The sequence below is a fragment of the Oceanobacillus piezotolerans genome (assembly GCF_003665065.1).
GTDB classification, from domain to species: Bacteria; Bacillota; Bacilli; order Bacillales; family Amphibacillaceae; genus Oceanobacillus; species Oceanobacillus piezotolerans.
Window position 1 is genome coordinate 1 of the sequence record NZ_RCHR01000002.1, and the last position, 461,373, is coordinate 461,373.

Genomic DNA, 461,373 nt, shown 5'->3' on the forward strand with positions numbered 1-461,373 from the left:
GTGGCCGATCACCCTCTCAGGTCGGCTACGCATCGTCGCCTTGGTGAGCCGTTACCTCACCAACTAGCTAATGCGCCGCGGGCCCATCTGTAAGTGACAGCTTACGCCGCCTTTCATTTTCCCATTATGCAATGAGAAATTCTATCCGGTATTAGCTCGCGTTTCCGCGAGTTATCCCAGTCTTACAGGCAGGTTGCCCACGTGTTACTCACCCGTCCGCCGCTCATTCCACTCTTCGTCACCCCGGAGGGGTCAGAAAAGTTTCCTGCGCTCGACTTGCATGTATTAGGCACGCCGCCAGCGTTCGTCCTGAGCCAAGATCAAACTCTCCAAAAAAGTTTGTTAGAATTGACACCAATCAATTCTATGTCTTAGCTTTTAGAAGTGTTACCTTCTATTTAAAAGAAAAAACGAGTTTTTCTTTTTGTCCTGTCTAGCTCAAGCACTCAACGACTAGCGAGACTTCCCTCACCTCCGTACGATAAGTCAACATCGATTCGTTACCTCATCGTGTTTCCTTTATCTCCTTCGGCTCAGTCGAGTCCGTACGTCGTTAAACGAGTGCTTTCGCTTTTCTTAACATACTGGTTGTTTTGTTCAGTTTTCAAAGAGCAAATATTCATTGTCGCTTTATGAAGCAACTTTTATATATTATCACACTCAAGATATATAGTCAACACTTTTTTTATCAAGTAAATAATGAAGAACTCGTTCTCTTAAGTGGAAATACATTTTATCATGTATTCATTGAACTTGTCAACACATGTTGAAAAATAATTTAAATAGAAAACATTTATGTTTAAGACACGATGCATAACCCTTTCTACTTTATCACAATCTAATCTGGATACTAATATAGGAGTGGTTAAGGTGAAGTATTTCATTTTAGTAATTGTATTCTTAGTAGTTCTTCCCAACACAATTTATAGTGAGGAGACTGAAAATGATACTATAAATATTGATACATATCAAGTAGATATTACAGGAGATGGTTTGTTAGAATCTATCCATCTCAAAGGGAGACCCTTCTCTCCTGATGCAGATTATTTTCACAGCATTTGGGCGGAAATTAAAAGCCCAGATGATGAGCTGTGGACTATACAATATGGCAGTGGATATGATCCAGAGATAAAATTTGTCGATATAAACCACGATAAAATACAAGATATGTTATACCAAAGCCCTACTGGGGGAAGTGGGGGGCTGTATCACTATGACTTACACTCTTTGGCGAATAATGAGTTACTAGAAATCCCGCTTCCTAACCAAGAATATGTTTCTGGTGCATTTAAGGATAATTTCATAATAGAGTTAAGCTTGTCACCGAATGACAAGAGCATTGTAATGGATGTAAGTAACCGAGCAAAAGAATACATTAAGTTAGGGATTTATAATAAAAGAGGGAATTTACTAAAGAGCACTTCGGTCATGATAGATCCAATCGCTTTTTTCGAGCCAGTTACAATTAGTGAATCAAAAGGACAAGGATTAAAAAGCTTTAAACAGATAAGTGGCGGCTATCATGCGGACCAATTAGGAACGATAGAAGCCCTTTGGTATTATTTAGATGGTGAATGGATCATATTAAAGAAGCAATGGAATGAAACAACACCATAGTAAAACTGCTCTCCATCGATTTACGTTGGTTAGAACATTTCGCTTAAGAGCCAATTCACCGCAAACAAGAAAGAGGATTTCTCCTTGGAGAAATCCTCTTATTATTAATTCGCAACCACATTAACTAATTTACCAGGTACAACAATAACTTTGCGAATAGTTTTTCCTTCTAGCCATTTTTGTAATGTTTCATCTTCTAAAGCTACTTTCTCTAGTTCTTCCTTTGAAGCGTCTTTCGCGATATTAATCTTAGAACGTACTTTCCCCATCACTTGCAGGACAACTTCTATCTCATCTTCAACCAGTTTGGATTCATCATAAGCTGGCCATGTTTCATAGGTGATAGTAGACGTATGTCCAAGCTTTTCCCATAATTCCTCAGCTAAATGAGGTGCTACTGGAGACAACATTTTCACAAAGCCCTCAATAAATGCTTTTGGCAGCGAATCTGCTTTATAACCTTCATTAACGAATACCATAAGCTGTGAGATACCTGTATTGAAATGAAGATTTTCAAAATCCTCCGTTACCTTTTTCACGGTTTCATGGTATACCTTATCAAGATCAGAATTATCACCATCAATGATCTTAGCAGCTAACGTGCCATCTTCTTCATTGACAATTAAACGCCATACGCGATCAAGGAATCTACGAGCACCATCTAATCCATTTGTGGACCAAGCAACAGAAGCATCCAATGGTCCCATAAACATTTCATATAGACGTAATGTATCTGCACCATGAGAAAATACAATATCATCAGGATTTACAACATTTCCTTTTGATTTACTCATTTTCTCGTTTCCTTCTCCAAGGATCATTCCTTGGTTAAACAATTTTGTAAAAGGTTCTTTAGTTGGCACTACCTCGATATCATATAGGAATTTATGCCAGAATCGTGCATATAACAAGTGAAGGACCGCATGCTCTGCACCACCGATATAAATATCAATTGGCAACCACTTTTCTAATGCTTCAGGATCTGCAAGTTTTTCTGTATTATCTGGGTCAATATAGCGAAGGAAATACCAACAGCTCCCCGCCCATTGTGGCATCGTATTTGTTTCACGACGACCTTTCATTCCAGTCTTCGGATCCACAACATTTACCCACTCTATATTGTTTGCTAATGGTGATTCACCGGTACCGGATGGTTTAATTTCCTTCATCTCCGGTAATACAAGCGGTAGCTCTTCCTCAGGAACAGTAGTCATCGAGCCATCTTCCCAATGAATAACCGGAATTGGTTCTCCCCAATAACGCTGGCGTGCAAACAGCCAATCACGTAAACGGTATGTTACTTTCTTCTCGCCTACCCCTTTTTCCTCAAGCCATGCAATCATTTTTGAGATTGCTTCGGTCTTGTCTAGTCCATTAAGGAAATCAGAATTTACATGTTTCCCATCACCAGTATAAGCTTCTGTTGTTACATCTCCGCCTGCCACTACTTCAATAATTGGCAATTCAAATTTCGTTGCAAATTCATAGTCACGTTCATCATGTGCTGGAACAGCCATAATTGCACCAGTTCCATAGGACATTAGAACGTAATCAGCAACCCAAATTGGCATTTTCTCGTTATTAACAGGATTAATTGCATAAGCACCTGTGAACACACCTGTTTTATCCTTTGCAAGATCTGTACGTTCAAGATCTGATTTTGTTTCAACTTCGTGCAGATAGTTATCAACCGCTTCTTTTTGAGCATCAGAAACAATCTTTTTCACGAAAGGATGCTCGGGAGCAAGAACCGCATACGTTGCACCAAATAACGTATCCGGACGGGTTGTGAAGACAGTAAACTCCTCGTTATGACCATCAATCTTAAATGTTACTTCTGCCCCTTCTGATCGCCCAATCCAATTGCGCTGCATTTCTTTTAAGCTTTCTGGCCAGTCTAACTCTTCTAGGTCTTCTAGCAACCGATCCGCATAGGCAGTAATCTTCAGCATCCATTGCTTCATTGGTTTACGGATTACTGGATGCCCACCACGTTCACTCACACCGTCGATAACCTCTTCATTTGCAAGCACCGTTCCAAGTGCAGGACACCAGTTTACAGGAACCTCATCTATATAAGCTAATCCTTTTTCATAAAGCTTGATAAAAATCCATTGTGTCCATTTATAGTAATTTGGGTCGGTTGTATTGATTTCTCTATCCCAATCATAGGAAAAACCTAGCTCTTTAATTTGGCGTTTAAAAGTTGCAATATTCTTTGCTGTAAACTCAGCCGGGCTATTACCAGTATCAATCGCATACTGCTCTGCTGGCAATCCGAATGCATCCCATCCCATTGGGTGCATCACTTCATAACCTTGCATCCGTTTCATACGGGAAAGAATATCCGTTGCAGTGTAGCCCTCCGGATGCCCTACATGCAAGCCAACACCAGATGGATATGGGAACATGTCTAGAGCATAGAATTTCTCTTTTTCTGAAAATGTGTTCGTTTTAAAAGTTTTGTTTTCTTCCCAGTACGATTGCCATTTCTTTTCAATTTGTTGATGATTGAAACTCATTAGAAAAAACCTCCTTGTTTTAACGTATATCTAACGGTCCATAATGAAATAAATGAAAACTTCACTCAGTGGGGGGCTTTCAGCCAGTTAACCTGCAAGAAACTCGTTATTATTAACCAAAAAAAAGCCACTCATCCCTACAAAAGGGACGAGAGACTTTTCCCGCGGTACCACCCAAAATTAACGTTTCCGTTCACTTATATCCTTAACGCGGATGAGACGACAGGAATTACTTGCGGGTGCACAGCTTCCGTTCACTCCTGTAACCTTAAAGGCGAGTTCATAAATGTTTCAAGGACAGTTCTCACCAATACACTGCCTCTCTGAGCTTGAATCCATTTACTACTAATCCTTCGCAAAGTCGTTAGATTATTTAATCGAATTATAATGAATAAACATTACAATGTCAAGAAACCATAGCATCTGTCGAAAACGCTTATTTAATCAATCTATGTATAAAAATAGAAATGGTTCCTTTCTTCATTCAATATTTGTTAATATAGAAAGAAAAATAATAATAAAGGAAAGTGTACAAAATGTTAAAAGGAATCTTACAATATGCCCATCATCTGTTAGAAGAATCTGTAGCCAAAGGCGAAACAGTTGTTGATGCAACTTGCGGAAACGGTAACGATACATTATTTTTAAGCGAAGTTGTTGGAGAAAAAGGACATGTCCTGGCTTTTGATATTCAGGAGCAAGCGATTGCAGTAACGCAGGAAGCAATCACTAAAGAAGGAAAAACAAATATCTCTCTTATTCATGATAGTCACGCAAACATTAAAACATACTTATCTAATGAAGCTGAATTGGGTGGTGCAATTTTTAACCTTGGTTACCTTCCAAGAAGTGATAAATCTGTCATCACCAAACCCAATTCTACCATTAAAGCGATGGACAACATTCTTTCTTTACTAAAGAAAGGTAAATTACTTATTCTCGTCGTATATCATGGACATGAAGGTGGAAAAAAAGAAAAACAAGCAATTCTAAAACATGTTGCAGAGCTGAAGCAAAATGAATATAGTGTATTGCGCTACGGCTTTATCAATCAAAAAAATAATCCGCCTTTTATCATTGCTATTCAAAAGAAGCAATAAAAATATAGTACCTTGATTAAGCGGGGGAATTAGAAATACGCGAGCTAGTTGCAGCTTGGCACTTAATCCCCCGCTTGCTTTCTTAATGTATCCAGAATTGCTTAAAACCGCGACAAAATTAACCAAAAGTATTGCTTCTATACAAAGGGCTCTTCTTCACTAGATAGTTCTATAAAGAACGGTTGAATTGCTAAAACAGCGAATAATATAATTAGGGTAAAAGGTATCGTAATTATCCAAGATACCGCAAATACATTCATGAATAAAATGAAAATGAGAGGTATCATAGAAAAAAGCAACACTTTATTTCTTGATTTTTTAGTTGGATATTGTTTCGATTCACAATACGGGCATTTTAATCGGAAAGACAACGCTGCTTGGATCCATGGCCACTTTCTCTTACAGTTGCTGCAAATTGGCACTTCACTTCCCCCTTCCTCATCAGCTTATCTCTTCTAGTTTATGATACAACCGGATATTCCAATGGAAAAATTTGGCCTTTCTCCCGCTTGTCGAAAGTAAATCCTTCACAATAGAATAGGAATCCTCTAAATCATTTACTTTTTTATCACTTAAATAAAGTCCTACCAGCCCGTGGTGAATCATTCGATGAAAATCGCTATCTGGAAGTTTTTGAACAGCTTTATCCGTCTGTTCTATAAAATATAAAAAACGCTCCTTAAGTTTTTCCTTTGAAGAATAATACGTACAGAAATTCAAATCTCCTTCAATTTCATCTTCTTTCTGATCAATAAAATAATCCAAGAGGATATGAAGTCCTTGCATATAAGGAAAATAACTGTCATAAATTTTATTAGCTAATTCAGGATTCATTTTATCCGTATGCGCATAGGCCACAAGGCAAAAAACCCCTAAGGTAGAACCAGATGCGGCAGCATATTCGTACCATGTCAACTCTGGAGCTTCTGACTGATTGCTTTCATGCCAGCTTTTTAAACGTGGAACGCGTTCACTTTGCTTCACATGCTTATGTATTTGTAGATTTGCATATTTATCTTCAAGTGATAACAAAAGTGGTTTTATAACATGGTATTGTTTAAGGTTAGCCAAAACTTGCTGGCAAGTCTGAATCAGTTCGTGTAAATATCCACCATCATCTTGATCTTCTCTATATTCATAATAATCCTCCAGCGCATTACCAGGTGTCAAGGCATCTTTCATTGCTTCATGTAACCTCGTGAAATCTTTAGGGTCTAGTGATGTGCTGCGATCACATAAGTTATCTAAATAGTCACTGATAGTCTGATATGCAACAATAAACTGCACGACTTTTCTCCAGTTTTCTCCAGTTATCAGAGCATATACAGCACCACCCTGACAATGAAATCGTTTCGCATTCATACTTGCAAGTGCTTGTGAACGCAGCTCCTTATTAGGAATCTTATTAGCACGTTCTCTCCAATAATCTAATTCTCTATTTACTTCTGGGTAGGTTCTTCGGTAGACCCCAGTTAATAATGACATCGATGTTTTAGGTGCATGGGACAAGCTGTTTTCCTCCGTTCACAGTGATATATATCTGTTATACTTATCATAACAGAATTAATATAGAATCCAAAATGGGGTAGTAGAGAGGATGGGAATCATGATAGGTGATTATAAAGGAAGTAAACCGCAAATTCACGAATCCGTATTTGTAGCAAAAGACGCTGTCATTGTTGGAGACGTGACAATCGATCAAGATTCAAGTATTTGGTTTCATACTGTTATACGAGGAGATGTAGCACCCACTCATATTGGAAAACGGGTAAGCGTTCAAGATTTGTCCATGCTTCATCAAAGCCCAAATAATCCGCTTATTGTGGAAGATGACGTTACTATAGGTCATCAAGTGACCTTACATTCCGCAATCGTTCGTAAAAATGCGCTTATAGGGATGGGTTCTATCATACTCGATGGAGCCGAAATAGGAGAAAGCGCGTTTGTAGGTGCCGGAAGTCTGGTACCACCTGGTAAAAAAATACCTCCTCATACGCTTGTTATGGGAAGGCCTGCCAAAGTTGTTCGGGAATTAAAGGAAGCAGATTACCAAGAAATGGAGCGCGTTCGTAAATCGTACGTTGAGAAAGGCCAGTATTATAAAGCCGAAACAGAGTTTGGAAAATAACACTGTTAAAATCCTAAAAAATCCGAACGATAATTGAAATTCTTCTGTTAGAATTTCAATTCGTTCGGATTTTTATTTATAAGACTCAGATTAATTATAAAGTTAGACTTAATTATTTAACTAATGCCTTTAACTCTTCTACTTTATCCGTTCTTTCCCATGTAAATTCAATATCTGTTCTACCGAAGTGACCATAAGCTGCTGTCTGTTTGAAAATTGGCTTTCTCAAATCAAGCATTCCAATGATTCCTGCTGGACGGAGGTCGAACAATTCTCGAACAGCCTTTACAAGTTTATCCTCCGTAACAGTACCGGTACCAAACGTATTAATAGCAATAGATACTGGCTCTGCAACCCCAATTGCATATGCTAATTGGACTTCACAAGATTTCGCTAATCCAGCTGCGACAATATTTTTCGCTACGTAACGAGCCGCATATGCAGCAGATCGATCTACTTTAGTAGAATCCTTGCCACTAAAAGCCCCGCCGCCATGACGAGCATATCCGCCATAAGTATCGACTATAATTTTACGACCAGTTAATCCAACGTCACCTTGGGGACCTCCAACAACAAAACGACCTGTTGGGTTAATGAAATATTTTGTTTCTTCATCTAGCAAGTCAGCTGGCACCACTTCTTTTACCACATGTTCAATTAAGTCTGTTTTAATTTGGTCATGTGTTACTTCCGGATGATGCTGCGTAGATATAACTATGGTGTCCACTCGTTTTGGATTATCATTTTCATCATATTCAATTGTTACCTGTGTTTTCCCGTCTGGACGCAAGTAATCAATAATATTTTCTTTACGAACATCGGTTAATCGTTTCGATAATTTATGAGCTAATGAAATTGGCAGTGGCATTAATTCCTCTGTTTCATCACAAGCAAAGCCAAACATTAACCCCTGGTCACCAGCTCCAATTGCAGCAATTGCTTCATCACTCATTTTACCTTCACGAGCTTCTAACGCTTGGTCTACCCCCATTGCAATATCTGCAGATTGCTCATCGATTGCAGTAAGAACCGCGCAAGTCTCTGCATCAAAGCCATATTTCGCACGAGTATATCCAATTTCTTTAACTGTTTCACGTACAATTGCTGGAATATCTACGTATGTATTGGTGGAAATCTCTCCAGCAACTAACACAAGTCCAGTTGTCACAGTTGTTTCACAAGCAACGCGAGCATTTGGGTCACTTTTTAAAATTTCATCAAGGATTGCATCCGAGATTTGATCGCTCATCTTATCTGGATGCCCTTCCGTTACTGATTCTGATGTAAATAAACGACGATTTGTAGCCATAAGGCCATTTCTCTCCTTTATATCTTATTACGGAACTCTAATATCTTTAATCGCTATTCAAAGTACCTAACCACAAGCGTCCTTCGTTTTTAGAGAAGATCACTTTATTAAGTATTGGAGAAAGACGACGTTTAATATACTTTAAACATAGATTAGTGCTTAAGAAAGTAAAAAATCCCTTCCTGCAAAAGGAAAGGGAGACGATGGCCTTTTCCTCTTATTGTTCAAGGTTTTATCCTTGCAACAGGTTAGCACCTTTTCACAAAATGTGATGGTTGCTGGGTTTCACAGGGTCTGTCCCTCCACCGACTCTGAATAAGAGAGTATCCGTTTAATGTTTATCGTAACGAAACAAAAGCTAAGTGTCAATGTTTTTTTGTTAACGATTAAAGGGAATGAAACATTTAAGATATTCAGGTCACTTCTATTATAATTCGTAACTTTTTCCAAAAAGCGGAAAATCCGCTTCTTGTCACTCGTTTAATATAATGATTCAGCGAAGTGAATAATTTGCTTTGTTTGTTCATACAGTAGAGTTTTAGCCTGACTAATACACTCTCCCAGTGTTATAGGCTTGTTTATAATAGAAAAGCAACCAGAAAACCTTTCCCTTAAACGATCTAATTCTCCACCTAAACTCCCGGAAATCAGAACAACAGGTATATCATACTTATTAGCTAAGAACGCAACATGTCCCGGGGCCTTCCCGTATAAAGTCTGGACATCACTCTGGCCTTCTCCAGTAATCACTAGATCCGCTTGTTTAATATCCTCCTCAAGCAGGAGAGTACTTGCTAATAAATTCGCCCCAGAAACCAAATCTGCTCCTATGGCAAGTAAAGCGAAACCGACACCGCCAGCAGCGCCAGAACCCGGAACGCCTCTCCATGATTTATTAACTGTTGTTTCTATTAAATGTGCATAATGAGATAGTGCCTTATCATATTGAGATACTTGTGTTGGACTCGCTCCCTTTTGTGGACCAAATACGTAACTTGCTCCTCTGCTTCCACAAAGTGGATTATCTACATCACTTGCTACCTTTATATCAATTCCATGAAGCCTCGGGTCCATTTCCTTAAAACTAAGTTTCCGGACTTGTTGTAAATCTTTTCCAAATCCAGTCAAAAGATTCCCCTTTTCATCCCACGCTTTCATACCCAGAGCTATCAACATACCTAAACCACCATCGTTAGTTGCACTTCCACCTAATCCAATAACAATGGAGGTACAGTTCCTGTTGATAGCATCTCGAATAACTTCCCCCACACCAAGAGTAGTCGTATGATCAGGATCTCTTTTGCTAATTGGAACCTGAGTAAGACCAGCAATGGATGCCAATTCAATGACTGCCTGCTTAGACTCCAAAATACCATAACTGGTCTGTATCTTTTCCCCGAGTGGTCCCGTACAGCTTACAGTGACTCTCTTTCCCTCAGCAGATGCCAACATAACATCTAAGGTCCCTTCACCCCCATCTGCCATCGGCTTCATGATCACATGATGACTTTCATTTACATCTAGTATGGCTTCCCTCATTGTTTCTGCAGCTTCTAATGCAGTTAAACTTCCTTTAAAAGAATCTGGTGCTAAAATGATGTTCATATCGGACTCCTTTCCTCTATTTATCAATCATTTAACAGCGTAGCGCCTACATTTCCTTGAAGTAATCATAATTCCATTTGATTAACCTTATTAAAGGCTTTCCACTACTTTTTTTATGTTTACTGCAATGAATTGCCCTCATCGTACACCTTAGTTTTTATTTATGTTATATTATAGCAAAAGTTTGAATAATTTTAATTTCCAAAGTACCTAATTCCTCTAAGTCCTCTAAATAATGGGAATAAGACTTTATATTTGTAAATTAAAAATTGTACATTATTTTTTCGCAATTAGTATGGACTATTTTTTCTAATGTGTTATACTAAATACCAGATTACAGTATATGATGGATTGTCAATACTAAAAAGGTAGGAGAACCGAGATGAAAATGGTGGAAAAAACTTTGTTAAACGAATTATACGTTCACAAAAGCTTACACGAAAATTTGTCTGTTCCGCTTCTAGTTGAAAAGATACTAGAAAGAGAAGAAGCCATTCTATCTGAAAATGGAGCCATCCGAGCAACAACCGGCAAATATACTGGGAGATCCCCAGAGGATAAGTTTATCGTAAAAGATGAAGTATGCGAGAAGTTTGTTGATTGGGGTAAAGTAAACCAGCCAATTGAAGAGAAATACTTTGATCAGCTTTATCTTAAAGTAGTAGATTATTTATCAGAGAAGGAGGAAGTTTTCTCCTTTAAAGGATTTGCCGGAGCTGATAAGAAATATCGTCTCCCGATACAGGTTTTTACTGAATATGCATGGCATAATTTATTCGCTCGCCAATTGTTCATCACGCCTACAGAAGAAGAATTAGAAAACCATCAAGCTGATTTCACGGTAGTTTACGCACCAACTTTTAAAGCAGACCCGGAAGTCGATGGTACTCACTCAGAAACGTTTATCATCATTTCCTTCAAAAAGCGTGTCATTCTAATAGGTGGTACAGAGTATGCTGGAGAAATCAAAAAATCTATATTCTCCATTATGAACTATCTCTTGCCACAACAAAACATACTTTCTATGCACTGTTCAGCGAATGTAGGGCCTGAGGGAGATGTGGCGTTATTCTTTGGACTTTCTGGTACAGGCAAAACAACTTTATCAGCAGATCCATATCGTCGTTTAATTGGTGATGATGAGCACGGTTGGGGACCAAATGGTGTATTTAATATTGAAGGTGGCTGTTATGCAAAATGTATTAACCTTTCAGAGGAAAAAGAACCACAAATCTATAATGCCATCCGTTTTGGGTCTGTACTAGAAAACGTTATTTTAGACGAAACAACAAGAATGCCTGATTATGATGATACTTCTTTAACTGAAAATACAAGAGCAGCTTATTCAATTGAAAATATTGATAATATAATAACACCGAGTATAGCAGGACATCCAAATGCGATTATTTTCTTAACAGCCGATGCGTCTGGTACACTGCCACCAATCAGTAAGCTTTCAAAGGAACAAGCGATGTACCATTTCTTAAGTGGATATACAAGTAAATTAGCAGGTACAGAGCGTGGAGTGACGGAGCCACAAGCAACATTTTCTGCTTGCTTTGGATCACCATTCCTTCCACTTGAGCCATCTAAATATGCTAAAATGCTTGGAGAGAAAATCGATCAATATAATGCTACCGTATTCTTGGTAAACACTGGCTGGACTGGCGGCTCCTACGGTGTTGGAAATCGAATGAAATTGTCTTACACGCGGGCAATGGTACATTCTGCACTAGAAGGCGAACTAAACTCCGTGGAAACGTTCAAGGACGAAATATTCGGATTAGAGATTCCAGTACAAATTCCTGGTGTTCCAGATGAAGTGTTAATTCCAAGAAATACTTGGCAGGACAAAGATGCCTATGACCAAGCAGCTAAATCGCTAGCAATGGAGTTCCATAAAAACTTTGAAAAATTCACACAAGCGTCTGAAGAAATTAAGCAAGCTGGACCAGTTTATAAAGGATAATCAATATATTATTTCCTCATCCCACAAGGATTTAATTATAATCTAAAGCCTATGTTAGCATTTGCTAACAAGTCGATCTCTTTCATAGAGGTCGACTTTTTTATTTGTCTTCTACTATAGAATAAGGAGGTTTTCCCAAGCAATTTGATCGAAGGAAAATAGGCATTCACACAATTTTTGATTTTGACATAAACTGTGTTGATTAGAAAACTTGGCATTCGCTAAGCCTTTGAGCGAATGCCATCGTTGCACTTATGCAGGTAAATATGTTTTTACTATCTTACCTGCAAAAATGATGAACTGAGAAAGGTTGGATTGTTATGAGAAAAATTAAGTTTCTCACTGTGTTATCCGTATTTTTACTCCTCTTCCTTTCTGCTTGTAACATGAATAGCACATCAAAAATAACATTAGCCGAAGTAACGAGATCGGTATTTTATACACCATTGTACGTTGCAATCGAGCATGGATTTTTTGAAGAGGAAGGAATCGAAATTGACTTACAAACCACTTGGGGTGGTGACACCACAATGACAACCCTCTTATCAGGCGGAGCAGATATTGCTCTTGTTGGAGCGGAGACTTCGATTTATGTGTATGCGCAAGATTCAAGAGATTATGCTATAAATTTTGCGCAATTAACGCAAACAGATGGAACTTTCCTAGTGGCAAAAGAACCTAAGCCTGATTTTAAGTGGGAGGATTTAAGAAATAGTAATTTCTTAGGCCAGCGTGTAGGCGGAATGCCCCAAATGGTTGGAGAATTTGTTTTAAAGAAACACGGTATTGATCCTCATCAGGATGTATCCCTTGATCAAAGTGTCGATTTCGCTAATATTCCAAGTGCATTTGCTTCAGGTGATTATGAATATGTTCAATTGTTCGAGCCTACTGCAAGCGTCTTTGAAACGGAAGGTACGGGACATATCGTAGCCTCCTTTGGAGAAGAATCCGGTAAGGTCCCATATACTGGATTTATGGCGAAACAAAGTTATTTGGATGATGAAACTATTACAGTAGAGAAATTCACAAAGGCTTTATATAAAGCACAACAATGGGTTAAGGAAAATGATGCAGAAACCATTGCAGAAGTTGTCCATCCATTTTTTGAAGATACAGATGTATCCTTAATAGCCTCTTCTATCGAACGTTATAAAAATCAAGACTCCTTTGCAACAGATCCCATTCTCGACGAGGAAGAATGGCAAAACTTAAAGGACATAATGAATGAAGCTGGAGAATTACCAATGGATGTTCCATATGCAGATTTAGTAAACACCGATTTTGCAAAGGCAGTGACTAATCAGTAAGGAGGCTTTAAGAATGTCATTTCTAACATTAGATCGAGTATCACACCACTACTTTTATAAAAACGGATACACAAAGGCTTTAGAAAATATTTCCTTCACACTAAAAGAAGGTGAATTTATCTCATTGCTCGGTCCAAGTGGATGTGGAAAGTCTACTATCCTTTCGATTATTTCAGGGCTGTTCAAACAAACAGAAGGGCATGTAACGCTTGAGAATAAACCTATTACAGAATCGAAGCTTGCAATTGGATATATGTTACAGCAGGATTACCTTTTTCCCTGGAAAACCATCCTGAGCAATGCTCTGCTCGGTCCAAAGATAACAAATAACAACGAGGACTCCATGAGGCAAACAGCCTTACAACTATTGGAAGAAGTTGGATTATCAGGAGTTGCAGATAAATATCCCACAGAATTGTCTGGGGGGATGCGTCAGCGAGTTGCATTAGTGCGAACACTAATTAACGATCCAAAGATTCTGTTACTAGATGAACCATTTTCTGCTCTTGATTATCAAACAAAACTAAAGCTGGAAGACTTGGTTGGTAAGCTACTAAAAACATATCACAAGTCAGCTATTCTCGTTACACATGATATTGGTGAAGCGATTGCAATGAGTGACCGAATTCTAGTAATGGGATCCAATCCTGGAACCATCGCAAAATCATTCGAAGTGCCAATAGAATTAAGGAACCAACTCCCATTAGAGGTTAGGAAGCATCCTAAATATCAGATTCTATTTGATAAAATATGGGCTGAGTTAGAGGAAAAAGAGAAACAAAAGGGGCGCTCTTCATGAAAAATGACGAAACTCTTTTTACAGCTTACCAAAAGAACTTGAAAAGAGAGCGTAAAATAATTCTTTCCTGGCAGCTCCTTATTTTAATATCATTCATTTCACTTTGGGAAGTTAGCAGTAAAATGTACTGGATAGACCCTTTGTTGTTTAGTTCACCAACCAGAATAACACTTTCTCTTTTTGAGCGTTTTATAAATGGGTCTATGTTTACACACTTATCTGTAACCCTTTTTGAAACCATCCTAGGATTTATAATTGGAACGATTGGCGGGGTAATTATCGCTTCATCGCTTTGGTCCTCTAACAGATTTTCACGAATTATGGACCCCTATTTAGTCGTTCTAAACGCAATGCCAAAAGTTGCTCTAGGTCCAATTATTATCGTTGCTTTAGGTCCTGGCTATTTATCGATTATAACAATGGGGTTCCTGGTATCTGTCATTATAACTACACTCACTGTTTACTCTGCATTTAATGAGGTTGATCCTAACTATGAAAAGGTATTAAAAAGCTTTGGGGCTACCAAATGGCAATGCTTTAAAGAGGCGGTCTTTCCCGCTACCCTCCCGACTATCATATCTATGTTAAAGGTTAATGTAGGGCTGTCTTGGGTTGGGGTTATCGTTGGGGAGTATTTAGTCTCCAAACAAGGATTGGGATATTTAATTATTTATGGATTTCAGGTATTTGATTTTACATTGGTCATGTCCAGTCTTGTGATTATTGCTATTCTTGCAGCCATGATGTATAAGATAGTAGAACGAATTGAACGATGGTTAATCAAGAACACCAAATAGTTGTTAATTATAAAACTCATATGGTCTGATTCTCCCAGGCCATATTTTTCATTTTTTCAAAAAGAATAGAAATATACGTTCGCATGCGATATAATACTAATACAATGGACAAGCTTCCACATGAGGGGTGGCACACCATTTCCTACTAGGGATACTCCCTAGCAAGGGAGGTGATGCTTATGGATATGGAGAATGTACTGATGCTGATGATTTCATTCGGATCGTTAATTGCATTTATCATGTCCGAGAAAAACAAATAACCCCTCATGTGCTCTAGCCCGGCCGTGAGGGATTATCCTTTCATGTGCCAACCCCCTTATGATGGGGTTAGTCTATTGTACCGTTCCATGTAACAGCATGGAGCGGTTTTTCTTATACAGTTATATTTCGTTTTCTAATGTTGCTATTATATTATATGCATTTCTAAAGTCATTATAACATAATCACTCACTTTGTATACACATTTAAGAATAAAGTGAAGCTTCCGTTAACAAAAAACGGATGCTGCTCACCTAATTAATTGCAGGAGGTACCGTCTGAATTTGACCCAAACAATATTCTAGAACGCCATCTTTCATAATAAAACTAAATTTATTATTGTAACGAATATTTTTAGGTATTTTATCCAATAAGTGCGGCCCATCCGTTTCATAATATGTTAATTGGCTTTCTAATTTCTCTACATTTGCAAAATATACGTTTTTAATGACGTAATCACTTTTTCCATCAACATAGTATTGCCCAATATAATGGAGCTCTTTAACGGTACCGCCTGTTTCCTCCATCACTTCACGAACGGCTGCTTGTTCAGCTGTTTCACCTGCTTCTACTTTTCCACCAGGGAATTCCAATCCCCTCCCCTTATGCTTGGTTAGAAGCCATTTGTTCTGAAACCTGCAAATTACAAGTACATGTTTCGGATTTTCAGAAAAAGGATGGTCTTCAAAAGAAAGCTTTACTTCATTGTTGTAATAATCTCTAAACGTTTTCAACCTTTTTCAACTACCTTTATACTACGATGCTATATTAATGTGACATCCGTTATCTTCCAACCATCACTATATGCTAATTCTAACTCAATGGTGTAGGCTCCGTCTATTACCGTGTTGTTATTCTGAATAATTTTTACCCTCTGTTCATCTATTTTCTCTGTTTCGTATTCATTGTCTTTAACAAACCATGGCGGTGTCTCTGTCGGTAACATGTAGATCCCGTCTTCTTCTTCTCGATAATAGAAATCAACGTATGGCTCCGCTACTTCTTTTGTTGTTACCTTCTCAAATTCTGTTAATAATTCATCTTTTGTTTGAAAACGAACTGCTTTGTAATTTTCATCTATGTCCTGCACCAATGTATTCATAAATCCTTCTATTGCATAAATCAATTCTTCATGGGTCAATTCAGGTATTTCTTCACTGCCACTATTTTTAACAATTTCTTGTTTCCCAACTAAGGGTTTCTCCTGTGCTTTTACATGATTATTAACTACGAGAGCAGAATCGGCGTTGCTCAAATAAATTAAAGCAATCAGTACTCCAACAGCCATTACACCAAATAGTGATATTAATCTTTTTCCCATTTGTTTAAGCCTCCCCTTTTAATCTCTCCTTATTACTATTCCTTATATTCTGAGGGGTTAAACGTTATAGGCTAAGGAATTCCCTACTTTAGTCTGTGACCTTTAAACATGTCTCCAGGAAAAAAATAGTGACAAAGTCCAATATCTCTATCTCTTATTATGATTATTACTTAAAATATTCATACTTTCAATATGTTTCCTTGTTTTTTCAACTCCTAAATCATGGATTAATTGATAAGCTGAGGTTAAATACTCGTCGTATCGATCATTTGCAGAATCGTGATGGTATTCCACAATTGGCACGTGCGCACGCAAAAAAGAAGAAAAACTAGCGTCATGTAAATGATTCATGATTATTCTAAGTTCACTTACCTCAGCCTCTGTTGCGAAAATCACAAAATCATCATTATTCTCGTATTTGATTTGAGAAATTTCACCTTCCCCTATGTTAACAAAATATCGTTTCTTTTCCATATACATACCTCCATTTAATCTGTATCTGTCTACTTAAAAGTATTCTTAGAACACTTGACACTTATGCAGATTATAAACATTTTCACTACAAAAAAAGACTGCTTAAGAGCTTATAGCTTTAAACAGTCTTTCATTCAATCCTTCAATAATCGATTTCGCACTAGTTTATTGGAAGCATTTCTAGGTAATGCATCAACAAAGTATATTTCCTTTGGAAGTTTATATCTTGCTAACCGTTTTTCAGCATAAGCAACGATTTCGCTAACAGTAACTTCCTGTTCTTTCACTACAAAAGCAATTGGAATCTGTCCCCAGGTCTTATCCTTTTTCCCTGTGACTCCAACTTCTTTAATTTGGGCCATTCCTGATAGAACACTTTCAATTTCTGATGGATAAATATTTTCCCCGCCAGAAATGATCAAGTCCTTTTGCCGTTCTACAACATACAGAAAGCCTTCCTCATCTAAATAACCTAAATCTCCTGTAGCAAGCCATCCATCTATAAAAGATGTCTCATTAGCTTTATCGTTTTTGTAGTATCCTTTCGTTACCAGTGGCCCCTTTACCATTATTTCCCCGATGCCATTTTTATTAGGGGCGTGGATTTTTAATTTTGCTGGAAAGAGGGCTTTTCCGGCAGAACCAATTTTCTTCAATGCATCATTAGGACTAAGCGTTGCGATTTGAGAAGATGTCTCTGTCATTCCGTACGATTGATAAACTGGAACATTTCTCTTCCATGCTTCTTCTAATAGAGGTTTAGGCGCAGGGCCTCCACCCAAAAGAAAACATCGAAGTTCAGGAGGATAACTTCCACTTCCCAGTCGCTTCATTAATCTTTGCACCATAAGTGTAACAACCGATATAATTGTTATTCCTTTATTCATGATTGCGTCATGTACCTTATCAACGTCAAATTTCTCCATTAAGAATATTGGCATACCATATATAATGCTTTTAATAGAAGTAGATAAACCACTTACATGGAATAACGGCAAAGCGATTAACCATTTATCTTCTTTGTTTAGTCCTAAATTTAGTACCGAACCCATTGCATTCCACCAATGATTTCCATATGTATGGATAACGCCTTTTGGAAAACCTGTTGTACCTGAGGTGTAAATAATGCTAAAAGGATCTTCTAGGTTGAGGTCTTGAACTAAGGGTACTTCTTTTTCATATAAGGCATCAACTTCCGCAAAAGAATAAGTAAGAGGTACCTTGATCTCGTTAACTGCTTCTTTTATATCATTAGAAGTAAGTAACAGACTTACTTCCGCATCTTCCACCTGGTAGTTAAGTTCTACTGTTGTAAGGCGAGTATTTAAAAGAACACCAACTGCACCTAGGTAGCTTAATGCATGAATGGCAGTTAGCATAGAAACATGGTTATTGGAAAGGATTCCTGCATGTGACCCTTTGCCTACCCCAATCTGCGCTAGCTTTCTAGCAAAAGTTTGACTATCCTTCATTAATTGGGAGAACGTGATCTCCTCACCTGTTACTAGCTCAATTGCAATACCGTTCGGTGTTAAATCTGCCTGTTTGGATAACCAATGAGGAATTGTTTCAGCCATATTATTCTATTCCTTTCTTACGATAGATTATCTACTTTATGCAATTTCAGTGAGCAACGAAAAACCTTTGCTGGTTTTAGCAAAGGTTTTATTCGTGCTGCAATCACGGAAAACGTGGGAATTGTTTGAAGTTTGGTTTTCTTTTTTCTTTGAAAGCGTCACGGCCTTCTTTTGCTTCATCTGTTGTGTAATAAAGCAATGTTGCATCTCCACCCATTTGCTGTAAACCAGCAAGACCATCTGTATCTGCGTTAAAGGATGCTTTTAGGAAACGAAGAGCCGTAGGAGATTTTTCTAATATTTCTTCGCACCATTGCAACGTTTCTTCTTCCAATTTCTCTAGTGGTACAACTGTATTAACCATTCCCATTTCATAGGCTTCTTCCGCATTGTATTGGCGGCATAGATACCAAATTTCACGAGCTCGTTTATGCCCAACCATACGTGCAAGGTATCCTGCACCATATCCAGCATCAAAGCTGCCCACTTTAGGACCTGTTTGACCAAAGATTGCGTTATCAGCTGCAATCGTTAAATCACATACGACATGAAGTACATGACCTCCGCCAATAGCGTACCCTGATACCATTGCAATAACCGGTTTTGGAATAGTACGAATTAAACGTTGAAGGTCAAGTACATTTAAACGAGGTATTTGGTCGTTCCCTACATACCCACCGTGTCCACGTACGGATTGGTCTCCACCAGAACAGAACGCTTTATCACCTTCTCCTGCTAACACAATCACACCAATCTCGGAATCATCACGTGCATCAGAGAAAGCATGTATCATTTCATTAACAGTAAGTGGTGTAAACGCATTTCGCTTATGAGGTCGATTAATTGTTACTTTCGCCACTCCATTATATTTTTCATAGATAATTTCTTCATAATCTCGAACTTTTTCCCATTGAACAGTCAATGTATTTCCTCCTTTATTTTTCTTTATGTAATTGTTCCTGCAGTTTAATATAGTCTATTACTAGTTTATCAAAAACGTCAGGCTTTTCCACATGAATGGCATGTCCTGCATCTTCTACTTCTATTAGCTTACACGAAAAGAAAAAAGATTGCATCTTTTTGTTAATAGATACAAATTTTTCATCTCTTTCCCCAACTAGCAGTTGGACTGGCTTCTCAAAAGTATGCAGCATACTCCACCAAGATGGCTGGCTTCCAGTACCCATGTAACGTAATGACATAGCGAGGCCACTTTCCGACTGCTCAAGCCTTTCCTTTCGTATCTTTTGTTGGATAGCTGCAGGAAGATCTTTTTGTGATTCAAACAAAGGGATATTTTCCCAAAAATGAACAAATTCTCTAATACCATTTCGTTCTATTCTCTTGGCTAATTCCTCATCGTTTACTGCACGTTTTTCTCTAGTTTCCTCAACTTCTAAACCAGGAGAGGCACTTTCGAGCGTTAAGCTCCGTATCCGTTCTGGAAAAGCCATTGCGAAGGAGAGAGCTGTTCTTCCTCCCATGGAGTATCCAACTACATGTACTGTTTCGTAACCTAGAGTATCTAGCAAATGACTTATATCTTTACAACAAGCTTCCATTGTTCGCGGGTTAGACATTTTCGTTTTTCCATGTCCAGGCAGATCAATCGTTATAAATTGCAGTTGATCTTTTCCTGCTTCTATAAGATGTGACCATGTGCCAGATGATCCTGTAAATCCATGAAAGAGAACCACCGGGGCCCCCTTACCATGAATCTCATACCAATAGTTTGCATCATTTATTGTGAAATACAAAGTATCAGCTCCAACGTTCCAATATTTCTTCCTCGATGGCCTGCCAGATGGAACGATGCCATTCTGCATTTTCAGTTCGGTCGGTTCTGACCTCAATGACATGAAGTCCCTCTGAGGTATAACTCGTTTCTAAAAGACTTGTTAAGTCATCCATTGTCTTAGCCCAGGCATATTTACCGCCATACATAAAGACCGAATTACGAAAATCAATATCTAATGGCGTTCCAAATAAAGCTTCAAAATGCTTATTATTATTCGCTTGTGGTAAGAAGGAGAAAATACCTCCACCATTGTTATTAATGAGCAGAATGGTGACATTTAAGTTATAATGCTTGGCAGAAAGCAAGCCATTCATATCATGATAGAAGGATAAATCTCCGGCAACAATTGTTACAGGCTTACCAGTGGATGCAGCGCCCATTCCACTGGAGAGAAGTCCATCAATTCCATTTGCTCCCCGATTCGCAAGTACTTCGATATGTTTCTCAGTAGTCATCATAAAGCTATCCACATCTCGAATAGGCATACTATTTGCTGCATATACCGTGCTTTCATCCGGAGTGGTTTCAAGCAACGCACGAACCGCTTCTCCTTCGGTGATTTCTTCTTCTGTTCCACTTGTTAAATGTCGTTTGGCTACTCGATTCATATCCTGCCATGTTTCCAGCCATTCCTTATCAAACTTTAAATCACCTGCTTCCGCAAGCAAATCATCACAGAGCTCAATAGGATTAGCAAATAAGTATTCCGTAGGGTTACCTGTTGGTTCACGATAGCCTGTATTATTTTCTACAACAAACTGGAGCGCTTGTTTATTTTCTTTCAGATAAAATAGATATGCTTTTGACACTGGCATGGCACCAAAACGAATGATAAAATCAGCTTTCAACATATCCCTTACATCTTTATTTCGTAAAAAAGCATCATATCCTTCTATAATATTAGCTTTCGGGTGCAAACCACCCCGTACTTGTGACAATGGATCAGCTAAAATAGGTACCCCCCATTCTGCTGCAAGGGAAGTAACCGCCTCGGCAAAGTCATCCTCTATCTGTGGTCCACAGACAATAAGCCCCTTCTCCTTATTGCGGAGATTCTTAACTAGTTCTTTTAATTGAAGATAGGATAATCGTTTTGTTCCATCAAATTCAAAATTACTTCTGCTCTTAGTTGCCCCAGTCCCTAACGGCTCCCATATCTTATCCAAGGAAAAATCAGGCATTAGCGGCTCTCTAACAGGGAAATTCAAATGGACAGGTCCGCCATTCCCCTCATGTGCCATATATACGGCACGAGATGCCTTATTTCTTACATAGGACAACATTTCCGGTGTTGCTTCAGGTATCGCCATTTCATGAAACCATTTAACATAGTCTCCATATAACTTAATTTGTTCAATCGCCTGAGGTGCGCCAACATCACGTAATTCATGAGGGCGATCTGCAGTAATGATAACTAATGGTACTCTGCTATAGTGCGCTTCCACTATAGCTGGAAAGTAGTTTGCAGCCGCCGTTCCGGAAGTACAAACAAGCGCTACTGCCCGCTTTGTTTGTTTTGCCAGCCCTAACGCAAAGAAGGCTGCAGACCTTTCATCAATTATAATCCATTCTTTTATAGAAGGGTGTTCTGTAAACAGTAAAGCAAGCGGTGTAGAGCGTGACCCCGGAGAGATCACAACATCGGTCACACCACTTTCTGCTATCTCATCAACGAAATTCGCTGTATATCTTGTAAGTATTTCAGTGTGTTCCATCTAATCTTGTCCCCCTAAAACCGACAACATTGGTAAAAATTTAATGTTGGTCTCTTCAAATTCTGATTCAGGATCAGAATCCTTTACTACTCCACATCCTGCAAAAAGAGACGCTTCATCACCTTGAATCAAGGCTGAGCGAATAGCTACAGCAAATTCACCATTCTCCTTATTATCCATCCAGCCAAAAGGAGCACCATACCAGCCTCTATCTAAAAGCTCATTTTCACGGATAAATGCTAAAGATGCTTCTTTTGGTGTACCTCCAAGTGCTGGTGTTGGATGTAATTTCTCAATTACATCAAATATGCTATACCCATTTTTTAGCTTACCAGTTACAGGTGTATATAAATGCTGTAAATTACGTAATGGATAGATCACAGGTTCCGCTGGTATTCTGAGGTCTATGCAATAGTCCTCCATAGCTGCTTTAATCATTTGGACAACAAATTCATGTTCTTCACGATTCTTATCATCATGCAGTAATTCGGAGGCTATTTTTTCATCCTCCTTCAATGAATTCCCTCTAGGGGCTGTACCTGCTAAACAGGTGGAAAAAAGCAGCTTTTCCTCTAGTTTCACAAGACGTTCAGGGGTAGCCCCGACAAAACAGTTATCACCTTGTTCAAAGGCAAATAAGTAACTGTTCGGCTGCGTCTCGTATAATCGATGCAGAACAGAACCAATGTCAGCTTTTTGATCAAACGTTAAGCGCATCTCTCTGGCTAGCACTATCTTTTCCACGTCGGAATATTTTATTTCATCCGTAGCACGCTTTACCGTTTGTTTCCATTTCTCTACCCCGATCTCCTGCTTTTCAATTATTGAAAGGGATTCTTGTTCATTATTATATTCTGTTAAAAGCAGTTCCTCAGTTTCTGTCATTTCTATTATAATATCTTCAACTTTGTCATGACGAGTGACATGCCAATTTATCGTATAATAATAATCCTCTTTGTCAATTGTTAGCATAAATTTAGGAATCCGAAATTGACTTGTATCAAAATGTTCCCAAAGCTTAGTTGATGCCTTCAACGGATCAAAAGCCATTCCACCGAGTGCTACAATTCCTGTTCCTGGTACAGAATAAGGATTATGAACAGGAGCATCTTTTAAAAGTGATTCCCACTTTCTTTTAGTTTCATCAAATGGATTAGTATCTGCTTTAATTTCTAATGCACTGCCAATCCCTACTAGGTAAAAATCCTTACTAGCACTCATCCAGAATGCTCGAGCTTGTCCAACGGCCTTTCCTTTATTAAAAAAAGAAATTGCTTCTATGTTATCAATTTTTTTAGTGATACTTACTAGCTGAGATTCTTTATTATTCTCTATCAAATCATTAATTGATTTTTCCAGTACTTTTCGTATGTGTTCGTTCTTCAAATCAATCATTTGAATAAACCTCCGATATCTGCGTAAAACGTCCATATTCATTTTATGCTTCTTTTACCCGTTTCTCAAGAAAAGCCTACTTTTTTCTTAAATTTAATTATTTGGTGTTCTATAAAAAAACAATTAGTTATATTGATGGATATATTGCTGTTCTTTATAAGTGTATAGATAAACTTCTGATTAGTTTAATTCAGTATGTCGTGCAAGAATATGTAGAGTATGGAAACACATTAGAAATATGCGCTTGTGATTTCCGCTGCGGGCAGTACGCTTTCCGCGGGCAACGTCTCAGCCTCCTCGGAAGAAGATCACTTCCTGCGGGGTCTTCGCTTGTTGCTTTTCCCGCAGGAGTCGACTGCCCTCCGCTACAATCACTTTCTGTATAATAGGCTGGTGTTTCCGGGTTTCCTCTATACTTTGTTTAAAAATTAATAGCGCAACTTAGCGGAGGAAATACACGGAGACTCCTGCGGGATGAAAAGCCTAGTTGAGACCCCGCAGAGACGTTAGTCTCGAGGAGGCTCAACAGCGCCCGCGGAAAGCGTAGTGTATTTCCGTAGCGGTGATACCCACTATTCTATCAACTACGTAATTAGATAGTAACGTTTATTTAATAACAAGCAAGAAGTAAAGTTGACACTCCTTAGTAATTCTCCTAAAATTAATATGATATTTAGGCATTAATCAGGGGGAGACAAAATGGAGCCTACAACAAATAACAACGTGAGAGATGCTTTAAAAGAACGAGATGGATTTCATATATGGTGGCGCATGATTCGTCCACATACTTTAACAGCTTCGTTTATACCTGTTTTCGTGGGAACAATGGCAGCTTGGGTGGAAGGTTCCATCAATTGGAATATATTTCTCGCTATGCTTCTAGCATCTATCTTTATACAAACAGCCACCAATCTATTTAATGAGTATTATGATTTCAAACGTGGTCTGGATAACGAGGAATCAGTTGGAATTGGTGGTTCTATTGTCCGAGATGGAATTAAACCAAATACCATAAAGAACCTTGCATTCTTCTTATACTTTATTTCTCTTATAATTGGTATTTATATTTGTATTGCATCCAGCTGGTGGATTGCCGTCATTGGATTAGTCTGTATGGCATTCGGCTACCTTTATACTGGCGGTCCAATCCCAATTTCCTATACACCATTTGGTGAGCTGGCATCTGGTTTTCTGATGGGTACGGTGATTATCGGTATCAGCTATTTTATTCAAACAGGAACATTAACATCATCTGTTATTCTCATTTCCATCCCAATTATGATCCTAATCGGGACTATTAATATGGCAAATAATATACGTGACCGTGATGGAGATGAAATAGGTGGGCGCAAAACCATTCCAGTTCTGATCGGAAGAGAAAAAGCGATTACCTTTATGGCAATTTTATTTATCATTGTATTTGGTTTAACAGGACTTTATATTATTGTTGGGATATTGCCATTATGGTCACTGTTAACTTTTCTAGCTATTTTTAAAGCTAGAGCAGTTATTAAAAACTTCCGCGGCAAAACGGCAGCCATTGAAATGATGCCAGCGATGAAAGCAACAGGAATTACAAACACTATTTATGGATTTTTACTTGGGATTTCATTGCTGTTAAGTCACTTCATTTGAGGAGAATAAAATATGGATGTCGATAATTCTTTACTACAAACTCTAGGAATTGAAATAGTTACACTAAATAAAGATGATGTAATTTTGAGTATGCCGGTGGATGAACGAACACGCCAACCATTCGGATATTTGCATGGCGGTGCATCTGTAGCCTTAGCGGAAACAGCAGCAAGCCTTGGAGCAGCCATGCATACCAATCTAGAAACAAACAATGTATTTGGCATTGAAATTAATGCCAATCATATTAAGAGTAAAAAAGATGGAATAGTTACCGCAAGCGCACTCCCTATCCACATTGGGAAGTCGTCAATGGTTTGGGAAGTGAAAATTACAGATGAAAGAAACCAATTAATCTGTATATCCCGTTGCACCATTGCTGTTGTTCCAAAGAAATAGGTCCTTCATTAATGGGACCTTTTTTTAATTGGATGAGGTTACAATTAGATATCCCCAATGTTTTAGAGGTGCCCTTATTCTACCAAACTAAAAAACCAACCACCATATCAATTGGTGGTTGGCTTAATATTATACAGCTTTCGTTTGTTTTTGTTCAATCCAGCTGCGCATTTTTATAAAGATAAGGACAAATAGTATTCCGACAATAATTCCTTTGATGACATTAAATGGAAGGACCCCTGCAATAACGGATACCCACATTACTTCTGGAGTCATTTCCCAGCCCATAAACCAGCTATATGCCGGGAGCAGGAAGAAATAGTTTAATAGACTCATTCCTAGCGCCATAATTACAGTACCTGTTAACAAGCCTGTTACAACGCTCTTCACACCTTTGTTAAATTTATGATAAATAATGGATACAGGAACAACAAACATAACTCCCGCTAGGAAGTTGGCAAATACGCCAATCGGATCCCCTGCACCTGATACTGCTAGATATAATAAGTTTTTAATTGCTATCACGATTACTCCTGCTATTGGAGAAAAAATAAGTGATGCCATTAATGCCGGTACTTCACTAAAATCTATTTTCAGATAAGCCGGTAAAGCAGGTAGTGGAAAATTCAAGAAAAATAATACCAATGAAATACTACCAAGTAATGCTAATATAACCAATCTTAATAATTTTGATGACTGCACACTAGAATTTTGCAATGTCATTTCCTCCTTCTAATATATTGATTCTTCTCTTGTCGTGAAGGAGAAGCCTTGCTCTGATACAACATGCTTATGAAAATATAAAACCCTGAAGCTAGATAGAAGCTTCAGGGTGAGATAGATATGTTCATAAGCAAAATAAAGGTACACTGTACCAAAATCAGGCTCGACATCTTCTCTCATCCAGACTTTAACTGTCGGTCCTGGAATTTCACCAGATCAGCCATTATACGGTAGTATAACAGGTCGCGGACTATACCGCCGGTCGGGAATTACACCCTGCCCCGAAGATTAGAATCAATTATTTATTTAATTAAAGATATTATATATCATATGTATCTTTTTGAAAAGCCCTTTGCTTCATATTTTTTATTTATGCAATATAGGTACAGAGGAAAATTGCTCCTCTGTACCTTTGTTAACTACATAGAGACATTAGCTATTACCTTTTCCATTCCCTTTACCCTTGCCTTTTCCTTTTCCTTTACCATCGTCTTTAGTGATGGTAATCTTACCTTCAGCTTTCTGACGTGTTTCGTTTCCGAAAATATCTTTAACCTTTACTTCCACCACAGCACCATCCGCAACCAGATTACTTGGGGCTGTCCAGTAACCAATATAGTGACCATCAGAAGTTTCCATCATCGGTAATTCAATGGCATTTTGTGTACTAATATTAGTTAATGGCATAAAGATCGAGAACGTAGCATTTAAGTCTGCTTCACTATCAAACTCAATGACTACCGTCTCACCAGCTTGTACTTCCATATCTTCGGTAGGAGTTAGGTTTTCAACAACTGGTGCTGTATAGTCTGCAGAAACTGTAACAGTTTCGGTTGATACATTCCCAGCTCTGTCTGCAGCAACAACCTCAATCATATTTTCACCCTCATCAAGGATAATCCGTTTTGAATAAGCACCATCTGTTACTGTAGCAGAGGATCCATTTACTTTAATAGTATCAAGATTCGCATCTTCAACAGAACCTTCAACCGTAACTGTTTCCCGGTTTAGCTTATCGCCGCTTGCTGGGGAATCTATTGTAAGACCAGGCGCTTCCGTATCTAAAGTAACAGTTACAGGTTCAGAAGTATTTACTTCTTCCCCATTTGAATAGGTAACTGCTGTAAAGACGTTTTCTCCTTCTGCTAGAGTAGTTGGAACAGCAAAACTGCCATCTTCCCCAATCTCTACTCTATCTACCTCTTCCCCGTTGTTTAATAGGGCTACAGTAGTTGTTGGCGAGGCAGTACCTTCCACTGTTACTTCCGCTTCATTTGTAATAGAATCAGAAGCAGGAGTTTTGATTTCAGCAGTTTCTACAGCATAAGCAATTCGAGCACGAATCATATAGTTTCCTTCAGCAGCAGGAGAGGTTGCCCATGCGCCACCAACTTCCTGATAGCTGCGTTTCGCATTCGGTCCATTTTCATCTGTAGCAAGACCTGGTACATTCGGATTTACACCAGTTTGAACATATACCATATAGAAATCTCCTTCTACTTGGATATTATGCTCACGCAAATCAACCACTGTCCATTCGTCTAAGCTGCGAATCGCCTCAGCATCAACAGGTCCGGCAAGCTTTTCAAAAGGTGTGCCGTTTGTTCCACTTGCATCCCATACTTCTACTGCAAACTCAGTTCCACCAGGATTTGGCCAGTCTGTACCGTGAAACTGGAAAACTCCATCTGTTACAACAGCAGATTCTTGTCCTTGGGGTAACGACATTTTTACTGCCCATTTATTTCCTGCATCATAATATGCACGTGCATTTTCTGCTGTGCCATCATCATAGCCAATTTCCCCACCTGGATAAGTGAAATATGGCTCTAATTCAATATGAAGCTCCTGGTTTTCATTAAGAGTGACCTCAAGCTCTTTGCTGTGGAAGTCCTTTGCAATTACTTTTAATGTATATGTTCCTTCATAGGCAGTAAGTTCATAACTACCATTTTCACTCGTTTCTACTGGGTTTACATTTGCATCTTCCACTAGAAGCAGTGTTGCCCCTTCAATCGGCTCACCAGAGCTTGCGCTTGTAACTGCTCCAGTGATTGTCGCCTTTGGTAATTCCTCTAATGTAAAGTTCGCTGTTGCTGTTTCATCCTCGCCTAGTGTAACTTCCTGTTCTGATGAATGGTAACCATAAGCACTGGCATTTAATGTTAAATCACCGGCTGGATGAACAAAGGAATAGCTGCCATTAGCAGGATTGGTAGTAACAGAACGTCCGCTTTCTAATACCGTTACCTCTGCTCCTAAAGGAAGTAAACTTGGATGAATGGCTGAACCACGTTCATCAGATTGTGCACCACCTACTTTTTCCAAGCTTGGTGTGATTTTAGATGGATCAACAGGGTCTCCATCTTTCTTGTTTTCCTTATCCTTTACAACTTCGAACTGAGAACTTGGTGCTTCTTCAAGCCCTAAAGTTGTATCAGATAAAGCAACATCATCAATATACCAGCCATCTCGTAATACACTTCCATCTGTATCTAAGTTAAATCCAATATAAACACGCTCACCCGCAAAATCAGACAAATCTATTTCAACACTTTCCCAATTGTTATTTGTGTTAGTGATTCGAAGCAATTGTGTCCAATTTTCCATGTCTGTTGAAATGAAAACGTGTCCAAAATCCCAGTTCCGCTCTAAATTATACCAATGTTTAAATTGAAGATAGTTTTCTCCTTCAGGTAAATCTATTGGTGGCATTACTAGGGTTGAATTCTCATTATTGCTATACTGTCCTGCTGGATTCGTCGCATAGACATATTCTCCAGAAGCAGCATTACCTGGACCTGAAGTTGGGATACCTCGTTCCCAGGAATTGTTCTCCCCTGTTGCAGTCCATCCAGCCGGTTCGGTTTCAAAGTCTGTGAAATATCCAACTGAAATACCTGGTTGAACAGTTATCACGTACTCCTCACTCGTAACTTGGTTATTACCAAAATCATTGATAATCCACTGATACGTAAACGAGTCACCTGTAATTGCTTCTCCAGGAACAGTCACTACGTATTCTCCAGATTTATAATCTCCAGAAGTACGAGCTGCTTCAATCGTTTCTTCACCATGCTGTAAGGCTACAGAAGTAATGCTAATATTATCATTTACTTGGATTGCTAAATTCAAATCCATCCCTTCGAAGGTCTCTAAAGGTGCTGAGTGTTCATACGTAGGAGCTTCTGCATCTTCTCCTTCCACCGTAACTTGACCTTGAACTGTCCCCATTCCTGAGGCAACAGTAGAAACCGCCGCAAACGCATCTACTAATCCATGTCCATACCCATGATTAGGAGACTCAGGGAATGTTCTATCAGTTCTAGCTACAGCAGTACTTAATAGAATTTCCTCTATGTCATCTACATTTAAGTTACTGTTAGCAGATTCCAGCAGTGCTACAACACCTGCTAAAGCTGGTGTTGCCATCGAAGTTCCACTGTAATTGGAATATCCACCACCTGGAACCGCTGACCGAATACCCACCCCAGGAGCTGAGACATCAGGTTTAATCTCATCATAAGGAGATGGACCCTGTAGTGAAAAACTGGCTAAATTATCACTGCTATCTGTTGCACCTACTGCAAAAGATTCCGGATAATTTGATGGAGCCGCTACTGAACCTGGTCCACCAGGATTAGACAGCGTAGTATTTCCAGCAGCAAATGCAGGGAAAATATCCGCCGCTCTCCAAGCTATTACCATATCGCGATACCACTCATCAAGCCCTGAACCCCCTCCCCAAGAGTTATTAACGACGTCTGGAGCTTTTGTTGCGTCTCCACCAGGAGCCATTATCCATTCAGCTGCCTCTAGTAAATCACTATCGTAGGCTCCGTTTGAAGTAAATGCCTGAACCGCAATCCATTTCGCGCCAGGAGCTACTCCGATTTGGTTGGAGCCATTATCCTCACTGCCAACCATTGTTCCCATTGTATGTGTCCCGTGACCGTCTATATCGTACGGTTCTGTTTCCCCATTTACTGGATCAAAGAAACTGTACGTATGGTCCACTTCACCTGTTGCTGCATTATAACCTGCGTATTTTTCGATTAATGCTGGGTGGTCCCACTCAACACCAGTATCAATATTTGCGACAACTACTCCAGTCCCATCAACCCCCATTCCCCAAACATCGGGAGCATTAATGCGATCCACATTCCATTCGACACTCTGCTTATCTGCTTTAGGAGCTTCTTTAGCTTCCGTCTTAAATAATTGACGCTTTTCATTTGGCAAAATTTTCTCTACTTCTGAGAATGTTGCTATTTTCTCAGCAATTTCTTTAGTTGCCGTAACGGCCATACCATTTACTACAAAATAAGAGTGAAAGGAATCAACATTTCCTTTTTCAACCTCTTCTTCCAAAAATGATTTTACATTTGACTGTGTCTGAAGCGAAGTAGCTTTCAATTCAGAAATCACCGCAGACCTTTGTGCATATTTTTGCGACACGGCTGATAAGTTTGCCTTTGCAGCATTTTCTTTTGCTTCATTTGCAATCTTTAATGCATCTGCTTTTTCGCTAAATTTGACTAAAAACGTTACTTTTTCTTCCTTACTAAATTGTTCTTTAAGACTCTTGGCAACTTTTGTTTCAGCAGTTTTTTTAGAATCAAATAAAGCCTCGCTTACTTTATTCGATTCGGCAAATGCTAATGACGGAATAACTAATGTCAAAATCATAATGACAGTAGTGATGAGACTAAACCATTTAGCTCCTGACTTTCTCTTTCTTTTCAACCAAATTCCTCCCCTCATTTTTAAAAAGAATGACGAATGGACCCTACCCTCCTCTAGTTTTCTACTAAGTAAGCCCAATGAAGTTATTGCAAGTATAATAGAATAGATAGTGAATAGATGTCGTTTCTTGTCTGTAATTTTCCGAATATTCAAAAATGATTATTTGTAATTATTTTTTCCTATTTTAGTTCATAGGTAATTAGACTGGACGATGAAGTTAAACTATGTAGTGGGACATTTATATATTGCTGTTTATGCTTAGTTTTTTAGATAAACTTCTGATTAGTTTAATTCAGTATATCTTGCAAAAATATGTAGAGTATGGAAACACATGAGAAATATGCGCTCGTGATTTCCGCTCCGGGCAGTACGCTTTCCGCGGGCAACGTCTCAGCCTCGGGCCAACAGGATGTTGGTCATAAAGGCGTTGCCACAGGACGTGGCGTTCTTAGCCTTTGTTCCTTTACGCTTCCTGCGGGGTCTTCGCTTGTTGCTTTTCCCGCAGGAGTCGACTGCCCTCCGCTACAATCACTTCCTGTATAGTAGGCGGTGTTTCCTCTATATTTTGTTTAAAGATTAATAGCGCAACTTAGCGGAGGAAATACACGGAGACTCCTGCGGGATGAAAAGCCTAGTTGAGACCCCACAGAGACGATAGTCTCGAGGAGGCTCAACAGCGCTCGCGGAAAGCGTAGTGTATTTCCGGAGCGGTTCTCAGCACTATTCTGAAAAAAGTTAATCAACAATTAATCAACATCTTATATCAACTGCTTAAAAGAAAGTACGCAACAAAAAACCATTACATATAACTACTTAAGTACAGGCCTTTAAATCTATTTTTTCTAGCAAAAAGAAAAAATAGGTCTTTATACATTAAGAAATGTAAGTTTTGCAGATAAAATGATTCATTATATAAGGCATCCATAGGGTGAAGAGTGGTAATATAGAACTATTATTCTGTTTTATCTAAGTACTTGAATAGATAAACAGAAGATAGAGCACTTTATTTTACGGCAAAAGGAATAACGCTTACAATAAGAAGAAAATGATGAGGAGCATGTATATGAGTTTAAATCAGTGGTTTGAGAAGGGTATTTCTGCTAATGATTATATTAACGCGATGGAAAAGAACAAAGAGGGATTACTACATATTAAACAATCTTTCCAACTCCCAAATGATGAAGCATTCTTTGAGAATATGAAAGACAAAAACATCCGTGCTATCGTTTTGACTGAGGATTGGTGTGGTGATGCAATGCTTAATATTCCTATCTTATTAAACTTCGCTGAGAAAATAGATATGGAAGTACGCATGTTATTACGTGACCAAAACCTAGAATTAATGGACCAATACTTAACAAATGGCACAGCAAGATCAATTCCTATATTTATTTTTATTAACGAAGAAGGGGAAGAAGTAGCGAAATGGGGACCGCGTGCTTCAGAAGTTCAGAGATTTGTCGATGAAACCCGTTCCTCCCTCCCACCTAAAGATGCGGCTGATTATCAAGAAAAAGCCAACGAATTATATGCAGGGATGCAGAAGGAATTCCAACAGAATGTTAATTTTTGGAGCTTCGTCTACCAAAGCATCAAATCTGCTTTACAAAAGGCTTACCAATAAAAAATTAAGTTAACAACGGTTTTCAAAATCAGGTGTTAAAATAGGACCAATCAAAAAGTGAAAGGTCTTACTTCAAATTATATATATGAAAGGAGCTGGGACGAGATTGTTGTCCCAGCTCTTTTCATGTATAAGTTTAATATTGCTTGGAGCATACTAAAAGGTATAATAATCCCTGCCAGGTGAGAGAATGACTGTCAAACTTTTAAAAAACCTATATTTTCGCTTACCAATTCTCATAAAACTTCTAACATCTGTATTAATACTGATGACCGCTTTCGGAATACTGATTCACTACGTTGAACCAATCCAATTCCCCACCATATTTGATGGAATCTGGTGGGCATTTGTGACAGCCGCAACGGTCGGCTATGGAGATTATGTCCCCTTAACGACTACAGGAAGAATTGTTGCTATTGCTCTAATTCTATCTGGAGGAGGGATAATTGCTTTTTATATATCCACCATCTCAGCGGCAACAATTCAAAGAGAGCAAAATTTAGAACAGGGGAAAATTCCTTATAGAGGAATAAATCATTTTATAATTATAGGATGGAACGAACGAACTCGTCAGCTTATTGAGCACTATATAGAAAAATTCCCTGCACTGCAAATTGTGCTTATTGACCGTACTCTAGATCGTGTTTCCTATAATGAATATCCTATTCATTTTATTAAAGGAGATGCTACTGAAGACGATATACTCTCCATGGCCAACATTAGAATGGCACAAAAAGTATTAATAACTGGGGACACGTCCAAGTTAGAAAAACTAGCAGATACATGGACTATTCTCGCTACATTAGCTATTCGAGGAAATAATCAGGATGTCTTTATTGTTGCGGAGATTTTTACAAAAATACAAATAGAAAACGCTATCAGGGCAGGAGCAAATACGATTATTCGGCCAAATGATTTTCTAAGTACATTGTTTTTTCATGAGTTATCTCATATGAGAACGGCTACACCTTTTGAGGATATTCTTCATATTCTGAAGCAAAAACAATTCTCTCATATGAAGCTGCCAGCAGAATTAGAGAATTCAACCTTTAAAGATGCTTCCCTTCTTTTAATGAGCCAAGGACAACTTCTATTAGGTTATGTTCGCGATGGAGAATACGTGATTCATCCAAAAAAAAACCAACATCTAAAGCCGGATGACATTCTCCTATCCTTAATAGATTGGTAAATTAAATTTTGCGTGATTATATATAGTATGTTAAAATAATTTATTGTGTGAAAAGAATCGAATAGGAGATGTTCATCATGGCAAATAAATTTGAGGCCGGCCAAGTACTTGACGGAAAAGTTACCGGTATACAACCCTATGGAGCATTCGTTGCTCTAGACGAAGAAACTCAAGGATTAGTTCATATTTCTGAAATTACGCACGGATTTGTAAAAGATATTAACGATCATCTAACTGTAGGAGAGGAAGTAAAAGTTAAAGTCTTAAACGTTGACGATGAAAAAGGAAAAGTTTCCCTTTCTATTCGTGCTACAGAGGAAGCACCGAAGAAAGCAGCTGCTCCTAAGAAAGCACCAAGCGCACCTAAACAAGAAGCGGATGCATCTGGTTTTAATACGTTGAAGGACAAACTACAAGAATGGATTGATCAGTCTTCTGACCGCGGTTCATTCAAAAAATAAGAACGAATGATTGCATACACTCGCAGTGTATGCTTTTTTCTTATACCTAGCTCATTTAAACGTCTGTACACATGGTAACCCGTGATAAAAAATACTCAAAAACTCGAAAACATTCGGTGAATTGCCAAGTCTACACTTATACAAATTACTTGCTAAAGAATCATACTCATTCTTGATTTAATATCTTTATTTGGGTAAAGTAAGGTTGTATTAATCTGTAAAACAAGGAAGAATCAGAGGAGGATAAAAATGACTCACGTTTCATTTAAATATGATAAAGCTCTTACTTTCTTTAACCAACAAGAAGTAGACAATTTATCTCCATTTGTTGAGGCAGCTCATCATATGTTACATAATAAAACAGGTGCTGGAAGCGACTACCTTGGTTGGGTAGACCTACCTGAAAACTTTGATAAAGAAGAATATGCTCGCATTAAAAAAGCAGCTGACAAAATTCGTAATGATTCTGATATTCTACTGGTTATTGGAATCGGTGGTTCATACTTAGGCGCACGTGCAGCATTGGAAATGCTTAACCATTCTTTCCAAAATCTGCTTACTAAAGAAGAGAGAAACGCTCCTCAAATCATTTTTGTAGGTCATCATTTAAGCTCTACTTATATGAGTGAATTATTTGATGTTCTAAAAGATAAGGATTTCTCAATCAATGTTATTTCAAAAAGTGGTACTACAACAGAACCTGCAGTTGCATTCCGCATCTTTAAAAAATACTTAGAAGAAAAATATGGCATGGAAGAAGCTGTAAAACGTATTTATGCGACTACTGACAAAGAAAAAGGTGCATTAAAAACATCTGCTGATGAAGCTGGTTATGAAACATTCGTAATCCCAGATGATGTTGGTGGGCGTTACTCCGTTCTAACTGCAGTAGGTCTTCTTCCTATCGCGGTAAGTGGTATAGCAACGGATGATATTATGCAAGGTGCAAAAGATGCGATGCATGACTTTGCTGAACCATCTCTTGCAAAAAATGCGGCATATCAATATGCGGCTGTTCGTAATGTTTTATATGCGAAAGGTAAAGTAACAGAGCTTTTAATCAATTATGAGCCAAGCCTACAATACTTTGCTGAGTGGTGGAAACAATTATTTGGTGAAAGTGAAGGGAAGGATCAAAAAGCTCTTTATCCCTCTTCAGCTAACTTTACAACTGACCTTCATTCATTAGGTCAATATATTCAAGAAGGTCGCCGTAACATCTTTGAAACTGTGCTTCACGTCAATCAATCAAAGAAAGAGTTAACGCTAGAAGCTGAAGATAATAATTCAGATGGTTTAAATTACTTGGCTGGAAAAACGATTCATGAAATTAATGATAAAGCATTCCAAGGAACACTGCTTGCCCACACAGATGGAGATGTTCCCAACTTAGTCGTAGAGGTACCGAAACTGGATGCCTACACATTCGGCTATCTTGTTTATTTCTTTGAGAAAGCTTGTGGAATGAGCGGCTATTTATTAGGTGTAAATCCATTTGATCAACCTGGTGTAGAAGCTTATAAGAAAAATATGTTTGCATTACTTGGTAAACCAGGATTTGAAAAAGAAAAAGAAGAATTAGAAAAACGTTTATAAGAATTAAATAAAAATATCTTAAATCAGGTTTAAAAGGAAATATGTCGGGTATACTTATTAACGTAAGACTTTCTCGTATTCCCCCTGTATGCAAAGCGCTAATTTAACGCTTTGCTTTTTTTTGCTTTTTTATGCTACGCTATCGGCAAACTTAAAACGACAGGTTTTAAGGCTTTAAATAAAATGCTTATCTAAAAGACTAGTTCATAGGTGGCTCCAGCACGTCTGCATGTGTTGCTGCACTTGATTGGCGTATTTGACGTATTCACTATACAACATAACTTGAATGGAATAATACTAACCGTTTTTATGTATTCTGCTTGCTGATTTCTGTTATAATTAGTCATATTAACATTAGAGGGGGTATAAAATGAGCATCTTTGATGAAGTTCATGATAGAAAGAATACACGCTCCATGAAATGGGACATGATTCATGATGTTTTTCAATCGACGGAAGTGCTTCCGATGTGGGTGGCCGATATGGATTTCAGAGCTCCACAGGAAGTAAATGATGCATTGATTAAACGGGCAGAGCACGGCATTTACGGCTATACAGCAATTGACCAGGATGTGAAAGGATCTGTTATTAATTGGATCAGCAGAAGGCACGATTGGCAAATAAATGCAGAATGGCTATCTTTCAGTCCTGGGGTAGTAAATAGTTTACATATGGCTGTACAAGCATTCACGGAACCAGGTGATAAGGTGTTAATTCAATCTCCTGTCTATACTCCGTTTTATAGGGTAATTAAAGCACATAATAGAGAAGTTGTTATCAATTCTTTAGTAAGAGAAAAGGATTATTACCAGATTGATTTTGAAGACTTCGAGGAAAAATTAAAATCAGGAGTCAAGGCATTTATTTTATGCTCTCCACACAATCCTGTTGGTCGTGTATGGAAGAAAGAAGAGTTACAAGAGATGGCCAGATTGTGTTTGAAATACGGTGTTGTGATTCTATCTGATGAAATTCATGCGGACTTAGTGTTTCCAGGAGAAAAGCATATTCCAATCGCTTCTTTATCAGATGAAATTGCAGATCAAAGTCTTACCTTTATGGCTCCTTCTAAAACCTTCAATCTTGCAGGGTTAGAAGTATCATATATTATCACACCAAACAATGAAAAACGAAATAAGTTCAAAGCACAAATGACGGAACAGGGATATCATCCAAATGGTTTAAACACAATGGCAAACACTGCTCTAGAAGCCGCTTATACACATGGGGAACCATGGTTAGAAGAGCTAATCACAGTCCTTAACAGCCATAAAAACTATGTTACAGAAATGTTAGAAGCCCACACGACCCTAAAGGTCATTCGTTCAGAAGGAACTTATCTTGTATGGATTGATTGCAGTTCGCTTGGATTAGATAGTAAAGAATTAAAAGAGTTTATGATCCATGAAGCAAAGGTTGGATTAAATGCCGGTATCGATTATGGTGAAGAAGGTGCATTATTCATGCGAATGAATATTGCATGTCCAAGAGCTACGTTAGAAGAAGGAGTAAACCGGATTATTCAGGCTGTCAACAGCCAATAATTAATTTACCATGTCAGCCATGCAGCGTTCATCGCTGAATGGCTTTTCCCTTATTCTTTTAATTCCTTGTTATTCTCAGTTGGATTGGTAGGAGATTCTCCCTTATTCTCTTCTGAATTAGCTTTGAGCTCTCCGCATAAAATACGAGCTCCTGATTCCCCACTAGGCTGGCTGACACCATCATCTTGTACTTCGTGTACGACAATAGATGTCCCATCGCCTCTTAACAAGGAATTCTTTCCATCCAGTAAAGTTGCTCCAGGAAGCATTAATTCAGCGTCAACTAATCCTCCACCGTCCGCCTCAATATTAGGTAAATCACCAAGATGCGCTCCTTTTGGATGCATTAAACCATGCTCACTTCCATCTGGATTGAAATGATTGCCAGCACTTTCAAAACTAGGGGGCTCACACTTCGGAAATTCATGTACATGTATCCCATGAAACCCAGGCTCCAAGCCTTCTAATTTAATCTTTACATTAACACCGTCAGATGAGTCAGCTAATTCTACAGTACCGACCATATCTCCTGAAGTATTATACATGTCCACCGTTCTATTCGTATCGTTCTCTCCTTGGCATGCAGCAAGAGTTATTAATGATATACTTAGTAAAATGAAACGCATCTTTATAATCCTCCACAGCGTTTTTTTACCAGTATAGACGATAGTAGAACAACATATACCTAAGATCTGGAATAGCATCATCAAACTATCCCTGAGCGGCGCAATTGTTCAAGTGCAATAAAAAAACCTTCAAATGAAGGAGTTTAATCATGTGATTCTTTTAATTTTTCAGCATTCTTAATTCTATCCTCGTATTGTTTGTTAAAGGATTCCTCATCTTTTTTCGACTTTTTATACATAAAATACATAGCTAAAACTGCAAGTGTCATGAATACGACTAAAGAAATTGCTGCTGGTATATACTCAGACTTGTCAGTTGGAAAATATAAAAACGGCATATATAAATAAGACATTTAAAGATCACTTCCTTCCCACTACCATTATAACAAAATCTATTTACAAACCAAACATAATATAGCGAATCTTTTATAGAATTGGAATTGTATTATGAGAAATTCACTTCTTACATTGATAAATTTCTAAATATCTAAACACCTTATGCAGTCCTACTACATTTAAAACATTCGCAAAAATAACTATTTACTGGCAAAATGATAAGTAGAAACGAAATGAGAGGTGATAAAATTGGCTGAAGTAAATGTTGGAGAAATAGTAATTGCACATTATCATTCTGGTACCTATATTGGAAAGGTAATAGAGGACCGAAATAGAAACTACTTAATAGAAGTGTTAGCAGTCATTAAGCATCCAATGCAAGGAGATATCCACAACCCTGGGAAGGTAGAAAATGTATTCTTTCATCAACGAAAAGCCCTATATCCTAAAGAGAAAATGAATGTCAAAAAAGCGGCTGTTCGGCCATATACAGAAGATATACCAAGTTATGGGGAGTCATTAATACAAGCAGTAGACAATTATAAAACAAAGCTATTACAAGAAAAAACTGCTTATAATCAAAAGTCACTTAAGACGTTAAATGATTTAGAAGAAAAGGAATATAAGTCAAAGTATTACCACCTATAAGCGGAGCAATCCTATAAAATAAAAAAAGAGCTAGATTTTCTCTAGCTCCTCTATTATTCACCAAGGTGTTCTTTAATTACTTCTGATAAAGCTTCAATTGCATCCGCTTCATCACTGCCATCTGCAGAAATTTCAATCTCTGCTCCTTTAGGAATACCAAGTGACATAACACCCATAATGGATTTTAGGTTTACATTTTTGTCTTTATATTTGATATGGACATCAGATTGGAATTGTCCTGCTCTATTTACTAATAGAGTAGCTGGTCTAGCATGTACTCCTGATTCAGCTGTAATAGTAAATGTTTGTGTTTTCATTTTGCGTCATCCTTCCCGTACTATTTAATTGATTTGCATTTTAAGCATAGTATGTACAAACCAATATACTTTATTATAAACAATTTCTTTTTATTATGAAACTATTTACATTTACAAAATGACACTTTCTGCGTTAAATTTGTCTTTATTTTTACAATATGGTACTTTATTGGCAGGTAAAAAAGTATAAGACTTGTTTTTACCTACATACCGGGCTAAGGCTGCCGCCTAAAAGGCCTTTAAGCATTGGTTTACTATATAATAAATGATTATCCAAGGAGGATTTCAAAATGAGTGTACATATTGGTGCCAAAAAAGGCGAAATTGCAGATAAGATTCTTTTACCAGGGGACCCTTTACGTGCAAAATATATCGCTGAAACTTTTTTAGAAGATGTATCACAATACAATGAAGTTCGTGGAATGTTAGGTTTCACAGGAACTTACAAAGGTGAACGAGTATCTGTTCAAGGTACTGGAATGGGTGTTCCTTCTATCTCCATCTATGTAAATGAATTAATTCGGGAATATGATGTACAGAAGTTAATTCGCGTTGGTACGTGTGGTGCGATTCAAAAAGATGTTAAGGTTCGGGATGTCATTTTAGCTCAAGGTGCAACAACAGATTCAGCTGCAAATCACGAGATCTTTAAAGGAATTGATTTTGCTCCTATTGCAAACTTTGAATTGCTTAAAAACGCGTATGATGTGGGATTGGAAAAACAAATGAATCTTCGTGTCGGGAATGTCTTTACAAGTGATGCCTTCTACCGAGACAACGGAAAAGAAATCAATGAGCTCCTGGCTTCCTATCAAGTCCTTGCTGTGGAAATGGAAACAACAGCTCTATATACCCTTGCTGCGAAGTACGGACGCCAAGCTCTTTCAGTTCTAACAGTTTCTGACCATATCCTAACTGGAGAAGAAACCACTTCAGAAGAGCGTCAAACTACGTTTAATGAAATGATGGAAATTGCACTGGAAGCGATTATTAAGTAATTACTGGCTGTAAGACCTTAACAAGAGGAATGGGAGAAAGGCAACCACCGCGGAGTGAAGTTTCACTTTATTTTTGCTTTAAATTTACCTCCATCCGACATTATGGTAAAATGACAACATCATAAAAAGACGTTAAGTGTTAACGATGTCCAGGAAGGTGTCATTACATATGGAGTTATTTTCTAATTTCCCTATTTGGGCTGCATTATTGGCAATCGTGTTTGCTCAAGTTATTAAAATTCCAATCAAGTTTTTAGCAACAAGGGAATTCAACCCTAGCCTGGCATTCAGTACAGGTGGGATGCCTAGTAGTCACTCAGCGGCAGTAACAGCCTTGATCACAGCAGTTGGTATTGTTGAAGGTGTCTCTTCCACAATGTTTGCTATCGCCGTTGTATTTGGAGTTATAACGATGTATGATGCTTCTGGTATAAGACGTCATGCAGGTAGACATGCGGTGGTTCTGAATCGATTGCTATCAGATCTTCAGCACTTTATTGATAATGCAAAAGATTGGAAAGGCAAAGAGGATTATCAAAAACGAAAAGAATTAAAAGAACTTCTCGGCCATGAACCAAGTGAAGTCTTCTTTGGCGGTGTAACTGGTATTATTGTTGCTTTTCTCCTCTATCCGCTCTTTTAAACGGAACGAAGACCTCCAAATTAAATTGGGGGTCTTCTTTCCACTTATATACAAATGTGACTTACTGTTCTATATACTGCTGTCTAAATACTTGTAAAGCCTCTGCTTCATTTAGTGCCTTCAATGCTTCCTCAGTGAGGGTCCCGTCGCCATATTCAACAATATATACATCTAATTCTTGTTTACCCCATTGCGAATAGACATCATCTACCGTATCGTAATATAAATCAATACTATTTCCTTTTATAGCACTGCCTATATCTGCTACAACCCCATATCCATAGTTAGGGATGAACAAAATGGTTCCAATCGGAAATATATCAGGATCTGCAGCAATAGTGGAATATAAATCTCTTTTTACTTTAACACCTGAAAATGTAATTCCATATTGCGGATGTTCACTAGTCTTTCCTGTTGACTCTATCCCCGCAGTATATCCCGTTGCTAATACGGTAGCTGTCTCATATTGGTCAAAATCAATTGCTTCTTCGAGTGTTTTTGGACGGTAAGTTTGTTCATTCATAGTTTTTTGTTCTAAATTAGACTTTTTTAGAGAATTTTCCGATGGATGATTTGTTTCTTGCTGCACTCTCTCAGCCCAAACCTTCATATCTGCTAATGTTATATTGGAAATGGAAGATATAGTTGTATATAATGCACAAATAAACAAAAGAGTCATTAAAGCTCTTCGACAATATAATTTTATCTTCATATTTCACCTCTCTGATAGTTAAGCATACGTATTCTCTAACAATGGATAACTGTTAAAGACTGCTCTCTCTACCAGTTCAGCTTTTCCAATCTCATATAATTTTATTCACCGTCTTCATTATTTATCTGAAAAATATAAAAATAAGGGAATTTGAACTTAAATATCGTTCAAATTCCCTTTCTATTTTAAAACATACTATAGCCACTTTTCCGCAACTGCTTCATCACAATCCCTGATGTGATTGTTCCTAAGAATCCGGCTAAAAATATAAGGATATCAAAAGTTGTTAAACTCGATAACTGTCCACCTAAAGCGTTTAAAGCCTCACTCGAATTTGTAAAATATTCCCATATGGATAAATTATCGATGATGAGAATAAGTATGATTGGATAAAGAAAAGATAATACCCAAGTTCTTTTTAAAAGCATATTCACTATAAAACCGATTCCAAAAAACATAACAAAATATAAAATAATAGAAATAGTTAACTGAATCAATCGTGAAGCCCCCTTCTCCTCTGCCCTACTCCTATTATTTTAAAGGATATGTAAAGAAAAGCAAAGGAGATTAATACTCCTTTGCAGTATCAATAGAAAAGATGAAATTTTCCTTTTTGCATAAGTAAGCTTATTCCACCTAAATGAAAGAAATATTTATTATCTCTTAGCTGCTTCATAAAGGCTGCTTTCCAACCGTAAAAAGTAGAACCATTAATCATTACAGCAATTCCATCTTCATTCCCTAATGATACAACTTTTCCTTTTGTTTTCGTACGGAATTGCTTGAGCCGCGTATTATTGAATCCCGCTTTAATATTATGTGCGATGACAGCTGCTTGCTTCATTGCTGTATCAACCGATGGCGAATATGCTTGACCGGATTCATTTTTTAATAGGGCACTCTCACCAACAACAAAAATTTCCTTATATTCTTTGGAACGCATGTGGTCTGTCACTTCCATTTTCCCGTCCGTTGTTCTAAATCCAGATGTTTCAAGAATAGGATTGGGTCGAATACCACCTGCCCAGATTGTTGTCATGGTTGGTAATTTTACTTCTTCTCCATTTTTCTCATAAATGACATATTCTGGCTGACACTCTTTCACTTCAGCTCCTGTAACAATTTCTACACCGCGTGCTTCTAAAGATTTAGCTGCATATTCCGCTAGCTCTGGTTCGAATTCTGATAAAACCGTGTTGGATGATTCTAATAAGATAACACGAACGAATAGTTTTTCAATATCATACTCTCTGCATAATTCAGGTACACGGTCCGCTAATTCCCCTGCAAACTCAATCCCTGTAGATCCTCCACCAGCTATAACGAAGTTTAACCTAGCTTCATTATTTTCTTCGTTATGATAATTTGCAAAGTTATATTCGATATGATCTTTAATTAACCTAGCACTATTTATATCTTTAATAGAAAAAGCATTTTCCGTAATCTCCGGAAAACCTATTGATTCTGTCTCAAACCCTAAACCAATAACAAGAATATCATACTCAATCGTTTGTTTTTCTAGCTTTACTTGCTTTTGTTCAGGCTTAATAGTTACAACTTTATCTATAATTAAATGAACCTTATCTAAATCGATAATATTTCGTATGGGAATTCGCGTGCGGTCATGGTGAAGCGTTCCTGCAGCATTTTCATGGAGGCATGTGGTTTGGTAATGATAATCTTCCTTATTGATCAAGATTATCTCCGCTTCTTTAAGATTTAACGACTTCTGTAACCGTACGGCTGTCATCATCCCTCCAGGGCAGGCGCCCAAAATAACAATTTTTGTTTTATGCATTTTTCACTTCCCCTTAGGTAAAAACAAATAGTAAACAAAAAAATATATTTTTGTTACACAAATGTAATATTTACACTTTTACTATATTATCTTTAATTTGAAGTTTTTTCAACCCCTAATTTTCTGTTAAGCGGTTTCTTATGATACACCCTAGTTCTGCTTTGTGATACTATTGTAATAGCAGAAAATATAGAAGAAATGAGGAAATTCCATGTCAGAGAAAGTATACGATGTCACGATACTTGGCGCAGGTCCTGTAGGTTTATTTACAGCTTTTTATGGTGGAATGCGTCAAGCAAGTGTAAAAATAATTGAGAGTCTGCCACAAATTGGAGGACAACTTTCCGCACTCTATCCAGAAAAGTACATATATGATGTTGCCGGATTTCCAAAAATCCGTGCAAAGGAATTAATTGATAATCTAGAAAAGCAAGCGAGTATTTTTAATCCTACTATTGTACTTGGCCAAGCGATTGAGAAAGTGGAACGATTAGAGGATAACAGTTTAAAACTAACTACAAGTACTGGGGAAGAACATTTTACAAAAACAATGATTATCACTGCTGGAAATGGCGCCTTTCAGCCCCGTCGACTAAATATAGGAGATAGTGAGCAATTTGAAGAAGTTAATCTTCATTATTATGTGAAAGATATGAACCAATTCAAAGACCAGCATGTGGTCCTTTTAGGTGGAGGAGACTCTGCAGTTGACTGGGCACTCATGTTAGAGCCAATTGCTAAGAAAGTGACATTGGTTCATCGCCGCAACGAATTCCGTGCACATGAACATAGTGTAGAACAGTTGCGCGCTTCGTCGATTGAAATTCTGACTCCTTTTGCAGCAGCTGATATTGTCACATCTGATAAAATTGATAAGCTTATCATTCAAGAAGTAAAAGGTGAGGTACAATTAGAGCTGGAACCTGATTCCATTATTTGTAATTACGGATTCATTTCCAAGTTAGGCCCTATCAACGACTGGGGATTAAACATCGAGAAAAACAGCATCGTTGTCAATTCAAAAATGGAGACAAATATTCCCGGGATTTATGCAGCTGGAGACATTTGTACCTATGAAGGTAAAATAAACTTAATCGCTACAGGTTTTGGCGAAGGTCCTACAGCAGTAAATAATGCAAAACGCTATATTGATCCAAAAGCACGTGTACAACCGAAACATTCTTCTGATTTAAATATTAGATAACGATAAGGAAGGGCTATCCTATTTAATTAGGACAGCCCTTTTTCTTTTCTAGTATGTTTTATTCAGTAGTTGGAATTTACGTTGACTTGTTGATTAAAAAAACGCAATATAAAAGAAGCTGGAATGCATCACACATTCCAGCTTCTTTGTTAGCAATCACCAGGTGTTCCAGCCACTTCGGCAGTTCTAAATGAAGAGCCACACCCACAAGAGTAGACAGCTTTTGGATTGTCGATGCTAAAACCGCCGCCCATCATATTTTCTTTATAGTCAATGGTCGTACCTTCAATAATCGGAATATCCTGAGTATTAATGACGACTGGTATGCCCTTTACATTTTCTACCGTATCTAGTTCACTTATTTCATATTCAAATCCTATAGAATATGATAATCCGCTGCATCCGCCACCTCTTACACCAAACCGAAGATGTACATTTTCCGATTCGTCTTGCATCATTTCTCTAATTCGCGCGCTTGCTTGATCAGTAAAATTGATAACCATCTCACGGACCTCCTTTATTTTTAGTATACAAATGAATTCCTGCTTATTCAAGAATTGATTATTCATTTATAGATATCCATTTGAAATTACTCTGCTAACTGATTTTCGTTTCACATCGTTATCCAAGTTAGCTGCAACAAGAGTATGAAGGGAAGACTTGGGTCAAAATTTCTCAGTTGATTCATAGCTAAAGTAAATATAAATGGGTAATTATTGCCAATGCCATGCATTTCCAAGATTTTTACCTCTTCTTTATCACTAAGATTGCTTTAATCCTTTTTTATCTAATGCTTGATAAATTGTTTTAATATGCGGAATTCCCTCTGCAACAATTTCTTCATTGACCAGAACAATTGGCCAGAATAAATCGTCTGCATAAATTCGTTCTACAAACTGCTGATGTGCAGGTGGAGGTTGATTTATATCAATATAATCAAATGAAATGGAATCATCTCTATATTTTCTGCTAATAGCTGCCTGTAACCACTCATACGTATCCTTTGAACTGGGTGCTCCCACACAGCTAGCACATATTTGCTCACTACCATAGACAGTTATCTTTAAATTATTTTGTTCCACAAAAAGCCCCCTCCTTTTATCTTATTTTACAAAATATCTATGAAAAGTTAAAATATATTAAACCATCAATTTTTTATTAAATGTTAACTCAATTTAAATCCTCCTTAGATGAAAATAATATTTTTATTAATTGAGAACTATTTTCAACTGGATTTTTTCTGTATAACAATTTATAATAGTATATAGGGAAAGGAGAAGATGGATTATGCATGAACAAGTACAGGAAGTTTTAAATAAATTGCGTCCATTTTTACTACGTGATGGCGGAGATGTTGAATTAGTTGATGTGGATGAAGATGGCATTGTTCTTCTTCGTTTAATGGGGGCTTGCGGAAACTGCCCCAGCTCAACCATTACATTAAAAGCTGGAATTGAGAGAGCGTTAATTTCCGAAGTTCCAGGAGTAAAAGAAATAGAACAAGTATTTTAATGATGTAATAGAGAGGCAGACATAGCTATGTCTGCCTCATTTATTAAATCGGTGTTTTCGGTCCTTGATTTCTTAGTACACTATCAATATTCTCCAAGCACAAAGCCATCATCTTCTCCCGAGTTTCTTTTGTAGCTGAACCAATATGTGGTAAGCACACTACATTTTCTAAGTTCATCAATGGGTGATTGCTCGCTATCGGTTCCTTTTCAAACACATCCAAGCCAGCAGCTCTGATTTGATTCGATTCGAGTGCATTTACTAATGCTCCCTCATCCACTACTGCGCCTCGTGAAATATTAATAAAGATAGCGGAATCCTTCATTTTTTTAAATGCAAGTTCATCGAATAAATGATAGGTTTCATCTGTTAGAGGGATAACTGAAACAACGAAATCCGCTTCTTGTATCAATTGTTCAAACGGAAGCCAGATTGCTTGTAATCGCTCCTCAGCCTCCTTGTTCCTACTTCTGTTATGGTATACAATATCCATATTAAAACCTTTTGCTCTTCTAGCAATCGCTTCACCGATTCTCCCCATTCCTACAATCCCAATTGTTTTGTGATGAATGTCAGTTCCAGCTAATAAAAGGGGCGACCAATTTTTCCACTGATTCTTCTTGATAAACTGATTAGCCTCAACGATACGTCTTGCGACTGCCATTAATAATGAAAATCCTAAATCGGCAGTAGTCTCTGTTAAAACATCTGGGGTGTTCGTAAGTATAACATTATGCCTCTTTGCTGCTTGGATATCCATATTATCATAGCCTACAGCCATATTTGCTACGATTTTCACTTTCGGGGCAGCAAGAAAGAATTCTTCGTCAATTTTTTCGCTCAGTACACACATAACTGCGTCCGCATTTCGTACCTCTTCTAAAAGGATCTCTCGTGGCACTGGCTCATCTTCTTTTTCCCACATACGAAAGGAAAAAGCCGATTGAAATGGCTGCAGCATTACTTCAGGGATTTTTCTTGTAATATAAATATGGGCTTTTTCCATGCTTTCTCCCCCTCTTCTGATTACAAATCCTATTTTCTATAACCAGTGTATCATAGGAATATCAACAATTTCTTCAACTAACCCCATTTTTTCATAAAAATTCTGTAATCTTTTCTCATACTTGGATTGTTTCACTAATAAGCCTTCAAGTTCCTTATAGAGAATATCAAAATCCGTACTAAAAAATCCTTTATTCATTAAATCAAAGAACGGTGCGGGAAAAAGCAGCCTGCTGTATATTAGGCGCCAACTAAATATACTTAATGGACGTATAATCTGATAATCACTTATAAACGACGTAATTTGCTCATCCGTTTTATCTCTCATATACATATTTCTTATTGCTTCTGCTATATCCCTTGCTGCATGGTCAAATACGAGATCCTCACCAAATATAACTGATTTATTTAATTGATTAGAAAAACGATAAAAGCAAAATGTACCTTGATCTACCTCATTAAACCTTCGTTCTGTTTCACTTTCACGGACATACTGAATCGCATTTTCACTTATCCCTATAACGTACGGCAGCGTGTCCATCCATAATCGGTAATAAGCGTTAGAGTTTTTATTTGCTTCATCTTCCAGCTTCGATTCGAAGGCTGTTAATTTATCTATCCACAATGTTCGCCAGTTTCCATAGCTGGAAATCTCCCTTGGCTGATACTGGTATGCTTCGCCTAATTGGTGTAATCCAGCTAACCGTATACCTACCGAATCTATTTCATCTTCTCGATAGAATTCAATCTGGATAACCAAATAAGATTGATCCTCGACTTTAGTAAACCACTCTCCTCTTACATTAACAATCGGAATGGCTACATCATGATAACCATTTTCACGAAGAAAATAAGCAATCGCTGCTTGCTCCATGTAAATTGTTTCCTTGTTAAGTGCAGAAGTGATAAAATATATTTGATTACCTTGTTTATATCCTTCTTTATCATCCAACCGAATTTTTTCCTCAACTTGGATATCATAATGAGTAGAAAGAAATCTGCTAAATGGCAAGATTAACTCTCCTTTCTTAAGCAAGTGAATATTTTACATCCGTTGCCCATACAATTAGACACAGGTTAACTCCTATAAAAACCTCATTTTCTAGATGATAAGCATTGGATGCAGGATTACATGGGTAGCTCCTATAGTTAGCTTCAATAAACGATCTCTGGGGTTTTACTTTTAGTACTTACACTCTGTGAGAGAATAAATCTAACTGGATGTTTCACTTTATAATAACTATATGTCTGAAAAGCAATTTCTTAACTATAAATAAAGAAAAGGTGATAGGTATGGCAAAGCATAAGAATTTGGAAACTATGGCAAGAAATATGTTAGATGAACGTGGAGTTAAAATTAATGATATTGCAGAGCTCGTTTATTATTTACAATCCAGTTATCATGATGATTTAACTATTGAGACATGCAAAGAAAATGTGGAGCGGGTTTTAACAAAACGAGAAGTTCAAAATGCCATTATAACAGGAATCCAATTAGATAAACTTGCAGAGAAAAACCTGCTCGAACAACCATTGCAGGAAATCATTGAAAAAGATGAAGGCTTATATGGTGTAGATGAAATCATTGCCTTTTCAATTATTAATGTATACGGGTCAATTGGCTTTACAAACTACGGTTATATCGATAAACAAAAGCCGGGCATCTTAAAGAAACTAAATGACAAAAGCTCAGGAGAAATTCATACCTTTTTAGACGATCTTGTAGGCGCTATTGCGGCAGCTGCCTCAAGCAGATTGGCCCACAGCTACGAGGGAGAGAAATAATTTCATTTCGTTTTTATCTGCTATATGAAATTACCCTTTTAGGTTGGCTGCCTCCTAAAAAGATAATTTAAAAAATGGATAGACTGTGGACTAGTTTAGAAACATCTGGAATCACATGGAATTATGTGCTCGTGATTTCCGCTGCGGGCAGTACGCTTTCCGCGGGCAACGCCTCAGCCTCGGGCCAACAGGATGTTGGTCATAAAGGCGTTGCCACAGGACGTGGCGTTCTTAGCCTTTGTTCCTTACCACTTCCTGCGGGGTCTTCGGCTGTTGCTTTTCCCGCAGGAGTCGACTCCCCTCCGCTCCAATAACTTCATACTTATCAGTGCATTCTCTTTCCATAATTAGAAGGTTTATAGCACAATTTAGCGGAGGAAATACACGGAGACTCCTGCGGGATGAAAAGCCTAGCTGAGACCCCGCAGTGCGTTAGCACGAGGAGGCTCAGCAGCGCCCGCGGAAAGCGTGGTGTATTTCCGGAGCGGTGGTACCCACTATTTTGGTTACTTCGCAGTTTCTATCAACTGCAAAGAATTTAATGAACTATTTATACGAAAAAGCCTTTAGAGTCAAAAAGAGAAAGAGCATCCACTCTTTCTCTTTTATATATTTGGAATCCAATCCTTAAGACTATGTACAAAATGGGTTGGTTTCTCTTCAAGCATCTCCATTTCTTCAAAAGGCGTAACTCCTGTAAGAACCATAAGCGTATCCAATCCTGCGTTCATTCCAGCTTTGATATCTGTATAATAATTATCACCGACCATCAGAACTTCCTGCTTAGATAATCCTAAGACTGCCAATGCTTCTTCCATAATAATTGCTTCAGGCTTTCCAATGAATATAGGAGCCACACCTGTACTAACCGTAACAACCGAAGTTAATGAGCCATTTCCTGGTAATAACCCGCGCTCTGTTGGAATGGCCACATCCCCATTAGTCGAAATAAAGGCAGCACCATTCCGGACATTCAAGCATGCCTTAGTAAGTTTTTCATAAGAGATTTGACGATCAATTCCCATCACTACATAATCAGCGTCCTCACCATCTACCAAGGTGAGTCCTTCGGCGCCGAGAGCATGATGAATCCCTTCCTCGCCAATAACAAAGATTCGTGCATTTTCATTTTGTTTCTTTATGTAATTTGCAGTAGCTATACTTGTTGTAATCACTTGATTGGGATTGGCCATGATTCCCATTTCGTTGAGATGTTCTGCGACATCCTCTGCTTTCTTAGAGGAATTGTTAGTTACGAATAAATAGGGAATCTCCTGATCGACCAATGTTTGAACAAAGTCAGCTGCAGCATCAATTGGACGAGCACCAAGATACATGGTTCCGTCTAAATCAATTAAATACCCTTTATATGATTTCATTGTCTTTCCTCATTTCCAATTATCGTTTATCACAAACACCCTTAATTTGGGTTAGTAAAAGCATTTGCCACTCCTAGCTCATTCTTCAGATAGGTTCTAACGTGAGTCCCAAAAGCTTGCAGTACAGGGTTACATTCTTCCACTACTTGCTTTATTCTTTCATGATTTACGGCAGTATATTCATTTACAATCTCTTTGCGCAACGCAATAAATTCTTTATAATGTTGTTCATCCTCTTTCGGTAATACGCTTTCATCTACAAGAATGTCAATAATATCATTGTAGCTGCCGGGGTCTCGCATGATAAAACCATCTATCATCATATTTCCTACATCTAGAATGGATTCAATGGAAACATGCACCATGCGTTCGTAACTTAGCCTCTCTGAGAAGGTTTGAAGACGGACTTGATTCATTTCCCTCCAAACTTTTTCCATATATAAAAGTGTTTCTTCAATTTTACGTTGATCTACAAAATACATATGAATCCCTCCGATTGACTTTCTATAATTTTATCTTATCATAATACATATATAATAAGTGAGAATCCTAATAAAAACATTTCAAAAATAATTTACGATAATGAGGGAAAAGGAATGATCATGACGTCAATGATTGATATGGATGCTACATCAATTGCTGAGAAGATTAAACAAGGCCAGCTAACTAGCGAGGAAGTGGTCCAACACTATATAAAGCATATTAAAAAAGTAAATCCTGCTATTAATGCGTTAGTGGAAGACCGATTTTCCGAGGCCTTAGAAGAAGCGAAGAGTTTAGATCAGCAATTACAAGAAAATGGAGTAAAAGGGCCACTGCACGGTGTCCCCATTAGCGTCAAAGAAGCATTTCATGTAATCAATATGACGACAACTGGTGGTTTAGAGCACCGACAGGACTTAATTGCAAGACAAAATGCAGTGGTCATCGAACGTCTAAAGAAAGCAGGAGCTGTCATACTTGGTAAAACCAACACACCTACATTATGCTTTAGTCAGGAGACAGAGAATAAATTGTATGGACGCACGAACAACCCTTGGGATATCAGCAAGACGGCAGGTGGATCTAGTGGTGGAGAAGGGGCGTTACTTGCAGTAGGGGGAGCGGCAGTTGGATTAGGCTCAGATATCGGTGGTTCTATTCGAATTCCAGCACATTTTAATGGAGTCATTGGATTTAAACCTGGAATGAATACTGTTTCGTCAGAAGGACACTTTCCTGAGGCACCAACAGAACTTCAGCAAAGAATGCTTGCAGTTGGCCCAATGGGGAAATCTGTTCAAGACATGCGTTTAATGTATGAAATCATAACCGAATCCAAAATCAAGACCCGACACCTGATGCCATTTCGGATTGAAATTTTGCCTAGCAGCATTGATTACCCATTATCTGATAAAACAAAAGAGGTTTTAGATTCGCTCGAGCTATTTCTTGAAAGATCCTTTTCCACGAAACGAACGGTGCCTCCATTCTTTGAAGAAAGTGCTCGATTATGGCAGGATATCCTTGCAATGGAGGAAAATCAAATTCTGGAAAGAGAGGCATTTGGTAACGACCGTTCTGGATTATTCAGATCATTTATGAGAGAGAAATTGACACAAAGAACGAAAATACATCCTTCTCTATCATGGGGAATTGTTGGCTCAAAGCTCTTTAAACCATCCATTAAACGGATTCGTGAAGTCAACGAGACGCTCGAACAAGGAGATATTAGACTGAATGAATATTTAAAAGGGAAGCTTATAATTTTCCCAGTTTATCATACTGCTGCTCCGAACCATGGAAAGGTTTATCATGAACTCTTCTCTGTACGGAAATCCTTTCTGAATTTCATGCCGTATGTTGCATTTGCAAATGTATGGGGGCTGCCGTCTTTAACTGTCCCTGTTTCAGAGGATGAAAATGGTCTTCCAATCAGCATCCAAATCATGAGCTCAATAGGGAATGAGGATGCAATCTTCCGTTTGGGACGAATTCTTGAGAAAAGATTTAGAGGATATAAGCGCTGTACCTCATGGGATGAAGAACAGTAAAAAAAGATACATCCAAATTTCTCTGGATGTATCTTTCTTTTATGCGAATTCATTGTTTTCTTTTTGTGCTTGATAAGCATCAATTAATAAGAAGATAGCTGTTAATATATGCATAATCATTCCTAAGAATGGAATCCACGCCAGGCAGGAAGTAACAATCCCCATAATACTGCCATGGAATTTCTTCCTTTCTATTAATGAAAAGACGAGGGTTACAATATGTAAAATAAACATGAAGACTAATGGCAGCCAATAAAGGCCTAGAATAATTGTTCCCCCCACAAGCGGAATACCCCAGAACGCTTCTAATCCTCCGCTGATCCATTTTAGGATTGTTGAAATTTTCACTGTAATTCCCCTCTCCTTATCTGATTCATACAACTTTTTATTCACTGGTTTTCCTCTGTTCTGTATATGTAAGTAAGTACTCTCTTATTCCTTGTTTCTGACATTCTTATTACCCTTTCCAACTTCCTTTTCACCTAACTTCTAAACTGTATTCATCTTCAATCTGCTTACTGCCTCTCCCTGTATTCTGTTTAAATGACTCATCCACTTCTTCAATAATCTCTAAATAGTTTTTATTAATCTTCTCTATTAAGTCTGTAGATTGATTCTCCTTTAATAGTGAATAGTGTTCAAACCGATCGCTTCTCTTTGTGGCAAAAAAGCTATGCGCTTCATCTGTAATGTAGCCACTGCTTCTTAATTCGTTTATAGCATAAAAAATATTGATTCTTTCATTATCATTCGCTTCTCTCCACTTGTCATTAAACTCGTTCACCAGCTTATATTGTTCATCTCTGTGTGATGCTGCTTCTTCCTTTGTCCTTGATTGCCAATTTTTCCAAAGTCTAAAGATTTCTTCTGCCTGATGGAAAACTTCATTCAACTCTTCTTCATCTCCAGCACTTGTGTATGTTCCCTTACCAGCTTCCGATATTTCCTGTAATTGAACTTGACTTTGATTATCTACATTAAAACCGATCACATTAATAATCGGTTGAATATTAGAATTACTTAGGAATTCTGCTGTGGCTACCGGGTCCTTTCCACAAGTCTCTAACCCATCACTAACAACATAAATTAAGTTTGTATTGGCTTCTCCTGGATATTCTTTAAAATCCTCTCTAGCTTCCTCTAGACTAAGTGCAAGAGGTGTATACCCAACTGGTTGGTATCGTTCTAACTCTGATCGGAATACTTCTTTCTCGAAAGGTTGAATGCGATAAACAAGCTCTGTACTCCTACACGACTCCTCGACAGTGGCGCCAGTTTTCGCCCCTTCATGCCCATAAACACGTAATCCTACATTTGCATCTTCTGGCAACTGAGAAATAAATTCCTGAATAGAACTTTTTGCAATATCAATCATTGGTTTCCCATCCACTTCTGTCCCCATACTTCCACTAACGTCAAGTAGCACAAGTACATTTATTTGTTCTTTAAATATGTATCGTTCCTCTTCTATGCCGGGGTGATGAAAAGGCTCAAATGTTTTTTCTGTAAAAATTGGGCTTGGGTCTGGATAGTCTTCTGCAAACAAAGAATGATATGCCCTCCACCAATCTTCGAGATACTCTGCATCTACTTCTTTCTTAATAGGAGGCATATGTGTTTTAATTACTTCCATTATTTCATCCATATCCTGTTCGTAGGTCATATCAGCAAGCATTCCTTTTGGATGTTGAATAATTTCATCTATAGTTTCTGGTTCTGACGGTGCTTTTTCTAATAGCTGCAGAAATTGTTCTGTGTTATCGTTGGAGGTGCATGCAAAGAGGAATAGCGTGGGTAACAATACAGAAAGTATAGTATTGATCTTTTTTTCCAAGTTAAGCACCGCCCTTTATCGAAACATATAAGTGACTATTACTCCTAAAGCTATAAACGGTGCCATAGGAATACTTGTTATTGTTGATTTTGCAGGAAAGAATTTCTTAATAATAATCAATGGCATAGAATAAAGTACTGCACAAACGTACGTGTAGAAGTAAATTAGTAATCCAACTTCTAACCCATAAGCAAGCCCAATTAAGGCAAAGAGCTTGATATCTCCACCACCTAAGGAATTAGTAGTCCATGCAATAAAGAAAGATATGCCTCCTAATACCAGAAAGCCTAATAACCAACTTGCGAAGTGGGCTGTATTCGCTGCTAATTGATATAGAAAAAAATACAACATACCAGGAAGAGTAATCCAATCGTATATTAGTCTACTTTTGATATCTGTGTAGGTTGCAATCATAAGAATGATGATGATAGGTATAACTATAAATATAGAGTTCATTATTTCTCCCTTTTGCTATTAATGCAATGTTATTGAGTCCGAGGACCAACTTATATAATCAATAAAAGGAATTTCTACTCCCATTCCTATTTTTCCGATATCTTCCTCTATTGACGGAATGACTTCTGTATCTATCGATTCAAATGTAGCTTTACTTCTTACTTCTATACGATTCTTATCATTAAATAGGATGATTTTAGAACCAGCAGCTTCCCCTTTATTTGCGTTGATTACATTACGTACAGTAGCTCTTATCTCATTCTTAGCTGTATTTAGTGCTTGACGTATGTCTCTTTTCAAATCATTTCTGCCTGGGATCTTTTCTATTAATACTTCATCAATTGCTCTTTTCTTTAATTCACCTGCAGACAAAGTACCATCATCGAGACTTGCTCGCTTAACCAAATAATCATCTTCAAGATAACAAATAATATCAGCATCACCATCGAATCCACAAACATAACTATAATCTTCAATGACATCTTCCATAATCTGATCATAGACCACGTCACTCGCAGCCAAACTAGCCTGTTCAGCTGCTGAGCTTCCTCTGTCTGCAACTGCAAATATTTTAGCAAAGTTCATGAAAAGCACGATCAATACAACACCAAAAAAAAGTATACCAACCAATAAAATGGTAGTGCTTCCGTTCTCCTCTTTTAATAGCTGCTTAAATCTCTTCATTCTATCACCCGGCTATACGTTTGATGTGTTACTTCAAAAACATCTCGCCATGAAGGCGGGCCAAAAACAATTCCATGTTTCCCAGTAATGCTAACTGTGAAGTTCCCCTCACTATCCTGAGTGATATTAAAATCTTCATAACTTAATATAGTACTGGAACCAATAACAGACTGCAGTGTGTTTTCTGCCTCTGTTACATTTGCCGTAACAGAATATACTTTAGCGGATTCATTTACAGCATTTTGAGCAAGTAATAATGATGCACCTGATCCAATAATTTGCCAGAATGCTAGAAAAAGAATAAAGAAGAAAGGCAATAGACCAATAAATTCAATACTAAGTGACCCATTTTCATTTTTAAAAGCTAACCATTTATTTTTCATAATAATCCTCCCCGGGAATTATTATTATTTTTTGAATCGTCCATTATAAGAACTGTCAGTTCTCCGCCAAGATGGCGATTAATAAACTATCATTCGCTTGAACCTGTATTTTCATCATATTGTTCATCAATTTCACTCGTTATTTTCTCATAGTTATTCGTAATTTCTTCCATCAATTCATCGTGTTTCTGATCATGAATTTCTACATATAGGTTATATCTTTCATCTGATTTTTCTCTTATAAATTGTCTGACTTCCGCAGTTATATAGCCATCCTTAAGTAATTCGTCAGTAACAAAAGTAAGATTATTGTCTTCATTTCGATTGGTATTTAGCCATTCACTCATAAACTTAAAAGTTTCTTGTTGTTGCCCACTTCTTTGTTGACCTGCATCTTTATTAGCGTCATTCTTCCATTCTTCCCATTTACGCATTAGCTCCTCTGCTTGGTCAAATGCTTCCTGAAGTTGTGCTTCATTACCTGCATTTGTATAGACACCTTGACCAGCTTCTGCAATTTCTCTTAAATGACTTTGGCCTTCAAGGTCCACATTAAACCCAATAACATTAATAATCGGTTGAATATTTGATTCTGATAATCCTTGTGCTACAGTTACAGGATCTCCACCACATGTTTCGGCGCCATCACTTACTACGTAAACGAGGTTCGTATTTTCCTCACCAGGAAATTCCGAAAAGTCATTTTTCACTTCTTCAAGAGCTAAAGCTATTGGTGTCCAGCCAGTTGGTTCGAAACTCTTAATCACACTTTGGAACTCCCCATTGTTTATCGGCTGCATATCATAAACTAGTTCCGAAATTTCACATGACTGCTCCTTTGATTTTCCGGTTCGCTGTCCTTCATGTCCATATACTCTAAGGCCAATATTTGTATTTTCTGGTAAGGCCGACGTGAAATCACTTATAGAATCTTTCGCAATATCCATCATAGTTCTTCCTTCAATGGAATTCCCCATGCTTCCACTTACATCTAAAATGACTAAAACATTTACTTGCTCTTTAAACTGATATCTTGGATCTTCTATCCCAGGACTGCCAAAATAATCCAAATTCATCTCGGTTATAATCTGATCCGGATTTGGATATTCTTCTGCAAATAAGTATCGATACGCTCTCCACCATGCATTTAAATATTCTTCATCTACTTCTTCTTCAATTGCTGGGAGTGAATCTTTTACCACTTGTTTCATTTCTTCCATCTCTTCTTTGTAGTCTCTACCAGCTAGTGGACCAGTTGGATAGTGCACTATCTCCTCTAAATTCTTGGGTTCTTCTGGAGCCCTATCCATAAGATCTTCCAATGGCCCTCTCATTTCTTCATCCATTGCTTCATCCTGGCTACTCGTCTCATCCCCTTTACTTTCATCCACTTCCCTAGTAGCTTCACTGGCTTCTGTCGATGCTTCCTCTTCCTGGCTTAATTCATCAGCAGGTTGTCCATTTTCTTCATTCGAACAAGAGAAAAGAAAAATTAAATGACCTAGTATAAGTATGAAAAATATGTTCCTCTTATTAATTTTATGTATCATCTTAAAACTACCCTCTCTTATTTAAATAGGATAGTGATGAAGCATCTTACTTCATCACTATCTATCTTCTATACTATCTTTAGAACCAACCTGAAACTAGTGAAATAATACCATCCAGAATTCCAGTAAATCCTGTATCCCCTTGGTTACCCATCCAAGTTGTTAATATAATTACTAACATAATTACCACAGCTGCGATGCCCATAAATTCTACCGCTTGTGAACCCTCTTCATTATTTACTGTACGATTTAACTTAGCATTCCATTTGTTTAATTCTTTCATTTTTTCCATCCCTCTCCATTATTATTTAATAGTTTTGTAACCTTCTTATACCAATGACTAACAACAACAATGTAAGACTTGTTAGTTGCCACCAACCACCTCCTTCATTTATAATGATAGCGACACTTCTACCCGAAGTGTTAACCAATTGCCACAGCTGCGATGCCCATAAATTAGCAGTCTGTGGTTTTTCTTTATAAGAATCCGCCACTGTCTTGAATATTTCTAATTATGTTTAGAATTAACAAGCCACCAATAAAAATAAATGCGGTTGGCAATACAACAAAGGTTGTAATCATCGTAACTTTTGGTGACGCCTTAGATGCTGCCTCTTTAACTTTCTCTTTTCTTATTTTTCTAATTTCCTCTGCTTGTATTTCTAAGGTCTTCGCAACTGGAACACCTAATTGCAACCCACGGATTAGTGATTTAATAACCATTTCAAATTCTGGCACATTTGTTCTTTCAATTAATTCTTTATATGCTTCTACTCGAGGTGCACCTAGAGAGATCCGCTGATGAAACCGCGAGAACTCTTCTCTAATTGGTCCTTCAAAATATCTCGAGATTTGATAAAAAGCTTGGTCAATGCTTGCCCCTGCTTTTAAAGTGACACTGACCATGTCGATAAAATCTGGCAAAGTATAACTTAACTCGTCTTGCCTGTTTTTTGCCTTTTTTCTTAACCAGAAAATGGGACCAAAATAACCCAAACCTGGAAGCAGAAACAGTAGAAATTGTCTCAAAGGGAATCCTAGCAAGAACAAAACTACTCCAGCAAAGAATCCTGCTATCATGAGTATTATTTTTAATCCTTGAAAACGTTTAACAGTCAATTCATATGGGAAGTTTGCATAGATTAACCAGCTATAAACATCTTCAGATTCGCTATAAAAGTTAAATCGTTCACCGATGTCTGAAAAATCATCTGCATATTTTAACACCTTCGTAATAAACCGTTTAATAAATGACTCCTTTTTTCTTTCTTCCTCGAATGGAATATGAGCAACTTCTTTTAAGTGATTATGTACCTTGTCCCTTTCAGAGATATAGTTATACCACGCCTTAAGTGCAATACCAAAAAAGATAATAAATGAAAGAATGGTTATTAAAAATAATTGTTCCATACTACTACACCCTTATATTGGTTACTTTTCTTACAAGATAGAAGGAAAGTACTGTACCCGCAATAAAAATAATCGATAGAAATAATCCAAAACCAGAGAATAATACATTTACATATCCTTCCATAATCATGTTTATTAGGAATACTAGAGTTATGGGAATTAACGGTACGATCATCGATACAAAACGTTGTTCGGAAGTTAAAGTTTTAATTTCTTGCTCCAGGAATTTTCGTTCATCCAATATGTGAGCCATTTCCTCCAGCGTACTATGGAGATTTCCTCCCGCTTTTTTTTGCGTCAGAAGCGTTACAATGAACAACATATATTCTCTTCCCCTGGTTCTCTTTTGGAAGTTTTGCAATGCTTGTTCAAACTCAACACCCAAGCTTAATTCATTGGCTAACCGCTTGAATTCACTTCTTGTCGGTTCATTAGCTTCTCTTGCTACAAGGTTAATTCCTTGCGAAATCGTCATTCCTGAGCGGGTAGCACTTGCTAAACTACTACAAACCCCAGCTAATTGTTCATTTAATCTTTCCTGATATTTATTCCTTCTTGAAATAAATAAAAGTTGGATTACCGCAATAATAGCTATAATTGTAAAGATAATACTTAATCGGAGATCAAATTTAAAGACCAAATGCAGCAAGACAATCAAAGCCATTCCTCCAACAATGATCATGCTTGTAAATTCTGAAGGTGTAAGATGAAGGTTAATTTTATTTAGTTTTTCTCTTATTTTGCGGCCATAATTCGTTTCATCAAACTTGTCCCCCCAAACAGTGAGGAAACTTTTTCGCGTTATCTCTATCGTAAAATTTCTTCTCGTAGAAGCTTTCCACTCTCTCTTTTTCATACGATAATCCAGTAAGTTATAGATTGCTAGAATGAAGAAACCCACTGAAACACTAAACAGTAATGATGCAATCATCTTCTTCTACCCCTTCTTCTTTTTCAAAGATAGAATCTGGTACCTCTAAACCAAACAGCCTTAATCGATTTAAACTATTCGGTATGATGCCAGTAGATATAAACTTTCCAATTACTTTTCCATTTAAGCCTATGCCATTTCTTATAAATTTAAATATTTCCTGTAGTTTTACTTGCCTTGTCTTGTTGTCAATAACAACCTCGGCAATGGTCATCATTTTGCGTTGCCCATCTTGCAAACGTTCGATCTGTACAATAAAATCCAATGCACCAACAATATATTCACGTATGACAGTACTAGGTAAATCCATACCTCCCATCATAATCATTCCTTCAACCCTTCGAATGGCATCTATAGGGGTGTTAGCGTGGACAGTTGTCAGGGAACCTTCATGACCAGTATTCATGGCTTGGAGCATATCAAACGCTTCGGCTCCCCTCACTTCCCCCACCACAATTCGATCTGGACGCATACGCAGCGCATTTCGAACCAAATCTCTTATGGTTATCGCACCTTTTCCTTCCGTATTCGGCGGGCGTGATTCTAAGCCTACTACGTTTGGCCGGTTAAGTTTTAATTCTGCAGAGTCTTCCACAGTTATGACCCTTTCTCCAGGTGGGATAAAGCTAGATAAAGCATTAAGCAATGTAGTTTTCCCGCTTCCTGTTCCTCCAGAGATCAATATATTTAGTTTTGCTTCTACAATGGCATTTAAAAAATATGCCATTTTTTCATCAACAGAATCAAATTCTATAAGATTATCCATAGTAAATGGTTCTTTTTTAAATTTACGTATAGAAACTAATGTACCTTTTAAACTAATAGGTGGAATAACTGCATTCACACGACTTCCATCTGGCAATCTTGCATCAACCATTGGAGAGCTTTCATCAATCCTCCTGCCAATTGGCGCCACCACTCGGTCAACAATATTCCGTACATGAGATTCATCGCGAAACTTTATATCTGTTAAAGTTAATCTTCCTTTTTTTTCAATGTAAACTTCATTTGGTCCGTTGATTAATATCTCTGTAATCTGCTCATCATTTAATAGAGGCTGTAAAGGACCAAAGCCAACGGATTCATCAATGATCTGTGTTAATAATTGCTCTTTGTCCCGTTGCGAAATAACCACTTTTTCTTCACTCATAAATTGGTTGATAATCCGCTCTATTGCGATCCTCATCTTACCTGGATCAAGACTTGTTAGCTGCTCCAGATTTGTCTCGTTTAATAATCTTTTTTTATAGTAGTCACTTAACTTTTCTATATAAGGATTATCATATGGAGTAACCGTACTAGCATTCGCCTCTAAGGTTGAGCCTGTCTGCTTTTTAAATAATGACATGTTCCCCCTCCTCTCTTACTTCAACTCACTAAGCACCCATTTCCTTACATTCTTTGCAACTAGTGGCATTTTCTTCTCCTTTGCACCCTTGCGTATTGGTTCACCTTTATTAATTAATGGATAAATTCCTTTCTTATCCACTTTGATCTTTGCTACAACCGGAGAGTTTATAAATTCTTTCAAATCAGATGGATTTAACTCATTATTTTTTTCAATACCATTTATTACAAGTTGTAGTCTTCCCTTTGTTTCTAATCTCAGCTTTTGAAATAGGTCGTTCACATTTTTATAAATTCGAAGTGAAGGTGTATCCAATGTCATCACATAGTTAATTAAATCCGATTCTCCCAAAGCTGCAAAAGTAACAGGGTCAATATGAGAAGGCAAGTCAATAATAATGAAGTCATATGCCCTTCTGCAGGTCCGCAGTAACTTTATAACATGATCTTCATGAATGGATTCTGCTATTTCTCCATCTTGAGGACTTAAAAGCAAGTCCAAACCAGAATGAGGTTCTTTAACAACTACATTATGTATATGCTGTTCATTTAGCTCGTTCATGACTGGGATTAAATCTGCTATGGAGCGTTCGCTTTCTATTCCCAAATATGTATCCCCGCCACCATACTGAAGATTTAAATCAATAAAGAGAACCTCTGCAGTTGACTCGAATTTCATGGTCTGAGAATACAAGGTTGATAACAAAGAACAGCCCACTCCACCTTTGCCACTAAAGAAGGAATATATTTGGCCCCCACCTTTTTTTAATGCTTGAGTAGTAGCAACAGCTTCATTTTTAGATATTTTTTGTTCTTGTAAAACCCGTTTCATTCGTATTAATCGTTCATTTAATGTGATAATTTCATCAGGCAATACAAAATAATCATTCACACCAATTCGAATCAAATCTCGCAGCATGATGAAATTTTCTTTATAAGAGATATAAAGTATGACTGGTGAGTAAGAACTATTTAATTCACTTTGAATTTGTTGAATAAATTCCATACTAGGAAAATCCTCAGAATCAACGATAAGCAGGATATCTGGTAAGGTTTTTACCATCTCTTTAATTGCTTGATTATGAGAAACGGTATATAAATCGATCTCATCCGCAAAGGATTGCTTTGATAATTGATTTTTTACTTGTTCATCTTCACAAACTAATAAAATCTCTATCCCATCATTCGTCATTTTCAAGTCCTCCGTAACTATTCTTTATCCCTGTTAGTTGATTGCGTATTTTCTGCTGTTTCTAGATTATCTTGGTCTTTACCAGAGTTAGCCTTTAGTACTCTTACACTATCTGCATAATTTTGGACATGAATAAGGGATGGGGCTTCTTCCACAGCTACTTCGAGTGTAACGTTAGGATTCCCTTCCTCGTTTGTCTCGACGTTAGCAACTGGAATATCTCTCATAAATATCTCTGTTTCCGGACCTTCCTCCGTACTCTGTGAAACTACTATATCTACTCGATCCAGTGCTTCAAGATTTTGGTCAAAGTGTACATTATCCCATTCTGAGAACAGCTTAACTAATCGATTACCTTCTTCTGTCACGTCAGAATATGGCCGCAGCATACTGGTCGTTAAAATATCACCTTCCAGCAATGGTACAATGGATACTTGATCTTCTAATTGATTTAAAGATAGTATGTGTGCATCCGTTATAAACCGATTGGGAATTTGCATCGTTCTCACATGTTCACTGCTTATTGATTCTCGAGATGGAATGTTTTTGTCTGCAATATATATTTCTGTCGTTTGTCCTAGATTTTCATTTAAATCCGCATATGTATTAAAAAACATTAAGCCGGCTATTGCAGCTAAAATAAAAGAAAGTGTAATAAATATAAGTGCTCTTCTCTTTGATTCAAACATGCTTCACATTCCCTTCTCCTGTTATTCACTACTAAATTATTAATTACCTAGTGGATTTTCTCTATAGAGGAAAATGCTGGTTAGTAGGTCGCTCTATCTAAACTTTTAAACTAATTAGCAAAATATGTCAATTTGAGCAGTAATCCTTTCGCAACATTAGACATTAAATTAGTCCTATTTATGAAACCCAAATGTAAACAAAAAAATATAATTTGAGAACAATACAAAAGATAATTAATGACAAAGTAGGATAATCCCAAAAGATTCGACAGGCATAAATGCACAAGTTTAAATATTGCTAGTTATAAGTGTTCATTTATTATTACTATTTGATTACAATCTCTTTTTTTATAATGAAAAGAAATGCTTTTAGCTTGAATTATTCTAATAATTTTAACCCGAAGCTCCATTAGCTGAACCAAATTTCGCGCTTTTTCTAGTTCCACACTCCCTGAATCATAACCCTTATTTATATGTATTAAAGGAGCAGAAACTCCACTATAAATGCCACATTGAAAATGAAGTAAAATCCACTTTTTATTAAAACCAGTAGGACAGGTATGGATCCAATCTTCACATATAATCACTAATTTAGTGAAAGCTACTGTTAAACAATTTTTGGAGGAAAAACACGATGCCAAAAAAACACCAAAGAAAATTCACCAATTTCGAAGCGATCGAACGTTCAAAAAATGAATTGATACCAGAGGAATTTCCAGAGGGGGCTTTTGGCTCCCCAGTTAATTCAAAAGAACCTGTGGAAGGAAAATCGACACCTTGGGAAGAAGGCCAGAAAAGGATGAGTGCGTTTGTTTATCCAGATGAGGAGCAGCACGATGATTTACCTAGACAATTACCAGGGAGTCACCCTCTACATGATGAGTGATTTACAATTAAAACAGGGCACAAGAAAAGGAGCATAACTTATTAAGTCATGCTCCTTCAACAATGTTCTATTTGTTAATTCCTTTGAGGTTTACTAGTCAGAAACTACGGGTACATTGCCCTTTAAATTTATAGTGAGTAAACTAGTTACTTTGATATTTTCTAATTGCTGTATTGGTATTGTCCCTATTTTGCCACTTTTTTTAAAACAAAATAAGCACAACCAAAGTTACAGTATTCATATAAATAATCATCTAAGGCACCAATCTTCGTTTCAAAAGAGGCTTTTGTGTTTCGATCTTGGTAGAACCCCTTTAGGCGAAGCTGGTTATATCCCCAATCCCCAACGATAAAATCATATTTAGCTAAGATATCAGAATATCGATCTTTAAAGGCACTCTCTTGGAAACCATCTTTTATATTCTCAATTAATTCATACTTTTTCCCATGCAGTTCTATCAACTCAGGTTCACCTCTCTTAAGCTGAATCTATTTTACCACATTTTCCCCGTCTGTTCATTAGCATAAAATAAATTGCATGAATTCTTGCTGATTTACCAAACTAGAAAAGAGAAATCATCATTAAGGAGGAAGAAATGATGTACAAGAAGAATGGCTTACTAATTATCCTACTTGGTCTCTTTATTATAGGTGGCTGTACGGGGAATAACAATGCTACCCAAACCGAAGATATTTCAGACCCACTTAATCCGGACAGAGAAACTGAGAGGAATACGGAGTTTAATGAAAAACTAGGCTATGTTCACTTCTCTAAGGATGAAATCGACGTTGAGGAAGAAACAAGATCTGCAACCATTGATAGAAATCAATATGCAGACATGATAACAAGAACCATACTCCAAAACGATGGTTTTGATGAGGTAGCAACACTTGTAACAGATCAAGAGGTACTTATTGCTTATGAAAAATCGGGCGACTTAGGCAGTGAAGAAGCTGCAGATATTGCTGTAAAGACAGCAGAATCTTTCATGCCTCGTTTTTTTGAAGTATACGTATCAGATAATCCTGCTCTAATCCATGATATCCAAAGTTTGCACAATTCAACAACGAACCGTAACTACGATAATACGATTAACCAGATTATCAAAGAAATGAAGAAGACACCACAAGGAATGACTAACAATAAATAGCCATGTAAGAAATTACATGACAACAAACGATAATAAAGCCAGGAGGTGAGAAAGTTTGTACGGTAAGCTTCAAATCGCAGTTACCATCCAACTGTTACTTCTATTTGTTGGATTTAATACAGTGGCTTTTGCGGAAGAAAAAGAACCGTCGATTTATGACGAGCGAATGGCATTATATAAGAAAACAGAGACATTAACTCAAATACCATGGATTTACTTTGCAGCCATCGACAACTTTGAACGCAATATACAGGATAGCAATGAACCTGAAAAGGTAGTATCTATAAATATTCCCGATGAAATTTGGTTTGGAATTGGAAATAGCGGCAGTAATACCGATACTCAAATCATTAACATATTCGAGGGGAAAGGAAAAGATGGCAATGGTGATGGAAAGGCAGAAATCGATAATCCAGAAGACATTTTATATACCATGGCAAATCTCCTTTTAGAGTACGGACCAACAGAAGACGATATCAAAATAGGGCTATGGAATTATTATAAGCGTGATCTGACAGTTCAAACAATCATGAATACATCCAAGGTATTCCGTAGATTTGGAGATATAAATTTAACAGACCGTGATTTTCCTGTTAACATTAGATACAATTATAGTTATCGTAATACTTGGGGAGACCGTCGTGGTTTTGGAGGTCTACGTATGCATGAAGGTACAGACATTTTTGCTGATTACGGAACTCCTGTTCATTCCACCACATATGGCGTTGTTGAAGTGATGGGTTGGAACTTATACGGAGGATGGCGTATCGGAATCCGGGATATTTATAATATCTATCATTACTATGCTCACATGAGCGGTTTCCAGGAAGACTTACAAGTTGGGCAAGTCCTGAAACCAGGAGATGTAATTGGAAGTGTTGGTTCTTCTGGATACGGCCCACCTGGCACGTCTGGTAAATTCCCTCCACACCTTCATTATGGAATGTACAAGGATAACGGATATAGCGAATTTTCATTTGACCCTTTCCCATATTTAAACAAATGGGAACGAATGGCAAAAGAGAAGAAATAAGAACAAAGCCTCTACCATTATTGGTAAAGGCTCTTATTTTTTCATTCCGGATCTTTCGCTCGTTTCATGGCGTGGCGAATGCTTAATCCAAGTCCACCCCAGATAATAACAATCCCAATAACCATAAGGAGAATTGCTCCAGCTGTCATATTATTTAGCCTCCCTTGTTTCTTCAGTTATTTTTGTTGGGTCTTTTTTCCATTTTGTTAAAGAAATAAGAATCCCTATTACAAGAGCTCCTGCAGCTACAACCCAGCCACTATAGAGGATAAATGTGTCTGAATATCCTTCGTAGTTCCCTGTAGGTGTATCGAACCGCTTCAATAGATTCTGAACAAATAATTGAACCATCATAAACCCTAATATGATTGGAGTAATGATACTTAGACTAATCGTCCACCAAGCTCCTAAACGAATATCAGACACTTCATCTGCATGTGCTTGCAGGTCTTTTACTTGACGTAGGATCCATGTGACTACAACTACTTCTACAAGACCAATAAATGCAACACCAAATTGGTTAATGAAGTAATCAACTGCATCTAAGAAGAACAATCCACCTTGAGTGGCATAGAGCAAGGAAAGAATAGCAGATAATCCACCACCGTATAGAACTGCCTTCGTACGAGTTATTTTAAACTTATCCATTAGGGCAGAGATATAGGCCTCTGAAATAGAAATTAAAGAAGTTAACCCCGCAAGTACAAGCGATACAAAGAACAAAATACCAATAAAACCATTTAAAAATGGGAGTTCATTAATAATTTGCGGGAATACCACAAAAGCTAAACCGACTCCACCTGCTACCACTTCATCAATTCCAACTCCCGCTTGACCTGCCATAAAACCAAGCGTGGCAAACACACCGATACCTGCTAATAATTCAAAGCTGGAATTACCAAAACCAACAATAAACGCATTATTTGTAATATCCGATCTCTTCGGCAAATAACTTGAGTAAGCAATCATAATAGCAAAAGCGATGGATAAACTAAAGAATATTTGTCCGTATGCTGCAACCCAAACATCAGGGGACATAATAGCTTCAAAATCAGGTTGAAAGAATGCATTTAAGCCTTCAATGGCACCTGGTAAAGTTAGCGCATATATCACAATAAATAAGAATAAGACCACTAGTAATGGAAGAAAAATTCGGTTGGCTATCTCTATTCCTTTCCTAACCCCTGCAAACAGGATTACGAAAACAACAGCCCATACTATGATTAAGGGAATAAGAACACCTGGTACTATGCTACCTACCTGTCCTGGAACCTCCACAATTTGCAAATACTCATTAAACAAAAAACCTTCCGTATCCGCTCCCCAGCTTTGGTTAATTGAGAAAACAGTATACGACATGGCCCAAGCAAGAATGACCGCATAGTAAGTAGAAATAACAAAGGCAACTAAGGCACCCCACCAACCAAGCCATTCTGCCTTTTTGTTCATCCGACTAAATGATAATGGAGCAGAACCACGATACTTGTGACCAATGGTAAATTCCATAATTAATAATGGAATACCCGCAGTTAGTAAAGCAAAGAGATAGGGAATGAAGAACGCCCCTCCACCATTTTCATATGCCACCGCTGGGAAGCGCCAAATGTTACCAAGACCAATTGCTGAACCTGCAGCTGCTAAAATAAAACCCGCTCTTGTGCCCCATTGAGATCTTGTTTCCATAAGAATAACCTCCTTTTAGCTAACTTCCTTAGTCAGTATTTGAATCCGCTTACATAAAATTAATATTTTAAATATTGTTACTATACATTATTTTCATGTGTATTATACCGTACTATCACGTTATGTCAATTTTTTCAGATAAATTTTTTAATTAAAAAGAATTCCCTCACCTAAAGGGGTGAAGGAACTCTTTTTATGCCTTTCTTTTTGAAAGGCTGTGAATAAGAAAACTAATTCCAATTAATACTCCTAAAGTAATAACCAGTGATAGCACTAGTTGATGCGTAAAGCCAACAATTAAATATCCAATCACTCCTACTGAGGCTGCAAGTAGTGCATATGGTAATTGGGTAAGCACGTGGTCAATGTGGTTGGAACCTGCACCTGTTGACGATAGGATTGTTGTATCCGAAATCGGTGAGCAATGATCACCAAATACAGAACCAGCAAGAACAGCTGCTAGAGAAGGCAGCAGCATTTCCATATCTGTCACTACAGCAACTTCTGCTGCAATTGGAAGCATAATTCCAAATGTTCCCCATGATGTACCAGTTGCAAGTGCCATAAACCCAGCAATGATAAAAAATAGAACCGGCAGGAAGGAAGCGCTGATGGATGCTTCACTGAATTTCTCTGCAAAGTATACTCCTGTTTCCAATCTATCAAGAATGGAGCCTATCATCCAAGCTAAGATTAGAATATAGATGGCGGGAAGCATCGTTTTAAAACCCTCTACAAAGATTTTTCCAACATTCGCTTTTGGCTGATCTAACTGCAGATGGAATAATAAGGATAACAATACAGCAGCAGCGCCACCAATAGTGAGAGAAAGATTTACATTCGTATTAGCAAAAATAGTTAAGATCGTAACATTGTCACCACTCGCATATGCACCAGTGATTATCATGGATAACACGGTACCGACTACAAGAGCAATAATCGGCAGAATTAAATGATAAACTTTCCCGTTCTGATGCGGTGTAAAAGTATCACTTAGGTCTCCAGGTGCATGACTTGAGTTAGGATCGAGCAACTCTCCTGTTTGTAAAGCACGCTCTTCATGTTTACGCATTGGACCAATATCCATTTTCAAGCAAGCCACTAGAAATACAAGAATAATGGCAGAAATGGCATAAAAGTTTAATGGAATTATTTGAATAAAAGCTGTAAAAGGCTCTATATTTGTTATTTCATTCGCTGCAAATATTGCTCCTAATATCCCAATAATATACGCTCCCCAACTAGAAATTGGAGAAATAACTGTAGCTGGTGCTGCAGTAGAATCAATATAATATGCTAGCTTTGCACGTGAAACACGATGTCGGTCCGTCAAAGGCCTAGCAATTTGACCAACTGCTAAGCTATTGAAATAATCATCAATAAAAATAATCATGCCTAGTATACCTGTCATTAATTGCGCTCCGACTCTAGTCTTCACACGCTTCATCATCCATTCTCCAAATGCGCGACTGCCTCCAGAAGCTTGTAAGAATGCAGTCATCATTCCAAGTAATAGCAAGAATGCTAATAATAAAATATTCCCGGTATTTAAAGCACCCTCTGAAATAAAGATTCCGTAGAATACAGTCCATATTTCTTTTAGAGATGCTAAAGGACTAAAATCATGAATAAATAATGCTCCTAAAATAATACCTGCACCTAATGACAATAATACTTTCCTTGTTACAATAACAAGGATGAGCATTAATACAGCAGGTATAATCGAATAAATAGTTCCTTCCATGTTGCTTTACCTCCGTGTAATGTTTTTACATACAAGCGGGAAATTTGCTGACTTCTCTTTGAAATGCATCAGGATGTTGTTTTTTTGCATACAAAAAGCAAAGATAGAAAATAACTTATCTTTGCTTCATACAAAATATACGTTATCCTCCATTTCGATCAGTAGTTCTCCACGCACACTTGCTGCATGACAGTATGCCCCTTATTCAAGAACATACCAGCTATAATAAGTTTGACCCTTATTACGCTTCGGCAAACAAACCTTTCATCAGCACTCATCGTTGTCATTCTCCTGCTAACTAATTATTTTGCCTGCGCCTCTACCTCACCGATCTGAGGTTGAATATGAATTTATGACACTACTATACTAGATTATTCATCATCTTGCAAGTCTGCATTCTCATTCTCAAAATCGGACTTAGGAACTGAAATAGATGGTCCTTCCCCTCCTCCTCCATAAAACTCAGGTACGTCGCCTATAATAGCTCCCCCATCTATATAAATCTCCGTTTGGAGGGATTCCACTTTAGAGATAAATGGGATTATAATTTGGACATCTGCCTGAACATCAATGTATAGTGTTACCCATGATCCTGTAATGCCAAACGGTTCTGTTTCTCTTTTGACATTTGTTTTTACAGCTCCAACGAGTTCTAAATTAATTGGGATCTTAGGACCGAGATTGGCAAGAACTGTATTGCCTGTTACCTCTCCTAGGGGAATTTCTATTAAGGTCGGATCAAGTTTTGCACGGTCTTTCGCTCCATCACTATAGTCATATGGTTCTTGGAGGGAATAATCATAAGCAATTGGATCTCCTCTATTCATATTCTGGAAATATTCTTCGACTCGATCAGTCGCTACACGATTAATCTCACTTACCACAGCTGGATTCCAGTTATACGTTACCACATTGCCCTCATTATCATATGTAATATCAAATACCTCATTAAACTCATAATCCTCAGCAAAACGAACTGCTGAATTAATCGCCCTCGTAGCAAATTCAGTTGTTTTCCGTTCAGCAATTTGAATTATAGTTGGGGTAATCTTCTTATCGACATACCATATACTAATTGATACCCCTAGAATAAATATAATTATCGTCATTAGGAAGATATTTTTCCCTGGAGAAGCTGCAAATTTTTTATTATAACGTTTTTTTCTCGGCCCCAATCTAAAAACCCCCCCTAACACAGAGTATGCTTGTATTAATTGGGTTAGACTAAGGAATGTTTTGACTCCTTTTTAAATGGGTAAATATAACCAGCATATCTTTGTAATACTTAATGTACCTATTCGCAATATCCAAATTAGGGTGATTCTGCATAACCAGATTTTTGTTTTATTAACTTAAAGGAAAATCTCTCATTAACATACATAAATAGTTCTTAATTTGATAGAGTTTCAAAACGAGATTTATTGATGTTAGATAACAGAAGTTAACATCTACTAAATATTTGCTCTAACAATTAGACCTAATTTGTGTGGCACAATGTTTTTATCAAACCATATCTCTTGCTAAATAAAGCATTATAAGTTGTGAAAATAAATTCAAAGTTATGCCAGCAGCAAATATAGCATTCTCCTCGTCGTCTTATCCCTTTTGTTTTAAATCAATTTTTGACTATGTTACTATGTAAAACGTGTATCTACTATACAAATGTGAAAAGGATGAAACTTTTTATGAAAGAAAAAAGAAAACAATTTTCCAATGTATTTACTTATTCTGCAATCGTTGTCGGTATACTGGTACTACTAGGCGCCGTTTTTCCTGATGAATTTGGGGAAATTTCTGGAGCTCTTGGCGCATGGATTACAGAAACTTTTGGCTGGTATTACATGACGGTCTTCACGCTTATTCTATTTTTCTGTATATTTCTTGCTTTTAGTCCAATCGGCAAACTTAAATTGGGTAAACCAACTGATAAACCTGAATTTAAAACGATATCATGGTTAACAATGCTGTTTAGTGCTGGTATGGGGATTGGCTTAGTATTCTATGGTTCCTCTGAACCAATTTCACATTACTTAGCTCCCCCTACTGCTGACCCTGAAACAAAAGCTGCTTTAGCAGAAGCAATGAGATCCACTTTTCTGCATTATGGATTTCATCCATGGGCTGTATACGGCATTGTTGCACTTGCATTAGCTTATTCGCAGTTTAGAAAAGGGGAAGTTGGTTTATTATCTAAAACATTACGGCCTATTCTTGGAGATAGAGTAGATGGTCCTATAGGAAATGTTATTGATGTGTTGGCGGTGTTCGCAACCATTATTGGAGTGGCTGTTTCTTTAGGTATTGGAGCGATGCAAATTAATGGCGGCTTGAACTACCTCTTTGGAATTCCTAAAAACACGCTAGTTCAAGGAATTATCATTGCTGTTGTTACTGTGTTGTTTATTTATAGTGCTTGGAGTGGATTAAGTAAAGGAATTCAATATCTAAGTAATTTAAATATGATATTAGCAGGACTATTATTTCTTGCTGTCTTAATTCTGGGGCCAACTTTATTTATTCTTAATATGGTGACAAGTGGAACTGGTAATTATTTAAATTCATTATTATTTAACAGTTTAGATGTAGCTCCCTTAAACGAACAAAAACATGAGTGGCTGCAATCTTGGACTATATATTATTGGGGTTGGTGGATGAGCTGGAGTCCATTTGTAGGTATATTTATTGCAAGAATTTCAAGAGGTCGATCCATTCGGGAATTTATTATTGCGGTATTACTCGTTCCAACCATTGTAAGTATATTCTGGTTTAGTGCGTTTGGTCTAACAGGTGTGGAAGTCGCGCAAAATGCACCCCAAATATTTGATATGCCACCTGAGACTCAATTGTTTGGTATTTTCAATGAACTGCCTATGAGTGTCATTCTTTCTCTTATTACTTTGGTTCTTATTGCTTGTTTTTTTATTACTTCAGCCGATTCGGCAACATTTGTCTTAGGCATGCAGACTGCATTTGGAACTTTAAATCCTGCGGGTTTTATAAAAGTTGTATGGGGGTTATCTCTATCAGCGATTGCATATATATTGCTTTTATCAGGTGGAGAAACTGGTTTAAATGCACTGCAGTCCGCCGCAATTATAGCAGCATTGCCATTTAGTATAGTAGTTATATTAATGACTATTGCTTTTTACAAAGCTGCCAATGAAGAAAGAAAATACTTAGGATTGACCATTACACCGAATAAAAAAAGAATGAAAGAATATATTGACTCGATTAACGAGCAAGAGAAAAATAGTTAATCTAGAATAAGGCTGGGACAAATGTGTTTGCCGAAAAGGAAAAACCGAACGAAATAGCGGAGACAACCGCTGCGGAAATATACTTCGCTTTCCACGGGCGGCTGCTGAGCCTCCTCGAGACTGTCGTCTCTGCGGGGTCTCACCTAGGCCTATCCTCCCGTAGGAGTCTACGTATATTCCCTCCGCTAAATTAGCACATCGTTCGACTTCTTTGTTAAGCAGTTTAGTTATGTCCCAGCCTCATTCTTCACAAACTTCAATTAGGAGTGCTAAGTAAACCTGCCCTATTAGTCGATTGATAGGTTTGCACAATTACTTAACTCCGCAATATTAGATAATGATTATTCCGCTAAACCCCCAAAATAAAATGCCTTCCAAATGGAAGACATTTATATTTACGTAAGCTTCAACAATGCTTCCTTGCCCGACATTCCAACTTCCCAACCATATAACTCACTGGAAGCCTCCGTAATTTTTGCAAGGGGGGCATGCAAAAGTTGGTCAATTGTTCGGACGCCTTCAGCACGACCACAAATTACATTCCGCTGTTTTAATTTTTCATTTGCATCAAAAAAATCAACGTCAAGTGCAGCACACATAATATAACCTATATCATTGGAAATAATAAGCAGGGTTGTTTTCGGAAGTTCCACTGTTGTTTCTATAAACATTTTCCCCTCTAATTCAAGTGGCTTAACAGTCATCATACATTTTCCGCCTCCTTCAAAAGATACATTATATCTTTATGCTGGAGGGGGAAAATATGTCACTCATCTAGTTTTAACCATAAACACGTTTTAATGTCTCCACTAATAAGTCACGAATAAATTCAGGTAAGAAATATTTTTTAGTTTCAGATCTCGCTATTTCAGGTAACAGCCTGCCGAATGTAAAAGTATCAGCAGTTGCCACCTGATAAACAGAGTCCCGATCTATCTCGTTACCATCATTACAAGTTACTTTCTTTACGTATTCCTCCCCATTTTTATGATGACCTGTTTCCACATTTATTCCAGCAAACATCATGCGTCCTAGTACTTCTCCACGGAAACCAAAACCTTTTAGCTTGAGTTCGGTAAAGTCTTTTGTAAAAGAAGCACGAATCACTTCGATTAATTCATCTCCAGCCAATTCTACCACAACAGGATTAATTGGATGTGGACAGATACGATGAACATCCCTATATGTCACAGACCCGGCCGAAAACTGATCCAATAATAACCCCGCATTAAGCATCGCACAATTTGCATTAGTATAGGATAATAAGGTATTAGTAAGCTCCTGCATGATCATTGTATCAGCAAACCACTTCACTTCAATTGGTCTATTGATTTGAACAATAGGATCACCAAGAAGTTTGTCAGCTTCATCTTGAAGCATCTGTAAACCCTGTTCTGTTTTTAAATCCTTTGGATAATTTGTAATATCTACTGCATATGCTTGCTTGTCTACCAGCCTTTTCTCAAGATGGTCCCAGGTTAGTATAACTTCACCTACGAAATAGCAATGCTTGCCAGCCGCCGTTATTAATGTTTGGTTTACACTTTCCCCTGTTCGCAATAAGTGGTGTGTATGTCCTCCAATAATTAAATCAATATCCGGATATCTTCTGGCAATCTCTTGATCTTCTGTAATTCCTAAATGAGAAAGTAAGACAATAATATCCGCCTCTTTTTTTAATTGCTCTACATAATGATCGAGTGCTTCAAATTCAGAAGAAATATGCCAATCCAGCAGCTCATAATAATCATTAAATGGCGCAGTAAGACCAAGTAACCCAATTTTCACACCTGAATTTGATTTGATTATAACATTGCGTTCTAACCAAACCGGGTTCTCTTTTCTTAAACTATGTAAATTTGTACATACAACTTGATACTCAGCATCATCATAAAGGTGAAACAAGTCTTCATGTGAAAGTGTAATTCCTTCATTATTCCCGATAGTTGCTACATCATAATGAAGATCATTCATTAATGCAACATTTGCTTTTCCCATAAATGCTTCTGAGATGGGATGAACTCGGTCCATATGGTCACCAATATCCACGAGCCAATAATTCTCATTTCTTTCTTGCCTTTTCCCTGTTTCTTCCTTTATAAAGCCTGAAACTCTTGGCCATTGTTCAAAATTGCTATGAAGATCATTTGTATAGTAAAAGTATAAATTCTCTTTCATTTGCTAAGCTCCTTATGAAAGTCCTTGAAAAATCATTCGAACACCGATCAAAATGAATAATATCCGTAATACCCATTCCAATGTTTTACTTGATAAAAGCTGATTTACTTTAGCACCAAGTTTTCCACCTAGCCATGCACCAGGGATGAAAAGTAATACATATTCCCACTCGATATGACCTAAGATGATATGAGTGAAGGAACTCGATAGACTGACAAAAAAAATGATAAACATAGAAGTTGCTGTTGCGATATGTGCAGGAATTCCGTATAACAGCATCATTGCTGGAACGATAATGGAACCACCACCAATTCCAAATAGCCCGGATAGAATACCAACGACTATTGAAAGAATAAACGCTCCTGCCATATTTACGCGGTAATGATATTCTTTTCCTTCCAGTTGAATGGTGCGTACTCCCTTTTTATTTGAAGGTATTTTTCTAGTATAAGAGTCCTTCTTTATGAATAAGAGTAATGAAATGAAAATCATTAAACAACCAAAATACAATAAAAATTCATTTGCATGAATAAACTGATTTAACCAAGAACCAAGCATTCCACCCGGGATACTGCCACTCAGGAAGATAATGCCTGTTCGATAATCCACCCGCTTTACTTTAACGTAAGCTAATGTAGATGAAAGACCAGTAAAAATCATCGTCAATAATGAAATTCCAACAACTGTTTGCGGTGTTGCCCAACTAAATGCATCTGAAATATGCTGGAGAAAGAATAAGCTAGGTACAAGAACAAGCCCGCCACCTAAACCAGCAATCGCCCCTACAAATGCAGCAAGTGTTCCAATCAGTAAGCAAATAATAATGAACACATGAATACCCCTTTTAACTAACGAGTTCTACCTTAATATTAGCATTGTTTGAGTTGGTTTCCTACAAAGATGGATTTCATTTTAGCAGATAATATAGTAAATAACATATTTCAGTATTAAAAAAACAACCCTATCCAGCAAATTGCCAGACAGGATTGTTGTATTATTATTAACCAATTGAACCTTCCATCTCAAATTTGATAAGACGGTTCATTTCTACTGCATATTCCATTGGAAGCTCTTTTGTAAATGGCTCGATGAAGCCCATTACGATCATTTCTGTTGCTTCTTCTTCTGTTAAACCTCTACTCATCAGGTAGAATAGTTGTTCTTCAGATACTTTAGAAACTTTCGCTTCATGTTCTAGTGAAATATTATCATTGTAAATTTCATTGTATGGAATAGTATCCGATTTTGATTCATTATCAAGAATCAATGTATCACATTCGATGTTGGAACGTGCACCATCTGCTTTTCTTCCAAAGTGAACAAGTCCACGATATGTCACGTTTCCACCTTGTTTAGAGAAGGACTTGGAAACGATAGAAGATGATGTGTTTGGCGCTAGGTGATACATTTTTGCACCTGCATCTTGCACTTGTCCACGTCCAGCAATCGCGATAGAGATGGTATTTCCGCGTGCACCTTCACCTTTTAAGTGGATTGCAGGGTATTTCATTGTCAGCTTGGAGCCGATATTACCATCAATCCACTCCATTTGTGCATTTGCATCACAAGTAGCACGTTTTGTTACTAGGTTGTATACGTTATTCGCCCAGTTTTGAATCGTAGTATAACGGCAATAACCGTCTTTCTTCACGATAATTTCTACAACGGCACTGTGCAATGAGTTGGTTGTATAAACAGGTGCTGTACAACCTTCTACATAGTGCACAGATGCGCCTTCATCCACGATAATCAACGTACGCTCGAACTGACCCATATTTTCTGAGTTAATTCGGAAGTATGCTTGTAGTGGTGATGTTGCTTTTACTCCTTTTGGTACATAAATGAAAGAACCACCAGACCAAACCGCGGAGTTCAACGCTGAAAATTTGTTATCGGAATATGGAATCACCGTACCAAAATACTCTTTGAACAATTCTTCATGTTCTTTCAAAGCAGTATCAGTATCTTTAAAAATGATTCCCATTTCTTCTAAATCCTCTTTTAAGCTATGATAAACTACTTCAGATTCATACTGAGCAGATACACCTGCAAGATACTTTTGCTCTGCTTCTGGGATTCCTAACTTATCAAAGGTTTGCTTAATCTCAGCAGGTACCTCATCCCAAGTTCTACCTTGTTTTTCAGATGGTTTTACATAATAAACAATCTCGTCAAAGTTTAACTCGGCTAAATCTCCACCCCATTGTGGCATCGGACGTTGATAAAAGTGTTCCAATGCTTTCAAACGATAATCTAACATCCACTGTGGTTCTTCCTTTAACTTAGAGATTTCTTCTACGACTTTTCTCGTTAATCCTCTTTCCGTACGAAAAACAGAAACGTCTTTGTCACGAAATCCATATTGGTACTCTTCTATCTCTGGTGCTTTTTTAGACAATGATAAAACCTCCTTTAGATAGTTACTTCTCTTCGTTCACACCTTTTTCCATTGCTTTCCAAGCAAGGGTTGCACACTTTATTCGAGCTGGAAATTGAGATACTCCTTGTAGGGCTTCGATATCTCCTAAATCTATATCGGTATCCAAATCTTTCCCCAGCATCATATCAGAAAAGAGTTTAGACATCTTTAACGCATCTTCTATTGTTTTCCCTTTTACCGCTTGCGTCATCATGGATGCAGATGACATGCTAATGGAGCATCCTTCGCCTTCAAATTTCGCATCCTTAACCAGTCCATCTTCTACTAGTAATTGAAGCTGTATGCGGTCACCACAAGTAGGGTTATTCATATCAACGGTTACCGAATCTCCTTCAATATTTCCGCGATTTCGAGGGTTTTTGTAATGGTCCATAATCACTTGTCGGTATAGCTGATCAAGATTATTTAAAGACATCGCCAAAAAACTCCTTCGCTTTAACAAGTCCATCCACTAACTTATCAATATCTTCTTCTGTATTATAAAGATAAAAACTTGCACGTGCTGTGGCAGTTACATTGAGCCATTTCATTAATGGCTGTGCACAATGATGTCCTGCGCGAACAGCGATACCTTCACTATCTAATACGGTAGCTGTATCGTGTGGATGAACATCGTCTAAGTTAAATGTAACTAGACCTGCACGTTCTTCTGGGCCGTAAATAGTTATCCCATCTATCGTGTTTAAGCGTTCCACAGCATACTTCGCTATTTTTTTATCATGTTCAAAAATAGCATCCATTCCAACTTGCTCAAGAAAATCAATTGCTGCACCTAATCCGATAGCTCCAGCGATAATGGGTGTACCTCCTTCAAATTTCCAAGGAAGCTCTTTCCAAGTAGAATCATAAAGATCTACAAAGTCAATCATTTCACCGCCAAATTCAACTGGTTCTGTTTCTTCTAGAAGTTCTTGTTTTCCGTAGAGTACACCAATACCAGTTGGACCGCACATTTTATGTCCAGAAAAGGCATAGAAATCACAATCCAAATCCTGTACGTCTACTTTCATATGAGGAGCACCTTGAGCTCCATCTACAACGAGAATGGCTCCTTTTTCATGAGCAATTCCGGCAATTTCTTTAATTGGGTTTATCGTACCCAGCACGTTCGATAGATGTGTAATCGCAACAATTTTTGTTTTATCTGTTACAGTTTTTCTCACATCGTCTAATGACACGCTGCCGTCTTCTTGTAAGGGAATATATTTCAGTGTTGCACCTGTTGCTTTCGCAGCTTGCTGCCAAGGAATGATATTACTATGATGCTCCATTGGAGTAGTCACAATCTCATCCCCTGGTTGCAGCTTCTGACGGGCATAACCATATGCAACATAATTCAAGGAAGTTGTTGTTCCTCTAGTAAAGATAACTTCCTTTATACTTTTTGCATGGATAAATTTCCTTACCTTTTCCCTTGCGCCTTCATATTTATCTGTCGCCCTTGTTCCTAGTGTGTGTACACCGCGGTGAACATTAGAATTGTCTTGACGATAGTAATCATCTAGAGCTTCTATAACAGAAATTGGCTTTTGAGATGTTGCAGATGAATCAAGATAGACCAATGGCTTTCCGTTCACTTCTTGGTTGAGTATCGGAAACTGCTCACGAATCGCTCTTGAATCCATTAATAAACTTTCCTTTCAATAACCTGTGTTAATTGTTTCTTCACCGATTCAATTGGTAATTGAGAAACTACAGGTGCTAGGAATCCATGGATTACTAATCGTTCTGCTTCTTCTTTTTTCAATCCGCGGCTCATTAGATAGTACATTTGTAAAGGATCAACACGACCAACAGATGCAGCATGTCCTGCTGTTACATCATCTTCTTCGATTAATAGAATTGGGTTTGCGTCACCGCGTGCATCTGCACTTAACATTAATACACGTGATTCTTGCTCAGAATTGGATCCTGAACCACCATGCTCAATTTTACCAATTGCGTTGAAGATCGTTGTCGCTTTTTCCTTCATTACACCACGCTGCAGGATAAATCCATCTGTTCCTTTACCATGCTGTACAATGTTAGCAGTGAAGTTCTGAATTTGTGTCCCACGCCCTACAGTAACAGCATTCGCTTTAGAAGTAGAGCCGTTACCAATTAAGTGTGTGATGTTTTCAGATACTGTATTACCTTCGTTCATTTGACCAAGAGCCCAGTCAATTGTTGCATTATCATATGCAACTCCACGACGATTCACATAAGAAGTAGTACCTTCAGCAAAATTATCCACTGCGCCATAAGAGATTTTTGCATTGTTATGGGCAAACACTTCTTCAACAATATTTGCTACTGTCTGCTCTTCTACATTACTAGAAACGTAATTTTCTACATATGTTAATTTACTATTTTCATCCGCTACAACGATTACATGGTTAACAAGCGCTAACTCCGGATCTTCCTGCCAGAATACAACTTGCAACGGTTCTTCAATCTCTACATTTTTAGGAACATAGATAAATGCTCCGCCATTTACTAATGCTGCATGCAGGGCAGTTAAACGATTTTGATCTACTGATACTGCATTATTCATGAAATATTGTTCAACTAAATCGCTATGCTCTTTCATTGCCGTAAAGATATCTGTAAAAATAACACCTTTATCTTTTAATTCATCCTTTAATGCTGCATATGCAACAGTATGATTACGTTGAATGAGCAGATTTTCAGGCAGATTATCTTGATCAAAATAGTCTTTTAAGACATCTGGCAACTCCTGTAAAGAAGGAATAGTTTCTCCAGTTGTATACTCATGTTTAAAATCGGAAAAATTCCATCTTGTAATCTTCGTTTTATCTGGCTTTGGCATTTCGAGCGTTTCTGCTTGTTCTAAAGCTTGTAAACGTAGAGAACGCATCCAATTTGGTTCATTTAATGTATTTGAAAACTGTTCGATATACTCTTTATCAAATGGAAGCTTTGTTTCGACAGCCATGTTACTCCTCCTAACTATTAGTGCGTGTTCAAAAAGGAGGATGAAAAGGACCGAGAAGTTCGAGGCGGCTTAGCTTTGAGCAACGAAACGTATGCAATTGATACGTGAGTAGCGGAAAAGCTAACCAACGAAGAAATTCAATGCGTCATTTTCACCGGACTTTTTGAACAACCTCTATTACGCATTTTGTTCTACTGTTTCGTCTTCGATTCCTAATTCCTCTTTAATCCACTCATATCCTTCAGCTTCAAGGCGTTTTGCTAATTCTGGACCACCTGATTTAACAACACGTCCTTGCATCATAACATGTACAAAATCTGGAGTGATGTAGTTAAGCAGACGTTGATAATGCGTAATAATTAAGCATCCAAAGTCTTCTCCGCGCATTTTATTAATCCCTTTCGATACAACCTTAAGTGCATCGATATCTAAACCAGAGTCAATCTCATCAAGAATGGCTATTTCTGGTTTCAATTGCATTAATTGAAGGATTTCATTACGTTTTTTCTCCCCGCCTGAGAAACCTTCGTTTAAATATCTTGTTGCCATGTTTTGATCAATTTCTAAGTACTCTAAGTCTTTATCTAATTCTTTAATGAATTTCATTAAAGAAATTTCATCGCCTTCTTCTCGGCGTGCATTAATAGCAGAACGTAAGAAGTCAGAAGTTGTTACCCCGCTAATTTCACTTGGATATTGCATTGCTAAGAATAAACCTGCACGGGCACGCTCATCTACTTCCATCTCTAACACATCTTCACCATCAAGTGTGATAGAACCTTCTGTTACTTCATATTTTGGATGTCCCATAATTGCAGAAGCAAGAGTAGATTTACCAGTTCCGTTCGGTCCCATGATTGCGTGGAATTCTCCACCTTTTATAGTAAGGTTTACACCTTTTAATATCTCTTTGTCTTCGATTGATACATGAAGATTTTTGATTTCTAATACTGATCCTGACATAGCTATACCTCCAAGTTTCTGTATTTTTTCGCAGATAAGTAAAGTATATACTTTCTTAACTGCATAAGTGCAACTAAGGTTTTGCAAAAAAGCTTAGCAAAACCCAAATTTGCTAATCGCTTATGATAAGAAATGAATATAATATTCATTCTCAATCTATTCTCATTACAATCTTAAAGCATTTCAAATTAATTATCAACTCTTTAACGGCACGTTTTCTTATGGTATAGCAAGCCTTTTGGGCAGGTATGCAAGTATAAACTTATTTACTCCCGTTCCTGCAGGCTTCTGCATTATTTAAAGAATTTTTATATGTATGTATTTATTTACAGTTTAAATGAAAACGTGCTGGAAACCTAATAGATTACCAGCACGAATGTTTATGTTAATCAGCTTACTGTACTTCGTCATCACTTAAGAAACAGTTCTCAACATTTTGAACGAAGACTTCACTAAGATAAATTAACCCTTATTTATGAACTTGAGCATTTACCTCTGACAAGATTTGTTTACTTTTTTGATAGCTTGCTTCCCGGCTTTTTTCTACTTTCAGTCGGTTAGACAGCTTTCTTTCATATTCAGCGTAATTCATTCCGTGGGATTGTTCCATCGCTTTTTCCATTTCACTTGTATACTTCATAGCGATTTGATTATCATCCTTTCCTCTTGAATAATGTAATGATAACAGCCGTCAGATAATACAACAACCATCATTTGGTGTACTTATTCCCGATTTATAGGATTCTAATCTTCTCAACTAATTGTGAAGTATTACATTCTTACAATTCCAAGCATATACGCTCCCATACTGCTAAATACGAAGAAATTGCTTATTTGTCTCCACCTACTGGTACAACAGCACCACCATAATTTTCTAAGATAAAGTTTTGAATCTCTTCAGATTGTAGTACTTCTACAAGTTTATTTAATGCTTCATTATCTTTGTCTTCAGAGCGAACTGCTACAACATTTTCATAATTAGGATTGTCACCATCATGGAATAATGCGTCATCCAATGGACTTAGGCCTGCTTCAATAGCATAATTCCCGTTAATGGCAACAAGTGCATCTTCTTCGGATTCGTACATTTCAGGTAAGAAAGCGGCGTCCACGTCAGGTGAAAATGTTAAATTAAGTGGATTCTCTGTAATATCATCCACTGTCGCTGCTGATTTTTCTACACTTTCATCTAATTTGATTAATCCTTCAGCTTCGAAAAGCGCTAATATACGAGCATGGTCCGAAATGGAACGACTTATGATTACTTCTGTATTCTCTGGAATATCATCTACACTAGTAATATTTTTAGAATAAATACCCAATGGCTCGATATGGATACCTTCAATATAGTCTAAATCATATCCTGTATCTGAAACTGTTAGTTCTAGATATGGAACTGTCTGGAAATAGTTTGCATCTAATGTTCCATTTGCTAAATCATCATTTGGCAATATATAATCTTGGTATTCTTCAATTTTTAAAGTAATTCCTTCTTCTTCAAGAATTGGTTGTGCCTCTTTTAAAATTTCTGCGTGCGGTGTACTAGATGCACCAACAACAATCTCTGCTGGTTCGTTGGAAGATTCCTCGGCACCTTCTTCATTACTTCCCTCTGCAGCATTATCAGTATTTCCCTCTTCTGTTCCACCATTACCACATGCAGCTAATACAAGTGCTATAAATAAAATAGCGAACAATGATAAAATCTTTTTCATTTGTCATTCTCTCCTTATTCTTGTTTTATCTAGCTAAGCGCTAGTGCTTTTTTATCTTTTATCAAGTTTTTTAGAGATAAAATCTCCAATAAACTGAAAAATAAACACGATAATAAGTATTAAGATCGTACATAGTAAAACCACATCAAATTGGCGGCGCTGGAATCCGTAGAAATAGGCATAGTCACCTAGTCCTCCTGCTCCAATTACACCAGCCATCGCAGTGTAACCAATTAAAGCAATTCCTGTTACGGTAATCCCTGAAACTAATGCTGGCATTGATTCAGGAAGCAAAACTTTAAAGATAATCGTTCTCGTTTTTGCCCCCATTGATTTTGCTGCCTCAATCACACCTTTATCGACTTCACGAAAGCCAATTTCTACAAGTCGTGCATAAAACGGTGCTGATCCAAGAATTAGTGCTGGCAACGCTGCAGTAGGCCCTCTTGTCGTATTAAACAAGAAATCTGTAAATGGGAAAAGCAGTAGAATAAGAATAATAAATGGGATCGCACGAAATACGTTTACCACTGAGGAAACAATCATATTGAAAAATTTATTTTCCCAAATGTTATCTTTAGCAGTTAGGTATAAAAGCAAGCCTAGAATAATTCCTATAATAACGGTACCTATTAATGCAACAATCGTCATATATAATGTTTCGTATGCTGCCACTAATATTTCATCCATGCTTATTTCACTGAACATCGCGAACTACCTCCACTTCTACAGTGGTTTCGCTTTGAATAAATTCAATTGCCTGTTGAATATCCGGTTCTTCACCTTTTAGTTGAACGAACATAGTACCATAGCCACCACTTTGGGTTTGTGTGATTTTCCCTTGTAAGATGTTAATATCTATCGGGAATTTTCTAATTACTTTGCTTATTAACGATTCGTTTGCTGCATCCCCAATAAAATGAAGTCTAACAAGCTTACCTTCTTTATAAGTAGCAAGGATTTTCTCCGTATCTTCTGCCTCATCTGTTTCTCCCATTATTTGCTGTACAAATTTCTTTGTAACAGGTTTCTTAGGATTGGAGAAAACGTCCAACACATCACCCTGCTCTACTATTTTCCCTTTCTCCATAACTGCTACTCGACGACAAATTTTACGAATAACATGCATTTCATGAGTGATTAATATTATCGTTAAACCAAGCTTTTGATTAATATCCACTAATAAATCAAGGATCGAATTTGTTGTTTCTGGATCAAGTGCTGAGGTTGCTTCGTCACACAGCAATAGCTTTGGCTTATTAGCAAGCGCCCGGGCAATGCCAACTCGCTGCTTTTGGCCTCCACTTAACTGAGAAGGATACGCATTTTCTCTTCCGCTTAGTCCGACTAAGTCGATAAGCTCCTGTACCCGTTTCTCACGCTCTTGTTTTGCTACCCCTGCTATTTCGAGTGGGAAAGCAATGTTATCTTTTACTGTACGAGACCAGAGTAAATTGAAATGTTGAAAAATCATTCCTATTTCCTGTCTGGCTTTTCTTAAGTCTCTTGTATTTAATGATGTAATCTCCTGCTCGCCAATTTCAATACTCCCTGAAGTTGGCTCTTCAAGACGATTCAGCAAACGGATAAAGGTACTTTTTCCAGCACCACTATAACCGATGACACCGAATATTTCTCCTTCTTGAATGTTAAGGGTTAAATCATCAACAGCATTGATTTTTCTGTTATCAGATGTAAAAACCTTTCGTAAACCCTTAATCGAAATCAATCTGCTACCTCCTTTTGATGCATAATCAAATACCTTACCTTATATCTAATATACCCCAAAACAAAAACGTCTTCCTGTTAAGAGAACAGAAAGACGTAATATCTATAAGTCTACCGTTCTCTTATCTTTCAGAACAAAAGCTCTGCTGGAATTAGCACCTTTTTCAAAGTAGATTTGAAGGTTGCCGCGGTTTCATAGGGCCAGTCCCTCCCCCGCTCATGATAAGAGATATCGTATTTGATTATTTAACTCATTAAAGTATGACTTTTATACTAGCACATGCTTTGTATACTGTCAACATAAATGAGTAAAGCAATGATAAACAGCGATTCACTCGGCTCCAGCAACTGCCAATAAAAATTAATAAAAAAACCGCTGCGGAAATATAAAACGTCTTCCGCATGCGGCTGACTTACATCTCAAGCTTATGCATTGCAGAGTTTCAATTAGGTCTACTTATAGAACTCTGCTAATTAATTTTCGTACTTATAGATAAAGTTGATTAGCCTTTTCCCAGCTTTCACTGTTTCTTGAATAATTCCGGCTTATATTCCATTAAATATGAATATATATTCGCTATAGATTTGAAAGCATATACTTTTTCTTTAATGATATTATCTTGTTTAATTAGAAGACATGGGACACTTTCTATTTGGTTCTCCTGCATGAATTCTGGATGAAAGGAAGCGTTCCTTTCATAAAAAATATCCTGTTTATGAATATCCTCGATTTTTTCTAACATCGCTCTTGCCACACTACAGGTGCCACAAAACGGAGTATAGATATATAAAAGGTAATTTTCTTTACTGTGTTCATCAATTAGTTCCTGCAAAAAAATACCACCCTATATTTCTTTCATTAGGAAGATTGGATTTACTGAAAAATGTTTGCTTACTAATGCAGTTGCAAGTATATGTTCAGGAGTTGTTGCTACCTCTCGGTATTCACTGCTGATATAAATATGATCGGCATGAGGAAGTTCTCGGGCTAATTGCTTTCTTAATTTCAATCCCGATTTGTCCTCGTCGACAAAAATAAACACATCCTTTTCGTCTAAGTGATAGGTTTCTAATAAATCATCAAAACGTTCCACGCCAAGCGTTCCATTTGTACAAACAATCGTCACGTCATCATTAATTACTTTTTGTAGTTGCCGTTTATCTGTTAACCCTTCCACAATGATTACTTTGTCAGACTCTGTCATTATCATCCCACAGCACTCCTTAAGTAAGCAAACGGATGCTTATTTTAATGAATATTCAATTTTATTTAAAGTATATGAATTAATAAAGGATAACTATTCACAATTTAGGTTAAAGCTGGATAAGCAATGAAACCACGCTTAATCACAAATTATTGATCAGTTAATTCTTTATAAGCTTCTGAGGAAAGCAGTTGTTCCAATTCAGTTTCATCTGATAATTCAACAACAACCATCCAGGCTTTTTCATAAGGTGACTCATTGACATACTCTGGACTATCTTCTAATTGGTTATTAACTTCTACTACTTTTCCACTTACAGGTGCATATAATTCAGATACTGTTTTTACAGATTCTACACTGCCAAATGGTTCATCCGCAGTTAGTGTATCACCAACTTCTGGAAGTTCAACAAATACAATGTCACCTAGCTCATCTTGTGCAAAGTCTGTAATCCCAACACGTACTTTTTTTCCTTCTTCTTTTTTAACCCATTCATGTTCTTTTGAATATAATAAACCCTCTGGTAAACTCATACTATCCCTCCAAGTACATAATAATTTAACTATACCGTCAAAACTTCTATATTTCTAGTAGCGCAGCAGTTGTTATCCCCAGTTTTCTTGGAATGTCTCTTCTTTAAATCCAACTGTTACCTTTTCGCCATCTGAAACGATAGGGCGCTTGATAAGCATCCCATCTGAAGCTAAGATTTCTGCCATCTCTTCTGTGCTAGCGTCCGCAATTTTTTCTTTTATATTTTGTTCACGGTATTTTTTTCCACTAGTATTGAAGAATTTCTTTGCAGGTAAATCACTTTGTTCTATTAAAGATAGTAACTGTTCCTTTGATGGCGTTTCCTCTACTATATGTATTGCATTATAGTCGACACCTTGGTCATCAAGCCACTTTTTAGCTTTCTTGCAGGTTCCACAATTCGGGTACCAATAAAATGTTACTGCCATATTTTCCCCTCCATTACTGAATATATCATTATCTTATCATGTTTATGTTGATAGTTAAATATTCCTTCCTTCTTGCAATTATATAGGATACCAATTACCTTTAAATAGAAAGGAGGCTTTCATGAGTTATTTGGAGTCGTTACCCTACCCTATTATGATTCTTAGTTTGCTTGTTTACATACCCTTACGATATTTCTACCGAAAGAAAAAGCAAATCAACACTTCTTTTATTAAGGAAACAATATATGTGTCCTTTATTTTTTATTTAGAAAGTATTCTATATTTCACTATATTCTCTTCCATCGAAAAGGGTACAGGCGAAATAATAGGTGTCAATCTTATTCCTTTCCAAACGATAATCCAATATATGAAACTATTTCAGACAGATTATCTTCTCCACGCCTCCGTAAATATAATTGGAAACATCGTTGTTTTTATTCCACTTGGAATCTTTATTGTGTTGTTAAAAAAACACGCCTCTTTCCTTTATACAACTATAGTAGGTCTCATTAGTTCACTTAGCATTGAAATAACACAGCTGATACTATCTTCATTCAATTTCATGTCAAGAAGCTTTGATGTCGATGATTTAATTCTGAACACCCTGGGAGTGTCTATTGGCTATTTCATCTTAGCCTGGAAAGGGAAGAAATAGAAAGAGCCTCATTGCTAGAGGCTCTTCTTCAAAATTATACGATATAGGTTTCTTCTTCAATGACCTTCGCTGCAATAGCTCGCTTTTTGGCAACTACATTGATTGGTGTATGACGCGTTAGTTTTCGTAAGGAAGATAACATCATACGTAATGAATCTCCCTCTTCTGTTGCGATAAGTGTTTCCTTTGCATGAGCTTCAATCCGATTAAATGCTTCTTGAACGTAAACTTGAGTATATAATAGCTTTTGTTTATTTGCTTTCTCACCTGTTTTAGCAATTGCCTTTTCCGTACGAAGAATGGCAGCTTCCATATTGTAAACCTCTGCCACCATATCAGCTAAGTTAATAAGTATCTCCTGTTCTCTCTCGATCTTTTGCATGTATTTCTGAACAGAAATACCTGAAGCAAACAATACGATTTTTTTAGCACTTTTCAGTAAATATTTTTCTTGCTCTAATGTCTCTTCCCCAATTTCCTCAGGCATTTTCATTACTAATTCTTCTTGCAGGCTTTGTGCTTGTTTTAGAAGCGGTAGCTCCCCCTTCATTGCTTTCTTTAATAAAGTTCCAGGAACTAATAAACGATTAATTTCATTTGTTCCTTCAAATATGCGGTTAATACGGGAATCCCGATACATTCTTTCGACTTCGTATTCTTGAATAAATCCATAACCACCATGAAGCTGTACTGCCTCATCTACTACCTGATCCAACAATTCTGTCGCCATATATTTATTCATGGAGCATTCAATCTGATATTCAGCAATAGCATTGGCGATTTCACGTCCATCTTTTAACTCTTCCTCACTTAAAGTACCCATACGCTGCTCAAATAAACCAACTGTACGATAGACAGCACTTTCATTAGCATAAATATTCGCTGCCATTGTTCCCAGCTTTTCCTTTGTTAAAGAGAAACTTGAAATTGGAGTATTAAATTGCTTTCGTTCATTCACATATTTCACTGCTTCTTCTAGTGCCAGCTTCGCTCCGCCAACACCACCAATTGCTAATTTATATCGGCCCACATTTAATATATTAAAGGCGATTTTATGGCCTTTTCCTTTTTCCCCTAATAAGTTCTCAACTGGAACCTCGGCATCGTTTAATATTAATGTTCTTGTCGATGAGCTCTTAATCCCCATCTTCTTCTCTTCTGCACCAGTAGAAACACCAGAAAATCCACGTTCTACGATAAAGGTTGAAAAATGCTCTCCATTAATTTTGGCGTAGACTACAAATACATCTGCAAAAGCAGAGTTAGTAATAAATTGCTTTTCTCCATTTAAAATGTAGTGGGTGCCAGCCTCATTTAGCACTGCAGTTGTCTTTGCTCCTAATGCATCGGAACCTGATGATGCTTCCGTTAAAGCATATGCTGCAATTAGCTCTCCTGTAGCAAGTTTCGGTAAATACTTTTGTTTCTGTTCTTCATTTCCAAAGAAAACGATAGGGAGGGATCCTATTCCCACATGTGCACCATGGGTAATCGAAAAACCACCTGCTTTTGCCATCTTTTCTGTAATAAGAGCCGAGCTTGTTTTGTCTAATCCTAAACCGCCATATTCTTCTGGTACATCAGCACCCAGCAATCCAAGTTCCCCAGCTTTCTTTAATAAGTCTACGGAGATATCGAAGTTTTGATTTTCAAGTGCTTCTAATTGAGGTAGAACCTCTTTATCTATATATTCCTCTGTTGTCTTAGCTATCATAACTTGTTCATCTGTAAAGTCTTCAGGTGTAATAATATCCTGTGCCGTTAAATCTTCTGTTAAAAAAGCGCCACCTTTAAATAATCTTTCCTTCGTTTCACTCATAATCCTTCTCCCCTTTTTGAATAATAATTAGACTTCGTTCTATAGTTGCTGCATGTCGTTTGATAGAAAGTGTTGATTTATTTAATCCAAGATAGTGGGCAAAACCGCTCCGGAAATACACTACGCTTTCCGCGGGCGCTGTTGAGCCTCCTCGTGCTAACGCACTGCGGAGTCTCACCTAGGCTTTTCATCCCGCAGGAGTCTTCGTGTATTTCCTCCGCTAAATGGTGCTGCTTTATCTTTATATATTGGGAAGTGGAAACACCTCCTAATTATATAAAGTGATTGGAGCGGAGGGCAGTCGACTCCTGCGGGAAAAGCAACAAGCGAAGACCCCGCAGGAAGTGGTCTTCTTCCGAGGAGGCTGAGACGTTGCCTGCGGAAAGCGTACTGCCCGCAGCGGAAATCACCAGCGCATATTTCCAGTGTGTTTCCAGGTGCTTTTGCAGCAATTTACTGAATTAAATAGGTTCGTACTTTATCTATTTTCCGCATAATAGATTTAAATAAGCTCAAATACTCCTGCTGCTCCCATCCCTCCACCGATACACATCGTCACTACCCCAAACTGAACATTTCTTCTCTTCATTTCATGCATCAAAGTTAAAGTTAATTTCGTACCAGTACATCCAAGCGGATGGCCTAATGCAATTGCTCCACCATTTACGTTTACTTTATCCAGGTCTAAATCCAAAGCTTGAATAACGCGCACAGCTTGGGAAGCGAATGCTTCATTTAACTCAAATAAGCCAATATCAGATAACTCCAATCCAGCAATTTCCAAAGCTTTAGGAATGGCTGCAACTGGACCAACTCCCATGATTTCCGGCTCTACTCCAGCTACAGCAAACGACCTAAATTTAACAATTGGGGTAAGACCTTCTGATTCTGCCTTTTCTTTTTCCATAACCAAAACGGATGCTGCTCCATCACTCATTTGCGACGAATTCCCCGCTGTTACGGTCCCTTTGCCCGCTTTAAAAGCAGGACGCAGTTTTGCTAATATGTCAACGGTTGTTCCTGGTCGAACACCTTCATCCATTTCAAATGTAAACGATCTTTCTTCTAGTTTATTTCCTTTCCCTACTATTCTTTCACTTACTTTTACTGGAACAATTTCATCTTTAAATTTCCCATCCTTAAGCGCCTGAGCTGCACGCTGATGACTCCGAACAGCAAATTCATCCTGATCTGTACGTGTAATACCAAAACGCTTTGCGACTTCCTCCGCCGTATGCCCCATGCTCATATAATATCCTGGTGCTTCTTCTACGAGTTTGACATTTGGTTTAATGACATGACCACCCATCGGGATTAAACTCATTGATTCTGTTCCACCTGCAATAATCGTGTCACTAGCTCCAATCATAATTCTTTCTGCTGCAAAGGCAATCGACTGTAAGCCAGATGAGCAATAGCGATTAATGGTGACGCCTGGTACATCGTTCGGAAGACCGGCAAGTCCTGCAATGTTCCGTGCAACGTTCATTCCTTGTTCAGCCTCTGGCATTGCACAACCAATAATAACGTCATCAATATTGCCATCGTATCCGTCTGCCCTTTGTAGCGTCTCTCTAATCGTTAATGCTGCTAAATCATCGGGTCTTGTATTTGCTAAGGAACCTTTGTATGCTTTACCTACAGGGGTTCTCGCTCCTGCAACAATAACTGCTTCCTTCACTTCTCCACTCCCCCTAATTACGTAATGGTTTTCCTTTTATTAACATGTGCTGCATTCTTGCCTGTGTCAGCGGTTCTCCAATTAAGCTTAAAAAGGCTTCTCTTTCTAAATCGAGCATAAATTGTTCATCAATTCGTGTTCCTTCTTTTATTCTTCCACCTGATAGAACATAAGCTAATTTTTCAGCAATTTTTACGTCATGGTCGGAGGCATACCCACCGTAAGCAAGAGATTTTGCACCCATTACCATCGCAGCATAACCAGCTTCACCTACTACAGGGATTTTTTCTGCTTTCGGTTTCTGATATCCAGACTTTCTTAAGGCGAGTACCTTTTGTTTTGCGTCATAGATTACATGGCTTGGATTAACACTTATAGAATCTCCCTTTCCGAGAAAGCCACTTTCAAATGCCTCTTCAGCCGAAGTGGACACTTTTGCTGTCGCTACTTTTTCAAAGACATCATTTGCGACTTTCGTTAGGTCAAAGGAAATTCCTTTTGGTAAATTTCTTAATTGTTTTAAATATAATTCCTTCGTTCCACCGCCACCCGGAATCAGTCCTACACCAACTTCCACTAGTCCAATATAAGTTTCTATAGATGCTTGCACAGCTGCAGCTGGTAAAGTAACTTCAGCTCCTCCACCAAGTGTCATATTGAATGGAGCCGTCACGACTGGTTTTTCCGCATACTTGATACGCATTGCCATATTCTGAAATTGGCGGATGACTAAATCTAATTCATCAAAATTTTCATCCTGTGCTTCCATTAACATAAGGGCAAGGTTTGCACCAACCGAGAAATTATTGCCTTGGTTTCCAATTACGAGCCCTTCATAATTTTTTTCCACTTCTTCTACCGCATAATGAACCATTTGGATTGTATCAAGTCCGAGTGCATTGCTTTTTGAATGGAATTCAAGTAAAGCTACACCTTCTCCAAGATCTATTAAACTAGCACCATTATTTTTCTTAATGACGCCTTGTTGTTCCTTTAAAAACTTTAAATTTATTTCTTTCTTATTAAAAGTCTGCTGTTTGTATTTCTCTTTATAATAAAAAGAAAGGATTCCATTTTCGTTTTTATAGAATGTTTCGTTCCCAGATGCTAAGAGTGCAAGCACCCACTCAGGAATTATTTCTCCCTCTTGTTTCATACGCTCGACACTGTCTCTTACACCAATTGCATCCCATGTTTCAAATGGACCTAATTCCCAGCCAAAGCCCCATTTCATTGCTCGGTCAATGGATACAATATCATCTGCAATTTCTCCCAGAAGCTCAGCAGAATACAATAAAACAGACTTAACCACATTCCAAACAAGGTCTCCAGCGCGATCGCCCTCCGAATTTACAAGCGCTTTCATTTTATTCCGAGTTCCTTTTTGTTGTTTAGCAAGCTCTACAGCAGGTGTGCTCAGCTTTTTACGATCATCATATTCCAATGTTTCTGGATTAATTTCATAGATTCCCTGGTCTTTTTTTACAAAAAATCCTTGTCCGGCCTTTGCTCCAATCCAGCCTTTTTCATTCATTTGCTTCATAAAACCTGGAACATCAAAGATTTCCTTTTCTTTTCCCGATGCCTGATTGTAAACGTTATTTGCAACGTGAATAAAAGTATCCAATCCAACAACATCCAACGTTCGGAATGTTGCACTCTTCGGTCTCCCAATTAAGGAGCCTGTTACAGAATCTACTTCACCTACACTATATTTTCCTTTAAGCATTTCCTGAACTGTAACTAATAAACCATATGTTCCAATACGGTTGGCAATGAAGTTCGCTGTATCCTTTGCTTCTACTACTCCTTTTCCAAGTACATCTTCCCCGAATGCTTTCATAAAGGTGACAACTTCTTCTGATGTATACTTGGTTGGAATAATCTCAAGCAGTTTTAAGTATCTTGGCGGGTTAAAGAAATGTGTGCCTAAGAAATGGGCCTTTAAGTCATCTGAACAATCTTGAATCATATCATGTACGGAGATACCAGATGTATTGGAACTGACGATAGAACCATTCTTTCTATATTTATCAATACTTGCAAAAACTTTTTTCTTTACTTCCAAATTTTCTACTACTACTTCAATAATCCAATCTATATTTGTCAGCCTTGCCAGGTCATCCTCCAAGTTTCCAATTCTAATTAAATCCAAACTTTTCTTTGATGTTATTGGTGACGGCTTTTGTTTTAAAAGTGCCTTTTTACTATTGGCGGCAATACGATTACGTACTTGCGGGTGTTCGAGTGTTAACCCTTTACTTGCTTCTTCATTAGTAAGTTCTCTTGGGACAATATCCAGCATAAGCACTGGAATCCCAATGTTTGCTAAGTGCGCTGCAATAGCACTGCCCATTACTCCCGTTCCAAGCACTGCCGCATTTTTTACTTGGTAGCTCATGACACTCCTCCTTACATGATATTGAATGAATACTCATTCATTTTTACCAAAAAAATTTTTCATATTTATATCTTTACTATAATCGATTATCTGATATTTCGCAATAAATTAAATTGATTATATAGTTTTAATTCTGCATTAGAGGAAGATACATTTATTTATGAAATTAGTCGCCATAAGAATCGCATGATTTAGTTGATGCTCGTCGATTAAATGTTCATTATAGATTAATTTTCTTCTATTCTATTAATAATTCGTAATCATTCTTATTTACAATTCGTAACGATTACGATATTATAATAAACGTGAATTTATAAAAATTGAAGGATGAAGAACTTATGAGAAAAGCAATCAAATCTATAATTCTCCTATTATTTATCAGTATCTTTATGATTGGATGCGCACCTAAAAATGCAACAACCAAAGAAGATGATTCTCTTACGATTTATACAAGTATTTACCCGATTCAATATGCTATTGAGCGAATTGCTGGTGATACTCTGTCTGTTAAAACGGTTTATCCACCAGGTGTTGACGCCCATTCCTATGAACCTACATCAAAGGATATGACAGCCATTGCCGAAAGTGATGCTTTCTTTTATATAGGATCTGACTTAGAAGCATTTGCAGAAACTGCTGCTGATGCTTTGCAAAATCAGGATGTTTCCCTAATAGAAATCGGGAAGCATGAAGAATTATTCCAAACGGATTCAGAAGATAATGGCCATAACCATACCGATGAAGAACACGGCCACGATCAGCATGATGGACATAATCACGGAGACAAGGATCCACATATTTGGATTGATCCGTTACGTATGATTAAAATGTCGGAAATCATAAAGGAAGAACTTGTTAAGCTTAATCCTGAAGCAAAAGAACAATATAATCAAAACTTTGTAGCTTTAGAAAAAGATTTATTAACGCTTGATGAGCAATTTAAGCGAGCTTTAGAGAATAAAGAAAATAAACAAATTTTAGTTTCGCATGCAGCCTATGGTTATTGGGAGGATCGTTATGGAATAGAACAAATTGCGATTAATGGAATCTCCTCAAGCAGTGAGCCTTCTCAAAAGGAATTAACGGAAATTATTGATCAGGCAAAGGCATATGGGTTAGAATATATTATTTTCGAACAAAATACCGCTAATCGAGTATCTCAAATTATCCAAAATGAGATTGGTGTTGATAGTCTAACCATCCATAATCTTGCTGTATTAACAGAACAGGATATTACAAATGGTGAAGATTATATTTCTTTAATGCAGTCAAATATTGAAATTCTAGAACAAGCAACAGAATAAAGTGCTACCTTACACAGTGGGTATTTTCTTACATCCCCCACTCAGTGTTAGCACCACAAGAGGGTATGCGTATCAGACCCTTGAATGAAATGGGCTTTTGACTTGCTGCTTGTCTCAACTTTAATTATTAATGTATCACTTCATATCAAAGTGCAGCGCTGCAGCAAGTTAACCTGCAATTAACTGGAGGTTTAAATGATGGAATCAGTCGTATCCCTTAAAAATGTAAGTTATTCTTATGAAAAAAAGCCAGTATTGACATCCATCGATTTCGAGATTCCTCGCGGGTCATTTATGGGCCTTGTAGGACCAAATGGTGGTGGAAAAACTACCTTAATAAAATTAATGCTTGGTCTTTTGAAACCGGATGAAGGATCCATTGAATTATTTGGAAGACCCCTGGAGTATGTTAAAGACCGAAGCAAAATTGGTTTTGTTTCCCAAAAAGCAAACACTTTTAATAAAGGATTCCCTGCTACTGTTTTTGAAGTAGTTTCTACAGGTTTAACAGCAAAAATTGGCTATTTTAAGTTTATGAACAAACAACATAAAGCAAAAATTTTAAAAGCTATTGAACAGGTTGGTATGTCAGAATATGCACATCAAAATATTGGAAATTTATCAGGTGGACAACAACAGCGCATATTTATTGCTCGCGCACTAGTTAATGACCCGGAGTTAATTATTCTGGATGAACCAACCGTTGGTGTAGACTATGAAAATGTAAAACGATTTTATGAGCTATTACATCGACTTCATGATAAAAACAATATTACGTTATTATTAGTTACCCATGATACAGGGACAATGACAGAACATGCGACTGACATTGTATGCTTAAATAAGACCCTTCATTTCCATGGAAAACCAAATGAATACACTTCCTTGTCAGAGAAAGACTTATCAAGGATTTACGGACACCCCGTAAATATTGTCGTCCACAATCATTGAACGGAGGCAACAAAATGCTAGTTGATTTTTTTACCTATGATTTTTTACGTTACACTTTTTTTACCGGAATGCTAATTGGAATTATCGCACCCTTATTAGGAACATTTATTGTTGTAAGAAGATTGTCCCTAATAGCAGATGCATTATCTCATGTAACACTTGCTGGTATTGCCTTCGGATTAATGATGGAGAAACTGTTTTTGATACCCATTCCCGCACTTTATAGCGGAATGGCTTTCTCGGTTTTCGGTTCTGTCTTAATCGAAAAGCTTCGCAGCGTCTACAATGCGTATCAAGAGATTGCAATACCAATTATTCTTTCTGGCGGTGTTGGTTTAAGTGTTATTTTCATCGCCGTAGCAGATGGGTTTAATACAGACCTATTTAATTATCTATTCGGATCCGTTTCTGCAGTAAGCCAAAATGACTTTTTTATGATATTAACCATCTCTATCTTTGTTATACTTGTGGTAGCATTCTTTTATAAGGAATTGTTTACATTGTCTTTTGATGAAGAGCATGCAACGATTTCAGGCATCCATGCAAAATCAATCCATTTACTATTTATCGTACTAACCGCACTCGTTATTGCTGCTTCGATTCGAATCGTTGGGGTATTACTTGTATCCGCATTAATGACATTACCAGTTGCTGCAGCGATGCGATTAGCAAAAGGCTTTAAACAAATGATGTATCTTTCTATTTTATTTGGCGAGATATCTGTCATTGTTGGGATCATTTCTGGATACTATTTAAATATTCCGCCTGGAGGAACCATTGTCATGGTTTCCATCTTCATTTTATTATTATCTATCGGTATGAAGAAATTTAACTTTCGACTTAAAAAAGTGAGGGAAACGGGATGAATGTTGAAGAAGCCATTGAACTATTAAAGGAAAAAGGATATAAAGCCACTGGAAGAAGAAAAGATATTCTAGGCTATTTTGCAGAGTCTGATGGATATCGAACAGCAAAGGATCTTATCCAATACTTAGATAAAGGTGAAGATGGGATTAGTTTTGATACCATTTATCGTAACCTTCATTTGTATCATGATGTCGGCATTTTAGAATCTACAGAGTTAAATGGGGAAAAGCATTTTCGTATGAATTGCACCAGTCACCATCACCATCATTTTATTTGTAATGACTGTGGAAAAACGAAGGAAATAGAAGTTTGCCCAATGGAAGAAGTCACCCGCAAACTAGCAAACTATGAAATCGATGGGCACAAGTTTGAAATCTACGGGCTATGCCCGGATTGTCAGCATGCTTAAATAATAAATAGATTATCTAAAAGATGTTCCAAAAGTTCACTTGGGAGCATCTTTTTCTTTTATGCAATTTAGTTAGACTGCTGATTAGTTTGATTCAGAACAATGTATGGAACCGCTCCGGAAATACACTACGCTAAGTTTGAGCTTCTCGACTTTCCCTTTGATTACTGTAATAAGAAATTCAAATGTAGATCTTTGAAACGTTTTTTACTGTACTTCCACAACACATAAAGCAGAATGTCTATAGTTAGCGTAGGCAGAATACGAAGACTCCTACGGGAATAGCACGTGTCCGAAGACCCCGCAGCAGTGGTTTTTCCGCGAGGAGGCTGAGGCCGTGCCCGTGGAAAGCGAAGTATTCTGCCGAAGCGGCTTCTAGCACAAACTATCATTAGAACAAGCGAGAGTAGAATCAGGAAATATCATTTTCACTACGTCAGATTTTCTATCAAATGTGCATTATAAACATAATTACTTATTTCCTTCTTAAATTATCCGGTTTCTTAAAGCAGTTCACCCGCATCTATCTTTTGCAGAAAATATTACAATAACCTCCAAATTTCTACCATTATTGTGTATAATGTTAACTAGAAATCAATATATAGGAGAATGACTATGAATAATCATAAAGGAATTATTGTTATATTAATGACTATTTTAATTGCAGGCTTCATTGCTTTTGTTATCATTATGCAGCATAAGTTTATGAACCCGGATTTCGCAGCGGCAGATGCTTCAACAGAGGTTAACTCGGAACAAAGCCCTTCAGATTCTAACAACAAAGAAGCGGAACAAAAAGAGAAAGATGAAGCTGAACCCAATAACGAGACTGCTAATGCCAAAGAAGAGGCTGAAGATGCTAGCGGAGAAGATTTACCTACTACAATGTATGTAACAGCAAGTATATTAAATGTAAGAGGTGGACCCGGTACAGATACAGAGATTATCGGAGGAGTCACACTCAACCAAGAAGTTGAAGTCGAGGATATAAATGATCCTGATGGTTGGGTAAAAATTAAGACAGACGAATTTACAGGATACGTGAATATAAAGTATTTATCAGATGAACAGCAATAAGTCCAAGTAATACTAGTATAAAGAGCTTTAGAGAGGAAATCTCTCTAAAGCTCTTTTTAACTAATTAATTTCAATCCAACTGCGGAAGCAATAATCATCCCAATAAATAAGATTCTTCGCCAATCCCTCGATTCGTTAAACAAGATCATGCCGACAATCGCTCCGCCAGCTGTACCGATACCGGTCCAAATGGCATATGCAGTTCCCATTGGAATCGTGCGCATTGCTAATGTTAAGAATAGAAAGCTAAATAGAAAACCGCCAATTAATAGAGCAAAAGAGGGTAGGTTCTTCTTTTGAACCACTTTATTAATACCTATTACACCAGTTACCTCACCGACACCTGCTAATAAAAGGAAAAACCAATCCATTAGGCATCCCCCCCTTCCTGTTCCTCATTCGGTGTAATCAGTTTTAATCCAATAACACCACATAATAAAATTAGGATAAGCACAATTTTCTCAAGCTGAAAGGCTTCCCCGAAAACGAATATCTCCATCACTACGGTACCTGCTGTACCCATTCCCGCAAAAACAGCATAAGTTGTTCCCACTGGTAAACGCTCAGAACCAATAATTAATAAATGCATACTAGCATAAATGGCGATAAGTGTTAGTGCCCATGTCCACCAATTATACGAATGGTTTAGTCCTGTTACCCATCCGATTTCAAAGAGACCGGCTAGAAATACAATACTCCAATCTTTGTTCAATTTATATCCTCCTTGTATTCTTTTACAAACTTTATTTCTATAGGGAATTCGAAAGAGCTCATACAACAAAAAAAACCAGAGAAGATATCTATATATTGATATCCTCCCGGGTTTTTGTCCCTCCGTGTACACGAAGCGTTCGTGCGTTTCCTCTCGGACCAGACCAGTATAGTGTACTGCGGAACCCTAGGAAACTCCTCTATTATATTATAATACTACAATATAATTAAATAAAAATAAAACATTTAGCTTCTTACTATTTTGACCTTTTTAATCTGATATCCATCCATCTCATCAATAATGAATTGGTAACCTCCGAAATCAACAGCAGTACCAACTTTAGCATCCAAATTTTTAGAGAATACCCATCCGCCGATTGTATCCACTTCTTCATCTGGGATATCTGTTTCTAAAATTTCTCTAAGTTCTTCTAACAGAAGCTTGCCAGAGACTACTTTTGTGCTATCGTTTACTTCTTCAATAAGAGGAATTTCATTGTCATCAAACTCATCTCGGATATCTCCAACAATCTCTTCTAAAATATCCTCAACAGTCAACAACCCAGCTGTCCCTCCGTATTCATCATTAACGATTGCCATATGAATTTGTTCTCTTTGCATCTTAAGAAGTACTTGCCTGATCGGGGTTGCTTCTGCCACATGTAAAATCGGGCGAATAAATTGCTCGATGGTTGCAGGTTTATCATCCTCCAACTGTCCAGTAAAAACTTCCTTTAAGTTCACCAACCCAATTATATGGTCTTTATCTTCATCTGCAACAGGATATCTCGTATATTGCTCTGTACGGATGACATCCATATTCTCTTTGAAACTATCTTCCTTGTAGAAGCAGACCATTTCTGTACGAGGTGTCATAATATCTCTCACGATTCGTTCGTCAAACGTGAAAATATTATTCACATACATCATTTCTGATAGATTTATTTCCCCATTTTTATAACTGTCAGAAAGGATCATACGCACCTCTTCCTCCGAGTGTGCACCTTCATGCTCTTTCATCGGCTTGAATCCAAGAAGTCTTACTAAGAGCTGAGCAGACCCATTTAAAAGCCAAATAAATGGATACAATAAGCGGTAGAATAACATCAATGGTCTTGCTAAGATTAAAGTTACCTGTTCTGCTTTTTGTATCGCAATCGTTTTTGGAGCCAATTCCCCTACTACTACATGTAGGAATGTGATTAAACCAAAAGCAATTAGAAACGATAGGAAAGAAGCAGCGGCTCCATTTATATTTAGCCATTGGAATACTGGGTGCAATAAGCGTTCTACTGTGGATTCACCTAACCAACCTATCCCTAGGGCGGTTACCGTAATTCCTAATTGACAAGCAGATAAATACGCATCTAAATTATCGATTAATTTCTTTGCAGAAATCGCACGTTTGTTTCCCTCCGCAATTAATTGATCAATTCGAGTAGAGCGTACTTTTACAATGGAAAATTCGGTTGCTACAAAGAATGCCGTAAGCAATATCAATATAGCAACCAACATCAGGTTAACTATGTCCAATTAAGGAGACTGTTCTGAAGGGGCTTTCCCTATTATGGAACAGTCTCTTCACCTCCGTCTTTTTGAATATTCAGTTACCTTTCTCTTCATTTTTCGCACCGCGATGATTCAACCCATGGGGGTAAAATACATTTTTGGTAACGACCATTAATTTCACATTCCCAACTGAATCACCCACTTCCTTAAAACTATTATAATACACGGCCGTAAACCAGTCTATACTTTTATCTTTTTTCCTCGACTTCCCACAATTAACAAAGCAGCTAAATCTTCTAGATTTAGCTGCTTTGTTCTTTATTTATTTTATTTTTCCTTATTTCCATGATAGTCCCTTCTTAGTAGCTTCAAAATCGACAGGACCATGATGAGTAGTATAACAGTAAAAGGTAGGGCTGAAGTCAAGGATGCAGTCTGTAATGCTTCTAAACCACCTGCTAGCAATAATACTACTGCAATCGCAGTTATCAAGGTTCCCCAGACGATTTTTACAAATAAACTTGGATTTAATGATCCTCTTGATGTCATGCTGCCTAAAATATAAGTAGCAGAATCTGCTGAGGTTACTATAAAAATAAAAATTAAAACAATCGATATCATGGATAAAAGAGTGGATAATGGCAGAACTTCTAATGTACTAAATAACGCTACAGTTACGTCATTATTTACTGCTTCCGCAATTAGAGTTTCATTGAATAAATCACTGTATAATGCTGTGCCGCCAAAAGTAGCAACCCATAAACAAGCAATAGCAGGCGGCACAATTAATACTCCAAACACAAATTCTCTTATCGTTCTTCCTCTGGATACACGTGCGACAAAGGCACCAACAAACGGTGACCAAGCAATTGCCCACGCCCAGTAGAATATCGTCCAATCCTGCACCCATGCTCCTTGTTCATATGGAGTAAGACGCAAGCTATACTGAACAAAATTGGTAATATAATCTCCAAGAGCTAACACAAAAGTTTCTAAAATAAACAGTGTTGGGCCCGCAATAAAAACAAAAACCATTAAGAGCAGTGCTAACCCTAAATTAATATTACTTAACCATTTAATCCCTTTATTCAATCCAGAACTAGAGGATAGGAGGTATGCAACCAGCATAAAGGCAGCAATTATAATTTGCACCCAAATCGAATTGGGAACATCGGCTATAGCAGTTAACCCACCGTTCATCTGCATTAGTCCAAGACCAAGTGAGGTAGCCACCCCCATAACAGTTGCAATGACAGCAAGGGAATCTACTGTATTTGCTGCCACTCTGTTTTTTCCAATAACAGGTTCAATTGCAACCGAGATTAACCCTTTCCGATCCTTCTTGAATTGTAAATAAGCGATGACTAATCCAACAATAGCAAATACAGACCATTGACTAATCCCCCAGTGGAAGAATGAATAGCTCATAGCCTCTCTTGCAGCCTCCGGTGTTAATCCTTCTAAGTCATGGTAAGGTGTATCGAAGTAGTGGCTCATTGGCTCAGCAACACCCCAGAATACGATAGAAATACCAAAACCAGCTGAGAAAAGCATCCCGATCCACGAAAAAAACGGGTATTCAGGCTTTGATTCTGATGGTCCAAGTTTAATTTTCCCATACTTACTAATGGAAATAACAATTAAAAACAACGTAATAACAAACACAGATAATAAATAAAACCAGCCAAAATTGATCGTTGTAAAATTAAATAAAGTTTGAGCAACTTCACCAAATTGTACTGGAAATAATGCACCAATAATTACTAGAACTGTGACAATAATTGCTGAAACAAAAAATACTGGATTTTTAAACGATTGGTTCCTCTTCATGGACTCTCCTCTTTAAATTTTGATATGTATGCACTTTATATTCCCGCGATCTAAAAATATAAACTTCATAGAGCAAGAGATTTTCCACTTTATATAGGAAGTAAATAATTTGGTTGTTGATAAAAGTATATAAACACAATTCTATTACATACTTTTCATACTCGCATAATCCAAAAAAAGAGAGATAAATCAAGATTCGATTTACCTCTCTCTACTATACTATTAGTTAGCCACACTACGTACATGACCCGCGAATTTATCATTCCAATATCCAGAGTTCATGTCCGCTACAGCTAGTCCAGTTGAATTCTGGGCTCCGATAAATTTACCGCCACCTAAGTAGATTCCAACATGTCCGTTCGTTTTATATGTGTTAAAGAATACTAAATCACCTGGTTTTGCATTACTATATGAAACCTTTGTACCTACACTTTGTAGTCCAGCAGTACTTGATGGAAGGGAGATACCTGCTTGTGCAAATGCCCAAGATACGAACCCTGAGCAGTCAAAACCACCTGGTCCTTTTCCACCCCATACGTATGGAGTACCTAAATGTGCAAATCCTGCATTAATCGCTGTGCTTAGATTTCCACTAGCTTTAGGAGCGCTAGACTTTTCACTTGAACTTGAACTTGATTTTGAACTTGAACTTGATTTTGAACTTGATTTTTCACTTGATTTTTCACTTGATTTTTCACTTGAACTAGCACTTGCCTTTGAACTTGAGTTGGAATTAGAACTCTTATTAGCAGTTTCTTTGCTTAATGTAGTTAATTCACCACCATCAACATTTTCATCAGAACTTGCTACTACCTTATTTGGTTTAGGCTTTGCGGCCTTCGCAATGCTCTCTTTAATGCTTGATTCTAAAGCTAGCAATCTGCTATCTTCCATTTGCAGTTCATCTTTAAGAGCAACAAGATCTGCTTTTTTAGATTGAAGTGCTGTTACGGATTTCTCCGATTGTTCTTTTTGCTCATTAATTGTTGCTAACATACCTTGTAGTTCAACTTTTTCAGCTTCTAAATCTTCTAGCTTAGAAACCAATTCGTTTTGCTTGGACTCAACTTCTTCTTTATCTGCTTCTTGCTGTTCAATTAAACTTGCATCAGACTCAGTAATTTTATTTACTGCCGTCACACGACTAATAAAATCACCAAAACTCTTTGAACCAAAAACTACTTCTAGATAGTTAATCGAACCGCCACTCTTTTGGTAGGAAACTACACGTTCCTTTAATATTCCATAGCGTTTTTCAATTGCTGCTTCTAGTTCTTTAATTTCAGATTCAAGGTCAGCAATTTCAGTTTCTGTCTTTTCTATATCAGCTTCTGTTGTATCCATAACTTTTTGATTTTCTTCAAGAGCTTTTGTAGTACGGTCTAGTTCTTCTTTTAATTGTTCCAAATCGACTAGTACATCTGCAATTTTACCTTCTGCCTCAGAAAGACCAGCCTTTACTTCTTCTCGATCGCTTTGAACTTGTTGCAAGTCTGTTTCAGCATATACTGTATTACTGAATATTGGTGCACTTATACCAACAACCGCAATTGTAGATACGGCTAGAATCATTTTTTTCATTTATAATATCCTCGCTTCCCCAATTTCGTTTCTCTTTTTATGTAATTATTTTCTCGTTTATGTTTCTACTTTTATGTAAATTATGTAAGTGTGTCCTTTTTCCTATTTCGTGACAATCGTAGTATAGCATCTAAAAATGTCACACATATTATAGTAATGTTACAATTATGTTTCAAAAGTGACAGAAATCGACTTTTCTTATGTTTCATGACTAGGAATTTCTAATTACATCAAAGAATATGGTTTGCCGAATATATACCTCCTTACCAAATAAAAAAGCCCAGTGTACGTTTTTACACGTATACTGGGCTTTCATTCTCTTAATCTATTCCGCACTATCAACTAGAAAATTGTTCTACCTCTGTTGACCCTTTCAATGCTGTTGTAGAAGATGTACCACCAGAGATTACTTGTGCCACTTCATCAAAATAACCAGTACCAACCTCACGTTGATGTCGTGTCGCAGAATATCCATGTTTCTCACTAGCAAACTCCGCTTGCTGTAACTCAGAGTATGCGGCCATTCCTTCATCTTTATATTTTCTTGCTAGTTCAAACATACTATGGTTTAGTGCGTGGAAACCAGCCAATGTAACAAACTGGAATTTATAGCCTATTTCACCCAATTCTCTTTGGAAGCTAGCAATCTCATCATCAGATAATTTAGCTTTCCAGTTGAATGATGGAGAACAATTATATGCTAGCAATTTATTTGGGTATTTTTCATGAATCGCAGCCGCAAATTGTCTTGCTTCTTCCATATTCGGTTCTGAAGTTTCGCACCAGATTAAATCTGCATACGGAGCATAAGCAAGTCCTCGGGCAATAGCTTGATCAATACCAGCTTTTGTTCGATAAAAACCTTCTGGAGTCCGCTCATCTGTTATAAACGTTGCATCATACGGATCTATATCACTCGTAATTAAATCTGCTGCATTCGCATCTGTTCGTGCGATAATAATTGTTGGCGTACCCATTACATCAGCCGCAAATCTTGCTGCAATCAAGTTACGAATCGCATTTTGAGTAGGTAATAGAACCTTTCCACCTAAGTGACCACATTTCTTCTCAGAAGACAATTGATCTTCAAAGTGTACACCTGCTGCACCAGATTCAATCATAGATTTCATCAATTCAAATACATTTAGTTGACCACCAAATCCAGCTTCCGCATCTGCAACGATTGGCACGAACCAGTCAATCTCTTCATTTCCTTCTGAGAAATGAATTTGGTCTGCACGTTGTAAGGCTTGATTTATTCGCTGTACAACATGTGGTACACTGTTTGCTGGATAAAGACTTTGATCGGGATACATGTGGCCTGCAATATTGGCATCCGCTGCTACTTGCCATCCACTGAGGTAGATAGCTCGCAAGCCTGCTTTTACTTGTTGTACTGCCTGGTTACCAGTTAGTGCACCAAGTGCATTGACGTATCCATCCCCATTAATTTCCTCCCATAATTTAGATGCACCTCTCGTTGCAAGGGTATATTCTATATCAATCGAACCACGCAGGCGAATGACATCCTCAGCCGTATACGGTCGCTCAATTCCTGTCCACCTTGGATTAGTTTCCCATTCTCTTCTAAGTGATTCCACACGATTTTCCGTCATTATTAATTTCCCCCTTATATTAATTACTTGTAAGCTGTTATCATTATTAACTCCAACGATCCTCTTCACCTGCATTGGCTTGCTTCGTTTAAGTAGACTATCTTCTTTCATTAAAAAGTATTGTTACTCTGTGATTCATACCCATGTTGATGAAAACACTTACTGTTATATCATAATTAAAGTAATTAGATAATGTTATATAACAGTAAATGTAAAAAAATTAGTCCTCCTTTTTAGATAGACAATAATCACATTCCATGGAATAGCTCTTTGCATCCACTTCTTTCCCACACTCTGGACAGCTAACCTTTTTCATTGTCATATTATCTCGCCTCCTCTTATATAACAGAAAAGTTATTTACCTCTTGTTATAATACAGTTTATTGTATTTTAAAAAATAAAGCAACCCCTTTTTCTAAAAAAATTAAAAAAATTTAGACAGTCCTATCGTGAATCGCTTTATACAGGGCTTTAATCAAAAAAAAAGAACTGCTGATTAGAAATTGGCAGTTCATTCTTCTTATTCTTCTGTTTCTACTAAGTGGTGCTTAAAAGCGTAAATTACCGCTTGTGTTCGATCTTGTACCTCTAACTTGCTTAAAATATTGCTGACATGTACTTTTACTGTCTTCAATGCAATGTATAACTCATCTGCAATTTCCTGATTGCTTTTTCCTTGTGCGATTTGCAGGAGGATCTCCATTTCACGTTCCGTTAATTGGTCATGTAAATTGTTGCTTGATTTCGTTCGCATTCGTGTCATAATTTTACCAGTTACTTCTGGTTCCAGAATGGATTGTCCTTTATACGTTGCCCGAATAGCTTTAGCAATTTCTTCTGCTTTTGATGTTTTTAACATATAACTAGTTGCTCCAGCTTCCAGGGCAGGATAAACTTTTTCATCATCTAAAAAGCTTGTCACAATAATAATTTTCGCATCTGGCCATGCTTCCATTATTTGCTTCGTTGCTTCTATACCATCCATTTCCTTCATCACAAGATCCATTAATATAATATCAGGGCGTAATTCCAAGGCAAGCTTCACTGCTGGCGCCCCGTCATCCGCTTCTGCCACCACCTCAATATCAGGCTGGGCAGATAAGTAAGCAGAAACACCTATTCGGACCATTTCATGATCATCAGCAAATAACACTCTAATCATTATTCTCTTCCTCCCCTCTTAATACCGGAACCTTCACTTCTAACTGAGTGCCTTGATTTGGTAAACTAACAATTTTAAATGTCCCACCTATTTCATAAGCTCTTTCCCTCATATTTTCTAATCCATAAGAGCCCGTTTTCATACTCTTTATATCAAATCCAACCCCATTATCGACTACTCTTAATATAATCGTTTCATCTCGATGGATTAACATTAAATTTAGAGTTGTCGCTTTGGAGTGTCTTAATGTATTAGAAATGGATTCTTGTAAAATACGAAAAAGCTGATCTTCTACACCTTTATCTATGTAAAAGGTCTCAATTTTAGTCGTGATTTCCAATGGCACCTTTTGAATTAGTTCGGCTAACAATTCTTGGGTTCCTTCTTGCAGAGATTTTCCTTTCAACGCGACAGGGCGTAAATGCAATAGTAATGCCCGCATTTCCAATTGAGATTGATGAATCATCTTTTCTACCATTCCAAGCTGTTTTTTCATCGATTCGTCTTTAGATGAATTAGACTCATTGATAGCAGACATCATCATGGAGGAAGCAAATAACTGCTGACTGACCGAGTCATGGAGCTCTCTAGCAAGTCTGTTACGCTCTTGTATCACAATTTCCTGGAGGCTTTTTTCTCTTTCCTCAGCACGTTCAGATGCAAGCCTTTGAGAATACTCTGCCTGCTTTGCCAATTTCTCCTGCAATTCGAGAATCCTTTTCTCTACGGATTCTAATTCTAAATAAGGTTCATCTTCTGCGATGATAACCTTTTTTCCTTTAACAAGTTCATCCAGCTTACGATCTACGTAAAAGATACGGTCCTTCCAATACATTCCTATTGTAATACCTGAGATAGATCCAAGCATGATAACAAATAACAGAATCCATGCCAGGAAGGGAACAGTTCCAATTTGCTGTGTCCAAAGTACGGACAGATTATTGACAGGAAAGAATAAAAAAGTAATACCTATAACAATCAATGTTAATAATACCGAATAAAGGATGCTGGCGAATGTATATCGAATGATTAATTTCATATTCGCTTCACCTCGATATCTCCTGAGAGTATAGAGGTTATAATCTTCACTCTTGTTTGCTCTGTGTCATAGTTCTCTGTTTGATAAAGAAGTGATTTGTTTACTAACTTCCAATGGTGCGCTTCAAAAATATGCGCCCTGCCAAAAATAGAACTATGGTGTATACTGACTTCTACATCATAAGGAACATAAATTTCAATTTTCCCCATCACATGTCTAATGGAAATGACAGCAGTATCTTTTGGAATTACTGTATTACTTAAATCAATCACCTTATCACCAAATCCACTGTGAATATTCACATCTCTCCAGCCATAAACAGTTTCATCGGTAAATTGATCTTCAAACCATTTATGATTAAACAAAGGCTCTAATCGTATGGTTCGCCCCTGAGTATTTTCAGTACCGGGCAGTGAAGGTGCGAGGTATCCTTCTCCCTTATTTTTCTTTGTATAATCAATCATAAATAGTACCAATGCAGCTGCGATAAGAAATCTGACTGCCATCATATTCAGTACAGAAAGGATAAAACCAATCAGAAAAATCCAGAAGACAATTTTCCCCCAGAGCTTATGAATGTTTCTCCAGCCAATATAAGCAAAAATAGCTGCAAAGACTGCATTAAAAAGATTGCCTCCATGAAAAAAGACAATCTCAATTACAAGGAGGATGACTCCAATAATAATAATCCAATTTAGAGTATCTGTTTTAAATCGTTTGAACATGGAAGCAACCTCCTTTTCTTCTAAAAGTAAGTGTCCTTTTCACCGGACTCTTTGTATATCCTTTAAATAGAATACAGGTGCTAAGCTTGCACCTGTATTAGTATATCATGTTTTCAAAGATTTCTATATCATTGAAAATCCCTATGCTTCTTCCTTCATTTCTGTTTCAAGCTTCGCGATTTTACTATCAAATGTGCTTCGGTAATAGTAACTATTTACCTTGTATTCTAAATCATCTATATATCGCTCCATCTCCGCGAACTTTGAAAATGGTTTGTCTGAAGCATCTTCTAACACACGATTAATTTGAAAATTAGCATGAGCCACATTTTCACGACCCATTAATTCCATTCTGCGCAAATGCATATCCTTCAAGCGATGCTTCATTTCTTCATATTTTTGTTCAAGCGATTCTAATTGTTCTACAGCTTCCTGACGAGATTCTTTCATTCGGTTTGCACGAACCTGATATTCTTCATAATCTTTCATCGCAAACGCTCGCATATCTTCTTCGCCTGCTTTTTCAGCGATATTTGCTTGCTTTAATCTCTTTTCAGCAAAATCTTCCGCTTTATGGAACTCTCTTGTAAATTCGTCTTTTAATTTATATTGACGGTCAATCAGCTTACGAACCTTCTCTGTTTCCTCTTCCGCCTGACGTAAATATTGATTTAAGGATTTAATCGGGTTCTTTTGCTCCTTCTTATCTAATACATCATGTAAATCTGCTTCAATAGAATCCCTAATTCTAGTAAAAATATTTGCCATTTTATTCTCTCCTTTTAATAGTTTTTCATCTCTGCCCATTGACGTTCAAAGTTCGTAAATGGATCATCTTCTTCAACGATTGTTTGAACAACTGGATCGTCCTCTTTTTTCCAGCTCTTATAAATGTAATAAAGCGCCACTGCTGCAAGTAAACCAATAACTGCCCAGATGTTTGAAATGACAAGGCTACTTGTTAAGAGACCGAGAATGACCCAGCCTATCTTGCCGGCAGTAGAGTTGCTTTTTACAAACTGTTTAAAAATAAAGTACAGAAGCCAAATCCCAAGGCCGAGTAAAACCATCGGACCGATATTGGCAAGTAAGATAACGAGTGCGATTAGCCCTCCAACAAACAACATAAATTTTCTCATATGTGATTGCCTCCTTTCTTCTTGATTTCATCTTACCCTGAGATACATTTTTCCATAACGAGCTTAAGCTATATTTTAAGCTAGGTCTTGAGGCGTATTTCTGGTTGGTTCTCAAGTCTGTAATTGCTAGCTGACTTGTAATTGTATTTAAGAGAGACCCCTTGCTTGGTCCTCTTTTTCTTGCATGCATTTCCCTATTCACTTGTAGTTATTGAGTTTTTCTCTGGATGAAGGAAAGGCTGGTTAAATTCTGTAAAAGAGCATAAAAATGGAGGGAGGATCATTTCTGATCTCTCCCTCTCTACTTGCGTTCTTTTCTTTTTTTCAAATAGTAACCAACAAATAACAGCATTCCGATTACAATAAGTACATAGACAACATTAGAATAAACATCCATAAACCCTAAGATACTATCCCAATTCGATCCGAGTGTTGCTCCGATCATTATAAGAATGACATTCCAAATTAACGTTCCAAGGGTTGTAAAGATTAGAAATTGAATGAATTTCATATTCGACATTCCAGCTGGAATTGAAATCAAGCTGCGAATTAAAGGAACCATTCTGCAGAAGAAAACAGTCCAATAACCATACTTATCAAACCACGCATCTGCTCGGTGTACATCCTCTTTCTTAATCCGAAGTATATGTCCCCATCGGTCAATAATTTTCTCTAATTGCTCTACGTCAAGCATAAGGCCTATTCCATAAAGAATGATGGCGCCAAGTAAAGAACCAAACGTTGCCGCTATTATCACACCGGTTATCGTTAAGTCTGAATTTGTCGTCATAAATCCCCCAAAAGGAAGGACGATTTCAGACGGAATCGGGGGAAATACATTCTCAAGCGCCATCATTAAGAATATCCCCAGATAACCAAACTGCTCCATTATCTCTGTTACCCAATCTTGCATTATATTCCTCCATCTCCATAGGCTCGGTCTTTTCATTATAAGCGAGCGTATCGTTAAACATGCATTGAAACGTTAAAGCGCTGGATAAATAGCAACTTGTTTCTATAATGATAAGGTACCAGTCAGCTAGAACGAATCCTTATTGATTTTATACTAGAAACTGATTAGCTAGCAATTCATATGAAGTTTTTCTAGCTTGATAGGAATGGGTAATGGTAACAACCATTATCTCATCTATACCATATTCATTTGCTATTGTTTCTAATTTCAATTTTACTTCCTGAGGATTACCTACAATTTGTCTTTTTCTAACCTTCTCTATAATCTCTTTGTCTTCCTCTGAAAATGTATATTCCTTAACATCTTGAATGGATGGGACTCCGTTCTTCCCTACCCCTTTAGCCTGCAAGACAGCAGATAATTGACCACTTAGCGCTATCTCCTCAGCTTCCTCTGTCGTTTCAGCACAGACCACTGAAACCGTAACGAAAACTTTAGGATGTCTTCCAATAAAATTCCTTCTATATTCATCGACTATTTCCGGTCCATTTTGATCACTCATAAATTGACCAAACACAAAGGGCAAGGCTTTCTGTGCAGCAAGTACCGCACTTTTCCCACTTGTTCCAAGCAGCCATGGTTCAGGAGAAATTTCCGGGAGAGGTGACGGCGTAATCTTAGTAAAAAGATGGTCATCGGGAAAATCTCCATGTAAAAAGTGAACCAATTCATCGATTAATTCCGGGTATTTCCTCACCTTTTCTAAAAAATTCCCAGCAAGTGCAATCGAAACCTCTGCCGACCCACCAGGTGCACGTCCAATGCCAAGGTCAATACGACCAGGATAAAGAGTCGCAAGGAGATTATATTTTTCGGCAATATGATATGGCTGATAATTAGGGAGCAGAACCGCTCCAGAACCTAAACGTATTTTCTCAGTTTTTTGTCCAATGATTCCAAGTAAGATATCGGGTACCGGAGACGCAAGACCATCCAAGTCATGATGTTCAGCAATCCAGTATCGATTATATCCCCACTTATCTGCATTGCTGGCTAAATCGATGGTCGCTTCCAGAGCTTCCTTCGCTGTTTTTCCTTTTGAGATAGGGGCCTGGTCTAGAATACTTAGTTTCATCTAATTTAAATCCTTTCTTGGTGCAGCAAAGCGACAGTTAAACCTCAACCATAGTAGATTGAACATAATAATATAATAAATTCTCGGTGTGCATTAAAGAGTCCTCATGGGTCCGCTCGAAGGCATGTGAGGAATCAATTCCCGGTCCAATTAATCCGTGAACGATATCATGTCCAGCACGAATGGCCGCAGAAGCATCAGAACCATAATAAGGATAAATATCGAGCTTATAACCAATATCATACCGCTTTGCAAGTGCCACTAAATTTTTTCTTAGTCCATAATGATAAGGTCCACTTCCATCCTTTACACAAATTGATACCGTATATTCATCTGTTGATTGCCCGTCACCCATGGCTCCCATATCAACTGCTAAATACTCTACTGTTTCAGAGGTAATATTAGAGTTCCCGCCATAGCCAATTTCTTCATTATTTGAAATCAGAAAATGTGTGGTATAAGGCAAGGTAATTCCCTCTGCTTTTAGACGCTTTATTAATTGAAGAAGGATAGCGACGCTTGCTTTGTCATCTAAATGACGTGATTTAATAAATCCATTTTCTGTTAATTGCACACGTGGGTCAAAGGAGACAAAATCTCCGACTTCAATACCAAGTTCACGTATATCCTTCGCATTCTCTACTTTTGCGTCAATCCGAACTTCCATATTTTCCTGATTTCGTTTTGCATCCCCTGCATCTTTATAAACGTGAACAGATGTTTGATGCATTAGGATGGTACCTGTAAATATTTCACCACTTGCTGTGTGAATTTCACAGTACTCTCCTTCAATAGAGTTATAGCGGAATCCGCCAATTAAATCCAATTTAAGACGGCCATTGTCTTTTATTTCTTTTACCATTGCACCTAATGTATCTACATGGGCAGTTAACATACGGTGTGCGGTGTTGTCCTTTCCTGGCAATGTAGCAATTAATCCGCCTTTTCGATTGCGTCTCGTTTCAACATCTAAATCTTTTAGGAAGGATTCCACGTAAGAAATCACTTTCTCGGTATTTCCTGATGGGCTCGGGATGGACACTAACTGTTTAATTATTTCTTTTGTATCATTTACATTTGGATATGTATGACTCATCGTCGTTCTCCTTTACTCTTTTCCTATTATTCTACTCTTATCTAGTACTTCCAACAAGTTAGCTATCTTTCTTCTCTTCTTCGATTTCATCTACTATTTTTTCTGCTGCTTTTCTGAATAAATTACTCATATGTGTTAACGAAGCCACCATTAGTAATTGCCTGATGTATCTGTCTTCTTCTGCAATTTCAGAATCTAACTGTTCACTAGTCTCTTTGAACCTCGCTACATTATGTGTTCCCAACGTCTCATAACGCTCATATAACGCTTCAAGCTGGAAATCCTCGTTTTCGACCATCATATTAAGCTTTCCTAATGATTTCTTAATATCCCCTATCGAAAGTACACCTTTCATTTGATAGATCATGCTAATTAACATAATGTGTTCCTTTGTATATTTCTTATTCTTAACAGGGAAAAACAGCTTGCCTTTTGCATAATTATTAATCATGGTCTTCGTCAAGACTTTGTCTTCCTCTTTACGTTTGGTTACCGTGTATTTCTTTTCAAATAATTGGATAACCTGGTCCATATATAAATCTAATTCAGGAATATCATTCACAGATAAAAAGGTTTCCAACTGCAATTCTTCCATTAATTTACGAATATCTTCCATATTTTATAACTCCATTTTTTTCTTTCATTATACGTTATGCAAAAACATAAGTAAATATTGACTACATCACATAATGCATGTATTATTAACATATAGTTTTCAAAACTACATAAAAGGTTAGGAGTTGTTAATTTGAACACACACATTCGAGAACCAATTAACACATGGACACATCTAATAGGAGCTATTTTAGCACTATTTGGCTTAATTGCGCTTACAGTGAAAGCGGCAATCACTACAAATTCCGCCCTAGTAGTAACAGCGGTCATCATTTTCGGCATTAGTATGATTCTTTTATATGCAGCATCTGCCACCTACCATTGGGTGATGGCAAAGGATCGTGTCATTGCATTTCTAAGAAAAATAGATCACTCGATGATTTTTGTTTTAATTGCCGGAACGTATACGCCCTTTTGTTTAATTACACTGGAAGGAACGACAATTGGTTGGGTATTGTTTATTGTTATTAATGGACTTGCGATTCTCGGTGTGACATTCAAATTAACCTGGTTCCATTCTCCAAGGTGGCTATCCACCTCCATCTATATCGGTATGGGCTGGCTTGTTGTTTTCTTTTCTGGAGAACTAGCACCGTTACTCGGAGTAGGCGGTATGACGTTCTTAATATTAGGCGGCGTTGCCTATACAATAGGTGGGGTTATATATGGATTAAAACCTGCATTTCTTCAATTTAATAACTGGGGTTTTCATGAAATTTTCCATTTATTCATAATGCTAGGCAGTTTCTTTCATTTTATTTGTGTATATTTCTATGTACTATAGTAAAAGTGCTTCCATCGAAGCACTTTTTTATATTTTATAAGCATACTTTTTGTCTGTTCCCACATACTACTCACAGTGACAAAATATAGGAGGAATATGATGAGAAAAGCAGCAATGATATGCTTCATTTTTCTAATTCTAACGGGATTTGATAATGCTGATGATTTAATTATTAAAGAGATGGATATTACGATTGATCCTGCAAGTAATGAACTGCGTTATGACTTTTTAATCGAAAATACCGGGGAAAAGCCAATCAAAAGTGACTTTGATTATCCGGGACAACACCCATTAGGAGTAGAATTCGTTGTTCAGCCTAATCGCACCCTCGCACCTTATATGGAGCTAGAGCCAAACTCCAAGTATAAAAAAATGTTACTGCTTGAGCGTGGAAGTACAAGCTACTTTGAGCCCGGTGTGGAGAGCCCTTTTTACCTGTCATATAAAATTAAAGACGATGCAGATTTAAATAGGTTAGAAAAACAAGCCTTCCATGCTAAGCTTCTCATTATCGATGGAGTGAATGTGTCGGCAGAATTCCCCTTAAAAGAATGGAAAGAAGAACATAAAGAAAAAAGCTAAAGCTTAAAAGGTTTGGGCAAAAGTGTTTTATCAAATGAAGATTTCAAGAGTTAATGGACAAGCCGCTCAAAATATAGTTCATTAATTTTGTAATTTGTTATCATTTGTCAAACATTTTAGAAATGTCCTTGCCTTTTTTCGTTTAATAATTCAATATTAAATTCTCTTTCTCTTTTTTAATACCATGGAGTACTGTTTCTTTTTCTTCAATTTGTTCTATTAAATTCTGCTTAATATATATAACATTGTCTTTCTGGGTTCGGATGTTCTCTAATAATTTTTCTATCTTTTCCTGCACGAGCCAATCTGAGATAAAATCATCAAAGAAAAAGTCAGCGAACTTTAGAAAATCAGAAATATCAATCCGCAATTCAGCATCTTCTTCAACGTCTAGAAGCTCTTTTTGAAAAGTGCGCATACGTGTTTGTGCTTCGTGAATGTGGTTTGTTGATTTATCGATATAATCATGCTTAATCCATCCAGAAGCAGCCCCTCCACCAAACATATCTAAAGTTCCCCAGGACTCGGCTTCGGAGAGTGCATTTTCTGCTTGATTAAGTGCAGAAAGAACATATTCTCCCGCAGTAATTGCCTCCTTTAACTCATCAAGAAAAGCAGCCAAATCTCCCTCTTCTTCACTAAGTTGAAGTAAGCGCTCCCCAGCGACAGAATCTTGTTCACTTATTTGACTTTCCTTTTCCAGTAGTATTTGATGATACCTATTCTCTATATCGCTCCCCTTTTCAAGTTGGTGATGCAATGCTTTAATGGCTTCCTCTATTTCCTTTTTTGTCTTCTTCGCTTCTTCTAGCTTCAGCTTAACTGCAACTACTTCTTGCTTTTCTCTTTCAAGATTTTCGTACTTTTTTCCTGTTAAGCTTTGAATGAGATTAGTAATACTGAGTCCTTCTAACTTCTTCACATCTTTCTCTTCCCTTTTTAACTGCTCTGTTAGGTGCTCTATTTCTTTATTCATTGTGAACTGTTCTTTTTCATAATCTGCTAATTGTAATTCCCATTTATGCTTCATTCTGCGTTCTGCAGCTATCTGTACTAATTTTTCACTTATTGTCGTTAACATGGAATGATCCCCCTTTGTATTGTTACGAGGCAAAGAGCAATAAAGTTTCATCTATTTACCAATTCATTTTTGCATGAGTGAAATGAAAAATACACACATTAATAGTTAGAAACAGGCAGACATGGAAGCAGAATTCTAGTTGATTCATACGTATGTAGTAGAACGTGAAGGGGCAAATAGATGAAAGCAAATCAATTACTAGACAATATAGAAGTCCTTAATAACATAGATCTTATCTCTTTAAATATAGAGATAAAAGGCATTACTGATAGTTCGATAAACATAAATAACGGAGATCTCTTTGTCGCTATAGCAGGCAATCAAATGGATGGACATGATTATATAGAGGATGCCATAAACAAAGGTGCTGCTGCTATTGTGGGAGAGAAGGAATACATTGATCTCCCTGTCCCTTACCTGCAAGTGCCCAATACAAGAAAAGCTTTAGGTAAGATTGCAAAGGCTTATTATAATAATAAGGATGATGATAAAATCATCATCGGAATCACAGGCACCAATGGAAAGACAACGACAAGTTATTTTCTTAAAAACCTTATCGAAAAAAGCAAAAGAACTTGCGGTCTAATTGGTACGATTGAATATATTATCAATGGAGATTGTATAAAAAGTGTCAATACTACGCCAAGCGCGTTAGTATTGCATAAATTGCTCCAAGAAAGTAAGGATGAGGTTATTATTATTGAGGTTTCTTCTCACGGACTCCATCAATCCCGAGTCGAGGGGATATCTTTTGATGTTTGTATATTCACGAACTTAGAGCAAGAACACTTGGATTATCATCAAACAATGGACCATTATTTTCAATCTAAACTGCTTTTATTTCAGCATTTAAAAGATAATGGAGTAGCCATTATAAATGGAGATAATGCCTGGGGAAGGAAAGCAGCAGACCTCCTTCAAGCTTCTGGAAAAACCGTTTATACTGTTGGTCAAGCATCAACATGTCGGTTCCAAATAAACGAACTTGATCCAATCTGTCAGACCTTCCAGATAATAGACAACGGTTCAAGTCATCAGATCCATTTGCCTATACCAGGGATTCATAACCGGTACAATGCTGCTTTTGCCTTTGCATCCGGAAAGTGCCTTGGTTTAGACTCCACGCAGTTATGTGAAGGTTTCGCTGAAATAAAGGGCGTCCATGGTCGTTTTGAAAAAAGGCTGCTACCAAACGGTGCCATGGTCATAATCGATTATGCCCATACAACAGCTGCCATTCAATCCTGTCTTACAACAGCAAAACAACACGGCGCAAAACGCATTATCCATATCTTCGGTTTTCGAGGAAATCGTGATGAACGAAAACGAAAAGACATGCTTTCCATAAGTGCCACAGAAAGCGATTATTATATATTAACCATGGATGACTTAAATTCTGTTGCAGCATTCGATATGCTTCAAACATTGGATTATCTCCATGAAAGCTATGGAAATGATAATGGAATTCTTATTGCCGACAGAACAATGGCAATCAAATGGGCTATCGACCTTTGTATGGAAGGTGACTGGATTATTATCACCGGTAAAGGGCATGAAGCGTATCAGCAAGAATACGTCCTGGAAACGAAATCAGATCAAGAAACTGTCGATTATTTGATGGATAGACAAGAGAAAAGGAAACAGGTATTAACCGTTTAATCCTAGGTCTGATAGGCAAAATCTTCTCCATTCATTCCTTTATAACAAGAGGAATGACGCCTCTTGAAATTGCAGCAGGATAGCATTCAGTTAAATTTGAGGAATTCGACGGCTGTATCTGATTATTGGAAGCATTATCTTTATTACAGCTTTCTTAGGAATTCCTCTTCCTATTATAGATATATCGATGATGGATTTAAAAAAATACATAGCTTCTTAACAAATATAGATTAATTACATAACATATGGTATACCAAGTCAAGAAGGCGGTCTGAACCATGGAAGGTAATTATTTAGAGAGCTTAGAGCAATTAGGAGTTGGCGGCGCACATCCTGGAGGATTGGCTTTAACGAAACAGCTTCTTGCAAAGGAAAAGATCAACAAAGCAACCAAAATACTTGATGTTGGTTGTGGAACAGGGCAAACCGCGGCATATCTTGCTGAAATGTATGGCTGTCAGATTAGTGCGATTGATGCCAGCGCAACTATGATAAAGAAGGCTAAAAATCGTTTCAGGCAATTAAATGTTCCTGTACAGTCAACTGTAGGGTATTTGGAAGACATGCCATATCAGGAGAATCAGTTCGATATATTGCTTGCAGAATCTGTATTTATATTTACTAATCTAGCGCTATCCCTTCCTGCTTGTAAACGCGCATTAAAACCTAATGGTAAGCTTATAGCGATTGAAATGGTAATCGAATCTCCTCTACCTGAGAACGAAGCAAATGAAATACAGGAGTTCTACCAAATTTCACAGCTTCTCACTTCTGAAGAATGGACTAAAATATTTAAACAGACAGGATTCACCGTTATTGAAGTTCTTCATCCTGTAGAACACGATAAGCCTTCTTCACTAGATAGTGCACCTGATTTTCAGCTTTCTGAGGAAATAGATGATCGTGTCTTTCATATTCTTGAAAGTCATCAGCAACTATTAGAAAAGTACAAGAACAAACTAGGCTACCGTGTTTTTATATGTCAATAAGGAAAAAAGTACGAATACCGATACAGGATATTCGTACTTCTTCTTTATTCCTCTTTCATCGCATCAGCCTTTGTCCTATGAACGGTACCAAATGGATGATTTGGTGGGGCGTAAATAGAATATAATTTTAGCGGCTTATCACCAGTATTCGTCACATTGTGCCACGTACCTGCTGGAACCATTATGGCAAAATTATCCGCTACGTTACGTTGAAAAGTTAAACGATTCCTCGTTTTCCCCATTTGTACGAACCCTTCTCCATCCTCAATTCTTAAAAACTGATCAACATGTGGATGAATTTCTAAACCAATATTATCCCCTACCCCGATACTCATCAGAGTTACCTGTAAATGGTCACCTGTCCAAATTGCTGTACGAAATGTATTATTTTGCTTTGTTGCTTCCTCGATATTTACGACATATGGCTGCTTGCCATGGTCTCTATGGGCGGCGCTCTCCTGTCTAGGGAATGAATGCATATAACGCATGTCATAAGGTACGTAAGAATTTTGATAGAATAGCTGTCTTGTATATGGATTAACTTGCGCATAATGTGGGAGTGGATACATGGCTGGAACATATTGATAATACATCATTCTCAAATCCCTTCCTAATATTACGTAACTATCCTATGCACAGAACTATAGGAATGTACCCAGTTTACTCAAGCATTTCAATAGAAATAGGACATATTAATGAGAAACCCAAAGATGACTTCATGTAACTGTTAGCGATTGCAGCACAGTATAATAAACACAAAAAAAGCTTGGCAAAATCCAAGCTTCTATATTTTAGTGTATTCCTTTAATATATATACTGTATTTACATAAGATCACTGAACTAGAGGACCTGAATTTTTATAAAGCTTCTACAGCCGGTTTTGTGGCTTTTTTCTTTAACCACGGCTGTGCTCTCCAGCGTTTCAAAGCGAATAAACCGCGAAGCCATTCATCAAGACCTTGAGCTAACCAAATTCCTAATAACCCTAATCCGAACGTAATTCCGAATAAATAGCTGAATACAACCGCGATTCCCCACATGGAAATTACACCAATGATAACAGGGAAACGAACATCTCCTGTCGACTTCAATGAACCCATGAGAACTATATTCATAGCGCGACCGGGTTCAATAAAGACAATTGCCCATAATACAGGCAAACCAATCGCAATGATTGCTGGATTTTCAGTAAACACTTCCAACAATGGTTCCCCGATAAACGCAACCACAAGTGAAGCTACTAAAGACACAAGCATTGCAATTCTTAAAGTCTTCAGCCCTCGTTTTAGTGCTCTTGAATATTGCTCAGCCCCAATGTAACGGGCCACGAGTATCTGTGTACCTTGGGCAATCGCCATGGAGAATAGGAAGCAAACCATGGAGATATTAAGTATATAAACTCTTGCCGCTAATGCCGCATCTCCAAGAATAGCGACGAAACTGGTAATCACAATTTGAGAAAACTGATAGGAGAGGTTTTCTCCAGCAGATGGGACTCCAATGGATAGAAGCTCCTTTATATCTGTTCTATCGATTTGAATAATATCCTTTATATTAAACTTTATAGCTAGCTTCTTATAAACAAAATAAAACAGTGCAACCATTAGAAAGACACGGGCAACAATAATCGAAACAGATACTCCTGCAACCCCTGTCACAGGAAGACCAAACCAGCCTTTAATGGCAATAAAATAACCAAAAACACTAATAATATTCATCATAAGTGTAACAAACATCGTTTCTCTTGTATGCCCATAGCTCCGAAGAACAGCACTTAATGCTAAAGAAATAGCTTCAAGAAAAAGAGAGATCCCTGTAATGGTCAGAAAAGTGTATGCATACTGGTAAACTTCTCCGCTCAAGCCATAAAACTGTAAAAAGATACCAGCAAAAGAAACCACAATAATGGTCATCACAATTCCTATCCAGAAATTCATACCAAAGGCTGATCTCGCTAGTTGACGAGCGCGGTCCAAACGATTTGCACCTAAATTTTGCCCAATGAGAATCGTCCCACCAATGGCTGTGACATTAAATACGAGTAAGAAGATGTTAATAATCTGATTGGCTACTCCTACTCCTGCCACTGCATTATCTGCATAACCACTTAAAATTAACGTGGCAATAATCCCCATGCTCATATGAAGTGAAATTTCTATAAACAAAGGCCACGTAATATTAAATAAGGACTGATCCTGAAATTTATTTTTTTCTATATTCAATTTTTCCCCTTCTTTACATTAAATTGCTTATAATCGAAGTACCTGAATCATTGTAACTCGATTACTAATAAATTGGAACAAAAATATTTCGAGTCTCTAAAAAGTATCAGTTTTCGATAATAAACCGCATAAAACACAAAAAGCATCCTTCAGTTTAAAGTTGAAGGATACTTAATGACTATTACAGTAGATTTCCTTATGCAAAGATTATATTCTTAAATTAATCCTCGTATTCTTTCTCAAATTCTTTATTGCTTCTTACTGTATCTATTGGACGCACAAGTTTTTCAATTTCGTCTCTTCTTGACTCAAAGAATGGCGGCAAAGATAATTTCTCTCCTAATGTTTCATATGGTTCATCCCCCATGAATCCAGGGTCATCTGTTGCAATTTCAAATAAAATTCCAGGAGCAACATTAGCATAAAGAGATCCGAAATAATAGCGTTCCACAAACCCAGAATTAGGTAAACCGATTGAATCGAACCATTCGTTCCACTGATCAAGTACTTCGCGATTTTCTACTCGAAATGCAGCATGGTGAACGGTACCATATCCTTGTCTTCCACGAGGCAGAATATTATTATACTCGACAATGACCCCAGCTCCATTTCCACCTTCCGCTACTTCAAATAAATGGAATGAGCCTTCTTTTGCTTTTTCTTCAAAGAATAGCACTTTCTCTAAAATATTCTTGAAGTAATCAAAGTTTGATACGCGGACGAATACAGGTCCTAATCCAGTAATTGCATATTCTAATGGGATCGGTCCCTTTTGCCATGGAGTACCAGCAGGAACCCCTTCATTGTTCTCATCCGAGATTAATTGATATGGTTGATCATCGAAGTCCACAAAGTTCAACGTCTTTTTACCAAATTGCTCTGTAATCCCTTTATGCTTCACTTGCAAACGATCAAAACGTTTTACCCAATATTCTAGTGCTGCGTCATTTGGTACTCGGAAGGATGTTTTTGAAATTTCATCAGTTCCATGAATCCCTTTAGGTATACCAGGAAAGTCAAAGAATGTCATATCGGTTCCTGGACTTCCTACATCATCTGTAAAGTACAAATGATAGGTTTGGATATCATCTTGATTGACGGTTTTTTTTACTAAACGCAAGCCTAATGTATAGGTATAAAATTCATAAATTTTCTCTGCACTACTTGTTATAGCTGTAACGTGGTGTACTCCTTTTAACTGTTCCATACTTCATTCCTCCAATTTATGCTAATCTATTTTAATCGGTGGCAAAATATCTTCATATTTTGTTCTCTCTGCCTCTAGCCATTCTGGAAGCATGAGCTTTTCACCGAGCTTAGATGGTTCTTCATCAACTGCAAACCCTGGTAAATCTGTCGCAATCTCAAATAGCATCCCACCTGGATCGTAGAAATAAATTGCTTTAAAATAATTTCGCTCTTTTATTTCAGTTGGTTTAAATCCTTGCGCTTCTAAGATGTCTCTCCAGGCATGGTGCTCTTGTTCATCACGTGCTCTCCAAGCAATATGATGAACCGTTCCTGCACCAGCAAGTCCGCGCACAGATGGAGAAAGCTTGATATCGATTGTATTTCCAAGTGAAGCGCTAGTTTGATAGCGTAAATAGCCATCCTCTTCCCCAATGTATTCCATGCCTAAAATTTCTTCTAGAATCTCAACTGTACGGTTCGGTTTAGCAGAGTATAGGATAGAACCAGCGAAGCCTTTTATCGCATGCTCTACATTGATTCCTGATGTTTGCCACTGACTTAATGGACCTTCTTCACGTTCTACAAGCTCGATTTGTAGTCCATCAGGGTCATGGAATTGAATATAAGTTTCTCCAAATCGAGTCGAAGTCGTATAAGTGATAGAATGTTTATCTAATCTATCCTTCCAGAAAACAGATGACCCAATGGGAATCAAATAGCTTGTTACGCCTACTTGTCCTGTCCCAACACGACCCTTTGGAAGCTTTGTCCAAGGGAAAAAGGTAATGACTGTACCTGGATCGCCTGTTTCATTGCCAAAGTACAAGTGATATACTTCCGGACGGTCAAAATTAATCGTTTTCTTTACTAGTCTTAGTCCTAGTACCTTGGTGTAGAAATCTACGTTTACTTGGGGGTCATTCACAATGGCTGTGATATGATGAATTCCTACTGTCTTTGGCATACTTTTTCCTCCGATCTACTGGAAACTTACTTATCTAACTCTCTTACTTCGATTGGAATTAATTCATGATTTAGTTGATCACGATACTGTTCATACTGCTCTGGTAGCTTTAAGTTTTGACCCATCGTTTCATAGGATTCATCATGTGCAAATCCTGGTGGATCTGTTGCGATTTCAAATAAGATTTCCCCATGCTCTCTAAAGTAAATGGCATTAAAATAATTTCTGTCACGTACTGGCGTAACCCCAAATCCTTTGTCACTTACATAGGATTGCCAATCAAGATGATCCGCATCGTCTTTAGCACGCCAAGCAATGTGATGAACCGTCCCAACCCCCATTTGTCCACGGCCAAGTGGCGTACGTTTGACATCAATGATATTTCCGATATCTCCATAGGAACGGAAGCGGATTAAGTCTCCCTCTTCTCCGACTTTTTCTAAGCCCATGACATCTTCTAATGCTTTAGCCGTTTCATCTGGATTGGTTGAAAGTAAGATAGCACCACCAAACCCTTTAATTGCTACATCAGGTGTAACGTCTCCAAATGTCCAATTATTCGGTTCTCCTTCTTCACGCTCAACTAACTCAAGCTGGAGACCGTGTACATCTTCGAATTCTAAATAGCTTTCACCAAAGCGCTCTGTTTCACGAAACTTGATGTTAAATTTAGCTAATCTATCTTTCCAATAAGACATAGAACCTGCAGGAATCACATAAGTTGTGACACCAACTTGTCCCCCGCCAATCCTACCTTGATATGCATTTGCCCATGGGAAGAAAGTAATAATGGTACCAGGCTTCCCTCCGTCATTTCCAAAGTAAAGATGATACGTACCAGGATCATCAAAGTTTATTGTTTTCTTCACCATGCGTAATCCTAGAACACCTGCATAAAAATCAACATTTTCCTGTGGGTGTCCAACAATGGCTGTAATATGGTGAATACCAGCTGTTTTTTTCATAGGTTTTGTCTCCTTCTCTGTCCATCATTTATCAAATCTTGAAGTATTTTATTCTAAATTAAACAATATTTAATTAATATATCTTTAATTAATTATAATTTACATGTTTATTCTTACAATGTCAAGCATCTTTATTTCATTATTCTTTTAGCTGGAAACTATATCCGAAGGTTTCCATATCAGAATAAATCTTGTAGCCCATACCCGGTTTGTAATCAAGATTTATTTTCTCAGGAAGCGATTCTAGTGATTGATTCGGAACAAAAAATAGAAATCCTTCTTGTTCAATGACAATATCATCTTCCATTTGTGTTTCCTTGTGCAGCTCTATTTCAGTTGCAATTGAGCATGTACCGACAAACTCAGCTAATATTCTTATACCTTCATCCTCCTTGAATGAAATTGTCGATAATTGCTTCAATGCTCCTTCTTTAATGTTTATTTCCATTGAACTCACCCTTTTATAAAGAATTATGAATAGATTCTTCTAATACCTTTCCCTTAAAACAAAAGATTTATTTCATTTATTATTAATTAAATATATCGTAATTAAGTATATTTTAATCTATTTTAAGATACTATGTCAACTATCTGATTAGAAAGTTTATACTTTCCTATCTGCCAAAAAAAATGCTGTATCAAAATTAAAATTTTGATACAGCATTATTCCACTCCATAATTTGCAGCAAATAGTCCCAGCCTCTTTAATTGTTCAATCAATTGTGCTTTTTCATCTGCCTCAATCACACTCATTATTTCTGTCATCATTGCTTGATGCTTGGGGAAAATTTCATCCATCACTGCTTTTCCTTCTTCCGTAATGGCTGCAAACGTCACTCGACGATCATCAGGACAAGCGACACGCTTTACATACTTTTTCTTCTCTAATTTATCTACCACATAAGTAATGCTGCTTGATGCAATCAAAATTTTCTTTCCAATTTGTTGTATTGGCTGGTCACCTTTATGATAGAGCAATTCAAGTACTCCAAATTCAGTTATGTTCATGCCATATGCTTTAATACTTTCGGCAATTTTTCTTTCAATAGCTTCTAGAGCCCGTGATAAAACAACAAATAGCTTTAAAGATAATGTGGTGTCTTTATCATATTCTTTCTTTTCTTCCACCTTCTCACTTCCTTTTACATATTTGATACCGATTACATATTTTAATTAAAATATCTCTATTTCGTTATAAATTTACTATATCGAAAGTCCCTATCTGTTGTCAACTATTACAGTTGGAAATAGGTTATTCTGTTATACAAAAGAAAAGAGCCATACTTTTATGAAAAGTATGGCTCGCCTCTTAATTCACTGCTTCGATAAAAGCACTTTCCAGGTTTTCTGTGCTGAGATAAAGCAGATTATTTAAAAACTGCTCCTCATCTGGTTGCACCGAATGACTCTCTTTCTTTATCCAAGTAGTAATCGCTTTTTTGAATGATTCAGTTTTAAATAACCATTGGGCTACCATTTCCTTGGTTGCCTTTCGTTCCTCTGAATCCTTTAAAGCGAAAAGATTACCCATTTCCGTTTCCTTTATTTTCACGGTTTGAAAGTCTTCACTCATGCTAATCCAGAAGAAGTTTTTCATGGGATACATATCTTTTTGATTTTTCATAACTAGAAACTCAACCCCAATTAACACTTCATAATATGGATTTTTATCTGTTGGGGAGTGAACTTCGTTAATTACAACACTGGAATCCTTATCACAGTACATTTCTAACCCATATCTTGTATTAATTACTTTCGCATCCACCATGCTCATAGCACTTCCCCCTACGTATTATCACTTATTTTTCTAATCGTTTTTGCAGTGCTTCTTTTTCTTTTTCAAAACCTGGCTTACCTAGTAAAGCAAACATATTTTTCTTATATGCTTCTACTCCTGGTTGATTAAATGGATTCACTCCTAATAATAATCCACTTATTCCTACAGCCTTTTCAAAGAAGTACACCAACTCACCGAAATTGTATTCATCAAGTTTTTCTAATTCAACAACCAAGTTGGGCACGTCTCCATCAACATGGGCTAACACCGTACCTTGAAACGCTTTTTTGTTTACCTCATCCATTGTTTTCCCTGCAAGGAAGTTTAATCCGTCAATATTTGCTGGATCTTCATAGATCGTTAAGTCTACAATTGGTTCTTTAACCTGAATGACTGTTTCAATAAGATTGCGACGACCTTCTTGAACGTATTGGCCCATGGAATGAAGATCGGTTGAAAAGTCTACAGAAGCAGGATACAACCCTTTTTGATCTTTACCTTCACTTTCTCCAAAGAGCTGCTTCCACCATTCAGAAAAGTAGTGAAGTGATGGTTCATAGTTAACAAGCAACTCAATAGCCTTCCCTTTACGATATAGAGCATTACGAACAGCAGCATATTGATAGCTCTCATTTGATTGAAGATCGCGATTATTGTATTTCTCTGAAGCCGCTCTTGCTCCTTCCATCATTTTGTCGATATTAAGACCAGCTGTTGCAATTGGTAAAAGTCCTACTGCAGTTAAAACGGAGAATCTTCCACCGACACTATCTGGAATAACAAATGTTTCATAGCCTTCCTCATCTGCTAATTGCTTTAAGGCACCTTTTTCTTTATCTGTCGTTATATAAATCCTATCCTTCATTTCTTCTTTACTATATTTCTTCTCCATGTATTCACGGAAGACACGGAAGGCTACAGCAGGCTCTGTAGTTGTACCGGATTTAGAGATGACATTTATCGAGAAATCCTTGCCATCTAATAGCTCAAGCAAATGTGTGATATATTTTGCGCTTATGTTTTGACCAGCAAAGTAGATTTGAGTGTTTCCTTCCATTTGATTATAGAAAGTATGTGTTAATGACTCAATGGCAGCTCTGGCGCCAAGATAAGATCCACCTATTCCAATCACAACTAATGCTTGAGAATTACTGCGTATTTTCTCTGCTGCTTTCTTTATTCTTGCAAATTCTTCTTTATCATAATCAGAAGGCAAATCAACCCAACCGTGAAAATCAGATCCAGGACCTTTTTGGTTATGGAGCATATCATGTGCTACGTTTACTTGCTCTGTTAAATTATCGATTTCAGATTGATTTAGAAACGATAAAGCATTTTTATAATCGAATGAAATAGTCATGTTTAAATCCCCCAGTGTTCTAATAATTCAATCATTTTTTTAGATATTGAGCTTATTTCTTAGACTCTTTTTGGATAGATAACCGTAAGTTTAGATAGACTGCTGATTAATATCGTGCAAAAATATATAGAGTATGGAAACACATTAAAAATATGTGCTCGTGATTTCCGCTTCGGGCAGTACGCTTTCCGCGGGCAACGTCTCAGCCTCCTCGGAAGAAGATCACTTCCTGCGGGGTCTTCGCTTGTTGCTTTTCCCGCAGGAGTCGACTGCCCTCCGCTACAATCACTTCATGTATAGTTGGATGGTGTTTCCACTATATATTGTTTAAAGATTAATAGCATAACTTAGTGGAGGAAATACACGGAGACTCCTGCGGGATGAAAAGCCTAGTTGAGACCCCGCAGAGACGTTAGTCTCGAGGAGGCTCAACAGCGCCCGCGGAAAGCGTAGTGTATTTCCGTAGCGGTGTTACCCACTATTCTGTATTCAGTCAATCAACATTTTATATTAACTATTAATTAGTATTCGTTTGTCGGATTATCGCTATTTATTAGTTAACTGCGTTTTTCCAGTCTGCAGCAAATTTTTCAATTCCTTGATCTGTTAAAGGATGTTTGGTTAATTGTTCGATAACGTTATAAGGTACGGTTGCAATATGAGCTCCTGCCATTGCCACTCGTGTTACGTGGTCTGGATGACGAACAGAAGCTGCAATGATTTGCGCATCTAAGTTATGGATACGGAATAGTTCAGCAATCTTGGTTACTAGTTGCACTCCATCTTCTGAGATATCATCTAACCGTCCTAAGAACGGAGAAACATATGCTGCACCTGCACGAGCTGCTAACAATGCTTGGTTCACTGTAAAGATAAGGGTAACGTTCACTTTTACACCTTTTTTCGCAAGGTAACGTGTTGCTTCTAAACCTGCTACTGTCATCGGAACTTTAATGGTAATATTTTTATCTCCACCATTAAGCTTAATCAGTTCGTCTGCTTGTGCAATCATTTCTTCTGCTGTTTCAGCATCTGGAGTTACTTCTGCGGATACAGATTCTACTTCTGGAACTGCTTGTAGAATTTCTACAATACGATCTTCAAATTTAACGCCTTCTTTAACAACTAAAGATGGGTTTGTTGTTACCCCAGATAAAACTCCGATTTTATAAGCTTTCTTAATATCCTCTAAATTTGCTGTATCGATAAAAAATTTCATAATGTAATTCCTCCAATATAAGTTTTTTTAATTTTTCTTTTCTACCGCATGTCCGCCAAACTCGTTGCGCAGTGCTGCTACCACTTTTCCAGTGAAAGTATCCTGTTCAAGAGAGCGATAACGCATAAGTAGGGACATCGCAATGACTGGTGTAGCCGTTTGTAAGTCTAACGCTGTTTCTAAAGTCCATTTTCCTTCTCCAGATGAATGCATAATACCTTGAATTTCGTCTAATTTTGCATCTTTGGAAAAAGCATTTGCAGTTAATTCCATTAACCATGAACGAATAACCGAACCATGATTCCAAACGTCTGCTACTTTTTCGTAATCATAGTCAAATTCACTTTTTTCCAGGACTTCAAAGCCTTCCCCGATTGCTGCCATCATACCATATTCAATCCCATTATGAACCATTTTAAGGAAATGGCCGCCACCAGCTTTTTCAGTAAAAATATAGCCATTTTCTACTGCTGTATCACGGAAGATTGGTTCTACGATTTCCCAAGCACTTCTATCGCCACCAACCATATAGTTGGCGCCATTTCGTGCGCCTTCCATGCCACCTGAAGTTCCTGCATCAAGGAAACTTACTCCAATTTCTTTTAAGTCCTCGTAACGGCGAATTGAATCTTTGTAATGGGAATTTCCTGCTTCAATAACAATGTCCCCTTCTTCTAGTAAAGGCTTCATGTTATCTAATACCGAATCAACTACATGGTGTGGAACCATAATCCAGAGTACTCGAGGTTTTTCAAGTGATTGGATGAGCTTTTCTAAATCATTTGTTCCTTTAGCGCCATACTTCTCTATTTCTTTTACCGCTTCTGGGTTTAAGTCATAAGCCACAACTTCATGCTTATTATCGATTAAGTTTTTCCCTAAATTTGACCCCATTTTTCCTAATCCTATTAATCCTACTTGCATGTCTGTTCCTCCTATAGATGCCGTTTGTTTGTTTGGGTACCCAACAAACTATTTAATCATACTGATACTCTTTTCTAAGCCACTTAGCCTTTTTGCAAATTTTATTACAGTTTAAGCTATTATTAAGCTTCTACGAGTTCTTTTGTTGGTTTATCTAAAAGCCAAGTAAATCCATTTTCTTCTAGCAAGCGATATGCTGATTCTGGCCCGTTTTTTCCAGCTTCATAAAGTTCAAGCGAAATGATATCTTCCTCAAAGGCCTCTAATACGGGCTGAACCCATTTCCAGGCTAACTCTACTTCATTCCAATGGGCGAAGAAACTTGAATCCCCACGAATGGCATCATAGATTAACAGCTCATAGCCGTCTGGAACATCTTCTTGGTTAGAAGTATAATCAAGATTAATGGATTCCATTTTGCTATTTACTGGATTCTTACTATTTAAGTGGAAGGTTACAGATTCATTTGGGTTAATTTCTATCACAAGTAGATTAGGATCCGTACTTCCATATAGGTCATTTCCATTGTTCTTGAACTCGACGACAATACGAGTCGATTTTTCCTGCATTTTCTTTCCTGTCCGTATAAAGAATGGAACTCCTTGCCAATCTGGATGATCCACCCATAAACGGGCAGCTATAAACGTATCTGTTTTAGAATCAGCGGGAACTCCCGGCTCTTCTTTATATCCTTTAACGAGCTGATTATCTACGACGCCAGCAGCATATTGTCCCCTAACGATTTGTTTAGAAACATCTTCTTTTCTTAACGGGCGAAGAGCCTCTAATACCTTAATCTTCTGCTTGCGAATTTCCTCTGCTTCCAACTTCTTAGGTGTCTGCATTGCAGTCATCATTAATAATTGAAGCATATGATTTTGGAACATATCTCTTATTGCCCCAGCAGTATCATAATAGCCAGCTCTTTTTTCCACTCCAACGGTCTCACTTGCAGTAATCTGCACATTTGCAATGTATTGATTGTTCCAGAGTGCTTGCAAGACAGGATTTGCTGATTCTAAAGCTTCCAAGTTTCGCACCATCGGCTTCCCGAGGTAGTGGTCTATCCGATAGATTTCTTCTTCCTGGAAGGCATTACTTAATTTTCGATTCAGTTCACGTGCTGACTGTAAATCATGGCCAAATGGCTTTTCGATAACGAGCCGCTTCCATCCATTTGTTGTTCCTAAGCCACTTTCTTTAATGTTCATTGCAATGATGTCAAAAAAGGCTGGAGAAACGGAAAGATAGAATAATCGATTTTCTGGAAGCCCTAAAGCTTCTTCTCGTTCCTTGACTACCTTCAGTAATTGTTGATAATCTTCTGGATTTGCAGCATCAAGCTTGCTGTATCTTATCGTGTTTAGAAAAGCATCTAATTCAAATTTGTTTTTTGGTTTATTCCTTGAAAAGGTAAGAATAGATTTTTCGACACTTGCTTGAAAATCGCTAGCTTTCATTTCTCTTCGTCCTAGCCCAATGATGGAAAAGGAAGAAGGCATTTTCTGTTCAATAAATAAATTAAAAAGTGCTGGGTATATTTTACGATTGGCCAAATCACCTGTTCCACCAAATAAAACAAAGGTCATTTTATCCATACAATTTATCTCCCTTGCTTGCATTAAAATTTTTCATAAAAGATATCTTGGTATTTCACCACCTTATATTATGTATAAATAATATATTACAAATTGATTTATCTTTAATTCATACTAAATTTTACTACTTGTTCACTAATTTGTCAAACTTTTGATTTTGTTAATTAAAAAATATTATATTAATTTAGTTTTAAGTAAAAACAATTGTGTATGAAATAGAAAAAGAGTGTCCTAAAATGATTACGGGACACTCTTTAACGGTTAACCAATTATTGGTACTTCTTGATTAATTCCACAAATTCATTTACAAATCCTTGCAGAAATTCAAGTGTACCTTCTGTTAATTTTCCATTTTCATCTAATAATTCATGCACTGATCCAATATATGCCTCTGGTTGTTGAACAACTGGCATATTTAAGAATGTAAGTACTTGACGTAAGTGATGGTTCGCTCCAAATCCAGCTAAAGCACCTGGTGACTGACTGATTATTGCTGCTGGTTTACCACCCCAAACACTTTCTCCATATGGACGTGAAGCGACATCAAGAGCATTCTTTAAAACTGCTGGGATAGAACGGTTATACTCAGGTGTTACAAATAATACCGCGTCTAATTCTTTAATTGTGTTTCGGAATGCCGTATATTCCTGAGGTGTTTCTAAGTCTCCCTCAAAATCTTGATTAAACAATGGAAGGTTTCCAATTTCAACAAATTCTGTTTCATAACCTTCTGGGAATAATGATGCTGCATTATTTGCTACTTGCTTTGAAAAAGAGTCTTTGCGAAGACTGCCGACAATAATTCCAACTTTAGCCATGAGATTCATCCATCCTTCGTTTTTTATTTTGAATTCGAGATAATTATAATCAATTTAGATTTTATTTACAATTTAAATGCTCATATTGTAGATTAACCATATCTACCCATCTCATGCCTCATTCAAACTAAAGCTAGAAAGTTTTTAATAAATCGTCTACAAGACTTACTGTTGCTAAACACAAAATAAAGGTGCATTTTCTCCGCTGTAAAATGCACCCTAAATAATAACATCTATGATTCTCTGATGTATAAACTAATAAACACTATGAGTTAGTCCTCTGATAAATGTTCCAGTGAAGAAACTAATTATTTAATAATTCATTTTGAGTGCTTTATTTGCAAGTTTAATATCATTTTGTAATAATTTCTCCAAATCATAAGAAGGATAGTATCCTTTCTTATACATAAAAGCATAGACCATTCCATGCGTCTCAATTGCTCTTTGTAATTGTTTGTTTAACGTATCCCTTAGGACAGGTGTTGCAGTTTCCGTTATTGCAATAGAATAATTTCGAACGGCTGTTTTTGCGAACGCTAGTAAATCTCCGGAAAAGAACCCTGTATCAAGATTTCTCAAATCTTCTTCATCTTCATCTCTTGGTGCAAATGAATAAAATTGAAGTAATTCCTGTAAATTCATTTCAATACCATTGATCGTATGCTGATAAATAGATTGCAGTTCTGCATCCTTAACCTCTGGATAAAACTTCTTTAACTTCATTAAGGCAATGGATTGAAAAGCCACAAGTTCATGTAAATCAAGTGTTTCATGCCACGCTAGGTGATTAGGATAATCCATTTCAATAACTCCTTTAACTTAGTTATTTGCACTATATTCTTTTGTATAAAATTAGTGACAAATCCACTAATAAAAGTTCTCCCTTTCACACAATAGTTCTGTATAAAACTAAAGATAAAAATAAACTAGAGAAATTAATAAAGAAAATCTGAACTATAATTCCAGCTTCTTCAAATAAGAATTAGAAATAGTTCAGATTTTCCTTATACCCATATTCTTGAGATGGAAGATTAAGAGTTTATGGAAGGAATAGCCCCTTGGTTCAGAACATTGAATATGCGAGGAACATAGACATAATTGTCATATCACTGAACCTTTTGGACAACCTCTTCCACAATCTCTCTTCGTTTAAATGTCGCAACTGTATCTTGGTAAATACCTTCTATTTTTCTTGCAAAAGCTATGGATGAATAAGTTAATGCTACTCTCTCTCGAGCATTGTAAGAGAGTCTTCTATATTCCTCATCTTGAAAGAGCAAAATAGATAATTTATCTGCAAAGTTTTCATAGCTATTATATTGCCATCCATTAATCCCGTCCATGATAACATTTTCCAAGCACATATCCTGTCTGCAAAGGGCGGGAAGCCCATTCGCTAATGCTTCTAAGTAAGTAAGCCCTTGGGTTTCACTAGTTGACGCACTAACAAAGATATCTCCTACTTGATAATAATAAATAACCTCTTTAGAAGGAACCATCCCTACAAAAATTACCTGATTTGAAATTCCCAGCTTTTGTACATATTTCTCTAAAAAAGCTCGATTAGGACCATCGCCAACAATTAATAATAAAATGTTTTCGTCATTAAATTTATATACAAAATACAGAATTTCCTCAAGTCTTTTTTCTTTGGCAAGTCTTCCTACAAAAAGAAGAACTTTTTTGTTAGGCGGAATACCTATTTTTTGTTTGAGCTTTAACTTTCCCTTATCTTCTATTCTTTTATCAAACAGCCCCAAATTTATCCCTGAAGGTACAACATGGATCTTCTGACTGACCCCATATTTAATCAGCAAAGATTGTACTTTTACTGTAGGAGCAATAACGCCCGAAGTGTGCTTTAGAATACTTTTAGTAAAGACCTGTGCCACTCTTTTCCCCCATTTTTTATATGGTGAGAAATAATGGGTGTAGTCCTCGTAAATAGTATGATAAGTATGGACGATTGGAACTTCAAGCTTCCTTGATAAGAGCTTTGCCATCTGAAAAGTACTGAATTCACTTTGTGAATGGATAACATCTGGCTTCCAACCGATCACTTTCCTTAGGTACACATTGTCAAAGGGAAATGCAATTCTAGCACCTGGATAAAGTTTATTAAGTCCCAATGATCCAATATAAATGACATCGTCTTTTTCGAACGATCTTTTTTTGCCTGATAATGTAAGTATCTTTACTTCATGCCCCATATTTATCAATTCTTTCCGTAATGTCATCACAGATGTCACGACTCCATTAATAACTGGAAAATAACATTCCGTAGTAATTAATATCTTCACATGAACTCCCCCTACTTAAACAAGAAAACATAATTAATATCTGTATTTCCGTTTAGGTAAACATTATACTTTTATAAATATTCTATTATTATTTTAGTTTATATTATTATAAACTAAATAGGATGAAAGAAATTTAAATTTTTCTTTATATTTATAAGAAGATTTATTCTATGTCTAGTTCATTTTTATAAATATATTACTAAACTTTTCACCTTTTTACACTACAGAAACGAAGCTGCTCGTTTTTATTATGATAGAGTCATATTTAACAAAAAACTCTGCTCAATCGTTGAGCAGAGTTTTCACGAAATCTCGTATTTATCATTTTATTGAGCAGTATAACCGCCATCAATTACTACTGCTTGTCCTGTTACACTTCTTGCTTTGTCGCTTGCTAAGAACAGAGCATAATCAGCAATCTCGCTTACATCCAGTAATTTCTTTTGTGGTACTTGAGCTAAGATTACGTCTTCAAGAGCGCGTTCTTCAGGGATATTTCGAGTTTTTGCTAAATCAGCAACCTGGCCACGAACAAGTGGAGTATCTACATAACCAGGTGCAAGGGCATTTACTGTAATTCCATGTTTAGCCCCTTCTAGTGCTGCTACTTTTGTTAATCCAATAACCCCGTGTTTCGCACTGTTATATGCTGCTTTACCAGCAAATCCGATTAATCCATTTATAGAAGCAACATTGATTATTCGACCCCAGCCTTGCTCCTTCATAATCGGGAAAACGGTTTTTGTAAGAATGAATGGGGCAGTTAGCATAATCTTGATCATTTGTTCAAATTTAGCTGTTGGAAACTCTTCAAGTGGAGCTACATGTTGTAATCCAGCATTATTGATTAGAATATCGATTCGACCATATTTTTCTTTTGTTTTATAAACTAAATTTTGCAGATCTTCTTCACTTGTTACATCCGCTTTTACGCCAATAGATTCATATCCAAGTTTATTCAGTGATTCTGCTGCTTCTTTCACGCCTTCTTCATTTATATCAGAAAGAACCACTTTTGCACCCTCTGCAGCAAAGTGTTCTCCAATTTCAAAACCAATTCCTCGAGCAGATCCTGTAATAATTACAACTTTACTTTCAACCATATTAAATTCCTCCTATTTTTTATACTAGGCCCATTGCGCCCATAATAATTCCTACTATTAATGCAATTGTAGGGATTAGTAATGCAACAACAAATACGTCTTTATATGTTTCTCTATGGCTAAGTCCAGTTACAGCTAATAATGTTAATAGTGCTCCGTTATTTGGTAAGATGGAAGCTCCTGATGCAACAGCCGCTATCCGGTGAAATACATCTGGGCTGATACCTGATGTCTGTGATAATTCATAGAAAGTATCACCCAAGGCTTCAAAGGCAATCCCCATACCGCCTGAAGCTGACCCAGTCATCATTGCCAAAACCTGAACGGCTAATGCTTCCCCAACTAGTGGGTTGTCTGAGATTCCAACTAGCATTGTGGTGATATCATTAAAAGCAGGAACAATCGCGATCACGGAACCAAACCCAACAGCAGCACTTGTATTTAAAATCGCCATTACTGAACCCTTCCCACCCTCGTTAATTGCAGGGACGAACTTCTTGTATTTCTTTATGTTCAAGAGCATAATAGCTATATTACCTAGCAGCAGGGCATATAAAGCTTCCACTTTTACAATATTTAAAAACACCACTACCACAATCAGCGGGATAATTGAAATAAACCAATTTGGTAAATCAGAATCATTTTCGTCTTTATCCTCCGAATTTTCTGGTTCTGTAAATGTATCTCCTTTTTCTGCTAGTTTCTTCTGTCGGTAGGCCAACCAGAGATATCCACCAACCGCCATAATGAGCGTCGTCACAATCCCAATGAAGAAACCAGATGTGGGAGTTGTGGAAAAGTATTTCATAGGGATTAAATTTTGAATCTGTGGTGTACCAGGCACCGATGTCATCGTGAAAGTAAATGCTCCGAGGGCAAATGTTGCCACTAATAACTTTCTAGAAACATTCGCTTCCCGAAACAATTCAAGTGCAATAGGATAGATTGCAAATACGACAACGAATAAACTTACACCACCATATGTTAATAAGGCCGCCGCAATTAGTACGCCTAGAATTGCCTTTTTCTTCCCTATTAACTGGGTTACTTTCAGAGCTACTGATTTCGCTGCACCCGTTTTCTCCATTAAAGTCCCGAAGACTGCACCTAATAAGAAAATTGGAAACCAGCTTTTTACGAAGTCAACTAAACCTTGCATATAAGTATTGGTATATGTTTCATATACATCTAATCCACTTAATAGGGCAACAACACCTGATGCTAATGGTGCGACCCAAATAATCGACCATCCAAAATAGGCGAGCACCATTAAGATGAATAATCCAATAAAAATACTTACCACTCGAACCCACCTCATCTATTAATATTAGTAATTTATAAAAGGCTATATCTTATTTTTACAGAATGGGTTTTAAAGCACTTCTTCTAGTTATGCATTAAAAATACTGATATGCTCTTCATCATCTGTTACGAAACAAATCAAATCATTTTATCTAATCTTCTACTTCTAAAAGAAACACTTTTTCCTCATAGCCACCACGTTTTTCTAACTTATTAGATTGAATCCTTTCTACTTCTTCCATGGATGATTGATGAACATCCTCCACAAGCGTATTTATTATTTCTAGTATATCTGCCAGTTCTTCCAAAGCATTTTCTTTCGTTGCTGCCTGTAGATATTCTTCCACTTCTTCAAGTAATTTTTTCTTAAGCTCCAATATATATCGGTCTTGATTCAGTGTTTCCGTTTTACAATCTTTTCCAGTGCTCTGGATAATTTCCGGGATGCGATCACGTACGAGTTTATTAAATGTTCGCATAGGCACCTCCTTTTGCTCGTTAGTTACCTATTTCACTTTTCTCTGAAAGTTAAACATCAAAATTGGAATAATAGTCATAGTGATAGTTACGGCAGCTACCCTCTCTTTATGCACAAACATTTCAAACAGGAATTAAGCTATTCTTATACACAAAAAATAAAGCGCCATCATCATCTAGCACGCACCAAACTCATTCAATATTAACGTTCTTCTAATCATTCATTAAGGGTTTGCTAGATTCACTCTCTTTAATATTTCTCAATCTAATCTATCCTTCATTTTCTCTGCTTTCTAAATTACTTGCCCTAAATTTTCTACTTTTTTATCAATAATTTATTGAAAACGCATACAATCTCTGTTATATTTAACAGTATATTTTTCCGAATAACAACAATATATAGAATATTATCTGCATAAGGAGGAATCTCTAATGAAGAAAATAAATCCAGAAGAATTGATTGCCACAAGTAAATTTAATCGGTTTCATCTCCAGTTAATATTCTGGGGGTTTATCATAATTCTATTTGATGGCTATGACCTTGTTGTATATGGCACGGTTGTTCCAGTATTGATTGAGGAATGGAACCTAAGCTCCGTAGAAGCTGGTGCGATGGGTAGCTATGGTCTATTTGGAATGGTATTCGGGGCCATCGTACTTGGCATGCTAGCTGACCGTTTTGGAAGAAAAAACATTATGATTCTATCTGTCTTCTTGTTTAGCTTTTTCACGATGTTATGTGGATTTACAGACAATCCAACTTCTTTCTCTATCTTTCGTTTTCTCGCTGGACTTGGATTAGGCGGTGTTATGCCTAATGTTATTGCATTAAGTACTGAATATGCACCCAGCCGGATAAGAAATATAGTTGTATCAATTGTTTTAGTTTCGTACTCGGTTGGAGGTATGTTAGCCCCTCTATTTGGGATCACATTAATGCCTTCACTAGGGTGGGAAGTCGTTTTCTGGATTGCGGGTATTCCCCTATTATTAATTCCTTTTATATATAAAAAAATGCCTGAATCAAGTTCTTATCTTATTCGAAAAGGAAGGGACAAGGATTTGATCCGTATTCTTTCAAAAGTGAATCCAGCTGTACAATTACCGAAACATGTGGAATTCTCGAATGACGACCATCTGAAAACAAAAGTACCATTTGTCGGTTTATTTCAAAACAAACGAGCAATGAGCACCATTTTATTTTGGACAACCTATTTCATGAGTCTATTAATGGTATATGGTTTAAATACGTGGCTGCCAAATCTAATGATTGAAGCTGGCTATGGATTGAATTCTAGTCTAGCCTTCCTTATGGTGTTACAAGGTGGATCCATTATTGGTACGATTCTCATAGCAAGATTAAGTATGAAATACGATTTCAGAATCATGCTCGCCCTTTTATATGCGATCGGCGGGATTGCCATTACCCTTCTAGGGTTTGGCGGGAATTCAATGTATATCTATCTTTTAGTAGGTATTGCTGGAGCAAGTTCTATTGGGGCGCAGCATTTGATACAGGCCTATGTTTCCCAATATTACCCACCGGCCATTCGGTCGACTGCACTCGGTATCTGTTCTGGTATCGGTCGCTTCGGAGGAATGCTCGGTCCGATGCTCGGAGGATTCCTATTAACGACAAGCCTGCCAGTTTATATGTATTTCCTAGCCTATGCCATTCCAGGTCTCATTGCAGCGATTGCATTAAGTATCGTTCCGGGAAATAGAGCTTATGGCAAGAATGATGCTGATTTTAAAGATAACGAATTGCTGGAATTGGAAGGTAGAATAATACAGTAGTAAGGATTTTTGTGCCCCGTCTATGTCAGATATAGATGGGACTTATTTTTCCTAGCTAGTTAGGGAGTAACTATGTAGCTGTTCCATTGGTTCCTGTCACCACATAAAAATAAAGAAATTATTATAAATAGAGCTGCTCTTTCGTACGCTCTAAAACACTACTCGGCAAATATCGGAAGTCTGTATCTATAATAGTTAGAAATGATTGAGTTCCATAGGCAAAAAAGGAACTGCTCCATACCCACAGTTCCTTCTCCGTTCATTTTCTTTTATTATTTTTTATTAACGGTTCATAATGTGTCGAATATAAATGTCCAATCGCTTCCTTTGGTGATATAAATTGTTTTGCCCCGTTCACGGCGATTGGACCTTCATTAAATCCACCGGCGATTAGACTTAATTTATTCGGATAATCAGCAATATCACCAACAGCAAATATTCCTGGAATGGAAGTAGACATGGCATTGTTCACCTGAATCATATCCTCATTCATGTTCAATCCCCACTCAGCTATAGGCCCTAGATCAATATGGAAACCATGATTGACAATTAATGAATCTAACATGATTTCTTCTACATTTGGAGAACCAACTTTATTAATAACAACACTTGTAAGCCTGCCATTTTCTCCATTTATTTTCACAATTTCATATGGAAATAGTACATTCACGGATGACTTCATCAATTTCGTAAGATTACTTTCAATTCCACTAAAATTAGATTTGCGATAAATTAATGTAACTTTATCAGCTATCGGCTCAAGTTCGTTTGCCCAATCAACAGCACTATTTCCTCCCCCAGAGATAAGAACTTTTTTGCCTTTATAATCAGAAATTTTTTTGATAGAATAATGGAGGCTTTTCTCTTCAAAATCGACTGCATTCGGAATAGCCAGTTTTACAGATTTTAATGTGCCAAATCCAGTTGCCAATATTATGGTTTTTGTGTAGTGCTTGGATCCATTACTACTATTCAATACAAATGTACCATCATGAAGCCTTTCCATTCCCTCTACCTGTTCACTTAAAACTATTGTTGGATCAAAAGTCATCGCCTGCTCAATTAAATTTGCCGCTAATTGTTCACCAGACAATTGTTTAATTCCACCAATATCTCTGATCATTTTTTCCGGGTAAAAATAGGAAACCTTACCACCGAGATAAGGCAAATACTCAATAATCTTTGTTTTCATTTCCCGCATGCCGCTATAAAATGCTGTAAATAATCCAACAGGGCCTCCGCCAATTATGGTTACATCAAAAATTTCGGGTTGATTTGGCATAGCATTTCTCCTCCGTTATCTTCTATTTGGACTTCATTAGTAAGTAAACAAAATAAGGTACACTTATAATAGCGACGACAATCCCTACCGGAATTGTGGTTGGTGCCAACACATTTTTTCCAATGGTATCAGCTACCATCAACAATAGAGCTCCAATAAGCGCGGAAATTGGAATAATATATTGATGCAATGGTCCAATTAACTTCCTTGCGATATGGGGGACAACTAAGCCAAGAAAAGCAATTGCTCCTCCAGCTGCAACGGATGCTCCAGCTAACGCTACAGCAATAAGCAATAGTACACTTCGCTCTCTTTCAATACTTGTACCAAGCCCAGATGCAAGATCATCTCCAAGATTAAACACATTTAACGCTTTCGCTTTTTGCAGCGCAACAGGAATAAGGATAAGAATCCAAGGCAATAGAGCTACTACATAATTCCAGTTTGCATTCCAGATATCTCCGGATAACCAAACTGTAACCTGTCTATAATTTTGTGGATCCATTTTTAACTGAAGAATCGTTAAAATTGCACTAAATGCAGCATTGACCCCGATGCCGACAAGGACCAGTCGAATCGGAGTGACGCCTCTTTTCCATGCTAATAAATATATAATGAAAGCGGCAAAAATCGCTCCTATCAGTGCAGCAAAAGGCATAACATATGCCGAAAGTGCGCTGGTTGAAGGAATTATATCCTGAAAAAAGAAAATAAATAGGACGATGGCAAGCCCTGCTCCAGTGTTTATTCCCAGAATACCCGGATCAGCAAGTTCATTTTGGGTAATCCCCTGCAGAATTGCTCCCGATACAGCAAGACCTGCTCCGATTAATAATGCCAAAATAATTCCTGGTAAACGGAAATCAAAAAGAACAAGTTCCTGTCTATCTGTTCCAAGATTAAATAGCGTTTTTACAACCTCTAAAGGAGAAATTTGTATAACACCCGTACTCAAACTAATAAAAAACATACTTATAATAAGTACAATCAATATTGCAAGGATTAGCATAAAACGTTTTCGCTTCTTTATTCCAGATTGTTGCATTATTTGCCACCCCTATTCCCTCTAGCTAAGTAAAGGAAGAAAGGAACACCAATCAAGGATGTGATTGCCCCAACAGGTGTTTCAAACGGTGCGTTAACCATTCTCGCTGCTAAGTCTGACAAAACGAGTAATAAAGCTCCAAATAAAGCGGATGACGGAATAATCCACCGATAATCTGTTCCCATAATAAAACGTGTAATGTGCGGCACAATTAAACCGACAAATCCAACTGCTCCAGCAATAGACACGGCAGCACCTGTCAAAATCAACACAGAAAAAATGCCAAGAATTTTTATGTACAGATTATTTTGTCCCAAACCTGTTGAAATGTCATCCCCTAAGCTAAGCACAGTGATGGATTTAGAAATAATTAATGCAACAATTAAACCCACAACTCCCGACAAAAGAAGAATTCGTACAGATGTCCAACTTGTCCCATCCAGTCCTCCAGCTAGCCAAAAACCCATTTCCTTTTCCAACTGAAAATGTAATGCAAAAATCGAAGAAATGGATCGGAGCATCGTTCCAATTGCTACCCCTGCTAAAGCAAGCTTGACTGGAGTCAATCCACCTTTAGAAAATGAACCAACCATAAAAACTAACGTTACAGCAGCACCTGCTCCAATAAAGGAAGCAGCAGTTAAGCCCAAATTGGATACAGCAGGGAAAAACGCAAGCATAATAACGAGTGCAAATGCAGCTCCATCTGTAACACCCATGATAGAGGGCGAAGCAAGCGCATTACGAGTCATCCCCTGCATCACTGCTCCTGAGACCGCTAAGAAAGCACCTACTAATGCTGCTGATAGCGCACGGGGCAAGCGGATTTCCTGGATAACTTGGTGTGAAGTCAACTCAGGATTAAAATTTATAACTGCTTGCCATACTATTTTTAAATCGATATCTGTGGAACCATAAGAAATGGAGATAGCTATCGAAAGAAAAATGGCAAAGAATGCTGTAAAGTTAATAATCGTTTTCCAGATTGCTGAATGATTAATGATTGAGCGCATGGTTCTCTCCTAAATTATTCTATATCATTATTAAAAAACTTTATTTACATTAGATTGACTTTTTAATTGATACTGATTATCATTATCGTTAGATATACATTATACCATAAAGGGGAGTTATTATGAGCGAAAAAAATAGAAAAAAGTTCCTTTTTAGCCTGCTGATAGCTTTATTACTTGTCCTATCTGCTTGCGGAAATGATAACGCTTCACAGGATTCTGGGACTAAAGAAGAAAACCCTGCTGAAAAGTCTGAAGTTACACTTGATTCCGAGATGGGAGAAGTAACCATTCCAGCTGATGCAGAGCGTATTATCGCACCTTTCCATGAAGATGCCTTATTAGCACTCGGCGTGACTCCAGTTGCAAAATGGGCTATTGGAGAAACGTTACAAAATCATCTAGAGGATCAACTTAGCAATGTTCCAAAAATAGAGTGGACAATGCCCTTAGAACAAGTACTCAGCTATGAACCAGACCTTATTATTCTAGAAAATAACTTGGACAGTTACGAAGGTACTTATGAAGAGTATAACAAAATTGCCCCTACTTATATTATGACAGAAGAAACGACTGGTGACTGGCGCAAGCAAATTGAAACATTTGGCAAACTGCTTGGTAAGGAACAAGAAGCAGAACAAGCTATAACCGGCTATGAAGAAAAAATAGATGAAGCAAGTGCTCAACTCGATGAAGCAATAGGAGATGAAACCGTTGCAGCCATTTGGGTGATTGGCGGCCAGTTCTTTTTATTTGAAAAAGACCGACATAGTGCAGAAGTTCTTTACTCTGAGCTCGGTGTGAATTATCCATCACTTGTTGAAGATCTTGGAGAAGCTCAAGCTACATGGGACCCCATTTCACTTGAAAAACTTTCCGAGCTTGATGCAGATCATGTTTTCCTGCTGGCAGCTGAAGGTGAGGAAGGTTTAGAGACGTTAGAAAACAGCGATGTATGGCAAAGTATTCCGGCCGAACAGAACGGAAATGTATACGTGTTGAATAAGCCGGACAGCTGGACAAACACTGGATTACATGCATCTGAACAAACCATCGATGCCGTTTTGGATACTTTAGTAAAATAATGTATACATGCTGTTCCTGTATTCAGGGACAGCATTTTTTGTTCATTTTCATAGCTAATTGAAAATAATTATCATTGACTATTTAGATGTAAAGAAATACAATTAAGATATATATTTACGGTTTTAGATGCAAGTTTTTAGGGGAGCGATTCTAATGCAAACGTTAACAGCGAATAATTTGACACTTGGGTTTGGGGATAAAATTATCATAGATGATTTAGATATTGCCATCCCAAAAGGTGAAATTACGGTATTGATTGGTCCAAACGGGTGTGGCAAGTCCACTTTATTACGTTCTTTAGCTCGACTACTAAAGCCGAAAGACGGCAATGTCATCTTAAATGGTGAAGATATCGCCAAGATGCGGACAAAGGAAGTAGCAAAGAATCTTGCAATATTGCCACAAGGTCCAGTTACACCTGATGGTTTAACTGTTTATGAACTTGTAAAGCAAGGAAGGCATCCTTACCGGCAATTCATCAAACAATGGTCAAAAGAAGATGAAGCAGCTGTACAGCAAGCTCTTGCATCTACTAATATGCTCGATCTCATTGATCAACCTGTTGATTCTTTATCTGGTGGTCAACGCCAGCGTGCCTGGATCGCCCTAACACTAGCACAGCAAACAGATCTTATTTTATTGGATGAACCTACCACATATTTAGATATGACACATCAGATTGATGTTCTGGACTTATTATTTGAATTAAATGAGAAAGATGGACGTACGATAGTCATGGTATTGCACGATTTAAACCTTGCAAGCAGATACGCTCATCACATCATTGCAATAAAAGATAAAAAAGTATTTGCACAAGGCAAACCAGAAGATACCATCACAAGTGAGCTTGTACATGATGTTTTTCAAATGAAATGCAATATTGCCTGTGACCCAATATTTGGAACTCCTATGTGTATCCCACATGGTAGAGGTAACTGTATATTTGCTAATATTAAACAATAATTAAATAAACTATTAAAAAACCTGTTCATAATCTTTAAGATTTGAACAGGTTTTTTGTTTAGTTAATCAGAAAATGGATGATCCCTTTACGAATCCTCCCCTTACTGTATAGAACGCAATACCTCAATTAACATCCCTTTGAATCGATTCCGGTCAATTTCTTCACAGACTCGAACATTCTTAACACGTTCCAAACGATTATTTACATCTACTAGACTGTAACCTCTAGTCAGTTCACCTACTGTTTCCACATCTACATGATATAGATTGGATTTGGTCATAATTTCTTCATTTGCTGCAACAGCAGCCAGCAATGTATCTGGATGCGTCGTGCCATTTAATTTGTGAACACTCTTGTTAAATTTCATCACAACTTTATTAATATCTTTAAAGAACTCAGAACCAGCTGTTTTTAAAGCTTCAATGTGCTCATGATCTTGATCATCCATAATGGAATATTGCGTGCACATTTCCCAACCAACCATTGTCATTGGAATGCCTGATTGAAGGACAATTTTAGCTGCTTCGGGATCGACAAAGAAATTGTATTCTGCACTCGGTGTAATATTCCCTAATGCATTATTTGTTCCACCCATAATGTATAGGTGAGGGATTTTAGGAACAATGGTTGGATCCTTTTTAATCGCCATGGCAATATTCGTCAGTGGTGCAATCGCCAATAAATGAATCTCCCCAGGGTTGTTGTGAACTGTTTCAATCAGAAAATCGACGGCATGTCCTTCAGCAGGAGATTGAAGTGCTTTTTCAAAAAACGAGTCCCCCATACCATCCCTACCATGTACATCTTCAACTGTACGGTGCTCCTTATTACCAAGTCCCATTAACGGACGCTCGTGTCCTTTGTAAACAGGAACTTGGCCACTTCTCCCAGCTACTTGAATGGTATAAAGGGCATTTTCTACCTGCTGATCAAATTGCACATTTCCACCAGTAATCATAATACCTTCCACTTGAAAATAATGAAGAGCGGTTAATATTGCAATTGTATCATCGCCAGCAGTATCCGTATCGATAATCACCCGTTTTTTATTTAACATTTCGAATTCCCCTTTACTAGTTTTTTGCCAATTCAGTCATATAATCAAAGAACCCATCACGATTCACATTGTAAACAACATTCACGGGACGGCCATCTGCAGTTTCAACTGTGCGACCTTGACTTGGACCATCGGTGTGAACCATGCAGTCAATGGTTTTTACTTTCACAAGATCTGGACTGCCAATAAATGTGGTTGTTAATACATCCCACAAATAGTATGTAGAGTTCGTTGAAAAGTGAACAAGTGGTGGTACCATCGCATAACATTGGCCAAGAAAATCGACCCCAATATTTTGGCGTTCTTTCGCCCAGCGCTCACGTACATCTATAGTTAACGGTACTTGGTTCGTACTTTCAAGAGCTACTAAATCAATTTCTATGCCGGTTTCCCATACACGGGCAGCTGCTTCAGGATCCCAAAATACATTCCATTCCGCTGTTCCATCATGCTCTGGTTCATGTACGTTTCCTGCTTCACGGAATGTACCACCCATCCAAACAAGTCTTTCTATTTTCTCTTCCATTTCAGGAGCTTCATCTAATGCACGAGCAAGATCTGTAAGAGGTCCTGTAAATAATAAAGTTGTTTTATCTTCAGTTGCTAAAACTGTATCTATTAAATGAAGATGTGCGGGTTTATCCGCTACTGGTGTTACAACTTTTCCTGATTCATTTAAAATCGGAAGTGCATCAACATAAAATGCATGCATACGCCAGTCCTTTGGAAACGGATTTTTCCCTCGAGAATTTGACTCTGCTACGTCAAGACCCTCATAACCAAAGCGGTCAATAATTTTTCGACTCGCATACATTGCTGGTTCTAAATAACAATCTGCTGGAATAACTGACACACCTGTGAGTTCCACATTGTCCATCTTTAGTAATAAAAAGAGCGAAACAAGATCATCTACTCCGCCATCATGATTAAAATAAATTTTTCTTTTCATTATTTTTTTCCCTTCTCGGTTTATTAATATGTTTGAGGATTCACATAACAGTTTTAATGTCGAATAACTTCACATTTTCTAAATACGATGAGCATGCAGCTTACTTGATAGCTTATGCATTAATAATATAAAAACGCTACAATGATTACCGGAGCGTTAATTAAGGTATGTGTTAATAAAAAAGATGAATGGAATGTTTCTTTCACTTCACACTTACCTCGTAGTCAAGCCTTTTACAGCTTAGAAGAATCTCCTAGGCCATACCCCAGTATTAGACGATGTATCTTATATAAATCTAATTTAGAATATCAAAAAATCGAGGTTACTTCAACTAAATCACGAAAGTTATTATTTTTCACCATATATATTATTCGGTTTTTCGACCACTTAAAGGGTTATTCTTCCCTTTTCCACTTTAAATTATAATTATTTACCAAATCTCTGCCAAGCTTAACAAACTTATAATTTGAGACAAAACTTCTTAAATATCTTTCTATCAAAATTTATATTCGCATTTTCATTTTTACTTTCTAATTAGTACCCATATCCTTGTTTGTAAACAAAAAAATACCCCCAATCGGTAATTGTATATACCAAACATGGGGGTACTTCTATTTAAAATCATATTATTAATGTGAACGGACTGATAACCATTCCTCGATTAGAGGATAAGTAGTTCTAGCAGCTTTTTTGCCTACAGTTACAGAAACATGCCCAGCACTAAGAAGTTTAAATGTTTTATCTTTACTGGAGATTTTGTTCATGAGCTTTTCTGTTTGGTTTGGAATTGCAATATGATCACGATCCGCTGCAATGTTAAGAACATTTGCTTTGATATTACTTAATTTAACCTGTTGTCCACGAATATATAATTCATCATTAATCAATTTATTTTGCTGATAGAATTCACTGATCCATTGTCTATATGCTTCACCAGGAAATGGTACACCGTCTGCAACCCATTTTTGCAAAAGGCTCCAGTTTTTAACAAACTCATCATCATCTGCTCGATCAGCAAGTGAAACAATAGGCCCCAAATAGTTGGTAATTGGTTTTAGTAACTTATTTCCAAAATCTATTGTTTCTGCAGGTACATTCCCAAGTGTATCTACCATGAGGTCTAAATTAAAATACCGTTCGTCCAGCCAATTCGTAAACAAACCTGCATCACTAAAATCAAATGGACTTGTCATAAATACCAAGTTACGAATTGGTAAATGTGGATTTAGCGCTGCAGTTATAGATGTCAATGTTCCACCAATACAATAGCCAAGTAAGCTGATTTCATCTTGACCAGATTTCTGAAGTACTTTCTTGATAGCTCGAGGAATATAATCCAACACATAGTCATCGAATTTCATATGACGGTCTTCATAACCTGGTGTTCCCCAGTCTAACAGGTAGACATCAAAACCTTTATCTGTTAAATACTCTACTAAACTGCTGCCAGGTGTCAGATCTAAAATATATGGCTTATTAATTAATGCATAAATCATTAATAGTGGTATGCTTTTTGTCTTTGTTTTGTTTGGTTGATATCGATATAGCTTTGCTTTATTTTTTGTCCAGATTACTTCCTTAGGTGTTTGACCTACCTGAGGTTCTGGTTCCTTTGTGAGAATATTCAATGCTCGCTGATAACGCTTATAACTCTTTTTATACTCTTCGGGCATACCGTCAAGTAACGTTTCCATTGATTCTGTTGGTGTATAAACCATCCATCATCCTCCTCATAAATAATCAAACTTAGAGGTCTTACATATATAAGCCTCCATTTACATTAATGCATTGGCCAGTCACATAACTATTATTTGCTAAGAAAATCACAGCATCGGCAATTTCAGATGCTTGACCAAGACGTTTGGTAGGAATAGCAGAAATCATATTATCTAGTACATGCTCTGGCATTGCTTCTACCATATCGGTTTCAATAAATCCAGGACAAATAGCATTTACTGTAATCCCTTTTTTAGCAGTCTCTAATGCGAGAGATTTTGTAAAACCAATAATTCCAGCTTTAGATGCAGCATAATTTGTTTGTCCAAAACCTCCAGTTTGACCAATAATAGAGCTGATATTAATGATTCTTCCATACCCTTGCTCAAGCATTGGATGGATTACTTTTGAAGTTGTATTAAATACACTGTTGAGATTCACGTTTATCACTTCATTCCATTCTTCTTGACTTAGTTTTTTAAACGTCCGATCTCTTGTTATTCCAGCATTATTAATTAGAATATCAACTTTTCCGTAGGACTTTATTGTCGATTCCACCAAGTAACTAGCATCGTCAATATTTGATACATCGGCTTGCAAGCAGGCAGCTTTCCCTCCGAATTCCTCAATCTCTTGCACGACTGCATTTGCCGACTCAACACTAGAGTTGTAATTAACTACCACCTGTACGGCATTTCTTGCCAATTCTTTTGCAATCACTGAACCAATACCACGAGATCCGCCTGTTACAATTGCTACTTTTCCTTGCAGCTTTGAAGTAATCTCTTTCTCAACCTGTGCATTTAAAATAGTTGCCAATGTATTTACCTCCGTTTTTAATAATTATGGTCATAGGCTTTTCTATTGTACCTATATGTAAAGTTCGTTATTTATTCTCTGGTGCTGGTGTTGTTGGTGTTGAGGATGCCGATCCACTTTTTTCATTATCAGACAATGCTTGCAGGATCTGACTCATTTTCTTATCTAACCTTGTAAAACTTGTTTTTAATTTATTGATTTCTTGAAGTACTTTTTGATCAGAAGTAGCTTCATCTATCTTCTCATCTAAAATTTCCACTTTTTCTTCTAAATTAATTACTAGGGAGGCAACACTAGAGATTTCTTCACGAGTTGGTATATTTAATTGCTTTAAATACATCTCCGTTGTACTCTGAATTAATTTTTGATATTGAAGATATCCATTTTGTACCTGTCCCAATAATTCAGCATATTCCTCTTTTCCAAGCGTTTCATGAATCGCTTCGCTAAAATTATTCTCTGTTTGCTCATAAATTGTTTTCCATAGTGCAAATGGATCTATTATACTTTGATTTGTCACAATCCTGCCTCCTGAATAGTTTATTTGAAATTATTCACCTACTATACTAAAACAAGTCAACGATAATTTGGGAAACTTTCGTACGTAAAATTACTACAATATTCTACACAATTTGATAAATTAAGATGATTTTTTTAAAAAGAATAGAAATTATTGCGGAAAATTTTTGAATAGTAAGGTGTTGACATTTTTTACATATGGGTGTAAATTACATATAGATGGTTATATTATATTAGAAGGTGATAAGATGACATCTAAATCAAACAGTGAGGATCAGAGGTACAAAGAACACGGAATGAATACTCCGAAAAACTTTATGATACCAGTGCTTCTTCTACTATTAAAAGATTGGAATGCACATGGGTATGAATTAATGCACAAACTTACAGAATTCGGATTTCAGTCTGTGGACAAAGGTAATTTCTACCGAATCCTTCGTCAACTCGAAAAAGATGACTTAGTCCATTCTGAATGGGATACTACGTCATCAGGCCCAGCCAAAAGAATTTATTCTATAACAAAGGCGGGCGAGAATTATTTAGGCATTTGGGCAAACACATTAGGTGAATATCAGAAGATGCTAGACCAATTTTTCAACATGTACAGTAATCTCTTCTCCCCAACCAGTTTCACATCCAAGCGAGAAGATAACAAGAATGAATAGAACCACTATCCAAGACAAGTCACCAAAAATGATTAGACACATAAACGAAAATTTCTAAGCGTTTATGTTCTATTGCTAAGGTCTCCAGGCTTTAGTAAATATAAATTATTTTATGGAGGGATTTTAGATGGCGGAAAGAAAAGGCAGTAATAAGTCAGCAAATGAACAAATGGTGGATAGTATTTGGGGATTTTGGTTGAATCCAGGTGAAATTTTTGAGAACGTAGAGTTTCAAGCTTTAAGAAACATTGAAAATCAAAAGAAATGGATAAACGGAACACGTGACCAATATACTCAGCTTGAGGATAACACAAAAAAACTGGCAACAGATTGGAAAACAAGTGCGGCATCTTTCTTGGCGAATAATAATGCCTATGCAGAGGGAGATTACCAGGAATGGTTAAATAAACTCGAAGAAGTTGGACATAAATCTTATACGATTGCTTTCCTGCCTGGAAAGACTACTCTTGATATTCTTTCAAAATCAACAGACCAATTAGAAGAGGCTACTGTAAAAGCGATTGTTCAAAACAAAAAGACACGCGAAGAAGCAACAAAAGTATTTGAAGGTTTTGTAGAGCAATGGAAGCAAACACAAAAAGGAATGTTAGAATTTTTTAGCCCTAGACCGAGTGCATAGAATAACAGGATAAATGAGAAGGGATTAAAGCAGAAACTTAATAAGGAACCTATTTGGTTAGAATGAAGCTTATCAAAAAATGGACCTGTTTTGGAGACCTGCTGCTTTTCCCTTCTTTTTTAATGCCGTTAATTTTCTAAATAGTTTGTATTTATGGCGTGAGTCATTCTTAATACCTGTATCTTGAACCATCTTTTTGCTAGTTTGGCAACATCTATAGCCACAGTTATATCACTATACCAGATCATTCTCATAAGTATTGACACTTTCTAGAAAAATAAAAGAAAGGGTCAAGCAACTTCACCATAAATACAGATTACAATGTTGAATAGTATCTTTTGTTGCATAAGCGCTACGAATTAACAGAATGGTTAAGGATAATTTAATTTCTTCTCATGGGTAATCATCATGAATAAGTAGGAGGAAAAAATTTGAGATTAAAAGATAAAGTTGCTGTTGTTACAGGGGCGGCCAGCGGTATTGGTGAGGCAACTGCAAAGAAATTTATCTCAGAAGGTGCCAAACTTGTTCTTTTGGATTTGAAGAGAGCGGATGTTGACAGAGTTATGTCTGATATCGAGAATCTTGGTGGCGATTGTATTGGAATAGAAGCAGATGTAACAGATCGCGAAAAAGTAGATGAATTATTTCAAACTGCGGTAGATCATTATGGGCGAGTTGATGTTGTTATCAATAATGCTGGAATAACACAGGATGCAAGGTTAGTAAAAATGACGGAAGAACAATGGGATAATGTGATTGAGGTAAACCTAAAAGGGGTCTTTAATGTTTCACAGGCTGCTGCCAATGTGATGATAGAACAAAAAAGCGGTGTCATTCTCAATGCATCTTCAGTTGTCGGCATATATGGTAATTTTGGTCAAACAAACTATGCTGCCTCAAAATGGGGTGTGATTGGCATGACTAAGTCATGGGCAAAGGAACTAGGGAAGTATAATATCCGTGTTAATGCAATTGCGCCAGGATTTATCTCCACACCAATGGTAGAAAAAATGCCTGAAAAAGTGAAAGAAATCATGAAAAACAAATCTGTTCTTAACCGCTTAGGAAAACCTGAGGAAATCGCTGCTGGTTATGCATTTTTAGCCTCAGATGAAGCTCAATATATTACAGGAACAGTTTTGAGTATTGATGGTGGGACAGTGATTTAAGTTCACTGAATATTGCCTCAAACTTAGTCTGAGGCTGCCAGATACAACACTATATTAAGAATTACATGATTTATATAAAAACACCCCCGAAAGTTGGGTTTTTTACTCTAGCTTTCGGGGGTCTTTACCTATTCGCAAATTGTGAGTAAGTGTTTTTTATTGATATAAAGCCATTTTCTGAATTTATTAATAAAAATTCCACGTATTGTAACATAAAATTAGCACTGTACAATAGCCATTGTACAGAGTGTTTTTAGTGCGATTTGGGGTACTAAGAATTATAATGAAAGAAGGGTTTAATTTTGCGATTTTTAGAACCAATAGATATGAATTTGAAAAAAAGTAGATTGGGAAGTTTCGCAAAAGACCATTGATTTAGTCAAATCCTACTCAGAATACAAATTTAACATTTTAAAGTAAGAGCATTTCTTTGTAATGAGAAATGCTTTTTATTTTTGTCAAAATTAAAGGGATATTTAAATAGGATATTTAAATAACAATAATAATACAATAAATAACAATATGTATTTATTGTGAAACAATAAACTATGTGTTAAATTAATATTGTCATTAAATAATCGAGGTGCTTAATATGAATGTACAACGAGGTTCAACCACTTTCTTAAAGGTAATAATTTTTCTGATTGGATTTGCAGTGCTTGCCGTGTGTATAGTTTTGTTGCCTGAGGCAGCCAGAAGAGATGCGATAGAGCGCCCGGGTGATTATTCGCTATATCCACTTTTGGTATGTGCATATGGAATATGTATTACGTTTTCTGTGGCATTGTATCGAGTATTTAAACTTTTAACCTATATTGAAAAGAAAAATGCTTTCTCTGAGTTATCTCTTCAATCTTTGGAGGTAATAAAAAAATGCACTTTTACTGTCATTTTCTTCATTTTTCTAGCAATAGTTTATTTAAGGGTGCATGCTCAATACACAGGTGATGATGCAGCAGGTCCAATATCTCTAGGTCTAATGGGCATCTTGGCAACAAGTATCATCGCAGCCATTGTGGACGTACTTCAAAAACCTATAAAGAATGTCTTAAATTCATAGCCAAAAAACAATTAACATTTTGAAATATACTAGAGGTGTTTTTATAAAGATAGCAACCACATTATTTTTGAAGATAGCTGTTATTCTCATTGAAATTCCGGTTCTCACTTTTTGCATATTTCTGGTTTCTGAACCGGCAGATCCGGTAGCGGATTTCTTTGGGGTTCATTCCATAAAATATATCATTTTCATCTTTTTATATGGAGGGGCATTACCTTTTTACTTCGCCCTTTAGTTAGCAAAACGAAAAATAAGCGTAACTGAGCTTTCAAAGAGGGCTGGAATTACTATGGCGGACAAGTCACAAAAACACAAAAAAACCACCAACTTATGTATTGGTGGAGACGGTGGGAATCGAACCCACGTCCAGAGATAACGCCACTCAGGCTTCTACACGTGTAGTTGATATATTATCATTCACCATTTGTTCAGCCTACCAACAGGCTTCCCAAAGGCTAGTCTGATTAAGTTCTTCCTTCATCCTCAGACGGTGGAATCGGAAAAAGCCTGCTTGAGTTTGAGACCCTTCAATCTACCACACAGGCGATGGTAGGAAGGATCCTAAAGCAGTGCTTACGCAGCTGCTAAAGAGTAATTGTTTTCTTTGCCAGTTATATTTAGGCGAGTAACGTTTTACGAGCCGTAACCTCGACGCGCAACCTGAGCTCGAACTATCCCTGTCGAATCCGTAACGTCCCCATAAAAGGAAAACGCTCTGGAATAGCACTGAGCTTTTGCCACTTATTTTGTGGTGACAATTGTTATTATAACACAGCTGTAGACAAAATCAAGTGATGGAAGGTTTTACAAGTTCTTAACGGTTATAATCCTTTAATGCCCGCTCTACATCACGTTTCATTTGTTTCTGCTTCAGATCATCACGCTTATCATATTTCTTCTTCCCTTTTCCAAGACCAATTAAAACTTTTGCATAGCCATTTTTAATATAAATCTTTAAAGGAACAAGCGCATAACCTTGCTGCTGCGTTAACCCGATTAATTTATCGATTTGTTTTCTGTGCAAAAGCAGCTTACGCGAACGTGTGGGATCATGATTAAAACGATTCCCTTGTTCATATTCAGATATGTGCAAATTAACTAATCGTACTTCCCCATTCCGGTCAATTCTCGCGTGAGAATCTTTCAAATTCACTCGGCCGTTCCGGATCGATTTAATTTCTGTACCCTGTAATACAATTCCAGCTTCATACGTATCTTCTATAAAATAATCATGAGATGCTTTTTTGTTTTGGGCAATAACTTTTCCTTGTCCTTTTGGCATAACGGTACACCTACTTTCACGTTCTTATATTTTATCAAATATTGGACATGTTTCCAAGCAATACAAAATGCGAACAAACAGATTGTTCGCATTGTAAATTTAACTAATATAATAATAATAAACTAACAGCCATAACTGCCATTCCACACATCACACCATAGATAGAAAGATGCGTTTCATCATATCGCTTAGCGGCTGGTATGAGCTCATCTATTGAGATAAACACCATAATACCTGCTACCATTGCGAAGATTATACCAAACATTGTATCCGTTAGGAACGGCATTAAAATGAAGAAGGCAACAACCGCACCAATTGGTTCAGCCAATCCAGATAAGAAGGATAGCTTAAACGCTTTCCGTTTATCACCAGTAGCATAATATACAGGCACGGATACAGCAATCCCTTCTGGAATATTATGAATGGCAACTGCCACTGCAATCGCGAATCCAACCGATGGATTTTCTATTGCGGAAATAAATGTTGCGATACCTTCTGGGAAATTATGAATCGCCAAGGCTAATGCAGTAAACACACCCATCTTCATTAATTCGGGATTATTAATTGATTTCTCCGGCCTTTCCATATCCTCTACTTTTTTAACTTCGTGAGGATTAGAATACTTTGGGATAAATTTATCAATTAATCCAATTAACAGCATTCCACCGAAAAAGGAAATAACCGTTAGCCAATAACCTTCATCTGATCCAAGTGCAGCGGTTAATGAATCTTTTGCTTTAAAAAAGATTTCAACCATAGATACATAAATCATTACACCTGCGGACAGACCTAGTGAAAATGAAAGAAATTTTGTATTGGTTGTTTTGGCAAAAAAGGCAAGTAAACTTCCCACGCCTGTTGCAAGACCTGCAAATAATGTTAATAAAAAGGCTAACAAAATGTCGTTCACTTTTTGTTTCTCCTTCCTGATGAAGCCCTTCAAGGTATACCACATCAAATGACCTTTTTATAATTGTAATTCAATCATTAGTTAGAAGTCAACAATAAGTTTTCCTTAAGGCAACTCTTTAAGGCGGTGTAAAGATTAAGGCTTTCACACCAAATTATATGCTAGGCTTCCCAGCTTTGTTCATCAAATAAAAGGAAACTTCACTCAGTTGCGGACTCTTTTCATTCCCACTGAGGTTAGGATCACTGGGAGTGACCCACAAGCCTTGAACGAATTGGGCGTTTTCTAGCTGTATTCTACTAATTGCTATTATGATATTCTACTCGTTTTTTAAAACTAGTTTATCTGTAATAAATAAGAAATGAGTCTCCGGGAGACAGAGACTCATTTCTTTTTCTTCTTTTTCTTATGTTTCTTTGGCTTTTTATTTACATCATTCTTGGGTCCATTACTTCTTCCATTCCCACTTTTACCATTGCTTGAATTCTTTAAAGGCCTTCTTTTCCTTGGCTCTGCTCCAACTAATTCGAAGTCCACGTTATATTCATCTAGATTTACCCCGGCAACTTTCACCTTCACCTCGTCACCAACACGATAAATGTTGGCAGTGCGCTCACCTATAAGCGCATGGCTTCTCTCATCGAAGTGATAATAGTCGTCCGTCAAAAAGCTAACATGGATAAGCCCTTCAATGGTATTAGGCAGTTCTACAAACATTCCGAAGTTAGTGACAGAACTAATCACACCAGTAAACTCTTCGCCAACTTTGTCCTGCATGTATTCTGCTTTCTTCAAATCATCGGTATCCCGTTCTGCATCTACTGCACGGCGCTCACGCTCTGATGTATGTCGTGCTATTTCTGGCAGTGCTTGTTTCCAGTGGCCGATTGTCTTGCTATCCAATTCTTTATTAATAAGGTAAGTACGAATTAAGCGATGTACGATTAAATCCGGGTACCTGCGAATTGGGGAAGTAAAGTGAGTATAAAACTCTGTTGCAAGTCCAAAGTGACCAATGCTTTGCGGATCATATTTCGCCTGTTTCATGGAACGAAGCATCAGCTTCGAAATAATCATTTCTTCCGGTCGTCCCTCTACCTCATCCAATACCTTCTGTAAGGCTTGAGGATGAATTTCATTGGCTGTTCCTTTTACAGATATACCAAGACTTGCAAGAAATTCAAAGAAGTTCTGCAGCTTTCCTTCATCTGGATCCTCGTGGATACGATGAATAAACGGAACATCAAGCCAGTGAAAATGCTCTGCTACTGTTTCGTTTGCACAAAGCATAAATTCTTCAATAAGACGCTCGGCAATGGAACGTTCTCTGAGAACAACGTCAATTGCTTTCCCTTCCTCATCTACAAGAACTTTCGCTTCTTTAAAGTCAAAATCAATCGCACCGCGACCCATCCGCTTCCCACGTAAAATACGCGCTAGCTGTTCCATTTCTTCAAACATCGGAACGAGTGGCTCATAACGTTCGATTAATGCTTCATCTTTATCTACTAGAATTTTATTGACATCACTATATGTCATTCTCTCTGTTGTTTTAATAACACTTTGAAAGATTTCATGATTGACTACTTGGCCTTCAGAATTAATTTCCATTTCACAGCCGAGTGTTAGCCGATCCACTTTCGGATTTAGTGAGCAAATGCCATTCGAAAGGCGGTGTGGAATCATTGGTATAACACGATCAACTAAGTACACACTTGTCCCACGTTCAAAGGCTTCTTTATCAATCGGAGAACCCTCTTCCACATAATAGCTGACATCAGCGATATAAACGCCTAACTTATAGTTGCCATTATCTAGGCGTTTCACAGTTACAGCATCATCCAAGTCCTTAGCATCTGCTCCATCAATCGTAACAATGGTTTCATCACGAAGGTCTCGACGTCCTTCTAATTCTTTTTCATTAATTGTTTCCGGCGTATTCGTTGCCTGTTCTAATACTTCATCTGGAAAATCGATGGTAATGCCGTGTTTATAGATGATGGAAAGAATATCTATTCCTGGGTCATTTTTATGTCCAAGAATTTGCAGAATTTCACCTTCTGCACTCTTTCTTCCTTCAGGGTACTTCGTAATTCTTGCTATTACCTTATGACCATCGACCGCTCCATGAGTATGACCCTTTGGAATAAAAATATCATTAGGGATTCGTTTATCATCTGCTATAACAAACCCAAAGGCGCGATTATCCTCAAATGTCCCAACCACTTGAGTAACCGCACGCTCCAGAATTCGGATAACCTGTCCCTCTGGTCGGTTCCCCTCCTGGCCAGACTTTTCTATTCGTACAAGCACTTTGTCATTATTCATTGCAGATGCTAAATCATTTGCATGGATATATACATCTTTTTGTCCTTCTTCATCTGGGATTAGGAAAGCAAATCCCTTTTGGTGCATTTGAATTCTTCCGCGTACAAGATTCATTTTTTCTGGCAACCCAAAGCGGTTTTTTCTGGTGCGAACAAGCTCACCGGCCTCTTCCAGTTGATTAAGAGCAATAACTAGCTCCTTAAATTCTACAGCGTCCTGTAATCCTAATGCTGCTTCTATTTCATCGACTGCTAAAGGTTTTGTACCAGATTCATTAAAAAAAGTTAGCACTCTCTCTTTCATTCTTTCACCCACCTTTTCTCTCTATTATTTACCTTCTGTGCTTTTCTTACGCCTTCCAATCCAGTTTTTCTAAAAATTGATAGATGTCCTCATGTAATTGTTCCTTCTCGTCATCAAGCGTAATAACATGAGTGGATTGTTCATACCATTTTATATCCTTCAAATCAGCTTCTACATTCTCATATATGTAGTTTGCACTCTCCGTGTTGATCATTTGATCTTTTCTAGCTTGAACAACAAATGTAGGTGTATAAATCGTATCTACATTGTTTTTCACTTCGGTTATCTCTTTACCTAGCTGTTCAAAGAGATCTTTGGAATCTTCCATTACCTGATTGACTTCTTTCTCAATCACTTCTTGTTCTTTTCCTTCAAATTGCTTGTATTCTTTTGAATAGGCGCGGAAGCCTTTGGATAATTGAAAGCTATTATCAAAAAACATTGGTGCACACATAGGAATAACACCTTTAACTTTAGTGGAATATGCTAATTTTAAGCTGAACACGCCACCAAGAGAAAGGCCAGCAACGGCGATTTCCTCATATCCTAAATCTTGAAGATGTTTCATCGCCTGCTTTACATCCTCCCACCATTGTTTAGGATTTGTATTGAGTAGTTCCTCTGGTGGAACTCCATGTCCTCTGTATATGGGAGCATGACTTGTATATCCTTTTTTCTCTAGGAAACGTCCTAACATCCTAACATCTGCTGAATGACCCGTAAATCCATGCAGCAATAATACCGCGCGAGGTCCTGCTTCGAATGTAAAGGGCTTTGGTTGTACGATTTTCATATATCTTGCACTCCTAACTATTTGATACTATACCCATTATCTACCATTTTACACATTTATAAAGTAATTCGCATGATTACTTACTTGTTGGAAGATTATTATGTAAATATGATTGTTAGTTAATCTAACGCAGTTGATAGAAACTGTTGGTTTACTTAATTAAAATAGTGCTTAAAGGCGCATCAGAATACACTGGAAATATGCGCTCGTGATTTCCGCTGCGGGCAGTACGCTTTCCGCGGGCAACGTCTCAGCCTCCTCGGAAGAAGACCACTTCCTGCGGGGTCTTCGCTTGTTGCTTTTCCCACAGGAGTCGACTGCCCTCCGCTACAATCACTTCAAGTTAAAATGTGCTTTCTTTATCCATTGTTTAAAAGGGTTAATGCACCATTTAGCGGAGGAAATACACGTAGACTCCTGCGGGATGAAAAGCCTAGGTGAGACCCCGCAGAGACGGCAGTCTCGAGGAGGCTCAGCAGCGCCCGCGGTAAGCGTAGTGTATTTCCAGAGCGGTTTTTATGCACTATCTTGAATTAAAGTAATCAGAAGTATATCTACATTATGACATAAGCTACCTCCTCTTAGAAAAGAGTACATTGAAAGAAGAAAAACCCCATCACTCCATTAAAGTGATGAGGCTTCCTGAGCTTTATAATAAGTATCCACTTATAAATGCTAATCCAAAAAAGATGATACCAGTGATAACAGTCCCACGATGTAGAAACAGTTCCATCCCACGTGCTTTCTGTTTTCCGAATAATTGCTCTGCACCGCCTGTAATTGCTCCAGATAAGCCAGCACTCTTACCAGGCTGAAGTACAACAAACACAATTAATACAATGGCATCAATAATCAGTAATGTATTTATTAAAGCAGTCATATCCAATTTACCTCCTAATAACGTACAACTCTCTGAATTATACTTTAGCATATGTTTTTAATAGTTAGCAAGCTTAATTTGAGTTAATCTATAAGTAATACAAACAGAAAGGAAAATTGTGATGAAAGACACCTTTTGGTTAAAAACTACAGATGACACTGAAATCTATGTAAAGAGATGGTTTAATCCAAATCAGAGACCAAAAGCCATTGTTCAGCTTGCACACGGAATGGTAGAGCATATTGAACGATATGATATCTTTAGTTCCAACTTGCTTGAACAAGGGATTTTTGTCTATGGTAATGATCATAGAGGGCATGGTCAAACAGGATTAAGGTATGATAGCCTCGGGTACTTTGCAAGTGAAGATGGATTTCTTAAAGTAGTAGACGACCTTTTCCTTATTACTTCCTATATTAAAAAGGATTATCCAGACACCCCAATTTTTCTTTTGGGCCATAGTATGGGTTCCTTTTTAGCACGGATTTATGTACAACGATATTCCAAAGAAATAGCTGGTGTTATTTTAACTGGAACTGGCTATACACCACTTTTTTTAACGACTTTGGGAATAACATTAGCGCGTGCCTTATCACAGAGAGAAGAATCAGCCCTCATGAATCACCTTGTATTCGGGAATTATAATAAACGGATTAATAACCCAAAGAAAACGCATGATTGGCTAACTAGAGATGAAAATGTGGTACAAAAATTTATTACTGATCCATTATGTGGCTTTACACCTTCTGCTAGTTATTTTCATGATTTATTAACAGGGATTCAATTAATGCAGGATAATCAGCGGAATAGCATGATTCGCACCGATCTACCTATGCTTTTTGTAAGCGGAACAGAAGACCCTGTTGGTAATTATGGAAAAGGCGTTTGGAAGACGATGAATCTATACCATCAACTGGGAATAGACGATATTATGGTATATTTCTACGAAGAAGCTCGACATGAAGTATTAAATGAGGTGAACAAAGAAGAAGTGTTTGATAGCATTTATCAATGGATAATAAGTAAATTAAAGCAAATGACTTTTCAATAACATAGGTCTTAGTTATAGTTATCTGGTAGACGGGTGTAATTACTTACATGAAAAGAAAGTGTTTTCATTGTTTTCAAGCAAGATTATATGATAAAATACATGTATATACAAGCTATTAATGAGAGGATTGAAATTATAATATGACTAAAATAAATGGAATTGCAGCTTCTTCTGGAATTGCTATTGCGAAAGCGTATCAATTAGTAACTCCAGATTTATCATTTGAGGATAAAAGTGCTGGACAAGCAGATGAAGAAATCAAACGGCTTGAAGAAGCATTGGATATTTCTAAAGGTGAATTAGAGAAAATAAAAGCACACACAAAGGAAGCACTTGGAGATGAGCATGCGGAAATATTCTCTGCTCATTTATTAATCCTAAATGACCCAGAACTAATTACTCCAATGAAAGATAAGATAAGAAATGAAAGCGTTACTGCTGAAGCAGCATTAGACAGTATTACAAAAATGTTTGTCGATATGTTCGAAAACATGGAAAACGAATATATGCGTGAACGTGCAGCAGATATTAAAGATGTAACGAAACGCGTGATGGCACATCTATTAGGAGTTACTTTCCCAGACCCAGCACTTATTGATGAAGAAGTCGTTATCATTGCGCAAGACTTAACTCCTTCTGATACAGCTCAATTAAATCAATTTGTAAAAGGATTTGCTACGGATATTGGCGGTCGTACTTCTCACTCCGCAATTATGGCAAGGTCTTTAGAAATACCTGCCATTGTTGGGACTAAAGAAATTACAAATTCTGTAAAGCAAGGGGATATGATTATCATTGATGGGCTTGCAGGGGAAGTGATTGTGAACCCAACCGATGAAGAGATTGGTGCCTACCGACAAAAACAAGCGGACTTTGCAAAACAGCAAGAGGAATGGGGCAAATTGAAAGATGAGCCAACTTTCTCTAAAGATGGAGAGCAGGTAGAACTAGCTGCGAACATCGGAACTCCAGCTGATGTAGAAGGTGTCTTAAATAACGGTGGAGAAGGTGTTGGCTTATACCGTACAGAGTTCCTCTATATGGGTAAAAGTGAGCTTCCTTCCGAAGATGAACAATTTGAAGCATACAAGTCTGTATTAGAACAAATGAATGGCAAACCAGTAGTTGTCCGTACTTTAGACGTTGGTGGAGACAAGGAAATAAACTATCTTGATATGCCAAAAGAATTAAATCCATTCTTAGGCTTCCGAGCTATTCGCTTCTGTTTAGAAAACGAAGATGTCTTCCGTCCACAGCTGCGCGCACTACTTCGTTCCAGTGCGTACGGTAATTTAAAAATTATGTTCCCTATGATTGCAACACTAGAAGAATTCCGTCAAGCTAAAGGATTATTAATGGAAGAAAAAGAGGCATTAGTTGCAGATGGGGTCAAGGTTTCGGATGACATAGAAGTTGGTATCATGGTTGAAATTCCATCTACCGCAGTGACTGCACGTCAATTCGCTAAGGAAGTAGACTTCTTCAGTATTGGAACAAATGACTTAATCCAATATACGATGGCAGCAGACCGTATGAACGAGCAGGTCTCTTATCTGTATCAACCATATCACCCTGCTATCTTAAATCTCGTAAATAACGTGATTGAAGCTGCCCATAAAGAAGGTAAATGGGTAGGAATGTGCGGAGAAATGGCTGGCGATCCTATCGCTATTCCAATCTTGCTTGGACTCGGATTAGATGAATTCAGTATGAGTGCGACATCTATTTTACCAGCACGTACGCAAATTCGTGATTTATCTAAGAAAGACTTGGCTGCTTATAAAGATAAGCTTCTTTCTATGGATACTGCCGAAGAGGTTGAGGCTTTTATTAAAGAGAAAACAGAATAATACCTTTACAGCACCTAAACTTAAGTGGTTTGGGTGCTTTTTGATTTGCTGCTTGTATTTTTGATTTGCTGCTTGACCAGCCGCTTTCAGGGCTTGCCAAGCAGCGTCTATTCAATAATTTCTAGTTTTCCTTCTATGGGAGTCCTTTCTTTTTTTCGTGGAACTTTTGCAGGATATCCTATTTGAAGAACTGCCGCGATTTTAAATCTTTCATTGTCTAACCCAATTTCATCTAAAAATATTGGATCATGCATATAAGGTGTAATGGTCCAAAGCATACCTACTCCATATTCCCAAGCCGCTAATTGTGCATTCTGAATAAAAGCACAGACAGACGCATACTCTTCTTCATAACGAACAGAATCCTCTTCTTTTTCAAAATAAATAAGTGCATGATGGGGAATCTTCAACAAAAATTCTTTCATGGAATGAATCATTTTCTTCGTTTTCGGCTCCTGCTCATTTTTTATCATTCCGATTCGCTGATAACTACGTATAATAGCGTCAATAATGGCCTCTCTACCATGTCCTTGATATATTTTAATTTGCCAAGGCTCTTTCATATAATGTGTTGGCGCATAGGAAGCATATGTAAAAATCTCCTTTAAAACGGATAAGTCTACTGGTTGTTCTTTTAATTGATGAATCGATCTGCGTGCTTGGATTGTTTCTAAAATAGAAATGACTTCTCCCTCCCTTTTCATTTACCGTAGTTTAAATGACTTCCATATAAAAAAAGCTATGGAACCAAAAATAATTACTAAAGAAATAACCATATCCCATCCCCCGAGCAAAGAACTTTGCATCTCATTTTTAGCTATATAAACACTTTCCAAATTTAATAAACTAAAGAGAATCAATATTTCATTTTTCATGACGTTCATCATTCTGATAGAATTTTTGTATAGTCTTTCCGCATTTTCTTCCGTTAATCTACTGTAATTATGAAGATGAGGATATCTTTCAAGAACACTTGATGGCACCCATATGATCAATAAACCAATAATCGGCATAAGAAAAAGCATGGCTTTTGAATCCCATCTAGTTACCTCGCCCGCGAGGTTGTAATGACCGGGCACTTTATCGGGAATGGATGGCCAGTCGGCAATAAGATAAACAATACTAGCAAAGTAAATGAAAAGGGCAATGATATCAAAGACCTTCTCAAATTTCGACCGGTTCACTTTAATAATTGGATTACTATAAGACTTCATCTTACCCCCTCCTTACCATTTATACGGGCCAAAAAGTGGAAAGGTTTCAACAGGAGAGCAATAGCGGGCAGAGAAAAAAGCAATTTCATTAGTAGCTTTGTCTAGTCATTATCGACATAGAGTGATTAAAAATCTTTGGATAATCAAGCTGGAATGCAATTCGCGTCAGAATAGGAATCTAAAATGCTTATATTATGATTTTAACCTGAAAAGGACTCTGGCACTATAGTTACCATAATGGCCTACATACACAAAAAGGACTGCAATAATGCAGCCCTTTAATTAACTCTCATTTATTATTTTTTCAAGTTATAGAATGAAGCTAATCCACCGTATACACCCATACCAGCTAATTCGTCTTCAATGCGAAGTAATTGGTTGTATTTCGCAACACGGTCTGTACGAGATGGAGCACCAGTTTTAATTTGTCCTGCATTTGTTGCAACTGCGATGTCCGCAATTGTTGCGTCTTCTGTTTCACCAGAACGGTGTGAGATTACTGCAGTGTAACCAGCTTGTTTTGCCATTTCGATTGCTTCGAATGTTTCTGTAAGTGTACCGATTTGGTTCACTTTAATAAGGATAGAGTTACCTACTCCTTGCTCAATACCTTGCGCAAGTTTCTTCGTGTTTGTAACAAATAGGTCGTCTCCAACTAATTGTACTTTATCACCTAGGCGGTCTGTTAATAGTTTATGACCTTCCCAGTCGTTCTCATCTAAACCATCTTCAATAGAGATGATTGGGTATTTGCTAACCATTTCTTCGTACCAGTCAACCATTTCTGCAGAAGTACGTACAACGCCTTCTCCTTTAAGATTGTATTTACCATCTTGGTATAATTCAGAGGAAGCTACGTCCATTGCTAATTTCACTTCTTCACCTGGTTTGTAACCTGCTGCTTCAATTGCTTCTACAATCGTTTGAAGAGCTTCTTCGTTTGAACCTAAGTTAGGAGCGAATCCACCTTCATCACCTACAGCAGTGTTATAACCTTTACTGCTTAATACTTTCTTAAGGGAATGGAAAATCTCTGCACCCATGCGTAGTGCTTCCTTGAAGCTCTCTGCTCCAACTGGCATTACCATGAATTCTTGAATGTCCACGTTGTTATCTGCATGCTCTCCACCGTTAACGATGTTCATCATTGGTGTTGGAAGAGTTTTTGCGTTGAATCCACCTAGATAGTTATATAAAGGTACATCAAGCAGGTTTGCAGCTGCATGAGCTACTGCCATGGAAACTCCAAGAATAGCGTTAGCACCTAATTTACCTTTATTTTCTGTTCCGTCAAGCTCGATCATGATAGAATCAATTAGGTTTTGACGAGTAACGTCCATGCCTAATAATTCTGGAGCGATAACGTCGTTAACGTTATGAACTGCTTTTAAAACACCTTTTCCTAGGTAACGGTCTTTGTCACCGTCACGAAGTTCTACTGCTTCATATTCACCTGTAGAAGCTCCAGATGGTACTAATGCGCGACCAAAAGCTCCTGATTCAGTATAAACTTCTACTTCAACTGTTGGGTTACCACGTGAATCTAATACTTCACGTGCGTATACGTCTGTAATGTATGGCATTTTAATATCTCTCCTTTTTTTGGATAAGTTTATTTTTTATTATTATTTATTAACTAAGCTTGTTCCTGTCATTTCTTTTGGCTTTTCTACATCTAGAAGATCAAGCAATGTTGGTGCTAGGTCTGCTAGAATTCCACCATCACGGAGTGTAACTCCATCTTTTGTCACTATAACTGGAACAGGATTTGTTGTATGTGCAGTCATTGGGGCGCCATCCAATGTTACTACTTCATCAGAGTTACCGTGGTCTGCAGTTATAATCGCATGTCCACCTAACTCAGTGATTTTATCTACAATTTTTCCTAAGCATTCATCGACTGCTTCAATTGCTTTCACAGTTGGTTCGAGTATTCCGGAATGCCCAACCATATCTGGATTCGCAAAGTTTAGGATAATCGCACTTGGTCGATCGTCAGAATCAAGTTCTTGAAGCAACGCGTCCGTCACTTCATATGCACTCATTTCTGGTTTTAAGTCATAGGTTGCAACCTTTGGTGAATCGATTAGTATACGCTTTTCACCAGGAAATTCTTTTTCACGTCCTCCACTCATAAAGAAGGTAACGTGAGGATATTTTTCTGTTTCTGCGATACGCAGCTGTTTCAAATTATGTTGTGATAATACTTCACCGACCGTATTATCTAAGTTTGATGGCTCATATGCAACAAAACCATCAACAGATTCACTGAATTGTGTAAGCATGACGAAATGAAGGTTTTGTGGAACTCCTTCACCACGATCAAAATCGCGGAAGTCTTCATTCGCAAACGTACGTGAAATCTGAATCGCTCTATCAGGACGGAAGTTATAGAAAATGATGGAATCATTATCTTGTACTTTCCCAACTGGGTTATCATACTCATCCGTAATCACAGATGGAATGACAAACTCATCATGGATTCCATTTTCATAAGAGTCCTTCACAACATCCATAGCAGATTGGTACGATGGTCCTTCACCGTAAACCATAGCATCATAAGCCTTCTTGACACGGTCCCAGCGTTTATCACGGTCCATCGAGTAATAACGACCAGAAATTGTTGCGAATTGTCCTACGCCGTACTCTGCCATTTTCGCTTCTGTTGCTTTAATATATTTCTCTGCTGTTTGTGGTCCTACATCACGACCATCTAGGAAAGCATGAAGATACACTTTTTCTAAGCCATGGTCACTTGCAAGCTTAAGCAATGCAAACATATGCTCAATATGGCTGTGCACACCACCATCAGATAGTAGTCCGAATAAATGCAAGGCACTATTGTTTTTCTTTACATTTTCAATTGATTTGAGGAAAGCTTCTTTCTCGAAGAACTCTCCTTCGCGAATAGAAAGATTCACTCGAGTTAAACTTTGGTACACGATACGACCAGCACCAATGTTTAAGTGCCCTACCTCAGAATTCCCCATTTGGCCTTCTGGTAATCCTACTGCCTCACCACTGGCAGTCAATTGGTTGTGAGGATAGGTTTCCCAATATCGATCAAAGTTTGGCTTTATTGCTTTTTTTACTGCATTACCATAGGCTTCATCGCGGATTGCGAATCCGTCTAGAATGATTAATGCAGCTAGTTTATCTTGACTCATTTAGTACCAGCCTCCACAAGCTGTAAGAAGGAATCTGCTTCAAGACTTGCACCACCAACTAATGCACCATCAATATCTGACTGTGCTAGAAGTTCGTCTACATTTGCAGGCTTAACACTGCCGCCATATTGAATAATGACTTGATCTGCTGTGTCTGCTGAAGTAATTTCTTTTACTACTGTACGAACATGTGCACACACTTCATTTGCATCTTCACTTGATGCAGTTTTACCTGTTCCAATTGCCCAGATTGGCTCATACGCAATAATCGTATTTGCCACTTGTTCATCTGACAGTCCTTCTAACGCTTTTTTCACTTGTTGTTCTACAAGCTGTTTGGTTTCATTTGCTTCACGTTGTTCTAAAGTTTCCCCAACACAAACAATTGGAGTTAAACCATGGTTAAACGCGGCGTGTGCTTTTTTATTTACTGTTTCATCTGTTTCAGCGAATAATTCGCGACGCTCGGAATGTCCTAAAACAACATGAGTCACGCCTAAATCTTTCAACATAACAGGGCTAACTTCACCAGTAAAAGCTCCATTGTCTTCAAAGTGCATGTTTTGTGCCGCTACCTTCACACTTGATCCTTGTGTTTTTTCAACAAGAGATGGAAGGAATGGGAAAGGTGCACAAACAATAGCTTCCACTCTATCGCTTGTTGGTACTTTTGATTTTACTTCTTCTACAAATTCATTTGCTTCTGATAACACTTTGTTCATTTTCCAGTTACCAGCAATTACTTTCTTACGCATCCTATCACCTCATATTTACTATTTGGTTTCGGTTCTTTATTTATCGTCTAAAGCTTGTACACCTGGAAGTACTTTTCCTTCCATGAACTCAAGGGATGCTCCCCCGCCTGTGGAAACGTGATCCATCTTGTCCGCTAGGTTGAACTTCTCAACTGCTGCAGCAGAATCGCCACCACCAATTACAGTGTAGCCTTCTGTCTCAGCAAGTGCCTCAGCAACCGCTTTTGTACCACCAGCAAAGACATCTAATTCGAATACACCCATTGGTCCATTCCATATTACAAGTTTAGATTCTTTTACAATGTTGCTATATTTCTCACGTGTTTTCGGTCCAATATCTAATGCTTCCCAGTCAGCAGGAATCTCAGATACGGATACAGCCTTTGTATTTGCAGTTTCAGAGAAGTCATCTGCTATAATAACATCTTCTGGAAGTAAAAAGTTTACACCTTTTTCTTCTGCTTTTTTCATGAATTGTTTCGCTAAATCGATTTTCTCTTCATCTAGTAAGGATTTCCCTACTTCATGGCCTTGTGCTTTGATAAATGTATAAGCAAGACCACCACCGATGATTAAGTTATCTACTTTTTCTAGCAGATTATCGATTACATCGATTTTGTCTTTCACTTTTGCTCCACCGATAATAGCAGTAAATGGACGTTCAGGATTTTCCAATGCTTTGCCTAATACATCTAATTCTTTTTCCATTAGGAAGCCTGCAGCAGATGGGAGTTTCTCAGCAACACCCGCTGTAGATGCATGTGCACGGTGAGCAGCTCCAAAGGCATCGTTCACATATAAATCTGCCATATCTGCAAAGCTTTGTGACAATGCTTCATCATTCTTCTCTTCACCAGCTTCAAAACGAACATTCTCGATTAATAGAATGTCGCCATCATTTAAACCGGCTACCGCTTGATTCACTTCTTCACCATATACGGTGTCAGTTTTCACAACTTCTTTACCGATTAAATCGCTAAGACGTTTCGCTACTGGGTCTAATCGCAATTCTTCTACTACTTGACCTTTAGGACGTCCAAGGTGGCTGGCAAGAATTACTTTCGCCCCTTGCTCAGACAAGTGCTTAATAGTTGGTAGTGCTGCTTTAATACGTGTATCGTCTGTTACTTCTCCGTCTTTCATTGGTACGTTGAAGTCCACACGGCAAAACACTTTTTTACCTTTTACTTCAAGATCTTTTAATGATTTCTTATTCATTTTACAGCCTCCCAAAGGAATATGTAATTTAAGCTTTTCCATTATGCACTACGATATCCATTATATACCATTCATGCATAGTAAATAGGCTTTTCATATAAATTTAACAGAAAATGGAGAGGAGTCGCCTCCCCTCCTCATGATTAATCATTTGGAAATCGGAGCCACCAATTTGCGGCGGCTGTTTTCCCTGATTTTTATAGTCCTTGTTTAGCCATGAATACAGCTAAGTCTACACAACGAGAAGAGTAACCCATTTCGTTGTCATACCAAGAAACAACTTTCACCATGTTGCCTTCCATTACCATTGTAGATAAACCATCAACGATAGAAGAATGAGTGTTTCCAACAATGTCAGTAGAAACTAGTGGTTCTTCGCTATACTCAAGTACTCCTTTAAGGTTACCTTGAGCAGCTTCACGGAATGCATTGTTAATATCTTCAACAGTTGCTTCTTTATCAAGTTCTGCAACTAAGTCTGTTAATGAACCGTCTGGAGTTGGTACACGAACAGCCATACCATTTAATTTACCTTTTAATTCAGGTAATACTAGACTAACCGCTTTAGCAGCACCAGTTGTTGTTGGAATGATGTTTTCAGCTGCTGCACGCGCACGACGATAGTCTTTATGTGGTAAGTCAAGAATTTGCTGATCGTTAGTATATGAGTGGATAGTTGTCATTAATCCACGTTTGATTCCAAATGTATCGTTAAGTACTTTAGCAAATGGAGCTAAACAGTTTGTTGTACAAGAAGCGTTAGATACGATGTTATGCTCGCTTGGATTGTATTTATCTTGGTTAACACCCATTACGATTGTTAAATCTTCGTTAGATGCAGGTGCAGAGATAATTACTTTTTTCGCTCCAGCTTCAATATGTTTCTTCGCATCTTCAGCGTTAGTGAAACGACCAGTAGATTCGATAACGATATCTACACCAAGATCTCCCCAACCTAATTGAGCAGGATCGCGTTCAGAAAGAACTTTAAACTCTTTTCCACCTACTGCAATGTTAGAACCATTTACAGTTACTTCTTCTTCTAACTTACCATGAACAGAATCATATTTTAAAAGATGAGCAAGCATGTTAGCATCAGTTAAGTCGTTAACTGCAACAATTTCCACTTCATCATTTTTTAGTGCTTGACGGAATACATTACGTCCAATTCTACCAAAACCATTAATTCCAACTTTTACTGTCATTCTTATTCCTCCTAAGAGATATTATTTATATATTTTAAAGAGGTTACCCTCTTAAAACCTGAATTGCAGCGGCTTCATCCGTGATAAGCAAGTTGCTTCTTCCTTGTTTAAAGTAGGAAATGATGGCCTCAGCTTTAGATTTACCACCTGCGACCGTAATCACATTGCCAATTGCTGATAGGTCTTCCAGTTGTATTCCTACAGTTCTAACCTTATGGACAATGTTTCCCTCTTGGTCAAAGTAGTATCCAAACGCCTCACTTGCAGCCTTTTTAACTGCTAGTTCTCTAAGCGTTTCATTCGATGTTTTCCGGCGTTTTGCCATTGTTAATGCATCACCAATACCATGAATAACAACGTCGGCTGTCTTGATTTGATCGAGAACATTCTTAATAGAAGGTTCATTAATCAACGTTTGATATGCAACTTCACTTAACGGATCGGGAACATAAAGTAATCGATAATCACCACGAGCCTTCTCTGCCATTTCAGCCACAATACCACTCGCCTGATTTTCCACCTTTTCTCCAATTCCACCTCGTGCCGGCAAAAAAAGAACATCGATATTATTTCCAAGCGGGGTCATCACATCCGCAACTGCTGACATAGTTGTGCCACCTGTTACAGCAATAATAGAATGGTTCTTCACAATCTTTTTCAGGTGAGATATACATACTTTTCCCATTTCCTGTTTTACCCATTCATATTCATCGCTATTTCCTGGAACGATAATAACATCATCTATATTTAACTTTTCCCTAATTCGCTGTTCTAAAACGTTTAACCCCATTATTTCTCGCATGAAGCCAGCCATCTCTTCAAGAACTAATGTACCCTCTTTCGAAACATACATACCCTTAGAGGTTACTTCTATTAACCCTTGTTCATGTAAAAAGTCAACCTCACTTCTTACAGCCCGTTCGGTTAAATGGACTCTTTCTGCAAGTCCTCTTCTTCCAATCGGTTCTAAATTATGTACGCTTTGAAGGATGGAATATCGATGCTTCATTACATCAAGAAGATCGGGTATTAACTTTTTCTGCAGCTCGGTTAAGGTTCTCATACAAAGGACTCCTTCTAATGGTCAAAAAATGTCCCGTAAGGATGTTTTATGTCCCAGACAAGTAGATTATAACAATAGGTAATTAAATATACAACCATTATGCACCAATCTTTTTGTAAAGTTATTGCTAACTATAGTTAATATTACTTTTACATAGATTCTATTTTTAACCATCTCGCTGACAGATATGAACTTGCATTTCATATCTTCCCTTTTATTCCCATTTCCATACCAAAAAAGGAAGCAAACTAATTTGCCTCCCTCGTACTTTCTTTCTCTAATAAGTCATGCAGCGATTCGTAATTTATTTCAACTGCATTTAACTGCTTTCCATTTACTTCAATGACAGGAATCGTTAACTGATACTTCTCAAGCCATACATCATTGGTATAAATATCACGGTATTCCGTTTTGAACGTAAACTCTTCCCGCAATAATTCTAATAGAGTGTTCGCGTCATTGCATAATCCACAATTTTCCTTCGTATAAAATAACACTTTTACCAATTCGTCCACCCTTTACTTCTTTTTTCTCCTTTTAACAGAAGATGGTAAATTTAATTGTTCGCGATATTTCATCACCGTTCTGCGGGCAATTTTAATTCCAAATTTTAATTCCAATTGCTTTCTGATAGCTTCATCAGACAATGGCTTCGCTTTGCTTTCTGATTGTATGAGCTTAAGAATAAGCTGCTTCACCGCAATAGAAGAAGTGCTTTCTCCATTGGACTTTCGTATACCTGATTGTAGAAAGAATTTAATTGGAAGTACACCTTGCGCGGTTTGCACATATTTTTGATTAATTGCTCTGCTTACAGTGGATAAATGGATATTGAGCTCCTCTGATATTTCTCTTAATGTGAATGGCTTTAATTCACTTGGACCTCTTTCAAAAAAGTTATATTGTTTTTCCACAATGCACCGAATAATGTTTTCCAATGTATTTGTTCGGTACGAGATAGCCTGATTTAGCCACTCAACCTGCCGATATTTCTCTTTCAAATAAGTAGTTGCCTCATTCTCCTCAACTTTTAAATTCGCATATACTGGATCTATTTTAATTGTTGGAGCTGCCCATTTAAAGAATTTGATTTTCCAAGAACCATTTTCTATATATATAGAAGCTTCTGGAATAATATATTCTGGTTCCTCCGTGTCTAATAATTGTCCTGGCTTTGGATGACAGAGTCGGATTTTCTCCACAATCTTCTTAGCATGTTCTGCAGTTGTATCAAAAAATGCTGCAATATTCCCATAATCCTCTGTTGCGATCCATTCTAGATGATCTTCTAATAATTCTTCTAAAAAGAAATCATACATGCCCATGTTGTTTAATTGTAGTATAAGACATTCTGTTAAATTCCTTGCACCAATACCTGCTGGTTCTAAAGATTGGATACAAGTTAAGGCTTCTTCCACCCTTTCAATGGAAGTTTTGCAATGCTCTGCCCATAAACTCAATTCCACATCCAAGTATCCATCACTGTTTAAAGAATCAATTCCATAGGCCACAACCGGCTTAAGGTCTTCCGTTATTGTAAGCGTAATCAATTGTGATTTTAATTGATCATACATACTGTTCTTTGCTGCATTTATCTCCCCAATTTCAGGCTGTTTAGATGCAGTAGAACGATACTGCTCAAAGTCATAATCATAATCTATTTCCTCTATTAATGGATTTTCCTTTGTAAGCTGGTCAATATATTCCTTTAATTCCAAACTAGAGAATTGCAAGATATTGATGGACTGCATAAGCGACTGATTCATTTTCCATTGTAGTGTTTGCTGCTGAATAAGCCTTGGCTTCATATCCCCATCCCCCCTCCATTCCCCTTTATTCTATTTTGCCATTAATTCAACAGAAAGTCCTGTAATTTCTTCTCTGAGGATCACTCTTGAAAACTAATATTACGAACGGATAGACAAAATATTTCATAAACCAAATTTTTCTTTATATAATAGTTATTAAAACATGTCACATGTTAAAGAGGAAGATGATGTGAAGACATTTGACGATTTAGCAAATTCTATTGTGATTAAAAAAAGAAAGAACAAGATCGTTGTACTAGCAAAAGACCCTTTACTTGTGCATATTGGAACAGGCAGAAGTGCTGTCGTATTTCGAATCAAACATACTAAAATGGCATTAAAGTTCTTCTTCCCTTCCCATAGGTATATTGCAAAAGAGGAAGCTGCCATCTATCAAGCACTTCAAGGCATCTCTTATTATCCTACCTTTTATAAAGCTGGCAGTAGTTATATTGTAATGGATTATATTGAAGGTCATACCTTATTTGATTGTCTATCAATTGGTATAGAAATTACAGATTTTCATGTCCAGGCAGTAGATTTTGCTTTAAAAGCAGCAAAGGAAGTTGGTTTAACACCATCTGATGTCCATTTACGAAATATCATCCTTACACCTGAGGGTGATATTCGCTTAATTGATGTTGCTAGGTTTAAACAGCTAAATGGAGTAAAGCAATGGGAGGATTTGAAAAAGGCTTATCACATGCTTTACAAAAAAGAATACTTTCCAAAACGTATTCCTAAATCAACATTAAATCTAATTGCACATTTTTATAATCGCCATCTTTTGAAACTTTCCAGTCCATCTTTGGATAGAAAAAATATCGGTTAGTTCATTGATAGTAAAGAATAGCTCATGTGGTTGTCATGAGCTATTTTCTGTATTTACTTCTCTACAACCTTATTTTCCATTCGGCCAATTTGGTCGATTTCTACTGTTACCACATCACCAGCTTGAAGAAATTGCGGCGGGTTCATCCCTGCCCCGACTCCATCTGGTGTACCAGTTAAAATAATATCACCCGGTTTTAGCGTCATAATTTCTGTTATATATTCTAATAAAAACGGAACATCAAATATTAATTTACTCGTATTGGAAGATTGACGTTTCTCTCCATTAACAAAGGAACGAATTCCAAGATTCGCTGCATCCGTAAGTTCATCCTTTGTTACAATCCAAGGACCTATCGGTGTTGTCCTGTCTGCGTTTTTCCCTTGCAGCCACTGCTGTGTTCTAAATTGCAAGTCCCGAGCAGATCCATCATTTCCAATGGTATAGCCTGCTATGTAATCATAGGCATTCTCTCTTTTAACTTTGGATGCTTCTCTCCCAATTACAATACCTAACTCAACTTCATAATCAAGCTGATTCGTTAACCGTGGCTTTTCCAGTGCATCTTCCGGGCCGACAATAGCATTGCTGAACTTTGCAAATAGCACAGGAAACTCAGGAATATCACTATTCATCTCTGCTGCATGGTCGGCATAGTTTTTACCAACACAAATAATTTTTGAAGGATTCGGGATAGGAGTTCCAAGCAGAACTTCATCTCTTTCAACCCCTAAGTTCTTTCCTGCTATGTATTTATATGCTTCATTTGCCTTATCTAATGCATGAAAACCTAAACTAAAAAAGGCTGTTGGATCAGCTGGCAGATTTTGCTCTATTTGATAGGCAGTATCATGCTCTCCCTTTGAAATTAAGGCATCCTGATATGCCTGCTGTACATCTATCACCTTTTCATTTTCTATAAAACCTACACGGAAAGAGCCTGATGCCTTCTTTAGCTTATAGCTAGCAAGTTTCATATATATCCCCCAATTCTATATATTTACACTTATTTTACTATATTTCAAAAATGATTACATCTAATAAAACATTATTTATTAAATGAGTGAAACACATAGTGATATTACCAATATGGAAGGGGATGAAAAAAACTTTCTCGCTGAACCAGCTATGACTGTAATTATAGAATTTCCACAAACATACTTCATAACTGATTATGCAAAATAATTTTTTTACAATTCGGTGTTTTTATCATATACTATCTTTAACAAGAATTGGAAAGAGGCAAACGGGAATGAAGGATTTAGCACTAAGAGAAAAAAACATTGTACTTATTGGCTTTATGGGGGTTGGAAAAACAACCATTGGAAAAGAGGTTGCTAAGAGATTATATCGAGATTTCCTTGATATTGATGAAGTTATTGAAAAAGAATATGGTATGCCAACGAGACAAATCTTTGAAAATTTTGGAGAAAAGGAATTCCGCCAAAAAGAAAAAGACACCATCGTTGACCTATGTCATAATCAACGTTTAAAAGTCATTTCAGTTGGTGGTGGCGCTTTTTTACAGGAAGAAATTAAAGAAGCTTGTCTATCTAAATGCATTGTCTTTTTTTTAGACTTATCCTGGGATGCTTGGCAGGATCGTATAAGCTCAATTATTGATAGCAGACCCGTTCTTCAAGGTAAAAACAGGGAAGATATGCGGCATCTGTTTGACCAAAGACAGCCTATTTACAAAGACCATCATTACAAGGTTACAACTGATAATCTAAACGTAAATGAAGTTGCTGATTTTATCGTCGATCGCTTAAAAACAGCTTGGAACAAGGTTGATCCAAATCCGGAACAACAGTAAAACGTTCTGCACCAAGTGTAGAGCGTTTTTCTTTTTTTGCTGAAAAAAGAAAAACTACTTGTTAATAGAGTGAAAGAGCGTTATAATATAACACGTTACCATTTTTTCACCATGCGCCCATAGCTCAGCTGGATAGAGCACTGGTTTCCGGTACCAGGTTTGCCGGGGGTTCGAATCCCTCTGGGCGCGTACGTTAATGACAATATTGGCAAGGGTTAGAGTAATTCTCTCTCCCTTGCCTTTTTGTTTGGTTTCTAACCGTTTTCTAACCATCAGGTTTCGATGTAATTTTTTGACTTAATAGCTCCCATATTTTAATTTCAGGTTTAACTTACAAAAATAAGAGAAGACAATCCTTCACTTCTTGTATGTAGTTTATATTTTACTTTTGCCTCTTACAATTTCCAATGATACACCAAGTCATAACCGCCTCTCAATTCTAGAACACCTTAAAACTTTATTGTATCACCTGGTTCGTATTCTCCAAATTTCATCTGGATTTGCCATCTCCTTCTCATACCTAAATTGAAAAATACTTGTTACCATTTTGCCTTAACTAACACTGAATTTATTTGTTAGAATTTCAATTATTATTTCAATATTCATATTGTAAAGTTTTTGTTAAAGTAATAGAATAATTTTATAATTAAAATAAGAAAGAGGGACTGGTAATTGAAAAGAATACTTGCTATTTTTGCATCAATAGTATTGGTAGTAACACTTATTGTATCCCCTATATCTGCTGATGCCGCTACAAGAACAATGAAAGTACATTTTATTAATGTTGGTCAAGGTGATGCAACTTATATCAAAATGCCTGGCGGCGAAGACGTATTAATTGATGGTGGTAGACAAGGTCAGGGTGATGAAATTATTGCATACTTAAAGAAACAAAAAGTTGATGACATTGAAATAATGATAGCAACTCACCCAGACGCGGATCATATAGGTGGATTAGACGAAGTCCTAAAAGCATATAAAGTAGAATCTGTATATGCCCCTAAAGTGTCCCATACTACTCAAGCATACAAAAACTTTTTACAAGCGGTTAAAAATGAAAAACTCACAATTAAAACAGCTAAAGCAGATGTGAAATTACCACTTAAATATGTTACAGCAAAGTTTGTTGGTCCAGTTAAAAATTACAATAAAAGTGACTTAAATAACTGGAGTGCTGTTCTACATGTAACTTATAACAAAAATAAATTTCTATTTGCCGGGGATGCAGAAAAAGCTTCTGAGACTGATATGATTAAAGCTAAACAAACACTAAAAGCAGATGTGTTAAAGGCGGGACACCACGGAGCTAAAACATCTTCAAACACTAATTTCTTAAACGTGGTTAAACCTAAATATGCAGTAATAAGTGTTGGTAAGAATTCTTATGGACATCCTACAAAGGACGTTTTAAACAGATTTAAATCAGCGAAGTCTACAGTATATCGTACAGATCAAAAGGGGAATATTGTTATTAGTTCAACGGGAACAAAATTAACAGTTTCAACATCTAAGAGGTAAAAATGAAAAAAATAAAAGGTATAATTGACCGTTTCGAAGGTAATATCGCAGTTGTCGAAATAGATGGTATGACAAAGGATTACAATAAAGCTTTATTTCCAAAAGAGGCTTCAATTGGTGACGTTATTGAGATTGAAGGTAAAAAAGTAACTGTCTTGAAAAATGAAACTGAAAAATTAAGAAAAGAAATTGAAGATCTAATGAATGATGTTTGGGAAGATTAATTAAAAAGCGTCTTCATAAAAAAACTCGTTTTGTCCCAGCGAGTTTTTATTATGTTTTGCATTTCTTTACGAACCCTTCTTGAACCTGTTGGTCCCCTATCTCCAGTCGCACCTTTAGGTCCTTGGGGTCCTACTAAATCTGATGTGCTGGAGTCCATGGTGTTGATATAGCACCTTTTTCAATCTTTACTTTGTTTATTTTTATTCCTTGGCCCTTATAGCTTCAGACCTACCTGCATATATTAACACTGTCAGTTGCAGTTGATACTTTTGTGAACGTTTATGATATTCTCGCATTTGGCGGTTGTACAATATCTCCTGAACCACTTGGATATGGCAAAACTGTAACCTCTGAAAATGTGCCATCAATGATATCTATATCCGTGCTTATAGTATACTGTTGGCCAAGCTCCAAATTACAATAAAATCGATGATAGTTAAAATTATTACTAGAAGTCGATTATTGATACAGCTAACGTCGCTGGATATCGCGATTACGTAGCAATGACTAATAAGTACGAGAAGAGTTACGGCAATCAAGAAAACTGCGGGGAAGCGATAAATAACATAAGGTCAAGAAATTTTATAAGCATAAAGAGTTTATTGAGATGATATAAGGAAAGATACGTTAATGACAAATTGGAGGTGAAAGGGATAACTAAGATAGTCGAAAAGTTAAGCAAAATTGGCGAAGGCGCGCCTGTAGTAGAAGATTACGTCTATTTTGTAGACGGAATATGACATTGTAGATATTACCACCCATTTAAGGATGAGATTTTATCGTTCATGAAACATCTTTAATAAAATTATTAATACTCCGGTTAAACTCTTCTGGCTTTTCTATATTACTTAAATGTCCTGCATTAAGTGAAACAAACTTCGAATTACATGTCATCAAATACATGGATAATGAATAAAACATAGGCGTAACCATATCGTGCGTCCCACTAATGATCAGCATCGGCTTTCGCATAGTCAGTAAATGCTTTGTATAATTAATTCCTATGGGAGCTTTTGCGCACGAATAAAATGCATCTCTAATAAAAAAAGAACTTCTCGCCTCTTTCTCTAGCTTCTTATTAAACAAAGACCAACTCATAACAGCATCAATGATATCCTCTTTACTTTTATTGATAAACTGGCTTACCATTATATTAGCCATATACGGAATATATGTAGTCGTGTTTGCCAATATTAGGCCACGCACTACGTCTGGCTTTTGTTTGCAGATTTCTTGCGCAACCAGTCCCCCTAGAGATAATCCACATATAAATACTCTATCCACTTCTAGATGCTCTAACAGTTCAATTATATCTTTAGCAAAATTGAACATTGTAATATCCTTTTCAATTTCTGTTTCGCCATGACCTCTCAAATCTACAAGTATTAATCTATAGTTCTCAGATAATTTATGTTGGAATCTCCACATTTCTTTTCTATTACCTAAACCATGAATAAATACGATTGGCACTCCTTTACCGATATCTGTATATGTTAAAATGTAAACCACCTCTTATTTTTCGACTATGTTCTTAGTATTGGTAGTTATCGTTATAATATTCTTGACACACCTTTTTAGTGATTTTCTCTCCCCCACTTAATTGCTTCTTTCACATCCATAATTAATTCTGAGAAGCTTTCAATTTCTTTTTTTCTTTATGGGGCTAAGCCAGGAACAATTTTTTTCCTGGCTTTTTTCATGTATTGTTCCGGTATGATTAGTGAATCCTATAGATAATATGATGTATAGGAGAAAAATCGATGGATAATTTAACACGTGAACAAACACTTGATATGCTGAATGATTTATTAGAAGAGGATGTTAGCTCCAAATTTAATGAACAACTCCAATATGTTGGAGAACATGGTGAGCCCAGCTTTGTTGTTGCCAATAATGAGGGGAAATCGGTAGAAGTTTTTGTAGATTGGAATAAAGAAGCAGACTTATTATCTTTTTCTATTAACGAAGATTATACTTCGGAATAAAATTATACTCTTCCTCCCTATGCTGTTAAAATCTGGGAATAGGAATAAAGAAAAGACAAGAATTCCATTATAAGTTGGATTTCTTGTCTTTTCTTTGTTTAAAGCTTATGTTTATATCAAACAAATATGGGGAAAGATGGAAATAATATGAATAGGTGTTGTCGAACGTTTTTGTTTGACCTTTATTGACCTTTGAGCTATTATGAATGTAGAAACAATTAAACTATTCTATTGGTGTTTATAAGGAGGATACTTAAATGAATTTAGTACCTACAGTTATTGAACAAACAAACCGTGGAGAACGTGCATATGACATTTACTCACGTTTATTAAAAGACCGTATTATTTTATTAGGTAGTGGAATCGACGATAATGTTGCAAATTCCATTGTAGCACAATTACTTTTCTTGGAAGCGGAAGATCCAGATAAGGATATTTCCTTGTATATCAATTCACCTGGTGGATCGATTACAGCTGGTATGGCCATCTACGATACAATGAATTTTATTAAACCAAATGTATCTACCATCTGTATTGGTATGGCTGCATCTATGGGTGCTTTCCTTCTAACTGCTGGTGAAAAAGGAAAACGCTATGCACTTCCAAACAGTGAAATTATGATTCACCAACCACTTGGTGGAGCACAAGGTCAAGCAACAGACATTGAAATTCATGCAAAACGTATTATCGAAATCAAGAAACGCATGAACCAAATTATGGCTGAAAAAACAGGTCAACCACTAGAAGTAATTGAACGTGATACAGAGCGTGATAACTTCATGACTGCACAAGCTTCTGTAGAATATGGCCTAATTGATCAAATCTTAGAACGCAAACCTGAATAAGTAATGTAAAAAACTCGGCGTCGCTAGAAGCCGAGTTTTTTTCTGCCCCTATTTTGTTGATACAAATGAACATAAATGATTCAAAGCCACTTCTTCATCAGGACCATCTGCGATTAGAGTGATTTCTTCTCCGCTCGCTATCGCTAAACTCATCAGCCCCATAATACTTTTCGCATTAATTTTCTTTCCGCCTTTTTCTAAAAATAAATGCGAAGAATATCGATTTGCTTCCTGCACAAATTGTGCAGCTGGTCTAGCCTGCAGTCCTGACTCCAATTCAACTTTTAATGACCTTTCAACCAATTCCCTCATCCTCCCCTTTTGCTCGTAAACGCTAACATTTCTCTATAAAAGAAGGTATCTTCGCTTTAGGCGGAAACCTTTGTAGCAGCCAGTAGAGAGTTTATCTCTCTCTAGCTAGCAATCCTAAAGTCCACTTGTTCAATAGAAAACAAATTATTCTCTACGGATGGATTGTGGTACGAAGAACCTTATAAATTACCTGCATTATAACATATAATGTCTTTTAAAAAAATAATTCCTCAAAAGCTTCACGAAGGTTTAAAGTACAATCTCACCTTGTTTAATTTTATCAGCAAATTCATCTATTTTCTTTAACCGGTGATTTACCCCTGATTTAGATATCTTCCCACTCGACACTAGTTCGCCTAATTCCTTTAAGGAAACTTCCTGGTGCATGATGCGCAGCTTTGCGATTTCTTGCAATTTTTCAGGAAGTTTTTCTAGACCTACTGTTCTTTCAATGAGCTTTATATTTTCTATTTGTCGGAATGCAGCACCAATGGTTTTATTTAAATTTGCCGTTTCACAATTCACAAGGCGGTTAACGGAATTACGCATATCACGAACAATTCTTACATCCTCAAATTTAAATAACGCATTATGCGCCCCAATAATATTGAGGAACTCCGTAATCTTTTCTGCTTCTTTAATATAGACAATAAAGCCTTTTTTTCTTTCCAACGTACGAGCCCGGAGTTCAAATGTATTTAACAACTCACATAATGCATCATTATGCTCCTTGTGTACATTAGAGATTTCTAAATGATAGGATGAAGTTTCTGGATTATTAACGGACCCACCTGCTAAAAACGCACCACGTAAGTATGCTTTTTTACAATCTGAATTCGCTAAGTATTTATCGGATATGGTTGAAATAATGGAGTAGGAATCCTTCATAATCTCCAGGTCCTGAAGCAGGGTTTGAACTCCTTTTTTCATACGCACAATGTAAACATTATTCTTCTTTAGCTTCATCTTTTTACGAACGAGCAATTCTACTGGCAAGGCATATCTCATTTTAATTAAAGTATATATTCTTCTTGCAATCGCAGCATTTTCCGTTTGTACATCTAGTGTGTATTGCATTCTAGAAAGAGAGATCACGCCATTCATTCGAATGAGAGCGGCTAACTCAGCATCCTGGCATGCTTCATCCTCGATTTCTAAAGATGTAAGTTCCTTTTTAATTTCTGAAGCAAAGGACATGCTCATACCTCCTTTACTTATGCGTGTCACTGCTCCAATATGGAATACAATAACATCGCTATTTTATCTTTATCATGCCTTACCGTAGACCCTCGATGACTAATAATATCCCCTTCAATAATTTCCAGACCCATATCGACTAATTTTTCGATATCATAAGTCACTGGCTCAGCATTTTCCTCCGCATAAACTGCACGGATTGATTGCTCAATTGGTTCATTATGAACGACGATAGCATCCAAGCATCCTGTTCCTATGTGGCGAATAATAGCCCCAACATGATCAGATGCTGTATATCCGGTTGTTTCGCCAGCTTGTGTCATCACATTACAAACATAGACAACTTTTCCTTGTGTTTTTCTTAGGGCATCATCAATCTCGGGTATGATTAAATTCGGCATAATACTTGTATATAAACTACCTGGGGAAATAATAACTAAGTCAGCCATTTCAATCGCACGCACTGCATTAGGCAGAGGTGTGATCTTGTCCGGACTCAGAAACACTCGATCAATCCGCTTATTTACTTTCGGGATATTAGATTCTCCAGATACAGTCGTACCATCTATAAATTCTGCATGGAGTGACATCGTTTGGTTGGAAATCGGATAAATCTCGCCTTTAACATTTAAAACACGGGAAATCTCCTTAATTCCATCATAAAAATCACCTGTAATGGAAGTCATCGCAGCCAATAATAAATTCCCCATGGAGTGCCCAGATAAGCCGTTCCCCACCGAGAAACGATGTTGAAATAGGTCAAGCAGCATAGGCTCTGCATCGGATAGTGCTGCAATAACATTTCGGATATCGCCTGGAGCCGGAATGTCCATTTCATTTCGCAATCTTCCTGTACTTCCCCCATCATCAGCCACGGTAACTAATGCTGTAAGCTGGATTGGTAAATCTTTAAGACCACGCAAGAGGACTGGCATACCGGTACCTCCGCCGATTACAACGACCCGTGGCAGCTTCAGAACTGACATAATTAATGTTCCTTTCTTTTGTCAATATCTCGATGGCTAACATGTGTAATATACTGGCTGGACAACTCTTTTGCAAAGTGTTCCGCTAGGGCAACCGACCGATGCTGTCCACCCGTACAGCCAATTCCAACAACTAACTGGGATTTCCCCTCTTTCTTATATTGGGGCAGCATAAATTGCAACAAGTCCATCGCCTTGTCAATAAATGCTTGAGTATCAGACCATTTAAAAACATATGTTGCTACATCTTGATTTAAACCAGTTAATGGCTGTAAGTGAGAGACATAGTGCGGGTTTGGCAAAAATCTGACATCAAAGACGGTATCTGCATCAATTGGAATTCCATACTTGAATCCAAATGAAACCAAATGCACAGAGAAAATCTCTTGTTTGTCTTCTGAATATATTTTAACGATTTTTTCTCTTAAGTCTTTAGGCTTTAAATTGGTAGTATCAATGATACGCTGTGCTCTTCCACGTAACTCATCCAGAATTTCTCGTTCTTGTCTAATCCCATTTAACGGGAGACCGCCAACTGCTAATGGGTGGGAACGCCTTGTCTCCTTATAACGACTAACAAGCTTTTCATCTTTGGCGTCTAAGAATAGGATATGCTCATCTATCCACTGTTCTTTCCCCAAACTATCTAATGCATCAAATAACGAATCAAAAAATTCACGTCCACGCAGGTCCATGACTAATGCTACTTTTTGAATGTTGTTGGTAGAATCCTTCATTAGATCTAAGAATTTTGGTAACAAGGTAGGGGGTAAATTATCGACACAATAATAACCCAAATCTTCAAAGCTTTGTACCGCTACAGTTTTCCCAGCACCTGACATTCCGGTTATAATTACCAATTTAGTTTCTGATTTGTTATCACTCATCTTCTTCTCTCCCCTTTATTCAAGTTGAAGGATATCATGAACATAAAAATAAGTGTAGAAATTTATAATTTCGTAATGAAATATAAAGAACAAAAGCTCATCAACCGAAAACATCGGGGCTAAGTCACTAACCTATACTGTATGCTCTTCCTTTATTATACTATGAAAGCAATGAAACTTCCATTCGTCCTGACTGGAAAGCCTCTGCCATTTTTTATTAAAAACTAAAATCTTCACCTTAGGCGAGGTCTTAGCTGAACTTATGAAGAGCAATATTTATTCTGATCTTCTTGAAGAATAAATACGACAAATTAAGACAAGCTTTAATGAGATTCTCTCTTTATTATTTGGGGTCTTGTCCCATAATTAGACAAAAAAAGGCACAGATGGAATCATCTGTGCAAGAAACTAATTTATCTATTAAAAGGGGGTCAATTAGTTATTTATAGTGTACCCCTTTTTTGTTTCGATTGTATTACAGCATCATTAAAACAAAGTTAAGATTTGCATTTAAATTAGGATTTCGCCACTTTCGTTTCTTCTTCTAATTCTTCGACAAATTTTATCGCTGACTCTGCTGCAATACTTCCGTCACCGGTAGCTGTCACAATTTGTCGAAGTTGTTTTTCACGAATATCCCCTGCCGCATAGATTCCAGGAACTTTTGTTTCCATATGTTCATTTGTTGGAATATATCCTTCATCATTTGTAATGCCTAATGAGACAAATGGTCCACTTAATGGGACTAAGCCGATATAAATAAAGACACCATCCGCATCAAAATCAAATTGCTCTCCTGTTTTCACGTTTTCTAATGTAACACTGCTCACTTTGCCTTCAGGCCCATTAATTTTTTTGACAACAGTATCCCAAATAAAATCCACTTTTTCATTATCAAAGGCACGCTGTTGTAAAATCTTCTGAGCACGGAGTTCATCACGACGGTGAATGATGGTAACTTTATCAGCAAAACGTGTTAAATAGACGCCTTCCTCCACAGCGGAATCCCCGCCACCAACTACAACAAGATGCTTCTGCTTAAAGAAGGCTCCGTCACAAACTGCACAATAGGATACGCCGCGGCCACCTAAATCCTCTTCACCTTCAATACCAAGCTTCTTATATTCCGCTCCTGTAGCAATAATGAATGCTTTTGTTTTGTATTCCTTATTACCAGCTTTGATGATTTTATAAGTTCCATTATCGATGACTTCTGTGATGTCGCCATATGCATATTCTGCACCAAACTTCTTAGAGTGGTCAAACATCTTATTAGATAAATCCGGTCCTAAGATCGAATCGAAGCCAGGATAATTCTCTACATCCTCTGTATTTGCCATTTGCCCACCTGGTATACCGCGTTCAATCATCAATGTTCTCAAATTGGCACGAGAAGCATACACCGCAGCAGTCATACCAGCTGGTCCTGCACCTGCTATGATGACATCAAATACGTTTTCGTTTGTCATGCTATCACCCTTTTATGTTCTAATTAATTACCTGGATTTCAATAAATAATATAATTTTTATTATATACATCTACCTTATAAAATCTGATGCTATTCGTCTATTATTCTGCTCATCTCCAGGTAATTAATGCTCTATTCTTTATTCCATGGACCTGATTCTTGTCCTAGCAATGGATGTCGTTTACATCCTTCCTGCCATAATTCTAAAGCCTTCGAAGGCTCTCCAACTTGATAAGCAGAAATACTGTACCAACGGAAAAAAGATGGGTGGTTCTTCACTGATCCTTTTCCAAGCTTTAGAAATCGCTGATAAGCAGCCTGATAATTTCCCGTTCTAGCAAAAGTAACGGCTAGCCTTAATTTCTGTTGCTCATGCATTGGATAAATATTTTCCAGTACTCCAATATGTGCTTGGTATGCATCTAAATCACCAGTTTCATAATAGAAAATGGCCAAATTAGCGTGACTGTATAATGACAGTGGCTCAACTTCTAGTAATTGGAGCTGCTGTTCAATGGCTTTTTCTTGATTACCTGAGAAGAATAGCGCCTGGCAATAGTCATGCTTGGCCATCATATAGTCTGGAAAGAGGCTCATTAACTCTTCAAGGACTGGAATAGCTTCCTCCCACTCTTGATTCTCCATATGAAAGAAGGCAGTCTCCTGGTAGATTAATAGATCATCTTCATCATCTAAAGTGAATTCATTGTCTTCATCGTCATCATATTCAATAACCTCCAGGAGACTTTTAGCATCTTCACTGAAGTCACCTTCTGGTTCTTTTTCAAGATAGGACATCGCATATTTTCTGGCATCATTTAATAAGCCTAAATGCGCATAGTTATTGGCAATTAGGTAATAACAATCTATATAGTTACTGTTTTGCAGTACTTCGGTTAATACTTGATTAGCAGCATGATATGCTCCAATTTCTGTATAAATGACAGACATTTGACATTGAAACAGTGGCTCTTTTGGCTTCGCGTCAATTGCCTTCTTCATCCATTTTATTGCAAGATCAAATTTCCGGTTCTGAAAAGCTTCTACGCCTTTCGTGAAGTAAAAATCACCATCAGGAATAAAAGGGATAATATTTGTTGGTTCTTTCTTTTTTCTTGCCTGTGGCATAAATATCCCCCTATATGAAGTCAATATGTCAAAAGTATACCATATCTAAACCGGGAATAATATAGGGAAAAGAAGGGATTCACCGATTGTTAGAATTCCAGGATAATTTTGGTATTCTAGATAATAGTAAATAGACCGCTGATTAGTTTAATTCATTATAGTGCATAAAACCCGCTCCGGAAATACACTGCGCTTTCCACGGGCGGCTGCTGAGCCTCCTCGAGACTGTCGTCTCTGAGGGGTCTCACCTAGGCCTGTCCTCCCGTAGGAGTCTCCGTGTATTTCCTCCGCTAGATTGTGCTTTTAAACCTCTATGGATGGAGAAAGCTCCCCTTAACAGGAAGTGATTGTAGCGGAGGGCAGTCGACTCCTGCGGGAAAAGCAACAAGCGAAGACCCCGCAGGAAGTGATCTTCTTCCGAGGAGGCTGAGACGTTGCCCGCGGAAAGCGTACTGCCCGAAGCGAAAATCACGAGCGCATATTTCCAGTGTATTGTGGAGCGTCTTTAAGCATTATCCTGAATTCAGTTAATCAACATTTTCTATCAACTACTGAGTTAACTAATTGAAAGTGCGTTAATCTCCAAAGATTAACGCACTACTTTATGGCTATTTAACAGGAGTAACTGCTTCTTTCAATAATTGCTCTAATTCAAGGCGATATTCCTTGGACTGCTCATCACTCCATTGGAAATACTTCTTCATATAGTCAATTACCGATTCCTTATTTTCATGGACCCAGTCAATGTCAAAGAATAATGCACCTGTACGGCGAATGAAAAAGTCAACCGGCTTATAGGCAAGCTCGTATTCTATTGAATAAAGAAGCTGTGTTAACACAATTGGATCAATATTTTCTTTAGCAGCTTCTTCTTTATTGTCTCTAAACAGGGTAAATAAAACATCTACATTGGAGCCGTATTGCTGTACGAGAGCCATTGCTTCTTCTTCTGATAATCCCAAGCTCATTCCTTCTTTTACCTTGTTTTTCTTATATAGTTCGAATCCTACAGAGCCATCCACATCACCACCTGAAATAGGCAGATCCATCGTATTACTATTAGAATATAAAATGCCTTCTTCCTCTTTTAGTTGCTTTGCTACAGTATTCACCGCTTCTTGTGCCATTTTTCGGTAGCCTGTTAATTTTCCTCCAGCCATGGAAATCAATCCAGATTCTGAGATAAATATTTCATCTTTACGTGAGATTTCACTTGGGTTAGATGCCCCCGCTTCCGCTATTAATGGACGAAGACCTGCCCAGCTTGATTCCACATCCTCTGGTCCTAATTCTAGTTTAGGGAACATATAGTGAATTGCACGAAGCAAATAATCCCGGTCCTCCACGGTTAATACTGGGTGGGCAATGTCTCCTGTATAAGTAGTATCGGTCGTTCCCACATAGGTTTTGTTGTCTCTTGGTATAGCAAAGATCATACGTCCATCAGGTGTATCAAAATAAATCGCTTGTCGTAATGGGAAGACCTCATTTGAAAATACTAGATGTACTCCCTTTGTTAAATGCAATGCCTTTCCCTGCTTAGAACCGTCTATCTCCCGAAGATTATCTACCCATGGCCCTGCCGCATTCACAATTTTTTTCGCATAAATCGGATGCTTTTCTCCTGTAATTTGATCTTCAATGATCGCTCCTTCTAATTTATTCTCCTCCGAATAAAGGAATTTAGAAGCTTTCGCATAATTTAGCGCGTGCACTCCATACTCGACTGCCTTTTTCATTACTTCGATCGTTAGCCTTGCATCATCTGTTCGATATTCCACATAATAACCAGCACCCTTTAAGTCTTCTTGTTTAATCAATGATTCTCGTTCAATAGCCTCACTTGCGCTTAACATTTTACGACGTTCTCTTTTTTTAACTCCTGCCAGAAAATCATATACACGTAGACCAATGTTGGTTGTTAATGGTCCTAAGGTGCTTCCTTTATGAAAGGGTAACATCATCCATTCAGGAGTCGTAACATGCGGTCCATTTTCGTATACGATTGCTCTTTCCTTTCCAACATCCGCAACCATTTTTATCTCAAATTGCTGTAGATAGCGAAGCCCACCATGTACCAGTTTTGTCGATCGGCTTGATGTCCCCGCAGCAAAATCCTGCATCTCCACTAAGCCGACACGCATTCCTCTTGTTGCAGCATCCAATGCGATTCCCGCTCCTGTTATTCCCCCGCCGATAATTAGCACATCGAGGGGATTCTCTTTCAGCTCTGTCCAGATTTCTGGACGATTTAGACTTGAGAAGTTAGTCATGACGTGATACCTCCTATTTTAGTCGGCAAGAAAGTTCACTTTCCTACTCGCAATAAGTTCAAAAGGGTTATGAGGAGAAAAAAGAGAAGCCACAAACGTACTAATGCACCTCTGCATTAGCTGTTTGCGGCTCTTCCAAATCTCCGTCCAATCTATTAACTTATAATAACTATAACATATTATATCTTTATCGTATACAAATGTGCATCAACTATTTTCACAATGGAATTCTTCTTTCACGGAATCATAAATATCCTGCAGTTTCTTTCCCATTCCAGATTCAACTGCTGCCATATAGGCTCCCTCCACCAGTGGAGATTCTATTAACTTAGCTTGAATAGATTCCGTCATTTCGATTGCCATTTCTGCATTCATTTTCGCACTGCCAATATCGTAAAACAGAAGGACTCCTTGTCCTTGATCTGCTTTTTGAATGGCTTTCATTATTTTGTCGATACTTGTACCAATCTCATTATCTTCCGTACCACCTGCTAATTCAATCGGAACATCTTGAATAACTTGCCGTATGAGTTCATAGATACCCTCTGCAATTTTTGAACTGTGAGAAATTAGAACGATTCCTACTTTTGACAATGCATCCTAGCCTCCTCTCTATATTTATATACTATAAGACTTTATTCGATCACTTCAGCAAGTGAAGTAAAAAGATAATAAGATGATGCAGAGCCAGGATCAATATGTCCTATTGATTTATCTTTAAAATAGGAAGCCCGGCCTTTTGTTGCTTTTAACTCTTTCGTTTGTTCCATGGCTGTCTTAGCAATTGTCTCTAGTTCATCTGCTTTTACATTATTCGCGCTGAAATAATCCTGTACTGGTATCCAAACATCAAGCATTGTCTTCTCCCCAGCATTTGCTTTTCCTCTCATAATGATTCCTTGTACAGCCTCTTCTAATGCTTTTGCAAAAGAGCTTTCATCTACTTTCTGGGAGTCTTTCAATGACATGGATAACTTTAAAAAAGCAGTACCATACAACGGACCAGCGGCACCACCAACCTTAGACATTAACGTCATGGCAACATCCTTCATCACATCCGAAACTGTCTCATAGGTTGCTGCATCCAACTTTTTCATTACTTCTTGGAATCCTCTTGCCATATTTATTCCATGATCACTATCCCCAATTACTTGGTCAAGAGCTGTAAGATGCTCTTTGTTCTTTTGAATCTTGTCATTTGTTAATTGCATCCATTTTATCGTATCCTCTATGGTCAGTTCCACAGCTAATCCTCCTCAGTATAACTTAGATTAAACACGAAACGCTGGCGCAAGTGATTCTGCATGTAATAATTCCTTCAACTCATTATCCAATTTAAGAAGCGTTACCGAACAGCCAGCCATTTCCAATGAAGTCATAAACTCTCCAACGAATGTTTGATAAACTTGGATGCCTTTTTCTTTTAAAACTTCCTGTACCTTTCTGCTGACAATATAAAGTTCCATCTCTGGAGTAGAACCTAACCCATTAATCATTACAGCAACTTCATCACCACTTTGGTAAGGCAAATCCTCAATGATTTTCATCGTTAATTCCTCTGCAATTTCATCAGCTGTTGAGATTTCCTTCCTTTCAATCCCTGCTTCCCCATGAATTCCGATACCAATCTCCATCTCATTTTCTTCCAGATTAAAGCTTGGTTTTCCTGCTGCGGGAACAGTACACGGTGTTAAAGCCATTCCCATCGAACGAACATTTTGGACGACTTTATCAGCAATAACTTTCACTTCCTGAAGAGTTGCTCCTTGTTCAGCTTTTGCTCCTGCCAGTTTATGAACAAAAATTGTGCCTGCTATTCCCCTTCTCCCTGTCGTAAAATCGCTATCTTCAACCGCTACATCATCATTGACAATCACTTTTTCTACTTGTATTCCCTCTGCTTCAGCTAGTTCTGCTGCCATTTCGAAATTTAACACATCACCTGTATAATTTTTAATAATCAAAAAGACCCCAGCACCGCCATCCACCGCTTTAATTGCTTCTAATACTTGGTCTGGAGTGGGTGAGGTAAATACTTCTCCTGCTACCGCGGCATCGAGCATTCCTTTCCCAACATATCCAGCATGAGCAGGTTCGTGGCCACTGCCTCCACCACTAACAAGGCCAACCTTATTTTTTACAGGTGCTTCCTGACGCGAAATTACCATGGTTCCTGGAATTCGCTTTAACTGATTGGGGAATGCCTGTACCATTCCATTCACCATGTCTTCCACTACTCTATTCGGATCGTTAATGATTTTCTTCATCTTTACCACCCTTTCCCATCTGGTTAACAGTTATAATTGGAAAATCTCAATTAGCGGAGATGAATTCTCTCCACTAATTGAGATTACACTTATTTAAAAGCCCTTGTAGCTTCTACAGCCTTCTGCCAGCCTTTATACAACCTTTCGCTCTCTTCTGCATCCATTTGATTCGTAAATGTTTTTTCATTTTGCCATTGCTTTGCAATTTCTTCCTTATCCTTCCAATAACCAACCGCTAAACCAGCTAAGTAAGCTGCTCCAAGAGCCGTTGTTTCCTGTACAACTGGTCGCTCAACAGGTACTCCAAGAATGTCGCTTTGGAACTGCATAAGCAGATCATTTTTCACTGCACCGCCATCCACTCGAAGCGTTTTTAAGTCAATAGCAGAATCAGCAATCATGGAATCAAGAACATCCTTTGTTTGATATGCAAGCGATTCCAGTGTTGCCCGAATGAAGTGTTCCTTCGTTGTTCCTCGTGTCAATCCAAAGATAGCACCTCTTGCATCACTATCCCAATATGGAGTTCCGAGTCCAACAAACGCCGGCACCATGTAAACTCCATCAGTTGAATCAACCCTCGCTGCAAAATCCTCACTTTGCGGGCTTGTTTCAATCATTTTCAGCCCATCACGAAGCCATTGGATAGCGGAGCCCGCAACAAAGATGCTCCCTTCCAGGGCATACTCTACTTTCCCATCTACCCCCCAAGCAAGTGTCGTTAGCAATCCATGTTTGGAAGCTACAGCATTATCTCCTGTATTCATTAACATGAAGCAGCCTGTTCCGTAGGTATTTTTCGCCATTCCTTTTTCAAAGCACGCTTGACCGAACAGTGCAGCCTGCTGATCTCCTGCAATTCCGGCAATTGGGATTTCATGACCAAAGAAGTGATAGCTCACTGTTTTTGCATAAACCTCAGAAGAAGGTCTTACTTCTGGCAGCATACTTTTAGGAACATCCAATATTTCCAGTAACTCATCATCCCACTTCAAGTCATAAATATTAAACATTAAAGTTCTCGCAGCATTGGAGTAATCGGTAACATGCGTTTCTCCTCCTGATAGCTTATACACTAACCAACTATCAATGGTGCCAAATAATAAGTCTCCATTCTCCGCCCTTTCTCTTGCACCTTCTACATGATCCAGTATCCATTTCACCTTCGTGCCGGAGAAATAAGGGTCGATTAATAAACCGGTTTTGTTCCTGATTGTATCCTCATATCCTTGTTCTTTTAACTCTTTACAAATAGCATCTGTTTGTCTCGATTGCCAAACAATCGCTTTGTAAATTGGCCTTCCCGTGTTTTTATCCCATACAACTGTTGTTTCGCGCTGGTTCGTAATCCCAATGCCAGCTACCTGATCTGGCTCGATATCTGATTTTCGCAGTACGTCTGCTATACAAGCGAGAATGGAAGTCCAGATTTCATTCGCATCGTGTTCTACCCAGCCCGAATTCGGAAAAAATTGTTCAAATTCTCTTTGAGCAGTCTCTACAATTTCACCATTATGATTAAAAAGAATAGCTCTTGAGCTAGTTGTCCCCTGGTCTAACGCTAAAATATATTGTTCTTTCATGTTCTTTTCCCCCTTTAAATTACTTTTTCTTTTTGATACTGATCTATAGACTTATTCTTCTTTAATTCCCCGTTTACTGCACCAATAATCAATAAAAGAATAGCAGCAGTTAATAACCAAAATATGATAGAGTAAGTACCTAAGAAGAGCGCATGGTAAAAGACAGCACCATAAATACCCCCAACAATTGGACCTACTACCGGTATCCAAGCATAGCTCCAATCTGACTCCCCTTTTCCAGGAATAGGAAGTAATGCATGTGCAATTCTTGGTCCCAGGTCACGAGCTGGATTAATCGCATAACCAGTAGCTCCACCCAGTGAAACTCCAATAGCCAAGATTAATGCCCCAACGATTAATGGATTTAGCCCCTCCGTAAATTCATTAGCTCCTATAAACAAAAGACCTAATACTAATACAAAAGTGCCGATGACTTCACTTAGCAAGTTAGACAATGGGCTTCTGACGGCAGGTCCTGTTGCAAATACTCCTAATTTAGAGGCTTTATCTCTCGTTTCTTTCCAATGGGGCAAATAATTTAAAAATACGATAACTGCTCCTAAAAATGCGCCAATAAACTGTCCAGCTATATACAATGGCACTTTTTCCCAGGGAAACTCACCAACTGATGCAAATCCTATCGTTACAGCTGGGTTAATATGTGCCCCAGAAAAACTTCCTACAGCATACACTGCCATCGTAACGGCAAGACCCCAACCTATGGTAATGACAATCCAACCAGAGTTCTCTGCCTTTGATTTCTTCAAGACAACTCCACCTACTACTCCGCCTCCAAGGATAATGAGAATCATCGTACCAATAAGTTCTGCCAAAAACTCAGACATACCATCCACCCCTTTTACTTAATCTATAAAACTAGTAAGCGAGGAAATTAGAAAAACCCATGCCTTAACAAACATACCTTTATTGCAGTACGTAAAATTAAAAGCACGGGTCTCCAAATCTCCACCACTTATATTAACTTATTAAGTATAATACACCATTATGAAAACGCTGTCAAACTTTTTTGTTTTTTTATATTCCTCTTACCACTAATCACTTGGTGTATTTCCATAATTCCATATTCGATGTGGTGACTGCAACAGCTCCTGCATCAAAAGCATGATCAATATCATCTCTACCGGTAATTAATCCACCCGCAATAATTGGTATATTCGTTTCATCAATGATCTTCCGGATAATCGCCGGCATTATACCAGGTAGTACTTCTACACAATCTGGTTTAATTCTGTCGATTTGCTTTAGATTTGTTTCTAATGCCAAGCTATCCAGCAGGAACATCCGCTGTATTGCTAAAAGTTTCTGTTTTTTTGCTAAAGTTATTACATTTCCTCTTGTTGAAAGAATACCATCTGGTTTTATCTCACGAATAAGAAATTCCATTCCATATTCATCTGCTTTTAGCCCTTGTATCAAATCAAAATGAACAAGCACTCTTTTATTTTCCCTCTTCGCATACTGAATCAGACTTTTAAGCTGACTTAGCCTTGTTTCTAATAATACGATTGTTTCATTATCAGATTCTAAAGCTCTTTCAAAGTCCTTCATTCTTCTAATAGCTGGCAGTACACCAGTTGGAATGTCCATATTCTCATCCCCTCTCTAGAAGTTTTCTCTATTTCTTTTCTCCATCTCTTCTTTAGTATAGATGATTTGCATTGGGTTTCCACCAACAAAGGCACCAGCAGGAACATCTTTATGAACGAGTGTTCCTGCTGATACGATGGCTTTATCACCAATGCTAACTCCTGGCAGAATGGTGCAGTTCGCTCCAATCATTACCTCGTCACCAATGATAACATCACCTATGCGATATTCTTGGATGAGATATTCATGCGCAAGAATGGTAGTATTATATCCAATAATGCTATTTTTCCCAACTGTAATTTTCTCAGGAAACATAATGTCAGGCACAACCATAAAGGCGAATGCTGTCATTTCACCTATTTCCATATTAAGAAATGTTCGATAGAGGCTATTTTTCACTTTCATAAAAGGTGTATAGCGCGCAATCAAAATAATGGCCGTATTCTTAAACACCTTCCAAAACGATACCGTTTTATAAATCTGCCATAAGGAATTCGCACCTTTTACTGGATACCTTTCCGTTCTTCTCATCTCTTACCCACCTACAATTTTTAATAAATCTCGCATATCCTCTAGCATATAGGTTGGATTCAATTGCTGCAGACGTTCCCTTCCTTTAAAGGACCAAGCTACACCTGCTGTCTTTACCCCTGCATTTTGTCCGGATTCAATATCATGGGAGTTATCTCCCACTATTAATGTCGTGCTTGCCTTTGCATCTAATGCTTTCATCGCTTTTAATACTGGTTCAGGATGTGGTTTAGGGTGTGTAACATCATCAAGTGTTACCATCGTGTCAAATAAACCTTCTAACTTTGCTATTTTTAATCCTCTATTTACACTATCTGTCATCTTAGTAGTGACAATTCCTATTTTTATATCTCTTTCCTTTAATTGTTTTAACGTCTCTAAAACATAAGGAAAAGCCTCGACATAATTATCATGTACACGTAAATTATGTTCACGATAGACATCAATCATCTCATCCACACGATCAGGGTCTATATTTGTAAATGTTTCTACCAATGGAGGACCATTAAACTCGATGATTTCCTCTCTTGTAAAGTTGAGTTCATAATGTTTAAAAGTATGTGTAAAGGAAGCGATAATTAATTCATTTGTATCAATTAAAGTTCCATCTAAATCAAATAGTACGGTATGAATGTTCATCTGTTGTGCCCTCTCTTTTCCGTTCCATATTCGTCCATATTTTACTTATTATTATCGTTAGCAACAAAGCAGTTACTACTCGAATTACTAGCAATGGCCACACAGGAATGCCAAGTGGAATAAATATCAGGGTATCCTCGACAACCGCATGACAGGAAACTAGGAATATAAGCGCTAAATACATATCCTTCTTCGAGACATTGTCTTCCTTTACTGCTTGAATCATGAGGCCAGCGCCAAAAGCTAAACCAATGGTTAATCCAGCAACCATTGTCATTGAAGCATTTTTATTCATTCCAAGTATACGCATAAAAGGGGCTAATTTATCCGAAAGAAAGTGTAACCAGCCTTTTTCTCGTAAAAATTGCATGATTATCATCAATGGAATAACAATAATGGCAAGCTGTAAGATGGCAAAAATCGCTGTTTCCATTCCGAAAAGACTGATCGCTAACCAGCCTTCTGGTTCAGCCTGCGCTGAGGAAATCATCCCATATTGCGCTATCTCCCCTCCACCATTCCAAAATAAGTTAATGATAACAGCAGATAGCAGAGCTAATCCAACTCGCACACCGACAATGACATACCACTTAACCCCTACCTTTGTCGCAACTGCTGACTCTATGAAAAGATTGTGTGAAAAAGATAGCATGATTGCAAGAATAAATACTTCTTTTACAGTAAATTCAAACGAGATAATGGCTGCAATACCTGCATACAGATTTAATGCATTTCCTAAAACCAATGGGACGGCAGCCTCACCTGATAAGCCCAATAAACCCATAATGGGCTCTAGTAACTTAATCACCCATGGCAAGACAGGGGTAAACTGTAATATCGTGACAATTAATGTGATCGGGAAAATGACTTTTCCCAGTGTCCAAGTCGTAAAGAGACCTTGCTTCATACCCCGTAATAGAATGCCAGACATGACTACACCTCTTTTGTTTTCAAATGTTTAAGTCGGAAATCATGTTACTTTTTGCCTGATTTGTATTTTATATCTTTAGTATTTGAAAGAAAATATTGATTAACTTAATTCAGAATATGTTTGATGAAGAAATCTAAACACGCACTGGAAATATGCGCTCGTGATTTCCGCTACGGGCAGTACGCTTTCCGCGGGCAACGCCTCAGCCTCCTCGGAAGAAAACCGCTTCCTGCGGGGTCTTCGGCTGTTGCTTTTCCCGCAGGAGTCGACTGCCCTTCGCTCCAATCACTTCATGTTTAGCAGTTTCTCCTTATGCCTTGTTTAAAAGCACAATCCAGCGGAGGAAATACACGAAGACTCCTGCGGGAGGAGAAGCCTAGTTGAGACCCCGCAGTGCGTTAGCACGAGGAGGCTCAACAGCGCCCGCGGAAAGCGTAGTGTATTTCCGGAGCGGTTTTTTTGCACTATCTTGAATTAAACCAACCAGAAGTTTATCTATTTAGATAAACAACAACTTTTATTTTCTCTTTTTCTTATTTCCTGCTATGTTTTTCTTATTGTTCTTTGCCTTCTTTTTGGAAGGTGGAGCATCATGGTAACGGACCGTTGTCGTTTTACGTCGATAGATCATTATAATAATAGCGATAATAATACCTAAGATAGAAATAAGCTGAGCAGTTCTTACTTCTCCAAATACGTATAAGCTATCCGTACGTAAACCTTCTATGAAATAACGGCCAATAGAATAGGTAATAACATAAGTTAAAAATACTTCCCCGCGTATAGGGTTGAAATATTTACGCATTAAGATCAATCCAATAAATATAAGGATATTCCAAATAGATTCGTATAGAAAAGTTGGATGATATGTAGTGCCATTTATCGTCATCTGGTTTAAGATGAAATCCGGAACAATGTCGTACACCATAGAACCTTCTGGAAGGGCACCACCGTGTGCTTCTTGGTTCATAAAGTTACCCCAGCGGCCAATTGCCTGACCTAAAATCAAGCTTGGTGCAATAATATCCGCCAATTGCCAGAATTGCACTTTTCTCACTCTAGCGAAGACAATTGCCGTTAAGATTCCACCGATAACAGCTCCATGGATGGCAATTCCACCTTCCCATACAGCGAACACACGCCAAAATGGACCGTCTGCATAACGCTCCCATTCAAATGTGACGTAATAAATACGAGCAAACAGAATAGCTATTGGTACAGCAAAAACAATAAAATCAATAATCAAATCTTTTTCCAGTCCAAGGCGATCGGCTTCCTTAACAGCAAGCCAAAGCCCCAGCGCAGCACCTGTTGCAATGATAACGCCATACCAATAAATGGTAAGTGGGCCAATCTCCAGAAATACGCGATCTAATGGTGCGGTATATAACACATTCTCTCCCCCTATTCTATATCATTTGAATGTTCTATCATGTTAGTTAACCGATCTGAAAACTCCTCGGCAGCATTGACTCCCATTCGTTTTAAACGGAAATTCATTGCAGCCACTTCAATAATAACGGCAAGGTTTCGGCCTGGCCTGACTGGAATCGTTGCCTTTGGAAGAGCCACATCCATAATTTTCATTGTATCCTCATCTAACCCCAGACGGTCATACTGTTTCTTTTCATCCCAATTTTCAAGATTAACTACCATCGATATCTTTTTATAACTGCGAACTGCACCCGCGCCAAACAATGTCATTACATTGATAATTCCTAATCCGCGTATTTCAAGCATGTGCTCAATTAATGGTGGTGAATTCCCGATTAGTGTGTCGTAATCTTCTTGTCTTATTTCCACGTTATCATCGGCCACAAGACGATGTCCACGCTTCACTAGCTCCAGAGCTGTTTCACTTTTACCAACTCCACTTTGCCCTGTAATCAGAACACCAACACCATAAATATCGACTAGAACTCCATGAATGGCAGTAAATGGAGCGAATTTTGCCTCTAAGTAATTGGTTAATCGACTGATCACTCTGGTTGTTTTGCGAGGTGAAAGTAAAATTGGCACTCCAGTTTGATCAGCTGCTTCTATTAATACTTCTGGAACTTTCATTCCCCTGGAAATAACGATACCTGGTGTGACATCCGTACACAATTGTTCCACCCTGTCTTTTTGTTCTTCTTCAGTTAGATCAAGGAAATAGGTCATCTCCGTTTTTCCAATTAATTGCAAACGTTCTTTTGGATAATATTTAAAGTACCCGGTCATTTCTATACCAGGGCGTGAAATATCACTTGTGATAATTTCTCTATGTATCCCATCTTTCCCTGCCACTAGGGTCAGATTAAAAGTTTCTAATAAGTCTTTCGTACGTACCATTGTTCCCATTCTTTTTATGTCCTCCTTTGGATACGCTAGCTGTTTTTAATTGTAGCATAAAACGTTTAAGTGATACACTTGAGCGTTTGATCGGAACCAAAAAGTTTTTGTAAATATTTTATTTCATTCAGTGCGAGTTATATTTTCTCTACTATTTCGTACTAATAAACTGTGTTCATTTTGTGCAGATAATATCCATCTGAATCATGGACTTCATACGCTTAAGATTCCTTAATAAAAAGTCAGCAGTGTAGGAATACACTGCTGACTTTAGTAAGTTAGGTATTTATAAAATCCCAGCTGAGAAAAGGATTGGGAATAGCCAAGTTCTTAGCCTTACCAATAATAGAAAAAACTAACGCATTAGCCGAAAGTAAGCTTTTAATATTTCCATACATAGAATCTCTCTATGCCAAGGTTTTGCTTTGCTAATTCGTTTAAATCACTTTGAATATTATCTGCATTTCTATATTGACTAATCACGCCAATAGCTTGGGAAGCATGAGCTAATATGGCTTTAATCTTTTTATCAAAATACTTCTCAATGTCGTTTTTAATATCAGGCGTACCCAATTTTTCCAGAGTATCATTTGAAAATGCCTGAGCCCAGACTGTTGGACGGTTCTCAGGTTCAATTAGACTAACTGCTTCAATAGCGGCTGCTCCATAAGCATTATGGTCAGGATGCACTGCAAACCCAGGATAATGTGTAATGACTAAGCTAGGATTTATTTTGTCCAAGTAAGTTTTGATGTGGTGAGCTACTTGCCTTCTGTCTTCAAATTCAATAGTTTTATCACGGTAACCGAGCATTTCTAATTCCATATCCAAAATATTGCATGCATCCATGAGTTCTTGTTTTCTTATTTCAGGTAATGTTTCTCTATTGGCAAAGGTCGGATTCCCCATATTTCTTCCCATTTCTCCCAGTGTTCCACATAAGTAAGTAACAGGAACTCCCTCCGACCGAAACTTCGCTACAGTTCCTGCAGCTCCAAATGATTCGTCATCTGGATGTGGATAAATAACCACTACATGCTTTTCCATACTTCACCATTCCTTCACGAGTATCTATCATATTCTACTAGAAATCATCAATCAGCCCTTCTTAAACGTGCACTAGTAACTAAACGGAGTTTCACTTATTTGAAGAGATACCATTAATCGTCCTTCACGGTCGTGGCCTGCCATTAATAATTTCGAATCAAGCATTTCCCAGTCTGTTAACCCTTCCGCATAAATCCAGCCTATCTCCATTTTTAAGCCAACACGAAAAGACTTTCCATCTCCAACGATTTTTGCTTGGTGATAAGAGGCCTTTGCATTTCGGATGTATGCACCAACATTATATTTGTCCTGATTGAAGTGACTTGCATATGCCCCATTTGTCGTTTCAAGATGTATGTAAATTTGCTTATTCTTAAAATGTTCTAGTTTGTCTTGTACCTTATCGATTTCAATTGGTTTCATCTTCGTTCCTCCAATTCCTTGTAAATAAATGTTACCCAATGAGGAAGGGATAGTCAAAGTTTTTATACGGTTAATATAATTAATTTTGGTATTTGGCTAACTCTGTAAGATTTTACCGCCTCCATTATTTTAGATAATAGTCCTGCCTCTCTCGTTGTTTGCTTGCTACGTAAAGTAGTCCATCATATGAAAACAGCAACCTGTTCCAGGCTGCTGTTTCTGATGTTACTTTGTACTGACTTCTTCTTTTTCTGCCAAATATGACTCCATTCTGCTTCTGTCTCGTTCGATAACTGTTTTTAGATATTTTCCAGTATAGGAAACATCGGAGGCATCAGCGATTTGTTCTGGCGTACCGGTAGCAACTATTTGTCCTCCGTTGTCTCCTCCTTCAGGTCCAAGGTCAATAATGTGATCAGCACATTTAATGACATCTAAATTATGCTCTATAATTAATACGGTGTCACCATTATCAACCAGACGCTGCAATACAGCTAAAAGCCGCTTAATGTCATGTATGTGCAACCCTGTTGTTGGCTCATCCAAAATATAAAAAGTTTTACCTGTAGAACGTTTGTGCAGTTCACTTGCTAATTTCACACGTTGAGCTTCCCCGCCAGAGAGTGTGGTTGCTGATTGTCCTAATCGGACATAGCCTAGACCAACGTCTGCCAGTGTTTGAATTTTCCGCTTAATCTTCGGAATCGCAGAGAAAAAGTCCAATGCTTCTTCAATACGCATTTCTAATACATCTGCAATGTTTTTTCCTTTGTATTTTACTTCTAATGTTTCGCGATTATAGCGTTTTCCATGGCATACCTCACAAGGAACATAGACATCTGGTAAGAAGTGCATTTCAATTTTAATAATTCCGTCTCCATTACAGGCCTCACAGCGTCCGCCTTTCACATTAAAGCTAAAGCGACCTTTTTTATATCCGCGAACTTTCGCCTCATTGGTTTGAGAAAAAACATCACGAATATCATCAAATACACCTGTATATGTTGCCGGATTTGATCTTGGTGTACGACCAATTGGGGATTGGTCAATATCGATTACTTTATCAACATATTCCAACCCTTTGATTTTCTTATGCTGACCCGGCTTGTGTTTGCCACGATAAAGCTGTTTAGAAAGAGATTTATAGAGAATCTCATTTACTAAGGTACTTTTACCAGAGCCAGATACGCCTGTTACGACAGTTAATAAACCAATTGGAATCTTGACTGATACATTCTTCAAGTTGTTCTCTGTTGCTCCGATTATTTCCAATTTACGCTTATCTGCTTTTCGCCGTTGTGTTGGTAATGAAATAAAATCATTTCCAGATAAATATCTGCCTGTTATAGAATTCTCGTTTTTCATCACATTTTCTGGCGTATCGCTGGCAATTACTTCACCGCCATGCTCTCCTGCACCTGGTCCAATATCGATTAGCCAATCTGCTGCAAGCATGGTATCCTCGTCATGTTCTACAACGATTAAAGAATTATCTAAATCACGCATTTGCTTTAATGCTCCGATTAAGCGATCATTATCACGCTGGTGCAACCCAATGGATGGCTCATCAAGTACATATAGGACACCAGTCAATGCGGAGCCGATTTGGGTAGCTAGGCGAATTCGCTGTGCTTCCCCTCCCGATAGTGTTCCTGCTTTTCTCGATAATGTTAAGTATTCCAAGCCTACCGTATCAAGGAAATTAAGCCGATCTTCTATTTCTTTTAAAATCATCTTTGCTATTTGTTGTTCTTTCTCTGACAGTTCAAGTCCATGAAAGAAGTCCTTTGCTTCCACAATAGAATAATCGGTTACATTACTAATATGTAATCCATTAACCTTAACTGCCAAAGCTTCTTCTTTTAAACGATGTCCTTTACAAGTATTACATTTTTTTTCAGACATATACTTTTCTAACGTATCACGGATAAAATCAGAAGAAGTTTCTCTGTAGCGGCGCGCGACATTGTTCATAACCCCTTCGAAATAAATATGACTGTCATGCTTTTTGCCAAATTCACTTTCATAATAAAAATGGATTTGCTCTGTGCCGCTTCCATATAAAATTTTATCCATTTGATCCTTTGGAATATCCTTAACAGGAATATCCATGTTGATGTCATAGTGATCACAAACGCTTTTTAGCAACTGTGGGTAATATTTTGAACTAACTGGCTCCCATGGTGCGATAGCTCCTTTATTTAAGGATAGATCCCAATCAGGTATCACCAATTCCAGGTCCACTTCCAACTTACTTCCTAAACCGTCACAGCTCGGACATGCACCAAATGGACTGTTAAAGGAGAATAGGCGTGGCTCAAGCTCTCCAATAGAGAAGCCGCAAATGGGACATGCATGGTTTTCACTGAAAATTAATTCCTCTTCACCCATTACATCCACAATAATGTTTCCACTTCCTAATCCTAATGCTGTTTCGATTGAATCACTTAGTCTACCTTCAATTCCTGGCTTGACAACCACACGGTCGACAACAACTTCTATAGAATGTTTTTTGTTCTTATCTAGTTTAATTTCTTCTGTTACTTCACGCATTTCCTTATCTACACGTATACGTACATATCCTTCTTTTTTTAGTGTTTCAAGCACTTTTACATGCTCACCCTTACGCCCAGATATAACCGGTGCAAGAATCTGCATTTTTGTACGTTCCGGGTATTCCATAACCCGGTCAACCATTTGCTGAATCGTTTGAGAGGAGATTTCGATTCCATGTTTCGGACAAATGGGATGACCTACACGTGCAAATAATAAACGTAAATAATCATAGATTTCTGTTACGGTACCAACTGTAGATCTAGGGTTTTTACTTGTGGTCTTTTGATCAATCGAAATTGCAGGGGATAGACCATCAATGGCATCGACATCCGGCTTATCCATTTGGCCTAAAAATTGCCTAGCATAAGAAGACAGGGATTCTACATATCTTCGTTGTCCTTCTGCATAAATTGTATCAAAAGCAAGAGAAGATTTCCCAGAACCAGATAGCCCTGTAATAACAACAAGGCTATTCTTTGGAATTTTTACATCTATATCCTTTAGATTATTGGTTCTCGCTCCCTGGATTTGAATATATTTATTTGCCATTTCGTTTCTCACGCTCCAGCTTTCAATTCTAGTATAATATCACGAAGCTCCGCTGCTTTTTCAAAATCAAGCGCTTTGGCAGCTTCTCTCATTTCCTTTTCCATTTGCTCTATGATCTTTTCCTTCTCTTTCACTGGAAGGTTTGCAATTTGTTTCGATTTACTATCATATTGCTCCAATTCCTCTGCAGCAACTGTTGCACGAATAGAGTCTCGAATATCCTTCTTAATTGTCTTCGGTGTAATGTTATGTTCTTTATTATAGGCAATCTGCTTTTCTCTCCGACGATATGTTTCATCAATTGCTTTTCGCATAGAATCCGTGATTTTATCTGCATACATAATAACACGCCCATTTTCATTACGCGCTGCACGTCCCATCGTCTGGATTAAAGAACGTTCTGAACGCAAGAACCCTTCTTTGTCTGCATCCAAGATGGCGACAAGCGATACTTCAGGAATATCCAATCCTTCTCTTAATAGATTAATACCAATTAACACATCATACTTACCAAGGCGTAAATCACGAATAATTTCTGTTCTTTCTAATGTTTTAATTTCTGAGTGAAGGTAGGCAACTTTCATGCCTATTTCTTTCAAGTAATCTGTTAGGTCCTCAGACATTTTCTTCGTTAAAGTAGTAATAAGCACTCGTTCATTTCGATCGATGCGCATATTAATTTCTCCAATTAAGTTATCAATCTGCCCTTCAATTGGGCGAACCTCTACTTCAGGATCAAGCAATCCAGTTGGACGAATGATTTGTTCCGTCATCTTCGGAGTATGCTCCAGCTCATATGGACCAGGAGTTGCGGAGACATAAACAAGCTGATGGGCTTTTTCCTCAAATTCCTCAAACTTTAATGGACGATTATCCAGGGCAGAAGGTAAACGGAAGCCATGGTCTACTAAAACTTGCTTTCTCGCTTGGTCACCGTTATACATACCACGAATCTGTGGAAGGGTTACGTGAGACTCGTCAATGACAATTAATGAATCCTCTGGGAAATAATCCAGTAATGTATAAGGTGTTGCACCAGCTTCTCTTAAAGTCAGATGTCTGGAATAGTTCTCAATCCCAGAACAGAATCCCATTTCCCGCATCATTTCCAAGTCATAGTTAGTCCGTTGCTCGAGACGCTGTGCTTCAAGTAATTTATTATCATCGCGTAACGTTTTTAATCGTTCTTCCAATTCTTTTTCAATATTAGCAATCGCAAGTTTCATCTTCTCTTCACGAGTAACGAAGTGAGATGCTGGGAATATTGCTACATGTTCTCTGTCTCCTATAATTTCGCCCGTTAGTGCATCTACTTCACGAATTCGATCAATTTCATCCCCGAAAAATTCAACGCGTATGCAGTGCTCTTCTTTAGATGCAGGAATAATTTCAACAGAATCTCCACGAACCCGAAATGTCCCACGTTGAAAATTGATATCATTTCTTGCATATTGAACATCTACGAGATCCCGCAATAACTGGTCACGGTCCTTTTCCATCCCCATTCGCAAGGATAATACTTGGCTTCCATATTCTTCTGGGGAACCTAGACCGTATATACATGAAACACTGGCAACGATCAGTACATCGTTTCTTTCAAACAATGCTGATGTTGCCGAGTGGCGAAGTTTATCAATCTCATCATTAATACTTGCATCCTTTTCAATAAATGTATCTGTTGACGGCACATATGCCTCAGGCTGGTAATAATCATAATAACTTACAAAATACTCAACTGCATTATTTGGAAAGAACTCCTTAAATTCACTATATAATTGACCTGCAAGGGTTTTGTTGTGAGCAATCACCAATGTAGGTTTATTAATTTCTTTAATTACATTGGAAATGGTAAACGTCTTTCCTGTTCCCGTTGCACCAAGTAATGTCTGATGACGTTTTCCAGCATGTATATTCTCTGTTATTTCCTGAATTGCTCGAGGCTGGTCACCAGAAGGTTCATACTTTGATACAAGCTCAAACTTCTTATTCAAAACATTCCGCCTCCGTTCCGTTCTTAACTATCCATACTATATCATATTTTATCATAAAATCGAACAGATATTCGATTGAATTGCTCATATTAATATTTTACCCATATTCATACCTATCAAATCATACGCAAAATGACTTCTATCTTAATAGTTACTGTTCAAAAACTCAGGTAAAATAGGATGCTTGACTTTCCGTTTATATTACCTTCCTTTTAAAACACAAACTATTAGATAGAAGTCCTTATAATCAATTTGCTGCTTGTTTATTTAAATGATGCGGGGCTGATGCAAATACAAAACCAAGTTCGTGATGATCCCCTTCATACATCGCTCCTTGAACGAACCGTACTTCCTTGGCATCATCCAGAACATCGAGCTTGAAGTATGCTCCACTTGCCTGCAATGCAAGATAAAAGTCTTTTTCTGTATAAACTCTTTTTCCATTTACTTTTGCGATCGTTTCTCCAACGAATACATTTAAGCGGCTTGCTGTTGTTCCGGGAATAATCCCAACAATCTTTAATCCATCGTTTTCTGGCTGGAAATAAGCCATATTTGTACGGTCTTGAGTTCGAAAACGATAACGGATAAATTCCTTACCAGTAATAGCTAAAATGACAGAAGCAAACGATAGCCAAACAGCATAGATGCTGGCAGCTGCCAAGACTGTAACAACAATAGCTAACAGAAGAATTTGTTTTGCTTGCCTTTTTGCAGCATGAATTGGTAAGCTTCCTTTTACAGAAAAATCAATCCCTACTAGCATCGGAAATAGAATAAGAGAAAATGAAGTTTGGCCAAAATCTAACATTGGCCAATAATCACCTATAGGACCTATTAATCCAGTTGGAAGAAGAGTAAAAAATGGAATAATAGCCATTCGTTTTACTTGGTGCTTGCCAATCCAGATACCACGATTACTTAAAGTCAGGCTTGGAAATGTTTCATTACGCTTCACTGTAAAAGTAAGAAATGCTTCCACAAATAAGAAGATACCTAATAGAATGGATAAGGCTGTAAAATTAGTTTCTGAAAATAAATCGGGATTCAGCACTGTCTGATTTTCCATTAGAAACGGCAAAAATAACAATACAAGGTATGTAACCCCGATTGTATAGGCTACAGACAATGTATGAAAATGTAAAAAAATACTTAATATAATCGTTATAATTGCTAAAAGCAATAGACTTTCGTAGGGAATTACCATACCTATTCCAAGCGAAATAATAGAAACAATAAGGCCAAAAATAATAGAAAGCTTCCATGAACCTTTCCATTCAGAAAAAACATCAAAAATCTTGGTACCAAAATCTAATCTTTCTTTTTTGATTCTTCTTATACCAGCTAATACTATTAAAAAGAATGCCCAATATAAAAGTGGATTCAAAAATACTCTTCCTATTCCCTTCCCTAATTCAAAAGCCCATTCTTCAACCATCTAATCACCTTCCTAACATCGATGCCTAACTATTGATATATTCTATTTAAATTCGTCATTATCCTGCTTATTTCAGCGGAATGAAAAAGAAAGTCCGTGGGGACTACCCACGGATTTAATCTAATCTGTCTAAGTATCGATTTTGTTGTCGTTATTTCCCTGGTAATAATCTCCTACTTATTTATACAATTGGTCTAATGCTTTATCTAGTTGAATATCGTTTTCACCATTGCGGATACTTTCTACAACTTTTGCCTCTATGACACCAGCAGTTTCTTTATCAATTACACCAGTAGTTTTCAGCTTATAATCGGCTTGGAACTTACGAACTGCTTCTTCTGTCTCCTTGCTAAAGTAGCCGTCTGTTCTTCCGGTTTGATACCCTAATCCATCCAGCATAATCTGTGCATTCTCGATTGCCTCATCGGATTGATCAAAGCTGAGAGGTTCTTCTATAACAATTGGATTCGCATAGTAATAATCCGGCTGACTTACCTCTATAGTTGGCTCTACACCTTTCTCGTTGATCCACTCACCATTTGGTGAAAGCCATTTATTTGTTGTGAGTTTTATTGAGCTGCCGTCTCCCATTGGTACCGCTTGCTGGACGGTACCTTTTCCATAACTGGTGTGACCAACAACATCATACCCTAATTCTTTGAGTGCTACTGCAATAATTTCAGATGCGGAAGCACTTCCTTCATCGATCAACACACTGACGGGGTATCCTTTTTTCTCAGATAAATTGGAATAGAATGGAGTACGATTTCCGTCTGCATCCTCAATCTGTATGTAAGGAATATCCTCTGGGACAAACATAGAAAGTATTTCTTCTGTCACATTTAATAACCCGCCTGGATTTCCTCGTACATCAATAACCAGCCCTTCGATTCCTTCTTCTTCTAGTGCATCTAGCTGTGTTTTAAATTCTTCTGCAGTTTTTTCTGAGAAATTCGTAATTTCGATAATTCCGGTCAGCTTGCCATCCACCTCTTGCTGTTCACTATAAACGGTTTCAACTGGAATTTCATCACGAACAATGGTTACATCAAACGGTTTTGCACCTGCACGGAGAATTTCTAAAACTACTTCCGATCCTTTTTCCCCACGAATTTTGGCAACTGCCTCATTTAAATTGAGACCCTCTAAACTCTTTCCATCAACAGATAACACCTGATCATTTGGACGCAGCCCGGCTTTTTCAGCTGGTGAATCTTTAATTGGTGCGACTATGGTGACAATGTTATTGACCATACTAACCTCAGCACCTATTCCTTCAAACGAAGATTCAATTTGGTCATTAAATTGACTATTGGTTTCTACATCTAAATAAGAGCTATGTGGATCCTCAAGTGTAGCTAACATTCCTTCGATAGCACCTTCAATTAGTTGTGTATCATCAATATCCTCAATATAATTTTGTTGAATTAATGAGTACGCCTGAGCAACCTTATTTAAATTCTCTGGCGTTTCACCTTTTTCTTTGTTTTTAGCAGTTTGTGAGTCATCATTTGCAGCAAAATCCAATGAAGACTCTGTATTATTAGAAGGGGCAACTTGCAAGAATATATATGAACCAGCAACGCCTACCAATAAAGCCGCAACTAATAAGAGAGTTAAGTGGGATTTTTTTATTTTCATTTTTTCACCTCAATAAATTGTAATAATAGAATCCTTCCATTCTGTGCTTCCATAAGTATTATTTTACCTTAATTAAACAATTATAACTAACAACACTATCATATTATATTTCAGAAAATGTAAAATACCCTTATTTATAGAAAATTCTGTAACGCGACGGATACATTTTGTTCTTTTTTCTTATATTAGGGACGTGAAACATGAACTGCCTAAGCGAATTCTAACGTATTAAAAATGATACCATTATATATCCAATATGACTATGATTTTAACCCGCATTAGGTAAACTGAGTAGTCAAGAAAAAAGAAAGACACCGCACTGGCATGTGCAATGTCTTTTCTCTAGTTTCTTATTTTAAGTACGGAACTGGGTTTACTGGGTTTCCGTAACCACCTACGTGAACCTCAAAGTGTAGATGTGGTCCTGTAGAATCTCCTGTATTTCCTGTTGCACCAATCACTTGACCCTCACTTACTGCTTGTCCAACAGAAACATTAATCTGGCTTAAGTGAGCAGATACGGTTGTATAGGTTTTTCCATTAATATTATGGGTAATCATAATAGTATTACCAAATCCTCCGACCCAACCTGCACGGAATACAACTCCATCAGCTGGGGCTACCAAAGGAGTACCAGTACCAACAGCAAAGTCTGTTCCAGCATGTAGCCTGTTATAATTAAAGATTGGATGGAATCTCATACCGAAATGAGATGAAATACTACCGCTGGAAGGTCGGCTGAATATTCCACCCGAGTTTCCTTGAGATGGCTGGGTGGAAACAGTATCCTTTTTCGAATCGTTTGAACCATTTGAACCGTTTGAGACGTTTGAGCGATTTGAGCCTGAATTGTTATTTGCTGCTTCCTGCTCTTTTTGTTTTTGTTCTTGTTCTTGTTTTTGTCTCTCAGCTTCTTCTCTAGCAAGTTGTTCCAGTTCACTCTTCTTATCTTGAGCTAGCTGTAATGCTTTTTGTTTGGCAGCTGCTTCCGCTTGTAAAATCTCTTGCTCTTCTTCATAGCTTAGAGCAATCTCTTCCAATTCTGCATGTTCTTCCTCTAGTTGAGCCATTAGAGATTCTTTTTCAGCTAGCTGGTCGTCTAATTGACCTTTTAATGCTACTAATTCTTCCTTCTGCGCTTCTAATGCAACTTTCTTATCTTCAACTTCAGCTTTTTTGTTTTCTACTTCTTTTTTATTTGCCTCTAATGCTTTTTTATCTTCTTTTTGTTGATCCATAATCTCTTTATCTTGTCCCATAATGGTGGAAACAGAAATGGATCTGCTGATAAAGTCACCAAAGCTCTTTGCACCAAAAATCACTTCCATGTAATTCATTTCTCCACCACTTTGTTGAATGGAGCGAAGACGATCTTTTAATAGAAGATCTCGTTTCTCTATTTTTTCAATCAACTCATTAATCTCATTTTTTAATGTGTTGATTTCTTGTTCTAATTTTTTAATTTCCTGGTTTGTTGTTTCAATTTCATTCTCTTTTGTTGTAATTTTATCATTCGTATCTTTAAGCTTTTTATCAATACTATTAATCTCTGTTTCTACCGACGTCTGTTGATTTAAATTTTCATTAATCTTTTTTTCAGTGTCTTTTTTATTCGATTCTATTCCGCTCTGTTTCTCTTCAATCTCTTTCTTTTCCTCTTGAATGGCTTCAATTTCCTTCTCAACATCACCTACTGATTCAGCTGAAACTGCCAGTGGAGTAGCAATCATTGTTGACAATAGACCAGCTGTTAACAAACCGTACAAAACTTTCTTCAATTTCTCGATTCCTCACTTTCATAGAGTTACATTTGGATAAACTATGTATGTTTTTGGAAATACCAGCTAATTAGCAGGTATTTCCTAACTATCTTGCCAGAAAGGAAAGCTTAACCTTTCTATTATCACTTATACTTTAAGGAATTTACGAATACTCATGACACTTCCCCATACACCAATCAAAGCTCCAATAGCTAAAACAAGAAGAGATAACTGCCATGCAAATGGATTAAATGGCAATACTTCTACGAAACTGAAGGAGACAGTTCCTGCTAATGAGTTATCTAAGTAATAGTAACCTACTAATATACACGCAATTGGAATAACAGAACCCAACACTCCAAGTAATAACCCTTCAATAAAGAATGGCCAACGGATAAATCCATTAGTAGCACCGACCAGTTTCATGATTCCAATTTCCCTGCTTCTTGCCATGATTGTAATTTTGATTGTATTAGAGATAAGGAAGATCGCTGTAAATACAAGGGCTGCGATAAGCACTAATCCTATTACTCTAGCATAATTATTAAAGGTAAATAATTGGTCTACAACATCTTGTCCAAATACCACTTTCTCAACATGGTCGAATTTTTCTATCTCAGCAGCAATTGGTTCTGTATTTTCTGGGTTTGCTGCCTTGACCACATAAACGTGATTCAATGGATTATCTTGCTCAAACATATTCCATGCATCGCCTTCTTCACCCATGCCTGATATAAGCTTTTCAAGCTCCTGGTCATTTGAAGAAAAGCTGACGGATTCTACACCGTTAATTTCTTTTATTTGCTCACCTAATGCTAAAACATCTTCTTGAGTTGCTGTTAAGTCAATTAACGTATTAATCTGTACATCGTCTTCTATGTTATTTGCCATCTCATTTAGATTGAGAACTAAGGCAAGAAATGCTGCTACTAATATTAAGGTTGTCGTTACCGCACCAATCGAAGCGACCGTCATCCATCCATTTCTTATGATGTTCTTGCTGCCTGCTTTAATGTGCCGGGATAATGTTCTAAATTTCATAGCCGTACTCTCCTCGATCTTCATCTCGTGCAATAATTCCACTTTCAATCGCAATAACACGCTTTTTAAATTCGTTAACCAATGCTTTACTGTGCGTAGCCATAAGAACGGTAGTGCCCTTCGCATTGATTGATTCAAATGTTCTCAAAATATCTAAAGAAGTTTCGGGGTCTAAGTTTCCTGTTGGTTCGTCAGCGATGACGATTTTAGGATGATTAACAATAGCACGTGCAATCGAAACACGCTGCTGCTCTCCACCAGATAGTTCGTTTGGTGTAAAACGAGCTTTGTTTTTCAAGCCAACTGTTTCTAAAACGTCCATTACACGTTTACGTATATTACGAGGGGACTCTTCAATTACTTCTAGAGCAAATGCAACATTTTCATATATTGTCATCTTTGGCAGAAGCTTAAAGTCCTGGAATACCACGCCAATGTTTCGACGAAAATACGGGATATTCTTTTCTTTAATTGTCACTAAGTCTGTATTTTGAACTAAAATAGAACCTTCGGTGGGTTTTTCCTCTCGATATATCAGCTTAATAAATGTCGATTTTCCCGCTCCACTAGGTCCAACGATATAGACAAATTCACCTTGCTCAATCTTTATACTCACGCCATTTAGTGCAGTAACACCATTAGGATAGGTTTTATAAACATTATTCATTTCTATCATACATAATCACCTTTACAAATATTAATATTGTAAATTGTCGATTTTAATCTATCACTACTAGTTTAGTATGTAGCTGACAATTAACCTTCTACATTATATCATTTTTCGCCAATAATTTTAGGTTAAATAATATTACATTTATATTTCATTATTGGTATTTATGTAAAGTCCTTGAAATTTTTCATGTTTTTTTCAATCCTTTGATGACAAGGCTAATATTTGCTTTCCTCTCTACAATAATGTTCATAACCTTACAGGACATACCATAAAACCTTAATACATTCAATAGGTCTTTAGACAAAAAAACCTGTCCACTTATACAAGCAGCCAGGCTTTCTCCTGTAAAATAATCTACTGTTTTTCCGCTAACCAGGAAGTAAGATTTTCTAATTCTTCTCCAGCAACAGATTGGGCAGGCATTGTCCCAATTCCATTCTGTACGATTTCAGCTATTTCATCCTGTGTATATTTTGAACCAATCTGATTCAATGCAGGACCTACTCCTCCAGACAGATCCGCACCATGACAAGCTGCACAGTTCGTTGCATATTCCTCTTCACCAGCCGAAACTGTTTCACCTTGTTCTGTTTCAGCAGCTCCATTATCATCAGGCTCTTCACTAGCTCCATCTTCTCCGTCGCCACAAGCAGCAAGTGCTAGCATCGATAAAAAGAATAAAGTCAATAAGCTTTTTTTCATAAAAAAATCCCCCCTATTCATTCTAATAAATGTTCTAATGTCTCTATTATACCCCTTCTGCTATTTTTTTAAATATTGCTATGCGTCTCATTTCCCATGCAAATGGTGACTAACCCTTAGCAGACAGCATTTATCGTCATTTATGGCAAATTATCGAAAAGGAGAAATTAAAGAGATTTTAATAGAAAACAAGGAATAATTACTTGTTTGTTAATAAAAAAAGAGCAGCTATAACACTGCCCTTTTGCTTCGTTTTATTTAATTTGTAATCGCAAATATGCATCAATAAACGGATCGATCTCACCGTCCATTACAGCTTGAGTATTCCCGACTTCCGTATTGGTTCGATGGTCCTTAACCATGGAATAGGGATGGAAAACATAGGAACGAATCTGGCTACCCCAGCCGATTTCTTTTTGTTCCCCACGTATCTCGGCTAGTTCTTGCTGTTGTTTTTCGATCTCCAGTTGATAAAGTTTTGATTTCAGCATTTTCATTGCTGCTTCTCTATTCTTTATTTGTGAACGCTCATTTTGACAAGTAACTACAATATTGGTTGGCAAGTGTGTAATACGGATGGCAGAATCTGTTGTGTTAACGTGCTGCCCACCAGCACCACTTGCACGATAAGTGTCTACTTTAATATCTTCTGAACGTATCTCAATATCAACATCATCTGACATTTCAGGCGTAACATCACAAGATACAAATGAAGTATGACGTCTGCCTGAAGAATCGAAAGGAGAAATTCGAACTAAACGATGGACTCCCTTCTCTGCTTTTAGATAACCATACGCGTTATGACCTTTAATGAGCAGTGTTACACTTTTCACTCCAGCTTCTTCTCCTGGTAAATAGTCAATTGTCTCTACCTTAAAGCCTCGATCCTCCGCCCAGCGCTGATACATACGAAGCAGCATGCTAGCCCAGTCCTGCGACTCTGTCCCACCTGCTCCTGGATGCAATTCTAGAATTGCGTTATTGGCATCATATGGTTCACTTAATAAGAGCTGTAATTCAAAAGCATCAACATCTTTCATGAAGGAAGTTAATTCTTCATTTAGATCATCAAATAGCTCTTGATCATTTTCCTCTCTTACAAGTTCATAGGAAACTTCCATATTTTCATAACGTTCTTCCATGCTCCGAAAGCTATTAATGACCTCTTTCAACTGGTTTGATTCATTAATAACCTTTTGCGCTTCATCTTGCTTATCCCAGAATTGCGGGTCAGTCATTCGCTGCTCAAGTTCTCTTAGACGTTCCTCTTTTACATCTAAGTCAAAGAGACCCCCTAAAGTTTTCAATTGTTGATGCTATTTTTTCTAATTCATTTCTAATTTCTGCTAGTTCCATACTTTCACCTCATACATTCTCTCAGTAAAACACTCCCTCCATAGAAGGAAGTGTTACCACTCTTTTTTAATTTTTTCCATGACAGTTTTTATATTTCTTTCCACTACCACAAGGACATGGATCGTTTCTGCCAACATCCACTTGTTTTACAAATGGTTTACGCGCTTTTTTCTTCTCTTGATCACCAGAAACTGCTTGAGTATTTTTAACCACTTCTTGACGTTGCAGATTATCACGTATTTGAGCCTTCATAATATATTTCGCTACTTCATCTTCAATGTTTGCAACCATCTCTTCAAACATATTAAAGCCTTCTAATTGGTATTCACGCAATGGATCATTTTGTCCATAAGCACGTAAATGTATCCCTTGACGCAGTTGATCCATTTGATCGATATGATCCATCCATTTTGTATCTACTACGCGTAATACGATCACCTTCTGGAATTCTTGGAATTGCTCCGGAGTCAATTCCTGAGATTTTTCATCGTATTTTGCTTGTACTTTCCCAAAGATAAAGTCTATGAGTTCATCTGCTTCCTTATCCTTAAGATCGGTAACCGAAATAGAATCTTCATCTAAAAGATTACCCTTGGTATGATCTACTATTGCTTGGAGGTTCCAATTCGCTTCGTCATTATCCTGGGTATGTGTCGCGACAACACGCTCAAGAGAGGATTTAATCATATTTTCAATAACTTCACGAATGTTCTCTCCTGCGTCAATAATTTCAAAGCGCTGTTTATAAATAATTTCACGCTGTTCCCGTAAAACATCGTCATAAGCAAGTACAGTTTTACGAGCATCAAAGTTGTTACCTTCTACACGTTTCTGTGCCGATTCTACAGCACGGGATACCATTTTACTCTCAATTGGCTGTGAATCGTCCATTCCTAAACGATCCATCATCGCTTTAAGGTTGTCAGAACCGAAACGACGCATTAACTCGTCTTCCATCGACAAGTAAAACTGGGTAACCCCTGGATCTCCTTGACGACCAGAACGACCACGGAGCTGATTGTCGATACGACGGGATTCATGTCGCTCGGTACCAATGACAGCAAGCCCACCAAGTTCTTTTACGCCTTCTCCTAGTTTAATATCGGTACCACGACCAGCCATGTTTGTTGCAATCGTTACGGAACCTTTTTGTCCAGCTCCTTCAATAATTTCTGCTTCCTTGAAGTGATTCTTTGCATTCAATACATTATGCTTAATTCCTGCTTTTTTAAGATATGCTGAGATAAGTTCCGATGTTTCCACCGCAACCGTACCAACTAGAACTGGCTGTCCCTTTTGATTACGTTCCTTTATTTCTTCTACTACAGCACGGAATTTCCCGTCCATCGTTTTATAAATAAGGTCCGCTTTATCGTCACGAACGATTTCTCGATTCGTTGGAATGACAATAACATCCATGTTATAAATATTTCGGAATTCTTCTTCTTCCGTTTTAGCTGTACCTGTCATACCAGCAAGCTTATTATACATTCTGAAGAAGTTCTGGAAGGTAATGGAAGCTAAGGTCATGCTTTCATTTTGAATTTGCAGGCCTTCCTTCGCTTCGATTGCTTGGTGTAAACCGTCACTATAGCGACGTCCTTTCATCAATCGACCAGTAAAGGAGTCAATAATAACGACTTCTCCGTCCTGTACCATGTAATCTACATCTTTATGCATCGATACATGTGCTTTTAATGCTTGGCTAATGTGGTGAGTCAAGGATACATTATCCAAGTCGTATAGATTCTCGACATGGAAAAACTTCTCGGCCTTATTATTCCCTTCTTCTGTTAGCCTGACACCTTTTGTTTTTTCATCATAGGTATAGTCGGTTTCTCCATTTAATGTAACGACAAAGCTATTCGCTTGTTGATATAGCGAAGCAGACTTCTTCGCTGAACCAGAGATAATAAGCGGGGTTCTTGCTTCATCAATTAATATGGAGTCAACCTCATCAATAATTGCAAAGTTTAGTGGCCTTTGTACCATTTGATGTTTATAAAGCACCATATTATCTCTTAAATAGTCGAAGCCGAATTCATTATTTGTTCCATACGTAATATCACACAGATAGGCTTCTCTTTTCTCTTCCTTGGAGAGGCCATTCCCGTTTAAACCAACAGTCAAGCCAAGATATTGGAACAGCTTGCCCATTTCCGCTGCATCACGATCTGCCAGGTATTCATTCACCGTGATAATATGGACCCCTTTTCCTTCCAACGCATTTAAATAAGCAGGGAGTGTGGAAGCCAGTGTTTTACCTTCCCCAGTTTTCATTTCAGCGATGTTGCCCTCATGAATGGCCATCCCACCTATTAGCTGTACATTGTAGGGGCGCATATTAAATACGCGCTTGGAGGCTTCACGAACAACAGCAAAAGCTTCCACTAATAAATCATCTAGCGTTTCTCCATTTTTAATACGCTCTTTAAATTCTGCAGTTTTTTGTTGAAGTTCTTCCTCGCTTAGTTTTTCCATTGTTGGTTCAAGCGCTTCTATTTGATCTACTTTCTTCTGCATACGATTTAGTTGTTTTTTATTGCCATCACCGAATATTTTCGTCAATAATCCTGCCATTATTTACGCTCCTCAATTCAAATCAATACTAGTAAGCCTTTTTTCATGTTAGAAAAGGTAAGACTTTTCCTAAGCAATATATTTAGTGAATATATTAAATTCCCAACTATATAAGAAAAATGATACTTAATTCTGCCATTGATCCTCATTTGGAACACACACCGTATTCCATTATTATAATAATAACATTAGATAATAATTTATTACAACTGAATGGTGAAGGATTAACAAAGAGCAGAACAACAATAGAGAGTACCCGGGGGATAGGGTACTCTCTGGTAAATGAGGAAACATGAGGTCTATTTGGGGGAAATAGTTTTCTAGTTGGCAATATCGGAGTATACTTGATGTTTTTCTTGTTTGCTTGCCAGGTCCGTTATTCTTCGATTTGTTGCAGCTAATATTTCTACCAGCTGAGCAATAGTCTGCTCCTGCTGTTTTACTTTTTTCGACAAATGCAATAGCGTGCTTCTCTCCTCTTCGGTCATTGTCCTCCTCCTATCAACTTGTTATCTTATATTTATCACATGCTAGCAAGTTTTACGAATTCATGTTTCGCTAAAATGATTGCTAATTCGACAATATATGTCTGTGATTTATTGATTTTTACAGTAAAATAGACCCATTTTACTGCTTATCATCATTCTCATCATTAAACCTTTAAGTTCCTTATAAGTATTCGACAATATTCGTCAAAGACATTAATTAAAAGCGGTGCTTCTAATTAGAAACACCGCTTCTCTCATTGATATTTTTAAACGTTAGGTTCAATTAAACCATATCTTCCATCTTTGCGTCGATATACGACATTAGACTCACCTGACTTATCGTTAGTGAAAACAAAGAATTGGTGTCCAAGCATGTCCATTTGCAGTATTGCTTCTTCTGGATCCATTGGTTTTAAGTTAAATCGTTTTGTCCTAACAATTTCAATTTCATCTTCATCAAACTCCTGCGCTTCAATGGACTCTTTCTCCATTTCAGCAAAAGCGTATTTAGGGGCACCGTTTTGACGAGTTTTACGATTAATTTTAGTTTTATATTTACGAATTTGTCTTTCTAATTTGTCTACTACTAAATCAATGGCTGCATATAAATCAAGATGCTGTACTTCTCCACGCAGTAATAGATCAGTCATCGGAATCGTTACTTCGATTCGCTGTTCGTCATTATAAACACTAATATTTACATGAACTTCTGTATTTAGTGGAGCTTCGAAATACCTTTCTAATTTACTAATCTTCTTTTCTACGTATTCTCTAATTGCACCAGTTACTTCTACATTCTCTCCACGGATGTTAAATTTCATAATGAATATCCCCCTTCCTTATACTTATATTATACAATATATACCCCGTTTTTTCCTTTTTAAACTTCTAGTTGTTTCTAAATTCTGTCTTTTCTGATATATAGTTTAGATTAATTTTTCCTGAATCAGTGATTCATTAAATTATTTAAAAGATAAATCGACTTTGGAGTAGAATTTCGTATTCTCTATATATAAAAAAACAGAGACACGCATGCATCTCTGTTTTTAAACTCTAATACAGTATAAATTATTTCTTTTTATCTAAATATCTGCCATCCATTATTTGTACATTTTGATAAGGATTGAGATATTTTTTATTTGAGGCTTTCTGGCGTTTAACTTGCTTCATTTCCTTCTTTAATTCCAAAAATGCCGCTTCAATTTGCCTCTGTACTCCTTCATTTAAATGGAGAAGCTCTTTTCCAAGCTGTTTTTCATCTTCGGTATATGGTGGATTAATAGATTCCATTTCCATACCTCTTTGTTCAAGTAAGTTATTTACCTTATTTATCATTTCTTCTCTATTTTTAGCCGTCATGGTTTGATCCAGAATAGCTTTCATCTGTTTGGTCAATTCAAAGATTGGTTTGATTCGATTCATTTTTAAACTCTAGCGCCTTGGTCATATTGCTGTTGTCTTGTTTTTAAGATAACTTGTTTCCAAGTATCTCGAAATTCAGTTACAAATCCTAATACCTCTTCAAGTATTACTGGGTCATTCTGGACATTTGCTTCCTTCAAACGGAAATGAATATAATCATATAATGGCATGATTTGATTTGAGATTTCTACTTTTGGATCAAGTGTAATCATTAGCTCCTGAATAATGTTTTGCGCCTTTTGAATGTTTGTATTTTTTGCTTCATAATTTTTCGCGCTCATATCCCTGATTGCTTGTTTAATAAATTTCATACAACCATTATAAAGCATTAAGGTTAGTTCCCCGCCTGAAGCAGTATTGACTGCATTGTTCTGATATGTTTGATAGGCTTTATTCATTCCTCAATCCCCTCCTCGTATTGGTTACTGGCCGAAAGACATCAGCATAGCAGATTGCTGGTTCATCATGGAGATTGCTTTTTCCATTGCACTAAACTGTCTCCAGTAACGATCTTCTGTTTGTGTGAGACGATCTTCAAAAGCATCGATTCGATCATTTAAATCGTCCATACGTCTTCCAATTGTGTAATTATCTAAAGCGGAATCCGTACTTTTCCCAGCACGTCTTTCAATCTGAGATTCTAGATTTCCAAGGGACTCATCCAGATGATCGATTAAGCCTTTTGTCTCCCCTTCTCCAGCGAAAAGTTTATATACGCTTTCTGCATCTTTCTGAAGAGCTTCTTTTAGTTTATCTTCGTTAATTTCTAGCTTTCCACCATCTAAATAATCCCTTGTAGTGGAAATTCCGATGTCCGTTATTAAGTCAAAGGCACCAGTGGAACCAACCGTTTTAAACCAGCCTTGTCTTAAGGTAAACAGAGCCGAGGAAATAATACTGTCTCCTCTTAAAATTCCACTTTTCGCTTTCTCTTCCCATAACTCAATTTCCTTTTCTTCCATATCATCCCGTTGAGCATCAGTCAATGGCGGATAATCGCGATATTTTTCTTCTGTTTGTGTTTCGTTTAGAAGTTCTATTAGTTCGTTGTATTTATCAACGAATTCAGTGATCTTTTCTACTGCTGCGTCGACGTCGTTGTTTAGTGTAAGAACAGCATCACCATTGGTCTCGTTGGTGAACTGGAAGGTAATTCCGTTCATGGTGTAGGAGTTATCCTTTGATTTGAAGCCTGATACTCCGTTGTAGCTGAATTCGGCATCTTCTCCGCCTTGTTCCTTTGTATAATCTAGTTTAAGTACTGTATTAAAAAAGCCAGTGTTATTAAATCCAATTTCTTTACCACCGTATAGATTTTCATCCGTATTGTAGTTTCCCGTACGTTTTGTTTCAATCATAAATCTTCCAGAATTTTCATCAAAGAAAGCTCGTACATTATTGTCTGCAGCATTGATTTTACTCGCTACATCGTCTATCGTATCACCTTGTTTTAGTATTACTATTCTTTCCTGCATTCCAGCTGGAATATTGTTTTCTTCATCTGCTTCACCATAAGAGAAAAAGGAGAAAGTTACTTCTCCATTAGCATTAAGATTAGCGGGGTCATCGATATAACTTTGGATAGCTTCGTTTAAACCCGCTCTATCTAATTTTGTTTGGCTAAAATTAATCGCACTGCTAGCAAGCTGGGTTACATTAATACGATAAGTTCCCTCACCAGCACTCGCATTCCCACTGGCCGTCACTGCACTTTCCATGGAAGAACTAGCTTTCTTCGTGCTATATGTACTAGTCAGCTGCATGTCTAAAAGCATTTTATCTAGCTCTGCAACTATTGTATTTATTTCTCTAAATTTATCTCGCTGCCATTCTAGAATAGTTTTGTCTTGTTCCAGTTTATCAAGTGGAATACGCTCTGCTTTCATTAAATCTTTTATAATAGTATCTGTATCTATTCCACTGGCTAATCCACCAATTCGCATACTCATAAAGGAATCATCTCCTTATATTTTTTCATCTATTAAAAATCCCATAAACTCTGCCATCTCTGCGTACATATCCAGCATTTTTTTAGGTGGAATTTCTTTTACTACTTCCTTTGTTTCCGAGTCCACGACAGATACGTAATATCGCTCTAATCGCTCATGTAACTCAAATTTCAAATTCGTCCGGATTGGTTTAATAAACTCATTTAAAGAAGCTACTGCGCCCTGTAATGCTTCCTTCGTTACATTCTCATTAGTGGGATATTGTGCTTTTTCTTCTTTGCTTACCTGATTTAGATCCCCAGCTTTTTCCGTATGTGATGTTATTCGCTTGATGTCTTCTACTATTAGCGGAGGCTCGGATCCAGTTGATACTTTATCTATTGCCATCGCCATGCATCTCCTTAACAATTATCATTACTATTAATATCGGTTATGGAGGAGATATTTTAAATGTTAATTCTTTACTTATTCGAATCTTTTAATGCCTTTAGTAAATCGAATGATATATTCGCTGCTTCATTGTTTTGCTGCTCTATATCTACGTAGATTTCTTTACGATAAATGCCAACACTTTTTGGTGCTGTAATTCCAATTTTCACTTGATCTCCCTCAATCGCAATCACTTTAATTTCAATGTCATCTCCAACTTGAATTGCTTCATTACGTTTTCTAGTTAAGACAAGCATTATTTAACTCCTTTCTCTACAGAAATTGGATGGATTGCTGCTTTTGAAGAATACTCTTCCATATTTAATATAGCTTGTTTTCCAATTAGCTGATTTGAGTTAACAATAATAGGAGCCTTTAAATTAAGTGTGCTCTCTTGGAATGGTCGTTTTAAGGTAACAATAGAAAATACAGCTACTTGTTTCTCATCCGTTATTTTTAATGTTTCGATTGTAGAGTCATCCAGGTTAAACGTATATTCTGGGTAGATAAGATAAGGATTTGTTACAATGAATGCTACATTAACATTATTTATGGATTGCAGGATTTGAAAGGCAGGGTTTTCTGGAAGATCTAGTAATACAAAGTCCGTTTCTTCTAAAAATCCCGGAATCCCACTAGGAAAATGGATTATTTTATCGTCGTCTATTTCTACTTCAGCAAGGTACTTGGTTTGTAATTTCATCATCATCACCTCTAGGTTTTCATTGTATACTCTAATTTTTTATAGTTTTTACTATTAATCTTTCGTATTTGATAGATAATGTGAATTAACTTAATTCAATTTTTAGCGTAAAAACACTAAACTAAAAATATTCGCTTGTGATTTCCGCTGCGGGCAGTACGCTTTCCGCGGGCTCGCGCTGAGCCTCCTCATTCGCAAAGACCGCTCACTGCGGGGTCTCAGCGTCTTCGCTTTCCCGCAGGAGTCGACTGCCCTCCGCTACAATCACTTATGTTTAACTGTGCGTTTACCATCTATAGTTTAAGAGTTTAGAGCACTAATTAGCGGAGGAAATACACGGAGACTCCTACGGGAGGACAGGCCTAGATGAGACCCCGCAGAGACGTATGTCTCGAGGAGGCTCAGCAGCCGCCCGTGGAAAGCGCAGTGTATTTCCGGAGCGGGTTTTATGCACTATACTGAATTAAACTAATCAGAAGTCTATCTATATTTTTCCATAAACAGCCATTCTTTAAATCGTTATATTAACAAAATCAATTTCTAAATCAGCATGCTGCTTTAATGAAGTCTCTACTCTACCGGGCTGATAATGATGCTGCACTTTTTGTGGATTAGCATCGATGATTGGCTTGTTCACCTGTACCTGAATATCCACATTTGCAGGTTGATAATTCGTTTCTACAGCAAAATGGGAAGGAATGAATTTAATACCAAGTGATTTCATGGAATCGTAAGCATTCTGAGCTGCTTGGGATGCTAGTGGGTTTCCACCATTTTCAATTCTCATCCATTCGTTTCCCTGTCTCACTCTTCTAGCTATGCCCTCCATTAAAGCTTGCTTTCCTTCTTGGGCAAATTGTTTGTTTCGTTTAAAAATATGCATTAAGTTCATATCTTCCCATGCTTTGGTCTGATCAATATCTAGCTTACCAGGAGTGGTACGAATGGATATATCTGCTGAAGGCTGTTTAATCGTCAATTCTGCTTTTGGCTGGCTTATTTCCTGCTTTCCAGGTGTTTGCTGAATTTGGATTTGAGCATATTGCGTTTTCATTCTAATTTGTGGTATCTCCATGGAACATCCCTCCTCCATTTTTTATCCATTAGGTAAAACAAGAAAACCCTACCCTTGATTGGGCTAGGGTTTATTTAGGTTATCTTAGAAAGTCAACCAACGTAGGTTGAATAATACGTGATCCTGAGGATAATGCTGCTCGATGGATACTTTCTTGTGTAATGAGCTGGGTAATTACTTTTGCATAATCAATATCCTCGTTCTTGGACATTGTTTGCGTGGCAATCACCTCTTGCTGGTCTAACCGATTCTCTACCAATTCCAAACGATTCATTCTTGCTCCAAGGTCTGCGCGGGCGTTAATGATATTATCGATATCATCATCAATCTCTCCTAAACTAGCAGCTATATCACCTGTGTTTGTTTCTAATTTCGTAATAAAATTATCTATTCTATCAAACAAAGCTCCTGAACCGAATACAGCCTCTGCAGAGACATTTACATTTAGTACCGTTCCTTTAGCAACCTCTATTTCAACATTTGAGTTCATTATGTTAATAGGGTCACCATTTCCATCAAACGGAGCCTCATTTGTATTGGTACCATTAAAAATATATTTATCATTAACTTGAGTGTTTGCAATATCAATTAGATCCAATTTAATTTGCTTCGCTTCAGCTGCAATATTCTGCCGCTCAGAAGCATCATATGTATCGTTACTTGCTTGAACAGCTAATTCACGTAGTCGCTGCATAGCTTGTGTAGCTTGATCTAATGCTGCATCCGTATTATCAAACCAATTATGTACCTCATTGGTATTGCGCTTGAATTGTTCAACTTGTGCTAATTCGGAACGATATCCCATCCCATTCATAGCTACAACTGGGTCATCAGACGGTTTATTTATCTTCTTCCCTGTATTCAATTGCTCCATGTATTTACCCATTTCTGAATAGCTATTGGATAAATTCTTTAACATGTTTGTTGAAAGCATATTCTGTGTTACACGCATTCTAGTCACCTACCTTCCTACTAAGCCCATATTATTGATAATTCGATCTAATAGTTCGTCAGTAGCCGTCATCGATCTGGCTGCAGCATTATAGGCGTGTTGAAACTTAATCATATTCACCATTTCCTCATCAAGTGATACAGAGCTAACGGACAGTCGCTGATTTTCCACCTGTGTTAGGAGAATGCTCGTATTATCAGCCATTCGATTGGCTTCTTGAGCTTTTACACCGAGCTTTCCAATTTCAGATTCATAATATTCTTTGATAGATGTGACCTCTCCATCTTTAAAGCTCAAAGGAAGTTCAAAAACATTAGCTAAATCTCGTGCATTTCCGCCGTCTCCAGTATTTCCATCGTTACTTGCTGCAATCAAGTCTGGATTATCTAAAATAGCACTATTGACTACAATCGTAGCAGCACCTTCCACACCAGCTGGGTCAAATGAGAAAAATGGAAGACCCGCATTTCCATTTAAATCCAAACCACCTTCATGAAGCCCATTAAATGCTTGAACAAATGAAGCTGCCATGTCATCAAAAGTTGCAAGCATTGCCACAAAATCTCCATTAGTATCATTGGTCTCTCCGTATCCATAAGCTTCAATTAATGCATTTAAAGAACCCTGTGATTCTGGTGGTAGAGGGAATGAAAGTTGTCCAGTTACATTATTATTTTCATCCACGAAATTCAAACCGTAAACTTTTTCATTAGGATCAGCAGTAGCATTGTGGTAGGCAACAGCCAGCTTTTGATGGTCACCTTTTGCACCATCTACTAATGTTTGGCCATTAAATGTAATGGTAACCAAGCCATCTGCAACATCCGAGGCATTATCACTGCTTTTAGAATGATCCACCTCTACGTTCATAATTTTGGATAATTCATCTATTAGGAGGTCCCGTTTATCGTAAAGATCATTCGTTACATAACCATGAACTTCTAACTTCTTCACTTCCTGGTTAATGTCACTGATTTGCTTAAGAATGGTGTTTACTTGATCTACATTAGAATTAATTTGCTGTTTCAGGTCGCCGCGAATGTTGGATAAGGAATTAGATAAATAGTTAAAGGTGTCTGCCAATGCTTGACCACGTTGAGCTACAACCGCACGTGCACCAGAGTTCTCTGGGTTCACTGCCAGATCCTGTAAGGACTGCCAAACCCCATCCATAGACGCAGACAAGCCTGTTTCAGATGGTTCGTTAAGTAGATTTTCCAATCTGCTTAAGGCATTCGCTCTGGATTCCCAATAACCAGCAAGCGTATTCTCTCCACGAAACTGTGTATCTAAATATTCATTTCGAATTCGCTGGATAGAACCTGCCTCAACTCCAGTACCGATTTGCCCAGGAATTTGCGGGCGATTTCGAGAACCAGCTGGAAATGGAGTAGTAGATTCAAAATTCACACGCTGTCTTGTGTAACCTTCTGTGTTTGCATTTGCAATATTATGACTTGTCGTATACAGCGCTGATTGCTGTGCAAATAGCGCTTGCTTCGCCATCTCTAAACCGTGAAATGTACTCATTGTTTAACTCCTTTTGCTTTAACTATTTATGTTCTGATAGACCGCATTTCAACAAACATTAAGCTTGAGAATCAAATAACGATCGATTGGGTTCTTCATTTTCCTTATTTTTGCTTCCATAGTTTATATTAGAAATAGAAGGTCGCATCAAATCCAGTGATAGCTGAACAAATTGCATCGATTGACTAAGCAATACTCGGTTCAGTTCCTCCTGCTGCTTTAATTCCGTTATCCGCTCGGTTAGTTTAGCTGTAACTCCAGCCAAAATTTCTTTATCTTGTTCTTGTTCCATAGCTTCGAGCATCTTCGTAATCGTAGCTTCTTCGCTTGAAGGAAAGTGGGATAGAAACCAAGCATCAACTAGCTCCTGTCTTTTCTTTTCCGTTTGTTCTAGCAATCTAATTTGCTTCCGTTCTTTCACAAGGATTGCTTGCATCTTATCCATATCTCCTTCTTTTATGCGATCAGACTTTTCTTTAGATATATTTAAAAGCTCTTCATGCACCTGGACTAGGTTGTTCATCAATTCTATTACTGGTGTCACTGGCAAAGAAACAACCTCCTTCTATTAGCCACACTTACTTCGATGACCAGAAATCGATCATTTTCTGCGCCGTCTTTTCTGCATTCACTTTGTATTCACCAGATTGTATGGCTTGTTTAATTTCTTGTACATAAGCTGCACGTTTTGCGTTTGGCTTATCCGTTTCCTGTAATTGTTTCGCTTGCTCTGAGATCTCAACCTGATCTTGCTTTTTCATCTCTTTTTGCTGTGCAGCTTGCTTTTCCATAATTTTCTTATATGGATTAAAATTGGTTGGATTAGGGCCATTTATCTTCACGTTCATTCACACCCCTTCGTTCAGCTAACTTCTCCTCTTAATATCGGCAACATGTAAAGAGTATAAAGAGTTAATTTTTCCTATCTTTACCAATAAAATAGTACGTATTACTCGATACTTTCTCCTTATCTTTCATGCTTTGCAGGCGATCTTCTATCTCTTCATAATCCTGCAGCTCTTTTGTCAATTCTGCTTGACAGCTTGCACAGATTTTCCCTGAGGTTATATCATTCCCACAGCGCTCACAAGAGTAAGCCAGATTGGGAAACTGCGAAATCAGCAATCTTTTCTCTTTAATAAATTTCGTAATAAAACTTTCTTCAACACCAGTATCTTCTACAATCTGAAGCATATTTGCTTGTCGATTTTTTTGTTTTATAAGAAAATCATGGACCGTTTGAAATGCTTCTTCTTCTTCTTTATAACAATCCGGACAGATGTCACGTACTCCTTTTAAGAAAACGGAGCCACAGCGTGAACAATTAGCTAATTCTGCCATCATTTATCCCTCTTTTTACGTATTATTCAAATTCTATCAAAAATCAAGTTGCTTATCCACGTACTAATGTAAGGGCATAGACTTTATGACTGCCATTTGCCTTAAGCAGGCTTGCTGCATGTCTTAACGTTGTACCTGTTGTATATATATCATCGACCAAAAGGACAGGTTTGTTAAGTGATTCGGACATAAAAAAAGGATTTGTTGCTGAAATTCTTTCTCTTCTCGTCTTTTTCGATTGCTTTTCTCCATGTATTCTTGATAGAATATTCCTTTTTTCCATAGGGATAAATCCTGCGAGCATAGCTGCTTGATTAAAGCATCTTTCTTTACTGCGTTCCTTACTTAAAGGAATAGGAACAACCACAGCTTCTTTCATTAAAAATTTGAATTGCTCGTTACACGCTTGAAAGAGTTCTTGTTCAAATATTTCACCTAAAACATAATCACCTCGATACTTCCACTTAGCAATAATTGCTTGCATAAAATCGTTATAATGAAAAATAGAAAAGTTCTTTTCTAAAGGATCACCCTTCTCTTGAGATTTCCACCACTTACAATCAGGACATATATCTTGAGTGGATTGGCGACTGCAATGCTTGCATCGGGCACCTGTTATTTTCTCCAGCTGTTCATTGCATCGACTGCATAATGCTACCTGCCTTTCTACTTGAAAAAGATTAATCCAGCTAATTTCGACGATTATCTCTTCCATACACCACAGACATTCCATTACTTGAATCCTCCTCGCCTATTCATTTGTTTAATGGATAAAATAGCCTCTTCCATCGCATCCGATTTGCCATCATGGAAAAAAAGCACTTCCCCTTTTGGGTCATTTGGACTCCTCCCAGCACGTCCTGCAATTTGAACTAATGCAGCCTCATCAAAAACCTTATGCCCTGAATCTATAATTGCAACATCTACCGAAGGAAAAGTTACCCCTCTTTCCAGAATGGTTGTCGTCAATAGAACCTGTATTTTCTTTTCACGGAAGAGGAGAACCTTTTCTTCCCTGTTTGGGTCTTCCGCATGAACGAATGCCATCTCCTTTTCATTTTTTAAGAAGTTCATTCCCACTAAATAGCGGCGCATAATACTGTGCATGTTTTCTGCCAGGGCAATTGTCGGAACAAAAATAAGTAATTGCCGGGCAGGATTTTTTCTGTTGGGTATCCAGGTAAAAAATTCTTTTGGAGGCAGAAACTTTTTTAAATCCTTTTTTAGAGAGAAACAAATTTTCTTTTGTGGTACTGGAAGGGGTTGACCGTGAAAGCGGATAGGAACAAAAACTTGTTCTAGCTTTTTTTGCTGTATTCTTTTTCGGTGCTCTCTCCTTGGGGTAGCTGTTAGGTAAATCGTTGTGCACCGTTTCTTTTTCGCTCTATTTGCTGCAAATGGGAGAGAAGCATCGTTATGGTATGGGAAGGCATCTACTTCATCAATGATAATCACATCAAATGCCTGCTTAAACCGAAGCAACTGATGAGTAGTAGCAAGGATTAACTGTGCAGTTCCGGCTTTGGTGGGACTTCCACCATACAATGCCTCTACTGTGACATTTTCGAAAGCTTTCTTTAATCTAGGAAGTAATTCACGAACAACATCTGCTCTTGGTGTAGCAATACAAATTCTCAAACCTGATTCCAATGCAGCCGTTATCCCTGGAAACAACATTTCTGTTTTTCCGGCTCCACAAACCGCCCAAACGAGTAATTCTTTTTCTTCTTTTCGAATCGCCTTTATAATTCGATTTGCAGCCTGCTCTTGTACTAGCGTCAGTTGTCCTTGCCATGTGCATGGTTCTAGATGATTTGGCCAGCTCACACTTTCACCATGCCATTCATATAATGGTTCACATTCCATTACTCTTCCCATCGCAATACAGTTTCGACAATATAAATGCGTTTTTGAACAAGTTCCACAAGGTATAGTTGCGAAAAGAGAGGTTTTTTTGTTACCGCAGCGAAGACACTGATTGGAAAATCCTTTCTGGACAATTGAACCTGCTTTACGAATAATTTGTTGTTGGAGTAGCTTTTGAAATAGGATTTCATCAAGGGGAATTTCCTGTCTTAATAGTAGTTTTCCAGATAAGAGGAATTTGAGGTGTTCCGAGGATATTGCTCTTTCTTCCATTATATCGCTCCTTTTAATAAATGGATTAGCTGCCAGAAGCGAATCCGGCAGCTTGGATGATTCGATATTAAATGATACTTCACTCAGTGGAAGTCTTACAACTAGATAATTTGCAATAATATAAGTGCTATTTCCTATACCAAGCTATTCCGAGTGCACCTTCCCCTAGGTGTGTACCAATTACTGGACCAAAATAGCTAATGTTTGTTTCTGCGTTAGGGAACTTTTCTGCAAACGCATCACGGAGTTCTTTGGCAGCGGCCTCATCATTTGCATGGATAAATGAAACATCTAACGGATCTCCCTTACTCGCCGCATCTTCAAGCATACTCGTAATTCGACTAATAGCTTTTTTTCGAGTCCGGATTTTCTCAAAAGGAACGATGACTTTGTCCACAAAATGAAGGATTGGCTTAATTTGCAAAAGTCCTCCTACAAGTGCCTGCGCACCACTCAAACGACCTCCGCGTTGCAGGTTCGTTAAATCATCTACCATGAAATAGGCAGTCATACTCTCTTTCATTTCATTTAGTCTAGTTAGAATCTCCTCTGGCGTTTTATTCATTTTTGCCATTCTAGCTGCTTCAAGAACATAAAATCCCTGAGCCATACAGCTTATTTCGGAATCAAAAGCATAAACAAGAATACCTTCAACCATATCTCCGGCGCTAACGACAGATTGGAAGGTTCCACTAATACCACTTGATAAATGAATGGAGACAACGGCATCATAGGATTTGGATAGTTCTTCTAACTTCGTGGTCACATAACCAATCGAGGGCTGTGAGGTAGTTGGGAGTTCCTGTGATTCTTTCATTTTATTATAAAAATCTTCGGTTGTTATGTCTATTTCTTCCTGATAGGATCCATCCCCAAAGTTAACGCTTAATGGAACCATATGGATATCATGCTCATTACGTATGTCTTCTGGTATGTATGCGGTACTATCCGTCATAACAGCTACCTTCATACTATCTTCTCCTCTACAATTACTTAGGCTTTTATCACTAGTCGATCAGGACTTGCTCTGGTTTATTAAACACGCATATTGTGCCGAGATAACAGGGACAGAAAACGGCGTCGCGCGTAACTAAACATCTCTTTTTTCTGAAGGATAGCCCTCTATATGAAGTTTCTTTTCAAAATGAGGGTGAACAAGCTTGAGCCAATTCATTTATATTCTACACGATAGTACTGAAAAAATCATTGCTTATCTTAAGGTTCAACTAAAAAATACAAGGACGTCTTAAGTTCGGGTGTTCCTGATGTCCATGAGTGACTTTTTTCTCGAGAGCTTCTCTCATTCAGGCTTTCATTTTGCTCATGAGTGACCTTTTACTCGAGTGATTGTCTCACTCGGGCTTTCATTTTGCTCATGAGTGACCTTTTACTCGAGTGCTTCTCTCACTCGGGCTTTCATTTCGCTCATGAGTGACCTTTTACTCGAGTGCTTCTCTCATTCGGGCTTTCATTTCGCTCATGAGTGACCTTTTACTCGAGTTCTTCTCTCATTCGGGCTTTCATTTCGCTCATGAGTGACCTTTTACTCAAAGGGATAGCTGTTGAGAAAAAATTTCTGTTTCATAATTTAGACAGACTGTGAACTAGTTTAATTCAGCATATTGCTGCATAAGCATCTGGAAACACACCTGAAATATGCGCTGGTGATTTCCGCTGCGGGCAGTACGCTTTCCGCGGGCAACGCCTCAGCCTCCTCGGAAGAAAACCGCTTCCTGCGGGGTCTTCGCTTGTTGCTTTTCCCGCAGGAGTCGACTGCCCCCCGCTACAAACACTTCATATATAGTAGGGTGGTGTTTCCTCTATACATTGTTTAAAGATTAATAGCACAACTTAGCGGAGGAAATACACGAAGACTCCTGCGGGATGACAAGCCTAGGTGAGACCCCGCAAAGGCGACAGCCTTGAGGAGGCTCAGCAGCGCCCGCGGAAAGCGTAGTGTATTTCCGGAGCGGTTTTACCCACAATCTTGAATTAAATAAATCAACACTTTCTATCAACTACGCACACAAATATCAATCTACGAACAGAGGATTTTAACCAAGAAAAAAGTGTACTCAAAAGTAGTTTTACCTACATTTTGAAGTACACCCTTATAATCATATGTTTATTAGATAACTTCTACCCAGCCCTTGCGGATTGCTGATACAACGGCTTGAGTACGGTCATTACAGTTCATTTTTTGTAAAATATTACTAACATGGTTCTTCACTGTCTTCTCACTAATATATAGCGTTTCTGCTACGGCACGATTACTCTTGCCATCTGCAAGCAGTTGCAATACTTGACATTCACGTTTTGTAAGAAGATGAAGTGGTTTGCGATATTCTACACCGCGATCAGCAAAGTTAGATGTGCTTTCCTTCGCTAAACGACGGTATTCCTTTACTAGATTATGTGTCACTTTCGGATGAAGGTATGAGCCGCCTTCTTTCACTACTTTAATAGCTTCAATAAGAGAATCCGCATCCATCTCCTTCAATAGGTAACCTTGTGCCCCGGTTTTTAATGCATGTGTCACGTAACTTTCATCATCATGAATAGAAAGGATAATGACTTTTGTATTTGGAAAATATCTAACCAAATCTGAAGTTGCCTGAACACCATTTGTATTCGGCATATTAATATCCATTAATACCACATCTGGATTATTTTCCTTTACTAGTTTCGCAGCTTCTGAACCGTCATCCCCTTCTGCAACGACATCAAAGGATGGTTCAAATTCCAGAATTCTCTTTACCCCTTCACGAAATAATTTATGATCATCAATCAACACGATTTTAATCCGTTTATCACCATTCATTTTCTCTATTCCTCCTAGTATTATAGAAATCTCCCTATTACTATTTCAGTAAACCCCATTTGAATCAGTTTCTTTGTATATGAGAGAAATGAAGATATATATGTTCTATTATACCTCATTTCAGTTAATATAGGGTACTTGAATTGATACGATTGTCCCTTTTCCAATAGTGGAATTTATGTTTAAAGACCCATCAAGCATCTCTACTCTTTCTTTCATCCCTAATAGTCCAAAGGATTTATCCTTCTTAATCTGGGTATCAAAGCCTTTACCATTGTCTATTATCAGCATCGTTATTCTATTGCTTCCTATTTCAAGCTTTACCTTTATCATTGTTGCCTGTGCATGTTTAATGGCATTTTGCAACGACTCCTGCATTAACCGGAACAAGGCAATTTCGTATTTTTGTTGCAAACGTATATCTCTTCCCATTACAACTAGATCAATATCTAAATTGTTGTAATCTGAAACCGTCTTAATATATTTCTTAACTGTCGGGATTAAACCAAGATCATCAAGGGCCATTGGTCTCAGGTCGTAGATAATTCTCCTTACTTCATAAAGAGATGACCTTATTAGGACGCGTATACTGCGAATTTCTTCTAATGCTTTTTCCATTTCTCCTTGTTGATAAACTTTTTCCACAATTTCGGATCTGAGGAGAATATTGGCAAGCATTTGTGCCGGGCCATCATGAATCTCCCTGGAAATTTTCCTTCTTTCATCCTCTTGCGCTTCAATAATTTTTAAGCCAAATTCCTGCTTTTCTTTTGCATCTACAATCATCTCATTAACTTGCTTAAAGTCATCCTGTAAATAATTCAATATGACAGTAATCTTGCTAGCCAGACCTTCAGCTCGTTCAATGGTATTTGCTAAATTTACAAGTCTTCGTTCCAATTCATTTCGCTTTTCCCGTAATACTTCTTCCTGTTGGCGAAGCATGGCTAATTTAGTTTGCATGTTATGTGTGTTTTCGTACACTTCACGGATTTCTGCCTCCGTGTACCTATCGAAATACTTACTTACTTCAGCTAGGCGTTGTCTGGAAAACTTTACTCTTTGTTCAAGCTGATCCCCATCGTCTATAAGTCGGATTACTTGATCCTTTGTCTCTTTTAATTCTCTTACCAGTCTTTCATACTCTGAACGAGCACCTTCACTAATGTTAAAAATCTCGTCCTTACTGTTCTCAACAACATCAACCATCTCATCGATGACATGATCTAATGCTTTCTCACTAATTTTTACAGCCACTGTTTTCCACCAACCTTGCTATAATAATACGAACACTTTATTATTTTTAATAGGGTCTTTCTATATTATTATAGGAAATTCCCACTAATTTTTTTAATATGTATATTTAATTATTCCAATTCCAACACTATATACCCAATTGTAGGAGGATTAAAACATTTATGCTATCATTTTATTATACCGTAAAACCAGAAGGCAGTGACGAGTTAATCATACAGAAATCCCGGTTTATTGGTTATGTAAGACGCGTTGAAACCGAAGAAGCTGCACAAGCCTTTATCCAAGAAATAAAGAAGAAGCATCATGATGCTACACACAACTGCTCTGCCTATATTATCGGCGAACATGATGAAATTCAAAAGGCAAATGATGACGGAGAACCAAGTGGTACTGCAGGTATTCCTATTTTAGAAGTGTTAAAAAAACAGCATTTGAAAGACACCGCAGTTGTCGTTACCCGGTACTTTGGAGGGATTAAATTAGGTGCAGGAGGATTGATTCGCGCCTATGGAGGCACTACCTCTCAAGCTGTCAAAACAACAGGAATTGTAAAGCGGCAGTTGATGAAAGGCATTTCCGTAACGGTTGATTATGGATTACTGGGAAAGCTTGAAAATGTTTTAAGAAATTCAACTCACATTCTAGAAAACATTCATTATCTTGAAAACGTAGAATTTATTGTATATGTACAAGATGGAGAGGAAGAAACTTTTAAAAATTGGATGGTCGACCTCACTAACAATCAAGCTGAGCTATCTGATTTGGAGAGTAAATATATAGAAATAGAAGTGGAGTCAACGAAGGAAGGTTGAATTAAATAGTAACCCCCTTAGACAGTAAGTTTTGCTCTTTTTAATTTATTTAGAAAGCTTAGATGTTATTAGAGCTAATAACCGTCATCTTTATAAAGTTTTGACTACACCCATCCAAATCCACTCTTTTCCATATTTTTGCTTTCCTAACTTACGAAAAAGCTACATGCCCAATGGGTATGTAGCTCTTTGCTCTAAGATTGAGTATGTTGACTGTATGAATGGGTTTTAGTTAGCTCTTGTACAAGTTTTTGGATAAGTTCTTCTGCTGTATTAATCGTATGATTCTCTGTTTCATCAATTACTTTTTTTAATAACTTTTTATATTTTTCTTGTTCCCCCATAAAGGAAATCCCGCCTTTATACAACATAAACAGGTTTAGATGAACTTTCGAATAAAAACCATTATTATGTCGGAATCTATTACATGTAGGATATATTAACACAAAATCTATAAATATTCTACAATTATATGGGTTAATAGATTGGTTACCTCTCCAATTATTGCCAACTTCAGAACCCTTTGTTATTTGCGCCTATCATGACTACAATTTGGCGTCTAACCCTAAAGAGAATTTTATATGACAGTATATGCAACCACGAGTAAAAAGGTAATAAGCATCCTTACTCCACTATAGATTCGTGAATTTATAAAATAATAGATAGAGGATTATTTTTCCAACGTAGAAAACTGTAAAGCATGTGCTTTACAGTTACAAATTGCCATCTGTTTCATTTTCTTGTTTTCTCTTCCATTTATTAAACTCAAGGTATTCTTTAAATTGTTCTTTTGAAACCCCTGAATCCATCGCTTCTCTTACAATTTGTAACCATTCATTATCTAATTTAGATGGATCGGTTTGTTCTTTATCATTTATTAGGTCGTTTACAGAGACTCCCAACACATCGCTAACCTTTTCGATGAACTGGATCGAAGGATTGGACTGCAAGTTTCGCTCGATAGAACTTAAATATGATTTCGCTATTCCTGCTTTTTCGGCGAGCTCTGAGATTGACATTTTTTTCTCTTGGCGTAATTTTTTAATTTTTTCACCTATCAAGTCATCTCACCTACTTTCAACGCGAATTATATCATATAAATGATAAGCAGTTCTATATAATGTACGAAAATTATTTAATATTTCCATTTACTCTCCCTACTTGAAAGAATTCACGTATCTCTTCCAATGTCATTCCTATTTCCTTGGCTTCCTCAATTAACATGACCCATTCTCTATCCAACGCCACATTCTCTGTTAAATTTGCCAACTCCATTTTCCCCCATTAATTTAAACTTTGTTTAGCGATAAATTAGTATATTCTATCCAGTCCACTATTATGATGATTCGGAATATTCATGAGACTATCATACTATATTAACCAAACATATGGTATGACTTGTTTTGTCGGAAAATAACTTTTTTCATATAATAAGAGACTTTTAAATTTTTATCTCTACTGCATCTTAATAATAATTGGGTGTCTCACCAAGTAAATAGTCTATATTAATCAAGTGAAATCTCACTCAGTTGTGGGTGTCTTATATTTCCCAATGGGGTGTTAAGGGGTGAGTAGGAGGTCCTTGGACGAATTTGGGTGTTAGATAAGAATCTCTCCCTTACTGCTATTCTTGTATCCTTATCGATTTTTTTCTAAACATGGTCTTACATCAAGCTAACTTGGTATTAAGTTTTTCACGCTTTGAATTTTATAATGACGATATAATATTACAGCACTCTGTGTCACTAGCTATTTAATTGCAACAAAAAGGGTAATGATACTTCTTTTACTCATACTAGAACAAATTAAATGTAATTCTCTTTTAAAAAGAGTATAAAAAATCTTAATAGACTATTTTACCCGTTTCCTATATAATTTAAACATACTATTATTTACAAATTTCGATATATTAAGGAGTAATTCTTGTGAGTTCAAGATTAGAAAATAATAAAAACAAAAAAAGACGTAAATGGCCCTTTTGGGTTGGGGGTATCATCCTTGCTTTGATTCTAATTGTTGGAGGTTATGCGCTTTATTTATGGAATCAGGTTGGCAATACTGTAGAAACCATGCATACTCCTTTGGCTCGAAGTGAAGATCCGGAATTTAAGCGAGCTGTTGATGATCGCTTTAAACAAAAAGATGCTATTAATGCTTTATTACTGGGAGTAGATGAACGCAGTGGTGACCGCGGTCGTTCTGATACAATGATTCTTCTTTCTTTGAATCCAAATACGAACTCCATGCTTATGCTTAGTATCCCTCGTGATACCTATGTAAATATTCCTGGACGCGGGATGGATAAAATTAACCATGCCTATGCATTTGGGGGTGTGGATTTATCCGTACAGACCGTAGAAGAAACCTTTGATATTCCTATCCATGTATATGGAAGAGTAAATATGGAAGGTTTCAAACAGGGAATTGATGCCCTTGGTGGTGTAACGGTGCAAAATAACTTTGCTTTTAGTCAAGGGGGCACTAGCTTCACAGAAGGAGAAATTCACTTAAACGGTGAAGAAGCTTTAGACTATATTCGGATGAGAAAGCAAGATCCAAATGGAGACTTTGGTCGTAATGAAAGACAACGAGTAGTAATCGCTGCTGCCATTGATAAAGCAGCTAACTTCTCCAGTATTACGAAGTTTGGTGAAATGTTAGAGATTTTAGGATCTAATGTCCAAACGGACTTGGATATGAATAAAATCCAAACCTTATTTACTGATTATATTGGGACTCGTAAAAACATTGAGACCATGCAGATTAACGGAAGTGGACAAATGATTAATGGCATTTATTATTATGTCGTTCCAGACGAGGAATTCAACCGAATATCAACTGAAATCAAAGAGCATTCTGAAGTCCAATAATATCCAATACTCAATCGAAAAGTCACCTGATGATTCCTTCACAGTGTGACTTTTCTTCTATTTTTCTTACAGCGAATCTTTTACTTAGCCAGAATCGTATACTTACTTAAATCAATAAATAATGGGGGTACTTATTTTGAAAAAATATATATTATTAGGTATTATACTTCTTTTCTTAGCTGCATGCTCCGAAGATAATGCATCACCTAATGACCGTTTTCAAACCTTTATTACACATTGGAATGAGCAAGCCTATAATGAAATGTATACCCTCTTCTCCTCTGAGACAAAAACATCCTATTCAGAAGAGGAGTCTATCGAACGCCAAGCTGGTATATATGAAAGCATGGGTGTGTCAAACGTAGAAGTATCTTTTGATGCTTTGGATGAAGAAAGCATCAATACAGCATTTGAAGAAGGAAAAGCTGAGATTCCATTCCATGTGGAAATGGACACATTGGCTGGTCCGGTTACTTTTGATTATTCTGCGACACTTGTTCAAGAAGGTGAAGAGGAAGAAAAAAACTGGTTCGTTCAATGGGATTCGGGGTTTATTTACCCTGAACTAAAAAATGGCGGAGAGATAAGACTCGAAACTATAGAGCCAAAGCGTGGAGAAATTTTGGATCGAAACAATATCCCACTTGCACTCAATGATGAAGTATATGAGGTTGGCCTTGTTCCTGAAAAGCTAGCAGGTAACTCCAATGAACAAGTTGCAAACCTACTTGGAATTTCTGTAGACTCTATTGACAAGGCTCTTCAAGCAAACTGGGTACAGCCGAATAGTTTTGTTCCTTTAAAGCAAATCTCACCGTCTAATGAAACGGTAGTAAACCAGCTATTAGAGGTGCCAGGTGTGCTGATTAATTCTGATGTGGGTCGTGTGTATCCTGCAGGTGAAGCGGCTGCACATCTTGTTGGTTACTTAAGAACGGTACGTGCAGATGATTTTGAAGAATTTGATGAAAGTCAATATGCACCAGATGATATGATTGGTGCTAGAGGGTTAGAACGTTTATATGAGGCGGAGCTTAAAGGACAGGAAGGTGTTCAGATTTATATAAGCAAAGAGGATGAAGAAAATGTCATTCTTGCTGAAAAACCAGTCCAAAATGGAGAAAATATTACGCTGACTATTGATATTAATGCCCAGCAGAGAGTTTATGTGGCTTACGATGGTGATGCGGGCACTACTGCTGCCATAGATCCTAAAACAGGGGAAACGCTAGCACTAGTAAGCAGTCCTGCTTTTGATCCAAACGAAATAATGTATGGGACATCAGAAGATATATGGGAGCGTTTAGAAGGCAATGAAAAACAGCCATTAATTAATCGCTCTATCTCAACTTTCGCACCTGGTTCGGTTTTAAAACCGATCACAGCTGCAATCGGACTTAAAAACGGAAGTATTAATCCTGAAGAAGGATTTGAAATCGAAGGATTAACATGGAGTAAAGGCGAAGAATGGGGAGGATATGAGGTAACTCGTGTATCTACTTCAAATGGCCCAGTTGATTTAAGGGATGCGCTTGTCCGTTCTGACAATATCTATTTTGCCATGCAAGCTGTCAAAATGGGCGCAGATAAATTTGTTAAAGGGATGGAGGAATTCGGATTTGGAGAAGAGATTCCTTACTCTTACCCAACAACAGCATCTATGATTTCCAACAGTGGCAGCCTAGATGATGAAGTACTCCTTGTCAATTCAAGTTATGGTCAAGGAGAAGTACAGATGAGTGCCATCCACCTTGCCTCAGCCTATACAACATTCTTAAACGATGGAAAAATGATAAAGCCGACTATTTTCGCTGATGAGGAAGATGGGCAAGTTTGGAAAGAAGACCTGATTACAGAAGAACAGTCGGATATTATTCAAGAGGCACTGCGCGCTGTCGTGACAGATGGAGCTGTTAAAGAAGCACAGAAGGCTGACTTTCCTATTTCCGGAAAAACAGGAACAGTGGAATTGAAACTTACTCTAGAAGAGGAAGATGGAGCAATCAATAGCTGGTTTGTTGGCTACCCAACCGATGACCAAGACATCCTTATCGCAATGATGATCGAACAAACACAGGATAAAGAAAGTGGCTATGTCATGCAAAAAGTGACCAACTTGCTAACTGAATTTAAAAAGCAATAAAATAAATGCTATCCCTTGTTATTATGAGGGATAGCATTTTTAACATATATGACTTTAATGATTACTTAAATATTTAGTTAGCTGATAAAAAGCTGCTTCATCGTGCTCATCTAACGCTTTATCAATAAGGCGTTTTACATTCAACTTTTCCAATTCCTCAATGATGATTGCGCTTTCAATATTTTGTTCTTTACTACTTTCTTGCGCCTCATTGATATAATAAGTGCTAGCTATCGAATGAAGTTGCTGCAAGAAATCAGGGAGGGTAATTAATTTAGCCATCGTTAGATATACGACATCTTTACCATTTTGGAAAGCAAATTTCGCTTCTACATTTTCTACCTTTTGCGTTTTTCGATTAATACGAATCTCATTCGCCTCAATCGGAATAAATTGGTAATCTTTGTCGCGAATGACAACGGAAAAATACTGATATGCTAATACGATTCGTACATACTCATGGTCAGTTTTGATATAATACGGCTTTAACATTTTAACAGTTACCATCCATTCACACCTCCCTAAGTAATTTGGCAAGACACATATCGTAATATTCAGTTAATTTATTTTACATTATTTATATAAAAATAGCAATACTAAATTATTAGATTAATTTCCATTAGTGAAAATTATGTTTCCTTTTGTTATATAAAAGGCTGGAACACAAACAAACTGTTTGACACAAACCAAGAACAATCCACAAAATAAATGAGGAAAAATACAGGAGACTCCTCTAGGAAGACAAGTCCTGGTGAGGTTCCTCAAGACGCAATCGCCCAAAGAGCTCACCAGCCGCCAGGGAAACGTGCATTGCATTTCCGTGGCTCTCAGCTTGCCAAAGTTTAGATTTTTTGATAAGCCCCCTCTTTCTCATCCTCAATCTATAGTAATGACATGTTCTGATAGAAAATCGGTAATATTTTTCACTTCATCTGAGGTAAAAAAGTACGTTGCTTCGATTTGCTGTAAATATTCGCCTGCTTTTTCTAAAAAACGGACTCCCTGCTTCATATAGGATTTATAATTCTGATTAACCTCATTAATTCTGCCCTCATATTTTTCATCTGTCCCATTTGACACAGCGAGTTCATAAAGATCAATGATGCTCTCCCCTTCACGTGACGGGAAAAATTCATGTGGATCTGTACTGTCAAATAAGCAAAAATCAAGCTCTCTAACCAGAACCATATCTAGGCTATTAGGGTCAAAGCTACAATGATAGACCTCTACATCAAATGCATTCTGCTGACAGGCATTTGCTACTTTTTTCATAAACGTCGATTTACCTGTCCCAGCTCTCCCTTTAATATAAAATACCTTTTTCATCGGCTTAATTAAGCTGGGTACTTCATTCACAACCCCATCAGCTGTATTCGTTCCAAATAAGCGATGATACATATGTCCTGCTGATGCATGTTTCTCTTGTCCCCCGATTATATCGTGAATGAACGCTTCAGACAGTGCGTCCGCTTTATTAAAATCCATTTCATTAATATAAATATCCTCTAAGTCATCATGAATTCTTAAACCAATTTGAAAGGAACTATAGGCTCTTTGGGTAAACAGTTCGAACTTCTCTATATCCTTCTCATCAACCCCATTGTGATACTTTACAAATAAATCTAAATCTACAACAAATAAATCTGTTACATCTTCTGGAACAATCCTATCAATTACGATTGCCAATGATTTATTCCGCAGTATTAATCCATCCAGATATTGTCCGTTAAGCGGACTCTTTAAAATCTCCATTTCCTCCCCTTGATATTTTGTAATAAATGCTTGTATTATACTTGTTTTCAAACGATTAGATGGATGCTTTAATACAATGATTTTATTAATATTATATAAATTTGGCTTTATATAATTGACAAAGCCTTCCGCCGTATTTCCAGTTACATAATATTTTTTCAAAGAGACACATCCTTTATAGTGGTCTGTATTAGATTATGATGAAAATGGGCGGGAGTGCATGTATTATTTCATAAAGTGAAACTTCACTCAGTCGGGTACTTACAGCCAGTTAACTTACGATAAAACTGCTACAGGTATACGTCATAGTCAACTAAAGCTATAGACCTTACAGCTTCAAAAATGACAAACGAAACCTATTCCGTTAACCCAAGCACTTTCCGTTCCTCCTCTGTAAATATACGCGATCTGCTTAAAAATCGTTTCCCCTCCGGACCTTCCAGAGAGAACATTCCTCCTCGCCCATCCACTACGTCGATAATTAACTGCGTATGCTTCCAATATTCATACTGGTCCTTTGCCATATAAAAAGGGCTGTCACCAATTCTCCCAAGCAATACATCTGATTCACCTGTACGAAACTCACCTAGTGGATAGCACATGGGAGAACTTCCATCACAGCAGCCTCCAGATTGATGAAACATTAAAGAGCCGTGAACATTCTTTAGCTTATCAATCAAGTCAAGTGCCTGTGCAGTAGCGATTACACGCTCAACCATTAAATCCCTCCCTCGTGGATAAGAAAAGGGAGCTATCTGCCCCCTTCCCATTAAAACAAACCTGTAGACGTCTCACTATAATTTATAAGCAGGTTTTTAGTTTGCTGATAATGCTCAAGCATCATGAGATGATTTTCTCTCCCAATTCCTGACTTTTTATAGCCACCAAATGCTGCATGTGCAGGATATTGGTGGTAGCAGTTCGTCCATACACGACCAGCCTCAATATTTCGTCCAAAACGATATGCCAGGTTAATATTTCTAGTCCACACACCTGCTCCAAGACCATATAGCGTATCATTGGCGACAGTTAAGGCTTCTTCTTTTCCCTTAAAAGTAGTGACAGATAAAACCGGTCCAAAGATTTCCTCTTGGAAGATGCGCATCTTGTTATGTCCTTTAAAGATAGTTGGCTCTACATAATAACCATTTTCCAGTTCTCCAGCTAATTGATTGACGTTGCCCCCGATAAGGACTTCTGCTCCTTCTTCTTTGCCAATATTTAAATAGGAAGTGATTTTTTCCATTTGTTCTTGAGAGGCCTGCGCGCCCATCATTGTTTCAGTGTCGAGTGGATGCCCAATTTTGATTTGCTTCACACGTTCAATTGCCTTCTCCATGAAGGCGTCGTATATCGATTCTTGAATTAACGCACGGGAAGGACATGTACATACTTCACCTTGGTTTAAAGCAAACATCACCAGTCCTTCAACTGCTTTGTCTAGGAAACCATCATCTTTCTCAAGCACATCCTCAAAGAAAATGTTAGGAGACTTTCCGCCCAGTTCTAATGTTACTGGAATAATATTTTCAGAAGCATATTGCATTATCAATCTTCCTGTAGTTGTTTCACCAGTAAATGCAATTTTGGAAATCCCGGGGTTGGTTGCGAGCGGTTTTCCAGCTTCTACTCCAAAGCCATTTACGACATTAATGACCCCTGCTGGGATTATGTCTTTGATTAGATCAATAAATACATGAATGGAAGCTGGTGTTTGTTCAGCAGGCTTTAAAACGACGCAGTTTCCTGCTGCCAAAGCTGGGGCAAGCTTCCAAGTAGCCATGAGTAATGGGAAATTCCATGGAATAATTTGTCCAACGACCCCTAGTGGCTCATGGAAATGATAGGCAACCGTGTCAGAATCAATTTGACTGATACTTCCTTCCTGCGCACGAATAACCCCGGCAAAATAGCGAAAATGGTCAATAGCCAGTGGCAAGTCAGCCGCCAATGTCTCACGAACAGCTTTCCCATTATCCCAAGTTTCTGCAACGGCAAGCATTTCTAAATTTTCTTCCATCACATCAGCTATTTTGTTAAGGATATTAGCACGCTCTCTAACCGATGTCTTGCCCCATGCCTCTTTAGCAGCGTGGGCTGCATCTACAGCAAGCTGAACATCCTCCTTTGTTGAACGAGCAACTTCACAAAAAACTTCTCCAGTTACTGGTGTGACATTTTTAAAATATTGACCTTGGATGGGAGCAAGGTATTCTCCTCCAACGTAATTATCGTAGCGCTTTTTAAAACTTACTACAGAACCTTCTGTATTGGGATTTTTGTATTTCAACTCACATTCCTCCTCTATTATTTTCAAAAGATGACAAGTCCATGAGGCTTCCTCTATTAGAAGATATGTGAATGGAAATAGAAGTATGACAAGCTATAGAAGAAACAAAAATCCCCATTCTCTTAGGAATAGGGATTTCGTTATTCTTGCATTTCTCCGTTTATTCGAGATACTTTCTAGTTATTGCATTTCTGGTAGTACGCGTACTTCCCGCTCCATTGATGAATGACATAGTGGGCAATTTGGTTCTGCCTCGAAGCTGAAAGATTCTCTCATCCAACCTTGGCATTCACCACTTGTACATGACCAAACATTTGTTTCTACCTCTGGTACCGGTTCTTTCGGTCCGCGAGAAAATGACATGAAAGCATCCCCTTTCGTAGTTACCTACTATTATACTCCTTTTCGAGCCATAATGTAAGGTATATTCTAATCACTGTTTTGACTTCTCCGAACGAGATTTTCAAAAACTTGAAGTGCCTTGGGATAAAATTCATGATGATTTTTCATCACATAAAAGGCACGTTGAATTGGCGTCCCTGCGAATTCCAGCCTCCTGATTCGATCCAGTTCGATCTCCTTTTGAATCGTCAGCTCTGATAAAAGACTAATACCAAGTCCAGCTTCGACTCCCTCTTTTATCGTTTGGGTACTTCCCAATGTTATGAGACGATTAGGGGAAATATGATGTTTTTCAAAAAATTCCTCGACTACTTTTCGTGTTCCAGAGCCCTCTTCGCGAATAATCCATGTTTCAGCTGCTAAAACTTCAGGTGTTATCCGCTTCTTTAATAAGGATTTCCCTATACTGGAAATGATATACAATCGATCTATTTGAAAGGGTACAGAAATAACTTGTTTATGCGTGAAAGTCCCCTCCACCAATCCTATATCGATGTCATGAGAAACAAGCTTTGAACCGATATCCTCCGTATTGCCAATCGATACGCTTGGAATAATAGCTGAATAGTCCTTCTGAAGCAGCGCTAAGAAAGAAGGTAATAGATATTCGCCAATCGTATAGCTTGCACCAATACGAAGCTCTCCAGCTGGTTCATTTTGTAAATCAGACACTAATGTCTGCATTTGCTCATACTCGCGCAAAATACTTTTTCCATATTGATAGACAATCTTTCCTGCTTTGTTTACTTCTACATATTTATTTGTTCGTTCCAGAAGCTTTACTCCGAGCTCTCGTTCTAGAGCTTGTATATATTGACTAACAGCTGGCTGTGACATATGCAGCTCCTCCGCTGCGCGAGAAAAATTCTTTAATTGAGCTACCTTCATAAAGACGATTAAATGCTGATCCATATTAGCCCTCCTGCTATTAATTATAATATTTACTTATTGTTCTTATTACAATTATTTATTTTATTTATCATACATCTACTTCTATACTAATAAAAGGACATCATAGAAGGGAAAAACATAATGACAGACTTAAAAACAAATAAAGTAACAAAGATTCTTTACGGTATTGGATTTACTTTTATTATTGCACTTATTGGCTATGTATTGTCACTTATTCCTGGAGTAAACCATATTGGTCCCCTTGCCTGTGCCATCCTCCTTGCCATTATTTTCAGGCAGCTTTTCGGGTATCCAGAGTTCTTTAGGGAAGGTATTGAATTCTCCTCGAAATACTTATTACGTTTCGCCATTATTTTATATGGATTAAAACTAAATATTGGTGTAATTTTTACGGATGGACTTGGACTGCTCGTTAAAGCTGCTATTACCATTATATTTGCTATTTTAGTAACTATGTTTCTATCAAAAGCCATGAAAGCAAACCCGGCCATCTCTCTATTACTCGGTGTGGGAACAGGGGTCTGTGGTGCAGCCGCAATTGCTGCTGTAGCACCCATTATTAAATCAAAAGAGGAAGATACAGCCATAAGTATAGGACTAATTGCGTTAGTAGGTACACTATTCTCGATTATCTATACATTAATTTTACCACTTCTGCCTATTTCCAATGCACACTACGGAATTTGGTCAGGCTTGAGCCTGCACGAGCTAGCACATGTTGCTCTAGCAGCAGAACCTGCTGGCGAGGAAGCACTTGCCATGGCATTGCTTGCAAAGCTTGGCCGTGTCTTTTTATTGGTTCCTCTTTGCTTTGTTCTCATTTACTGGATGAGGCATCGAAAAAAAGGACAAGCGGAGGAAGCCAAAGTCTCGTTCCCATGGTTTTTACTAGGATTTATTGCAATGAGTATAGTAGGAACCTATGTGCTCGGCGACTGGATTCCTGTTTCAAATGGGTTTCTGGATAGCACAGACTTAATCACTACCTTTGTGTTAACCTCAGCAATGGTCGGACTTGGTTTGAATGTTAATTTAAAAGAAGTACGCTCCAAAGCAATGCGCCCACTTATAGCAATGCTCATAACATCGGTGCTTGTTTCTCTACTTATGTATTGGGTGGCTGGAATTTAATGAAGTTGATAGATCAGCAGACTAATAGTCTGCTGAATTTTTATTTGTGGGGGACGGTAGCGATGTTTTACTTGTTCGAGGGCGATGCTCCTCTGCTCGAGAGTGATGTTCCTCCGATCGGGGGCGATGTTCCCTGCCTCGAGGGTGATGTTTCTCCGATTGAGGGCGATGTTTCTCCGCTCGAGAGTGATGTTTCCCCGATCGAGGGCGACGTTCCTCTGGTCGAGAGTGATGTTTCCCCGTTCGAGGGCGACGTTCCTCTGCTCGAGAGTGATGTTTCCCCGTTCGAGGGCGATGTTCCTCTGCTCGAGAGTGATGTCTCCCCGATCGAGGGCGATGTTCCTCTGCTCGAGAGTGATGTCTCCCCGATCGAGGGCGATGTTCCTCTGCTCGAGAGTGATGTTTCCCCGTTCGAGGGCGATGTTCCTCTGCTCGAGAGTGATGTCTCCCCGATCGAGGGCGATGTTCCTCTGCTCGAGAGTGATGTTCCTCCGTTTGGGGGCGGTGTTCCCTGCCTCAAGGGCCATGTTCCTTTATTAATTGTAAAAAGACAAACCAAGGATGGCTTGTCTCTTACGTAAAAAAACTTTTTATATTATTGATAGACTCCATGTCAACTTATATCAATTGAATCAACTAGTAATCGCCAAATTTAAAGCAACTTAACTGTTAATTTACCTTCACAATTATCTTTCCAATATTTTTGTTGTTCTCCATATGTTCATGTGCTTCCTTTATTTCATCAAAAGAAAATACATGGTCAACAATTGGACGTAGCTTGTTACTTTCAAAAAGCTCTAGTGTTTTAGAGGAAAATTCTGATGTTAGGGCTGCCTTGTATTCATCGCTTCTTGGAGTGAGCAGAGTCCCGGTTAACTGGATCCGTTTTGACATTAACTCCATTAAGTTGACTTTTTCTACTTCAGCACCACCAAGTATTCCAATCAACACCCATCGCCCATCTACTTTTATACTAGAAAGGTTTTTGCTCCAATAGGATGCTCCAATGAAATCAAGAATCAACTCTACTCCTTGATTATCGGTTGCAGCTAACACTTCTTCGTTAAAGTTCTGTTCCTTATAATTAATGAGAATATCCGCGCCTAGTAAACGGCAATAATCTAACTTTTCTTTCGACCCGGCAGTTGTAATAACCTTCGCCTGTCCGATTTGTTTGGCTAGCTGAATTGCCGCCGTTCCAACTCCACTTCCACCAGCGTGTATCAAAACGGTTTCACCTTTACGTAATTGGCCTAGCCAAAATAACGTTTGATATGCAGTTAAAAATACTTCAGGAACAGCAGCTGCTTCTTCAAAAGAAAGGTTTTCCGGAATTACCATCGCTCTATCATCCGGCATAACGGCATATTCCGCATAACCTCCGCCATTCACAAGTCCCATCACACGCGTCCCGACAGCAATTTTTGCTCCTGCACCCGCTTCTTCTACTATTCCAGCAACTTCAACACCTAAAATTGGATTATCCAAATATCCAGAACTACTTTCCCTATTCATGATATCCGTTCGATTCACAGCAGCTGCTTCTACTCTTATTAATAATTCCCCGTCTCTCGGAATTGGTTTATCGTATTCGACAACCTGTAACTGTTCCGCACCACCTGGTTTTTTTACCGTGATAGCTTTCATATTATGGTCCTCCTTTTTTAGTACTGTTTCTATTACTTTTAAGTATAATTGCAATAAATAAAGTTGGCTGCATATGCCATACTGACCACCACAATAGATCCTACAAAAGCAGTAGCCATCAATGTGGCTCGTACCGCTCGAGTTTCTCACACTAAGCAGGCGATACTTGTGCCGATTAATTATCCAATACAAATTTCTCTATCGCTTTTGCTACCCCATCATTATTATTAGTATCTGTTACATACTTCGCAACATTCTTAATGGCTTCCTGGGCATTACCCATCGCTACCCCGATTCCAGCTTCCTGAATCATTTTAATATCGTTCAAACTATCACCACAAGCCATGACGTTGTCCATGGTAATACCCATTTTGTCACAAAGGAAGTGGAGTGCCTTTGCTTTACTTACCCCTTTAGGGTTCGCTTCTATATTCGTTGGGAGGGAGTTAGTTAATTCAAGCTCCTCAAAATAAGAAAGTTCTTTCACCATATAATCCAGCTTTTCTTTGTCATCGGTCTGACAGCCGAATTTTAGCCATTTATAATCATAAAAGTTATCTGGAGCTTCATTGGTGAATACACCCTCTGTCGAAATCATCCACATAAATACACCCTGGGCGCGTCCAATATTCCATAATTTTTCAATGGTTGCTGTTTCAAGCAAATGCTCATCCAACAGCTCTTTCTCCATTGTCCAGATTTGCCCGCCATTTGCTGTAACTAAATACGAGGTTAGATTTAATTCCTCTGCATAAGGATAACAGGCCCCAATACCGCGCCCTGTACTTAAAACAACGTCAACGCCTTTTTCCATTGCCTTTTCAATTGCCTGCTTTGTACGGGGAGATACTTCGTGTTTTGTTGTTAGCAATGTACCATCCATATCAAGTGCGATTAGCTTTACTTCTTTAGTCATGATTCCACTCCTTGCTTTTCACTGTTTCTCCCTTTATCAAACAAGAATGTGGTGATAAAGGGGATAAACAAGATTCCCATTATTACGTAGAATAATATTTCCATATTCAAAGTATCGACAATAACTCCTCCAAGCAATGGTCCGATCATTCTGCCTACTGACGCAATACTGTTCACCAGCCCTTGATAAAATCCAGCTCTTCCTTTTGGTGCAAGTTCGTTAGCAAGCGTAGGAAATGCCGGCCACATTAACACTTCCCCTAGTGTTAAAATGACCATTGCAACTGCAAACATCGTAAAGTCCGCAGCGTTCATCGCAATAAGAAACGAGATGATCATAATCCCTGTTCCAATATAGATGTGCTTCTTAGGAGAAGGTATTACCCTTGTTATCCATTGTATCAAAGGTTGCGACAAAACGATAAGAAAACCGTTTATCGCCCAAAGCGTACTATACTGCTCTAATGGGATTCCAATTGCTTGGGTATATGGTGCAATGGTTGCCTGCCATTGAGTGTATGCGACCCAGATTACTAGGAAGCCGCTGCATAGAATTAATAAAGAAACAAATGCAGTCCTGTCATTGATTTTTCCGCTTTGTTCAATAACAGAAGTGTGCATCTGCCTATCCTGTAAATTATCGAAATTCTTAAAGGTAAAGACGACAATAAGGAAAAACAAGAAGAATAAAGCTGCATTCGCTATAAAAATATAATCAAAAGAAAGACTAGCAATATATCCTCCAACTGTCGCACCTAATGCAACGCCTAAATTCTGAGCCACATAAATGGCATTAAATGTGCGGCGACCGCCTTCTGGCCATATAGAACCCGCCATCGCATACATAACTGGCCATGTCACTCCAGTTCCGAAGCCCATTAATAGTAAAAAGATAGTATATGGAATGACACTATGGTAAAAGGCTAAACCAATGGCTGAAAGGAGGGAAAGCAACGTCCCATACAGAAGTGTCCGATAAGCACTGTATCTATCAAATAAGCTGCCACCGATGAGGTTTCCCACCATGTTTGCACCCTGGTTAAACATTAAAATGAACCCAGCAAAAGCTAAACTTTTACCAAGTTCATTATGCATGTAAATGGTATTTAGCGGCCACAGCATGGAGCCACCAGTTACGTTAATCGTTGTTGCTATTATTAATAGCCAGATTTGCTTTGGCATATTATCACTCTTCCCTTGTTCATTATCCTTCGTTATTCTAATACAATAGGGAAGGAGACGTAAAGTAAAAGTATAGTAAATTACATTGTATGATAGTTCACTAATAAGGGTGGCTATATATTTCCGCTAGGATCCACGATGTCCCCTTACCCTTCTTAACATCAAATTTACAAATAGCAGATAAGCTATCGGAAGAATACCGGTTAGCAAAAGAACCCCATGCCAACCTGCCCCTTCCCATACCGGACTAATAGCTGAGCTGCCCAGGGTAACTCCAATATAATAGGCAACAAGATAAAGACTGGATGCACTGCCTTTATGATGTGTAGCCTTCTCTCCAACTGAGGTTGCTGTCAATGAATGAGCCATGAAAAACCCCAAGCACAATACACACAACCCAATAATAATCACCACAAGAGATTGGCTAAACGTTGCGAAAATCCCAACCACCATCGTAAATATTCCGGCATTCCTAACAGAATTTAATCCAAATCTTCCTGAAAACCATCCAGCAATCGGCGAACCAACGATACCTAATGCATAAGCAAAATACATATAGGAGATGGCTTCAAGGGATAAGGTAAAAGGCTCTCCTTCCAAATGAAATGGCAAATATGTCCATATTCCTGTAAAGGACAATTGCAGCACAATCCCCATTCCAATTACTAATACTAGACTTGGATTTTTTAGGTGAAAGAAAAAACCCTCAATGTCCTTACGAAAGGTTTCATTGGTTGGCTCAAAGTTGTGTGACTTTGGCAGGGTAAACAAAACGGCGAATATAAGAACGAAGCCCAGTATGCCAAAAAAATAAAAGGCGTTTTCCCATGAATATTGATCGGCGATATAACCTGTTATGACCCGACCTGCCATCCCACCCAAAGCATTACTCGATATGTAAAGAGCGGTCGCAACGCCGACGCTTCTCCGATCCATTTCTTCATTTAAGTAGGCAATCGATGCTGCAGGCAACCCTGCAAGTGCAAAGCCTTGAACAAGCCTCCCTACTAAGATAAACCAAAATGAATCGATTAAGGGCAACAGAAAGAATGGAATAACAGAACCAATTAATGAGAATTTAATAAATATGGTTCTTCCTATTCTATCTGAAAAGAAACCTAATAGTATTAAACCAATGATTAGACCGATAATTGTAAGCGATAAGGAATAGCTTGCTGTATTAATGGAAATACCAAATTCTTCGACAAAAACTGGAAGCAATGGCTGTACCACATACATTGCCGCGAATACGAAAAACGACGCAAATGCCAAGCTAATCGTTATCTTCCAAAAGTAAAAATCCCCAATGGTATATTTCTCCTGCATGCTTTTCTTCACTTCCTGTGTACTGTTATATAAGGTAATCATACAGTATTACTTGTTATACAGTAACGAAAATTACGAATTTAATAATATGTTCGCAGTAGGGTATGGTAATATGATTCCTATTGGCCCTGTTCGATTCTTCACAATAATCCAATCTGCATTGGGAATGCTATTGCCCACGGCTTACTTTACGAAAGCATTGGATTCTTTAAAAGATGATTGATGAACATTTATAAATTAGAAATAAAGATAGGTGCAGTCTCAAAACTGGACTGCACCTATCTTTTTATTGTTATTACTTTGCAGCAACTTCCTCTAATTCCTGCTTCTCCAATGGGTTCACCATTGTATTTAAATCTAAAATCATTAGCAAACCATCTTCTAAGTTCGCGACACTCTTTATGAATGTTTCACCTGTACCAGTTGCAATCTGTGGTGCCGGTTCTATCACAGCCTCATCAATATCCATCACCGCGGTCGCAGCATCAATAATGAATCCAATCTGCATTCCTTGAATATGAACGACCAGTATTCGAGTATCATCAGTCTGCGCCGTTTCATCTACCCATAGCCGTTCTTTTAAATCAATAATGGGAGTTGTAACCCCACGAATCACTGTGACCCCCTTAATAAAGGCAGAGGTCCTTGGAATCATCGTAATCTCCTGGAGGCGTTCAATTGAAATTACTTGATCAACGTTCACTGCAAAGGATTGGTCCTGTAGGGTAAAAATAACATATTTCATGTATAAAGCCTCCAATTCTTATATAATCAGTGCATTCGGATCGATAATTAAGGCTACCTCTCCATCACCAAGAATCGTTGCACCAGAAATGGCGAATACATCACGTAAATAGTTGCCTAAGGATTTTAGTACAACTTCCTTTTGACCGATAAAAGAATCAACAATCAGCCCTGTTAATTTGTCGCCTTTTTTCACTACAACAATCGCAGTATACGTATCAGTATTTTCATTCTCTTCTATCGCTGGTACTTGGAAGATATCGCTTAAGGAAACTAGTGGGATAACTTGTCCCCGGAAGTCCATAACAGGTTTTCCATGTGCTGTCATTATTTGACTTTCATCAAGCAATACAGTTTCAATAATAGAAGATAACGGTATCGCGTATGTCTCACTACTTACCTTCACTAATAATGTTGCAATGATAGAAAGTGTAAGTGGCAATTGGATAGAGAAAATACTTCCGCTTCCTTCTTTGGTTTCAATATTTATCTGACCACCAAGGGATTCAATTTTGCTCTTTACAACGTCTAGACCAACACCACGACCGGAAATATCAGAAACCTTATCCGCTGTACTAAAGCCTGATGCCAGAATAAATTGAGCAATCTCAACATCAGTCATTGACTCTGCTTCTTCCAACGTGACAAGTCCTTTCTCAATAGCTTTTGCTTGAACCTTGTTACGATTAATCCCTGCTCCGTCGTCCTCAATCTCAATAAACACATGGTTACCACTGTGATATGCATGAAGTGTTAATTTTCCTTCTTCCGCTTTTCCTGACGCAAGACGTACTTCTGGCTTTTCAATTCCATGGTCCACCGAATTTCGGATTAAGTGAACAAGTGGGTCACCAATCTCGTCAATAACTGTCCGGTCCAGCTCTGTATCTGCTCCAATGATTTCAAGATTAATCTGCTTATCTAAATCTTTTGCCAATCCGCGAATCATACGTGGGAAGCGATTAAACACTTGTTCAATAGGTACCATACGCATAGAAAGAATAAGACTTTGCATTTCTGAGGATACCCTGCTTAAATGCTCGACCGTTTCTTTTAATTCCTGGTTGTCCATTCCTTCAGAGATAACTTCCAATCTACCACGATCAATGACAACCTCTTCAAATATATTCAATAAGTCATCAATTCGCTCTAGGTTTACACGAATTGTTTTCGTTTGATGGTGCTTCGATTCTTCTTGCGTCGCTTCCTTTTTCTCAGGGTTCTTAACTTCAACCGCTGCTCTCTCTTTCTCAACTGAGTTCTGTTCTTCCTTCACCCCTGTAGTAGAAAAGCTAGAAACTTCAACATGCTCCACCTCTGAAACTTTGTAAACCAACGCTTTAATCTTCTCTGCTTCTTCTTTAGTTAGAAAGACAAATGCAAATTCTCCACTAAAGTTTCCTTCCTCAATCTCTTCCACTGCAGGAGTTGTTTTTATGATTTCTCCCATTTTCTCTATGATTTCAAATACCATATAGGCGCGAGCGCCTTTTAAAATACTATCCTCTGATAGAGAAACAGTCATTAAGTAACCAAAGAAGCCTTGTTCTTTAGCTTGGTGAATGACCTCCAATTGAAATTCATCCAAATCAATATCCATCTGCTGGGCTGTTTCCATCTCTAATGTAACAGCTGCCTCATTTTTTGCAGTAGTTGTGTCTGTTAAATCAGGAGCTGCTTCCCCTTTTTCTACTTGCTGCAAGCGCGCAACAAGCTCTGATACGTCTTTTTTCCCATCATTCCCATCACTTATGGAACCCACCATGTCCTCTAGGTATTCAATTGCTACGAAAATAATATCAATCACTTCGGTTGTAACCGAAAGTTGGCGATTACGAATTCGGTCCAGCACATTCTCCATTTTATGTGTTAATGAAGCAATATCTTCATAGCCCATCGTTGCCGCCATCCCTTTTAATGTATGAGCAGAACGGAAAATTTCATTCACTAAGTCAAGATTTTCTGGTTGTTTCTCTAATTCAAGGATATTATCGTTCACGGCTTGCAAATGCTCACGACTCTCATCCAAGAAAACGTCTAAATATTGATCCGTATTCATATGATAATTCCTTTCTAAACTTTATCGTCTACTATGTATACCGTTATATTACTATAAATTTAGTAGCTTTGACCTACTTTCTATATCGGTCAAAAACTAACTATCTTAAAGAACTGACCTAAAAAACATTGCAATTCTGTGTAATAAAAATGCAGGGTTGCAACTAGCACCCTGCATTCTAATTTAATTAATCAATTAATAAATGAATCCCAAGCTTACCAGCTTGTTCAAAATCTGCAGCCATATAAATAGCACTTGAATACCCTGAAATGGTTGTATCTCCCTCCATTACAGTTGGTGCCGTAATGTCTGTCTTCAATCCATTCTGGATGATGTTTGTTGAAAGATTGCCTGCAATCATGTTGCCAAGTTCTCCACTAAAAGAAGTTAACATTTCTCCTTCTAAAAACATCCCAAACATGGATTCTCCTACTGCCTGGAATACGGACTGATCTCCGTCGATAATCAATCGTCCTTTTACATCACCTGTGAAACCTATTAATACACCAAATTGAAAATGAATTAATTTGCCAAGTAATTGAGGCTTTGATAGCTTGTGCTGGATTGGTACAATCGTTTTTAAAGACGAGCTGGTTCCATTTAATAAATGAAGGACCAAACGATTCCTTTCTTCTACTGATACTGACATCCTATCTTCTCCTTTTGTGCTTCAGTGTTACTCCTTCAAAAATCCCATCACACAGTAAAGGATTCGATTGTATAAGGTAGTAATTTGGAACTATTTCTTTTAATATCGGATTTTATAAGAGAAAATGAAGAGACTTTGCAAACAATCATGAAAAAACCGTGAGATATTATTGGGATTTTACGAAAAGTTTGAGTAAATGTTCCTATAAACTTTGTCCTAAAAAATACTTTCGTTTAGATTTGTTTGCAAGGTGTACTCTTTTCTCAATCATAAAAAAAGACCCTCCACTTGGGATAGGTCTTAGACAGAAATCCATTTCTGTTTCACAGCCAACACCGCTGCACTTGTTCTATCAGATACATTTAGCTTTTTCAAGATAGAGCTTACATGACTGTTTACTGTGTTGCTTGAGATAAATAGATTTTTTGCAATGTTTTCGTTCTTCTCGCCTTTTGCTATTTGCTCGAGTATATTCCACTCCTGCTGTGTTAATAGATTTACTGGTCGTTGTTTCTTCATCGAGGAGGTCCGTTTAATTGAATAAACGTATTCATCAATTAAAAGGGTTGCAAGACGCGAATGGACATAATTCTCATCGTTTAACATGGCATTAATAGCGAGGCAAACCTCCACCGTTTCCATTCCATTATAAAAATACCCTTCCAAGCCCATTTCCAAGAATGGGACAACTTGTTCTCGTTCTATAGCAGCTATCCATACAGCTACTTTGATGTTTTCTTTTTTACAATAAGATATGAGATCAAATACTTCGACTGCTGCATCAATATCAATTATAAGCAGATCACACCTGTTTTGATAAAAATCTGTTACTTCTTCAGAGGTATAAGCGCGGAAAGTATGCTCTGGTAATTTTTCCTGTAGAATTCCTATAATTGATTCACGAATTAAGCCCTTCTCTTTAATTAACGCAATATGACTCATGCTATCATTCCCCTATAATCTATGTTTTTCTGCTAGCAATCACCATGAATCAAAAAAACTATTCTCGTATATAAAGAATAGCCAAAATAATAAAGTCTATTTATCACTTTTGGCAACCAGGCTATCATAGTCTTTGACCTTAGACCCTTGGCTTTGCGTCCTATTCTTTCGAGATAGTTTGCCCTTATCAACATGTTGTGATTCTTTTCATATGCTAGTGTACCATAATAAGGAAGTTTTCACTCTATTAAACAACTTAAAATAAGTTGAATTTTATAGGAAAACTCTTCGTTGTTAAGAATTTTCATTTTTCCTAAAACAAGAAAAGAAGGGAAATATTCCCCTTCTTTTTTATAACTTAAATTGACGTACCATTTCATTTAATTCCTCAGATAATACTGCAAGCTGTTCAGAGCTTGAAGTTACCTCATCCATGGAACTGCTCGTTTGTTCAGAGGATGCAGCAACCTGCTCAACACCAGCAGCAGCCTCTTCAGACACGGAAGCAATTTCATTAATGGATGTATCCATGGATTCCGTATTTACGGTGATATTTGATAGATTATCCGAAATAACCGTAATATCCTGGACCATTTTCCTAACTGATTGACTAATATTCTCCAGCATATCAGATGTTGTATTAATTTTCTCTGTTCCTTTTTCCACTTCTGTGTAGCCGCCTTTTAGAGAATCCGTTACATTGCTTGATTCTGTTTGGATATTGCTAACGATGCTTGTAATATCTTGAACGGAATTGGATACTTGTTCTGCTAGTTTACGAACTTCATCAGCTACAACCGCAAATCCTCTGCCATGCTCTCCAGCTCGTGCTGCTTCAATTGCTGCATTTAATGCCAATAGATTCGTTTGATCTGCAATTTCCTGAATAACCGAAACAAGCTTCGAAATTTGCTGGGATTGTACTTCTAATCCATCCACTTTTGCAACTGCTTCTTTCACTATTTCGTTAATCTTCATCATTTGTTGGTTAGAATCTTCCATGAGCTTACTTCCCGTATCCGTTAAATCTAGCACTTTATCAGAGTATAGCTGAATATTCTTCCCACGTTCATTTGCTTCTTGCACTTCATTAGATAAGACAGTCATCTTAGATGCTAAGTCTGATGCACTGTTTGCCTGAGTTTCTGCCCCAGAAGCCATTTCTTGCATGGTACTTGCCACTTGATCTGTTCCCTGTTTTACTTCGCTGGCAGCATTCGTTAATTCTTCCCCTTGAGAAGAAAGGGTTGTTGCTGTGTCTTGAATTTTTAAAAGAACTTCTCTATTTTGTGCAGTCATTTCATTGGTTGCCACTACTAACTGTCCAGCCTCATCCTTAGTTGTAGCTTCAAGAGGTTCTACATTTAACTCGCCTTGAGAAAGCTGTTTCATCCGGTTCATTACCGCAATGATTGGTTTAGTTATACTACGAGAGGTAATAAGGATAACTGCCACACTAATAATCATAATCACTAGCGTTACAACTAAACTTAACAAGAAAATATTACTTCCCATTTCTATCATATTGTTCCCAAGTTCTTTAATTATCGCTTCTCTGCCCGCTGCAGCTTCTTTAAATTCTCCGGTGATTTCAGTTTCAAGTGGTAATACTTCCGTATCCATTAAGGCCAATGCATACTCTTGGTCGCCATTTTCAAATTCAGTAATCACCGTATCGGTTAGGGTACCCCACTCGATTTTTTTATTAATAAGCTCTTTCGTTTGCTCACTATCATTTAATCCTAGTAATTGATTCTCTAATTCTATCGTTTCTTCGGTTGATAAGACAAACTGATCACGGAGGGCAGGATCTTCGTATAAAAGATACCCGCGCAGCAATGCCGTTCTTTCCGCCATATTTAATGCTAGCTGCTCATCTAATATTAATAATTCCAGCTGATAATCTATAATTTCCTCTGTATCTTTATTTAATTTGTAGATAGCAAAAATATTAAATAACGACAATAGCATAAATAATATATTTACCGTTAAAAACCCAGCTAATAGTTTCGAGCGAATACTTTTAAATTGAAATCGCTTGTTCACTTTCTTTTTTCTTTTCATTTCTTCCACCTCAATCGATTAATCTAACTTTACTATCGGATATATAAAAATTTTATGTATAGGGTGGAAATATCTCATAATTTTTAGATTATACCCCGCTTGAATACCGAACAGGTTTCAAATATTGAAACAGAAGTGCTCTCCATTGCATCGGTTCTGAAGATAATTTAAGGTGGACGTAAGGCATGAACTTTTCCTCTTTATAAAGTTTTCTTGCCTGTATGAGGAAAACAGCAACTAAAAAGGAGATGGTTTCAGGTGACAAATAGAGTAAAACTTGGTAAATCGGATTTAGTTGTCAACCCTATCGGATTAGGTACAAACGCAGTAGGCGGTCACAACCTTTACCCGAACTTAGATGAAGAAACTGGTAAAGAATTGGTTCATACTGCCATTAATAATGGTTTGAATTTTTTAGACACCGCCTTTTTATATGGCCCAGGCCGTTCTGAAGAATTACTTGGTGAAGTAGTAAAGGAGAGCGGAAAACGTTCCGAACTTGTACTTGCTACGAAAATCGGACCAAAATTTGTAGGCAATGAAATGGTGATGGATAATAATCCTTCCTTTTTAAAAGAAGAAGTAGAGAAGAGTTTGGAACGTCTTCAAACAGACTATATTGACTTAATGTACCTTCATTATCCAGATGAAAACACACCAAAAGCAGAAGCGGTTGGTGCGTTATACGAATTGAAACAAGAAGGAAAAATCCGAGTAATTGGATTATCAAACTTCTCTCCTGAGCAAGTGAAAGATGCAAACCAAGACGGATACGTTGATGTGTTCCAAGGTGAATATAATCTTTTAAATCGAGAGGCGGAAAAAGAATTGTTTCCATACTTAGAACAGCAAAATATTTCCTTTGTTCCTTATTTCCCACTAGCTTCCGGTCTATTAGCTGGAAAATATAACAAGGATTCCAAGTTTGATGATTTTCGTAAGGGCTTGCCATACTTCCAGGGAGAGGCATTCCTTGAAAACCTGGAAAAAGTAGATAAGATCCGCAGCATCGCAAATACGAAAGAAGCAGAAGTAGCTCATGTTGTACTTGCTTGGTATTTAACCAGAGATGTCATTGATGCGATTATTCCTGGAGCTAAACGCAGCGACCAAGTTCTTAGCAACCTGAAAACATTAGATGTGAAATTGACACAAGCAGAAATCGATGAGATTGATCAAATTTTTGCTTAGGTGATGAATAGGAAAAGCTTTTGGCTTTTCCTTTTTTTAATTGTTGGAAAAAATCCTTTGTGACGCTTTCACTACCGCCCCATTCCCTTCGACCATCACAGCAATCCTGACCGATTCTCATTAGGGCAAAACAAAAAATCACCGCTATAATTCGACTTGATTCATTAAAAATCAAAATTTATAAGACCCAAAATAAACATTTTTCTACCTCTTACGACTTTTCAAATAAATACCAACATATTATAATGGGTTGAAAGCGAATTCAACTAAGGAGGAGAAATAGTAGTGAAAACTCTCACATCATTTTTTGATCGAATCGTTCAGCGTTATCTGCCAGACGCCTTTCTATTTGCCATTATATTAACATTTTTTGTCTATTTAGTAGGTGTTCTGTTCACAGATAGTGGCCCAGTACAAATGGTTGATTATTGGGGATCAGGATTTTGGGATTTATTGTCTTTTACCATGCAGATGTCTTTAATCGTAGTAACGGGATATATTTTAGCCAACACTCCAGTTATTAAAAATATATTAGTCAAGCTAAGTACACTTGCAAAGACACCTGCGCAGGCCGTGATGCTCGTTACATTTGTTGCATCAATAGCTTGTTTAATAAACTATGGATTTGGACTAGTTATCGGTGCATTGTTTTCCATTCATGTTGCAAGAAGAGTACCAACGGTTGATTACCGGGTTTTAATTGCTAGTGCCTATAGTGGTTTCCTTGTATGGCATGGGGGCTTATCCGCTTCTATTCCACTCACGATTGCAACACCAGGACACTTTTTAGAAGAAACAATGGGAACTATTCCAGTTATCGAAACATTACTCAGCCCTTTTAATATCTTTACTGTTATCGCATTTTTAATTACATTGCCTCTCTTTAACCGCTATTTATTGAAGTCAACGAATAACGTGAACAAAATAGACAATACATCCTTCCTGCCTCCCGAAAAAGAGGAAACCAATGAAATTATTCAAGCGGGAACTCCTGCTGAGAAACTGGAAAACAGTCAGCTTGTTTCACTTCTTATTGGTATAATGGGACTTGTATTTACCTTCTATTATTTTGCAACAAGTGGATTTGATTTAAATATCAATATAGTCAACTTTATATTTCTTTTTCTAGGAATTTTATTCCATCGAACACCTAAACGATTCCTGGATACCATATCTGATGGCGTGAAGAATGCTGGCCCAATCATTATTCAATTTCCTTTCTATGCTGGGATTATGGGAATGATGGTGGGTTCAGGATTATCAGAGCAAATGTCTATATTTTTTGTAAATATAGCAACGGATTATACACTTCCATTCCTAACCTTTATAAGTGCTGGCCTTGTTAACATCTTTGTCCCATCTGGTGGAGGACAATGGGCTATCCAAGGACCAATAATGATTGATGCAGCATTAAAATTAAATGCAGATGTTGCTAAAACGGCGATGGCAGTAGCGTGGGGCGATGCTTGGACGAATATGATTCAACCATTCTGGGCTTTGCCAGCACTTGCTATTGCTGGTTTGAAAGTACGGGATATTATGGGATTCTGTGTAATGATCTTATTCTTTAGTTTTATCCCGATTACTATAGGGCTTCTGATCTTTTAATCTAGTAAGGAAGATACATTATACATATAATCGTATTACGCTCTTTAATGAAAATAACCCCGGAGATGCACTAATATACCTCTCAGGGGTCAATTTATGAGTATTTCATTATAATGGATTTCCACTGAATATGAGGTAACAATACAATGCTAGCTCTCCTCTTATACTCTAAGGGAGAGCTTCGTATCAATTATTGCAGGGTAAAAAAACAAGCCTGCAATAGCACGCTTTTATTAACTAATTTTTAAGTACTTCTCATCCTTCGCCTTACTCTTACAGCTTAACACTTTTTGAATATCTGCGTCGATTTGTTTTATATTCTCTTCCAGACCGAGGATACCTGACTCGACATCGCCTGCCCTTTTCTCTAATTGTGCAATTAATTTATCTGTTTGATAACCATTTGCTCTAATCTCTTCCAGATCTTCCAGCCACAGTGTGATAAGCTCCAACAAATCGTCTATCAATTGTTGTGTCAACACTTCCGCCTCCTATATTGTTAGAATACCCACATTAGAAAACAGCTACAAGTGACAATGGAATGAATTTTGACTCACGTAGTAGGTCTTAATAACTGTATTTCAAAAAATAATTGAATTACTATTAGTAAGTTAAGTACTATTGTACGTTATTGTTTGTTTTACTTGACTTTTAGACTATATCCATCCTGCTTCATCTATTATAAATAAGGAAAGCTTTCTATAAAACTTACCTTAGATAAATGAAAAAGAGTGCTGTAAAAGCACTCTTCCATTATTTTTCCATCATTTCACTTAATTGTTCTGCGGAATAAGATATCGTTGCGGCCGATTGTTCAATATCATGAATAGCCAAATCAAATGCTTCTAAGTCCGCTTGAATATTTTGGTTACTTGTCTTTGTTTTTTCCATCGTCTCATCAATTTGCTGGAACGCATCAACTGTATGCTCCATATGCTCCTTCACCTCAGCTAAAAGAGAAGTAGCTTGCTGAATGGAAGCTGAACTATTAAAAATTTGCTCATTGGTTTGATTGACGAGATCGGATACACCTTTCACGGAATTCCCAGTTTGCTCAGCAAGCTTGCGAACTTCCTCGGCAACTACCGCAAATCCACGTCCATGCTCCCCAGCCCGCGCCGCTTCAATTGATGCATTCAATGCTAGTAAGTTGGTCTGGTCTGCAATGGTTTTAACGATATTAATAATATCGTTAATCTCTGTAGAGGTCGCTTCAAGGTTTCCCATATCTTTACTAACTTTCATTGTGCTTTCATGCATATTCTTCAAGGATGCATTCATAATACTTAATTGATTTTTCCCTTTTTCAGCTGTTTGTTTAGCTTCCTCTGCTAAAGCTGTACCAGATTTAGAGTTATTTGTGATTTCCTCAATCTGTGACGTCATTGCCTGAATCGAGGCATTCGTTTCTTCTGCCAATGCAGCAAGCTCCATAGAGGTATGCTCTAATGCTTCCCTCATTACTAACTTACTGCGCTTTTCTTCGTTGCGAATCCGTTCTAACTCATCATCATACGCTTCCAATACGACTTGCTGTTCTAAGTTTAAAATCTTATTTATCACCTTAATCGCCTGCACCTTGTCCGCTTCCTGGTCAAAATTTTTAACAATAACCCCAAGCAGTCCATCAAATAACTTTTGGAATGAAGCAATATACCACTTTTGTGTCAGTCCAATTTTCACATGTACACAGGCTATTTTTTTCCTTCTTTCTATAAATGCTTCATTCATTTCACCGTCGAACATTTCGACTACATGTCTTCTTAATGTCTTTTTCAACCGTTCAAAGGAACTGTGATCCTGAATAATTTGGATTAGCGCTTCATTATATTCCAGATTTTTGTAAAAGTCATCTACAATTGTAGTTATATCCTGCTCAACATAAGGCTTTAGAACCTTCGCCACTGCAAAATCCTCTTCACTTAAATCGAGCATTTGTAACTGTTTCTCTAGATCAGAGTCTTTCCTTACTTCTACAATCGCATTCATTTCATTACTCAACGCTAACAACGATTTTGTTTCTTCTTTTTTTCTCTTTCTCTTCAGTATCATACTATTGCCCCCCAAAAGACTCTATATCTTTTATATATCGACCATCTATTTATAATTGTTTAGGAAATGCTGTTCAAGTTAAAATTATATATCTATCTAATAAATCAAAATTGAGTTATAATATATAAAAAAGTATACAATTGTTATATTTATATAAATTATTATATAAATATAACCAGTGTAATCAGAGAGGTACAAGTGATGGAGAGAAGTAAACAAATACTGGAAAGCTATATTCCTTTAGCAAAATCCACTGCTAAACTGTTTGGAAACCATTGTGAAATTGTTATCCATGATTTAACCAATCCACGAAGTTCTGTCATGTATACGATAAATAACCATGTAACAGGAAGGAAAGTCGGTCAATCCTTTGACCATCTTGTAAAAACGGTATTGCGGTCGAAAGACTTCAAGGAAGATTATTTATCTGGTTATACCTATGTTACAGAAGACAAGCGGACAATCCGTTCATCCACTACTTTGATTCGTGATCTAGAACAAAAAGTGATTGGTGCTTTCTGTATTAACTTTAATGTAGAAGCATTACAGCAGATGAAACAATTTATGGATGCTTTTCTTTCAACGCCAGTTGCAGTAGAAGATACTCGGGAACAATCTAATTCTGACATGGACAATGTAGAAGGAATTGTAGACGGATTGATTCAGCAAATTATACAAAATAGCGTTCATTTAGGTATGAAGCGTCATGAAAGAATAGAATTAATTCGCTTTATGGAAGAAAAAGGGATTTTTCTAATGAAGGGGGCGGTTGAAAAAGTTGCGGAACAATTAGGTATTTCAAAGGTTACAGTTTATAGCTATTTAGATGAAGTGAAAAAGAAGCATTAACATATACGTTTAATGCATAAGGAGGAAAAAGAGATGAATTACTTAGATATTGATACTCCAGCACTCTTAATTGATAAGGATATTCTCTATCAAAACATTCAATCGATGCAAAAATATGCAGAAGCAAACCAGGTCCATTTACGTCCTCATACGAAAACCCATAAAATGCCTAAGCTGGCAAAACTCCAGGAAAAAGAAGGTGCTGTTGGAATTACAGTTGCCAAAGTAGGTGAAGCTGAGGTGATGGCACAGAATGGGCTAAAAGATATATTTATAGCAAATGAAATAGTTGGAAAATCAAAGATCCAGCGCATTCGAAAATTATCCGAGTCTATCGATATTTCATTTGGAATCGATAGTTTATACCAAGTAAATGAAATAGAAGCGGTATTTCAGGGTTCTGCAAAAAAAGCTCAGGTGCTGGTAGAGATTGAAGTTGGTGAAAATCGCTCGGGTATTATTGAGGAGAAGGATTTTCATATTCTACTACATGCAATTAAGAAAAGTCGTCATCTCCACTTTAAAGGGGTATTTTCCCATGATGGCCATACTTATAAAGCGAGAAATGTAGAGGAATGTAAAGAATGGTATAACGCAAGTGTAAGACGAACATTACGTTTTGCAGAATTAGCAACGGAGATAGGTTTAAAACCTAAGATAGTTAGTATTGGCTCTACCCCTCCATTTATATTAAACTTTGAAATTCCTAAAGGAGTCACTGAAATAAGACCTGGCACTTATATTTTAATGGATGCCTCTCAATCTAATGTAATTGAATCCTATGAAAAATGTGCAGCAACCGTACTTACAACCATTATCAGCAAACCAACAGATGAACGTGTCATTACAGATGTAGGTGCTAAAGGAATTACTGCACAAACCCGCTCTGAAGGCATAACCGCGACAAAGGGGCTTGGTAAAATTAAAGAATTTGATGATGTATACATCCATGGGGTTTTTGACGAACATGCAATTATTTATCATAAAGAGTTTAACAGGAATGTAAGCATCGGTGATAAGGTACAGATTATTCCAAATCATATCTGCCCGGTTTCTAATTTACACGAAAAAGCTTACTTAGTTTCAAATGGAAACATTCTGGAGGAGATTCAAATAGAATGCAGAGGAAAATTGCAATAACTCGAAAATACAAGTAAATCACCTGACTAATTGTATCTAAATATATTTTAAACAAAGGGGAGTTACCATTGAAGAAAATATTTGAAGTAGGAAATTTAAAATCCAATGGACATTATGCTTTAGCAACGATTCATCAAGATACCGTATATGTATCAGGCCAGTTTTCCATTGATCCTGAAACACGTGAGAAGAAATTTGGACGGATTGAAGAAGAAACATTACAAGCTCTAAAAAATGTAGAAAAGATATTAGAAGCAGCCGGAAGTAATAAAGAACAAATTCTGCGTATGACTCTGTATATACCAGATGTAAAATTATGGGATAAAGTGGATGCTGTTTATAGAAATTTTTTTGGTGAACATAAGCCAGCTCGTACCGTTGTACCAACGAATGAATTGCATTTTGGATTCAAAATTGAGATCGATGCGATTGCCTATATTTAATTCTATATTTTCTTGGTGTGATAATGATTAACGGGAAAGGATGGAAGAGATAATGGAGCAATATTGTTGCAATCATTGTGGAAAACTACATGACATTACCCCAACGATTTGGAGATGCGCGTGTGGCGGCGTTTTAGATTTAGTAAAAGAAGTACCTAAATTAGATATCACAGCTTGGAATAACTATCCCAATTCGATATGGCGTTATTTCGAAACCATGGCATTCGCAAAAGACTCAACAACTTGGGAAAAAGTAACCATGGGAGAGGGCCAAACACCTTTAGTTCTTCTAGATGAACAAGAACCGAATACATACGTTAAAGTGGATTATATGATGCCTACCCTATCCTTTAAGGATCGTGGGGCTGCTGTTTTAATGACAAAGGCGAAGGAACTAGCGGTATCCAAAGTGATCGCGGATAGCAGTGGGAATGCTGGTACCGCTATTGCAGCCTATGCAGCACGCTGCAACATTTCATGTGACATTTATCTAAGTAATGAAACTTCACCGAAAAAGATTGCTCAAATAGCAGCACACGGTGCAACTATTAAAAAAATTCATGGTACACGGGAAGACATTGCAGCCGAAGCCCAAAAAGCAGTTGATAACGAAAAAGTTTTTTATGCAAGCCATGTGTATAATCCCTATTTCTACGAAGGTACAAAAACATACGCTTATGAAATCTATGAGCAATTACAGGATGTGCCAGATACGTTAATAATCCCTGTTGGTAATGGTACACTCTTGCTTGGTACATATTATGGTTTTAAAGAGCTATTGGAAAATGAATTAATTAAAAAAATGCCAAAAATCGTTGCCATTCAAGCAGCCAACTGCGCGCCACTCGTGAAAGCTTATCAGCAGGGAAACGAATCAGCACAGCCAGTCACAAATAAAGGTACTTTGGCGGAAGGGATAGCGATTGCTGCACCCCCACGTTCTAAACAGATTTTAGAAGCTGTCCGAAAGACAAATGGGGAATTTATTGACATTGAAGAGGATGAAATTCTAAGTGCGCGAGCTCAGCTTAGCGAGAAAGGTTTTTATGTAGAAGTAACATCTGCAGCAAATTATGCTGGTTACATTAAATACAACAAAGCCCCAGAAGAGAGAATAATCATTCCCCTCTGTGGAGCAGGTATTAAATCAAAATAAAGATTTTCAGTCGGAGGATGCTGTGAACATTGAGATTGCTAAAATTAGCAAGGAAAAGGCTTGGGAATTAAGACATAAAGTTATGTGGCCAGACAAGCCCTTTGACTTTATAAAATTAGAAGATGATGATATAGGTATGCATTATGGGTTTTATAAAAATAAAAAACTAATTTCAGTGGTTTCCCTTTTTATTGATAATGGGGAAGGGCAGTTTCGTAAATTTGCTACACTGCAAACGGAACAAGGCAAAGGGTACGGAAGTGCATTGTTACACGATGTCATAAAGGAAGCAAAGCAATTAGGATTAAAGAGAATTTGGTGTAATGCAAGAAAGAATAAAGTGGATTTTTATAAGAAATTTGGCTTAAAAGAAACAGACGGCCATTTTACAAGAGGCGGTAAATCCTACATTATAATGGACTGTGACCTATAGTCCAGGATAACTAGCGGGGATTCTATACAGGAGTCTAAAGAGCAACTATTAAAAAAATAGATGGAAAAGGGCTAGCAGTTGTAAGCAAAGTATTTTATTATACAGGGGAGCCCGTAAGGCTACCCCTTTTTCAATTTCATTATTTATTTCGAATTACTAACAGATATTTACCATTAACAACAAGAAGTACAATGGCCATCAGAATAATAGAAAAGATTTGAGATTCTTCGCCACTCACTGAATAAACAGTAGCTAGTGAGATAGCAATAATTAGTGAAAGATTTAGTAAGCCTTGTGATTTATACAACCCATCTAAGATAACATGCTTTTCACCATCATCTGCAAGATCCAGTACAGATTGAGCGTAATCAGGGTCAGATTTACTTGGTATATTACGTTCTGGATATACATGTTGCATTAAACGCGTCATATAATGGATCAAGAAATAGGTAATAATAAGTAAGATCAAGGATGCAATCGTCAGGATTACGTTATGAGTTACAATAATACTTAAGCTAAGTGCAAGAATTGAAAGAACAAAACTGATATTTGCAAATAAAGAATAATCGGCAAACATCTTATATTTTCTATCTTCCACTTCATCCTCTTCCTCACCGCTAAAGTTTTGCTTGTTTAATAATTTAATCTTTTGGAACCGAAAGATACTCAATGCGGTTAGAATGATCGAAATAGCAATTAAGCCAAGCACAGTAACTTCTCCAGCAAAATGAACATCAGAAAAGCTCATTAGAACATACACGGAAAAGAAACCAGCAACCCCACTAATGAAAAACTGCAATATAAATTTCATCTAAAACTCCTCCTCTTCAAACCGGAATACATTTTCAACAGGTTCATTAAAAATACGTGCGATACGAACGGCGATCAGTAATGAAGGCATGTACTCTCCGCGTTCAATCAGGCTTATCGTCTGTCTAGAAACCTTCGCGAGCTTAGCAAGCTGCGTCTGATTATAGCCTTCACGGGCTCGAAGCTCCTTTAAACGACTTTTCAAATCCTATCACCTTCTATTATTTTTATCTAGTACAATTATATATAATAATAGTCATTTTGACAATCATATTTGTCAAAAATATAATAATTAATGTCATTAGATCTTATATATGAATACTATTGCGGAAAATATCCAACTTTATACAATGAATCGAACGAATAGGTGTGTAGTGGTAAATATATAAACTTTAACATTTCCGCGAAATCAAGCAAACTTTCTAACCCCAAAAAAGCAGCACCCGACCAACTGCCGAGTACTGCTTTTATTTTGTTAACTCAATCGATAAACCCTTGCCTCATATGGTCGAAGCTCTAACTCAAACCCGTCCGGAATATTCGCATAGTTTCCAAGCACAAGTTTAGAGTCCATTGCCAGGATTTCCTCAGGCAAGTTAAACGCAGCTCTTTTATCGAATAAATTCACAAGCACTAGCATTACTTCATCTGCCAGCGTGCGTGTATATGCATAGATCCTATTATGATTTTCTAGTAAAAGCTCGTAGCTTCCGTAAATAAATACTTCATTTTCGCTGCGTAATTTGATTAAGCTTTTATAGTATTGATAAACCGAATTTGGATCCTGAAGCTGATGCTCTACATTAATATCTAGGTAATTAGGATTTACTTTTAACCATGGATCACCAGTTGTAAAGCCTGCATTCTCTTCTCTGTTCCACTGCATCGGTGTACGAGCGTTATCGCGACCTGTTTTCCAAATCACCTTCATGATTTCCTCTACCGGTGTCCCTTCTGCGAGTTCATTGTGATAGAAATTTTTCGCATCTACATCGTCATAATCATCAATCGATGGATATGCAACATTGGTCATACCAAGCTCCTGCCCCTGATAAATGAATGGCGTGCCTTGCATAAGAAAATACATCGTTGCCAGCGCCTTAGCAGATTCAACTAAGTATTCCTTATCATTACCCCATGTCGAAACCGACCGCGGCTGGTCATGGTTTTCTAAGAATAATGCGTTCCAGCCATTCCCCTCCAAGCCAACCTGCCATTTTGTCAGCGTTTCCTTTAAGGCATGAATATCTAGTATGTTATTTGTTGCTTTGCCCCACAGGTCAAGATGCTCAAATTGGAATATCATATTAAACTTCCCGTTTTCTTCTCCAACCCAATCATCTGCCTGCTCCACCTTAACCCCGTTCGCTTCTCCGACTGTCATGATATCGTATTTATTGAATGTGTTCTCTTTTAGTTCCTGCAAAAAGTCCTGAATCCCGGGACGGTTCATATGCCCTTTGTAGGAAGGAACATATTTTTTCTTCTTTGGATTCGGCATATCCGGAAATCCAGGTGTCTTCTTAATGTGTGAAATTGCATCCACACGGAAACCATCGATTCCCTTATCCAGCCACCAATTGACCATCTTGTATAGCTCTTCGCGAACAACAGGATTCTCCCAATTCAAATCAGGCTGTTTTTCTGAGAAAACATGCATATAATATTCTTCAGTCAGCTCATCATATTTCCATGCAGATCCACCGAATATGGATTCCCAATTATTTGGTTCCTTTCCGTTTTTCCCGGGGTGCCAAATATAATAATCTCGATAGGCATTATCCTTTGATTTGCGTGATTCTATAAACCAAGGATGTTCGTCAGACGTATGGTTAATCACAAGGTCCATAATCAGCTTCATTCCACGGTCATGAACTTCATCTAAGAGTTGTTCAAAATCATCCATCGTACCATATTCCTCGAGAATATCCTGATAATCACTAATATCATAGCCATTATCATCATTTGGAGATTGATAAATTGGGGAAATCCAAATGACATCCACGCCTAATTCCTGTATGTAATCCAGTTTGGAAATGATACCCTGAATATCTCCAATCCCATCCCCATTCGAATCCATAAAGCTGCGCGGATAAATTTGATATGCAACGGTTTCTTTCCACCATCTCTTATTCATGAGAATCCCCCTTTACCTAATTAATTTTTCCATGTAACTTAAGATATTGCCTGTAAAAGGCTGAAAAGCACAAAAATGCAATTGCTGAGCCAGAGAAGAAAGGAATAAGTACTATAAAACGAGTGCTGATAATGGTGATAATGCCAGTAATGAACAACACTGCAATGGACAAGGCTGGGCTGCCTAAAGTGATTAAAAAAGCATTTTTCAATAGAGTTCGTAAGTTTAAGTCATAATGAACACTTACAGAAAAATAGTTAATGGTATAGATAAAAAGCAGCAGCCCAATAAAAACAATAACAAACATGATTAAAATATTATTCATGCTGAAATAATACAAATCTACATACCAGATCGTCCACATGACAGTGAATATAATTCCAGCGAGCATGCTATTTTTATAATTTTCTTTATAATAGTTCCAAAATCCTTTTATTAACCCCTTTTCCTCACGCTTTAACACCCAATCCCGTGTAGAGGCAAACATAGCCTGTGTTGCAGGGAAAAATAAAAGTGGCAGTAGAATAATTAGAAGTGGAATTAATAACAGTATATCTGCTGAACAATTTGCAAAAACAATACTTATAACAATGAAAGCAATCGGAACATTAAAGAGTATCCAGAGCAGATTAATCACAGAAAATCGCATAATCCACTCACTAACTGCATATATACCGCTCATAAAACTAGAATATTTCAATGTTGTATCCTCCTCAAGCTATCGATTGCTTTCATTGTACGCTTCATTTAGTTGTCCATTCAACTATTAATTTTAAGTTTAAGCCCACCACATATTGACTGGTGCTTCTTCGATGTTAACTGCTTTTAAGTTCTTCACCGCTTGTTTGAATCCTTCGTCAACTGACATAATTGGATCCTCATGTTCAATGCTGATCACATAATCATATCCATAGGTTCTCAGTGCGCTGACGATGTTGGTCCATTCTTGGATGCCGTGACCATAGCCAACAGAACGGAATGTCCAAGCACGTGATTGCACATTTCCATATGGCTGCATATCTGTTAAGCCATACATGTTTACATTATCTTGATCAATGTACGTATCTTTTGCATGAAAATGATGAATCGCATTTGCTTTTCCTAAAATTTTAATTGCAGCAACTGGATCAATTCCTTGCCACCAAAGATGACTTGGGTCAAGGTTAGCGCCGATTGCATCGTTTGTTGCTTCTCTCAGTTTAAGTAAAGTGTATGGTGTATGGACCAGAAATCCTGCGTGCAACTCCAGCCCTACCTTTACACCGTGGTCTTTGGCAAATTGTGCCTGCTCTTTCCAATAAGGTATTAGTTTCTTCTCCCATTGCCATTCCAAAACATCTGAGTATTCTGTTGGCCATGGTGTAACAGGCCAGTTTGGATATTTGGATTTTTCACTGGAACCTGGAACACCTGAGAAGGTATTGACTACAGGTACATTCATTAACTCTGCTAAACGCACTGTCTTTACAAATGCATCATGCGATTTTTCAGCATGCTGCTTATTCGGAGAAATCGGATTATCATGACAGCTGAAAGCACTAATCGTAAGGCCACGAGAATGAATTTTATCCAAGTATTCCTTCCGCTTCTCTTCACTTGCTAAGAGTGCATCCACATCACAAAAATCATTGCCAGGGTTTCCGCCTGTACCGATTTCCACTGCTTGTAAACCAGCATCTTTCACATAATCCAACATATCATCAAATGATTTCCCTTGAAATAATACAGTAAACACTCCTAATTTCATGTTTAATCCCCTCCTATAAAACATTCATTTACAGTAGCGATGCATAAATAGCGCAGCTAGGTTCTTATGCTGTTGCTCCTACTGAAAAAATCTTACTCTCCTAATCTCACACTCTTCCCTGTTTCACTGCTCTCATAAATGGCATCCATAATTCTCGTTACCTTCATTGCTTCCTCTGGTTTAACGACTAACTCTGCGTCACCAAGACAACTATCCACAAAGTTCTCAGCTTGCAATAATCCGAAATTTTTATCCTCTGTTACACTCGCTGTTGTCGTCATAAATGTTCCATGCTTTGGTTGATAAAATTCATACGGAAAAACGTTTAATCCAGCCTCAGTTCCAGAAATACTTAGGTGTGTATGATCTTCTTTGATATTCGCTGCCCAAGATGTTTCAAATAAGATGGAGCTTCCATCTTTAAACGTTATATAAGCAGTTACATGGTCATCCACTTCAAAACTCTTATGATCAAAGTTTCCCCAGTCGTTTATTTGTTCGGGACTTCTGCTAAGACGATTATAGGTTCTCCCAATTACTTCAACAGGTTCTGGACTATCTAAAAGCCAAAGTGCTAAATCAATTAAATGGCAGCCATAGTCTATTAAACTACCTCCACCCTGTAATTCTTTATTGGTAAATACACCCCAGCCTGGTACTTTACGTCTTCTGAGCGCCTGTATTCTTGTGACAAGTGGTTCGCCAATCTCTTGAACTGCTTGCTTGGCAAGCCTCGATTGGGGCATAAAGCGATAATGGTAAGCAATAGCAAGTTGTTTGTTTGCCTTTTGAGCAGCTTCCAGCATCACTTCACACTCTGAAGCATTCATTGCCATTGGTTTTTCACAAATGACATGGCAGCCTGCTTCTAAAGCTGCAACAGCGATTCTAGAGTGGAATTTATTAGGGGTACAGATTGTTACAGCATCAACTACCTCAAATAATGATTGATAGTCTTCAAATACAAAGGGAATATCGTATTTCTCGGCGACTTCTTTTGCCCGCTTTCCCCTGATATCTTGTACTGCAGTGATTTCTACCTTTTCCTGTAATGCGAGGTAAGAAGGGATATGCCTCCCCTCAGCGATTCCGCCTACCCCAATAATCCCCATTTTCAATTTTTTCATTTTCTTCACTTCTCTAACGTTTGTATAGTTTTTGATTCTACGGATTTAATGGCTCCTAATATAATGTCTAAAGCCTTCATTCCCTCTTCACCATTTATAAGTGGCTCTGTATCTTGTGAAATGGAATCAATAAAGTGGTCTATCACATGAGAAGTGGACTGACCGCCTTCTTCATTGGATTGAATCCCATCTAATTCATATTTCACAACATCCCCATTTGTGTATTGAACAACAAGCGAATATTTGGGGTCGTCTTCTAGTCGCAAGATCGCTTTTTCACCATAAATAACGGTGGAATTATCTTCTGCAGCTGTATACGCCCAGCTGGCTGCCAATGTACCAATAACGCCTTTTTCTGTTTTTAAAATAAAACAGGCATTATCATCTACATTTGCATCCTTGGCACTTGTTTCCACAAATGCACCAACCTCCGTTATTTCATCATTTAACACATAACGAATAAGGTCGGCTTTATGTACACCAAGGTCCCCCATTGCTCCAATAAATGCTTGATCTTTTTTAAAGAACCAGCTATCTTCGCCCTCTGCACTCCATCTCTCAGGCCCTCCATGACCGAATGTTGTACGAAAGCTGTATATCTTCCCAATTTCACCTTGGTCAATTAATGCTTTTGCCTTTTGATGTGAGGAGACAAAGCGCTGATTATGACCAATCATTAGCTTTCTATTATTTTCCTTTGCAGCCTGAATCATCGCTTCCGCTTCTTCTCTAGAAGTTGCCATCGGCTTTTCACAAAGCACATGACATCCTGCAGAGAGTGCAGCAATGGAGACTGGTGCATGCAAATAGTTTGGCAGACAAACACTAATTGCATCAATATTTTCCTTTGCTAGTAACTCTTTATAATCCGTATAGGCCTTTGCATCATATTCTTCAGCAATCTCTTTTACTCTTTCTGGTACAATGTCACAAACTGCAACAATCTCTACATTTGGGTTGCTAGCATATTCTGGTAAGTGACGATGCTTCGCAATACTTCCTGTCCCTATAACCGCTACTCGAATTCTCTCCATATTCCGTCTCCCCCTATTTATCTAAATTTTCTAGTGCAGGTTGATTTCCATAAACATGTGTCGGTGTGTTCGTATTATGTGCCCATTTTACACCATTTGTGATGACTCGTTGAATCTCTTCGTTGTGGTAGGTCGGATGGGTTTCATGACCAGGTCGGAAATAGAATATCTTTCCTCTTCCTCGTTTAAACGTTACTCCACTACGGAATACCTCTCCCCCCTGGAACCAGCTAACAAAGATAAGCTCATCTGGTGTCGGAATATCAAAATGTTCCCCATACATTTCCTCTTCCTCAAGCTCAATATATTGACCAAGCCCTTCGGTAATTGGGTGAGTAGGATCCACAACCCATAAGCGTTCTTTTTCACCCGCTTCACGCCATTTAAGATCACAGCCTGTTCCCATTAATTTTTTGAATACCTTCGAAAAATGTCCGGAATGCAGAACGACCAAGCCCATTCCATCTAAAACGCGTTGTTTCACTTTCTCTGCTATTTCGTCCTTTACATCTTCATGCGCCTTATGTCCCCACCATAGAAGCACATCCGTTTCTGAAAGAATCTCATCTGTTAGACCATGTTCCGGTTCGTCCAATGTCGCTGTCTTTACGTTTATTTGTTCTTCCTTTTCTAGGAATGCAGCAATGGTTCGATGAATTCCTTCTGGGTAGATGTCCGATACTACTTTATTTTCTTTTTCATGACGGTATTCGTTCCACACTAATACGTTCATTCTGATCACTCTCCTTTAATTTAAGGCAAACGTTTGCATTTTCCTCGAAAAAAAATATCCATTAATCTTCTTTTTTGTTATAGCCTGTAGAATCTCTCTCTTCTATAACAGTAGGTATAATGACACTTTTAGTAAACATATTTGTGTCTTGAATACTTTCAATGACACATTTTGCTGCTTCAAACCCTAACTGAAACGTTTGAATGTCAACTGATGTCATGGATGGATTAGATAATTGAGAAATAATGGTATTATTAAAGCTAATAATGCTAATATCCTTGGGCACGTTGTAATCTAATTCTCGTAGGGCACTCATAATAAGAATGGCATTTACGTCGGCAGATGAGATGATTGCCGTTGGTGGTTCGGGAATATTCATCATTTTTTCGATTACATTCCTTGTCTCCTCCACATTTTGGCTTAGATTTTGAACATATTCTTCTCGTATTACTAGATTATGTTCCTTCATTGCCTCATAATAGCCTGCGAGTCGATCCTGTACTACTTGATATTCAGGCTCATCTCCAATGAAACTAATCCGCTTATGACCTCTTTGAATAAGATACATGGCAGCTTCCTTCGCAGCACTTGTATTATCATTATCCACAAACATGATTCGACTTCTTTCTCCTTGAGGCTTTCCTATAACAACAAATGGAATATTACAATCCTGCAGGAATGGAACTACCTTGTCCTCTTTTTTTGAATACAATACGATAACTCCGTCAACCCGTTTCCCTTGTACCATGTTGACAACCTCTTGGTAAATGGCCTCTTCTGAATTTCCTGTTGTTAATAAGAGACTGTAATTCTGTTTATGACAATAAGAACTCATTCCTCTTAGTACTTCTGGAAAGAATGGATTGTGCAAGGATCTATTCGCCGAATGCTTCATGACAATACCAATCGTTTGCGTTGATTTTTGTACTAATACCCGAGCATTATGGTTCAAATGGTAATTCATTTCTTCCATTACTTTTCTAACTTTTTGCTTTGTTTTTTCACTGATTTTATCACTATCTGATATCACTCGGGATACCGTTGAGGGAGCAACATTCGCCCTTTTGGCAACATCCTTTATTGTTACTGACATCTCCATTCATTCCTTTGTCTTATACTTTTACTAATACTCTATTATACAGGAAAAATAATGCCGATATTACCTTAAAACCAATTGATCATTACTTAACAGCACCATCTGTTACACCTTTAATGATATGCTTTTGAGCAATGAAATAAACGATAATGACAGGTATGATGGCAATGGTTAAACCAGCTAAAGCCAGATGCCATTGCTTTGTATATTGACCAAAGAAGAAGAACATCCGTAATGGGATGGTTGCATTCTCTCCTCCTAATACAAGAGAAGGCAGTAAATAGTCATTCCAAATCCAAATCACATTTAAAATCATAACAGTTACGGAAATCGGTTTTAACATTGGAAATACAATCTTCCAAAAAATCTGCCATTTATTTGCCCCATCAATCGTAGCTGCTTCGTCCAAGGAAACAGGAATTCCTGCCATTGCTCCATGATATAGGAAAATGGATAAGCTAGTCCCAAATCCTAGATACATAAAGATTAACCCAGTTGGATTCAGCATATCCACTTGGCCAAACAATGAAATCAAAGGAATCATGACCGACTGGAAAGGGATCAGCATCGCAGCTACAAATACCATAAAGATTACGGCACTAAGCTTGCTCTTGTTTCTTGCTAAGGCATATCCAGCCATAGAAGAGAATAAAATGATGATTGCCACACTTGCAACCGTAATAAATAAAGAATTCATAAATGAATTCACGAAATTTAAGTCAATAAATGCCTGGCTAAAGTTTTCAAATGTCCATGTTTCTGGAAGCCCTAGTACATCTGAAAAGATCTCACTTTTTGTTTTAAACGCATTAACGAGCATTAAGTAAAATGGAGATAACCATAACAAAGCGATCAGGATACCGACAATTTCAATAATTAATTTATTTCTCCTTTTCTTCTTCATTATAAGTCTACCTCCCTCTTCTTATTATAATAAACTTGTGTCAGTGCGACTGCCGCGACAAGAATAAAGAAGATAACTGCCTTTGCTTGTGCATAAGCCATATCTGATTCACTAAAGGCTGTATTATAAATTTCCATGGCTACCATTTGTGTTGAATTGAATGGACCACCATTTGTTAATGCCAAGTTTTGGTCGTACAATTTAAAGGCATTTGATAATGTAAGGAATAAACTAATCGTAAAAGCTGGTGCAACCAATGGAAATTTCACATTCCAGAAACGTTGGATACTATTTGCTCCATCTATTTCTGCCGCCTCAAGCAGCTCCTCAGGCACACTTTCCAGGTAAGCAATATATATAATCATGATGTATCCCGCATATTGCCATACATTTAGAATAACTAGTCCCCAGAAGCCCGTTTCTGTTGTAGAGAGCCATCCCTGTAACGCTTCAATTCCTAATGCACTTCCAACAGCATCAAACGCACTAACGAAGATAAATTGCCAGATGAACCCTAAAATTAATCCTCCAATTAAGTTAGGCATAAAAAATACTGTTCTTAATATATTGCTAGATCTCATTCTTTGTGTTACTAACAATGCCAATCCTAAACCTATTACATTAACTAAAACGATAGACGCCACTGCAAATTTAATGGTAAACCAGATGGAATTAAGAAATTCTTTATCCTGAAATAGTTCTACATAATTTGCTAAACCTATAAACTCATTCGCACTTAATCCATTCCAATCGGTAAATGAAAAAACAAAACCATAAATGAATGGGACAAATACGACAAGAGCAAGGGCAAGTAAGGTTGGTGTCACAAAAAGCCAAAATGATACGCTCCTATTCCTCATTAAGAGCACCTCCACTCTATTTCTTGAAAACCTTCCGCTATAGCGGGCAGCCAACAAAATATACCTTCTATTTTGTTGGCTGCAATAGTCAACTCGTCAACTATTGTCTAGATTTCTCCCATTCTTGTTTAGCCGTATCCAGTACTTCTTGCCACTCAATGTCACCATTCAAATAGCGTTGCATGTTAACTCCTAGAACATCTTCATTCCAGCCAACTGGGGTTGCCATAAATGTCCAGCCAATTGTTTTACCTTCTTCTGAATAGCTATAAACAACCTGGGATAATGGATCTGAAATTTGTGCAGTATCATATCCTTCATAAGCAGGTATAAATTTAAAGTCATTTAATACCATTTCTTTTCCAGCATCAGACGTGTACATCCAATCCAGGAAGTCCTTTGCTGCTTGCTGAACTTCTTCACTGCTGTTCTTATTAACTACCCAGTATTGCGGAACGCCAACTGGCAGATGGCCTTCTAATCCTTCTACTGGCATCGGAATCATGCCAATATTGTTCTCTGCAAATTCTGGGTCCATTTGTTCAAGCGTTGGATAAATCCAGTTTCCTTGTTGTATGATTGCCACTTTACCTTGAGCAAATAGCTGTTCAACCTGTTGAGAGTAATCAAGACTAAGCACTGGCTGTACAGAATAGCTGCTTTGTAAATCTAGCATTCTCTTCATTTGGTCCCCATATTCGAAATTAATTGTTTCTGCCTCATAAGCAGCAGTGATATCGTTTTCAAATTCTGGTGCTATATAGGCATTTGCTAAGTGATTCCCCATAACCCATAATTCTTTTGCAGGTAAGGCAAAGACAGCTTCTAATCCTAAATCTTCTTTTTGACTATCTAATGTTGCTACTGCCTCTTCCAGTGCTTCGAATGTTGTTAATTCATCTGGGTTAATACCAGCCTGTTCCAGAATTGCTTTGTTATAAATTAATCCATAACCTTCTTGAGAATATGGTAAGCCTAATATCTGATCTCCTTCTGTCACACTATTAAGTGTTCCTTCTAAAGCTGCCTCTGCTGCAGCGGTATCTGATAAATCGGATAAGTAATCTCTATATTCTTCTATGTCTGTTGGACCGCCGACATTAAAGATATCTGGCTCGTCCCCAGATGACATTTGTGATTTTATTGAAGCTGCATAGTCATTTCCACCACCAACAGTTTGTACATTAATCGTCACATCTGGATTTTCCTCTTGATATTTTGCAACTAACTCTTCAAACTGCTCTTTAAACTCTACTTTAAATTGAAAAATATCAACCGTCACGCCATCCCCTGAATCTGAATCTCCTGAAGCATTGTCAGAAGAACTACACCCAGCTACTACTAACACAGCAGCTAAAACCATTGCTATAAAGACCTTCGACAAAAACTTTTTGTCCCCCATCATTTTCACTCCTAGTGTTTTATTTCCCCTAATTAATTGAAAACGATTACATATAATTCAAAAGGAAAACCTAGTTCTCGTTTTCTACATGAAACTATCAGAAGTTATCTTTGATGCAAACTTGCAAACTAGGGAAAACGTTTGCATTATTATATTATCACAACTTTTCTAAATGGGCAATATAATTTTCTAATAATTTTAATAGATAAACAAATAGAAATTTAATATAAAACAGCAATATAGTGAATACGTTTGCCTATAATAAACAAGATATTACCTTTTTTCAACTTGAAAGAAAAAGCCTTACTTTAACTAAGATGAAAAATAATCTTAGGTAAGTAAAGCTGACATTCTTCTTAGATATATATATAAATCTTTTAGTACCCATTTTTGATAGTTTTTCAACCTCCTTCGATTTAACATAAACCTCTCTAATTATTTTACAAAATTCTTCCTTTGGAACAAAAGGAACTACTTTTAAACCATTGCTTTCCTTCTCTTCATTTTGTAGTTAATTTTTTTATGGCTTCACGTCTTGAAGTTCTTCTAAATGCAAAAAAGACCAACCTTCCAAACTATTGCGGAAGATTGATTTTTATTTATCCACTATTCATCGGTTACCCTTTAATTCCCCCGGCTGTCAATCCAGTTACAAAGTAGCGCTGCAATAATAAAAATAAAATCGAAATTGGAACGGCAATTAATACTGCACCTGCAGCAAATAATGTAAACTCATTCCCAAATTGCTTGGCAACCATTTGATACAGTCCGACTGCTAGTGTAAATTTCTCCTCAGAACGAAGCAGAATACGCGCTAAAATAAAATCAGCAAATGGAACAATAAATGTGAATAAGGCTACCACTGCAATGATTGGTTTCGATAACGGCATGATTATTTGAAAAAATATCCGTAGATGGCCTGCACCATCCATTCTTGCCGATTCGTCTAAATCCCTTGGAATGGTATCAAGATAACCCTTCATCAAGTAAGTGTTCATTGGTATCGCACCACCGCTATAGAGTAAAATTAAACCTAAATGTGTATCAAGAAGCTTGGTTAGTGACGCAAGTACAAAGATGGCAATGAGTGCTGCAAAGTTAGGTATCATCTGTAAAATAAGAAAGGTCATCAGTCCATTTTTCCGACCAATAAAACGATATCGTGAGAAGGAATAAGCCGTTAAGCTAACGAGAAGGACGGACAAGACCATGGTAATGATACAAATCTTTAACGTATTCCAATACCATAATAAATAATCGCTTTCCTTTGGGTTAAACAATTCCTGATAATGCTTGATTGTTGCATTTTCCGGAATTATGGATGAGCCTGACAGGCTATTGCCTGGATTAAAGGAGGAACCAACAATCCAAAAGATCGGATAAAGAATGATTATGATCATCAGTAAGATAACGATATATGACAACAGTAAACGTATTGCTTTTTGTTTTTTCTGATTCATTTACATCATATCCTCTTCTTGGAATGATTTCGTTCTTCTAAACTGCCAAAGTGCAATCGAGATGACAATAAAGGATAATATCATTGTAATTGCCGCCGCTTTGCCATACTGAGCAGAATTCATCGTTAGAGAATAAATCCATGATATTAAAATATCCGTTCCACCTGCACTTTGCCCGGTCATCGCTGGACCACCACCATTAAATAAGAAGATGACATTAAAATTATTAAAGTTAAATGTATACTGTGTAATCAGAATTGGTGCCGTTGCAAATAGGATAAGCGGCAGGGTAATGCTTTTAAATTTTTGAAAAATAGAAGCCCCATCTACTTCAGCAGCCTCATATAATTCATTAGGAATGGATTGCAATACCCCAGTTGTCATCGCAAAAATAAACGGGAAACCCAGCCATGTCTGAATAAAGATTAAAGCTACTCGAGTAAACATAGCATCAGTCATCCAAGGTACACCAGCAATCCCAAAAAAACCTAGAATATCTCGATTAATCGCTCCGAACGATTCATTAAACATCCCGGCAAATACAAGAATCGATACAAAGGCTGGAACCGCCCACGGTAAAATAAAGATCGTACGAATGATTTTCTTAAACCGAATTTCTTGCTGATTCATAATAACAGCGAGAATAATCCCTAAAGCTGTTTGAAAGGTTGTCGCAGCAAGTGTCCAAACGACAGTCCAAGCAAGTACACTAAAAAGCGTATCACGCCAGATTGGGATATTAAAAATATCGATAAAGTTTTGAACTCCAACCCATTCTACTAGATTCGCTGGTGGAGAATGATAGAGATCATAATTTGTAAAAGCTAACAAAATGACAAATAGAATAGGAAACATCACAACAAACAGCATTAATAAAAATCCCGGTGACATCATTAAATATGGGAACCCTATATCAATCAGATTATGATATTGCTCTCGCAGCCCATTAACTTTCTTCTGATTATCGCGTTTTACTCCCACTTTATACGCATCATAAAGATTCCAAGCATAAATCCCGATAAGCAACAGCGTGATCATGACGGTAAGAATTCCTTCCGCCAATAGAAAAATAGAGTGGTCATATTGAACGTCCGTGCCTAACGTAAACAAACCCCAAAACCCGTAACGAAGCAAATCCTGAAATACGATAAAAAAGGCAATAACTAGAGTAAATAACAGCAGACCTTTGACAGCTTGACGATTATACAGTTGGCCAAGTCCAGGGATAATGGATAGAACAAGTGCAGTAGTACTTTTCTTTCTTTTTTTCACTGATGCTAATGGCTTCAATATTCTCCCCTCCTAAAAGCCTTCGATTCAGATGAAGCAGTACCTCAACGGACGAGGTACTGCTTCTGTTTTAGTTCCCGGAATGATTTAATTCGATTTGGCTGGAAATAGTAGAGTGTGCTTCCTCTAATGCTTCTTGTGGTTCAGAATCACCAGTAGCAATTAGCTGCAGAGCCTGTGCCATTGGCTCCCAAACCTCCGCCATTTCTGGAATATTAGGCATTGGAATCGCACGCTCTGATTGAATTGCTACAGCTTGAGCTCCCTCATCCTCCGCTATAATCGGATCATCAATTAATGTTTTCACTGGAGGAATTTCCTTGGTTTCTTCAAAACGAATTTTTGCATTTTCTTCATTGGCAATCCATTCTACTAGGATTGTCGCCCATTCCTTATTCTGAGAGAAGTTGGAAACATGCCAGCCTTTTACTCCCATAAAAGTAATTGGATATTCCCCATTTGGAAGGGTTGGAAGTGGTGTAACACCGTAATCCATTCCTATTTCATTCAATCCTTGGAATGCCCATGGACCATCCATTACTGATGCAACTTTTCCTTCCTGGAATAAGCCATCCTTCGCTGATCCACCGCTTTCGCCAATAATACCGGATGGAAATATTTCTTCATACCATTGCTGGATATATGCAGCACCTTCAACAGCGCCCTCATTATTTACTCCTATATCCTGTGAATCCTGTACACCATCTTCTCCACCAAATACATATCCACCATGTCCTTGCATTATCGAATTTCCAAAATAGAAATTATCCCATAACGCTAAGAAACCATACTGATCTGTTCCAGCCATCTCCTTTGAAAACTTGAATAGCTCATCAAATGTCGCCACAGGCTCAGGCATTAACTCCTTATTATAAATAAAAACTGGAGTTTCCGTTGCTTTTGGCAATCCATAAAGCTTTCCATCATAGGTTTGCGCAGCAATAGAAGATTCCGTATAAATACCAGTAACTGTTTCTTCCACCTCTAACGGTGCAATTAAGCCTTCAATAACCACCTGTCCAATTTGATCATGGGGCAATGTTACTACATCTGGTCCTTGGCCAGTAGGTCCATCTAGCCTTAACTGTTCCCGAATTTCAGTTGCCATATCCATTTCCCGATATTCGACTGGAATTCCAAATTCTTCTTCAAAGCTAGCAATCGCAGCATCTAAGCCTATTCCCTTATCCTTATCCTCCCAGACAACGAGTTTCTCTGGTTTATCTGCTTCTGTAACTTCTTCCTTTTTCTCTGTCTCGTTCGTTTCTGTCTCTTCCGTTGTATCTGTCTCTGGTTCCTCCGCAGTTGCTGACTCCTCTCTCTCTGGTGCACAAGCTGCCAGCACCCCGATGACCAACATAGCAATGGTTAACAATAGCCAATTCTTCATGCTTTCCCCTCCTAACTAATATTTGAAATCGTTTGCATAATTCCCTTTAAAAATGATCGATTCCTTTTGTTCTTAAAGAGTATGTAAGGTTATATATTGTACTAGTATTAGCTTATTTACATTGATATCAATTTATTACTCTACTTTTCACAAAACTTATCATAACTATGATATAGAAAGGAAGAATAAAAATGTTAAAGGAAGCAATATTTCATAGACCGAAGAACAACTTTGCATATGCCTATAATAAAGATACGCTTCATATTATGATCCAAACGAAGAAAGATGATGTGAAAAAAGTGGAGCTGATCTATGGAGATCCATACGAATGGGAGAATGGGAAATGGCTTACTGAGTCAATAGTTATGGAAAAAAAGGCATCCACTTCAAGCTATGATTTTTGGAAAGGATCTGTAAAGCCCCCCTTTCATCGTTTACGTTATGCTTTTCGCTGCTCCGACAAAAAGGAGACAGTTATTCTTACCGAACTTGGCTTTTATCAGGAACTTCCACAGGATATTGCGAACTACTTCTGTTTTCCATATATCCACGAGATAGATGTTTTTAATGCACCAGACTGGGTGAAGAATACGGTTTGGTATCAAATTTTTCCTGAACGCTTTGCGAATGGGGACTCCGCATTGAATCCAGTAAACACGCTACCTTGGGGAAGTGCAGAGCCTTCTCCAGGCAATTTCTTTGGTGGAGACTTTCAAGGTATACTAAACAACCTTGATTATTTAGTAGATTTAGGGATAAATGGCATCTACTTTACTCCAATTTTTAAGGCTTCTTCTAACCATAAATATGATACGATTGATTATTTAGAAATAGACCCGCAATTTGGAGATAAAGTCATATTTAGGAAGTTGGTTCGGGAATGTCATAGGCGCGGCATACGAGTCATGCTAGATGCTGTATTCAATCATAGCGGTTATCACTTTGCTCCATTTCAGGATGTATTAGAAAAACAAGAGAAATCCAAGTATAAAGATTGGTTCCATGCCTGGAATTTCCCCATTGTTCATAAGCCAAAACCCAATTATGATACATTCGGTTTTGTCCACACGATGCCAAAGTTAAATACAAAAAACCCTGAGGTTAAAGCCTATTTACTTAAGGTCGCAAAATATTGGGTAGAGGAATTTGATATTGACGGCTGGCGCTTGGACGTAGCTAACGAAGTGGATCATACATTTTGGAGGGAGTTTCGCAAGGTAGTTAAAAGTGTAAAGTCTGATGTGTACATATTAGGTGAAGTGTGGCATGATTCGATGCCATGGCTAAAAGGTGACCAATTTGATGCCGTCATGAACTACCCATTTACAAAAGCAGCCATAGATTTTTTCGCCAAGCAATCCATTGGTACACAGAAGTTTGCAGAGTCTATAACCAGCCTTCTTTATATGTATCCTGAAAATATAAATGAGGTATCTTTTAATCTTTTGGGCAGTCATGATACAGCAAGGATTTTAACAACAGCTAACGGAGATAAAAGAAAAATAAGGATGCTTTTTCTATTTCAGCTTTCTTTCATCGGAACACCTTGTATTTATTATGGTGATGAAATCGGAATGACGGGTGATAATGATCCGGGTTGCCGCGGGTGTATGGTTTGGGATAGGGAAAAGCAAGATACTGAATTATATTTCTTTATAAAACAACTGATTGCTCTGCGTAGAACAGATGAGTTGTTTGGTAACCAGGCTGATTTCCGTTTCCTTGACATCAATGAAAAAGGCTGCATTATCTATGAGAAAAGATTAGTTAATAGAAGATTAATCTTTATTTTAAATAATAGTGATAGTATTCTTCGCATACCGACCAATAAGCTGAACTTTAATAATTCCAGAATAATAGAGTGGATATTTTCAAAGGGAGAAAAACTGCAAAAAGAAGAAAAGAAGGTTCGTAAAGGAACCAAGATGAAAGTACCCGATTTAAGTTTTCGGATTTTTGAAGAAACGATGCAATGATTAGAGCATTAGCTATCATTAACGAAAGGCAACATCTTCATCATAAAGCAATACTAGAAGAATGATACTTCAAGAGCAAAATTCCTCCTTTTTAGTAAAATTTCATATAGTGGGGATTTATTTATCCCCACCTAGTTGTTTGCTCGACATGAATCCCATGTTGGAATTATAGAAATTGTGAATATTAGCGAATTTCTTGTATACTTTAGCAAAGAGCCATAACAAGTGCCATGCTGCTTTCTTTATTCAATTTCCACTACTGCTTTAAACACAGGCTTCTCAGTATTTTCATTAATCCCTTCTATATATAATCGTTTTTCTTCGATCATTGATGTATCTTTATGTAAAATGATTGTCTCCCCAGGTAGTACTTCATTAACAAAGTTAACCTCCAAACGTTTCGGGCTAGACTTCATATGGTCCTCGATCGGGAAACAGTCCATCATGAAATCAATATATTTAGAATTATTAAGGTGCCCATTAAAATCGACATCGCTATAACCTATGACACGCTCATAGGATTTCTCTAATTGTCCATTCTTCTTCAGTTTGCCTAATTTACAATGGATCGCTCTTTCTTCAATAATCGTCGGGTACTTTAGAGCAATAGAATCGCTTCGCATAAGCTTCCTTTCTACCCTATCCATAATGACCCAAGCAGACACGGCTCTAATAATCGTATTTCCATCGTTATCTTTGACCAAATAATCACGTTCAAATTCCAAGCGTTTTGGTTCAAGTGGCCATGTTTCGATAACAATTTCCTCATCCCACTTAGGTAATCTTAAAATGTCTACTCGAATTCGCATGAGAATCCAGGCAATTCCAGAGTCCTCCAACACATCTATTCCCGCCCCTAAATTAGATGCAGCATCACTTGCTGCATCTTGAAAATAACTAAAAAGCGTACTTAATTTTAGTTTCTTTTTAAAATCTACATCACTTAAATCCACATGGTATTTCTTTGCAAATAATGTTACTGGTTCCATTAGTTCAACCTCGATTCTTTTCATGACTAGTACTTATATTGTATCAAATCTATTCTCCAAAAACTTTTACACCAATCAAAATGCTGTAAATTGTTTTTTTGTAAAAGGAGACTTGCATTAGTGTAACTAGTAGTTAAGCGTATTTGATTTTTACTAGCTGTTAACCATCACTTATCATTCTGGTTTCTCAAATTCTGTAATAGTGGTGATACTACAGAACAAGTAAATCGTTTTGAAAGTGTCAACAAGTTGGGAATAGGATTATGTAATACTCGGAAACCTCTAATTCCAAACTAATCAGCAAGTTTTTTACATGATCCAGCTGGCGCAAAAGAGAAAAAAACCGAGATGCTATTCCACATCTCGATTTCTCTTTAATTTCCATCCTTCTCGACACTAAGCTGCCATTCAACACCAAATTTATCTGTTACTGAACCATAGCAAGGACTCCAAAATGTTTCTTGAAGTTCCATCCCAACCTTTCCATTCACTCCTAATTTTTCAAAAGCATTGCGTATGTATTCTTCATCATGATGTACAACGGTTACATTAATATTATTTCCTATTGTATAATCCATCCCTGGGAAAACATCTGAAAACATAATAGGATTGCCATCAATCTGAATGCGTGCATGCAGAACCAAATTCTCTGTTTCCTTTGTCAGCGGCATTTCATCACTAGGCGGGACATCTTTAAAATACATAATTTCCGGCTTTTCCGTTTGAAACACATCCGCATAATAAAGCACTGCTTCTTCACAATCTCCATTAAAAGTAAGATAAACATGAACAGGCATTCTCTCATCTCCTAATTTTCAATTTCTTTCCCTTCGTACTTAAGTTCATTATAATCAAAGAAGAAGCCTTCGTATACATAGAAGAAAAGAATTTAAAAGCTGAAGGAGTTTGCCTTATGAATATTCAAGGACTCATCAAGTTACTGAGAGAAGGTAACAGTAGTGAAGTTTTGCATGAAATTACTAAGCTTGAAAACACGGATGAAAGAATACATTGTATACATGAAATCCTAGAATCATGGAGTAAGGGAAAAAATAATATACCAGAGGATATTGCTATTCTCTTGGAACAGCTCCTTTCTTTGAAAGTTTATCAAGAGAAATATGAGGACATTCTCTTGAAGGATTTCTTAACGATTATAAAGGAATTACTCTTCCCCACCGAGGACCTCTCTGTTATTTTCTTAGAAGAAGCAGAATGGCGGGAGGTAAAAACATTATATTGCGATGCTATGAAAGGAGATTCTAATGCTCAAACCCAGCTTGCCCATTTTTATAAAGATATTGACCGTCATGAATGGGCATTTCGTTGGTTTAAGGCTGCAGCCGATTTAGGAAACATGGACGCATCTTACTGGTTGGGGAATTATTACTATGATGGGAAGGTCGTTGAAAAAGATGATGCCAAAACATATGCTTACTACCAAAAAGCAGCAAAAGCTGGTCATCCAGATGCAATGAATAATTATGCGGATATGTATTTGCGTGGAGAATATGTCGAGAAGGACGAGAAACGAGCATTTGAACTATTTTCCAAAGCTGCAGAACTTGGCGTGCCAGAAGCAATGTATACACTTGGATATATGTGTGATAATGGGGTTGGCACAGAAAAGAATCTAGATAAATCAAATGAATGGTATAGGGAATCTGCTATACACGGCGATAATTTTGCTGCTAACAAGCTTGGTCACAGAGCCTTTGAGAAAGGCGACGATAAGGAAGCACTCGCCTGGTATCGATTAGCTGCAGATCGTGGTGACCGGTACGGTGAATTCAATCTAGGTTTATGCTATGAGACAGGTATCGGAACGGAAATTAATGAAAGAATAGCGAAGCAATGGTACCAAAAAGCAGCCATAAAAGGCGATGAACAGGCAAAAAATCGGTTGAAACGATTTAAATAAAACAATTAAGAAAGAGGAATACACGAAAGCCCTGATGATGGCTTGGTGTGTTCCTCGATGCTTTCATGCAGTTCTCCTTCCGATTATCTCGTTTTTCCAATTATGAGCTACGCTTAGCGACATTCATTCATTATTTTTCCCTTATGCAATTCATGTGAAATCATTAACTTGGGGTGCTATACTGAAGACGTATAATCCGATTAAAGGGGAAGTTCCAAAATGGCTTTTATTATATATTTATTAATCTATATCTCATTTACAGACCTATTTGCTCAATTGCCGATTACGAGTACGTACGCACAAGGGCTTGGTGCCACAACAGGTTTTATTGGCTTTATTGTCGGGGCCTATTCCCTGACTAACTTATTTAGTAATGTATTCGCTGGTCAAGTAATTGATCGCACAGGACCTAAGAAAGTAATGCTACTAGGATTTTTATTAAATGCTGTTGTTCTCTTCCTATACGCGATAGTTACTTCTCCAACACAGCTCCTTTTCGTGCGTTTTCTAAATGGATTGACTGCCGGAGTGATTACTCCAGCCGCATTTACTTACTTGACCCTTTACCATAAAGATAAGAATAAAGGAAAAACGATGGCCTTTTCTGGGGCCGCTGTAGGGCTTGCAGCAATCAGCGGGCCTGCATTTAGTGGTATTATTTCATCTAAAATTGGACCTGAAGTGGTTTATATGACGATTGGTTTCCTAATGTTAGCAGGATTAATCATTACGCTTACTTTGAAGCCGCTGCAAAGGTCACAGCAAGAATATGAAGCCAGGAATCGCTCTTCTATCTTGTCTTATTTAGGCTTATTTAATAACAAAGGCTTATTGCTAGCCTTCCTTGGCGCTCTTTCTCTTGCCGCCTCTCAAGGAATCCTTGCCTATATGCTGCCACTGAAAGTCGTTTCAATTGGAATGGACGACCGTATCAGTGGGATGTTAATTAGTGTATTTGGGATTGTTGCCATTTTATTTTTTGTATCGCCAACGAATCGTATTTTTGACAAGTACCGCAATGAAATGATTCTGCCAATTGGTCTACTTACAATCGCTGTATCCCAAACGCTTTCTAGCTTCGCATCCAGCCAAATGGTGTTCATCATTAGTATGACGATTTATGGGATTGGATTTGCGCTTATATTCCCATCGATGGCTGGTTTAATATCGGAGTATTCCTCAGATTATGAGCGCGGGAAAGCATTCGGTCTTTTCTATGGTTTTATATCTGTAGGCTCCTTTTTAGGCTCATCCCTAACAGGTATGTTTTCCTTAACGCCTGATCAAGGTTTTATTAGTGCAGCAGTATTCCTATTGATAGTTAGTGCTACTATTCTTTTGACAACAAAAAAATAAAAATCAGAAGTACGATTCTTATATAATTGGAATCGTCGCTTCTGATTAATCTGCTTCTTCTTAACCATAATAATGCTTCCAAGCCTGTTGAATACCACCTGCACATGCTTTTGTAGCATTATAGATATTTTCCCGATTTACCTCAAGCAACTCCTTTTGAGCATTCCCTACTATGACAGCAGGGTAGCCAAGTGTCAGCATATCTAAGTCATTACCAGAATCGCCTGCAACAAGGATATTTGCCTGATCATCCGCATATTCCTTTACGATATATTGAAGTGCTTTTCCTTTTCCTGCACCTTCTGGCAATACATCCACATCTCTCCCTGAACTGAAGACAAAGGTATGAGACAGATCAGACTCTTTTAGTTTCTGTCTTAACATGCTTGCCTCTTTATTATCGTTAACATAAAAGGAAACTCTGCGATCATCTGGTAAAGACTGAAGTGAAATTCCTGGTATTTGCATTGCTATCTCTTTTATAGCTTGCGGGTTCCAGTTTTCCATCATCTTCTTTTCCCACTTCGAATCGGGTAATAATTCACTGCCACTATAAATACTCGTCCCTACATCTGTCACTAAAATAGAAGGAAGTGGTAAGCTCTCGCTATCAATGAGTGATAATGCAGAATCGTAGTGCCTTCCTGTAATATAAACTAATTCTACATTATATGGCTGTGACTCGAAGAATTGCAGTAATTCTTTAAGGGCAATGACATCACCAACCAAAGTCCCATCTAAATCAGTAGCTAGCATGTACGTGTTCATTTGTTCCTATCAGCCTTTCATATGTCATGTCCATTTGTTTCGCTATCTTCTCCCAATTAAAAGCCTTATGGGAATATTCAGCCGCTTGTTGTCCCAACTCTTTAGCCAAATATTTGTCTTTTGATAGTATACTCATTGCTTTTAATAAGTGATCTGGATTTTTGGGTTCTACATGTAAACCTGTAAAACCATCGGAAACTACATTTTGCAATCCACCAACTCCAGATGCGATAACAGGGGTCCCACAAGCTTGTGCCTCTGCTGCAACCATACCAAATGATTCATAATAGGATGGAACCACTACTGCGGTCGACTCGTTGAATATATCTGCGAGTTCCTCTTGAGTTTTGGATCCAACAAACATAACGTTATTCTCTATTCCACGTACAGCTTCTTTTAGTTCCTTCTTCTTAGGTGCAAAATTGACTAAATCTACCTCTTCATCATCGCCACCAGCAATAATTAATTTGATATCATGATTTAGGTTAGTATTGAGCTGCTTAAAAGCCTGAAGCAATGTAACAATACCTTTTGTTTCTTCTAATCGACCAGCAAATGAGAATACTGGTGCACTTCGCCATCTCTTTCTTGCATATGGATAGAAAATATTTTGATTGACACCAATAGAAGATACTACCACATTTGCTTTTGGCCCTGCAAAGCTCTCAATAAGATCTTTTTCATTTGTAGTAGTGGCAATTACGGTATCTGCTTTTCTTAAAATATTTTTTTCTGCATGTAATCGTGTTGTTTCTTTTTTTCCTGTTCCTCTATATTTAGCAATGGCTAGTGAATGGGAGGTATGAATAAGTGGAATTTTAAAATTGTTTTTTATCACAAGACCGAGCAGGCCTGATATCCAGTAATGGGAGTGTATTATATCGTACGTATCAATCGGGATAATTTCCTTCATTTCCTTATAAAAAGCTGGCAATATTTTAACCATTTCACTTTTATTCATATATCCTTTATGTCCACCAGCAATTCTAATGACACGGCAATTCTCGCCAAAGCCTTCTATTTGCGGCGTATTTGGATTACTCCAATGAGTCACAACATCTATAGTTAATCCTAATTGGTCTAATGCAAGAGCAAGTTGTTTTACGTAATTATTTTGTCCACCTGACTGCTTTCCTCCAAGTCTTGCAAGTGGATCACCATGGTCAGATATAAAAAGAACTTTCTTTTTCATATTATCGTTCTCTCCTGTCTGCAATTGTTTAATATTAATCTGCTAAACGATCTTTGTAGTTGATTTATACCCTCTCTATTTTTTAATTAAACAGTTTTCTCCTATTTGGTTGAAAGCAACTAATGCTATTTTCCTATTGCATTAGCTGAACTAAGGCGCAAGCGCCCGTTTAGCAACGTACAAACTGGAGCGCTCCGCAATGAGATAAAGGAAACACGACGACCGTAGGGAGTCGATGTTGACTTATCGTAGTGGAGGAGTGTGAAGTTTGCTAGTTGCTGGGCGCTGGAGCTGGACGTGGCTTTTCTAACGATAAGAATTACCCACAGGTCGTTCAATTTATAATTTCCTAGGCTATAAAAAAAGCTGCGTCTAAACTGGTCTTATCCAGCTTAGATGCAGCTTTTAGCTCATCTTATTTTCTTTTTCTAGTATGTTGGGTTCTTTCATAAATTTATAATATGAACTTATCAATCTCTTTCACCAAATCTACAAGCTTTGGTTTACTAACCTGAGCACTAGCCCCCACCTTCTCTCCTTTATGGAACAAATCATCCGTAATAAGAGAAGAGAAAATGATAACAGGAAGTTCTTTTAATCTTGCATGTTGCTTCACACGTAGTGTTAGATGATGGCCATCCATTTGTGGCATTTCTATATCTGTCAAGAGCAATTGAACTTTTTCAGTTGGATTCGTCGATTCATCCTCTGCTAATTCCACTAGGTACTCCCACGCTTCTCTTCCATTTTGGAAGCTCTTAACATTTTCGTAGCCAGCTTCACTTAACGTGTCGATTAATAGTGAACGTAATACCGCTGAATCCTCAGCCACCACAATTCTTTTTGCAGAACGCTCTCGAGGTCCAAGGGTTTGGATACTATCAGCACTCCCACCCAAATCAGGATTAATTTCAACGACAATTCTCTCAATATCTAATAAAATGGACATTTCTTGATCAAACTTAATAATACCTGTTGCGTATGGCTGTTTTCCTGCTGATAACTCGTTCGGCTTTTCTATTTGTTCCCAGGATATACGCTGAATTCGGTTAACACTATGGACACGAAAGGCAATCTTCATTCCATTTAGTTCTGCAACAATAAAACGATCATTTTGGGGATCCTTTGATTGTTCAGATTGTATAACATCGGAGAGCTTAACCACAGGAATAATCTCTCCACGAAGAGAAATCACTCCTTCTACATATTGGTGCGAATTGGGGATTTTCATGATTGGAAGCGGCGTAATGATTTCTCTCGTTTTTAACACGTTGATTGCAAAACTGCCCCTGCCCAGTCCAAATAGGATGACCTCGAGTTCATTTGTTCCACTTTCTAGTAAAATACCATTGCTTTGATTGTCCATTATTCTTCTCCTATTAATTTAATTGCTGGATGAGAGTTAGTAATTTTCCTGACATGTCATGGATATTTTCCGACGTGCTATTAATTTCTTCCGTCACACCAGCCTGTGATTGTATACGATCACTCATCTTATTCATACTTGTTACGATGTTTAATACGGATGTATTTATATCATCTAAAATTTTCTCAATTTGCTCTACAGCTTCTGAAGTGTTAGAGGATAGCTTCTGAACCTCCGCCGCTACGACACCAAAGCCTTTGCCATGCTCACCTGCCCGAGCTGCTTCTATGGAAGCATTTAAACCTAGTAAATTTGTTTGATTAGATATCTGTTTTATTAATTCCGTAATCGATTTCGTCATCTCAATGCTTTCTTTCGCTTGATTCGTAGATTGCATTGTTATTTCATGCTCATCTGCTATTTCCTGCGCCTCTTTTGAAACTTCATTAATATTAGCTGCAAGCCCACGCAGTGAATATGTAAAATCATTCATTTCATTTTCGATTGCCTTATCTTCTTCTTTCCGTTTCATCTCACGCTCGATATCACGAAGTACTCCAGATACAAGGGTTGGTACTCCCTGTTCATCATGCACTGTTCTAATCAGCATAGAAAACCAACGAATTTTATCCTGTTTGGTTTTCATCTGAAATTTCATATCAAACACTGGATTTGCAATGGAGTCATATAAGTGGGATTCGAATTTATTTCTTACTTCTTCTTCATGTTCTTCCACCACAAGGTCTAACCATGATATCTCACTGGACTCAAATTCGTCTCCTTCATATCCCAGAAGCCGTTTGAATTGTGGAGAAAACCAGTATGCTTGCTTATTACCGTCACGTTTCGTTACATCAATCCCCCATGCTCCTTCTAATGTTGTCACACTGAAACTGAGTGATTTCTCTATTAATTCTAAACGTGACAACAGATTTTGTATTCGTACGGTGTTTAGTTTATTTTTATGGATATTGACTAATGTCCCGACATTCCGATAAGGTGCACCAGTTTCATCCCGTAACGTAACTGCCTTTGCATGGAACCATTCCTTGGAACCGTCTTTCATAATTCCCATATATTCAATATCATATGGTTTACTGGTATCACTTGAGAAGTGTTCTTCGAATGCTGTTGTCACTCTTTCTGATTCCTCATCCGGAATAGAATGATACCAGCTCTCAAAGACATTGGGAAAGTCCTCATCATTTAAATAACCCAGCGCCTCTCTAAATTGATCATTATATATGTTCTTTTTGCCTGGAACACCATCCTTTATTTCTAAATCCCATGTTCCAATTGAATTTAAATCCGTAACAATTTTGTGCTTATCATAAAGATGGCCATATTTATCTTGTAATTCATTGATAATTTCGTTCATGCTGTTTACTACTTTTTGCATCATAGAATCCTCTGCTTCATAAGAAATGTGAAGAGAAGATGGACTTTCCTGTTGCGCCTCCAGTTTTAATCTCTTTAGCTCGTCTAATACTTTGCTCATATCCTGGTGTATTTTTTTGTTAAACAACGTAAGTCCTCCTCGTAAATTGCATTATTGCTACCAGCAATTCTTATCCTACTCAATATATCGGCATATTATGGAAATTCTTTACTTGATTTTACCATATTCCATGTATTTTATAGTTCTAATTGCTTAGGTTTAAAATTTTATCCTCTCAAAATTTCCTCTTATAATATTTTGTTTTCTAATGAATAAGGTTTTCATATAACAGATTCAGGGAAGAGATTGAATATAGAATTACAAGCTTAAGAGGAGGTAATTTCATGGCAGACAATAATAACAGCGATCGCAGTGAATACTTCGAGGAGCGTGCTGGCACAGAAGATGCAAGATTTCACGTTGTACCACACCAGGAAGAGGGTTGGGCAATTAAGCGTGAAGGCGAAGATGACCCTGAACTTACAACTGACTCTAAAGACAAAGCTGTAGAAAAAGCGAAAAAAATGGCAAAAGATGCATCCACAATGGTTATTATTCATAATGATGACGGCCAGATTGAAGATCAGCTAAACTATAAGGACTAGTATGAAAAGTGCTGTTAATCAATGGATTAGCAGCACTTTTCTTGCTTATGCTTGATCCGCATCATTCGTATCTTTCATCAAATTTCGGATTAGTAGTGTAACTTTTGACAAAGAAGTAACGGATTTATAAAATGTACATCATATGAGAATTACTTCTACTTGTAATTAAAATCTTTACTCAAAAAAAACATAAGTTAAGAAGTTTTTTAGGTAATTAAAATACATAATTAGTTTTCTCATTTAAAAAATGAACATCTTAGAAAAAGGAGAATGTAGAATGGCATACTTAGTACAGGTTGATTTTCCGCACGAGGGACCATTTGGAGATGAAATGGCAACGGCATTTACAGATTTAGCAAAGAATATCGCTCAAGAAAAGGGCTTTATTTGGAAACTTTGGACTGAGAATGAAGAAACCAAGGAATCAGGTGGCATTTATCTTTTTGACACAAAAGAAGATGCTGAAAATTATATGGAGAAAAACAGAAAAAATTTCGATGAATTCGGCATTAAGGGTGCAAGTATGAAACTTTTTAAAGTTAATGAACAACTTTCTCAAATTACTCAAGGACCTTTAAAATAACAATTTATCAAAATTTAAAAGAGTGTGTCTTAAAAGCATATCCCGTTTTTAAGACACATTTTTTTCGATAGAATGAGTAAATTTCTGATTTTTTTAGGACAGTTGATGATTTACAATTCCACGATACTGAATAATTAAGCACTCGGTCACAAATCATATCTGTATATGCCTTTTGCGACCTATTTTTTCTAGTACGAGATCAAGGGGAGACATGAATGAAGATTCAATTTGGTTATGTAGCAAATGCATTAGGTTTATGGGATGCAAGTCCATCTAAAACATTAACGTTTAAACGGTATTCGGAACTTCCGAAACAGGAGAGAGCGGAGAAACTAAAATCAGTAACCGCACAAAATTTACAACATACAAAAAGAATTTTACACTATAATATTGCACATGAAATTAAATTATACCGTTTTTCAAGCTCACTAGTTCCTTTAGCCACTCATCCAGAAGTGATGTGGGATTTTATCACTCCATTTAAGAAAGAATGGGAAGAACTTGGTCAACTAGTCAGGCAATATAAAATAAGACCAAGTTTTCATCCAAATCAATTTACATTATTTACAAGCCCTAATGATCAAGTAACTGCAAATGCAGTAAAAGATATGGAATACCATTATAAGATGCTGGAAGCGATGAATTTAGTTGAAAATGGGATTATTAATATTCATATCGGTGGTGCATATGGCGATAAGCATACAACGTTAAGCAGATTCCACCATAATCTAAGGACATTGCCTTTAGAAATAAAAGCGATAATGACCCTTGAAAATGATGACAAAACATATAATGTCGAAGAAACTCTAATTACTTGTGAAAAGGAAAGCATCCCTATGATATTCGACTATCACCATCATATGGCTAATAAAACAGAAGCTGATCTTTCTCTATTTTTGCCTAGGATATTTAACACATGGAAACATTCAAACAACAAACCAAAGGTACATATTTCTTCACCAAAGTCTGAACAAAGCTTCCGCTCCCACGCCGATTTTGTGGCAAAAGATTTTGTACTCCCTTTTTTTAGAATGGCGAAAGAACTAAATCAGGACTTTGACATAATAATTGAAGCCAAACAAAAAAACCTAGCGATGCAAAAACTTGTGGAAGATTTAGCATCTATTCGAGGAGTTAAACGAATATCAAGTTCAACGTTAGAATGGTAACTATTAAATTTATGTATGAGGTGAAACAATGACAATTGTACGGCTTGGTTATGTTGCGATGAGCATGGAATTGCAAAATGCCTCTCCCTCGAAAACCATGACCTTTACCCAATTTGAGAAAATCCCTGACAGGGAGGCTGCTGTTCGTAAATTAGAACGTATTGCACAGCAGAATTTACAAAACACATTAAGAATATTACGGCATAACGCAGCCTCGGACATTCATTTCTATCGATTATCCTCACGGCTTATTCCTTTAGCAAACCACGAGGAACTTGATGACTGGAATTACCTACAACCGTTGAAGAGCAAACTTCAGGAGATTGGAGATTTTGCCACTGAACATCAGATCAGAATAGATTTTCATCCTGATCATTTTGTTCTTATTAACTCAACGAAAAAACATATCTTAAAAAATGCTATCATAACCTTAAAGATGCATTATTTATTATTAAAAGCCATGAGAATTAATCCGGTTCATCGCTGTGTGATGCATGTAGGCGGCAACTACAAGGAAACAGAAAAATCACTTGAACGCTTTATTGAAAACTGGATGTATGTCCCACGATCGATTCAAACAATGATTATGCTTGAAAATGACGATACCTCCTTTACCTTAGAAGATACATTGTACTTATGCGAAAAACTGAATATCCCGCTTGTTTTCGATTATCATCATCACCTTGCCCATCACGAGCACCCTAATTGGGAAATTCATTGGGGTCGCGTGGTCCAAACTTGGAATCATTCTCCTCTGCCGATTAAGATGCATATATCAAGCCCAAAAAGTGAGAAAGAATTTCGGCATCATTCCGATTATGTGGATGTGGATATGTTCTTTGAGTTTCTACATACCATTAAGGATAGTGTTCCACAAATTGACTGTATGATTGAAGCGAAAAGAAAAGATGAGGCACTTTTTCAATTAATGGAACAGGTAAAAAGCAGAAAGGACGTTGAGATAATCGATGCATCTTCTTTTCATTTAAAGTAATCAAAAAAATATAAGACAGGGTAACAAATTGAAGAAGATACACTTGCCATCTCATACAATGATATAAGTCCAGCGGAATCGATATTATGCACAAAGGCGCAAGCGCCCGTTTAGCAACGTACAAACTGGAGCGCTCCGCAATGAGATAAAGGAAACATGCCCCTTTAGGGGGTACGCCGACGTTGGCGTAAGCCGGTTTTAGTTGGCGCAACCTATGTATGACTGAGTCGATGTTGACTTATCGTAGTGGAGGAGTGTGAAGTTTGGGACTGCGCAATGCTCGTCCCACCAAAAGATCTGCTAGTTGCTGGGCGCTGGAGCCGAACGTGGCTGTTCCTAATGATAAGAAATATTCACAGGTCGTTCATTTTATAATTTCCTAGATATTAAAAAAGGATTGTCACTAACTAAAGCGACAATCCTTTTTATATGGATAATTATAGTTCTAACGTTTCTGGGGGAGTTCCCTTCTTATTCATAAGACGAATTTGATTCGGTTTAATTTCGAGAACAATCAAATCAGGATCCTCAGGACCATCAAACCAAATCTTCATATTGTCATCCCAAATTTTTTTCTTTAATTCTTCATCCTCTTTAATGGTAACTTTCCCTTCATACTCTACATAGGAATCGCCAAAACCTTCTCCATCATATCCAAGCAGGATATGTGTATTAGGATTTTCACTAATTTCTTCTGTCTTATCTGTATCCCTGCTTGTCGGAGTATAAAGAGTTAGATCTTCATTAAAAAAAGTCATGTATCGAGAATGAGGCTTATTTCCTTTAACAGTAGCCATAATACCTGTACTACTTTCTGTTATAATTTGTTCAATATGCTTTCTTACCTCTTGTTGTTCCATAAAAAGCTCACTCCTTTAAACGTCATTAAGTGTGTGGATGACCTACATCTTATTATTCATTGATTTAGATCATCTATTCATGGGGATCGTTATTCACCATACACACCTCTTAATTTTGTATTCCCCATTAGAACTTTAATTAAACAAGAGCTTTATTTTTGGATATCCAACGTACTGAAAAAGCACTGACAATTCCGGCAAAAACAACGTACAAGACGAGGTAAGTAGGGAAGCCCTCACTTAAGCTTAATAAATAAGTTGCAATCATCGGTGTTAACCCACTAGCAAATATTCCGGAAAACTGATATACGAAAGAAATTCCTGTGTATCTCACTTTTGCATCAAATAATTCCGCGAATAATGCAGCTTCAGGTCCATAAACGGCTGCATAAAAAATGCCTAACGGAATAATGATCGATAGCCAAATAAGGGTAGTGCTTCCTCCACTGTTTACCATTAGCCAGAAAGCGGGGATTGCTGAGAATCCAGTAACTAAGCTTCCATACCAGTATGTCTTGGTTCTCCCATATCGATCTGAAATATAACCAAAGATAGGAATAAAGAAAATCATGACAAAAGCCGCTACTGACACACCTAATAAAGCGACATTCTGTGAAACATTCAGACTTTGTGTGAGAAACGTGATGGAAAAGACACCCATAATATTGAAGAAAACACCATCAATATATCTTGCCCCCATGCCGGCAAAGATTTTTCCAACATTCCCTTGCCACATTTCTTTTATTGGAATACCTGTATCTTCTTTTCCTTCTTTTAACTTCTGGAATTCAGGACTCTCATCTACATTTAACCGAATCCAAAGACCTAAGAATACTAATGCTGCACTAATTGCGAAAGCTATACGCCATCCCCATTGCAGAAATTGATCATTCTCAAGCATTAGCGACAGCAGCCCTACCACACCAGATGCTAATAAAAGACCTATAGCAAGGCCAATCTGTGGAAGACTAGCATATAATCCACGCTTTTTTTCAGGGGCATGCTCAAAGGTCATGAGGACGGCTCCTCCCCACTCTCCTCCTAATGCAAGACCTTGAATCATTCGTAAAAGCACCAGAATAATTGGTGCTATTACACCAATTTGTCCGTATGTTGGCAAAAAGGCCATTAATGCCGTACTAATTCCCATAATAGTTAAACTCAGTACAAGCATACTTTTACGTCCAATTTTGTCTCCGAAATGACCAAAGATAATACCACCAACTGGCCTTACAACAAAACCAGCTGCGAAAGTTGCAAAAGCAAGCATAGTCGAAATAAAAGCATCACCTGTAGGGAAATATAGCTGATTGAATACAATACCAGCTACAACACCATAAAGAAAGAAATCATACCATTCTATTGTCGATCCGATTAAACTTGACGCTACAACACGTCGAAGCATTTTTTTATCGGGAATAGTCATGATCTTTCCACCTCCTATTTATTCGTTAGGATACTCCATTAAACCAAGTTTACACAGAGTTCCACGTATTTTTTATTCATCATCTAATGACTTTAATTTTGCTTTAACTAGCTATGAAAAGGTATTGGACCCCTGAAGGTCTAGTAAAGATGGTTCCCTCCCTTCTCTAAATAAAGCAGTTTGCTCATAATTCGTTAAAACAGAAGGCAATTTTAACTAACATACAAGGGGTATGTCAAGCGTTTTAGTAACTCCTTATACCATTAGCTTTTGGAGGCGCACTTCTGCCTAAACTTTAGGGAAAGTTAGAGTTTTGGAATAGTCCTTTATAAACCCTCTAAGGGACCAAACCTTGAATTTTATCATTCATATGCCGCCTATAAGGACAAAAATGAAACGATACCCTTTTGCAGCCATTTCGAACGTATTTCTCCAAACGTTAATGATTTAACTTGCCAAATAATGGGCTTCTTGGGATGAAATTCAATATCAGTAAAGGCATTATACCGGACTACCTCAACACTCAATTCTAGGGCGATATAGATGAAGATTCGATTTTTTGTGGCAAACACATTGGAGGGAGTGAATCCTTCGAAGGCGTTAACGTTCGAATAGTAGTTGCTCCTTCCTATGCAGGAAAGAGCAATCACATCTTTATAGAAGGAAGGGAGATTCTTAATAAAATAAAAATCCGAACTAACATATTGATTTTTAATGTGAATTAGTTCGGATTTTCCTTTATATGATATTTTTTATTGCGAAATAGCACATGAGTTAGATTCAATTCTATTAGTCGTTTAGGATTGTATAAAATATTTTTCCTATAAACCCTTTTACTTAAAGCTAAAGCAGACTTTGCATATTCCTCTTTCGTTTGTCAAACGTAGCAATCTCAGAAACCCCTTTTTCCAAAAGCATCGCTTTTATACGATCTGAGTATATCCCAAGATCGTTCGGATAATGGGAATCTGATGACATGGTAAACTTCACACCTTCTGAAATCAGGATATCAAGAAATGTTGAACTCGGGCACATTTCTTTAACAGGATAGCGGTAATAGAGCCCTGGATTCACTTCTGTGGCAATATCATAGTGTGCTAGAGTTTCCGCAACATCCTGATACATATTAAATAATCTCGATTCATCTGGTCGGTAATTAAACACCTTTAGGTTATCCAAATGGGCTATAAAATCAAATAGTCCACTAGAAGCTGCGTTTTTCACCGTGGCAAAATGATTTTGATATAAGGCATGCAAATCATTTTTCTCGAAGTGATGCTTGAGCTTCGGATTGTCAAAACCCCAGCCTTGATTAAAATGAACGGATCCGATAACATAATCAAAATCATAGCCATCTAGTAGAGAGGTTAATTCCTCTTCGCCACCAGAAAAATAATCAGCCTCAATTCCAAGCTTTAACTTCACACCTTTTTCAGCCCAAGCTGCTTTTTGCGAAGTAATTAATTCCACAAATTCATTCAAGTTTCGAACCATAACTTGGTCAAGCCATTTTGCTTGCTTTATACCGATTTCATTCGAAGTGACGTCCATGTATTTCGTAAAGTAGCTTCTTGTTTCCTTAAAACGATAAAGATGGTCAACAATCCCTACTTCCTTGATTCCTTTTTTTAAAGCTTCCTCGAGATAAAAGTCCAACCACCATTTGGAATATTCTGTCGTTTCTAAGCGCTTGCTCATCAAGTCGACTGTCTTCATAAGCCACTCTTTCGTTCCTTGTTTTTCATGAATGGGTTCATAAGAGTCGATTGCTTTGATGGTCTTCTCTACAAAAGAAAGAGAATACGGTCCTTCCTCAAGATGTATGTGGTAATCTACTTTCAACATTCTCTTCCTTTCTATTTAATAATAATGGAATGGTGATCCATTCATAACTATTCTCATACCAGTCTTCTGGCTTTTCCTTGTCACAAATAATCGTTGAGATATTGGAAATAGGTCCGATTTCAAATAAAGATTTTTTATTCAGTTTGGAGGAGTCTGTTAGAAGGATGGATTCCTGGCTGCAAGAAATCATGGCCTCCGAAACTAGAGACTCGTCCATATCAAAATCATAAATTGCATCTCTGGTCAATCCTCCACAGGAAATAAAAGCTCGGTTGAAATTAAATCTTTTTAAAAACTCTACCGTATATATTCCCCGTACCGAAGATTGGTAAGGATTAGTTACGCCGGGAAGCATGATTACCTGTCCAGTTATTCGCTGCTCTTCAATGGCAAGATTAAAACGTTCTGCTGAATAAAGCGAATTTGTGACAATGGTCAGTCCTTGTACATTTTCAAGCATATCCGCAAGATGTGCTGTAGTGGAACCAACATCTATCGCAATGGTATCCCCATCTTCAATTAATTCCGCTGCATATTTCGCAATTATTTTCTTTTCTTCAGCGTGAAGAGACATTTTCTTTTTAAATAATGGCTCCTTATGCAAGGGTCGATAACGAACAGCTCCTCCATGGACTCGAGTCAACTGATCATTCATTTCCAGCTCTGCTAAGTCTCTTCGAATGGTTTCAGGAGTGACGTGATTTATCGCTGCTAAATCGCTCACCCATACCTTTTCCTTTACTTCCAGCTGCTCTAAAATCCGCTGATGCCGTTCTTCTTTATTCATGAAACTACTCCTCTGCTGACAAAAGTTTTACATATCGATTGGTACAATATGATCGTGATGAATATACAGGTCCGTTGTTTTAGCTAGTTCACTTATATTTATTTCACTATTTAGAACATCAACTGTCAACTTTAATGTACCAGCAGTATAGTAGCAGCGGATAGTACTTCCAAGTACCGTATAATCATCTAAATGGGCAGGGAAACTGAGAACGTTTTCGCCATGAATCGGCTTGATTTGAATTGTTTCTGAACGGATAGCATAGGAATGCTTGCCACTTTTTCCTGTGAATGCTGGATGCAATTGCTTCAATTGTTCTGAGGTTAAAATATTGTAATTTCCGATAAAGCTTGCAACGAAATGAGTTTTCGGCTGTGCATACAATTCTTGAGGTGTTGCCTGCTGAACAATTTTACCTTCGTTCATCACGATTACTCGATCTGATAAAATCATTGCTTCTTCCTGGTCATGGGTAACAAAGATCATCGTGATTCCAAGCTGTTTCTGAAGCTTGCGGATATCCATTTGCAATTGCTTTCTGATTTTGGCATCCAGTGCACTGAGGGGCTCATCTAAGAGCAGAACTTTCGGTTCAGTCACCAGTGAACGAGCAAGTGAAATGCGCTGTTGCTGACCTCCTGAGAGCTGATCAGGATAATAGTCAGCTTTATCCTCCAAATTTACTAAACGGAGCACAGCCATGACTTTCTGATTAATTTCCGTTTTCGGTAGCTTTTTAATCGTTAAACCAAAGGCGATATTTTCATAGACTGTCATATTAGGAAATAAAGCATAGGACTGAAATACGAAACCAACATTTCGGTCTTTAGAAGGCAGATTGCTAATTTCTTCTCCATCCAGATATAGCTCACCCTCCTGAAAAACCTCCAGCCCAGCTAAAACACGAAGAAGCGTCGATTTTCCGCATCCACTTGGACCAAGCAGTGTCACAAGCTCTCCTTCCTCAATATTTAACGATATATTTTTTAATACGTTATTATCACCATAAGAAAGTTTTAACTCATCAATCGCAATAAAACTCATAGTATTCGCCTCTCCTCTTTGTTTGCTTCTGGATGCTAATTGGTTAAGGAATCTTCTGTTGGAGGTAAAAGGACCTCGGCCTCGTCCATTTCTGTTAAAGGTTCTCCTTTTTTCCGAAGATTTTTTCTACGCTTGTTAGATGTCATATAAGTTATAAGCAGACTAATTAAGATTAATAGAATAAAGTAGGCAACCATCACAGCACTCGCAAGGTGTCCATTTTCATTCATTCGTCTTAGCATATAAATCCGAATGGTTTCATAATTTCCGCCGATTAAAAGATTTGTCAGCACAAATTCACCGAAGAAGCTTGAAAAAATAAGCAATGTCGTAATCAGTAGACCAAGTTTAATGTTAGGCAAAATAATTTTCACAAAAGCGATAAACTTGCTGGCTCCAAGTAAGTCAGCTGCTTCCATTAGGTTCTTTGTCTGAATACTTTCAAGGCTGTTTCGTACACCTTGATACATAAATGGCAGTGAGCCAATAAACAAACCGCCCACTAAGACAGCAAACATCGGAATCAGAGAGCCTGAATACATTCTAAGAAGGCCTGTAGCAAGAATTACTCCAGGAATGGCATATGGCATCAGGACAAGTCCCTTCATAAACTGATCCACACGCGGGAAATACATATAGACGATAAATACAGTTGGAACCATAATGACCAGTACGACAGCAAGTGTCGTAAATGTCAACACAATCGAGCGCATGACCGCAGAGATAAAAGCTGGGTCCTTCATTAATTCAGCAAACCACTGTACGGTGAAGTCTCTCGGCAAAATACTATTGGACCATTCCGTAGAGGTAGCGTATAAACCTGTTGATACAAATGGGAAAACCATATAAAAACCAAAAAGCGCCATAATGATATACGTGCTGTAATGTCGTTTCTTTGTTCTCATGCAAGGTCTCTCCTCACTCGCTTCAGTAACATTTGCGAGACAAATAGTATTACGATCATAATGACGGCAAACAGAACCGCCAGTGTGCTGCCAATGATTGGCCTTGCGTAAATGTCACCCGAAACTAATGCTGCAATTCGAATGGTGACTAGATTGACGTTGCTTCCAGTTAAGGCATAGGCTGTTTCATAGGTACCCATTCCATTGGCAAACATAATCACAAACGTCCCTGCAATGCTTGGCATAATACTTGGAAGTCCTACTTTTCTCCAGTAGATCCAATTTGTTGCCCCCAGCATAAAGGCCGCTTCTTTCCATTCTTTTCTTATCTTTTTCAATGATGGGTAGATAAAGAGAATCCCAAGTGGAATCTGAAAGTACAAGTACGTGATAGCAAGTCCTTGCCAAGAATAAAGATCAAAGTTATTTAACAGCGGCCATTCCAGATTATCTAGAAAGAGGCGGAATACTCCTGAATTCCCAAGCAGAATGATGAAGGCAAAGGCCAAAGGAACACCGGCAAAGTTCGCTGCAACATTAATATAGACAGTTAATTTATCCTGAACTTTATCCGGGAGGTTCGTCATTGCATAGGAGACAAGAATGGCCAAAACAAGACCCGTCACACTGGAAAAAATGGAGATCAATCCGCTATTCATAAATGCTTGGGTATAGAAGGGATTTGTCAAAACTTCCTTGTAGTTGTCCAATGTAAAGGCACCTGTTGCCTCACTGGTAAAGCTCGATGTAACCATCATTACCATAGGAATAATAAGAAACATAGCTGCTATAAGAAAAAACGGAATAAGGAGCAGTATCTTTCTATTCCACTGTATTCGCTTCATGCATATCCCCCTCTTGCTTCCAGCTGTTCCAATCTACTTTCTGCATTTTCTCCGCCTTTTCTATGCCGAGCATATGGCAAACAAGCGGTGCGAGCTGAAGCTGGGCTTGTACATTTTCACCAATATGAGGTGCCATACAATCCGAAAGAATAAATAACGGGACCTCTCTGTGTTCCCTCATTGTTCCGCCATGGTTGCCATAATCATCCATTCCATGGTCCGATGTCACGACAATCTGATATCCCATTTCAAGCCATATTGGAAGATAAATACCTAAAATGGTATCGATGCGATTGACTGCACGGCGGTACTCGATTGAATTTCCCGTATACTTATGACCTTCATCATCAATATTCATGGAATGTACATACATAAAATCAGGAGCATAGGTACGGATAAGATGATGGGCATCCTGGAATAAATGAGAATCTGGATAGGTGTCATCTGAATAAAAAATGCCATGCTGAATATTATTCGATTCGTCATGCTGAATCCGATCCTCCAACATAGAAAACGGGGCACGGTTATATAACTCACTTACCCAGTGATAAGCAGCAGCTGCCGTTGTTTTACCTGCTTTTTTTGCAAGGGAGAAGATGCTTTCTTCTTTGGAACGCTGTACAGAATAATTGGTATAAATTCCATTTTCATGTGTCGGAACACCAGTCAACAGAACTTCATACAAAGGACGGGAGTTGCTAGGAGTTTCCGATAATACTTTAAAGCGGGAAGCCAATCCCTTTTCAACAAAGTGGTTTAAAATTCCTAATTGTTGGATGGCAATGTCATAACGACAGCCATCCAATGTAATCATAACTACTTTTTTATTGAGCATTGACAAGCACCTCTTGTTGCCATAGTTGTGGTAATTCAACAGCAGTTTGATCCCACGCTGCATGGTCTTCTACCTGTTGAACATTTTCATAAGCTTCATCTGGCAATAATTTCGCCTGTACTTCTTCGGGCAGTTCTACATCACGAATTGGACGAGCGTAACCTTTTGCTAGATTGATTTGTCCTTCATCAGACAAAATATATTCTCTTGCAAGCTTAGCTGCATTTGGATTTGGTGCATGCTTGTTTATAACCGTTGTGTATCCGCTCATTACGGATCCATCTGTCGGAATCGTTACTTCAAAGCGTTCTGGATCAATTTGGTCACGGTAATTCAACCCATTAAAGTCCCAGACAATCGCTACATCAATTTCCCCTTTTTCTAAATTGGCGATGTTTGCCTCCGCAGAAGTCATTCGACCTTGTTCTGCGATTTGTCTGAAATAGTCAATTCCTGGCTGGATGTTTGTTTCATCTCCTCCATTAGCGATGGCTGCAGCTAACACGCCAAACTGTGCCTGTGTAGCCTTGGTTACATCTCCAACGGAAATACTGTAATTGCCATTTGCAAGTTCTTCCCACGATGTCGGTGCTTTTTCTACATTTTGTTTGTCTGTAATAAAGGCAATTGTTCCGGTATAGCTTAACAGCCAGTGACCTTCATCATCTTTTGCCCAATCGGGAATCTCGTCCCAATAAGTGGTTTTATATGGTAAGGTAAGTCCTTTTTCTTTCGCTAACGGTCCAAAGTTAATTCCAACATCACCAATGTCCGCTGTGCCATTCTTACCTTCTGATTCAAATTTAGCTAATTCTTCTGCACTGGACATGTCTGTATCTGTCTGTGTAATGCCATACTGTTCTTCCATTTCATCCCATGTTTCCACCCAGTTGGCCCAGGTATCAGGCATCCCAACACTAGCAATTTTTCCTTCTTGTTTCGCTTTTTCAATGATGGTTTCAAGTGAGTCATTTTCATTTGCTGTAGAGGTTTCTTCAGCTTGAGTCCCACAGCCAGCTAATGCAATAGATAATGAAAGGATTCCTGCTCCAATTAATGATTTTAGTTTTGTCTGTTTCATTTGTTTATCCTCCAATTGTGTGTTTGATCGATGTTGAATAAAAAAACATGACGAAGTATGGCTTAGTAGATTAGTAGATACAGCACCTCCATATTATCTTCTTTATTATTCTAAACAAACATTATTTTGTTTGTTTCATTTTTGTTTAATGTTTGTTTACACTTAATAAATTAACAAACAAATATTAAGTCAATATGGATAGGAAGTAAATGTTTTGTAAATATGTGTTTATATGTTTCGGTAATTACAATATTTCAATCTATTTCTCTTTTATTTTGGTATGAACTTGGAGAAATGTGGTAAAGTAAGCTCAAAACAAGTAAAAGAAAGAATGTGATTTTCGATGACATCGAACCAAAAGCCTAATAAGTTAATCGCCGAGAAGTCTCCATATTTACTACAGCACGCCCATAATCCAGTTGACTGGTACCCTTGGGGAGACAAAGCATTTGAAAAGGCAAAACGAGAAAATAAACCTATTTTTCTTTCGATCGGTTATTCAACTTGCCATTGGTGTCATGTCATGGCACACGAATCCTTTGAAGACGAAGAAGTAGCTGCCCTTTTAAATGAGCACTATATCTCTATAAAAGTCGATCGTGAGGAGCGGCCAGATGTTGATTCTATTTACATGAAGGTGTGTCAGATGATGGCGGGGCACGGTGGCTGGCCTTTAACGATTTTTATGACACCAGACAAAATCCCATTCTATGCTGGGACGTATTTTCCAAAGAACAGCAAATATGGTCGTCCGGGGATTATGGAAGCCTTACAACAATTGCATAAACAATATACAGAAACCCCTGATAAAATTGATAAAATCACAGCAAGTGTGACCGATGCACTTCAAAGAACAGTAACAGCCAAAAGCGATAAACGGCTGACGAAGGATGTACTTCATGAGGCTTATCAACAACTAGGGAAGAACTTTGATTTTATTTATGGAGGATTTGGGGAGGCACCTAAATTTCCTATGCCCCAGAATCTACTGTTTTTATTAAGGCAGTATTATTTTACGGAAAATGCTGGTGCTTTGAAAATCGTAGAGAAAACATTAAAAGATATGGTTGCTGGAGGAATCTGGGATCATATTGGGTTCGGTTTTTCCCGCTACTCTACAGATGAGGAATGGCTCGTCCCGCATTTTGAAAAGATGCTGTATGATAATGCACTCCTGTTAATCGTGTATACAGAATGCTTTCAGATTACGAAAAATCCATTGTACAGACAAATTGCTGAACAGATTATTACCTTTATAAAAAAAGAAATGACAAGTAAGGATGGTGCATTTTATTCGGCAATCGACGCTGATTCGGAAGGAGTGGAAGGGAAATACTATGTGTGGAGCTATGATGAAGTAATCAGAGTTTTAGGCATAGAACTGGGTGAACAGTATGCTTCCGTTTACGATATCACTCCTGAAGGCAATTTTGAGGGAAAAAATATTCCAAACTTAATTGACAATGATGATGCAATGACCGAAGATCTTCAGATAAAGCTTGAATCTGCTCGCCAACAACTCTTGCAAGCTCGCGAACAACGTGTGTATCCTCACGTCGACGATAAAATTTTAACAAGCTGGAATAGCATGATGATTGCAGCTCTTGCGATGGCTGGAAAGGTATTTGCCAACGATAAGTACATTAGCATGGCAGAAACAGCTCTGCAATTTATTGAAGAAAAACTTGTTGTGGACGACCGTTTAATGGCGCGCTATCGAGACGGTGAAACCAAATACAAGGCTTATCTCGATGACTATGCCTTTCTTTTATGGGGCTATCTAGAATTATATGATGCGACATTTGCCCTCACTTATTTAGAGAAATCACGCAAGCTAGCCGACCAGATGCTGGAATTATTCTGGGATGAGGAGAATGGTGGATTTTTCTTCAGTGGAATTGATAGTGAAACATTAATTGCAAAGGATAAAGAAATCTATGATGGTGCCCTTCCTTCAGGTAACAGTGTGGCTGGTGTCATGCTTACAAGGCTTGGTCAGCTGACAGGGGAAACAAGCTATCTCGAGAATGTTGAAGAAATGTATTATACCTTTTACGATGATGTGAAAAAACAAGCTTCTGCCAGCCCCTTCTTTCTGCAAAGCTTGCAGCTGTTAGAATTCCCGACTAAAGAAGTTGTCGTACTCGGTGAAGAAAAGGAGCGCTCTTATTTTCTTAAAAAGCTTCAAGCAGATTTTTTACCAGATGCATCTGTATTAACTGCAGATCAACCTGGAAAATTAGTTAAAACTGCTCCTTATGCCTCTTCCTATAAGCAATTAGGCAGTGACATCACCGTTTATGTATGTGAAAACTTCGCCTGCCATCAGCCTACAACCAATCTAGAAAAAGCTTTTAATATGATTAAAGAAAAATGACGCTTATCCATGCGTCATTTTTCTTACCAAGTCCCTGTGCTCATAAGCCATATATATCTATTTACCGATTCGCAAAGAATTCCTCTGCTTTTTCCAAGAACACCTCTTGGTCTGGCGTTAAATCATATTCTTCTTCAATTGCAGACACTGGGCAAACCGCCTTGCATGCACCACAATCAATACAAATATCTGGATCAATATAAAATTGATCAGGACCTTCTTCTATACAATCAACAGGGCAAACACTCACACATTCGCCTGCTTTTTCAGACTGACAGGCTTCTAAAATCACGAATGCCATCTATATGTACCTCCTTGTATTCTAAATAGTGACTCTATTAAATGATAAAGCTTTCAATCGTACAAGTAAACCCATTGGCTCGAATTCATGCTGAAACCTGAATCCTAAACTGCGAAATTTATCGGAAAATGGTTGGACATTAGTGCTTTTCTTGTAAACTTAGCAAAAACACTGTAAACTTTTGCATTCAACAAAATACGACAATAGAATAGCTGGAACAAAAAATGGACCCTCCAAAGAGAGTCCACCTATCTATTTCTTCAGCTTAGCCAATGCATCAGCCAACGCATTATTCTTAAAATCGTCATCCTGCTTCTTCAAATATTTATTAATATCCTTCTTCGATACTTTGCCCTGTTTATCCTTCTGTCTACGTTGATTAAAGGTAGACAGTTTTTCACGGTGGCCACATTTACACATAAACATCTGCCCATCGCCTTCCCCACGGAGCTCCATTCGTTTATGACAGTTCGGACAGCGGGCATTCGTTTGCTTGGCAATGTTCTTCTTGTGACCACAGGATCGATCCTGACAGACAAGCATCCGTCCATGCTTGTTCTTCACTTCAAGCATCAGCTTGCCGCATTCTGGACATTTTGTACCTGTCATGTTGTCATGTTTAAACTTCTCGTCACTGTTTTTAATCTCTAAAACAATTTGTTTCGTATAACCTTTGATTTCTGAGATGAACTTCTCTTTCTTAAGCTTGCCATCTGCAATGGCCTGCAGCTTTTGCTCCCATTCTGCCGTCAATGCTGGTGAACGCAAATCAGCTGGAACAAGATCAAGCACTTGGCGACCTTTCGAAGTTAAGAAAATATGCTTGCCTTTTTGCTCAATATACATCGTATTGAACAACTTCTCGATAATATCGGCACGTGTCGCGACAGTTCCGATTCCGCCTGCTTGATTTATCGTTTTTGCTAAGTGCTTTTCATCTGAACTCATATATTTTACCGGATTTTCCATTGCTTGCAGCAAGGCGCCCTCTGTAAAATGCTCTGGCGGCTTTGTTTCGCCTTCCGTCAATTTCGTTTGCAATCCCGTAAACGTATCACCCTTCTCTATTGCAGGCAAACGCTGGTCGTCCTGTGCATCGTCATCTTCAAAGCGATTGTCATATATTTCCTTCCAGCCTGCTTTCTTGACGATTTTCCCTTTTGCCACAAAGCGTTCTCCAGCAATATCTGCTATTACAGTTGTTTGCTCATATTCATATGGATCAGACAATACCGCTAAGAAACGTTTTACAACTAAGTCATATATCTTGCGTTCCTTGTCATCCAGGTCTGATAAATAGACACGCTCTTCTGTTGGAATAATCGCATGGTGATCGGATACTTTAGCATTATCCACGACTGCTTTAGAAAGCTTTAAGTCTTTCTGTAAAATCTTTCCTGCTGCTTGTTTGTATTCATCGACTCCACATGCTTTGACACGGTCCTTCAATGTTGGAACAATATCGGTTGTTATCACGCGTGAATCCGTACGTGGATAAGTTAATACTTTATGATGCTCATAAAGACGCTGCATAATTGACAATGTCTGCTTCCCGCTAAAATTGAAAATTCGGTTTGCATCACGCTGCAATTCTGTTAAATCATAAAGTTGTGGTGCGAATTTCTTCTTATAAGATTTTGCAATATCCACTACTTTTGCAGGTTTTCCCTTCACTTGCCCAAGTAATGCATCTGCTTTCTCCTTAGAAAAAATACGTGAGTTGTTTTTCTCATTTTGCCAAACCAGCTTAAAGCCTTTATTCGTCTTCGCTTCAATACCGTAAAACTTCTGCGGCTTAAACTCCCTAATTTCCTGTTCACGCGCCGCTACCATCGCAAGTGTCGGGGTTTGCACGCGGCCAGTTGAAAGCTGTGCATTAAATTTTGTCGTTAGTGCACGAGTCGCATTCAATCCAACGTACCAATCCGCCTCAGAACGGGCAACAGCCGAAGCATAGAGATTTTCATATTGCTTGCCTGGCTTCAATTGATTAAATCCATCCCGAATCGCTTTATCGGTAACAGAAGAAATCCAAAGGCGTTTCACCGGCTTTTTGACATGTGCTTTTTCTAAAATCCAACGAGCAACAAGCTCCCCTTCCCGTCCAGCATCTGTTGCAATAACTACTTCCCCAACATCTTTACGATTTAGTTGTGTTTTAACAGCACTGAATTGCTTGCCTGTTTTTTTCATAACAACAAGCTTTAAATGATTTGGAAGCATTGGTAACTTATCCAAGCGCCACTCTTTATATTTCTCATCATAGGCTTCTGGGTCTGCTAATGTAACAAGATGCCCCAACGCCCATGTAACGATATATTTTTGTCCTTCCAAATAGCCGTTTCCTTTTTTACTGCACTTCAACACACGTGCAATATCACGGCCAACGGAAGGTTTCTCTGCAAGTACTAAAGTTTTGCTCATGTAGAATTCTCCTTTAAAAACATCTATTGTTACTTTACCACAGTTGGGACATCTATGCAGAGCTAATCCTATCTTTTTTTGAGTGCGTATTGCCATTAAATCACCATATCAGTGAAGCCTCTTACACTCATATCGTTTAGTACCCATTATGTTGCCCTTCTCCAATTTTAAAGCACACCACGAATGTTGTTGCCATACACTATGTTAGATTCTCTGTAAAGGACTGAATCGATATGCTCATCTTTATTGGATTATTGTTATTAGTCATTGCAGTTAGTATCGATAGCTTTGGAGTAGGAGTAACATACGGCATGCAAAAAATCAGGGTACCAGTTATTGCTTTAATCATTATTATGGTCTGTTCCGGTGCCGTACTCTTAACTTCCATGTTGTTAGGAAATGTGCTTGAAATGTTTCTCTCCGTAGAGATTGCGAAAATGATCGGAGGATTTATCCTAATCACCATTGGATTATTTTCACTCGCCAACCTGATTATTGCCAATATCAAAAAGAAAAAACAAGGGTCAGAAGCTCAACCAACGAGTAGGTTTGGTGAAATCACTACAGTGCTTGCCACTCCTGATAAAGCCGATCTAGATAATTCTGGAACCATCTCTGTCAGTGAGGCACTGCTGCTTGGATTTGCCCTAGCTCTCGATGCATTTGGTGCAGGAATTGGAGCGTCTTTACTTGGTTACTCTCCAATTATTACGGCTGTTCTTATTGCAGGAATGAGTGGTATTTTTCTCTCATTCGGCATGAGAATTGGGTTGTTATTGGCGAAGAATAAAAAGCTTCAAAAATTATCATTTCTTCCTCCGACCTTGCTTATTGGGCTTGGTATATTAAATCTGATTTAATTTCGAATATTCTAACCATCAATAGATTTACCTGTGATACACTGGAGGCAAAAAGAGAGTTTCGAGGTGGATCATGAAAAAGGATTCTTTTACGATAATAACGGTTATTATTCTTGCATTCGTATCCATGTTCACAGGGGAAATCGTAACGATGGTTATGCTTGGATTCATTTTAATTAGTTTACAAAATATCCACAACACGTTAAAGGAACTGCTTGTTTTACAACAGGAGAAACAAGACTAGTTCTTAAGATAAAACGCTAAGCGCTTGAAGGCTTAGCGTTTTTCTGTTATAAAGCTTTGACTAATCCACCATCCACCACTAATGTCTGTCCAGTAATATACGTATTTGCGGCTGATGCTAAAAAGACAACTGGTTTTGCGAATTCTTCTGGTTGGCCAAAGCGGCCCATTGGAATGCTTAATTCAGATTCCTCCATCAATTCCTCCGCCGAAATTCCAGCTTTGTCTGCATTCAATTGATTAAGCTGAATGATCCGGTCTGTTTTTATCGTTCCCGGTCCAACCGTATTGACTAAAATATTATATTCACTTAATTCTTGTGCCAGTGACTTGGATAAACCAACAATCCCCGGCCGCATTGTATTCGATAACACCAAATTGTCGAGGCTTTGCTTAATGGAAGAGGATGCGATATTAACAATCGCTCCCCGGTTTTGTTTTCTCATATGAGGTACAACCGCTCGTATTGTACGAACAAAGCTTAATAAGTTCAGTTCAAATGCATGATACCAATCCTTATCAGTCATATCTAAAAATCTTCCCGCCGGTGGGCCGCCTGTATTATTAATTAGTATATCTACCGTTCCGTTCCATTCGACTGCCTTTTCGACAAGATTCGTTATATCATCTGCATTTTTCATATCACAGACAGCCCAATCAATATTGGCATTCCCTGTTTCTTTTTTTAATTCTTCTGCCGTTTCTTCTAGCGATTCTATGGTCCTACTGCTTAGTAATACATGGGCACCCTCACGCGCAAATTCAGTTGCAATTGCTTTTCCTAAGCCCTTGCTTGCAGCTGTTACAATAACTGACTTCCCTTGTAAACCTAAATCCATCCTACAACTCCCCTTTGGTCTTTTAATTGTTATATCCACATTATAATTGGCTCAGAAGTAGATTCCAAATATTCTTTGTTCTTTGTCTTCTGAAAAACACTTACTTGACACCTATGTCCAGAACAAAGGCGTAAGCGCCCGTTTAGCAACGTACAAACTGGAGCGCTCCGCAATGAGATAAAGGAAACATGCCCCTTTAGGGGTATGCCGACGTTGGCGAAAGCCGTTTTTAGTCGGCACTTCCTTTAACTTGATTAATGAAGTTCAACTATGTTGAACGTTATCGTAGTGGAGGAGTGTGAAGTTTGGGACTGCGCAATGCTCGTCCCACTAAAAGATCTGCTAGTTGCTGGGAGCTGGAGCCGGACGTGGCTTTTCTTAATGATAAGAAATATCCACAGGTCGTTCATTTTATAATTTCCTAGACTACAAAAAATCGCCTGGGAATGATATTTAACTTCACCCAGGCGAATTTTAATTTTATATTAAGTTTAATAGAATGGTAACTGTTAATATACTAGTAACGGTTGCTATAAACGTAATACTCGATACCAATTCCGGCTCTGTATCAAATTCTATTGCATACATGGTCGTTGTTGCCGCAGTAGGCATTGCTGAAACAATCAATAATACTCCACCGATAAGTGGATCCACATTAAATAGATGAATAAAAGCAAAGGCAATTAATGGTGCACCAACCATTTTTAATAGAACAGATGATGTAATCACTTGCCAATCCAGTTTAATGCCGGTAATGGAGCCAAGCTGCATGCCAAGCATTATCATCATGACAGGAATCGCTGCATTTCCAACCATGGATAGTGTGTCATGTACTGACGATGAAATAGTTATATCAAATGCCTGAAATAGAAAAGCAAGAATCATTGCATAGGTGGTCGGCATCTTCATCACATTTTTTAGTGCTCTTGTCATACCACTTGAGCTGCGAGATGCGTAATACACACCGAAGAAATTATTCTGTAAGCCTTGAACCACCATAATAAACACCCCGTACGGAAGTGCTGCTTGGCCAAGACTGAATAGGACAACAGGAAGCCCGTAATTTCCAGCATTCATAAATCCAGTTGCTAGAATTGCAGCACTCTCCGTATTCTGTGACCAATGAAAGATTTTCGCTAGAATCTTATTAATCAGGACCATAATGAAAAATAATAGAAACATATAAACAATAATGATAATATACCCGCTATTGAATTCTGCATCATATAGTGATGTGAATACCAATGCTGGCGACAAAATATATAAGCAGACTGCAGATACTGACTTTACATCTAGTATTCGAATTTTTTGCAGGACAAACCCTGACGTAAACACAAGCATAATTGGCAATATTACATTTAAAAATAGACTCATCTCTTCATCTCCAAACTATATTAAGCAATTCATAGTTTATCATAAATACTGGTTTGGTAGGCCGTTTTCGGTAAATTTGGATTGTGTTGAGAATCCAGGGATAATGATTGTGATGTGAATTAAGGGTGGGGCCGTTCAACTGCTATATGAGATATTGGAGAACTTCGGAGGGACTCCTTTAAGTGAAAGGGTGACGTCTCTGAGTCTCGAGCAATTTTTTAAACTGTCGGGGCGATTTTTAATCGATGTGGAGCAACATCAAGTTTGCCTAATCACGCTTTTCAAGAACAGTATCCATTAATAACTAAATAGACAAACAACATGTACCAATGGAACTTAAAGAAGATGATTCCTGTTTAATACAGAAATCATCTTCTCCTAATGGCATGACCCTTTAATCATTTCCTTTACAAAGGGTACAATATTAACTTGTTATTATCCGTTGTAAATCTTAGTCAGAAAGTTCTTCCAAAATAAGGTCGAATACAAGTTGCTTTATAGTAATTAGTTTTAAAAATCTCTCAATAGCGTTTTGATCTCCACCTTCATTGGCTACATTTAAAGCATCTATTAGCGCGTTTTCTAATCTTACAAATACATTATTAAACTGGCTCATGCTTCCACCTCCTTTTCTATGGTAGTTTATGCTTGCTTTGAGTTAGTGTATAAACTCTTTTACTAATAGAAGATACATTTATTAGAATTTGGGTATGTATTCCTATTAGGTTATATAGAAGGGATGGCATGAACACTTGCAATATATATGACGATAAATGTCAGTATAGCGTTAATGCTTAAAATTAACAGGTTATATCTCCTCGCATTTCCCACAAACTTTCTCTTGTCATAAAAATAACATTTACTTTCAAATGAAGGCTCCACCGTACTTTCCAATGATATATGGAAGAAGGAATTCGGACATCTAAGCAAAATGAAGTTAAATTTAGGAGAAGGAAAGACGAGATTAATGTACTTTTATGTCCGTTTAACCTGAAAAAAGAATTAAGTCATAACTGTAAAGATTATAAATTGGTAGCATGATTAGCAGCACCTTTTACAGAAGGGTTAAAGAATATGAAGCCAATCTTTAATTGTTTAGCAAATAAATCAGTGTATGGTTATTGCTTTTACTTATTCCACCTTTTTGTGGTATGGATAAAAGCACTACTATTACTTTCTATTGTATTAGCCTTTTTCAAACAATAAAGGCTCTCCCCCAATCATATGTATATTTATTTACATTCTATAGTATAAAAAGGAGGGATTAATCTTGATTTATCGAAGTAAACGTAACCGTTCTAACATGGAAAATAATAATGAAAATCATTTCAGTTATAAGTGCGGCTGTATTTACGAATACTGTATGGAGGAATGTAAATACAAACCTAAAAGAAAATGTGACTCTTGCAAGAAACATGATCATAAAACAAGCAAAGAGGTCCTTACTGAACTCATTGAATCTGCCGTTGAAACTGTGAATTCTCTTGCAGATGCTATCAGCGCCGAGTCTCAGGCTATAAGAGAAGGCAATTTTACGGCAGAAGAATTAAAAGTGCTGACAAACAATTTGGAAGATCTGATAAAGCTCGCAATCAAAAAAGAAATTGTTTTGGAATCTTTAATTGAGGATGCTATTAAAGCTTGCAATCTATTAGAAAAATAACATAAATCAAGTGAATAACACTATAGTTGGATAATTTACGAAGTCACATTCTATCCTTTTATAAATAATTTTATGGAGATTATCAAAATTCTTACTCACGTAATAGTGTGCTTGAACATCTATTTTTCGAATGACTTATTGTCACTGCAAATCATCAGTAAGATCTTCTTATACCAGATTTTCAATATTAAAAAGAATACCGTTTTGAAGCTGTTATAAACAGAAAAGCTTCATAGGGATTTATAACGGTTTAAAGCAAAGCTTAGTCAGGATGTTATCGAAAATACTAACTGATTTAAATAAAAAGAGCCTAATTTAAAAAGTGATATATTCCTCTTAAGGAAGACAGATTAAATAAAATCTGTTATACCACGGGGGAATTTTTTGTCTAATAAATTAAAATATTATTTAGTAAGTTTAATAGAAAAACATTTGATAATATTTCTTTCCAGTGTTTCTTGATCACGACGATGCAAATGAAGGGGATACGTTTCAAATTGTAGGAAGTGCGGTGCTTTGTGATATATTTGAAGAACCAGCAATCTTTGATAGCTTTGTAGTATACGATGAGAAGATTCCTGTTACTTGGGAATTTAACAAAAGATCCTTAAAGTTTGTATACGAAAAGTCATCACTGATTGAGATGACCTGCAAAACTGAATTATAACATAAAGACCTATGGGACCTTAATTCATGAGATTTTTAAGAGTTTCGGCGATAAGTAAGGAGAATGACTCTGAAGGTGGAACCAGTTCCCCTTTCAGAGTCATTCTTTTTAAGAGGTCTGAAAAGCGATGCCTTATTGTTCCATATTAATAATCTTTTTCCTCGCAAACCCAATAAGTGTGCTTAGTACAGTGTTTCTTTTTCTTTTTCTTACAATAGCAGTCATAGTCATCGTCGTGTTTGCGCTCGTGTTTGCGCTCGTGTTTGCGCTCGTGTTTACGATCATGTTTACACTCGTCATGATAATCCCAGCTCATTCTCTTCCACCTCCCTTTTAGTAGAGTCAATGCTATACTATGTACGGTGAAAGAAGATGCTTGTATACTAGCACATATTTATAATTTTGGAAGAATGTCCTTGCTTGGAGCATACACACTTATATAAAAAGCAGAAATCTTTTATTAACGTTTGACCATAAAGCACTGGTGCCTTTCAAACGCAAAAACCCCTGCATTATGGAAGGGAATTCTTGTATATTTTCAAGACTACTATTATTTAATTTTTTCCTACGACAACCGCAACCTCCACTTACTTTCTTTGACCGTTTGACATCTTCAGTTGCGATTGGTTTTTCCTCTTGACTGATTGCCACTCTCAAACCACCCTAACAGTTATTACTTCATTCTCCATACTACTGATTAATTACACAATGGATTACTATATTCGGGCCATCCTTCTATCTCTAGGGCATTTTCAAGTTACGTTGTCTTTCTTGCCAAATTTCATTGAAATTTTACTAGAATAAGTAGGCTCAATTGCAGTACTTTTAACAAATACTCTTTCTTTGTTTTTCCTACAAATCTTTCGAACTGGCTATAAACGATTTACCTATCCGGGGATAAAATTGTGCATTTTTGTCAGGGCATCTATCTATTCAAAAGGTTTCTGGAAACATATAAATATTAATGTAAAGAAGTAATCTATTCGATAAATCAGTTAAAGAATAGGTAAACTTCAAAAAATATTATAAAGGAGAATGCATAACATGATGTATCAGAGAGACGATTACTATAAGGAAGAATGGGAGTGTCACAAACCGCATCATTGTGATTGTCATAAGAAGCGTCATCATGATGAGGATAAGAAGCATCATTGTGACTGTGATAAAAAGCGTCATCATGATGAGGATAAGAAGCATCATTGTGACTGTGATAAAAAGCATCATCATCATCATCATCATCATGATCATAAAGATGACAAACCAAAATGTAAAGGAAAGTTTTGTGAGGAGTTTTGGGAACATGTCACACCAGGTACTGAAGTTGAAGTTACAATAAAAGGTGGCGCCGAATTTGACGACCTTAAATTTATAAGCTTTGACCCAAGAACTTGTCTTGTTGCTTTCGTTGAAGAAAATGACGATGACTGTAAACCTTGTTTTATAAATTGTGAGGATATCGCTACTGTTTGTTTCGACGACTAGATTTTCCTTTTAAAAACCAAGTTATAGTAATATAAATTTTTTGTTATAACCGCATCCATGTAAAATAAACGTCAAATACGCTCACCTATTTTTGATATGCTCCCCTTTAAGTAAACAGATTAAAAATCTGAATACTTAGAGGGGAGTATTTTCTACGGACCTGGTATGTGCACCTGTTAACTTAATACCAAGTCCTGTCAATATTTACGGGTTATCATACCATTTCCAAAATTAAGGCACACAGCTGTCACAAACAGAATTATTCATGTAACCAATACGCTAGTGATAATTCTTATAAATGCTATGAAAAACATGGCGAAGGAGCTTTAGTCGAAAAAGTTGTATGAACAAAAAAATTTTCTTCCAAGAGCAACAGACCGCCCAGGTGCTTGTCTAGGGGAGCAGGTAATTGAAAACCACCAGCAGTCGAACCAGTTTTTAATCAGCCTTAATAGTTAAGGACGATAGTGAGCAGTTATTAACCTACTATTATTCATAGACTATCGTATCTATCCAAATTACACTAATCCGGAAAGGTATTATTAATAATGGCGAATTCAGTGATCTTGATGACCGTCTCTGTGAGCAAACAGGACCTATTACCATCCATTCGCCACAAAGATTGGGGTCTAATACGACACCAATAGGAAACATAGCGGAGATAGTTAACAATCTACTTAAGCTCTATCTCTTCTACTGCTAAAACTGCACTGCTGAGCGAAAATTCGGACTTTTTTTCAGAATTTCATGCTCTCGGGAAATACCCCAACAGCTTTTCTTCTTTTTTATTCCTCGCCACCCTTTGCTTTATTTTCTATGGCTGCATGAGCAAGTTGAGTTTATAGTATCTGTAACACAAAATCTATTTCCTTCGTATTTTGAACTCAACGGACTAAGGGTAGTTTGTCATGGGTCCACTCATATTCTAAGGACGCAAGCCTCCCCTGTCCTGCAATAAATATGCAAAGGCCTAGCGGCATGCGTCCACCCTTAAGCAATATATCATACATAGGTTATAGGGAAGTCAAAAGCAATTCAATCTGAAATAATATTACTTTTGACAAGCAAATACAATGAAGGAGTGATTATGTATGAAAATAAACACTGGGAAACCTTGTGGCAGCAGCAATCACAAAGAATGCCCGCCTATGCTAGCATGTGATGTAGCAGAATCAAGAAGCACAGGCTGTGAAATTATCGAATTTGATACCACTGGTTTTGAACGTATAGTGGTTCTTCGAGACTTACGGTTGACAATTCCGGTAGAGGCAGATATTAAACTTCCATCCTTTGCAACAGATATAAAAGAGATAAGGAAGAATGTTCATTTAACACAATGTAAAGCTACAAGGATAATCGGAACTGATGAGAAGGCACGACGTACAGTAAACTTATTTGTTGAAGGGTTTGTACACAAAAATATTCAATTTGTAGAAGACTGTCATGGTTTTGTGAAAGATTTCATCGTCAATGTTCCATTCAGATGCTTTCACACAGTGGAATTAAAAACCCCTGCTAGCCCTGCTTTTGCCAGCAATAAGAATAGTACAAATAACGAACTTAGGGAGTTGGCTCCGAATAAAATGGAGGCAGATCGTTGTAATTTTGGTTCTCAAACTGAAGAATTATTTAATGAACCAATTGAGTGTAAATTAGACGAAGCTAAAATTAACCAATGGGATATTATTAGAAATTTCGATAACTGGGGTCGCTTCAATAAAATAACAGAGAAGATGTCGATTACACTTGATTTAAGATTGACGCAAAAGCAACTAGTAAAAACAATTACAAAATCAGACTATTAGAAATATGAGCTGACATACTCAAAAACAACAAAACTATCTCAATAGCCGGTAGAGGGTGTGGATCCCTCTACTATTCATTTTATGTGAATAAAGAGGATAATTCCTATGAAAAAATGAAGAATAGTTAAGTAGCACTTCATTATTGTGTAAATTAACTGCCAGTTAATGGATAATTAATCAATGATCAAAGGGTGTCAGAACTTCCAACACCCTTTTCCACCTATCTATACACAAACAGGTATATATTGTTTCTGATATAAATCAAACGCTATATTAGCTGTGCCCTGGATTGTTACCTTCTGGGAATCAAGATCATGGCTCCAAATAAATTGGATACTCCGTAATTCATCTTCAATTTTTTCTGTGAAAGTTTGGAAGAATTCAAAATGTGTACTGACGCCCTGATCACATGTAATAAATGTATACTCTTTTCCGCATTCCATATTTTTTTCAGGAAAAGCTATCCAGTCTACATGAATGACTTTATCCCACATAATTGGGATTTTAATTGTATGGATTTTTTTTGTTAGTGCATCTACGTATTCGATATCTGCTACGAGAGCACCTTTAACAAAAACGGTATTTGATGGCAATATTACATTTGCCTCAAATGATTTGACGGTCCAATCTGCATTGATTACATACTCTATTTGACAGTTTGTATCGATTGCATGAATGATATCAACATCAAAGTCAACGTTTGCTAATAAAACAGGGAGCTTTGCTAATTTATCTGGACGATATAGTGTCCTTTGATGATGATCGGTCTTTTTCTTTAAATTTTCATACTGTTTTTTCTCCCTATACTTCTTGACCTTGAGCTCTTCTTTTTCAAAGTCTGAAACAGAATTATCAACTGATGAAGATTCCGATGATGATGATTCTCGATTATGATTAAAAGGAGCTTCTCTATCTGATTCATGTAAGATAGAAAGAAACATATCCTGCTGTTCTGGAGCGTCATCGTTTGATATTTCTTCTCCATTAGCGGCGATAGAAGATTCCGATGATATAGTTTCTCTATTGCGATTAAAAGGAGCTTCTTCGTCTGATTCATGTAAAATAGAATGAGCCATATCCTTCTGATCTGGAAGGTCATCGTTTGATTCTTCCACATCACCGTCGTCAGAAGATCCCGAATATAATGTTTCTCGATTGTGATTGAAAGGGCCTTCTTCATCTGATTCATGTAAAATAGAAAGAAACTTATTCTCCTGTTCTAGAAGGTCATCATTTGATGATTCTTCCGCATCAGCGGTGTCAGAAGATCCCGAATATAATGTTTCTCTATTATTAAAAGGGCCTTCTTCATCTGATTCATGTAAAATAGAAAGAAACTTATTCTCCTGTTCTAGAAGGTCATCATTTGATGATTCTTCCGCATCAGCGGCGTCAGAAGATCCCGAATATATAGTTTCTCGATGGTGATTAAAAGGGCCTTCTTCATCTGATTCATGTAAAATAGAAAGAAACTTATTCTCCTGTTCTGGAAGGTCATCATTTGATTTTTCTTCCGCATCAGCGGCGTCAGAAGATTCCGATGATAAAGTTTCTCGATTGTGATTAAAAGGTCCTTCTTCATCTGATTTATGTGAAATAGAAAGAGCCATGTCCTTCTGATCTGAAAGGTCATCATTTAATATTTCTTCCACGTCATCCGCATTAGAAGATTTCGATGATGAAGTTTCCTCATTATGATTTAAAGGAGCTTCTTCGTCTGATTCATGTGAAATAGAAAGAGCCATATCCTTCTGATCTGAAAGGTCATCATTTAATATTTCTTCCACGTCATCCGCATTAGAAGATTTCGATGATGAAGTTTCCTCATTATGATTTAAAGGAGCTTCTTCGTCTGATTTATGTGAAATAGAAAGAGCCATATCCTTCTGATCTGAAAAGTCATCATTTAATATTTGTTCCACGTCATCCGCATTAGAAGATTTCGATGATGAAGTTTCCTCATTATGATTTAAAGGAGCTTCTTCGTCTGATTTATGTGAAATAGAAAGAGCCATATCCTTCTGATCTGAAAGGTCATCATTTGAAGTTTCTTCCTCGTCATCGGTATTATCTGACGATTCACCTAACATGGATAAAAACTTTTCTAACAAATATTCTTCCTCACTATTATTCTGCTCTGTTATAAATGGCTCCATCTGATTCTCTTCATCAAGTGCTTTATCATCTCCTTCAGTAGGTTCTGTAGATGATTTTTCAATACCCATCTTAGATAAAAACATGTCTTCTAAAGAATCATGTTTATTACTTGAAGTAGTTTTAATTTGGGAATCTTTAGAATCTGTCTGATTTTCTGTTTCTGCCTGTGTTGTAATTTCCTGTGAGAGAGATGACTCCCCATTAAAAGTATCTATTTTCTCATCTAGTTCACTCTTAATGTTTGATATATTTTTAGTATCATCCTCTTTAAGAGTTAATGGTTGCTTTTCTTGATATTTTGAGGACTTATCTGCTTTATTTAGATAAGCCCCTTCATCGTTATCATTTGAATCATTTCGGTTTTTCGATCCTTGTTTTGAATACTTACTATACTTTTTTGATTGGCCTTCATTTTTTTTCTTGTCACTCTCTAATATTTGTTTCGATTTTTCATCTGATTGGATAGGATTATTTTCTAGATTTTCATTATGATGAAATTCCCGGTCTTTTAACCTAGGCGAAGAATAGATTACAGGATTTGACGTATTTGTACTACTGCTATTGGGAGAATAAATTCCTGTCTTTCTTGCATGATTGTTTGCCTTTTTTGAAATGGATGGATACCCAATATTGTTAAGGTTTGTATTTGACCTGTTCTTGTGAAAACGTACTACCTTTTCCTCGTTTTTCCAATTCAAGTGTCCAGAATGTGTAAAGTTATCTGCCATTTCCCATCGAAAAGTGCTTTATACATAGAGCACCCCTCCAATCACCTCCTTACACTAATACATTTATGAATATGCAGATACATTTTCTTAATCGTCTGTGCCAATATCTAGTTCATAATCCGAATCATAATCGTATTTATGATCATGCTTATAATCATGCTTGCAATCATGCTTACAATCATCTCTATAATGATCATCTTTATAATGATCATCATTGGATGTTGACGTTACCCTGACTTGTTGATTTTGCAATACTTTTAAACCTATATCCAATACCATTTTTTCTTCTACCGTTTGGAAAAAACCTTCGTTCAATGGAGCAGTATGTGGAAGCGGTGTTCTGTCCACTGCCTCATCCCATTCAATAATCTTGCTGAAAAGTAACTCACAGAATGGTAATTCATTATAGAATTGTTTACTTTCTTGATGGAACTGGGAAAGATCACTTGTCATTAATTCATCTTTCTCAGGGTAACCTGGTGGTAAAGCTTGGGATACCCCGAAATCAAATTCATCCCGCTTGTTGATTTTTGGCATTACGGGGTGTGCGAGAAACTTCTTGATTTCTGTTACACATTCAAAAGGAATATCCACAGTAAGAGAATGTAAGTCTGACGCTATTGATTTTTCAGTACTTTCCGCAATCTCTTTCGATGGAGAAGCGTATTGAATGTTTTTGCGGACAAATCCTTTTATAAATAATTTCTTAGTTGGTAATAATAATCGGCATTGTGTTAAATTCACTCGTTTTTTAACATCTTTTATTTCTAAAACTGGCTCAGGAAATTTAATCTTTGTGTCCAAATTTAACTGTAGCTCAAGCTCTGCCAAAACGACAGGCACCTTTGTGTAAAGTTTTCCAATACTAACATGTGGAGTAAAAGGATGGTTATCACACTCGCCTATATTTGAAGTTACTCTGCATTCAACATTATTTTTATGGTCATGCATTTCTGACATTTGTATTCCTCCTTACCATATTTAACTCAATTTCATCGTATGTAGGATATTTGACTATGTATGGGCTTTTATCATGGTAGTGAGAATTTTTTAGACATTTAACCATATATCTCCTGTTACGGATACTTATTTATCCTCGATTATGGCGGCTTTAAACAATTTTTTATTTTCTATTGTTTCGACCCACCGATCGATATAAGCTGCCTGTCATTAAGATCAAGTATCTAAAAAAATAATATACTGCCAAGATATATACCTTCAGATGAAAGCAAGTATAGTAACCATTCTTCATGCAGAGTAATATATATTATCAGCATGATTATTTCTTATATTTAATTACAAAAGATCAACAATGGCAGTAAAATGATTCATTTATAAATCCCTAATGAATAGGATACAAGGGTAGAAATTCCACCAGTTAAAGTGAAACTTCATGCAGTGCAGTCCACTGCCTCCCTACCTTCAAATGTCTTTTGTTTCCCTCGAACTTAGGAGGGGATAAAAAACGTCTTTGCGTGATAAAAAATCGGAAATAAAAATGGGTACTAGCACAGCCCATCTTTTCATGCATAAGATTAAAAACGAGGAGGAAGATACGATGTTAATAAATAATCTTTTAGCTGTTGATGTAGGAAACAGCTGGTATAAAGTACTTGTATCAGATAACGGCGAAACATTTGATTATCAAATGCCAAATGCAATCGCATTGTTTGATGAAGAATTATATGAAAAACCATATGATGATGATGATATTGATCTGGAAGATAATTTAATCGTAGAAATAAAAAGTCCTGCATTCGTTGATAAACGGGAGATCTATTATCTTGGAAATGCAGCAGCAAAGCAAAGAAATGTGAGCTTTACTTCTTATAATAACCAAAAGGCAGATGAGGTTCGAACTTACTTGTTATTATTCGGAATTGCTGGTTATCATGCACTTGTTACCCAACCGTGGAATACAGAATTGGAATATCATATCAACCAACTGGCAGTTTCATTACCTACCACACAATATAAAGAAAATAAAGAGACATTTAAGGAGCGTCTCATCGGTACGCATAGCGTGATTTTTCATAAAGTCCCTGGCATGGAAGAGCCAAAAGAAATGGTTGTAAAATTGACTATCGATGATGTAATTGTTGGTGCTGAAGGTGCATGCGCATATTTAGGATTGACACGGGATCAGGAGACACTCTCGGTTACAAATGAATCACTTGTAGAGGATTCAGCTAAGGGGATTATTATTGGCGACTTAGGTGGAGATTCCGTTGATTTTGTTGGTATAAAAAATAATAAACCCGTCGCTTCTGTAGAAGGAGAAGCTTTCGGAATCAATCCATATCTTGATATTATCATTCAAAAAGTAAGTAAAAATGAGTTATATCAGTTTAATTCAAGGTCAGAATTAGAGAAACTATTAATTAAGGGACCGTCAGAATGGTACGTGGAGCCGTTTGCTGGTGTAAAAAAAGATATCAGTAAATATGTTTTACCACAGTTAAGAGACATGGCCATAAAATACCTAGAGCATTTTGATCGGGTTCGGTCAGGTTCCAATGAAATTAAAGGTGCAGCAAGATATATAGCCGTTGGTGGAGCAGTAAAACTTGCGCAAAGACAAATCGAGGAAGCAGCGGTAAAATGGAAAGAACGAGGCCGGCCCATTGACTTGTACTTTCCAGAGGATATGCCAAACCTCAATGTGCTTGGACTAATGATTCTAGCAAAAATGAATCAATACCGTAAAGCAAAAATAGATGACTATGTTTATACAAAAGGGTAAAGGATGAGGTGGTGAAAATGTCAAGGATGTATACGGATTTTTCCAATGAAACTATAATAACTATTCCTGACAGCTTCATCGAAGTCAAAACAGGAGAAAATCAGGTAGTCTCACCAAAAACACAAGAACAAATAAAGTTTCATGCCGAAAATAATACACTCCTGCATCTTATCTTTTCAGCACTTGAGAGTTATCTGCACCCTAAACCTGTTAAACATGCTCAATCAAGTGATATCATGCTTGAATTGTTAGAAATTAAAAAAATGATAAAACAAGGGAGTTCTATTAAAAATCATTCCATTAATGACATATCTCCTAAAAAAGAAACATCTGACTCCGGTGAGTTAAATTTAAAAGACATTGAGGATTTGCTTGAATCGTTTGGAGGGTAGGTTAATTATGTATTAAAGGTAGACCTTAATAGACAAGGTTTACCTTTTACCTTCCAGCGAAGGTACCATACGAGCCTTTTTGGAGAAAATTCAATAGATACAAGTTTATAATTTCACAGCTGGCAAGCATGTCACAGCGCAGAAACAGGAAAGATCAACATTTATACAAATTCCTGTTTTGATTAGATCATCCGCGCATTTTTTATCAATTTGGCAATAAGGACTACTATTTCTATGACCACAACAATCATATTTAGAGACTGCTGAATATTTTAAATCTGATCTAAATGCCAGTAATTCAAGGACAGCACATTTACCTTTCAGTTCTTTGATTTTAAAAATAAACGAATCAATACATTTAAATTTTTTCTTACTTTTATCCTTGCAACTTGAATATGTTACTACTCCAGTTCCTTTAAAAGGATCACATCCACAATATAGGATGATTGGAATAGTATTTTTGATTGCCTTCTGTTTCTCACCACGTAAATCGTCTATGGAGTTCTCACATGACGTTTTACAGTGATCATCTTGTTTAACTTTATTCTGTGCCCTCAAAATGGCTTCTAACACTTCCTCTACACAGTTCTCAAAACGGTTCTTATCCGGCATTCCAGTCCCTTTTTTATGAGAATCACAGCAACTCTTATGATAATCGGGTCTCTTGGCGCATTTCCTCGGTCTATAAACCGCTTTTTCGGTATCATAATAGGGTTTTTTCATTGATTTCACTCCCCAAAAATTATTTAATATTTCCTCAAGGTATCATATGTGTACAGCAAAATTCCGCTTAATGGTCTCGCCCAATAAAATAAATATAAATATAATGAAAGTACATAGGGGATGCTGTTGGGTGCATTTCCATTCTTCCCAGTCCGATACAACTGATGTTTAGTGGATTCCTTCAGGGGAGGAACTGCTTTTTAAAGCAAGCGATTTATCCCCTCAACTTAACAGGATGTAGAATTAATGGACAATAAAACCGTTCTTCTTTTAAGGTATTCATCAATTTTTACTTTTCACCTTATTACTTAGGCACAGTACACGACTTCCTCTCAATCACCAACCTAACTCGTTTTTTCCAAATTATCCCTTGACTCCATATACACAATGTATATAATGTATATATACAATCAAAAAAAGAGGTGCCCCAACCCATGAATATACTCATCTCAAGCACTAAAAAGGAGCCGCTATTTCAGCAAATCATGGACCAGATCAAGGCACAGATCTTCTCTGGTGAGTTAAAGGAAGGGGATGCCCTCCCTTCTATGCGTCAGCTTGCAAAGGATTTGAAGGTAAGTGTTATCACAACAAAACGGGCATATGAAGAGCTGGAAAAAGGAGGATACTTAGTCTCAGCAGTTGGAAAAGGAACATTTGTTGCTGGGGAAGATCCGGAGATTCTAAAAGAATGGCAAATTAGTGAATTAGAAATTCAGCTTGAAAATGTTCTTCAAAAGGGAAAAAAACTTGGATTAACGAAGGAAGACATGATCGAGCGAATAGAAATTTACTACGAGGAGGAGCTGTAGATGAACGCGATTGAATTACATCACGTAACAAAGACTCGCAAGGATTTCACTATTAAAAACCTTAACCTTTTTGTACCACAGGGATACATTACAGGCTTTATTGGACCTAACGGGAGTGGGAAAACGACAACCATTCAAATGATCATGGATATTCTAAAAATAGATGAAGGAGAGATTAGGCTTTTTGGTACAACCCACAAAGATCATCATGTCAAACAGCGAATTGGTTTTGTTTATGATGACCTCTATATGTATGAAGATTTTACGATAAAAAAAATGAAGTCCTTTATTGCTCCCTTCTATGATTCGTGGAATGAGGAATTATTTCAATCCTATCTCGACCGATTTCAATTGCCATTCTATAAGAAAATAAAGAAGTTCTCAAAAGGGATGAAAATGAAATGTTCCTTGCTTTTTGCTCTTGCTCATGAGCCGGAACTTATTATAATGGATGAGCCAACTTCTGGACTTGACCCTGTTTTCCGCCGCGAGCTCATTGAGCACCTCCAAGAATTGATGACAAATGAAAAGCAAACCATTTTTCTCTCTACCCATATTACAACCGATCTTGATCGGATTGCAGATTATATCATCTTTATCCATAATGGGGAAATTTCACTTCAAAAGAACATGGAGGACATCCGACGTCATTTCCATGTTGTTAAAGGAAAAACAGAAATGATAGACGACGATACGAAGGAATTATTCATCGGAACTCAAATAACAGGTGTAGGATTTCATGCCTTATTTGAGGGAGACCTCTCTACATTTGAAGGCTTTGGAGATGAGATTATCGTGGAAGAAGCAAGTTTAGAGGATATTATGTTTTATCTCACGAGAAAGGAGATAGTTTCATGATTCAAGTTATCAAAAAAGATGTCCAAATTAATTTTCCTTTTCTTGTAATTGTCATCATAGGCATATCATTTATAACCTTACTAGATGATCCATTTTCCTTTCTTTACCCATGGACAATGATGGCGATCACTTTTAGCACCTTTTACATGGATCAAAAAAATCATTCCGATTATGTGTTACGCAGTTTGCCTGTTTCAACGAACGATATTGTTTTAACTAGGTATCTCTTTATCTTTGTGTTGAACATCGTTTTATGTTTGTATATGTGGCTGCTTGATTCTTTTCAATGGACTTCTCAATTAAACGGGGACGCCGTTTTAAGCCTTTATACCTTTACAAGCTTGTTGATTGCAGTAACACTTCCACTGTATTATATGCTTCAACGTTCTGGACTTGCGCTATTTTTACATTGCTTAAGTTCCATTGGATTATTTTTCATCATCGTTTTCATGGCAGCTGGATTGCAGCCGATGATCGATTTCTTTCATCCTGTGATCTATTTCCAGCCAGTTTTATTTTGTTTTGTTTTTTCGATTGCGTGCTTTTGCCTATCATACCATCTATCAAGGTGGATATATTCCAAAAAGGATATTGTTTAGGAGGTTGTCTACTATGCTGCATTTTATCAAACGGGATTTTTTATTAACCTGGTCGTCTTGGGCACTAATTACCTTACTGCTTATCCCTGTTGGGTATATTACCTATATCCCACCGACTTTTATTTTGTTACTGATCTTTTCTTCGGTTCTATTTGGCAGCTTCTTTTATGATCAAAAAGCAACGATTCACCGAACGAACATTAGTCTGCCTTTAAGGAGAACGGCGATAGTTATGAGTAGATATGTATTTTTCTTACTCTTTACAGTTATTGTTGTTTTGCTTCAATGGGGTGTAATTAGTATGATGGATGCTTGGATTCCTACCCCTAATTATTATGTTTATGGCTTTAAGGATTTCATTACTGTAACTTGCTTGTTTCTTCTGCTCATTGCTGTTTTCGCACCCATGTATTACCTCATTCGAAATCCTCACATCACGTTTAGCGTATATCTAATCATCCTTTTTCTGTTACAATTTATTCTCTTATCTTTATTAACCGATGTGTTAGGGATGACAAATTATGTCTCATTTAATGAAATTGATCAAGGTTTCGTCTTGTTGGTAGAAAAATATATACCATTTCAACCTTATCTTATATTAGTTATCCTATCGATTGGATTGTATATTGTTTCGCTAAAGATATCAGAGAAAATATTTTCCAAGCAATCACATTAGATATTGACAAGGCGATAATTTCCCGCTATAATAAATAGATTGTGAAGGTAACACAACTCTGGCATTCTACAGTGTTTTTGTTAATGCTTATTCACACTGGCGCGTCTAAGGGGACGCAAGGACATAAGAGCAGGTAGGGCTTATGTTGCTTAAGTTAGAGAACAGGTAAACAGGTTTCGTTTTAAATGAGTTGCTGAGAAACAGGAGCCTGTAGTGGAAAATGTACCGCGGTTAAAGTGAAATGATATCTTAAATTTCCCACCCGATTAAAGACAAAGTCGGGATAATAAATAAATTTTGTGTTACTTTTCTAATCAGAGGGGTACTCTTGTAAATAGAGTACCCCTCTTCCAATACATACTATAATAACTTAGAAAGAAGGGAAAAACATATATGCATACCTTAAAGATTGGAACGGTTGAAACTATGACAGTCCTAAGAAAGATTGAAACTGGATATGTACTAGAAAAAGATGGCGAGCAAGCACTATTGCATCATAACGAAGCAAAGGAAGAACTAGAAGAGAACGAGCAGGTTACGGTCTTCTTATATAATGATAAAAAAGGAAACATTGCTGCTACAACAACGTTACCGACGATTCGCATGGATTCTTATGATTGGGCAGAGGTAGTTGAGGTGTCCCCTCGCTTAGGCGGTGTGTTCGTTCAAATTGGCATAGCTAAGGAAATGCTCGTTTCTAAGGATGACCTGCCATTGTACGAGAGCGTTTGGCCTAAAGTCGGTGACAAGCTATTTGTAACTCTAGGACTTGACCAAAAAGGGCGGCTCTTAGCTATCCCAGCTACTGAAGGAATTATTTATCGTGAAATAGAACTTGCACCCGAAGACTTGTTAAATAGCCAAGTAACAGGACATGTGTATCATACAAGCAGAGAAGGAACAGCAATTATTACAAAAGAAAACTATCGTGGCTTTATCCACCATTTCGAACGCAAAAGCGAACCAAGACTTGGAGAACTTGTAACCGCTCGTGTAATCGAGGTCAAACATGATGGGACATTAAATCTATCCTTAAGACCATTGAAACAGCATGGCATGATGGAGGATGCAGATCTTATTCTTGAGCATTTGCAAGTAAATAATGGTATCATCCCTTTTAGTGATAAAAGTGAGCCTGAGGATATTCGCGGCACCTTTGAAATCAGTAAAGCAGCCTTTAAACGAGCTCTCGGCAAGCTGATGAAGGAAGGTAAAATTGAACAGCGTGATGGGAAAACCTATTTAAAATAAGAGGAAACTTCGATGAGGGTAGGGTTTATTGCCCTTTCCTCTACTCTTGAGAGTAGGGTCATTTCCCGCGAGATTGAAATTATCTCCTTCGAAAACAGGAACATCGCCTGCGAGAGCAGGAACATCAACCGTGAGAGGAAAATCATCGACCGCGAGAACAGAAACATCGACCGTGAGAGGAAAATCATAGTCCGCAAGAGCAGAAACATCACCTTCCAGAGATTAAGATGAAGTTCATATAAGTGAGAAATGATGATCTAACAGCCGGCTCATCACGCAATAACCACAAAAGGAGCTCATATAAGGCTCCTTTTTTTGTGTTAATTAATTTTCCGAAATGCTTTTACTGTTCTTATATACATCGAACATAGAAGTTAAGATAAACCCAATTGCCGCTGAAAACATACATGCAATTCCCCAACCTCCAAGCGGTGCTCCTAAGAATTCCTTATTTACCATAGAAGCTATCGCTAGAAAAGTCAGCCCACATACTGCTAAGAAAAAGCTAGGATAATAAACCGCATCTGTCTGCTTAGACGACGCTCTAACACCAACAAGTCCAATTAAAAATACAATAAACGTTAAAATACTCCCAATTGTTGCAACAGGCTCAAGCATCCTTCTCCCCCCTTTCTTTTAGTCTAACTTGCTTCCCCTTGAAAGACAACTTTTTTCATTTCCAACATTCAGAAAAGATAGGGTTAATTTTCCTTTCATCGAATAGAAAGTATATAATGACATACAAAGGGGGTACTTAAATTGATAAAATTTGAAGATTATAAATACGAGAGACCAGACGTGCCGAAAGTGAAAGAACATTTCCGTTCCCTGCTGGAAGACTTCTCTAATGCAACAAACGAAAACGAAGCAGAAAAGGCAGCGGAATCTATAAACAAGCTGCGTAATACGCTATCTACAATGGGGAACCTGGTATACATTCGATCTTCCATTGATACAAAAGATGAATTTTACCAGCAGGAGCGTGACTTCTTTGATGATGCACAGCCAGAATTTAATGAATTGAGTACGGAATTTTATAAGGAGCTCATCGGGTCTCCTTATCGTAAAGCATTGGAGGAAAAATTCGGAACCCAATTATTCAATATTGCAGAATTTGAAATCAAAGCATTTTCACCGCAAGTGATGGACTTAATGAAGCAGGAAAATCGCCTAGTCTCCGAATATTCTAAGCTAGTTGCTTCCGCTGAAATTGAGTTCGAAGGAGAGACGTATACCCTTGCACAGCTGGATCCTTTTGCGCAAAATAAAGACCGCAGTATTCGTAAAAAGGCAATAGAAGCGAAGTTCGGATTTTTCGCAGAGCATGCCGAGAAATTTGATGAGCTTTATGACAAGCTAGTAAAAACCCGCCATGAAATTGCAACAACGCTTGGCTTTAAAAATTTCGTAGAGCTAGGGTACCTGCGCATGTTACGAATCGACTACAACGCAGAGATGGTGGATGTTTTTCGTAAACAAGTTCGTGAAACCATTGTTCCTGCAGCAAGCCATTTATACGAACGGCAGAGAGGGCGCTTAGGTGTAGATTCTCTGAAATTTTATGATGAGAGCCTTGAGTTCACCTCTGGTAATGCCACACCAAAAGGCTCACCAGAGTGGATTATTGAAAATGGGAAGAAAATGTATGAGGAATTATCTAAAGAAACCAATGAATTTTTCCAATACATGCTAGACCATAATCTTATGGACCTGGAAGCGAAAAAGGGGAAAGAAGCTGGTGGCTACTGCACCTTTATCGAGGATTACCAGTCTCCATTTATTTTTGCTAACTTTAATGGTACTTCAGGAGATATTGATGTACTGACACATGAAGCAGGTCATGCCTTTCAGGTTTATTCATCTCGGCATTTAGGTATACCAGAATATGGATTTCCGACAAGTGAAGCAGCGGAAATCCACTCGATGAGTATGGAGTTTTTCACTTGGCCTTGGATGAAAAACTTCTTTAAAGAGGATACGGATAAATATAAATTTAGCCACTTATCCTCTGGATTAACCTTTATTCCATATGGAGTCTGTGTGGATGAATTCCAGCATTTAGTCTATGAAAACCCTGAGTGGACACCTGATGAGCGAAAAGCAGTATGGAAGAAACTGGAGGAAACCTATCTTCCACATCGTGATTATGATGGAATAGATTATTTGGAAAATGGAGCACTATGGCAACGTCAAGGGCATATCTATGCTGATCCCTTCTATTATATTGACTATACGCTAGCACAAATCTGTGCCTTCCAGTTCTGGAAACGTGATAACGAGAACCACGAGGAAGCATGGAAGGATTATCTAAATCTATGTAAACTAGGAGGATCAAAACCATTTTTAGAGCTTGTAAAAGCAGGAAATCTCCGCTCTCCGTTTGAGGAAGGAACAGTAGATTCAGTAATTGGCACAATTGAAGATTGGTTAAATAATGTGGACGATAAAGCATTATAATTCTTTTACCAGGTACAGTTTTGTACCTGGTATTTACATATTCTTAAGTTTGGCTTGAGGGAAAAATATGCTACACTCGAAGTATCATAAGTTAAAAGGAGTTCAACATGACCTATAAAGTATTATTTTTAGATATTGATGGCACGATTTTAAAACCAGACCATACATATGCTCAGTCAACGAGAGATGCAATTCTCCAAGTACAAAAACAAGGAATAGAAGTGTTTATAGCAACAGGAAGACCAATTCATGAAATCCGTGAGCTAGCAGAAGAATTAAACATTGACTCATTTATAGGCTACAATGGCGCACTTGCCCTCTTCAATGAGGAAACCATTGTTGATGAACCAATGCATGAGGAAACTGTGAAAAAGATGGTACAGTTAGCTCTCCAGCACAATCATGAAGTAATTATGTATACCAATGGAAAGAACTATTTAACAAATCCAGAAAGCTCTATCTCGAAGCATTTTGCAGAAGCTTTTCAGATGACAAAAAATCACCCTTATACATATGAAGTTGCTGGACAAATACTAGGAATGACGATTATGAACTTAGAACCTGAAGACAGTGCACTTTACCAATTTGATCCCACTATCCGTCTTTCCCAAGTTAATGTGGAAGGTGTAAAACATGCCTATGATATTATTCGTACTAGTGTAAATAAGGGAGAAGCTATCAAAAAACTATTAGAGCGGTTAAACATAGAGAAAGAGGAAGCGATAGCCTTTGGTGATGGCATGAATGATAAGGAAATGCTGCAAGCAGCAGGCGCGAGCTTTGCTATGGGGAATGCTGCTGATGAATTAGAGCAATATGCCAAACACCAAACAACCTCCGTGAATGAGGACGGGATTTTTAATGGATTGAAAAAGTTGGGATTGGTGAAGTAGATAATGAATCCCTCCTTGCCCTGCATGAAAAAGGACTCAGTTGCTTGAGTCCTTTACTTATTCTGGGAGATTAGCCTTCGTCGTCATTGCCCACTCCCGAATCTCATAGTTTCTTGCTCCATGAACGATATATGGATCTTCCTTCACCATTCTTTCCGCTTCTTCCAGATTATCTGCAATATAGACTACAAAGCCACCTGTACCATCTATAAATGGCCCGCGTGCAAACACTTTGCGCTCCTCTTCTTTTTGTTCTAAATAAGCTAAATGCTCAGGACGATATGCTTTACTCTTCTCTTCATCCTTCATAGGTAAAAATACGGCAAAATAACGCATAAGATATTCTCCTTTTATATGTATTTTATATTTACATTATATCTTAGAAATCCTTTTCGTTGCGAAATAAAACCAATTGTAATAAGAATTAATCAAGATCTTTTTTTAGCTACATTATTCCACCACACCAGTTCCATAATAATAGGGCAAGCGTTATAACGCCTGCCCATTTTCTTAGTTATGTCTAACTGGAGTTTTTTCTACTTTATTGCTTGTTGTTGTGTTTGACTGCTGCTTACTGTTTTTTTCATTCTTATTTGACTTAACCTCATCCTTTGCACTCACCAGCTCATCCTTTGCCTCCACTGCTTTGTCTTTGACATCCTTTAATTCACCTTGAGCATCCTTCGCAGTGTCCACCACCTCTTTCGCATCACCTACAACACTTTGAGTTGTTTCTTTGATATCTTTAGCTTGATTATCGAGGATGGACTGAATTTTGTTTAATGCCTCTTTTGAAATTTCAGTAGCATTTTGAATGCGTGTGATAATGGCTTGCTTGGTTCCATTTGGATCTTCTTTAATCGTAGTCGCATATTGATTTACAGAATCTTTCACATTTCTGGATGTATCTTTTACTTTAGACCTTACATTTGGATTTAACAGCACTATTGATGCTCCTGTAGCAAGAACTCCTGCCACTACTAATCCAGTCTTTGCTTTTTTCTGATTTGAAACAGTTGTATTCATAATAATAATCTCCTTTCGATTTAGTGACTGATATAAGTGTTATTTTTTTATTTCCCTTTTATCATTTCGTTTAAACATGCTTGATTTGAAGGGATCATCAAGAAGCCTTTTCAGGAAAACAAATTGACTCATACTCTACTACTCAAATAAATTATTTTTTTGTAATAAACAACTAGAGGTCCCTAGGTATACTCCGGCTGAAATCTCAATAGATATGAACTCTATTTGCGGTGCATAATTTCATCTGGCATTCTAGTCTCTAATGCTTTGCCTAGGATTCCATTTTTCTCTTCCATTTCAACTTTTCATTTCCCAAGGAATATTTCGCAAAAGTTCCATCAATCGCTATATACGCGCATGGTACACATACTTCTAAGCTTTCCCCATGCTCATACGGTCTTTTCGGTCCAACAGCTATGCCATAAACCCGCAGCAGAAATTAAGAAGGTTGAAAAGGCAATATGCAGCCAAAAAAGAGAGTGCTCTTAAAAGGTATAGTCACTTACCTTTTAGAACACCCTCTTTTTTACTTCTCTATAACACGCAATTCTTCGCCACCAACTAATACTGTTTTGGTCATGTCAATAAATAATCCTGTCTCCAGGACACCTACTTTATGAATTAATTCGTTGTGGAGCTTAACGGGATCTTTAATCTCACTAAATTGACAATCTAGTATATAATTCCCGTTATCAGTTATATAAATATCTTCATTTTGCTTGCGTAAGCTACAATCAGCTCCAAGTTCTTTTAATTCTTTCGATATAATTTCCCAGCCAAATGGCAGCACTTCAACTGGCAAAGGAAATGCCCCTAGTGTCTTCACAAGCTTGGATGGGTCTACAATAATAAGCAGTTGTTTTGCTGCTTGGGCAATCACTTTTTCTCTGAAAAGTGCTCCACCGCCACCTTTTATTAGCTGCAGATTTCCATCTACCTCATCTGCACCGTCAATCGTTATATCTAATTCCGTTACTCTAGAAAAATCTGTTAGTGATACTCCAAACTCTTTTGCCCATTCTGCAGTTTTATTGGAAGATGGGATTCCTTCTACAACTATTCTTTCTTGCTTGATTCTTTCACCTAATCTCTTTATCATCCAGTAAACGGTTGAACCTGAACCGAGGCCAACTTTCATACCATCTTTTATATACTCTACAGCTTTTTCGCCAGCTATTTTTTTTAATTTATCTTGTTCTGTTAGCACTTCGAATCCCCCATTGCCTTATACTTTCCTTCATTATATCCTATTACGTCAAACTTCTCCACGTTTCTGCAAGTCCTTTTGCAATCGTTTCAATGATTTTCTCATTCCTGTCATAATGGAAATGGGATAACGGATTCCAACTCGATACGAACCCGCCTGTATTAATCTCGACGTCCTTTGTGACGGCTAAGGAATACGCCTCATTAATGCCTTTTAACGGAAACGCAAGAACATCATCCTTATCATAAAAGTTAATCCATTCTCCTTTTATATTTGGATAAAGGTGTTTTATCTTTGGGGAAGGAACTGTAATCGGTGCACCAAAATCAATATAACGTAAAGACCAAAGGGCCATCGGACTGCCAGTCGTGTAAAATAAAGTCAGCGTTTCGCATTTTTCAATTGGAGAATCGCCTGTGTATTGAATGGTCTCTAAACCGCGTTTATGTCGCCTAAACTGTAAGTCATAGAAATAATTGCTTGCTACAATGGTTCCTAAACTATAACTTATTACACATAATGGTGCGTCTGCACCTGCCTTTTCCCGAAGTCGATTCATGGCTTTTGCCACATAAGCATTTACTCTATCATAGCTTTGGTGATTGTCCGGGGTTGGCTGATATGCAACTGCATCAGCCAAAAATTCAATAACAAATCTTCGCATTCGTGGGAAATCTAAATCTGCCGATTGCTGCAACCGATTCCAAAGCTTTGCTTGCTCTTTCTCAAAAATGCTTGACCAAAATACAGGCTCAAAGGAAAAAATCCCTTCAACATCTTTCACTTTAAGCTTCTTTTGCAACGCTTTTGAAACTTGTTCAATCATTTCCGTTGCAAAATCCTTCTTTGGTGTTCCTGCACCATGAAATATAGCAACTGCAATCTTCTTAGACATTCCCCATCCCCCTTTTGCTTACTATGTTACTGGATAATAGAGGGAGCGAGAAGGGGTTATGGACCTATCTTAAGCAGAAAAAATCACATTAAACCCAGGACATTCACTAACCAATTGCTTAAGCGCCTTTCTTACATATATAAAAAGTTTACCTTTCATGCCAAAAAAGAAGACCCACAAATGTGAGCCTTCCTTCTCTTTAATCATTATGGTAAAACTGGTTCTTCCTGGGTTACACCAACTTCATGGTATGCATTATCCCTTAATGACCATTGGATTGTCCAGTCTGTCACACGTTCGTTAACAGGTACTACTTCTGCACGATATAGTGTAGGGAATACAGGAACTTCGTCTACCATTAATTGTTGCCATTCTTTATATACTTCTTGGCGATGTGCGACATCCATAGAAGCCTCAGATGCACCGTCTTCTAACAAACGATCATTTTCTTCACTTGCATAACGAGGATAATTATATCCTGCTGCACGGCCGTATAAACCATTTTGGTCTACGTCATAACCAGTTCCCCAAGCACCAGAATAAATATCAATACCTTCATCATCCGCTTCTACTCTATCATAGAATGTATTAAACTCAAGTAGACGTCCATCTACTAGCTCAACATTTAAGCCAACCTGTTTCCATGCTTGAATATAGTAGTTTGCAACCGGTTCAGCAGTATCATCACCAGACATAGCAGCAAAATTAATTACTAACTCTTCACCATCTGGATCTTCGCGTAACCCATCTCCATCTACATCCACATACCCAGCTTCATCCAGAATTTTATTTGCTTCATCTGGGTCGTAGCTAGGTGCTTCTACCGTTGCATCATGATAATCCGGGAATGCCGGAACAATTAAAGTTGTAGCAGCCCAACGCAAGCCTTGGTAAAACTGCTCTCCAACAGCATTGTTATCAACTGCATACCACATAGCTTTGCGCAGGTTGGCATCCGCCATCTTCGCATCTGGATCTGGTACGTTTTCTCCAGCCTCTGCATCCCATTTCCCTAATTTAAATCCGATGTATGAATAAGCTAAATCCGTTTGACCTAAGAATTCCACATTGCTTAAAGAATCAACAGCATCTGCGTATTGAGCTGTCGGGAATGGCTCCGCAACATCAATTTCACCTGTTTGTAATGCTTGAACAACTGTTTGCGGAGTTACAACCTTTAATGTAATTCCATCAAGTTTTGGTGCACCTAGCCAGTAATCTTCATTCGCTGTATAAGTGACAGACTCACCAGGAACGATTGATTCTACTTTAAAAGGTCCAAATCCAATTGGGTTTACACGAACGGCATCAGATTCTGCCATTTCCGCAACTGGAATATCTTTAAAAATATGTTTTGGTAGTGGGTCATCCCAAATACCACTCGCTAAAAGTGATGGATTTGCTTCTTTAAAAGTAATTTTAATGATTTTATCATCCACAATTTCAATACCAGAAATAGTATCTGCTTCACCCGCATTATATTCATCAATACCAACAACATTTTCAACAGCATAGTAGCGAATACCAGTATATTCCGGGTGACCAATAACTTCATATGCAAAAGCTAAATCTTCTGCTGTTACTGGCTGGCCGTCATGCCAGTTTACATTTTCACCGATCGTAAATGTAAACGTTGTTCCAGCTTCGTCTACCTCCCAAGTAGCTGCACCGTCCTGCGTATAGTTAAAGTTATTATCTACGGATAAAAGCCCCTCCGCGAAAAATTTCATAACTTGATAATCTGGATCACCTTCATAAAATACAGGATGTAATAAGCCTTCAAAAACTGTATCAGAAACCAACCCAAAGTTTAATGTACCACCATCAATTGCTTCTCCCGAATTGGTTTTGTCCACAGCAAAATCGTCGATAGAGACTAACCCATCTTCTGCAGATTTTTCATCCCCCGCATCTTTCTCTGTTCCTTCTTCTGTACCCTCTTCTGCTGGTTCATCCGCTGTCGTCTCTTCGTCAGAACCTCCACTACAAGCTGCTAATACAAGCAACAAAACAAGCATTAAAGCAAGTAGCCATTTACTTGTTTTCTTCATCTTTGTAACCTCCCTTTTAATCCTCTTTATTTTTTATTACGTCAGTTCCACTGACTATATATACAAACATCAAACCAAAGAACAATTGATGTAAGTACCAATTTCTCCATCTTTATCACTCTATGCAGCCTCACCACCTTCAAGCCTAATTTCCCGAATAATGAAAAGGGTAAATTTTCCAACAATTAGATTTCCAAGAGAGCCTGATCCTAACCTCTTCGCTGTCTTGAGTCAGTTGCCCGCCTTAGTGCCTCCCCAACATTTCTGACTAAAAGCATTAGTACGAGAATCAGTACAGCAGCTGGAACCCATATCCACCAACGGAATTCTAATGTTTGTGGATTGGTCGCATAGCTTAACAATGTCCCCAGACTTGGTGTACTCTCAGGAAAGCCAAAACCTAAGAATGATAGTCCTGATTCGATCCCTATATTAGCAGCAAGATTCAATGTCAATGTAACTATAATCAAGGAGCTAATATTCGGCATCACTTCTTTGAAAATAATCTTCGGATGGGATGTGCCTAATGTTTTTGAGGCTTGAACATAATCCAGTTCTTTTTCCTGCAGGGCCTTAGACCTTATCAATCTTGCTATCCCCATCCAGCTAAAAGCAGCAAAGATTAAACAGAAAGCAAGAATGGTGTACTTTGGTACGATTGAGACAAACACGATAACAAGCATGGTAAACGGCAAGACTTGGAAAAAGTCCAACACACGCATCATTGCATTATCTGTATGACCTCCGAAATAGCCAGCAATTAATCCAAAAGCGATTCCAAATATTCCACTGATCAATGTAACAGCAAATCCTATCGTCAAGGAATTTCTTGTTCCGATGATAAGTTGTCCAAATACATCTCGACCACCATAGTCGGTGCCTAGTATAAATTCTTCAGATGGAGGCTGATGAATAGCAAACAAGTCCACCTTCACAATCTCATCTTGGTCCAAGATAAAGGATACTCCATATACGAATATCATGATTAACAGCAATAAGATTAATGAAAATAGGGCCACCTTGTCTCTGACAAGCTCTCTCCAAAGAATCTTCAAACCAGATGGACTCTTCGTAGGGTCCTGTGTTTGGGCTTCGATTTGTTTCATTTCCATTTTTATCACCTCAGAGTCAAGCTGTGTCTAGTTCATGCTATTTACTTTTCGACGCAGTACTTTGTACTTTATTTAATGCGAATTCGTGGGTCCACAATACTTAGAATGATATCGGACAATAAAGCCCCAAATATTGCAGCAGCTCCGAATAATAATACCACCGCATTTACAACACTATAATCGCGCAGATTAATAGACTCTAAGAATAAAAGCCCCATCCCTGGATAAGCGAAAATTTGTTCAACGAAAAGGGTTCCTGTAATTAGAAATGAAATCTCATAACCAAAGAATGCAGCAATTGGCAACAAGGAATTTCGTAAAATATGCTTGTTATACACTCTTGATTCAGAAGCACCTTTTGCTCTAGCAGTAATAACAAACTCTCTTTGTTTTGTATCGACGATTTCACTTCTCAAATACTGAACAGTGGACACTGTTTGGATTAATGCCATCGACAATGCCGGCAATAATAAATGATTAAATTTACTTAAGATATATTCCATGGAGCCAGGTTGAAGTCCTGGCGCTACACTTCCACTTGTTGGGAACCATTGCAGCTGGTATCCAAATACAAAAAGCATAATAAGTGCAAAGATAAATAATGGAGTGGCAAAACCGATATAGGTGTAACCAGTAATCGATGAGTCTAGAATCGTATCATTGTATCTCCCACTGATAATCCCTAGAGGAATTGCAATAACATATGTAAATACTAATGTCATTACTCCTAGCAAGAATGAGTTCCATAAACGCTGCTCCAACAATTCGGTAACAGGCATCTTAAACCGAAACGATTCTCCAAAATCCCCCTGCACAACACCTGACACCCATTCCGCATATTTAACATGCCATGGAGCATTTAACCCTAGTTTCTCTCGAAGTTCTTCTTTCGCTTCAAAACTCAAATTTGGATCTACTAGACCTGTTAGTGCATCACCAGGCATTGCTTGCGCCATCAAAAAGATAATAAGGCTAAGTAAAATCAACTGCGGAAATGTAATAAGCAACCTTCTTACAACAAACTTCCACATAGATGATCACCCTCTCTCTGGTAAAGCAACAAGATGCGTATCGGATATTGATTGCAATCCATATGCCAAACCTTCATTATCAAAATAATTACTGTAGGAGGATTCATACTCTTTCTGAACCTGCCTGCGAAACTTAAACTGCTTCTCCCGGTTTCTCGGATCTATATCCGGAATTGCAGCTACCAAGCGTTTCGTATAAATATGCTGAGGGTTTTGAAAGATATCATATTTCGTGCCTTGCTCCACATATCTTCCTTTGTACATAATTGCAATTTCATCACACATGTGTTTCACTATTCCGAGGTCATGACTGATAAATAAATAAGTCAGACCGAGTTCTTTTTGGATATCCTGCATAAAGTTCAGTACCTGGGCTTGTACAGATACATCAAGAGCAGAAACCGGCTCGTCAGCAATAATCAGCTTCGGCTTTAATGCAATCGCTCTGGCAATTCCAATCCGCTGCCTTTGCCCACCGGAAAACTCGTGTGGATACTTCATGATGGATTCCGGACTTAATCCTACAAGCTCCAGCAGTTCTTGTACTCTTTTTTTCTCTTCTATCTTGGAAAGCCTTTCATAGTTTCTTAGTGGTTCAGCAATAATATCAATTACTCTTTTTCTCGGATTGAGAGAAGAATAAGGATCCTGAAAAATCATTTGCATATCTTTTCGCATATCTTTTGATTTGCTTTTTCTACTGGTGACATCCGCACCATTAAAGACAACTCTTCCTGAAGTAATCGTTTCCAATCCAATAATTCCACGACCTGTTGTCGTCTTTCCTGATCCAGATTCACCTACTAATCCGTACGTCTTGCCTTCTTCAATCGTAAAGGAAACTCCATCAACCGCTTTTATGAAGTCGACTGTACGGTTAAAAATTCCTGCTTTAACTGGAAAATAAACTTTTAAATCTTCAACCTCTAGGATTGCCATGGATGTGAACCTCCTTTGTTTCATCTGGGAAGTAGAAATGCTTATAACATGTACAACGAACAAAGTGTCCAGGTGCCACCTCGTGTAATTCAGGATTCTCTTCATGGTGAGAAGGATCAACCCATGGTATACGATGAGAAAAACGGCAGCCTTTTCTTGGTAAATTTTTTAATCCTGGCACAATCCCTTGGATAACATGGAGCTTGTCCTGCCCTTCAGCTGGAACAGAGTTAAGCAAGGAACGCGTATATGGATGCTTCGACTTTTCAAATAAAGTATGTACATCGGCTATTTCCACTATCTGACCTGCATACATAACAGCAACACGGTCAGCCATTTCCGCTACAACACCCAAATCATGAGTGATTAGGATAATTCCAGCATGCATTTCATTTTTCAATGTGCGAATTAAATCTAAAATTTGCGCTTGAATGGTTACGTCCAGTGCTGTAGTTGGCTCATCAGCAATTAATAGTTCAGGGCGATTGGCGATTGCGATTGCGATCACGACCCGCTGTCTCATCCCGCCTGACAGTTCATGCGGAAATTGCTCATAAACATAAACAGGCCTTGGAATTCCCACCATATTGAGTAACTCTATGACATGTTCTGTTCGTTCTTTATTTGACATATTGGGACGATGCAGAATAAGTGTCTCTGCAATTTGATCTCCTATTTTCATGAGAGGGTTTAAAGCAGTTAGAGGATCCTGGAAAATCATTGCCATTGCATCCCCGCGGATTTTATTTAAATGAGAGGGTTTACTATTTGCTATATTTTTACCTTTGAACACAATATTCCCTTCAATTTTTGCCCGATTATGAAGTCCCATCACAGAGAATGCAAGTGCACTCTTTCCAGAACCTGATTCACCTACAATCCCCAGTACCTCATTTTTATTTACAGTTATTGATACATCATCTACTGCCGCGTAATATTTATCTTCAATTCGGAATGATGTTTTGAGATTTTGCAATTCAAGTAGTTTGTTACTCACCGAAGTTCCCCCTAGTCTTTCTTCTAGTTCTATGTTTTTACTTCCTATAAAAATTCAATATATTTGCGGTAAATTATATTTTAATTATTTGGAAATTAAAATGTAATCAAAATTTAATAACTACTAATTTTATTTATAGGAATTATATGTTAAAATTATCTGAAAATCAATATGCTTTTGATAAATTTACAAAGTAGGATTAGTCATAATAAATAAATATTATTGAGAAATACGTGGTTTTTAAGGGTTTGGTTTGGAAAATATTATGATGCATTTATTCAATGAAGGCCTTATCCTTTTCTGTCGAATGAACTCGAGTTTTCTTCACTACGAAAAACGATAGAGTTAAGGAGCCTTTGTTAATGATAGTTCCAAAGAATTCTCCATTCCCCATCAACTTCTGTTGCATAAACAGATTGATAGATGGAAAAGTTACCATATTTACTCTTAAATCTCTGGGAAATGCTGACCTTGTAGGCTACGGGGATCACCGTACTTCCTTCCTCCATATACCAGTCCTCTACCTTGCTGATTTCATTGATTGAGTATGAAAAGGTAGATACACCAAAGTGATTAAAAAAGACATGTGGACGATCTTCTAAATACTCTCCTTTTGGAAACTTGTCCTGCATTAATGGGTGGAACATCTCCCATGACTCTGAAAATAATCCATTTTGTTCGTATTCGTAAAACTGATCAACAGCCTGCTCTGCCTGTCTTTTTTCTGAAAAAAACAAACTAGATAAAATGAAAATTAAGAGGGTAACCGCTGATAGGAAGATAATAAGTAAGAGGATCTTATTACTATTGCGCTGTTTCATTGAAACCAGCTCCTTTTGGGCTATCTTGGAGTGGATGCTCCAAAATTCTTTAGTTGCTATCAAGACATCTTATGAGAAAAGGAATGAATTTATGAAAAAGACCCATTATCTTTAAAAGATAATGGGGCTATTCTCGGGTCCAAAATTACTTTTATTATTTTTCAAATGCATAATAGCTTCTTAGTAGATAGGAGATCCACTTACATTGAGGATGGTGTCTTATATTCTCAAGTAACCCATTTAAAAGGGCAGGACTTAGTTTTGGATTGGATAAATCCTCCTTCAACAGAATGAGGGAGTCCTTTTCGATGGATTCTTCCATTTCCTGTAATTCTTGCTGAATCAATGTACAGATTTCATCTTTTGAATAATTCTCACAGGACGGTTTATTCATAAGCTGGGAAATCTTTTTTGTAATAACTGGGATGGTCGTATGGGCAGCTATTAAATCGGTTTTCTCAACAAGTGATTGACACAGCCTGTTCATATCTACCGGTATATCCATTGAAAAAAACAGATCGGCATACAATTTCATAAAACCCTGTATACAGTAAGCCAAATCATATTTATTATCTTCCACTTTATCTCCATAATAGCGATCTACCAGTTTAAAAACAGTCCTATCGAACAGTTGCTGATATTCTTCCAATTTAATGATGAATTCCTTGGAAATATAGAAGTTTTGCTGCTTAACGAAGATTTTTGCAAAATTGGAATGCTCGTTAAAAAAGTTTAAAATGCTAAGATAAAATTCGTACAGTAAATTTTCCTTTTCACGATTATTGACTACATAGTCAATATCGGATATAAAACGTTTTATAAAGTCATCCAACACAGTGAGTATCAATTCATCCTTAGACTTGAAGGATAAATAAAATGCCCCCTTAGATATTCCGCACTTGTCAGTAATTTGCTGTACAGATGTAGCATCAATCCCTTGCTCTGCAAACAACTCTAAGGCTTGCTCCATAATTAGCTGTTTTTTCATCAATTTCTTCATCTACCTCCGCTAATTCCATTGACAATTGACTCAGTAGTCATTAGTATAAATAATTGGGTTAACCAAGTCAATTAAAGAAGGTGTAAAGATGAGAGGTATTGTAAACTTTGTCCTTAAAAATAAGCTGGCAGTTTGGCTCCTCACCATTATTATCACTGTCACAGGTATTTATTCAGGGACACAAATGAAAACAGAATCCATACCAGATATTTCCATTCCATATTTAATGGTAACGGGTGTCTACCCAGGAGCGACTCCAGAACAGGTAATGGATGAAGTTTCCATACCGATAGAACAAGCGGTGGAAGGTCTTGAAGACGTCAAAGCTGTCTATTCGAACTCCTCATCCAGTGTGTCGAGCATTCAAGTTGAATATGACTACGGAATAGATATGGATGAGAAAAAACGTGAACTAGAAGCTGCACTTGATAATGTAACCTTACCAGAAGATGTAGAAGAGCCAAACATTTCTAGCATCAGTATGAATATGATGCCAGTTATTGCTTTAAGTGTCAGCAGTACAACAGAAGATATCGTGGAACTCACTTCCACAGTAAATGACAATCTGCTGCCTAAAATACAGAAATTAGATGGTGTTGCTTCTGCCACCATTACAGGACAGCATATTGAAGAAGTACAGTTAACATACAATGAAGAACGCATGGCTGAATTAGGTCTTACAGAAGACTCTGTCAAAGAATTCATTCAAGCCAGCAATATGGCTGTTTCCTTAGGTCTTTATGAGTTTGAAGCAGGAGAACAAGCTGTTTCAGTAGATGGCAAGTTCATGACAGAAGATGAACTTAAGGAAATGATTATTCCTGTAACTCCATCCGAATCGAATCCAACTCCATTCGTAACCTTAGGTGATATTGCTGCCATCGAAACAGTGGGCAGCGTAGAATCTGTTTCACGTACAAATGGCGAAGATGCAATTGCGATTCAAATCGTTAAAGGTCAACAGGATAATACCGTAGATGTTGTAAATGAAGTAAAAGATTTAATTGCGGAAGAAGAAGAAAATATGGAAGGCCTTGTCGTTGATGTTACTCTAGATCAAGGTGAACCAATACAAGAATCAGTCAACACGATGATAGAAAAAGCATTATTTGGTGGATTAATTGCTATTTTGATTATCCTTCTATTCTTACGTGACTTTAAATCAACCATTATTTCTATCATTTCTATTCCAGTATCCATTTTCATGGCACTAATGATTTTGAACTGGCTTGATATTACACTAAATATCATGACACTAGGTGCAATCACCGTTGCAATCGGTCGTGTTATTGATGACTCTATCGTTGTTGTGGAAAATATTTATAGACGTTTGCACCTGAAAGAGGAGAAACTCTCAGGGCGTGCATTGATTCGTGAAGCAACGATTGAAATGTTTAAGCCGATTCTATCATCCACATTAGTTACGGTAGCAGTATTTGCACCGCTCATTTTTGTCGGAGGTATGGTTGGGGAACTATTTATGCCATTTGCATTAACAATGACCTTTGCTTTAGTTGCATCCTTAATCGTCGCAATTACAATCGTTCCAGCTCTATCTCACTTCCTATTTAAGAAGAAACTTTACAGTGAGAAAACGGAACGTATTCATAAAGAACATGGAAAGCTTTCCAAGAGCTACAAAAATATTCTTAACTGGACATTAAACCATAAAGTAATCACTTCCATAGTAGCCATTGTTCTATTGGTAGGAAGCTTAGCACTGACACCATTAATCGGATTCAGCTTCCTTGGAAGTGAAGAAGAAAAGGTTATGTATTTAACCTACACACCGGGGACAGGTGAATTAGAGGAAGAAACCTTAGAAAACGTTTCTGTTGTAGAAGATGAATTGATGAAACGTGAGGATATTGATATTGTTCAATTATCCGTAAATGATTCGACTGACACCTCTGCTATGATGATGGGAGGATCTCCAGGCGGTGCATTGATGTATGTTATTTTTGATCCTGAAATGGAAAACTTCCCAGAAGCACGAGATGAGATTAAGGAATATGTAACAAATCTTGACCAATCAGGTGAATGGAAAAACCAAGATTTCTCTTCAATGGGTGCTTCTTCAAATGAAGTCAGCTATACATTCTATAGTGAAGACTTAGATAGTTTAAAAGAAGCTGTTAACATGGTAGAAGAGGAAATGAACGCGATTGACAGTTTAGAAGACGTCTCATCAAGTGAAGAAGATGCATATGTGGAACATGTTCTTCATATTGATCAGCAAGAACTGATCCAGTACGGGTTGACAACTGGGCAAATCATAGCCAAGTTAAGTACACCATCTTCCCAAGAAACCATTACAACGGTTGAAAAAGATGGAGAAACAATCGATGTTATTGTTCAACAAGAACAGACAGAACAACCAGCGTCCATGGATGAATTATTGGAAATGGAAATAGATATTCCAGCTGCACCAGGGACTACCATGACCCTTTCTGAACTAGTGACAGTGGAAGAAAATACAACATTAAACACATTATCACGAAGCAACGATGAATATTATGCAACAGTTTCAGGAACAAACACAGAAGCAGATATTTCCAAAGTGACAGCAGAAGTTGATGCTGCCATTGATGATTTGGATCTACCAAGTGGAGTCACTGTAGGTGTTGCTGGTGTTGCATCAGATATGCAAGAAACGTTTACACAGCTTGGGCTAGCGATACTTGCAGCGATTGCCATTGTTTACTTCATTCTCGTTGTAACATTTGGCGAGGGACTTGCACCATTTGCCATCCTATTCTCTCTGCCATTTACGATTATTGGTGCATTTATTGGACTCTTGATTGCCGGTGAAACCATCTCTGTATCTGTTATGATGGGGATGCTTATGTTAATTGGTATCGTTGTAACAAATGCTATTGTTCTCGTGGATAGGATTATCCGTATGGAGCGTGATGGGCTAACATTGCGTGAAGCAATTCTTGAAGCCGGAGCAACTCGCCTGCGACCAATTCTAATGACAGCAATCGCAACTATTGGGGCATTAATTCCATTAGCAATCGGATCAGGTGGCGGTGGGTTAGTTTCTAAAGGGCTAGGGATTACCGTTATCGGAGGTCTCGCAAGTTCCACCCTATTAACATTAATTATTGTACCGCTTGTATATGAATTGTTATCCAAACTATTTAAGAAAAACCGTAGAGAAATACAAGAAAATTAAACGAAAAAACCGTACAGGACCGAGTGTTCCTGTATGGTTTTTTTGTACCTGTTATCCATAAAAGTCACCCCAACATCTATCCACTAGACCTATGGTTCATCACTAAAAAAATCGGGACTCTTATGTTCTTAATTGCTTTTCAACCAGTAAAAGATGCCAACACCTTAAATTAAGATGTTGGCTGACTTTCATTTCTCGACAAGAGGATGTCATAACCCCCCTCTACTGGGGACTATAAAGCAATTTTTTCTTTATGTTCCAGCCTATTTGCCATTTCTTGAATCTTCGCCATAATACCGATATCCAGATTTCCTCCACTGACAATAATGCCACAATGTCTGGAGGGAATTTGATCATTGTGTGCAAATAGTGCGGCTAAAGCGGCCGCTCCTGCACCCTCCATTAATGTCTTATTCCGCTCCAGCATATAAACAATGGCCGATGCGATTTCATTATCTGTAACAGTTACAACATCATCTACGTAATTGCGGATAATAGGTAGCGTTTTTTCACCAGGTGTTTTCACTGCAATTCCTTCAGCAATCGTAGAGACCGAATCCACTGTCTGTAATGTATGGCTATGAAAACTATTATACATCGCTGGTGCCCCAGCTGCTTGTACGCCTATAATCCTAATATTCCGATTGACATGCTTGGCTGCTACTGCGATTCCACTTATTAAGCCACCGCCACCAATGGGTACAATAATGGTATCAAGACGATCTTCCTGCCTTAACATTTCCATCACCATCGTACCCTGACCTGTCATCACCTCAATATCATCGAAAGGATGCACGTATTCTGCACCAGTGTGCTTCTGATGATCGATGGATGCTTCCAGTGCTTCTTGAAAGCTCTCCCCAGTAAGTATAACCTCCGCACCATAATTTCTTGTTGCATTCACTTTTGCCAATGGTGTTCCTTCTGGCATGAAGATAGATGCCTTGGCACCTAACTTCTTGGCTGCAAGTGCCACTCCCTGTGCGTGGTTACCTGCTGATGCTGTGATTACGCCTTTTGAAAGCTGGTCTCTTGATAGCTGCATTAGCTTGTAGCTTGCTCCTCGAAACTTGAATGCACCTGTTTTCTGCTGGTTTTCCATTTTAAAATAAACATGTTTTCCTACTAAATTGTCTGTTGTTGTTGATGTAAGTAATGGTGTACGGTGCACAATGTGTGAAAGCCGCTTCCATGCTTTGTGTACTAAATCACCAGTTAAGCAATCCCCAAGATTGTCACTCCCCTTAATTTAGGCTAATTTCGAATTCTCGTATTCTTCGATTCGATCTTTTAACTGAAGTGTTAACGCAATATCATCCCATCCGTTAAGTAGCTTCTCTTTATGATATGCAGGGATATCGAATGTCACTACAGTTCCTTCGTCGTCTGTAATTTCTTGTTTTTCTAAATTTACTTTCAGTATAAATGTACCATCTTCTGCTTGGTTCATCCATTCTGAAATTTGTTTTTCATCCATTTTAATAAGTAGCATCCCATTCTTTAATGCATTATTATAGAAAATATCTGCAAAACTAGGTGCTATAATTACTTTGAAGCCATAATCTAATAGAGACCATGGAGCATGCTCACGAGAGGAGCCGCAACCGAAGTTTTCTCCCGCTAAAAGAACAGAACTTCCTTCAAAACGCGGATGATTTAATTCAAAATCATCTCTTAATCCTCCATCATTATCAAATCGCCAGTTGTAGAACAGAAATTGACCAAAACCCGTTCTTTCAATCCGTTTCAAGAATTGCTTCGGGATAATTTGATCTGTATCAATGTTGGTCCGATTTAAAGGAAATACTTTTCCTTTGTGTTTGTTTATTGCCTCCATTTTTGTCCACCTCCTAGTTTAAAACACCAGCAGTAAATTTACGAACATCGACAAATCGTCCTTCAATCGCTGCTGCTGCTGCCATTTCCGGGCTGACAAGATGGGTACGAGCACCATTTCCCTGTCTTCCTTCAAAATTACGATTAGAAGTAGATGCACAGCGTCCGCCCGGCGGTACAATATCATCATTCATTCCGAGACACATGCTGCATCCGGAATCTCGCCACTCAAAGCCTGCATCTGTAAATACTTTGTCAATTCCCAGCTTTTCAGCTTCTAATTTCACACTGAACGAGCCTGGTACAACAATGGCCTTTACACCATACTTCACGCGTTTCCCGTCTACAATCGCAGCTGCCTTTTGTAAGTCACTAAGTCGTGAGTTCGTACAAGAGCCAATGAATACATGATCAATATCAATTGAAGTGATTGGCTGCTTTTCCTCTAGACCCATATATTCCAATGCACGCCTTACATCCTCTTTATGTTCTACTTCATCTAAACTTGGCGTAGTTCCACCAATAGGAACACACATACTTGGATTTGTCCCCCAAGATACTTGCGGCTCAACCTCAGCAGCATTAATCACAACTGTCTCATCATATTCTGCACCTTCATCGGTAGCTAAAGCCAACCATTCCTTTGCTGCTTTCTCAAAAGCTTCCCCTTTAGGCACATATTCTCTACCACGCAAGTACTCTACTGTCGTTTCATCTGGGCTTATAAGACCTGCTCTAGCTCCTGCTTCAATCGACATATTACATATCGTCATACGGCCTTCCATTGATAACTGGTGAACCGCATCTCCTGTATATTCCATAACATAACCCGTTCCAAAACGAACACCAAATTTAGCAATGATTGCTAGAATCAAGTCTTTTGCCGTGACACCAGGCCCTAAGTCTCCCTCGACTTTAACATTTAGCGTTTTCGGTCGTTCTTGCCAAATCGTTTGTGTAGCAAGGACATGCTCTACTTCACTTGTTCCAATACCAAAGGCAAGGGCCCCAAATGCTCCATGTGTTGATGTATGGCTATCCCCACAGACAATGGTTTTACCCGGCTGTGTTAACCCAAGCTGTGGGCCAATAACATGGACTATCCCCTGATCCGGATGGAAAATATCAGCAAGTTTAATCCCAAATTCCTTACAGTTTTCCCGTAAGGTTTCCATTTGTTTTCTAGCAATCTCGTCTTTAACATTATCTCTATTTTTCGTCGGTACATTGTGGTCCATTGTGGCATAGGTAAGATCTGGTCGGCGTACCTTGCGCCCAGATAACCTTAACCCTTCAAATGCCTGAGGAGATGTCACTTCATGTACCAAATGTTGGTCAATATAAAGTAAATCTGGTTTACCTTCTTCTTGGTGTACTACATGCTTTTCCCATATCTTTTCTATAATTGTTTTTGGCTTTCCCATATTTCCCATCCTCCTCACACATACGTATTACAAATACTGTCTGAAATGCTTTTTGCAGTAAGGTTTTCCAAAACCTTATCCGTCATTTCCTTCGTACCTACTTGAATTCCATCTTTGATTCGTAAGTCTGCTGTGTGATAGCCTTGTTCCAGACATTCATTAACTGCTTTTTCAATTTCACTTGCTTCTTCTTCCATTCCAAAGGAAAATCGTAGCATAAGTGCTGCCGAAAGAATCATTCCTAATGGATTAGCAATTCCTTTCCCCGCTATATCTGGAGCAGTACCATGAACTGGCTCATATAAACCGACACCATCCGATCGAACACTTGCAGATGGAAGCATTCCAAGCGATCCAGTTAATACAGATGCCTCATCACTTAAAATATCACCAAATAGATTTTCCGTAACAATGACATCAAATGCGCTTGGATTCGTAATGAGCTTCATCGCACAGGCATCTACAAGCATATGCTCTACCGTTACATCTGGATAATCTTTTGCTTTTTCCTCTACCACTTCACGCCATAATCTGCTAGATTCTAAAACATTTGCTTTATCAACAGAGGTCAGATGTTTATTACGGATTCTCGCACTTTCAAAAGCTTTATCAATGATTCGCTCCATCTCTTCTCTTGTATAGGAAAGTGTATCAACTACCGCATTCCCATTATCCCTACGTTCACTTGGCTGACCAAAGTACAATCCTCCAGTTAACTCACGGATAATGAGAATGTCGCTGTCCTGAATAATCTCTTCCTTTATTGGTGATGCATGAAGCAAAGCCTGAAATCCTTTGACAGGACGTAGGTTAGCAAACAATCCTAATGTTTTACGGATTCCAAGAAGCCCTCTTTCAGGGCGAAGATGAACGGCTACTTGGTCCCACTTTGGTCCACCAACAGCTCCTAATAAAATGGCATCTGCATTCTGACAAGCCTGAATCGTTTCCTCAGGCAATGGTGTTCCATACTGATCAATAGCATCTCCACCAATCGCATGCTGATGGAATGTGAACGAATGACCATATTCATGTGCAACTGCCTGTAATACCACTTTTGCAGAATCCATTATTTCTCTGCCAATTCCATCACCAGGAAGCAATATTATCTGTTTATTCAACGTACATGACCTCCCTTTCTTAGGTTAGAAGATAGAGGAAGAAGTTGACTAATCCATCTTCTTCCATCATTTTGCTTTTTTAATTCTTATTGTTTTACCACTTCTTTTGGTTTCACAGATTGTTTTGTGATGATATAACGATTAACCGCATTTAAGTATGCGTTAGCTGATGCTTCCAGTACATCCTGTGCTGAGCCTCTTCCATTCATTGCCTCTCCATTTACAGATAACTGTACATGGGATTCAGCAAGCGCATCTTTACCACCACCAACAGAGTTTAACTGATAATCTAATAGTTTTAATTCTTCCTCAATCAATGTGCTCAAAGTGTTGTAAAGTGCTTCTACACTACCCTTACCAGTACATGCCGTTTGCAATGTTTTCCCCTGTGGTGTTACCAATGACACGGTTGCTGTTGGGATGGTTGCCTGACCGTATTGTACTTGGAAAGACTTAAGCTCATATTTACTAACAGCCTGTGCTTCTGTCTTAATTTCCATCACAATTGTATAGATGTCATCGTCAGTAACTTCTTTCTTATGATCTGTTAATTGTTTAAAGCGTTGGAATGCTTCTTTTAATTGATCATCTGTTAATTCAATCCCAAAGCTTTCTACTTTATCTTTGAAGGCATGTCGACCAGAATGCTTACCTAGGAATAATGTATTGGAATTCACCCCTACTAATTCAGGAGTGATAATTTCATAGGTTTCCGTATTTTTCAATACACCATCTTGGTGGATACCAGACTCATGGGCAAAAGCATTACGACCAATAATTGCTTTGTTTGCCTGCACATACATCCCTGTCAGTTTGGAAATTAAATCACTGGAACGTTTGATTTCATCTAGTTTTAGACCTGTATCATATTGGTAATAATCGGAGCGGATCTTTAATGCAACTGCAACTTCTTCGAGTGCTGCATTTCCAGCACGCTCCCCTATTCCGTTAATTGTTCCTTCTACTTGTGTTACGCCGTTTTCTACTGCGGCAATAGAATTAGCTACAGCCATACCAAGATCATCATGACAATGGCAAGAAAGACTCACGCGATCAATATTCGGCACCGTTTCGCGAATGAAGTGGAACATCTTTCCATATTCTGCAGGTGTCGTGTACCCTACCGTATCTGGTAGGTTAATCACCGTCGCCCCCGCATCAATTACCTTTTCTATAATTTGCGCTAAGAAATTCCAATCTGAACGGGTTGCATCCTCTGCAGACCATTCAATTTGCGGAAATCTCTGTTTCGCATAGGAGACCATGTTTACCGATTGTTCGATTACTTGCTCCGGTGTTATCTTTAATTTATAGGTCATATGGATTGGAGATGTGGCTAAGAACAAATGTAATCTTGGCTCTGCTGCCCCCTTTAATGCCTCCCATGCAGTATCGATATCGCCTTTTGTTGTTCTGGCTAAACCTGTAACAGAAGTATCTTTAATAGTATCAGCGATTAATTTTACTGCCTGGAAATCTCCTTTGGAGGAAGCAGGAAATCCTGCCTCCATAATATCCACACCTAAACGTTCAAGCTGTTTTGCAATTTCTAATTTCTCAAGCTTATTAAGATTGACACCTGGTGATTGCTCTCCATCCCGGAGCGTTGTATCGAAAATCTTAATTCGTGACATGGACATTCCCTTCCTTTTCTTTGTTTTCAATTGGGTTTTTCACAAATGGCATCAAAGCGCGTAATTCTTTCCCTACTGCTGTGATTGGATGATTATATTCTGCATTGTTAATCGCATTAAATTGAGGGCGATTCGCTTGGTTTTCTAAAATCCAGCCATGAGCAAATTTACCAGTTTGGATATCTGTTAATACATCTTTCATACGTGCTTTTGTCTCTTCATTGATGACACGTGGTCCAGATACAAAGTCACCCCATTGTGCGGTATCAGAGATAGAGTAACGCATGTTTTCTAATCCACCTTCATACATTAAGTCAACGATTAACTTCAACTCATGCAAGCACTCAAAGTAAGCTACTTCTGGTTGGTATCCTGCTTCTGTTAATGTTTCGAATCCTGCTTTTACAAGACTTGTTAACCCTCCACAAAGAACAGCCTGTTCTCCAAATAGATCTGTTTCTGTTTCTTCTTGGAAAGATGTTTGTAATACACCTGCTCGTGCTGCACCAATTCCTTCTGCATATGCCAAAGCAATTGCTTTCGCATCTCCTGTTACGTCTTGGTGGATACCATATAATGCTGGTACACCTGCCCCTTCTTCATACGTTCTTCTAACTAAATGGCCAGGTCCTTTCGGAGCAACTAAGAAAACATCCACATTTTCTGGAGGAACAACTTGATTGAAATGAATGTTAAATCCATGGGCAAATGCCAATGCACTTCCTGCCTTTAAGTTTGGTTTAATGCTCTCTTCATAGACTTGTGGCTGTCTTTCGTCTGGTAATAGAACCATCACTACGTCTGCTGTACTTACTGCTTCTGCCACCGTATAAGCCTCGAACCCATCTTCAACAGCTTGCTGCTGTGATTTCCCAGGTCTTAAGCCGACAACTACGTCATAGCCACTATCTCTTAAGTTTTTTGCATGCGCATGCCCTTGTGAGCCATATCCAATGATTGCAATCTTTTTATTTTGTAAAACCTCTTTTTGAATATCGTTTTCGTATAATACTTTTGCCATATTTAATCTTCCTCTCTTTTTTCAATATATATTTTTTTATATAGTCTAGGTTTACTAGATTAATAACGTATTTACTTCATGTAAGGGTTGTGGCTGCTGTCCTCTTAAGAAAGCTGTAACCCCTGTTCTGGATAGCTCCTTGATGCCATATGGCCTAAGTAGTGAAATCAAGGCATCTACCTTATCTGGCTTTCCTGTTACCTGGATAATAAGACTGTCCCGACTTACATCGATGACAGAGGCACGGAACGGTGTGATCACACCTTGGATCTCGTTACGGTTCTGTCCAGTGCTGCCTACTTTGATCAAGGCCAGCTCCCTTGCTACCATCGCTTTATCCGTTATGTCAGAGACTTTTAGGACATCTATTTGTTTGTTTAATTGCTTCGTTAATTGTTCAAGCTTTTGACTATCACTGATTTCTACTACAAACGTCATTTTAGAAATTCCTTCTGTTTCTGATGTTCCTACTGAAATACTTTCAATATTAAATCCCCGTTTAGATAGCATACCGGTAATACGATTTAATACACCGCTTCGGTTTTGTACGGTTGCTGTTATAATGCGTCTCATTTTGTCACCCCAATCATTTCATGATTCCCTTTGCCTGGTGCCACCATTGGATAGACGCATTCCCGCTTCACAACTCGGCAGTCAACAAGTACAGGACCATCATATGAAAAGGCTTCTCTTAAAACAGCAGGCACTTCAGCCTCTTTATCTACTCTCATCCCTTTGACTCCATAACTTTCCGCAAGTTTGACAAAATCGGGATTTTCAGACAATAGAGATTCTGAATAACGCTCTTCATAGAATGTCTCCTGCCATTGTCTTACCATTCCAAGTGCTTCATTGTTAACAATAATAATTTTAACTGGAAGCTTACGTTGATAAATAACCGATAGTTCCTGTAGTGTCATCTGGAATCCACCATCTCCAACAATCGCCACTACTTGACTGTCCGGCGCACCTAGTTGCGCTCCAATAGCAGCTGGGAAACCGAATCCCATCGTACCTAGTCCACCTGAGGTGACCCATTTATTTGGTTTATCAAACTTATAGAATTGAGCTGCCCACATTTGATGCTGCCCTACATCTGTTGTTATAATAGCTTCTCCATTTGTTTCTTCATAGATTTGCTGTATTAGCCACTGAGGTGAAATTTCACTTGATGACCGCTCATACCAAAGTGGATAAGTTTCTTTGTTTGTATTTATTTTTTCTAACCACGACTTATGATCTGGATCCTCTGCATCTTCCAGCAGCAAAGCCTTTAGTGCTGCTTTGGCATCTGCTACAACTGGAATGTTTGTTTTGATATTTTTCCCAATTTCGGCGGGATCAATATCGATGTGTGCTACTTTCGCATTAGGGGCAAAATGCTTAATGGCTCCTGTTAAGCGGTCATCAAATCTTGCTCCTATGTTTATTAGCAAATCACTTTCATAAATGGCCATATTGGCTGCGTAGGTTCCATGCATACCAGCCATTCCTAATGAAAGGGAATGATTACCAGGAAAGCTTCCTAACCCTAGCAGGGTGGTTGTTACTGGAAGCTGATACTTCTCAGCAAATGCTTTTAATTCTTCTGTAGCACCTGCAAATAATACACCAGCTCCTGCAAGTAGTAGTGGTCGCTTTGCACGACGCAAGGATTCACTTAATTTTTTTATTTGTAATGGATTCGGGTTAACTGTTGGCTGATATCCTGGCAAATAAAAATCAGTTTCAAAGTCCCCAACCGTTAATTCCTGTGAAATATTTTTTGGTATATCAACCACAACTGGACCAGGACGACCTGTCTCGGCAATATGAAATGCCTCTTTTACTATTCTTGGTAAATCAGCAATGTTCGTCACTTGGTAGTTATACTTCGTAATTGGAGTCGTAATCCCAATGATATCCGCCTCTTGAAAAGCATCCGTCCCGATAACATTCGTACCAACCTGACCAGTAAAGATTACGATTGGCAAAGAATCCATCATTGCATCTGTTATCCCTGTGATTAAATTCGTTGCTCCAGGTCCTGAAGTAGCGATTACCACCCCTGCTCTTCCAGTTACCCTTGCATATCCTTCTGCAGCATGGATTATTCCTTGTTCATGCCGACAGAGAATGTGCTCAAATTTAGCATTACTGCGATAAAGTGCATCATAGATAGGTAAAACAGCTCCTCCTGGATAACCGAAAACTGTATCTACTCCCTCGTTCACCAAAGCTTGAATAAATACATCAGCACCAGTTACAACTTTTCTGTCAACAACATCTTTCGGCTTTGCCTCAACTTTCACTACTACTTACCTCCCTAATAATCATCAGTAAATATTCTCTTCTTAGCTAAAATTTTTCTTTTCAGCATGAAAAAAAGCCCTTTTCTCCCTAAACAAACTGCACAATTGCAGAAAATATTGGGGAGAAAAGAGCATCTTTTCACGGTACCACCCAGCTTTATAGCATCCTCGCGAATACTACCTCAGAGACTGAAAATACAGTCTATTTTTGATAACAGGTATTGTGAGATACCTGACCAAGCCTACTTAACCCTTTCAGCTTGGCACTCAGGGATGAGATGAAAACAATGTGCAATTCTAGGCTTCCAGCAACCCTAGATCTCTGTAATTACACGAGCTTTGCTTCCGTTTCCCGTCATCGAGTTCTTTATATTAAAATAACTTACTATTTTTATAAAACAAATCATTTTGAAATTATGATATTGCCAGTAATCATATACTTATTTTCAAACAAGGTCAATAGGTTTTTTAAAATTTTTTTTGTTAAAATAGAGCGCAATATATTGTATCCGTTTTCAAACCCGCTCATTGCCTGATTTTTGATAAATGTAAATTTTTTATTAATTTAAAAGGAGGCAGTAAATCAGCTTATAAGCCGAACTGCCTTTTTTGCAATATGCAATATATTTCTATGTTAGATGTTTAAAGTTTACTTATAAAAAATCTGTTATCGCGCCTTTTGAAGCACAAGACACATTATGTGCATATTTACCCAATATACCCTTGCGATAAAGCGGAGGTGCTGTCCAGTCTTTCTGGCGATACTCCAACTGTTCCTCACTGATTTCGAATGAAATCTCTTTTCTATCGGAATCAATGGTTACAAGATCACCATCCTTTACAAATGCAATTGGCCCACCATCCTGCGCTTCAGGAGCAATATGACCTACTACTAAACCATGCGTACCACCTGAGAACCGACCGTCCGTTAATAGTGCTACTTTTTCACCTAGACCTTTTCCAACTAGAATACTAGAAATGGATAGCATCTCCGGCATACCTGGCCCACCTTTCGGCCCTACATAGCGAATAATCAGTACGTCGCCTTCCTTAATCTCATTGTTTAGAACTGCATTTGTTGCGTCCTTCTCATTGTCAAATACGCGCGCTGGACCAGTATGGCGTTTTACTTTTACTCCAGAAACCTTAGCAACAGCGCCACTTGGAGAAAGGTTACCCTTAAGAACGATTAACGGTCCATCTTCTCGTTTTGGTTTATCAAGAGGCATGATGACATTCTGACCTTCTACTAAACCATTAGCTTCTGCGAGATTTTCAGCTATTGTTTTTCCAGTTACGGTCATACAGTCACCATGCAAATAGCCATGGTCATAGAGAAGCTTCATGACAGCTTGTACACCGCCAGCATGATGTAAATCTTGCATAACAAATCTTCCACTTGGTTTAAGATCTGCTAGATGTGGAACACGTTCTTGAATACGGTTAAAGTCATCAATGGTTAAGTCAACTTCTGCAGCATGTGCAATCGCAAGCAAATGAAGAATGGCATTTGTTGAGCCACCAAGAGCCATCACAACCGTTATGGCATTTTCAAATGCTTTTTTAGTCATAATATCTTTTGGATAGATCCCTTTTTCCAGGAGCTTATATACAGCTTCCCCAGCTGCCTTCGTATCCGCAACCTTTTCAGGTGATTCCGCTGGATTAGAAGAGCTTCCAGGTAAACTCAAGCCCATTGCTTCCATGGCAGAGGCCATCGTATTCGCTGTATACATACCACCGCAAGCCCCAGCTCCAGGACAAGCACTACACTCAATCCCTCTGAGTTCTTCATCATCAATATCTCCATTATTATGTTTACCAACACCTTCAAACACAGAAACAAGGTCAATATCTTTTCCCTTATATCTTCCTGGGGCAATCGTTCCTCCATATACAAACACAGCAGGTACCCCTGCATTGGCAATGGCAATCGCACAGCCTGGTATGTTCTTATCACATGCCCCAATAGCGACGAGTCCATCTAAGTTCTCTGCACCTACAACTGTTTCAATCGAATCAGCAATCAAATCACGACTTGGCAGGGAATAGCGCATCCCCTCAGTACCCATAGATATCCCATCGGAAACCGTGATTGTGTTGAATTGGAGAGGAACCCCACCTGCTTCTCTTGCACCTTTTTTCGCTTGTGCCGCTAGATCATTTAAATGAATATTACATGGTGTTACTTCTGCCCAAGTACTTGCTATCCCAATCATCGGTTTCGTAAAATCTTCATCGGTAACCCCTACTGCACGCAACATGGCACGGTTTGGGGCCTTGATTGCTCCTTCAGAATATACCTTACTCTTTATTCGCAAATCTTTCGTATTTGTTTCTTTTGACACCTCATCCCCACCTTTCTTTCAGAACATTATAAGACTAATATACAGATAGTTCAATGAATTTATTGTAATTAAAATTATAATAGAAACTTTAATAATTACTTTGTTTGTATATGTTATAGAATGTAAACGTAATTCAATTTATTATGGATTTATTAATAAAACGTTTACAATACGAACCTTATTTTTATAACAATTTTAATTGGCTAAATATATTGACAAGCGATATAATATTGCTATATTAAGTGAAAAAGCGCCTTATTAACGACGAATAGGAAGTAATAGTTGTTGTATCCCTTCGTCTTATTTTCAAGGCGGCTGGTGCTATATCTAAATCACTGTTGTGATAAACCTAAATAGAAAAAGGAGATCTTACATGCTACCTGATCATCAATTACTGAGAATTCCCGGTCCAAGTCCAATACCCCCTAGTGTCACTAGAGCGATGAGCCAACCTATGATTGGACACCGTGCACAGGAGACTAAAAACTTACTTAAGGACATTAAGCCAAGGCTCAAGCGTGTCTTTGGAACAGAACAAGATGTACTTATTTTGTCTGGGAGTGGTACAGCAGGGTTAGAAACGGCTGTTGCAAACACTGTAAAACCTGGAGAAGAAGTACTAGTTTTAGTAACTGGTGCATTTGGCGATCGCTTCACTAAAATTTGTGACGCATATGGAATTAAAGTACATCGTCTTGAAGTTACATGGGGTGAAGCTGTAAATCCCGAAGAACTGAAATCTATACTTATCAAACATCCTAATATTTCTGTTGTCTTCTCTACATATTGCGAAACCTCAACTGGTGTATTAAATCCTGTAGATAAATTAGCAAAAGTAGTCCATGATCATTCAGACGCATTAATCGTTGTTGATGGAGTTTCTTGTGTTGGTGGAGTTGAAACGAAAATGGATGAATGGGATATTGATATCCTTGTAACAGGATCACAAAAAGCATTCATGCTGCCTGCTGGCCTGACTTTTGTTGCTGTTAGCGAACGGGCATGGAAGGTTATTGAAGAAAATGAACAATCCCGCTTTTATTTTAACCTTAAAAAATACCGTGACAGTTTAGAAGAAGATTCTACTCCATTTACACCAGCATTGTCGTTATTATTCGGACTTCAGCAAGTATTGAACCTATTTGAAGAAGAGGGTCTTGAGGAAGTTTATAGAAGACATAGCTTAATGAAAGATATGACTAGAGCAGCCATAAAAGCATTGGGAATCCCATTACTTACAAATGATGAAGCTGCATCCCCAACAGTTACAGCGGTGAAACCCGAAGACTTTGATGCAGAAGCACTACGTAAAGTATTGAAAAAGGAGTTTGGGCTTTCTATTGCAGGTGGACAACAGCACTTGAAAGGTCGTATTTTCCGTATTGGTCATATGGGATATTGCTCCCCTGCTGACGTCCTGCAAATTTTAGGAATTCTAGAAATTGGACTAATTAAGGTTGGAAAAGAAGTTAAGCTAGGTGAAGGTGTGAAAGCTGCGCAAGAAATCTATTTACAACAGGAGGCGCAAGTATGACATACAAAGTATTAATAAGTGATCCGTTAAGCGAAGATGGAATAAAACCATTAACGCAAGCGGAAAATATTGAAATTGTAATGCAAACCGATTTAACACCAGAAGAATTAGAAGAAAAAATTGTTGATTTTGACGCATTGCTTGTCCGTAGTGGAACACAGGTTACCCGATCAGTGATAAGCAAAGCGAAAAACTTAAAAATAATCGGACGTGCCGGAGTCGGAGTAGACAACATTGATTTAGATGCTGCGACAGAACATGGTGTCATTGTTGTAAACGCACCAAATGGAAATACCAACTCTGCTGCTGAACACACGATGGCGATGATTATGGCTATTTCCCGGAACATTCCACAAGCTTATCATGCATTGAAAAATCATAAATGGGACCGTAAAAAATATGTTGGTGTGGAGTTACGCGATAAAACATTAGGTGTTGTTGGGCTTGGACGAATTGGAGCAGAAGTTGCAACAAGAGCAAAAGGCCAACGTATGAACGTTGTCGCCTATGACCCATTTTTAACACCCGAGAAAGCAGAAAAAATGGGTATTGGCTATGGAACATTTGAAGAGGTAATCAGTCAGGCAGATTTCATTACTGTTCATACGCCGTTATTGAAAGAAACGAGACATATGGTAAATGCAAAGGCTTTTCAGTTAATGAAGAATGGAGTTTACATTGTGAACTGTGCTCGTGGCGGAATTATCGATGAGGATGCATTATATGATGCTATCGTTTCTGGTAAGGTAGCCGGTGCTGCATTGGATGTGTTCGAAGAGGAGCCATTCGTTGACCATAAATTGCTTGAATTGCCAGAAGTAGTTGCAACCCCACACCTAGGTGCAAGCACGATTGAAGCTCAAGAAATTGTAGCAGTTGATGTAAGCCATGATGTTCTTCGTTACTTGACTGGAGATACTGTCAAAAACCCAGTAAACCTCCCTTCTGTTGCAAAAGATGTAATGACAGTTATTGAGCCATACTTCCAGCTCAGCGAAAAACTAGGGGCATTCTTAATTGACTTAGTTGGAGAAGTTGCTGAGGAAATCAATCTATCTTATTCTGGTGACTTATATGATATTGAGGTTGCTCCATTAACAAGAAACACGGTAAAAGGAATCCTTAAGCGCCATCTTGGCAGCAGTGTAAACGACGTGAACGCTTTATATTTAGCAGAACGAAAAGGCATCACCGTTAATGAGAACAAGACATCAAAAACCCAAGGCTTTACCAATCTAATTACCGTTGAAGTAAAAACCAAAACACAAACACGCACTGTTTCAGGTACTTTATTAAACGGATTAGGATCTCGCATTGTCAAAGTAGATAACTACAGTGTAGACGTTACACCAAAAGGCCACATGGTTGTTATCCAGCATAATGACCAGCCAGGTGTTATCGGCCGCATGGGAAGCTTATTGGCAGACCACGGCATCAACATTGCGACCATGCAAGTGGATCGCTCCGATATAGGTGGAGATGCAATTATGATGGTAACCATTGACCGTCATCTTGATGATGAAGCATTGGATGCACTTAAAGGACTTGATGTGATTAAAGAAGTAGTAGCAATTGATTTGTAATGGAGGACCAGCAGGCTTGGGCTTGCTGGTTTTTTGTTTTGAGTGAAGGTGCTTCTCTGGAGGGTGATATTCTTTCTCTCGGAGGTGATATGTTCCCTCTCAAGGGTGATGTTTTTCTTTTCAATGGCGATGTTTTCCATCTCAAGGGGGATGTCCTTCTTCTCGAAGGCGTTATTCTCTCTTAAGGGTGATGTTTTTCCTCTCAAGGGCGATGTTTTCCATCTCAAGGGGGATGTCCTTCTTCTCGAAGGGAGATATTCTCTCTTAAGGGTGATGTTTTTCCTCTCAAGGGCGATGTTTTCCATCTCAAAGGTGATGTTCTTCCTCTCGAAGGCGATATTCTCTCTTTCAACGGTGATACTCTTCTTCTTAATGGCGATATTCTTTCTCTAAAGGGCGATGTTTTCTCACCTCTCCATTCTTCTAAAAATCAACACTTAAATTTAACATTAATTTTACAAAATCTATAAAGGTTTTTACCAACAATTGTCGAATCCAGCTATTTAAAGAAAGGAGAGAGTTTATTGTATATACCTCAGAGGACTAAACCATTAACCTTGTTATGTTATGAAGCTTTATTTAGAATGCTAAAAGAGAAATATAGATATAATAAAATTTTAAATCAAGAGTATGGACATCATTTAGCCGGTTACCTTGGAGAGCGTCAAATTGATTACAAGTTAGGGGCATATCCTTCAAAAGACCTTTTATATATTCAAGGATTACGTTTAAAAAACAATAATCGTTTTTTCCAAATGGATTCCGTGTTACTTTCTACTAAGTTTCTCCTTATTTTAGAAATTAAAAACTGGAAAGGAGAGCTGACCTTTAATCAAGAAACTAATAATATTACACAATCCTATCAAAATATCGAAAAAAGCTACCAAAACCCTCTTTTACAAGTTCAAACGCATGAAGTACAATTTATTGAATGGTTACAACAGGCTACTCAATTACAAAGCCTACCGATTGAAAGTCTCGCAGTGATAAGTGACTCCACTACCATTCTTAAAAACCCTAATAATGCTCCCCATCTTTATAACAAATTAATCTACGGAGATAACATCATTCCAAAAATTAAAGAACTCAAAGATAAATATTCTCGTCATGTTATTACAAAAGACAATTTAAAGAAATTGAAACAGACTCTTATTCAATCCGACAACCCACTTCATCCTGATTTTATAAAGCAATACCGTTTAAGCAAAGATTATTTTGTTAATGGAATTCCATGTGAGAATTGTGGACATTCTCCTATGCACAGATATTATAAAGTTTGGCGCTGTGACCATTGTGATTACAGAGATCAATTTGCTCATGTAAGAAAGATTTTGGATTACTTTCTCTTAATTCAACGCACAATTACCAATAGAGAATGCCGTAAACTACTCAAAATCGAGTCACCAAAGACAGCATATTATATCTTGAACTCCATGAATTTAAAGAGAACCGGGAGAAATAGTGCAAGAAAATACCACGCTCCGCCACCAAACCAATATCCCCAAGATTCCTCAGTCCCTAACAAAAAGAAATCCATCTTTTCTATTACCTAAACAAAAGAAAAGACATTCACCTAAAAATCAGCGAATGCCATACTTGCTCTTATGGAATTAAAATTTAATAGTCCATCCCGATTACATAAAGCTTCTACTCATTCAATCGTCTTCAACAAACCCAAAAGGTCCCTCAGCTGATAAATCTCGTATGTAGGAACGCCTCCATCTGTACGCTTCACACCTTTTCTATTTATCCATACGGAACGAATGTCCGCACGGTTTGCGCCTAAAATATCAGTATTTAAGTTATCTCCAACCATAAGTACCTCTTCCGAATTCAGGTTTAGTTTCTCTAATACATGTTGAAAAATTCGATGGTCTGGTTTTCCTCGTCCGAATTCTCCAGAAATAACAATCCCTTCAAAATATGGACGAAGCTCTGGGGTAATACTCAACTTAATGTTTTGCAGTTCTGGAGATCCATTAGTCAGAAGAAATAGCTGATATTTGTCTTTTAAAGCGTCCAATACTTCTAAGCTATCTTCGTACAGCATAGGGCTCTCTTTTCGCACTTTAGGGAAGGTTTTTGCCAGCTCAACAGCAAAATCCGAATCCTCGATGCCAACTTTTTTCAATCCTTCTGCCCATGCCTGTTTCTGATAAGCAGGTGCCACCTCTCGCAGTTTTGCAAATTCTTCTCCCTCATCATTAAAGGTGCCCCATAACCCTTCAAATGGATTGATTCCGATCATTTTAGTAAATGGGTAAACATCGTAGCTTTCATAAAGCTCTCGCGCTGACTCACGCACTTTTCTTTCTAATAATTCAGGATCTATTTCATACTTTTCTGCTGCTAACTTACATGTTCCATGAAAAGCTAACGATATGCTCTTCTCATCCCATAGCAATGTATCATCTAAATCAAAACAAATTGCTTTAATCAAATCCATCATTCCCTTATCAACATTATTTTTTCATATAAGCCTTTCTCGGTTAACTACTTATCGAACAAGCATTATAATTACCTAATCTTAATTTACCACAAAAAATTATAAAATTTAGTCTTGCTTTAATTAAAAATCTATTTTATGATATATAGAAAATCTTTAAACTAAGGAGACATTTTAAATGGAAGAACAATCAATTCGTGTGGAAGAACGTCAAGATAAAAAAGAAAAACCTAAATCAGAAGACCTCATCTTCGGAAGAAACTTCACCGACCATATGTTTGTGATGGACTATACAGAAGGCTTAGGCTGGCATAATCCAAGTATTATTCCTTACCAAAACCTATCCATTAGTCCCGCTTCAATGATTTTTCACTATGGTCAGTCTGTCTTTGAAGGTTTAAAAGCCTTCCGTACAGAGAATGGTGATGTTCAGTTATTCCGACCTGAGAAAAATGTACAACGTTTGAATCAATCTAATGACCGTCTTGTCATTCCACCAATTGATGAGAATTTAGCACTTGAGGCCATTAAACAACTTGTTGCGATGGATAGTGATTGGGTTCCAAGTACAGAGGGAACATCACTATACATCCGTCCATTTATTATTTCAACAGAGCCATATCTTGGTGTGGCGCCAAGCCATTATTATAAATTTATTATCATTATGTCTCCTGTTGGTTCTTACTACAAAGAAGGAATAAATCCAGTGAAAATTGCAGTTGAGAACCAATATGTCCGCGCTGTAAAAGGTGGAACAGGTGAAGCAAAAACAGGTGGCAACTATGCATCCAGCTTAAAAGCACAAGAATTATGTGAGAAGGAAGGTTATTCTCAAGTCCTTTGGTTAGATGGGGTAGAGAAGAAATATATTGAAGAGGTTGGGAGCATGAACGTCTTCTTCAAGATTAATGGAGAAGTAGTTACACCGGCTTTAAATGGAAGTATCCTTCCAGGAATCACTAGAGATTCTGTTATCCAATTACTCAAACATTGGGATATACCTTTGGTAGAACGCAGAGTATCCATAAAAGAGCTTTACGAGGCACATCAAAATGGAACATTAGAAGAGGCTTTTGGTTCTGGAACAGCTGCTGTTATTTCTCCAATTGGTGAACTCTATTGGGAAGGGCATCACTTAGTCATCAATGAAGGAAAAACAGGAGATATTTCTAAGAAGGTCTATGATACAATTACTGGAATTCAATATGGAAAAATGGAAGATCCATTTGACTGGACGGTAAAAGTAGAAAAAAATAGTAAAGTAAGACAATAATGAAAACTGCACCCCCAAAAAGGGAGTGCAGTTTTTGCATACGAATGCCTATTTATTTCGCATGCTTTCCTCGGCGATTTGAATCATTCGTTTAACCATCTCGCCACCCACCGAACCGTTCTCACGTGCAGTCGTGTCTGCTCCAAGTTCAACATTGAATTCGCGCGCGATTTCTTGTTTCATCCCGTTCAACGATTGTTCCGCACCTGGTACTAACAATTTATTTCTGTTAGCCATCCGCTGATCACTCCTCGGGGGAATTGAACAGATTATATCTGTTCTGCTTTAGCATTTGAATAAACTTGAAAATCATTCTTGAATTTTTATCCAATTGTTCTATATTTTTACGAGCTGCCATATATTATCCTTGCGTGAGTTTTTTAGAAAACGAAGGCTTAGCCAATCCTTTTAGGCAACAGCCTTATGCAGGTAAGTATGTTTATACTTACTTGCCTGCTAAAGAGAAACCTGAGGAGGAAGAGAAAAGAATGGCAAAAGGCATGCATGTTGTTGAAATTGAATTACCAATTAATCAGATCTGGAGATTTGTTAGTGAAATGGACAACTGGGCACCGCTAATTCCTGGATATGAATCACATCAGAAAATAAACATCAAAAAGTCCATCTGGAAGCTGCATGGAGATATTGGCATCATGCAAAAAACGGTTATCGTACATATCGATATTACCGAGTGGATTGAGCCAGATAAGATCAGTTTCACATTAGCTACTGCAAGCAAAACCTGTGTTGGAAGTGGTTATTTTCAAGCCAAGGCTATTGGGCCAGAAAAAACGGAGATGACAGGATTCCTTGATATTGGTATTAATGGCAGAATGAAAACCGTTGTTTCTCCAGTGCTAAAATCCTTGGTACCGAAAATTGGAAAAGACTTCACTGAAAAAGTAGCGAAAGCAATGATTTCAAAAGAGAAAATACGTGCAACAGTCTAAAGAGAAGGAGAACATCCTTCTTTTTTATTTACTCCGCCCATGCCTAGTGATAAAGTAGAGGAAGTTCATACTTGAACAAGCATCTAAAATGGGAAGGAACCAATGCAATGAGTGCTTTTTTAAAAAACAAAACCATTACTGAATATACCTACATAATTATCGGTGCCACTATAGTTGCACTTACCTACAATATGTTCTTCTTACCTTCGAAACTTGCAGCTGGCGGAATTTCTGGTGTGAGTACGATTCTCTTTGAGCTTTACGAATTGAGTCCATCCCTCGTTCAATTTGCTATTAATATTCCAATCTTTATTATTGGCTGGTTAACCATGGGAAGTGACTTCAGCTGGAAAACATTGGTGGGTACATTTTGGGTTCCCTTTGTCATTTTTTTAACACAAGACATTCCAATTGTAGTTACAAATCCTTTTCTTGGCGCCTTATATGGAGGAATCCTATTAGGAGTTGGCCTTGGAATAGTTTACAAAGGAAATGGCTCTACTGGAGGAACCGCAGCAATCGCCCAAATTGTGAGGAAATTCACAGGGATATCAAGCGGTTACTCGCAATTTATTGTTGATGGTATTGTCGTCATTTCTTCCATCATTGTCTTCAATCTGGAGCTTACTCTTTTCGCGCTGTTAGCCATTTATATATCTGGAAAAGCCATTGATTTTGTCCAATTGCGGACCTCTACAACAAAGCTTATTCTCATTATTACAAATGAGGAGGAGAAAATTCAAAATCTCATACAAACAGAACTTGATCGCGGCTTAACGAAAGTTCGCTCTGTCGGAGGCTATACGAATCAGGATAAGACAATGATTCTCTGTGTCACACAACAACAGGAAGCGGTCCATTTAAAGAAGCTATTAGAAAAGGAAGCACCAACGACTTTTGTTATTTTCCTAAATGCTTCTGAAATTATGGGCAGAGGCTTCTCTCTCGATAAATATTATGGACAAAAACTCTAATAGAATCTGATTCCTACTTCTAATAAAAGGTTCGTTCCCCCATGAATTGAGGCAACGAACCTTTTTAATTCCGATGTTGATGACTGTGAATTGTATCTCCTACATTTGTCTCCGATTTAGTATGATCATGAATTTGGAATAATAAACAACGGTCTTTATTATCTTTGTGATCGTACATGTCTCATTGTACCGTATAAAGGTTACAACTATTTAATTTTAGCAAAAAGACTTTAAAGTTTCCCATTATATAGGAAAATTATCTTAGCCTCGACACAGCAGTTATTTCTTAGCCACTCCCGGCCGATGATTAAGAAAGTTCCGGTAAGCAAAGCCTTTTACTTCTTCTTCAGAATAACGCTTCAGCAAGGCTTTAACCAAGTTTTGGTATTTACCTGCGTGCTCTAAGTCTTTCACATGTGTGGCAATTCCATCAAAATCAGATCCAAAACCGATATTTTTTACCCCTCCAAGAGAACAGAGGTGATCGATATGCTTCAATAAATCATCTATCGTAGTCTCCCCATCTCCCTCTTTAATGAATGGCGGGTTAAACACAACATGAATCAGTCCGTTCTTTTCAAACATAGCTTTGATCTGGTCATCGTAAAGGTTTCTCCTATGATTACAAATGGCACGTGCATTGGAATGAGAGGCGATAGGATAATCCGATAATTCAAGAATGTCCCAGAACCCTTTTACCGTTGCATGCGACACATCGGTAAATACATGATGCTCGTTATTCAGACGAACAACTTCCTTTCCGAGCATAGTCAAACCACCTCCACGGGGTTCCCCTGCTCCATCTGCACATAAATTGGCATTATTCCACGTCATTCCTATGGAGAGTACCCCAAGACGATAAAGGGTGCGCAATTTTACTAAATCATTTCCAAATGCATCTGCTCCCTCTAACGTTAATACCGCGCCAATTTCCCCCTCTTTCAGCTTGTCTATCTCACGCCAATTACGAATATGCTTCAGGTTCGCCTTTCCGACAACTTCTGTATAAAAAAGATCAACTTGTTCTAGTGCATGCTGCCATTTTTCATCTGATGGGACATCTGGGTGAATAAAAATCGCAAAAAATTGGACCCCTACTTTTCCTTCCTTAAGACGCTCTAAATTGGTTTCTAATTCCTCTGCATTTATGTAATCTAATTTCTCCTTATTTTCATAGCTTCGTTTGGCTAATTGCAGTTTCAGCAATGCATCACAATGCGTATCAATAATGTTCATGAAAACTCACCTCGCCCTTGAATTTATTACAGTTATACCTTTTCTATAACGCTTGCGTCAAGTCCTTCTCTTATCTGCAGCTTCTTCAAATTACCGACTATTAAATAATAATTAACTTGTTTCCCGTGCCCCCTTTCCCCATTTCCTTTCGATTATATTTGTGAAGGGAGGTGATCAATATGGCAGTAGCAAACATTACCAACACCACACTGCGATTAATGTTTGAAGATGGAACAGACCTGGAGACTGGAGAATTAGTATTCGCTTATAAGAGCTTTAATAACGTGAAAACAACTGCAACAGCTGATCAGTTGCTAGCTACAGCAACTGCAATTGCAAGTTTGCAAGAGTGTCCTCTTTATAACATTATTCGTAAAGATGATTCCGACATTGTTGAAGCTTAAAAAATGGAAAATAATTTTTAGAAAGGAGGAGGAACCTTGAAAAGATTAGAGCTAAAATTTGTAAATCAAGATGGTAAAACAGTAACTTATTCTGTTGAAAAACCAATTGAGCCCGTTAATACAGCTACTGTAAATGCAGCTATGGATGAAATTATTGTTCAAAACGCATTCACATCAAACGGCGGAGATCTTATTGAGAAGAAAAGTGCACGTGTTGTTGAAAACATCGTAGAAGAAATTGACTTAGGATTATAAAGTGAAACTTCTTACAGGCAGTTAATCTGCGATAAGATATTGACCAGCGTTTTTGTTAACGCTGGTCTTCTCTATCAAAGGCTCCTTTCAATACCTTTTGCTTTTTACCCAGCCGAATGAATAAAAAATATTGAGGAACTTGAATGATCATTGGTCCGTCCAACGGCTGAGAAAATGAAATTCACTCAAGAGGTTGTATTTCTACTTTGGGAGATGAACCTTCCTCATCTAGAAAAAATTGCCTTTCAGAGGAGAAGCATCAGCCTTGAGAAGAACAACATCACTCTTGTGAAGAGAAACATCACTCTTGAAATGAGAAACATCACTCTTGAGAAGAGAAACATCACTCTTGAGAAGAACAACATCGCTCTTGAGAAGAACAACATCGCTCTTGAGAAGAGAAATATCGCCTTTGAGAAGAGAAACATCGACCTTGAAAAGAGAAGCATCAACCTTGAGATGAACAACATCGACCACGAGAAAAACAACAGCTTTATCAAATAACAGATTGGAGGTACTGTCCATGGAAGCTTGGGTTTCGTTTATTACTGAGGTTGGTTTCCCGATTGCGGTTACCTTTTATTTATTGCATCGTGTTGAAGGAAAGCTTAACCAGCTGATTGAATCGATTCATGCGCTGCCAGACAAAATGAAGCACTGAAAGAAAAGCCACTCCGGATTCCATTTCCGAAGTGGCTTTATGATTAAATTATTGATTCTGTTTTTCGCGTTGTCTTAGTTCTACCCGGCGAATTTTGCCTGATGATGTTTTCGGCAATTCATTGACAAATTCTATTTTTCTTGGATATTTATATGGCGCTGTCAGCTGTTTCGCATGGTCCTGTAACACTTTAACAAGTGCCTCGTCACCTTCGATATGGTCTTGAAGCACGATAAAGGCTTTGACTACATTTCCTCGGATTTCATCGGGACTTGCTACAACCGCACATTCTTTTACTGCAGGGTGTTTAACCAATGCATCCTCAACTTCGAAAGGTCCGATCGTATAGCCTGAGCTAACAATGATGTCATCATTTCTTCCCTCAAACCAATAATACCCTTCTTCATCCATTTTCGCTTGGTCACCAGTAATGTAGAAGGTGCCACGATGTGATTTCTTCGTACGTTCATCGTCTTTATAATAACCTTTAAATAGTGATGGTGTATCTAATGCTACTGCAATATCCCCTACTATTCCTGGTCCAACTGGCTTCCCATCTTCATCGATTAATTGTACATTATTTCCTGGAGTTGGTTTACCCATGGAACCTGGTTTAACCTTCATTCCTTTTAGAAAACCTAGTAATAATGTATTTTCTGTTTGACCATATCCATCACGTACCGTAACATTAAAATACTTTTCGAACCGGTCAATTACTTCCCGATTTAATGGCTCCCCGGCAGACACAGCACTATGTAGAGCCGATAGGTCATAGTCTTCCAAATTATCCAGTTTCGCCATTAACCGGTATTCCGTTGGTGTACAGCAAAATACATTCACATCGTTATCTTCGAGTAAACTTAAGTACTTCTTCGGTTCAAATTTCCCATTATATACAAATCCTGTTGCACCTGAGCCAAGTACAGAAAGAAACGGACTCCATACCCATTTTTGCCAGCCTGGTGCAGCTGTTGCCCAAACCGTATCTCCTTCACGAATGGATAACCAATTGCTTGGCGCTGTTTGCATATGCGCATATCCCCAAGCGTGTGTATGCATCACTGCCTTTGGATTTCCAGTAGTCCCTGATGTATAAGGTAAAAATGCTAGGTCTTCATTGGTTGTTTTCACAATATCTAATAGATCGGATGCAGACACCTTCAATTGATCCAAGTAATGCCAGCCTTCCACTTGCTCTCCAACAGAAAGCTTCACTAACGAATCATACTGCTCAATATCATTGAATTGCGATGCAAAAGGATGATAGCTCACAACCCCTTTTACTTCTCCATGTGTGATTCGATACTGCAGATCTTTCGTACGGAACATTTCGGAACATGGGATAATGATAATTCCTGTTTTCAAGGCAGCAATATATACCTCATACGTTTCAATTAATCGAGGCATCATTACTAACAGTTTATCTCCTTTTTTAAGACCAAGTTCTAATAGTGTATTCCCAACCCTATTGGCATTTTTTATTAAACTCTGGTAGGTAACTTCCTTCTGATTCCCATCTTCATCTTCCCAGATAATCGCTTTTCTTTCCGGTTCATTGGCATATTTCTCAAATTCCATTACGATATTGTAATCCTCTGGTGCAATTAAATCTTCACGCTTCATCTTTAATCCAACCTCCCAATTTTAGGACTAGATACTAATTTCTAATCATTATATCAGATGTCAATCACTTTAGAAAGGATTAATTACTAACAGTGTTTGTTGTTAGGGATTTATTATGATAAAGTAAAAGTAAGCTGATCCAAGCTAAATAAGGGAGCTGATAGCATGCATGCTAACCATTTCAAAGTTCAATTAAATAAAAAGCATCGTACATTAAAAGCAGAGGAACTTATTATTTATAACCAATCCAAAATCATAGCCGCAACGGACGTTAAAGGTAGCTATTACTATCTTGTTTTTTATAAAGACCAGTACATTAATGGGGTGAAAGCAAATAAAATTCGTCTGAACTCCTTCATTCATTTAGCCTTTAAAAATGGAATTTCCTTCTCTGGCACACACCCACTTACCAACCGAATACTTGCGACAGACCAACCCTTTAGATTCGTTAAATTTAATGCATTAATTAATACCCTACATAAATCCTATTCCATGAAAGAAGTTGTTTTTATCTTCATATTTTTTGACTCGTTTATTAAACAGGATTCAAGTAAGAAACTTCTAAAAGATACGTTTTACCACTTCCGACGAAATGGAAAGAATTATAAATCCTATCAAATCTTAAAAACATACCTCCATTTTTTCCCGAAAGATAAATTTGCTTATGACATGGTTCACAACATAGCTTTCCAACGTTATGAAACTATGTACCAACAGCTCGACCTGCTTTATGAAAAGGACCCAACCTATGTCGAAGCAGTCAGTTATGACTTTCATTTAGACCCTGCCTACGCAATCCACTTATTTCAGCTTTATCAAACACAAAATCGTAGTATGGATAAATTAGCTATTCGTTTAGCTATGCTTAAAAGAACCTATTCCAGTCAGAATCTTGCTGAGATAGAGGAGAGCATCTCCTCCTTATCTATTAAAGACCAGATTCTTATCTTTAAAGATCTTCTTCAAAAACAAAACCATCCTTTATTGCAAGAAAAACTATTTAGTCGATTACTTGAAAATGAAGATTCAAATAGCATCGCATCCTTCTTAATGGAGTATGATTTCCAGCCTACCAATGAACAGATTTCTCTCGTCTTGAAACATATTGATAACGCTGACGCGAGATTGCTTGCAGGATATTTTAATTCTTCAAGTTCTCGATTAGTGCAGCTTTCTAATCAAAGTGCACATATATTAGGGGAATTAATTAAACCTTTTGTATCTGCATTTTTACAAGAATATGAAGTAAAAGAAGTGATAGCATGGTGCAGCGAGCTGCGGACCGCTTCTCATCGTCTTCCTATCGAGCAAAAGCTTGCAAAAATGGAACAGCTCAGAGATGATCCTGATAATCAATTAACCCTTGGAGAGCTTTACCTCGACCTTCATCAACTTGAAAAATCAATTGAATGCTTCAAATGGGAGATGGAGCTTCACCCTGAAAATCCTAAACCTGTCTCTTATTTATCGAAAGTATATAAGCAGCTTGGTAAGAAGGAAGAAGCAAAAGCATATCAGCAATTATTTGTTCAGATGAACAAATAATTGCTTTTTTAATAAGAAAGCGCCCCTATTCCTATTTTCTTAAATAAACCATTGACACACTTGTCATCATCTTCGTATAATATAAGATATTAAACCTTAGTATTTTTATAGGAATTATATTGATGTATCATAGGGGCTGATTTTTTGTTTCTGGAAATAAATAACGTTAGCAAGACATTTAGTACGGAGGAAAAACAGTTTACTGTTTTTTCCGATATCCAATTAACCATAAAGGAAAACCAGTTTGTTTCCATTCTCGGCCCTTCTGGATGTGGTAAATCCACCCTCCTTTCCATGGTAGCAGGACTGGAAGCAGCAACAACTGGAAATATAACACTTCAAGGAAAAGAGATAAAAGAACCCGGCCCTGATCGCGGAATGGTCTTTCAACAGCCTGCCCTCTTTCCCTGGTTAAACGTTAGAGACAATATTACCTTTCCTTTAAAAGGAAAGATACCACAGGAAGAAGCGAATAAACGTGCCGACCATTTCTTGAAGATGGTTCAGCTTAGCAGGTTTAAAGAAAACTATATTTTTGAGCTATCAGGAGGTATGCAGCAAAGAGTCGCGATCGCTCGAGCACTTGCGATGGATCCTAAGATTCTTTTAATGGATGAACCATTTGGCGCCTTAGATGAGCAAACAAGACATATCATGCATGATGAACTAATGAAAATATGGCAGGAGACCCAAAAGACGATTTTGTTCGTAACTCATAGTATTCACGAAGCAATTAAACTATCCGATCGAATTGTTGTTATGGGTACGAGACCCGGCCGGGTGATTGCAGACATCAGCGTAGAAATCCCTAGACCTAGAAAACGAGACGATTTAAAAGCAATTGAGCTGGAGAACGATATCATGCGTTTATTGGAAGGGGAAATAAATAAAGTCTTAAAGGAAGAGTTAGCGAATGAAGTGGAACATAGTCATTAAACGAGTCTTATTCTTATTGGTTATTCTAGCAATCTGGCAGATTATCTTTTCAATGGAGGTATTCCCTGCAGTCACTTTTCCGTCTCCTGTAAAGGTATTTACTGCACTCTACGAAGGTTTTGCCAGTGGGGATTTTGTCTTTGCCTTACTAGCCAGCTTTAAACATTTGTTTAGTGGGATGTCTCTAGCCATTTTATTCGGTACCATAATTGGAGTTATTTTAGGAAAATCCAAGCAGGCGGATGAAACAGCCGGCATGTATTTAATTGCCCTGCAAAGTATTCCAAGTATTGTTTGGGTGCCTCTTGCGATCATGTTATTTGGTTTTACGGAGTTCTCGGTCGTTTTTGTTATCGTCCTAGGTGGTACCTTTGTAATGGCTATGAATGTCCGTAGTGCCATTCGCAATGTCCCACCCCAAATGGTACGGGCAGCAAGAACAATGGGAACAAAAGGTTTTGCCCTTTTTTACCGGGTAGAAGTTCCAGCGAGTATTCCTTATTTCATGTCAGGACTCAGGCTTGCATGGGCATTTAGCTGGCGTGCATTAATGGCTGGCGAATTATTAAGTAATGGACCTGGCTTAGGCTATACCTTAAGCTATGCGCAAGATTATGCACGAATGGATCAAGTGATTGGAATTATTATTATCATTGGGGTTATCGGGGCTTTGGTGGACCACTTTGTTTTCTCTAAAATGGAGAAAACAGTGATGAAACGATGGGGATTATTATAGAAATTCTATAAGCAAAATGGGGTTATTATACAATAATTTTAAAAAAGGAGCGAGGTAAATGAAGAAATTTATATTATTAATAGGATTTGTTGCAATTGGACTTGTACTTGCTGCTTGTGGTGGAGATGAAGGTGCAAGTGGAGATGGCAGTATTCCTGATGAAGTTACAATAGGTTATTTCCCAAACATTGACCATGCAGCAGGGATGGTAGCGGAAGAAAAAGCATTGTATGAGGAAGCTTTTCCAGAAGGGACAGAAGTGAAATACCAATACTTCCCTGATGGTGCTACATTTATGACAGCACTTGCTGCAGGTGAAATTGAAGGTGGAATAGTTGGACCAGGTCCTGCTATGAATCACTTTACAAGTGGTTCGGAGATTAATGTTGTTGCCGGTGGGGCATCTGGAGGAACTGTCGTAATGGTTAGCAATGAATCTGGTATTGAAAAACCTGAAGATTTAGCAGGCAAAACTTTCATTACTCCAGGTGTAGGCTGCACCCATGATGTTCAGTTTGAAACAATGATGAGTGAAATTTACGACATTACTTCTGACCGTACTGGCGGAGAAATGAAACATGTAACTGGTGAGCCGGCAACTTATCATAGTATGTTCTTATCTGGTCAAGTAGATGCAGCGGCAGTACCAGAACCATGGGCTTCCGTCATGGAAGAAGAAGGCAGTGGTAAACCATTATTTGAGGGCGATGAAGTTGCTTTTAATGATAGATTGCCAGCTTCTGTATTTGTAACTTCACAAGATTTAGTAGAGAACAATCCAGAGCTTGTCCAAAGCATTGTCGACGGCCATAAGAAAGCCATAGATTTTATTGAAGAAAACCCAGATGAAGCAAAAAACATTGTTCAAGCTAAGATCAAAGACATTACTGGTCAAGGACTATCTGACACGGTAGTGGACAATTCATGGGAACGAATTAACTTCACTTATGAAATCGATCCAAATATTTTACAGGAATTCGCTGACTCTTCCTATAACCTGGAATTCTTAAAAGAGCAGCCTAATTTAGAAGGGTTAGTTAATACAGGATTTATTGAAGAAGAATCCGTAACTGCTTCTAAATAGAATGAAAAAGTAAGGGTGGCACAAAAGTTTACCATTTTGTGCCACCCTTTTCGTTGTTTAGTACACTATTTCCGTCTCTTACCTTACATCATTATAAATTATCTTTTTTTTCTTCCCAAAGCTCTATACGTTCTTCAAAACTCACTTCTTTATGTATCTGATGCAGCATCCAATGATAACCAAACGGATCGTTGAATGTTGCATTAGACACGCCATAGTCAGGCAATTCCGTTACAGGCTGCACCTCTGTACATCCTTCACTAATTGCTTTTGTAAAAGTCTCCTTAATGTCATTAACAAGTATGTTAAACCAAATAGTCTGAGGTGCATCTGTATTAGGGGCCTTCAAACCGAATTGCGGGTTTTCATCTAACATATGAAAACGTACTCCGTACAGGGTAAAAATGACCTCATTTTGACCCGTGGGAAAATCTGTAACCTCCACTCGTTCAATATCAAATACCTTTTCATATAATTCTAGAGCTTTCAAGCTATCGGTAACAACCATATCAATTTCTACTCCAACCATTGAACATTCACTCCTTTTTCAAGATTTATAGGTAACTTACATTATTTATAACACAGATTACCCTCTACAATCCAATCAGCGTAGAGATAATCCAGCTTGACCCGTAGAATATCATGAACTGAACACCTACACCAACTCCGAGAAAGCGATTCAGCATACCACCAACCATCGCCATCGCGAATGTAACCGTAATTCCTACAAGGCCACCTTCATAAAATGCAAGTAAACAGACAATCCCGATAAACATGCCGATAATCGCTTCTTGGTTAATCCGCTTCAATACAAATACAGTGGCTTTACGAGCGTAATTCATGGAAAATGGATACGCGATGACGGACGCAATTACTAATCCAATCAGTCCGTAAATTAGGAAGTCAAGCGGTTCCATCATCGTATGTAAATTATGGAGCGGCTCCGTAGTAAAAACAGGTGGTGCATTAAATAAGGCTTGCGCAGGTCCAATTGCAACAGGACTTAGTGGGATACCAAATGCTACTAAAGGGATGATGGTTTCTGCAACATAAGTAGACTCTGTCACCCCATTCATCGTTGCTAAGCTGGTAGTAGATTTCTTATATTGTCCTTTAATACGTGATCCAATGAGTTCACCCATTAATGATGTCATCCCTACTGGACTAAGTGCAAATGTTAACGAGGATAGAAAAGAAGTACCTCCAACAGCCGAAGCTTGCTTTTTCGTTAACACCTTAAAGGGATTTGGAAAATATCCACTCCACGATTTCTGCTCAGGAGCAAGCTTGTATTCATTCGGTTTCGTTCTTTCAATCAAAGGACGAGCACTTCTTGATGTTGCGATAAGCAGATCCGTTAATAGCGGACCAATCGCAATTCCCAGAAAGAAGCTAATTGAAAGACCGCTTCCTAAAATCGTTGAACTTACCAAATTTAGTCCTTGAATAACTAATGCTAGAGGCACGATAAGTAAAATACTCACCCAGCGGCCTTTCGAAAAGTAACCAATTAATATGGCAGCACATGTAAAGATAATTCCTGCATTTTCCTGAAAAAAGGTTCCAAATTGACTTAAGAACACCGCAAATAAAAGGGCGACAGGAAGTGCAATAAACGCACCAATAATTCCACCTGAAATCATTTTTCTAAGAGCAATATGCGGCAACCCAATTCTGCGCATAAAATTTGCATGCTCTAGCATCGGAGCAGCTAATGTATCTCCAGGCACTCCCATTAGTGCTGTAGGAATAGCATGGGTTAGATGCTTGGCCAATATAGCCGACATAAAAAAGGCAAAAACCGCTTCTGGTGGTGCTCCAAGTAAAACGACAATCAACGTCGACGGTACTAAAATGGCTGTTTCATCTGAACCAGAAATCAGACCGATTAATGTAAATATAATTCCTGCTAGTACTGCTAAGAGAATAGCGATTACGAAAACGCTCATTTCCGCTTATCCCCCTCATTTTTAATAAACATGTCATATATCCCCTGTTCTTTCATTTCTTTCCTAATGACTGGATCTTCTAAGATAGACTCTCTTTCCTCTTCTATATCAAATTGAAGCTTTTTATAGACCTCTCCTATTTCATCACTTGTACTTGGAACTTCATTCAATGTTCGTTTTGGCTTAAAGAGAAACGTATTAAGAAGTAAAGCCAAGAGACTCCCTGCAATTCCAAGTAATAGGGAATAAGATTGCACCATCTCTTCTGGAGCGATATGAGGAAAGATATTCTTCCCAATAAAAAAACCAGCTAAGCTTAATGCAATACTTATCATAATAGTACTTATTAAATGCTTCCCAGAAACAGTATCTCCAATTACTTCGACAAATTTTTCCGTTTCTTCAGCCTTCATGCTACCTTTCGTCATTTTTATTTACCTCCTTACACACATATTTTCTTGAACATTCCCATCCGATATTTTTTCTTGCTATTATCCTGTGAAAAAACCCACTTTTTATTATTTACGGAATTAGTTTTAAACGCAACTATATTGTATTAATTCAACTAATTTTCACTGCATTAAACTTTGTTGAATGGTTTAAGGCATTTTAATGCATTCGTTTTACATAATAATAGACGAGCTTATTCTTGTATGTGTTATGATAAGAGAAAGGAAGGTGAGTAGGTTGCCAGTATTTGATGAAAAAGAATTTGAACAATCATATGATGAGGAAAGCCAAAAAGTAAATGCTCAAGAAGATGCTAAGATTCTATTTGCCATGATTGGACATGTCAACAGCGGAAAATCCTCCACCATTAACCAGCTTATTGGGGATGAGGTCGCACATGTTGGTGCGAAGCCTGGTGAAACAATTGGGATTGACTTCTATCAGTATACCGATGCCATTACCTTTGTCGACACGCCTGGTTTAGATGACATAATAAGCGAGAATTCAAAAGCAACGATGAAGTTTTATAAAGATGCTGATGTCATTCTTTTCTTCTTAAATGCTGCAGGAACCGTATTCTCTGAAGGAGAGAAAAGAACCTTTGAATTGATTCGGAAAGAAAATAAAAACATCCTGTTTGTCCTTAATAAAATTGATGCTGCTGAGGATATTCCTAACTTAATAAATTACGTAAAAGAGCATAGCGGCAAAGAATTTAAAGTCATCCCTATTTCATCGAAAACTGGTGAAAATATAGATAGACTTCGAAACGAGATTCTGGATATTCTAGAAAAAAAGCATAAAGACATTAAGTTCGCAAAAACGATTCAGGCTAAATCCCCAATCGCAAAAAAATGGATATTAGGTGCAACTACATCTGCAACTGCTATTGGAGCGGCACCCATACCAGGATCTGATTTCATTCCATTAACTGGAATTCAAGTGGGATTAATGATTAAGCTCGCTGCCTTATATGATAAGCCATTATCCAAGAAAAAAGCCAAGGAATTAATCATCGCGACAATCACAGGTAATATTGGAAAAACCGTTTTTCGTCAGATCGTCAAATTTGTTCCAGGTGCCGGGTCGGTTGCAGGCGGAAGTGTTGCAGGTGGGATGACATTAGCTCTCGGGTATGCAGTGAAATATGCTTATGAGAAAGATATTGAACTTAATGTCCATTCTTTAAGGAATCTATATGAGATGTTTCAACAGAGGAATGCAAAAAAACAGCAGAAAGAAAAGTAAAAACAGGCTTTCCCTTAAGGAAGGCCTGTTTTAGTATACAGAAATGTACTTTTTAATTGCGCTCTTTTATCCCAATCACTTGAATCCGCTTATAATCTGCAATCCAATTTCCAGCTTCAAACATAGATGGTTTTAACTGTTCTTCTACCTTTTCAATAATTTCTTGCTTTGCTCCCCCTTCTATTTCTTCCAGCAAACTTGTCGCGAACATATATATCCAATTTCGTAACCCATCTTCACCGCTAAGTACGGTTGGACGGTCGTAATGGGAAGCATACGTTACTCGGAAACCGGTTTCCTCCATAAGCGAGGTGTATTCAGCAATGCTTGGGTAATACCAAGGATAATACGTTTCCTTATAGGTATATCCTGCCTTTACTCGCTGTTCGATAATGGCATCTGTAATGCTTTTAACATTTCCCTTTCCACCAAATTCCGCAACAAATCTGCCATTCTCTTTTAAACATTGGTAAACTACTGCTAGTACTTTTTCAGGAGGTTTGACCCAATGGAGCGTCGCATTAGAAAAAACAGCATTATAAGAATGGACAGCCTCTAATTCGGTTGCGTCTTTAACGAAAAAAGTTAGATGCGGAAATTTCTGTTTTGCTTGGTTAACCATATTTTCTGATTTATCAATGCCCACTATTTCTGCACCGAACTCTGCTAATTTTGCGGTTAGGTCTCCTGTTCCACATCCCAGATCTAATATGTCTTCTCCTGTTTTTGGGACTAATAAATGAATCAAGTTCATGCCATACTTTGCAACAAAATCATGCTTGTCGTCATACATCTCTGCATTCCATTGATCAACGATTTCTTCTCTCATGTACTCCCCACCTCTTATTTTCCCTTCTCATACTCTTCCTTAAGGATGGAATAGACCTTTAAATTCCGGTGCTTTCCTTTTACCTTCATTGCTTGGCGAAAAGTACCTTCATACGCCATTCCAATCTTCTCCATGACCCTTGCAGATGCGGTATTTTCTTCAAAACATTTTGCTTGAATGCGGACTAATTCCATTTTCTCGAAACCAAACCTGATTAATTCAAGTGCCGCCTCGGTTATCAGTCCATTTCCCCACTGATCCCGTGCCAGTACATAGCCAATCTCAGCTGTTTGATGCTTGGGATTCCATTGTACGAAATCAATAGTACCAATAAGGTGATTTGTCCCTTTCCGTTCCATTCCCCAGGGAGCAATTTCTCCTTTTTCATACTGAGTTAAAGCATAATCCATAAATTCTTTAGTATCTTTCAAGGACTGATGCCTGTCCCATAATACATACTTTGCTACTTCCTCGTCGGAGCAATATAAAAACATTGTTTCTAAATCTTGTTGAGTTAGTTTTCTAAGTGTTAATCGTTTTGTTTCGATTACTGGCAATTCCTTGTAGATATCATTAACCTCCATACTATCCCCCCAAAAATATTTAAAGTTATTATATCTTATACTTTTAGAAATGGTATATTTTTCAGGAAATTATTTTAAATTAACACATTCCACAACTTGTGACTAAGAGCATTTATGACTAGATTGAATGAGTTTTACACTGGAAGAAAAAAGGAGAACGCTTCACAACCGTGAAACACTCTCCTTATTTTCATTCAGGATGATTCTTTCTCTTTCTTCTAACAAATAGATAAGTGAAAAGCACCAAAACACCGACTAACAAAAACAATAAAATATTTCCAACTACAAACACGAAGATAGCGGATGCTGCGGTTATAAGGAAATGAATGCTCTTCATGAATTGGTCCTTCGTCTTCTCCCAAGTATTTAACTCCCCTTCGCTTGGCAGACTGGTATTATTCTCTTGCAAGAATATCGTCACCGTTGCTAAGTCTGACTTGTTTTCCAAGTAGTTCATCCGACCAACAATTTGCTCAATTTCCTCTTGCACAGTAGCTAAGTCATTGGAAATCGCTAGTAAATCCTCTGTCTTCTCTGCTTGCTCCATAAATCCAAGTAATCGTTTCTCCACAACTTGCTTCGATGATAACCTTGATTCTAAGTCCACATACTCTTCTGTAACATCCTGGCCAGACACTGAACTATCGATCACCTTGCTGCTACCATCCTCTACAAGCTGGATAAACGATCGAAAATCCGTTTGTGGAATCCTGGCTGTAATTTGTCCGCTTGGCGGGTTGCCTTCAGTCGCTCCAAATGTGGAAGACTCCACAACATAGCCATCAAATTCGGCCACCTGATTTTGGATGTTTGTATACGAGCTCTCAAAGTTCTTTACCTCTACATTTAAATGCGCGTTGTAAATAATTTTTCTCTCCGTATTTGTCTCTACTTGCTGCACCTGCTCCTCATTATCCTGTGCTGGAGCAGATTCTTCTGCTTCAGAGAATTCCTCTGAAGGGGTTTCTGGTTCCGCTATTTCCATCTCTTCTGATGAATTCTCCATATCATAATTAGCTTCCATGGAACTTTCTTCCCCTGTATTGCTGCAAGCCGAAACAATGACACTCAAAATTAGTAACCATAACATGATTTTCCTCTTTTTCATTTTGACCCCCTGACTGTTCAATCTAATGGAACATGTTTATGTACTTATAGACGAAAAATACTGAAAAATGTTACATAGTCTAAGATACTATTTCGCATATTTCTTTTTTAAATAGGGAGAATAACCATGAACACTTCACACAAAAGATTGGAGCTAAAAAGATGAAAAGATATATCATCCTTTTTGTAATAAGTATTGCAATTTCCTTATCAGCTTGTGGTGCACCAAATACACCTGAGGTAAATCAAGACTCACCAACCACTTCTAGTTTAAGAACAAATGCACCAAGTACGTATTATCCACAAACTCAGAGTCCAGACCATCAAGGAGAAGGCTTTGGCAACAATTTCAGACCGATTAGCATGGAAACAGAACAAGCGCCAAATCAAGAATTACGCAACAACTTTCCTAATACGTATAACTATCAGCAAAACCAGCCGGAAATTGATCAAGAAAATGAGAATACAAATGGGTTAAAAGAAATGGAGTATCAAGTGGTAGAATTAACCAACGAAGAAAGACAACAAGCAGGTTTAAATCTGCTTGAGATAGACTACACGCTATCCTCTGTTGCCAGAGAAAAATCAAGGGATATGCATGCGAATCGCTATTTTTCCCATGAAAGTCCAACATATGGCAGTCCATTTGATATGATGGCTGGTTTTGGTGTGACCTATCGTTCTGCAGGAGAAAATATCGCTATGGGACAAAGATCAGCCGAACAGGTAGTAGATGATTGGATGAATAGTGAAGGCCACCGAGCAAATATCATGAATGGTGGCTATACACACATTGGTGTTGGTTATATTGAGGATGGGAACTACTGGACGCAAATGTTTATTAGGAAATAGAATTTTAAATTCTAATGTGCTTTATGTAAACTTTAGTGCTATTTATAAAGGAGAGCGATAGGCCTTGGTCATCGCTCTCCTTTATCTTATAAATTACGCTTTGTTATTTTATTGCCATCATAGGAATAAACTGCTCGACGCTCTTCAACTACTGTTTCCATATGCACAGTTCTTCCCCATAATTGATGAATATATGGCAAAACATGCTCTAAATAATGCAGATCAAGCTCAATTCCTTCATATCCGTGTGATAAATACAGTTCTCCATTTCGGAGATAATCACCGTTCTCCACCGTAATAAATGGAAAACCGCCATTCACCCGCATGGAAACCAACTGATCACGGACTTGTTCATAATCCTTTTCTGTAATTCGGTAATCGCGGCCTTTTTTTTCAAACAAGTACATATCCTCTCGTTGTACCATTTCTTTTGTTAAATAATTGCGGATAAATGAAATATCCGATTCTATTTCCCTTACTTCAAAAATCTTCTCCCTGCCTTTACCAGGTTCGATCCCAAGCTTTTTCATTTCTTCCGTTGGGTTATTGTAGCGCTCCTCGATATCTTCAAAAATTTTAATTCCCAAGTAATATGGATTGATGGAAGTTCTGGAGGGCTGTACCACACCCGCATTTAGCTTAGAATATTCAATGGTTTCATCTGTTGTTAGATCAAGCTCTCGCATGATTTGCTGATGCCAGTAGGATGCCCAGCCTTCGTTCATGATTTTCGTCTCTAGCTGTGGCCAAAAATACAGCATCTCTTCCCGCATCATCGTTAAAATATCACGCTGCCAGTCCTCTAGTTCCCTGCTGAATTCTTCAATAAACAACAGGAGGTCCTTTTCCGGATTGGGAGGAAACTTTCTGTCCTTTTTCCGCTTACGAATTTTCTTCGGTTTTGGCTTTTCCCCAATACTCCATAAATCATCATACTCTGATTTTGGCGCAATCAGCTCTTCTTCTTCATCGTCATCCATATCATAGGAGAGCTTTGATTTAATAATCGAAGGATCAATGTGCTCCTGGATGGATAAAACAGCATCTAAGAATTTCTCAACCTCATCCTTGCCATAAATCAATTCATATTGGGCAATTCTCTCTGCGGTTGCTGTCATGCTCTCCACCATGTCGCGTCTTGTGTTAGAGAAGCGAACATTATTCTTGAAGAAATCACAGTGGGCTAAGACGTGGGCAATAATAAGTTTGTTCTGGATTAAACTATTCGTATTCAGCAAAAACGCATAGCATGGATCGGAATTAATAACCAATTCATATATTTGGCTTAAACCAAGGTCATACTGCAGCTTCATACGGTGAAATTGCTTTCCAAAGCTCCAATGTGAAAAACGCGTCGGCATTCCATAGGCACCAAACGTATAAATAATATCTGCAGGACAAATTTCATATCGCATCGAATAAAAGTCTAAGCCAAAATCTTCCGCGATTTCGGTTATTTCGGCAATAGCATAACGAAGCTCCTTTGTCATTGACAACGAATATCCCCTCCAATAGAGCTTTTTCTCTTATTCACAAACAAAATCCTTTTTATAGTGTATGAAGCAAATGACAAAATAATGAACTTAACCAGCAAGTAAAATCATGCATGATTTCTTAGAAACAAGGACATTTTAACAAGTAGGAGGGATGAGTATGGAGCCAGTTTTTTTATCAATAGAAGAATTTAACGAGTTAATGAAACAATGGAACGGAAGAAAAATAAAAATTACCAAACATGAGCTGGATGATTTTGATGAAACTTTAATGAATTTATCAGCTATTTCATATTCGAAAGAAGCAACCCGTTCAGATGATTATGTGTCATTGTATTCAATGCAGTTAAATGGTAGTGGTGTTATAGAAACAACCTTAAATGAATATCAGCCACTCCCATCGCAATTATATGAAATTCCATTAGAGGACAGCGCTTTATATGAATTTGATGGATCTCGCTTTATTGTCAGCACCTCACGTGGGGTGTATACGATAGAATTATTAGTTTAATTTTTTTCAGGAAATAAGAAAGCATGAATTTCCCTACTGCAAAAGTGTAACGACGGCATTTCCCTAAAAGCTAATACACTTAAGAAATCAGTATTGCTGCTGATTTCTTTTCCATTTTCTTTGCTGAAAGTGCTGCTAGTTTGGTGTAACTTTTGATCGGAAGTGGTGTTTTACTTCTCGAGGGCGATGTTCATTCTCCCGAGGGCGATGTTTCTCCTCTCGAGGGTGATGTTCTGCTTCTCGAAGGCGATGCTTACCTACTCGAGGGCGACGTTTCTCCTCTCAAGGGTGATATTCTGCTTCTCGAAGGCGATGCTTACCTACTCGAGGGCTATGTTTCTCCTCTCAAGGGTGATGTTCTGCTTCTCGAAGGCGATGCTTACCCACTCGAGGGCTATGTTTCTCCTCTCAAGGGTGATGTTCTGCTTCTCGAAGGCGATGCTTACCTACTCGAGGGCGATTTTTCTCCTCTCAAGTGTGATGTTCTGCTTCTCGAAGGCGATGCTTACCCACTCGAGGGCTATGTTTCTCCTCTCAAGGGTGATGTTCTGCTTCTCGAAGGCGATGCTTACCCACTCGAGGGCGATTTTTCTTCTCTCGAGAGCGATGTTTCTCCTCTCGAGGGCGATGTTCTGCTTCTCAAAGGCGATGTTTACCCACTCAAGGTCGATTTTACCCCTCTCGAAGACGATAACTGCTTGTTCAAAAGCGATGCTCACACTAAAGTATCTCAATCCCTACTCCATCTAACAATACAAAAACCCCCCATTCGGGAGGCTAGACAGCTGCTTCTTCTTTTATAAAGAAGGTTTTCATTGCGTTATAAACATCGCGTTTTTCTTTCAATATATAATAACGGAATTTCGGATCGTCAATATTTCGGTAGGCATTCATTAATGTAGAATAACGATTATAACCATTTACTTCGCCATAGCCAAACATTGCCGATACATCCATTATCTCTTTTACTAATTCAATACATTTCGCGTTATCGGACGTAATATTCTCTCCATCTGAAAAATGGAATGGATAGATATTATAACGTGTCGGACTATATTTCCCTTGGATCAATTCCAATGCTTTCATATAAGCCGATGAACAAATCGTCCCTCCGCTTTCCCCTTTATTAAAAAAGTCATCCTCTGAAACTACCTTTGCTTCTGTATGATGAGCAATGAATTCGATTGAAACGGATTCATATTTTGTCCGTAAAAAGCGTGTCATCCAGAAAAAGAAGCTTCTTGCCATATACTTCTCAAAAGTTCCCATAGAGGCACTTGTATCCATCATCGCAAGAACAACGGCTTTTGATTCTGGCTTTATAACTTCATTCCATGTTTTAAAACGTAAATCATCATTCCTTATCGGGGCTATGGAACTTTTTCCTTCCCTCGCATTTCGTTTTAAAGCCGTTAATATCGTTCGCTTTTTATCAATATTACCCATTAACCCTTTTTTACGTACATCATTGAATTCAATCTTTTCAACCGTAATTTCATCTTGTTCTTTTCTTTGAAGATTTGGTAATTCCAGGTCTTTAAATAAAGCTTCCTCTACCTCTTCAATCGACACTTCCGCTTCATAATAGTCAGATCCTGGCTGGTTTCCAGCTTGCTTTCCTTGCCCCTGCCCTTTCTCACCTGATGATGGTTCACGTGCGATAACATCCCCTACCTGACTATCCCCATCTCCCTGGCCAACATGTTTATTTTTATTATAGCTGTAGCGAATTTTGTACTCATCTAAAGAGCGAATCGGGATCTTCACTACTTCCCGGCCGTTTGAAAGAATAATATTTTCTTCTGTTATCAAATCGGGCAAATTATTTTTTATGGCATCCTTTACTTTTTCAATATGCCGTTGTTGATCCTGATAGCCTTTTCGATGGAGAGACCAGTCTTCCTGAGAAACAACAAAGTTCGTTTTCTGCTTTTCCGACAAATCGAACCTCTCCTTTATAAATTTGAATTTTCTGTTATTTATCTATAAGTAGACAATTTAAAGTGTTTATCGTGCTTTTATTTATATTATGCAAGACGAGTTTACTTATTGCTATTTTTAAAAGAAATAGATTAAAAAACAGAGCTAAATAATGAATTAGCCCTGTTCCAATTTTGGTTATCATCGCCAATTATCTATTTAATAAGCTACCAACATAACGAAGCAGTTCATTTGCAGAAGTAGAATTGTATCCATATTCATCTATTAATCTAGCAATAACCTCGTTAACCTTCTTCAACTGTGACTCATCAGGTGTTTTAGATGAAGTTGTTATCTTCACAACATCCTTCAGATCTGCAAAAAGTTTCTTCTGTATCGCTTCTCTTAAACGCTCGTGAGAATTATAATCGAATCGCTTTCCTTTTCTCGCAAATGCAGACAATCGAATTAATATTTCTTCACGGAATGCCTTCTTCGCATTTTCTGAAATACCAATTTGCTCTTCAATCGAACGCATTAATTTTTCATCTGGATTCATTTCTTCGCCTGTCAATGGATCACGTAATTTATTTTTGTTGCAGTATGCTTCCACATTATCTAAATAATTATCCATAAGTGTCTTCGCAGATTCTTCATAAGAATATACAAAAGCTTTCTGTACTTCTTTCTTAGCAATATCATCGTACTCTTTACGAGCAATCGCGATATAATTCATAAACTTTTCTTTATCATCACTGGAAATCGATGGATGCTGGTCAAGCCCATCCTTTAAAGAGCGCAGTACATCAAGTGCATTAATCGAAGGTACTTCCTTACGAATAATGGTAGAAGAAATACGATTAATAACATAGCGCGGATCAATTCCATCCATGCCTTCATCCTGGTATTCCCGCTTCATTTCTTCTACGTCCACTTGATTGAAGCCTTCGACATCCTGCCCATCATATAACCTAAGTTTCTTCAGTAAATCCACACCTTGCTTCTTGGATTCCTTTAATCTAGTTAAAATCGAGAAAGTAGCCGCTACTTTGAAAGCATGCGGAGCAATATGAACATGTGCCATATCACTCGTGCGAATCATCTTTTCATAGATCCTTTCTTCTTCGCTAACACGTAAATTATATGGTATCGGCATGACAATGATACGGGAATGCAAGGCTTCATTTTTCTTATTCGAAATGAATGAACGATATTCTGCCTCATTCGTGTGAGCTACTATCAATTCATCTGCCGAAATTAAAGCGAACCTGCCTGCTTTAAAATTCCCTTCCTGCGTTAAAGATAATAAGTGCCATAGAAACTTCTCATCCGACTTCAAGATTTCCTGGAACTCCATCATCCCTCTGTTTGCTTTATTTAATTCTCCGTCAAACCGGTAGGCTCTCGGATCGGACTCTGACCCGTATTCGGCAATGGTTGAAAAATCAATGCTTCCTGTTAAATCTGCAATATCTTGTGATTTGGGATCTGACGGGCTAAACGTTCCAATCCCAACACGCTTATCCTCTGAGAAAAATATCCTTTCTACTAATACATCCTCAATTCGACTATCATATTCCTTTTCCAATCGCATCGTATTTAATGGGGATAAGCTTCCCTCAATGCGAATACCATATTCCTCATAAAATTCTTCCCTTAGGTGATGTGGAATAAGATGCAACGGGTCTTCATGCATTGGGCAGCCTTTAATTGCATATACTGCACCAGCATCTGTTCTTGAATATTGCTCTAATCCCCTTTTTAGTATACTTACTATCGTAGACTTCCCACCACTAACTGGACCCATTAATAAGAGAATTCGCTTTCTTACATCTAGACGCTTCGCTGCAGGGTGAAAATATTCTTCCACTAATTTTTCCAAAGCTTCCTCTAAACCAAAAATTTCATTCTCAAAGAACTTATATTTCTTTAATCCATTACTATTCTCGATCCCAGCATCTTTTATCATATTAAATACACGTGAATGTGCAGATTGCGCTACCTCTGGTCTTTCCTTAATAATATCCAAGTATTCCGCGAAAGTACCTTCCCACTTCAATCTCTCTTCTTCTTCTCGATAGCCCTTTACTTTACCAAGTATATCCATCTATATTCTCCCCTCCATGTAGATGTAGTCCCGTGGTTTATACATCATATGCACGTACATCTTGTCTCATTCACAGCAAGTTCTTACCCTTCTCCAGCTGCTGCATTTTTTTACAAGAATCGACAATCAGGGTATATTACCCGGGAAATATGTAATGAATTATCATACAATCTCTTCCAGGTAAATGACTGACACGAATTTCGATTCCTGTTATATTTATATGTATATGAGGTGATTCATTTTATGCAAAAAAATTATTACGCCGTTATAGATATTGGTTCAAATACCATGCGACTAGTCATCTATTCACAAATCAAAACTGGACGGTTACATGAAGTAGAAAACGTAAAATCAGTTGCTAGACTAAGGAATTACCTTGACGCAGGCAACGAATTAACAGAAGAAGGCATCCATAAGATGCTATCCACATTAAAGAGTTTTAAAGAAGTAATTGAAATCTATTCCCTATCCCAATTGTCTGTTGTAGCAACCGCAACGATTCGCCAAGCGACAAATAAAGAAGAGATAAAGAGAATCGTGCAAGAGAAATTGGGATGGGAAATGCGCATTCTTTCTGAAAAGGAAGAAGCCTATTATGGTTATTTATCTGTCGTTAACTCCACTTCTATAGCAGAGGGAATTACAGTAGATATCGGTGGAGGTAGTACGGAAGTAACATACTTTAAAGATCGAGTGATTAGACATTCCCATAGTTTCCCTTTCGGTGCCTTAACATTAAAGAGCTTTTTCACTGAATATCAGGGAGAGAAAGCAGTATCTAAGCTGCGTAAATTCCTGACAGAGCAATTTAATAGCTTAGACTGGTTAAAAGAGAGGCACGTAGCCTTAATTGGAATTGGTGGAAGTGCCCGTAACCTTGCACAGATTGACCAAAGCATGAAGGATTATCCGTTAGCGGGACTCCATCAGTATCAAATGAATAACAAAGATATTGCGCAAGTATTAAATCAGCTTTCGCCTCTATCCAAGGCTGAATTAGAGAAAGTGGATGGTTTATCGACAGATCGAGCAGATACCATTGTCCCTGCCATAACGGTTTTCCTAACCCTGTATGAAACCATCTCAGCTACCGGATTTATCTTAAGCAGGAAAGGGCTCCGTGATGGCGTCTTTTATGAAAAACTGACGCAAGACTTAGATAATCGACTTTATCCTAATGTATTGCAGGATAGTATTGAAGAACTTATGCATCAATACAATCTTGATGAAAAACATAATCAATATATGCAGTTTCTAACCAGAAAAGTATTTAACGGCTTTAAGGAAAAGGAACTAGGATCGCTTTCTGAAAGTGATTGGATGTTGTTGGAGCGTGCATGCTGTGTATATAATTTGGGAGAATATATTGATTCGGAATCAAGTGCACAGCATACCTTCTATCTGTTAGCGAATCGCACTATAGACGGTTTAATGCATATTGATCGTCTTAAGCTTGCATTACTCGCATCGTTTAAAAGTAAAAATATTTTTAAACAGTTTATACTTCCATATGAGGATTGGTTTTCAAAAGAAGAGAAAGACAAATTAAGTCTCCTTGGCGCCATTTTAAAATTTTCTTACTGTCTCGATGCAACCAAAAGACAGGTTGTAGTGGATTTGGATGTAGAAACGAAGGGTAAACAAATGGAAGTAACGATTTATTGTAATAAAGATTATAAGCCCGAGGAATACCAAGCTACCAAACAAAAGAAACATATTGAAAAAGCATTAAATAAAAATTTGGTTCTTCAATTTCAAGCAATAGATTAAACTGAATTAAATCTTTTAAACCTTGAATGATAATCGGTATATCTCTAATATAATAGTTAGAGAAAGAAAAGGGTGATGATAATTTGGAAAAAACGACAGAACAAATAAATCTAAACAATCCATCTTATTACAATAATCGAGAGCTGAGCTGGCTGGCATTTAACAAACGTGTTCTTGATGATGCATTTGACACAAGAAATCCGTTAATAGAACGCTTAAAGTTTGTTGCCATCGTATCCTCTAATCTAGATGAATTCTTTATGGTGCGTGTAGCTGGATTAAAGGATCAAGTGAAGGCTGGATTTAATAAGCCCGAAAACAAAGCTGGATTAACACCAAAACAGCAATTAAGAGCTATTGGAGAGTTAAACCATGAGAATGTCCGTCAACAATATGAAGGATATAAAAAACTGTTAGGGTTATTAAAAGAAGAAAATGTTTCTATTGTATCTATTGAAGATCTATCGAATGATCAAAAAACACAATTAGAGGATTATTTCGATGAACAAATTTTCCCAGTATTAACACCGCTGGCAATCGATGCTTACCATCCGTTTCCCTTGCTAATGAATAAATCAATTAACCTGATGGTTACTTTACAAGATACAGTGGATATTGACAGCAAAATTAAAACTGCCATTGTACAAGTCCCTGCTCTTCTTAAACGTTTTATTAAAATTGGAAAAGAAGACAAGTATGTCATGTTGGAAGATACGATTTCCTATTTTCTTCATAAACTATTTCACGGATATCATGTTAAATCAGTTAGCGAGTTTCGGATTACCAGAAATGCAGATATGACTATCCATGAGGAAGGTGCAAGAGACTTACTTAAGGAAATTGAAAAAGAGATAAAGAAAAGAAAATGGGGAGCTGCTGTTCGCCTAGAAGTCAGAGATGGGAAATATGACAAGAATACGATAAACTTTCTGCTTCATGTCTTGGAAATTCATAAGGATGACTTATATATCGTGGATGGTCCTCTGGATTTAACATTTTTATTTGGTTTTATAAATGAAGTAGAACCAAGATATGAGCATCTCATCTATCAAACATTAATTCCGCAGCATCCACAAGATATACATGAGCATGAAACTGTCTTTGAAGCTGCAGTAAAAAGGGATATTCTTTTGCATCACCCTTATGAATCTTTTGAGCCTGTTGTAGAGCTAGTAACAGAAGCCGCAAAGGACCCGGAAGTTTTAGCCATTAAACAGACACTCTATCGTGTGAGTGGAAACTCCCCCATTATCATGGGGCTAAAACAAGCTGCAGAAAACGGCAAGCAAGTCACTGTACTAGTTGAACTGAAAGCAAGATTTGATGAGGAAAGAAATGTTCAATGGGCGAAAGAGCTTGAAAAAGCAGGATGCCATGTAATTTACGGCATGAACTTTTTAAAAACACATAGTAAAATTACGCTCGTTGTTCGTAAACGTGGAGAAAAAATTGAACGATTCGTTCATTTAGGTACAGGAAATTATAATGATAAGACAGCAGAAATCTATACAGATATGGGAATCATCACAACGAAGCGTAAATTTGGCATAGATGCAACGAATTTCTTTAATTATTTAAGTGGATTTACAGAAAAACCCGAATTCAATCATATATCTATGGCCCCATTTGATATTCGAAGAGATTTCTTACGTTATATGGATGAGGAGATTCATTTCCATAAGAGATTCAGAAACGGTCGCATTATTGCTAAAATGAATTCCTTAACAGACAAGGAACTTATTATGAAGTTCTACGAAGCAAGCCAAGCTGGTGTACAAATTGACTTAATTGTTCGGGGTATTTGCTGCTTAAAACCTGGTATTGAAGGCGTAAGCGAGAACATTCGGGTACGCAGTATCGTAGGTCGTTTCCTTGAGCATAGCCGAATTTATTATTTCTACAGCAATGGTGATGAGCGCATTTTCCTTTCATCAGCCGACATGATGACACGAAATATGATTAAGCGTGTTGAGCTTTTATTCCCTGTTTATGAGAAGCATAATAAAAAACGAATTAAAGAGGTCCTCGACATCTCATTAGCAGATAATTTAAAAGCAAGAGAGCAAGCTAATGATGGCACATACCATTACGTACAGCCAAGACCTGGAGAAGAGCTGGTTGACAGTCAGATGACTTTATTTGATATGGCTTATAATGTGATGGAGGATGAAGAATAAATCAGACTTTTCCTGACGACATAGCAATTAAAAAACTTGCTTATAACTGCAGTTATAAGCAAGTTTTTTTAAATTAATGATGATGATGTCCACCTTTAGATGGGTTAGTAATGACAAATCCAGGTTCATCTACGTAAAAGTACTGAATCCAAACTCCATCTAAGAAGTCTTCACGTGAATCAAGAATAATATCGATGTCCTTATCTGTTTTCACGACTTCATCGTGCTCCCCAGGCGTATCCAAGTCAATGCCATAATGGGCATGGTCACCATGAACATGGGAAACATAAACGCGAATCATCTTACCTTCTGCTTCATCTGTTTCTAACATTTTCTTCAATTCTTTTGCTGCATTACGGTTCAATTTTACTTTCATTATTTAAAACTCCTTTGCATTATATAATCGGATCACGAATTCATTATTTCCAGTGTACGACTAACTATACCATTTATAGGAGCTGATGCTCAAGCAAGGAGACTCTTATTATACTTATCTACTTTAGCTACTATCTCATCCATAGAGTACGAATTTAGTTAAGATGATTAAAGAATTTAACCACCCTTCCTAAGGGTATCCTTTCTTAAAATGTCATTGAACTCTTTGTTAGAAATCTCTTTTCCATCCATAATATAATATTGCGTCTCTCCTCGCTGTACAATCCAAGCCATCAGAGAGTCTTCATCTATTTGTGCAACAACTAAGCTCCATTCTCCTTGATAATCCTCATTCAATGCTTGTACAGCTTCCTCCGTCAACTGACTGCTCGTTAATTCCGTTATATGCATGAGATGTACCCCTTGTCTATTTACGACATCAACATTCAACTTTTCAACTACTTCCGTAAAAGGTTCATTATCCTCTTTATAATCCTCGGAAAAGTACGATTCTACCAACTCTTTGTCCATTCCAAGAGCCGCTTGGTACATGTCAGTAACAATTCTGGCCGCAGTTGAATGGAAACAGCCACTTAAGAATAGAATCGAAATAATTCCACCTATTACCCCCATTTTTTTCATTATGGATACTCCTCGTATGATCGTACTTTATTTAGATTGTAAACTATCTTCGGATTATTTCAAATCCTGATCTCCACTCGGATATTGTAAGTTTCGAATTTGGACATTTGCCAAAGAAAAAAGCCTCATCACTAGGACGAGACCTTTCTAAGTTTAATAGATTTCAAAAGAAGCTAATATAATAGCAACTGGTATAACAGCCTTCTATGAAAGGTTCTCCACTACCATCGCGATTCCTTGGCCACCGCCGATGCATAGCGATGCAACACCATATTTATTGTTTCTGCGTTGTAATTCTTTTAGTAGCGTGTAAAGTACTCTAGTTCCACTAGCACCAATCGGATGGCCAAGTGCAATAGCTCCGCCATTGACGTTTACTTTATTACGTTCAAGGCCTAACTCTTTTTCTACAGCCAAGTATTGGGAAGCAAAGGCTTCATTAACTTCAAAAAGATCGATATCGTCAAGCGATAGATTTGCTTTTTGAACTGCCTGCTTAATCGCTGGTACTGGACCAATTCCCATATAAGCCGGATCGACACCAGCTATTCCCCAGGATACAATTCTGGCTAGTGGTTTTAGGTCGTTTTCTTGAACGAAAGATTCGTTAGCTACTACAACAGCACCTGCTCCATCATTAATTCCGCTTGCATTTCCACCTGTTACCGTCCCATCTTTCTTAAAGGATGGTTTTAGCTTTGCAAGTTTTTCTACAGTGGTTTCTGGACGAATGTGCTCATCTTCTTCAACCACAATAGTGCCTTTTCTAGATGATATCTCAACGGGAACAATCTCATCTTTAAAACGACCTTGGCTGCGTGCTTCTGCGGCTCGCATATGACTTAAGTAGGCGTATTCGTCTTGCTCTTCACGACTTATCCCGTATTTCTCAGCTAAATTTTCTGCTGTTATCCCCATTCCATTTCCAATATACTCATCTGTTAGCGCAGCCCAGAGCATATCATCCACTTGTGGCGTCTTTAATTTTGTACCAAAACGGCTTCCTCTTAGTGCATATGGTGACTGGCTCATATTTTCCACGCCACCGGCAATCGCTGCTTTGCCTTCTCCAAGCATAATCGATTGCGCTGCAGTAACAACTGCTTGTAGACCTGAACCACACAAACGATTTAATGTTAGTGAAGGGCTTTCGATTGGGACACCGGTTTCGAGCGCAATGTGGCGAGAAACATATGGTGCATTTTTGGCAGAGTGAATGACATTACCTAAAAAGGTAAAATCAATTTGCTCTGCACGTACCCCACTACGTTTTAAAGCTTCCTTATATACAGCCACACCTAAATCTAGTGGCTCTACATCTTTAAGACTTCCTCCAAATGTGCCAAAAGGTGTGCGTGCACCTTCAACTAGATAGACAGATTCCATGCTTCTCCACCTCAGTTATTCATAATATAGTATTAGCTTTCTAAAAGTCTATCAATCAAAATTTGATTACACAAGGCCAAACCATGTGTAAAGCGCGATAACAACAAATACTGCTAGTGTTTTAATAATGGTAATCACGAAAATGTCACCATATGACTGTCTATGCGTTAATCCTGTAACAGCGAGCAATGTAATAACAGCCCCGTTATGTGGAAGTGTATCCATACCACCTGATGCCATTGCGACAACACGGTGCATAACTTCAGGTGAAATACCCGCTGCAGCAATTGCTTGATTGTATTGATCTGCCATCGCACTCAAGGCAATTCCCATTCCTCCAGATGCAGACCCTGTAATACCTGCGAGTGTACTCGTCGTCACGGCCCCATTTACAAGTGGATTCGTGAATGTGCCTGAAATTCCATTACTAATTGCGGTAAACCCAGGTAGAGCGGAAATAACTCCCCCAAAACCATATTCTGAACCTGTATTCATAACGGCTAATAATGAACCGCCAATACTAGTATTTAGTCCTTCTTTAAGCTTTGACTTTACACGTTTAAAGTTATATGCAAGTGCGGTAATAATTCCGACAATCAATGCAATTTCTACTGCCCAGATAGAAGCAGTTTTTGCTACATCAATAGAATATTGCTCTAATCCAAGCGCGGCAAAATCAAATCCATTTGGATACCAACTTGGTATTGCTTTTGTTAAATAATTATTCATTACTGCAACAAGAATAAGAGGAACGAATGCTAAAATCTGTTTTAATACAGATTGATTCGATTGCATATCTGGAGTAGATTCTTCACTTTCTGCTGCTTCTGCTTTTTCAAGAGCAGCAGCTTCATCTCCAAACCCAAAATAGCCCTCACCTTTTTTCTTGGCTTGACTCTTTCTCCACTCTAAGTATACTAACCCAGCACCTAAGACAATAATACCACCGATTATTCCAAGCGTTGGAGCAGCATAAATGTTTGTCCCAAAGAAAGTGGTAGGAATAACGTTTTGAATTTGTGGTGTACCAGGTATGGCATCCATTGTGAACGTAAACGCACCAAGTGCAATCGTTGCAGGCATCAATCTCTTAGGAATATCTGCTTGGATAAACAATTGTTTCGCAAAAGGATAAATGGCAAAAACTGCTACAAATAAACTTACCCCACTATACGTTAAGATTGCACCTAGCAAGATAACCGTCAACATAGCCTGTTTAGCACCGATTAAACGAACAATTGTTTTAGCAATAGATTCTGCAATCCCGGACATTTCAACAACTTTCCCAAAAATGGCACCTAATAAGAAGACTGGGAAATAGTTCTTAATAAATTCTACCATCTTTTCCATGAATACACCGGAATAAAACGGCAGAACGTTGGCCGGCTCTATAAAGACAACAGCTAATAAGGCAGCTATCGGCGCGAATAAGATAACAGAATATCCGCGATATGCAGCAGTCATTAGCAGCGCTAGTGCTACTAAAATAATAATTAAATCCATTTACACTTCCCCCGACATTGAATATTTTAATTTTTATTGTGCTGTATATCCACCATCAAGAACGACGGCCTGACCTGTTACGCCTTTTGCTTTATCGCTTGCTAAGAATAAAGCATAGTCTGCAATTTCCTGTACATCTAATAAACGTTTTTGTGGAACTAAAGGATATAGAACTTCTTCTAGAACATTTTCTAAAGGTACGTTGCGATTTTTCGCTAAGTCTTCAAATTGTCCACGAACAAGTGGTGTATCCACATAACCTGGGCAAATTGCATTCACGGTAATCCCATGATCCGCTGCTTCTAATGCTGCAACTTTGGTTAAACCAATAATACCGTGTTTCGCACTATTGTATGCCGCTTTTCCTGCAAATCCAATTAAGCCATTAATCGATGCCATATTCAAAATACGGCCTGAACCTTGTTTTTTCATAATTGGCATTGCATGCTTGATTGCCATAAATGGGCCAATTAGCATTACTTTAATCATAAATTCATATTTCTCTGTTGGGAAGTCTTCAATCGATGCAACATGCTGCAGGCCAGCATTATTAAATAGCACATCTAATCTGCCGTATTTCTCTATAGTTGCATCAATGGCGTTTTTGATATCTTCCTCATTTGTAACGTCACATTTTACCCCTAAACAGTCATAGCCCTCTGCTGTTAAAATGCTGGTTGCTTCCTTTAACTTTTCTTCATTGACATCCGTAAATACAACCTTTGCCCCGTTCTTCGCAAACTCTACCCCTATCTGATGCCCAATCCCACTTGCAGCACCAGTTACAAAAACAACTTTGTTTTCCATGAAATATTCTTCCCCTTTTATATTCTACTTCTTTCTTATGTGTGATAGATTAATAAGCATCTAATTTTAAAGAATCACTAATAGTTAGATTGACACCAGTTGATTTTATGACGTCTTCTTTTGTGAATCCATTTGCAACCTCGACTAAAACCAATCCTTGATCTGTCACGTCAATCACTGCTCTTTCCGTAATAATACGGTCGACTACCTTTTCACCAGTCAGAGGCAGCGTGCATGTTTCAAGAATCTTCGGCTCGCCTTTCTTATTTACATGCTCCATCATAATAACAAGCTTTTTAGAGCCATGGACAATGTCCATTGCGCCGCCCATTCCTTTAATCATTTTGTTTGGAATCATCCAGTTGGCAAGGTCACCTGTTTCAGAAACCTCCATCGCACCTAGTATTGCTAAATCAAGGTGCCCACCTCGTACCATTCCAAATGATTCGGCACTATTAAAATAAGAAGCACCTGTTGCAGCTGTTACGGTCTCTTTTCCAGCATTGATTAAATCAGGATCAACTTCCTCTTTCGTTGGATAAGGCCCAATACCAAGAAGACCATTCTCTGAATGAAGGGTTACTTCTTTTCCATTTTCAATATAATTTGCGACCATTGTCGGCATCCCAATCCCCAAATTTACATAGGAACCGCTTTCAATTTCCCGCTCTGCCCTTCTTGCTATTCGTTCTCTCATTTTCGCTTTATCTAAAACATTGACCATGACGCTTTCCTCCCTTGTTATGCTTCTTGTTTTAGTTGATTTTCAAAAAGTCCGGTAAAAATGACACTTCGAAATTCTTCGTTGGCTTGCTTTTCCGGTACTCACGTATTAATTGCATACGTTCCGTTCCTCAAAGCTACGCCTCCTCGAGTTTCTTGGTCCTTTTTATCCTCCTTTTTGAACTTACGCTTTTAGCGTTAATTTTTCAATCCGCTTTTCCTGCTGCCCCGTAATCAATTCTTGTACATAGATGCCTGGCGTATGTATTGTAGCCGGATCTAGTTCCCCAACTTTTACAAGCTCTTCGACTTCAGCAATGGTAATTTTTCCTGCCGCTGCCATCATTGGGTTAAAGTTTTGTGCTGTTTTATTGTAAATCAGGTTTCCAGCCTTATCACCCTGCGCAGCGCGTATCAAGCTAAAATCAGCTTTCAATCCCGTTTGCAAGAGATAATCCTGTCCATCAAAATTGCGGACTTCTTTCCCTTCCGCAATTGGTGTTCCCACACCTGCTGGAGAATAAAACGCTGGGATTCCTGCCCCGCCCGCACGAATGCGTTCTGCTAATGTTCCTTGAGGAACAAGTTCTACTTCCAGTTCACCAGCTAGCACCTGACGCTCAAATTCTTTGTTTTCACCTACATAGGAACCTATCATTTTATCAATCTGCTTATTTTGTAATAGCAAACCAAGTCCCCAATCATCTACCCCACAGTTATTAGATATGACCGTTAAATGCTTCACACCAGAATCCGCTAAAGCGAGTATTAAGTTTTCTGGTATTCCAACAAGTCCAAAGCCCCCAACCATAATTGTGGAACCATCTTCAATTTGTGTTACAGCATCCTGAAAAGATGTATAAATTTTTTTCATGTTTGCCCACTCCCTTCAATACTATAATAGCAAAAATTATGCCAAGTTTTATTAAAAAATGATAAATTTTCGAAAAACTGCTAATTTCCTTATTAAAACAGTGTCTACCTAACTAGGGAAAATGTCATAATAAAAGAAAAGATAAACCTGTTTTTCCATATTTCTGGAATGAAGGAAGTAGTTCAACAGCTTCGAAATGTAATCCCTTTCCTAGGATTGTTTATTTCATCTATCATTCCATGTTTCCGGAATGCGCTTCCGGATTTACGGAACGATGATTCTATATTTTTTTATTTTTTCATATAAACTAGACTTTCCTAACTCTAATAGTTTAGCTGCTTCCTTTTTATCGCCATTTGTTCTCTTCAAAGCCTTTAGAATGGCTTCCTTTTCTGTTTTCTCCACCAATTCCTTTAGTGAACTCGTTTTATCACTTACCCCCACTTCATTGTGAAAATGGGCGGGGAGATCTTCCATCTCTATACAATTTCCATTTGTCATGTGAACCGCAAATTCAATTACATTTTCTAATTCACGAATATTCCCTGGCCAATCATATTCCATCAAACAATTTAAAACATCTTCTGCTATATCAATCACACGTTTGCCAACTCGAACGGAGATTTTATGCAAGAAGTATTTTGCCAGAACATGAATATCTTCCTGTCTTTCTCGTAATGCCGGTATATCCATTTGAATCACATTTATCCGGTAAAATAAGTCTTTGCGAAATTTATTCTCCTCAATCAGCTCTTCTAGAGGCTGATTTGTCGCTGCAATAATTCTTACATCCACTTTCAGTGTCTCCACCCCGCCGATTGGCTGCACTTCCCCTTCCTGTAAAACTCTTAGAATCTTAACCTGTGCATTAATCGGCATATCGCCAATCTCATCTAGAAATAATGTTCCTCCGTTTGCAAGTTGAAACTTGCCTGGCTTTCCGCCTTTTTTTGCACCAGTAAAAGCACCTTCTGCATAGCCAAAAAGCTCTGATTCTAGCAAATGCTCTGGAATTGATGCACAGTTTACTGTAATGAATGGCTGATTGCTGCGGTTACTTAAATGGTGAATACTATGTGCGAACTGCTCCTTCCCTGTTCCACTTTCCCCGCGAATGAGAACCGATACATCACCTGGTGCAACCTTTTTTACTTGTTCTTTTAAGTATTCTACCTCTTGTGACCGACCAATTATATCGTGTAAAAAGTAAGTTACCCCATGCTTTGCCTTCAACTGCTCCCGATAATGCTCTAATTGCAACAGCAATTCCTTAATATGGGCATTCATCTCCATCCATTCTTTTGTATCACGATAAAGAACAAACCCAACAGCACCAATGACTTCTCCCTCTATTCGAACGGGAATGCGGTTGGCAATCATATAATTACCCCTGATATATTGAAGAGAGGCGATTTCCTCTTTGCCTGTTTCTACAACAGTGTGCATTCTTGAATTTTCAATTACATCAGCAACATGTTTACCTAATGCATCTTCACGTTTGATATTTAAAAAGTCACAGTATGTCTTGCTCAAATAAGTCACTTTAGCGTCTTTATCTACTACAACAATACAGTAATAGGGATTCTCAACAATTGCTTCTAGCATTTCATCACGGTATGGCATATTTAATGTAAGCAATTATATACCTCCATTTTTAATAAGCTGAAACTCTACTATAAGTGGCTATACTTTCTTTGATGATTTTCTACGTAGAATGATTAAAGTTTCTACTCTTTTTACATTAACATAATACTCGGAACATTTATATAAGAGATAATAACTCAGTTAAACGAGGGTTCGTCATATTTAGCTTTTCACCTGCTGTTTACCTCTGCATTATTCTTTCAGCTATCGCATTTGCATCATCACTTACACCATAAATTAAAGCTGAGCTCCTCTTACTTTGCCAGCTTAATCCAAGAAAATAGAGACCCTCAACATTACTTACTCCGAATTGATGGATGGGTTTGCCTTCCTCATTTAATACTCCTTTTATATCAATCCAAGAATAATGATTTCGATACCCCGTGGCCCAAATGATTGACTTTACTTTTCGAGAAGGCGAATTCTGGAAGCTAGCTATCCCTTTCTTAACAGCCTTCACTCTACTAACAACTTCAACATGTTTTTTGACAGTTAGGAAATCGTCTCCGATAATTGGCTCTCTCTTTTGAATATACCTTCCTATCAATGAATCAGGCTTTGCTTTAGAGACTCCTAAAGTTTCATACCACCAAAATAAACTTTTCCCTGCAATTTTTTGTGGAAGTCTTTTAATACCTTTACTTTTTGAAAGAGTAACATAATGCGTGCGACTCAATTCAGCTGCAATCTGGATACCCGTATTTCCAGCTCCGATAACCAATACTTCCCCTTGAGGGATTTGGATTGAATTTTGATAATCTGAAGCATGAATCATAAATGGTACAGATCCGTCATGAATAGGTGGGATGAAAGGATCATAGAAAGCACCCGTAGCCACAACAACATGACAGGCAGTATAAGATTGATCTTGCGTGAATACCCGGAATGTCTGTTTATCTTCTTTTAATAGTTTTATTACTTTCTGATTGTAAACCACTGGTAAATCATTGGTGGATTTGAATTTTTGTAAATACGTAACAACTTCATCCTTATGAGGAAATCCCATAGGATCTCCTTCAAAAGTCATACTATGTAATTGACTATACATCCTGGGGGTAAACAATTTTAATGAATCGTAGCGTTTTTTCCAAGATGCCCCAGTTTCACTGTTCTCATCAAGAATGATAAAGCTTACATTATATCGCTTTAGTGCATAGCCCATTGCTAAACCGGCCTGGCCGCCCCCAATTATCACGACATCCATAGAAAAGTCTCCTTTATGTTTTAAATCTGTTATTTCAAGAAAGAAAACAACGCATTAAAAGTGCCATTCTCAAGCATGATATAAATCCCTAATCCTATAAAAATGAATGGTACCAACCACCGTTCGTATTTCTCTACTCTTTCCAATATGAACTTCATAGAAGCTAAGCGATAGCTGACATAGCATAAAACTCCAACCATCACGAAAAAGACGATAATAGCGAGCAGTATTTCAGTAGTATTTAATGCGGTAAAATAGGGGATGTAAATCGAAAAATCATCCGCACTGGATGCCAGTACGATGAAAGTAACTGTCACAAATAACTGATTATATCGATTGGAGGACGATTGAGATAGAATATTTCCTTCATCTTCCTCCTCTTCTCCTTTGATCCAAATTTTTACACCAAGGTATAGTGGCAATAGTCCTAATAATCCTATAACCCATTGCTGTGGAATTAAGCTAACAACCCCAAGGGAAACGAGTAAACTCCCCGTTATAATAATGGCAGTTCCTATATATTGGCCGAGCCAAATATGTTTTACTTGTTCTTTTTTTATTTGGGAAAACAAAAGAATTAATATAACAAGATAATCTATACCTGTCGCTGCATAAACCAGTGCAGCTGTTAACACCGTAATCATCATTTCATCACTCTTTCTTTCTGCGCCAATGTCAGCATCAATATCTCCTTGACATGTTCATCCTGTAATGAATAGAAGGCGAGTTTCCCTTCTTTTCTAAAATTAACCATTCCTTGCTTATGCAGCGTTCGTAAATGGTGGGAAGTGTTCGCTATAGAAACACCTATAATACTTGCTATATCACAAACACAAAGCTCTTCATCCTGGCACAAAGCATAGATAATTTTCGCTCTGTTTTCGCTAGCCATCACTTTAAATATTTGTGTCATACTAGCAATATCTATGGATTGGATACCCCTTTGTATCCGTTCAACCTTTTCTTCGTCATAACAAAAAATTTCACAAGTAGCATTGTTATTCATCTTCTTGCCTCCTATTCATTCAAATTTGTACTTGAATATAATATATCTATTATTCATTTCTTATTCAAGTATATATTTGAATAAAGATAAGAAGAGTGGTTGATACCTTATTTAATTGAATATTATTAAAGCGCAATAGGGTTGTATGATTTAATTAGAATTGAAGGGCCGATAGCTATTATAGTTTAGAAAAAGGTAACTAATCGAGGGATGAATGTTTGAATACAACCATAAAATGAAGGGAAAGGTCACTCATCGAAGGGATGAACGCCCGTATACTGCTTATAATCCAGAGAATGGTCACTCATTGTGGTTATGAATGCCTGAATACTGGTGAAAATCGAACGAATGGTAGTTCATCGAAGGGATGAGTGCCCGAATGGGGCTGCGAATCATACGAATGGTCGCTTATATATGTTTGCACTAGAAAAATCATAAATATCAAAGGCCCCACACTTTTGTGGCGCCTTTGATATTTAATATTCCAATACTTAATTTACTTTTTTCGCACCATCCCAATACATCTCACGCAAACGGAATTTCTGCAGTTTTCCAGTAGCCGTTTTTGGCAAGTCTTCTACAAACGCAACTGATTTCGGTGCTTTGAAATGGGCCATATTGTCTCGGCAATAAGAGATTATTTCTTGCTCAGTCACCATTGCATCAGGCTTCAATACAATAATCGCTTTTGGAACCTCGCCCCATTTTTCATCTGGAATAGCAATAACAGCAACCTCTAAAACATCAGGATGCTTGTACAGCACGCCTTCCACTTCAGTGGAGGATATATTTTCCCCGCCAGAGATAATTAAATCTTTTGCACGATCACGAATTTCTATATAGCCATCCGGATATGTTACCGCTAAGTCACCTGTATGGAACCAGCCATCCTTCAGTGCTTCTTCTGTCCTTTCGGGATCCTTATAATATCCCTTCATTACTACATTTCCACGTGTCACAATTTCCCCCAGTTCTTTTCCGTCCCACTCTACCTCTTTGCCATCTGGGCGAACCACCTTGGTTTCTCCATTAAAAGCAAGTTCAATTCCCTGTCTCGCCTTAATGGTTGCTTGTTCGTCAGCTGTTTTCGCATCAAATTCATTCTTCCACTCGCAGTATAAAATAAATGGTGCGGTTTCTGTTAATCCGTAAACGTGAATCATGTTTAGGCCTAGAAGGTCCTGCGCTTTTTGAATTAAGGCTGCTGCCGGTGGAGAGCCTGCCGTTCCCATTCTTGGATTGGTTGTTATGATCGCTTCTTTTGAGTAAGGATGATTGACAAGCATGTTTACTACAGTTGGTGCCCCACAGAGTAAAGTAATGCCATGCTGTTCAAATAAATCAAAAATCACAGGTGGGTCAACTTTTCGCAGACAGACATGGGTAGCTCCCGCTGCTGTTATGGCCCACACTCCTCCCCAGCCATTTGCATGAAACATTGGCAAAGTATGGAGATACACATCATCGTGCTTTACTCCTAAATGATACATAAAATCAGCGGCATTCAAGTAATTACCTCGATGGGTAAGCATCACGCCTTTAGGCCTTGACGTTGTCCCGCTTGTGTAGTTAATGGTAAGCAGTTGATTTTCATCAAGGCTCACTTCAGGTAGCGTTGTGTCTGTTACTGTATCAATAAAATTTTCAAATTCAATTGCTTCTAGTGTAGATTGCTGTCCTCTTACTTTTACTAAAACAATTTGCTCAAGTGACAAATTGTCCACAATTTCCTCGATAGACCCGGCAAACTCCTCATCAACAATGAGCATTTTCGCATCACTATGGTTGATAATATATTCCATATCAGACGCGGAAATTCGGTAGTTAAGCGGAACCATCACTGCACCTAACTGACAAATACCGTAGAAAGACTCCAGCATATAATGGGTATTCGGAAGCATCACAGCGACATGATCTCCTTGTCGAACCCCAGCATCATGAAGGGCAACGGATAATTTATCCGCCCTTTCTGCAAATTCCTTATACGTGAACTCCTTTTCCTCATCAATCACAGCTATTTTATTTGGATAGTATTTGACTGCACGACGTTTCCAGTCTAGTGGAGTTAATGGTGTTATCATTGCTTTATCTCCTCCCGAGTAATTTATTAGTAAACTTTTGATTAAATTCTAAGAGCTCCTTTAATGCCCTAGAAATTCAGGTTTTCTTTTTTCGATAAATGCAGCTCTGCCTTCTTTGAAATCACGTGATTGGAAGGTGAGCGCCTGCCCATAAGCCTCAAGTTGCAGAGCATCCTCAATCGACATGTATGGCGCTTGGTGCATGATTCGTTTTGCAATTCCTAATGTTTTCGTTGGCCCCTTGGCTAAGGAGGTCGCTAGCTCTTTTGCCTTTTCGATAGCTAGTCCAGCTACTGTTACCTGATTAATCAGACCATACTCCTTCGCTTCTTTCGCAGTTAACTTTTTGCCTGTAAAAATCAGTTCACTGGCGATATGCATGCCAACTTTTTGCGGCAGAAAATAAAGACCACCAAAATCTGGAATTGCACCAACCTGACAGAAAATTTCAGAGAAGAGTGCTGTCTCATCAGCAATTACGATGTCACAGGCGAAAGCAATATTACAGCCTGCTCCAACTGCTGCACCATGAACAGCACCGATTACTGGTTTTTCCATTTGATAGAGTCCTAGGACGGCTTCGTGACCTACTTGAAGAAACTCCCTTACCTCAGTTGGATTATCAATATCAATACCAAAATCCTTTAAATCTCCACCTGCACAAAATCCTTTGCCATTCCCGTAGACTAGAACGGCGCGAACCTCAGGATTCGTTTTTGCTTCTCTTACAGCAAGGGACAAATCTAATGCTAGATCTTTGTTTAAAGCATTCAGTTTTTCCGGGCGATTAAGAACAATTTCAAAAACACCATCTTGAAATTTCGTTTGAACGGTTGACATAGTTTGCCTCCTCCTACATTTTTGAGAGCAGTTCTTGGGTATGCTCCCCTAATCTTGGGGCTTGTCCTCTAATATTTCCTGGGGTGTCTGATAATTTAATCGGGATTCCGATGTGACTTAGTTGTAAGTCGTTGCTAGTTCTAATCATTTGTCTCGCAATCACTTGTGGATGTTCGATCATTTCCTCATAGGTAAGAACTGGGGTAACACAGGCTTCTACTTCTGAAAAAATATCCACCCATCCAGCAAGTGTTTTTTCTAGGATAATCGTTTGAATTTCGTATTTCATGCGGTATTGTTCGTTGAGTGGTGCCTCTAGTTGGTGAGTTAGATCTTCTCGTCCTATCGTTTTACAAAATGCATTCCAGAACTTCGGTTCAAGCGCGCCAACAGAAAGATAGCGTTTATCCTTTGTTTCATAGACAGCGTAACAGGCCCGGCCTCCATCTAATAGTTGCTCACCACGGCTAGGAGTTTGATTGGTAGATAAGTAGTTTGGCAGTGTGGCTTGTAACCAGGAAATAACGCCATCCATCATGGAAATATCGACTAGTTGCCCTTTTCCAGAATGATTTCGTGCTATTAATGCAAGTAAGATGCCAATTGTTGCTGGAAGGGCGCCGCCGCCTATATCAGCAATTTGTGTGGTTGGAATGATTGGTTGGCTGTTCCTTTCTCCCATTAAGTTCAGCAAACCGGCTAGACTTATAAAATTGATATCATGACCAGGCTGCTCTGCATAGGGACCAGTTTGTCCAAACCCCGTGATTGCACAATAAACCAGTCGCGGATTAAGGGCCCTTAGTATTTCATAATCCAGCCCCAGCTTTTCCATAACTCCTGGTCGGAATGATTCTACGAGAACATCTGCCTGTTCTACCAGCTTGAGAAACGCTTCTTTATCCTGATCATCTTTCAAGTCTAAGGTAATACTCTTTTTCCCACGATTAAGCGAATGGAAAAATGCGCTATTCTCATCTACCTTTGGCTGGTAGTCTCGAAGATAATCTCCTCCGTTTGGATGTTCTATTTTAATCACTTCTGCTCCAAAGTCAGCTAAGATCATAGTGCAGTATGGCCCTGGAAGGAGGCGGGTTAGGTCCAGAACTCGAGTGGATGTAAGTGGCATTGTGTTTCCTCCTTAAAATGAAATGGAGTTTCATTAAAGAACGTTGTGAAACAATTTAGTTTTATGTAATCGTTTACAATTATTTTAAGGTTTTGAATATTCATTGTCAATTATTATATGGAAAAATTGCGGAGATCTTTAATATAGGGGGATAATAAGTTACTGGTATATGGAGTATGAAACCTCCCATTTAGGAAGGCTTCATATTTCTAGTCTATTTAACCAAGCTAAACAGGAGTTTGGTTAAAAGACGAGTGCCTATGACTTTAAGGATTTCTAGTAGGACTCTAGGTTTCAGGATAAGTATTTTTTCACAAAATCAGTAGTGGTCTCCCCTCGTAGAAATGCAGGGTGTAGGATAGTATTGATTAACATTGGGATATTTGTCTTAATCCCTTTAATTTTATATTCTTTTAGTGCATCTGCCATATACTTAATCGCTTCCTCCCTTGTTTCAGCCTTTACGATAAGTTTTGCAATCATTGGATCATAAAAAGGCGTTACCTGGGAATTACTATGAATCGCTAATTCATGGCGAATGTGAGGTGCTTCAGGTGTTTCTAAGTAGCTGATTTTACCCGGGGACGGGAAAAAAGTTGTCGGATCCTCCGCATAAATCCGCGCTTCTATTGCATGCCCCTTATATGTAACATCAGTTTGTTTAAGGGATAAAGCTTCTCCAGCTGCCACACGAATTTGCTTTTCGACAAGATCTATCCCCGTTATCTCCTCTGTTATCGGATGTTCTACTTGTAAACGTGTGTTCATTTCTAAAAAGAAAAAGTTCTTGTTTTCGTCTACAATAAATTCAATCGTACCAGCATTAGTATAGCCAATGGACCTCGCTGCTTGAACTGCAGCTTCCCCCATTCTAATTCTTGTTTCCTCATCAAGGAATGGAGACGGTGCTTCTTCGATGACTTTTTGATTCCTTCGTTGAATCGAGCATTCTCTCTCCCCTAAGTGGATGATATTGCCATGTTGATCTGCAAGAATTTGAATTTCAATGTGACGCGGATTTCCAATGAATTTTTCAAGATACATGGCGCCGTCTCCAAAGAAGTCCATTGCACGCTTCTGATTTCCTTCAAAAGCCTTCATGAGTTCTTCTTGATTGTTCACTACCTGCATCCCGATCCCACCGCCACCAGATGAGGCTTTTAACATAAGAGGATATCCAATTGCCGCAGCAACTTTGGCTGCTTCCTTGTTATCTTGGAGTGCATAATTTATCCCTGGAACAAGGGGAACATTGGCAGCTTCCATTGTTTTTCTTGCTTCTATTTTACTTCCCATTTGAGCAATAACCGTCCCTGATGGACCTATAAAAATGAGTCCTGCTTCCACGCATGCATTGGAAAAATGTGGATTCTCTGATAATAAACCATAACCCGGATGAACAGCTTCAGCGCGCGACTCTTTTGCAACCTCAATGATCTTTTCGATATTTAAATAACTCTCATTTACCCTTGGCTTGCCAATAAGATATGCTTCGTCCGCATGTGAGACGTGTGGTGCATCCTTATCAGCTTCGGAATAGATTGCGACTGTTTGGATGCCCATTCGCTTACAGGTTCGAATGATTCGGGAAGCGATTTCTCCGCGATTTGCAATTAAAATTTTGTTAAACATGTTATCACTCCTTTTCTACTACTATGATAATCACGTCTACGACTTTGACAGGGACTCGTTTCAAAGATTTTAGTTTCATCTACCGTTCATTCTGCAGTAAACCCAATTTAACCCAATATTTTCATAGATTTTTAGTAAACGATAATGTCACCGGATTCTAGGTATTAAGATTCTATACTATTTAATAGTAAATGTTCTTCCAACTGCACCCTGATTTCTTGGGGTATTGATTCAGATACTTGTTTTTCAACATTATAATTCACATAAACTACCGAACCTTTCACACAGATATTCCCTTCTTGATGAATCTCTTCATATAATTCAAGACTCGAATTGCCTATTCTCTTTACCCAAGTGTATACTTCCACATTTTTTCCAAAGTAGATTTGATTCAAGTAATCAACATTCATATTTAAGATAATCATTTTCCAATGAGCAAAGGAATCATCTGGTGTAAAGAGTTTAAATATTGGATTACGCGCTGCTTCTAACCAAACTGGAATAGTTGTATTATTAATGTGACCAACTCCATCCGTTTCGGATACTCTTGGTTCTATTACTTTTTTATACATCGAACTTCCCCCTATGAGATTATGTCTAATTACTTGTTAATTTGCCCTCATATGCTGATTGGTAGATTTCTCTAATATCACCCTTGTTTAGTATCTTTGGGCTTCGGCTTAACAGTCGCTTCTGCTCGATTCCATTTTCCACTAGTCGCTCGATATCTTTAGCTTCAATATTATATTTACTTAAAGAAGTCGGTAACCCAACATCCTGTATTAAATTCTGTATATGTTTAACAACATCGATAGCAATGTCTCTTTCACTTTTTCCATCTGTTGGGAGGTGCAAAACATTCCCTATCCTAACCATCTTTTTCATACAGGCAGGCCAAATATGATCATATACATAAGGAAGCAGCACAGCATTTGACTCACCATGTGGTATTTTAAACAACCCACCTAATGGATATGCAAGGGCATGAACACCAGCAACCCCTGCGTTAAAAAAGCTTAATCCTGCTAGTAAACTACCTATAGACATCTCCTCTCTTGCTTTCTTATCTCCTCCATTCCATACTGCTGTTCTTATATTTTTTGCTATTTTCTCCATTGCTTCTATTGCTAAAGCATCCGTTAAAGGAGTTGCATTAATGGAAGTATATGCCTCTATTGCATGTGTTAAAGCATCCACTCCGCTTGCTGCCGTTACTCTTGGTGGTAACGTATAAGTGAAAGCAGGATCAACTATGGCATAATCAGCAAGCAAAAACTCATGGGTGAGTATATCTTTAGTATCTTCTAAGGAAAACACAGCAATATCCGTTACTTCAGCACCTGTTCCAGCTGTAGTAGGAATTAGCACTTTTGGCAGGCCTCTCTTTTCTAACTGCTTTTTCCCGGTTAAATTTAAGTAGTCCTCCACTATTTCCTGATTTTCGGCAAGTACGGCTGCTGCTTTTGCCAAATCCAGCGCACTTCCTCCACCAATACCAACAACCAAATCTACGCCACTATTCCTTACCTTCTCTATAATCTTATTCCCAATATGTAGTGACGGCTCTGGAACAACATCTGTACAGATTTCAATCGATACTTGGCTTTTTTTTAATTTTTCTAGAATGTAATCAAGGTGGCCAAGTTCTTGAAGCACCGGGTCTGTCAGTAGGAAGACCTTTTTAGCATTTAGATCTTTAATGATTTTATCTAACCTATCTATTGCTCCTTCACCATGGTAGATTTTTTTTGGAGAGATAAATTGGTTCATTTTCTAACTCCTTTCAAATAAGATTGCTGTACTTATTTGTCTCTAAAACTGTACTAAGCTTTCAAAACAGTTTCTCTATCCCCAATACTTCTTCAATTATCTGACTTTACTTTCATCCGAAAACTGATAATCATAACAACCTTGATAAAGTTCTTCGATTTCTTTTTGGGTAGGTACTCTCGGATTATTTTGCGGACTTCCACTTGCTAAAGCATCTGTTGCCATTTTGCTGGTAACGTTTACAAATAAATCCTTATCAATTCCCCATCCTTTCAAATTAGGAATATTTAAGTCCAAGCATAGTTTCTTCACAGCTATAACTGCCACATTTGCTGCCTCGGTATCAGAGAGATTTGTTGTTTCCGATTCAAAAAATCTTCCCAAATCTGCTAGACGTTCTATACAGGCTTCTTTACTAAATTCAAGTACTGCGGGCAAAAGCATTGCATTTGAAAATCCGTGCGGAACATGGAATAGCGCTCCAATTGGCCTCGACATACCATGAACTAAACACACAGAGGAATTTGAAAAAGCCATCCCAGCTTGCAATGCTCCTAATGACATAGCTTCTCTTGCATTCATATTTTTTCCATCCTCATAGGCAGGCTTTAAATTATGAACGATTAACTCCATCGCGGAAAGTGCCAGCCTGTCTGCCATTGGATGTGCTCTCCTTGAAATATAAGCTTCAATTGCATGACTTAACGCATCCACACCTGTTGCAGCAGTAACAGACTTTGGCGAGGATGCACTCAAAGCTGGATCAACAATTGCCACCTCAGGCATGAATGCCGGTTGTTTAATCATCATCTTGACATCATTTGAGGTATTCGTGATAATCGTTGCGTCTGTGGCTTCAGAGCCTGTGCCAGCTGTGGTAGGGATAGCTATATGTGCGATTGGTTTCCGAGCAGCAATTTTCTTCTCCCCCATATAGTCTCCAATATATCCTCCATTGGTTCCAAGTACAGCAATTGCTTTTGCTGTATCAATGCAGCTTCCACCGCCAAGCGAAATAATCACATCACACTTTTCTTTTTGAAACTTTTCTAAGCCTTGAGCAACGTATTCATCAGTTGGTTCCGACTTCACCCCTAGATAAGCAACGCTTTCAACATCTGCTCTTACAAGATAATCTCTGCATTCACTCACATAACCGAGGTCATTCATTACGTTATCACTGATGATTAGTGCTTTCTTCCCACGAAGTGATGCTTCTTTTCCTACTGTTTTAAATGCTTTTTGGCCGTAGTTTATTGTTTGTGGTGAGCGGAAGGTAGCAAAGTTTTTCATTGGTTTTCACTCCTTGACTATTTTTATTATTGCATATGCGTGTTCCTTCCATTTTAATATATCAGAAAAGTCAAAACTATAGTTTATCTATTTATTTGAAAAATAAGATTACATTCAATATATTGATAATAAGACTAGATTTCAGGGGGAAGGGTAGAGATGGATAAATTTGAAAATAAAGTTGCCATTATAACTGGTGCCGCTTCAGGAATTGGCTATGCAATAACAGAGCAATTTATTAAAGAAGGGGGAACTGTGATTGGTGCGGATATTAATGAAGCAAGCCTTCAAAACCTCAAAGAAATATTTGGTGATTCTTTTATTGGTGTAAAAGCTGATGTAACAAAGGAAGAAGACCATATTAAAATAGTAAAAATGGCAACTGAGAAGTTTAGTAAACTTGATTATGCACTAAATGTTGCCGGTGGAAGTAAACCAGGCACCATTATCGATCAACCAGAAGAAGATTGGAGATTTACAATTGACCTCGTATTAAATAGTGTCTTCTTAGGAATCAAACACCAAGGACAACAAATGAAAAAGCAACATAATGGAGTAATCATAAACATTTCTTCTCTTAATGCCCATGTCCCTATGTATGCTGGTGGTGCATATGCATCCGGAAAAGCAGCAGTAGAAATGTTAACTAAGAACGCTGCTTTAGAACTAGCCCGTTATAATATACGGGTAAATGCTATTTTACCAGGATTAGTTGATACTCCACTCACTAGAAAGTTCAACTCTAAGCCTGAAATAAAAGATGCATTTATGGAAAGAATCCCGATGAATCGTCCAGCTAGTCCAGAAGAAATTGCTGCTCCATCATTATTTCTATTAACAGAAGATGCAAGCTATATTAATGGAACAAGTTTAGTTGTTGATGGGGGCTGGGAAATAACTGGTTATCCGGACTTAAGTAGGTTTAGAAAATAGAAAAACTTAATTTAAATATGGAGGTAAGAGTTTTCAAACCCTCACTTCCATATTTTATTTATTATTATCTAACTTCATATATATTTATGGAATAGAAATAACAATTTTACCAAATGAATTCCCTTTATCCATTTGTTTATGCGCTTCTTCAATTTCTTCAAGAGGATAAACTTTATCTATCACGGGCTTTAATTGTTGCTCTTCATAAAGAGATAGCATACTTGCAAATTCATTTGGTGTACCCATTGTTGACCCAAGAATTTGCATTTGCTTAAAGAAGATTCTAGGCATTACTACGTTTTTCACAGGACCTAAAGTAGCTCCAAAACTAACAATCTTACTAGCTGGTTTGGCAAGGCTGACTAAATCATTAAAAGTATCTCCCCCGATACTATCTATTGAAACATCAGCACCACCAGATAATTCTTTCATTTCCTTCACCCAAGTTTCCGAGCCATAATTAACTCCCCCTACTGCTCCCAATGCAACGGCTTGTTCTATTTTTTTATCACTACTTGATGTAACAAATACCCTAGCACCTTGAGCTACAGCTATTTGGAGAGCAAATGTTGCTACACCCCCGCCAATTCCAGGAATGATAACTGTATCACCTTTTTTCACTTGTCCTTTCGTTACAACAGAACGATACGCTGTTAAACCTCCTAATGGAATAGCCGCTGCTTCTTCAAAAGTAAGATGCTTTGGTTTCAAAAATACATTTTCAGCAGGAACTTTTACATATTGGGCATACGTACCATCATCTGGAACTCCTAATACTCTATGTTCTTTAGATGGATAGTCCGGGTTGTTCCCCCAATAAAGTGCAGAGTTGATAACTACTTCACTACCAAGTTTTAATCCTTCTACTCCTTCTCCTAATTCCTCTATGATTCCTGCTCCATCCGCTCCTGGTATCGAGGGGACTTTAATACCTGGATAAAGCCCGTATCGAATGAAAACATCCCTCCTATTTAGGGCCGCATTCCGAAGACGAATGAGAACTTCTCCCTTATTTGGTCTTGGCGTCACCACTTCTTCCAAATATAATGGAGCCATCTCTTCACCTGGTTTTACTCTATCTTTCAAAACAACAGCTTTCATCGTATTCCTCCTAACTATTTTCTGCTATTAAATAACCGTACCACCATCTACATGTAAGACTGTTCCAGTAATATATTTCGCCTCGTCTGATGCTAAAAAAGCATAGGCATTCACAATATCTTCTGGCTCTTCCAATTGTCCTAGAACTGATTTTCTTTCATGGAATCCTAAACTTGCTTAGGCATTTTCTTTGTTGCCCGATGGCTTCTTTATTCGTTACATCACCAACAAACGTCATTAACTGGCTCAAATTTCTTTTCTTTTATACTTGTTGCAATATCATTCCATTCAGATCGAACGGTACAATATTGCTCATTTTTCTAGGAACTTATAACGGTTAGTAGGCCCCTTCCCTTGGCACCGCCGGTGATGATTGCTGATTAATCTTTTAGACTCATAAGTTTAGTCCCTTTCTTACTTTAAAAGTTGATTTGCAATAATAACCCTCTGTATTTGATTCGTTCCCTCATAGATTTGTGTAATTTTTGCATCACGCATCATTCGTTCTACTGGATAATCTTTGATATATCCGTATCCACCAAGTAATTGAACCGCATTGGTTGTTACTTCCATTGCTGTATCCGATGCAACACATTTTGCCATCGAAGCATAACGAATCACATTTGGATCCTTTCTATCTAGCATTTCTGCTGCTTTTTGAACTAGTAGTCTGGAAGATTCAATTTTCATTGCCATATTTGCAATTTCTGATTGAACCATTTGGAACGTACTTATTGGTCTTCCAAACTGCTTTCTTTCCTTCACATAATTTAAGCAATAGTCAAAAGCCCCCTGTGCAATTCCAGTTGCTTGTGCACCAATCACAGGCCTTGTCTCATTAAATACATTCATTAGGATCTTGAACCCTTCATTTTCTCCTCCTATCAGATTTCCCTTGCCAACTCGTACATTCTCGAGAATTACTTCTCTTGTAACGGATCCTCGAATTCCCATTTTATCTTCTTCTTTTCCAAAGCTGAGACCTGGTGTCCCTTTTTCCACAATAAATAAGGAAATTCCTTTCGTTCGATCCTCCGAAGTACGAGCTACGATTACATATACTTCAGAAAGCCCAGCATTGGTTATAAATATCTTTTGACCATTGATGATGTAGTCATCACCCTCTCGGACAGCCATCGTTTTAGCACTGGAAACATCAGAACCTGCGCCTGGTTCTGTTATTCCAAAAGAACCCAAGATTTTCCCTTCTGCTAGTAGTGGTATGTACTTTTTCTTTTGTTCTTCATTACCAGCAATTAAAAAAGGCGCCATGGCTAATGCTTGTGTTGTATTGATTACGGAAGTCGAGGCACATACTTTGGCGATTTCTTCCACTACGGCTACATGACTAATCATGTCACCTCCAACACCACCGTATTCCTCTGGTACATGGACTCCAAACAGACCATTTTCAGCCATGACTCGAACATTATCCCAAGGGAATTCTCCAGTTCGATCTACTTCCGCTGCTCGTGGTTCGATGTGATCTTTCGCAATTAAACGAGCAACTTTTTGAATCATTTCTTGTTGTTCTGTTAATAGCATGATTATCCACTCCTAAGCATTTTATTTTCCTGATTGTCCAATTAAGTAAAACTAAAAATCCACCCAGTTTTGAATTTTTCCCGGGTGGAGTTACTTCTGAATATAAATTTTTAAACATACTAAATTAAGAATGAGAACGATTACACTATCATTTTAAAAAATAAATACTTAAAAGTCAATTAATTTTGTATACTCTCATTAAGTATAATTTTCGTAACTAGTTCAACTCAATCATTTAATGTAATTACCCCATTTATTTTAGTACATCTAAACCTACTGTTCATTTTTTAATTGGCTTGAAAGAAACATCTTTATTAAGCGCTTCATCATATTCTAGTACTGTTTTTTAAATCCTTCTTTGTTGACACCTTCCATTTTCATTCTATTCCAAAGTATTGCCGTATCTTATTTTAAAACGATTCAGATTAATTATCTTGCATAGATTTCTCATTAATTAACTCATATATTTTTGCTTCAAACTTATCTAATAGATCCAAAACTCTTTGATCTGCAAATGGTAAAAGTTGTGTTAAAATCACTGCAGTAATCCTACTTGTTGGATCTATCCAAAAGAAAGTATTTCCCAAACCAGCCCAAGATAAACTTCCAGCCTTTCTTCTTCCTTTAGCATCTTCTGTCGTTATAAGGAAGCCAAGCCCCCATTTTTTAATCATATCTGGAAAAGCTTCATATTCATTTGCTAAAGTTGGATTAACACTTTTCATCGTTGTTACATTAAATTCTCCAATTTGGTTTTTACACATTTCTTTAACTGTTTCCGTTTCTAGTATTCGCTTTCCATTATATATACCACCATGAAGGATCATCTGCAAAAATGTCGTGTAGTCTCTTGCCGTAGAATACAACCCCCCACCACCCATAAAAAATTCAGGCTCTTGTGGGATTTCGAATGGAATTGGAGCTAATTCATCTACGTTACGTACATGCATACTTACTAGTCGCTCACGTTGTTCAGCTTGAATTACGAAATCCGTATCCGTCATTCCTAATGGTGTAAAAATATATTCTTGAAAATATGTTCTTAAATTCTTTCCCGAAACAGCTTCTATAGCCTTCCCTACCCAATCAATATTAATGCCATATTCCCATTTTTCACCGGGATCAAAGGCAAGTGGAGTCAACAGCGATTCATTTTGCCCTTCTCTCATATCTAAGTTTTTCGCCTTAATATACTTCACCGTATTTTCATTACTGAAATGATACGTAAATCCAGCTGTATGTGTTAATAAGCGACGCAATGTAATTTGCCCTTTAGGATTTCTAAGAATTGGTTCGCCATTGTCATCCGTTCCAACCATTACTTCTGTTTCATTTAGTTCGGGAAGTATTTTATTTAATGGTTGATCCAGAATCAGTTTTCCCTGCTCAACTAATTGCATGGCAGCAACAGAGGTAACTGCTTTCGTCATGGAAGCAATCCAAAAAACCGTGTCCGTAGTCATCATTTCACCATTAGCTACATTCCGCTTTCCAAAAGTTCCTTCATAAATAACCTCATCATCACCTGCTACATAAGCAACAACACCTGGAACATCAGAATCCGCAACTACTTTTGTTAGAAGGTCATCTAGTTTACTAGATTTCATTTATTACTCCTCCTCTAAAAAATTATCCGTTTACATATCTATTTCTCTCGAAGAAGCAGTAAATCCGTTGTATTCATCCATTGCCTTAGATATTTGTTCCTGATACATAAGAAAATCTCCAGCATAACCCAAAATGGTTCGCGGTTTCCCTTCAATATTTGCACCATTAAACCAACTATCAACCTTTGAATAGAAAGACATTTCTCCTATTTCATTTATAAGATTGGTCCAGGATTCTTCTGCTACAGTCGTAGCCTCAATTACATTAACACCTTTTTCTTTAAAGTATGTTAAACAATCGTAAATCCGCTTAACCATTAATTCTGCAATTGGTGGGACGTTAACCCCTAATGGATAATGGCAACCCCCTAGTAAAAACATATTCGGAAATCCATGGTTACATGCTCCAACAAAAGTTTTTAGATTTGCACCATTTTCCCACTTTTCATTCAATAGTAACCCGTTTCTACCACGGATATTCGCATCTCTAATTGGACCAATTCCTACATCAAAGCCACTTGCAAAAATAATTATATCCAGTTCATGTTCCTTTTCCGTCGTTCGTAAACCTCTTTCTGTACCTTCAATAAATGGTGTTTTCTTTAAATTTACTAATGAAACATTATCACGATTATAGGTTTCAAAATAATCAATAGCTACAACAGGACGCTTTCCTCCAATAAGATAATTGGGGAGTAAATTGTCTGCTGTTTCTGGATCGTTAACAATTTCTCTTATCTTCTTTCGTAAAAATTCTGTTAACGTATTATTCGCCTTTTCATTTAACATTAAATCGTTATATGCAAATAAAAATTGAAACCCATTGGCTTCCTCCCAAAGTTGTTCGTAAAATCGATTTCGTTCCTCTGGTGTATCATCAAGTGCAGAATAATTCCTTAATATAGGAAAGGAAGGCATGCCGGTAGGATGCGCCCGAACTCGCTTCCTTAAAGAAGAAAAATTATCCTTTATTTCTTTTATCTCTTTCTCCGTAAGTAAAGGGTTCTTAACAGGTAAAACATACTGTGCTGTGCGTTGAAAAACAGTGACATGAGCTGCCTCATTCGCAGTTTCTATAATGGATTGAACACCACTAGAACCTGTTCCAATAACACCTATTCGTTTTCCTTTCAAATCTACTTTTTCATGCGGCCATCGACTAGTATGATATTTTTCACCCACAAAGTTCTCCAAACCTTTAATATTAGGCGTATGAATGGTACTAAGACCACCAATTGCTGGAAAATAGTATTTAGCTAGGATAGCGCTTTCATTTAAATGGATTCTCCACCTATTTATACTCTCATCATATTCTGCTGATTTAACTCTACTATTAAACTGAATATCGCGGCGAAGATCTAGCTTATCTACTACGTATTTCATATAATCTAATATTTCCGACTGCTCTGGATAAAAAGAGGACCAAATCCAACCTTTGTACAGTTCTTCTGAAAAAGTATAACTATAAAACTCGCTCGGCGTATCACATCGTGCCCCAGGGTAGCGATTCCAATACCAAGTACCACCAACCTCTTCCCCTGCTTCATATAAGCAAACAGAATATCCCCCTTCTCGCAATAAATGAGTCATATATATTCCGTAAAATCCAGCACCTACTACTACGGCATCTAATTCCAGAGTATTGACCATAAAGCCATCCCTCCTATATAAACATATTATGAAATTGGACCATTAATAAGTACAATTACTACTGTTGGAGCACCACAAAGCAGCCCCTTTTCATCAACTACGTTCAAAATTTTTAGAGAGTCTACTTTTCTTAAGCAAGCGGGTTGCTCTTAGTAGCGGTAATTGTCCAAACACTGCCCCAACGATTCGCATGAAACAGTGGTAATGTATGTAAATAAACATCATCATGCTTCACACTATGTAAGTAGTTTAATTAAATTAATTTAGTAGAAATAAAATGGTACGTTTTACATTCCTCTTTATACTAAAACTTTCGTCCACTATTTTCCCAATACGGTTTTCTTAGCACTTTTTTATCAATTTTCCCATATGGAGTAGTAGGTAAAGAATCAATGAACCGAATTTCTTTTGGACATTTATATTTTGAAAGGTTCCTTTTACAATATTCAATTATTTCTTCCTCATTAACATTTTGTTTGGGTTTTAAAACAACCATAGCCATGACCGCTTCGCCCCAATCACTATGTGGAACACCGAAAACTGCTACTTGATTTACCGAAGAATGTTTTTGTATTACATTTTGTACAAAGAGCAGATTATCAATTTCGTTATCTGCTCCTCTATCTTAATTAGAACGCCCCAAATTTTTTTTAAATCTTTGCTTTTAATTCTTTCATTTTTCATACTCTCTTCTCTTTAATAAAGTCCGTTGGATTTTTCCACTTTGCGTTTTAGGTAATTCTTTTAAAAATTCTATTTCTCTTGGATACTGATGTTTAGAAAGTTTATTTTTTACAAATAAGCTCAACTCTTGTTTGAGGTCTTCAGAAGGCTCGTGCATATCATTTAGAACAATAAATGCTTTTACTATTTCTCCCTTTATTCCATCTGGCTTTCCTACTACTGCCGCTTCTAACACAACGGGGTGTTCCATAAGACTTGCCTCCACCTCAGTTGGTCCAATCCTATAACCAGCACTAGAAATAATATCATCAGCACGGCCTTGAAACCAAAAATAACCTTCCTCATCCTGTTTGGCAAGGTCACCTGTTAATAACCATTTACCCAATATCTTTTCTTTTAATTTCTCATCGTTATTCCAATACCCCCCAAAACATGCTTTTTCTCTATTAGTTTCAACTGCTATTTGACCAGTCTCTCCCCTTTTAACAAGGTTACCTTTTTCATCAATTAATACAACCTGATATCCTGGAAGTGGCAATCCCATAGACCCGGGCTTTATCTTCATATCAACAATATTATAGTTGTTCACTATATTACTAGTTTCTGTAGAACCATAATGATCATATATCGCTCTACCAAAGTTTTTCTCAAAAAATTTTACTACCTCACCATCTAATGGCTCACCTGCACTACTAAACTTACTTATTTTTATCCTATACTTTTTTAGTATTACCGTTCTGGCTGCCATCATCATACGATAAGCTGTTGGAGTATATGCAAGGCTTGTAACATGGTATCTCTCAAAAACTTGATATAATTTTTCTACATCGAATCTTCCGTTATAAAGGACAACTCTTGCACCAAATTTTAATGGACCAAGTGTACAAGCAATTAATCCGAACGCCCACCCTAAGTCAGGACCGCCAAAGAAAATATCTTCTTCTTCTATGTGCATAGCATATTTAAAATAAGGATAAATACTGAATAAAGATTTCTGTTTCATGATTGCCCCTTTTGGTAACCCCGTTGTTCCTGATGTATATTGAATAATAGCTGGTTCGTCGCCTAACGTTTTTTCTATTTCATGATTACACGAAAATGAATGTACATACTCCCAAAATGTTTTTCCGTCATCCGTTAGTCCATCAGCTAATAGTACTTCAAATGATATATCTATTCCTTCTAGTTTCCTTTTTTGTTCTTCATTTGTTAATAGTAGTTTTACTCCACAATCTTTTATCCGGTGTAATATTGCATCCGGACCAAAAGCAGTAAATAATGGGACATATACTGCACCAATTTTCCAAGTGGCAATAAACATAATAACTAGTTCCATCTCTTTTCCTAATAGCCCTGCTATACGGTCTCCTTTTTTAATTCCCATTGATTTCATAGCATTAGCCATTCGATCAGATTCTTCTTTTAATTTCTTATAGGTCCACTCTTCTCTTTCACCTGATATATCTTCCCATTGGATTGCAACTCGGTTTGGATCTTTTGCCCAACGGTCACAAATCTCATAAGCAATATTAAATACTCCATTTGGGTTTCCAGAAAACTCCTTCTCTGCTTCATTCCATGAGAATTGTTTTATAAGTTCTTCATATTTCACTTTTAACCTCTCCTTTGAAAATGAATTGGAGATACTGCCGAAATAATAAATACATCAAATAATTTTGAGATGATGGAGAAAATTTTATCTTTATAACAGAAACTACACTGGCCTGTCTTCATAAAAAAAGCAATAATGTAATTGGGTTCATTTCAAAATGCAAATATATATTTTTATACATTATTCATTTAAAGAAGAACAGAGACATGAGCCCTGTTCTTTTTTACTTACCTTCCTTTATTCATAAGTTACTTTCTCAGTTTCAATATCATAATGCATTCTCTGTAATAATGAGTGATTGCCGTCTATTGCTTCCACTATAAATAGAGTTGTATTTCCATAACGATGTTCTGGAGTATACGTAATAGATGGGTAGAATGTTTCTTCCCAATTCTCAAATGTATTCATTTGAGAAAGAAAATTCTCCCATGTTAATTCGTCACCCGAACGCTTAACACCTTCTGCAAATATCTTAGCCATACTCCAGCCCTGTTCGGATAGAAAACCTAAATCAGACTCTGAAAAATCTTTCTTCATACGCTCCACATACAAGTCATAATCGACAACTTCACTTTTATCAACCGCTGTGTACTTAGTTGTAATTATTCCTTCCCAAACTTCCTCTCCAGCCACCTCAAATTGGTGCATATCTGCTCCTCCATTACTATTCACAAAAAAAGGAATCTCAGTTAGATTTCTGTTATACATTTCTTTCCTTAAATGTGCAGCAGGACTTGGTGTAGAAAACATGAGAATTACATCAGGATCAGCATCTATTATCTTTTGTGTATGACTGGAAAAATCTACATCAGAAGCAAGAAATGGAATCTCTTCTGCAATTTCAATTTCTGGAAATTCTTCTAAAGCCTCTTTTGCATATGTTAAATTATCTATACCAAAATCATCATTTTGATATAAAAGCACCACCTTTTTAGCATCAAGTTTATCAGCTGTATAATGGACCATCATGTTTGTTTCTATTTTGTAATTAAAGGTTGTTGCAAAAAAAGTAGGGATAGGTGGTTCTACAAATTTATTTGCTCCAGTAGCCAAACCAACAACAGGTACACCTGATTCTTCTAAAAGAGATTGTGAAGCATTAATATTTGCAGTACCAAGTGCCCCCAACAAGGAAAACACCTTATCCTCTTCAATTAATCTCTGCATGTTTTGTAAAGTTTTTGAAGGTTGGTATTCATCATCATAGGCAATAAGTGTAATCTCTCTTCCATTAATACCACCATTTTCATTTAAATGGTTAAAGTATGCCTGCATCCCTTTTCGTACATTATCATAGTCGGCAACAGGTCCAGTTTGCGGTGCTGAATTTCCAACAATAATCTCATCATCTGTTACACCTTGTGCATACTTTGAACTATTAGAACTATTATCGTTTTGGCCACTACTCTCCACTGTTGTTCCATTCTGCGCACAGGCAGTTACAAAAAATAACATTACAATAACAAATAGTAATACAAATAACCTATTTAATGTTTTCATTCTTCATTGCTCCTTAGTAGTTTTTTGGTCTAAATAACGAATATAATATTCTGTACTCAATTACCCCACTCTTCGTAGTCCTAACATTCTGAAAATAATGTTGATAAGTAATTTCTTATTATAATTTTCCACTAGTTTTTCATATTTCTTATTCTTAAAAAATTTTCTTTTGTATATTACCAAATTGATCATAGTTGAAAGGCGTATGACTCGGATCTGTACTCATCCGAATTTACTTCTAATCTCAAGCAATAATGGGATCGATAATCAATTTAAATTGAGCAACTAGCCTTTTGGAGATATAAAACTGAGATTTGTTTTTCATTTATTTGAGTTAAAATAAGATGGTATAATCCGTCCAGCTTTTCTTAGTTTCCATCCCATAATGTGGTGTGGAAGTCTTTGATTCCTATTAAAGATTTAATTTTACATCTTTTTTCTCTGTCTGAATGATCGAACAAATTATTAGCATAATACTTAAAATTTTATCATTCTAAGTTAACCCATTCTTCCCTTCATACATTTCCACTTTAAAGAACTATATTAATTTATACTTCTACTATTTCTATTGATATACAACTTCCTCTGTATCTGGATTATAATAAACTTGTTCTAATAAAGATAAATCATTATCCTTTGCTTCTACAATATATAGGGTAGTCATGCCATACCTATGTTCGGGAGTATAAGTTACCTCAGGGTAAAATGTTTCCTCCCAGCCATCGAAGGTTTCCATAGTATTTATAAAGTTATCCCATGATAAATCATCCCCAGCACGTTCCAATGCTTCCACAAAGATTTTCCCAGTACTCCAGCCCCCTGCTGTCAAAAATCCGATAGTATCTTCAGAATAATCACTAGTTATCCTTTCAGCATACAAGTCATAATCAACTACTTGACTTTCATCAATTGCTACGTTTGTAGAAGTTATGACTCCTTCCCAAACTTCTTCACCTGCTACATTAAACTGATTTAAATCTGCACCACCAGTAGTATTAACAATAAAAGGTATGTCTGTAGCATTCATATTGTATAATTCCTTCCGTAACTGTGCTGCAGGTGCAGGTGTGCTAAACATAAGGATTGCATCTGGTTCAGAATTTAAAACCTTTTGGGTATGTGATGAAAAATCCGTATCTGACGCAAGAAATGGAACTTCTGCTGCAATTTCTACTTCGGGAAATTCTTCCAAAGCTTCTTTTGCATACGTTAGATTGTCCATTCCAAAATCATCATTTTGATAAACTAAAGTAACTTTTTTAGCATTAAGTTTGTTAATCGCATAATCTACGAGCATTTTAGATTCAATTTTATAGTTAAATTGTGTCGCAAAAAAATTCTCAATTGGAGGGTTTACAAACTTGTCGGCGCCAGTATTTAACCCAACTACAGGAATTCCAGATTCAACTAATAGAGATTGAGCTGCATTAATGTTAGCTGTTCCTATTGGACCTATTAAAGCAAAAACTTTATCTTCTTCAATTAACCTTTGTGCATTTTGTAGTGATTTTGATGGTTGATATTGATCGTCATAAGCAATTAACTCAATTTCCCTACCATTTACTCCTCCATTCTCATTTACATAATCAATATAGGATTGTATTCCTTTCCGGACATTATCATATATAGCAACTGGACCAGTTTGCGGTGCTGAAGTTCCAACTATAATCTTATCGTCCGTAACTCCTTGTGCATTGCCATTCGTTGATTTATTCTCTTCACTATTCCCACTAGTGGATTCACTTTCTGCACAGGCAGACACAAAAAGAAGAAGAAGAATTAATATTAACACCTTATAAGTGTTCTGGATAAGTTGCATGAAAAGCTCCCCCTCCGAAATTATCTTAATATCTAGAATTAATACTTTTATTTAACTTTGCGAATAATTTTCATACTCCCGTTTCTTCAATAAATAACGTTGTGTCTTACCACTTTGAGTCTTAGGAAATTCATTAATAAATTCAACTTCCCTAGGATATTGATGTTTGGATAGCTTGTTCTTAACAAATAAACTTAACTCTTCTTTAAGTTCTTCAGATGGTTCATAATCTTCATTTAGAACAATAAATGCCTTTACAATTTCACCTTTTGTTTTATCTGGTTTACCTATAGCTGCTGCTTCTAATACTGCAGGATGTTCCATTAAACTGGCCTCTACTTCTGTTGGTCCGATCCGATAACCTGCACTTGAAATCACATCGTCTGCACGGCCTTGAAACCAAAAATAGCCATCTTCATCTTTTCTGGCCAGATCGCCAGATAAAAACAAATTCCCAAGCATTTTCTCTTTTAATTTTTCGGAATTATTCCAATAGCCCCCAAAACCAGTGATCTCATTTGAAATATCTAGTGCTATTTGTCCTGCTTCTCCTTGATTAACAGGATTCCCCTGTCCATCTACTAATGCAATGTTATATCCAGGGATAGGTAAACCCATTGACCCTGGTTTTACTTCCATATCTGTAATATTGTAGTTATTTACAATCATCCCTATCTCTGTAGCACCATAGTGGTCATATATTGCTCTTCCAAAATTTTGCTTAAAAAATTTTACTACTTCACCATCTAGTGGTTCACCCGCACTACTAAATTTCCTTACTTTTACATTATATTTTTTTGATGTTTCTACACCTAAAGCCATCATCATACGGTATGCAGTTGGTGCATATGCAAAATTTGTTACTTGATATTCATCTAAAATCTGGTAGACTTTTTCTGCTTCGAATGGGCCTTTATAAAGAACAACTTTAGCACCAAAATTTAATGGACCTATTGTACATGCTACTAATCCGAAAGACCAACCTAAGTCAGCCCCACCGTAAAAGATATCATCCTCTTCTATGTTTAAGGCAAATTTATAATAAGGAAAAAGGCTATATACACTTTTATGCTTAGCTATAGCTCCTTTAGGTAAACCTGTTGTTCCTGATGTGTATTGAATAATAGCAGTATCATTACCTAAAGTTTTTTCTATTACATAATCACTTGAAAATGAATCTACAAATTCCCAAAAGGTTTTTCCATCTTTTGTAATGCCATCAGCTAAAAGTATTTCAAATGATAACTTCTGATCTTTTAATTTGCTTACTTGTTCTTTATTTGTAAGAAGTAAACTTACTCCTACATCTGTTAATCGGTGCATGATCGCATCTGGACCAAAGGCAGTAAATAAGGGGACATAGATAGCTCCTATTTTAAAAGTAGCTAAAATAGTGATAACTAACTCCATATCTTTTCCCAAAAGACCTGCAACACGATCTCCTTTATTAATACCCATTGATTTCAGTCCATTAGCCATTCTATCAGACTTTTCTTTTAACTTAGCAAAAGTCCACTCTTCTTTTTTACCCGTTTCATCTTCCCAGTAAATTGCAACTCTATTTGGATTAGTAGCCCAACGATCACATATTTCATTCGCAATGTTCATTTCTCCATTAGGATTCCCATCGTAATACGATTTGATTTCATCCCACGAATACTTACTTACAAGCTCCTCATATTTCACTTGTTACCACTCCTTTAATAAATAGATTATTATTTAAAACTTGAATGATAATTCAAGTTTTATAAAATGGGATATTACAATAGAATTCTTATGTTTTTCATATTTATTAATAGTTTTCTTATGGTTGATTTATAGTAAGATAACGGAAATGTTAATCAATGTAATGAAGTTTTTGATAGCGGTTACAATATAGATGAACGGTAATTTGATATTTTAATTCTATATGTTTTAAAAACTATTGTAAAGTATATTATGAAGATTATAAATATTTATAACGATAATATAGAAATTCCCTGAAACAACGAATTGCATTGTTCAGGGAATATTTAAATTTATACTGCGTGCATTCCACCATCTACTGCTAATATTGTTCCAGTTACATAATTAGAAGCATCAGAAGCTAGGAACAATGCTGAGCCCTTTAAATCTGCATTGTTTCCTAATCTATTTAATGGAGTGAGTTCTAAGATTTTTTCCTCTGCTTGCTCAAGTACCCCTTTAGACATCTTAGTAGGAAAAAAGCCAGGAGCTATTGCATTTACATTGATATTATACTGTCCCCACTTCGCTGCTAAATCCCTAGTAAAGTTTACTACCGCTCCCTTACTAGCATTGTAACCTATTGCGTCTAAATAACTTGGATCAGCTCCTGTTAATCCTGCAACAGATGCTATATTTATAATCTTTCCTTGTTTTTGATTAACCATTATTTTCCCCACTTCTTGACTCATAAGGAAAACCCCGTTTACATTTACATCCATTACTTTATTCCAGGCCTTTAATGGCATTTCTAGTACGGGAGCCCCCCAAGAGGCTCCGCTATTATTAACAAGAATGTCTATTTTCCCAAAATGATTATATGTTTCTCTAACGACTCTTTGAATATCTTCCTGTTTTGTAACATCACAAGCAAAAGCAAGGGAATCCACACCCATTTTTTTTAACTTGTCACTCATTTCTTGACATGCATCTAAGTTTCTAGAGCAAACTACCACATTAGCGCCCGCTTCAGCGAAACTTTCAGCTATTTGTGCCCCGAGACCTCTTCCACCACCAGTTACTATGGCCGTCTTTTCATTTAATTTAAATAAGTCGTATACATGCATACGAATATTTCTCCTTTTTTCACTATTGACTTCTAAAATATTATTGGCGTATTTATCTCAGCTATAGACCTATATTTTTTGCAATGATTACCTTCATAATCTCATTTGAGCCTGCATAGATCGAATTTACCCCCACATCACGGTATCTTCTAGCAATCTCATATTCTTCCATATATCCATACCCACCATGAAGTTGCATACATTCAATCGCAACGTTCTGTGCTAAATCTGTTGTCCACCATTTTGCCATAGAAACTTCATTCACTACATTTTTTCCTTCAATGTGATCAACAATTAAACGATCTACAAAAGTTCGCCCAATAGTGGCCTGTGTCTGCATTTCCGCAATTTTAAACTGAGTATTTTGAAACTTACTAATACTTTTACCGAATGCTTGCCGCTCTTTTACATAATCAATGGTTATATCTATCATTCTTTGAACAGAGGCTAAACTTTGGATGGAACACATTAATCGTTCTTGCTGTAATTTCTCCATTAAATAATAGAATCCTCTACCTTCCTCTCCAAGCAAATTTTCCTGTGGAACGCGAACTTCCTCGAATATTAGCTCACTCGTATCATTAGCACGTTGCCCAACTTTATTCAGTTTTTTACCTTTCTTAAATCCTGGTGTTCCTTCTTCAACGACAATTAAGCTCATTCCTTTATGAGGTGGATTTGCATTCGTATCTGTTTTGCAAACAACAATTACTAAATCCGCAGAATAACCATTTGTAATAAACGTCTTTTCACCGTTAATAATATAGCTATCGCCATCTTTAACAGCAGTAGTTCGCACTGCTGCTAAGTCTGAACCCGTACCTGGCTCTGTCATCGCAATAGCACTAATCATATCTCCAGTCGTAGCTTTTGTTAACCAGCGTTCCTTCTGTTCCTCGGAACCAAATGATTGGATATAAGGAATAACTATATCATTATGAAGACCAATTCCACCTATTCCACTTGCCACTTTCTCAAATTCCTCAGCTATTACAACAGCATAACCAAAATCTGCACCTAGTCCACCATATTTCTCATCTACTGCAGGTGCTACAAAGCCTTGCTCTGCTGCCTTTTTCCAGAAAGTTCTTGGTACTTGTTTTTCATTCTCCCATTCTTCCAAATATGGTATTGCTTCTTTCTCTAAAAATTTTCGTACAGACTGTCTGAAAATTTCATGTTCTTCTGTTAATATCTTTCTTTCCATATGGCACTCTCCTTATAGTGATTTCGATTAATGAAAACGGTATCATTTTTCTAAAATTCTATGACATTGGGAACATAATAATTCTTAATATTAATTCTATTTGTTCATTTTTTAAATGTCAAGTAAATATTCTAAAAATTCAACCCTATTATTAATAGAATATAAAAAGGTATGAGAATAAAATTCCTCATACCTTTTTATTTACTTAACGTACATTACTGGCTATATTTTATTAAAAGCCTATAACGTTAATTGCTTTTCAACCTGTTCCCTTAGTTTTACTTTTAGGAATTTACCAACAGAGGTCTTCGGTATTTCATCAATAAATAGTACTTCATCAGGTAACCACCATTTAGCAAACTGTGGTCGCAAAAATTCAATAATATCGTCTTTCGTAATTTGATGTTGCGGTTCATCTTTTAAGACAATACAAGCAACAGGTCTTTCCTGCCATTTTGGATCAGGAACAGAAACCACACAAGCCTCAAATACAGATTCATGTGCCATAATTGCATTTTCTAAATCAACGGATGAAATCCATTCTCCACCACTCTTAATCAAATCTTTCGTACGATCTACAATTTTAACAACACCTTCCTCATCGACGGTCACAACGTCACCAGTATGTAACCATCCACCTTGAAAAGCGTCCGAATTGCGATCCCCTTTATAATATGAATCTGCAATCCATGGTCCACGGATAAGTAGTTCACCCATATCTTTACCATTAGGCTGCACTTCTCCATTTTCATTCACAACTTTTATTTCAATTCCTGGGACCACTAAACCTTGCTTCGAGAGAATTTCTAAACGTTCATCAACCGAAAGATCGGTCTGATAACTTTTAATTCGAGTAACTGTGACCAGTGGAGATGTTTCTGTCATTCCATATCCATGTAAAAATGGAATACCATATTTTGACTCATACGTATGAATCATCCCTTTAGGTGCTGCCGATCCTCCACATAATAAGGCGCGTAAACTACTAGTATTATAGGAACCTTGTTCAAGTTCCTTTAATAAACCTAACCATATAGTTGGAACACCTGCAGAAAAAGTTACCTTATATTTTTCTATCATTTCAGCAATTATCTTTGGTGTCATATTTGGACCCGGTAAAACTTGTGTTGTTCCCATCCATGTTGCTGCAAAGGGCATACCCCAAGCATTTGCATGGAACATTGGAACTACTGGTAAAATTATATCCGATTCGGATAAACCAATTGTATCTTTCATGCCTACTGCCATACTGTGCAAATAGATCCCGCGATGGGAATACACTACACCTTTTGGCTTTCCTGTAGTACCAGATGTATAACATATCCCTGCAGGATCATTTTCTTCAATTTCTGCAGAAAATTCATAGGTACTTTCCGCCTTATCTAATAATTCTTCATAGGAATAAACTGGTTGTAGGGAGGTTCCTGGGAGTGTTTCATTATCTGTCATGACAACAAAAGCTTCTACAGTATTTAATTCATCTTTAATACTTTCTATTAGTGGTAGGAGATCTTCATCGATTAATAATACTTTGTCTTCTGCGTGGTTTATAATATAAATCAGATGTTCTTGAGATAGTCGGATATTTATCGTGTGTAGAACAGCACCTATACTAGGAACGGAAAAATATGCTTCTAAGTGGCGATGATGATTCCATGCAAATGTTCCGACACGATCACCTTTCTTTACTCCCAAGGATTCAAGTACACTTCCTAATCGTTTCATTCTACTTACTATCTCTTTATAAGTGAATGTTTGCACTCCTATTTGGGTCCGAGAAATAACTTCCTTCTTAGGAAAATACTGCTCCGTTCGTTTAATCATAGAATCTAAAGTTAATTGTGTATCCATCATGATACATTCCTCCTTTATCTTCAAACTATTTGTAAACGTTTACTTTATAATGTGATTTTTGAATTTTTAGAATAATGAAGTCAAGTGTAATACAAAAGTTAGCAATCTTATATATTTAGTGTGCCTCCATCAATCACTAGTGTCTCACCTGTAATAAAAGATGCCTCATCCGATGCTAAAAATAATACTGCATTAGCAACTTCTTCAGGGCGACCAATTCTTTTTAACGCATTTGCTGTAGACAATACAGGCCATTTTTTAGCTTGCTTCCATTCATATACCATCGTGGTATCAATTATTCCAGGAGCAATCGCATTTACACGGATGTTTTGTCTGCCAAATTCAGTAGAAGCTGACTTTGTTAAAGCAATCACACTACTCTTTGTAGCAGAATAAGCAGATACTAGCTTCTGTCCTTTAATTCCAGCAACGCTTGCTGTATTAATGATAGAACCTCCAGGATTCATTTTCGGAATAGTATATTTTAGTCCTAAAAATACCCCATTTAGATTGATATCTACTATTTTATTCCACTCATCTATTCCTACATCAGGAATCTTTTTCTCGTGCATAATAATTCCAGCATTATTGAATAATATGTCGATTTTTCCGAAAGCCTTGAACGTATTATCTATCATATTTTCTACTTCTTCTGGCTTCGTCATATTCGTAATTGTATAGGAAGCATTCACACCTTTGTCATTTACTAAATTTGCCGTTTCGACAGCTGATTTTTCATCCAAATCTACTATCATTACTTCCGCACCTTCTTCTGCAAAACGTAATGCAGTTGCTCTACCTATTCCACCGCCCCCACCTGTTATAATTGCTACTTTGTTTCTTAATCGCATCTAATCTTCCTTTCACTTTTTATGTATGAAAATCATAGTTATAGTTCTAATTCCCATAACTATGAATTATTGTAGAGAATTATTACTTAAGGGGGGATCTCCCCCTAAGTAATAACTCTTAATCGTACGTAATTTCACCTGTTGCAGGATCATAGTGAATCTTATCTGTAACTGGTATAATTTTTCCATTAGATGCTTTTGTAATATATAGAGAGGTTAACCCATAATGGTTATCCGGACTGAAAGAAACCGCTGCATACATAGAATCTTCCCATTGATCTAACGTGTATACTGCTTCAACGAATTTATCCATTGTCAAATCTTCACCAGCACGATCTAAAGCTTCAACTAATACTTGTCCAGCTGCCCAACCATACTGTGCGAAGCCATCCACTGGGATATCTGGGAAATCTTTTTCCATTTGCGCAGCATAGGTTTGGATATGCTCATCATCTGGAGCAGATGATGGGTTCAAGAATGGTGAAGAACTAATCGTTCCTTCCCATGCTTCAGCTCCTGCTAATTCAAATTGATTCGTATCTCCGCCACCAGGACCTGTTACAAGAAATGGAACTTCAACACCCATGTCATACATTGTCTTTTTCAGACTTGCTGTTGCTCCTGCTAGAGAAAAAGATAGAACTGCATCTGGATCTGCATCTCTTATCTTAACTACTTGAGAACTAAAGTCTTCATTTCCGGATACATAAGGAATTTCAGCAACGAGTTCTGCATCATAATTTCCAATCGCTTCCTTGACAGCTTCATATCCTACATTTCCAAAGTCATCATTTTGGTAAACGACAGCAATCTTTTTCGCACCAATTTCGTTAATTGCATAGTCTAATAGAATTTCCGCTTCAATATTATATGCAAGCATCCCAGAACCTAACCAATAAGGGTTATTCTCAGAAGTAAATTGAGGTGCACCTGTATTAACTAGAAAGTTAACCACTTTATTATTTTCATAGTATTCTTTAGCTGCCATACTGTTTGCTGTACCTTGGTTTTGAGTAACTAAAAATACTTCGTCCTCTTCCACTAGACGAGGGGCCAATTGAACAGTTTGGGATGGCTGATATTGATCATCATAGGTAATTAATTCTATCTTTCTACCATGTATCCCGCCATTTTCATTCACATAATTGAAATATGCTTCAATACCGTGTCTACCATATCCATTAATTGCTACAGGACCTGTATGTGGAGATAAGTTACCGATTAGGATTTTGTCATCAGTTACTCCACGTGTTACATATAAATCGCTATCTTCTCCAGTTTTATCATTACCTGTTTCGCTAGTAGAATTACTACTACTTTCATCACTACAAGCTACTAAAATGATAGCTAGAAGTATGCTCACAGTTATTAGATAAATCTTTTTCATATTAATTCCTCCAATAATTACTAAATTTATTAAGAGCATATTTTTACACTTCTAAATTACTATTCCGAAGATATTTCCCCTGTTTCTGGATCATAAGTAATTTTTCCAGTTATTGGTGTGATCTTTCCGTCTTTAGCCTCGGTAATATAGACAGAGGTTAGACCATAATGGTTTTCTTTACTAAAAGAAACTGAAGCGTACATTGAGCCATCCCAATCCTCTAATGTATAAACGGCTTCCACAAATTTTTCCATTGTCAAGTCTTCTCCCGCTCTCTCTAAAGCTTCAACTAAAACTTGAGCTGAAGCCCAGCCAGATTGAGCAAAACCATCTATCGGTAAATCTGGAAAGTCCTTTGCTAACTGCTCTGCATAAACTTTCATTTGCGGATCATCTGGAGCTGATGTTGGGTTAAAGTAAGGTGTAGAACTAATCGTACCCTCCCAAGCTTCTGCACCTGCTAATTCAAATTGATTTGTATTATTACCACCAAGCCCAGTTACAAGAAAAGGTACATCTATCCCTAAATCATACATCGATTTTTTAAGGCTAGCAGTTGGGCCAGATAGAGAAAAAGAAAGTACAGCATCAGGATTAGAATCCTTAATTTTTACAGCCTGTGAACTAAAATCTTCATTCCCTGTTACATAAGGAACCTCTGCAATAATTTCTGCTCCCTCATATTTTCCTATAGCTTTTTTAACAGCATCGAAACCGACATTTCCAAAATCATCATTTTGGTACACAACAGCTATCTTTTTTGCTCCAATTTCATTAATAGCATATTCTAGTAATATTTCTGCTTCGATATTATATACAGTAAGACCAGTACCTAACCAATAAGGGTTTTTAGTTGCTGTAAAGTCCGGAGCACCAGTATTTATGAGAAAACTTACTACCTTATTTTCTTCATAATAATCTTTAACCGCAAAATTATTTGCTGTACCTTGATTTGATAAAAGTAAAAAGACCTCATCTTCCTCAACTAATCTAGGTGCTACTTGAACGGTTTGAGAAGGCTGGTATTGATCATCATAGCTAATTAGTTCTAATTGACGGCCATGAACACCACCATTCTCATTAATATAATTAAAATACGCTTCTGTACCATATCTAGCCGTGCCACTCTCTGCAATAGGTCCAGTATGTGGTGATATGTTACCAATTAGAATCTTATCGTTAGTGACTCCTCGGGTGACATAGAGTTCATCATCATCTTTTGCGTTATTCAGTTGACTACCAGTTGTTGTTTCATTACATGCTGCTAACACAAAAACTAATAAACTAACAAAAAACAATAAACTTATTTTTTTCAATATAACCACCCTTAAAATAATTATTTTGTTTTTCAAATTTTTCGTTAACCCCACATACCATACCTATACCTATTAACCACCTAGATATAGTCTACGCACCTCGTCATTATTTTTTAATTCCTCGGATGTACCCTGAAGTGCAATAGTTCCATTTTCAAGAACATACGAGTAATCGGATATTTCAATTGCTTTATATGCATTCTGCTCAACAATCAGTATAGAAGTACCACTTTTATTTATCTCTTTGATAATAGAGAAAATTTCATTTACTATTTTTGGTGCTAAGCCAAGAGAAGGCTCATCTAATAATAGAATATTAGGTTTCCCCATTAATGCTCTACCAATTGCAAGCATCTGTTGCTCCCCACCACTTAATGTTCCAGCCTTCTGCTTCAAGCGATCTTTTAAAATGGGGAAGTATGAAAAGACTTTTTCCATTTCCTGTTTCACTGACTTGTTTCGTTTATTATAAGCACCAATAATTAAATTTTCTTCTACTGAAAATAGAGGAAATACTCTTCTGTTCTCAGGACAATGAATAACTCCTTTCTTCACAATACTACTAGGAGCTTCTTTAATCATCGATTTGCCATCCATTTCATAAGCACCTTTTTTGGGTTTGACTAGCCTTGATATCATTTTCAAGGTTGTTGTTTTTCCAGCTCCATTTGCACCTAACAGAGAAACAATTTTACCATCATCGACTTGTAAACTAATTCCTTTAAGAGCATTTACATGGCCATAATTAACATGTACATCAGACAAACTGAGCATCTTCTTCCACCTCCCCTAGATAAGCTTCAATTACTACTGGATTATTCTGTACTTCCTTTGGTACTCCATGTGCAATCTTCTCTCCAAAACTCATTACAGTGACAAGATCAGAAATTTCCATTACAAGTGACATATCATGCTCAATAAGTAGCACGGTGTAATTTAATTCCTCTTTTAGTTTTAAGATTAATTGACTAATCTTTTCCGTCTCATTTGAATTCATCCCAGCAACTGGTTCATCTAACAAAATTAATTTTGGGTCAGACATCATCGCTCTACCTATATCAACCATTTTTTGATAACCAAAGGACAGATTAGAGACTTTTTCATATGCCAAATGTTCAATATTTAGCATCTCCATCACTTCATTCGCCTTTTCTCGTGCTATCCTTTCGTCACGTTTTATGGAAGGTAAATTTAATGCAATGCTAAGGATATTCTTCTTCATAATTGGATGTAATCCAGTTAACAGGTTATCCAATACTGTCATTTCACGGAATAACTCCACATTCTGGAAACTTCTAGCTATCCCTCTTTTAATTACTTGATGTGGCTTTAATTTCATTAAATCTTCTCCAATAAACGTTATGGAACCAGACACAGGCTTATAGAAACGGCTAATACAGTTAAAAACTGTTGTTTTTCCTGCTCCATTTGGTCCAATAATGGAATATATTTGTCCTTCTGGAACTTCAAACGAAAGCTTCTTTACCGCTGTCAAACCTGCAAATTGTACGGTGACATCTTTAAATGTTAGCATCCTTAACCATCCCTCCAGTTCGATCTGTTCCTTCTTTAACCGTAATAGGTTGAGACCTTTTCTTAAAAAATTCTGTAATAGATACCAATCCTTTTGGAAGGAATAAAATTGCTAATACCACTGCTATACCAATAATAATATTGTTTAATCCTACAAAGGATCTTGTTAACTCAGGTAAAATAGTGAAAATCACAGCACCAATTATTGCGCCTGGAATAGAGGCCAAACCACCAACTACAACCATAGCCAGTAGTAGAAACGAGGTAGCAAGTGTAAAATCATTCGGACTGACATACCCAAACCAATACCCATATAAACCTCCTGCGATCCCTGTAAAAAAGGCACTTATCATAAACATAACGGTTTTATAAAAAGATAGGTTGACTCCTGTAGACTGAGCAGCAACCTCACTTTCTCGAATTGCAACAAAAGCTCTTCCAAGACTACTTTTTAGGATATTGTGAATAAGCCAAGTAACTAGAACAAGTACCAAAATGATTAAATAAAAAAATGAAAGATTATTAGATAACCAATCCGGTCTACTTACTGCTAATCCAGAATATCCTCCCGTTAAAGAATTCCAATTTAATGCAATTTGTGGAATAGAAATACCAAAACCTAATGTTGCAACAGCTAAGAAATGACCCTTCAATCGTACTGCTGGTAAGCCAATTATTAACCCAATTACTCCAGTTACAACACCAGCAAGAGGAAGAACAACTAATAGTGGTAGTCCCACTTTGGTAGTTAATATAGCGACCGTATATCCTCCTACCGTTAGAAATCCAGCGTGCCCAACGGACATTTGACCACCATTGCCTACCAAAAGATTAAGTGCCATTGCAGTAATTACATAGATAGAGATCATCACAAAAAGTGTGATAAAATATCCTGATTGCCCAAATAAAAATGGATAAACCAACGTGAAACCAACTAATAAGGATAGCAACAAACGTTTATTCGACAATATACCCATCAATTTTCATCACACCTTTTTCATTAATTTTCTTCCACCAAAAAGTCCCTGTGGTCGAACATACAGCACTAAAATAATTAGTAAGAATACAAACACAATTTTCATCTCTGGGGATATATAATAACTAATTAAGTTTTCAAAAACCCCAACTAATAGTCCGCCAAAAATAGCTCCAGGAAGACTTACAAAACCGCCTAATACTGCACCAGCAAATGCAAGAATTAAAACTTCAGACATCATATTTGGACTTAAAAAGGTAAGTGGTGCTGTCATAATTCCTGCTACTCCACCTAGAACACATCCAAAAATCCATGTACCCATAAAAACTGTCGTAACTTTAATTCCCATCAATTCAGATGCCATGGTATCTTGTGATGCAGCGCGCATTGCTAGACCAATTTTTGTGAAACGAAATATAAGGAAAAATACCAACATTAGAATTACTGTGAGGATAATGATTAAAATTTCATTTGCTGAAATAAAAACAGACCCTATTTGAAATGGCTTCCCCTCAATAGCTGTTGGGTAAGATTTTTGTTGATACCCCCAAATTAGCCCCGCTACACCATTAACAACCATAAACAGACCTAGAGTTAATACCACCTGATTTAAATGTGGAGCATTCTGTACTCTTTTCATAAATACGAAGTAAACTGCTAAACCAAAAAATGCAGCAAATAATAACGACAGAAGGAAGGCCGGAACATAGGAAAGGCCATAACTAGTTAACAAAACATAACTAATAAACGTAGAAAACATAGCCATTTCACCATGAGCAAAATTAACGACCTCTGTTGTCTTGTAGATTAATACTAAACCTAATGCAACTAACGCGTAGACACACCCAAATATTAAACCGCTTACAATTATTTGCACTTAAATTACCTCCTTTATATATATTTTAAAAAATATTTAAATATATGAATATTAGAAAAACTGTTGACGCATATAGCTTTAGATATCGCTTATACCTTTTGTTATCCAGTTCAAGCGTTAATCTTTTTTCCAGAATTCAATGCTTCACGCATTTTATACTTTAAGACTTTACCAGAAGCATTCCGAGGTATTTCCACTTCTTCAATAAATTCCACAGGTACCTTATATCCGGCTAAAAATTTCCTACAAAAATCTTTTAAGTCTTGATGATCAATTTTCTCACCTTTTTTCGGAACGATTATAGCTACTACTTTCTCTCCCCATGTTGGATCAGGTAGTCCAATTACAGCAGACTCAAGTAATTTTGGATATTTATACAATACTTGTTCAATCTCAGTAGAGTAAACATTTTCTCCACCAGAAATAATCATATCCTTTTTTCTATCTACTAAGGTAATATATCCATCTTCGTCAATGGTCGCTAAATCTCCTGTATATAACCAGCCATTCTTCAAGGTCTTTTTCGTTTCTTCTGGTTTGTTATAATATCGCTTCATAACCATTTCACTTTGTATAATAAATTCTCCAACTTGACCTGGTAATATATCATTACCATTATCATCAACTACTCTAACCTCGGTATTTAACGATGCCTTCCCCCCTGCCCCCATCTTATATTTATGCTCTTCCGGTAATAAGAAAATACCTGCACCTGGACCACCTTCTGTTTGGCCACACATATTGTAGAATTGATCTGTCCCAAATAGCTCAATTGTTTGTTCTAATACAGCAACGGGCATCGGGGCTGCACCATATCCACATCTTGTTACAGAAGAGAGATCATATTTTTCCTTATTAGGAACCTGTAGAAGAAAGTTATACATGGTAGGAACAGAAAAGAAAATACTAATCTTGTACTTCTCAATAGCCTCTAGAACTTTTTCTGGTTCAAAAGATTGATGAATAACTTGTGTACACCCTAAATAAGTTCCTGTCACCATAAATAGATTTAGCTGTGCTGAATGAAATAATGGTGCAACATGTAGAAGATTATCTCCAGGATTTATTTTCATATTCATTGAAGTATTAAACACAACATGAAGAACACGATGATGATCAAAAAGAGCTCCTTTAGGATAACCAGTTGTTCCAGAAGTATATAAAATTTCGACATCATCCGATTCATCTACGATAACATTAGGATCTATTATATTATCTGTTAAAATTTCTTCATATGCTAGTTGATCATCAAAAGCGTTATTATCTATCGCTACTTTCATATAAATCTTTTCATTTTCCGCAGTGGCATAATTTATCAAAGATGTATAGTCTCCATCAAAAAATACGATACTTGCATCACAATCATCCAAAATGTAAGCTACTTCATTTATAGTAAGACGGAAGTTTACAGGTACAGCAATTGCTCCAACCTTCATAATTGCATAATACACAATCATGAATTTATCCGAGTTCTTCATCATAAACGCAATTTTATCACCCTTCTTTACCCCTTGTTTCAACAAGCCATGAGCAAGCTTGTTAACCTCGTTATTAAACCGTTCATAAGAGTATGTTTCACCTTCATAAATAATTGCTGTTTTATTCGGAATTCGACGTGCATTTCTTGAAAGAGATAAACCGATATCCAACTTTTTCCCCTCCTAATATTTAAAGATAATACCAGTATCGATCATTTTTTATTTCACGATAACACTCGCCTTTTCTTCGGAGGAATTCTAAATGAGCAACCGTTTCTCCAATAGCAAATCTTGTTTCATGGACATTCAACTTCTTATTAAAAAGTTTTTCACTAGTCTGAAATACTGTACTTCCACTCTTAATAATTTCCAATGTCCTATTTAATCTTTCATCGTGGTGATCTTTTATCTCTGCTATTCGTTCATTAGCCCTGTGAAATGGTTTTCCGTGTGATGGTATGACAAAATCTACATTTAACCTCTTAATTTTATCTAACGACTTAAAGTAGGAGCCGAGTGGGTTAGGGTCTCCGTGAAACCAATAAGAAATATTTGGTGTGATTTTTGGTAAAATATGATCAGTAGAAAGCAATGTATCCTTCTCTTCGTTATAAAATGTTACCATGCCATCGGAATGCCCAGGTGTAAAAATGACCTCATATTCAAACTTTCCAATTTGAATTTTTTCTCCATCTTCAAAATGGTGGTTAATGGTTGGATAAGGGGTTACTTGTGCAATAAAATCCTCTGTATTCCCTTTCATTTTATTAGAGATATTAGAAGGAACTCCTGCCAACAAGTAATTTTCTATTAATTTACTTAAAAATTCTTCCTCCCAAGATGTTTTTCCATTATTTGCGTCAATTTCAGTCATTGATACTTGAGCATTATGCTTTTGTTGCAGACCTCCAACATAACCAAAATGATCAGGGTGATAATGGGTTACCAGAATATCTGTAACTTCTTTTCCCTTCAATTCTTCATCCCATCTTTTGACTGTTTCATGGTTATGTATACCTGCGTCAATGACTGTCCAACCATGCTCTCCTTCAGCAATAAAGCAATTAACATGGTTAAGCCGAAATGGAAGGTCCAAAGTTATCATTTTCAATCCAAATTCTTCTAACAAAATAAGTCACTTCCTAACTAAAGATTTAATACTTTTTAAATAGATGATTGCTAAAGACTTAATTTGAAACCAGTCTATTTTCCAAACGACTTCTGACTCCACTAGGAATTGAGATGGTCTTTTGAATCTTATAATCAAAGGCAACTAAAACTGCTGTCCCTTTAGCTATTATTCCATTAGTTTCCTTGTCTTTTAACAGATGCTCTACAGTAAAACTTTTTTTACCTACTCTACTAACTCTTGTTTCTATTTTTAAGATTTGTGCTGCAAAGGCTTGAGACAAGTAATCGCACGTTACAGAAGCTAAAATAAAACTTTCAGCAAGTTCTTTGTTACCACATACTTCATCAAAAAATTTTGTACGAGCCTCTTCAAAGTAAATCAAATAACTAACATTGTTAACATGTCCCAATGCATCTGTTTCACTAAAACGTACGTAAACTTCTATTTCATGGGTCATTCACAAACCTCCATTAAGCTATCTTTATCAAAAGTTGCTAACATCTAAAACCGCATTAATAAAGAACTACCTAGAATGTCACTAAAGATAATTTAAATCCTAACTACAAGCTTTCCCCATGTTTTACTGTTACCTAATAGTTCTAAAGCTTCTTTAACCTGATCAAATTGGAAATCTTTATAAATTAAAGGCTTAATTTTCCCTTCTTCATAAAGTTTCATTAATTCTTCATGCTCTTTTTCTATAGTCTTCTGATCCGTTAACTTTAGAAAATATCCCCAATGTACTCCAACAACAGAATAACCCTTTATTAAAATATGGTTAGTTGGTACTTCCGGAATTGTGCCACTTGCAAAACCGATAACAAGAATGCGTCCGTCAAAAGCTATACATTTTCTAGAACGTTCGAATACTTTTCCTCCTACCGGATCATATATGACATCTGCTCCTTTTCCGTTAGTAGCTTCTTTCACCACTTGTACAAAGTCCTCTTTTAGATAATCAACTCCGATATCCGCACCTAATTCTTTACACACTTTGACTTTGTCTTCGCCACCAGCTGTCGCAATAACAAATGCTCCAGCGGCTTTTCCTAATTGAATAGCTGCAGAACCAACTCCGCCAGCACCTGCATGAACTAGCAGTACTTCCCCTGATCTCAAATTTGCTCTATTATGAAGCGCGTAATAGGAAGTGTGGTACGTAACAAACATCGATGCAGCTTCATCCCAAGGCATAGAATCTGGTATTGGGAATACTTTATTTTCTTTAACGGAAATATATTCTACTAACCCACCATTTGGTAGATCTGGCTGGGCTAATATTCGTTGCCCTTCTTTGTATTTACTCCCTTTGTTTGTTTTCACGACTGTTCCTGACAACTCCGAGCCAATGGTAAAAGGAAGTGGAGGTTTTTCCTGATACTTCCCCTGACACAGTAAAATATCAAAGAAATTAAGTGCTGTTGCTTCTACTTTAATAAGGACCTCATTTTCCTCTAATTCGGGTTTAGCTAACTCTGCTTCTAAAACAAGAGCATCATTTGGATTTCCTAATTCTTTTACTAACCAACTCTTCATACGGTCCCTCCTGACTAATTAGTTATCCAACTAAACTCATTTCAATATCAAGCTGTTTCCTCAATAGAGTTCTACATTCATCTATAAAGGTCTGTGTATTTTCTGGCATTTGATATAGCTCCGTAATAAATTCACTCAAGAGGTTATTTAATTTTTCCCACTTTTTCTTAACATTTTTTATCGTTTTTACTTGTTCCAATTGGATTTGATATCTCTGTATATTACCTGAAATGCCATTGATTGATTTTTCTATTGAATCTAATATTCTAGTTAGCTCTGTTTGTAACAATTCATTTACTTCTATATAAGGCTTGAGGTTTTGTTCCGAATTCACATCAACACTCTTCAATACAGAGATCATAGCTATAGCTTGTTCCTTAGCAACACTTGAATTTAACGATGGGATTATTTCTTCTTTTATCACCTTATTAACTAACTGTAACGTATAAGATTTATCAAACATCAACATCACCTCAATAACCGAGAAGTTCGGCTAACATATTTTTCATTAATGTTAAACGAAATCCTTGCCTTGCCATACGTAAATCTGTCGAACCCTCTTTTATAAAAGCATTAGCAGCAGATAAAGATATCATAAGAAACTTTAATTGATGATACACTTCAAAATAAAAAATATCTCCTTCAGAAAACTCAAGATTAGTCCTTTCTTTATATTCCATAAAGAATGTATCTTTCTCAATCAGATAGGATAGTAAGGGAGAGTCCATTCGATTTGCTTTTGCACAAACATAGGCAATATCCATTCTCGGATCGCCAATTTCTGCAGCCTCCCAATCAAGTATTCCTGTTATTTTATCCTCTTTGTACATTAGATTTCCTGTTCTATAATCATTATGAATGATACTTAGGGGAATCGGTTCGGGCTTATTTACACTTAGCCACTCTATCCCATCCACCACAATCGGATCATCCATAAATTTAAAAGTTGCATAAACATTCTCTAATTCTTTAATTTTAAAATCGATATAATCAACTCTACTTCCTTTAAACAATGATTGGCTTAGGTCTAGAGATTCATAATCTAATGTATGTAAATCTGCTAGATACCTCACAAATTGCTTAGGAATGTCTCCCTTCGCTGCTTTTTGAAAAAATGCCCTCCCCTCTTTTGACCATGGAACATAACTTGCCCCTTCTAACTTTTCCATTACAAAAAATTCATTTCCTAAAATAGATTTATTCTTTTCAAAAATGTACACTTTAGGTACTGGTAGACTAGAATGTTTACTTAATTCATCCAAAATACCGTACTGAGGGTATAAATCTTTCTCACCAAATGTTAACCCTCCATTTTTTGCTTTTCGTACAACAAATCCTTGCTTCTTCCATTTCGCATTTTCTTTCCAGCTTAACGTAAAAACATATGCTTCATCCGACCAACCACCAGAGGGTTGGAAAAAGTCAATCAGTTCCGTATCTTCCCGATTTAAAATATTCTTGCTTACATAATTCGTTAACACAGTTTCTATATCATGCGTTTGCAAAGTAATCATGTTAAGCACCCTTTGCCTATATTTTAGAAATAGATTGCTATAGAAAAAACTATAGCAATCTATTATTCCGCGCTTCATTTGCCATTTCTATCAAATTAGATATCCCTCTATTTAGGGTAGAAAAACGTTCATCTTTCATTTCGCCAATTTTCCATCTATAATAGAGCTGTTGCAAAATACCTGCTAATTTATAAAAACCAAATGTTAAATAATAGTTAAAATTGGAAACATCTCTACCAGAAAGTTGTGTATATCTTTCCAAAAATTCTCTTCTACTGTAAAAACCTTTATTATTTGCTATCGTATTTATGCCTAAATCTGGATCGTCTTTATCTGCCCAATAGGCTACCGTTGAACCTAGATCAGTAAGTGGATCACCAATTGTTGCTAATTCCCAGTCAAAAATTGCTACAACTTTACCAGGGTCTTTCTGATCAAACATCATGTTATTTAATTTAAAGTCATTATGAACAACCGTAACTTCTTCATTCGTGGGGATATTTTCCATAAGCCACTTCTCAATTTCTTCTATGTTTTCTACTTCGTCACCAGTACTGGATTGCTTATAGCGTTTAATCCACCCGTATACCTGCCGTGTTAAATATCCTTCAGGTTTTCCAATATCATTTAGATTTGATTTTTCTACATCAATACGCTGCAAATCAACAAATGTCTTAACTACTGCTTCAGATATTTGTTGGCCAGTTTTAGCCGTTTTCTCAAATTCAATTGGGATATCATCATCAATGACAATTCCATTTCTTTTTTCCATAACATAGAAATGTTTATCCATAATCTCAGGATCGTCACAATAAATGTATGGCTCTGGAGCTAAAGGGAAAACAGGGTGAATTTTCTCTAAGATTCGATATTCCCGTTCCATATCGTGTGCTTTTGGAGGTGTATATCCGAATGGAGGTCTTCTTAAAACAGCTTCCCAATCCCCCGATTTGATCATATAGGTCAAATTTGAATACCCTTCAGTAAATTGTTTTATTTCTATTTCACTATTAGGTATGCCATCTATCTTAGTTCGTATATAATTTTCAATCTTCTTCCAGTCTATTTTCCGATCTGCAATATCTTTTTGCACTATCCATCCTCCTTTCCTATATAAAAGGGTTTATTTTCCCGTGAAATTAGGGGATCGTTTTTCTAAGAATGCTTGTATCCCTTCTTTTGAATCTTCCGTTTGGAACATTAATGATTGAATGATATTCTCTTGCATGATACTTGACTCATGTGTAAATTCACTAGCATGATTCACTAAATACTTTACAAATCGATTGGAAGTAGGTGGCCCTTCAACAATAAATTGGGCAAACTCAGTTGCATCTGCTAGTAGATTATCGCTTTCTGATAATCTATTAGCTATTCCTTTTGAGTAAACTTCATCAGCTGTAATACGCCTGCCAGAAGAAATCCATTCTTTTGCGACTTGAGATGATACATTATCAGATAACAATTTAATTAATCCTAAATCCGGTGTTAACCCAATATTCCGAAAACTAGAAATGAATTGGGTATTTTTGTCGGCGATAACAAAGTCAGAAGCAAGTGCTAAACTAAATCCTGCTCCAGCTGCAAACCCATGAACTGCAGAAATTACAAACTTATCCAAGTCTAATATAGTCTTCGTTAAAGCAGATGTTTCTTTCATGGAATCCATCATTTGCTTCGGGCTAACTCCAGAAGTCATCGAATCGATATCTCCACCTGAACAAAACGCTTTTCCTTCTCCAGATAGAATAATTCCCTTAATCTCATCATCTCTTTCCGCTTCTTTGAGAGCGGAAATTAAAGCAGAAACTAAATCTCCTGATAATGAATTAAGTTTATTTGGCCTATTCATTGTGAGATAAGCAATTTGGCCTTCTTTCCGTACTTTTAATACTTCCGTCATTTGGTCACCCCATTATTTTTGTACTGTTTTTAAATTTTTTTCCGAAACTTCTTTAATTGCATCATTATAATCTTGCTTTAATTCTTCTATGACTTCTGCAATCGGTTGAACTTGAGAAATCGGTCCAATGCCATGTCCCGCTCCCCAAATATGCTTCCAGGCCTTCACTTCACTATCTCTTAGCTCAGAGAAATCGATCTTATCTTTCTTATTAAGATTTTCAGGATCCAAACCTTGCATTTTAATACTTGGGATAAGATAATTTGCATTTATACCACTAAACGCATCTGTGTATATAATATCTTCAATAGAAGAGTCTATAAGCATTTCCTTGTATTCATCTTGTGCCATACTTTCTTCTGTTGGTATAAACCGAGTACCAATATATGCATAATCTGCTCCTAAAATCTCAGAAATTAAAATGTCTTCACCCTTAGACATTCCACCAGATAATGCAATCGGTCCATCAAAAAACTCTCTTACTTCATGAACAAATGAAATTGGATTATATGTTCCTGCGTGTCCACCAGCACCAGTTGTAACAAGAACAAGGCCATCTGCTCCCTTTTCAATAGCTTTTTTAGCAAATTTAATATTGATTACATCAGAGAATACTATACCTCCATATTCCCGAACAATTTCTACAACTGGACCAGGATCTCCTAATGATGTGATGACAACTGGAGGCTGGTATTTTCGTATTAACTCTAAATCTTCAACATATCGTTTATTCGAACGATGGACAATGAAGTTGACACCCCATGGTGCTATTTTTTTATCGGGATTTTCTTTTTCCAACCTATCTAATTCAGATGTAATTTCTATCATCCAATCTTCTAATATTTCATCCGTCCGAGCATTTAAAACCGGAAAAGTACCAATCACCCCTGAAGCACAGGCGTTAATTACCATTTTTGGGCTATTGATAAGAAACATCGGCGCAACAATAACTGGTAATTCTACTGAATTCTTAATCCTTTCGATCGCTTCTTTTCGCATGGATCCATTTCCTCCCGACGTTTTTTACTTATGTGTAAAAACTGGTTTCCTTTTTTCTATGAATGCACTTACTCCTTCTTTCGCATCTTCCGTCACAAATAAATCATTAAATAACTGTTTCTCCATTTCTAGCCCTTCTTCTAACGGTAATTCACTTCCGACATTTACTAATCGCTTGATACGACTTAAAGCTTGAAGGGATTGATTAGCCAATTTATTTGCTAATTTTTCTGCTGCTTCTCTCCCTTCACCTTTAGGAACTACCTTATTTACAATTCCTAGTTTATGTGCTTCTTCTGCATCTACTGGTGATCCTGTAAACATCATCTCTTTAGCTTTTGAAGACCCCACGATTCTTGGTAAACGCTGTGTACCACCAGCACCTGGAAGTAATCCAAGATTTACTTCTGGTAAACCAATCTTCGCATGATTCTCTGCAATACGAATGTCACATGTAAGTGCTAACTCTAACCCTCCACCAAGTGTAAATCCATTAAGAACAGCTATCGTTGGTTTAGGTATATTTTCTATCCTATTAAAAACAGTATGCGTATCAATTTCATCTCCTTTTTCCGCGTCTCTTTCCGGGAATTCTTTAATATCTGCACCTGCCATAAACGCCTTTTCTCCATCACCTGTTAAAATAATAGAGATTACCTCATTATCTTCTTCTAATTGACCGAAAACAATATCTAGTTCTTTCGTTACTTGTTGACTCAACACATTCATTGGTGGGTTTTTAATAACTACTGTAGCAACACCATTACTTTTATTTACATATAATAATTCAACCATGTATATCTCCCTCTCTTAAACATTTTTAGTAAATAGAAGATAGGGCTTACATCTCCTTTATTTAAAATATGTAAACCCTTAACTATCTATTATTTCGATATTCCAATTTCACCTAAAATTTCATCTGTATGCTCTCCTAATTTTGGAGCTTGCTTCCTTATTTCACCAGGAGTTTCAGATAATTTAATCGGAATTCCAACTTGTTTCATTGTTCCCAATTCACTATGATTCACGTTTTTAATCATATCTCTTGCTTGAACTTGCGGATCGTTTATCATCTCTTCAAATGAATAAATAGGAGCCACACATGAATCTACATCCGAGAAGATATCCATCCAATCATCTAGCGTTTTCTGTGCAATAATTTTTTGAATTTCTACTTTCATTTCATCTTGGACATTTGTCGGCGCTTCTAGATTCGAAATAAAATCTTCTCTTCCTATTGTCTTACAAAAAGCATCCCAGAATTTAAGTTCTAGTGCACCCACTGACATCCATTTTTCATCTTTTGTTTGATACACCTCATAACAAGCTAACCTACCACTTAGACCAATGTTCCCTCGCTCTGGTTGCTTATTCGTAGCTAGGTAACCTGGTAATAATGTCGGTAGCCAAGAAATGACATTATCCATCATAGAGATATCTATCATCTGACCTTTCCCCGTTTTTTCTCTTCCCATCAAAGCAACTAAAATTCCAATGGTCGCAGGTAGTGCTCCCCCACCAATATCAGCTATTTGAGCTGCCGGAATAAGCGGTTTTCCATTACGCTCACCCATCATATTTAATAATCCAGCATAACTAATATAGTTCACATCGTGACCTGGACGATCAACATATGGGCCGGTTTGGCCATATCCAGTAATCGCACAAAAAACGATACGTGGATTAATTTCCTTTAATGTTTCATAATCAATTCCTAATCGTTTCATTACTCCCGGACGAAAAGATTCAACTACTACATCTGATTCCTTTACAAGCTTAAGGAAGTTTTCTTTTCCCTCCGTTGATTTCAGATCTAAACAAACACTTTTTTTGTTACGGTTCACCGCGTGAAAGAAAACACTGTCTTCATCTATTTTCGGTAGATCTGCCCTTGCATAATCACCAACGTTAGGTTCCTCAATTTTTATAACCTCTGCTCCAAAATCAGCTAGAAGCATCGTACAATATGGTCCTGGCAATAAACGTGTTAAATCCAGAACGCGGACAGAAGTAAGCGGCACCTCAGATCCCTCCCTTTCTAGAGATTGTTTATCATTCTATTAATCTAATCTTTCAATAATCGTGGCGTTCGCCATTCCATGGCCTTCACACATCGTTTGTAGTCCGTAACGTCCTCCAGTTCTTTCCAATTCACTCATCATAGTTATCATTAATCGTCCACCACTTGCTCCTAATGGGTGACCCAGAGCAATTGCTCCTCCATTTGGATTTAATTTCTTAGGATCTGCTCCTGTTTCCTTTAACCAAGCCATTGGTACTGGGGCAAATGCTTCGTTCACTTCAAAAATATCGATATCATCAATCGATAAACCTGCTTTTTCTAAAGCTTTCTCAGTTGCAGGAATAGGACCTGTAAGCATTAACGTTGGATCAGAACCAACAACTGTACGAGTATGAACACGGAATCTTGGTTTTAACCCTAATTCTTCAGCCTTTTCTCGTGACATTAGAAGAATAGCATTTGCTCCGTCACTAATTTGACTAGAGTTACCGGCTGTGATATTTCCATCTTCTTTAAAGGAAGGTTTTAAATTTCCCAGTTTTTCAAGACTAGAATTTTCTCTTGGACCCTCATCATCTTTAATAACAGCAGTTATTCCTTCTGGCAATGTAACTTCTATTGGCATAATTTCTTTTTCAAAACGGCCTTCATTACGAGCCTGAATAGCCTTTTGGTGACTTTCTAATGAAAATGCATCCATTTCTTCACGAGTAAAACCCCATTTTTCTGCAATTCTGTCAGCAGACAATCCTTGATGAATCATTTCATATTTTGAAGTTATCTCATCACTAAATTTAACATCTCCTCTATTAGCCCCCATTGGTACACGTGACATATTTTCAATACCACCAGCAATCACAACATCCATATCACCACTTATGATTGCCTGTGCTGCAAAGTGAACAGCTTGTTGACTTGATCCACATTGTCTATCAAGGGTTGTACCAGGAACTTCAATCGGAAATCCAGCTTGTAATGCAGCAACTCTAGCAATATCCAATGATTGCTCCCCCACTTGTGAAACACAACCAAGAATTACATCTTCTACTAAACTCGGAGAAATTCCTGCTCTTTTCACTACTTCAGCTAATGGTTTGGCAGCCAAATCCTCTGCACGTACTCCACTAAACGCTCCATTTCTTTTCCCTACAGGTGTTCTGACCATCTCTACGATAACCGCTTCTCGCATTGTCATTTTCCTCTCTCACTTATATTTTTGAAACCCCTTACAAAACCATCAAACAGATATTAAAATCTTTGTTTTCACTGTTAGCACTTCTTTTTTTTCCTGATTCTTAACGCTGACACCAAAACTTAGAATGCCTCTTTTTTTATCCGAAAGTAATCGTTTATCTGAAATCGTATATTCACCAATCAAGGTATCTTCTGGTCTAACTGGAACAGTCCACCTAATTTCATCAATTCCTAGACCTCCTAAACAATCCTTCCCTAATATATCCATACGAATAAAGTCGGCCCAAACAGCATTCATTGAGTAGAATCCTGATGCTATCAATGAACCAAATGGGCCATCTTTTGCCGCATTTTCATCTATGTGAAAATATTGAGGGTCGTATTTTTCAGCATATTCAATCATATCTTTCTTATCTGCAATTACTGGATTAGTCGAAAAGCTATCTCCAACTGCAAATTCAGCAAATTTCAATAAATTTCGCCCCTATATCATTCTAATTAGTAAATCAATATAGTGTTTTTAAAAGATTCTGATATTTATGCGCATAATTTATTCTTTGAAATGCAGCTAAATATAAAAGTCTTATTTTGGCTGCATACGGATTGCACCATCTAATCGGATGGTTTCTCCATTTAGCATCGGATTTTCGATAATGCTTTGCACTAACTGCCCATATTCTTTTGGATAGCCTAATCTGGATGGGAAAGGAACCATAGCTCCTAAGGCATCTCGTACTTTATCTGAAGCAGTAGCGAATAATGGAGTTTCAAATAGTCCTGGAGCAATGGTAAGTACTCTAATACCAAGAGATGCTAAATCTCTAGCAATTGGTAAAGTCATACCAACAATTCCACCTTTAGAAGCACTATATGCTACTTGACCAATTTGTCCTTCAAAAGCAGCTACAGATGCAGTATTAACGATAACTCCTCTTTCTCCATTTTCATTTGGTTCGTTTGTACTCATTTTTTCAGCGGCAAGGCGAATAGCATTAAACGTTCCAATTAGATTTACTTGAATTACTTTATTGAATGTACCTAGGTCATGAGCTCCCTTTTTACCGCTAAATGTTTTTTCAGCAGCTCCAATACCAGCACAGTTTACTAGTGTATTAATATTCCCGAAAGTATTAACTGCATGTTCTAAAGCAGATTGAACGCTTTCTTCATCTGTAACATTGGTCTTCACAAAAGTTACATTTCCTCCTAATTCTTCTACTAAGTTATTCCCTCTATCTTCTTGCAAATCTAATATTGTAACCTTCCCACCTTTAGATACAATATTTCTTACTGTAGCTTCTCCTAAACCTGATGCTCCCCCTGTAACGACTGCTGATACTTGATTTAATTCCATGATATTTCTCCCTTCATTGTGCAATATTTATTTTGGATCCTTAATTAGGATTCTCAACAGATAATCGGAAATAGACTTAGCTAATTCTTCTTTATTTTTACTACCTTCTGGTGAATACCATTCAATTACATAGTTCATGGCTCCCAATATGATATTCCTAACAATTTTGACATCTACTTTATGAAAATAGCCACTTTCTATACCAAGTGTTATTAGACTATCTATATATTTACTGTATTTTGCTCTTAAATCTAGAATATCTATTAACTGATCATCTTTAAAAATTTGTTCAGGCCTTGCCCCCATCGTGAATCCTGTTCGTTCAGTAATCAAGTACTCAATATGCACTACCATTGTTTTTTCTAGTTTTTCTACAATTGGTAAGTCTTCAATTAGAATTTCTTCTATATTTGATATACTTTGCTCCAATAGCATTTTTTGACTCTTATATACTAAATCTTGTTTGTCTTTAAAATAATAATATACAGAGCCTTTAGTCATTAAGAGCTTTGCGGCAATATCTTCCATTGTTGTTGCATGGTACCCTTTCTCAGAAATAATACTCAATGCTGATTGGATAATTTCTTCTTTTTTCTTTTCTGCTTTTTTTTGGCGTAATGACAATATAAATACACTTCCTTTATGTTATATATTCTAAAGTGGTTACTATTATTCTAAATATTCATATTTTGAATGTCAAGTCAAAGTGCAAAAAAATAAAATTTAGTAACTACAAATTTCAACTTGGAATACCCCCTTAAATTCCCGTAAATTTTGGTTCTCTTTTTTCAAAAAAAGCTTTGACGCTTTCATGGTGGTCCTCCGTTGTGAAAGAAATGGCTTGAGCCATAGATTCCATAAAAAGGATATCCTCCAGTGATGATTCAAAAGATTGATTAATAATTGACTTTGTTAATCCGACCGAATATCCAGTACCATCTCTTAAACTTAAAGCAAGCTCCCGTGCCCTATTCATTAATTCTTCTTTTTTTGTTACCTCTAAACAAATTCCATATTGTTTAGCCTCTTCGGCGGTTATATTTTTTCCAGAAAAGGCTAGCATTTTTGCACGTTGCATACCAACCAATCTCGGTAAATAATATAGTCCTCCTAAATCTGGAACAAGTCCCATTCTATTAAATCCCATATTAAACGTTGCATTTTCTGAAGCAATAACTAGATCACAAGTTATTGCTAGACTAAAACCAGCACCAACTGCATATCCATTTACTGCAGCGATTGTTGGTTTTTCAAGCGATGCCAAATCTTTATAAAATCGAATGGATTGTGTCATATAATTCCTTCCAACCCCAGCATTTTTTATATCTGGAAAACTCTTTATATCACCACCTGCATTAAACGCTTTTCCTTCTCCAGTTAAAATTACAACCCTTATAGATGAATCTTCCTTTATTTGCCTTAAACTATCTGTTAAGCCCGATATGATTTCACTAGATAGAACGTTTAACCTATCTGGTTGATTAAAAGTTATCGTGGCAATATTATCGGTTATATCTAATAAAACAGCATGATTTGTCAAGCTCATTCCTCCTTGTTTATTTGAAATTTATATGCCGTTTCAATTAAGAAACGGCATATAAATTAATTTCTTAAAAATTTGCTGGATCCCAAAAGCTCTCATTTTTATAAGTCCGAAGAATTCTTTTTGCTATAGAAGCAGTATGAACTTCGTCTGGACCGTCGTAAATTCTAGCATAACGCGCTTCTCGATACATTTTTTCTAGTGGAGTGTCTCCCGTTACACCTAATGCACCATGAACTTGGATAGCTCGATCAATTACATTGTGAAGAACTTGTGCCCCGTAAACTTTAATCATTGCAATATCAATTCGAGCATCACTTCCTTCATCAATTTTCCTTGCCGCTTCAAACGTCATTAGACGTGCTGCCTGAATTTCAGTTGCAGAATCGGCTATAAACTTTTGAATCATTTGTTTATCAGACAATAACGATCCATGTGCATAACGATTAAGAGCTCGTTCACACATCAAATCAAATGCTCTTTGGGCTTGCCCCAGCCATCTCATAGAGTGATAGATTCTACCTGGCCCTAACCGTTTTTGGGCAATAATAAATCCTTCACCACGATTACCAAGTAAGTTTTCTTTTGGAACCCTTACATTGGTCAAACGGATTTCACAATGATTCCCTGATTCGTGTCCCATTGTTGGTACTACTCTAACAATTTCATAACCAGGGGTGTCAGTAGGTACGATAATCATAGAGGCCCTTTTATGACGTTGTTCTTCCGGTTCGGTTACACAGAACATCGTAGTAAATGCCGCTTTATTAGCACCAGTGGTAAACCACTTATGTGCATTAATTACCCATTCATCCCCGTCTAGAACCGCGGTTGATTTGATTAAAGTAGGATCCGATCCAGCTACTTCAGGTTCGGTTAAACCAACAGATGGATTAATTTCCCCACGAACCATTGGATAAAGCCATTTTTCCTTCTGTTCTTCTGTTCCATATAAATTTAACATTGTACCGTCCTGTGCAGTATGAGTTCCTAAAGCAAACATAGCAGCTTCAGATCTGCCAACAATTTCATTAATATAAACATAATCCATGAATGGCAATCCGCCACCACCAATATCTTTAGGGAGACCAAGTGCCCAAATTCCTTGTTCTTTAGCTAAATTCTGTACTTTTTTTAGAGCCCTTGTTCCTTCCTCTCCGCCATGTTCTATAGCCCTTTCAACTGGTATAACTTCTCTCTCGATAAAATCTCTAACTTTAGCCCTTAATTCCTTAACCTCGTCACTCATTTGAAACTGGGATTGATTCAATTAAAATTCCTCCTTATTTAATACTATGAGAAAGGGATATATTTTTTGTCTCTTAGCATATTTACCAGTAAGAAACACCCCTTAACTGACATTAATAAGAATCCAAATGGAACAATAAATAAGACATGGTACAATGGAAATAATGTACCACCAGCAGTGAAACTGACTCCAGCAGCCACCCCCTTAAGTGCATATCCAAAGGCAAAGTAAGTCACAATCAAAAATGTAATTATCTCTACTATCAACAATGATAATTGTATTAATCTTTTGATCTCTAGATTCTTAATTCTATCGATGAATAAATTAACTTTTGGTAATATACCAGAAGTATAAGATTGAGATAAGATTGGAAACACGGCTAATGGCATTAAATAATTCTGAGTAAACTCATAATTCCCTGGAATGGATATGTTAAGGAATGTTCTAAACATTACCTCTAAAACAATTAAAAGCATCATGATTAGTACTGTTATTCCACTTATTATGAGCATAACTGTATCAATTTTGTTGAGGATTTTCATAATATACCTCCTTACTTTCCTTTACTTATTATTTACTAAAAAAGTCATTAACTCAGGGAAATTCAACAATATAGCTGGTACCGCAATAGAGGCAGCAGTCGCAAATATAAGTGAGTACTTAAATAAATTTTCGATAGGAATCTTTGTCACACCTGCTACTGAATAAACGCATAGACCTACAGGTGGTGTCAGTAATCCTGCTGTTCCAATCGCAGATATTAAAATACCAAATTCTAAAGGACTGATACCTACAGCTTGTGCCAAAGGAACTGTAATTGGAACAGTCATTAATATAACCGCTGCACCTTCTAAGAACATAAATAATATAAAATAAATGATTAACAATAATATGATGATAAGTAATGGCATCCCCATTAAAGGCTCTAACATTTCTAACACTTTTCTAGGAATCCTTGATAAAGAGATGAATTTCCCGAAAACTTGCGCTCCAATCATGATAACCATTACCATTGTTGTTATTTCCAATGTACTTCTTAAGGATTTTTTTATGAAGTTAACATTTACCTTTCCTAAAATTGCTGCTGTAATTAAGCTTATAAAAGCACCAACTGCACCTGCTTCAGTAGGAGTGAAAATACCTAAATAAATCCCCCCAAAGATTGCACCTACTATAAAAAGACCTGTTAAAATAGCAACTGTATATTGTTTTGCACTATAGTTATCTAATTCAATAGATTGAGCTTCTTCTGTTTCTATAACTTCTCTTTTAGATCTTTTATGCAAAAACATTAGTACTATTATGAAAATTATAATCATTAGTATTCCCGGTATGATACTTGCGATAAATAAATCACCTATAGGAGTTTGAGTTAATGCACCATATATAATTAAACCGATTGCAGGAGGAATAATACTAGATAGAGAACCTGAAACTGCTGCAATAGCACCAGCAAGATCTTCTTTATATCCTCGTTTCTTTAGTTCTGGTACTGCTATTTGTCCTAAACTAGCTGATATAGCAGATCCAGACCCAGATACCGCTCCTAAAAAACCTCCTAAGAGAATTGTAAATACTCCTAAAACACTAGAAACACCTCTAGTAAGTTTGAAAACTAAAGAATATAAATACTTTACAATATCAGCATGCATGATAAACTGTGACATTAAAATAAAAAGCGGTATCGTTGTTAACGTATAGCTAGCAACCCTATTAAAAGGATCTAATTCCAAAATTCCAGTCAATGCTTGAACACCACTTAACAAATAAATACCAACTATACCTGATAAAAGTAAGACAGTGCTTATATGAAGACCTATTGATAATAGAGCAATGAATAACGTAAGTGTGATAATTATCACAGGAATCTCTCCCATTAACATTCACCTCCTATTAATATGCCGGTAAACATTATATTCAGCTATCTACCGGCTAAATGAATTAGTAATTATTCTAATTCCAATCCTTCCGGCACTTCTCCACCATTTTCCTCAACTAATTGCCTCCAAAGTTTTGCAATTTCCGTACCTGGATGCCCTTCAGCTTCTAATCTATCTATCCATTCATACCATGTTTCCACCATTGCTTTATTAACTGCTTCTTGAATTACTGGTGATTTATCTTCTAGCTTTTCAAAAACTGATCCATTATCAGAGGCTAATTCTCTGACTTCACTATCCAATCTCATCATAACTTCAGTAGCATTGGGATCAACAATAAGGTCCTTGGCTGCTTCATCCATTGCCGTTCTTACATTCTCAGGTAAACTCTCCCATTTTTCATTAGTCATTCCAAATACCGCATTAAAATGACCTAAATTTGCTCCTTCTAATGTATAAGAGAATAAATCATGATAACCATAACTCTTCCAATCCCCAACGGAGATAAAGTTCCCATCAATAGTTCCCCTACTCAATGCGTCATAGGCATCCGTTTGAGGCATTGTTATAGGTGTTGCACCTAAGTGTTTTGTATATACTTCTGTTAAACGTGTTGGGGTTCGTAACTTAAGAGAATCAAGTTCACTTAATTTTTCAACTGGATCACCCGTTGTTGACATAGCATAAGGCTCACCCATTGAAGATCCCCAAACTTTTAAATCTTTATCACCAAATTCTAAATCATAAAAGGATTTTCCCTCTTTTAATTCATGTTCGTCGTACATTAGGCTAGAAAATGCTTGTGAAATAATAGCAGAATCTGATTCACTTGTTGGTAACATGGTTACTTCAGACAATGGAAATCTTTTCTGATCATAAAGATTAAATACAGGTAAAGCAATATCAATTAGGCCAGATTCTAATGCATCAAATTCGGATCCAATATCTACTAGTTCTCCACCGGAATACAATTCAAATTCCACTTGACCATTCGTTTCTTCTACAACTCTTTCCATCCATGGATTGAAAAGAGCCTCAAACCATACATGCTCCTCAGGAACTCCTGAAGAAGCCTTTAAAATAATTTTTTCAGAACTTCCCTCTCCAGAATTCGTTTCATCACTTCCACCACAAGCAGCTAAAAATATTAAAATAAAAAATGAGAATAATACAAAACTAGTTTTGATGTTCCTCAATAGTATCCCTCCAAATAATATTAATATTTTATTAATTCTGTTTTACGTTTTCTCTTAGAATTCTTTTTAGTATCTTACCAGATGGATTTCTAGGTAATTCATCTATAAATTCAACAAACTTAGGTTTTTTATAGGATGCTAGATATTTTTTACAGTGTTCAACAATCTCATCCTTGCTAACTATTTGACATTCTTTTAGAACAACATAGGCTTTTACAGTTTCTCCCCATTCTTTATCAGGAACTCCAATTACTGCAGCTTCTAGGATAGCTGGATGCTTATATAGCGCTTCCTCAACTTCAACGGGATATATATTTTCTCCTCCACTGATGATCATATCTTTCTTTCTATCAACAATATAAATGAACCCCTCCTCGTCCATCCGAACTAAGTCACCACTATGGAACCAGCCACCATAAAAGGCTTCAGATGTTGCTTCAGGGTTTTTATAATAACCTAGAAATACAGTGGGTCCTCTATAAATTATTTCTCCCACTTCTCCAATTGGAACGTCATTCATATTTTCATCTACTACACGTACTTCAACTCCCATAATAGGTTTTCCAACAGAATCTGTTTTTCTTAATGAATCATTTGATTTTAACGCTGTAGTTGTCGGGCTCATTTCAGTTTGACCGAACGCATCAAAGAGCATTCCATTTTCAAACCGTTCTATTATTTTTTTCTTTACCTCTAATGGGCAAGGTGCACCACCAGACATACACCACTTCATAGACTTCACATCATATTGATTGATTTGATCGACTTGTAAAATAAGGTTCCACATAGACGGTGCAAGAAAAGTGGCATTTATTTTTTCTTTATCAACAGTTTTAAGAAAATCTACGGGGTCGAAGAAATTTTTAATATGAGTTGATCCCTCTAATAAACTAGAAATGATTATAGTTGATACACCAGCAACATGAAATAAAGGGGTTACTATCAGCTGATTGTAGTAATAATCCATTTTTGATTCTAAAATTACAGTTTGAGCATTGATATATAAATTTTGATGGGACAGTATAGCACCTTTTGGTTTTCCAGTTGTTCCAGAAGTATATACAATCATGCATGGATCATCATTTGAGATTTCTTGGGGAATATATTTTAGTTCTTCTGAGAAGATTTCTTGGTAGGAAGTAATTTCTTGTTGTAAAGATTTTTTATTTTCAACTATTACTATTTTCCTTAATGTTGGCACTTCATCTATTACCGAATTAATGGCATCTATATATTCTGGCTCAGTGAAAAGAATTTTGGATTCGGAATTGCTGAGAATATATTTTATTTCTTCAGCAGATAGCCTAAAGTTTATTGGGACTCCTGTAGCTCCCGATAAGCATATCCCAAAAAAGCATTCTACAAATTCTACTCTGTTTTTAAATAAGAAACTTATGTTATCATCATTCTCAATTCCATTTTGTTGTAACCACGCTGCTATTTGCAACGCCCTCTCTTCAAGATCTCTATAGACCAAACTCCGATTCTGATCTGAAAAAGCCCTGCGTTTTGGTGAACGATATGCTGATCGTCTTAATATTTCACCTATGGCTAAACTTCTAGATAATCCAAATGAACTAGTTACCATCTCTCTCTCCCCTTCGAAGTTTTGTATACGCTTTCAACAATTTGATAAAATTTAACTCTTCATACAAAAATTATATTAAGGTTTAATTTATTTATGATTATATCCACTAAACATTAATTAGTCAATTCTAAAAATATAAAAAATTCAATTTTTATTAACTGTAAATAGAATGATTTATAATCAAAAATTACTTAGAGGATGGAATCCATAAGGCTATATGAAGAATTCTATGATTAGATAAATTAGAAAAGTATAGTAAACACGAAGTAGAAATTGATGGATCTATAGGAAAGGTTACAATGGTTATCCCCAATCAGTACAGTTGTAAAGGAGAATAATATTATTCTGCTTATCCGGAACATGAGCTTTAACAATAAGTAGCATTAAAATCAATTTTTATTACAAATAAAAAAAGCAACCTATTTTCCAATAAGGATAAGGTTGCCTTTTTGAAAATTATTTATTACGCATATTGATCTAGAGTACGTAATTGTCTTTTAAGAATCTTGCCGGAAGGATTTCTCGGAAAGTCCTTGATAAACTCCAATTCTTTTATTCTTTGGTATTTCGATAATTGATTATTACAGTGGAAAATTAACTCTTCTTCAGTTATCATATTTTCTTTTTTCAATACTACAAAGGCCTTTACACTCTCCCCCCATATATCATCGGGAATTCCGATTACTGCTGCTTCAAGTACCGCCGGATGTTTAAACAATACTTCTTCAATGTCCTTTGAATAAATATTTACTCCACCACTGATAATCATATCTTTCTTTCTATCAAGTAAATAGTAGTAGCCATCTTCATCCATTTTTCCCATATCTCCTGTTAAAAACCATCCACCTTCTATAAATGAATTCTCAGTTTCTTCAGGTTGATTATAATAACCTAAAAATAGACTACTACTTCTTACAGCGAATTCTCCCTCTACACCTACACCAACATCATTTCCGCTCTCATCTAGAAGGCGAACTTGAGCATCTTCCACCTGTTGGCCTATTGATGTAAATTTAGTGAGTACAGATTCTGGACGTAAATTTATATAACTACCTGTCTCAGAGCTACCAAAAAATTCACTGAACTCACAACTAAACTCCTTAATTATAGAACGTTTGGTTGATTCGTTTATTGGTGCACCGCCTGATATTAAACGAACTAAAGATAATAAATCATATTGATTAAAACTAGGTTGTTTAAGCATCATAATATATTGTGTTGGGACAAATACAGAATGTGTTACTTTTTTATCCTGAATCAATTTCAAGGTTTGCTCTGGATCAAATTCTCTTGTTATTACAACACGCATTCCTAATACTGGTACTGTGTATAAGATATTGAATCCTATACTATGATATAAAGGAACCGTAATTAAGAAGACACTTCTATAATCGCTACTCCACTCATTTGGGATTTTTAAGGTTCTCATTAACATTGCTCCATGTGTCAACATGATACCTTTTGGTAGGGAAGTTGTTCCTGAAGAATATATGAGACAAGCAAGATCTTCATATCTAACCTGCACATCTATTTCTTCAAATTTATTAACATTGAAAGAAGAATAACTAATAAAACTAGTTGCTGCTTCTCCATCCCCAACTAGTACACTTTTTTTATGGTCTAATAAATTCAATTTAGTTAAAACTGCATTATATTCTTTTAATGTTTGCAATTCAATAAATGCGAATTTAGCATCTGATTTATTTATTAAAGCAGCTAAGTCAATCCCCTTTACCATATAATTAATCGGAACAACAACTGCCCCTATCATCGAGATAGCAAAATATATTTCCGCTGCTTCAACTCTATTACGCATGTATACTACAACATGATCCCCTTTTTTTATTCCATTATTCATTAAAGAATGACCTATGGATTTAGCTCTATTGTATAATTCTGAATATGTTAATTTGCGTTCTTCAAATGTGATAGCAGTTTCATTTGGCTTATTTTTTGCTAATACTGATAGACCAGAATGAAGGTTATGAGATATCATGTTATCACCCTTTTTTAAATTTCTATGATTAAACGTATAGTTCCGTTCCAAAATCACTGTTACTAAAATAGTAATCTTTGCTTTCCTTAACATTTTTATTGTATTTAATATTCTTAGTTCCAACCTACAAAAGTAATGTAATATATAACATTTAATCGAATAAAACCTTTTATAGAAAACGTTTCCAAATTAGAATTATTTAAATTCGCGTTTCTCCCACCACGGAAAGAATTCAGGTAGCATTAAACCGTCAACTGATGTGGAAAATGCTTGGATCGGCTCATCCTATGGAAGCTCACAAAATAGAATCCAAATATATTTATTGGACAGGAAATAGTTTAGATGTGCAAGAAGGTGTAAATGCGTTCCAAGAAAAGCGTAAACTAGATTTTAAATTAAGAGTCAGTAAAGATTTACACGGTTCATTGCAATAGTCATTATTCCATCTTTTAGATTTATTTTAATTGTTTGATACACTTCCATACACCCCCTTATTTAGATAAAATCCATAACAAAATAATATTTATTCTAAATTATCTAAATATTACTACCACCTTTTTAAAAAGTCAAGAGAGTTGATATGCTACTTCATTCTATATGCATTATGGCCTATGCTTACAAAATATTTTATATCCTAAAATATACTTATATATAATTCTATGTTATATTTTTATTATAATATTCAGAAAATAATTTTCTACTGTTTTATATTCTTTTGTAATTGAATTGATCTAATGAATACCAATTTCTAAACTAAGTAAACAAAAGGGGGATATAAGGATAATGAAGGATAAATCAGTAATTATTACAGGTGGTGGGAGTGGTATCGGTAAAACTACAGCTATAAGATTGGCAAAAGAAGGCGCAAGAGTAATGGTAACCGATATTAACGTAGATTCAGCACATGAAACAACAAAAATAATAAAAGAAAACAATGGAATTTCAGAAGCATTAGAAGTAGATGTTACAAAAGTAGAAGATATAAAAATGATGATAAAAAAGACGGTAGATGTATTCGGTAATCTAGATACTTTGATTAATAATGCTGGAATTTCCAATCCTGAAACATTATTGCATAAAACGGATGAAGAAACATGGAACAAGGTAATAGATGTTTGTTTAAATGGTGTATATTTGGGGATGAAGTACGCAATTCCAGAACTCATAAAAAATGGAGGAGGGACAATTATAAACACCTCTAGTATAGCCGGAATCAAAGGACAAAAATTTCTCAGTGCATATAGTGCAGCTAAAAGTGGTGTAATAGCAATAACTAAAACTACTGCTTTAGAATATGGAAAGTATGGTATAAGAGTAAATGCTATAGCACCAAGTATTATTGATACACCTATAGTTGATGGTTGGAAAGAATCCCATAAATGGGAAATACTTTCGACTGCAAATGCTTTAAGGCGTATTGGTCAACCAGAAGAGGTTGCAGAAACTATATTATTTTTAGCTTCTGATAAATCCTCTTTCATTACTGGTAGAACATTAGCAATTGATGGTGGTACATTATTAGGAAGATAAAAATTTTAAGGTTCTAGTGGAAGTATATAAACAAGGAGGGAGAAATATTTGAATAAATATAAAGAAATTATCCCTATAAGAAATGGACAAGATTTTAATAGACCAAGATTAACTGAGTACTTGAAGAAGCGTATAGCACTTCCAGGAAATACAGAATTAGAAGTTCAGCAATTTTCCGCAGGAATGGCTAATTATACTTATTTAATAAAATTCGATAATTGGAAGGCTGTTCTCCGTCGACCACCGAATGGACCATTACCACCAAAGGCACACGATATGGGAAGAGAATATAATTTTTTTGAAAAAGTATATAAACATTTCCCTCTAGTTCCTAAGCCATTTTTATTTTGCGATGATAAAAGTATTATTGGTGTCCCTTTCTACATTATGGAATATAAAGAAGGAACCGTTCTCGACAAAAAATTTCCTGACGATATTAAAGTAACTGATGAATTACTCAAACAAATTTCAAATGAAGTAGTAAATTCACTAGTGAATCTTCATCAACTTGACTATAAAAAAATAGGACTAGAAAGTCTTGGTCATCCTATAGGATTCTTAGAACGTCAAGTATTTGGTT

435 protein-coding genes, 1 tRNA gene, 1 rRNA gene, 1 other RNA gene, 3 pseudogenes, 7 riboswitches and 1 other annotated feature (1 of these 449 only partly in view) are annotated in these 461,373 nt (G+C 37.5%); of the genes and pseudogenes, 112 read left to right on the forward strand and 329 right to left on the reverse strand.

Annotation, left to right across the window (positions count from 1 at the left end):
- Window positions 1–336, reverse strand: a 16S ribosomal RNA gene (locus D8M04_RS04410); the annotation flags it as partial.
- 534 nt (window positions 337–870) lie between these two features.
- Here D8M04_RS04410 and D8M04_RS04415 point away from each other — a divergent pair.
- On the forward strand, window positions 871–1,617 hold the full coding sequence (locus D8M04_RS04415) for a hypothetical protein (RefSeq protein ID WP_121521707.1): 747 nt from the start codon (window positions 871–873) through the stop codon (window positions 1,615–1,617).
- Between the two features lie 104 nt (window positions 1,618–1,721).
- Here the strand turns inward: D8M04_RS04415 and leuS are convergent, their stop codons facing one another.
- On the reverse strand, window positions 1,722–4,139 hold the full coding sequence (gene leuS, locus D8M04_RS04420; protein WP_121521708.1) for a leucine--tRNA ligase: 2,418 nt from the start codon (window positions 4,137–4,139) through the stop codon (window positions 1,722–1,724).
- 141 nt (window positions 4,140–4,280) lie between these two features.
- Window positions 4,281–4,507: a binding site (T-box leader), on the reverse strand.
- Window positions 4,508–4,675: 168 nt separating this feature from the next.
- Here leuS and mnmM point away from each other — a divergent pair.
- Window positions 4,676–5,239: a tRNA 5-(aminomethyl)-2-thiouridylate-methyltransferase MnmM gene (gene mnmM / locus D8M04_RS04425; protein ID WP_121521709.1), complete on the forward strand. Its 564-nt coding sequence runs from the start codon at window positions 4,676–4,678 to the stop codon at window positions 5,237–5,239.
- Between the two features lie 137 nt (window positions 5,240–5,376).
- Here mnmM and D8M04_RS20685 read toward each other — a convergent pair whose 3' ends face one another.
- Together D8M04_RS20685 and D8M04_RS04435 are read right to left on the reverse strand one after the other, a co-directional pair.
- Window positions 5,377–5,661 (reverse strand): TIGR04104 family putative zinc finger protein, encoded by a 285-nt coding sequence (locus D8M04_RS20685; protein WP_121521710.1) that lies wholly within the window; start codon window positions 5,659–5,661, stop codon window positions 5,377–5,379.
- Window positions 5,662–5,680: 19 nt separating this feature from the next.
- Window positions 5,681–6,748, reverse strand: a complete 1,068-nt coding sequence (locus D8M04_RS04435; RefSeq protein WP_425463998.1) for a tetraprenyl-beta-curcumene synthase family protein — start codon at window positions 6,746–6,748, stop codon at window positions 5,681–5,683.
- A gap of 97 nt (window positions 6,749–6,845) precedes the next feature.
- Between D8M04_RS04435 and D8M04_RS04440 the strand changes: the two genes are divergently transcribed.
- Entirely contained in the window at window positions 6,846–7,367 is a 522-nt protein-coding gene (locus D8M04_RS04440; RefSeq protein WP_121521711.1) for a gamma carbonic anhydrase, read from the forward strand.
- 112 nt (window positions 7,368–7,479) lie between these two features.
- Here the strand turns inward: D8M04_RS04440 and metK are convergent, their stop codons facing one another.
- Both metK and D8M04_RS04450 read right to left on the reverse strand, forming a co-directional pair.
- Window positions 7,480–8,676, reverse strand: a complete 1,197-nt coding sequence (gene metK / locus D8M04_RS04445) for a methionine adenosyltransferase (RefSeq protein ID WP_121521712.1) — start codon at window positions 8,674–8,676, stop codon at window positions 7,480–7,482.
- A gap of 214 nt (window positions 8,677–8,890) precedes the next feature.
- Window positions 8,891–8,998, reverse strand: a riboswitch (SAM riboswitch).
- Window positions 8,999–9,156: 158 nt separating this feature from the next.
- On the reverse strand, window positions 9,157–10,281 hold the full coding sequence (locus D8M04_RS04450) for a glycerate kinase (protein WP_121521713.1): 1,125 nt from the start codon (window positions 10,279–10,281) through the stop codon (window positions 9,157–9,159).
- A 382-nt stretch (window positions 10,282–10,663) separates the two neighbouring features.
- Here D8M04_RS04450 and pckA point away from each other — a divergent pair, with 382 nt between their 5' ends.
- The 4 genes from pckA to D8M04_RS04470 all read left to right on the forward strand — a co-directional run bounded on the left by pckA (window position 10,664) and on the right by D8M04_RS04470 (window position 15,156).
- Window positions 10,664–12,250: a phosphoenolpyruvate carboxykinase (ATP) gene (gene pckA / locus D8M04_RS04455; protein ID WP_121521714.1), complete on the forward strand. Its 1,587-nt coding sequence runs from the start codon at window positions 10,664–10,666 to the stop codon at window positions 12,248–12,250.
- A gap of 320 nt (window positions 12,251–12,570) precedes the next feature.
- Complete coding sequence (locus tag D8M04_RS04460) at window positions 12,571–13,560, forward strand: ABC transporter substrate-binding protein (RefSeq protein ID WP_121521715.1); 990 nt, start codon at window positions 12,571–12,573, stop codon at window positions 13,558–13,560.
- A gap of 13 nt (window positions 13,561–13,573) precedes the next feature.
- On the forward strand, window positions 13,574–14,359 hold the full coding sequence (locus tag D8M04_RS04465; RefSeq protein WP_121521716.1) for an ABC transporter ATP-binding protein: 786 nt from the start codon (window positions 13,574–13,576) through the stop codon (window positions 14,357–14,359).
- Window positions 14,356–15,156, forward strand: coding sequence for an ABC transporter permease (locus D8M04_RS04470; RefSeq protein WP_121521717.1), 801 nt, complete (start codon window positions 14,356–14,358; stop codon window positions 15,154–15,156). The genes D8M04_RS04465 and D8M04_RS04470 overlap by 4 nt, the downstream gene beginning before the upstream one ends.
- A gap of 512 nt (window positions 15,157–15,668) precedes the next feature.
- Here the strand turns inward: D8M04_RS04470 and ytkD are convergent.
- The 8 genes from ytkD to D8M04_RS04510 all read right to left on the reverse strand — a co-directional run bounded on the left by ytkD (window position 15,669) and on the right by D8M04_RS04510 (window position 23,694).
- Window positions 15,669–16,148: an RNA deprotection pyrophosphohydrolase gene (ytkD, locus tag D8M04_RS04475; protein ID WP_121521718.1), complete on the reverse strand. Its 480-nt coding sequence runs from the start codon at window positions 16,146–16,148 to the stop codon at window positions 15,669–15,671.
- A 29-nt stretch (window positions 16,149–16,177) separates the two neighbouring features.
- Window positions 16,178–16,735 carry a hypothetical protein gene (locus tag D8M04_RS04480; protein ID WP_121521719.1) on the reverse strand — a complete coding sequence of 186 codons (558 nt, stop codon included), beginning with the start codon at window positions 16,733–16,735 and terminating at the stop codon, window positions 16,178–16,180.
- Between the two features lie 147 nt (window positions 16,736–16,882).
- The gene (locus D8M04_RS04485) at window positions 16,883–17,209 is read right to left on the reverse strand and encodes a hydrolase (protein ID WP_121521720.1); all 327 of its coding nucleotides are present in this window, start codon (window positions 17,207–17,209) and stop codon (window positions 16,883–16,885) included.
- 134 nt (window positions 17,210–17,343) lie between these two features.
- Window positions 17,344–18,786, reverse strand: a complete 1,443-nt coding sequence (locus D8M04_RS04490) for an o-succinylbenzoate--CoA ligase (protein ID WP_121521721.1) — start codon at window positions 18,784–18,786, stop codon at window positions 17,344–17,346.
- Between the two features lie 103 nt (window positions 18,787–18,889).
- Entirely contained in the window at window positions 18,890–19,708 is an 819-nt protein-coding gene (gene menB / locus D8M04_RS04495) for a 1,4-dihydroxy-2-naphthoyl-CoA synthase (RefSeq protein WP_121521722.1), read from the reverse strand.
- 13 nt (window positions 19,709–19,721) lie between these two features.
- Window positions 19,722–20,645: a 2-succinyl-6-hydroxy-2,4-cyclohexadiene-1-carboxylate synthase gene (gene menH, locus D8M04_RS04500; RefSeq protein ID WP_246001119.1), complete on the reverse strand. Its 924-nt coding sequence runs from the start codon at window positions 20,643–20,645 to the stop codon at window positions 19,722–19,724.
- Window positions 20,548–22,299 carry a 2-succinyl-5-enolpyruvyl-6-hydroxy-3-cyclohexene-1-carboxylic-acid synthase gene (gene menD / locus D8M04_RS04505; protein ID WP_121521724.1) on the reverse strand — a complete coding sequence of 584 codons (1,752 nt, stop codon included), beginning with the start codon at window positions 22,297–22,299 and terminating at the stop codon, window positions 20,548–20,550. The genes menH and menD overlap by 98 nt, the downstream gene beginning before the upstream one ends.
- Window positions 22,300–23,694 (reverse strand): isochorismate synthase, encoded by a 1,395-nt coding sequence (locus D8M04_RS04510; RefSeq protein WP_121521725.1) that lies wholly within the window; start codon window positions 23,692–23,694, stop codon window positions 22,300–22,302.
- Between the two features lie 699 nt (window positions 23,695–24,393).
- Here D8M04_RS04510 and D8M04_RS04515 point away from each other — a divergent pair.
- Both D8M04_RS04515 and D8M04_RS04520 read left to right on the forward strand, forming a co-directional pair.
- The gene (locus D8M04_RS04515; protein ID WP_121521726.1) at window positions 24,394–25,329 is read left to right on the forward strand and encodes a 1,4-dihydroxy-2-naphthoate polyprenyltransferase; all 936 of its coding nucleotides are present in this window, start codon (window positions 24,394–24,396) and stop codon (window positions 25,327–25,329) included.
- A gap of 12 nt (window positions 25,330–25,341) precedes the next feature.
- Window positions 25,342–25,725: a hotdog fold thioesterase gene (locus D8M04_RS04520; RefSeq protein ID WP_121521727.1), complete on the forward strand. Its 384-nt coding sequence runs from the start codon at window positions 25,342–25,344 to the stop codon at window positions 25,723–25,725.
- Window positions 25,726–25,854: 129 nt separating this feature from the next.
- On the opposite strand, the gene D8M04_RS04525 is transcribed toward D8M04_RS04520, so the two are convergent.
- The gene (locus tag D8M04_RS04525) at window positions 25,855–26,442 is read right to left on the reverse strand and encodes an ECF transporter S component (protein ID WP_246001120.1); all 588 of its coding nucleotides are present in this window, start codon (window positions 26,440–26,442) and stop codon (window positions 25,855–25,857) included.
- A 170-nt stretch (window positions 26,443–26,612) separates the two neighbouring features.
- Window positions 26,613–26,741, reverse strand: a riboswitch (FMN riboswitch).
- Window positions 26,742–26,880: 139 nt separating this feature from the next.
- Window positions 26,881–31,137 carry a S8 family serine peptidase gene (locus D8M04_RS04530; protein ID WP_425464005.1) on the reverse strand — a complete coding sequence of 1,419 codons (4,257 nt, stop codon included), beginning with the start codon at window positions 31,135–31,137 and terminating at the stop codon, window positions 26,881–26,883.
- Between the two features lie 1,120 nt (window positions 31,138–32,257).
- Here D8M04_RS04530 and D8M04_RS04535 point away from each other — a divergent pair.
- The 5 genes from D8M04_RS04535 (at window position 32,258) to D8M04_RS04555 (ending at window position 37,607) form a co-directional block, all read left to right on the forward strand.
- Window positions 32,258–32,818: a thioredoxin family protein gene (locus D8M04_RS04535; RefSeq protein WP_121521729.1), complete on the forward strand. Its 561-nt coding sequence runs from the start codon at window positions 32,258–32,260 to the stop codon at window positions 32,816–32,818.
- Window positions 32,819–33,008: 190 nt separating this feature from the next.
- On the forward strand, window positions 33,009–34,007 hold the full coding sequence (locus D8M04_RS04540; protein ID WP_121521730.1) for a potassium channel family protein: 999 nt from the start codon (window positions 33,009–33,011) through the stop codon (window positions 34,005–34,007).
- A 77-nt stretch (window positions 34,008–34,084) separates the two neighbouring features.
- On the forward strand, window positions 34,085–34,468 hold the full coding sequence (gene yugI, locus D8M04_RS04545) for a S1 domain-containing post-transcriptional regulator GSP13 (protein WP_121521731.1): 384 nt from the start codon (window positions 34,085–34,087) through the stop codon (window positions 34,466–34,468).
- 249 nt (window positions 34,469–34,717) lie between these two features.
- Entirely contained in the window at window positions 34,718–36,064 is a 1,347-nt protein-coding gene (locus D8M04_RS04550) for a glucose-6-phosphate isomerase (protein ID WP_121521732.1), read from the forward strand.
- A 370-nt stretch (window positions 36,065–36,434) separates the two neighbouring features.
- Window positions 36,435–37,607, forward strand: coding sequence for a MalY/PatB family protein (locus tag D8M04_RS04555; protein ID WP_121521733.1), 1,173 nt, complete (start codon window positions 36,435–36,437; stop codon window positions 37,605–37,607).
- A gap of 50 nt (window positions 37,608–37,657) precedes the next feature.
- Here the strand turns inward: D8M04_RS04555 and D8M04_RS04560 are convergent, their stop codons facing one another.
- Both D8M04_RS04560 and D8M04_RS04565 read right to left on the reverse strand, forming a co-directional pair.
- Window positions 37,658–38,233 carry a superoxide dismutase family protein gene (locus D8M04_RS04560; RefSeq protein WP_121521734.1) on the reverse strand — a complete coding sequence of 192 codons (576 nt, stop codon included), beginning with the start codon at window positions 38,231–38,233 and terminating at the stop codon, window positions 37,658–37,660.
- Window positions 38,234–38,376: 143 nt separating this feature from the next.
- The gene (locus D8M04_RS04565) at window positions 38,377–38,586 is read right to left on the reverse strand and encodes a hypothetical protein (RefSeq protein WP_121521735.1); all 210 of its coding nucleotides are present in this window, start codon (window positions 38,584–38,586) and stop codon (window positions 38,377–38,379) included.
- A 232-nt stretch (window positions 38,587–38,818) separates the two neighbouring features.
- Between D8M04_RS04565 and kapB the strand changes: the two genes are divergently transcribed.
- Window positions 38,819–39,217 (forward strand): kinase-associated lipoprotein KapB, encoded by a 399-nt coding sequence (kapB, locus tag D8M04_RS04570; protein WP_121521736.1) that lies wholly within the window; start codon window positions 38,819–38,821, stop codon window positions 39,215–39,217.
- Window positions 39,218–39,270: 53 nt separating this feature from the next.
- Here the strand turns inward: kapB and D8M04_RS04575 are convergent, their stop codons facing one another.
- The gene (locus D8M04_RS04575) at window positions 39,271–39,534 is read right to left on the reverse strand and encodes a phosphocarrier protein HPr (RefSeq protein ID WP_121521737.1); all 264 of its coding nucleotides are present in this window, start codon (window positions 39,532–39,534) and stop codon (window positions 39,271–39,273) included.
- 290 nt (window positions 39,535–39,824) lie between these two features.
- On the opposite strand from D8M04_RS04575, the gene deoD reads away from it, so the two are divergent.
- Both deoD and D8M04_RS04585 read left to right on the forward strand, forming a co-directional pair.
- Window positions 39,825–40,532, forward strand: coding sequence for a purine-nucleoside phosphorylase (deoD, locus tag D8M04_RS04580; RefSeq protein ID WP_121521738.1), 708 nt, complete (start codon window positions 39,825–39,827; stop codon window positions 40,530–40,532).
- Window positions 40,533–40,701: 169 nt separating this feature from the next.
- A complete protein-coding gene (locus tag D8M04_RS04585; RefSeq protein ID WP_121521739.1) occupies window positions 40,702–41,175 on the forward strand; it encodes a divergent PAP2 family protein in 474 nt (157 codons plus the stop codon).
- A 61-nt stretch (window positions 41,176–41,236) separates the two neighbouring features.
- Here D8M04_RS04585 and D8M04_RS04590 read toward each other — a convergent pair whose 3' ends face one another.
- From D8M04_RS04590 to D8M04_RS04600, 3 genes are all read right to left on the reverse strand, one after another.
- Window positions 41,237–41,881 carry a 3D domain-containing protein gene (locus tag D8M04_RS04590; RefSeq protein ID WP_425464006.1) on the reverse strand — a complete coding sequence of 215 codons (645 nt, stop codon included), beginning with the start codon at window positions 41,879–41,881 and terminating at the stop codon, window positions 41,237–41,239.
- A gap of 191 nt (window positions 41,882–42,072) precedes the next feature.
- Window positions 42,073–42,384, reverse strand: a complete 312-nt coding sequence (locus tag D8M04_RS04595) for a YuiB family protein (protein ID WP_121521741.1) — start codon at window positions 42,382–42,384, stop codon at window positions 42,073–42,075.
- Between the two features lie 89 nt (window positions 42,385–42,473).
- Window positions 42,474–43,685, reverse strand: coding sequence for an NAD(P)/FAD-dependent oxidoreductase (locus tag D8M04_RS04600; protein ID WP_121521742.1), 1,212 nt, complete (start codon window positions 43,683–43,685; stop codon window positions 42,474–42,476).
- 211 nt (window positions 43,686–43,896) lie between these two features.
- On the opposite strand from D8M04_RS04600, the gene D8M04_RS04605 reads away from it, so the two are divergent.
- Window positions 43,897–44,889: an NAD(P)/FAD-dependent oxidoreductase gene (locus D8M04_RS04605; protein WP_121521743.1), complete on the forward strand. Its 993-nt coding sequence runs from the start codon at window positions 43,897–43,899 to the stop codon at window positions 44,887–44,889.
- A 149-nt stretch (window positions 44,890–45,038) separates the two neighbouring features.
- Here the strand turns inward: D8M04_RS04605 and D8M04_RS04610 are convergent, their stop codons facing one another.
- Both D8M04_RS04610 and D8M04_RS04615 read right to left on the reverse strand, forming a co-directional pair.
- Window positions 45,039–45,392, reverse strand: a complete 354-nt coding sequence (locus D8M04_RS04610; protein ID WP_121521744.1) for a HesB/IscA family protein — start codon at window positions 45,390–45,392, stop codon at window positions 45,039–45,041.
- A gap of 258 nt (window positions 45,393–45,650) precedes the next feature.
- The gene (locus D8M04_RS04615) at window positions 45,651–45,971 is read right to left on the reverse strand and encodes a YuzD family protein (RefSeq protein WP_121521745.1); all 321 of its coding nucleotides are present in this window, start codon (window positions 45,969–45,971) and stop codon (window positions 45,651–45,653) included.
- 205 nt (window positions 45,972–46,176) lie between these two features.
- On the opposite strand from D8M04_RS04615, the gene D8M04_RS04620 reads away from it, so the two are divergent.
- Entirely contained in the window at window positions 46,177–46,401 is a 225-nt protein-coding gene (locus D8M04_RS04620) for a NifU family protein (protein ID WP_121521746.1), read from the forward strand.
- Window positions 46,402–46,444: 43 nt separating this feature from the next.
- On the opposite strand, the gene D8M04_RS04625 is transcribed toward D8M04_RS04620, so the two are convergent.
- A complete protein-coding gene (locus D8M04_RS04625; RefSeq protein ID WP_121521747.1) occupies window positions 46,445–47,407 on the reverse strand; it encodes a 2-hydroxyacid dehydrogenase in 963 nt (320 codons plus the stop codon).
- Window positions 47,408–47,443: 36 nt separating this feature from the next.
- Window positions 47,444–48,418: a protein kinase family protein gene (locus D8M04_RS04630; protein ID WP_121521748.1), complete on the reverse strand. Its 975-nt coding sequence runs from the start codon at window positions 48,416–48,418 to the stop codon at window positions 47,444–47,446.
- 281 nt (window positions 48,419–48,699) lie between these two features.
- Here D8M04_RS04630 and D8M04_RS04635 point away from each other — a divergent pair, with 281 nt between their 5' ends.
- The gene (locus tag D8M04_RS04635) at window positions 48,700–49,191 is read left to right on the forward strand and encodes a phosphatidylglycerophosphatase A family protein (RefSeq protein WP_121521749.1); all 492 of its coding nucleotides are present in this window, start codon (window positions 48,700–48,702) and stop codon (window positions 49,189–49,191) included.
- 605 nt (window positions 49,192–49,796) lie between these two features.
- Here the strand turns inward: D8M04_RS04635 and D8M04_RS04645 are convergent.
- Together D8M04_RS04645 and D8M04_RS04650 are read right to left on the reverse strand one after the other, a co-directional pair.
- Window positions 49,797–50,570, reverse strand: a complete 774-nt coding sequence (locus D8M04_RS04645) for a TIGR01457 family HAD-type hydrolase (protein ID WP_121521751.1) — start codon at window positions 50,568–50,570, stop codon at window positions 49,797–49,799.
- A 41-nt stretch (window positions 50,571–50,611) separates the two neighbouring features.
- Window positions 50,612–51,052: a DUF86 domain-containing protein gene (locus D8M04_RS04650; RefSeq protein WP_121521752.1), complete on the reverse strand. Its 441-nt coding sequence runs from the start codon at window positions 51,050–51,052 to the stop codon at window positions 50,612–50,614.
- Window positions 51,053–51,166: 114 nt separating this feature from the next.
- Between D8M04_RS04650 and D8M04_RS04655 the strand changes: the two genes are divergently transcribed.
- Window positions 51,167–52,603 carry an amidase gene (locus D8M04_RS04655; protein ID WP_121521753.1) on the forward strand — a complete coding sequence of 479 codons (1,437 nt, stop codon included), beginning with the start codon at window positions 51,167–51,169 and terminating at the stop codon, window positions 52,601–52,603.
- Window positions 52,604–52,642: 39 nt separating this feature from the next.
- Here D8M04_RS04655 and D8M04_RS04660 read toward each other — a convergent pair whose 3' ends face one another.
- The 12 genes from D8M04_RS04660 to cpaB all read right to left on the reverse strand — a co-directional run bounded on the left by D8M04_RS04660 (window position 52,643) and on the right by cpaB (window position 63,079).
- Complete coding sequence (locus D8M04_RS04660) at window positions 52,643–52,951, reverse strand: hypothetical protein (protein WP_121521754.1); 309 nt, start codon at window positions 52,949–52,951, stop codon at window positions 52,643–52,645.
- Window positions 52,952–53,081: 130 nt separating this feature from the next.
- A complete protein-coding gene (locus D8M04_RS04665) occupies window positions 53,082–54,437 on the reverse strand; it encodes a vWA domain-containing protein (protein WP_121521755.1) in 1,356 nt (451 codons plus the stop codon).
- 15 nt (window positions 54,438–54,452) lie between these two features.
- Window positions 54,453–54,893 (reverse strand): prepilin peptidase, encoded by a 441-nt coding sequence (locus D8M04_RS04670; protein ID WP_121521756.1) that lies wholly within the window; start codon window positions 54,891–54,893, stop codon window positions 54,453–54,455.
- An 18-nt stretch (window positions 54,894–54,911) separates the two neighbouring features.
- Entirely contained in the window at window positions 54,912–55,577 is a 666-nt protein-coding gene (locus D8M04_RS04675) for a Tad domain-containing protein (RefSeq protein WP_121521757.1), read from the reverse strand.
- The gene (locus D8M04_RS04680) at window positions 55,574–55,960 is read right to left on the reverse strand and encodes a pilus assembly protein (protein WP_121521758.1); all 387 of its coding nucleotides are present in this window, start codon (window positions 55,958–55,960) and stop codon (window positions 55,574–55,576) included. Before D8M04_RS04680 ends, D8M04_RS04675 begins: the two co-directional genes overlap by 4 nt.
- Before the next feature lie 89 nt (window positions 55,961–56,049).
- Complete coding sequence (locus D8M04_RS04685) at window positions 56,050–57,510, reverse strand: VWA domain-containing protein (protein WP_121521759.1); 1,461 nt, start codon at window positions 57,508–57,510, stop codon at window positions 56,050–56,052.
- A 79-nt stretch (window positions 57,511–57,589) separates the two neighbouring features.
- Window positions 57,590–57,793: a hypothetical protein gene (locus D8M04_RS04690; protein WP_147436770.1), complete on the reverse strand. Its 204-nt coding sequence runs from the start codon at window positions 57,791–57,793 to the stop codon at window positions 57,590–57,592.
- Window positions 57,794–57,987: 194 nt separating this feature from the next.
- Entirely contained in the window at window positions 57,988–58,920 is a 933-nt protein-coding gene (locus D8M04_RS04695) for a type II secretion system F family protein (RefSeq protein WP_121521761.1), read from the reverse strand.
- A 4-nt stretch (window positions 58,921–58,924) separates the two neighbouring features.
- Window positions 58,925–59,851 (reverse strand): type II secretion system F family protein, encoded by a 927-nt coding sequence (locus D8M04_RS04700; RefSeq protein WP_121521762.1) that lies wholly within the window; start codon window positions 59,849–59,851, stop codon window positions 58,925–58,927.
- Entirely contained in the window at window positions 59,829–61,199 is a 1,371-nt protein-coding gene (locus D8M04_RS04705) for a TadA family conjugal transfer-associated ATPase (protein ID WP_121521763.1), read from the reverse strand. Before D8M04_RS04705 ends, D8M04_RS04700 begins: the two co-directional genes overlap by 23 nt.
- 15 nt (window positions 61,200–61,214) lie before the next feature.
- Entirely contained in the window at window positions 61,215–62,390 is a 1,176-nt protein-coding gene (locus D8M04_RS04710; RefSeq protein WP_121521764.1) for an AAA family ATPase, read from the reverse strand.
- Between the two features lie 17 nt (window positions 62,391–62,407).
- A complete protein-coding gene (cpaB, locus tag D8M04_RS04715) occupies window positions 62,408–63,079 on the reverse strand; it encodes a Flp pilus assembly protein CpaB (protein ID WP_121521765.1) in 672 nt (223 codons plus the stop codon).
- A gap of 634 nt (window positions 63,080–63,713) precedes the next feature.
- Between cpaB and D8M04_RS04720 the strand changes: the two genes are divergently transcribed.
- Window positions 63,714–63,965 carry a hypothetical protein gene (locus tag D8M04_RS04720; RefSeq protein ID WP_121521766.1) on the forward strand — a complete coding sequence of 84 codons (252 nt, stop codon included), beginning with the start codon at window positions 63,714–63,716 and terminating at the stop codon, window positions 63,963–63,965.
- A 185-nt stretch (window positions 63,966–64,150) separates the two neighbouring features.
- Here the strand turns inward: D8M04_RS04720 and D8M04_RS04725 are convergent, their stop codons facing one another.
- Window positions 64,151–64,426 carry a YutD family protein gene (locus D8M04_RS04725; protein WP_121521767.1) on the reverse strand — a complete coding sequence of 92 codons (276 nt, stop codon included), beginning with the start codon at window positions 64,424–64,426 and terminating at the stop codon, window positions 64,151–64,153.
- A 137-nt stretch (window positions 64,427–64,563) separates the two neighbouring features.
- On the opposite strand from D8M04_RS04725, the gene D8M04_RS04730 reads away from it, so the two are divergent.
- Window positions 64,564–65,115, forward strand: coding sequence for a YhcN/YlaJ family sporulation lipoprotein (locus D8M04_RS04730; RefSeq protein WP_121521768.1), 552 nt, complete (start codon window positions 64,564–64,566; stop codon window positions 65,113–65,115).
- 85 nt (window positions 65,116–65,200) lie between these two features.
- Window positions 65,201–66,148: a M23 family metallopeptidase gene (locus D8M04_RS04735; RefSeq protein ID WP_425464007.1), complete on the forward strand. Its 948-nt coding sequence runs from the start codon at window positions 65,201–65,203 to the stop codon at window positions 66,146–66,148.
- 41 nt (window positions 66,149–66,189) lie between these two features.
- Here the strand turns inward: D8M04_RS04735 and D8M04_RS04740 are convergent, their stop codons facing one another.
- From D8M04_RS04740 to yunB, 4 genes are all read right to left on the reverse strand, one after another.
- Entirely contained in the window at window positions 66,190–66,297 is a 108-nt protein-coding gene (locus D8M04_RS04740) for a methionine/alanine import family NSS transporter small subunit (protein ID WP_121521769.1), read from the reverse strand.
- 1 nt (window position 66,298) lies between these two features.
- Window positions 66,299–67,831, reverse strand: coding sequence for a sodium-dependent transporter (locus D8M04_RS04745; RefSeq protein ID WP_121521770.1), 1,533 nt, complete (start codon window positions 67,829–67,831; stop codon window positions 66,299–66,301).
- A 193-nt stretch (window positions 67,832–68,024) separates the two neighbouring features.
- Window positions 68,025–69,575: a Na+/H+ antiporter NhaC family protein gene (locus D8M04_RS04750; protein WP_121521771.1), complete on the reverse strand. Its 1,551-nt coding sequence runs from the start codon at window positions 69,573–69,575 to the stop codon at window positions 68,025–68,027.
- Window positions 69,576–69,729: 154 nt separating this feature from the next.
- Window positions 69,730–69,905, reverse strand: a riboswitch (Lysine riboswitch).
- Window positions 69,906–69,946: 41 nt separating this feature from the next.
- Entirely contained in the window at window positions 69,947–70,750 is an 804-nt protein-coding gene (yunB, locus tag D8M04_RS04755; protein ID WP_246001121.1) for a sporulation protein YunB, read from the reverse strand.
- A 510-nt stretch (window positions 70,751–71,260) separates the two neighbouring features.
- Here yunB and D8M04_RS04760 point away from each other — a divergent pair.
- A complete protein-coding gene (locus tag D8M04_RS04760) occupies window positions 71,261–72,832 on the forward strand; it encodes a BCCT family transporter (protein WP_121521772.1) in 1,572 nt (523 codons plus the stop codon).
- Between the two features lie 395 nt (window positions 72,833–73,227).
- On the opposite strand, the gene D8M04_RS04765 is transcribed toward D8M04_RS04760, so the two are convergent.
- The 16 genes from D8M04_RS04765 to D8M04_RS04835 all read right to left on the reverse strand — a co-directional run bounded on the left by D8M04_RS04765 (window position 73,228) and on the right by D8M04_RS04835 (window position 86,958).
- A complete protein-coding gene (locus D8M04_RS04765) occupies window positions 73,228–73,539 on the reverse strand; it encodes a YunC family protein (RefSeq protein ID WP_121521773.1) in 312 nt (103 codons plus the stop codon).
- Between the two features lie 73 nt (window positions 73,540–73,612).
- Window positions 73,613–75,010, reverse strand: a complete 1,398-nt coding sequence (locus D8M04_RS04770; protein ID WP_121521774.1) for a bifunctional metallophosphatase/5'-nucleotidase — start codon at window positions 75,008–75,010, stop codon at window positions 73,613–73,615.
- 12 nt (window positions 75,011–75,022) lie between these two features.
- Entirely contained in the window at window positions 75,023–75,841 is an 819-nt protein-coding gene (locus D8M04_RS04775; protein WP_121521775.1) for a sulfite exporter TauE/SafE family protein, read from the reverse strand.
- Window positions 75,842–76,010: 169 nt separating this feature from the next.
- Entirely contained in the window at window positions 76,011–77,408 is a 1,398-nt protein-coding gene (sufB, locus tag D8M04_RS04780) for a Fe-S cluster assembly protein SufB (protein ID WP_121521776.1), read from the reverse strand.
- A gap of 22 nt (window positions 77,409–77,430) precedes the next feature.
- The gene (sufU, locus tag D8M04_RS04785; RefSeq protein WP_121521777.1) at window positions 77,431–77,865 is read right to left on the reverse strand and encodes a Fe-S cluster assembly sulfur transfer protein SufU; all 435 of its coding nucleotides are present in this window, start codon (window positions 77,863–77,865) and stop codon (window positions 77,431–77,433) included.
- Entirely contained in the window at window positions 77,852–79,075 is a 1,224-nt protein-coding gene (locus D8M04_RS04790; protein WP_121521778.1) for a cysteine desulfurase, read from the reverse strand. The genes sufU and D8M04_RS04790 overlap by 14 nt, the downstream gene beginning before the upstream one ends.
- Entirely contained in the window at window positions 79,075–80,385 is a 1,311-nt protein-coding gene (sufD, locus tag D8M04_RS04795; RefSeq protein WP_121521779.1) for a Fe-S cluster assembly protein SufD, read from the reverse strand. Before sufD ends, D8M04_RS04790 begins: the two co-directional genes overlap by 1 nt.
- A 177-nt stretch (window positions 80,386–80,562) precedes the next feature.
- Window positions 80,563–81,348: a Fe-S cluster assembly ATPase SufC gene (gene sufC, locus D8M04_RS04800; protein ID WP_121521780.1), complete on the reverse strand. Its 786-nt coding sequence runs from the start codon at window positions 81,346–81,348 to the stop codon at window positions 80,563–80,565.
- A gap of 469 nt (window positions 81,349–81,817) precedes the next feature.
- On the reverse strand, window positions 81,818–81,988 hold the full coding sequence (locus D8M04_RS20130) for a YuzK family famiily protein (protein WP_187695405.1): 171 nt from the start codon (window positions 81,986–81,988) through the stop codon (window positions 81,818–81,820).
- 190 nt (window positions 81,989–82,178) lie between these two features.
- Window positions 82,179–83,063 (reverse strand): MetQ/NlpA family ABC transporter substrate-binding protein, encoded by an 885-nt coding sequence (locus D8M04_RS04805; RefSeq protein WP_121521781.1) that lies wholly within the window; start codon window positions 83,061–83,063, stop codon window positions 82,179–82,181.
- Between the two features lie 51 nt (window positions 83,064–83,114).
- Window positions 83,115–83,771 (reverse strand): methionine ABC transporter permease, encoded by a 657-nt coding sequence (locus tag D8M04_RS04810; protein WP_121521782.1) that lies wholly within the window; start codon window positions 83,769–83,771, stop codon window positions 83,115–83,117.
- Window positions 83,761–84,792 carry a methionine ABC transporter ATP-binding protein gene (locus D8M04_RS04815; RefSeq protein WP_121521783.1) on the reverse strand — a complete coding sequence of 344 codons (1,032 nt, stop codon included), beginning with the start codon at window positions 84,790–84,792 and terminating at the stop codon, window positions 83,761–83,763. The genes D8M04_RS04810 and D8M04_RS04815 overlap by 11 nt, the downstream gene beginning before the upstream one ends.
- A 118-nt stretch (window positions 84,793–84,910) precedes the next feature.
- Window positions 84,911–85,020, reverse strand: a riboswitch (SAM riboswitch).
- Between the two features lie 292 nt (window positions 85,021–85,312).
- Window positions 85,313–85,624 (reverse strand): thioredoxin family protein, encoded by a 312-nt coding sequence (locus D8M04_RS04820; protein ID WP_121521784.1) that lies wholly within the window; start codon window positions 85,622–85,624, stop codon window positions 85,313–85,315.
- Between the two features lie 12 nt (window positions 85,625–85,636).
- Window positions 85,637–86,002, reverse strand: a complete 366-nt coding sequence (locus D8M04_RS04825) for a toprim domain-containing protein (RefSeq protein WP_121521785.1) — start codon at window positions 86,000–86,002, stop codon at window positions 85,637–85,639.
- Between the two features lie 143 nt (window positions 86,003–86,145).
- The gene (gcvH, locus tag D8M04_RS04830) at window positions 86,146–86,529 is read right to left on the reverse strand and encodes a glycine cleavage system protein GcvH (protein WP_121521786.1); all 384 of its coding nucleotides are present in this window, start codon (window positions 86,527–86,529) and stop codon (window positions 86,146–86,148) included.
- Between the two features lie 72 nt (window positions 86,530–86,601).
- Window positions 86,602–86,958, reverse strand: a complete 357-nt coding sequence (locus D8M04_RS04835) for an arsenate reductase family protein (protein WP_121521787.1) — start codon at window positions 86,956–86,958, stop codon at window positions 86,602–86,604.
- A gap of 121 nt (window positions 86,959–87,079) precedes the next feature.
- On the opposite strand from D8M04_RS04835, the gene D8M04_RS04840 reads away from it, so the two are divergent.
- The gene (locus D8M04_RS04840; RefSeq protein WP_121521788.1) at window positions 87,080–87,613 is read left to right on the forward strand and encodes a VanZ family protein; all 534 of its coding nucleotides are present in this window, start codon (window positions 87,080–87,082) and stop codon (window positions 87,611–87,613) included.
- 34 nt (window positions 87,614–87,647) lie between these two features.
- Here D8M04_RS04840 and D8M04_RS04845 read toward each other — a convergent pair whose 3' ends face one another.
- The 3 genes from D8M04_RS04845 to D8M04_RS04855 all read right to left on the reverse strand — a co-directional run bounded on the left by D8M04_RS04845 (window position 87,648) and on the right by D8M04_RS04855 (window position 93,514).
- Window positions 87,648–89,432, reverse strand: a complete 1,785-nt coding sequence (locus D8M04_RS04845; protein WP_121521789.1) for an acyl-CoA dehydrogenase family protein — start codon at window positions 89,430–89,432, stop codon at window positions 87,648–87,650.
- Window positions 89,433–89,934: 502 nt separating this feature from the next.
- Window positions 89,935–91,113, reverse strand: a complete 1,179-nt coding sequence (locus tag D8M04_RS04850) for an acetyl-CoA C-acetyltransferase (protein WP_121521790.1) — start codon at window positions 91,111–91,113, stop codon at window positions 89,935–89,937.
- A 13-nt stretch (window positions 91,114–91,126) separates the two neighbouring features.
- Window positions 91,127–93,514 carry a 3-hydroxyacyl-CoA dehydrogenase/enoyl-CoA hydratase family protein gene (locus D8M04_RS04855; RefSeq protein WP_121521791.1) on the reverse strand — a complete coding sequence of 796 codons (2,388 nt, stop codon included), beginning with the start codon at window positions 93,512–93,514 and terminating at the stop codon, window positions 91,127–91,129.
- A 338-nt stretch (window positions 93,515–93,852) separates the two neighbouring features.
- Here D8M04_RS04855 and D8M04_RS04860 point away from each other — a divergent pair, with 338 nt between their 5' ends.
- The 5 genes from D8M04_RS04860 (at window position 93,853) to D8M04_RS04880 (ending at window position 98,122) form a co-directional block, all read left to right on the forward strand.
- Window positions 93,853–94,818, forward strand: a complete 966-nt coding sequence (locus tag D8M04_RS04860) for a metal ABC transporter solute-binding protein, Zn/Mn family (protein WP_121521792.1) — start codon at window positions 93,853–93,855, stop codon at window positions 94,816–94,818.
- 195 nt (window positions 94,819–95,013) lie between these two features.
- Complete coding sequence (locus D8M04_RS04865) at window positions 95,014–95,769, forward strand: metal ABC transporter ATP-binding protein (RefSeq protein ID WP_121521793.1); 756 nt, start codon at window positions 95,014–95,016, stop codon at window positions 95,767–95,769.
- A 14-nt stretch (window positions 95,770–95,783) separates the two neighbouring features.
- Window positions 95,784–96,635 carry a metal ABC transporter permease gene (locus D8M04_RS04870; protein ID WP_121521794.1) on the forward strand — a complete coding sequence of 284 codons (852 nt, stop codon included), beginning with the start codon at window positions 95,784–95,786 and terminating at the stop codon, window positions 96,633–96,635.
- Window positions 96,632–97,045 carry a Fur family transcriptional regulator gene (locus D8M04_RS04875; RefSeq protein WP_121521795.1) on the forward strand — a complete coding sequence of 138 codons (414 nt, stop codon included), beginning with the start codon at window positions 96,632–96,634 and terminating at the stop codon, window positions 97,043–97,045. The genes D8M04_RS04870 and D8M04_RS04875 overlap by 4 nt, the downstream gene beginning before the upstream one ends.
- Window positions 97,046–97,660: 615 nt before the next feature.
- Window positions 97,661–98,122: an SH3 domain-containing protein gene (locus tag D8M04_RS04880; RefSeq protein ID WP_158595079.1), complete on the forward strand. Its 462-nt coding sequence runs from the start codon at window positions 97,661–97,663 to the stop codon at window positions 98,120–98,122.
- Window positions 98,123–98,178: 56 nt separating this feature from the next.
- Here D8M04_RS04880 and D8M04_RS04885 read toward each other — a convergent pair whose 3' ends face one another.
- The 16 genes from D8M04_RS04885 to D8M04_RS04955 form a co-directional block, all read right to left on the reverse strand.
- Entirely contained in the window at window positions 98,179–98,493 is a 315-nt protein-coding gene (locus tag D8M04_RS04885; RefSeq protein ID WP_121521797.1) for a DMT family transporter, read from the reverse strand.
- On the reverse strand, window positions 98,493–98,834 hold the full coding sequence (locus tag D8M04_RS04890) for a DMT family transporter (RefSeq protein WP_121521798.1): 342 nt from the start codon (window positions 98,832–98,834) through the stop codon (window positions 98,493–98,495). Before D8M04_RS04890 ends, D8M04_RS04885 begins: the two co-directional genes overlap by 1 nt.
- A gap of 101 nt (window positions 98,835–98,935) precedes the next feature.
- Window positions 98,936–99,035: riboswitch (guanidine-I (ykkC/yxkD leader) on the reverse strand.
- Between the two features lie 44 nt (window positions 99,036–99,079).
- Window positions 99,080–100,366 carry a hemolysin family protein gene (locus D8M04_RS04895; protein WP_246001122.1) on the reverse strand — a complete coding sequence of 429 codons (1,287 nt, stop codon included), beginning with the start codon at window positions 100,364–100,366 and terminating at the stop codon, window positions 99,080–99,082.
- Window positions 100,367–100,669: 303 nt separating this feature from the next.
- The gene (locus D8M04_RS04900; protein ID WP_121521800.1) at window positions 100,670–102,172 is read right to left on the reverse strand and encodes a BCCT family transporter; all 1,503 of its coding nucleotides are present in this window, start codon (window positions 102,170–102,172) and stop codon (window positions 100,670–100,672) included.
- A gap of 222 nt (window positions 102,173–102,394) precedes the next feature.
- Window positions 102,395–103,753: a C40 family peptidase gene (locus D8M04_RS04905; RefSeq protein ID WP_121521801.1), complete on the reverse strand. Its 1,359-nt coding sequence runs from the start codon at window positions 103,751–103,753 to the stop codon at window positions 102,395–102,397.
- Window positions 103,754–104,091: 338 nt separating this feature from the next.
- Window positions 104,092–105,369 (reverse strand): isocitrate lyase, encoded by a 1,278-nt coding sequence (aceA, locus tag D8M04_RS04910; RefSeq protein WP_121521802.1) that lies wholly within the window; start codon window positions 105,367–105,369, stop codon window positions 104,092–104,094.
- Window positions 105,370–105,589: 220 nt separating this feature from the next.
- Window positions 105,590–105,691: a YhfH family protein gene (locus tag D8M04_RS20245; protein ID WP_222928575.1), complete on the reverse strand. Its 102-nt coding sequence runs from the start codon at window positions 105,689–105,691 to the stop codon at window positions 105,590–105,592.
- A 198-nt stretch (window positions 105,692–105,889) separates the two neighbouring features.
- Complete coding sequence (locus tag D8M04_RS04915) at window positions 105,890–106,531, reverse strand: response regulator (protein ID WP_121521803.1); 642 nt, start codon at window positions 106,529–106,531, stop codon at window positions 105,890–105,892.
- Window positions 106,524–107,570, reverse strand: coding sequence for a sensor histidine kinase (locus D8M04_RS04920; RefSeq protein WP_121521804.1), 1,047 nt, complete (start codon window positions 107,568–107,570; stop codon window positions 106,524–106,526). The genes D8M04_RS04915 and D8M04_RS04920 overlap by 8 nt, the downstream gene beginning before the upstream one ends.
- Window positions 107,567–108,295 carry a cell wall-active antibiotics response protein LiaF gene (liaF, locus tag D8M04_RS04925; protein WP_121521805.1) on the reverse strand — a complete coding sequence of 243 codons (729 nt, stop codon included), beginning with the start codon at window positions 108,293–108,295 and terminating at the stop codon, window positions 107,567–107,569. The genes D8M04_RS04920 and liaF overlap by 4 nt, the downstream gene beginning before the upstream one ends.
- Before the next feature lie 141 nt (window positions 108,296–108,436).
- Complete coding sequence (locus tag D8M04_RS04930; protein ID WP_121521806.1) at window positions 108,437–109,063, reverse strand: PspA/IM30 family protein; 627 nt, start codon at window positions 109,061–109,063, stop codon at window positions 108,437–108,439.
- 14 nt (window positions 109,064–109,077) lie between these two features.
- On the reverse strand, window positions 109,078–109,434 hold the full coding sequence (locus D8M04_RS04935) for a lmo0954 family membrane protein (RefSeq protein ID WP_121521807.1): 357 nt from the start codon (window positions 109,432–109,434) through the stop codon (window positions 109,078–109,080).
- A 301-nt stretch (window positions 109,435–109,735) separates the two neighbouring features.
- Window positions 109,736–110,347 (reverse strand): DedA family protein, encoded by a 612-nt coding sequence (locus D8M04_RS04940; protein ID WP_121521808.1) that lies wholly within the window; start codon window positions 110,345–110,347, stop codon window positions 109,736–109,738.
- A gap of 148 nt (window positions 110,348–110,495) precedes the next feature.
- The gene (locus D8M04_RS04945) at window positions 110,496–111,482 is read right to left on the reverse strand and encodes an LLM class flavin-dependent oxidoreductase (RefSeq protein WP_121521809.1); all 987 of its coding nucleotides are present in this window, start codon (window positions 111,480–111,482) and stop codon (window positions 110,496–110,498) included.
- A 37-nt stretch (window positions 111,483–111,519) separates the two neighbouring features.
- Window positions 111,520–112,578 carry a M42 family metallopeptidase gene (locus D8M04_RS04950; RefSeq protein ID WP_121521810.1) on the reverse strand — a complete coding sequence of 353 codons (1,059 nt, stop codon included), beginning with the start codon at window positions 112,576–112,578 and terminating at the stop codon, window positions 111,520–111,522.
- Between the two features lie 58 nt (window positions 112,579–112,636).
- The gene (locus tag D8M04_RS04955; RefSeq protein WP_121521811.1) at window positions 112,637–113,194 is read right to left on the reverse strand and encodes a DUF1836 domain-containing protein; all 558 of its coding nucleotides are present in this window, start codon (window positions 113,192–113,194) and stop codon (window positions 112,637–112,639) included.
- Window positions 113,195–113,326: 132 nt separating this feature from the next.
- Here D8M04_RS04955 and trhA point away from each other — a divergent pair, with 132 nt between their 5' ends.
- Entirely contained in the window at window positions 113,327–113,977 is a 651-nt protein-coding gene (gene trhA / locus D8M04_RS04960; RefSeq protein WP_121521812.1) for a PAQR family membrane homeostasis protein TrhA, read from the forward strand.
- 99 nt (window positions 113,978–114,076) lie between these two features.
- The gene (locus tag D8M04_RS04965) at window positions 114,077–114,559 is read left to right on the forward strand and encodes a hypothetical protein (RefSeq protein WP_121521813.1); all 483 of its coding nucleotides are present in this window, start codon (window positions 114,077–114,079) and stop codon (window positions 114,557–114,559) included.
- 142 nt (window positions 114,560–114,701) lie between these two features.
- Here D8M04_RS04965 and D8M04_RS04970 read toward each other — a convergent pair whose 3' ends face one another.
- Window positions 114,702–115,640, reverse strand: a complete 939-nt coding sequence (locus tag D8M04_RS04970; RefSeq protein WP_121521814.1) for a hypothetical protein — start codon at window positions 115,638–115,640, stop codon at window positions 114,702–114,704.
- Window positions 115,641–115,820: 180 nt separating this feature from the next.
- Here D8M04_RS04970 and D8M04_RS04975 point away from each other — a divergent pair, with 180 nt between their 5' ends.
- Together D8M04_RS04975 and D8M04_RS04980 are read left to right on the forward strand one after the other, a co-directional pair.
- A complete protein-coding gene (locus D8M04_RS04975; RefSeq protein ID WP_121521815.1) occupies window positions 115,821–117,299 on the forward strand; it encodes a UDP-N-acetylmuramoyl-L-alanyl-D-glutamate--2,6-diaminopimelate ligase in 1,479 nt (492 codons plus the stop codon).
- A gap of 278 nt (window positions 117,300–117,577) precedes the next feature.
- Window positions 117,578–118,288 (forward strand): class I SAM-dependent methyltransferase, encoded by a 711-nt coding sequence (locus D8M04_RS04980; protein ID WP_121521816.1) that lies wholly within the window; start codon window positions 117,578–117,580, stop codon window positions 118,286–118,288.
- 44 nt (window positions 118,289–118,332) lie between these two features.
- On the opposite strand, the gene D8M04_RS04985 is transcribed toward D8M04_RS04980, so the two are convergent.
- The 18 genes from D8M04_RS04985 to D8M04_RS05070 all read right to left on the reverse strand — a co-directional run bounded on the left by D8M04_RS04985 (window position 118,333) and on the right by D8M04_RS05070 (window position 136,510).
- Window positions 118,333–118,884, reverse strand: a complete 552-nt coding sequence (locus D8M04_RS04985; protein ID WP_425463999.1) for a cupin domain-containing protein — start codon at window positions 118,882–118,884, stop codon at window positions 118,333–118,335.
- A 261-nt stretch (window positions 118,885–119,145) separates the two neighbouring features.
- Window positions 119,146–120,510, reverse strand: coding sequence for an MATE family efflux transporter (locus D8M04_RS04990; RefSeq protein ID WP_121521817.1), 1,365 nt, complete (start codon window positions 120,508–120,510; stop codon window positions 119,146–119,148).
- A gap of 220 nt (window positions 120,511–120,730) precedes the next feature.
- Window positions 120,731–121,717 carry a ring-cleaving dioxygenase gene (locus D8M04_RS04995; RefSeq protein ID WP_121521818.1) on the reverse strand — a complete coding sequence of 329 codons (987 nt, stop codon included), beginning with the start codon at window positions 121,715–121,717 and terminating at the stop codon, window positions 120,731–120,733.
- A 21-nt stretch (window positions 121,718–121,738) separates the two neighbouring features.
- On the reverse strand, window positions 121,739–122,665 hold the full coding sequence (locus D8M04_RS05000) for a ring-cleaving dioxygenase (protein ID WP_121521819.1): 927 nt from the start codon (window positions 122,663–122,665) through the stop codon (window positions 121,739–121,741).
- A 26-nt stretch (window positions 122,666–122,691) separates the two neighbouring features.
- Window positions 122,692–123,630 (reverse strand): ring-cleaving dioxygenase, encoded by a 939-nt coding sequence (locus tag D8M04_RS05005; RefSeq protein WP_121521820.1) that lies wholly within the window; start codon window positions 123,628–123,630, stop codon window positions 122,692–122,694.
- A 139-nt stretch (window positions 123,631–123,769) separates the two neighbouring features.
- A complete protein-coding gene (locus D8M04_RS05010; RefSeq protein ID WP_121521821.1) occupies window positions 123,770–124,078 on the reverse strand; it encodes an iron-sulfur cluster biosynthesis family protein in 309 nt (102 codons plus the stop codon).
- A gap of 215 nt (window positions 124,079–124,293) precedes the next feature.
- Window positions 124,294–124,758: a MarR family winged helix-turn-helix transcriptional regulator gene (locus D8M04_RS05015; RefSeq protein WP_246001123.1), complete on the reverse strand. Its 465-nt coding sequence runs from the start codon at window positions 124,756–124,758 to the stop codon at window positions 124,294–124,296.
- Window positions 124,759–124,939: 181 nt separating this feature from the next.
- Window positions 124,940–125,404 (reverse strand): hypothetical protein, encoded by a 465-nt coding sequence (locus D8M04_RS05020; protein ID WP_121521822.1) that lies wholly within the window; start codon window positions 125,402–125,404, stop codon window positions 124,940–124,942.
- Window positions 125,405–125,429: 25 nt separating this feature from the next.
- On the reverse strand, window positions 125,430–126,767 hold the full coding sequence (locus D8M04_RS05025; protein ID WP_121521823.1) for a glucose-6-phosphate isomerase: 1,338 nt from the start codon (window positions 126,765–126,767) through the stop codon (window positions 125,430–125,432).
- A 553-nt stretch (window positions 126,768–127,320) separates the two neighbouring features.
- Window positions 127,321–127,986 carry a fructose-6-phosphate aldolase gene (fsa, locus tag D8M04_RS05030; RefSeq protein WP_121521824.1) on the reverse strand — a complete coding sequence of 222 codons (666 nt, stop codon included), beginning with the start codon at window positions 127,984–127,986 and terminating at the stop codon, window positions 127,321–127,323.
- A 27-nt stretch (window positions 127,987–128,013) separates the two neighbouring features.
- On the reverse strand, window positions 128,014–128,910 hold the full coding sequence (gene gnd, locus D8M04_RS05035) for a phosphogluconate dehydrogenase (NAD(+)-dependent, decarboxylating) (RefSeq protein WP_121521825.1): 897 nt from the start codon (window positions 128,908–128,910) through the stop codon (window positions 128,014–128,016).
- A 122-nt stretch (window positions 128,911–129,032) separates the two neighbouring features.
- Window positions 129,033–130,508 carry a glucose-6-phosphate dehydrogenase gene (gene zwf, locus D8M04_RS05040; RefSeq protein WP_121521826.1) on the reverse strand — a complete coding sequence of 492 codons (1,476 nt, stop codon included), beginning with the start codon at window positions 130,506–130,508 and terminating at the stop codon, window positions 129,033–129,035.
- A 269-nt stretch (window positions 130,509–130,777) separates the two neighbouring features.
- Window positions 130,778–131,326 carry an NADPH-dependent FMN reductase gene (locus tag D8M04_RS05045; RefSeq protein WP_121521827.1) on the reverse strand — a complete coding sequence of 183 codons (549 nt, stop codon included), beginning with the start codon at window positions 131,324–131,326 and terminating at the stop codon, window positions 130,778–130,780.
- A 312-nt stretch (window positions 131,327–131,638) separates the two neighbouring features.
- The gene (locus tag D8M04_RS05050) at window positions 131,639–132,127 is read right to left on the reverse strand and encodes a spore coat protein (RefSeq protein WP_121521828.1); all 489 of its coding nucleotides are present in this window, start codon (window positions 132,125–132,127) and stop codon (window positions 131,639–131,641) included.
- A 305-nt stretch (window positions 132,128–132,432) separates the two neighbouring features.
- On the reverse strand, window positions 132,433–133,626 hold the full coding sequence (locus D8M04_RS05055) for a glycosyltransferase family 4 protein (protein ID WP_121521829.1): 1,194 nt from the start codon (window positions 133,624–133,626) through the stop codon (window positions 132,433–132,435).
- 326 nt (window positions 133,627–133,952) lie between these two features.
- Window positions 133,953–134,729 (reverse strand): 3-hydroxybutyrate dehydrogenase, encoded by a 777-nt coding sequence (locus D8M04_RS05060; protein ID WP_121521830.1) that lies wholly within the window; start codon window positions 134,727–134,729, stop codon window positions 133,953–133,955.
- A gap of 19 nt (window positions 134,730–134,748) precedes the next feature.
- A complete protein-coding gene (locus D8M04_RS05065; protein ID WP_121521831.1) occupies window positions 134,749–136,032 on the reverse strand; it encodes a GntP family permease in 1,284 nt (427 codons plus the stop codon).
- A gap of 151 nt (window positions 136,033–136,183) precedes the next feature.
- The gene (locus tag D8M04_RS05070; RefSeq protein ID WP_121521832.1) at window positions 136,184–136,510 is read right to left on the reverse strand and encodes a nucleoside triphosphate pyrophosphohydrolase; all 327 of its coding nucleotides are present in this window, start codon (window positions 136,508–136,510) and stop codon (window positions 136,184–136,186) included.
- Between the two features lie 430 nt (window positions 136,511–136,940).
- On the opposite strand from D8M04_RS05070, the gene D8M04_RS05075 reads away from it, so the two are divergent.
- Complete coding sequence (locus D8M04_RS05075; protein WP_121521833.1) at window positions 136,941–138,305, forward strand: MFS transporter; 1,365 nt, start codon at window positions 136,941–136,943, stop codon at window positions 138,303–138,305.
- A 259-nt stretch (window positions 138,306–138,564) separates the two neighbouring features.
- Here the strand turns inward: D8M04_RS05075 and D8M04_RS05080 are convergent, their stop codons facing one another.
- From D8M04_RS05080 to D8M04_RS05090, 3 genes are read right to left on the reverse strand one after another with little or no spacing between them, the layout of a single operon-like run.
- Window positions 138,565–139,587 carry an NAD(P)/FAD-dependent oxidoreductase gene (locus tag D8M04_RS05080; RefSeq protein WP_121521834.1) on the reverse strand — a complete coding sequence of 341 codons (1,023 nt, stop codon included), beginning with the start codon at window positions 139,585–139,587 and terminating at the stop codon, window positions 138,565–138,567.
- Between the two features lie 22 nt (window positions 139,588–139,609).
- The gene (locus D8M04_RS05085; protein ID WP_121521835.1) at window positions 139,610–140,632 is read right to left on the reverse strand and encodes a FecCD family ABC transporter permease; all 1,023 of its coding nucleotides are present in this window, start codon (window positions 140,630–140,632) and stop codon (window positions 139,610–139,612) included.
- On the reverse strand, window positions 140,632–141,645 hold the full coding sequence (locus D8M04_RS05090; RefSeq protein WP_121521836.1) for a FecCD family ABC transporter permease: 1,014 nt from the start codon (window positions 141,643–141,645) through the stop codon (window positions 140,632–140,634). The genes D8M04_RS05085 and D8M04_RS05090 overlap by 1 nt, the downstream gene beginning before the upstream one ends.
- 122 nt (window positions 141,646–141,767) lie before the next feature.
- On the opposite strand from D8M04_RS05090, the gene D8M04_RS05095 reads away from it, so the two are divergent.
- Both D8M04_RS05095 and D8M04_RS05100 read left to right on the forward strand, forming a co-directional pair.
- Entirely contained in the window at window positions 141,768–142,730 is a 963-nt protein-coding gene (locus D8M04_RS05095; protein ID WP_121521837.1) for an ABC transporter substrate-binding protein, read from the forward strand.
- A gap of 154 nt (window positions 142,731–142,884) precedes the next feature.
- Window positions 142,885–143,694 (forward strand): ABC transporter ATP-binding protein, encoded by an 810-nt coding sequence (locus tag D8M04_RS05100; protein WP_121521838.1) that lies wholly within the window; start codon window positions 142,885–142,887, stop codon window positions 143,692–143,694.
- Between the two features lie 101 nt (window positions 143,695–143,795).
- On the opposite strand, the gene D8M04_RS05105 is transcribed toward D8M04_RS05100, so the two are convergent.
- The 5 genes from D8M04_RS05105 to D8M04_RS05125 all read right to left on the reverse strand — a co-directional run bounded on the left by D8M04_RS05105 (window position 143,796) and on the right by D8M04_RS05125 (window position 148,756).
- The gene (locus D8M04_RS05105) at window positions 143,796–144,752 is read right to left on the reverse strand and encodes a nucleoside hydrolase (protein WP_121521839.1); all 957 of its coding nucleotides are present in this window, start codon (window positions 144,750–144,752) and stop codon (window positions 143,796–143,798) included.
- Between the two features lie 16 nt (window positions 144,753–144,768).
- Complete coding sequence (locus D8M04_RS05110) at window positions 144,769–145,701, reverse strand: nucleoside hydrolase (RefSeq protein WP_121521840.1); 933 nt, start codon at window positions 145,699–145,701, stop codon at window positions 144,769–144,771.
- 201 nt (window positions 145,702–145,902) lie between these two features.
- Window positions 145,903–146,000: riboswitch (purine riboswitch) on the reverse strand.
- A 330-nt stretch (window positions 146,001–146,330) separates the two neighbouring features.
- Window positions 146,331–147,419, reverse strand: coding sequence for a class III poly(R)-hydroxyalkanoic acid synthase subunit PhaC (gene phaC, locus D8M04_RS05115; RefSeq protein ID WP_121521841.1), 1,089 nt, complete (start codon window positions 147,417–147,419; stop codon window positions 146,331–146,333).
- Between the two features lie 37 nt (window positions 147,420–147,456).
- A complete protein-coding gene (gene fabG / locus D8M04_RS05120; RefSeq protein ID WP_121522372.1) occupies window positions 147,457–148,200 on the reverse strand; it encodes a 3-oxoacyl-[acyl-carrier-protein] reductase in 744 nt (247 codons plus the stop codon).
- 103 nt (window positions 148,201–148,303) lie between these two features.
- Window positions 148,304–148,756, reverse strand: coding sequence for a poly(R)-hydroxyalkanoic acid synthase subunit PhaE (locus D8M04_RS05125; protein ID WP_158595080.1), 453 nt, complete (start codon window positions 148,754–148,756; stop codon window positions 148,304–148,306).
- A gap of 247 nt (window positions 148,757–149,003) precedes the next feature.
- Between D8M04_RS05125 and phaQ the strand changes: the two genes are divergently transcribed.
- The 4 genes from phaQ to D8M04_RS05145 all read left to right on the forward strand — a co-directional run bounded on the left by phaQ (window position 149,004) and on the right by D8M04_RS05145 (window position 152,292).
- Window positions 149,004–149,420 (forward strand): poly-beta-hydroxybutyrate-responsive repressor, encoded by a 417-nt coding sequence (gene phaQ / locus D8M04_RS05130; protein WP_121521843.1) that lies wholly within the window; start codon window positions 149,004–149,006, stop codon window positions 149,418–149,420.
- Between the two features lie 127 nt (window positions 149,421–149,547).
- Window positions 149,548–150,060 carry a hypothetical protein gene (locus tag D8M04_RS05135; RefSeq protein ID WP_121521844.1) on the forward strand — a complete coding sequence of 171 codons (513 nt, stop codon included), beginning with the start codon at window positions 149,548–149,550 and terminating at the stop codon, window positions 150,058–150,060.
- A gap of 431 nt (window positions 150,061–150,491) precedes the next feature.
- Complete coding sequence (gene fabG / locus D8M04_RS05140; RefSeq protein ID WP_121521845.1) at window positions 150,492–151,232, forward strand: 3-oxoacyl-[acyl-carrier-protein] reductase; 741 nt, start codon at window positions 150,492–150,494, stop codon at window positions 151,230–151,232.
- Window positions 151,233–151,824: 592 nt separating this feature from the next.
- Window positions 151,825–152,292, forward strand: a complete 468-nt coding sequence (locus tag D8M04_RS05145) for a DUF2975 domain-containing protein (RefSeq protein WP_121521846.1) — start codon at window positions 151,825–151,827, stop codon at window positions 152,290–152,292.
- A gap of 336 nt (window positions 152,293–152,628) precedes the next feature.
- Here the strand turns inward: D8M04_RS05145 and ssrA are convergent.
- From ssrA to secG, 6 genes are all read right to left on the reverse strand, one after another.
- Window positions 152,629–152,991: a transfer-messenger RNA gene (gene ssrA / locus D8M04_RS05155) on the reverse strand.
- A gap of 115 nt (window positions 152,992–153,106) precedes the next feature.
- A complete protein-coding gene (gene smpB, locus D8M04_RS05160; RefSeq protein ID WP_121521847.1) occupies window positions 153,107–153,574 on the reverse strand; it encodes an SsrA-binding protein SmpB in 468 nt (155 codons plus the stop codon).
- 103 nt (window positions 153,575–153,677) lie between these two features.
- Window positions 153,678–154,484 carry a zinc transporter ZupT gene (gene zupT / locus D8M04_RS05165; RefSeq protein WP_246001124.1) on the reverse strand — a complete coding sequence of 269 codons (807 nt, stop codon included), beginning with the start codon at window positions 154,482–154,484 and terminating at the stop codon, window positions 153,678–153,680.
- Window positions 154,485–154,868: 384 nt separating this feature from the next.
- A complete protein-coding gene (gene rnr / locus D8M04_RS05170; protein ID WP_121521849.1) occupies window positions 154,869–157,115 on the reverse strand; it encodes a ribonuclease R in 2,247 nt (748 codons plus the stop codon).
- A 46-nt stretch (window positions 157,116–157,161) separates the two neighbouring features.
- A complete protein-coding gene (locus D8M04_RS05175; protein ID WP_121521850.1) occupies window positions 157,162–157,908 on the reverse strand; it encodes an alpha/beta hydrolase in 747 nt (248 codons plus the stop codon).
- 649 nt (window positions 157,909–158,557) lie between these two features.
- Window positions 158,558–158,788: a preprotein translocase subunit SecG gene (secG, locus tag D8M04_RS05180; RefSeq protein WP_121521851.1), complete on the reverse strand. Its 231-nt coding sequence runs from the start codon at window positions 158,786–158,788 to the stop codon at window positions 158,558–158,560.
- A 121-nt stretch (window positions 158,789–158,909) separates the two neighbouring features.
- On the opposite strand from secG, the gene D8M04_RS05185 reads away from it, so the two are divergent.
- Both D8M04_RS05185 and ptsP read left to right on the forward strand, forming a co-directional pair.
- The gene (locus D8M04_RS05185) at window positions 158,910–159,839 is read left to right on the forward strand and encodes an alpha/beta hydrolase (protein WP_121521852.1); all 930 of its coding nucleotides are present in this window, start codon (window positions 158,910–158,912) and stop codon (window positions 159,837–159,839) included.
- A 140-nt stretch (window positions 159,840–159,979) separates the two neighbouring features.
- Entirely contained in the window at window positions 159,980–161,689 is a 1,710-nt protein-coding gene (ptsP, locus tag D8M04_RS05190) for a phosphoenolpyruvate--protein phosphotransferase (RefSeq protein WP_121521853.1), read from the forward strand.
- 107 nt (window positions 161,690–161,796) lie between these two features.
- Here ptsP and D8M04_RS05195 read toward each other — a convergent pair whose 3' ends face one another.
- From D8M04_RS05195 to rpoN, 10 genes are all read right to left on the reverse strand, one after another.
- Window positions 161,797–162,393: a nitroreductase family protein gene (locus D8M04_RS05195; protein ID WP_121521854.1), complete on the reverse strand. Its 597-nt coding sequence runs from the start codon at window positions 162,391–162,393 to the stop codon at window positions 161,797–161,799.
- The gene (locus tag D8M04_RS05200) at window positions 162,394–162,903 is read right to left on the reverse strand and encodes a DUF1648 domain-containing protein (RefSeq protein ID WP_121521855.1); all 510 of its coding nucleotides are present in this window, start codon (window positions 162,901–162,903) and stop codon (window positions 162,394–162,396) included.
- Window positions 162,904–163,199: 296 nt separating this feature from the next.
- Complete coding sequence (gene eno, locus D8M04_RS05205; RefSeq protein WP_121521856.1) at window positions 163,200–164,486, reverse strand: phosphopyruvate hydratase; 1,287 nt, start codon at window positions 164,484–164,486, stop codon at window positions 163,200–163,202.
- Window positions 164,487–164,528: 42 nt separating this feature from the next.
- A complete protein-coding gene (gene gpmI, locus D8M04_RS05210) occupies window positions 164,529–166,070 on the reverse strand; it encodes a 2,3-bisphosphoglycerate-independent phosphoglycerate mutase (protein WP_121521857.1) in 1,542 nt (513 codons plus the stop codon).
- On the reverse strand, window positions 166,067–166,825 hold the full coding sequence (gene tpiA, locus D8M04_RS05215; RefSeq protein ID WP_121521858.1) for a triose-phosphate isomerase: 759 nt from the start codon (window positions 166,823–166,825) through the stop codon (window positions 166,067–166,069). Before tpiA ends, gpmI begins: the two co-directional genes overlap by 4 nt.
- A gap of 36 nt (window positions 166,826–166,861) precedes the next feature.
- Window positions 166,862–168,043, reverse strand: coding sequence for a phosphoglycerate kinase (locus D8M04_RS05220; protein WP_121521859.1), 1,182 nt, complete (start codon window positions 168,041–168,043; stop codon window positions 166,862–166,864).
- A gap of 197 nt (window positions 168,044–168,240) precedes the next feature.
- Window positions 168,241–169,248, reverse strand: coding sequence for a type I glyceraldehyde-3-phosphate dehydrogenase (gene gap / locus D8M04_RS05225; RefSeq protein ID WP_121521860.1), 1,008 nt, complete (start codon window positions 169,246–169,248; stop codon window positions 168,241–168,243).
- Window positions 169,249–169,291: 43 nt separating this feature from the next.
- A complete protein-coding gene (locus D8M04_RS05230) occupies window positions 169,292–170,311 on the reverse strand; it encodes a sugar-binding transcriptional regulator (protein WP_121521861.1) in 1,020 nt (339 codons plus the stop codon).
- A 248-nt stretch (window positions 170,312–170,559) separates the two neighbouring features.
- Window positions 170,560–170,808: a glutaredoxin family protein gene (locus D8M04_RS05235; RefSeq protein WP_246001153.1), complete on the reverse strand. Its 249-nt coding sequence runs from the start codon at window positions 170,806–170,808 to the stop codon at window positions 170,560–170,562.
- Window positions 170,809–170,829: 21 nt separating this feature from the next.
- Window positions 170,830–172,119, reverse strand: a complete 1,290-nt coding sequence (gene rpoN, locus D8M04_RS05240; protein ID WP_121521863.1) for an RNA polymerase factor sigma-54 — start codon at window positions 172,117–172,119, stop codon at window positions 170,830–170,832.
- Window positions 172,120–172,309: 190 nt separating this feature from the next.
- Between rpoN and D8M04_RS05245 the strand changes: the two genes are divergently transcribed.
- The gene (locus tag D8M04_RS05245; RefSeq protein ID WP_121521864.1) at window positions 172,310–172,951 is read left to right on the forward strand and encodes a protein kinase family protein; all 642 of its coding nucleotides are present in this window, start codon (window positions 172,310–172,312) and stop codon (window positions 172,949–172,951) included.
- Between the two features lie 53 nt (window positions 172,952–173,004).
- Here the strand turns inward: D8M04_RS05245 and D8M04_RS05250 are convergent, their stop codons facing one another.
- Complete coding sequence (locus tag D8M04_RS05250) at window positions 173,005–173,928, reverse strand: fumarylacetoacetate hydrolase family protein (protein WP_121521865.1); 924 nt, start codon at window positions 173,926–173,928, stop codon at window positions 173,005–173,007.
- 275 nt (window positions 173,929–174,203) lie between these two features.
- Here D8M04_RS05250 and D8M04_RS05255 point away from each other — a divergent pair, with 275 nt between their 5' ends.
- From D8M04_RS05255 to D8M04_RS05270, 4 genes are all read left to right on the forward strand, one after another.
- Complete coding sequence (locus tag D8M04_RS05255; RefSeq protein WP_121521866.1) at window positions 174,204–174,767, forward strand: shikimate kinase; 564 nt, start codon at window positions 174,204–174,206, stop codon at window positions 174,765–174,767.
- A gap of 113 nt (window positions 174,768–174,880) precedes the next feature.
- Window positions 174,881–174,956 (forward strand) — tRNA-Arg (locus D8M04_RS05260).
- Between the two features lie 483 nt (window positions 174,957–175,439).
- The gene (locus D8M04_RS05265) at window positions 175,440–176,285 is read left to right on the forward strand and encodes a ComEC/Rec2 family competence protein (protein ID WP_121521867.1); all 846 of its coding nucleotides are present in this window, start codon (window positions 175,440–175,442) and stop codon (window positions 176,283–176,285) included.
- A gap of 2 nt (window positions 176,286–176,287) precedes the next feature.
- Window positions 176,288–176,509, forward strand: coding sequence for a DUF3006 domain-containing protein (locus tag D8M04_RS05270; protein WP_121521868.1), 222 nt, complete (start codon window positions 176,288–176,290; stop codon window positions 176,507–176,509).
- A gap of 784 nt (window positions 176,510–177,293) precedes the next feature.
- Here D8M04_RS05270 and D8M04_RS05275 read toward each other — a convergent pair.
- The gene (locus D8M04_RS05275; protein ID WP_121521869.1) at window positions 177,294–178,019 is read right to left on the reverse strand and encodes an alpha/beta fold hydrolase; all 726 of its coding nucleotides are present in this window, start codon (window positions 178,017–178,019) and stop codon (window positions 177,294–177,296) included.
- Window positions 178,020–178,270: 251 nt separating this feature from the next.
- Between D8M04_RS05275 and D8M04_RS05280 the strand changes: the two genes are divergently transcribed.
- Both D8M04_RS05280 and clpP read left to right on the forward strand, forming a co-directional pair.
- Window positions 178,271–178,495: a hypothetical protein gene (locus D8M04_RS05280; RefSeq protein WP_121521870.1), complete on the forward strand. Its 225-nt coding sequence runs from the start codon at window positions 178,271–178,273 to the stop codon at window positions 178,493–178,495.
- Between the two features lie 257 nt (window positions 178,496–178,752).
- Window positions 178,753–179,340 (forward strand): ATP-dependent Clp endopeptidase proteolytic subunit ClpP, encoded by a 588-nt coding sequence (gene clpP / locus D8M04_RS05285; protein ID WP_121521871.1) that lies wholly within the window; start codon window positions 178,753–178,755, stop codon window positions 179,338–179,340.
- Between the two features lie 48 nt (window positions 179,341–179,388).
- Here clpP and D8M04_RS05290 read toward each other — a convergent pair whose 3' ends face one another.
- The 49 genes from D8M04_RS05290 to D8M04_RS05525 all read right to left on the reverse strand — a co-directional run bounded on the left by D8M04_RS05290 (window position 179,389) and on the right by D8M04_RS05525 (window position 231,345).
- Window positions 179,389–179,643, reverse strand: coding sequence for an HPr family phosphocarrier protein (locus tag D8M04_RS05290; RefSeq protein WP_121521872.1), 255 nt, complete (start codon window positions 179,641–179,643; stop codon window positions 179,389–179,391).
- A gap of 258 nt (window positions 179,644–179,901) precedes the next feature.
- A complete protein-coding gene (gene whiA / locus D8M04_RS05295; RefSeq protein ID WP_121521873.1) occupies window positions 179,902–180,849 on the reverse strand; it encodes a DNA-binding protein WhiA in 948 nt (315 codons plus the stop codon).
- Between the two features lie 26 nt (window positions 180,850–180,875).
- A complete protein-coding gene (locus tag D8M04_RS05300) occupies window positions 180,876–181,835 on the reverse strand; it encodes a gluconeogenesis factor YvcK family protein (protein WP_121521874.1) in 960 nt (319 codons plus the stop codon).
- A gap of 2 nt (window positions 181,836–181,837) precedes the next feature.
- Window positions 181,838–182,722, reverse strand: coding sequence for an RNase adapter RapZ (rapZ, locus tag D8M04_RS05305; RefSeq protein ID WP_121521875.1), 885 nt, complete (start codon window positions 182,720–182,722; stop codon window positions 181,838–181,840).
- Between the two features lie 515 nt (window positions 182,723–183,237).
- Complete coding sequence (trxB, locus tag D8M04_RS05310; protein WP_121521876.1) at window positions 183,238–184,191, reverse strand: thioredoxin-disulfide reductase; 954 nt, start codon at window positions 184,189–184,191, stop codon at window positions 183,238–183,240.
- A gap of 132 nt (window positions 184,192–184,323) precedes the next feature.
- Window positions 184,324–185,319, reverse strand: coding sequence for a tetratricopeptide repeat protein (locus tag D8M04_RS05315; protein WP_121521877.1), 996 nt, complete (start codon window positions 185,317–185,319; stop codon window positions 184,324–184,326).
- Window positions 185,320–185,927: 608 nt separating this feature from the next.
- On the reverse strand, window positions 185,928–187,592 hold the full coding sequence (locus tag D8M04_RS05320; RefSeq protein ID WP_121521878.1) for a glycerol-3-phosphate dehydrogenase/oxidase: 1,665 nt from the start codon (window positions 187,590–187,592) through the stop codon (window positions 185,928–185,930).
- Between the two features lie 207 nt (window positions 187,593–187,799).
- Window positions 187,800–188,186 (reverse strand): dihydroxyacetone kinase phosphoryl donor subunit DhaM, encoded by a 387-nt coding sequence (dhaM, locus tag D8M04_RS05325; protein WP_121521879.1) that lies wholly within the window; start codon window positions 188,184–188,186, stop codon window positions 187,800–187,802.
- Window positions 188,187–188,227: 41 nt separating this feature from the next.
- Complete coding sequence (gene dhaL, locus D8M04_RS05330; RefSeq protein WP_121521880.1) at window positions 188,228–188,836, reverse strand: dihydroxyacetone kinase subunit DhaL; 609 nt, start codon at window positions 188,834–188,836, stop codon at window positions 188,228–188,230.
- 27 nt (window positions 188,837–188,863) lie between these two features.
- A complete protein-coding gene (dhaK, locus tag D8M04_RS05335; protein WP_121521881.1) occupies window positions 188,864–189,859 on the reverse strand; it encodes a dihydroxyacetone kinase subunit DhaK in 996 nt (331 codons plus the stop codon).
- Window positions 189,860–189,948: 89 nt separating this feature from the next.
- Window positions 189,949–191,442 (reverse strand): glycerol kinase GlpK, encoded by a 1,494-nt coding sequence (glpK, locus tag D8M04_RS05340; RefSeq protein WP_121521882.1) that lies wholly within the window; start codon window positions 191,440–191,442, stop codon window positions 189,949–189,951.
- Between the two features lie 14 nt (window positions 191,443–191,456).
- Window positions 191,457–192,287, reverse strand: a complete 831-nt coding sequence (locus D8M04_RS05345) for an MIP/aquaporin family protein (protein ID WP_121521883.1) — start codon at window positions 192,285–192,287, stop codon at window positions 191,457–191,459.
- 211 nt (window positions 192,288–192,498) lie between these two features.
- Window positions 192,499–193,050, reverse strand: coding sequence for a glycerol-3-phosphate responsive antiterminator (locus D8M04_RS05350; protein WP_121521884.1), 552 nt, complete (start codon window positions 193,048–193,050; stop codon window positions 192,499–192,501).
- Between the two features lie 15 nt (window positions 193,051–193,065).
- Window positions 193,066–193,581: an acyltransferase gene (locus tag D8M04_RS05355; RefSeq protein ID WP_121521885.1), complete on the reverse strand. Its 516-nt coding sequence runs from the start codon at window positions 193,579–193,581 to the stop codon at window positions 193,066–193,068.
- Between the two features lie 3 nt (window positions 193,582–193,584).
- Window positions 193,585–194,220 carry a pyrophosphatase PpaX gene (gene ppaX / locus D8M04_RS05360; RefSeq protein ID WP_121521886.1) on the reverse strand — a complete coding sequence of 212 codons (636 nt, stop codon included), beginning with the start codon at window positions 194,218–194,220 and terminating at the stop codon, window positions 193,585–193,587.
- Entirely contained in the window at window positions 194,195–195,151 is a 957-nt protein-coding gene (locus D8M04_RS05365) for a nucleoside recognition domain-containing protein (RefSeq protein ID WP_121521887.1), read from the reverse strand. The genes ppaX and D8M04_RS05365 overlap by 26 nt, the downstream gene beginning before the upstream one ends.
- Window positions 195,152–195,668: 517 nt before the next feature.
- Entirely contained in the window at window positions 195,669–196,544 is an 876-nt protein-coding gene (gene lgt / locus D8M04_RS05370) for a prolipoprotein diacylglyceryl transferase (protein ID WP_121521888.1), read from the reverse strand.
- 11 nt (window positions 196,545–196,555) lie between these two features.
- The gene (hprK, locus tag D8M04_RS05375; RefSeq protein WP_121521889.1) at window positions 196,556–197,491 is read right to left on the reverse strand and encodes an HPr(Ser) kinase/phosphatase; all 936 of its coding nucleotides are present in this window, start codon (window positions 197,489–197,491) and stop codon (window positions 196,556–196,558) included.
- A 372-nt stretch (window positions 197,492–197,863) separates the two neighbouring features.
- Window positions 197,864–198,529: a bacillithiol biosynthesis deacetylase BshB2 gene (gene bshB2, locus D8M04_RS05380; RefSeq protein WP_121521890.1), complete on the reverse strand. Its 666-nt coding sequence runs from the start codon at window positions 198,527–198,529 to the stop codon at window positions 197,864–197,866.
- A gap of 72 nt (window positions 198,530–198,601) precedes the next feature.
- A complete protein-coding gene (locus tag D8M04_RS05385) occupies window positions 198,602–198,952 on the reverse strand; it encodes a YojF family protein (RefSeq protein WP_121521891.1) in 351 nt (116 codons plus the stop codon).
- Window positions 198,953–199,177: 225 nt separating this feature from the next.
- Window positions 199,178–202,057 carry an excinuclease ABC subunit UvrA gene (uvrA, locus tag D8M04_RS05390; protein ID WP_121521892.1) on the reverse strand — a complete coding sequence of 960 codons (2,880 nt, stop codon included), beginning with the start codon at window positions 202,055–202,057 and terminating at the stop codon, window positions 199,178–199,180.
- 8 nt (window positions 202,058–202,065) lie between these two features.
- Entirely contained in the window at window positions 202,066–204,048 is a 1,983-nt protein-coding gene (gene uvrB, locus D8M04_RS05395; protein ID WP_121521893.1) for an excinuclease ABC subunit UvrB, read from the reverse strand.
- 247 nt (window positions 204,049–204,295) lie between these two features.
- On the reverse strand, window positions 204,296–205,486 hold the full coding sequence (locus D8M04_RS05400) for a PDZ domain-containing protein (RefSeq protein ID WP_121521894.1): 1,191 nt from the start codon (window positions 205,484–205,486) through the stop codon (window positions 204,296–204,298).
- 177 nt (window positions 205,487–205,663) lie between these two features.
- Window positions 205,664–207,127 carry a S41 family peptidase gene (locus tag D8M04_RS05405; RefSeq protein WP_121521895.1) on the reverse strand — a complete coding sequence of 488 codons (1,464 nt, stop codon included), beginning with the start codon at window positions 207,125–207,127 and terminating at the stop codon, window positions 205,664–205,666.
- Between the two features lie 350 nt (window positions 207,128–207,477).
- Window positions 207,478–208,905 carry a murein hydrolase activator EnvC family protein gene (locus D8M04_RS05410; RefSeq protein ID WP_121521896.1) on the reverse strand — a complete coding sequence of 476 codons (1,428 nt, stop codon included), beginning with the start codon at window positions 208,903–208,905 and terminating at the stop codon, window positions 207,478–207,480.
- A gap of 129 nt (window positions 208,906–209,034) precedes the next feature.
- Window positions 209,035–209,928 (reverse strand): permease-like cell division protein FtsX, encoded by an 894-nt coding sequence (ftsX, locus tag D8M04_RS05415; RefSeq protein WP_121521897.1) that lies wholly within the window; start codon window positions 209,926–209,928, stop codon window positions 209,035–209,037.
- Entirely contained in the window at window positions 209,918–210,604 is a 687-nt protein-coding gene (ftsE, locus tag D8M04_RS05420; RefSeq protein ID WP_121521898.1) for a cell division ATP-binding protein FtsE, read from the reverse strand. Before ftsE ends, ftsX begins: the two co-directional genes overlap by 11 nt.
- A gap of 351 nt (window positions 210,605–210,955) precedes the next feature.
- Entirely contained in the window at window positions 210,956–211,303 is a 348-nt protein-coding gene (gene cccB, locus D8M04_RS05425) for a cytochrome c551 (RefSeq protein WP_121521899.1), read from the reverse strand.
- Window positions 211,304–211,557: 254 nt separating this feature from the next.
- A protein-coding gene (gene prfB, locus D8M04_RS05430; protein ID WP_121521900.1) for a peptide chain release factor 2 occupies window positions 211,558–212,659 on the reverse strand; the annotation gives its coding sequence in 2 pieces (ribosomal slippage) (window positions 211,558–212,586 and window positions 212,588–212,659; 1,101 coding nt in all).
- Between the two features lie 66 nt (window positions 212,660–212,725).
- Entirely contained in the window at window positions 212,726–215,239 is a 2,514-nt protein-coding gene (secA, locus tag D8M04_RS05435) for a preprotein translocase subunit SecA (RefSeq protein ID WP_121521901.1), read from the reverse strand.
- A 320-nt stretch (window positions 215,240–215,559) separates the two neighbouring features.
- Complete coding sequence (locus D8M04_RS19970) at window positions 215,560–215,727, reverse strand: hypothetical protein (protein WP_158595081.1); 168 nt, start codon at window positions 215,725–215,727, stop codon at window positions 215,560–215,562.
- Between the two features lie 266 nt (window positions 215,728–215,993).
- The gene (gene hpf / locus D8M04_RS05440) at window positions 215,994–216,548 is read right to left on the reverse strand and encodes a ribosome hibernation-promoting factor, HPF/YfiA family (protein WP_121521902.1); all 555 of its coding nucleotides are present in this window, start codon (window positions 216,546–216,548) and stop codon (window positions 215,994–215,996) included.
- Window positions 216,549–216,795: 247 nt separating this feature from the next.
- Window positions 216,796–217,149, reverse strand: coding sequence for a flagellar protein FliT (gene fliT, locus D8M04_RS05445; RefSeq protein WP_121521903.1), 354 nt, complete (start codon window positions 217,147–217,149; stop codon window positions 216,796–216,798).
- Between the two features lie 2 nt (window positions 217,150–217,151).
- The gene (fliS, locus tag D8M04_RS05450) at window positions 217,152–217,547 is read right to left on the reverse strand and encodes a flagellar export chaperone FliS (protein WP_121521904.1); all 396 of its coding nucleotides are present in this window, start codon (window positions 217,545–217,547) and stop codon (window positions 217,152–217,154) included.
- 24 nt (window positions 217,548–217,571) lie between these two features.
- Complete coding sequence (locus D8M04_RS05455) at window positions 217,572–219,098, reverse strand: flagellar hook-associated protein 2 (RefSeq protein ID WP_246001125.1); 1,527 nt, start codon at window positions 219,096–219,098, stop codon at window positions 217,572–217,574.
- 15 nt (window positions 219,099–219,113) lie between these two features.
- On the reverse strand, window positions 219,114–219,485 hold the full coding sequence (flaG, locus tag D8M04_RS05460) for a flagellar protein FlaG (protein WP_121521905.1): 372 nt from the start codon (window positions 219,483–219,485) through the stop codon (window positions 219,114–219,116).
- Between the two features lie 74 nt (window positions 219,486–219,559).
- Window positions 219,560–219,784, reverse strand: coding sequence for a carbon storage regulator CsrA (csrA, locus tag D8M04_RS05465; protein ID WP_121521906.1), 225 nt, complete (start codon window positions 219,782–219,784; stop codon window positions 219,560–219,562).
- The gene (fliW, locus tag D8M04_RS05470; protein ID WP_121521907.1) at window positions 219,784–220,230 is read right to left on the reverse strand and encodes a flagellar assembly protein FliW; all 447 of its coding nucleotides are present in this window, start codon (window positions 220,228–220,230) and stop codon (window positions 219,784–219,786) included. The genes csrA and fliW overlap by 1 nt, the downstream gene beginning before the upstream one ends.
- A 511-nt stretch (window positions 220,231–220,741) precedes the next feature.
- The gene (locus D8M04_RS05475) at window positions 220,742–221,305 is read right to left on the reverse strand and encodes a DUF6470 family protein (protein ID WP_121521908.1); all 564 of its coding nucleotides are present in this window, start codon (window positions 221,303–221,305) and stop codon (window positions 220,742–220,744) included.
- A 79-nt stretch (window positions 221,306–221,384) separates the two neighbouring features.
- On the reverse strand, window positions 221,385–222,257 hold the full coding sequence (gene flgL, locus D8M04_RS05480) for a flagellar hook-associated protein FlgL (RefSeq protein WP_121521909.1): 873 nt from the start codon (window positions 222,255–222,257) through the stop codon (window positions 221,385–221,387).
- A gap of 9 nt (window positions 222,258–222,266) precedes the next feature.
- Entirely contained in the window at window positions 222,267–223,787 is a 1,521-nt protein-coding gene (gene flgK / locus D8M04_RS05485) for a flagellar hook-associated protein FlgK (protein WP_121521910.1), read from the reverse strand.
- Window positions 223,788–223,845: 58 nt separating this feature from the next.
- A complete protein-coding gene (locus D8M04_RS05490; protein WP_246001154.1) occupies window positions 223,846–224,331 on the reverse strand; it encodes a flagellar protein FlgN in 486 nt (161 codons plus the stop codon).
- Between the two features lie 34 nt (window positions 224,332–224,365).
- Window positions 224,366–224,635, reverse strand: coding sequence for a flagellar biosynthesis anti-sigma factor FlgM (flgM, locus tag D8M04_RS05495; RefSeq protein WP_342772629.1), 270 nt, complete (start codon window positions 224,633–224,635; stop codon window positions 224,366–224,368).
- A gap of 64 nt (window positions 224,636–224,699) precedes the next feature.
- On the reverse strand, window positions 224,700–225,128 hold the full coding sequence (locus D8M04_RS05500; RefSeq protein WP_121521912.1) for a TIGR03826 family flagellar region protein: 429 nt from the start codon (window positions 225,126–225,128) through the stop codon (window positions 224,700–224,702).
- A 52-nt stretch (window positions 225,129–225,180) separates the two neighbouring features.
- On the reverse strand, window positions 225,181–225,861 hold the full coding sequence (locus tag D8M04_RS05505) for a ComFC family protein (RefSeq protein WP_121521913.1): 681 nt from the start codon (window positions 225,859–225,861) through the stop codon (window positions 225,181–225,183).
- Window positions 225,861–227,267 (reverse strand): ATP-dependent helicase ComFA, encoded by a 1,407-nt coding sequence (locus D8M04_RS05510; protein ID WP_121521914.1) that lies wholly within the window; start codon window positions 227,265–227,267, stop codon window positions 225,861–225,863. Before D8M04_RS05510 ends, D8M04_RS05505 begins: the two co-directional genes overlap by 1 nt.
- Before the next feature lie 127 nt (window positions 227,268–227,394).
- Window positions 227,395–228,237: a DegV family protein gene (locus D8M04_RS05515; protein ID WP_121521915.1), complete on the reverse strand. Its 843-nt coding sequence runs from the start codon at window positions 228,235–228,237 to the stop codon at window positions 227,395–227,397.
- 1,158 nt (window positions 228,238–229,395) lie between these two features.
- Window positions 229,396–230,088 carry a response regulator gene (locus tag D8M04_RS05520; protein ID WP_121521916.1) on the reverse strand — a complete coding sequence of 231 codons (693 nt, stop codon included), beginning with the start codon at window positions 230,086–230,088 and terminating at the stop codon, window positions 229,396–229,398.
- A gap of 120 nt (window positions 230,089–230,208) precedes the next feature.
- Window positions 230,209–231,345, reverse strand: a complete 1,137-nt coding sequence (locus tag D8M04_RS05525) for a sensor histidine kinase (protein ID WP_121521917.1) — start codon at window positions 231,343–231,345, stop codon at window positions 230,209–230,211.
- A gap of 161 nt (window positions 231,346–231,506) precedes the next feature.
- Between D8M04_RS05525 and D8M04_RS05530 the strand changes: the two genes are divergently transcribed.
- Window positions 231,507–232,157 (forward strand): YigZ family protein, encoded by a 651-nt coding sequence (locus D8M04_RS05530; protein ID WP_121521918.1) that lies wholly within the window; start codon window positions 231,507–231,509, stop codon window positions 232,155–232,157.
- 194 nt (window positions 232,158–232,351) lie between these two features.
- On the opposite strand, the gene D8M04_RS20135 is transcribed toward D8M04_RS05530, so the two are convergent.
- The 3 genes from D8M04_RS20135 to D8M04_RS05540 form a co-directional block, all read right to left on the reverse strand.
- Window positions 232,352–232,501: a hypothetical protein gene (locus tag D8M04_RS20135; protein ID WP_187695408.1), complete on the reverse strand. Its 150-nt coding sequence runs from the start codon at window positions 232,499–232,501 to the stop codon at window positions 232,352–232,354.
- A gap of 369 nt (window positions 232,502–232,870) precedes the next feature.
- Window positions 232,871–233,218 carry a helix-turn-helix domain-containing protein gene (locus D8M04_RS05535; RefSeq protein WP_121521919.1) on the reverse strand — a complete coding sequence of 116 codons (348 nt, stop codon included), beginning with the start codon at window positions 233,216–233,218 and terminating at the stop codon, window positions 232,871–232,873.
- Window positions 233,219–233,288: 70 nt separating this feature from the next.
- Window positions 233,289–233,426 carry an anti-repressor SinI family protein gene (locus tag D8M04_RS05540; protein ID WP_246001126.1) on the reverse strand — a complete coding sequence of 46 codons (138 nt, stop codon included), beginning with the start codon at window positions 233,424–233,426 and terminating at the stop codon, window positions 233,289–233,291.
- 656 nt (window positions 233,427–234,082) lie between these two features.
- Between D8M04_RS05540 and D8M04_RS05545 the strand changes: the two genes are divergently transcribed.
- Together D8M04_RS05545 and D8M04_RS05550 are read left to right on the forward strand one after the other, a co-directional pair.
- The gene (locus tag D8M04_RS05545; RefSeq protein ID WP_121521921.1) at window positions 234,083–235,027 is read left to right on the forward strand and encodes an LCP family glycopolymer transferase; all 945 of its coding nucleotides are present in this window, start codon (window positions 234,083–234,085) and stop codon (window positions 235,025–235,027) included.
- 136 nt (window positions 235,028–235,163) lie between these two features.
- Window positions 235,164–237,170 carry a penicillin-binding transpeptidase domain-containing protein gene (locus D8M04_RS05550; protein WP_246001127.1) on the forward strand — a complete coding sequence of 669 codons (2,007 nt, stop codon included), beginning with the start codon at window positions 235,164–235,166 and terminating at the stop codon, window positions 237,168–237,170.
- Window positions 237,171–237,224: 54 nt separating this feature from the next.
- Here D8M04_RS05550 and D8M04_RS05555 read toward each other — a convergent pair whose 3' ends face one another.
- The 6 genes from D8M04_RS05555 to D8M04_RS05580 form a co-directional block, all read right to left on the reverse strand.
- A complete protein-coding gene (locus tag D8M04_RS05555; protein WP_121521922.1) occupies window positions 237,225–237,677 on the reverse strand; it encodes an IDEAL domain-containing protein in 453 nt (150 codons plus the stop codon).
- 369 nt (window positions 237,678–238,046) lie between these two features.
- Window positions 238,047–239,084 carry a hypothetical protein gene (locus D8M04_RS05560; protein WP_121521923.1) on the reverse strand — a complete coding sequence of 346 codons (1,038 nt, stop codon included), beginning with the start codon at window positions 239,082–239,084 and terminating at the stop codon, window positions 238,047–238,049.
- A gap of 194 nt (window positions 239,085–239,278) precedes the next feature.
- Window positions 239,279–239,641: a DUF779 domain-containing protein gene (locus D8M04_RS05565; RefSeq protein WP_121521924.1), complete on the reverse strand. Its 363-nt coding sequence runs from the start codon at window positions 239,639–239,641 to the stop codon at window positions 239,279–239,281.
- Window positions 239,642–239,691: 50 nt separating this feature from the next.
- Window positions 239,692–241,212, reverse strand: a complete 1,521-nt coding sequence (gene exaC / locus D8M04_RS05570) for an acetaldehyde dehydrogenase ExaC (protein WP_121521925.1) — start codon at window positions 241,210–241,212, stop codon at window positions 239,692–239,694.
- Window positions 241,213–241,392: 180 nt separating this feature from the next.
- Window positions 241,393–241,575 carry a cold-shock protein gene (locus tag D8M04_RS05575; protein ID WP_121521926.1) on the reverse strand — a complete coding sequence of 61 codons (183 nt, stop codon included), beginning with the start codon at window positions 241,573–241,575 and terminating at the stop codon, window positions 241,393–241,395.
- Window positions 241,576–241,641: 66 nt separating this feature from the next.
- Entirely contained in the window at window positions 241,642–242,526 is an 885-nt protein-coding gene (locus D8M04_RS05580) for a LysR family transcriptional regulator (RefSeq protein ID WP_121521927.1), read from the reverse strand.
- Window positions 242,527–242,646: 120 nt separating this feature from the next.
- Between D8M04_RS05580 and D8M04_RS05585 the strand changes: the two genes are divergently transcribed.
- The gene (locus D8M04_RS05585; protein WP_121521928.1) at window positions 242,647–243,657 is read left to right on the forward strand and encodes a YeiH family protein; all 1,011 of its coding nucleotides are present in this window, start codon (window positions 242,647–242,649) and stop codon (window positions 243,655–243,657) included.
- On the forward strand, window positions 243,657–244,238 hold the full coding sequence (locus D8M04_RS05590) for a hypothetical protein (RefSeq protein ID WP_121521929.1): 582 nt from the start codon (window positions 243,657–243,659) through the stop codon (window positions 244,236–244,238). Before D8M04_RS05585 ends, D8M04_RS05590 begins: the two co-directional genes overlap by 1 nt.
- An 88-nt stretch (window positions 244,239–244,326) precedes the next feature.
- On the opposite strand, the gene D8M04_RS05595 is transcribed toward D8M04_RS05590, so the two are convergent.
- The 4 genes from D8M04_RS05595 to D8M04_RS05610 all read right to left on the reverse strand — a co-directional run bounded on the left by D8M04_RS05595 (window position 244,327) and on the right by D8M04_RS05610 (window position 248,727).
- Window positions 244,327–245,304 carry an NAD(P)H-quinone oxidoreductase gene (locus D8M04_RS05595; protein WP_121521930.1) on the reverse strand — a complete coding sequence of 326 codons (978 nt, stop codon included), beginning with the start codon at window positions 245,302–245,304 and terminating at the stop codon, window positions 244,327–244,329.
- Between the two features lie 175 nt (window positions 245,305–245,479).
- Window positions 245,480–246,220 (reverse strand): Cof-type HAD-IIB family hydrolase, encoded by a 741-nt coding sequence (locus tag D8M04_RS05600; protein WP_121521931.1) that lies wholly within the window; start codon window positions 246,218–246,220, stop codon window positions 245,480–245,482.
- Window positions 246,217–247,401, reverse strand: coding sequence for an MDR family MFS transporter (locus D8M04_RS05605; RefSeq protein ID WP_121521932.1), 1,185 nt, complete (start codon window positions 247,399–247,401; stop codon window positions 246,217–246,219). The genes D8M04_RS05600 and D8M04_RS05605 overlap by 4 nt, the downstream gene beginning before the upstream one ends.
- 126 nt (window positions 247,402–247,527) lie before the next feature.
- A complete protein-coding gene (locus tag D8M04_RS05610) occupies window positions 247,528–248,727 on the reverse strand; it encodes an MFS transporter (RefSeq protein WP_121521933.1) in 1,200 nt (399 codons plus the stop codon).
- A gap of 88 nt (window positions 248,728–248,815) precedes the next feature.
- Between D8M04_RS05610 and D8M04_RS20655 the strand changes: the two genes are divergently transcribed.
- Window positions 248,816–248,950, forward strand: coding sequence for an ion channel (locus tag D8M04_RS20655; RefSeq protein ID WP_342772630.1), 135 nt, complete (start codon window positions 248,816–248,818; stop codon window positions 248,948–248,950).
- A 72-nt stretch (window positions 248,951–249,022) separates the two neighbouring features.
- On the opposite strand, the gene D8M04_RS05615 is transcribed toward D8M04_RS20655, so the two are convergent.
- The 5 genes from D8M04_RS05615 to D8M04_RS05635 all read right to left on the reverse strand — a co-directional run bounded on the left by D8M04_RS05615 (window position 249,023) and on the right by D8M04_RS05635 (window position 255,185).
- Window positions 249,023–249,472, reverse strand: coding sequence for a chemotaxis protein CheW (locus D8M04_RS05615; RefSeq protein WP_121521934.1), 450 nt, complete (start codon window positions 249,470–249,472; stop codon window positions 249,023–249,025).
- An 18-nt stretch (window positions 249,473–249,490) separates the two neighbouring features.
- On the reverse strand, window positions 249,491–251,530 hold the full coding sequence (locus D8M04_RS05620; RefSeq protein ID WP_121521935.1) for a chemotaxis protein CheA: 2,040 nt from the start codon (window positions 251,528–251,530) through the stop codon (window positions 249,491–249,493).
- A 187-nt stretch (window positions 251,531–251,717) separates the two neighbouring features.
- The gene (locus D8M04_RS05625; protein WP_121521936.1) at window positions 251,718–252,179 is read right to left on the reverse strand and encodes a chemotaxis protein CheX; all 462 of its coding nucleotides are present in this window, start codon (window positions 252,177–252,179) and stop codon (window positions 251,718–251,720) included.
- Window positions 252,180–252,479: 300 nt separating this feature from the next.
- The gene (locus D8M04_RS05630; protein WP_121521937.1) at window positions 252,480–253,121 is read right to left on the reverse strand and encodes a helix-turn-helix transcriptional regulator; all 642 of its coding nucleotides are present in this window, start codon (window positions 253,119–253,121) and stop codon (window positions 252,480–252,482) included.
- Window positions 253,122–253,229: 108 nt separating this feature from the next.
- Window positions 253,230–253,314: riboswitch (cyclic di-GMP riboswitch) on the reverse strand.
- A gap of 158 nt (window positions 253,315–253,472) precedes the next feature.
- Complete coding sequence (locus D8M04_RS05635; protein ID WP_121521938.1) at window positions 253,473–255,185, reverse strand: methyl-accepting chemotaxis protein; 1,713 nt, start codon at window positions 255,183–255,185, stop codon at window positions 253,473–253,475.
- 258 nt (window positions 255,186–255,443) lie between these two features.
- On the opposite strand from D8M04_RS05635, the gene D8M04_RS05640 reads away from it, so the two are divergent.
- Both D8M04_RS05640 and D8M04_RS05645 read left to right on the forward strand, forming a co-directional pair.
- Window positions 255,444–256,376, forward strand: coding sequence for an aldo/keto reductase (locus tag D8M04_RS05640; RefSeq protein ID WP_121521939.1), 933 nt, complete (start codon window positions 255,444–255,446; stop codon window positions 256,374–256,376).
- Between the two features lie 285 nt (window positions 256,377–256,661).
- Window positions 256,662–257,984, forward strand: a complete 1,323-nt coding sequence (locus D8M04_RS05645; RefSeq protein ID WP_121521940.1) for a short-chain fatty acid transporter — start codon at window positions 256,662–256,664, stop codon at window positions 257,982–257,984.
- A 233-nt stretch (window positions 257,985–258,217) separates the two neighbouring features.
- Here the strand turns inward: D8M04_RS05645 and D8M04_RS05650 are convergent, their stop codons facing one another.
- The 3 genes and pseudogenes from D8M04_RS05650 to D8M04_RS20695 form a co-directional block, all read right to left on the reverse strand.
- Window positions 258,218–258,463 carry a hypothetical protein gene (locus D8M04_RS05650; RefSeq protein ID WP_121521941.1) on the reverse strand — a complete coding sequence of 82 codons (246 nt, stop codon included), beginning with the start codon at window positions 258,461–258,463 and terminating at the stop codon, window positions 258,218–258,220.
- Window positions 258,464–258,737: 274 nt separating this feature from the next.
- A pseudogene (locus D8M04_RS20690) lies at window positions 258,738–259,154 on the reverse strand (methyl-accepting chemotaxis protein); the annotation flags it as partial.
- Window positions 259,155–259,493: 339 nt separating this feature from the next.
- Window positions 259,494–260,036: pseudogene (locus D8M04_RS20695) on the reverse strand (protoglobin domain-containing protein); the annotation flags it as partial.
- 201 nt (window positions 260,037–260,237) lie between these two features.
- Between D8M04_RS20695 and D8M04_RS05660 the strand changes: the two are divergent.
- The 5 genes from D8M04_RS05660 to D8M04_RS05680 all read left to right on the forward strand — a co-directional run bounded on the left by D8M04_RS05660 (window position 260,238) and on the right by D8M04_RS05680 (window position 264,057).
- On the forward strand, window positions 260,238–260,885 hold the full coding sequence (locus D8M04_RS05660; RefSeq protein WP_121521943.1) for a helix-turn-helix transcriptional regulator: 648 nt from the start codon (window positions 260,238–260,240) through the stop codon (window positions 260,883–260,885).
- A 33-nt stretch (window positions 260,886–260,918) separates the two neighbouring features.
- Complete coding sequence (locus tag D8M04_RS05665) at window positions 260,919–262,025, forward strand: D-TA family PLP-dependent enzyme (RefSeq protein WP_121521944.1); 1,107 nt, start codon at window positions 260,919–260,921, stop codon at window positions 262,023–262,025.
- A 68-nt stretch (window positions 262,026–262,093) separates the two neighbouring features.
- Complete coding sequence (locus tag D8M04_RS05670; RefSeq protein ID WP_121521945.1) at window positions 262,094–262,468, forward strand: RidA family protein; 375 nt, start codon at window positions 262,094–262,096, stop codon at window positions 262,466–262,468.
- Between the two features lie 52 nt (window positions 262,469–262,520).
- The gene (locus D8M04_RS05675; RefSeq protein ID WP_121521946.1) at window positions 262,521–263,624 is read left to right on the forward strand and encodes a threonine synthase; all 1,104 of its coding nucleotides are present in this window, start codon (window positions 262,521–262,523) and stop codon (window positions 263,622–263,624) included.
- 28 nt (window positions 263,625–263,652) lie between these two features.
- Window positions 263,653–264,057, forward strand: a complete 405-nt coding sequence (locus D8M04_RS05680) for a GNAT family N-acetyltransferase (protein ID WP_121522376.1) — start codon at window positions 263,653–263,655, stop codon at window positions 264,055–264,057.
- 139 nt (window positions 264,058–264,196) lie between these two features.
- Here the strand turns inward: D8M04_RS05680 and D8M04_RS05685 are convergent, their stop codons facing one another.
- The 15 genes from D8M04_RS05685 to D8M04_RS05755 all read right to left on the reverse strand — a co-directional run bounded on the left by D8M04_RS05685 (window position 264,197) and on the right by D8M04_RS05755 (window position 280,047).
- Window positions 264,197–264,868, reverse strand: coding sequence for a DUF3169 family protein (locus D8M04_RS05685; RefSeq protein ID WP_121521947.1), 672 nt, complete (start codon window positions 264,866–264,868; stop codon window positions 264,197–264,199).
- The gene (locus D8M04_RS05690; protein WP_121521948.1) at window positions 264,869–265,072 is read right to left on the reverse strand and encodes a helix-turn-helix transcriptional regulator; all 204 of its coding nucleotides are present in this window, start codon (window positions 265,070–265,072) and stop codon (window positions 264,869–264,871) included.
- A 270-nt stretch (window positions 265,073–265,342) separates the two neighbouring features.
- Window positions 265,343–267,004: a glycoside hydrolase family 13 protein gene (locus D8M04_RS05695; RefSeq protein ID WP_121521949.1), complete on the reverse strand. Its 1,662-nt coding sequence runs from the start codon at window positions 267,002–267,004 to the stop codon at window positions 265,343–265,345.
- A gap of 16 nt (window positions 267,005–267,020) precedes the next feature.
- Window positions 267,021–267,704 carry a YesL family protein gene (locus D8M04_RS05700; protein WP_246001128.1) on the reverse strand — a complete coding sequence of 228 codons (684 nt, stop codon included), beginning with the start codon at window positions 267,702–267,704 and terminating at the stop codon, window positions 267,021–267,023.
- A gap of 78 nt (window positions 267,705–267,782) precedes the next feature.
- Entirely contained in the window at window positions 267,783–268,751 is a 969-nt protein-coding gene (locus D8M04_RS05705) for a sugar phosphate isomerase/epimerase family protein (RefSeq protein ID WP_121521950.1), read from the reverse strand.
- Between the two features lie 92 nt (window positions 268,752–268,843).
- The gene (locus D8M04_RS05710; protein WP_187695410.1) at window positions 268,844–269,878 is read right to left on the reverse strand and encodes a Gfo/Idh/MocA family protein; all 1,035 of its coding nucleotides are present in this window, start codon (window positions 269,876–269,878) and stop codon (window positions 268,844–268,846) included.
- A gap of 5 nt (window positions 269,879–269,883) precedes the next feature.
- The gene (locus tag D8M04_RS05715; protein WP_121521952.1) at window positions 269,884–270,912 is read right to left on the reverse strand and encodes a Gfo/Idh/MocA family protein; all 1,029 of its coding nucleotides are present in this window, start codon (window positions 270,910–270,912) and stop codon (window positions 269,884–269,886) included.
- Between the two features lie 13 nt (window positions 270,913–270,925).
- The gene (locus D8M04_RS05720) at window positions 270,926–271,645 is read right to left on the reverse strand and encodes a ThuA domain-containing protein (protein WP_121521953.1); all 720 of its coding nucleotides are present in this window, start codon (window positions 271,643–271,645) and stop codon (window positions 270,926–270,928) included.
- Window positions 271,646–271,706: 61 nt separating this feature from the next.
- A complete protein-coding gene (locus D8M04_RS05725) occupies window positions 271,707–272,738 on the reverse strand; it encodes a LacI family DNA-binding transcriptional regulator (RefSeq protein WP_121521954.1) in 1,032 nt (343 codons plus the stop codon).
- A gap of 88 nt (window positions 272,739–272,826) precedes the next feature.
- Entirely contained in the window at window positions 272,827–273,645 is an 819-nt protein-coding gene (locus D8M04_RS05730; RefSeq protein ID WP_121521955.1) for a carbohydrate ABC transporter permease, read from the reverse strand.
- The gene (locus D8M04_RS05735) at window positions 273,645–274,505 is read right to left on the reverse strand and encodes a carbohydrate ABC transporter permease (RefSeq protein WP_121521956.1); all 861 of its coding nucleotides are present in this window, start codon (window positions 274,503–274,505) and stop codon (window positions 273,645–273,647) included. The genes D8M04_RS05730 and D8M04_RS05735 overlap by 1 nt, the downstream gene beginning before the upstream one ends.
- Before the next feature lie 100 nt (window positions 274,506–274,605).
- A complete protein-coding gene (locus tag D8M04_RS05740) occupies window positions 274,606–275,910 on the reverse strand; it encodes an ABC transporter substrate-binding protein (protein ID WP_121521957.1) in 1,305 nt (434 codons plus the stop codon).
- A 614-nt stretch (window positions 275,911–276,524) separates the two neighbouring features.
- Window positions 276,525–277,367, reverse strand: coding sequence for a sugar ABC transporter permease (locus D8M04_RS20140; protein WP_121521958.1), 843 nt, complete (start codon window positions 277,365–277,367; stop codon window positions 276,525–276,527).
- Window positions 277,368–278,657: a carbohydrate ABC transporter permease gene (locus tag D8M04_RS20145; RefSeq protein WP_246001129.1), complete on the reverse strand. Its 1,290-nt coding sequence runs from the start codon at window positions 278,655–278,657 to the stop codon at window positions 277,368–277,370. It abuts the gene before it with no gap.
- Between the two features lie 70 nt (window positions 278,658–278,727).
- A complete protein-coding gene (locus D8M04_RS05755; protein WP_121521959.1) occupies window positions 278,728–280,047 on the reverse strand; it encodes an extracellular solute-binding protein in 1,320 nt (439 codons plus the stop codon).
- 191 nt (window positions 280,048–280,238) lie between these two features.
- On the opposite strand from D8M04_RS05755, the gene D8M04_RS05760 reads away from it, so the two are divergent.
- Window positions 280,239–282,023, forward strand: a complete 1,785-nt coding sequence (locus D8M04_RS05760) for a glycoside hydrolase family 13 protein (protein WP_121521960.1) — start codon at window positions 280,239–280,241, stop codon at window positions 282,021–282,023.
- A gap of 242 nt (window positions 282,024–282,265) precedes the next feature.
- Here D8M04_RS05760 and D8M04_RS05765 read toward each other — a convergent pair whose 3' ends face one another.
- Window positions 282,266–283,036: an acyl-[acyl-carrier-protein] thioesterase gene (locus D8M04_RS05765; RefSeq protein ID WP_246001130.1), complete on the reverse strand. Its 771-nt coding sequence runs from the start codon at window positions 283,034–283,036 to the stop codon at window positions 282,266–282,268.
- Between the two features lie 350 nt (window positions 283,037–283,386).
- Window positions 283,387–283,809, reverse strand: a complete 423-nt coding sequence (locus D8M04_RS05770) for a VOC family protein (RefSeq protein WP_121521961.1) — start codon at window positions 283,807–283,809, stop codon at window positions 283,387–283,389.
- A gap of 116 nt (window positions 283,810–283,925) precedes the next feature.
- Here D8M04_RS05770 and D8M04_RS05775 point away from each other — a divergent pair, with 116 nt between their 5' ends.
- Both D8M04_RS05775 and D8M04_RS05780 read left to right on the forward strand, forming a co-directional pair.
- Window positions 283,926–284,933: a tetratricopeptide repeat protein gene (locus D8M04_RS05775; RefSeq protein WP_121521962.1), complete on the forward strand. Its 1,008-nt coding sequence runs from the start codon at window positions 283,926–283,928 to the stop codon at window positions 284,931–284,933.
- 219 nt (window positions 284,934–285,152) lie between these two features.
- Window positions 285,153–286,289, forward strand: a complete 1,137-nt coding sequence (locus tag D8M04_RS05780) for an MFS transporter (protein ID WP_121521963.1) — start codon at window positions 285,153–285,155, stop codon at window positions 286,287–286,289.
- 60 nt (window positions 286,290–286,349) lie between these two features.
- On the opposite strand, the gene D8M04_RS05785 is transcribed toward D8M04_RS05780, so the two are convergent.
- From D8M04_RS05785 to D8M04_RS05800, 4 genes are all read right to left on the reverse strand, one after another.
- Window positions 286,350–287,057 (reverse strand): HAD-IIB family hydrolase, encoded by a 708-nt coding sequence (locus tag D8M04_RS05785; RefSeq protein WP_246001131.1) that lies wholly within the window; start codon window positions 287,055–287,057, stop codon window positions 286,350–286,352.
- On the reverse strand, window positions 287,032–288,249 hold the full coding sequence (locus tag D8M04_RS05790) for a glycosyltransferase (RefSeq protein WP_121521965.1): 1,218 nt from the start codon (window positions 288,247–288,249) through the stop codon (window positions 287,032–287,034). The genes D8M04_RS05785 and D8M04_RS05790 overlap by 26 nt, the downstream gene beginning before the upstream one ends.
- 454 nt (window positions 288,250–288,703) lie before the next feature.
- Entirely contained in the window at window positions 288,704–289,615 is a 912-nt protein-coding gene (locus tag D8M04_RS05795) for a chemotaxis protein (RefSeq protein WP_121521966.1), read from the reverse strand.
- A 13-nt stretch (window positions 289,616–289,628) separates the two neighbouring features.
- The gene (locus D8M04_RS05800) at window positions 289,629–291,140 is read right to left on the reverse strand and encodes a PAS domain-containing protein (protein ID WP_121521967.1); all 1,512 of its coding nucleotides are present in this window, start codon (window positions 291,138–291,140) and stop codon (window positions 289,629–289,631) included.
- Window positions 291,141–291,397: 257 nt separating this feature from the next.
- Here D8M04_RS05800 and D8M04_RS05805 point away from each other — a divergent pair, with 257 nt between their 5' ends.
- The 4 genes from D8M04_RS05805 (at window position 291,398) to uvsE (D8M04_RS05820) (ending at window position 294,404) form a co-directional block, all read left to right on the forward strand.
- Entirely contained in the window at window positions 291,398–291,658 is a 261-nt protein-coding gene (locus D8M04_RS05805; RefSeq protein WP_121521968.1) for a DUF2188 domain-containing protein, read from the forward strand.
- Window positions 291,659–291,935: 277 nt separating this feature from the next.
- Window positions 291,936–292,241: a monooxygenase gene (locus D8M04_RS05810; protein WP_121521969.1), complete on the forward strand. Its 306-nt coding sequence runs from the start codon at window positions 291,936–291,938 to the stop codon at window positions 292,239–292,241.
- Window positions 292,242–292,456: 215 nt separating this feature from the next.
- On the forward strand, window positions 292,457–293,410 hold the full coding sequence (gene uvsE / locus D8M04_RS05815; RefSeq protein WP_121521970.1) for a UV DNA damage repair endonuclease UvsE: 954 nt from the start codon (window positions 292,457–292,459) through the stop codon (window positions 293,408–293,410).
- 28 nt (window positions 293,411–293,438) lie between these two features.
- Entirely contained in the window at window positions 293,439–294,404 is a 966-nt protein-coding gene (uvsE, locus tag D8M04_RS05820) for a UV DNA damage repair endonuclease UvsE (protein ID WP_121521971.1), read from the forward strand.
- Between the two features lie 437 nt (window positions 294,405–294,841).
- On the opposite strand, the gene D8M04_RS05825 is transcribed toward uvsE (D8M04_RS05820), so the two are convergent.
- The 9 genes from D8M04_RS05825 to D8M04_RS05865 form a co-directional block, all read right to left on the reverse strand.
- Complete coding sequence (locus tag D8M04_RS05825; protein WP_121521972.1) at window positions 294,842–295,264, reverse strand: pyridoxamine 5'-phosphate oxidase family protein; 423 nt, start codon at window positions 295,262–295,264, stop codon at window positions 294,842–294,844.
- Window positions 295,265–295,403: 139 nt separating this feature from the next.
- Window positions 295,404–296,690 carry an MFS transporter gene (locus D8M04_RS05830; RefSeq protein WP_121521973.1) on the reverse strand — a complete coding sequence of 429 codons (1,287 nt, stop codon included), beginning with the start codon at window positions 296,688–296,690 and terminating at the stop codon, window positions 295,404–295,406.
- An 843-nt stretch (window positions 296,691–297,533) separates the two neighbouring features.
- The gene (locus D8M04_RS05835) at window positions 297,534–298,532 is read right to left on the reverse strand and encodes a histidinol phosphate phosphatase domain-containing protein (protein ID WP_121521974.1); all 999 of its coding nucleotides are present in this window, start codon (window positions 298,530–298,532) and stop codon (window positions 297,534–297,536) included.
- On the reverse strand, window positions 298,504–299,322 hold the full coding sequence (locus D8M04_RS05840; protein ID WP_121521975.1) for a DeoR/GlpR family DNA-binding transcription regulator: 819 nt from the start codon (window positions 299,320–299,322) through the stop codon (window positions 298,504–298,506). Before D8M04_RS05840 ends, D8M04_RS05835 begins: the two co-directional genes overlap by 29 nt.
- A 27-nt stretch (window positions 299,323–299,349) precedes the next feature.
- The gene (locus D8M04_RS05845; protein ID WP_121521976.1) at window positions 299,350–300,366 is read right to left on the reverse strand and encodes an ABC transporter ATP-binding protein; all 1,017 of its coding nucleotides are present in this window, start codon (window positions 300,364–300,366) and stop codon (window positions 299,350–299,352) included.
- Between the two features lie 35 nt (window positions 300,367–300,401).
- Window positions 300,402–301,271: an ABC transporter permease gene (locus tag D8M04_RS05850; RefSeq protein WP_121521977.1), complete on the reverse strand. Its 870-nt coding sequence runs from the start codon at window positions 301,269–301,271 to the stop codon at window positions 300,402–300,404.
- Entirely contained in the window at window positions 301,268–302,116 is an 849-nt protein-coding gene (locus D8M04_RS05855; protein ID WP_121521978.1) for an ABC transporter permease, read from the reverse strand. Before D8M04_RS05855 ends, D8M04_RS05850 begins: the two co-directional genes overlap by 4 nt.
- A complete protein-coding gene (locus D8M04_RS05860) occupies window positions 302,094–302,951 on the reverse strand; it encodes an alkaline phosphatase family protein (RefSeq protein WP_121521979.1) in 858 nt (285 codons plus the stop codon). The genes D8M04_RS05855 and D8M04_RS05860 overlap by 23 nt, the downstream gene beginning before the upstream one ends.
- A complete protein-coding gene (locus tag D8M04_RS05865) occupies window positions 302,941–304,032 on the reverse strand; it encodes an ABC transporter substrate-binding protein (RefSeq protein ID WP_121521980.1) in 1,092 nt (363 codons plus the stop codon). Before D8M04_RS05865 ends, D8M04_RS05860 begins: the two co-directional genes overlap by 11 nt.
- A 343-nt stretch (window positions 304,033–304,375) precedes the next feature.
- On the opposite strand from D8M04_RS05865, the gene D8M04_RS05870 reads away from it, so the two are divergent.
- A complete protein-coding gene (locus D8M04_RS05870; RefSeq protein WP_121521981.1) occupies window positions 304,376–306,409 on the forward strand; it encodes a thioredoxin domain-containing protein in 2,034 nt (677 codons plus the stop codon).
- Between the two features lie 61 nt (window positions 306,410–306,470).
- On the opposite strand, the gene D8M04_RS05875 is transcribed toward D8M04_RS05870, so the two are convergent.
- A complete protein-coding gene (locus tag D8M04_RS05875; RefSeq protein ID WP_121521982.1) occupies window positions 306,471–306,710 on the reverse strand; it encodes a ferredoxin family protein in 240 nt (79 codons plus the stop codon).
- A 252-nt stretch (window positions 306,711–306,962) separates the two neighbouring features.
- A complete protein-coding gene (locus D8M04_RS05880; RefSeq protein WP_121521983.1) occupies window positions 306,963–309,134 on the reverse strand; it encodes a DNA topoisomerase III in 2,172 nt (723 codons plus the stop codon).
- Window positions 309,135–309,367: 233 nt separating this feature from the next.
- Between D8M04_RS05880 and ytaF the strand changes: the two genes are divergently transcribed.
- Window positions 309,368–309,994 carry a sporulation membrane protein YtaF gene (gene ytaF, locus D8M04_RS05885; RefSeq protein ID WP_121521984.1) on the forward strand — a complete coding sequence of 209 codons (627 nt, stop codon included), beginning with the start codon at window positions 309,368–309,370 and terminating at the stop codon, window positions 309,992–309,994.
- 73 nt (window positions 309,995–310,067) lie between these two features.
- Entirely contained in the window at window positions 310,068–310,238 is a 171-nt protein-coding gene (locus tag D8M04_RS20150; protein ID WP_187695411.1) for a hypothetical protein, read from the forward strand.
- Window positions 310,239–310,284: 46 nt separating this feature from the next.
- Here D8M04_RS20150 and D8M04_RS05890 read toward each other — a convergent pair whose 3' ends face one another.
- From D8M04_RS05890 to D8M04_RS19980, 3 genes are all read right to left on the reverse strand, one after another.
- Window positions 310,285–311,076, reverse strand: a complete 792-nt coding sequence (locus tag D8M04_RS05890) for an SDR family oxidoreductase (RefSeq protein WP_121521985.1) — start codon at window positions 311,074–311,076, stop codon at window positions 310,285–310,287.
- A 480-nt stretch (window positions 311,077–311,556) separates the two neighbouring features.
- Window positions 311,557–312,450, reverse strand: a complete 894-nt coding sequence (locus D8M04_RS05895; protein ID WP_121521986.1) for an AEC family transporter — start codon at window positions 312,448–312,450, stop codon at window positions 311,557–311,559.
- Window positions 312,451–312,901: 451 nt separating this feature from the next.
- Complete coding sequence (locus D8M04_RS19980) at window positions 312,902–313,066, reverse strand: hypothetical protein (protein ID WP_158595082.1); 165 nt, start codon at window positions 313,064–313,066, stop codon at window positions 312,902–312,904.
- A 654-nt stretch (window positions 313,067–313,720) separates the two neighbouring features.
- On the opposite strand from D8M04_RS19980, the gene D8M04_RS05900 reads away from it, so the two are divergent.
- On the forward strand, window positions 313,721–314,113 hold the full coding sequence (locus D8M04_RS05900; RefSeq protein ID WP_121521987.1) for a hypothetical protein: 393 nt from the start codon (window positions 313,721–313,723) through the stop codon (window positions 314,111–314,113).
- A gap of 799 nt (window positions 314,114–314,912) precedes the next feature.
- Here the strand turns inward: D8M04_RS05900 and D8M04_RS19985 are convergent.
- Together D8M04_RS19985 and D8M04_RS05905 are read right to left on the reverse strand one after the other, a co-directional pair.
- The gene (locus tag D8M04_RS19985; protein ID WP_158595083.1) at window positions 314,913–315,080 is read right to left on the reverse strand and encodes a hypothetical protein; all 168 of its coding nucleotides are present in this window, start codon (window positions 315,078–315,080) and stop codon (window positions 314,913–314,915) included.
- 135 nt (window positions 315,081–315,215) lie between these two features.
- A complete protein-coding gene (locus tag D8M04_RS05905) occupies window positions 315,216–315,431 on the reverse strand; it encodes a hypothetical protein (protein ID WP_121521988.1) in 216 nt (71 codons plus the stop codon).
- Window positions 315,432–315,824: 393 nt separating this feature from the next.
- On the opposite strand from D8M04_RS05905, the gene D8M04_RS05910 reads away from it, so the two are divergent.
- Together D8M04_RS05910 and D8M04_RS05915 are read left to right on the forward strand one after the other, a co-directional pair.
- Window positions 315,825–316,262, forward strand: coding sequence for a hypothetical protein (locus D8M04_RS05910; RefSeq protein WP_121521989.1), 438 nt, complete (start codon window positions 315,825–315,827; stop codon window positions 316,260–316,262).
- A gap of 1,091 nt (window positions 316,263–317,353) precedes the next feature.
- Window positions 317,354–318,067, forward strand: coding sequence for a CsxC family protein (locus D8M04_RS05915; RefSeq protein WP_121521990.1), 714 nt, complete (start codon window positions 317,354–317,356; stop codon window positions 318,065–318,067).
- 224 nt (window positions 318,068–318,291) lie between these two features.
- On the opposite strand, the gene D8M04_RS05920 is transcribed toward D8M04_RS05915, so the two are convergent.
- Both D8M04_RS05920 and D8M04_RS05925 read right to left on the reverse strand, forming a co-directional pair.
- Window positions 318,292–320,952 carry a midas domain-containing protein gene (locus D8M04_RS05920; RefSeq protein ID WP_121521991.1) on the reverse strand — a complete coding sequence of 887 codons (2,661 nt, stop codon included), beginning with the start codon at window positions 320,950–320,952 and terminating at the stop codon, window positions 318,292–318,294.
- An 87-nt stretch (window positions 320,953–321,039) separates the two neighbouring features.
- Window positions 321,040–321,912, reverse strand: coding sequence for a CsxC family protein (locus tag D8M04_RS05925; protein WP_246001132.1), 873 nt, complete (start codon window positions 321,910–321,912; stop codon window positions 321,040–321,042).
- A gap of 598 nt (window positions 321,913–322,510) precedes the next feature.
- Here D8M04_RS05925 and D8M04_RS05930 point away from each other — a divergent pair.
- Both D8M04_RS05930 and D8M04_RS05935 read left to right on the forward strand, forming a co-directional pair.
- Window positions 322,511–323,695, forward strand: a complete 1,185-nt coding sequence (locus tag D8M04_RS05930; RefSeq protein ID WP_121521992.1) for a ParM/StbA family protein — start codon at window positions 322,511–322,513, stop codon at window positions 323,693–323,695.
- Window positions 323,696–323,712: 17 nt separating this feature from the next.
- Window positions 323,713–324,087: a hypothetical protein gene (locus D8M04_RS05935; RefSeq protein WP_121521993.1), complete on the forward strand. Its 375-nt coding sequence runs from the start codon at window positions 323,713–323,715 to the stop codon at window positions 324,085–324,087.
- A 105-nt stretch (window positions 324,088–324,192) separates the two neighbouring features.
- On the opposite strand, the gene D8M04_RS05940 is transcribed toward D8M04_RS05935, so the two are convergent.
- Entirely contained in the window at window positions 324,193–324,810 is a 618-nt protein-coding gene (locus D8M04_RS05940) for a CotY/CotZ family spore coat protein (protein WP_246001133.1), read from the reverse strand.
- Between the two features lie 434 nt (window positions 324,811–325,244).
- On the opposite strand from D8M04_RS05940, the gene D8M04_RS05945 reads away from it, so the two are divergent.
- The 6 genes from D8M04_RS05945 (at window position 325,245) to D8M04_RS19905 (ending at window position 329,237) form a co-directional block, all read left to right on the forward strand.
- Window positions 325,245–325,622 (forward strand): GntR family transcriptional regulator, encoded by a 378-nt coding sequence (locus D8M04_RS05945; RefSeq protein WP_121521994.1) that lies wholly within the window; start codon window positions 325,245–325,247, stop codon window positions 325,620–325,622.
- Window positions 325,623–326,480: an ABC transporter ATP-binding protein gene (locus D8M04_RS05950; RefSeq protein ID WP_121521995.1), complete on the forward strand. Its 858-nt coding sequence runs from the start codon at window positions 325,623–325,625 to the stop codon at window positions 326,478–326,480. It abuts the gene before it with no gap.
- On the forward strand, window positions 326,477–327,079 hold the full coding sequence (locus D8M04_RS05955; RefSeq protein ID WP_121521996.1) for an ABC-2 transporter permease: 603 nt from the start codon (window positions 326,477–326,479) through the stop codon (window positions 327,077–327,079). Before D8M04_RS05950 ends, D8M04_RS05955 begins: the two co-directional genes overlap by 4 nt.
- Before the next feature lie 13 nt (window positions 327,080–327,092).
- On the forward strand, window positions 327,093–327,755 hold the full coding sequence (locus D8M04_RS05960; RefSeq protein ID WP_121521997.1) for an ABC-2 transporter permease: 663 nt from the start codon (window positions 327,093–327,095) through the stop codon (window positions 327,753–327,755).
- Between the two features lie 393 nt (window positions 327,756–328,148).
- Window positions 328,149–329,006 (forward strand): CvfB family protein, encoded by an 858-nt coding sequence (locus D8M04_RS05965; protein WP_121521998.1) that lies wholly within the window; start codon window positions 328,149–328,151, stop codon window positions 329,004–329,006.
- 12 nt (window positions 329,007–329,018) lie between these two features.
- Window positions 329,019–329,237 carry a hypothetical protein gene (locus tag D8M04_RS19905; protein WP_147436777.1) on the forward strand — a complete coding sequence of 73 codons (219 nt, stop codon included), beginning with the start codon at window positions 329,019–329,021 and terminating at the stop codon, window positions 329,235–329,237.
- Window positions 329,238–329,330: 93 nt separating this feature from the next.
- Here the strand turns inward: D8M04_RS19905 and D8M04_RS05970 are convergent, their stop codons facing one another.
- Complete coding sequence (locus D8M04_RS05970; protein WP_121521999.1) at window positions 329,331–329,624, reverse strand: hypothetical protein; 294 nt, start codon at window positions 329,622–329,624, stop codon at window positions 329,331–329,333.
- A 141-nt stretch (window positions 329,625–329,765) separates the two neighbouring features.
- On the opposite strand from D8M04_RS05970, the gene D8M04_RS05975 reads away from it, so the two are divergent.
- Both D8M04_RS05975 and D8M04_RS05980 read left to right on the forward strand, forming a co-directional pair.
- A complete protein-coding gene (locus tag D8M04_RS05975; RefSeq protein ID WP_121522000.1) occupies window positions 329,766–331,463 on the forward strand; it encodes a M3 family oligoendopeptidase in 1,698 nt (565 codons plus the stop codon).
- Window positions 331,464–331,570: 107 nt separating this feature from the next.
- Window positions 331,571–332,356, forward strand: coding sequence for an HAD family hydrolase (locus tag D8M04_RS05980; RefSeq protein WP_121522001.1), 786 nt, complete (start codon window positions 331,571–331,573; stop codon window positions 332,354–332,356).
- 57 nt (window positions 332,357–332,413) lie between these two features.
- Here D8M04_RS05980 and D8M04_RS05985 read toward each other — a convergent pair whose 3' ends face one another.
- The 11 genes from D8M04_RS05985 to D8M04_RS06035 form a co-directional block, all read right to left on the reverse strand.
- Entirely contained in the window at window positions 332,414–332,692 is a 279-nt protein-coding gene (locus D8M04_RS05985) for a YciI family protein (protein ID WP_121522002.1), read from the reverse strand.
- Between the two features lie 174 nt (window positions 332,693–332,866).
- A complete protein-coding gene (locus D8M04_RS05990) occupies window positions 332,867–333,382 on the reverse strand; it encodes a hypothetical protein (RefSeq protein WP_121522003.1) in 516 nt (171 codons plus the stop codon).
- A gap of 526 nt (window positions 333,383–333,908) precedes the next feature.
- The gene (rpiA, locus tag D8M04_RS05995; RefSeq protein ID WP_121522004.1) at window positions 333,909–334,589 is read right to left on the reverse strand and encodes a ribose 5-phosphate isomerase A; all 681 of its coding nucleotides are present in this window, start codon (window positions 334,587–334,589) and stop codon (window positions 333,909–333,911) included.
- 43 nt (window positions 334,590–334,632) lie between these two features.
- Complete coding sequence (locus D8M04_RS06000) at window positions 334,633–335,484, reverse strand: chemotaxis protein (protein ID WP_121522005.1); 852 nt, start codon at window positions 335,482–335,484, stop codon at window positions 334,633–334,635.
- Window positions 335,485–335,690: 206 nt separating this feature from the next.
- Window positions 335,691–337,535, reverse strand: coding sequence for an oligopeptide ABC transporter substrate-binding protein (opp4A, locus tag D8M04_RS06005; protein ID WP_121522006.1), 1,845 nt, complete (start codon window positions 337,533–337,535; stop codon window positions 335,691–335,693).
- A 209-nt stretch (window positions 337,536–337,744) separates the two neighbouring features.
- On the reverse strand, window positions 337,745–338,647 hold the full coding sequence (locus D8M04_RS06010; RefSeq protein ID WP_121522007.1) for an ABC transporter permease: 903 nt from the start codon (window positions 338,645–338,647) through the stop codon (window positions 337,745–337,747).
- Between the two features lie 68 nt (window positions 338,648–338,715).
- Window positions 338,716–339,678 (reverse strand): oligopeptide ABC transporter permease, encoded by a 963-nt coding sequence (opp4B, locus tag D8M04_RS06015; RefSeq protein WP_121522008.1) that lies wholly within the window; start codon window positions 339,676–339,678, stop codon window positions 338,716–338,718.
- A 6-nt stretch (window positions 339,679–339,684) separates the two neighbouring features.
- Window positions 339,685–340,617: an ABC transporter ATP-binding protein gene (locus D8M04_RS06020; protein ID WP_121522009.1), complete on the reverse strand. Its 933-nt coding sequence runs from the start codon at window positions 340,615–340,617 to the stop codon at window positions 339,685–339,687.
- Window positions 340,598–341,614 (reverse strand): ABC transporter ATP-binding protein, encoded by a 1,017-nt coding sequence (locus tag D8M04_RS06025; RefSeq protein ID WP_121522010.1) that lies wholly within the window; start codon window positions 341,612–341,614, stop codon window positions 340,598–340,600. The genes D8M04_RS06020 and D8M04_RS06025 overlap by 20 nt, the downstream gene beginning before the upstream one ends.
- Window positions 341,615–341,973: 359 nt before the next feature.
- Window positions 341,974–342,435, reverse strand: a complete 462-nt coding sequence (locus D8M04_RS06030) for a hypothetical protein (RefSeq protein ID WP_121522011.1) — start codon at window positions 342,433–342,435, stop codon at window positions 341,974–341,976.
- Between the two features lie 154 nt (window positions 342,436–342,589).
- Window positions 342,590–343,435: a TetR/AcrR family transcriptional regulator gene (locus tag D8M04_RS06035; RefSeq protein ID WP_342772631.1), complete on the reverse strand. Its 846-nt coding sequence runs from the start codon at window positions 343,433–343,435 to the stop codon at window positions 342,590–342,592.
- Window positions 343,436–343,523: 88 nt separating this feature from the next.
- On the opposite strand from D8M04_RS06035, the gene D8M04_RS06040 reads away from it, so the two are divergent.
- Window positions 343,524–346,613 (forward strand): efflux RND transporter permease subunit, encoded by a 3,090-nt coding sequence (locus D8M04_RS06040; protein ID WP_121522012.1) that lies wholly within the window; start codon window positions 343,524–343,526, stop codon window positions 346,611–346,613.
- A gap of 232 nt (window positions 346,614–346,845) precedes the next feature.
- Here D8M04_RS06040 and ilvA read toward each other — a convergent pair whose 3' ends face one another.
- The 9 genes from ilvA to ilvD all read right to left on the reverse strand — a co-directional run bounded on the left by ilvA (window position 346,846) and on the right by ilvD (window position 358,288).
- Window positions 346,846–347,784 carry a threonine ammonia-lyase gene (gene ilvA, locus D8M04_RS20155; RefSeq protein WP_246001134.1) on the reverse strand — a complete coding sequence of 313 codons (939 nt, stop codon included), beginning with the start codon at window positions 347,782–347,784 and terminating at the stop codon, window positions 346,846–346,848.
- 78 nt (window positions 347,785–347,862) lie between these two features.
- Entirely contained in the window at window positions 347,863–348,450 is a 588-nt protein-coding gene (gene leuD / locus D8M04_RS20160; RefSeq protein WP_187695412.1) for a 3-isopropylmalate dehydratase small subunit, read from the reverse strand.
- A 13-nt stretch (window positions 348,451–348,463) separates the two neighbouring features.
- The gene (gene leuC, locus D8M04_RS06050) at window positions 348,464–349,873 is read right to left on the reverse strand and encodes a 3-isopropylmalate dehydratase large subunit (protein WP_121522013.1); all 1,410 of its coding nucleotides are present in this window, start codon (window positions 349,871–349,873) and stop codon (window positions 348,464–348,466) included.
- Window positions 349,874–349,887: 14 nt separating this feature from the next.
- The gene (gene leuB, locus D8M04_RS06055) at window positions 349,888–350,994 is read right to left on the reverse strand and encodes a 3-isopropylmalate dehydrogenase (RefSeq protein ID WP_121522014.1); all 1,107 of its coding nucleotides are present in this window, start codon (window positions 350,992–350,994) and stop codon (window positions 349,888–349,890) included.
- 86 nt (window positions 350,995–351,080) lie between these two features.
- The gene (locus D8M04_RS06060) at window positions 351,081–352,628 is read right to left on the reverse strand and encodes a 2-isopropylmalate synthase (RefSeq protein WP_246001135.1); all 1,548 of its coding nucleotides are present in this window, start codon (window positions 352,626–352,628) and stop codon (window positions 351,081–351,083) included.
- Window positions 352,615–353,649 (reverse strand): ketol-acid reductoisomerase, encoded by a 1,035-nt coding sequence (ilvC, locus tag D8M04_RS06065; RefSeq protein WP_121522016.1) that lies wholly within the window; start codon window positions 353,647–353,649, stop codon window positions 352,615–352,617. Before ilvC ends, D8M04_RS06060 begins: the two co-directional genes overlap by 14 nt.
- A gap of 54 nt (window positions 353,650–353,703) precedes the next feature.
- The gene (gene ilvN, locus D8M04_RS06070) at window positions 353,704–354,222 is read right to left on the reverse strand and encodes an acetolactate synthase small subunit (protein ID WP_121522017.1); all 519 of its coding nucleotides are present in this window, start codon (window positions 354,220–354,222) and stop codon (window positions 353,704–353,706) included.
- Window positions 354,219–355,940 carry a biosynthetic-type acetolactate synthase large subunit gene (gene ilvB, locus D8M04_RS06075; RefSeq protein ID WP_121522018.1) on the reverse strand — a complete coding sequence of 574 codons (1,722 nt, stop codon included), beginning with the start codon at window positions 355,938–355,940 and terminating at the stop codon, window positions 354,219–354,221. Before ilvB ends, ilvN begins: the two co-directional genes overlap by 4 nt.
- Before the next feature lie 653 nt (window positions 355,941–356,593).
- Complete coding sequence (ilvD, locus tag D8M04_RS06080; RefSeq protein WP_121522019.1) at window positions 356,594–358,288, reverse strand: dihydroxy-acid dehydratase; 1,695 nt, start codon at window positions 358,286–358,288, stop codon at window positions 356,594–356,596.
- A gap of 373 nt (window positions 358,289–358,661) precedes the next feature.
- On the opposite strand from ilvD, the gene D8M04_RS06085 reads away from it, so the two are divergent.
- The 4 genes from D8M04_RS06085 (at window position 358,662) to D8M04_RS06100 (ending at window position 362,958) form a co-directional block, all read left to right on the forward strand.
- Complete coding sequence (locus D8M04_RS06085; protein ID WP_121522020.1) at window positions 358,662–359,822, forward strand: pyridoxal-phosphate-dependent aminotransferase family protein; 1,161 nt, start codon at window positions 358,662–358,664, stop codon at window positions 359,820–359,822.
- Window positions 359,819–361,405, forward strand: coding sequence for a phosphoglycerate dehydrogenase (serA, locus tag D8M04_RS06090; RefSeq protein WP_121522021.1), 1,587 nt, complete (start codon window positions 359,819–359,821; stop codon window positions 361,403–361,405). Before D8M04_RS06085 ends, serA begins: the two co-directional genes overlap by 4 nt.
- Before the next feature lie 42 nt (window positions 361,406–361,447).
- Window positions 361,448–361,798 (forward strand): hypothetical protein, encoded by a 351-nt coding sequence (locus D8M04_RS19910; RefSeq protein ID WP_147436779.1) that lies wholly within the window; start codon window positions 361,448–361,450, stop codon window positions 361,796–361,798.
- A 131-nt stretch (window positions 361,799–361,929) separates the two neighbouring features.
- Window positions 361,930–362,958 (forward strand): nuclease-related domain-containing protein, encoded by a 1,029-nt coding sequence (locus D8M04_RS06100; protein ID WP_121522023.1) that lies wholly within the window; start codon window positions 361,930–361,932, stop codon window positions 362,956–362,958.
- A 98-nt stretch (window positions 362,959–363,056) separates the two neighbouring features.
- On the opposite strand, the gene D8M04_RS06105 is transcribed toward D8M04_RS06100, so the two are convergent.
- Window positions 363,057–363,845, reverse strand: a complete 789-nt coding sequence (locus tag D8M04_RS06105) for an HAD family hydrolase (RefSeq protein ID WP_121522024.1) — start codon at window positions 363,843–363,845, stop codon at window positions 363,057–363,059.
- A gap of 184 nt (window positions 363,846–364,029) precedes the next feature.
- Here D8M04_RS06105 and D8M04_RS06110 point away from each other — a divergent pair, with 184 nt between their 5' ends.
- The gene (locus tag D8M04_RS06110; protein ID WP_121522025.1) at window positions 364,030–365,124 is read left to right on the forward strand and encodes a branched-chain amino acid aminotransferase; all 1,095 of its coding nucleotides are present in this window, start codon (window positions 364,030–364,032) and stop codon (window positions 365,122–365,124) included.
- A 48-nt stretch (window positions 365,125–365,172) separates the two neighbouring features.
- Here the strand turns inward: D8M04_RS06110 and D8M04_RS06115 are convergent, their stop codons facing one another.
- The gene (locus D8M04_RS06115; protein ID WP_121522026.1) at window positions 365,173–365,361 is read right to left on the reverse strand and encodes an alpha/beta-type small acid-soluble spore protein; all 189 of its coding nucleotides are present in this window, start codon (window positions 365,359–365,361) and stop codon (window positions 365,173–365,175) included.
- A gap of 251 nt (window positions 365,362–365,612) precedes the next feature.
- Here D8M04_RS06115 and D8M04_RS06120 point away from each other — a divergent pair, with 251 nt between their 5' ends.
- The gene (locus tag D8M04_RS06120; RefSeq protein WP_121522027.1) at window positions 365,613–366,074 is read left to right on the forward strand and encodes an SRPBCC family protein; all 462 of its coding nucleotides are present in this window, start codon (window positions 365,613–365,615) and stop codon (window positions 366,072–366,074) included.
- Between the two features lie 107 nt (window positions 366,075–366,181).
- On the forward strand, window positions 366,182–367,048 hold the full coding sequence (locus D8M04_RS06125) for a YitT family protein (RefSeq protein ID WP_121522382.1): 867 nt from the start codon (window positions 366,182–366,184) through the stop codon (window positions 367,046–367,048).
- A 279-nt stretch (window positions 367,049–367,327) separates the two neighbouring features.
- On the opposite strand, the gene D8M04_RS06130 is transcribed toward D8M04_RS06125, so the two are convergent.
- Window positions 367,328–368,284, reverse strand: a complete 957-nt coding sequence (locus tag D8M04_RS06130) for a dipeptidase (RefSeq protein ID WP_121522028.1) — start codon at window positions 368,282–368,284, stop codon at window positions 367,328–367,330.
- A 179-nt stretch (window positions 368,285–368,463) separates the two neighbouring features.
- On the opposite strand from D8M04_RS06130, the gene D8M04_RS06135 reads away from it, so the two are divergent.
- The 4 genes from D8M04_RS06135 (at window position 368,464) to D8M04_RS06150 (ending at window position 369,604) form a co-directional block, all read left to right on the forward strand.
- Complete coding sequence (locus D8M04_RS06135) at window positions 368,464–368,688, forward strand: DUF1659 domain-containing protein (protein WP_121522029.1); 225 nt, start codon at window positions 368,464–368,466, stop codon at window positions 368,686–368,688.
- 36 nt (window positions 368,689–368,724) lie between these two features.
- Window positions 368,725–368,943 carry a DUF2922 domain-containing protein gene (locus D8M04_RS06140; RefSeq protein WP_121522030.1) on the forward strand — a complete coding sequence of 73 codons (219 nt, stop codon included), beginning with the start codon at window positions 368,725–368,727 and terminating at the stop codon, window positions 368,941–368,943.
- A 150-nt stretch (window positions 368,944–369,093) separates the two neighbouring features.
- Complete coding sequence (locus D8M04_RS19915) at window positions 369,094–369,447, forward strand: hypothetical protein (protein ID WP_147436781.1); 354 nt, start codon at window positions 369,094–369,096, stop codon at window positions 369,445–369,447.
- A gap of 19 nt (window positions 369,448–369,466) precedes the next feature.
- Window positions 369,467–369,604, forward strand: a complete 138-nt coding sequence (locus D8M04_RS06150; RefSeq protein WP_121522032.1) for a YvrJ family protein — start codon at window positions 369,467–369,469, stop codon at window positions 369,602–369,604.
- A 48-nt stretch (window positions 369,605–369,652) separates the two neighbouring features.
- Here the strand turns inward: D8M04_RS06150 and mbcS are convergent, their stop codons facing one another.
- Entirely contained in the window at window positions 369,653–371,227 is a 1,575-nt protein-coding gene (gene mbcS, locus D8M04_RS06155; RefSeq protein WP_121522033.1) for an acyl-CoA synthetase MbcS, read from the reverse strand.
- A 165-nt stretch (window positions 371,228–371,392) separates the two neighbouring features.
- On the opposite strand from mbcS, the gene D8M04_RS06160 reads away from it, so the two are divergent.
- From D8M04_RS06160 to D8M04_RS06175, 4 genes are all read left to right on the forward strand, one after another.
- Window positions 371,393–372,772 carry a tetratricopeptide repeat protein gene (locus D8M04_RS06160; protein ID WP_121522034.1) on the forward strand — a complete coding sequence of 460 codons (1,380 nt, stop codon included), beginning with the start codon at window positions 371,393–371,395 and terminating at the stop codon, window positions 372,770–372,772.
- A 144-nt stretch (window positions 372,773–372,916) separates the two neighbouring features.
- Window positions 372,917–373,708, forward strand: a complete 792-nt coding sequence (locus tag D8M04_RS06165; protein WP_121522035.1) for an ABC transporter ATP-binding protein — start codon at window positions 372,917–372,919, stop codon at window positions 373,706–373,708.
- On the forward strand, window positions 373,686–374,444 hold the full coding sequence (locus D8M04_RS06170; RefSeq protein WP_121522036.1) for an ABC transporter permease: 759 nt from the start codon (window positions 373,686–373,688) through the stop codon (window positions 374,442–374,444). The genes D8M04_RS06165 and D8M04_RS06170 overlap by 23 nt, the downstream gene beginning before the upstream one ends.
- A 58-nt stretch (window positions 374,445–374,502) precedes the next feature.
- Entirely contained in the window at window positions 374,503–375,528 is a 1,026-nt protein-coding gene (locus D8M04_RS06175) for an ABC transporter substrate-binding protein (RefSeq protein WP_121522037.1), read from the forward strand.
- 91 nt (window positions 375,529–375,619) lie between these two features.
- On the opposite strand, the gene D8M04_RS06180 is transcribed toward D8M04_RS06175, so the two are convergent.
- The 3 genes from D8M04_RS06180 to D8M04_RS06190 form a co-directional block, all read right to left on the reverse strand.
- A complete protein-coding gene (locus D8M04_RS06180; RefSeq protein ID WP_121522038.1) occupies window positions 375,620–376,057 on the reverse strand; it encodes a VOC family protein in 438 nt (145 codons plus the stop codon).
- Between the two features lie 64 nt (window positions 376,058–376,121).
- Window positions 376,122–377,477 carry a tripartite tricarboxylate transporter permease gene (locus tag D8M04_RS06185; RefSeq protein WP_121522039.1) on the reverse strand — a complete coding sequence of 452 codons (1,356 nt, stop codon included), beginning with the start codon at window positions 377,475–377,477 and terminating at the stop codon, window positions 376,122–376,124.
- Window positions 377,474–377,905, reverse strand: coding sequence for a hypothetical protein (locus tag D8M04_RS06190; RefSeq protein WP_246001136.1), 432 nt, complete (start codon window positions 377,903–377,905; stop codon window positions 377,474–377,476). Before D8M04_RS06190 ends, D8M04_RS06185 begins: the two co-directional genes overlap by 4 nt.
- A 259-nt stretch (window positions 377,906–378,164) precedes the next feature.
- On the opposite strand from D8M04_RS06190, the gene D8M04_RS06195 reads away from it, so the two are divergent.
- Window positions 378,165–379,175 (forward strand): GTPase, encoded by a 1,011-nt coding sequence (locus tag D8M04_RS06195; RefSeq protein WP_121522040.1) that lies wholly within the window; start codon window positions 378,165–378,167, stop codon window positions 379,173–379,175.
- Between the two features lie 52 nt (window positions 379,176–379,227).
- Here D8M04_RS06195 and D8M04_RS06200 read toward each other — a convergent pair whose 3' ends face one another.
- The 3 genes from D8M04_RS06200 to D8M04_RS06210 all read right to left on the reverse strand — a co-directional run bounded on the left by D8M04_RS06200 (window position 379,228) and on the right by D8M04_RS06210 (window position 381,696).
- Complete coding sequence (locus D8M04_RS06200; protein WP_121522041.1) at window positions 379,228–380,004, reverse strand: class I SAM-dependent methyltransferase; 777 nt, start codon at window positions 380,002–380,004, stop codon at window positions 379,228–379,230.
- Between the two features lie 14 nt (window positions 380,005–380,018).
- A complete protein-coding gene (locus D8M04_RS06205; RefSeq protein ID WP_121522042.1) occupies window positions 380,019–380,588 on the reverse strand; it encodes a GNAT family N-acetyltransferase in 570 nt (189 codons plus the stop codon).
- Window positions 380,589–380,778: 190 nt separating this feature from the next.
- A complete protein-coding gene (locus D8M04_RS06210; protein ID WP_121522043.1) occupies window positions 380,779–381,696 on the reverse strand; it encodes a DUF4349 domain-containing protein in 918 nt (305 codons plus the stop codon).
- Window positions 381,697–381,857: 161 nt separating this feature from the next.
- Here D8M04_RS06210 and D8M04_RS06215 point away from each other — a divergent pair, with 161 nt between their 5' ends.
- Window positions 381,858–382,547, forward strand: coding sequence for a CAP domain-containing protein (locus tag D8M04_RS06215; protein WP_121522044.1), 690 nt, complete (start codon window positions 381,858–381,860; stop codon window positions 382,545–382,547).
- Window positions 382,548–382,633: 86 nt separating this feature from the next.
- Here D8M04_RS06215 and D8M04_RS06220 read toward each other — a convergent pair whose 3' ends face one another.
- Window positions 382,634–384,037, reverse strand: a complete 1,404-nt coding sequence (locus D8M04_RS06220; protein ID WP_121522384.1) for a SpoVR family protein — start codon at window positions 384,035–384,037, stop codon at window positions 382,634–382,636.
- A 163-nt stretch (window positions 384,038–384,200) separates the two neighbouring features.
- Between D8M04_RS06220 and ymzB the strand changes: the two genes are divergently transcribed.
- Both ymzB and D8M04_RS06230 read left to right on the forward strand, forming a co-directional pair.
- Window positions 384,201–384,551, forward strand: a complete 351-nt coding sequence (ymzB, locus tag D8M04_RS06225; protein WP_121522045.1) for a protein YmzB — start codon at window positions 384,201–384,203, stop codon at window positions 384,549–384,551.
- 152 nt (window positions 384,552–384,703) lie between these two features.
- Window positions 384,704–385,354, forward strand: coding sequence for a hypothetical protein (locus D8M04_RS06230; RefSeq protein WP_121522046.1), 651 nt, complete (start codon window positions 384,704–384,706; stop codon window positions 385,352–385,354).
- Here the strand turns inward: D8M04_RS06230 and yhbH are convergent.
- A complete protein-coding gene (gene yhbH / locus D8M04_RS06235; RefSeq protein WP_121522047.1) occupies window positions 385,329–386,492 on the reverse strand; it encodes a sporulation protein YhbH in 1,164 nt (387 codons plus the stop codon). The genes D8M04_RS06230 and yhbH overlap by 26 nt on opposite strands.
- A 190-nt stretch (window positions 386,493–386,682) precedes the next feature.
- Window positions 386,683–388,578 carry a PrkA family serine protein kinase gene (locus tag D8M04_RS06240; protein WP_121522048.1) on the reverse strand — a complete coding sequence of 632 codons (1,896 nt, stop codon included), beginning with the start codon at window positions 388,576–388,578 and terminating at the stop codon, window positions 386,683–386,685.
- Between the two features lie 243 nt (window positions 388,579–388,821).
- On the opposite strand from D8M04_RS06240, the gene D8M04_RS06245 reads away from it, so the two are divergent.
- Both D8M04_RS06245 and D8M04_RS06250 read left to right on the forward strand, forming a co-directional pair.
- Complete coding sequence (locus D8M04_RS06245; protein ID WP_121522049.1) at window positions 388,822–390,348, forward strand: Ppx/GppA phosphatase family protein; 1,527 nt, start codon at window positions 388,822–388,824, stop codon at window positions 390,346–390,348.
- Window positions 390,349–390,431: 83 nt separating this feature from the next.
- The gene (locus tag D8M04_RS06250) at window positions 390,432–392,525 is read left to right on the forward strand and encodes an RNA degradosome polyphosphate kinase (protein WP_121522050.1); all 2,094 of its coding nucleotides are present in this window, start codon (window positions 390,432–390,434) and stop codon (window positions 392,523–392,525) included.
- 73 nt (window positions 392,526–392,598) lie between these two features.
- On the opposite strand, the gene D8M04_RS06255 is transcribed toward D8M04_RS06250, so the two are convergent.
- From D8M04_RS06255 to D8M04_RS06340, 18 genes are all read right to left on the reverse strand, one after another.
- The gene (locus D8M04_RS06255) at window positions 392,599–392,901 is read right to left on the reverse strand and encodes an iron-sulfur cluster assembly accessory protein (protein WP_121522051.1); all 303 of its coding nucleotides are present in this window, start codon (window positions 392,899–392,901) and stop codon (window positions 392,599–392,601) included.
- A 176-nt stretch (window positions 392,902–393,077) separates the two neighbouring features.
- Window positions 393,078–393,542 carry a hypothetical protein gene (locus D8M04_RS06260; RefSeq protein WP_121522052.1) on the reverse strand — a complete coding sequence of 155 codons (465 nt, stop codon included), beginning with the start codon at window positions 393,540–393,542 and terminating at the stop codon, window positions 393,078–393,080.
- A 204-nt stretch (window positions 393,543–393,746) separates the two neighbouring features.
- Window positions 393,747–394,928: a thiolase family protein gene (locus tag D8M04_RS06265; protein ID WP_121522053.1), complete on the reverse strand. Its 1,182-nt coding sequence runs from the start codon at window positions 394,926–394,928 to the stop codon at window positions 393,747–393,749.
- A gap of 66 nt (window positions 394,929–394,994) precedes the next feature.
- Entirely contained in the window at window positions 394,995–396,431 is a 1,437-nt protein-coding gene (locus D8M04_RS06270; protein ID WP_121522054.1) for a GntP family permease, read from the reverse strand.
- 33 nt (window positions 396,432–396,464) lie between these two features.
- Window positions 396,465–397,238, reverse strand: a complete 774-nt coding sequence (locus D8M04_RS06275) for a 3-hydroxybutyrate dehydrogenase (protein ID WP_121522055.1) — start codon at window positions 397,236–397,238, stop codon at window positions 396,465–396,467.
- A gap of 49 nt (window positions 397,239–397,287) precedes the next feature.
- Window positions 397,288–397,962 carry a 3-oxoacid CoA-transferase subunit B gene (locus D8M04_RS06280; protein ID WP_121522056.1) on the reverse strand — a complete coding sequence of 225 codons (675 nt, stop codon included), beginning with the start codon at window positions 397,960–397,962 and terminating at the stop codon, window positions 397,288–397,290.
- 183 nt (window positions 397,963–398,145) lie between these two features.
- Complete coding sequence (locus D8M04_RS06285; protein WP_121522057.1) at window positions 398,146–398,835, reverse strand: CoA transferase subunit A; 690 nt, start codon at window positions 398,833–398,835, stop codon at window positions 398,146–398,148.
- A 264-nt stretch (window positions 398,836–399,099) separates the two neighbouring features.
- The gene (locus D8M04_RS06290; protein WP_425464000.1) at window positions 399,100–400,473 is read right to left on the reverse strand and encodes a sigma-54 interaction domain-containing protein; all 1,374 of its coding nucleotides are present in this window, start codon (window positions 400,471–400,473) and stop codon (window positions 399,100–399,102) included.
- A gap of 187 nt (window positions 400,474–400,660) precedes the next feature.
- Complete coding sequence (locus D8M04_RS06295) at window positions 400,661–401,683, reverse strand: flavin-containing monooxygenase (RefSeq protein ID WP_121522058.1); 1,023 nt, start codon at window positions 401,681–401,683, stop codon at window positions 400,661–400,663.
- A 29-nt stretch (window positions 401,684–401,712) separates the two neighbouring features.
- Entirely contained in the window at window positions 401,713–402,330 is a 618-nt protein-coding gene (locus tag D8M04_RS06300; RefSeq protein WP_121522059.1) for a CadD family cadmium resistance transporter, read from the reverse strand.
- The gene (locus D8M04_RS06305; RefSeq protein WP_121522060.1) at window positions 402,327–402,689 is read right to left on the reverse strand and encodes an ArsR/SmtB family transcription factor; all 363 of its coding nucleotides are present in this window, start codon (window positions 402,687–402,689) and stop codon (window positions 402,327–402,329) included. The genes D8M04_RS06300 and D8M04_RS06305 overlap by 4 nt, the downstream gene beginning before the upstream one ends.
- Window positions 402,690–403,180: 491 nt before the next feature.
- The gene (locus tag D8M04_RS06310) at window positions 403,181–404,770 is read right to left on the reverse strand and encodes a long-chain-fatty-acid--CoA ligase (protein ID WP_121522061.1); all 1,590 of its coding nucleotides are present in this window, start codon (window positions 404,768–404,770) and stop codon (window positions 403,181–403,183) included.
- A 60-nt stretch (window positions 404,771–404,830) separates the two neighbouring features.
- Window positions 404,831–405,610, reverse strand: a complete 780-nt coding sequence (locus D8M04_RS06315) for an enoyl-CoA hydratase/isomerase family protein (RefSeq protein ID WP_121522062.1) — start codon at window positions 405,608–405,610, stop codon at window positions 404,831–404,833.
- A gap of 13 nt (window positions 405,611–405,623) precedes the next feature.
- A complete protein-coding gene (locus D8M04_RS06320; RefSeq protein ID WP_121522063.1) occupies window positions 405,624–406,739 on the reverse strand; it encodes a CaiB/BaiF CoA transferase family protein in 1,116 nt (371 codons plus the stop codon).
- A 294-nt stretch (window positions 406,740–407,033) separates the two neighbouring features.
- Complete coding sequence (locus D8M04_RS06325; protein WP_121522064.1) at window positions 407,034–408,371, reverse strand: acetyl-CoA carboxylase biotin carboxylase subunit; 1,338 nt, start codon at window positions 408,369–408,371, stop codon at window positions 407,034–407,036.
- Window positions 408,372–408,535: 164 nt separating this feature from the next.
- Complete coding sequence (locus tag D8M04_RS06330) at window positions 408,536–408,943, reverse strand: acyl-CoA thioesterase (protein WP_121522065.1); 408 nt, start codon at window positions 408,941–408,943, stop codon at window positions 408,536–408,538.
- A gap of 25 nt (window positions 408,944–408,968) precedes the next feature.
- A complete protein-coding gene (locus D8M04_RS06335) occupies window positions 408,969–410,141 on the reverse strand; it encodes an iron-containing alcohol dehydrogenase (RefSeq protein WP_121522066.1) in 1,173 nt (390 codons plus the stop codon).
- 96 nt (window positions 410,142–410,237) lie between these two features.
- Entirely contained in the window at window positions 410,238–411,434 is a 1,197-nt protein-coding gene (locus D8M04_RS06340) for an iron-containing alcohol dehydrogenase (protein WP_121522067.1), read from the reverse strand.
- 159 nt (window positions 411,435–411,593) lie between these two features.
- Here D8M04_RS06340 and D8M04_RS06345 point away from each other — a divergent pair, with 159 nt between their 5' ends.
- On the forward strand, window positions 411,594–412,367 hold the full coding sequence (locus tag D8M04_RS06345; protein WP_121522068.1) for an SDR family NAD(P)-dependent oxidoreductase: 774 nt from the start codon (window positions 411,594–411,596) through the stop codon (window positions 412,365–412,367).
- 84 nt (window positions 412,368–412,451) lie between these two features.
- Here the strand turns inward: D8M04_RS06345 and D8M04_RS06350 are convergent, their stop codons facing one another.
- From D8M04_RS06350 to D8M04_RS06555, 42 genes and pseudogenes are all read right to left on the reverse strand, one after another.
- On the reverse strand, window positions 412,452–413,468 hold the full coding sequence (locus D8M04_RS06350) for a zinc-binding dehydrogenase (protein ID WP_121522069.1): 1,017 nt from the start codon (window positions 413,466–413,468) through the stop codon (window positions 412,452–412,454).
- A 27-nt stretch (window positions 413,469–413,495) separates the two neighbouring features.
- A pseudogene (locus D8M04_RS06355) lies at window positions 413,496–413,618 on the reverse strand (SDR family oxidoreductase); the annotation flags it as partial.
- A gap of 264 nt (window positions 413,619–413,882) precedes the next feature.
- Entirely contained in the window at window positions 413,883–415,013 is a 1,131-nt protein-coding gene (locus D8M04_RS06360) for an acyl-CoA dehydrogenase family protein (RefSeq protein ID WP_121522070.1), read from the reverse strand.
- Window positions 415,014–415,438: 425 nt separating this feature from the next.
- A complete protein-coding gene (locus tag D8M04_RS06365) occupies window positions 415,439–416,620 on the reverse strand; it encodes a serine hydrolase domain-containing protein (protein ID WP_121522071.1) in 1,182 nt (393 codons plus the stop codon).
- A 30-nt stretch (window positions 416,621–416,650) separates the two neighbouring features.
- A complete protein-coding gene (locus D8M04_RS06370; protein ID WP_121522072.1) occupies window positions 416,651–418,270 on the reverse strand; it encodes a flavin-containing monooxygenase in 1,620 nt (539 codons plus the stop codon).
- A 304-nt stretch (window positions 418,271–418,574) separates the two neighbouring features.
- Window positions 418,575–418,874: an AMP-binding enzyme gene (locus D8M04_RS06375; protein ID WP_121522073.1), complete on the reverse strand. Its 300-nt coding sequence runs from the start codon at window positions 418,872–418,874 to the stop codon at window positions 418,575–418,577.
- Between the two features lie 69 nt (window positions 418,875–418,943).
- On the reverse strand, window positions 418,944–420,566 hold the full coding sequence (locus tag D8M04_RS06380) for an acetate--CoA ligase (RefSeq protein WP_121522074.1): 1,623 nt from the start codon (window positions 420,564–420,566) through the stop codon (window positions 418,944–418,946).
- 237 nt (window positions 420,567–420,803) lie between these two features.
- Entirely contained in the window at window positions 420,804–422,066 is a 1,263-nt protein-coding gene (locus D8M04_RS06385; RefSeq protein ID WP_121522075.1) for an ABC transporter substrate-binding protein, read from the reverse strand.
- Window positions 422,067–422,631: 565 nt separating this feature from the next.
- Window positions 422,632–423,885: an ABC transporter substrate-binding protein gene (locus tag D8M04_RS06390; RefSeq protein WP_121522076.1), complete on the reverse strand. Its 1,254-nt coding sequence runs from the start codon at window positions 423,883–423,885 to the stop codon at window positions 422,632–422,634.
- Between the two features lie 51 nt (window positions 423,886–423,936).
- Window positions 423,937–425,571, reverse strand: a complete 1,635-nt coding sequence (locus D8M04_RS06395; protein WP_246001138.1) for an acetate--CoA ligase — start codon at window positions 425,569–425,571, stop codon at window positions 423,937–423,939.
- 332 nt (window positions 425,572–425,903) lie between these two features.
- On the reverse strand, window positions 425,904–426,677 hold the full coding sequence (locus D8M04_RS06400; RefSeq protein ID WP_121522077.1) for an SDR family oxidoreductase: 774 nt from the start codon (window positions 426,675–426,677) through the stop codon (window positions 425,904–425,906).
- Between the two features lie 61 nt (window positions 426,678–426,738).
- Window positions 426,739–427,884 (reverse strand): acyl-CoA dehydrogenase family protein, encoded by a 1,146-nt coding sequence (locus D8M04_RS06405; protein WP_121522078.1) that lies wholly within the window; start codon window positions 427,882–427,884, stop codon window positions 426,739–426,741.
- Window positions 427,885–428,124: 240 nt separating this feature from the next.
- Complete coding sequence (locus D8M04_RS06410) at window positions 428,125–429,738, reverse strand: long-chain fatty acid--CoA ligase (protein WP_187695413.1); 1,614 nt, start codon at window positions 429,736–429,738, stop codon at window positions 428,125–428,127.
- A 107-nt stretch (window positions 429,739–429,845) separates the two neighbouring features.
- Window positions 429,846–430,589 carry an SDR family NAD(P)-dependent oxidoreductase gene (locus D8M04_RS06415; RefSeq protein ID WP_121522079.1) on the reverse strand — a complete coding sequence of 248 codons (744 nt, stop codon included), beginning with the start codon at window positions 430,587–430,589 and terminating at the stop codon, window positions 429,846–429,848.
- 118 nt (window positions 430,590–430,707) lie between these two features.
- Complete coding sequence (locus D8M04_RS06420) at window positions 430,708–431,976, reverse strand: ABC transporter substrate-binding protein (protein ID WP_158595085.1); 1,269 nt, start codon at window positions 431,974–431,976, stop codon at window positions 430,708–430,710.
- 59 nt (window positions 431,977–432,035) lie between these two features.
- A complete protein-coding gene (locus D8M04_RS06425; RefSeq protein WP_158595086.1) occupies window positions 432,036–433,292 on the reverse strand; it encodes an ABC transporter substrate-binding protein in 1,257 nt (418 codons plus the stop codon).
- A gap of 72 nt (window positions 433,293–433,364) precedes the next feature.
- Window positions 433,365–434,066 (reverse strand): ABC transporter ATP-binding protein, encoded by a 702-nt coding sequence (locus tag D8M04_RS06430; protein ID WP_121522082.1) that lies wholly within the window; start codon window positions 434,064–434,066, stop codon window positions 433,365–433,367.
- Window positions 434,050–434,826, reverse strand: a complete 777-nt coding sequence (locus D8M04_RS06435) for an ABC transporter ATP-binding protein (protein WP_121522083.1) — start codon at window positions 434,824–434,826, stop codon at window positions 434,050–434,052. Before D8M04_RS06435 ends, D8M04_RS06430 begins: the two co-directional genes overlap by 17 nt.
- Window positions 434,813–435,802 carry a branched-chain amino acid ABC transporter permease gene (locus D8M04_RS06440; protein WP_246001158.1) on the reverse strand — a complete coding sequence of 330 codons (990 nt, stop codon included), beginning with the start codon at window positions 435,800–435,802 and terminating at the stop codon, window positions 434,813–434,815. Before D8M04_RS06440 ends, D8M04_RS06435 begins: the two co-directional genes overlap by 14 nt.
- Before the next feature lie 9 nt (window positions 435,803–435,811).
- The gene (locus tag D8M04_RS06445; RefSeq protein ID WP_121522085.1) at window positions 435,812–436,678 is read right to left on the reverse strand and encodes a branched-chain amino acid ABC transporter permease; all 867 of its coding nucleotides are present in this window, start codon (window positions 436,676–436,678) and stop codon (window positions 435,812–435,814) included.
- Window positions 436,679–436,788: 110 nt separating this feature from the next.
- Window positions 436,789–438,327 (reverse strand): class I adenylate-forming enzyme family protein, encoded by a 1,539-nt coding sequence (locus tag D8M04_RS06450; protein ID WP_121522086.1) that lies wholly within the window; start codon window positions 438,325–438,327, stop codon window positions 436,789–436,791.
- A 19-nt stretch (window positions 438,328–438,346) separates the two neighbouring features.
- Window positions 438,347–439,285 (reverse strand): MBL fold metallo-hydrolase, encoded by a 939-nt coding sequence (locus tag D8M04_RS06455; protein ID WP_121522087.1) that lies wholly within the window; start codon window positions 439,283–439,285, stop codon window positions 438,347–438,349.
- A gap of 58 nt (window positions 439,286–439,343) precedes the next feature.
- Complete coding sequence (locus D8M04_RS06460; protein WP_121522088.1) at window positions 439,344–439,745, reverse strand: acyl-CoA thioesterase; 402 nt, start codon at window positions 439,743–439,745, stop codon at window positions 439,344–439,346.
- A 92-nt stretch (window positions 439,746–439,837) separates the two neighbouring features.
- The gene (locus D8M04_RS06465; RefSeq protein ID WP_121522089.1) at window positions 439,838–440,824 is read right to left on the reverse strand and encodes an NADPH:quinone oxidoreductase family protein; all 987 of its coding nucleotides are present in this window, start codon (window positions 440,822–440,824) and stop codon (window positions 439,838–439,840) included.
- 22 nt (window positions 440,825–440,846) lie between these two features.
- Window positions 440,847–441,287, reverse strand: a complete 441-nt coding sequence (locus D8M04_RS06470) for a hypothetical protein (protein ID WP_121522090.1) — start codon at window positions 441,285–441,287, stop codon at window positions 440,847–440,849.
- A gap of 10 nt (window positions 441,288–441,297) precedes the next feature.
- Window positions 441,298–442,338 carry a phosphotransferase family protein gene (locus D8M04_RS06475; protein WP_158595087.1) on the reverse strand — a complete coding sequence of 347 codons (1,041 nt, stop codon included), beginning with the start codon at window positions 442,336–442,338 and terminating at the stop codon, window positions 441,298–441,300.
- 49 nt (window positions 442,339–442,387) lie between these two features.
- Window positions 442,388–443,431, reverse strand: coding sequence for a phosphotransferase family protein (locus D8M04_RS06480; protein ID WP_246001139.1), 1,044 nt, complete (start codon window positions 443,429–443,431; stop codon window positions 442,388–442,390).
- Window positions 443,432–443,461: 30 nt separating this feature from the next.
- Window positions 443,462–444,241, reverse strand: coding sequence for an enoyl-CoA hydratase/isomerase family protein (locus tag D8M04_RS06485; protein ID WP_121522093.1), 780 nt, complete (start codon window positions 444,239–444,241; stop codon window positions 443,462–443,464).
- Between the two features lie 12 nt (window positions 444,242–444,253).
- Window positions 444,254–445,240, reverse strand: coding sequence for an NAD(P)H-dependent flavin oxidoreductase (locus D8M04_RS06490; RefSeq protein WP_121522094.1), 987 nt, complete (start codon window positions 445,238–445,240; stop codon window positions 444,254–444,256).
- Between the two features lie 24 nt (window positions 445,241–445,264).
- Window positions 445,265–446,035, reverse strand: coding sequence for an enoyl-CoA hydratase (locus tag D8M04_RS06495; RefSeq protein ID WP_121522095.1), 771 nt, complete (start codon window positions 446,033–446,035; stop codon window positions 445,265–445,267).
- A gap of 89 nt (window positions 446,036–446,124) precedes the next feature.
- The gene (locus D8M04_RS06500; RefSeq protein ID WP_121522096.1) at window positions 446,125–447,261 is read right to left on the reverse strand and encodes a CaiB/BaiF CoA transferase family protein; all 1,137 of its coding nucleotides are present in this window, start codon (window positions 447,259–447,261) and stop codon (window positions 446,125–446,127) included.
- A 39-nt stretch (window positions 447,262–447,300) separates the two neighbouring features.
- Window positions 447,301–448,452, reverse strand: a complete 1,152-nt coding sequence (locus D8M04_RS06505) for a thiolase family protein (protein ID WP_121522097.1) — start codon at window positions 448,450–448,452, stop codon at window positions 447,301–447,303.
- Window positions 448,453–448,500: 48 nt separating this feature from the next.
- Window positions 448,501–448,929, reverse strand: a complete 429-nt coding sequence (locus D8M04_RS06510) for a MaoC/PaaZ C-terminal domain-containing protein (protein ID WP_121522098.1) — start codon at window positions 448,927–448,929, stop codon at window positions 448,501–448,503.
- Window positions 448,930–449,040: 111 nt separating this feature from the next.
- Complete coding sequence (locus tag D8M04_RS06515; RefSeq protein ID WP_121522099.1) at window positions 449,041–449,811, reverse strand: 3-hydroxyacyl-CoA dehydrogenase; 771 nt, start codon at window positions 449,809–449,811, stop codon at window positions 449,041–449,043.
- A 27-nt stretch (window positions 449,812–449,838) separates the two neighbouring features.
- Window positions 449,839–450,435, reverse strand: coding sequence for a TetR/AcrR family transcriptional regulator (locus D8M04_RS06520; protein ID WP_121522100.1), 597 nt, complete (start codon window positions 450,433–450,435; stop codon window positions 449,839–449,841).
- Between the two features lie 133 nt (window positions 450,436–450,568).
- On the reverse strand, window positions 450,569–451,351 hold the full coding sequence (locus D8M04_RS06525) for an enoyl-CoA hydratase/isomerase family protein (RefSeq protein WP_158595088.1): 783 nt from the start codon (window positions 451,349–451,351) through the stop codon (window positions 450,569–450,571).
- A 70-nt stretch (window positions 451,352–451,421) separates the two neighbouring features.
- On the reverse strand, window positions 451,422–452,624 hold the full coding sequence (locus D8M04_RS06530; RefSeq protein WP_246001140.1) for an acyl-CoA dehydrogenase family protein: 1,203 nt from the start codon (window positions 452,622–452,624) through the stop codon (window positions 451,422–451,424).
- 23 nt (window positions 452,625–452,647) lie between these two features.
- Entirely contained in the window at window positions 452,648–453,145 is a 498-nt protein-coding gene (locus D8M04_RS06535; RefSeq protein WP_121522102.1) for a TRAP transporter small permease, read from the reverse strand.
- Between the two features lie 21 nt (window positions 453,146–453,166).
- Window positions 453,167–454,480 carry a TRAP transporter large permease gene (locus tag D8M04_RS06540; protein WP_121522103.1) on the reverse strand — a complete coding sequence of 438 codons (1,314 nt, stop codon included), beginning with the start codon at window positions 454,478–454,480 and terminating at the stop codon, window positions 453,167–453,169.
- A gap of 71 nt (window positions 454,481–454,551) precedes the next feature.
- Entirely contained in the window at window positions 454,552–455,679 is a 1,128-nt protein-coding gene (locus D8M04_RS06545; RefSeq protein ID WP_158595089.1) for a type 2 periplasmic-binding domain-containing protein, read from the reverse strand.
- A gap of 31 nt (window positions 455,680–455,710) precedes the next feature.
- The gene (locus D8M04_RS06550) at window positions 455,711–457,267 is read right to left on the reverse strand and encodes an acyl-CoA synthetase (RefSeq protein WP_121522105.1); all 1,557 of its coding nucleotides are present in this window, start codon (window positions 457,265–457,267) and stop codon (window positions 455,711–455,713) included.
- 463 nt (window positions 457,268–457,730) lie between these two features.
- A complete protein-coding gene (locus tag D8M04_RS06555; protein WP_158595090.1) occupies window positions 457,731–459,263 on the reverse strand; it encodes a class I adenylate-forming enzyme family protein in 1,533 nt (510 codons plus the stop codon).
- Between the two features lie 783 nt (window positions 459,264–460,046).
- Between D8M04_RS06555 and D8M04_RS06560 the strand changes: the two genes are divergently transcribed.
- Together D8M04_RS06560 and D8M04_RS06565 are read left to right on the forward strand one after the other, a co-directional pair.
- Complete coding sequence (locus tag D8M04_RS06560; RefSeq protein ID WP_121522107.1) at window positions 460,047–460,793, forward strand: SDR family NAD(P)-dependent oxidoreductase; 747 nt, start codon at window positions 460,047–460,049, stop codon at window positions 460,791–460,793.
- 48 nt (window positions 460,794–460,841) lie between these two features.
- Window positions 460,842–461,373, forward strand: the 5' portion of a protein-coding gene (locus D8M04_RS06565; protein WP_121522108.1) for a phosphotransferase family protein. It continues 527 nt past the right edge of the window; the window shows 532 of its 1,059 coding nt (coding positions 1–532); the start codon lies at window positions 460,842–460,844; its stop codon lies off the right edge, out of view.

Bases quoted from the DNA above. Each gene is read 5' to 3' on its own strand.
- bshB2 (WP_121521890.1), bottom strand. From the start codon at position 198,529: ATGGAAAAGCATGTAGTGGTTATTTATCCACATCCAGATGACGAATCA.
- secG (WP_121521851.1), bottom strand. From the start codon at position 158,788: ATGACTGCTTTAATAAATACATTACTGATTATTGATGCCATTGTATTA.
- D8M04_RS05350 (WP_121521884.1), bottom strand. From the start codon at position 193,050: ATGGACATTCCAACTGGTGTACTGCCAGCTATTAGAAGAATGAAGGAC.
- D8M04_RS04905 (WP_121521801.1), bottom strand. From the start codon at position 103,753: ATGAAAAAAATGATTCTAGCCGTATCTACAATTGCGGTTGTTGGTATA.
- D8M04_RS04965 (WP_121521813.1), top strand. From the start codon at position 114,077: ATGAGAAAAGCAGCAATGATATGCTTCATTTTTCTAATTCTAACGGGA.
- D8M04_RS04440 (WP_121521711.1), top strand. From the start codon at position 6,846: ATGATAGGTGATTATAAAGGAAGTAAACCGCAAATTCACGAATCCGTA.
- D8M04_RS04915 (WP_121521803.1), bottom strand. From the start codon at position 106,531: ATGATTAGAGTGTTATTTGCTGATGATCATGAAATGGTCCGAATAGGT.
- fliW (WP_121521907.1), bottom strand. From the start codon at position 220,230: ATGAAATTACAAACCAAGTACCTTGCTGAAGTAGAAATAGACGACGAT.
- cccB (WP_121521899.1), bottom strand. From the start codon at position 211,303: ATGAAAAAAAGCTTATTGACTTTATTCTTTTTATCGATGCTAGCACTT.
- D8M04_RS05000 (WP_121521819.1), bottom strand. From the start codon at position 122,665: ATGCCAAAGACAGTAGGAATTCATCATATCACAGCCATTGTGAATGAC.
- D8M04_RS05630 (WP_121521937.1), bottom strand. From the start codon at position 253,121: ATGAGTCATATTGCGTTAATTAAAGAGAAGGGCTTAATTCGTGAATCA.
- D8M04_RS04555 (WP_121521733.1), top strand. From the start codon at position 36,435: ATGAGCATCTTTGATGAAGTTCATGATAGAAAGAATACACGCTCCATG.
- D8M04_RS06360 (WP_121522070.1), bottom strand. From the start codon at position 415,013: ATGCTATTAACAGAACAACAAGAAATGATTCAAAAAGTTGCTCGTTTA.
- D8M04_RS06490 (WP_121522094.1), bottom strand. From the start codon at position 445,240: ATGCGAAAAGAAGCGATCGAAAGGATTAAGAATTCAGTAGAATTACCA.
- D8M04_RS05845 (WP_121521976.1), bottom strand. From the start codon at position 300,366: ATGAGTTTTATTGCGATTGATGAGTTAAAACTTTCTTATGGTGATAAT.
- D8M04_RS05045 (WP_121521827.1), bottom strand. From the start codon at position 131,326: ATGGCTAAAGTTGGAATTATTGTCGGCAGTCTTCGCAAAGACTCTTTT.
- D8M04_RS05320 (WP_121521878.1), bottom strand. From the start codon at position 187,592: ATGACTAACTTCTCAAGTCTAAATCGTCCAGAAATCTGGACAGAGCTG.
- D8M04_RS05070 (WP_121521832.1), bottom strand. From the start codon at position 136,510: ATGCGAACATTTAATAAACTCGTACGTGATCGCATCCCGGAAATTATC.
- D8M04_RS04680 (WP_121521758.1), bottom strand. From the start codon at position 55,960: ATGAAAAATAAATGGTTAGCTTTTAAAAATGAAAATGGGTCACTTAGT.
- rnr (WP_121521849.1), bottom strand. From the start codon at position 157,115: ATGAAAGAGAGAGTGCTAACTTTTTTTAATGAATCTGGTACAAAACCT.
- D8M04_RS06205 (WP_121522042.1), bottom strand. From the start codon at position 380,588: ATGGAGGTTAATGATATCTACAAGGAATTGCCAGTAATCGAAACAAAA.
- D8M04_RS20655 (WP_342772630.1), top strand. From the start codon at position 248,816: ATGTTCGCAGTAGGGTATGGTAATATGATTCCTATTGGCCCTGTTCGA.
- D8M04_RS05865 (WP_121521980.1), bottom strand. From the start codon at position 304,032: ATGAAACAGACAAAACTAAAATCATTAATTGGAGCAGGAATCCTTTCA.
- D8M04_RS04565 (WP_121521735.1), bottom strand. From the start codon at position 38,586: ATGTCTTATTTATATATGCCGTTTTTATATTTTCCAACTGACAAGTCT.
- D8M04_RS06325 (WP_121522064.1), bottom strand. From the start codon at position 408,371: ATGTTTAACAAAATTTTAATTGCAAATCGCGGAGAAATCGCTTCCCGA.
- leuC (WP_121522013.1), bottom strand. From the start codon at position 349,873: ATGGGAAAGCCAAAAACAATTATAGAAAAGATATGGGAAAAGCATGTA.
- D8M04_RS05950 (WP_121521995.1), top strand. From the start codon at position 325,623: ATGAACGCGATTGAATTACATCACGTAACAAAGACTCGCAAGGATTTC.
- whiA (WP_121521873.1), bottom strand. From the start codon at position 180,849: ATGTCCTTTGCTTCAGAAATTAAAAAGGAACTTACATCTTTAGAAATC.
- D8M04_RS06535 (WP_121522102.1), bottom strand. From the start codon at position 453,145: ATGAAAATCCTCAACAAAATTGATACAGTTATGCTCATAATAAGTGGA.
- D8M04_RS04700 (WP_121521762.1), bottom strand. From the start codon at position 59,851: ATGATTGCATCATTACTGTTTAGTGTTTCAGTGGGTTTCTTCATTCTA.
- D8M04_RS04885 (WP_121521797.1), bottom strand. From the start codon at position 98,493: ATGGATTGGTTTTTCCTTTTATTAGCAGGTGTCGGTGAGGTAACTGGT.
- D8M04_RS04835 (WP_121521787.1), bottom strand. From the start codon at position 86,958: ATGGCAGTAACATTTTATTGGTACCCGAATTGTGGAACCTGCAAGAAA.
- D8M04_RS05060 (WP_121521830.1), bottom strand. From the start codon at position 134,729: ATGGTTGAAAGTAAAGTTGTAATTATTACAGGATCTGCTCGAGGAATT.
- D8M04_RS06515 (WP_121522099.1), bottom strand. From the start codon at position 449,811: ATGGAATTAAATCAAGTATCAGCAGTCGTTACAGGGGGAGCATCAGGT.
- flgL (WP_121521909.1), bottom strand. From the start codon at position 222,257: ATGCGTGTAACACAGAATATGCTTTCAACAAACATGTTAAAGAATTTA.
- D8M04_RS20140 (WP_121521958.1), bottom strand. From the start codon at position 277,367: ATGAATCAGAAAAAACAAAAAGCAATACGTTTACTGTTGTCATATATC.
- D8M04_RS04720 (WP_121521766.1), top strand. From the start codon at position 63,714: ATGCCAAAAAAACACCAAAGAAAATTCACCAATTTCGAAGCGATCGAA.
- smpB (WP_121521847.1), bottom strand. From the start codon at position 153,574: ATGCCAAAAGGACAAGGAAAAGTTATTGCCCAAAACAAAAAAGCATCT.
- D8M04_RS04770 (WP_121521774.1), bottom strand. From the start codon at position 75,010: ATGAAAGAGAATTTATACTTTTACTATACAAATGATCTTCATAGCAAT.
- D8M04_RS05915 (WP_121521990.1), top strand. From the start codon at position 317,354: ATGAAAATAAACACTGGGAAACCTTGTGGCAGCAGCAATCACAAAGAA.
- D8M04_RS20245 (WP_222928575.1), bottom strand. From the start codon at position 105,691: ATGACAATGAAAAAGGTTAGCTGTCCAGAGTGTGGGAAAGAAGTGGAT.
- D8M04_RS04705 (WP_121521763.1), bottom strand. From the start codon at position 61,199: ATGTCATTATTTAAAAAGCAGACAGGCTCAACCTTAGAGGCGAATGCT.
- D8M04_RS04625 (WP_121521747.1), bottom strand. From the start codon at position 47,407: ATGGAAAAAGCCCATATTTATATTACAAGAAAAATCCCTGAAGTAATG.
- D8M04_RS06415 (WP_121522079.1), bottom strand. From the start codon at position 430,589: ATGCGATTAAGAAACAAAGTAGCAATTATAACAGGTGGGGGCGGTGGA.
- D8M04_RS06215 (WP_121522044.1), top strand. From the start codon at position 381,858: ATGAAAAGATATATCATCCTTTTTGTAATAAGTATTGCAATTTCCTTA.
- D8M04_RS06170 (WP_121522036.1), top strand. From the start codon at position 373,686: ATGAAGTGGAACATAGTCATTAAACGAGTCTTATTCTTATTGGTTATT.
- D8M04_RS06350 (WP_121522069.1), bottom strand. From the start codon at position 413,468: ATGAAAGCTGTTGTTTTGAAAGATAGAGTAAAACCAGGTGAAGAGATG.
- D8M04_RS05755 (WP_121521959.1), bottom strand. From the start codon at position 280,047: ATGAAGAATTGGCTATTGTTAACCATTGCTATGTTGGTCATCGGGGTG.
- D8M04_RS04480 (WP_121521719.1), bottom strand. From the start codon at position 16,735: ATGGGAAAAAGATTAATATCACTATTTGGTGTAATGGCTGTTGGAGTA.
- eno (WP_121521856.1), bottom strand. From the start codon at position 164,486: ATGCCATACATTACAGACGTATACGCACGTGAAGTATTAGATTCACGT.
- D8M04_RS06180 (WP_121522038.1), bottom strand. From the start codon at position 376,057: ATGGTTGGAGTAGAAATTGATATGGTTGTTACCGATAGCTTGAAAGCT.
- D8M04_RS05250 (WP_121521865.1), bottom strand. From the start codon at position 173,928: ATGAAACTTGCTAGCTATAAGCTAAAGAAGGCATCAGGCTCTTTCCGT.
- D8M04_RS04450 (WP_121521713.1), bottom strand. From the start codon at position 10,281: ATGAACATCATTTTAGCACCAGATTCTTTTAAAGGAAGTTTAACTGCA.
- glpK (WP_121521882.1), bottom strand. From the start codon at position 191,442: ATGAAAGAACAATATATTTTAGCGTTAGACCAGGGGACAACTAGCTCA.
- D8M04_RS04805 (WP_121521781.1), bottom strand. From the start codon at position 83,063: ATGAAAAAGATTTTATCATTGTTCGCTATTTTATTTATAGCACTTGTA.
- zwf (WP_121521826.1), bottom strand. From the start codon at position 130,508: ATGGATAAAATGACCTTTGTTTTATTTGGTGGAACAGGTGATTTGGCC.
- ilvN (WP_121522017.1), bottom strand. From the start codon at position 354,222: ATGAGACGCATTATAACAGCAACCGTACAAAACCGAAGCGGTGTATTA.
- ilvC (WP_121522016.1), bottom strand. From the start codon at position 353,649: ATGGCAAAAGTATTATACGAAAACGATATTCAAAAAGAGGTTTTACAA.
- D8M04_RS05830 (WP_121521973.1), bottom strand. From the start codon at position 296,690: ATGACTATTCCCGATAAAAAAATGCTTCGACGTGTTGTAGCGTCAAGT.
- D8M04_RS04655 (WP_121521753.1), top strand. From the start codon at position 51,167: ATGATCATGACGTCAATGATTGATATGGATGCTACATCAATTGCTGAG.
- D8M04_RS05840 (WP_121521975.1), bottom strand. From the start codon at position 299,322: ATGAATAAAGAAGAACGGCATCAGCGGATTTTAGAGCAGCTGGAAGTA.
- D8M04_RS06370 (WP_121522072.1), bottom strand. From the start codon at position 418,270: ATGGTCAATACTCTGGAATTAGATGCCGTAGTAGTAGGTGCTGGATTT.
- D8M04_RS05020 (WP_121521822.1), bottom strand. From the start codon at position 125,404: ATGAGCATGGTGGATGCGAAAGTAATTAATACAAGATATGGGTTAGAA.
- D8M04_RS19905 (WP_147436777.1), top strand. From the start codon at position 329,019: ATGAGGGTAGGGTTTATTGCCCTTTCCTCTACTCTTGAGAGTAGGGTC.
- mnmM (WP_121521709.1), top strand. From the start codon at position 4,676: ATGTTAAAAGGAATCTTACAATATGCCCATCATCTGTTAGAAGAATCT.
- D8M04_RS05895 (WP_121521986.1), bottom strand. From the start codon at position 312,450: ATGAGTCTATTTTTAAATGTAATATTGCCAATTATGCTTGTGTTTACG.
- D8M04_RS06460 (WP_121522088.1), bottom strand. From the start codon at position 439,745: ATGACCCATGAAATAGAAGTTTACGTACGTTTTAGTGAAACAGATGCA.
- D8M04_RS06210 (WP_121522043.1), bottom strand. From the start codon at position 381,696: ATGAAAAAGAGGAAAATCATGTTATGGTTACTAATTTTGAGTGTCATT.
- menD (WP_121521724.1), bottom strand. From the start codon at position 22,299: ATGGAACACACTGAAATACTTACAAGATATACAGCGAATTTCGTTGAT.
- D8M04_RS05345 (WP_121521883.1), bottom strand. From the start codon at position 192,287: ATGTCTGAGTTTTTGGCAGAACTTATTGGTACGATGATTCTCATTATC.
- D8M04_RS04585 (WP_121521739.1), top strand. From the start codon at position 40,702: ATGGAGTTATTTTCTAATTTCCCTATTTGGGCTGCATTATTGGCAATC.
- D8M04_RS04510 (WP_121521725.1), bottom strand. From the start codon at position 23,694: ATGATTGATTTGAAGAACGAACACATACGAAAAGTACTGGAAAAATCA.
- D8M04_RS05715 (WP_121521952.1), bottom strand. From the start codon at position 270,912: ATGGAGAGAATTCGAGTAGCGGTTATAGGGACAGGAAGTATTGCGAAG.
- D8M04_RS05075 (WP_121521833.1), top strand. From the start codon at position 136,941: ATGAAGAAAATAAATCCAGAAGAATTGATTGCCACAAGTAAATTTAAT.
- D8M04_RS05850 (WP_121521977.1), bottom strand. From the start codon at position 301,271: ATGAGAACAAAGAAACGACATTACAGCACGTATATCATTATGGCGCTT.
- D8M04_RS05810 (WP_121521969.1), top strand. From the start codon at position 291,936: ATGGCATACTTAGTACAGGTTGATTTTCCGCACGAGGGACCATTTGGA.
- D8M04_RS04535 (WP_121521729.1), top strand. From the start codon at position 32,258: ATGAGTTTAAATCAGTGGTTTGAGAAGGGTATTTCTGCTAATGATTAT.
- D8M04_RS06285 (WP_121522057.1), bottom strand. From the start codon at position 398,835: ATGAAAAAAATTTATACATCTTTTCAGGATGCTGTAACACAAATTGAA.
- mbcS (WP_121522033.1), bottom strand. From the start codon at position 371,227: ATGAAGCGTGAAGATTTAATTGCACCAGAGGATTACAATATCGTAATG.
- D8M04_RS06010 (WP_121522007.1), bottom strand. From the start codon at position 338,647: ATGGAAATGAAACAAATCGAAGCCCAAACACAGGACCCTACGAAGAGT.
- sufU (WP_121521777.1), bottom strand. From the start codon at position 77,865: ATGTCTTTAAATAATCTTGATCAGCTATACCGACAAGTGATTATGGAC.
- D8M04_RS05785 (WP_246001131.1), bottom strand. From the start codon at position 287,057: ATGAACACGTACATGCTAGCTACTGATTTAGATGGGACTTTGGTTGGT.
- D8M04_RS05135 (WP_121521844.1), top strand. From the start codon at position 149,548: ATGGCGGAAAGAAAAGGCAGTAATAAGTCAGCAAATGAACAAATGGTG.
- D8M04_RS06345 (WP_121522068.1), top strand. From the start codon at position 411,594: ATGGATAAATTTGAAAATAAAGTTGCCATTATAACTGGTGCCGCTTCA.
- D8M04_RS06255 (WP_121522051.1), bottom strand. From the start codon at position 392,901: ATGAAAGTAAAATTGAACCGTAATGCAGCAAAAGAATTGAAGAAAATG.
- D8M04_RS04940 (WP_121521808.1), bottom strand. From the start codon at position 110,347: ATGCAAGATTGGGTAACAGAGATAATGGAGCAGTTTGGTTATCTGGGG.
- D8M04_RS04610 (WP_121521744.1), bottom strand. From the start codon at position 45,392: ATGGTTATCAATTTTACTGATCAAGCAAGCGCGCGAATTAGAGAAATG.
- D8M04_RS05105 (WP_121521839.1), bottom strand. From the start codon at position 144,752: ATGTTAAATAAAAAACGGGTGATTATCGATACGGATACTGCTGGCGAT.
- D8M04_RS06385 (WP_121522075.1), bottom strand. From the start codon at position 422,066: ATGAAAACATTAAATAGGTTATTTGTATTACTATTTGTTATTGTAATG.
- D8M04_RS05980 (WP_121522001.1), top strand. From the start codon at position 331,571: ATGACCTATAAAGTATTATTTTTAGATATTGATGGCACGATTTTAAAA.
- D8M04_RS05555 (WP_121521922.1), bottom strand. From the start codon at position 237,677: ATGGTAACTGTTAAAATGTTAAAGCCGTATTATATCAAAACTGACCAT.
- D8M04_RS05940 (WP_246001133.1), bottom strand. From the start codon at position 324,810: ATGAAAAAACCCTATTATGATACCGAAAAAGCGGTTTATAGACCGAGG.
- D8M04_RS05505 (WP_121521913.1), bottom strand. From the start codon at position 225,861: ATGGAATGTCTGTGGTGTATGGAAGAGATAATCGTCGAAATTAGCTGG.
- D8M04_RS06495 (WP_121522095.1), bottom strand. From the start codon at position 446,035: ATGGTTGAATTATTATATGTAAATAAAAGTAATGGTGTTGCTACAGTA.
- uvsE (WP_121521970.1), top strand. From the start codon at position 292,457: ATGAAGATTCAATTTGGTTATGTAGCAAATGCATTAGGTTTATGGGAT.
- D8M04_RS05765 (WP_246001130.1), bottom strand. From the start codon at position 283,036: ATGAAAAGAATCGAGGTTGAACTAATGGAACCAGTAACATTATTTGCA.
- D8M04_RS06040 (WP_121522012.1), top strand. From the start codon at position 343,524: ATGAGAGGTATTGTAAACTTTGTCCTTAAAAATAAGCTGGCAGTTTGG.
- D8M04_RS06060 (WP_246001135.1), bottom strand. From the start codon at position 352,628: ATGTCACGAATTAAGATTTTCGATACAACGCTCCGGGATGGAGAGCAA.
- D8M04_RS06295 (WP_121522058.1), bottom strand. From the start codon at position 401,683: ATGGATGTCGTGATAATTGGGGGCGGCCAGGCCGGTTTAGCAATGGGC.
- ftsX (WP_121521897.1), bottom strand. From the start codon at position 209,928: ATGAAATTTAGAACATTATCCCGGCACATTAAAGCAGGCAGCAAGAAC.
- D8M04_RS06020 (WP_121522009.1), bottom strand. From the start codon at position 340,617: ATGGCAATCCTAGAGGTTGAAGATTTAAAAGTTTATTTTCCAGTTAAA.
- D8M04_RS05365 (WP_121521887.1), bottom strand. From the start codon at position 195,151: ATGTCTGGCATTCTATTACGGGGTATGAAGCAAGGTCTCTTTACGACT.
- D8M04_RS04710 (WP_121521764.1), bottom strand. From the start codon at position 62,390: ATGACGAATGATGGGATAGAGATTTTATTAGTTTGTGAAGATGAACAA.
- D8M04_RS05890 (WP_121521985.1), bottom strand. From the start codon at position 311,076: ATGGATTTAGGTTTACAAGGGAAGTCAGTTATTGTAACAGCTGCAAGC.
- D8M04_RS04995 (WP_121521818.1), bottom strand. From the start codon at position 121,717: ATGGAACAGTTAAAAGGAGTACACCACGTTACAGCTATAACAAGTAGT.
- D8M04_RS05025 (WP_121521823.1), bottom strand. From the start codon at position 126,767: ATGACTATTTCATTCGATTATAAAAATGCTTTATCGTTTCTAAATCAA.
- D8M04_RS05790 (WP_121521965.1), bottom strand. From the start codon at position 288,249: ATGAAAAAGAAAGTTCTTTTTATATCTGACCATGGTGATCCACTTGCA.
- D8M04_RS06265 (WP_121522053.1), bottom strand. From the start codon at position 394,928: ATGGAATCTGTCTATCTAGTTGAAGGTGCACGCACACCTTTTGGCACA.
- D8M04_RS04930 (WP_121521806.1), bottom strand. From the start codon at position 109,063: ATGGCAAATATTTTTACTAGAATTAGGGATTCTATTGAAGCAGATTTA.
- D8M04_RS04825 (WP_121521785.1), bottom strand. From the start codon at position 86,002: ATGATAATGACAGAGTCTGACAAAGTAATCATTGTGGAAGGGTTAACA.
- D8M04_RS05220 (WP_121521859.1), bottom strand. From the start codon at position 168,043: ATGAATAAGAAATCATTAAAAGATCTTGAAGTAAAAGGTAAAAAAGTG.
- D8M04_RS06470 (WP_121522090.1), bottom strand. From the start codon at position 441,287: ATGTTTGATAAATCTTATACGTTACAGTTAGTTAATAAGGTGATAAAA.
- leuD (WP_187695412.1), bottom strand. From the start codon at position 348,450: ATGGAGGCAATAAACAAACACAAAGGAAAAGTATTTCCTTTAAATCGG.
- liaF (WP_121521805.1), bottom strand. From the start codon at position 108,295: ATGTTCAAACGATTTAAAACAGATACTCTAAATTGGATTATTATTATT.
- phaC (WP_121521841.1), bottom strand. From the start codon at position 147,419: ATGGTTTATACACCAACAGAATCAATGGAAACGTTACTTGACGGTATG.
- D8M04_RS05635 (WP_121521938.1), bottom strand. From the start codon at position 255,185: ATGAAAAGAAAAAAGAAAGTGAACAAGCGATTTCAATTTAAAAGTATT.
- ptsP (WP_121521853.1), top strand. From the start codon at position 159,980: ATGACTAAAATAAATGGAATTGCAGCTTCTTCTGGAATTGCTATTGCG.
- D8M04_RS04540 (WP_121521730.1), top strand. From the start codon at position 33,009: ATGACTGTCAAACTTTTAAAAAACCTATATTTTCGCTTACCAATTCTC.
- D8M04_RS05955 (WP_121521996.1), top strand. From the start codon at position 326,477: ATGATTCAAGTTATCAAAAAAGATGTCCAAATTAATTTTCCTTTTCTT.
- D8M04_RS04870 (WP_121521794.1), top strand. From the start codon at position 95,784: ATGCTAGTTGATTTTTTTACCTATGATTTTTTACGTTACACTTTTTTT.
- D8M04_RS05005 (WP_121521820.1), bottom strand. From the start codon at position 123,630: ATGAAAAAAACAGCTGGTATTCACCATATTACAGCCATTGTTGGACAC.
- D8M04_RS19980 (WP_158595082.1), bottom strand. From the start codon at position 313,066: ATGAGCCAGTTTAATAATGTATTTGTAAGATTAGAAAACGCGCTAATA.
- D8M04_RS19970 (WP_158595081.1), bottom strand. From the start codon at position 215,727: ATGACCGAAGAGGAGAGAAGCACGCTATTGCATTTGTCGAAAAAAGTA.
- D8M04_RS06185 (WP_121522039.1), bottom strand. From the start codon at position 377,477: ATGAGCGTTTTCGTAATCGCTATTCTCTTAGCAGTACTAGCAGGAATT.
- D8M04_RS05710 (WP_187695410.1), bottom strand. From the start codon at position 269,878: ATGAAAAAATTGAAAATGGGGATTATTGGGGTAGGCGGAATCGCTGAG.
- D8M04_RS05475 (WP_121521908.1), bottom strand. From the start codon at position 221,305: ATGGAGATACCACAAATTAGAATGAAAACGCAATATGCTCAAATCCAA.
- D8M04_RS05960 (WP_121521997.1), top strand. From the start codon at position 327,093: ATGCTGCATTTTATCAAACGGGATTTTTTATTAACCTGGTCGTCTTGG.
- D8M04_RS04730 (WP_121521768.1), top strand. From the start codon at position 64,564: ATGTACAAGAAGAATGGCTTACTAATTATCCTACTTGGTCTCTTTATT.
- D8M04_RS06330 (WP_121522065.1), bottom strand. From the start codon at position 408,943: ATGTATAAAAAAGTAATAGAACCAAGAGTATCCGAAACGGATGGAGTT.
- D8M04_RS05145 (WP_121521846.1), top strand. From the start codon at position 151,825: ATGAATGTACAACGAGGTTCAACCACTTTCTTAAAGGTAATAATTTTT.
- D8M04_RS04790 (WP_121521778.1), bottom strand. From the start codon at position 79,075: ATGGATTCAAGAGCGATTCGTGAGCAGTTTCCGATACTCAACCAAGAA.
- D8M04_RS05720 (WP_121521953.1), bottom strand. From the start codon at position 271,645: ATGAACGTATTAGTGTGGAACGAATACCGTCATGAAAAAGAAAATAAA.
- rapZ (WP_121521875.1), bottom strand. From the start codon at position 182,722: ATGAGTGATAACAAATCAGAAACTAAATTGGTAATTATAACCGGAATG.
- D8M04_RS06405 (WP_121522078.1), bottom strand. From the start codon at position 427,884: ATGGAAAGAAAGATATTAACAGAAGAACATGAAATTTTCAGACAGTCT.
- D8M04_RS04605 (WP_121521743.1), top strand. From the start codon at position 43,897: ATGTCAGAGAAAGTATACGATGTCACGATACTTGGCGCAGGTCCTGTA.
- D8M04_RS05385 (WP_121521891.1), bottom strand. From the start codon at position 198,952: ATGAAACCAATTGAAATCGATAAGGTACAAGACAAACTAGAACATTTT.
- D8M04_RS06200 (WP_121522041.1), bottom strand. From the start codon at position 380,004: ATGAGAGAAGAAATCGTTGATCAATGGAATGCAGAGATGTATGACGAC.
- D8M04_RS05795 (WP_121521966.1), bottom strand. From the start codon at position 289,615: ATGGACAATCAAAGCAATGGTATTTTACTAGAAAGTGGAACAAATGAA.
- D8M04_RS06110 (WP_121522025.1), top strand. From the start codon at position 364,030: ATGGAAGAACAATCAATTCGTGTGGAAGAACGTCAAGATAAAAAAGAA.
- D8M04_RS05585 (WP_121521928.1), top strand. From the start codon at position 242,647: ATGACAGACTTAAAAACAAATAAAGTAACAAAGATTCTTTACGGTATT.
- flaG (WP_121521905.1), bottom strand. From the start codon at position 219,485: ATGGCAATAGATAAAGTATCAACTGGATCCGAGCCTCCGCTAATAGTA.
- gpmI (WP_121521857.1), bottom strand. From the start codon at position 166,070: ATGAGTCAAGATAAACTAGCTGCATTAATCATTCTAGACGGATTCGCA.
- D8M04_RS06485 (WP_121522093.1), bottom strand. From the start codon at position 444,241: ATGACGGAAGTATTAAAAGTACGGAAAGAAGGCCAAATTGCTTATCTC.
- D8M04_RS05400 (WP_121521894.1), bottom strand. From the start codon at position 205,486: ATGGTTGAAGAATGGGCTTTTGAATTAGGGAAGGGAATAGGAAGAGTA.
- D8M04_RS06465 (WP_121522089.1), bottom strand. From the start codon at position 440,824: ATGAAGAGTTGGTTAGTAAAAGAATTAGGAAATCCAAATGATGCTCTT.
- sufC (WP_121521780.1), bottom strand. From the start codon at position 81,348: ATGTCAGGATCAGTATTAGAAATCAAAAATCTTCATGTATCAATCGAA.
- D8M04_RS04520 (WP_121521727.1), top strand. From the start codon at position 25,342: ATGGATGTCGATAATTCTTTACTACAAACTCTAGGAATTGAAATAGTT.
- D8M04_RS05100 (WP_121521838.1), top strand. From the start codon at position 142,885: ATGCAAACGTTAACAGCGAATAATTTGACACTTGGGTTTGGGGATAAA.
- D8M04_RS06320 (WP_121522063.1), bottom strand. From the start codon at position 406,739: ATGCCACTTACATCCACTCGAGTTCTGGACCTAACCCGCCTCCTTCCA.
- D8M04_RS05730 (WP_121521955.1), bottom strand. From the start codon at position 273,645: ATGAAGAAGAAAAGGAGAAATAAATTAATTATTGAAATTGTCGGTATC.
- D8M04_RS05805 (WP_121521968.1), top strand. From the start codon at position 291,398: ATGGCAGACAATAATAACAGCGATCGCAGTGAATACTTCGAGGAGCGT.
- dhaK (WP_121521881.1), bottom strand. From the start codon at position 189,859: ATGAAGAAAATCATTAACGATCCGAATAGAGTAGTGGAAGACATGGTG.
- opp4B (WP_121522008.1), bottom strand. From the start codon at position 339,678: ATGTGGAAGTTTGTTGTAAGAAGGTTGCTTATTACATTTCCGCAGTTG.
- D8M04_RS04620 (WP_121521746.1), top strand. From the start codon at position 46,177: ATGCATGAACAAGTACAGGAAGTTTTAAATAAATTGCGTCCATTTTTA.
- D8M04_RS05825 (WP_121521972.1), bottom strand. From the start codon at position 295,264: ATGGAACAACAAGAGGTAAGAAAGCATATTGAACAAATTATAACAGAA.
- D8M04_RS05970 (WP_121521999.1), bottom strand. From the start codon at position 329,624: ATGCTTGAGCCTGTTGCAACAATTGGGAGTATTTTAACGTTTATTGTA.
- D8M04_RS04650 (WP_121521752.1), bottom strand. From the start codon at position 51,052: ATGTATTTTGTAGATCAACGTAAAATTGAAGAAACACTTTTATATATG.
- D8M04_RS06540 (WP_121522103.1), bottom strand. From the start codon at position 454,480: ATGGGAGAGATTCCTGTGATAATTATCACACTTACGTTATTCATTGCT.
- D8M04_RS05595 (WP_121521930.1), bottom strand. From the start codon at position 245,304: ATGAAAGCTATCACGGTAAAAAAACCAGGTGGTGCGGAACAGTTACAG.
- D8M04_RS06275 (WP_121522055.1), bottom strand. From the start codon at position 397,238: ATGGAAAACAAAGTTGTTTTTGTAACTGGTGCTGCAAGTGGGATTGGG.
- tpiA (WP_121521858.1), bottom strand. From the start codon at position 166,825: ATGCGTAAGAAAGTAATTGCTGGTAACTGGAAAATGAACAAAGTGTTA.
- gnd (WP_121521825.1), bottom strand. From the start codon at position 128,910: ATGCAAGTAGGATTAATAGGATTAGGAAAAATGGGGTCAAATTTAGGG.
- D8M04_RS04675 (WP_121521757.1), bottom strand. From the start codon at position 55,577: ATGAAGAGATTTAAGCAGCTATTAAAAGAGGAGAACGGAAGCACTACC.
- D8M04_RS04750 (WP_121521771.1), bottom strand. From the start codon at position 69,575: ATGGAAGGAACTATTTATTCGATTATACCTGCTGTATTAATGCTCATC.
- D8M04_RS04860 (WP_121521792.1), top strand. From the start codon at position 93,853: ATGAGAAAAGCAATCAAATCTATAATTCTCCTATTATTTATCAGTATC.
- menH (WP_246001119.1), bottom strand. From the start codon at position 20,645: ATGTCATTGAGGTCAGAACCGACCGAACTGAAAATGCAGAATGGCATC.
- D8M04_RS05085 (WP_121521835.1), bottom strand. From the start codon at position 140,632: ATGCAACAATCTGGAATAAAGAAGCGAAAACGTTTTATGCTAATCCTT.
- D8M04_RS05185 (WP_121521852.1), top strand. From the start codon at position 158,910: ATGAAAGACACCTTTTGGTTAAAAACTACAGATGACACTGAAATCTAT.
- D8M04_RS04490 (WP_121521721.1), bottom strand. From the start codon at position 18,786: ATGGCTGAAACAATTCCTCATTGGTTATCCAAACAGGCAGATTTAACA.
- D8M04_RS04670 (WP_121521756.1), bottom strand. From the start codon at position 54,893: ATGAACTCTATATTTATAGTTATACCTATCATCATCATTCTTATGATT.
- D8M04_RS06240 (WP_121522048.1), bottom strand. From the start codon at position 388,578: ATGGATATACTTGGTAAAGTAAAGGGCTATCGAGAAGAAGAAGAGAGA.
- D8M04_RS05580 (WP_121521927.1), bottom strand. From the start codon at position 242,526: ATGGATCAGCATTTAATCGTCTTTATGAAGGTAGCTCAATTAAAGAAT.
- D8M04_RS04840 (WP_121521788.1), top strand. From the start codon at position 87,080: ATGAGTTATTTGGAGTCGTTACCCTACCCTATTATGATTCTTAGTTTG.
- D8M04_RS05935 (WP_121521993.1), top strand. From the start codon at position 323,713: ATGTCAAGGATGTATACGGATTTTTCCAATGAAACTATAATAACTATT.
- ppaX (WP_121521886.1), bottom strand. From the start codon at position 194,220: ATGAACATTCATACCGTACTATTTGATTTAGATGGAACTTTAATTGAT.
- D8M04_RS06400 (WP_121522077.1), bottom strand. From the start codon at position 426,677: ATGCATGTATACGACTTATTTAAATTAAATGAAAAGACGGCCATAGTA.
- gcvH (WP_121521786.1), bottom strand. From the start codon at position 86,529: ATGAGTTTACCAGAGGGTTTATTATATTCAAAAGAACATGAATGGGTT.
- D8M04_RS05590 (WP_121521929.1), top strand. From the start codon at position 243,657: ATGAAGTTGATAGATCAGCAGACTAATAGTCTGCTGAATTTTTATTTG.
- D8M04_RS05770 (WP_121521961.1), bottom strand. From the start codon at position 283,809: ATGCCTGTTCATGTTTATCTTACTTTTAATGGAGATTGTGAAGAAGCA.
- D8M04_RS04950 (WP_121521810.1), bottom strand. From the start codon at position 112,578: ATGAGTCATACATATCCAAATGTAAATGATACAAAAGAAATAATTAAA.
- D8M04_RS05405 (WP_121521895.1), bottom strand. From the start codon at position 207,127: ATGAAAATAAAAAAATCCCACTTAACTCTCTTATTAGTTGCGGCTTTA.
- D8M04_RS04945 (WP_121521809.1), bottom strand. From the start codon at position 111,482: ATGAAACTAAGTATTCTAGACCAGGCCCCTATCTCAAAAGGAAAAACA.
- D8M04_RS04550 (WP_121521732.1), top strand. From the start codon at position 34,718: ATGACTCACGTTTCATTTAAATATGATAAAGCTCTTACTTTCTTTAAC.
- D8M04_RS04920 (WP_121521804.1), bottom strand. From the start codon at position 107,570: ATGAAATTAATCATTCGATATACATTCGCCAGCATCCTTTATTCGGTA.
- deoD (WP_121521738.1), top strand. From the start codon at position 39,825: ATGAGTGTACATATTGGTGCCAAAAAAGGCGAAATTGCAGATAAGATT.
- D8M04_RS05200 (WP_121521855.1), bottom strand. From the start codon at position 162,903: ATGAAGTCTTATAGTAATCCAATTATTAAAGTGAACCGGTCGAAATTT.
- csrA (WP_121521906.1), bottom strand. From the start codon at position 219,784: ATGCTTGTCTTAACTAGAAAACGTAATGAAGCAATTCAAGTTGGAGAT.
- D8M04_RS05175 (WP_121521850.1), bottom strand. From the start codon at position 157,908: ATGAAAATCGTACAACCAAAGCCCTTTACATTCGAAGCAGGACCTCGC.
- pckA (WP_121521714.1), top strand. From the start codon at position 10,664: ATGAAAATGGTGGAAAAAACTTTGTTAAACGAATTATACGTTCACAAA.
- D8M04_RS06560 (WP_121522107.1), top strand. From the start codon at position 460,047: ATGAAGGATAAATCAGTAATTATTACAGGTGGTGGGAGTGGTATCGGT.
- D8M04_RS05855 (WP_121521978.1), bottom strand. From the start codon at position 302,116: ATGAAGCGAATACAGTGGAATAGAAAGATACTGCTCCTTATTCCGTTT.
- gap (WP_121521860.1), bottom strand. From the start codon at position 169,248: ATGACAGTAAAAGTTGGAATTAATGGTTTTGGTAGAATTGGACGTAAT.
- D8M04_RS05625 (WP_121521936.1), bottom strand. From the start codon at position 252,179: ATGTCAGTATCAGTAGAAGAAAGGAATCGTTTGGTCCTTCATTTATTA.
- D8M04_RS05080 (WP_121521834.1), bottom strand. From the start codon at position 139,587: ATGCCAAATCAACCCGAAATTTTTGATGTAACCATAATTGGCGGAGGC.
- D8M04_RS04765 (WP_121521773.1), bottom strand. From the start codon at position 73,539: ATGATGACTGTTAAGCCACTTGAATTAGAGGGGAAAATGTTTATAGAA.
- D8M04_RS05455 (WP_246001125.1), bottom strand. From the start codon at position 219,098: ATGAGTATGCGAATTGGTGGATTAGCCAGTGGAATAGATACAGATACT.
- D8M04_RS05195 (WP_121521854.1), bottom strand. From the start codon at position 162,393: ATGAAAAGGGAGGGAGAAGTCATTTCTATTTTAGAAACAATCCAAGCA.
- secA (WP_121521901.1), bottom strand. From the start codon at position 215,239: ATGGCAGGATTATTGACGAAAATATTCGGTGATGGCAATAAAAAACAA.
- D8M04_RS04515 (WP_121521726.1), top strand. From the start codon at position 24,394: ATGGAGCCTACAACAAATAACAACGTGAGAGATGCTTTAAAAGAACGA.
- D8M04_RS05880 (WP_121521983.1), bottom strand. From the start codon at position 309,134: ATGAGCAAAACTTTAGTACTTGCAGAGAAACCTTCCGTTGGCCGTGAT.
- ftsE (WP_121521898.1), bottom strand. From the start codon at position 210,604: ATGATAGAAATGAATAATGTTTATAAAACCTATCCTAATGGTGTTACT.
- D8M04_RS06430 (WP_121522082.1), bottom strand. From the start codon at position 434,066: ATGCTCAGTTTGTCTGATGTACATGTTAATTATGGCCATGTAAATGCT.
- D8M04_RS04530 (WP_425464005.1), bottom strand. From the start codon at position 31,137: ATGATTTTGACATTAGTTATTCCGTCATTAGCATTTGCCGAATCGAAT.
- D8M04_RS05600 (WP_121521931.1), bottom strand. From the start codon at position 246,220: ATGACTAAAGAAGTAAAGCTAATCGCACTTGATATGGATGGTACATTG.
- D8M04_RS04695 (WP_121521761.1), bottom strand. From the start codon at position 58,920: ATGGAACAATTATTTTTAATAACCATTCTTTCATTTATTATCTTTTTT.
- D8M04_RS05945 (WP_121521994.1), top strand. From the start codon at position 325,245: ATGAATATACTCATCTCAAGCACTAAAAAGGAGCCGCTATTTCAGCAA.
- clpP (WP_121521871.1), top strand. From the start codon at position 178,753: ATGAATTTAGTACCTACAGTTATTGAACAAACAAACCGTGGAGAACGT.
- D8M04_RS04685 (WP_121521759.1), bottom strand. From the start codon at position 57,510: ATGATACATAAAATTAATAAGAGGAACATATTTTTCATACTTATACTA.
- D8M04_RS06555 (WP_158595090.1), bottom strand. From the start codon at position 459,263: ATGATATCTCATAACCTTCATTCTGGTCTATCAGTATTAGCAAAAAAT.
- D8M04_RS05500 (WP_121521912.1), bottom strand. From the start codon at position 225,128: ATGGCAGAATTAGCTAATTGTTCACGCTGTGGCTCCGTTTTCTTAAAA.
- D8M04_RS04980 (WP_121521816.1), top strand. From the start codon at position 117,578: ATGGAAGGTAATTATTTAGAGAGCTTAGAGCAATTAGGAGTTGGCGGC.
- D8M04_RS06475 (WP_158595087.1), bottom strand. From the start codon at position 442,338: ATGATTACTTTGCAAACGCATGATATAGAAACTGTGTTAACGAATTAT.
- D8M04_RS04485 (WP_121521720.1), bottom strand. From the start codon at position 17,209: ATGGAAAAGAAACGATATTTTGTTAACATAGGGGAAGGTGAAATTTCT.
- D8M04_RS05660 (WP_121521943.1), top strand. From the start codon at position 260,238: ATGGAGAGAAGTAAACAAATACTGGAAAGCTATATTCCTTTAGCAAAA.
- D8M04_RS05280 (WP_121521870.1), top strand. From the start codon at position 178,271: ATGGATAATTTAACACGTGAACAAACACTTGATATGCTGAATGATTTA.
- yugI (WP_121521731.1), top strand. From the start codon at position 34,085: ATGGCAAATAAATTTGAGGCCGGCCAAGTACTTGACGGAAAAGTTACC.
- D8M04_RS04985 (WP_425463999.1), bottom strand. From the start codon at position 118,884: ATGATGTATTATCAATATGTTCCAGCCATGTATCCACTCCCACATTAT.
- uvsE (WP_121521971.1), top strand. From the start codon at position 293,439: ATGACAATTGTACGGCTTGGTTATGTTGCGATGAGCATGGAATTGCAA.
- D8M04_RS05930 (WP_121521992.1), top strand. From the start codon at position 322,511: ATGTTAATAAATAATCTTTTAGCTGTTGATGTAGGAAACAGCTGGTAT.
- D8M04_RS05095 (WP_121521837.1), top strand. From the start codon at position 141,768: ATGAGCGAAAAAAATAGAAAAAAGTTCCTTTTTAGCCTGCTGATAGCT.
- D8M04_RS05695 (WP_121521949.1), bottom strand. From the start codon at position 267,004: ATGAATAAGAGATGGTGGAAAGAAACCGTTGCATATCAAATTTATCCG.
- D8M04_RS06245 (WP_121522049.1), top strand. From the start codon at position 388,822: ATGCAAAAAAATTATTACGCCGTTATAGATATTGGTTCAAATACCATG.
- sufD (WP_121521779.1), bottom strand. From the start codon at position 80,385: ATGGCTGTCGAAACAAAGCTTCCATTTGATAAAGAGTATATCGAACAG.
- D8M04_RS05090 (WP_121521836.1), bottom strand. From the start codon at position 141,645: ATGCGCTCAATCATTAATCATTCAGCAATCTGGAAAACGATTATTAAC.
- D8M04_RS06410 (WP_187695413.1), bottom strand. From the start codon at position 429,738: ATGATGGATACACAATTAACTTTAGATTCTATGATTAAACGAACGGAG.
- D8M04_RS05300 (WP_121521874.1), bottom strand. From the start codon at position 181,835: ATGTCAGTTCTGAAGCTGCCACGGGTCGTTGTAATCGGCGGAGGTACC.
- D8M04_RS05530 (WP_121521918.1), top strand. From the start codon at position 231,507: ATGCTATCATTTTATTATACCGTAAAACCAGAAGGCAGTGACGAGTTA.
- D8M04_RS06190 (WP_246001136.1), bottom strand. From the start codon at position 377,905: ATGACGAAAGGTAGCATGAAGGCTGAAGAAACGGAAAAATTTGTCGAA.
- D8M04_RS05685 (WP_121521947.1), bottom strand. From the start codon at position 264,868: ATGAAATTTATATTGCAGTTTTTCATTAGTGGGGTTGCTGGTTTCTTT.
- flgK (WP_121521910.1), bottom strand. From the start codon at position 223,787: ATGAGTACATTTCACGGTTTAGAGATGGCGAAGCAAGCGCTATTTGCA.
- D8M04_RS06390 (WP_121522076.1), bottom strand. From the start codon at position 423,885: ATGCAACTTATCCAGAACACTTATAAGGTGTTAATATTAATTCTTCTT.
- D8M04_RS06120 (WP_121522027.1), top strand. From the start codon at position 365,613: ATGGCAAAAGGCATGCATGTTGTTGAAATTGAATTACCAATTAATCAG.
- D8M04_RS06085 (WP_121522020.1), top strand. From the start codon at position 358,662: ATGCTACCTGATCATCAATTACTGAGAATTCCCGGTCCAAGTCCAATA.
- D8M04_RS04865 (WP_121521793.1), top strand. From the start codon at position 95,014: ATGATGGAATCAGTCGTATCCCTTAAAAATGTAAGTTATTCTTATGAA.
- D8M04_RS05010 (WP_121521821.1), bottom strand. From the start codon at position 124,078: ATGGAAATAAACATTAAAGAAGGAGCATTGAAGCAATTATCGACAATT.
- D8M04_RS05860 (WP_121521979.1), bottom strand. From the start codon at position 302,951: ATGCTCAATAAAAAAGTAGTTATGATTACATTGGATGGCTGTCGTTAT.
- D8M04_RS05705 (WP_121521950.1), bottom strand. From the start codon at position 268,751: ATGAAATTAGGAGTGTTTACTGTATTATTTCAAGGGAAATCATTTGAT.
- D8M04_RS05620 (WP_121521935.1), bottom strand. From the start codon at position 251,530: ATGAATACGGATCAATATTTAGACGTTTTCTTGGATGAGAGTCGTGAG.
- D8M04_RS04745 (WP_121521770.1), bottom strand. From the start codon at position 67,831: ATGGAAACAAGATCTCAATGGGGCACAAGAGCGGGTTTTATTTTAGCA.
- D8M04_RS06505 (WP_121522097.1), bottom strand. From the start codon at position 448,452: ATGCGAGAAGCGGTTATCGTAGAGATGGTCAGAACACCTGTAGGGAAA.
- D8M04_RS05520 (WP_121521916.1), bottom strand. From the start codon at position 230,088: ATGAATGGTGATAAACGGATTAAAATCGTGTTGATTGATGATCATAAA.
- D8M04_RS05255 (WP_121521866.1), top strand. From the start codon at position 174,204: ATGAAGGATTTAGCACTAAGAGAAAAAAACATTGTACTTATTGGCTTT.
- D8M04_RS06310 (WP_121522061.1), bottom strand. From the start codon at position 404,770: ATGATAACACCATTAACTCCACTAGACTGGAAACGTCGTGCAGTCAAA.
- D8M04_RS05575 (WP_121521926.1), bottom strand. From the start codon at position 241,575: ATGTCATTTTCTCGCGGACCGAAAGAACCGGTACCAGAGGTAGAAACA.
- D8M04_RS06160 (WP_121522034.1), top strand. From the start codon at position 371,393: ATGCATGCTAACCATTTCAAAGTTCAATTAAATAAAAAGCATCGTACA.
- D8M04_RS06130 (WP_121522028.1), bottom strand. From the start codon at position 368,284: ATGAACATTATTGATACGCATTGTGATGCATTGCTGAAACTGCAATTA.
- D8M04_RS06550 (WP_121522105.1), bottom strand. From the start codon at position 457,267: ATGGTAACTAGTTCATTTGGATTATCTAGAAGTTTAGCCATAGGTGAA.
- D8M04_RS19985 (WP_158595083.1), bottom strand. From the start codon at position 315,080: ATGACGAGTGTAAACATGATCGTAAACACGAGCGCAAACACGAGCGCA.
- flgM (WP_342772629.1), bottom strand. From the start codon at position 224,635: ATGAACGTGAAGATAAATGGCCCTAATCCAACCAATTTTAATCCATAT.
- D8M04_RS05610 (WP_121521933.1), bottom strand. From the start codon at position 248,727: ATGCAGGAGAAATATACCATTGGGGATTTTTACTTTTGGAAGATAACG.
- D8M04_RS04975 (WP_121521815.1), top strand. From the start codon at position 115,821: ATGAAAGCAAATCAATTACTAGACAATATAGAAGTCCTTAATAACATA.
- serA (WP_121522021.1), top strand. From the start codon at position 359,819: ATGACATACAAAGTATTAATAAGTGATCCGTTAAGCGAAGATGGAATA.
- D8M04_RS05110 (WP_121521840.1), bottom strand. From the start codon at position 145,701: ATGAAAAGAAAAATTTATTTTAATCATGATGGCGGAGTAGATGATCTT.
- D8M04_RS20135 (WP_187695408.1), bottom strand. From the start codon at position 232,501: ATGGGGGAACAAGAAAAATATAAAAAGTTATTAAAAAAAGTAATTGAT.
- uvrA (WP_121521892.1), bottom strand. From the start codon at position 202,057: ATGGCAAATAAATATATTCAAATCCAGGGAGCGAGAACCAATAATCTA.
- D8M04_RS04880 (WP_158595079.1), top strand. From the start codon at position 97,661: ATGAATAATCATAAAGGAATTATTGTTATATTAATGACTATTTTAATT.
- D8M04_RS06260 (WP_121522052.1), bottom strand. From the start codon at position 393,542: ATGAAAAAAATGGGGGTAATAGGTGGAATTATTTCGATTCTATTCTTA.
- D8M04_RS06305 (WP_121522060.1), bottom strand. From the start codon at position 402,689: ATGAATAACAATGCTACTTGTGAAATTTTTTGTTATGACGAAGAAAAG.
- D8M04_RS05965 (WP_121521998.1), top strand. From the start codon at position 328,149: ATGCATACCTTAAAGATTGGAACGGTTGAAACTATGACAGTCCTAAGA.
- D8M04_RS06125 (WP_121522382.1), top strand. From the start codon at position 366,182: ATGAGTGCTTTTTTAAAAAACAAAACCATTACTGAATATACCTACATA.
- D8M04_RS05990 (WP_121522003.1), bottom strand. From the start codon at position 333,382: ATGAATACAACTGTTTCAAATCAGAAAAAAGCAAAGACTGGATTAGTA.
- opp4A (WP_121522006.1), bottom strand. From the start codon at position 337,535: ATGAAGAAAACAAGTAAATGGCTACTTGCTTTAATGCTTGTTTTGTTG.
- D8M04_RS04470 (WP_121521717.1), top strand. From the start codon at position 14,356: ATGAAAAATGACGAAACTCTTTTTACAGCTTACCAAAAGAACTTGAAA.
- D8M04_RS05230 (WP_121521861.1), bottom strand. From the start codon at position 170,311: ATGAGAACCTTAACCGAGCTGCAGAAAAAGTTAATACCCGATCTTCTT.
- D8M04_RS05725 (WP_121521954.1), bottom strand. From the start codon at position 272,738: ATGTCAGTAACAATAAAGGATGTTGCCAAAAGGGCGAATGTTGCTCCC.
- D8M04_RS04600 (WP_121521742.1), bottom strand. From the start codon at position 43,685: ATGCATAAAACAAAAATTGTTATTTTGGGCGCCTGCCCTGGAGGGATG.
- D8M04_RS04810 (WP_121521782.1), bottom strand. From the start codon at position 83,771: ATGTTCAGTGAAATAAGCATGGATGAAATATTAGTGGCAGCATACGAA.
- D8M04_RS05605 (WP_121521932.1), bottom strand. From the start codon at position 247,401: ATGCCAAAGCAAATCTGGCTATTAATAATAGCAACAACGATTAACGTA.
- D8M04_RS05910 (WP_121521989.1), top strand. From the start codon at position 315,825: ATGATGTATCAGAGAGACGATTACTATAAGGAAGAATGGGAGTGTCAC.
- D8M04_RS04560 (WP_121521734.1), bottom strand. From the start codon at position 38,233: ATGCGTTTCATTTTACTAAGTATATCATTAATAACTCTTGCTGCATGC.
- D8M04_RS06280 (WP_121522056.1), bottom strand. From the start codon at position 397,962: ATGGTCAATGTTTTAGATAAAGCGAAAATGAGAGAACGAATAGCAAGA.
- D8M04_RS05675 (WP_121521946.1), top strand. From the start codon at position 262,521: ATGGAGCAATATTGTTGCAATCATTGTGGAAAACTACATGACATTACC.
- D8M04_RS04740 (WP_121521769.1), bottom strand. From the start codon at position 66,297: ATGACAGCTGGAGCAATTCTCCTTATGGTTATTGGGATTGTTATTATC.
- D8M04_RS05270 (WP_121521868.1), top strand. From the start codon at position 176,288: ATGAAAAAAATAAAAGGTATAATTGACCGTTTCGAAGGTAATATCGCA.
- rpoN (WP_121521863.1), bottom strand. From the start codon at position 172,119: ATGAAGCCAAGGCTTATTCAGCAGCAAACACTACAATGGAAAATGAAT.
- D8M04_RS06175 (WP_121522037.1), top strand. From the start codon at position 374,503: ATGAAGAAATTTATATTATTAATAGGATTTGTTGCAATTGGACTTGTA.
- D8M04_RS05665 (WP_121521944.1), top strand. From the start codon at position 260,919: ATGAATTACTTAGATATTGATACTCCAGCACTCTTAATTGATAAGGAT.
- D8M04_RS20130 (WP_187695405.1), bottom strand. From the start codon at position 81,988: ATGAAGTATACAAGTGAAATGGAAAAAGCGATGGAACAATCCCACGGA.
- D8M04_RS05735 (WP_121521956.1), bottom strand. From the start codon at position 274,505: ATGAGGAATAGGAGCGTATCATTTTGGCTTTTTGTGACACCAACCTTA.
- D8M04_RS05565 (WP_121521924.1), bottom strand. From the start codon at position 239,641: ATGGTTGAGCGTGTAATCGCTACTGCACAGGCACTTGACTTGATTGAT.
- ytaF (WP_121521984.1), top strand. From the start codon at position 309,368: ATGCTCATCTTTATTGGATTATTGTTATTAGTCATTGCAGTTAGTATC.
- D8M04_RS04575 (WP_121521737.1), bottom strand. From the start codon at position 39,534: ATGAAAACACAAACATTTACTATTACAGCTGAATCAGGAGTACATGCT.
- D8M04_RS05925 (WP_246001132.1), bottom strand. From the start codon at position 321,912: ATGTCAGAAATGCATGACCATAAAAATAATGTTGAATGCAGAGTAACT.
- D8M04_RS06035 (WP_342772631.1), bottom strand. From the start codon at position 343,435: ATGAAGAAATTGATGAAAAAACAGCTAATTATGGAGCAAGCCTTAGAG.
- D8M04_RS05870 (WP_121521981.1), top strand. From the start codon at position 304,376: ATGACATCGAACCAAAAGCCTAATAAGTTAATCGCCGAGAAGTCTCCA.
- D8M04_RS04845 (WP_121521789.1), bottom strand. From the start codon at position 89,432: ATGAGTGAAACGAAGGAAAGATTATTTAAAGGTGGCGCTTTTTTAACA.
- D8M04_RS06300 (WP_121522059.1), bottom strand. From the start codon at position 402,330: ATGATGATTACGGTGTTAACAGCTGCACTGGTTTATGCAGCGACAGGT.
- D8M04_RS06315 (WP_121522062.1), bottom strand. From the start codon at position 405,610: ATGTCAACCGTTCAAACGAAATTTCAAGATGGTGTTTTTGAAATTGTT.
- D8M04_RS06420 (WP_158595085.1), bottom strand. From the start codon at position 431,976: ATGAAAAAGATTTATCTAATAACTGTGAGCATACTTCTAGCTATCATT.
- D8M04_RS04935 (WP_121521807.1), bottom strand. From the start codon at position 109,434: ATGAGAAAATTTATGTTGTTTGTTGGAGGGCTAATCGCACTCGTTATC.
- D8M04_RS06340 (WP_121522067.1), bottom strand. From the start codon at position 411,434: ATGAAAAACTTTGCTACCTTCCGCTCACCACAAACAATAAACTACGGC.
- D8M04_RS06435 (WP_121522083.1), bottom strand. From the start codon at position 434,826: ATGCTAACATTTAAAGATGTCACCGTACAATTTGCAGGTTTGACAGCG.
- D8M04_RS05515 (WP_121521915.1), bottom strand. From the start codon at position 228,237: ATGAAGGTAGCTGTTATGACGGATAGTACCGCATACATACCAGAAGAC.
- D8M04_RS05780 (WP_121521963.1), top strand. From the start codon at position 285,153: ATGGCTTTTATTATATATTTATTAATCTATATCTCATTTACAGACCTA.
- D8M04_RS06115 (WP_121522026.1), bottom strand. From the start codon at position 365,361: ATGGCTAACAGAAATAAATTGTTAGTACCAGGTGCGGAACAATCGTTG.
- fsa (WP_121521824.1), bottom strand. From the start codon at position 127,986: ATGAAATTTTTTATCGATACAGCAAATTTAGAGGATATTAAGAAAGCT.
- D8M04_RS04970 (WP_121521814.1), bottom strand. From the start codon at position 115,640: ATGTTAACGACAATAAGTGAAAAATTAGTACAGATAGCTGCAGAACGC.
- D8M04_RS04635 (WP_121521749.1), top strand. From the start codon at position 48,700: ATGGCAAAGCATAAGAATTTGGAAACTATGGCAAGAAATATGTTAGAT.
- D8M04_RS06440 (WP_246001158.1), bottom strand. From the start codon at position 435,802: ATGGGTATATTGTCGAATAAACGTTTGTTGCTATCCTTATTAGTTGGT.
- D8M04_RS05775 (WP_121521962.1), top strand. From the start codon at position 283,926: ATGAATATTCAAGGACTCATCAAGTTACTGAGAGAAGGTAACAGTAGT.
- D8M04_RS04875 (WP_121521795.1), top strand. From the start codon at position 96,632: ATGAATGTTGAAGAAGCCATTGAACTATTAAAGGAAAAAGGATATAAA.
- phaQ (WP_121521843.1), top strand. From the start codon at position 149,004: ATGACATCTAAATCAAACAGTGAGGATCAGAGGTACAAAGAACACGGA.
- D8M04_RS06335 (WP_121522066.1), bottom strand. From the start codon at position 410,141: ATGAACCAATTTATCTCTCCAAAAAAAATCTACCATGGTGAAGGAGCA.
- trxB (WP_121521876.1), bottom strand. From the start codon at position 184,191: ATGACAAACGAAAACGTATTTGATGTCATCATAGCAGGTGCAGGACCA.
- hpf (WP_121521902.1), bottom strand. From the start codon at position 216,548: ATGAAATTTAACATCCGTGGAGAGAATGTAGAAGTAACTGGTGCAATT.
- D8M04_RS06365 (WP_121522071.1), bottom strand. From the start codon at position 416,620: ATGAAATCTAGTAAACTAGATGACCTTCTAACAAAAGTAGTTGCGGAT.
- D8M04_RS04955 (WP_121521811.1), bottom strand. From the start codon at position 113,194: ATGGAAGATATTCGTAAATTAATGGAAGAATTGCAGTTGGAAACCTTT.
- D8M04_RS06135 (WP_121522029.1), top strand. From the start codon at position 368,464: ATGGCAGTAGCAAACATTACCAACACCACACTGCGATTAATGTTTGAA.
- D8M04_RS04900 (WP_121521800.1), bottom strand. From the start codon at position 102,172: ATGAAGAGGAACCAATCGTTTAAAAATCCAGTATTTTTTGTTTCAGCA.
- cpaB (WP_121521765.1), bottom strand. From the start codon at position 63,079: ATGTTTGAATCAAAGAGAAGAGCACTTATATTTATTACACTTTCTTTT.
- D8M04_RS04645 (WP_121521751.1), bottom strand. From the start codon at position 50,570: ATGAAATCATATAAAGGGTATTTAATTGATTTAGACGGAACCATGTAT.
- D8M04_RS06270 (WP_121522054.1), bottom strand. From the start codon at position 396,431: ATGGATTTAATTATTATTTTAGTAGCACTAGCGCTGCTAATGACTGCT.
- D8M04_RS04460 (WP_121521715.1), top strand. From the start codon at position 12,571: ATGAGAAAAATTAAGTTTCTCACTGTGTTATCCGTATTTTTACTCCTC.
- D8M04_RS05920 (WP_121521991.1), bottom strand. From the start codon at position 320,952: ATGGCAGATAACTTTACACATTCTGGACACTTGAATTGGAAAAACGAG.
- fliS (WP_121521904.1), bottom strand. From the start codon at position 217,547: ATGAATAAAGCCTATCAAACATATCAGAACAATGCAGTCAATACTGCT.
- aceA (WP_121521802.1), bottom strand. From the start codon at position 105,369: ATGACGGAAAATCGTGTGGAATCACTTAGAAGAGAATGGGAAACTAAT.
- metK (WP_121521712.1), bottom strand. From the start codon at position 8,676: ATGGCTACAAATCGTCGTTTATTTACATCAGAATCAGTAACGGAAGGG.
- D8M04_RS05315 (WP_121521877.1), bottom strand. From the start codon at position 185,319: ATGCCACAGGCAAGAAAAAAGAAAGAACCAACAAATATTATCCCTTTT.
- ymzB (WP_121522045.1), top strand. From the start codon at position 384,201: ATGGAGCCAGTTTTTTTATCAATAGAAGAATTTAACGAGTTAATGAAA.
- D8M04_RS06000 (WP_121522005.1), bottom strand. From the start codon at position 335,484: ATGTCTAAGAAGATTGCAGTTGCTATATTTCATGGTGCAGGAACACCA.
- D8M04_RS06220 (WP_121522384.1), bottom strand. From the start codon at position 384,037: ATGACAAAGGAGCTTCGTTATGCTATTGCCGAAATAACCGAAATCGCG.
- D8M04_RS06030 (WP_121522011.1), bottom strand. From the start codon at position 342,435: ATGAAACAGCGCAATAGTAATAAGATCCTCTTACTTATTATCTTCCTA.
- D8M04_RS05760 (WP_121521960.1), top strand. From the start codon at position 280,239: ATGTTAAAGGAAGCAATATTTCATAGACCGAAGAACAACTTTGCATAT.
- D8M04_RS06150 (WP_121522032.1), top strand. From the start codon at position 369,467: ATGGAAGCTTGGGTTTCGTTTATTACTGAGGTTGGTTTCCCGATTGCG.
- D8M04_RS20150 (WP_187695411.1), top strand. From the start codon at position 310,068: ATGAAAAAGGATTCTTTTACGATAATAACGGTTATTATTCTTGCATTC.
- D8M04_RS05740 (WP_121521957.1), bottom strand. From the start codon at position 275,910: ATGATGGGGGACAAAAAGTTTTTGTCGAAGGTCTTTATAGCAATGGTT.
- D8M04_RS05510 (WP_121521914.1), bottom strand. From the start codon at position 227,267: ATGGAAGAAAGAGCAATATCCTCGGAACACCTCAAATTCCTCTTATCT.
- D8M04_RS05875 (WP_121521982.1), bottom strand. From the start codon at position 306,710: ATGGCATTCGTGATTTTAGAAGCCTGTCAGTCTGAAAAAGCAGGCGAA.
- D8M04_RS04465 (WP_121521716.1), top strand. From the start codon at position 13,574: ATGTCATTTCTAACATTAGATCGAGTATCACACCACTACTTTTATAAA.
- D8M04_RS05985 (WP_121522002.1), bottom strand. From the start codon at position 332,692: ATGCGTTATTTTGCCGTATTTTTACCTATGAAGGATGAAGAGAAGAGT.
- fliT (WP_121521903.1), bottom strand. From the start codon at position 217,149: ATGAATCGAATCAAACCAATCTTTGAATTGACCAAACAGATGAAAGCT.
- D8M04_RS04855 (WP_121521791.1), bottom strand. From the start codon at position 93,514: ATGAGCTACCAAGTAAAAAATGCGGCAGTGCTTGGAACGGGAGTAATG.
- D8M04_RS04760 (WP_121521772.1), top strand. From the start codon at position 71,261: ATGAAAGAAAAAAGAAAACAATTTTCCAATGTATTTACTTATTCTGCA.
- leuS (WP_121521708.1), bottom strand. From the start codon at position 4,139: ATGAGTTTCAATCATCAACAAATTGAAAAGAAATGGCAATCGTACTGG.
- D8M04_RS05355 (WP_121521885.1), bottom strand. From the start codon at position 193,581: ATGAGAAGAACGGAAAGGTATCCAGTAAAAGGTGCGAATTCCTTATGG.
- hprK (WP_121521889.1), bottom strand. From the start codon at position 197,491: ATGGGAACAATGGTACGTACGAAAGACTTATTAGAAACTTTTAATCTG.
- D8M04_RS05050 (WP_121521828.1), bottom strand. From the start codon at position 132,127: ATGGATTATCCTAATCACCTAGCGTGGCATGAAACACTTGATTTACAT.
- D8M04_RS04690 (WP_147436770.1), bottom strand. From the start codon at position 57,793: ATGAAAGAATTAAACAAATGGAATGCTAAGTTAAATCGTACAGTAAAT.
- D8M04_RS05615 (WP_121521934.1), bottom strand. From the start codon at position 249,472: ATGAAATATGTTATTTTTACCCTACAGGACCAATCCTTTGCAGTGAAC.